Source organism: Halorubrum hochsteinianum (assembly GCF_023702125.1).
Taxonomy (GTDB): domain Archaea; phylum Halobacteriota; class Halobacteria; order Halobacteriales; family Haloferacaceae; genus Halorubrum; species Halorubrum hochsteinianum.
On sequence record NZ_CP098415.1, the window covers coordinates 163608 to 610715 of the forward strand.

General features: G+C 70.4%; 422 protein-coding genes, 6 tRNA genes, 1 other RNA gene and 1 pseudogene (2 of these 430 running past the window's edge). 213 read left to right on the plus strand and 217 right to left on the minus strand.

What is annotated here, in order from left to right; genetic code table 11:
- Positions 1–651, minus strand: partial view of an HpcH/HpaI aldolase/citrate lyase family protein gene (locus NAF06_RS00870; protein WP_049908843.1) — the 5' portion only. The gene continues 246 nt to the left of window position 1, outside the view; the window shows 651 of its 897 coding nt (coding positions 1–651); the start codon lies at positions 649–651; the stop codon falls past the left edge of the window.
- A gap of 156 nt (positions 652–807) precedes the next feature.
- On the opposite strand from NAF06_RS00870, the gene NAF06_RS00875 reads away from it, so the two are divergent.
- A complete protein-coding gene (locus tag NAF06_RS00875; protein ID WP_008585958.1) occupies positions 808–1299 on the plus strand; it encodes a MaoC family dehydratase in 492 nt (163 codons plus the stop codon).
- Positions 1300–1311: 12 nt separating this feature from the next.
- Here NAF06_RS00875 and cyaB read toward each other — a convergent pair whose 3' ends face one another.
- Positions 1312–1890 (minus strand): class IV adenylate cyclase, encoded by a 579-nt coding sequence (gene cyaB, locus NAF06_RS00880; RefSeq protein WP_008585955.1) that lies wholly within the window; start codon positions 1888–1890, stop codon positions 1312–1314.
- Positions 1891–2101: 211 nt separating this feature from the next.
- On the opposite strand from cyaB, the gene NAF06_RS00885 reads away from it, so the two are divergent.
- Together NAF06_RS00885 and NAF06_RS00890 are read left to right on the plus strand one after the other, a co-directional pair.
- Entirely contained in the window at positions 2102–3031 is a 930-nt protein-coding gene (locus tag NAF06_RS00885) for an FKBP-type peptidyl-prolyl cis-trans isomerase (protein WP_008585954.1), read from the plus strand.
- Positions 3032–3195: 164 nt separating this feature from the next.
- Positions 3196–3456 (plus strand): DUF8049 family protein, encoded by a 261-nt coding sequence (locus NAF06_RS00890; RefSeq protein ID WP_008585953.1) that lies wholly within the window; start codon positions 3196–3198, stop codon positions 3454–3456.
- Between the two features lie 62 nt (positions 3457–3518).
- Here the strand turns inward: NAF06_RS00890 and NAF06_RS00895 are convergent, their stop codons facing one another.
- The 4 genes from NAF06_RS00895 to NAF06_RS00910 all read right to left on the minus strand — a co-directional run bounded on the left by NAF06_RS00895 (position 3519) and on the right by NAF06_RS00910 (position 6148).
- Positions 3519–4139: an RAD55 family ATPase gene (locus tag NAF06_RS00895; RefSeq protein ID WP_008585952.1), complete on the minus strand. Its 621-nt coding sequence runs from the start codon at positions 4137–4139 to the stop codon at positions 3519–3521.
- 104 nt (positions 4140–4243) lie between these two features.
- Positions 4244–4942, minus strand: a complete 699-nt coding sequence (locus tag NAF06_RS00900) for a MinD/ParA family ATP-binding protein (RefSeq protein WP_008585951.1) — start codon at positions 4940–4942, stop codon at positions 4244–4246.
- A 105-nt stretch (positions 4943–5047) separates the two neighbouring features.
- Positions 5048–5422, minus strand: a complete 375-nt coding sequence (locus NAF06_RS00905; RefSeq protein WP_008585946.1) for a YlbF/YmcA family competence regulator — start codon at positions 5420–5422, stop codon at positions 5048–5050.
- A 69-nt stretch (positions 5423–5491) separates the two neighbouring features.
- Positions 5492–6148: an alpha/beta hydrolase gene (locus NAF06_RS00910; RefSeq protein WP_008585944.1), complete on the minus strand. Its 657-nt coding sequence runs from the start codon at positions 6146–6148 to the stop codon at positions 5492–5494.
- Positions 6149–6323: 175 nt separating this feature from the next.
- Between NAF06_RS00910 and dph2 the strand changes: the two genes are divergently transcribed.
- A complete protein-coding gene (dph2, locus tag NAF06_RS00915; protein ID WP_008585933.1) occupies positions 6324–7367 on the plus strand; it encodes a diphthamide biosynthesis enzyme Dph2 in 1044 nt (347 codons plus the stop codon).
- An 81-nt stretch (positions 7368–7448) separates the two neighbouring features.
- Positions 7449–8600 carry a cobalamin-independent methionine synthase II family protein gene (locus NAF06_RS00920; RefSeq protein ID WP_008585932.1) on the plus strand — a complete coding sequence of 384 codons (1152 nt, stop codon included), beginning with the start codon at positions 7449–7451 and terminating at the stop codon, positions 8598–8600.
- A gap of 17 nt (positions 8601–8617) precedes the next feature.
- Here NAF06_RS00920 and NAF06_RS00925 read toward each other — a convergent pair whose 3' ends face one another.
- Entirely contained in the window at positions 8618–9070 is a 453-nt protein-coding gene (locus NAF06_RS00925; RefSeq protein WP_008585927.1) for a TIGR00725 family protein, read from the minus strand.
- A 136-nt stretch (positions 9071–9206) separates the two neighbouring features.
- Between NAF06_RS00925 and NAF06_RS00930 the strand changes: the two genes are divergently transcribed.
- The 3 genes from NAF06_RS00930 to NAF06_RS00940 all read left to right on the plus strand — a co-directional run bounded on the left by NAF06_RS00930 (position 9207) and on the right by NAF06_RS00940 (position 12567).
- Positions 9207–9863: an HAD family hydrolase gene (locus NAF06_RS00930; protein WP_008585926.1), complete on the plus strand. Its 657-nt coding sequence runs from the start codon at positions 9207–9209 to the stop codon at positions 9861–9863.
- 109 nt (positions 9864–9972) lie between these two features.
- Entirely contained in the window at positions 9973–12330 is a 2358-nt protein-coding gene (locus tag NAF06_RS00935; protein ID WP_008585917.1) for an ATP-dependent DNA helicase, read from the plus strand.
- Between the two features lie 84 nt (positions 12331–12414).
- Positions 12415–12567: a hypothetical protein gene (locus NAF06_RS00940; protein ID WP_008585915.1), complete on the plus strand. Its 153-nt coding sequence runs from the start codon at positions 12415–12417 to the stop codon at positions 12565–12567.
- A 55-nt stretch (positions 12568–12622) separates the two neighbouring features.
- On the opposite strand, the gene NAF06_RS00945 is transcribed toward NAF06_RS00940, so the two are convergent.
- The 4 genes from NAF06_RS00945 to NAF06_RS00960 form a co-directional block, all read right to left on the minus strand.
- Positions 12623–13798 carry a M24 family metallopeptidase gene (locus NAF06_RS00945; RefSeq protein ID WP_008585914.1) on the minus strand — a complete coding sequence of 392 codons (1176 nt, stop codon included), beginning with the start codon at positions 13796–13798 and terminating at the stop codon, positions 12623–12625.
- Positions 13799–13939: 141 nt separating this feature from the next.
- On the minus strand, positions 13940–14551 hold the full coding sequence (locus NAF06_RS00950; RefSeq protein WP_006628684.1) for a translation initiation factor IF-2 subunit beta: 612 nt from the start codon (positions 14549–14551) through the stop codon (positions 13940–13942).
- A gap of 412 nt (positions 14552–14963) precedes the next feature.
- A tRNA-Met gene (locus NAF06_RS00955) sits at positions 14964–15038 on the minus strand.
- Positions 15039–15154: 116 nt separating this feature from the next.
- Positions 15155–15397 (minus strand): hypothetical protein, encoded by a 243-nt coding sequence (locus NAF06_RS00960; protein WP_008585913.1) that lies wholly within the window; start codon positions 15395–15397, stop codon positions 15155–15157.
- A 98-nt stretch (positions 15398–15495) separates the two neighbouring features.
- Between NAF06_RS00960 and NAF06_RS00965 the strand changes: the two genes are divergently transcribed.
- A complete protein-coding gene (locus NAF06_RS00965; RefSeq protein ID WP_008585911.1) occupies positions 15496–17112 on the plus strand; it encodes a long-chain-fatty-acid--CoA ligase in 1617 nt (538 codons plus the stop codon).
- A gap of 33 nt (positions 17113–17145) precedes the next feature.
- Here NAF06_RS00965 and NAF06_RS00970 read toward each other — a convergent pair whose 3' ends face one another.
- Positions 17146–17547 carry a DUF5779 family protein gene (locus NAF06_RS00970; protein WP_008585910.1) on the minus strand — a complete coding sequence of 134 codons (402 nt, stop codon included), beginning with the start codon at positions 17545–17547 and terminating at the stop codon, positions 17146–17148.
- 147 nt (positions 17548–17694) lie between these two features.
- Here NAF06_RS00970 and NAF06_RS00975 point away from each other — a divergent pair, with 147 nt between their 5' ends.
- The 6 genes from NAF06_RS00975 (at position 17695) to NAF06_RS01000 (ending at position 25858) form a co-directional block, all read left to right on the plus strand.
- Positions 17695–18357 (plus strand): DsbA family protein, encoded by a 663-nt coding sequence (locus tag NAF06_RS00975; RefSeq protein ID WP_008585909.1) that lies wholly within the window; start codon positions 17695–17697, stop codon positions 18355–18357.
- 79 nt (positions 18358–18436) lie between these two features.
- Positions 18437–19735 carry an MFS transporter gene (locus NAF06_RS00980; RefSeq protein WP_008585908.1) on the plus strand — a complete coding sequence of 433 codons (1299 nt, stop codon included), beginning with the start codon at positions 18437–18439 and terminating at the stop codon, positions 19733–19735.
- A gap of 75 nt (positions 19736–19810) precedes the next feature.
- A complete protein-coding gene (locus NAF06_RS00985) occupies positions 19811–22765 on the plus strand; it encodes a hypothetical protein (RefSeq protein ID WP_008585907.1) in 2955 nt (984 codons plus the stop codon).
- Between the two features lie 74 nt (positions 22766–22839).
- Positions 22840–23460 (plus strand): class I SAM-dependent methyltransferase, encoded by a 621-nt coding sequence (locus NAF06_RS00990; protein ID WP_008585903.1) that lies wholly within the window; start codon positions 22840–22842, stop codon positions 23458–23460.
- Between the two features lie 84 nt (positions 23461–23544).
- Entirely contained in the window at positions 23545–24318 is a 774-nt protein-coding gene (locus tag NAF06_RS00995; protein WP_008585898.1) for an NAD(P)-binding domain-containing protein, read from the plus strand.
- Between the two features lie 16 nt (positions 24319–24334).
- A complete protein-coding gene (locus tag NAF06_RS01000; RefSeq protein WP_008585886.1) occupies positions 24335–25858 on the plus strand; it encodes a small ribosomal subunit Rsm22 family protein in 1524 nt (507 codons plus the stop codon).
- 29 nt (positions 25859–25887) lie between these two features.
- Here NAF06_RS01000 and NAF06_RS01005 read toward each other — a convergent pair whose 3' ends face one another.
- Positions 25888–26640, minus strand: coding sequence for an SOS response-associated peptidase (locus NAF06_RS01005; protein WP_008585884.1), 753 nt, complete (start codon positions 26638–26640; stop codon positions 25888–25890).
- A gap of 160 nt (positions 26641–26800) precedes the next feature.
- Here NAF06_RS01005 and NAF06_RS01010 point away from each other — a divergent pair, with 160 nt between their 5' ends.
- On the plus strand, positions 26801–28552 hold the full coding sequence (locus tag NAF06_RS01010) for an alpha/beta hydrolase family protein (RefSeq protein WP_008585883.1): 1752 nt from the start codon (positions 26801–26803) through the stop codon (positions 28550–28552).
- 41 nt (positions 28553–28593) lie between these two features.
- On the opposite strand, the gene NAF06_RS01015 is transcribed toward NAF06_RS01010, so the two are convergent.
- On the minus strand, positions 28594–29256 hold the full coding sequence (locus NAF06_RS01015) for a glycerophosphodiester phosphodiesterase (RefSeq protein ID WP_204365288.1): 663 nt from the start codon (positions 29254–29256) through the stop codon (positions 28594–28596).
- A 189-nt stretch (positions 29257–29445) separates the two neighbouring features.
- Between NAF06_RS01015 and NAF06_RS01020 the strand changes: the two genes are divergently transcribed.
- Positions 29446–30216, plus strand: a complete 771-nt coding sequence (locus tag NAF06_RS01020; RefSeq protein WP_008585879.1) for a ribonuclease H-like domain-containing protein — start codon at positions 29446–29448, stop codon at positions 30214–30216.
- A 61-nt stretch (positions 30217–30277) separates the two neighbouring features.
- On the opposite strand, the gene NAF06_RS01025 is transcribed toward NAF06_RS01020, so the two are convergent.
- On the minus strand, positions 30278–31231 hold the full coding sequence (locus NAF06_RS01025) for a WD40/YVTN/BNR-like repeat-containing protein (RefSeq protein WP_008585870.1): 954 nt from the start codon (positions 31229–31231) through the stop codon (positions 30278–30280).
- Between the two features lie 212 nt (positions 31232–31443).
- Positions 31444–32577: a polymer-forming cytoskeletal protein gene (locus tag NAF06_RS01030; RefSeq protein WP_008585868.1), complete on the minus strand. Its 1134-nt coding sequence runs from the start codon at positions 32575–32577 to the stop codon at positions 31444–31446.
- A 126-nt stretch (positions 32578–32703) separates the two neighbouring features.
- Between NAF06_RS01030 and NAF06_RS01035 the strand changes: the two genes are divergently transcribed.
- Positions 32704–32883 (plus strand): DUF5786 family protein, encoded by a 180-nt coding sequence (locus NAF06_RS01035; protein ID WP_008585865.1) that lies wholly within the window; start codon positions 32704–32706, stop codon positions 32881–32883.
- 110 nt (positions 32884–32993) lie between these two features.
- On the plus strand, positions 32994–33191 hold the full coding sequence (locus NAF06_RS01040) for a DUF5800 family protein (RefSeq protein WP_008585862.1): 198 nt from the start codon (positions 32994–32996) through the stop codon (positions 33189–33191).
- 19 nt (positions 33192–33210) lie between these two features.
- On the opposite strand, the gene NAF06_RS01045 is transcribed toward NAF06_RS01040, so the two are convergent.
- Positions 33211–34500, minus strand: a complete 1290-nt coding sequence (locus tag NAF06_RS01045; RefSeq protein WP_008585860.1) for an outer membrane protein assembly factor BamB family protein — start codon at positions 34498–34500, stop codon at positions 33211–33213.
- Positions 34501–34603: 103 nt separating this feature from the next.
- Between NAF06_RS01045 and NAF06_RS01050 the strand changes: the two genes are divergently transcribed.
- Both NAF06_RS01050 and NAF06_RS01055 read left to right on the plus strand, forming a co-directional pair.
- Entirely contained in the window at positions 34604–34804 is a 201-nt protein-coding gene (locus tag NAF06_RS01050) for a hypothetical protein (RefSeq protein WP_008585858.1), read from the plus strand.
- Between the two features lie 68 nt (positions 34805–34872).
- Positions 34873–35031 (plus strand): hypothetical protein, encoded by a 159-nt coding sequence (locus tag NAF06_RS01055; protein ID WP_160162880.1) that lies wholly within the window; start codon positions 34873–34875, stop codon positions 35029–35031.
- 740 nt (positions 35032–35771) lie between these two features.
- Here the strand turns inward: NAF06_RS01055 and NAF06_RS01060 are convergent.
- From NAF06_RS01060 to NAF06_RS15590, 4 genes are all read right to left on the minus strand, one after another.
- Positions 35772–35946, minus strand: a tRNA-Trp gene (locus NAF06_RS01060).
- Between the two features lie 112 nt (positions 35947–36058).
- Positions 36059–36286, minus strand: coding sequence for a DUF5795 family protein (locus tag NAF06_RS01065; RefSeq protein ID WP_008585855.1), 228 nt, complete (start codon positions 36284–36286; stop codon positions 36059–36061).
- 115 nt (positions 36287–36401) lie between these two features.
- Positions 36402–37427: a DUF5794 domain-containing protein gene (locus NAF06_RS01070; RefSeq protein WP_008585852.1), complete on the minus strand. Its 1026-nt coding sequence runs from the start codon at positions 37425–37427 to the stop codon at positions 36402–36404.
- Positions 37428–37760 (minus strand): DUF8099 family protein, encoded by a 333-nt coding sequence (locus NAF06_RS15590; RefSeq protein WP_486612273.1) that lies wholly within the window; start codon positions 37758–37760, stop codon positions 37428–37430.
- 182 nt (positions 37761–37942) lie between these two features.
- Here NAF06_RS15590 and guaB point away from each other — a divergent pair, with 182 nt between their 5' ends.
- From guaB to NAF06_RS01085, 3 genes are all read left to right on the plus strand, one after another.
- Complete coding sequence (gene guaB, locus NAF06_RS01075) at positions 37943–39430, plus strand: IMP dehydrogenase (RefSeq protein WP_008585850.1); 1488 nt, start codon at positions 37943–37945, stop codon at positions 39428–39430.
- A 102-nt stretch (positions 39431–39532) separates the two neighbouring features.
- Positions 39533–40120 (plus strand): response regulator transcription factor, encoded by a 588-nt coding sequence (locus NAF06_RS01080; RefSeq protein ID WP_008585848.1) that lies wholly within the window; start codon positions 39533–39535, stop codon positions 40118–40120.
- A gap of 84 nt (positions 40121–40204) precedes the next feature.
- The gene (locus tag NAF06_RS01085; protein ID WP_008585846.1) at positions 40205–42196 is read left to right on the plus strand and encodes a DEAD/DEAH box helicase; all 1992 of its coding nucleotides are present in this window, start codon (positions 40205–40207) and stop codon (positions 42194–42196) included.
- Positions 42197–42234: 38 nt separating this feature from the next.
- On the opposite strand, the gene NAF06_RS01090 is transcribed toward NAF06_RS01085, so the two are convergent.
- Positions 42235–43296, minus strand: a complete 1062-nt coding sequence (locus NAF06_RS01090) for a phytoene/squalene synthase family protein (protein ID WP_006628646.1) — start codon at positions 43294–43296, stop codon at positions 42235–42237.
- Between the two features lie 177 nt (positions 43297–43473).
- Here NAF06_RS01090 and NAF06_RS01095 point away from each other — a divergent pair, with 177 nt between their 5' ends.
- Positions 43474–44619, plus strand: a complete 1146-nt coding sequence (locus NAF06_RS01095) for an acyl-CoA dehydrogenase family protein (RefSeq protein ID WP_008585844.1) — start codon at positions 43474–43476, stop codon at positions 44617–44619.
- A 15-nt stretch (positions 44620–44634) separates the two neighbouring features.
- Here the strand turns inward: NAF06_RS01095 and NAF06_RS01100 are convergent, their stop codons facing one another.
- Both NAF06_RS01100 and NAF06_RS01105 read right to left on the minus strand, forming a co-directional pair.
- Positions 44635–46647, minus strand: coding sequence for a PH domain-containing protein (locus NAF06_RS01100; RefSeq protein WP_008585843.1), 2013 nt, complete (start codon positions 46645–46647; stop codon positions 44635–44637).
- A complete protein-coding gene (locus tag NAF06_RS01105; RefSeq protein ID WP_008585842.1) occupies positions 46644–47108 on the minus strand; it encodes a PH domain-containing protein in 465 nt (154 codons plus the stop codon). Before NAF06_RS01105 ends, NAF06_RS01100 begins: the two co-directional genes overlap by 4 nt.
- 173 nt (positions 47109–47281) lie before the next feature.
- On the opposite strand from NAF06_RS01105, the gene NAF06_RS01110 reads away from it, so the two are divergent.
- A complete protein-coding gene (locus NAF06_RS01110; protein WP_008585841.1) occupies positions 47282–48571 on the plus strand; it encodes a Glu/Leu/Phe/Val family dehydrogenase in 1290 nt (429 codons plus the stop codon).
- Positions 48572–48634: 63 nt separating this feature from the next.
- Here NAF06_RS01110 and NAF06_RS01115 read toward each other — a convergent pair whose 3' ends face one another.
- Positions 48635–49387, minus strand: coding sequence for a YqjF family protein (locus NAF06_RS01115; protein ID WP_008585840.1), 753 nt, complete (start codon positions 49385–49387; stop codon positions 48635–48637).
- Positions 49388–49480: 93 nt separating this feature from the next.
- Positions 49481–50407: a cation diffusion facilitator family transporter gene (locus NAF06_RS01120; RefSeq protein ID WP_008585839.1), complete on the minus strand. Its 927-nt coding sequence runs from the start codon at positions 50405–50407 to the stop codon at positions 49481–49483.
- 207 nt (positions 50408–50614) lie between these two features.
- Here NAF06_RS01120 and NAF06_RS01125 point away from each other — a divergent pair, with 207 nt between their 5' ends.
- Positions 50615–51316, plus strand: a complete 702-nt coding sequence (locus tag NAF06_RS01125; protein ID WP_008585832.1) for an HD domain-containing protein — start codon at positions 50615–50617, stop codon at positions 51314–51316.
- A 37-nt stretch (positions 51317–51353) separates the two neighbouring features.
- Here NAF06_RS01125 and NAF06_RS01130 read toward each other — a convergent pair whose 3' ends face one another.
- Positions 51354–52139: a TetR/AcrR family transcriptional regulator gene (locus tag NAF06_RS01130; protein WP_008585830.1), complete on the minus strand. Its 786-nt coding sequence runs from the start codon at positions 52137–52139 to the stop codon at positions 51354–51356.
- Between the two features lie 167 nt (positions 52140–52306).
- On the opposite strand from NAF06_RS01130, the gene NAF06_RS01135 reads away from it, so the two are divergent.
- Together NAF06_RS01135 and NAF06_RS01140 are read left to right on the plus strand one after the other, a co-directional pair.
- On the plus strand, positions 52307–54004 hold the full coding sequence (locus NAF06_RS01135) for a COG1361 S-layer family protein (protein WP_008585828.1): 1698 nt from the start codon (positions 52307–52309) through the stop codon (positions 54002–54004).
- Between the two features lie 108 nt (positions 54005–54112).
- Complete coding sequence (locus NAF06_RS01140; RefSeq protein ID WP_008585826.1) at positions 54113–56611, plus strand: efflux RND transporter permease subunit; 2499 nt, start codon at positions 54113–54115, stop codon at positions 56609–56611.
- 55 nt (positions 56612–56666) lie between these two features.
- Here NAF06_RS01140 and NAF06_RS01145 read toward each other — a convergent pair whose 3' ends face one another.
- Positions 56667–57089: a hypothetical protein gene (locus NAF06_RS01145; RefSeq protein ID WP_008585824.1), complete on the minus strand. Its 423-nt coding sequence runs from the start codon at positions 57087–57089 to the stop codon at positions 56667–56669.
- 341 nt (positions 57090–57430) lie between these two features.
- Here NAF06_RS01145 and coxB point away from each other — a divergent pair, with 341 nt between their 5' ends.
- Positions 57431–58213: a cytochrome c oxidase subunit II gene (gene coxB / locus NAF06_RS01150; RefSeq protein WP_008585822.1), complete on the plus strand. Its 783-nt coding sequence runs from the start codon at positions 57431–57433 to the stop codon at positions 58211–58213.
- Positions 58210–60708, plus strand: coding sequence for a cbb3-type cytochrome c oxidase subunit I (locus tag NAF06_RS01155; RefSeq protein ID WP_008585821.1), 2499 nt, complete (start codon positions 58210–58212; stop codon positions 60706–60708). The genes coxB and NAF06_RS01155 overlap by 4 nt, the downstream gene beginning before the upstream one ends.
- 61 nt (positions 60709–60769) lie before the next feature.
- On the opposite strand, the gene NAF06_RS01160 is transcribed toward NAF06_RS01155, so the two are convergent.
- Entirely contained in the window at positions 60770–61255 is a 486-nt protein-coding gene (locus NAF06_RS01160) for a DUF7575 domain-containing protein (RefSeq protein ID WP_008585820.1), read from the minus strand.
- A 102-nt stretch (positions 61256–61357) separates the two neighbouring features.
- Here NAF06_RS01160 and NAF06_RS01165 point away from each other — a divergent pair, with 102 nt between their 5' ends.
- Both NAF06_RS01165 and NAF06_RS01170 read left to right on the plus strand, forming a co-directional pair.
- Positions 61358–61498, plus strand: coding sequence for a hypothetical protein (locus NAF06_RS01165; protein ID WP_192813815.1), 141 nt, complete (start codon positions 61358–61360; stop codon positions 61496–61498).
- Between the two features lie 69 nt (positions 61499–61567).
- On the plus strand, positions 61568–62560 hold the full coding sequence (locus NAF06_RS01170; RefSeq protein ID WP_008585819.1) for an NAD-dependent epimerase/dehydratase family protein: 993 nt from the start codon (positions 61568–61570) through the stop codon (positions 62558–62560).
- Positions 62561–62593: 33 nt separating this feature from the next.
- Here NAF06_RS01170 and NAF06_RS01175 read toward each other — a convergent pair whose 3' ends face one another.
- Positions 62594–63343 carry a GNAT family N-acetyltransferase gene (locus NAF06_RS01175; RefSeq protein WP_008585818.1) on the minus strand — a complete coding sequence of 250 codons (750 nt, stop codon included), beginning with the start codon at positions 63341–63343 and terminating at the stop codon, positions 62594–62596.
- 101 nt (positions 63344–63444) lie between these two features.
- Here NAF06_RS01175 and NAF06_RS01180 point away from each other — a divergent pair, with 101 nt between their 5' ends.
- Positions 63445–64080, plus strand: coding sequence for an IS6 family transposase (locus tag NAF06_RS01180; RefSeq protein WP_251106153.1), 636 nt, complete (start codon positions 63445–63447; stop codon positions 64078–64080).
- Positions 64081–64146: 66 nt separating this feature from the next.
- Here the strand turns inward: NAF06_RS01180 and NAF06_RS01185 are convergent, their stop codons facing one another.
- Positions 64147–64455 (minus strand): hypothetical protein, encoded by a 309-nt coding sequence (locus NAF06_RS01185; protein WP_006628763.1) that lies wholly within the window; start codon positions 64453–64455, stop codon positions 64147–64149.
- Between the two features lie 137 nt (positions 64456–64592).
- On the opposite strand from NAF06_RS01185, the gene NAF06_RS01190 reads away from it, so the two are divergent.
- Complete coding sequence (locus NAF06_RS01190) at positions 64593–65291, plus strand: endonuclease III domain-containing protein (protein WP_008581344.1); 699 nt, start codon at positions 64593–64595, stop codon at positions 65289–65291.
- 275 nt (positions 65292–65566) lie between these two features.
- Positions 65567–65651 (plus strand) — tRNA-Leu (locus tag NAF06_RS01195).
- Between the two features lie 371 nt (positions 65652–66022).
- Here the strand turns inward: NAF06_RS01195 and NAF06_RS01200 are convergent.
- A complete protein-coding gene (locus NAF06_RS01200) occupies positions 66023–67198 on the minus strand; it encodes a chemotaxis protein CheC (protein WP_008581346.1) in 1176 nt (391 codons plus the stop codon).
- A gap of 174 nt (positions 67199–67372) precedes the next feature.
- Complete coding sequence (locus tag NAF06_RS01205) at positions 67373–68317, minus strand: DMT family transporter (protein ID WP_008581349.1); 945 nt, start codon at positions 68315–68317, stop codon at positions 67373–67375.
- A gap of 210 nt (positions 68318–68527) precedes the next feature.
- Here NAF06_RS01205 and NAF06_RS01210 point away from each other — a divergent pair, with 210 nt between their 5' ends.
- Positions 68528–69322, plus strand: coding sequence for a helix-turn-helix transcriptional regulator (locus NAF06_RS01210; RefSeq protein WP_008581351.1), 795 nt, complete (start codon positions 68528–68530; stop codon positions 69320–69322).
- 114 nt (positions 69323–69436) lie between these two features.
- Complete coding sequence (locus tag NAF06_RS01215) at positions 69437–69787, plus strand: hypothetical protein (protein ID WP_008581354.1); 351 nt, start codon at positions 69437–69439, stop codon at positions 69785–69787.
- A gap of 56 nt (positions 69788–69843) precedes the next feature.
- On the opposite strand, the gene NAF06_RS01220 is transcribed toward NAF06_RS01215, so the two are convergent.
- The 3 genes from NAF06_RS01220 to NAF06_RS01230 form a co-directional block, all read right to left on the minus strand.
- On the minus strand, positions 69844–70866 hold the full coding sequence (locus NAF06_RS01220) for an NADP-dependent oxidoreductase (RefSeq protein ID WP_008581356.1): 1023 nt from the start codon (positions 70864–70866) through the stop codon (positions 69844–69846).
- A gap of 122 nt (positions 70867–70988) precedes the next feature.
- A complete protein-coding gene (locus NAF06_RS01225) occupies positions 70989–72134 on the minus strand; it encodes a CapA family protein (protein ID WP_008581358.1) in 1146 nt (381 codons plus the stop codon).
- A gap of 128 nt (positions 72135–72262) precedes the next feature.
- The gene (locus tag NAF06_RS01230) at positions 72263–72463 is read right to left on the minus strand and encodes a VNG_1110C family protein (protein WP_049908564.1); all 201 of its coding nucleotides are present in this window, start codon (positions 72461–72463) and stop codon (positions 72263–72265) included.
- Positions 72464–72642: 179 nt separating this feature from the next.
- Between NAF06_RS01230 and NAF06_RS01235 the strand changes: the two genes are divergently transcribed.
- The 5 genes from NAF06_RS01235 to NAF06_RS01255 all read left to right on the plus strand — a co-directional run bounded on the left by NAF06_RS01235 (position 72643) and on the right by NAF06_RS01255 (position 77475).
- On the plus strand, positions 72643–73752 hold the full coding sequence (locus NAF06_RS01235; protein WP_008581362.1) for an OBG GTPase family GTP-binding protein: 1110 nt from the start codon (positions 72643–72645) through the stop codon (positions 73750–73752).
- Positions 73753–74187: 435 nt separating this feature from the next.
- The gene (locus NAF06_RS01240; protein WP_008581364.1) at positions 74188–75375 is read left to right on the plus strand and encodes a redox-regulated ATPase YchF; all 1188 of its coding nucleotides are present in this window, start codon (positions 74188–74190) and stop codon (positions 75373–75375) included.
- Positions 75376–75470: 95 nt separating this feature from the next.
- Positions 75471–76301 (plus strand): amidohydrolase family protein, encoded by an 831-nt coding sequence (locus NAF06_RS01245; protein ID WP_008581366.1) that lies wholly within the window; start codon positions 75471–75473, stop codon positions 76299–76301.
- A gap of 75 nt (positions 76302–76376) precedes the next feature.
- Entirely contained in the window at positions 76377–76856 is a 480-nt protein-coding gene (locus NAF06_RS01250) for a DUF371 domain-containing protein (protein ID WP_008581368.1), read from the plus strand.
- A 412-nt stretch (positions 76857–77268) separates the two neighbouring features.
- The gene (locus tag NAF06_RS01255; protein ID WP_006628776.1) at positions 77269–77475 is read left to right on the plus strand and encodes a DUF6199 family natural product biosynthesis protein; all 207 of its coding nucleotides are present in this window, start codon (positions 77269–77271) and stop codon (positions 77473–77475) included.
- A 27-nt stretch (positions 77476–77502) separates the two neighbouring features.
- Here the strand turns inward: NAF06_RS01255 and NAF06_RS01260 are convergent, their stop codons facing one another.
- A complete protein-coding gene (locus NAF06_RS01260; RefSeq protein WP_008581370.1) occupies positions 77503–78102 on the minus strand; it encodes an NUDIX hydrolase in 600 nt (199 codons plus the stop codon).
- Between the two features lie 150 nt (positions 78103–78252).
- Between NAF06_RS01260 and proS the strand changes: the two genes are divergently transcribed.
- The 3 genes from proS (at position 78253) to NAF06_RS01275 (ending at position 82337) form a co-directional block, all read left to right on the plus strand.
- Entirely contained in the window at positions 78253–79728 is a 1476-nt protein-coding gene (proS, locus tag NAF06_RS01265; RefSeq protein WP_008581372.1) for a proline--tRNA ligase, read from the plus strand.
- 113 nt (positions 79729–79841) lie between these two features.
- Entirely contained in the window at positions 79842–80969 is a 1128-nt protein-coding gene (locus NAF06_RS01270; protein ID WP_008581374.1) for a hypothetical protein, read from the plus strand.
- Positions 80970–81077: 108 nt separating this feature from the next.
- The gene (locus NAF06_RS01275) at positions 81078–82337 is read left to right on the plus strand and encodes a helix-turn-helix transcriptional regulator (RefSeq protein ID WP_008581376.1); all 1260 of its coding nucleotides are present in this window, start codon (positions 81078–81080) and stop codon (positions 82335–82337) included.
- Positions 82338–82373: 36 nt separating this feature from the next.
- On the opposite strand, the gene NAF06_RS01280 is transcribed toward NAF06_RS01275, so the two are convergent.
- The 7 genes from NAF06_RS01280 to btuC all read right to left on the minus strand — a co-directional run bounded on the left by NAF06_RS01280 (position 82374) and on the right by btuC (position 87749).
- Entirely contained in the window at positions 82374–82505 is a 132-nt protein-coding gene (locus tag NAF06_RS01280; protein WP_152418724.1) for a rubrerythrin-like domain-containing protein, read from the minus strand.
- A gap of 298 nt (positions 82506–82803) precedes the next feature.
- Positions 82804–82876, minus strand: a tRNA-Thr gene (locus NAF06_RS01285).
- Between the two features lie 583 nt (positions 82877–83459).
- Positions 83460–83849, minus strand: coding sequence for a hypothetical protein (locus NAF06_RS01290; RefSeq protein WP_008581378.1), 390 nt, complete (start codon positions 83847–83849; stop codon positions 83460–83462).
- Positions 83836–84057, minus strand: coding sequence for a hypothetical protein (locus NAF06_RS01295; protein WP_008581380.1), 222 nt, complete (start codon positions 84055–84057; stop codon positions 83836–83838). The genes NAF06_RS01290 and NAF06_RS01295 overlap by 14 nt, the downstream gene beginning before the upstream one ends.
- Before the next feature lie 122 nt (positions 84058–84179).
- A complete protein-coding gene (locus tag NAF06_RS01300; protein ID WP_008581382.1) occupies positions 84180–85175 on the minus strand; it encodes a class I SAM-dependent methyltransferase in 996 nt (331 codons plus the stop codon).
- A 67-nt stretch (positions 85176–85242) separates the two neighbouring features.
- Entirely contained in the window at positions 85243–86589 is a 1347-nt protein-coding gene (locus tag NAF06_RS01305) for an ATP-binding cassette domain-containing protein (RefSeq protein WP_008581384.1), read from the minus strand.
- Entirely contained in the window at positions 86586–87749 is a 1164-nt protein-coding gene (gene btuC, locus NAF06_RS01310; protein ID WP_008581386.1) for a vitamin B12 ABC transporter permease BtuC, read from the minus strand. The genes NAF06_RS01305 and btuC overlap by 4 nt, the downstream gene beginning before the upstream one ends.
- Before the next feature lie 62 nt (positions 87750–87811).
- On the opposite strand from btuC, the gene NAF06_RS01315 reads away from it, so the two are divergent.
- Positions 87812–89026, plus strand: coding sequence for a PGF-CTERM-anchored ABC transporter substrate-binding protein (locus tag NAF06_RS01315; protein WP_008581388.1), 1215 nt, complete (start codon positions 87812–87814; stop codon positions 89024–89026).
- 27 nt (positions 89027–89053) lie between these two features.
- Here the strand turns inward: NAF06_RS01315 and NAF06_RS01320 are convergent, their stop codons facing one another.
- Positions 89054–90301 carry a threonine synthase gene (locus NAF06_RS01320; protein WP_008581389.1) on the minus strand — a complete coding sequence of 416 codons (1248 nt, stop codon included), beginning with the start codon at positions 90299–90301 and terminating at the stop codon, positions 89054–89056.
- Between the two features lie 507 nt (positions 90302–90808).
- Here NAF06_RS01320 and NAF06_RS01325 point away from each other — a divergent pair.
- Entirely contained in the window at positions 90809–92131 is a 1323-nt protein-coding gene (locus NAF06_RS01325; protein ID WP_008581391.1) for an NAD(P)/FAD-dependent oxidoreductase, read from the plus strand.
- 18 nt (positions 92132–92149) lie between these two features.
- On the opposite strand, the gene NAF06_RS01330 is transcribed toward NAF06_RS01325, so the two are convergent.
- The 6 genes from NAF06_RS01330 to NAF06_RS01355 form a co-directional block, all read right to left on the minus strand.
- Complete coding sequence (locus NAF06_RS01330; RefSeq protein ID WP_008581393.1) at positions 92150–93301, minus strand: thiamine pyrophosphate-dependent dehydrogenase E1 component subunit alpha; 1152 nt, start codon at positions 93299–93301, stop codon at positions 92150–92152.
- Between the two features lie 51 nt (positions 93302–93352).
- Positions 93353–93826, minus strand: a complete 474-nt coding sequence (locus tag NAF06_RS01335) for a hypothetical protein (protein WP_008581396.1) — start codon at positions 93824–93826, stop codon at positions 93353–93355.
- 64 nt (positions 93827–93890) lie between these two features.
- Complete coding sequence (locus NAF06_RS01340; RefSeq protein ID WP_008581399.1) at positions 93891–94931, minus strand: NAD(P)-dependent alcohol dehydrogenase; 1041 nt, start codon at positions 94929–94931, stop codon at positions 93891–93893.
- A gap of 45 nt (positions 94932–94976) precedes the next feature.
- On the minus strand, positions 94977–95804 hold the full coding sequence (locus NAF06_RS01345; protein WP_008581400.1) for a metallophosphoesterase: 828 nt from the start codon (positions 95802–95804) through the stop codon (positions 94977–94979).
- Positions 95801–96565, minus strand: coding sequence for a J domain-containing protein (locus NAF06_RS01350; protein WP_008581402.1), 765 nt, complete (start codon positions 96563–96565; stop codon positions 95801–95803). The genes NAF06_RS01345 and NAF06_RS01350 overlap by 4 nt, the downstream gene beginning before the upstream one ends.
- Before the next feature lie 107 nt (positions 96566–96672).
- Complete coding sequence (locus NAF06_RS01355) at positions 96673–96930, minus strand: MTH865 family protein (RefSeq protein WP_006628798.1); 258 nt, start codon at positions 96928–96930, stop codon at positions 96673–96675.
- Positions 96931–97066: 136 nt separating this feature from the next.
- On the opposite strand from NAF06_RS01355, the gene NAF06_RS01360 reads away from it, so the two are divergent.
- Positions 97067–98125, plus strand: a complete 1059-nt coding sequence (locus NAF06_RS01360) for a M42 family metallopeptidase (RefSeq protein ID WP_008581404.1) — start codon at positions 97067–97069, stop codon at positions 98123–98125.
- Positions 98126–98161: 36 nt separating this feature from the next.
- On the opposite strand, the gene NAF06_RS01365 is transcribed toward NAF06_RS01360, so the two are convergent.
- Both NAF06_RS01365 and purH read right to left on the minus strand, forming a co-directional pair.
- A complete protein-coding gene (locus NAF06_RS01365; protein WP_008581407.1) occupies positions 98162–99463 on the minus strand; it encodes an MFS transporter in 1302 nt (433 codons plus the stop codon).
- Positions 99464–100088: 625 nt separating this feature from the next.
- Positions 100089–101693 carry a bifunctional phosphoribosylaminoimidazolecarboxamide formyltransferase/IMP cyclohydrolase gene (gene purH / locus NAF06_RS01370; RefSeq protein ID WP_008581410.1) on the minus strand — a complete coding sequence of 535 codons (1605 nt, stop codon included), beginning with the start codon at positions 101691–101693 and terminating at the stop codon, positions 100089–100091.
- Positions 101694–101860: 167 nt separating this feature from the next.
- Between purH and purB the strand changes: the two genes are divergently transcribed.
- The 6 genes from purB to NAF06_RS01400 all read left to right on the plus strand — a co-directional run bounded on the left by purB (position 101861) and on the right by NAF06_RS01400 (position 107988).
- Positions 101861–103450 (plus strand): adenylosuccinate lyase, encoded by a 1590-nt coding sequence (purB, locus tag NAF06_RS01375; RefSeq protein ID WP_008581412.1) that lies wholly within the window; start codon positions 101861–101863, stop codon positions 103448–103450.
- A 66-nt stretch (positions 103451–103516) separates the two neighbouring features.
- Positions 103517–103870 carry a zinc ribbon domain-containing protein gene (locus NAF06_RS01380; RefSeq protein WP_008581415.1) on the plus strand — a complete coding sequence of 118 codons (354 nt, stop codon included), beginning with the start codon at positions 103517–103519 and terminating at the stop codon, positions 103868–103870.
- A 100-nt stretch (positions 103871–103970) separates the two neighbouring features.
- The gene (locus tag NAF06_RS01385) at positions 103971–104861 is read left to right on the plus strand and encodes a sensor domain-containing protein (protein WP_008581418.1); all 891 of its coding nucleotides are present in this window, start codon (positions 103971–103973) and stop codon (positions 104859–104861) included.
- Positions 104862–104903: 42 nt separating this feature from the next.
- Positions 104904–105566: a hypothetical protein gene (locus NAF06_RS01390; protein ID WP_008581419.1), complete on the plus strand. Its 663-nt coding sequence runs from the start codon at positions 104904–104906 to the stop codon at positions 105564–105566.
- Entirely contained in the window at positions 105567–106247 is a 681-nt protein-coding gene (locus NAF06_RS01395) for a metal-dependent hydrolase (protein WP_008581420.1), read from the plus strand.
- Between the two features lie 142 nt (positions 106248–106389).
- Positions 106390–107988 (plus strand): phytoene desaturase family protein, encoded by a 1599-nt coding sequence (locus NAF06_RS01400; protein WP_008581421.1) that lies wholly within the window; start codon positions 106390–106392, stop codon positions 107986–107988.
- Between the two features lie 69 nt (positions 107989–108057).
- On the opposite strand, the gene NAF06_RS01405 is transcribed toward NAF06_RS01400, so the two are convergent.
- Positions 108058–108612, minus strand: a complete 555-nt coding sequence (locus NAF06_RS01405; protein ID WP_008581422.1) for a PAS domain-containing protein — start codon at positions 108610–108612, stop codon at positions 108058–108060.
- A gap of 132 nt (positions 108613–108744) precedes the next feature.
- Here NAF06_RS01405 and NAF06_RS01410 point away from each other — a divergent pair, with 132 nt between their 5' ends.
- The 4 genes from NAF06_RS01410 (at position 108745) to NAF06_RS01425 (ending at position 112545) form a co-directional block, all read left to right on the plus strand.
- A complete protein-coding gene (locus tag NAF06_RS01410) occupies positions 108745–110274 on the plus strand; it encodes a matrixin family metalloprotease (RefSeq protein WP_008581423.1) in 1530 nt (509 codons plus the stop codon).
- A 913-nt stretch (positions 110275–111187) separates the two neighbouring features.
- Positions 111188–111613 carry a hypothetical protein gene (locus NAF06_RS01415; protein ID WP_152418726.1) on the plus strand — a complete coding sequence of 142 codons (426 nt, stop codon included), beginning with the start codon at positions 111188–111190 and terminating at the stop codon, positions 111611–111613.
- A gap of 378 nt (positions 111614–111991) precedes the next feature.
- Positions 111992–112144, plus strand: coding sequence for a hypothetical protein (locus NAF06_RS01420; protein WP_008581424.1), 153 nt, complete (start codon positions 111992–111994; stop codon positions 112142–112144).
- On the plus strand, positions 112141–112545 hold the full coding sequence (locus NAF06_RS01425; RefSeq protein WP_008581425.1) for a type II toxin-antitoxin system VapC family toxin: 405 nt from the start codon (positions 112141–112143) through the stop codon (positions 112543–112545). The genes NAF06_RS01420 and NAF06_RS01425 overlap by 4 nt, the downstream gene beginning before the upstream one ends.
- Positions 112546–112778: 233 nt before the next feature.
- Here the strand turns inward: NAF06_RS01425 and NAF06_RS01430 are convergent.
- Together NAF06_RS01430 and NAF06_RS01435 are read right to left on the minus strand one after the other, a co-directional pair.
- Positions 112779–112850: transfer RNA gene (locus NAF06_RS01430), tRNA-Ala, on the minus strand.
- An 80-nt stretch (positions 112851–112930) separates the two neighbouring features.
- Positions 112931–113503, minus strand: a complete 573-nt coding sequence (locus tag NAF06_RS01435) for an SRPBCC family protein (RefSeq protein ID WP_008581426.1) — start codon at positions 113501–113503, stop codon at positions 112931–112933.
- Between the two features lie 512 nt (positions 113504–114015).
- Here NAF06_RS01435 and NAF06_RS01440 point away from each other — a divergent pair.
- Positions 114016–116154 (plus strand): ABC transporter ATP-binding protein, encoded by a 2139-nt coding sequence (locus tag NAF06_RS01440; RefSeq protein ID WP_008581428.1) that lies wholly within the window; start codon positions 114016–114018, stop codon positions 116152–116154.
- Between the two features lie 29 nt (positions 116155–116183).
- Here NAF06_RS01440 and gltB read toward each other — a convergent pair whose 3' ends face one another.
- The 4 genes from gltB to NAF06_RS01460 form a co-directional block, all read right to left on the minus strand.
- A complete protein-coding gene (gene gltB / locus NAF06_RS01445) occupies positions 116184–120914 on the minus strand; it encodes a glutamate synthase large subunit (RefSeq protein WP_008581429.1) in 4731 nt (1576 codons plus the stop codon).
- 232 nt (positions 120915–121146) lie between these two features.
- Positions 121147–121314 (minus strand): HEWD family protein, encoded by a 168-nt coding sequence (locus NAF06_RS01450; protein ID WP_192813790.1) that lies wholly within the window; start codon positions 121312–121314, stop codon positions 121147–121149.
- A 119-nt stretch (positions 121315–121433) separates the two neighbouring features.
- Entirely contained in the window at positions 121434–124166 is a 2733-nt protein-coding gene (locus NAF06_RS15520) for a hypothetical protein (RefSeq protein WP_321163623.1), read from the minus strand.
- Between the two features lie 702 nt (positions 124167–124868).
- Positions 124869–125531 (minus strand): DUF6517 family protein, encoded by a 663-nt coding sequence (locus tag NAF06_RS01460; protein ID WP_008581438.1) that lies wholly within the window; start codon positions 125529–125531, stop codon positions 124869–124871.
- Between the two features lie 139 nt (positions 125532–125670).
- On the opposite strand from NAF06_RS01460, the gene NAF06_RS01465 reads away from it, so the two are divergent.
- Positions 125671–126411: a hypothetical protein gene (locus NAF06_RS01465; protein ID WP_008581440.1), complete on the plus strand. Its 741-nt coding sequence runs from the start codon at positions 125671–125673 to the stop codon at positions 126409–126411.
- A 27-nt stretch (positions 126412–126438) separates the two neighbouring features.
- Here NAF06_RS01465 and NAF06_RS01470 read toward each other — a convergent pair whose 3' ends face one another.
- Both NAF06_RS01470 and NAF06_RS01475 read right to left on the minus strand, forming a co-directional pair.
- Positions 126439–126948, minus strand: a complete 510-nt coding sequence (locus NAF06_RS01470; RefSeq protein ID WP_008581442.1) for a DUF7097 family protein — start codon at positions 126946–126948, stop codon at positions 126439–126441.
- 93 nt (positions 126949–127041) lie between these two features.
- On the minus strand, positions 127042–128388 hold the full coding sequence (locus tag NAF06_RS01475) for an alkaline phosphatase family protein (RefSeq protein WP_008581444.1): 1347 nt from the start codon (positions 128386–128388) through the stop codon (positions 127042–127044).
- Positions 128389–128537: 149 nt separating this feature from the next.
- Here NAF06_RS01475 and NAF06_RS01480 point away from each other — a divergent pair, with 149 nt between their 5' ends.
- The 10 genes from NAF06_RS01480 to NAF06_RS01525 all read left to right on the plus strand — a co-directional run bounded on the left by NAF06_RS01480 (position 128538) and on the right by NAF06_RS01525 (position 139079).
- Positions 128538–130628, plus strand: a complete 2091-nt coding sequence (locus NAF06_RS01480) for a hybrid sensor histidine kinase/response regulator (protein WP_239638693.1) — start codon at positions 128538–128540, stop codon at positions 130626–130628.
- Positions 130629–130704: 76 nt separating this feature from the next.
- A complete protein-coding gene (locus NAF06_RS01485; protein ID WP_008581447.1) occupies positions 130705–131649 on the plus strand; it encodes a PhzF family phenazine biosynthesis protein in 945 nt (314 codons plus the stop codon).
- 181 nt (positions 131650–131830) lie between these two features.
- On the plus strand, positions 131831–132025 hold the full coding sequence (locus NAF06_RS01490) for a DUF7333 family protein (RefSeq protein WP_008581449.1): 195 nt from the start codon (positions 131831–131833) through the stop codon (positions 132023–132025).
- A gap of 77 nt (positions 132026–132102) precedes the next feature.
- Positions 132103–133053 carry a calcium/sodium antiporter gene (locus tag NAF06_RS01495; protein ID WP_008581451.1) on the plus strand — a complete coding sequence of 317 codons (951 nt, stop codon included), beginning with the start codon at positions 132103–132105 and terminating at the stop codon, positions 133051–133053.
- A 79-nt stretch (positions 133054–133132) separates the two neighbouring features.
- Positions 133133–134539, plus strand: a complete 1407-nt coding sequence (locus tag NAF06_RS01500; RefSeq protein WP_008581453.1) for a D-aminoacyl-tRNA deacylase — start codon at positions 133133–133135, stop codon at positions 134537–134539.
- 146 nt (positions 134540–134685) lie between these two features.
- A complete protein-coding gene (ftsZ, locus tag NAF06_RS01505) occupies positions 134686–135843 on the plus strand; it encodes a cell division protein FtsZ (RefSeq protein ID WP_008581455.1) in 1158 nt (385 codons plus the stop codon).
- 76 nt (positions 135844–135919) lie between these two features.
- Positions 135920–136096, plus strand: coding sequence for a protein translocase SEC61 complex subunit gamma (locus tag NAF06_RS01510; protein ID WP_006628863.1), 177 nt, complete (start codon positions 135920–135922; stop codon positions 136094–136096).
- Entirely contained in the window at positions 136096–136548 is a 453-nt protein-coding gene (locus NAF06_RS01515; protein ID WP_006628864.1) for a transcription elongation factor Spt5, read from the plus strand. Before NAF06_RS01510 ends, NAF06_RS01515 begins: the two co-directional genes overlap by 1 nt.
- A 170-nt stretch (positions 136549–136718) precedes the next feature.
- Positions 136719–137681, plus strand: coding sequence for an archaeosortase A (artA, locus tag NAF06_RS01520; protein WP_008581456.1), 963 nt, complete (start codon positions 136719–136721; stop codon positions 137679–137681).
- Positions 137682–137834: 153 nt separating this feature from the next.
- A complete protein-coding gene (locus NAF06_RS01525) occupies positions 137835–139079 on the plus strand; it encodes an MgtC/SapB family protein (RefSeq protein WP_008581458.1) in 1245 nt (414 codons plus the stop codon).
- 41 nt (positions 139080–139120) lie between these two features.
- On the opposite strand, the gene NAF06_RS01530 is transcribed toward NAF06_RS01525, so the two are convergent.
- The 3 genes from NAF06_RS01530 to dph5 form a co-directional block, all read right to left on the minus strand.
- Entirely contained in the window at positions 139121–139495 is a 375-nt protein-coding gene (locus NAF06_RS01530) for a CBS domain-containing protein (protein WP_008581460.1), read from the minus strand.
- A 91-nt stretch (positions 139496–139586) separates the two neighbouring features.
- Entirely contained in the window at positions 139587–139973 is a 387-nt protein-coding gene (locus tag NAF06_RS01535; protein ID WP_008581463.1) for a CBS domain-containing protein, read from the minus strand.
- 86 nt (positions 139974–140059) lie between these two features.
- Positions 140060–140857 carry a diphthine synthase gene (gene dph5, locus NAF06_RS01540; RefSeq protein WP_008581466.1) on the minus strand — a complete coding sequence of 266 codons (798 nt, stop codon included), beginning with the start codon at positions 140855–140857 and terminating at the stop codon, positions 140060–140062.
- Positions 140858–141030: 173 nt separating this feature from the next.
- On the opposite strand from dph5, the gene NAF06_RS01545 reads away from it, so the two are divergent.
- The 3 genes from NAF06_RS01545 (at position 141031) to lrpA1 (ending at position 144380) form a co-directional block, all read left to right on the plus strand.
- Positions 141031–142926, plus strand: coding sequence for a 2-oxoacid:acceptor oxidoreductase subunit alpha (locus tag NAF06_RS01545; RefSeq protein WP_008581468.1), 1896 nt, complete (start codon positions 141031–141033; stop codon positions 142924–142926).
- A 3-nt stretch (positions 142927–142929) separates the two neighbouring features.
- Positions 142930–143868, plus strand: a complete 939-nt coding sequence (locus NAF06_RS01550; protein ID WP_008581470.1) for a thiamine pyrophosphate-dependent enzyme — start codon at positions 142930–142932, stop codon at positions 143866–143868.
- Positions 143869–143951: 83 nt separating this feature from the next.
- Complete coding sequence (gene lrpA1 / locus NAF06_RS01555) at positions 143952–144380, plus strand: HTH-type transcriptional regulator LrpA1 (protein ID WP_008581473.1); 429 nt, start codon at positions 143952–143954, stop codon at positions 144378–144380.
- 30 nt (positions 144381–144410) lie between these two features.
- On the opposite strand, the gene NAF06_RS01560 is transcribed toward lrpA1, so the two are convergent.
- Positions 144411–144884, minus strand: coding sequence for a GNAT family N-acetyltransferase (locus tag NAF06_RS01560; protein WP_008581476.1), 474 nt, complete (start codon positions 144882–144884; stop codon positions 144411–144413).
- 123 nt (positions 144885–145007) lie between these two features.
- Positions 145008–148160 carry an isoleucine--tRNA ligase gene (gene ileS / locus NAF06_RS01565; protein WP_008581478.1) on the minus strand — a complete coding sequence of 1051 codons (3153 nt, stop codon included), beginning with the start codon at positions 148158–148160 and terminating at the stop codon, positions 145008–145010.
- A gap of 172 nt (positions 148161–148332) precedes the next feature.
- Between ileS and NAF06_RS01570 the strand changes: the two genes are divergently transcribed.
- Entirely contained in the window at positions 148333–149544 is a 1212-nt protein-coding gene (locus tag NAF06_RS01570; protein ID WP_008581480.1) for a carboxypeptidase-like regulatory domain-containing protein, read from the plus strand.
- 56 nt (positions 149545–149600) lie between these two features.
- On the opposite strand, the gene NAF06_RS01575 is transcribed toward NAF06_RS01570, so the two are convergent.
- The gene (locus tag NAF06_RS01575) at positions 149601–150722 is read right to left on the minus strand and encodes a pyridoxal phosphate-dependent aminotransferase (protein ID WP_008581482.1); all 1122 of its coding nucleotides are present in this window, start codon (positions 150720–150722) and stop codon (positions 149601–149603) included.
- A gap of 132 nt (positions 150723–150854) precedes the next feature.
- On the opposite strand from NAF06_RS01575, the gene NAF06_RS01580 reads away from it, so the two are divergent.
- On the plus strand, positions 150855–151367 hold the full coding sequence (locus tag NAF06_RS01580) for a metal-dependent hydrolase (protein ID WP_251106173.1): 513 nt from the start codon (positions 150855–150857) through the stop codon (positions 151365–151367).
- 405 nt (positions 151368–151772) lie between these two features.
- On the opposite strand, the gene NAF06_RS01585 is transcribed toward NAF06_RS01580, so the two are convergent.
- Complete coding sequence (locus NAF06_RS01585; RefSeq protein WP_008581501.1) at positions 151773–152564, minus strand: PHP-associated domain-containing protein; 792 nt, start codon at positions 152562–152564, stop codon at positions 151773–151775.
- 142 nt (positions 152565–152706) lie between these two features.
- On the opposite strand from NAF06_RS01585, the gene NAF06_RS01590 reads away from it, so the two are divergent.
- Positions 152707–153006 (plus strand): DUF7565 family protein, encoded by a 300-nt coding sequence (locus NAF06_RS01590; RefSeq protein ID WP_006628879.1) that lies wholly within the window; start codon positions 152707–152709, stop codon positions 153004–153006.
- Between the two features lie 33 nt (positions 153007–153039).
- On the opposite strand, the gene rocF is transcribed toward NAF06_RS01590, so the two are convergent.
- Complete coding sequence (rocF, locus tag NAF06_RS01595) at positions 153040–153945, minus strand: arginase (RefSeq protein ID WP_006628880.1); 906 nt, start codon at positions 153943–153945, stop codon at positions 153040–153042.
- A gap of 140 nt (positions 153946–154085) precedes the next feature.
- On the opposite strand from rocF, the gene NAF06_RS01600 reads away from it, so the two are divergent.
- Both NAF06_RS01600 and NAF06_RS01605 read left to right on the plus strand, forming a co-directional pair.
- Complete coding sequence (locus tag NAF06_RS01600) at positions 154086–154304, plus strand: hypothetical protein (RefSeq protein WP_008581503.1); 219 nt, start codon at positions 154086–154088, stop codon at positions 154302–154304.
- Between the two features lie 107 nt (positions 154305–154411).
- The gene (locus tag NAF06_RS01605; protein ID WP_006628882.1) at positions 154412–154945 is read left to right on the plus strand and encodes an Rrf2 family transcriptional regulator; all 534 of its coding nucleotides are present in this window, start codon (positions 154412–154414) and stop codon (positions 154943–154945) included.
- Positions 154946–155059: 114 nt separating this feature from the next.
- Here the strand turns inward: NAF06_RS01605 and NAF06_RS01610 are convergent, their stop codons facing one another.
- Together NAF06_RS01610 and NAF06_RS01615 are read right to left on the minus strand one after the other, a co-directional pair.
- The gene (locus tag NAF06_RS01610) at positions 155060–156241 is read right to left on the minus strand and encodes an NAD(P)/FAD-dependent oxidoreductase (protein ID WP_008581505.1); all 1182 of its coding nucleotides are present in this window, start codon (positions 156239–156241) and stop codon (positions 155060–155062) included.
- Positions 156242–156336: 95 nt separating this feature from the next.
- Positions 156337–157203, minus strand: a complete 867-nt coding sequence (locus NAF06_RS01615) for a nucleoside phosphorylase (RefSeq protein WP_008581507.1) — start codon at positions 157201–157203, stop codon at positions 156337–156339.
- 151 nt (positions 157204–157354) lie between these two features.
- On the opposite strand from NAF06_RS01615, the gene NAF06_RS01620 reads away from it, so the two are divergent.
- From NAF06_RS01620 to NAF06_RS01645, 6 genes are all read left to right on the plus strand, one after another.
- Positions 157355–158116 carry a helix-turn-helix domain-containing protein gene (locus tag NAF06_RS01620; RefSeq protein WP_008581518.1) on the plus strand — a complete coding sequence of 254 codons (762 nt, stop codon included), beginning with the start codon at positions 157355–157357 and terminating at the stop codon, positions 158114–158116.
- Between the two features lie 160 nt (positions 158117–158276).
- Positions 158277–159767 (plus strand): amidohydrolase family protein, encoded by a 1491-nt coding sequence (locus NAF06_RS01625; protein ID WP_008581519.1) that lies wholly within the window; start codon positions 158277–158279, stop codon positions 159765–159767.
- Between the two features lie 283 nt (positions 159768–160050).
- Positions 160051–161319, plus strand: a complete 1269-nt coding sequence (locus NAF06_RS01630; protein WP_080507132.1) for a 4Fe-4S ferredoxin N-terminal domain-containing protein — start codon at positions 160051–160053, stop codon at positions 161317–161319.
- Entirely contained in the window at positions 161316–162638 is a 1323-nt protein-coding gene (gene nrfD / locus NAF06_RS01635) for an NrfD/PsrC family molybdoenzyme membrane anchor subunit (RefSeq protein WP_008581521.1), read from the plus strand. Before NAF06_RS01630 ends, nrfD begins: the two co-directional genes overlap by 4 nt.
- Entirely contained in the window at positions 162635–162928 is a 294-nt protein-coding gene (locus NAF06_RS01640; RefSeq protein WP_008581522.1) for a hypothetical protein, read from the plus strand. Before nrfD ends, NAF06_RS01640 begins: the two co-directional genes overlap by 4 nt.
- 181 nt (positions 162929–163109) lie before the next feature.
- Positions 163110–164240, plus strand: coding sequence for an Mrp/NBP35 family ATP-binding protein (locus tag NAF06_RS01645; RefSeq protein ID WP_008581523.1), 1131 nt, complete (start codon positions 163110–163112; stop codon positions 164238–164240).
- Between the two features lie 417 nt (positions 164241–164657).
- Here NAF06_RS01645 and cdd read toward each other — a convergent pair whose 3' ends face one another.
- From cdd to ligA, 5 genes are all read right to left on the minus strand, one after another.
- Positions 164658–165086, minus strand: a complete 429-nt coding sequence (gene cdd, locus NAF06_RS01650; protein WP_008581525.1) for a cytidine deaminase — start codon at positions 165084–165086, stop codon at positions 164658–164660.
- Positions 165087–165547: 461 nt separating this feature from the next.
- Positions 165548–167140 (minus strand): glutamate-cysteine ligase family protein, encoded by a 1593-nt coding sequence (locus tag NAF06_RS01655; RefSeq protein ID WP_008581526.1) that lies wholly within the window; start codon positions 167138–167140, stop codon positions 165548–165550.
- A gap of 90 nt (positions 167141–167230) precedes the next feature.
- Positions 167231–167965 (minus strand): MBL fold metallo-hydrolase, encoded by a 735-nt coding sequence (locus NAF06_RS01660; protein ID WP_008581527.1) that lies wholly within the window; start codon positions 167963–167965, stop codon positions 167231–167233.
- 35 nt (positions 167966–168000) lie between these two features.
- A complete protein-coding gene (locus NAF06_RS01665; RefSeq protein ID WP_008581531.1) occupies positions 168001–168816 on the minus strand; it encodes a hypothetical protein in 816 nt (271 codons plus the stop codon).
- Between the two features lie 91 nt (positions 168817–168907).
- Positions 168908–170827: an ATP-dependent DNA ligase LigA gene (ligA, locus tag NAF06_RS01670; RefSeq protein WP_008581533.1), complete on the minus strand. Its 1920-nt coding sequence runs from the start codon at positions 170825–170827 to the stop codon at positions 168908–168910.
- A gap of 122 nt (positions 170828–170949) precedes the next feature.
- Between ligA and NAF06_RS01675 the strand changes: the two genes are divergently transcribed.
- Entirely contained in the window at positions 170950–171534 is a 585-nt protein-coding gene (locus tag NAF06_RS01675) for a GNAT family N-acetyltransferase (RefSeq protein WP_008581535.1), read from the plus strand.
- 463 nt (positions 171535–171997) lie between these two features.
- Here NAF06_RS01675 and ffs read toward each other — a convergent pair.
- Together ffs and NAF06_RS01685 are read right to left on the minus strand one after the other, a co-directional pair.
- Positions 171998–172309: signal recognition particle sRNA (gene ffs / locus NAF06_RS01680), an RNA gene on the minus strand.
- Positions 172310–172358: 49 nt separating this feature from the next.
- Positions 172359–172772, minus strand: coding sequence for a DUF7548 family protein (locus tag NAF06_RS01685; RefSeq protein ID WP_008581550.1), 414 nt, complete (start codon positions 172770–172772; stop codon positions 172359–172361).
- A 114-nt stretch (positions 172773–172886) separates the two neighbouring features.
- Here NAF06_RS01685 and NAF06_RS01690 point away from each other — a divergent pair, with 114 nt between their 5' ends.
- A complete protein-coding gene (locus NAF06_RS01690; RefSeq protein ID WP_008581551.1) occupies positions 172887–173345 on the plus strand; it encodes a DUF7992 family protein in 459 nt (152 codons plus the stop codon).
- 39 nt (positions 173346–173384) lie between these two features.
- Here NAF06_RS01690 and NAF06_RS01695 read toward each other — a convergent pair whose 3' ends face one another.
- On the minus strand, positions 173385–174410 hold the full coding sequence (locus NAF06_RS01695; protein ID WP_008581554.1) for an aldo/keto reductase: 1026 nt from the start codon (positions 174408–174410) through the stop codon (positions 173385–173387).
- Positions 174411–174498: 88 nt separating this feature from the next.
- Positions 174499–175143, minus strand: coding sequence for an FAD-dependent oxidoreductase (locus tag NAF06_RS01700; protein ID WP_008581556.1), 645 nt, complete (start codon positions 175141–175143; stop codon positions 174499–174501).
- A 329-nt stretch (positions 175144–175472) separates the two neighbouring features.
- On the opposite strand from NAF06_RS01700, the gene NAF06_RS01705 reads away from it, so the two are divergent.
- From NAF06_RS01705 to NAF06_RS01715, 3 genes are all read left to right on the plus strand, one after another.
- Positions 175473–177230 carry a 2-oxoacid:acceptor oxidoreductase subunit alpha gene (locus NAF06_RS01705; protein WP_008581559.1) on the plus strand — a complete coding sequence of 586 codons (1758 nt, stop codon included), beginning with the start codon at positions 175473–175475 and terminating at the stop codon, positions 177228–177230.
- 3 nt (positions 177231–177233) lie between these two features.
- Positions 177234–178097 carry a 2-oxoacid:ferredoxin oxidoreductase subunit beta gene (locus NAF06_RS01710; RefSeq protein ID WP_008581562.1) on the plus strand — a complete coding sequence of 288 codons (864 nt, stop codon included), beginning with the start codon at positions 177234–177236 and terminating at the stop codon, positions 178095–178097.
- Positions 178098–178223: 126 nt separating this feature from the next.
- Positions 178224–179459, plus strand: a complete 1236-nt coding sequence (locus NAF06_RS01715; RefSeq protein ID WP_008581564.1) for a digeranylgeranylglycerophospholipid reductase — start codon at positions 178224–178226, stop codon at positions 179457–179459.
- 60 nt (positions 179460–179519) lie between these two features.
- Here the strand turns inward: NAF06_RS01715 and citZ are convergent, their stop codons facing one another.
- From citZ to alaS, 5 genes are all read right to left on the minus strand, one after another.
- On the minus strand, positions 179520–180668 hold the full coding sequence (gene citZ / locus NAF06_RS01720) for a citrate synthase (protein WP_008581566.1): 1149 nt from the start codon (positions 180666–180668) through the stop codon (positions 179520–179522).
- A gap of 146 nt (positions 180669–180814) precedes the next feature.
- Positions 180815–182704 carry a PINc/VapC family ATPase gene (locus tag NAF06_RS01725; protein ID WP_008581567.1) on the minus strand — a complete coding sequence of 630 codons (1890 nt, stop codon included), beginning with the start codon at positions 182702–182704 and terminating at the stop codon, positions 180815–180817.
- Positions 182705–182837: 133 nt separating this feature from the next.
- Positions 182838–183554 carry a type 1 glutamine amidotransferase gene (locus NAF06_RS01730; protein ID WP_008581569.1) on the minus strand — a complete coding sequence of 239 codons (717 nt, stop codon included), beginning with the start codon at positions 183552–183554 and terminating at the stop codon, positions 182838–182840.
- 104 nt (positions 183555–183658) lie between these two features.
- Positions 183659–184462: an alpha/beta fold hydrolase gene (locus NAF06_RS01735; RefSeq protein ID WP_008581571.1), complete on the minus strand. Its 804-nt coding sequence runs from the start codon at positions 184460–184462 to the stop codon at positions 183659–183661.
- Positions 184463–184483: 21 nt separating this feature from the next.
- Positions 184484–187264 carry an alanine--tRNA ligase gene (gene alaS, locus NAF06_RS01740; RefSeq protein ID WP_008581573.1) on the minus strand — a complete coding sequence of 927 codons (2781 nt, stop codon included), beginning with the start codon at positions 187262–187264 and terminating at the stop codon, positions 184484–184486.
- Between the two features lie 177 nt (positions 187265–187441).
- Between alaS and NAF06_RS01745 the strand changes: the two genes are divergently transcribed.
- The 3 genes from NAF06_RS01745 to NAF06_RS01755 are packed head-to-tail and all read left to right on the plus strand — an operon-like array spanning position 187442 to position 189886.
- On the plus strand, positions 187442–189316 hold the full coding sequence (locus NAF06_RS01745; RefSeq protein WP_008581575.1) for an ATP-binding protein: 1875 nt from the start codon (positions 187442–187444) through the stop codon (positions 189314–189316).
- Between the two features lie 58 nt (positions 189317–189374).
- The gene (srp19, locus tag NAF06_RS01750; RefSeq protein WP_008581577.1) at positions 189375–189653 is read left to right on the plus strand and encodes a signal recognition particle subunit SRP19; all 279 of its coding nucleotides are present in this window, start codon (positions 189375–189377) and stop codon (positions 189651–189653) included.
- Between the two features lie 2 nt (positions 189654–189655).
- A complete protein-coding gene (locus NAF06_RS01755; protein ID WP_006629666.1) occupies positions 189656–189886 on the plus strand; it encodes an H/ACA ribonucleoprotein complex subunit GAR1 in 231 nt (76 codons plus the stop codon).
- On the opposite strand, the gene NAF06_RS15545 is transcribed toward NAF06_RS01755, so the two are convergent.
- The 13 genes from NAF06_RS15545 to purE all read right to left on the minus strand — a co-directional run bounded on the left by NAF06_RS15545 (position 189887) and on the right by purE (position 201593).
- Entirely contained in the window at positions 189887–190312 is a 426-nt protein-coding gene (locus tag NAF06_RS15545; protein ID WP_008581580.1) for a hypothetical protein, read from the minus strand. It lies immediately after the preceding gene.
- Between the two features lie 146 nt (positions 190313–190458).
- Complete coding sequence (locus NAF06_RS01765; protein WP_008581582.1) at positions 190459–191964, minus strand: NADH-quinone oxidoreductase subunit N; 1506 nt, start codon at positions 191962–191964, stop codon at positions 190459–190461.
- Positions 191957–193489, minus strand: a complete 1533-nt coding sequence (locus tag NAF06_RS01770; protein WP_008581584.1) for a complex I subunit 4 family protein — start codon at positions 193487–193489, stop codon at positions 191957–191959. The genes NAF06_RS01765 and NAF06_RS01770 overlap by 8 nt, the downstream gene beginning before the upstream one ends.
- Complete coding sequence (nuoL, locus tag NAF06_RS01775; RefSeq protein ID WP_008581587.1) at positions 193489–195534, minus strand: NADH-quinone oxidoreductase subunit L; 2046 nt, start codon at positions 195532–195534, stop codon at positions 193489–193491. The genes NAF06_RS01770 and nuoL overlap by 1 nt, the downstream gene beginning before the upstream one ends.
- 1 nt (position 195535) lies before the next feature.
- Complete coding sequence (gene nuoK / locus NAF06_RS01780) at positions 195536–195856, minus strand: NADH-quinone oxidoreductase subunit NuoK (protein WP_006629671.1); 321 nt, start codon at positions 195854–195856, stop codon at positions 195536–195538.
- Positions 195853–196212, minus strand: a complete 360-nt coding sequence (locus tag NAF06_RS01785) for a hypothetical protein (protein ID WP_008581589.1) — start codon at positions 196210–196212, stop codon at positions 195853–195855. The genes nuoK and NAF06_RS01785 overlap by 4 nt, the downstream gene beginning before the upstream one ends.
- Complete coding sequence (locus NAF06_RS01790) at positions 196209–196475, minus strand: NADH-quinone oxidoreductase subunit J (protein WP_006629673.1); 267 nt, start codon at positions 196473–196475, stop codon at positions 196209–196211. Before NAF06_RS01790 ends, NAF06_RS01785 begins: the two co-directional genes overlap by 4 nt.
- Before the next feature lie 43 nt (positions 196476–196518).
- Complete coding sequence (locus NAF06_RS01795; protein WP_006629674.1) at positions 196519–196980, minus strand: NuoI/complex I 23 kDa subunit family protein; 462 nt, start codon at positions 196978–196980, stop codon at positions 196519–196521.
- Position 196981: 1 nt separating this feature from the next.
- On the minus strand, positions 196982–198055 hold the full coding sequence (locus NAF06_RS01800) for a complex I subunit 1/NuoH family protein (protein WP_008581594.1): 1074 nt from the start codon (positions 198053–198055) through the stop codon (positions 196982–196984).
- Positions 198055–199719, minus strand: a complete 1665-nt coding sequence (locus NAF06_RS01805; RefSeq protein ID WP_008581595.1) for an NADH-quinone oxidoreductase subunit D — start codon at positions 199717–199719, stop codon at positions 198055–198057. The genes NAF06_RS01800 and NAF06_RS01805 overlap by 1 nt, the downstream gene beginning before the upstream one ends.
- Positions 199716–200414, minus strand: a complete 699-nt coding sequence (locus NAF06_RS01810) for an NADH-quinone oxidoreductase subunit B (protein ID WP_049908570.1) — start codon at positions 200412–200414, stop codon at positions 199716–199718. The genes NAF06_RS01805 and NAF06_RS01810 overlap by 4 nt, the downstream gene beginning before the upstream one ends.
- A complete protein-coding gene (locus tag NAF06_RS01815; RefSeq protein WP_006629678.1) occupies positions 200414–200830 on the minus strand; it encodes an NADH-quinone oxidoreductase subunit A in 417 nt (138 codons plus the stop codon). The genes NAF06_RS01810 and NAF06_RS01815 overlap by 1 nt, the downstream gene beginning before the upstream one ends.
- 154 nt (positions 200831–200984) lie before the next feature.
- Positions 200985–201593 (minus strand): 5-(carboxyamino)imidazole ribonucleotide mutase, encoded by a 609-nt coding sequence (gene purE / locus NAF06_RS01820; RefSeq protein WP_008581597.1) that lies wholly within the window; start codon positions 201591–201593, stop codon positions 200985–200987.
- Between the two features lie 162 nt (positions 201594–201755).
- On the opposite strand from purE, the gene NAF06_RS01825 reads away from it, so the two are divergent.
- Together NAF06_RS01825 and NAF06_RS01830 are read left to right on the plus strand one after the other, a co-directional pair.
- Positions 201756–202025, plus strand: a complete 270-nt coding sequence (locus NAF06_RS01825; protein WP_008581598.1) for a type II toxin-antitoxin system HicB family antitoxin — start codon at positions 201756–201758, stop codon at positions 202023–202025.
- A 1-nt stretch (position 202026) separates the two neighbouring features.
- The gene (locus NAF06_RS01830) at positions 202027–202278 is read left to right on the plus strand and encodes a type II toxin-antitoxin system HicA family toxin (RefSeq protein WP_049908572.1); all 252 of its coding nucleotides are present in this window, start codon (positions 202027–202029) and stop codon (positions 202276–202278) included.
- Between the two features lie 15 nt (positions 202279–202293).
- On the opposite strand, the gene NAF06_RS01835 is transcribed toward NAF06_RS01830, so the two are convergent.
- Both NAF06_RS01835 and NAF06_RS01840 read right to left on the minus strand, forming a co-directional pair.
- Positions 202294–203472 (minus strand): 5-(carboxyamino)imidazole ribonucleotide synthase, encoded by a 1179-nt coding sequence (locus tag NAF06_RS01835; RefSeq protein WP_008581600.1) that lies wholly within the window; start codon positions 203470–203472, stop codon positions 202294–202296.
- Positions 203473–203595: 123 nt separating this feature from the next.
- A complete protein-coding gene (locus tag NAF06_RS01840; protein WP_008581601.1) occupies positions 203596–205143 on the minus strand; it encodes a PGF-pre-PGF domain-containing protein in 1548 nt (515 codons plus the stop codon).
- A gap of 333 nt (positions 205144–205476) precedes the next feature.
- Here NAF06_RS01840 and NAF06_RS01845 point away from each other — a divergent pair, with 333 nt between their 5' ends.
- A complete protein-coding gene (locus NAF06_RS01845) occupies positions 205477–206214 on the plus strand; it encodes a DUF7344 domain-containing protein (protein WP_008581602.1) in 738 nt (245 codons plus the stop codon).
- A 1-nt stretch (position 206215) separates the two neighbouring features.
- On the opposite strand, the gene NAF06_RS01850 is transcribed toward NAF06_RS01845, so the two are convergent.
- The 3 genes from NAF06_RS01850 to NAF06_RS01860 all read right to left on the minus strand — a co-directional run bounded on the left by NAF06_RS01850 (position 206216) and on the right by NAF06_RS01860 (position 209778).
- Positions 206216–206950, minus strand: a complete 735-nt coding sequence (locus NAF06_RS01850; RefSeq protein WP_008581603.1) for a profilin-fold protein — start codon at positions 206948–206950, stop codon at positions 206216–206218.
- An 80-nt stretch (positions 206951–207030) separates the two neighbouring features.
- Entirely contained in the window at positions 207031–208197 is a 1167-nt protein-coding gene (locus tag NAF06_RS01855; RefSeq protein WP_008581604.1) for an FtsZ/tubulin family protein, read from the minus strand.
- Positions 208198–208674: 477 nt separating this feature from the next.
- A complete protein-coding gene (locus tag NAF06_RS01860; protein WP_008581605.1) occupies positions 208675–209778 on the minus strand; it encodes an AI-2E family transporter in 1104 nt (367 codons plus the stop codon).
- A 117-nt stretch (positions 209779–209895) separates the two neighbouring features.
- Here NAF06_RS01860 and NAF06_RS01865 point away from each other — a divergent pair, with 117 nt between their 5' ends.
- The gene (locus tag NAF06_RS01865; RefSeq protein ID WP_008581606.1) at positions 209896–210393 is read left to right on the plus strand and encodes a LabA-like NYN domain-containing protein; all 498 of its coding nucleotides are present in this window, start codon (positions 209896–209898) and stop codon (positions 210391–210393) included.
- A gap of 72 nt (positions 210394–210465) precedes the next feature.
- Here NAF06_RS01865 and NAF06_RS01870 read toward each other — a convergent pair whose 3' ends face one another.
- The 7 genes from NAF06_RS01870 to NAF06_RS01900 all read right to left on the minus strand — a co-directional run bounded on the left by NAF06_RS01870 (position 210466) and on the right by NAF06_RS01900 (position 217732).
- Positions 210466–211734 carry a M20/M25/M40 family metallo-hydrolase gene (locus NAF06_RS01870; protein ID WP_008581607.1) on the minus strand — a complete coding sequence of 423 codons (1269 nt, stop codon included), beginning with the start codon at positions 211732–211734 and terminating at the stop codon, positions 210466–210468.
- A complete protein-coding gene (dapF, locus tag NAF06_RS01875) occupies positions 211731–212681 on the minus strand; it encodes a diaminopimelate epimerase (protein WP_008581608.1) in 951 nt (316 codons plus the stop codon). Before dapF ends, NAF06_RS01870 begins: the two co-directional genes overlap by 4 nt.
- A complete protein-coding gene (lysA, locus tag NAF06_RS01880; RefSeq protein ID WP_251106174.1) occupies positions 212678–214093 on the minus strand; it encodes a diaminopimelate decarboxylase in 1416 nt (471 codons plus the stop codon). Before lysA ends, dapF begins: the two co-directional genes overlap by 4 nt.
- The gene (locus tag NAF06_RS01885) at positions 214090–214929 is read right to left on the minus strand and encodes a 2,3,4,5-tetrahydropyridine-2,6-dicarboxylate N-succinyltransferase (RefSeq protein ID WP_008581610.1); all 840 of its coding nucleotides are present in this window, start codon (positions 214927–214929) and stop codon (positions 214090–214092) included. Before NAF06_RS01885 ends, lysA begins: the two co-directional genes overlap by 4 nt.
- Positions 214930–214982: 53 nt before the next feature.
- Positions 214983–215771 carry a 4-hydroxy-tetrahydrodipicolinate reductase gene (gene dapB / locus NAF06_RS01890; RefSeq protein ID WP_008581611.1) on the minus strand — a complete coding sequence of 263 codons (789 nt, stop codon included), beginning with the start codon at positions 215769–215771 and terminating at the stop codon, positions 214983–214985.
- Positions 215768–216766 (minus strand): 4-hydroxy-tetrahydrodipicolinate synthase, encoded by a 999-nt coding sequence (dapA, locus tag NAF06_RS01895; RefSeq protein ID WP_008581612.1) that lies wholly within the window; start codon positions 216764–216766, stop codon positions 215768–215770. Before dapA ends, dapB begins: the two co-directional genes overlap by 4 nt.
- A 282-nt stretch (positions 216767–217048) precedes the next feature.
- Positions 217049–217732 (minus strand): haloacid dehalogenase type II, encoded by a 684-nt coding sequence (locus NAF06_RS01900; protein ID WP_008581613.1) that lies wholly within the window; start codon positions 217730–217732, stop codon positions 217049–217051.
- 118 nt (positions 217733–217850) lie between these two features.
- Here NAF06_RS01900 and NAF06_RS01905 point away from each other — a divergent pair, with 118 nt between their 5' ends.
- Positions 217851–218762 (plus strand): HD domain-containing protein, encoded by a 912-nt coding sequence (locus NAF06_RS01905; RefSeq protein ID WP_008581614.1) that lies wholly within the window; start codon positions 217851–217853, stop codon positions 218760–218762.
- Between the two features lie 32 nt (positions 218763–218794).
- Here NAF06_RS01905 and NAF06_RS01910 read toward each other — a convergent pair whose 3' ends face one another.
- Entirely contained in the window at positions 218795–220366 is a 1572-nt protein-coding gene (locus NAF06_RS01910) for an aldehyde dehydrogenase family protein (RefSeq protein ID WP_008581615.1), read from the minus strand.
- A 117-nt stretch (positions 220367–220483) separates the two neighbouring features.
- Between NAF06_RS01910 and NAF06_RS01915 the strand changes: the two genes are divergently transcribed.
- Both NAF06_RS01915 and NAF06_RS01920 read left to right on the plus strand, forming a co-directional pair.
- Positions 220484–224257: a tetratricopeptide repeat protein gene (locus tag NAF06_RS01915; RefSeq protein ID WP_008581616.1), complete on the plus strand. Its 3774-nt coding sequence runs from the start codon at positions 220484–220486 to the stop codon at positions 224255–224257.
- Between the two features lie 69 nt (positions 224258–224326).
- A complete protein-coding gene (locus NAF06_RS01920) occupies positions 224327–224836 on the plus strand; it encodes a PUA domain-containing protein (RefSeq protein ID WP_008581617.1) in 510 nt (169 codons plus the stop codon).
- Between the two features lie 360 nt (positions 224837–225196).
- Here the strand turns inward: NAF06_RS01920 and NAF06_RS01925 are convergent, their stop codons facing one another.
- The 6 genes from NAF06_RS01925 to NAF06_RS01950 all read right to left on the minus strand — a co-directional run bounded on the left by NAF06_RS01925 (position 225197) and on the right by NAF06_RS01950 (position 229943).
- Positions 225197–226207: a presenilin family intramembrane aspartyl protease PSH gene (locus NAF06_RS01925; protein ID WP_008581618.1), complete on the minus strand. Its 1011-nt coding sequence runs from the start codon at positions 226205–226207 to the stop codon at positions 225197–225199.
- 743 nt (positions 226208–226950) lie between these two features.
- On the minus strand, positions 226951–227757 hold the full coding sequence (locus NAF06_RS01930; protein WP_008581619.1) for a nitrilase-related carbon-nitrogen hydrolase: 807 nt from the start codon (positions 227755–227757) through the stop codon (positions 226951–226953).
- Positions 227754–228185 carry an SRPBCC family protein gene (locus tag NAF06_RS01935; RefSeq protein ID WP_008581620.1) on the minus strand — a complete coding sequence of 144 codons (432 nt, stop codon included), beginning with the start codon at positions 228183–228185 and terminating at the stop codon, positions 227754–227756. Before NAF06_RS01935 ends, NAF06_RS01930 begins: the two co-directional genes overlap by 4 nt.
- A gap of 78 nt (positions 228186–228263) precedes the next feature.
- The gene (locus NAF06_RS01940; RefSeq protein ID WP_004598402.1) at positions 228264–228491 is read right to left on the minus strand and encodes a DUF7123 family protein; all 228 of its coding nucleotides are present in this window, start codon (positions 228489–228491) and stop codon (positions 228264–228266) included.
- A 115-nt stretch (positions 228492–228606) separates the two neighbouring features.
- Positions 228607–228789 (minus strand): DUF7525 family protein, encoded by a 183-nt coding sequence (locus tag NAF06_RS01945; RefSeq protein ID WP_008581621.1) that lies wholly within the window; start codon positions 228787–228789, stop codon positions 228607–228609.
- Between the two features lie 122 nt (positions 228790–228911).
- Positions 228912–229943 carry a phosphate signaling complex PhoU family protein gene (locus NAF06_RS01950; protein WP_008581622.1) on the minus strand — a complete coding sequence of 344 codons (1032 nt, stop codon included), beginning with the start codon at positions 229941–229943 and terminating at the stop codon, positions 228912–228914.
- Positions 229944–230205: 262 nt separating this feature from the next.
- Here NAF06_RS01950 and NAF06_RS01955 point away from each other — a divergent pair, with 262 nt between their 5' ends.
- Entirely contained in the window at positions 230206–230565 is a 360-nt protein-coding gene (locus tag NAF06_RS01955; RefSeq protein ID WP_006629705.1) for a response regulator, read from the plus strand.
- Positions 230566–230626: 61 nt separating this feature from the next.
- Here the strand turns inward: NAF06_RS01955 and NAF06_RS01960 are convergent, their stop codons facing one another.
- Positions 230627–231007: a DUF7522 family protein gene (locus NAF06_RS01960; RefSeq protein ID WP_006629706.1), complete on the minus strand. Its 381-nt coding sequence runs from the start codon at positions 231005–231007 to the stop codon at positions 230627–230629.
- Positions 231008–231137: 130 nt separating this feature from the next.
- On the opposite strand from NAF06_RS01960, the gene aglJ reads away from it, so the two are divergent.
- Together aglJ and NAF06_RS01970 are read left to right on the plus strand one after the other, a co-directional pair.
- A complete protein-coding gene (aglJ, locus tag NAF06_RS01965; protein ID WP_008581623.1) occupies positions 231138–232172 on the plus strand; it encodes an S-layer glycoprotein N-glycosyltransferase AglJ in 1035 nt (344 codons plus the stop codon).
- Positions 232173–232259: 87 nt separating this feature from the next.
- Positions 232260–233309, plus strand: a complete 1050-nt coding sequence (locus tag NAF06_RS01970) for a DUF8054 domain-containing protein (RefSeq protein WP_008581624.1) — start codon at positions 232260–232262, stop codon at positions 233307–233309.
- Positions 233310–233327: 18 nt separating this feature from the next.
- Here NAF06_RS01970 and NAF06_RS01975 read toward each other — a convergent pair whose 3' ends face one another.
- Entirely contained in the window at positions 233328–234269 is a 942-nt protein-coding gene (locus NAF06_RS01975) for an ABC transporter permease (RefSeq protein WP_008581625.1), read from the minus strand.
- 253 nt (positions 234270–234522) lie between these two features.
- Here NAF06_RS01975 and NAF06_RS01980 point away from each other — a divergent pair, with 253 nt between their 5' ends.
- From NAF06_RS01980 to NAF06_RS01990, 3 genes are read left to right on the plus strand one after another with little or no spacing between them, the layout of a single operon-like run.
- Positions 234523–235734 (plus strand): ABC transporter permease, encoded by a 1212-nt coding sequence (locus NAF06_RS01980; protein ID WP_008581626.1) that lies wholly within the window; start codon positions 234523–234525, stop codon positions 235732–235734.
- Positions 235731–236846, plus strand: a complete 1116-nt coding sequence (locus tag NAF06_RS01985; RefSeq protein ID WP_008581627.1) for an ABC transporter ATP-binding protein — start codon at positions 235731–235733, stop codon at positions 236844–236846. The genes NAF06_RS01980 and NAF06_RS01985 overlap by 4 nt, the downstream gene beginning before the upstream one ends.
- On the plus strand, positions 236843–238162 hold the full coding sequence (locus NAF06_RS01990) for an ABC transporter ATP-binding protein (protein WP_008581628.1): 1320 nt from the start codon (positions 236843–236845) through the stop codon (positions 238160–238162). Before NAF06_RS01985 ends, NAF06_RS01990 begins: the two co-directional genes overlap by 4 nt.
- Here NAF06_RS01990 and NAF06_RS01995 read toward each other — a convergent pair.
- The 6 genes from NAF06_RS01995 to NAF06_RS02020 all read right to left on the minus strand — a co-directional run bounded on the left by NAF06_RS01995 (position 238159) and on the right by NAF06_RS02020 (position 245026).
- Positions 238159–238698 carry a DUF7974 family protein gene (locus tag NAF06_RS01995; RefSeq protein ID WP_008581629.1) on the minus strand — a complete coding sequence of 180 codons (540 nt, stop codon included), beginning with the start codon at positions 238696–238698 and terminating at the stop codon, positions 238159–238161. The two genes, NAF06_RS01990 and NAF06_RS01995, sit on opposite strands and share 4 nt — an antisense overlap.
- A gap of 86 nt (positions 238699–238784) precedes the next feature.
- Complete coding sequence (locus NAF06_RS02000; RefSeq protein WP_049908577.1) at positions 238785–240113, minus strand: ABC transporter ATP-binding protein; 1329 nt, start codon at positions 240111–240113, stop codon at positions 238785–238787.
- Entirely contained in the window at positions 240106–241182 is a 1077-nt protein-coding gene (locus tag NAF06_RS02005; RefSeq protein WP_008581631.1) for an ABC transporter ATP-binding protein, read from the minus strand. Before NAF06_RS02005 ends, NAF06_RS02000 begins: the two co-directional genes overlap by 8 nt.
- On the minus strand, positions 241182–242234 hold the full coding sequence (locus NAF06_RS02010) for an ABC transporter permease (protein WP_008581632.1): 1053 nt from the start codon (positions 242232–242234) through the stop codon (positions 241182–241184). The genes NAF06_RS02005 and NAF06_RS02010 overlap by 1 nt, the downstream gene beginning before the upstream one ends.
- Complete coding sequence (locus NAF06_RS02015; protein WP_008581633.1) at positions 242227–243132, minus strand: ABC transporter permease; 906 nt, start codon at positions 243130–243132, stop codon at positions 242227–242229. The genes NAF06_RS02010 and NAF06_RS02015 overlap by 8 nt, the downstream gene beginning before the upstream one ends.
- 136 nt (positions 243133–243268) lie before the next feature.
- The gene (locus NAF06_RS02020; RefSeq protein ID WP_008581634.1) at positions 243269–245026 is read right to left on the minus strand and encodes an ABC transporter substrate-binding protein; all 1758 of its coding nucleotides are present in this window, start codon (positions 245024–245026) and stop codon (positions 243269–243271) included.
- Positions 245027–245709: 683 nt separating this feature from the next.
- Between NAF06_RS02020 and NAF06_RS02025 the strand changes: the two genes are divergently transcribed.
- From NAF06_RS02025 to NAF06_RS02050, 6 genes and pseudogenes are all read left to right on the plus strand, one after another.
- Positions 245710–246345, plus strand: coding sequence for an IS6 family transposase (locus tag NAF06_RS02025; RefSeq protein ID WP_251106145.1), 636 nt, complete (start codon positions 245710–245712; stop codon positions 246343–246345).
- Between the two features lie 70 nt (positions 246346–246415).
- Positions 246416–248246: pseudogene (locus NAF06_RS02030) on the plus strand (ABC transporter substrate-binding protein).
- A 99-nt stretch (positions 248247–248345) separates the two neighbouring features.
- Complete coding sequence (locus tag NAF06_RS02035) at positions 248346–249260, plus strand: ABC transporter permease (RefSeq protein WP_345780630.1); 915 nt, start codon at positions 248346–248348, stop codon at positions 249258–249260.
- Between the two features lie 14 nt (positions 249261–249274).
- A complete protein-coding gene (locus tag NAF06_RS02040) occupies positions 249275–250459 on the plus strand; it encodes an ABC transporter permease (protein ID WP_008581641.1) in 1185 nt (394 codons plus the stop codon).
- Positions 250459–251523 (plus strand): ABC transporter ATP-binding protein, encoded by a 1065-nt coding sequence (locus NAF06_RS02045; protein ID WP_008581642.1) that lies wholly within the window; start codon positions 250459–250461, stop codon positions 251521–251523. The genes NAF06_RS02040 and NAF06_RS02045 overlap by 1 nt, the downstream gene beginning before the upstream one ends.
- Positions 251516–252850, plus strand: coding sequence for an ABC transporter ATP-binding protein (locus tag NAF06_RS02050; RefSeq protein ID WP_008581643.1), 1335 nt, complete (start codon positions 251516–251518; stop codon positions 252848–252850). Before NAF06_RS02045 ends, NAF06_RS02050 begins: the two co-directional genes overlap by 8 nt.
- A gap of 24 nt (positions 252851–252874) precedes the next feature.
- Here the strand turns inward: NAF06_RS02050 and NAF06_RS02055 are convergent, their stop codons facing one another.
- The 5 genes from NAF06_RS02055 to tpiA all read right to left on the minus strand — a co-directional run bounded on the left by NAF06_RS02055 (position 252875) and on the right by tpiA (position 258172).
- Entirely contained in the window at positions 252875–253636 is a 762-nt protein-coding gene (locus NAF06_RS02055; RefSeq protein WP_008581644.1) for an AMP-binding protein, read from the minus strand.
- Positions 253637–253724: 88 nt separating this feature from the next.
- Complete coding sequence (locus tag NAF06_RS02060) at positions 253725–254045, minus strand: cupin domain-containing protein (protein WP_008581645.1); 321 nt, start codon at positions 254043–254045, stop codon at positions 253725–253727.
- 76 nt (positions 254046–254121) lie between these two features.
- The gene (gene dnaJ, locus NAF06_RS02065; RefSeq protein ID WP_008581647.1) at positions 254122–255291 is read right to left on the minus strand and encodes a molecular chaperone DnaJ; all 1170 of its coding nucleotides are present in this window, start codon (positions 255289–255291) and stop codon (positions 254122–254124) included.
- 82 nt (positions 255292–255373) lie between these two features.
- Complete coding sequence (dnaK, locus tag NAF06_RS02070) at positions 255374–257290, minus strand: molecular chaperone DnaK (protein ID WP_008581648.1); 1917 nt, start codon at positions 257288–257290, stop codon at positions 255374–255376.
- A 237-nt stretch (positions 257291–257527) separates the two neighbouring features.
- On the minus strand, positions 257528–258172 hold the full coding sequence (gene tpiA / locus NAF06_RS02075) for a triose-phosphate isomerase (RefSeq protein ID WP_008581649.1): 645 nt from the start codon (positions 258170–258172) through the stop codon (positions 257528–257530).
- Positions 258173–258352: 180 nt separating this feature from the next.
- Between tpiA and NAF06_RS02080 the strand changes: the two genes are divergently transcribed.
- Both NAF06_RS02080 and NAF06_RS02085 read left to right on the plus strand, forming a co-directional pair.
- Positions 258353–259126 carry a DICT sensory domain-containing protein gene (locus NAF06_RS02080; RefSeq protein WP_008581650.1) on the plus strand — a complete coding sequence of 258 codons (774 nt, stop codon included), beginning with the start codon at positions 258353–258355 and terminating at the stop codon, positions 259124–259126.
- The gene (locus NAF06_RS02085) at positions 259123–259533 is read left to right on the plus strand and encodes a disulfide bond formation protein B (RefSeq protein ID WP_008581651.1); all 411 of its coding nucleotides are present in this window, start codon (positions 259123–259125) and stop codon (positions 259531–259533) included. The genes NAF06_RS02080 and NAF06_RS02085 overlap by 4 nt, the downstream gene beginning before the upstream one ends.
- Positions 259534–259581: 48 nt before the next feature.
- Here the strand turns inward: NAF06_RS02085 and NAF06_RS02090 are convergent, their stop codons facing one another.
- Positions 259582–260115 carry a multiprotein bridging factor aMBF1 gene (locus tag NAF06_RS02090; RefSeq protein ID WP_049908581.1) on the minus strand — a complete coding sequence of 178 codons (534 nt, stop codon included), beginning with the start codon at positions 260113–260115 and terminating at the stop codon, positions 259582–259584.
- 202 nt (positions 260116–260317) lie between these two features.
- Here NAF06_RS02090 and aroA point away from each other — a divergent pair, with 202 nt between their 5' ends.
- Positions 260318–261694 (plus strand): 3-phosphoshikimate 1-carboxyvinyltransferase, encoded by a 1377-nt coding sequence (aroA, locus tag NAF06_RS02095; RefSeq protein WP_008581653.1) that lies wholly within the window; start codon positions 260318–260320, stop codon positions 261692–261694.
- 385 nt (positions 261695–262079) lie between these two features.
- Entirely contained in the window at positions 262080–263231 is a 1152-nt protein-coding gene (locus tag NAF06_RS02100; RefSeq protein ID WP_008581655.1) for an ArsA family ATPase, read from the plus strand.
- A 20-nt stretch (positions 263232–263251) separates the two neighbouring features.
- Here NAF06_RS02100 and NAF06_RS02105 read toward each other — a convergent pair whose 3' ends face one another.
- The gene (locus tag NAF06_RS02105; protein WP_049908582.1) at positions 263252–263914 is read right to left on the minus strand and encodes a DUF2238 domain-containing protein; all 663 of its coding nucleotides are present in this window, start codon (positions 263912–263914) and stop codon (positions 263252–263254) included.
- Entirely contained in the window at positions 263911–264546 is a 636-nt protein-coding gene (locus NAF06_RS02110; RefSeq protein ID WP_008581657.1) for a hypothetical protein, read from the minus strand. The genes NAF06_RS02105 and NAF06_RS02110 overlap by 4 nt, the downstream gene beginning before the upstream one ends.
- Before the next feature lie 111 nt (positions 264547–264657).
- Between NAF06_RS02110 and NAF06_RS02115 the strand changes: the two genes are divergently transcribed.
- The 5 genes from NAF06_RS02115 to NAF06_RS02135 all read left to right on the plus strand — a co-directional run bounded on the left by NAF06_RS02115 (position 264658) and on the right by NAF06_RS02135 (position 269613).
- Entirely contained in the window at positions 264658–265446 is a 789-nt protein-coding gene (locus NAF06_RS02115; RefSeq protein WP_008581658.1) for a DUF2103 domain-containing protein, read from the plus strand.
- A 147-nt stretch (positions 265447–265593) separates the two neighbouring features.
- Positions 265594–266292, plus strand: coding sequence for a LysE family translocator (locus tag NAF06_RS02120; protein WP_008581659.1), 699 nt, complete (start codon positions 265594–265596; stop codon positions 266290–266292).
- 86 nt (positions 266293–266378) lie between these two features.
- Complete coding sequence (locus NAF06_RS02125) at positions 266379–267431, plus strand: NAD(P)-dependent glycerol-1-phosphate dehydrogenase (protein ID WP_008581660.1); 1053 nt, start codon at positions 266379–266381, stop codon at positions 267429–267431.
- Between the two features lie 105 nt (positions 267432–267536).
- The gene (locus NAF06_RS02130) at positions 267537–268196 is read left to right on the plus strand and encodes a DUF420 domain-containing protein (protein ID WP_008581661.1); all 660 of its coding nucleotides are present in this window, start codon (positions 267537–267539) and stop codon (positions 268194–268196) included.
- A gap of 94 nt (positions 268197–268290) precedes the next feature.
- Positions 268291–269613, plus strand: a complete 1323-nt coding sequence (locus NAF06_RS02135) for a M28 family peptidase (protein WP_008581663.1) — start codon at positions 268291–268293, stop codon at positions 269611–269613.
- Positions 269614–269692: 79 nt separating this feature from the next.
- Here NAF06_RS02135 and NAF06_RS02140 read toward each other — a convergent pair whose 3' ends face one another.
- The 9 genes from NAF06_RS02140 to NAF06_RS02180 form a co-directional block, all read right to left on the minus strand.
- The gene (locus tag NAF06_RS02140) at positions 269693–270136 is read right to left on the minus strand and encodes a DUF7313 family protein (protein WP_008581665.1); all 444 of its coding nucleotides are present in this window, start codon (positions 270134–270136) and stop codon (positions 269693–269695) included.
- A gap of 99 nt (positions 270137–270235) precedes the next feature.
- On the minus strand, positions 270236–270988 hold the full coding sequence (locus NAF06_RS02145) for an NAD(+)/NADH kinase (RefSeq protein ID WP_008581666.1): 753 nt from the start codon (positions 270986–270988) through the stop codon (positions 270236–270238).
- Positions 270989–271096: 108 nt separating this feature from the next.
- On the minus strand, positions 271097–271375 hold the full coding sequence (locus tag NAF06_RS02150) for a DUF7314 family protein (protein ID WP_006629741.1): 279 nt from the start codon (positions 271373–271375) through the stop codon (positions 271097–271099).
- Between the two features lie 4 nt (positions 271376–271379).
- Entirely contained in the window at positions 271380–271811 is a 432-nt protein-coding gene (locus tag NAF06_RS02155; RefSeq protein WP_006629742.1) for a DUF7315 family membrane protein, read from the minus strand.
- An 81-nt stretch (positions 271812–271892) separates the two neighbouring features.
- Positions 271893–272711, minus strand: a complete 819-nt coding sequence (locus NAF06_RS02160; protein ID WP_008581667.1) for a cytochrome b family protein — start codon at positions 272709–272711, stop codon at positions 271893–271895.
- 4 nt (positions 272712–272715) lie between these two features.
- Positions 272716–273525, minus strand: a complete 810-nt coding sequence (locus NAF06_RS02165; protein WP_049908584.1) for a cytochrome b — start codon at positions 273523–273525, stop codon at positions 272716–272718.
- A 7-nt stretch (positions 273526–273532) separates the two neighbouring features.
- A complete protein-coding gene (locus NAF06_RS02170; RefSeq protein ID WP_006629745.1) occupies positions 273533–273922 on the minus strand; it encodes a DUF7318 family protein in 390 nt (129 codons plus the stop codon).
- Positions 273919–274566 carry a halocyanin domain-containing protein gene (locus NAF06_RS02175; RefSeq protein ID WP_049908586.1) on the minus strand — a complete coding sequence of 216 codons (648 nt, stop codon included), beginning with the start codon at positions 274564–274566 and terminating at the stop codon, positions 273919–273921. Before NAF06_RS02175 ends, NAF06_RS02170 begins: the two co-directional genes overlap by 4 nt.
- Before the next feature lie 95 nt (positions 274567–274661).
- Positions 274662–275546: a DUF7319 domain-containing protein gene (locus NAF06_RS02180; RefSeq protein WP_008581671.1), complete on the minus strand. Its 885-nt coding sequence runs from the start codon at positions 275544–275546 to the stop codon at positions 274662–274664.
- Positions 275547–275661: 115 nt separating this feature from the next.
- Between NAF06_RS02180 and NAF06_RS02185 the strand changes: the two genes are divergently transcribed.
- A complete protein-coding gene (locus NAF06_RS02185) occupies positions 275662–276144 on the plus strand; it encodes a DUF7321 family protein (protein WP_008581672.1) in 483 nt (160 codons plus the stop codon).
- An 81-nt stretch (positions 276145–276225) separates the two neighbouring features.
- Positions 276226–276846 carry an HAD family hydrolase gene (locus NAF06_RS02190; RefSeq protein WP_008581673.1) on the plus strand — a complete coding sequence of 207 codons (621 nt, stop codon included), beginning with the start codon at positions 276226–276228 and terminating at the stop codon, positions 276844–276846.
- 43 nt (positions 276847–276889) lie between these two features.
- Here the strand turns inward: NAF06_RS02190 and NAF06_RS02195 are convergent, their stop codons facing one another.
- Complete coding sequence (locus NAF06_RS02195; RefSeq protein WP_008581674.1) at positions 276890–277804, minus strand: MBL fold metallo-hydrolase; 915 nt, start codon at positions 277802–277804, stop codon at positions 276890–276892.
- 3 nt (positions 277805–277807) lie between these two features.
- Positions 277808–279670, minus strand: a complete 1863-nt coding sequence (locus NAF06_RS02200) for a radical SAM protein (protein ID WP_008581675.1) — start codon at positions 279668–279670, stop codon at positions 277808–277810.
- 127 nt (positions 279671–279797) lie between these two features.
- On the opposite strand from NAF06_RS02200, the gene NAF06_RS02205 reads away from it, so the two are divergent.
- From NAF06_RS02205 to NAF06_RS02215, 3 genes are all read left to right on the plus strand, one after another.
- Positions 279798–280208: a hypothetical protein gene (locus tag NAF06_RS02205; protein WP_008581676.1), complete on the plus strand. Its 411-nt coding sequence runs from the start codon at positions 279798–279800 to the stop codon at positions 280206–280208.
- A gap of 100 nt (positions 280209–280308) precedes the next feature.
- A complete protein-coding gene (locus NAF06_RS02210) occupies positions 280309–280464 on the plus strand; it encodes a DUF7559 family protein (RefSeq protein ID WP_008581677.1) in 156 nt (51 codons plus the stop codon).
- Positions 280465–280467: 3 nt separating this feature from the next.
- Positions 280468–280884, plus strand: a complete 417-nt coding sequence (locus NAF06_RS02215) for an Hsp20/alpha crystallin family protein (RefSeq protein ID WP_008581678.1) — start codon at positions 280468–280470, stop codon at positions 280882–280884.
- 21 nt (positions 280885–280905) lie between these two features.
- On the opposite strand, the gene NAF06_RS02220 is transcribed toward NAF06_RS02215, so the two are convergent.
- The gene (locus NAF06_RS02220) at positions 280906–282159 is read right to left on the minus strand and encodes an NAD(P)/FAD-dependent oxidoreductase (protein WP_008581679.1); all 1254 of its coding nucleotides are present in this window, start codon (positions 282157–282159) and stop codon (positions 280906–280908) included.
- Between the two features lie 499 nt (positions 282160–282658).
- Here NAF06_RS02220 and NAF06_RS02225 point away from each other — a divergent pair, with 499 nt between their 5' ends.
- Positions 282659–283690: a glutathione S-transferase family protein gene (locus NAF06_RS02225; RefSeq protein ID WP_008581684.1), complete on the plus strand. Its 1032-nt coding sequence runs from the start codon at positions 282659–282661 to the stop codon at positions 283688–283690.
- Between the two features lie 299 nt (positions 283691–283989).
- On the opposite strand, the gene NAF06_RS02230 is transcribed toward NAF06_RS02225, so the two are convergent.
- Genes NAF06_RS02230 through NAF06_RS02240 form a run of 3 tightly spaced genes read right to left on the minus strand, consistent with a single transcriptional unit; the run spans position 283990 to position 287327 of the window.
- Positions 283990–285051, minus strand: coding sequence for a sugar ABC transporter permease (locus NAF06_RS02230; protein WP_008581685.1), 1062 nt, complete (start codon positions 285049–285051; stop codon positions 283990–283992).
- Positions 285048–286043 carry a carbohydrate ABC transporter permease gene (locus NAF06_RS02235; RefSeq protein ID WP_008581686.1) on the minus strand — a complete coding sequence of 332 codons (996 nt, stop codon included), beginning with the start codon at positions 286041–286043 and terminating at the stop codon, positions 285048–285050. The genes NAF06_RS02230 and NAF06_RS02235 overlap by 4 nt, the downstream gene beginning before the upstream one ends.
- 15 nt (positions 286044–286058) lie before the next feature.
- Entirely contained in the window at positions 286059–287327 is a 1269-nt protein-coding gene (locus NAF06_RS02240) for an extracellular solute-binding protein (RefSeq protein ID WP_192813792.1), read from the minus strand.
- A gap of 241 nt (positions 287328–287568) precedes the next feature.
- Here NAF06_RS02240 and NAF06_RS02245 point away from each other — a divergent pair, with 241 nt between their 5' ends.
- The 6 genes from NAF06_RS02245 to NAF06_RS02270 all read left to right on the plus strand — a co-directional run bounded on the left by NAF06_RS02245 (position 287569) and on the right by NAF06_RS02270 (position 295987).
- A complete protein-coding gene (locus NAF06_RS02245; RefSeq protein ID WP_008581688.1) occupies positions 287569–288702 on the plus strand; it encodes an ABC transporter ATP-binding protein in 1134 nt (377 codons plus the stop codon).
- An 850-nt stretch (positions 288703–289552) separates the two neighbouring features.
- A complete protein-coding gene (gene mutL / locus NAF06_RS02250; RefSeq protein WP_049908593.1) occupies positions 289553–291895 on the plus strand; it encodes a DNA mismatch repair endonuclease MutL in 2343 nt (780 codons plus the stop codon).
- A gap of 115 nt (positions 291896–292010) precedes the next feature.
- Positions 292011–293561, plus strand: a complete 1551-nt coding sequence (locus tag NAF06_RS02255; protein ID WP_049908588.1) for a methyl-accepting chemotaxis protein — start codon at positions 292011–292013, stop codon at positions 293559–293561.
- Complete coding sequence (locus NAF06_RS02260) at positions 293558–294301, plus strand: bacteriorhodopsin (protein ID WP_008581695.1); 744 nt, start codon at positions 293558–293560, stop codon at positions 294299–294301. Before NAF06_RS02255 ends, NAF06_RS02260 begins: the two co-directional genes overlap by 4 nt.
- A 64-nt stretch (positions 294302–294365) precedes the next feature.
- Complete coding sequence (locus tag NAF06_RS02265; RefSeq protein WP_008581696.1) at positions 294366–295526, plus strand: thiolase family protein; 1161 nt, start codon at positions 294366–294368, stop codon at positions 295524–295526.
- Positions 295523–295987 (plus strand): PhlB family protein, encoded by a 465-nt coding sequence (locus NAF06_RS02270; RefSeq protein ID WP_008581697.1) that lies wholly within the window; start codon positions 295523–295525, stop codon positions 295985–295987. The genes NAF06_RS02265 and NAF06_RS02270 overlap by 4 nt, the downstream gene beginning before the upstream one ends.
- Positions 295988–296008: 21 nt before the next feature.
- Here NAF06_RS02270 and NAF06_RS02275 read toward each other — a convergent pair whose 3' ends face one another.
- From NAF06_RS02275 to NAF06_RS02290, 4 genes are all read right to left on the minus strand, one after another.
- Positions 296009–298063 (minus strand): histidine kinase N-terminal 7TM domain-containing protein, encoded by a 2055-nt coding sequence (locus tag NAF06_RS02275; RefSeq protein ID WP_049908589.1) that lies wholly within the window; start codon positions 298061–298063, stop codon positions 296009–296011.
- A gap of 327 nt (positions 298064–298390) precedes the next feature.
- The gene (locus NAF06_RS02280) at positions 298391–299194 is read right to left on the minus strand and encodes a metallophosphoesterase (protein ID WP_008581699.1); all 804 of its coding nucleotides are present in this window, start codon (positions 299192–299194) and stop codon (positions 298391–298393) included.
- Positions 299194–300864, minus strand: a complete 1671-nt coding sequence (locus NAF06_RS02285; protein ID WP_008581700.1) for a hypothetical protein — start codon at positions 300862–300864, stop codon at positions 299194–299196. Before NAF06_RS02285 ends, NAF06_RS02280 begins: the two co-directional genes overlap by 1 nt.
- Positions 300861–302135 carry a Single-stranded DNA binding protein gene (locus NAF06_RS02290; RefSeq protein ID WP_008581702.1) on the minus strand — a complete coding sequence of 425 codons (1275 nt, stop codon included), beginning with the start codon at positions 302133–302135 and terminating at the stop codon, positions 300861–300863. The genes NAF06_RS02285 and NAF06_RS02290 overlap by 4 nt, the downstream gene beginning before the upstream one ends.
- 117 nt (positions 302136–302252) lie before the next feature.
- Here NAF06_RS02290 and NAF06_RS02295 point away from each other — a divergent pair, with 117 nt between their 5' ends.
- Positions 302253–302576 carry a DUF7510 family protein gene (locus NAF06_RS02295; protein ID WP_008581703.1) on the plus strand — a complete coding sequence of 108 codons (324 nt, stop codon included), beginning with the start codon at positions 302253–302255 and terminating at the stop codon, positions 302574–302576.
- Positions 302577–302610: 34 nt separating this feature from the next.
- Here NAF06_RS02295 and NAF06_RS02300 read toward each other — a convergent pair whose 3' ends face one another.
- The 6 genes from NAF06_RS02300 to NAF06_RS02325 form a co-directional block, all read right to left on the minus strand.
- The gene (locus NAF06_RS02300) at positions 302611–303639 is read right to left on the minus strand and encodes a glycosyltransferase family 4 protein (RefSeq protein ID WP_008581704.1); all 1029 of its coding nucleotides are present in this window, start codon (positions 303637–303639) and stop codon (positions 302611–302613) included.
- A gap of 165 nt (positions 303640–303804) precedes the next feature.
- Positions 303805–304083 carry a DNA-directed RNA polymerase subunit L gene (locus NAF06_RS02305; protein WP_006629772.1) on the minus strand — a complete coding sequence of 93 codons (279 nt, stop codon included), beginning with the start codon at positions 304081–304083 and terminating at the stop codon, positions 303805–303807.
- Between the two features lie 162 nt (positions 304084–304245).
- Positions 304246–304893 (minus strand): 30S ribosomal protein S3ae, encoded by a 648-nt coding sequence (locus NAF06_RS02310; protein WP_008581705.1) that lies wholly within the window; start codon positions 304891–304893, stop codon positions 304246–304248.
- A complete protein-coding gene (locus tag NAF06_RS02315) occupies positions 304890–305288 on the minus strand; it encodes a KEOPS complex subunit Pcc1 (RefSeq protein ID WP_008581707.1) in 399 nt (132 codons plus the stop codon). Before NAF06_RS02315 ends, NAF06_RS02310 begins: the two co-directional genes overlap by 4 nt.
- Position 305289: 1 nt before the next feature.
- Positions 305290–306519, minus strand: a complete 1230-nt coding sequence (locus tag NAF06_RS02320; RefSeq protein ID WP_008581708.1) for a hypothetical protein — start codon at positions 306517–306519, stop codon at positions 305290–305292.
- 58 nt (positions 306520–306577) lie between these two features.
- A complete protein-coding gene (locus NAF06_RS02325; protein ID WP_008581710.1) occupies positions 306578–307045 on the minus strand; it encodes a 30S ribosomal protein S15 in 468 nt (155 codons plus the stop codon).
- Positions 307046–307425: 380 nt separating this feature from the next.
- Here NAF06_RS02325 and NAF06_RS02330 point away from each other — a divergent pair, with 380 nt between their 5' ends.
- Both NAF06_RS02330 and NAF06_RS02335 read left to right on the plus strand, forming a co-directional pair.
- The gene (locus NAF06_RS02330; RefSeq protein WP_008581711.1) at positions 307426–308994 is read left to right on the plus strand and encodes a Na+/H+ antiporter NhaC family protein; all 1569 of its coding nucleotides are present in this window, start codon (positions 307426–307428) and stop codon (positions 308992–308994) included.
- A complete protein-coding gene (locus NAF06_RS02335) occupies positions 308991–309275 on the plus strand; it encodes a DUF7513 family protein (RefSeq protein ID WP_008581712.1) in 285 nt (94 codons plus the stop codon). The genes NAF06_RS02330 and NAF06_RS02335 overlap by 4 nt, the downstream gene beginning before the upstream one ends.
- Positions 309276–309352: 77 nt before the next feature.
- On the opposite strand, the gene NAF06_RS02340 is transcribed toward NAF06_RS02335, so the two are convergent.
- Entirely contained in the window at positions 309353–309811 is a 459-nt protein-coding gene (locus tag NAF06_RS02340; protein ID WP_152418727.1) for a hypothetical protein, read from the minus strand.
- A gap of 80 nt (positions 309812–309891) precedes the next feature.
- On the opposite strand from NAF06_RS02340, the gene NAF06_RS02345 reads away from it, so the two are divergent.
- From NAF06_RS02345 to NAF06_RS02355, 3 genes are all read left to right on the plus strand, one after another.
- Positions 309892–310527, plus strand: coding sequence for an IS6 family transposase (locus tag NAF06_RS02345; RefSeq protein ID WP_251106145.1), 636 nt, complete (start codon positions 309892–309894; stop codon positions 310525–310527).
- Between the two features lie 590 nt (positions 310528–311117).
- Positions 311118–311801 (plus strand): PHP domain-containing protein, encoded by a 684-nt coding sequence (locus NAF06_RS02350; RefSeq protein ID WP_008581715.1) that lies wholly within the window; start codon positions 311118–311120, stop codon positions 311799–311801.
- A 5-nt stretch (positions 311802–311806) separates the two neighbouring features.
- Positions 311807–313054: an asparagine synthase C-terminal domain-containing protein gene (locus NAF06_RS02355; RefSeq protein ID WP_008581717.1), complete on the plus strand. Its 1248-nt coding sequence runs from the start codon at positions 311807–311809 to the stop codon at positions 313052–313054.
- Positions 313055–313312: 258 nt separating this feature from the next.
- Here the strand turns inward: NAF06_RS02355 and NAF06_RS02360 are convergent, their stop codons facing one another.
- Positions 313313–313993 carry a uracil-DNA glycosylase family protein gene (locus NAF06_RS02360; protein ID WP_251106175.1) on the minus strand — a complete coding sequence of 227 codons (681 nt, stop codon included), beginning with the start codon at positions 313991–313993 and terminating at the stop codon, positions 313313–313315.
- A gap of 337 nt (positions 313994–314330) precedes the next feature.
- Between NAF06_RS02360 and NAF06_RS02365 the strand changes: the two genes are divergently transcribed.
- On the plus strand, positions 314331–314507 hold the full coding sequence (locus NAF06_RS02365) for a hypothetical protein (RefSeq protein ID WP_006629784.1): 177 nt from the start codon (positions 314331–314333) through the stop codon (positions 314505–314507).
- 261 nt (positions 314508–314768) lie between these two features.
- Positions 314769–315500, plus strand: coding sequence for an archaeal proteasome endopeptidase complex subunit beta (gene psmB, locus NAF06_RS02370; RefSeq protein ID WP_008581725.1), 732 nt, complete (start codon positions 314769–314771; stop codon positions 315498–315500).
- 99 nt (positions 315501–315599) lie between these two features.
- Here psmB and NAF06_RS02375 read toward each other — a convergent pair whose 3' ends face one another.
- From NAF06_RS02375 to NAF06_RS02385, 3 genes are all read right to left on the minus strand, one after another.
- Positions 315600–316340 (minus strand): protein sorting system archaetidylserine synthase, encoded by a 741-nt coding sequence (locus tag NAF06_RS02375; protein ID WP_008581729.1) that lies wholly within the window; start codon positions 316338–316340, stop codon positions 315600–315602.
- A gap of 117 nt (positions 316341–316457) precedes the next feature.
- On the minus strand, positions 316458–317510 hold the full coding sequence (locus NAF06_RS02380) for a Brp/Blh family beta-carotene 15,15'-dioxygenase (protein WP_008581730.1): 1053 nt from the start codon (positions 317508–317510) through the stop codon (positions 316458–316460).
- Between the two features lie 120 nt (positions 317511–317630).
- Entirely contained in the window at positions 317631–318008 is a 378-nt protein-coding gene (locus NAF06_RS02385; RefSeq protein ID WP_008581731.1) for a SlyX family protein, read from the minus strand.
- 265 nt (positions 318009–318273) lie between these two features.
- On the opposite strand from NAF06_RS02385, the gene NAF06_RS02390 reads away from it, so the two are divergent.
- Positions 318274–318969: a bacteriorhodopsin gene (locus NAF06_RS02390; protein WP_008581732.1), complete on the plus strand. Its 696-nt coding sequence runs from the start codon at positions 318274–318276 to the stop codon at positions 318967–318969.
- Between the two features lie 71 nt (positions 318970–319040).
- Positions 319041–319256, plus strand: coding sequence for a hypothetical protein (locus tag NAF06_RS02395; RefSeq protein ID WP_192813793.1), 216 nt, complete (start codon positions 319041–319043; stop codon positions 319254–319256).
- Between the two features lie 25 nt (positions 319257–319281).
- On the opposite strand, the gene NAF06_RS02400 is transcribed toward NAF06_RS02395, so the two are convergent.
- Positions 319282–321363 (minus strand): AAA family ATPase, encoded by a 2082-nt coding sequence (locus tag NAF06_RS02400; protein ID WP_008581734.1) that lies wholly within the window; start codon positions 321361–321363, stop codon positions 319282–319284.
- A 216-nt stretch (positions 321364–321579) separates the two neighbouring features.
- Here NAF06_RS02400 and NAF06_RS02405 point away from each other — a divergent pair, with 216 nt between their 5' ends.
- The 4 genes from NAF06_RS02405 to NAF06_RS02420 all read left to right on the plus strand — a co-directional run bounded on the left by NAF06_RS02405 (position 321580) and on the right by NAF06_RS02420 (position 326035).
- Positions 321580–323583, plus strand: coding sequence for a bacterio-opsin activator domain-containing protein (locus NAF06_RS02405; protein ID WP_008581736.1), 2004 nt, complete (start codon positions 321580–321582; stop codon positions 323581–323583).
- A 31-nt stretch (positions 323584–323614) separates the two neighbouring features.
- Entirely contained in the window at positions 323615–324061 is a 447-nt protein-coding gene (locus NAF06_RS02410) for an SRPBCC family protein (RefSeq protein ID WP_008581737.1), read from the plus strand.
- A gap of 120 nt (positions 324062–324181) precedes the next feature.
- Positions 324182–325330: an SPFH domain-containing protein gene (locus tag NAF06_RS02415; protein WP_251106176.1), complete on the plus strand. Its 1149-nt coding sequence runs from the start codon at positions 324182–324184 to the stop codon at positions 325328–325330.
- A 90-nt stretch (positions 325331–325420) separates the two neighbouring features.
- Positions 325421–326035, plus strand: a complete 615-nt coding sequence (locus NAF06_RS02420; RefSeq protein ID WP_008581739.1) for a winged helix-turn-helix transcriptional regulator — start codon at positions 325421–325423, stop codon at positions 326033–326035.
- A gap of 49 nt (positions 326036–326084) precedes the next feature.
- Here the strand turns inward: NAF06_RS02420 and NAF06_RS02425 are convergent, their stop codons facing one another.
- The 3 genes from NAF06_RS02425 to NAF06_RS02435 all read right to left on the minus strand — a co-directional run bounded on the left by NAF06_RS02425 (position 326085) and on the right by NAF06_RS02435 (position 327879).
- Positions 326085–326339, minus strand: coding sequence for a DUF7123 family protein (locus NAF06_RS02425; RefSeq protein WP_008581740.1), 255 nt, complete (start codon positions 326337–326339; stop codon positions 326085–326087).
- A 152-nt stretch (positions 326340–326491) separates the two neighbouring features.
- On the minus strand, positions 326492–327085 hold the full coding sequence (locus tag NAF06_RS02430) for a DUF84 family protein (RefSeq protein ID WP_008581742.1): 594 nt from the start codon (positions 327083–327085) through the stop codon (positions 326492–326494).
- Positions 327082–327879, minus strand: a complete 798-nt coding sequence (locus tag NAF06_RS02435; protein ID WP_008581743.1) for a cobalamin-binding protein — start codon at positions 327877–327879, stop codon at positions 327082–327084. Before NAF06_RS02435 ends, NAF06_RS02430 begins: the two co-directional genes overlap by 4 nt.
- 205 nt (positions 327880–328084) lie before the next feature.
- On the opposite strand from NAF06_RS02435, the gene NAF06_RS02440 reads away from it, so the two are divergent.
- The 5 genes from NAF06_RS02440 (at position 328085) to NAF06_RS02460 (ending at position 332602) form a co-directional block, all read left to right on the plus strand.
- Entirely contained in the window at positions 328085–329059 is a 975-nt protein-coding gene (locus NAF06_RS02440) for a transcription initiation factor IIB (RefSeq protein WP_004596489.1), read from the plus strand.
- Positions 329060–329152: 93 nt separating this feature from the next.
- Positions 329153–329872 carry a type I 3-dehydroquinate dehydratase gene (locus NAF06_RS02445; protein WP_008581744.1) on the plus strand — a complete coding sequence of 240 codons (720 nt, stop codon included), beginning with the start codon at positions 329153–329155 and terminating at the stop codon, positions 329870–329872.
- 456 nt (positions 329873–330328) lie between these two features.
- Entirely contained in the window at positions 330329–331315 is a 987-nt protein-coding gene (locus NAF06_RS02450; protein WP_008581745.1) for a rhomboid family intramembrane serine protease, read from the plus strand.
- Complete coding sequence (locus tag NAF06_RS02455; protein ID WP_008581747.1) at positions 331315–332175, plus strand: endonuclease V; 861 nt, start codon at positions 331315–331317, stop codon at positions 332173–332175. The genes NAF06_RS02450 and NAF06_RS02455 overlap by 1 nt, the downstream gene beginning before the upstream one ends.
- A 154-nt stretch (positions 332176–332329) precedes the next feature.
- Positions 332330–332602, plus strand: coding sequence for a DUF7385 family protein (locus NAF06_RS02460; RefSeq protein WP_004596496.1), 273 nt, complete (start codon positions 332330–332332; stop codon positions 332600–332602).
- A 36-nt stretch (positions 332603–332638) separates the two neighbouring features.
- Here the strand turns inward: NAF06_RS02460 and NAF06_RS02465 are convergent, their stop codons facing one another.
- Positions 332639–333925 carry an MBL fold metallo-hydrolase gene (locus NAF06_RS02465; protein WP_008581749.1) on the minus strand — a complete coding sequence of 429 codons (1287 nt, stop codon included), beginning with the start codon at positions 333923–333925 and terminating at the stop codon, positions 332639–332641.
- A 398-nt stretch (positions 333926–334323) separates the two neighbouring features.
- Between NAF06_RS02465 and NAF06_RS02470 the strand changes: the two genes are divergently transcribed.
- The 4 genes from NAF06_RS02470 (at position 334324) to NAF06_RS02485 (ending at position 337451) form a co-directional block, all read left to right on the plus strand.
- Entirely contained in the window at positions 334324–335091 is a 768-nt protein-coding gene (locus tag NAF06_RS02470; RefSeq protein ID WP_008581750.1) for a nucleotide-binding protein, read from the plus strand.
- Positions 335088–335774 (plus strand): DUF8054 family protein, encoded by a 687-nt coding sequence (locus tag NAF06_RS02475; RefSeq protein WP_008581751.1) that lies wholly within the window; start codon positions 335088–335090, stop codon positions 335772–335774. Before NAF06_RS02470 ends, NAF06_RS02475 begins: the two co-directional genes overlap by 4 nt.
- Before the next feature lie 86 nt (positions 335775–335860).
- Positions 335861–336619, plus strand: coding sequence for a DUF7344 domain-containing protein (locus NAF06_RS02480; protein WP_192813794.1), 759 nt, complete (start codon positions 335861–335863; stop codon positions 336617–336619).
- Positions 336620–336725: 106 nt separating this feature from the next.
- Positions 336726–337451, plus strand: a complete 726-nt coding sequence (locus tag NAF06_RS02485) for a DUF8116 family protein (RefSeq protein WP_486612592.1) — start codon at positions 336726–336728, stop codon at positions 337449–337451.
- 289 nt (positions 337452–337740) lie between these two features.
- Here NAF06_RS02485 and NAF06_RS02490 read toward each other — a convergent pair whose 3' ends face one another.
- The gene (locus tag NAF06_RS02490; RefSeq protein ID WP_008581754.1) at positions 337741–343476 is read right to left on the minus strand and encodes a S8 family serine peptidase; all 5736 of its coding nucleotides are present in this window, start codon (positions 343474–343476) and stop codon (positions 337741–337743) included.
- A 447-nt stretch (positions 343477–343923) separates the two neighbouring features.
- Here NAF06_RS02490 and NAF06_RS02495 point away from each other — a divergent pair, with 447 nt between their 5' ends.
- Positions 343924–344673, plus strand: a complete 750-nt coding sequence (locus NAF06_RS02495; RefSeq protein ID WP_008581756.1) for a DUF7344 domain-containing protein — start codon at positions 343924–343926, stop codon at positions 344671–344673.
- 8 nt (positions 344674–344681) lie between these two features.
- Here NAF06_RS02495 and NAF06_RS02500 read toward each other — a convergent pair whose 3' ends face one another.
- From NAF06_RS02500 to NAF06_RS02510, 3 genes are all read right to left on the minus strand, one after another.
- The gene (locus NAF06_RS02500) at positions 344682–346079 is read right to left on the minus strand and encodes a PGF-CTERM sorting domain-containing protein (protein ID WP_008581757.1); all 1398 of its coding nucleotides are present in this window, start codon (positions 346077–346079) and stop codon (positions 344682–344684) included.
- 175 nt (positions 346080–346254) lie between these two features.
- Positions 346255–350565, minus strand: a complete 4311-nt coding sequence (locus NAF06_RS02505) for a S8 family serine peptidase (RefSeq protein WP_251106177.1) — start codon at positions 350563–350565, stop codon at positions 346255–346257.
- Positions 350566–350844: 279 nt separating this feature from the next.
- Positions 350845–351468, minus strand: coding sequence for a DUF7344 domain-containing protein (locus NAF06_RS02510; RefSeq protein ID WP_008581763.1), 624 nt, complete (start codon positions 351466–351468; stop codon positions 350845–350847).
- A 207-nt stretch (positions 351469–351675) separates the two neighbouring features.
- Between NAF06_RS02510 and ppsA the strand changes: the two genes are divergently transcribed.
- The 3 genes from ppsA (at position 351676) to NAF06_RS02525 (ending at position 355941) form a co-directional block, all read left to right on the plus strand.
- Positions 351676–354030: a phosphoenolpyruvate synthase gene (gene ppsA, locus NAF06_RS02515; RefSeq protein WP_008581764.1), complete on the plus strand. Its 2355-nt coding sequence runs from the start codon at positions 351676–351678 to the stop codon at positions 354028–354030.
- Positions 354031–354105: 75 nt separating this feature from the next.
- Positions 354106–355191 (plus strand): tyrosine decarboxylase MfnA, encoded by a 1086-nt coding sequence (gene mfnA, locus NAF06_RS02520; RefSeq protein ID WP_008581765.1) that lies wholly within the window; start codon positions 354106–354108, stop codon positions 355189–355191.
- A 114-nt stretch (positions 355192–355305) separates the two neighbouring features.
- Entirely contained in the window at positions 355306–355941 is a 636-nt protein-coding gene (locus NAF06_RS02525) for a halocyanin domain-containing protein (RefSeq protein WP_008581766.1), read from the plus strand.
- 52 nt (positions 355942–355993) lie between these two features.
- Here NAF06_RS02525 and NAF06_RS02530 read toward each other — a convergent pair whose 3' ends face one another.
- A complete protein-coding gene (locus NAF06_RS02530) occupies positions 355994–357043 on the minus strand; it encodes a glycosyltransferase family 4 protein (protein ID WP_008581767.1) in 1050 nt (349 codons plus the stop codon).
- Between the two features lie 151 nt (positions 357044–357194).
- Here NAF06_RS02530 and NAF06_RS02535 point away from each other — a divergent pair, with 151 nt between their 5' ends.
- The 4 genes from NAF06_RS02535 (at position 357195) to NAF06_RS02550 (ending at position 361321) form a co-directional block, all read left to right on the plus strand.
- Positions 357195–359000 (plus strand): S9 family peptidase, encoded by a 1806-nt coding sequence (locus NAF06_RS02535; protein ID WP_008581769.1) that lies wholly within the window; start codon positions 357195–357197, stop codon positions 358998–359000.
- Positions 359001–359336: 336 nt separating this feature from the next.
- Positions 359337–359498 carry a hypothetical protein gene (locus tag NAF06_RS02540; protein WP_160162864.1) on the plus strand — a complete coding sequence of 54 codons (162 nt, stop codon included), beginning with the start codon at positions 359337–359339 and terminating at the stop codon, positions 359496–359498.
- 39 nt (positions 359499–359537) lie between these two features.
- Complete coding sequence (locus NAF06_RS02545) at positions 359538–359777, plus strand: hypothetical protein (protein WP_008581771.1); 240 nt, start codon at positions 359538–359540, stop codon at positions 359775–359777.
- Between the two features lie 149 nt (positions 359778–359926).
- On the plus strand, positions 359927–361321 hold the full coding sequence (locus NAF06_RS02550; RefSeq protein ID WP_008581772.1) for a PAS domain-containing sensor histidine kinase: 1395 nt from the start codon (positions 359927–359929) through the stop codon (positions 361319–361321).
- A gap of 60 nt (positions 361322–361381) precedes the next feature.
- Here NAF06_RS02550 and NAF06_RS02555 read toward each other — a convergent pair whose 3' ends face one another.
- The 6 genes from NAF06_RS02555 to NAF06_RS02580 all read right to left on the minus strand — a co-directional run bounded on the left by NAF06_RS02555 (position 361382) and on the right by NAF06_RS02580 (position 367631).
- Positions 361382–362167 carry an aldo/keto reductase gene (locus NAF06_RS02555; RefSeq protein ID WP_008581773.1) on the minus strand — a complete coding sequence of 262 codons (786 nt, stop codon included), beginning with the start codon at positions 362165–362167 and terminating at the stop codon, positions 361382–361384.
- Positions 362168–362305: 138 nt separating this feature from the next.
- Positions 362306–362752 carry a hypothetical protein gene (locus tag NAF06_RS02560; RefSeq protein ID WP_008581774.1) on the minus strand — a complete coding sequence of 149 codons (447 nt, stop codon included), beginning with the start codon at positions 362750–362752 and terminating at the stop codon, positions 362306–362308.
- Between the two features lie 73 nt (positions 362753–362825).
- On the minus strand, positions 362826–365399 hold the full coding sequence (locus NAF06_RS02565) for a heavy metal translocating P-type ATPase (RefSeq protein ID WP_008581775.1): 2574 nt from the start codon (positions 365397–365399) through the stop codon (positions 362826–362828).
- A 1-nt stretch (position 365400) separates the two neighbouring features.
- Positions 365401–366237: a sulfite exporter TauE/SafE family protein gene (locus NAF06_RS02570; RefSeq protein WP_008581776.1), complete on the minus strand. Its 837-nt coding sequence runs from the start codon at positions 366235–366237 to the stop codon at positions 365401–365403.
- A 9-nt stretch (positions 366238–366246) separates the two neighbouring features.
- Positions 366247–366672 carry a plastocyanin/azurin family copper-binding protein gene (locus NAF06_RS02575; RefSeq protein WP_008581777.1) on the minus strand — a complete coding sequence of 142 codons (426 nt, stop codon included), beginning with the start codon at positions 366670–366672 and terminating at the stop codon, positions 366247–366249.
- 92 nt (positions 366673–366764) lie between these two features.
- Positions 366765–367631, minus strand: coding sequence for a helix-turn-helix domain-containing protein (locus NAF06_RS02580; protein ID WP_008581778.1), 867 nt, complete (start codon positions 367629–367631; stop codon positions 366765–366767).
- A 134-nt stretch (positions 367632–367765) separates the two neighbouring features.
- Here NAF06_RS02580 and NAF06_RS02585 point away from each other — a divergent pair, with 134 nt between their 5' ends.
- From NAF06_RS02585 to NAF06_RS02605, 5 genes are all read left to right on the plus strand, one after another.
- Entirely contained in the window at positions 367766–369298 is a 1533-nt protein-coding gene (locus tag NAF06_RS02585) for a phytoene desaturase family protein (protein WP_049908597.1), read from the plus strand.
- A gap of 195 nt (positions 369299–369493) precedes the next feature.
- Positions 369494–370312: a bacteriorhodopsin gene (locus NAF06_RS02590; RefSeq protein WP_008581782.1), complete on the plus strand. Its 819-nt coding sequence runs from the start codon at positions 369494–369496 to the stop codon at positions 370310–370312.
- 126 nt (positions 370313–370438) lie between these two features.
- Positions 370439–370777: a peptidyl-tRNA hydrolase Pth2 gene (gene pth2 / locus NAF06_RS02595; protein WP_008581783.1), complete on the plus strand. Its 339-nt coding sequence runs from the start codon at positions 370439–370441 to the stop codon at positions 370775–370777.
- Positions 370778–372241 (plus strand): tRNA pseudouridine(13) synthase TruD, encoded by a 1464-nt coding sequence (gene truD, locus NAF06_RS02600; protein WP_008581784.1) that lies wholly within the window; start codon positions 370778–370780, stop codon positions 372239–372241.
- Positions 372242–372345: 104 nt separating this feature from the next.
- Positions 372346–372900: a GMP synthase subunit A gene (locus NAF06_RS02605; protein WP_008581785.1), complete on the plus strand. Its 555-nt coding sequence runs from the start codon at positions 372346–372348 to the stop codon at positions 372898–372900.
- A 36-nt stretch (positions 372901–372936) separates the two neighbouring features.
- Here the strand turns inward: NAF06_RS02605 and NAF06_RS02610 are convergent, their stop codons facing one another.
- From NAF06_RS02610 to NAF06_RS02635, 6 genes are all read right to left on the minus strand, one after another.
- Entirely contained in the window at positions 372937–373134 is a 198-nt protein-coding gene (locus NAF06_RS02610) for an HVO_0649 family zinc finger protein (RefSeq protein WP_008581786.1), read from the minus strand.
- A gap of 119 nt (positions 373135–373253) precedes the next feature.
- A complete protein-coding gene (locus NAF06_RS02615) occupies positions 373254–373538 on the minus strand; it encodes a DUF3194 domain-containing protein (RefSeq protein ID WP_008581787.1) in 285 nt (94 codons plus the stop codon).
- 4 nt (positions 373539–373542) lie between these two features.
- Positions 373543–373929, minus strand: coding sequence for a prefoldin subunit beta (locus NAF06_RS02620; protein ID WP_008581788.1), 387 nt, complete (start codon positions 373927–373929; stop codon positions 373543–373545).
- Between the two features lie 114 nt (positions 373930–374043).
- Positions 374044–374307 carry a KEOPS complex subunit Pcc1 gene (locus tag NAF06_RS02625; protein ID WP_008581790.1) on the minus strand — a complete coding sequence of 88 codons (264 nt, stop codon included), beginning with the start codon at positions 374305–374307 and terminating at the stop codon, positions 374044–374046.
- A 20-nt stretch (positions 374308–374327) separates the two neighbouring features.
- Positions 374328–374462, minus strand: a complete 135-nt coding sequence (locus NAF06_RS02630; RefSeq protein WP_004049526.1) for a DNA-directed RNA polymerase subunit P — start codon at positions 374460–374462, stop codon at positions 374328–374330.
- Positions 374463–374466: 4 nt separating this feature from the next.
- Positions 374467–374733: an eL43 family ribosomal protein gene (locus NAF06_RS02635; RefSeq protein WP_008581793.1), complete on the minus strand. Its 267-nt coding sequence runs from the start codon at positions 374731–374733 to the stop codon at positions 374467–374469.
- A gap of 230 nt (positions 374734–374963) precedes the next feature.
- Here NAF06_RS02635 and NAF06_RS02640 point away from each other — a divergent pair, with 230 nt between their 5' ends.
- The 10 genes from NAF06_RS02640 (at position 374964) to NAF06_RS02685 (ending at position 386284) form a co-directional block, all read left to right on the plus strand.
- On the plus strand, positions 374964–376412 hold the full coding sequence (locus NAF06_RS02640; protein WP_008581797.1) for a sensor histidine kinase: 1449 nt from the start codon (positions 374964–374966) through the stop codon (positions 376410–376412).
- A gap of 234 nt (positions 376413–376646) precedes the next feature.
- Positions 376647–377582 (plus strand): thiazole biosynthesis protein, encoded by a 936-nt coding sequence (locus NAF06_RS02645; protein ID WP_008581800.1) that lies wholly within the window; start codon positions 376647–376649, stop codon positions 377580–377582.
- A 635-nt stretch (positions 377583–378217) separates the two neighbouring features.
- Complete coding sequence (gene pyk, locus NAF06_RS02650) at positions 378218–379975, plus strand: pyruvate kinase (RefSeq protein WP_008581801.1); 1758 nt, start codon at positions 378218–378220, stop codon at positions 379973–379975.
- A gap of 70 nt (positions 379976–380045) precedes the next feature.
- A complete protein-coding gene (locus NAF06_RS02655; protein WP_008581805.1) occupies positions 380046–380363 on the plus strand; it encodes a DUF7312 domain-containing protein in 318 nt (105 codons plus the stop codon).
- Between the two features lie 100 nt (positions 380364–380463).
- Complete coding sequence (locus NAF06_RS02660; RefSeq protein WP_008581808.1) at positions 380464–381087, plus strand: NfeD family protein; 624 nt, start codon at positions 380464–380466, stop codon at positions 381085–381087.
- A gap of 75 nt (positions 381088–381162) precedes the next feature.
- Positions 381163–381924 carry a YIP1 family protein gene (locus tag NAF06_RS02665; RefSeq protein WP_008581810.1) on the plus strand — a complete coding sequence of 254 codons (762 nt, stop codon included), beginning with the start codon at positions 381163–381165 and terminating at the stop codon, positions 381922–381924.
- Between the two features lie 24 nt (positions 381925–381948).
- Positions 381949–382581 carry a dCTP deaminase gene (gene dcd / locus NAF06_RS02670; RefSeq protein WP_006630799.1) on the plus strand — a complete coding sequence of 211 codons (633 nt, stop codon included), beginning with the start codon at positions 381949–381951 and terminating at the stop codon, positions 382579–382581.
- Entirely contained in the window at positions 382578–383486 is a 909-nt protein-coding gene (locus NAF06_RS02675) for a thiamine-phosphate synthase family protein (RefSeq protein WP_008581815.1), read from the plus strand. Before dcd ends, NAF06_RS02675 begins: the two co-directional genes overlap by 4 nt.
- Positions 383487–383859: 373 nt before the next feature.
- Complete coding sequence (metG, locus tag NAF06_RS02680) at positions 383860–385992, plus strand: methionine--tRNA ligase (RefSeq protein ID WP_008581817.1); 2133 nt, start codon at positions 383860–383862, stop codon at positions 385990–385992.
- Positions 385993–386074: 82 nt separating this feature from the next.
- Positions 386075–386284, plus strand: a complete 210-nt coding sequence (locus tag NAF06_RS02685) for a DUF8141 family membrane protein (protein ID WP_008581819.1) — start codon at positions 386075–386077, stop codon at positions 386282–386284.
- A 31-nt stretch (positions 386285–386315) separates the two neighbouring features.
- Here the strand turns inward: NAF06_RS02685 and NAF06_RS02690 are convergent, their stop codons facing one another.
- Together NAF06_RS02690 and NAF06_RS02695 are read right to left on the minus strand one after the other, a co-directional pair.
- Positions 386316–386735: a VOC family protein gene (locus tag NAF06_RS02690; RefSeq protein WP_008581820.1), complete on the minus strand. Its 420-nt coding sequence runs from the start codon at positions 386733–386735 to the stop codon at positions 386316–386318.
- Between the two features lie 70 nt (positions 386736–386805).
- The gene (locus NAF06_RS02695) at positions 386806–387009 is read right to left on the minus strand and encodes a hypothetical protein (RefSeq protein WP_049908598.1); all 204 of its coding nucleotides are present in this window, start codon (positions 387007–387009) and stop codon (positions 386806–386808) included.
- Between the two features lie 75 nt (positions 387010–387084).
- Here NAF06_RS02695 and NAF06_RS02700 point away from each other — a divergent pair, with 75 nt between their 5' ends.
- The 5 genes from NAF06_RS02700 (at position 387085) to NAF06_RS02720 (ending at position 392143) form a co-directional block, all read left to right on the plus strand.
- Entirely contained in the window at positions 387085–387762 is a 678-nt protein-coding gene (locus tag NAF06_RS02700; RefSeq protein ID WP_008581822.1) for a 2,5-diamino-6-(ribosylamino)-4(3H)-pyrimidinone 5'-phosphate reductase, read from the plus strand.
- A gap of 251 nt (positions 387763–388013) precedes the next feature.
- Positions 388014–388937, plus strand: coding sequence for a coiled-coil protein (locus NAF06_RS02705; protein WP_006630804.1), 924 nt, complete (start codon positions 388014–388016; stop codon positions 388935–388937).
- 147 nt (positions 388938–389084) lie between these two features.
- The gene (gene sppA, locus NAF06_RS02710; RefSeq protein ID WP_008581826.1) at positions 389085–390020 is read left to right on the plus strand and encodes a signal peptide peptidase SppA; all 936 of its coding nucleotides are present in this window, start codon (positions 389085–389087) and stop codon (positions 390018–390020) included.
- 85 nt (positions 390021–390105) lie between these two features.
- Complete coding sequence (locus tag NAF06_RS02715; RefSeq protein WP_008581828.1) at positions 390106–391242, plus strand: DUF373 family protein; 1137 nt, start codon at positions 390106–390108, stop codon at positions 391240–391242.
- Positions 391243–391318: 76 nt separating this feature from the next.
- Positions 391319–392143: a shikimate dehydrogenase gene (locus tag NAF06_RS02720; protein WP_008581830.1), complete on the plus strand. Its 825-nt coding sequence runs from the start codon at positions 391319–391321 to the stop codon at positions 392141–392143.
- Between the two features lie 425 nt (positions 392144–392568).
- On the opposite strand, the gene NAF06_RS02725 is transcribed toward NAF06_RS02720, so the two are convergent.
- Positions 392569–393027, minus strand: a complete 459-nt coding sequence (locus NAF06_RS02725) for a hypothetical protein (protein WP_008581832.1) — start codon at positions 393025–393027, stop codon at positions 392569–392571.
- 103 nt (positions 393028–393130) lie between these two features.
- Between NAF06_RS02725 and NAF06_RS02730 the strand changes: the two genes are divergently transcribed.
- Genes NAF06_RS02730 through NAF06_RS02745 form a run of 4 tightly spaced genes read left to right on the plus strand, consistent with a single transcriptional unit; the run spans position 393131 to position 397072 of the window.
- Positions 393131–393667 carry a helix-hairpin-helix domain-containing protein gene (locus NAF06_RS02730; protein ID WP_008581835.1) on the plus strand — a complete coding sequence of 179 codons (537 nt, stop codon included), beginning with the start codon at positions 393131–393133 and terminating at the stop codon, positions 393665–393667.
- 56 nt (positions 393668–393723) lie between these two features.
- Positions 393724–395505 (plus strand): anthranilate synthase component I family protein, encoded by a 1782-nt coding sequence (locus tag NAF06_RS02735; protein WP_008581837.1) that lies wholly within the window; start codon positions 393724–393726, stop codon positions 395503–395505.
- Positions 395502–396146 (plus strand): anthranilate synthase component II, encoded by a 645-nt coding sequence (locus tag NAF06_RS02740; protein WP_008581841.1) that lies wholly within the window; start codon positions 395502–395504, stop codon positions 396144–396146. Before NAF06_RS02735 ends, NAF06_RS02740 begins: the two co-directional genes overlap by 4 nt.
- Positions 396143–397072: an aminotransferase class IV gene (locus NAF06_RS02745; protein ID WP_008581843.1), complete on the plus strand. Its 930-nt coding sequence runs from the start codon at positions 396143–396145 to the stop codon at positions 397070–397072. The genes NAF06_RS02740 and NAF06_RS02745 overlap by 4 nt, the downstream gene beginning before the upstream one ends.
- Positions 397073–397125: 53 nt before the next feature.
- On the opposite strand, the gene NAF06_RS02750 is transcribed toward NAF06_RS02745, so the two are convergent.
- Positions 397126–397629, minus strand: coding sequence for a hypothetical protein (locus NAF06_RS02750; RefSeq protein ID WP_152418728.1), 504 nt, complete (start codon positions 397627–397629; stop codon positions 397126–397128).
- An 83-nt stretch (positions 397630–397712) separates the two neighbouring features.
- Here NAF06_RS02750 and NAF06_RS02755 point away from each other — a divergent pair, with 83 nt between their 5' ends.
- The gene (locus NAF06_RS02755) at positions 397713–398312 is read left to right on the plus strand and encodes a DUF5789 family protein (RefSeq protein ID WP_008581845.1); all 600 of its coding nucleotides are present in this window, start codon (positions 397713–397715) and stop codon (positions 398310–398312) included.
- 128 nt (positions 398313–398440) lie between these two features.
- Entirely contained in the window at positions 398441–398911 is a 471-nt protein-coding gene (locus NAF06_RS02760) for a Rieske (2Fe-2S) protein (RefSeq protein ID WP_008581847.1), read from the plus strand.
- A 29-nt stretch (positions 398912–398940) separates the two neighbouring features.
- Here NAF06_RS02760 and NAF06_RS02765 read toward each other — a convergent pair whose 3' ends face one another.
- The gene (locus tag NAF06_RS02765; protein WP_008581849.1) at positions 398941–399381 is read right to left on the minus strand and encodes a DUF5788 family protein; all 441 of its coding nucleotides are present in this window, start codon (positions 399379–399381) and stop codon (positions 398941–398943) included.
- Positions 399382–399464: 83 nt separating this feature from the next.
- Here NAF06_RS02765 and NAF06_RS02770 point away from each other — a divergent pair, with 83 nt between their 5' ends.
- A complete protein-coding gene (locus tag NAF06_RS02770) occupies positions 399465–400256 on the plus strand; it encodes a YkgJ family cysteine cluster protein (protein WP_008581852.1) in 792 nt (263 codons plus the stop codon).
- A 42-nt stretch (positions 400257–400298) separates the two neighbouring features.
- On the opposite strand, the gene NAF06_RS02775 is transcribed toward NAF06_RS02770, so the two are convergent.
- Positions 400299–401216 (minus strand): dihydrodipicolinate synthase family protein, encoded by a 918-nt coding sequence (locus NAF06_RS02775; protein ID WP_008581854.1) that lies wholly within the window; start codon positions 401214–401216, stop codon positions 400299–400301.
- 126 nt (positions 401217–401342) lie between these two features.
- Here NAF06_RS02775 and NAF06_RS02780 point away from each other — a divergent pair, with 126 nt between their 5' ends.
- The gene (locus NAF06_RS02780; RefSeq protein WP_008581856.1) at positions 401343–401756 is read left to right on the plus strand and encodes a TRAM domain-containing protein; all 414 of its coding nucleotides are present in this window, start codon (positions 401343–401345) and stop codon (positions 401754–401756) included.
- Positions 401757–401767: 11 nt separating this feature from the next.
- Here the strand turns inward: NAF06_RS02780 and NAF06_RS02785 are convergent, their stop codons facing one another.
- Together NAF06_RS02785 and NAF06_RS02790 are read right to left on the minus strand one after the other, a co-directional pair.
- Complete coding sequence (locus tag NAF06_RS02785) at positions 401768–402487, minus strand: class I SAM-dependent methyltransferase (RefSeq protein WP_008581857.1); 720 nt, start codon at positions 402485–402487, stop codon at positions 401768–401770.
- Between the two features lie 166 nt (positions 402488–402653).
- A complete protein-coding gene (locus tag NAF06_RS02790) occupies positions 402654–403085 on the minus strand; it encodes a PPOX class F420-dependent oxidoreductase (RefSeq protein WP_251106178.1) in 432 nt (143 codons plus the stop codon).
- Positions 403086–403236: 151 nt separating this feature from the next.
- On the opposite strand from NAF06_RS02790, the gene NAF06_RS02795 reads away from it, so the two are divergent.
- The 4 genes from NAF06_RS02795 to NAF06_RS02810 all read left to right on the plus strand — a co-directional run bounded on the left by NAF06_RS02795 (position 403237) and on the right by NAF06_RS02810 (position 405897).
- Positions 403237–403509, plus strand: a complete 273-nt coding sequence (locus NAF06_RS02795) for a MarR family transcriptional regulator (RefSeq protein ID WP_006630822.1) — start codon at positions 403237–403239, stop codon at positions 403507–403509.
- A 209-nt stretch (positions 403510–403718) separates the two neighbouring features.
- Positions 403719–404759: a glycosyltransferase family 2 protein gene (locus NAF06_RS02800; protein ID WP_008581862.1), complete on the plus strand. Its 1041-nt coding sequence runs from the start codon at positions 403719–403721 to the stop codon at positions 404757–404759.
- Positions 404760–404804: 45 nt separating this feature from the next.
- The gene (gene hisF, locus NAF06_RS02805; RefSeq protein ID WP_008581864.1) at positions 404805–405623 is read left to right on the plus strand and encodes an imidazole glycerol phosphate synthase subunit HisF; all 819 of its coding nucleotides are present in this window, start codon (positions 404805–404807) and stop codon (positions 405621–405623) included.
- An 85-nt stretch (positions 405624–405708) separates the two neighbouring features.
- Positions 405709–405897, plus strand: coding sequence for a DUF7511 domain-containing protein (locus tag NAF06_RS02810; protein WP_008581866.1), 189 nt, complete (start codon positions 405709–405711; stop codon positions 405895–405897).
- Between the two features lie 417 nt (positions 405898–406314).
- Here the strand turns inward: NAF06_RS02810 and NAF06_RS02815 are convergent, their stop codons facing one another.
- Positions 406315–408453: a DUF7997 domain-containing protein gene (locus NAF06_RS02815; protein ID WP_008581867.1), complete on the minus strand. Its 2139-nt coding sequence runs from the start codon at positions 408451–408453 to the stop codon at positions 406315–406317.
- Between the two features lie 103 nt (positions 408454–408556).
- On the opposite strand from NAF06_RS02815, the gene NAF06_RS02820 reads away from it, so the two are divergent.
- Both NAF06_RS02820 and NAF06_RS02825 read left to right on the plus strand, forming a co-directional pair.
- Complete coding sequence (locus tag NAF06_RS02820; protein WP_008581869.1) at positions 408557–410980, plus strand: alpha-amylase family glycosyl hydrolase; 2424 nt, start codon at positions 408557–408559, stop codon at positions 410978–410980.
- A gap of 86 nt (positions 410981–411066) precedes the next feature.
- On the plus strand, positions 411067–412128 hold the full coding sequence (locus NAF06_RS02825; RefSeq protein WP_008581871.1) for a TrmB family transcriptional regulator: 1062 nt from the start codon (positions 411067–411069) through the stop codon (positions 412126–412128).
- A gap of 60 nt (positions 412129–412188) precedes the next feature.
- Here NAF06_RS02825 and NAF06_RS02830 read toward each other — a convergent pair whose 3' ends face one another.
- From NAF06_RS02830 to NAF06_RS02880, 11 genes are all read right to left on the minus strand, one after another.
- Positions 412189–413301 (minus strand): DUF7551 domain-containing protein, encoded by a 1113-nt coding sequence (locus NAF06_RS02830; protein WP_008581873.1) that lies wholly within the window; start codon positions 413299–413301, stop codon positions 412189–412191.
- A gap of 31 nt (positions 413302–413332) precedes the next feature.
- A complete protein-coding gene (locus tag NAF06_RS02835; protein WP_008581875.1) occupies positions 413333–414106 on the minus strand; it encodes an FAD-dependent oxidoreductase in 774 nt (257 codons plus the stop codon).
- Positions 414107–414254: 148 nt separating this feature from the next.
- Positions 414255–414431 (minus strand): hypothetical protein, encoded by a 177-nt coding sequence (locus NAF06_RS02840; protein WP_008581877.1) that lies wholly within the window; start codon positions 414429–414431, stop codon positions 414255–414257.
- The gene (locus NAF06_RS02845) at positions 414432–415664 is read right to left on the minus strand and encodes an ABC transporter substrate-binding protein (RefSeq protein WP_008581880.1); all 1233 of its coding nucleotides are present in this window, start codon (positions 415662–415664) and stop codon (positions 414432–414434) included. It lies immediately after the preceding gene.
- A gap of 95 nt (positions 415665–415759) precedes the next feature.
- The gene (locus NAF06_RS02850) at positions 415760–416683 is read right to left on the minus strand and encodes an ABC transporter ATP-binding protein (RefSeq protein WP_008581883.1); all 924 of its coding nucleotides are present in this window, start codon (positions 416681–416683) and stop codon (positions 415760–415762) included.
- On the minus strand, positions 416684–417898 hold the full coding sequence (locus NAF06_RS02855) for a FecCD family ABC transporter permease (protein ID WP_008581885.1): 1215 nt from the start codon (positions 417896–417898) through the stop codon (positions 416684–416686).
- Entirely contained in the window at positions 417895–418911 is a 1017-nt protein-coding gene (locus NAF06_RS02860; protein WP_008581887.1) for an FAD-dependent oxidoreductase, read from the minus strand. The genes NAF06_RS02855 and NAF06_RS02860 overlap by 4 nt, the downstream gene beginning before the upstream one ends.
- On the minus strand, positions 418908–420161 hold the full coding sequence (locus NAF06_RS02865) for an ABC transporter substrate-binding protein (RefSeq protein ID WP_008581890.1): 1254 nt from the start codon (positions 420159–420161) through the stop codon (positions 418908–418910). The genes NAF06_RS02860 and NAF06_RS02865 overlap by 4 nt, the downstream gene beginning before the upstream one ends.
- Before the next feature lie 209 nt (positions 420162–420370).
- Positions 420371–421759, minus strand: coding sequence for a DUF6498-containing protein (locus tag NAF06_RS02870; RefSeq protein WP_008581891.1), 1389 nt, complete (start codon positions 421757–421759; stop codon positions 420371–420373).
- A gap of 102 nt (positions 421760–421861) precedes the next feature.
- Positions 421862–422776 carry a serine/threonine-protein kinase RIO2 gene (locus NAF06_RS02875; protein WP_008581893.1) on the minus strand — a complete coding sequence of 305 codons (915 nt, stop codon included), beginning with the start codon at positions 422774–422776 and terminating at the stop codon, positions 421862–421864.
- A 251-nt stretch (positions 422777–423027) separates the two neighbouring features.
- Entirely contained in the window at positions 423028–423666 is a 639-nt protein-coding gene (locus tag NAF06_RS02880; protein WP_008581894.1) for a bifunctional 4-hydroxy-2-oxoglutarate aldolase/2-dehydro-3-deoxy-phosphogluconate aldolase, read from the minus strand.
- Between the two features lie 215 nt (positions 423667–423881).
- Here NAF06_RS02880 and dgoD point away from each other — a divergent pair, with 215 nt between their 5' ends.
- The 8 genes from dgoD to NAF06_RS02920 all read left to right on the plus strand — a co-directional run bounded on the left by dgoD (position 423882) and on the right by NAF06_RS02920 (position 431515).
- Positions 423882–425033 (plus strand): galactonate dehydratase, encoded by a 1152-nt coding sequence (gene dgoD / locus NAF06_RS02885; protein WP_008581895.1) that lies wholly within the window; start codon positions 423882–423884, stop codon positions 425031–425033.
- A 70-nt stretch (positions 425034–425103) separates the two neighbouring features.
- Complete coding sequence (locus NAF06_RS02890; protein ID WP_008581896.1) at positions 425104–425955, plus strand: SDR family NAD(P)-dependent oxidoreductase; 852 nt, start codon at positions 425104–425106, stop codon at positions 425953–425955.
- Between the two features lie 170 nt (positions 425956–426125).
- Positions 426126–427082 carry a bifunctional 2-dehydro-3-deoxygluconokinase/2-dehydro-3-deoxygalactonokinase gene (gene kdgK1, locus NAF06_RS02895; RefSeq protein ID WP_008581897.1) on the plus strand — a complete coding sequence of 319 codons (957 nt, stop codon included), beginning with the start codon at positions 426126–426128 and terminating at the stop codon, positions 427080–427082.
- 71 nt (positions 427083–427153) lie between these two features.
- Positions 427154–428002: a lipoate--protein ligase family protein gene (locus NAF06_RS02900; RefSeq protein ID WP_008581898.1), complete on the plus strand. Its 849-nt coding sequence runs from the start codon at positions 427154–427156 to the stop codon at positions 428000–428002.
- 61 nt (positions 428003–428063) lie between these two features.
- Positions 428064–428900, plus strand: coding sequence for a deoxyribonuclease IV (locus tag NAF06_RS02905; RefSeq protein ID WP_008581899.1), 837 nt, complete (start codon positions 428064–428066; stop codon positions 428898–428900).
- 94 nt (positions 428901–428994) lie between these two features.
- Complete coding sequence (locus tag NAF06_RS02910; protein ID WP_008581900.1) at positions 428995–429456, plus strand: hypothetical protein; 462 nt, start codon at positions 428995–428997, stop codon at positions 429454–429456.
- Positions 429457–429505: 49 nt separating this feature from the next.
- Positions 429506–430357 carry a class I SAM-dependent methyltransferase gene (locus NAF06_RS02915; protein ID WP_008581901.1) on the plus strand — a complete coding sequence of 284 codons (852 nt, stop codon included), beginning with the start codon at positions 429506–429508 and terminating at the stop codon, positions 430355–430357.
- A gap of 78 nt (positions 430358–430435) precedes the next feature.
- Positions 430436–431515, plus strand: a complete 1080-nt coding sequence (locus tag NAF06_RS02920; protein ID WP_008581902.1) for an aminopeptidase — start codon at positions 430436–430438, stop codon at positions 431513–431515.
- Between the two features lie 61 nt (positions 431516–431576).
- Here the strand turns inward: NAF06_RS02920 and NAF06_RS02925 are convergent, their stop codons facing one another.
- From NAF06_RS02925 to NAF06_RS02935, 3 genes are read right to left on the minus strand one after another with little or no spacing between them, the layout of a single operon-like run.
- The gene (locus tag NAF06_RS02925; RefSeq protein WP_008581903.1) at positions 431577–432221 is read right to left on the minus strand and encodes a DUF7095 family protein; all 645 of its coding nucleotides are present in this window, start codon (positions 432219–432221) and stop codon (positions 431577–431579) included.
- A 49-nt stretch (positions 432222–432270) separates the two neighbouring features.
- Positions 432271–432840 carry a Mut7-C RNAse domain-containing protein gene (locus NAF06_RS02930; RefSeq protein WP_008581905.1) on the minus strand — a complete coding sequence of 190 codons (570 nt, stop codon included), beginning with the start codon at positions 432838–432840 and terminating at the stop codon, positions 432271–432273.
- Positions 432837–434642 carry a DNA polymerase/3'-5' exonuclease PolX gene (locus tag NAF06_RS02935; RefSeq protein ID WP_008581906.1) on the minus strand — a complete coding sequence of 602 codons (1806 nt, stop codon included), beginning with the start codon at positions 434640–434642 and terminating at the stop codon, positions 432837–432839. Before NAF06_RS02935 ends, NAF06_RS02930 begins: the two co-directional genes overlap by 4 nt.
- Before the next feature lie 145 nt (positions 434643–434787).
- On the opposite strand from NAF06_RS02935, the gene NAF06_RS02940 reads away from it, so the two are divergent.
- Together NAF06_RS02940 and NAF06_RS02945 are read left to right on the plus strand one after the other, a co-directional pair.
- Positions 434788–435216, plus strand: a complete 429-nt coding sequence (locus NAF06_RS02940; protein ID WP_008581909.1) for a DUF2237 family protein — start codon at positions 434788–434790, stop codon at positions 435214–435216.
- Positions 435217–435281: 65 nt separating this feature from the next.
- Positions 435282–436304 (plus strand): DUF7972 family membrane protein, encoded by a 1023-nt coding sequence (locus tag NAF06_RS02945; protein WP_008581911.1) that lies wholly within the window; start codon positions 435282–435284, stop codon positions 436302–436304.
- A gap of 27 nt (positions 436305–436331) precedes the next feature.
- Here the strand turns inward: NAF06_RS02945 and NAF06_RS02950 are convergent, their stop codons facing one another.
- The 4 genes from NAF06_RS02950 to NAF06_RS02965 form a co-directional block, all read right to left on the minus strand.
- Positions 436332–437561, minus strand: a complete 1230-nt coding sequence (locus NAF06_RS02950) for an MFS transporter (RefSeq protein WP_008581912.1) — start codon at positions 437559–437561, stop codon at positions 436332–436334.
- Positions 437562–437637: 76 nt separating this feature from the next.
- The gene (locus NAF06_RS02955) at positions 437638–439032 is read right to left on the minus strand and encodes a signal recognition particle protein Srp54 (RefSeq protein ID WP_008581915.1); all 1395 of its coding nucleotides are present in this window, start codon (positions 439030–439032) and stop codon (positions 437638–437640) included.
- A gap of 60 nt (positions 439033–439092) precedes the next feature.
- A complete protein-coding gene (locus tag NAF06_RS02960) occupies positions 439093–439857 on the minus strand; it encodes a DICT sensory domain-containing protein (RefSeq protein ID WP_008581917.1) in 765 nt (254 codons plus the stop codon).
- 32 nt (positions 439858–439889) lie between these two features.
- Positions 439890–440810 carry a pantoate kinase gene (locus NAF06_RS02965; protein WP_008581919.1) on the minus strand — a complete coding sequence of 307 codons (921 nt, stop codon included), beginning with the start codon at positions 440808–440810 and terminating at the stop codon, positions 439890–439892.
- Positions 440811–440950: 140 nt separating this feature from the next.
- Here NAF06_RS02965 and NAF06_RS02970 point away from each other — a divergent pair, with 140 nt between their 5' ends.
- From NAF06_RS02970 to NAF06_RS02980, 3 genes are all read left to right on the plus strand, one after another.
- On the plus strand, positions 440951–441469 hold the full coding sequence (locus NAF06_RS02970; RefSeq protein WP_008581922.1) for a DUF7575 domain-containing protein: 519 nt from the start codon (positions 440951–440953) through the stop codon (positions 441467–441469).
- Between the two features lie 170 nt (positions 441470–441639).
- Positions 441640–442125 (plus strand): FlaD/FlaE family flagellar protein, encoded by a 486-nt coding sequence (locus NAF06_RS02975; RefSeq protein WP_008581925.1) that lies wholly within the window; start codon positions 441640–441642, stop codon positions 442123–442125.
- Positions 442122–443174, plus strand: coding sequence for an actin-like salactin (locus NAF06_RS02980; RefSeq protein ID WP_008581927.1), 1053 nt, complete (start codon positions 442122–442124; stop codon positions 443172–443174). The genes NAF06_RS02975 and NAF06_RS02980 overlap by 4 nt, the downstream gene beginning before the upstream one ends.
- A 535-nt stretch (positions 443175–443709) precedes the next feature.
- On the opposite strand, the gene NAF06_RS02985 is transcribed toward NAF06_RS02980, so the two are convergent.
- Positions 443710–444198, minus strand: a complete 489-nt coding sequence (locus NAF06_RS02985) for a hypothetical protein (protein ID WP_008581929.1) — start codon at positions 444196–444198, stop codon at positions 443710–443712.
- 122 nt (positions 444199–444320) lie between these two features.
- Between NAF06_RS02985 and NAF06_RS02990 the strand changes: the two genes are divergently transcribed.
- Positions 444321–444968, plus strand: coding sequence for a hypothetical protein (locus tag NAF06_RS02990; protein WP_008581930.1), 648 nt, complete (start codon positions 444321–444323; stop codon positions 444966–444968).
- A gap of 268 nt (positions 444969–445236) precedes the next feature.
- On the opposite strand, the gene NAF06_RS02995 is transcribed toward NAF06_RS02990, so the two are convergent.
- Both NAF06_RS02995 and NAF06_RS03000 read right to left on the minus strand, forming a co-directional pair.
- Positions 445237–445349: transfer RNA gene (locus NAF06_RS02995), tRNA-Gln, on the minus strand.
- 78 nt (positions 445350–445427) lie between these two features.
- Positions 445428–446018 (minus strand): winged helix-turn-helix transcriptional regulator, encoded by a 591-nt coding sequence (locus NAF06_RS03000; protein ID WP_008581933.1) that lies wholly within the window; start codon positions 446016–446018, stop codon positions 445428–445430.
- A 125-nt stretch (positions 446019–446143) separates the two neighbouring features.
- Here NAF06_RS03000 and NAF06_RS03005 point away from each other — a divergent pair, with 125 nt between their 5' ends.
- Positions 446144–446338 (plus strand): heavy-metal-associated domain-containing protein, encoded by a 195-nt coding sequence (locus NAF06_RS03005; RefSeq protein WP_008581935.1) that lies wholly within the window; start codon positions 446144–446146, stop codon positions 446336–446338.
- A gap of 182 nt (positions 446339–446520) precedes the next feature.
- Here NAF06_RS03005 and NAF06_RS03010 read toward each other — a convergent pair whose 3' ends face one another.
- On the minus strand, positions 446521–447108 hold the final stretch of the coding sequence (locus NAF06_RS03010; protein WP_008581937.1) for a DUF5305 domain-containing protein. It continues 795 nt past the right edge of the window; the window shows 588 of its 1383 coding nt (coding positions 796–1383); the start codon falls outside the window, past its right edge — the gene reads right to left on this strand; its stop codon occupies positions 446521–446523.

The following is a 447108-nucleotide window of genomic DNA, read 5'->3' on the forward strand; positions in this document are numbered from 1 at the left end:
CAGCCGCCGCGCGAACGACGCGTCCTCGCGGAGCCCCCCGTCGTCCGAGAAGTCCGTGTACACCGTATCGAGGGCGTCGACGTCGGCCGCGCTCGCCGCGAGGACGACGTGTTCCCTCGCGTACAGCACCTCCGTCCCCTCGTCGGTCCGGGTCGCGCCCACGTCGGCCGCGAGGTCCTCGGCCCCGAACGCGAGCGCGTCGGTCGCGTCCGCGGCCGCGATCGACTGCGCCGAGAGGACCCCGGCCGCCGTCTCGACGAGCGCGAACACCGCGGGGTCGCGCCCCCGCTCGGCGCAGCGGTCCGCGACGGCCGCGACGCGGTCGGCGGACTCGACTTTCGGGAGCATCACCGCGTCGAGCCTGACCTCGGCCGTTTCGGCCGCAGCAGCTCTGTCTCCCGCGCAGCCCCCCAACACGCCGTCGAGGTCGGCCGCGGGCGACTCGGCGGTCAGCCGGACGCACACCTCCGCGTCCGGGTCGAACGAGGGGTCGGCGAGCACGTCGGCGACCGCCGCCCTCGCCTCGTCCTTCCGGGCGGGCGCGACGGCGTCTTCGAGGTCGAAACAGATCACGTCGGCCCCGGCCCCGGGGGCCTTCCGCATGAGGTCCGGGCTGTCGCCGGGGGAGAACAGGAGGCTTCGGCGTGGCATGTCCCGTGGTCCGCGGGCAGACGGCTAAAAACCGCCGGCCGGGTTCCAATCGGGGCGCGATTCGTTGCGCTCACCTCCGGCCACGTCGTCGCGCTCGCGTCACCCGCCTCGGAAGAGAGCGGTACCGATTTTACGCGGCCGGTCGACCGCGGGAGCATGACCGGACGCTACTACGAGGAGTTCGCGGTCGGCGAGACCATAGAACACGCGAAGCGACGGACGATAAGCGAGGCCGACAACCAGCGCTTCTGCGACATGACGATGAACCAGCAGCCGCTCCACCTCGACGCCGATTTCGCCGCGGAGACGCAGTTCGGCGAACGGCTCGTGAACGGGCTGTACACCATGTCGCTCGCGGTCGGGATCTCCATCCCGGAGACGACCGACGGGACCATCGTCGCGAATCTCTCGTACGACGGCGTCGAACACCCGAACCCGGTGTACCACGGCGACACGATCCGCGCGCGGTCGACCGTCGTCGACAAGCGGGAGACGAGCGACGGCGAGCGCGGCGTCGTCACCATGCGCGTCGAGGCGTTCAAGATCGTCGACGGCGACGACGACGTCCTCGTCTGCGAGTTCGAGCGGACGGTCCTCTCGGAGAAGCGACCGGAAGGAGACGACGAGGGAGACGAGTCGGCCGACTGACCGGCGCGCCGGTCAGTCCCCGTCCGCGGCCAGCAGCAGTCCGAGGTAGGAGGTGCGCACCTGTTCTTCCGCGTCGAGGCCCAGTCGGTCGAGCGCCTCGACCGCCGCCTCGCGCGCCGCGTCGACCTCGCGCTCCTCGTCGACGGCGCGCTCGATCTCGACGTACTCGTCGAGTCCGGTGACGGCGTCGAGCGTCACCGTGAACCCGTCGTGCGACCAGAACTCGCGGCGCTTCTCCACCGTCGCGGCCGGCTCGAATCCGAGGCCGGAGAGGACCGCGTCGAGCGCCTCGCTGTCGTCGACGCCGGTCTCGTGTTCGGCGCGCGTCTTCGAGGCGTCCTCGATGAGGGGTCCTTTATAAGTAACCGTCGCCGTCGCGTCGCGGTCCCGCGCCGCCAACGATACTCCGCCTTCCAGCGGCGTCTCGCGTCGGATGCGGAGCGCCTCGTCGGTCTCGGCGAACTCGCGGTGGGGCGCGTCGTAGTAGGTGTCGCGCTGGAACCGGGCGTCGACGCGCTCGGCACCGGCCGCGCGGAGCCGCTCCCGGGTCGCGTCGAGGTCGGCCGGGACTTTGATCTCGACTTCGTACACGGTAGTGCGTGCGGCCGGCGCGTTCAAAAGGGACCCGGGACTCTGCGGAGCCGCCCTCGGGTCGCGCAGAGCCGCCCTCGGGTCGCGCGGAGGACGACCGGCGGGTCCCGCGCGCCGGCGCGTGAGCGCCCGAACCGCCGCCGTTTCCCGGTCGTCGGCCGCCCTCGCGCCGAACCGTGCTTCTTAAGGGTGTAACAGGTGACCTTCAGGTATGAGCGATCAGGAGCAAGCGGACGCGGCCGACGAGGCCGAGGAGACCGAGACCGAGACCGACGCCGGACTCGAAGACGGCGACTTCGTCCGCGTCGCGTACACGATCCGAACGGCCGACGACGGTCGCGTCATCGACACGACCGACAAGGAGACGGCCGAGGACGCCGAAATCGACGTCGACGAGTACGAGTTCGAGCCGCGCATCATCGCGCTCGGTGCCGGCCACGTGTTCCCCTCCGTCGAGGAGGCGTTCGTCGGCGGCGCGGTCGGCGACGAGGGCACCGTCGACGTGCCCGCCGAGGACGCCTTCGGCGAGTACGACCCCGACGAGGTCGAGACGGTCAAGGCCGACAAGATCCCCGAGGACGACCGCTTCCCCGGGGCGCAGGTCCAGATCGACAACCGGCAGGGCCACCTCGAGACGATCATCGGCGGCCGCGCCCGCGTCGACTTCAACCACCCGCTGGCCGGCGAGGATCTCGAGTACGAGTACGAGATCCTCGAAGCCATCGACGACCGCGAGGAGCAGGCGTCGGGGATGCTCGGCATGTACCTCCAGGAGGCCCCCGAGGTCCGCATCGAGACGGTCACCGAGGAGGAGGAGACCGTCACCGAGGACGACGACGGCGAGGAGACCGTCGAGACCGAGGAGGTAGAGAAGGACGTCCTCTACGTCACCGCGACGCAGGCGATGCAGATGAACCAGCAGTGGATGTTCCAGAAACAGCAGATCGCGCAGGACCTGATGGACCGCCTCGGCCTCGACCGCGTCGTGATCGAGGAGGTCATCGAGGGCGGCGGCATGGGCGGTCTCGGCGGCATGATGGGCGGCATGGGCGGCGGTGCCGGTGACGTCGACATCGAGGAGGCGCTCGAGGACGTCGACGTCGACGCCGACGAGATCGTCGACGAGATCGACGAGGAGTAGTCGACCCCGACCCGCTCGGTCCGTCCGAGCCACTCGATTCTTTCGCGGCGTATCCCCTCCCGAGGAGCCGCCGCAGTCGTGCGGTTTCGCGTCCCCGACCGAGCCGCGGAGCGGCGCGACCGGCGAACAGATCCCTTTTGCCCGCCCGCCCGCCCACACCGCACATGGAGATCGAACGGGCGCGCGAGGACGCGCTGGTCGCCGCGAGCGCCGCGGCGGCGACGGTCGCGGTCGCGCTGCTGTCGAGTTTCACCGACCTCGTCGCGGTCGGGCGGCTCCCGACGCTGGCACCGATCGCCGTGTACGCGCTGTACCTCTTCTCGCGGAAGGGCGGCCCGTACGGCGCGCTCGACACCGCGCGGAACTGGGCGGTCGCCGCGGTTGCCACGGGCGTCGCCGTCCTCGCCGCTTCCGCGGTGATCTGAGTCGAAAACCGAACCGGACCGATCTGCGGCCGCGTCGCGCCCCCGCCCCGCTTCGCCCCGGCTCAGGCGATGTCGCGGCTCGTGTCGACGGCGACCTCGTCGGTGAGCTTCAGCTTCAGGGGCTCTTCGAGGGCCGCGCCGCCGCGGAACTTGGAGACGACGAGGCGGTTCGCGATCTCGGTCCCGGTGACCGTGGTGCGGAGGTCGAACACGACGTCGGCGATCTGCTCCGTGACCCGCCTCGTTCGAGGGTCCTCGCCGCCGCGGAGCGCGTGGAGCAGCGCCACGCCGTCGGCGTCGTCGACTCGGGACCGCACCCCGTCGAGGAACTCGGCGTACGCCGACGGGGCGGTCTCCGCCTCCAGCGGCTCCACGGAGTCGACGATCAGCGTCCCGTTCTCGGGGAGGTCCTCGGTCAGCGACGCCGCCTCGTCGAGGTCCCGGGCGTCGTTCGGGGCCTCGACGGTCGTCTCCTCGACCCCGTCGGGGCTGAGCGCCGCCTCCACCGCGCCGGCCGACCGGACGGTCGTCAGGTACCGACACCGTCGGATCCTCGCGAACCGGTTCAGGATGAGCTCCGACTGGCTGTCGGGGTTCGCCTTCAACACGACGACGCTACCGCTCGGGAGCCCCCCGCCGAACTGCCGGTCCAGCACCGAGATCCCGGTCGGTAGCGTCACCATACGATCGCTGCCGCCCGTGGACGTTTGGGTCTGTCGATGGCGGCTCTCTCGGCCGCCGACGGCCCCGTCGTCCCCCGTTCCGACGCCGCTCGTTCCCGCGACCCTCACGCGATCCGCCACCCCGTCCCCGCCGCGGTCCCGGCGAGCCGACGAGCGAGGTCGTCGTACGCGCTCCGGACGCTCGGGTCGGTGAGCGGGGCGGCCCCGCCGTCCGGTATCGCCCCAAGGACGGGACAGCCGAGCAGCGACGCCACCTCGTCCGGGACGTCCGTCTCGCCGATCACGACCGCGCCGAGCGGCGGGCAGTCGAGGCGCTCCGCTATCGCCGCCGTCTTCGCTGCGTCCCGGAGCGCGGCACGCCGGAGCGGCGTCGCGATCAGCGCGCGGTCCGCCGCCCGCAGCGGCGCGGCCACGTCGGGTGACGCCCCGGCCGGACAGTCGAGCAACACCGGCGCTGGATCCGGCGTCGCGCCGTCCAACGCGTCGAACGTCGCGTTCGCGTCGACCGACTGCGGGGCCTCCGGGGCCGCGAGGACCGTCGGCTCGGCGCGGTCGGGCCGCACCGGGTCGCCGCCGCGAGCCGCGTCGAGGACGGTCCGCGCGTCCCCCCCGACGGCTCCCGATCCCGGTCCGACGGTCGCCGAATCGGCCCCGGTCTCCGCGGCCAGTCGCGCGAGGTTCGGGAGGTCCCAGTCGGCGTCGGCCGCGACCACCGGAGCGCCGCGCCGCGAGAGCGCGCGGGCGAGCCCGAGGGTAGTCGTCGTCTTTCCGCTTCCGCCCTTGCCGCCGGCGACGGCTATCACGGGCGGTGTGCGTCGCTATCCGGGATAAATAGTCGGGAGAATCGCCCCGCGCGACGGCCGGTCGGTCACGAACGCGACCGCTCGTGACTTCCGCCCCGCCGCCGGTCAGTCCTGACAGCAGCCGCCGGCCTCGCCGCCGAAGTCGACTGCGAGCGGTTCCGAGATGGCCTCGTTGACGGCTTCGAGCGTGTCCTCCAGCTCGTCTTGCGCGTCGAGGTACTCGCTCATCACGGGCATCGCGTGGAGTTCGTCCTGCGCCTCTTGGACGCGCTGGAGCCCCTCGTTCGTCGCCTGTCCGGACTGCCGCGCCTGCATGAACTCCGCGCGAAGCTGCTCGAACTCGTCGATCCGGCTCTGGACTTCCTCGTCGCGCTGGACCGCCGCTCTCGCCTCTTCGAACCGCTCGTACTCCGGGGTTTCGGCGATCCGCTCGCCGAGCTCTCGGCCGAGGTCCTCGATTGAGACCTGTTCGACGCTCATACCCGAACGTCGTGACCGAGCGGTTTGAACCTGCCGGAGCCGGGGGTCGGGGTCCGATTTCGGCGTCTCTTACGCCCGCGACGCGACGAACTCGACGACCGCTTCCAGCTCTTGGAGACCGATCCCGTGTCCGCCCGGGAAGCTCCCGTGAGTGACGGCGGCGTCGACCTCCTCCAGCCGGTCGACGGCGGCGTTCGTCCGCTCGTCGGGGATCACGCGGTCGCCCGCGCCCGCCCCGACGAAGACGGGCTTGCCCTCGATCCCGTCCGGATCCAGGTCGCCGTGCGACTCCGGCAGGTAGCCGTGGAGCGCGACGACCCACGCGTAGCGGTCCGGGTCCTCCAAGAGGAGCGAGAGGCTCGTGATCGCGCCCTGGCTGAACCCGAGCAGGCCGATCCGGTCGGCGTCGAGCCCGTAGGCGTCGACCGCGGCCTCGACGCTCTCGACGATCCGGTCGAGGCTGCGCCGGAAGTCGGCGGCGTCGGGCTGGCTCGATTCCAGCCCGCCGGCCGAGAGGTCGAGTTCGTACCACGTGTACCCGCCCTGGAGCGGGTCGGGCGCGCGGAGGCTGATCACGTGGAGTTCGTCCGGGAGCTCGGCGGCGACCGGGAGCAGGTCCTCCTCGTCGGCACCGCGGCCGTGGAGGACGAACACGGCGGGTGCCGGCTCGCCGTCCGCGCCCTCGTCGGGCGCGAGGTGAACGTGTTCGAGCGGAACGTCTGTCATCGTCCGGGGGTTGACGGGGGCAGCCGTTAGGTCCGTCGGCCGCGGCAGGGACGGAAGCGGTGTCGCGAGTGGGATCGGGCGACGGCGCCCGACGCTTCCACCAGTAACCGGGACCGGTTACGCCACCCGTCCCCGAACGCGCCGTTTAACCGTCCTGCCGCACAATTCGCTCAGTATGAGCGGCTCCACGGAGGGCGACCTGACGAAGACGGGGATGGCCCTGAAACACGACCGCGAGTGGGACTACGAACTCGACCGGATCCTAGAGGCCATCGAGGAGCGGGACGCGACGAAGGTCGGCCTCCAGTTCCCCGAGGGACTCAAGCGGCGCGGCCCGAAGGTCGCCGACGACCTCCGCGAGGTCGCCCCCGACGACGTGACGTTCATGCTGTCGGGACAGCCGTGTTACGGTGCCTGCGACCTCGACACGTACCTGATGCGCCGGACGGACGTGTTCGTCCACTTCGGCCACACGCCGATGAAGGAGTCCGACAGCATCGTCTACGTCCCTCTGTTCTCGAACGTCGACCCCTTCCCGATCATGGAGGACGCGCTGGCGGAGGAGCTGTCCCCGCCGGAGGAGGACGCCGACGTGGGCCTCGTCACGACGGCCCAGCACATGAACCGGTTCGAGGAGATGACCGACTGGCTGGAGGAGCGCGGCTACGAGGTCCACACCCGCCGGGGCGACGACCGCCTCACCAAGGAGGGGCAGGTGCTCGGTTGTAACTACGCCTCCGCGGACATCGACGCCGACCAGGTGCTGTACGTCGGCGGCGGGAAGTTCCACCCGGTGGGCCTCGCGATGGAACACCCCGACAAGCGCGTCGTCATCGCCGACCCCGTCAACAACGCGGTGTCGGTCGCGGAGCACGACCAGTTCCTCAAGCAGCGCTACGCCGCGGTCCACAAGGCGATGGACGCCGAGAAGTGGGGCGTCATCTTCTGTACGAAGATCGGACAGGGCCGGTGGGAGACGGCCCAAGAGATCGTCGACAACAACGAGAACGCCTACCTGATCACGATGGACGAGGTGACGCCGGACCGCCTGCGGAACTTCGACATGGACGCGTTCGTCAACACGGGCTGTCCCCGGATCACGACCGACGACGGCCCGCGGTTCCACAAGCCCATGCTGACGCCGGGCGAGTACGAGGCCGCCATCGGCGAGAAGCCGCTCGACTCGATCGAGTTCGACACGTTCCACGACACCTGGTAACGGCTCCGGCGTACCCTTCGTCATCGGCCGCTTCTGCCAGATCCTCGGCGCTTTAGTTCCCCCGATGAGACGTGTGCCGTAATGGCGAACGACGGACACATCGGGACGACGCACATCGGAAGCCTGCCGCGACCGCCGGCGCTGCTCGACCTGCTCACGAGACGGCAGGACGGCGAGGACGTGGACGACGAGGAGTGGCAGGCGTCGGTCGAGGAGGCGACGCGCGACGTCGTCGACCGACAGGTCGAGACGGGGCTGGATTCGATCAACAACGGCGAGCAGTCGCGCGTCTCGTTCAACTGGTACGTCGCCGACCGCCTCAGCGGTATCGATGGGACGCAGGAGACGGAGCTGTGGGCCGACCTCCAGGAGTTCCCCTCCTACGCCGAGGAGACGTTCAAGACCGACGTGATCGACCTCTCCGAACACCCGGTCGTGGACGGGCCGATCGAGTACACGGGCCGCGAGGAGGCAGAGGCCGAGATCGACGGACTCACCGACGCGCTGGCGGCCGCCGACCGCGATGTCGACGACGCGTTCATGACCGCGGCGTCGCCGAGCGTCGTCACCGCGACGCACGTCGACGAGCACTACGGCGACTACGAGGAGTACCTCTTCGCGGTGGCGGAGGCGATGAAGACCGAGTACGAACTCGTCGCCGACGCCGGCGTCACCCTCCAGATCGACGCGCCCGAACTGCTGACGGTCGGCCACACCGCGGCGTACGCGGACGAGCCGCTGGAGGCGGCCAAGGACGCGACCCGGCTCCACGTTGAGGCGCTCAACGAGGCGCTCGCGAACGTGCCCGCCGAGCAGGTCCGGCTCCACACCTGTTGGGGGAGCTACGAGGGGCCCCACCACCTCGACACCGACCTCGCCGAGATGCTGCCGCTGATCTACGAGGCCGACATCACCGGACTCAGCGTCGAACAGGCGAACCCCCGCCACCAACACGAGTACCGCGCGTTCGCGGAACACCCGGTCCCCGACGGCTGGACGCTGATCCCGGGCGTCGTGGACGTGAAGACGAACATCATTGACCACCCGGAGACGATCGCCGACCGCCTGGAGCGCGTCGCCGACGCGGCCGCGGAGGGGACCCCGCTCGTCGCCGCGCCCGACTGCGGGTTCGGCACGCAGGCCGGGATCGGCATGGTCGACCCCGAGATCGCGTGGGCGAAGCTCGACGCGCTCGTCGAGGGCGCTGAGATCGCGAGCGAGCGGCTCGCTTGAGGGGACCGCGGCCGAAGTTACCGGTCAGACCCGACCGCATCCTCGACGTACGCGACCGCCGCCGCGGGCGAGTCGACGGCCGCGACGCCGTCGATGTCGTGGGTGTCGATCCCCGCCACCGGACGCCCCTGCGCGAGCGCGAGTCCGATCTCCGAGAGCGTCCCGCTCGCCCCGTCGACCGCGATCGCGGCGTCGCCGTTCATCACGACCAGGGCGTTGCGCGCGTGGCCGAGTCCCGTCGCGATCGGCGTCGTGACGTGCGGGTTCGCGTCCCCGCGGTCGTCCGTCGGAAGGATCCCGATCGTCTCGCCGCCCGCCTCGCGAGCGCCGCGACAGACCGCCTCCATGACACCGCCGAGGCCGCCGCAGACGACGGTGTGACCGCGCTCGCCAAGGCGCTCGCCGAGGGTCTCCGCGACCGCGGCCGTCCCCGGACCGATCGAACTGCCGCCGATGACGCTGACGCGCATGGGTCGACGAGCGTTCCGACGGGTGGTAAAACCGACTGCTGGCCGCTACTGTCGGTGCGAGCCGCGGGATCGCGGCGATTCTCGTCGCCGAGACGGGCACTGAAACCCTTATCCCTGCTCGCCGTGAACGGAGGCTATGACGTACGATACCGTCGTGTTCGACAACGACGGTGTCCTCGTGGGCCGCACGCGCTTCGACGTGCTCCGGGACGCGACCCGGAACGCGTTCGAAGAGTGCGGCGTCGAGGAGCCCGATCCGGACGACGTAGAGCAGATGACCATCGGTGCGACCCCCGGCAGCGTCGGTACCGTCTGTCAGACGTACGACCTCGATCCGGGGTCGTTCTGGCGGACGCGCGACGACGTGGTGTCGCGAGCGCAACAGCAGGAGGCCCGCGAGGGACGCAAGACCCCGTACGACGACCTCGACGAACTTCAGGACCTCGACGTCGAGATGGGGATCGTCTCCTCGAACCAGCAGGCCACCGTCGACTTCCTCGTCGACCACTTCGACGGGTTCGATCGCATGGGAGCCGCGTACGGCCGCGAGCCGACGATCCACTCGCTCCAGCTCCGCAAGCCGAACCCGCACTACATCGAGCAGGCGCTCGGCGACCTCGACGCGGGCAACGCGCTGTTCGTCGGCGACAACGAGTCCGACGTGCGCGCGGCCGAGAACGCAGGGATTGACTCCGCGTTCATCCGCCGCCCCCACCGCCGCGACTGGGAGCTGAACGTCTGGCCGACCTGGGAGATCGAGGACCTCTCCGACCTCCACGACATCGTGGAGTGAGCGGCGCGGTCCGCCCGTCAGCGCCGCGGTCGCACAGCCGCGCGGTTCCGCGGCGTTCGGCCGCCGCGCCGATGAAGCGTTTAAATTCGATGCCGCGTAACTCGCTCTCGTGACCGACTCGCCCCCGTGGGCCGACCTCTTCGGCCACCCCGAACCCTACCCCGAGCAGGCCGACGGCATCGACGCCGCCGTCGACGCGGCCGAGGACGGCGGCTTCCTCGCGCTGGAGGGTGCCTGCGGGACGGGCAAGACGATGCTCGCGCTCACCGCCGGGCTCGACCGCGTCCGGGACCCGGCGTCCGACTTCGAGCGCGTCTTCGTCCTCACCAGTGTCAAACAGCAGCTGCGCCAGTTCGAGACGGACCTGCGGGCGATAAACGACGACCTCCCGAGCGACTACGACCCCGTCTCCGGGCTCACGCTCGTCGGCAAGGCCGACGTCTGTCCGTACGCTCGGGAGAACCGCGGCGGGATCGACCGCGAGAACGTGTACGAGCGCTGCGAGGGGCTCCGCGAGCGCACCCGGAACCTCGTCGGCGACGGCGGCGCGACGACGACCTCGAACCTCGTGAGCGAGGCGCGGAGCCAGCAGGTCGGGCTGATGGACTCGGGCGCGTCGGACGAGGCGTCCGGCTCCGGCGAGTACCTCTCGGTCGACGGGGAGCCGACACCGTACCGGCCGGACACCGAGGAGTACGACGGGACCGAATTCTGCCCCTTCTACGCCGGCTTCCTCGACGACCTCCCGGAGGACGGCGACCCGGCCGAGGCGGTCCCGTTCGACGTGACCGAACTGGGCCACGTCGACGCCGACGAGCTCGTCCGGCTCGCGGCGGGGCACGGCTCCTGTCCCCACTCGATCATGGGCGCGCTCGTCCCCGAAGTGGAGGTCGTCATCGGCAACTACTACCACGCGTTCGACCCCGTGACGACCGGGACGTTCACCGGCGCGCTGCTCGACGACTCGACGTTCGTCGTCTGCGACGAGGCGCACATGCTCGAACCGCGCGTCCGCGACCTGGTGAGCGACGCAGTCGCGGACGCGAGCCTCCGCGACGCCGAGAACGAACTCACGCGCGTCGTCCAGCCGCTCTCGTTCGAGTCCGCGGGCGCGAAGTCGGACGACGCCGCCTTGGTCCGCGGCGAGTTAGAGGACGCCGACGTGACGGTCGAGGAGATCGAGGCGGTGCGCGAGTTCTACGCCGACCTCCGCGGCGAACTCGACCGCCGCGTGACCGCGCACCTCGACCGCGAACGCCCCGACTGGCGGGCGTCGATGCGCGACCTCGACGACGACGACATCCCGCTCCGCGACCCCGAGGAGCCGGCCGAAGACGAGATCACGGCGTGGGCGGACCGCGAGGGCCACGGCGAGCGCGTCTGGGCGCGCGCCGAACAGGTCGGCGCGGTCGTCAAGCGCGTCCTCGACTCGCTCGAAGACGAGGACAAGCAGCGCGCCGCGCCGGGCGTCGGTCGCACCCTCAACGCCTGGTACCGCGAGGGACACACCGACTTCTTCCGGGCGATCGAGCTCGAACGCACGTTCGACGAGACGGAGCCCCCGGACTCGTGGCGACGGGCGTACAACGCGCGCCTCGCGCTCCACAACTGCCTGCCGAGCGAACCGATCGGCGACCGGCTCGCCTCCTTCGGCGGCGGCGTCCTCATGAGCGCGACGCTGGAGCCGATGGACCTGTTCCGGGAGGTGACCGGACTCGATCATCTGGCGGAGCGCGGGCGACCGGTGGTCGAGCGGACGTACGGCCTCTCGTTCCCGGAGGAGAACCGCGCCAGCCTCGCGGTCGACGCGCCGAAGTTCACCCACCAGAACCGCGGCGCGCCCGGCGAGGAGAACCCGACGCGGCTCGCGCACGTCGACGCGACGGCCGCGGTCGCGCGCCGCGAGGGCAACGTGCTTGTCGGGACGCCGAACTACGCGGAGGCGACGTGGATGGCGGAGGCGCTCGCCGACCGGCTCGACAAGCCGGTCCTCTTAGACGAGTCCTCCGACGACCGCGAGACGGAGTCGCTGAAGGACGACTTCTTCGCCGGCGACGGGAAGGTGTTGGTGACGAGCCTCCGCGGGACGCTCACCGAGGGCGTCGACTACCGCGGCGACCGGCTCGCCGCGGCCGTGATCTGCGGCGTCCCGATAATCAACACGGCACAGCCGCGGACGCGGGCGGTGATCGCGGCCTACGACCGCCGGTTCGAGTCGGGTTTCGAGACGGCGCTCACCGTCCCCGCGGTGCGGAAGGCCCGGCAGGCGGTCGGTCGGGTCATCCGCGGCCCGGACGAGCGCGGGGTGCGCGTGCTGCTCGACGCCCGCTACGCCCGCGACTCGTGGAACGGCGTCCGGGAGTACCTGCCCGACCACGAGCGCGAGGAGTTCCAGCCGGTGAGCCCCGACATGGTCGACATCGCGCTCGACCGGTTCGAGTCGCGCCGCCCGGCGGCGAGCGAGTGAGTCGGTCGCGTCTCACCGGATAAACGGTCCCCTACCGTCGGTAGACGGGTCGTAACTATGCGGCTACGTGATCCTCCTACGGTCATGGACGCCGTCTCTCGGAACGAACGGTATCACCTCGTCTGTCGCGAGTGCCGGCTGGAACGCCTGTGTGACGCCGCGGTCGACGCGAACGGGCTCCGGCGCGAACACGTCGACGAAACCGGTCACCGCGTCGCCGTCGAGCGGGTGGAGTAACGGACCGAATCGGGCGGCCGGACGGACGCCGGCGGGGGACCCGGCGGCGACCCCCTCAGACGACGTTCGAGTCGATGTCCCGCGGGAAGGTGGTGAGCGTCTCGGTCCCCGACTCGGTGATCGCCACCGTGTCGGAGTGGCGGTAGCCGCACTCGTCCGTGTACAGGCCGGGCTCGATCGTGTAGACGTGGCCGGGCCGCATCACGGCGTCGTCGCCGTCGTAACGCTCGCCCCAGCCGCGGTCGATGTACGGCGGTTCGTGGCCGCCGAGACCGATGTTGTGACCGACGTGGTGTTGCGCCAGGTCGGTCACGCCCTGTTCCTCGAAGTAGTCCCAGACGACCTGATCGACCTCGGCGACCGGCACGCCCGGTCCCAAGGCGTCGATGGCGAGCGTCTGCGCCTCCAGCATGAGTTCGAAGTAGTGCTCCTGTTCGTCGGAGTAGTCGCCGACGAACATCGTCCGCTCCAGCTCCGAGCGGTAACCGTCGACGTTCGCGGTCGCGCCCGTGACAAGCACGTCGCCCTCGGAGAGCCGCTCGTTCGGCGTGTGACCGTGGGGGAGCGCGGTCTCCTCGCCGGAGATGTAGCCGGCGTGGACCGGGCCGTCGCCGCGGACGCGGACGCTGTAGTCGTCGCCGAGCGTGTCGAGCATGGCTCTGGACGCGTCGGTCGACGCGCGCTGCGAGACGGTCGCCGGGTGCGCGCCCGGCTCGGAGTAGTCGGCGAGGTAGCGGTGGCCGAGGTTCGCCCACTTCGCGGACTCGCGGATCAGGTCGACCTCGTCGTCGGACTTCGCCCAGCGCATCCGGTCGACCCACGACTGGGTCTCGACGTCGAGGAACTCGGAGAACGCGGGCCCCTCGTACCCCATCACGCCCGGCGGGCCGTCGGCGTCGGCGGCGACCGAGTCGACGCCGAGCCCGTTCAGCATCTCGACGGCGGCGGCGACCGGCTCGCCGCCGGGGTAGTCGAAGTAGTCGTGGACCGCGTCGATCCGCGGGTTCGGCGAGACGCGCTCGACCTCCAGCCGCGGGACGGTGATCTCGACGCGGTCGTCGGTGACCGCAAGGACGACCGGGCGCTCCGTCTGGATGTGGTGGAAGCCGGTGAGGTACTCGATGGACGTCGCGCCGACCCACGTCGCGGCGTCGGCGTCGGTCGCTGCGAGGCGGTCTCGGACGGCTGCGAGCCGGTCCGCGAAGGCCGACTCGGGAAGTCGCGTGGCCATACCTCACGATGAACGAACGGGCCGATAAACGGTCGGGTAGCGGAACGGTAGCGGCGTCGGCGTCGACGCCGGTGCCGGGGTCGAGGCCGCGCCGGTGCCGACGTCAGGAACGGAAGCGGTGCCGCGGTCGTTCCGGGCGGATCAGTTCTCGCGGCGGGCGAACGCGAGGTTGCCGGAGACGTTCTTGATGTAGGCGGTCACGGTCTCGCCCTCCTGTGCGCCGGGGACGAAGATCGTGTACTCGCCGCGCTCGGCGACGCCGTCGCCCTTGCGCCCGGTGCCGACGATCTCGAGTTCGTACGTGTTGCCCGACTCGACGGCGTCCTCCTGCCGCTGGGTGTTCTGCGTGTTCTGCTTCGCGACCGGACGGAACGCCCCGCAGGCCTCACAGCGGAGCATCGGCGTCCGGTTCTCCGTCTCCAGCCGGGTGTCCGGGAGGCCGCACTCCGAGCAGGTGACGAACGACTCGATGTACGAGTCGATCGCGGCCTGGAAGTCGCGCTCGCGGAAGTTCCCGCTGTAGCGGGCGCGGCCGTCCTCGTACTGCCCGGCCGTGCCGAGCTCCTGCTGGATCTTCGAGTGGACGTGTTCGGGGTCGCGGCTCAGCGCGTCTGCGATTCCGGAGAGGTTCGTCAGGCGGGTGAACGCCCCGTCCTTCTGGGCTTCGGGGTCCGGAACGGAGAGCCGCTCGTCGGAGCCGCCCAGGTCCGGGACCTCGTCCATCGCGCGGTCGAGGCTCGATTCGTAATCCATACGAGAGCGAACGACAGCGCGACGGAAATCGCTTCCGGGTTCGGGGTCGATCGATGACGACGATCGCTTATAAAGAACGACGCGGTCGACGCGTGCCTCCGAGGGCGACGACTCGGCGGCCCTCGCCGCCGTACCGCGGATCGGTCGTCGTTTCTCCTGTATCGACCGCAAGTTGGACAGGGCCAACCACTCTTTGAGGATTTCAACGGAGCCCAACGGAGCCGAACGAGAGGGAGAAACGGACGCCGGACTCGGCGTGTGGCGTCCGTCCAGAAGTAGCGGGAGGTAGATTTGAACCACGGTCACTCCGCTTCCTCCGTTCCCTGATTCAAATCTGCTCCGGGGCTATCTCGTCGACGACGCCGTTCACGCCTCGCTGCGCTCGCCGTTCACGGTTGTCGTCGACAGAAGATAGCGGGAGGTAGATTTGAACTACCGATCTCCGGGTTATGAGCCCGGCGGAATCTCCTGGCTATCCCATCCCGCTATCGTAGCAAAACCGCGTGCGAGTGTTAAGGGTTCTGATCCCGCCGCCCGTGTGCGATTCGTCCACGCGTCTGCCACGGGTTTCAGTCCCGTCACGCGGGCCGGCCGCCGGTCGGGTCACTCTCCGTTCGCGTCGTCGGCCACCTCTCCTCCCCTCGCCGCCACGGCCTTGATCCGGATCCGGAGCGCGAGCACGGCGACGGCGGCGAACCCCACCGTCACGGCGACGTCGGCCGGGTCGCCGGAGAGCGCGCGCTGCGCGGTGAGCCCCGCCATCAGCGCGAACATCAGCGCCAACAGCCCCGCGATCGGGACCACGTACCCCTCGGTGAACGCCGACCCGCCGGATTCGTCGCTCATTTCCTCTCCGTCCGCGGGCTACCCTGAAAAGCCTCCCGCGGCGACCGTTCGTTGCGCCGGCCGCAAACGATTTTACTCATCATCGATAGTGATAGACGATGCATAAGCCGCTGCTGACGACGGACTTCCTGGACCGGGCGCGTCGACACTACGCCGACGAGGAGGCGGTCCTCGCGGTCGACGGGACGCGATACACGTACGCGGAGCTAGGAGAGCGCGCCGACCGGTTCTCCGCCGCGTTACAGGACCGCGGGATCGAGAAGGGTGACCGCGTCGCGGTGTTGGACCCGAACACGCACTACCACCTGGAGGCCGCCTACGGCGCGATGCAGGTCGGCGCGGTCCACACGCCGCTGAACTACCGGCTCACGCCCGACGACTTCTCGTACATGCTCTCGGACGCCGGGGTCGACGCCATCTACGCCGACGCCGAGTACGCCGCGAACGTCGAGGCGGTCCGCGACGAGGTGCCGACCGAGACGTTCCTCACGAACGACGCCGACGCGGTCGAGGGCGACTGGGAGTCGTTCGACGCCGCGCTCGACGAGGCGGACCCCGACGCCTACGAGCGCCCGGAGATGGACGAGGACGAGGTGATCACGATCAACTACACCTCGGGGACGACCGGCGACCCGAAGGGCGTCTGCCGCACCCACCGCGCCGAGACGCTCCACGCGTACCTCATCTCGATCCACCAGGAGATCACCGACGACGACGTGTACCTCTGGACGCTGCCGATGTTCCACGTCAACGGGTGGGGCCACATCTACGCGATCACCGGCATGGGGGCGCGCCACGTCTGTACCCGCGGGGTCGACGTGGCGGAGACGTTCGACCGGATCCGCGGCGAGGACGTGTCGTACTTCTGTGCGGCACCGACCGTGCTCAACATGCTCGGCGACCACCACGCCGAACACGGCGGCGCGACGACCGGCGACGCCGACGTGCGGGTCGCGACCGCGGGCGCGGCCCCGCCGGAGGCGACGATCCGCACCGTCGAGGAGGAGTTCGGCTGGGACCTCAAACACGTGTACGGCGCGACCGAGACGGGACCGCTCGTGACGACCTCGGACGCGAAGCGCCACTTCGACGCCGACGCCGACGACCGCTTCGGGGTGAAGAAGACGCAGGGGATCGGCTACCTCGGCACCGACGTGCGCGTCGTCGACGAGGACGGCGAGGACGTGGCCGCCGACGGCGAGACGATCGGCGAGATCGTCGTCCGCGGCAACCAGGTGATGGACCGCTACTGGAACAAGCCCGAGGCCACCGAGGCGGCGTTCTCGGAGCGGCTGGAGGGGTACTACCACATGGGCGACCTCGCCGTCGTTGACGAGGACGGGTTCGTCTCGATCCAGGACCGCAAGAAGGACATCATCATCTCCGGCGGCGAGAACATCTCCTCGATCGAACTGGAGGACACCCTCTTCGAGCACGACGCCGTCTCCGACGTCGCCGTCATCCCCGCCCCCGACGAGCGCTGGGGCGAGACGCCGAAGGCGTTCGTCGTCCCCGAGAGCGGCGACTCCGACGACGCGGGCGCGACGACGGAGGAGCTCAAGGCGTTCGTCCGGGAGCGCGTCGCCGACTACAAGACGCCCGGCGAGGTGGAGTTCGTCGAGGCGCTCCCGACGACCGCCACCGGGAAGATCCAGAAGTACGAACTGCGCGAACGCGAGTGGGACGAGGAGGATCGGATGGTCGGGGAGGGGTAGTCGCTCGGCGGGATCGGGAGGCGGTCGGACCGATCAGGCCTCTCCGTCGTCGGTTTCGTCGCCGGCGTCGTCGACCGCCCCGGAGCCGCCGTTCTCGCCCGGGTCGCCCGACTCGATGCGTTCCTCGGCGTCGCCGCCGGAGTCGCTCAGTCGGTCGGTGTCGATGCTCACGCCGGGCGGCGTCACGACGAGGAACCCCCGGAAGTGTATCAGCTCGCCGTCCATGTCCTTCACGTCGCGCGCGAAGGGGGCGGCCAGCTCGTTGAGGTCGCCGTCTATCGACAGCACCAGCGTGTTCCCGTAGTCGACGCTGCGGACCCACTCCTCCGGGTCGGTCGTGCCGTCCAAGACGCCCAGGACGACGTCGCCGGCGGCCGCGAACGCCTCGTCCATCTTCGCCTCGGCGTCCCGCAGGTCGAGGTCCCAGTCGCTCATACGTGGGGGTCGACAGGCGGCGGCAAAAGCGTTCGGGAGCGCCGCCGTCGCGACGCGATCCGCCACCCCGGTCCGCGGCCGCGGTCCCCCGCAGTCCGCCGGGGACGGTCGCGGTGTGGTTAAGTGCGTTCCCGACCGATCGGCGGTATGAGACACACGCGGCGGTCCCTGCTCGCGGCGGGAGCGGCGGTCGGCGTCGCCGGCCTCGCCGGTTGTTCGGGCGGCGGCGGAAACGACGGACTCAGCTTCGACGCCGGGGCGTACGACTGCGACCTGTCGGAGCCGTCCGACCCCGACCTCGACTACCGACCGACGCTCGGCGACCCCGACGCCGACGTGACCGTTCAGGTCTTCGAGGACTTCACCTGCGGACACTGTGCGACGTATAACCTCGACCACTTCCCGACGATCCGCGAGGAGTACGTCGAACCCGGTGACATCCACTACCAGCACCGGGACTTCCCGCTCCCCGTCAACGAGCGGTGGGCGGTCCCGGTTGCGAGCGCGGCCCGGGGCGTCGGCGTTCGCCACGGCGACGAGGCGTTCTTCGAGTTCGCCTCGGCGGCCTACGAGTCGCAGGGGAGCTACGGACAGGGTAGCGCGACCGAGGAGATGCCGGGCGGCGCGGACCCCTGCGCGGTCCTCGCCGACATGGAATACACGCCGTACGCGGACGCCATCCAGAGCGACAAGTCGGAGGGTGAGTCGATGGGGGTCGGCGGAACGCCGGCGATCTTCGTGAACGGGAACCCGGTTCAGGAGGGGTACTCCGCGGAAGCGATCTCGTCGGCGATCGACGCCGAACTCTGAGGCCCGAGCGCCGTCCCCGATACCGAACGCGTTTCCCGGAGCGTCGATCTTTTGCCCGTTCGTTCCGTTTTATAAACGGATGAGCGACGCCGACCTCTCCCCCGAGGCCGACACCTCCCACGCCCCAGAGGCGGACGCCGCGGACCGCCGCCGCCGCCTCGGTGCGGTCGTCCTCGCGGTGCTGATCTCGCAGGTCCTCCTCTACCCCGGCGTGCCGAACCTGGTGGTCGCGCTCGGCGCGCCGGCCGGCATCGACGCCGGGATGTGGTTCCTCGTCGCAGAGTTCGGCGCGTTCGTGACGTTCGCGGTCGTCTGGGGCGCGCTCTCGGACGCGCTCGGCAGGCGGATCCCCCTGATCGCCGTCGGCGCGTTCGGCGGCGCGGCCTCGTACGTCGCGCTGGCGTCCCTGCCGGGTCTGGGCCTCGGATTCGGGGCCGCGCTCCTCGTCCGCGTCGTCGGGGGCGCGCTCACCATCGGCGCGTTCTCGCTGTCGATCACCCTGCTCATGGACCTCCGCGGCGGCAACGGCCGCAACATGGGGACCGCCGGACTCGCGATCGGTCTCGGCGCGGCGGTCGGCTCCGTCGTCGGGGGGTCGCTCGCCGACCTCGACGCGCTGTACCCCGTGTACGCCGGCGCGGTCGTGCTGGCCGGGGCGGGGGCGCTCGCGGCGACCGTCGACGACCGCGCGGCGACGGCTTCGAGCGGCGAGGTCGCCGATGGGGAAGCGGTCGAGGCGACGGAGTCGGTCGGCTTCCGCGACGTGCTCGCGCGGGCGCGGACGACGCCCGGCCTCCTCGTCCCGCTCGCGTTCGGCTTCGTCGACCGACTGACCGCGGGCTTCTTCGCCCTCGTCGGCGTGTACTACTTTCAGGACCCGGCAACGTTCGGCCTGTCGGCGGGCGCGGCGGGCGCGACGCTCGCGCTCTTCTTCGTCCCGTTCGCGCTGCTCCAGTCCCCGTTCGGCGCGCTCTCGGACCGGATCGGTCGCTTCCTGCCCGTGGTCGCCGGATCGGTCGCGTACGGCGTCGTCACGGTCGGCGTCGGTGTCGCACCGTCGTACCCGATCGCCGCGGCGCTGATGATGCTCGTCGGGGTCTGCGGCGCGCTGATGGCCCCGGCGACGATGGCGCTCGTCACCGACCTCGTGGAGCCGGAGGTGCGCGGCGCGGCGATGGGCCTGTTCAACGTGTTCGGCTCGCTCGGCTTTCTGACCGGATTCCTCATCGGCGGGGGCGCGACCGACGCGTTCGGCTACACGCCGGCGTTCCTCGCGGTCGGCGGGCTGGAACTGGCCATCGCGCTCGCGCTGCTGCCGGCGGTCCGCTCGCTGTCGCCCGGGGCGGGGCTGATCGGCCGACTCGGGGCCGAGGGCTGAGGGCCGCGTTCGGAGACTACTGCGGCCCTTTGTGTCACCGGTGTTAATTTAAATACGGCGGCGCAACGCCGAATCATGGCACGACCCTCCCGTCGGCGCTTCCTCGGTGGTAGCGCCCTGACGCTCGCCGCGCTGACAGGCGTTCTCGACCCCGCGACCGACGACAGTTCCCTCGACCGACCGGCCGGCGCGCCGGCCGACCTCGATGTCGACGTCCCCGCGCCGCTCGCCGACGCGTTCCTCCCGGTCCCCGCGGCCGACGCGCTCTCGGCCACGTACGCGACGGTCATCGCCGACGCCGTCGACGCCGACTCCGACGAGGATCTCAGCTATCGCGTCCGTCCCGCGACCGAACGGCTCGATGTCGACGCCGACGAGCTCTCGGCGACCGTCGGGATCCGAACGGCCGACCGCGGCATCAGGCTGACGACGGCCGTCGGCGAATTCGACCGGCCCGATGACGGCGAGACGGTCGCGGTCGGTCCGGAATCAGATGACCCGAGCGGTTCGGACGACGGCGGGCCGGACGACGACGCGTCCGCGGACGCCGAGACGACGGACGACCTCCCCGCGGGCTGGCGGCTGGCCGAGACGGACGAGACCGCCTTCGTCGCCGGCGACGGCGTCGCGGCGGTCGCGACCGGTGACGGAACCGTCCCCGGCCCGCGCGGTCGGTCGAGCGCGTCGCCGGACGACGCCGCCGAAGCGCGTGTCGAGACCGCCCGAACCGCCGGCCGGGCGGCAGCGGACGAGGCCGACCGCTTCGCGGAGGGGCCGCTCGGCGCGGCCGCGCTCCCGCGGCTCGGCGGGTTCGAGACGGTGCTGCTCGTCCCGGACGCCGCGGCCGGCCCGTTCCCGGCCGGGGTCCCGGGCGACGTCGACGCGTTCGCCGCGGGCTTCGAGGTCGCCCCCGGAGCGCTCCGCGACCTGACCGGGACGGCGGAGAACGCCTACGTGATCCGCCCGACCGACGACGCGGGCCGCCTCTCCGACGAGAGCGCCGAGCGGCTGGTGCGCGAGATCGACCCGGCGGTCCCGGTCGAAACCGAGATCACCCGGACCGACGGGGTCGTCTTGGTCGACGCCGTCGTCGAGGCACCGCCGGAGCGGGACCCCGAGGCGTCGCCCGACGCGGAGGTGCGGTCCCGGTTCGACCGCGACGCCGGAACGGTGACGTTCGAACACGTCGAGGGCGAGCCGGTCCCGGCCGCCGAGCTGGAGCTGTGGCACGACGGCGAGGAGGTGAGCGACGACCACCTCGACGGCGACGCCTTCGAGGCGGGCGACGAGCTGACCGTCGACACGGGGCTGATCGCGGCTGTCGCGCTGCGGTGGTTCGACCCGGACGCGAACGCCTACGACGTGTACGCCCGCGAGCGGGTCGACCGGGAGGCGTTCGCCTTCGACTACGACCTCTCGACCGAGGTGCTGACGCTTACCTACGAGGGCGACGGCGAGGCCGACGCGAGCAACCTCCGGCTGGTCCGCCGCGGCGACGACGGCGTACGGACGGTCGGTGGCGGGTTCACCGACGGGACGCTCTCCCCGGACGACGCGGTCACGGTCGAAGATGTGTCGATCGGCGACAGCGTGCGGCTGGAGTTCGACTTCGAGCGGCCGCCGGGCGTCGGCGGCGGGCCGCTCGTCCACTACCGCGCCCGGCCGCCCCGCGTCTGGATCCACTCGCGCGGAGAAGAGGGGACAGTCGTCAGGTACGACGACGAGGAGTCCCGCCCCGCCGACGCGTTCGTGACGCTGGTCGACGGGGAGCCGACCGACGCCCAGTTCGCCGACGAGTACGACACCCTCTCCGAGCGCGACGAGCTGGTGCTCGGCGAACTCCCGCTCGGGAGCACGGTCACGGTCGAGTGGCGGGGGCCGAACGAACCGGCCGTCGTCGCCGAGGAGGAGGTCGTGCCGAACACCCGCGCGTCGATCGAGTACGACCCGGACGCGGGCGAGGTCACGGTGCGACACCGGAGCGGCCGGGCGCTCCCGGCCTCGGACCTCGAACTACAGGCCGGCCGGACCCCGACCGACGTCCAGCCCGCCGACGAGCTCGACGAGTTCGGTCCCGACGACTCGTTCTCGGTCCCGGTCCCGCCGCTCTCGCGCGTGCGGCTCGTGTGGACCGGCGGCGAGCGCGAGCACCACATCGGCGGGACGACCACGGCCCGCGACGCGTTCGCCGCGGCGTACGACGCCGACGACGAGGCGATGACCGTCGAGTACATCGGCGAGCGGCCGGTCGACCCGGAGCGGCTCCGGGTGAGAGTGGGGGGCGGAACCGGGCCGCGGGGGCGCGAACGCGAGCGGCAGTCGGAGTTCGCGGCCGAGTACGACGAGCTGACGACCGGCGACGCGGTGACGGTCGCGGACGTCGGCCCCGACGACACCGTGGTCGTCAGCGTCCACACCGAGTTCGAGAACGGCTCCATGACCAGCTCCGTCGCCCACTTCTCGGCGGCACCGCGCCGCGGGTTCGTCGTCGACGATGGCGGGGAAGGCGAGGAGGGTGGAGGGGCGTCCGAGACGGTCCTCCGCTACGTCGGCGAGGTCCGCCGCGACGCCGACGCGTTCCGCGTCCTCGTCGACGGCGAGCCGGCGGACGCGCAGCCCGCCGACGAGGCCGACCGGTTGACCGGCGGCGAGACCCTGTCCCTCGGCGACCTGGCGGCCGGAACGAAGGTCGCCGTCGAGTGGACCGGCGGGGGCGAGACGCGGACGGTGACGGAGCACGTGCTCCCGCCGCAGGCGACGTTTGAGGTCACGTACGAGCCGTCCGACGGCGAGGAGTCGGGCGGCGTCGTGACGCTCGTACACGCCGGGGGTGACGCCGTCGACGCTGAACGCCTCGACGTGGTCGTGGAGCCGGCGACCGACGGACTGCGCCCGTGGGACCCCGACGCCGACACGGTGACGGCGGGCGACGAGACGACCGTCGCGGTCGACGGCGAGGCCCGGATGGCCGTCGTCGTCTTCCGCGAGCGCGAGGTGCTCCACCGCGAACCCCTCGGCGACGAGGAGTAGTCGGCCGGAATCCGGCGGAGCCGCAGTCGAACGCCGTTCGACGGGGTTTTATCCCTCTGTCTCGGCCGACACACGTGGATATCGACACCGTCCGAGAGTCGTGGACGAACCGGACGGGCGAGTACTCTCCGGCGTACTACGCGCACTACGGTCCGAACGAGACGAGTTCGGTGATCCGCGACGCCCTCGACCGGAACCTCCGCCGCGACGCGAGCGTCCTCGAACTCGGCTGCGGCTCGGGCCGCCACCTCGCGCACCTCGCGGACCACGGCTTCGAGGACCTCTCCGGCGTCGACATCGACCCCGAGGCGTTCGACACGATGCGGGAGGCGTATCCCGACCTCGCCGAGGACGGAACGTTCCGCTGCGGCCCCATCGAGGAGGTCGTCACGGAGTTCGACGACGGGCGGTTCGACGCGGTCTACTCCGTCGAAACGCTCCAGCACCTACACCCCGACGCCGATTGGGTCTTCGGAGAGATCGCCAGGATCACGGACGGGGTCCTCGTCACGGCGGAGATCGAGGCACCGACGCGCGACTCGGCCCCGTCCGACCCGGACGTGAACTACGTCGACGAGGAGACGCCGCTGTACTACCGGGACTGGAACCGAGTCTTCACCTCGCTGGGCCTCGTCGAGGTCGACGTCGTCCGCGGCGACAGAGACACCACGCGGACGTTCCGAGCGTCCGACTGACCGCCGGACCCGAGGGGCCCTCCGAACGCCGCCGCGCCGAGGCGAGTCCTTTTAACCGGCGCGTCGCCTCGTCTCTCCCAACCGATGGACGTACTCGTCGTCGGCGCGGGCGAGATCGGGCGCTGGGTCGCCGACACCGTGTCGGCCGACGACGCGCCGGTCGACGCGAGCGTCGCGTTCGCCGACCGCGACCCGGCGGTCGCCGAGGACGCCGCGGCCGAGCGCGACGCGCGGACGGTCGACGCCGACGGGGATACCGTCCACGACGTCGTCTGCCTCGCGGTCCCGATGTCGGCGGTCCCGGCGGCGGTCGGGGCGTACGCGCCGCGCGCGGAGCGGGCGATCGTCGACGTCTCCGGCGAGATGACCGACGCGGTCGCGGCGATGCGCGAACACGCCCCGGACCTCGAACGCGCGAGCTACCACCCGCTTTTCGCGCCGCCGCGGGTCCCGGGCAACGTCGCGGTCGTCGTCGACGAGCCCGGCCCGACGGTCGAGTCGCTCTCGGCCGCCGTCGAGGCCGGCGGCAACGACGTGTTCGAGACGACCGCCGCGGAACACGACGCCGCGATGGAGTCCGTTCAGGCGGGCGCGCACGCCGCGGTGCTCGCGTGGCGGCTCGCGGCGGACCCCGTCCGCGAGGAGTTCCACACCCCGGTGTCGGCCGCCCTCGACGAGATCGCCGACACCGTCACAGAGGGGTCGCCGGCGGTGTACGCCGAGATCCAGCGCGCGTTCGACGGGGCCGACGACGTGGCCGACGCCGCGGCCGAGATCGCGGCGGCGGACGACGAGGCGTTCGCCGCCCTCTACGAGCGCGCCCGCGGCGACCGCGAGGGGCGGGACCGGCTGGAGTGAGGAGAGACAGACACCCATGATCGACAGAACCGCGGTTCGGAACAACGCGAACTACCTGCGCAACGTCAGACCGATCGACCCCGAGGAGATCGCCGAGTACATCGAGGGGACGCCGCACCCGGCGGTCGTCCGCGAGACGCTCCGCGAGGAGGCCTTCGACCTCCGGCTCCGCGAGCGCGACGACGGGACGTTCGTCCCCGTCGAGGAGCGCCCGGTCGGACAGCCGGGGTGGTCGCCCGACGCGCTCCCGGAGCGGTACACGTTCGCCTTGGAGGACCTCCTCGTCGAGGAGTACGGCGCGAACTGGCACCGCGGGGAGTCCGGCGACGCGCTCCGCGAGCGGGTCCGGGACCTGAAGGCCGACTACCTCTACGAGAACGACGTCGAGTACGACCGCGTCGCGGCGCTCGGGTACGCGATCTACCACCTGCCCGCCTACTACGCGACGGTCGGGTACGTCCTCGACAACCTCGTCGAGAACGGACTTCTCGACCGCACGCTCCGCGTCCTCGACGTCGGGGCCGGCGTGGGCGGTCCCGCGCTCGGGCTCTGCGACTACCTCCCCGACGACGCGGTCGTCGAGTACCACGCGGTCGAGCCGAGCGCCGCGACGGACGTGCTCGACCGGATGCTCGACGAGACCGGGCGCAACTTCCGGACCACGGTCCACGAGACGACCGCCGAGGCGTTCCTCGGTCTGGAAGGCGGCGGGGGAGCCGCCCCCGCGGCCGCCGATGCCTCCGACGCCGCCGATCCCGACGCCGGCTACGCCTCCGACGCCGCCGACCCCGCGACCGACGACCCCTTCGACCTCGTGCTCTTCGGCAACGTCCTCTCGGAGTTCGCCGACCCGGTCGCGGTCGCCGACGCCGCGCTCGACGCGCTCGCGCCCGACGGCAGCCTCGTCGCGTTCGCGCCCGCCGACCGCAACACCGCGATCGGGCTGCGTCGGATCGAGCGTGAGGTCGTCGCCTCCGGCGGCGACCCGGAGCGCGACGCCGAGATCTACTCGCCGACGCTGCGGCTGTGGCCCGACGCGGTCCCGACCGACCCGGGCTGGTCGTTCGACGTCGCCGGCGACCTCGCGGTCCCGCCGTTCCAGCGTCGGCTCGACGAGGCGGCGGCCCGCGGGGAGACCGACGAGCCGGGCGAGTTCGTCAACGTCGACGTCCAGTTCGCCTACTCGATCCTCCGCCCGGACGGGCGGCGGCGCGTCGACGTCGAGGCGAGCGCGGAGCGGTGCGCGCGCATGGCCGAGTCGGAGCGCCACGTCACCGAGCGGGTGAACCACCTCGCCGTGAAGCTGAGCCACGACTTAAGTGAGGGCGACAACGCCCTCTACCGCGTCGGCGACGGCTCGCAGGCGACCGACCACTACCTCGTCTGTACCCGCGAGACCGCGCTGAACCGCGACCTCCGCGAGGCGGACTACGGGGCGGTCGTCTTCGTCGAGAACGGCTTGGTCCTCTGGAACGAGGACGAGGGCGCGTACAACGTCGTCGTCGACGACGAGACGGTCGTCGACCTCGTCGCGCCCTGAGCGGCCGGACACCCTCCGGCGGTCGCCGCTCAGTCGCCCGCGACGGGCTCGATCAGGTCGGGCGCGTCGACGCTCGGCGAGTTCACCCGGGTCGACACCGGGTGCGCGGTGAGGTCGTCGCTCGGGTGCGGGTCGAGCAGGGCGGCGGCCTCGTCGGGACTCCCGCGGAGCCACGCCCCCTCCTCGCTCGGGTCCAAGATCACCGCCATCCGGTGGTGGAGGTCGGCGACGAGGTCGTTCGGCTCGGTGGTCACGATCGAGAACGTCTCGATCGCATCCGACTCGTCGCCCTCGTCACCCTCCCCGTCGCTCCCGCCTCCGCCGCCGAACGCGTCCAGTCCGGTCTGCGTCGTCTCCGGCGTCGGCGGCTCCCACCGCTCGTAGATCCCCGCCATCGCGAACGGGCGGTCGTCCTCGAAGGCGACGCGGTACGGGGTCTTCCCGGGGCCGCCCCGCCCGCCGTCACCGGGCCGTCCGCCGTCGACCCACTCGTAGAAGCCGTCGGCGGGGACGAGACAGCGCCGGCGCTCGAAGGCGTCGGCGAAGCTCCGCTTCTCGCGGACCGTCTCCGCGCGGGCGTTGATGAGGTCGAACGACTCGTCGGCCCACGAGGGGGTGAGCCCCCACTCCATCCGCGTCGCCTCGCTCGGGTCGTCGTCGGTTATCACCGGCAGCGACTGCCCCGGCGCGCAGTTGTAGCTCGGTTCGTGGCCACCGAAGTCGGCGTCGAACCTGTCTTCGAGGTCGTCGGTCGGCGTGAAGAGGGTGTAGCGCCCGCACATACCCCTCCCTCGGCGCGGACAGGCATCAATTCGGCGCAGCCGGCCGTCCCCCGCGGTCGGCGCGTTCGCTGAAATGCGGCGTCGGCCTCAGTTTCGATTCCCGTTCAGATACCATTATGTACCTCTATTCTTTATGATCGACCCACGGTCGTTAGTAACTATGAACAGAAAGAGGCTCGTACTGTTTGGCGTCGCGCTCGGGTTGATCCTCGTCGGCGGCGTCGTCGGGTGGTGGGGCCACACCGACGGCGGCGACCTGACGATACGTGAGACGCAGATCGAGACGGATGGCGGGACGATAGACGCGTACCTCTACGTCCCGCCCGGGGTGACGCCCGACGACCCGGCACCAGGCGTGCTGGCGACGCACGGCTACATCAACAGCAAGGAGACGCAAGCGCCGTTCGCGATCGAGTTGGCTAGGCGCGGCCACGTGGTGTTGGCCATCGACCAGACCGGTCACGGCTACTCCGACCCGCCGGCGTTCTCGCAGGGGTGGGGCGGCCCGCCGGCGCTCGCGTACCTCGCCGACCACGAACTCGTCGACGAGGACCGGATCGCGCTCGAAGGCCACTCCATGGGCGGCTGGGCGTCGGTCGCGGCTGCCGCGACCTATCCGGACCGTTACGAGTCGATGGTCCTCGCCGGCTCGTCGACCGGGTCGTCCGGCGCGCCGCCGGGCAACGCCACCTTCCCGCGGAACCTCGGCGTCGTCTACGCCGAGTATGACGAGTTCCACTGGCTCATGTGGGAGACGGAGACCGCGCCGGCCGCGCCGGAGAGCGAGAAGCTCCAGTCGGTGTTCGGCACCGACGAGCGGATCGAGACCGGCAGGACGTACGGCGACATAGAGTCCGGGACCGCTCGGGCGCTATACCAGCCCGGCACGACCCATCCCGGAACGCACCACTCGCCGACGGCCGTCGGACAGGTCGTCGAGTGGATCGAGCGGACGACCGGGGGCGACACGTCGCTCGACCCGGACGACCAGATCTGGCACTGGAAGGAACTGGGGACCGCCGTCGCGCTGCTCGGCGGCTTCCTGTTCCTCTTCCCGACGATCGGGACCCTCTCTGAGGCCGGCGCGCTGTCGGCGGCGACGCGGTCAGTCCCGGAGCCGGTTGCCGAGCGCGACCGCGGCTGGCTCGTCTCGGTCGCGCTGACCGCACTGCTCCCGGTCGTGACGTACTATCCGCTGATGCTCCTCGCGGGACAGGTAATGCCGCTGACCCCGGTGACGCCGCAAAACGAGACGAACAGCATCGTGCTGTGGATCTTGGGGAACGCGGCGATCATCGCCGTCCTGTTCGGTGTCTGGCACGTCCGTAGCGACCGGACGTTCGCCGCGGCGCGCGACCGATACGGGCTGGACGCGGGGGACGGCGCTGGGACGCTCGGCCGGTCCGTCGCGATCGCGGGCGGGACGGCCCTCGCGCTGCTCGCGCTGCTGTTCGCGTTCGACGCCGTCTTCGGGCTCGACTTCCGCGTGTGGGTTCTCGGCCTGAAGCTCCCGAGCGCGCTCCACGTCCGCATCGCAGCGGGCTACTTCCCCGCGTTCCTCGCGTTCTTCTTCGCGCTCGAACTGCTGCTCCACGGGCGGCTTCGGACCCCGGCGGCGACCGACTCGCTCCCCCGAGCGATCGCGGGGAACGTCGGCCTGCTCGCCGGGCCGTTCGTCGGGTTCCTCGCCGTCCAGTACGGCTGGCTGTTCGCGACGGGTGCCCTGCCGGTGCCAATCACGGCGCTACAGGCGATCATCGCGTTCCAGTTCGTCGGCGTGCTGGTCGGCGTGGGCGCGGTCTCGACGTACAGCTTCCACCGGACCGGCCGCGTGTGGGTCGGGGCGGTCCTCAACGCCCTGTTCGTGACGTGGCTCGTCGTCGCCTCGCAGGCGACGCACGTCCCGCTCTGACCGAGAGCCGTCCGTCGGACTGCGGGGCGGCCCGTCCGGGTTCAAAACAGGTCCCACCGGTCGGCGATGACGCCGTCGACGCCAGCGTCAAGGAGCCGCTCGGCGTCGTCGCGGTCGGCCGCGGTCCACGCGTTCACCGCCAGCCCCGCCTCGTGCGCCGCCTCGACGAACCCCGGCTCGGTCACGAGGTCGGTCGGGGGATGGATCCCGACGCAGCCGAGGTCGGTCGCCGCCGCGACGAGCGCCTCCGGGTCCCCGTCGGCGACGAGGAGCGCGCGGTCGGCCGCCGGATCCCGGTCCCGCAGCGCCGCCAGCGCGTCCGGCAGGAACGACGAGAACAGCACCTCGGCGTCCGCCTCGTCGGCGGCGTCGAGCGCGTCACCGGCGAGGCCCCGCTCTTTGATCTCGACGTTGACGGCGGTTCCAGCCGGGACGGCCCGCAGCGCCTCGTCGAGCCGCGGGATCGCCTCCCCCGAATCGAGGACCGTCAGCTCCCGGAGTTCGTCCCACTCGGCGTCCGCGACGCGTCCGCCCCCCTCGGTCAACCGGTCGAGCTCCTCGTCGTGGAAGACGACGAGTTCGCCGCTCGCGCACCGGCGCACGTCGATCTCGACGGCGTCGACGTGCGGCACGGCGCGCTCGATCGCGGCGACGGTGTTCTCGGGGTACTGACCGGCGCAGGCGCGGTGCCCGATCAGCGTCACGTCGTCCGCGTCCGTCCGGGTCCGCTCGCCGTCTCCCCCCCCCCCCGCTCACGCTCCGTCCGGTTCATCGGTCGGTCACGGTTCCCTCTCGGGCGCGGAGCGTGTTAGCCGTTCCCCGTCTCCGGTCTCTCGGTCACGACTCGGCCGCCTCCCGCGGACTTTTTCACCGCGCGCCGCCCCGGGACGGACATGCGCATCGAGAACAGCTTCATCCCCGTCGACGGGGTGGGCGAGACGACCGAGCGACGCCTCTGGGAGCGGGGGGTCACGACGTGGGACGAGTTCGATCCCGGAGTCGACGTCGCGGGGGTCGGCGCGACGACCGCGGACCGGATCGAGTCGTTCATCGCGGAGGCGCTCGCCCGGCTCGACGACGGCGACGCCGCCTACTTCGACCGGGAGTTCCCCTCCGGCGAGCGATGGCGGCTCTACGAGAACTTCCGCGAGGAGACCTGCTTCTTCGACATCGAGACGACCGGGCTCGACGAGCGGCGCGACCGCGTGACGACGGTGAGCTTCCATCAGGGCGGCGAGACGACGACGCTCGTCGCGGGCGAGGACCTCACCGCGCGACGGCTCCGCGAGCAGTTCGCGGACGCGAGCCTGCTCGCGACGTTCAACGGCGCGCGCTTCGACGTCCCCTTCTTGGAGACCTCCTTCGATGTCGATATCGACACGCCGCACCTCGATCTGATGTACCCCGCCAAGCGCGTCGGGCTCTCGGGCGGGCTGAAACCGATCGAGAAGGAGCTCGGCATCGACCGCGACCGCCCGGACATCTCCGGCCGCGACGCGGTCCGGCTGTGGCGCGAGTACGAGCGCGGAAGCGACGAGGCCTTGGAGACGCTCGTCTCGTACAACCGCGAGGACGCGGTGAATCTCCGCGCGCTCGCGGACGCGGTCTGCGAGGCGCTCGACGAGGAAGTGTTCGCCGCCGTCCCGGACGGAGACGGCGACTGAGAGGGACCCGATAGCTCGCGGACGGCGGGTATGGACCGTCGCGACGAGTGCGTCGAGGTCGTTACCGGCGGAGGACGGTCCCGCTGGAGCCGACGACGACGGCGTCGCCACCGACGTCGACCGCGTTCAGGTTCTCGCCGGTCGGCGTGTCGAGCACGAACCGGTCGTCGGGCGTCAGTTCCTGAACGACGCCGCCGCTGCCGACGACGTAGCCGGACTGGCCGTCCGTCTCGACGTCGACGAGGTCGGCGTCGCCGAGGGCGTCCGGCGTCCAGTTCGCGCCGTCGTACGTGAGGACGGTCCCGTTGCCCCCGGAGACGGCGACGTCGTCTTCGGCGTCGCTGTCGAGCCCGTAGAACGTCGCGTTGGCGTCCTCGATCCCGATCGCGTTCCACGTGACGCCGTCGTCGGTCGCGAACACGCGTCCGTTCGTGTCGATCGCGTGGCCGCTGCGCGGGCCGTGGAAGTCGATCGCGGGCAGCCCGGAGCCGCTCCCCGGGGTGACGTAGTCCCACGTCGCCTCCTCGCCGTTCTCGAAGCTGTAGTATATCTTCCCGGAGTCGCCGGCGACGTAGACGTCGGCCTCGCCGGCCTCGCCGGTGACGGCGACGTCGTTGTAGTTGTTCGTGTTGTCGAGCGGCGCGGAGTGGTCGACGAGCGTGTCCGTCGCCGGAATGTACTCGCCGATCGCGCCGCTCGCACCCACGAACCAGACGCGCTCGCCGTCGTCGGTGACGGACGCGCCGTAGAGGTCGTTCCCGTTTCCGGTCGGCCCGCCGTCGCGGAGGGTCTTCCACCCGTGGGCTCCGGGCGTCGTGAGAACGCCACCGCCGCCGACGGCGAAGCGCCCGGCGGCCGCGGACACGACGTCGTGGAGCGTGCCGTCCGTCTCGACCGCCTCGACGGTCCACTCGCTTTCGGCGGCCGCGGCGGCCGTGGTTACGCTACCCGTTGCGACGATCGCGCCGAGGCCCGCCATCACCGCGCGGCGGGTCGAGGTCACGTGTCGGCTCATGACGCAGTCGGGCGTTCACCCGCCCTTTGTAAGTGCCTTGTGTCCGTTAAGGAAACCCCGAAATTAATCCGGGTAAAATCGCGTTAACCGTTCCTCGTCCGGACGTTTTATCGAGTGAAACGGGCGACTCGAACCCCGAGTAAACCTCGTGTCCGGCCCGCTACCTGCCAATACCCGATCGCGATAAAACCGTCCTCGAACGCCCGACCCGATCAGGGGTCGTCGGCGTCGGACCCGTCTCCGCCCGCTCCCGCGTTCGGCTTCACGGTCGCGGTCTCGCCGCTCGGTGCGTCGGCCGTCGCGTCCTCGTCGGCGTCGTCGCCCGGCTCCTCGTCCTCGTCGGCGTCGTCGCCCGGCTCCTCGTCCCCGTCGGCGTCGTCGGATTCAGTGTCCTCGGCCTCGTCTCGCCCGTCCTCGTCCGCGCCGCCCGCCTTTTGAGCCTCGTCTTCGTCGTCGTCGCTCTCGTCACCGTCGCTCTCGTCGTCGACGTTCCCGTCGTCGGTCTCGCCGGTCTCTTGGACCAGCCGCATCTCGCCGCGGGCCCGGAGGGTCCCCTGTATCTCCGCGCCGTCGTACACCACGAGGTCGCCGGCCGACACGTCGCCGAGGACGCGTGCGCCCGCCTCGACGGTCACCGTCCCGCCGCGGGTCGTCACGTCGCCGTGGATGACCGTGTCGGAGCCGACGGTGACGTCGTCGCGGGCGCGCAGCGAGCCGAACACCTCGTTGCGCTCGCCGACCCGGATCGACTCGGCCCGGAGGTTTCCGTGGAGGCGGCAGTCGTCGCCGACCGTCGCGGGCGTCGACACCCGCCACGCGTCGTCGGATATCTCCGCGCTCCGCGGCACGAGGAAGGGGTCGCGGACGTCGTCGCCGTCGGCGAGCGCCTCGGCCAGTTCGTCGGCCGCGTCGGTCTCGCCGACGCGGAGCAGCTGCGAGAGGACGATGAAGTAGAAGACGATGGTCGGCACGGGGTTGCGGATGACGATCCAGCCGTTCGCCTCGAACCCCTCCTCGATCGTCACGTCGTCGCCGATGTCGAGGTCGCCGGAGACCATCAGCCGGCCCGTGACGGTGACCCGCTCGCCGAGGTACGCGTCCTCGCCGACCAGCACGTTCCCGTCGACGGAACACCAGGTGTCGAGCCGGCAGTCCCCCTCGGCCTCGATGTCGTCGCCGACGCTCACGCGTTCGCCGATCGCGACGTTTCGGCCGCGAACGCCGAGCTCGACCGTCGACTGCCCGCCCACGAGCACGTCGCCGTCGACGACGACGTCGTGCTCCTCGACGGTCGTCCCCGAGGGGACAGCGAGCTCCTCGACCGGACCGTCTCCTCGCAGCGGCACACCGGGAGCAGTCGTCCCGCGGATATAAACGGTGCGGGGCGTCCGACGGGCGTCGGACGCGTGCGATTGCCTCCCGAACGCTCCGGATGCCGCCGTGCTTTTCAGTGCGCCGGCGGAAGCGGGTCCATGGGATTCGGATCGTACGACGAGAGCGAACAGAAGGATCAGGACGTCGACACCGACGAGGACGAGGCCGTGAACGTCCACGAGAACGACCACGACGGCGACGTCTCGATCGAGGGGGACGCCGACACGGACGACCTCGTCGGCCGCCTCTCGGAGATGCGCGACGACGACGACGAGTAACCGAGACGGACGGTAGCCGACGGGCAGCAGGCGACAGACAGCACTCGACGGATAGCTCCTGACCGGCCCGTGTCGCGCTCTTTTTACAGACTCGCCGACTACCCCGACGCATGAGTACGGACCTGACGTTCACCGACCGCGGCGTCGACGTCGTCTACGAGGGGACGGAGTTCGAACTGGAGAAGACGCTGATCGAGGAGGCGACCGGGAAGTCTTACCGCGACGTCACCGACCACGAGGTCCTGGCCATCGTCGCCGAGGACCCGGAACTGGACGGCGAGCCGGTCCGGATCGGCGACGTGCTGTGACAGCCGGCAGCGATCTCTTCTACTCCGCCGCGACGAGCTTGTAGCCGCCGCCGTCGGTCTCGCCGTCGTCCGGATCCGGGGCGCGCTCGGCGTAGTAGATGTCGCCATCGACGACGCGAGGCGTGCTCGTTATCCACCCCTCGTGTTCGACGCGCCACACCTCGTCGCCCGAGTCGGCGTCAAGCGCGTAGAGGGTCCCGTCCTTCGACCCCGTGAGTACGCGGTCGCCGGCGACGGTCGCACAGCCGGTCAGCGGCCGGCCGGTCCGGAAGCGCCACTCGGCGTCGCCGGTCGACGCGTCGAGGGCGTGCAGGTGGTCGTCGTGGCTCCCCATGTACACCACGTCGCGCTCGGGGTCGATTGCGGGCCCCGTCATCGACAGGTCGCCGGTCTCGAAGCGCCAGTCCGCCTCCCCGGTGGCCAGGTCGACTCGATAGACGGAGGAGTCCCACGACCCGAAGAACGCGGCCCCGTCGTACGTCGCGATCGGCCCCTTGATCTCGCCGTCGTTCGTGTCGGGCGGGTCCGTCCCGAACCGCCACCGGAACTCCAGATCCGGAAAGCTCCAGCAGTAGAGGTACCCGTCGTTCGACCCGCACACCATCCGCCCGGCGTCGAGCGACACGGCGGGCGAGGAGTGCGGGTGATCGGTGGGGCGGTGGTCCGGCTCCGCCCAGGTCACGTCGCCCGTCTCCGCGTCGACCGCGAACATCCGGCCCTCGGGCGTCGGGAACTCGACCGAGACGTACAGCTCGCCGTCGTAGTACAGCGGGCTGGACCCGATGGAGCCGCCGAGCTTCGTCGACCACTCGAGGTCCCCGGAATCGAGCGCGAACGCGTAGAGGACGCCGTCGTACGCGCCGACGTACGCGCGCCCGTCCGCGACCGCGGGCGTACCGTGGATTCCCCTGCCCGTCATGTCGGTCTCGCCGCGCCAGCGCACGTCGCCGTCGGCCGTGATCGCGAGGAGTTCGCCGGTGTCGCCCGGGAGGACGACGCCGCCGTCGGGCAGCGGGACCGCGCTGGCCTTCGCCGCGCTGTGTTCGCCGGTGTTGACCTCGGGGATCCGCCAGGCGGTCTCGACCGCGTCGGGGACCGTCTCGTCCGGGTAGTACCCCCACCGCTCCAGCGACCCGCGGAACTGCGCGACGCCCGCGGGGATCGTCTGCTCCGTGGCTCCGCCGAGGTCGGGGTTCCCGTCGGTGTCGTCGTCGGTCGGCGCGTCAAGCGAGGAACACCCGGCCGCGGTGGCCGTCGCGGCCGCACCGACCGCGGCGAGCCACTCGCGTCGGGAGGGGGCGTCGGTCATCGCGATATCGGTCGCGTCGGGTCCGCTTTAGTGTGGCGACCGTACCTCCGGACCCCCGGCACCCGACCGGATGACTTTTTCCGTCGGTGGCCGAATCGGAGGTATGGAGATCGGATTCGACCTCGGAGCGAACGTCCCGTCCGGCGTGTTCGCGCTCCACGCCGCCGTCGCCGTCGTGTTCCTGTACTTCGCGGCCGTGAACGGCTCGAACGGCGAGACGGTGGGGCTGGCGCTGTACCTCGCGATCGCCGGGATGGTCGCGCTCGTCGGCCTCCTCGCCGGTCGGATCGTGTCGCGCCGCTGATTCCGGGCCGCGTCTATCCTCTCACACGAAGGGCATTACCCGTCCTCCCGCAGCACTACAGACGGCTCATGGTCGAGTACACGGACGCCGCCGTGACTCCTAGGAACGGTGGCACATACAGGGCAGAACGCGTGGCGATACTGGATTCGGGATGGGTCGAGATAACCAGACACGGCAGTACGGAGGTGTATCCGCCGCACGAGATATCGGTGATCGACCCGGAATAACCCGCGCTGTCCCCGTCGGACCCCCACGGCATCTGACTCGAATGCGAACCGAGCGCCGAGAGACGCTTCGAGCCGCGGTCCCGCCGGGTTAACTTACAGTTCGGTCGACGCCGCCGGTCCCGAGCCAACCGGAAGCGGTACGCGTTCCGGAGTTCCGCGGCGTCGGTGACGGGGGCGAGAGCGCCGTCAGCGCCGCGACGGTTACAGCCGAGGTCACAGCCGATCTCCCGGAATATTTTTCCGGATCTGTCCCCTGATCCGATACGGTGTACACAGTACACCGTGTCAGAGGCGACTCCATGCCCTCCACCCCCTCATCGGCGTGACGAGCCCCCCGTTCTCACCTTCACCGGCACCGTCTCGATCAGCCCCGCCGTCGGTGACGAGTCCACGTTCGCCGACAGTCCGCGCGACCCTTCTCGACGGTGGGAGAGCCGGAGTAACCGAGGCTCACGCGCCGACACCTCCGGTTGCGGACCTGTTTCTCCTCGAATAGCTATTACTAAAAATTGATACGTTAGAGTGAAGACCGCTATGGGGCCGGAGGGATTATGAACCTCGGTCGCTGTCGCTCCCTGATTCAAATCCCTCCTCGGCACCTCACCGGCGCTCGCGAGTTGCTCGCGACGGTGGAAAATGGGGCCGGAGGGATTATGAACCTCGGTCGCTGTCGCTCCCTGATTCAAATCCTTCCTCGGCACCTCACCGTCGCTCGCGACGTTGCTCGCGACGGTGAAAAATGGGGCCGGAGGGATTTGAACCCCCGATCGACTGATATCTCCGGTGCGCCTCGGAACTCCAGAGGGTCGTCAACACGACCGATGATCAGTCGGCCGCTCGGTATATCAGTCTGGAGTGTCGTCCCGGGCGCGAGCCTCTGGAGTCAGTCGCCATGCCTGGCTTGGCCACAGCCCCGCGTGATCTCACATCGAATCGTTGCCGAAACACGGATAAAGGGGTTTCGATCGCGCTCGATCGGGAGACGGGACGGCGGAACGAGGCGGCGCGGAGGGAGACGCTACGCGGGTCAGTCCTCCCGATCGTCGTCGCTCCAGTCACAGTCCTGGCACTTGTAGCCGGTAACGAACTCGGTCACGCTCGGCATGTAGCCGACGGAGATGACGTCCCCGCCGCAGTCCGGGCAGTCGCGGTCGGCGTCGGCGATCGACTCCGCCTCCAGCACCGACTCGCCCTCGACTAACTCCGCGAGCTTTTCTGGCGTCACCATCCGCCCCTGAACGACGCGGTTCGACATACCCGTCGTTCGGCGTCGAGTACCTAAACCCCGGCGACACGCACGGCGCGCGGACGAGGGCGACGAGGCGGCCCGGCCGCGTGACGCGGCGACCTCGCGAGCGCCGACCTTCAGCTCACAGCCACGGGGCCCGAGAGTCGTCGTCGGTGAACGGGTCCGTCCCGTCGTCGTCGCTCTTGGGGTCCTCCCCGCCGTTCGCGAGGACGGCGACGTCGTCGTCGACGATCGGTGACGGCCCCTCCGGCGGGGCGTCGAGCGGGGGATCGGTCGGGATGTCCTCCGCGGGGTCGTCGGCCGCGTCCGTCGGCTCGCCGCCGTCGTCCGCGCCGTCGGCGTCGGGGCTATCGGCGTCGGAGGTGCCGTCGTCGTCCGGCGCGCCGTCGTCGCCGGCGTCTCCCAGTCCGTCCGCGTTCGGGTCGTACGCGAACAGCGTCGTCACGGCGAGGACGGCGAGCGCGATCGGGACCTCCGTCTGCATGAGGTCGAAGGGTTCGAGCAGGATCGGCAGCGCGAGCACGCCCAGCGCGACCGCCGACCCGAACCGGAACCGGTCGATGTCGACGCGGCCGCGGAGGTGCGGCGACAGCAGCGCGATCGCCAGGGCGAACGAAACGCCGACGGCGGCGGCCGCGGTCCCGTTGACCACGTACTCGGTCGAGGTCTCCAGCGCGAAGCCGGACGGGTCGAAGCTCCCGGCGAGCCCGAGCCCGATGATCACGCCGGGGCTCGGCAGGAACTCGCCGATCTCGGAGCTGGCGGTCTTGGCGGCGATGGTCAGGATGACGAGCCCGGCGAAGCGGCCGAACACGTCGAGGTCCAAGAGCCCGGCCAGCGCCGGCGCGAGGGCGGCCTCGACCGCGGCGAGCGGGATGATGACCGCCCCGATCAGCAGCACGGACCCGACCATCTCGCGCCGGGTGCCGTCCATCTCCGCGAGGATCACCGCGGCAGTCGCGGAGCCGCCGAAGATCAGGATGCCGGTCTCGACGACGCCCGCGGCCGACCCGAGGACCCCGGCGACGACGAGCGCGGGGAAGATGCCGTCGACGAGCGGCAGAACCATCACGGTCGCGAGCAGCTTCGTCGCGCTCCCGACCTGCTGTTCTAGTCGCAGGGCGACGGGGTGGCGTGAAGTGCTCATTCAGGGACGATAGCCCTGACCGACGGGGTGGCGGTGGGACGCGTGCGACTCGCGATGGTGTGGGGACCACCACGCGGAGTCCGCACCGCGAAGGGTCCGACGAGCCCATGTAAAGAGTTTGCGCGGATTGCCGGCTGTGAAGCGGACGCCGAGGTCGACGTTCGGCTTGCCGGCGATGCGCGCGTTCACGGGACTGTCGGAGTCCATACCAGATATACGTGTTTCGGTCGCGTTAAAGGTTGTGTGAGACGTGTCCGCACGACACGAAGGATCCACGGCGAAACCCGTTGGTCGGCGACGATACCTCGATTCGTCTCGGGGTTCCCCGAACATCCCACGCCGCCTCGGGGCCGTCCCGGACGGAACCCGACCGCGCCCGGATCCCGACGGTAGGCCGGGAGCGCGTCCGCCCCTCGAAGGGCACAATCGTGTATATCACGGAGATTCGATCGTGATCAAACTCCACGTCCGTGCCGTCTCGCAACGTTTTTCATCGGCCGTTCGTGACGGATTATATGGCGACAGATTCTGGCCGATTCTCGGCGAAGTTCGAGGTTCCGGAAGCGCTGACGTTCGACGACGTGCTCCTCCGTCCCAAGGAGAGCCGCGTCGAGCCCGACGACGCCGACCTGAGCACTCGGGTGTCGAAGAACGTCGAACTGACCGTCCCGGTGCTGTCGGCTGCGATGGACACCGTCACCGAGAGCGACCTCGCCATCGCGATGGCCCGCGAGGGCGGTCTCGGCGTCCTCCACCGCAACATGACCGTCGAGGAGACGGCCGCCGAGGTCGAGCGCGTGAAGCGCGCGCACGAACTCGTCATCCGACGCGAGAACGTCGTCACCGTCTCCCCCGAGGACACCGTCCGCGAGGCCGACGCGCTGATGGAACAGCAGGGCGTCTCCGGTGCCCCCGTCGTCGACGACGACGACACCGTCCTCGGGATCATCTCCGGGACGGACATCCGCCCGTACCTGGAGGTTGGCGAGGAGGACGCGGTCCGCGAGGCGATGACCGACGAGGTCATCACCGCGCCCGAGGACGTCGGCGCGCGGGCGGCGCTCGAACTGATGTACGACCACAAGATCGAGCGCGTCCCCATCGTCGACGAGGCCGAGCGGCTGGTCGGGCTGGTGACGATGCAGGGCATCCTCCAGCGCCGCGAGCACGAGGAGGCCGCCCGCGACGAGGACGGTCGCCTGCTGGCCGGCGTCGCCGTCGGCCCCTTCGAGGAGGAGCGCGCCGTGGCGGCCGACGAGGCCGGCGTCGACGTGATCTTCATCGACTGCGCGCACGCCCACAACCTCAACGTCCTCGACTCCGCGGAGGCGATCAAAGCGACCGTCGACGCGGACGTCGTCGTCGGCAACATCGGCACGCGGGAGGCGGCCGAGGCCGCCGTCGACTTCGCCGACGGCCTCAAGGTCGGCATCGGGCCGGGGTCGATCTGTACCACCCGCGTCGTCAGCGGCGCGGGGATGCCCCAGATGACCGCCGTCGCTGAGGTCGCCGACGTCGCCGTCGAGCACCGCGTCCCCGTGATCGCCGACGGCGGCATCCGGTACTCCGGCGACGCGATCAAGGCGCTCGCCGCGGGCGCGGACGCGGTGATGCTCGGCTCGTACTTCGCCGGCACCGACGAGGCCCCCGGCCGCGTCATCACGATGAACGGCAAGAAGTACAAGCAGTACCGCGGCATGGGCTCGGTCGGCGCGATGAAGTCCGGCGGCGGCGACCGCTACCTCAAGGAGGAGGACGAAGACGAGGAGTTCGTGCCCGAGGGCGTCGAGGCCGCGACCCCCTACAAGGGGAGCCTCGCGTCCGAGCTCCACCAGCTCACGGGCGGGATGCGCTCGGGGATGGGCTACGTCGGCGCTGAGACCGTCCCCGACCTCCACGAGCGCGCGGAGTTCGTCCGCGTCTCGTCCGCGGGACAGAGCGAGAGCCACCCGCACGACGTGATGATCACGGACGAGGCCCCCAACTACAGCCCGGGCGAATAGCGCCGGAGCGACCCGAGTCGGCCGGAGCGCCGAAGAGGTATTTTAATATAGCCAGCGGAGAGACGAAACGTGTGAGCGAACACCCCCTCGCTCCCGTCACCCATGAGTGAGCAACCGCCGCTGGTCCTCGTGGTCGAGGACGAACCCGATCTGGCCGACCTGTACGCCGCCTGGCTCGGCGACGAGTACCGCGTTCGAACCGCGTACGGCGGCCACGAGGCCCTCGATCAGCTCGACGAGGCCGAAGACGAGGTCGCCGCAATCCTCCTCGATCGACGGATGCCCGGGCTCTCCGGCGACGAGGTCCTCACGGCCGTCCGCGACCGCGGCATCAACTGCCGGGTCGCGATGGTCACCGCCGTCGAGCCGGACTTCGACATCCTGGAGATGGGCTTCGACGACTACCTCGTCAAGCCCGTCACCAGCGACACGCTCCGGGACACCGTCGAGGGGCTACTGCGGCGCGGCGAGTACGACACGGAGGTCCAGGAGCTGTTCTCGCTGACCTCGAAGAAGGCGATGCTCGAGTCCGAGAAGAGCGCGAGCGACCTGGCGGACAACGAGGAGTACCAGGAGCTCACCGATCGGATCGCCGAGCTCCGCGAGCGGGCCGACGAGTCGCGCGACGCGGTCGCGACCGGCGACGAGGACTACGAGAAGCTCTTTCAGGACTTCGACACCGACGCGTAAGCGGGGATCGACCCGAAGCACGCGACCGATCGAGGGGGTATTCCGCCGACTCTTTATCACCGATCCGACCGAACGCGTGATCGCATGCGCGTCCGGGATCTGCCGCTCTCGTCGTCCGTCGTCGACCACTTCGCCGAGCGGGGCGTCCGGGAGCTGTACCCGCCGCAGCGCGCGGCGGTCGAGGCGGGCGTCTGCGGCGGCGCGGACGTGGTCGCGGCGGTGCCGACCGCCTCGGGGAAGACGTTCGTCGCGCAGCTCGCGCTCCTGACCGCCGGCGGTCCCGGACTGTACGTCTGTCCGCTCCGCGCGCTCGCCCGTGAAAAGTACGAGACGTTCGCCGCGCTACCCGGCGTCGACGTTGGCATCTCGACGGGCGACTTCGACGCGACCGGCGAGGAGCTGGCGGGCAACGACGTCGTGGTCGCCACCAGCGAGAAGGTCGACTCCGCGATCCGCAACGGGGCCTCGTGGGTCGACGAGCTAGCCTGCGTCGTCGTCGACGAGGTCCACCTGCTGGGCGCGAAGCGGCGCGGACCGACCCTCGAAGTGACGCTGGCGACACTCCGGCGGCGGAACCCCGACCTCCAGACCGTGGCGCTGTCGGCGACCGTCGACAACCCGGACGCGATCGCGGACTGGCTCGACGCCGCCCTCGTCGAGTCCGACTGGCGGCCCGTCGAGCTGCGGACCGGCGTCGCCGTCGGCGGCGACGTCGCCTTCGACGACGGGACGAGCCTGTCGGTCGACGTCGCGTCCGCCGACGAGGCGGCCCGCGATGACGACGAAGAAGTCGGTGTCGAGAAAAATGAAGCCGACGGGCCGGACGCAACCGAGGTCACCGCCGCCCTGGTCGCCGACGCGGTCGCGGACGGCGGCCAGTGTCTCGCGTTCGTCCGATCGCGTCGCGAGGCGGTCGACCTCGCGGAGCGGCTCGCCGACGAGGGGCTCGCCGAGAAACTCGGAATCGAGGACGCTGCCGCGGCGGCGGCGGACGAGGCCACCGACGTGGACGGGACGCTCACCGGCCGGCAGCTCGCCGACTGCCTCCGCGCCGGCGTCGCGTTCCATCACGCCGGCCTCCGGTCGGGCCACCGGTCGGTCGTCGAGTCGGCGTTCCGCGACCGCGACGTCGCCTGTATCTGCGCGACGCCCACGCTGGCCGCCGGCGTCAACGTCCCCGCGCGCCGCGTCGTCGTCCGCGACCAGCGCCGGTACGGCGAGGCCGGCATGGAGTGGATCCCCACGCTCGAAGTCCACCAGATGTGCGGCCGGGCGGGGCGTCCGGGGCTCGACCCGCACGGGGAGGCCGTCCTCGTCGCCGACGCGGACACGCGCGCCGCGGTTCACGAGCGGTACGTCGAGGGCGAACCGGAGGCCGTCGAGTCGCAGCTGGCCGATCCCGGGGCGCTCCGGACCCACGTCCTCGCGGCGGTCGCGACGGGGTTCGCCGCGACCGAGACCGAGATCCTCGACGTGTTCGAGGGGACGTTCTACGCCCGGGAGACCGGGGCCGGCGGCCTCGCCGACGCGGTCGCGGTCGCGGTCGACGACCTCGTCGCGGCCGGCATGGTCGCCCGGGAGACCGGCGGCGTCGAGGACTACCGGCTCGTCGCGACGGCCGTCGGCGAGACTACCTCGAAGCAGTACGTCCGCCCCGAGACGGGCGAGCGGATCGTCGCCGGCCTCCGCGCGGCGGCCGGCCTCTCCGACGCGACGACGCTCACCGCGTTCGAGGTGATCTGCGACACGCCGGACATGCAAGACACCTACCTCGGGAACGCCGAGCGCGCGGACGTCTACCGGTTCGCTCGGACGAACTCCGCGCATCTCACCACGGACATGACCGAGCCGGACGACTTCGAGGGGTGGCTGGAGTCGGTGAAGACGGCCCGCATCTTAGACGAGTGGATCGGCGGCGCGACCGTCGAGGATCTGGTGGAGCGCTACCGGATCGGGCCGGGCGACCTCGACTCGCGGGTCGAGCGCGCGGAGTGGCTGCTGAGCGCGGCGGAGGCGCTCGGGGAGACGATCGGCGTTCGGGTCCCGGCGGTGTCGCGGGCGCGGTCGCGGCTGTGAGAGAGGAGGAAGAAGCGATCGGCGCGTCCGATCCGGGCTCAGTCGGCCGACCCGACCGCCCGGTGGAAGGGGGTCCGGGCGATCGTCTGCCGCAGCTCCGCCAGCGAGTCGCGGCCGACGTCGCTCGCGGCCGACATCACCGCGAACACCTCCTGTCTGGACACCTTCACGCCGGTCTCGGTGAGCGCGTCCTCCGGGCGGCTCCCGAGTTCGCGGAGGGTGCCGACCGCGAGCAGGTACGGGACGGTCCACGCCTCCATCGTGTTGCCGTTCGAGAGCGGCATCGTCTCCAGGTACGCCTGCGCGTCGTCCAGGAACGAGCGGGCGTAGTCCGCGGTCCGGTCGACGACGCGGGCCGACGACTCCCGGTTCTCCGGGTGGACGACCCGCTCCTGTTCGACGCCCTCCGCTTCGAGCCACTCGGCGGGGAGGTAGACGTTGTTCTCCTCGGTGTAGTCGTCGTACACGTCCTTCGAGACGTTCACCAGCTGTAAGAGGAGGCCGAACTCCTCGGCGGTCTCGCGCAGCCGGTCGGCGCGCTCCTCGGCGACATCGCCGCGGGTGAGCAGGTTCGTGATGAGGTTGCCGACGGTGCCGGCCGCGTAGTAGCAGTACTGCTCCAGCTCGTCGCGGTCGTCGATGCGGAGGCCGCCCTCGGTTGCGTGGCGGTCGACGAACATCGCCATCCCGTCGACCATTTCGAGCACCGGCGGCACGATGGCCTCCTGCGCCTCCGGGTCCAGCTCCTCGAACGTAGCGGCGATCGTCGGTGCCTCCGCGACGACGGTCCAGTCGTCGTCGCGCTCGGCGGGCAGCCACTCGTCGACCGCCTCGCGGAACGCGCCGATCTCGGTCTCGTCGTCCGGGTCGATCGCTCGTCGGTACGTCCGCAGCACGTCGCTCTGGGCTTCCGGGGGGATGTGGCCGGCGTCCTCGACGGTGTCGGCGACCCGGCAGAGGAGGTAGCCGACGCAGATCTGCGAAGCCATCGGCTCCTCTAACACGTCGACGGTCAGCGCGAAGGTCCGCGAGACCCCTTGGACCGCCTCGTGACACCACGCGAGGTCGGCCTCGCCGGGGCCGTGTTCTCGTCCGCTCATTCAGTTGCCGGTCCTTACGGCACAACGCATAAAAAGCCTCGTGGAACGCCGGCCGGTCGCCGCTCGTCGCACGGAACCGCGAAATCGGAGGACTCCGCCGTCGTTCGCGCCGACGAACCGCCGCCCCGTGTACAATCGTGTGGAAACGGCTAAGTCGGCCCGGCCGAACGTCCCGACATGGAGTTCACGCTCACCGAAGAGCAGCGTCAGATCCGCGACACCGTCGCGGAGTTCGTCGACGAGGAGGTCGTGCCGCGGGCGGCCGAGATCGACGAGACGGACGAGTTCCCGGCCGACCTGATCGACGAGATGGCCGACCTCGGTCTCATGGGGATGCCGTTCCCGGTCGAGTACGAGGGCGCGGGCCTCGACTACCACAGCTACGCGATCGGTCTCGAAGAGATCTCCCGGGGCTCCGGGGGGCTCGGGACGGTCGTCGCGGCCCACACCTCGCTGGCCGGCAACATGCTCTACGAGTTCGGCGACGAGGAACAGAAGCAGGAGTACCTCACGGCCCTGAACACCGCCGAGGACATCGGCGCGTTCGCGCTCTCGGAGGCCGAGGCCGGCTCGGACGTGCCCGCCATGTCGACCACCGCGGAGCGCGACGGCGACGGCTACCTCGTCAACGGCGGCAAGCTCTGGATCTCCAACGGCTCCGTCGCGGACACGGTCACGCTGTTCGCCAAGACCGACCCCGACGCGGGCCGGAAGGGCATCTCGTCGTTCGTCGTGCGTCCCGAGGAGGACGACGGGTTCGTCGTCGAGGGGACGGAGGACAAGATCGGCGACAAGGGGTGTCCGACCGCCGAGCTGCGGTTCGACGACATGTGGATCCCCGAAGACCGGCTGCTCGGCGAGGAGGGCGAGGGGTTCGTCCACGCCCTGAAGACGCTCAACGGCGGCCGGATCACGATCGCGGCCCGGTCGGTCGGGATCGCGCGCGCCGCGCTCGACGAGGCGAAGTCCTACGCCCAACAGCGCGAGCAGTTCGACCGGCCGATCTCCGACTTCCAGGCGATCCAGCACAAGCTCGCGGACATGGACACGAAGGCGCGCGCCGCGGAGCTGTTGATGCACGAGGCGGCCGACCTGAAGATGCGCGACGACGACTACATCAAGGAGGCCGCGCAGGCGAAGCTGTACGCCTCCGAGATCGCCCGTGAGGTCGCCAACGAGGGGATCCAGATCCACGGCGGCTACGGCTACACCAAGGACTTCCCCGCCGAGCGCTTCTACCGCGACGCGAAGCTCTCGGAGATCTACGAGGGGACCAGCGAAGTCCTGCGGAACACGATCGCCCAACAGCTCCTCGACGAGTAGCGCCGCCGACGGTCGTCACTCCCTCGAACCGGGGGCGTCGCCGTCTCCGCCGTCGTCCGTAGTTCCGGCACTCTCCGCCCCCTCGCCCCTCGTCCCGCTGTTCTCTGTCCCCCCGCTCTCCGCGTTCTCACTCTCGTCGTCGTCGCTCCCGGAGCCGGGGCCGTGAGCCACGTCGGCGTCCGACGGGTTCTGGTCGACCGCGTACTCGCCCGTGTCGATCCGCTCCGCCGGCTGCGAGTAGTCGCGGTCGCTCGGCGAGAAGTCCGGCCGGACGACGCCGTCGTCCGGGATCTCGACCCCGTCGTCGGGCGCGTCGTCGCCCGTCGCCTCCCGATGGGTCGACGCGTCGTTGCGATCGGTCTCGCCGGCCGCCGACGCCGGCCTCGATTCCTCGGCGGATCCCGATTCCCCCGTCGTCGCGTCCGATTCCGCGGCCGACCCGGTACTGGTCGCATCCGGTTCCGCGGTCGGCCCGGTACCCGCCGCCTCCGGTTCCCCGTCCACGCCGTCGCCCTCGTCGACCCACTCGAAGCGGTCGGTCCCGGTCGACCGCCGCTCCGCGACGGCGGTCGCGAGCCGTTCGGTGAGCGTCTCCTTCAGCGCCTCGGCCTCGTCGATCTCGAAGTCGACCGCGGCGGCGTCGCTCCCGGTCAGCGACCCGGTCCCCGCGGTGTCGGCGACGATCGTCGCCACGCTCCACCGGCGCTGGAACACGGTTCGGCTGTCGATCACGTTCTGGACCCGGTAGTACGGGACGACCGCGACGGTCCGGCTCCAGAACCCGTTGCGGGTGAGCAGGTGGTCCTCCCCGAGCCAGTAGCCGCGGTGTTTCCACTTCAGGTGGGCCGCGGGCGGCACGGCGAGGAGTAGCGCGGCGATCCCGTACCACGGGAGCGACGCCGCGAAGTACCAGTTCGCGGCGTACGCGATCCCCGTGAGGACCCCGACGATCACCGCGTACCGGACGACGTACCGCCAGCGGATCCGCTTCGGCGGCCGGTTGAACTCGGGCGTGCCGAACGACTCGATCTCGTGTGCGAGCCGGTAGACGCGGTCGGTCGTCGCGATCGGCACGGCGGACTGGTTACCCGACTCGGACCCCTGTCCGGGCGCGTACCCCGCGGTCTCGATCGAGAGGCTCGCGTAGCCCAGCGCCCGCTTCGCGGGGTTGTCCGTTATCCGCAGCGTCTGGACCTTCTCGGTCGGGATCGACCCGCTGTACCGCCGGAACAGGCCGCGCTCGTAGCGCAGTTCGTCGCCGGCGCGCGAGAGCCGGAACCCGTAGTAGTTCGAGAAGGCGACGCCCGCGCCGATGAGCCACGAGGCGATGAACAGCGCCGCCACGCCGACGAACGCCGTCGCGGTGAGCGCGGCGGCCGAGGTCTCCGGGAGGAAACCCGACAGCACCGGGAAGGACCCGGAGCTGAGGAACGCCAACAGCCCGATCAGGCGTCCGTCGAACGACAGCGCCCCGACGAGGGCGAGTTCGCCGGGCGAGATGGCGAACAGCTCCTCCTCGTCCGGCGCGAACGCGTCGTCGCGCCCGCCCTCGACCGCGTCGTCGACGGCGTCGGTCCCGTCGCCGGCCCCGCCCGCCCGGCCCGCGTCGGACTTCCGGCGCTGGACCTCGCGCTGGAGGCGGGTCGCCTCCTCGGGCGTGACGAACCGGATCGACCCCTCGGTGCTGGAGCCGCCGGCGGTCTCCAGATCGACCGCGGCGACGCCGATCGCGCGCTGGATAACCGACCGACTCACGTCGACGTTCTGGATCCGGCGGTACGGGATCTCGCGCTCGCGCCGAGAGATGACGCCGGAGGAGATGTCGAGCGTGTCCTCGGTGAGGACGTACTCGAACCGGCGGTAGTACGCGACCTCGTAGGCGAGCATCGCGAGGAGGATCGCCGCGCCGCCGGCGACCGCCAGCGGGACTCCGAACCCGCCGCTGTTGACGATCACGAACAGGGCGACGGCGGTCCCGGCCGCCTTCTGGAGCGCGCGGTACGGGACCGACTGCGGCGCTAACTTCACACCGCGTCCTCCCCGTCGGCGCGGATGGCCAGCCGCTTCAGTTCCTCGCGGAGGTCGCTCGCCCCCTCCGGCGTGAGTCCGGGGATCCGCACGTCAGCCCCTCGGGAACCGGCGGTGTACACCACGCAGGAGGCGAGCCCGGCGGTCCGCTCGATCGGCCCGCGCCGGGAGTCGACGTGCTGGATCCGCACCAGCGGCACCGTGGTCCGCACCTGCGTGATCACGCCGCGGTCGAGGTAGATCGCGTCCTCGCGGATCTCGTAGCTCCAGCGGCGGTACCGGAGCAGCGCGTGCGCGACGGTGAGCGTCAGCATCGCGGCTCCGACCGCCACCGGTGCCCACTCCGGCAGGTACTCGAGGTACGCGCCGCCGGCGAACGGGGCGGTGACGAGCGCCGACAGGAGCACCGCACGGAGGACCCACACGATCTGGACTCGGGGGTGGAGCGTCTGTGCCGTCATCGACGGTCCCCCGTCGCGTGTCCGCGTGTCATGACCGGCGGTTGACGCGCCCGACGTATAAGTCCGGCCGGAAGCGGCTGACGGGGACCCACCGAAAAGATCGTGAGAGACACTCTCTTCCGAAGACGATACTTGCCGAAACCGATATGACCCGGGGTCGAGTCGTGCCGGCCATGACCGACGACCCGTTCGAGAACATGCTCGCGCAGATGGACCGCGCCGAGGAGTACGCGGACGTTGACCACGGTATCTTCGAGCGGCTCAAACACCCGGAGCGGACGCTCAAGGTCACGCTCCCCGTCGAACTGGACTCGGGCGAGGTCGAGGTGTTCGAGGGGTACCGCTGTCAGTTCGACAGCGCTCGCGGGCCGTTCAAGGGCGGCGTGCGATTCCACCCGTCGGTGACCCAGCGCGAGGTCGAGGCGCTCGCCGGGTGGATGACGTGGAAGACCGCGCTGGTCGATCTCCCGTACGGCGGCGCGAAGGGCGGCGTGATCTGCGAGCCGAAGGAGCTGACGCAGAACGACTTGGAGAGCCTGACCCGGCGGTACACCGAGGGGATCCGCCGGATGATCGGCCCCGAGGTCGACGTCCCCGCTCCGGACATGAACACGAACCCGCAGACGATGGCGTGGATGATGGACACCTACTCGATGTACGAGGGGCACTCCGTCCCGCAGGCCGTCACCGGGAAGCCGCTGGAGATCGGCGGGACGCCCGGCCGCGTGGAGGCGACCGGCCGCGGCGTCTCGCTCGTGACCGAGCGGCTCTTCGAGTACCTCGACCGCGACCTCTCGGACGCGACGATCGCGATCCAGGGCTTCGGCAACGTCGGGTCGAACGCGGCCCGGCTCCTCGACGAGGCGGGTGCCAACGTGGTCGCGACCTCGGACGTGTCGGGGGCCGCCTACGACCCCGACGGGCTCGACGTGGCGGCGCTCGGCGCGCACGTCGACGCCGGCGGTCTGATATCCGAATACGTCGCGGGCGAGTACCGCGGGAACGCGGACGGCTCCAGTTGGGACGACCCGGACGAGATCACCAACGCGGAGCTCCTCACCCTCGACGTCGACGTGCTCATCCCGGCCGCCGTCGAGGGCGTGATCACCGCCGACAACGTCGACGACCTGCGGGCGTCTGCGATCGTCGAGGCCGCCAACGGCCCGACGACCGTCGCCGCCGACGAGGCGCTCACCGAGCGCGACATCCAGGTCGTGCCCGACATCCTCGCCAACGCCGGCGGCGTCATCGTCTCGTACCTGGAGTGGGTCCAGAACGCGCAGGAGTTCTCGTGGCCGCTGGAGACGGTCAACGCCGAACTGGAGCGCCGCATCGGCGACGCGTTCGACCAGACCATCGAGCAGTACGACGCCAAGGAACTCCCCGACCTCCGGACCGCCGCGTACACGCTCGCCTTAGAGCGCACGGCGAAGGCCCACGAGTACCGCGGGCTGTTCCCGTAACCCGGCAGTTCACGGCCAATCTCCGTACCCCGGCCGTTCGCCGCCGCGTCCGGTCTCCCGGCGTCAGACTCGCCGGATCCGGTCGGCCGTGACCGCGATCGGCTCCGAGTAGTGGAGTATCGGGTCGCCGTCGGGGCGGTCGAACCCGTTCGCGGCGAACAGCGTGTTCGACCGTATCTCCGCCTCCGCCGGCCGCAGCGTCCACGGTTCGTGCTCTATCTCGCCGACGTACAGCCGCCCGCCAGACCCCGCCGTGTAGAACCGGTAGTTCTCCAGCAGGAACGCGGGCAGCGACCCCGCCTCCGGCGTGAACGCCTCGCCGACCGGCGCGTAGGTCGCGTCGAACCGGGCGTGCGGGACGCCTCGGTGGACGCGACGGCTCGCGAACCGGACGGTACGGTCGGGGTCGACAGCGTCCCCGTCGCCGGCGTCGTCCGGGGCCCAACCGCCAGGGTCACCGGCGTCGCCGCGTCGAACGTCGGTCTCGGCCCGGTAGTACGGCAGCCGGAACAGCCCTCGGGCGACCGCCACGCCGAGCCGGTCGTCGGCGTCGAGGCTGTGGAAGTAGACGCCGGGGCCGTTCGGTCCCTCGACGTACGTCCGGAGGTTGAGTTCGGGGAACGACAGCCCCATCGGCACGCCCCGGGGCCGGATGTCGTCCATCACGAACGGGACGACCCCGAGGTACGCGTCGCCGCCGTGGGTCGCGACCGAGAGCCCGTCGGGGAGCGCCGCGGCGACGACCTCCGGGTCGACGGGCCAGTGCGCGAACAGTCCGTCCCGCCACGTCATCTCCAACCAGCGGCGGCCGAGCATGTCCGATCGTAGGGGTTCCGTCGACATAACCCGCACGCCGCCGGCGGGCGGTTCCGGGCCGCCCCGCGCGGCCGCTCGACCGAGTGACCCCGCCTACTCCGGCGGCGCGTCGACCGCCTCCGGAGCGTCCTTCCACTCCCCGAGCCCGGAGGGGTCGAGGTGGACGTGGACGTCGCCGACGTCCTCCAACGCGCGGAGGCTCGTGACGAGTTCCGTCTCCACGTCGTGGGCCTCCCGGAGGGTCATCGTCCCGTCGACCTCGACGTGGACCTCGACCTCCAGGTCGGTCCCGTCGTAGTACACGGTGAGGTCGTGGACCCCCTCGACGGCGGCGTGGTCGCGGAGGGCGGCGACGATCCGGTCGCGGTCGCCCGGCGGGGGCGCTTCCCCGACGAGGTACCTGACGTTCTCGCGGCCGATCTCGATCCCCTGGTACACGACGAGGGCGCTGACCAGCGCCCCCGCGATCGGGTCGAGGACCGGGACGTTCAGCAGCACGCCGAACACGCCGACCAGGGCGGCGATCGTGGTGTAGATGTCGTTGAGACAGTCCACCGCGAGGGCGTCGAGCGCGGTCGACCCGAGGTCGGCGTTCACCAGCTCCGTGTACCGGTACAGCAGGTACATGTCGGCCATCGCGAACAGCAGCGCCCCGACCAGGAGGGGGCTCGGCCGCACCTCGACGGGGCCGAGGAACCCGAGCACCGACTCGCGCAACAGGAGCAGCCCGAGAACCGCGATCGTCGCGCCGACGAACAGCGCCGTCAGCGGTTCGATCCGCTGGTGGCCGTGCGGGTGCGTCTCGTCCGCGCTCTCGTACCGCGAGCCGCCCCAGACGAACACCACCGCGCTGGCGACGAGGTCCGCGACCGAGTGGGCGGCGTCGGCCAGGAGCGCGACGCTGCCGAACGCGAGCCCCGTCGCCCCGACGACCGCGATCTTCACCGCGTTGCCGACGACGTTGACCGCCGCCGCCCGCTGGAACCGAGCGCGGTCGCCGCTCCCGAAGGGGCTCGACATACCCGATGATGCGGCCGCGGCCCTGTTAAGCGTCTCGCGTCGCCCCGGCTCCTCCGGTCCCGCGTCGCGGCACAGTCGAGAGCCCGTCCCCGCAGGCCGTCCGCGCGGCTCGCCGTCGAGGCCGTCTCCGGCCGAAGGCTCCGTCGTAACGCCTAAGACCGAAACGCTCCTCGGGGACGGTAATGAATCACGATCTTTTCGCCCGAGGTGGTCCCGGTGGGCGTCGAAATTAAGGAGACGGAGGTGAGCGACGAGGATTTCGAGGAGATGAAGGGGTTCGTCCGCGACTACCTCGCGGCCAGCGTCGAGAGCGAGGACGACGGCGGCCGCATGCGCTGGTACCCGTGGCACTCGTCGTCGTACCGGTTCAACCACATCCTCAACGTCGTCGACCTCGCGACCGAGATCGCCGAGGCCGAGGGCGCGGACGTCGACGTGGTCCGGGTCGCCGCCGTCTTCCACGACGTCGCCAAGCTGGAGGCCGAACAGGACGTTCACGCGGAGGCCGGCGCGCGTGTCACCCGCGAGTACCTCCAGAGCCGCGGCAACTACCCCGAGTCGTTCATCGAGGAGGTGTGCGGGGCGGTCGTCGACCACTCGTACACCGGCGACCTGTCGGCCGTGCCCCTGGAGAGCCGATGCCTGATCGAGGCCGACGTGCTCGACAAGGTCGGCGCGAACGGCGCGGTCCTCATGCTGTTGCGGATGGGCTACGAGTCGCGGACCCACATGGACTCGGCGAAGATGGTCGACCGCGTGCTCCAGCGCGCGTACGACCACACCGAGCGCGTCGTCTCCGACACCGCCGAGAGCATCGCGCACCAGCGCATCAAGCGCGTGAAGTGGCTCCGCGAGTGGCTCGAAGAGGAGGTCTCGCGGATGGACGCCGACGGCGTCACCGACCGCTAACGGCGCGCGTCACGCAGCGCGCGCGGCGGCCCCCGTTTCAGGACCGTTCGTCAGTCTCCACGAGCGGCAGCACCGCCTCTAGGTACCGATCGATCCCGGTCCGCGACTCCGGGACCCACGCCCGGTCGTTCGTCGTCGACCACCGGAACATCCCGCCGGTGGCGAACGTCTGGAGCGTCGACGCGACCTCCGACGCGGCGACGGACCGGTCGGCGTCCGCCGCCTCGGGGCCTCCCGGAGACGGTGCGGTGTCCTCGCGAGACGCCTCGGCCGCCGCCTCGCGGACGATCCGTTCGAGGTACTCGCCGAAGACGCGGTCGCTGCGGTCGAAGTGTTCGCGGTACGCCTCGTCGTTGGCGGCCTGCGACCGGAGCTCCGTCATCACCGTGACGAACCGCGCGTCCGGCGCGTACGCCTCGTCGAGCGAGTCCGGATCGACCGCGGCCGCGAGGTACCCGTCGAGCTGTTCGCGCGCCGAGCGGTCGAAGGCCGCCTCTGGGGGCATCTCGGTCGGCCCGCCTGCGGTCGCCTCCGTCGATTCCGGGGGTTCGTCCCCCTCGGACGCCTCCTCCCCCTCCGGCGGGTCCGTGGCGCTCCCGTCCGCGATGGACGCCTCGAACTGGTCGAGCAGGTACTCCAGCAGGTCGAGCAGCAGGTCGTCTTTCCCGTCGTAGTGGTGATACACGAGCGACTGGCTCTTGTCGAACTCGTCGCCGATCCGCTTGATCGTGACGTTCGCGTACCCGTGCTCGCAGAGCGCGCGGAACGCCGCGCCGAGGATCGCCTGCCGAGTGTCCGACGGCTCCGCGAACGGGTCGTCCATACGGGCCCGTAGGCGGGTGCGGCATATACCACTCCTGATTGAACGTTCATTCAACAGGCTTATTCCGCGGGCCTCCGAGCGGACCGTATGACTCGATCCGACGCGTCACGGCACGCCCGGTCGCCGCGCGCGACCAGACCCTCCCGGAAGGACGGCGGAGGCGATCGATGAGCCGATCGACGCGGCTCGCGACGGTCGCGCTCGGCGTCGCCGCCGCGGCCGCGCTCCTCGTCGGCGTCTCGCTCGCCGGCGCGGCGGCGGCGAACGCGGACGCCTCCCCCGACGGCGGTCAGCCCGCGCTCTCGGGCGTCGGCGCGGCCGCGGACGGTGCGGTCGCGCAGACCGAACCGACGGACAGGCAGATCCGCGGCTCCCCCGTTCTGGACCTCTTCGTCTCGCAGCGGTCGGTGCCGAGCGGCGCGGAGTCGACGGTCACGGTCGACATCGTCAACACCGGCGAGATGACCATCGGCAACCAGCTCGACTCCCGGGTGACGACGGCCCGCGGACTCACCCTCGAAGTCGACGACGGCGACGTGCCGATCGACGTCGAGGACGGGAAGATCCCGGTCGGCGACGTGCCGACCAGCGCCAGCCCGGTCTCCGTCCCGCTCGACGTGACCGTGCCCGACGACGTGCCGGACGGAACGTACGAGGTGGAGGCGACGGCCCGCTACCGGTACACCTTCGAGGTCATCCCCGAGTTCAACGACCACAAGGACCGGCGCGGGATCGACGACTTCGACCTGACGATCGTCGTCGACGACGGCGCTCGGTTCGCGGTCTTGGAGACCGACACCGACGCGCAGGTCGGCGGCAGCGGCGACGTGAGGGTCACGATGGCGAACGTGGGCGACGAGACCGCCCGCGACGCCGTCGTCTCCGGGTCCACGACCGCGCCCGGCGTCCGCCTCGGCGAGGGCGGCGGCCAGTCGTTCGTCGGCGACTGGGCCCCCGGCGAGAACCGGACGGTGACGTTCGACTCGACCGTCGGGGAGGCGTTCGGCGACGGGGCGTACGCGCTCTCCTCGACGGTCGAGTACCGCGACCCGAACGGGGTCGACGCGACCGCGGCCGCCGCGCGCGCCGGCGTCGTCCCGATCCCGGAGCAGTCTTTCTCGCTGCGCAACGTCTCCGGGACGCTCGAAGTCGGGTACTCCGGGACGGTCTCCGGCACGCTGACGAACGAGGGGCCGGTCGACGTCGAGGACGCGGTCCTCGTCGCCGACTCCGGGAGTAGCCGAGTGAGCCTCGGCGAGAGCCGGTACGCGCTCCCGACCATTCCGGCGGGCGAGTCCGCGGAGTTCTCCTTCGACGCGGACGTGAGCGGGAGCGCCGACCCCGGCCCGCGGCAGTTCCGGTTCACCACCGAGTACGACAGCGGCGACGCCACGGTCGCGGTCGAGGAGACCCGCCGCGTCGAGGTCGCGCCGCGGCAGCCGGAGTTCGAACTCGATGTCCAGAACGCCACGGTCCCGGCGGGCGGGACCCAGCGGATCGACGTGGAGATCACGAACCGGCGACCGGAGACGCTGTCGTCGATCAACGCCGGCCTCTACGCCGACAGCCCGCTGTCGACGGTCAACGACGAGGCGTTCGTCGACGAGCTGGAGCCCGGCGAGTCCGAGGAGATCTGGTTTGAGGTGTCCGCCGCCCAGGGCGCGAGCGTGGAGGACCACCCGATCGAACTCGACTTCCGGTACGACGACGCGCGGGGCAACGACCGCATCTCGGACGTGACGCAGGTCCCGGTGTCGGTGACCGAACCCGTCGACGACGGCGGGACCCCGGCCGGACTGATCGCCGTCGTCGTCCTGGTCGTCGTCGCCGCGGCCGGCGGCGCTGTCTGGTACCGACGGCGGTGATCGGATGACGGAACGCACTACCTGCCGCGCGGCGGACGCGGTCCGGCCGCGACGGCCGGCGACCGCCGCCGGACGGCGACCGGCCACCTGCCGGACAGCGGGGCGTCGGTGACCGCGGTCGACCGCCTCATCGAGCGGGTCGACCGCCTCGTCACGGAGCGACCGCTGGCGGTCATCGCGGCCTTCCTCCTCGTCACCGTCGTCTTCGCCGGCGGTCTGACCGGCATCCAGACCAGCGCGGGCGCGGACCAGTTCACGCAGGACATCCCCGCCCAACGGGCGCTCGACGAGATCGACGAGGAGTTCGAGACCTCGATCGGGGGGTCGGCGACCTCCGCGCAGGTGATCGTCTCCGACGACAACGTCCTCTCCCGCGACGCGCTCGTCCGGACGCTGGAGACGCAGTCGCGGCTCGAATCGCGCTCGACGCTCCGGGTCGCGTCGACGTCGAGCCACGCGGACGCGATCGCGCGACAGTTGGACCCGGCCGCGGAGAGCGCTGCGGAGCGACGCGACGCCGTGGCGGAGGCGACGCCGGCCGAACTCCGGACCGCCGTCGCCGACGCGGACGCGGCCGGCGCGGTCGCGCCGCAGGTGTCCGTCGACTACAACCCCACCGCGCAGCGGGCCGGGACCGCCATCGTGGGGATCACCTACGACCTGCCGGACGCGGCGACGACGGCGCGGGTGACGGAGCTTCAGACCCGCAGCGTCGACGTCGTCGACTCGGTCCCGGGCAACGAGGCCGGCGAGAACGCGATCCTCTTCGGCGACGGCGTCCTCCAGTCCGAGATCACCGCGCTGTTGACCGACACCGCGATCATCGTCTTCCCGGCGGCGCTAATCTTGATCGTCGGGTTCCTGATCTTCGCGTACCGCGACCCGATCGACATGGCGATCGGTATCTCCGCGCTCCTGCTGTCGCTCCTCTGGACGTTCGGGTTCATGGGCTACGCAGGGATCCCCTTCTCGGACTCGCTCGTGACAGTCTTCCCGCTGTTGCTCGCGGTCGGGATCGACTTCGGGATCCACATCGTCAACCGCTACCGCGAGGAGCGGGAGACCGGAACCGGGATCGGCGCGTCGATGCGGACCACGACCGACCAGCTGCTCGTCGCCTTCCTGCTCGTGACGATCACCACGGTGTTCGGGCTCGTCTCCAACGTGGTGAGCCCCTTCGACCCCAACCGCGACTTCGGGATCGTCGCGGCCGCCGGGATCGTCTTCACGCTCCTGATATTCAGCGTCTACCTCCCGGCGGCGAAGGTGCTCGCCGACCGCTGGCGCGAGCGGCTGCCGATCCCTGAGTTCGGGACGACCGCGCTCGGGTCGGGCGGCTCGCGGCTCGCACGCGTCCTCCGCGTCGGCGTCGACCTCTCGCGTATCGCTCCGGTCGCGGTCGTCGTCCTGCTCCTCGTCGGCGGCGCGGCCGGCGGCGCGTACGGCACCGGGGTGAACACGGAGTTCTCGGAGGAGGCGTTCTTCCCCGACCAGGACCGGCTGGAGACGTACGCCGACCTGCCGGAGCCGTTCGCGCCGACCGAGTACACCTTCCTCGACGTGTTGGACCTGTTCGAGGAGGAGTTCGAACAGAACTTCGGGGGGTCCGTGACGCTGTACGTCGACCAGTCGGTCAGAGACGACGACGCCCTGGAACTGATCGACCGGACCACGCGGAACCCGCCGGACACCTTCGAGACCACCGACGAGCGCCGCGCGGCAGCGACGAGCGTCGTCACCGTGATCGACGACCGGGCGGCACAGGACCCCGAGTTCGCGTCGCTCGTCGAGCGAAACGACCGCCTCGGGAACGGCGTCCCCGACCGGAACGTCGACGAGGTGTACGACGCGCTCCTCGACTCCCCCGCCGAGACGCAGGCGCGGGGCTACCTGGCCGCCGACCGCGGCAGCGCGCGGATCGACTACACGATCCGACCCGGCGTCGACAACTCCGAGGCGGTCGCGGACGTGCGCGAACTCGCCGAGCGCACCCCCCTCGAAGCCGTCCCGACGGGCTCCCTCGTCGTCAACGAGGCGGTGATAGACCTGTTGACGGAGTCGGCTATCCGGAGCCTGTTCGCGGCCTTCGGCCTCACGGCGCTGTTCCTGGCGCTGTCGTACGCGTACCTCGAAGGGAAGGCGGTGTACGGCCTGTTGAACCTCGTCCCCGTCCTCGTGACGGTCGGACTGCTCATCGGGTCGATGCGACTGCTCGACATCCCGCTGACGCCGATCAACGCGCCGATCCTCTCCGTCTCCATCGGACTCGGCGTCGACTACACCGTCCACTTCGTCCACCGGTTCGTCGACGAGTACAAGTCGGGGCTCCCGGTCGACGAGGCGCTCGACGTCACCATCGCCGGGACCGGCGGGGCGCTCACCGGCAGCATGCTCACCACCGTCTCCGGGCTGGGCGTCCTGTGGCTCGCGGTGATTCCCCTGCTGCGCGACTTCGGGATCCTGCTCGCGCTGGGCGTGTTCTACGCGTACCTCTGTTCGATCCTGCTCGTTCCGTCGCTCGTCGTCGTGTGGGGCCGGTACGGCGGTGTCGTCGGACTCGGTCTCGACGGTGGACTTCGGGATTCAGGCGTCGAGACTGGGCGCTGACGGGGCGTTCGTTCCGGAATTCGATCGCTGTCGAGCAAAAGGTCCGACGGACCGGTCAGCCGACGACGCCGACGACCAGCTGGACGGTGACGAGAACGAGGAAGGCCGCACCGGTGGCGAGGGTCCCGGCGGCGACGCCGTGCGCGTTTCCGAGCCCGCGGCTCCGGGTCGCGAAGTAGGCACCGAGGAAGACGAAGCCGACGAGAAGCAGGGCGACGAGCAGGTACGCGACGGTCACCAGCGTGCCGGCGAGCCCCTCGGGGATGCCGAAGCTCCCGACGCCGAGGAGGATGCTCCCGCCGATGAGGACGGTGACGCCGACGAACGAGACCGCCCACACGACCGGCGTCCGGACGAACTCGGCGAGCGCCGCGACGACGGCCTCGTAGCGTCCGCCGCTCTCGTCGCGGCCGGGTGCGGACCGCTTCCCTCCGATCTCGGCGACTGCGACGAACGTGGCGACGACGAGTAGGCCCATCAGACCCGTACTCAAGAGGGTGAGTGATGTCATGGATATCCGTTATTGGGACCTCCGTTCGCGCGTACAAATACCCTTCGACGCGTCCTCCTCTCCCCCGTCATCCCGGCGTCTCCGTCCCACTCGACCCCCGGCTTCCACCCCGTCGGCCCGCCGTCTTCGTCGTCGCCGACCGGCGCGCGTTCCCCCTCTCCACGACGGCCCGCGCCGGGGTTCCAGCGGACCGGTTCGAGGGGGAGATCCGCGCGCGAAACCGGCACCTTCGCCGCCGACCCTCCGGTCTGCTACACAAGAGATAAGTGTACCATCGCTAAGGGAGATACAAGAGCAGACAGACGAACATGATAGATCCAGTTATCCTACAACAGGGGAGCGACTGGCGCGCACAGGCGGAGGTCTTCGACGAGATCTTCTTCGTCTTCCTCGCGCTCGGCACTCTCGTCGGCACCATCGTCGTGGCGTACACGCTGTGGAACGTGTACAAGTACCGCGACGACGGCGACCGGTCGGACGAGAAGTTCGACGCGCCGACTGTCGGCGAGCTCCCGACGGGACAGGGCGGTCCGAAAGCGAAGAAGCTCTTCCTCTCGTTCGGGTTGAGCGCCATCGTCGTCATCAGCCTCGTCGTGTACGCGTACGGGCTCCTCCTCTACGTCGAGGACGGACCGAGCGTCCAGGACGACGGCGACATCGAGATCCTCGTCGAGGGACAGCAGTACGGCTGGGTGTACGAGTACCCGAACGGCCACACCGAACGGGGTGAACTGATCGTCCCGGCCGATCAGCGGATCGACATCAACGTGACATCACAAGACGTCTGGCACAACTTCGGTTCGTCTGAGTTGCGGATAAAGTCGGACGCGATCCCCGGAGAGTACAACGAGAACTGGTTCTCGGTGAGCTCCGAGGAAGTCGAGGCGCAGGGCGGCGAGGCGACGTACACCGTCGAGTGCTTCGAGCTGTGCGGTCCGGGCCACTCCGCGATGAAGGGTCAGATCACGGTCATCCCGGAAGACGAGTGGGAGGAGTGGTACGCGGACACCGGTGAGGACTCCGAGAGCGAGAGCATCGAGAGCGCCGGCGTGACGTTCGACGCGTCCGCCGCCAGCGGGGTGAGCGCATGAGCGAGCTCCCGCCGACGACCTCCGTCAAGCGGTGGCTCGTCACGACCAACCACAAGGACATCGGTATCCTGTATACGATCACCGCGCTGTTCTTCCTGCTGTTCGGCGGCGTGATGGCGCTGCTCATCCGCCTCCAGCTGTGGGACCCGACGAGCCAGATCCTCTCCGGGCTGGCGTACAACGAGGCCGTCACCGCCCACGGGCTGATCATGGTGTTCTGGTTCCTCTCGCCGTTCGCGTTCGGGTTCGCGAACTACTTCGTGCCGCTCCAGATCGGCGCGGACGACCTCGCGTTCCCGCGGCTCAACGCGGTGTCCTACTGGCTGTACCTGTTCTCGGGCGTCCTGCTCGCGATCAGCTTCTTCCAGGGCGGCACGCTCTCCGCGGGGTGGACGATATACGCCCCACTTAACGTGCCCATGTACACGCCGAGCATCGGGTCGACCGGCGCGGTGCTCGCGCTCGCGATGTTCGTCACCGGCACGACAGCGTCGACGGTGAACTTCCTCACGTCCATCCACCACTCCCGCGCCGAGGGGATGGGGATCATGGACATGCCGATGTTCACCTGGTCGATGCTCACCACCGTGTGGATGATGCTGTTCGCGTTCGCCGCGCTGCTCGCGGTCGGGCTCATCCTCTCGGCCGACCGCGTCCTCGGCAGCGTCTACTTCTCGGCGACCGAGGGGGGATCCCTGCTGTGGGGCCACCTGTTCTGGTTCTTCGGTCACCCCGAGGTGTACATCGTGTTCTTCCCGGCGCTCGGCGTCATGTTGGAGCTGTTCCAGACGTTCTCCGGGCGGCGGCTGGTCGGGCGGAAGTGGGTCATCATCGCCATCTGCCTGATCGCCGTTCAGTCGTTCCTCGTGTGGATGCACCACATGTTCCTGACGACGATCAACCTGGAGATCAAGACGCTGATGATGGCGACGACCATCGGGATCTCGCTCCCCTTCGACCTGGTCGTCTTCGCGCTGATCTACACGCTGATCAAGGGGCGGATCCAGTTCACGACGCCGTTCCTCTTCGCGTTCGGCGCGCTGCTGCTGTTCATCCTCGGCGGCATTACGGGCGTCTTCCTCGGTGCCATCGTGCTCGACTACGAGTTCCGCGGCACCTACTGGGTGGTCGCGCACTTCCACTACGTGATGTTCGGCGGGGCCACGGCGCTGTTCGGCGGGGCCTACTACTGGTTCCCGAAGATAACGGGGAAGATGTACGACGAGTTCCTCGGGAAGCTCCACTTCGTGGTGTTCTTCCTCGGGTTCAACGCCGTCTACTTCTCCATGTTCCTCGGCTGGGAGACTCCCCGCCGAGTGTTCGAGTACAACCCCGAGTTCCAGATCTACCACCAGTTCGGGACGATCGGGGCGTTCGTGCTCGGACTGTCCTTCTTTATCATGTTCTACAACTTCGCGAAGTCCTACGTCTCCGGCGGGCCGGCCGGAGACAACCCGTGGGACTACTCGCGGACGGCGGAGTGGGCGGTCTCGTCGCCCCCGCCGCTCGAGAACTGGCCGAACCGGCCGTCGTACGCCTCCGGGAAACTGGAGTTCGTGAAAGACTACGTGCCGGACGGCGGTCCCGCGATGAAGACCGACGACAACGGCGACGTCGCCACCGACGGCGGCGACAGCCACTCCGCGCACATCTCCGAGTACCCCTACTGGGACAAGCACCCGAGCCACGCGAGCATCTGGCCGTTCGCGCTCTCGCTGGCGCTCCTGGTCACGCTGTTCGGCTTCTCCGGCTTCGCCGACGCGGTCACCGTCGTGCTGGGCGAAAGCGCCATGCAAAGCGAGGTCAACATCTCGAACCCGATCTACCCGACTGCGATCGTGGTCGGGCTCGTCGGACTCCTCTACACCGGCGTCAAGTGGGGCCTAGAAGACTTCTACGCCCCGCCGACCGAGTTCGCCGAGCGCTGGCCGTTCAACGGCGTCGAGAAGGTGAAGCTGGGGATGTGGTTCTTCCTGGCGTCCGACGTGATCGTCTTCGGCGCGTTCATCTCCGCGGCCGTCTTCGTCCGCTACAACGCGGGCTGGATGACGTGGGAGCCGCTGACCGAGTCGCTGCCGGGGCTGATCAACACGTTCGTCCTGATCACGTCCTCGTTCACCGTCATCCTCGCGCTGGTCGCGGCGCGCCGGAAGAGCAGGCAGGGAGTCCTCGCGACGCTCGGCACGACCATCCTGCTCGGGTTCACCTTCATGGCGATCAAGCTGTGGGAGTGGAACCACGAGATATTCGACCGCGGCGTCACCATCGGCGCGAACGCCCACGGTGACCCGATCCAGGCGTCGATCTACTACGTCACGACCGGGCTCCACGGGATCCACGTCCTGCTCGGCTTAGTGATCGCCATCTTCCTGTTCGTCAGGGTGTACCAAGGTCACTACCTCGACGACGAGCGGCCGATCGAGTACTTCGGCCTCTACTGGCACTTCGTCGACATCGTCTGGGTGTTCATCTTCCCGCTGTTCTACCTCTTCTGAGGGGATCAGCGGTCCCGTTTTCCCGTCGCCGTTTCCGTTTCGTACTTTCTCGTCTTCCGCGTCACGACCCGCCTTCTCCGCCCAGCGGCTCCGCGCACCACTGACAGAAGTCGACCGTCGGGTCCGTCTCCTTCCCGCACTCCGGACAGCGCACGGTTCCATCGGCCTCGGCGTCCGCGGTTGCGTCCGCCGACGCCTCGTCGGGGTCGCCGTCGACGCCGACCGACGCCCCCGGAGCGCCGGCCGCGCGGGCCGCGTCGCGCTCCCGCTCGTACTCGCGGTTGTTCCTGTGAGCCGCGACGTACGCGTCGATCACGCTGGCTCCGACGACCGCCGCGGCGGGCGCGACGTCGCGGACCGGCGGCGGGTTCCCGGAGAACGCCGCGGTGACCGTGCCGTCGGGGACGAACAGGAAGACGGCCGCGGCCACCGCCAGATACCAGCCGAGCGCGCGGGCCCACCGGCGGAGGTACGCGTGGCCGAGTCCGGTGACGAGGAGCGCGAGCAGGGCGGCGAGCCACGGTCGCCGCAGCGAGCGGTCGGACATGTGCCGCCCTACACGCTCCCGCCCCGAGAAGCTATCTCTCTCTCGGCGCGTCGTCGCCGCTCCTCTCGGAGCGTTTATGTGGCGGACGCGCCGAACTCGGGTATGTTCGGCGTTCCGCTCGGCGAGTTCCTCTCCGGGGTCGCGGTCGCGGTGTTCGGCGTCGGGACCTGGGGTATCGGCCTCGGCGTCGCGTACCTCCTGTACCGCCGATGGCGCGGCGGCGGCCCCCGAGGCGACGAGTAGGCCCCGGCCTCCGGCCGACTCGCCTTCCGATTCGGCCACGCTTTTCACCTCGCTCGTCCGATGTCGGGTATGACCGATACCGCGCTCGTTATCGGCGGGACCCGATTCATCGGCCGCCACACGGTCGACGAACTGCTGGCACACGACTACGAGGTCGCGATATTCAACCGGGGCAACCACGAGGACCCCTTCGCGGAGGACGACCGCGTGACCCACGTCGAGGGCGACCGGAAAGACGAGACCGCGCTGCGCGCCGCGAAGCTGTCGGTCGAGCCGGATGTCGTGATCGACTGCGTCGCGTATCAGCCGGCCGACGTGGAGGCCGCCACGGAGATCTTCGCCGACGTCGACGGCTACGTGTACATCTCGTCGGGCTCCAGCTACGCCGCCGAGGAGATCCCCAAGCGGGAGGGCGAGACGCCGCTGGAGCCCTGTACCGACGAGCAGGCGACCGACGACTCTCACGAGACGTACGGTAACCGGAAGGCCGAGGGCGACCGCGCGGTGTTCGCGGCCGCCGAGGAGGGCGTGGCGGCGATGGCCGTCCGCCCGTGTATCGTCTACGGGCCGCACGACTACACGGAGCGGCTCGACTACTGGATCGACCGCGTGCTCACGCACGACCGCCTCGTGATCCCCGGCGACGGACAGAACCTCTGGCACCGGGCGTACGTCGAGGACGTCGCGAGCGCGCTCCGGATCGTCGCCGAGCGCGGAGAGCCGGGCGCGGCGTACAACGTCGGCGACAGGCGCGCGCTCACCCTGCGCGAGACGGTGGAGACCATCGCCGACGCGGCGGGCGTCGAGGCCGAGGTCGTGGCGGCGAGCGACGACGCGCTCGCGGCCGGCGGTCTCGAACCCGACGACTTCACGCTCTACCGCGAGTACCCGCACCTGCTCGACACCTGTGCGCTCGCGGACCTCGGCTGGGAGTCGACGCCGATCGACGAGTCGATGGCGCGGACCGTCGAGGAACACCGCGAGTCCGACCGCGACGGGAGCGAGTGGGATCCCGGCCGCGAGGCCGAGGAGCGGGTCCTCGGCGTCATGGACACGCTCTGAGGCGACCGGATCGTCCCGGGGAACGCGCCGGAGTCAGTACGCCGCGTCCCAGCGCGTCGGCTTCCGGCGGTTCCCGCAGTCGCGGCACTCCATCCGGTCCATCGTGTCGATCGCGACGTCGGTCCCCTCGCAGTTGCCACAGAGGTAGCCGTACCGCTGCCCGTGGTCGGGGTCGGCGTACGCGACGTAGAAGGGCGCTCGCGACCCGCGGTCGCTCTCGTCGAACGCGACGTGGACCGTGTCCCCCGCCTCGGTCTCGTAGACGGCCTCGGAGATGCCGGTGAGGCGGCCGACCTGCTTGCGGTACTCCCGTTCCGCGAACGTTTCCCCGCCGATGTCGACGTCGCGTTCGCCCGTGAGTTCGTACCCCTCTCGCTCGTAGAACTCCGTGCCCGCCTCGTTGTCGACGAGGACGCGGGCCTCGATCCGGTCGACCTCCGCCGAGCGGAGGCCGGACTCGACGTGTTCGAGCAGCGCGGAGCCGATCCCGGATTCCCGGTGGTCGGGGTGGACGTGGAGCCAGTCGATCTCGCCGACGCGTTCCCGGCGACCGACGACGTAGCTCTCCGCGAAGCCGACGACGACCCCGTCCACGAGGGCGACGGGGAACACCGCGTCGTCGTCGGTGACGTCGTCCCCGAGGTCGCCGGCGTCGTACCACTCCTCGACGGCCTCGTCCAGCAGTTCCTCGTCGACGGCGTGTCCGTAGGACGCCACGAGCGATTCGCGGGCGACCGACCGGACCGCGTCGATGTCGGCGGCGGTTGCGGCGCGTAGGTCCATGCGGGTAGGTCTCACTCCGACTACAAAAAACTCGGTCGCCGTTCTCAGGCGGTGTTCAGATAAGGTTTGAAAGGTGAGGCGGTGCGTTTTCAAAGTGATCTATGCCCGAAAACGACCGCCTCAGCGGCTGTTTAGACGAGATCAACTTAGAGTTTGTGGAGCGAGAGGCAACACCGAAACTGTTGATGAAGCTCAGTATTCAGCTCCATTTGTCTGGACTGTCGCTTTCGAATACTGTTTCATTTCTTGAAGTATTCGGTGTTGATCGAGTTCGATCCACCGTTCATAACTGGGTACACAAAGCCGATCTACAGCCGGAAGCTGGTCGGAGCCCGAATCACGTTGCGGTTGACGAGACTGTGATTCAGCTCGATGATGAACAATACTGGCTGTACGCTGCTGTCGATCCTCAGTCAAACGATTTGCTACATACAAAGCTTGAGCCAACAAGAACGAACGTGATCGCAGATCAGTTCTTCACGGAACTCCGCGACAAACACGACGTAGATGACGCGATCTTTCTCGTTGATGGTGCGGTTCCACTCCACCGAGCTTGTGACAAACACGGCCTCGATTTCAGATACGAACGACATGGAAATCGAAACAGCGTCGAACGTGTTTTTCGTGAGATAAAACGCAGAACTACCAGTTTCTCAAACTGTTTTAGCAACGCCAAAGCAGAAACAGCAAACGAGTGGCTCAGATCGTTCGCCTTCGCATGGAATCAGCTTATCTGAACACTGCCGTGGCGTTCAGAGACGGAATCAGATCAAAATCGGATGACGCGTCGGATTTTCCGCATCTCACCACGAGGGAGGCGAGAAGCCGGCGTCTTCGAGGATGGGTTTCCACCGCTTCTGGACCGACAGTCGGGAGACGTCCATCGCGTCGGCGACGGCGGACTGCGAGCGCTCCTCGCCGCGGATCAGCCCGGCGGCGTAGAGGCTGGCGGCGGCGGCGACGCGCTTGCCGCGGTCGTCGTCGGGCGCGCGAGAGAGGAACAGGTCGACCGCGGTCGAGCGCGTCTCCTCGTCGAGATCGAGCGCGGCGCACGCCTCGTCGAGGAGTTCGATCCACGCCTCGTTGTCCACCCGGTCGCTCGCTCGGTACACGGGCACCGGTAGTCGAGGGAGGCATATAACGGCCGCGTCCGTCGGGTCGCGTGCGCCGGCGTCGGCCGCGCGGTCCGCCACTTTGGAGTCGCCCCCGCGTCCGCCGCCCTGAAGTCGCCCGCGCACGTAGCGCGCGTATGTCGACGCAGACGTGGGACGAGACGCGGGTCCGGGCGCTTCACGACGACCTCGTGTCGCTGTACGAGCCGGTCGACCGGGTGGCCGAGCACGGCGCGGACCCGACCGCCGAGCCGGGGGAGGGCGTCCGCCAGCTGGTGACGACGATCCTCTCGCAGAACGTCGCCGACGAGAACACGGCCCGTGCGTCCGAGGCGCTGTTCGAGCGGTACGACGACTTCGCGGCGATCGAGGCCGCCGACCACGAGGAGCTTCGCGAGACGATCCGCGTGGCGGGGCTCCCCGACCAGAAGGCCGCCCGGATCCAGCGCGCGCTGACCGCGATCCGGGAGGAGACGGGCGGCGCGTACTCGCTGGCGTTCCTCGACGCCATGGCGACCGACGACGCGAAGGCGTGGCTCACGGAGATCAAAGGCGTCGGCCCGAAGACCGCCAGCGTCGTCTTGAACTTCCACTTCGGCAAGCCGACGATGGCGGTCGACACCCACGTCGAGCGCGTCTCGAAGCGGTTCGGGCTGGTCCCCGAGTCGGCGTCGAACGGGCGGGCCCACGAGGTGTTAGACGAGCAGGTTCCCGACGAACTGATCTACCCGCTCCACGTCCTCCTGATCCGCCACGGTCGCGAGCACTGTTCGGCCCGGAACCCCGACTGCGACAACCCGGTCTGCGAAGCGTACTGCGACTGCGAGGGCTGTTGATACAGAGTACCAGAATCGATTGATGGAGATTTAGGAGTGAATTCTGATGCTAGCTTGGTGGCGACCACCTCCAAAGCCCCACCCCACACCACCGCAGCCGCACCTCACGCCTCCCCAGCCTCGTCGACCGGTCTCCGCTTCGCTCCGACCGGTCGACTCCCTCGCGCGTGCTCCTCACGCCCTTCGGGCGTTCGGAGGCACGCGCCACCGCAGGACTCGCGTCGACGCTGACGGTCCGTCAGGTTCTTGACTCGGTTTCGCCTACGCTGGTCTGCGCGCGGGTTGCCGAGCCAGGCCAAAGGCGTAGCGCTTAGGACGCTATCCCGTAGGGGTCCGCCGGTTCGAATCCGGTCCCGCGCATGCTTCTCCGAGCACTACGCGAGGAGAAGCATCTCCGCAGGGATTCGAACCCTGTCAGTCGCAGCCCGGGAAGCGAGCGGAGCGAGCGACCCGGAACGTCTGACTCCGGTTCAAATCCGGTCCCGCGCACTAAGCGAAGGGGCGTAGCGACTGAGCGAGGGAGCAGGAGCGGATTTGTAGCCCAGAGGACGAGCGGAGCGAGTCCTCGCGGTTCGAATCCCGCCCCGCGCATTCTGCGGCGAGCGATCCGTGAGCCGCAGAAACGCGCTACGGACTCGAAGCAGGGAACGGAGCGAAGCGGAGTGACTGAGGGTCGAATCCGGCCCGACGCGCACTGTCTCGAACGGACGTGAAGGGTCCTGAGGGGGCGGTCAGTTGTTGCGGGGGCCGGGGAGTTCCTCGAGCGCCTGAGCGAGTTCCGCGCGGTCGGGAACGACGTAGATGTGACACTGGGTCTCCTCGCTCCCGATCTCGATCGCCGAGTCGATGGCGAACGCGTAGTCCTGGTCGTCGGCGAGCCGGGCGATCACCGACCGCATGATCGCTTCGCCGCTGTCGCGGACGTACTCGGGCGGCGAGTGTTCGATGGTCGATTCGAGCATGTTCGCCCATCCGTCGATGAACCCGCTGGTGAGGATGTTGCCGAGCTCCTCTATCGCGGCCTTCACGGTCGCGTCGTCGAGGTCCGCGGCGTCGCCGGGCGTCATCGCCTCGGCGACCGACTGACCGGACCGAACGTCGAAAAGCAGGAGGAAGTACCCGCCGGGGAGCCCGTTCATCTCGAACAGCGACCCGATGTGGGTCCGCTGCCCGAGGTCCGCGGCGATCTCCGACAGAGAGAGGAACCGGAGCTGACTCACGTCGACGTCGGTGGGGAGACCGGTCAGCATGCCGAGCTGGTCCGACGCTCGCTCGGCGCTCTCCTTCGCGAAGTCGTTGAACAGGGTGAGCTTCTCCACCGGGACCGTCTGGCTGTTGGACTGCCCCGCGAGGAGGGTGACGAACTCCTCGTATTCGGGGATCAGGTACATCGGGACCGACAGGTCGACGTCCGTCGCAGTGAGCCGGCTCTCGAAGAGGAAGACGCCGTCCTCGCTCGCCTCGCGGCGCGTCAGCCGCGGGAGGATCCGCATGCCCGCCGCCTCGAGGTACGTCGGTGGCGTCATGTTGACCTCGACGCCGAGGTGGTCGGCCCACCCGTCGACGAAGCCGCCGACCATGATGTTGCCCAGTTCGGCGAACGCGCTCCCCGCCATCGACGCGTTGCCGGTCGCACCGGGGATCTGTTGCCGGAGCTGGTTCGCCGAACTCGGCTCGAAGATCAACACCGTCTCGCCGGAGAGTCCCCCTTCGAGTCCGACCTGAACGCCGATGTACTGCTGGCCGGCGAAGATCGCTTCGAGGTCGTCCTCGGTCACGAGTCCGGCCCCGGTGCGCTCGTCGCGGAAGCGAAGCCCGGTGAGCTGTGACAGCGACCGCGCGGCCTGACGAGCGCCCTGAGACGCGAGGTGGTTGAACTGTTCGAGCTGATTGATGTCGATCCTCATTGGTGGTCCGCGCGGTGTCGGGAAGGGCGGTGAGTGACGCCGGAGCTTCGATCGGGCGGCCGAGGGCGAGACGAGCGCATGCGTGGTTTCAGAGCCGAGATCCTATTAACGGACTGGATTCGGCGGTCGCGGTCCGCGGTCTGCGGTCCGCGGTACGGCGGGGCGACGAGGCGCTCACGCCGGGCCGTCGTCGACGAACCGCTCCGGAACCAGCCGCCGGAGGAGCCGCGACCGAGTCACGGGGAGGCCGCTGACGAGGAGGAAGCCGGCGAAGATGACGCCGAACCCGGCCAGCGACTGTGCCGAGAGCGTCTCTTCGAGCAGCGCCCAGCCCCCGACCGCGGAGACGACGGGAACGAAGTAGAACAGCAGGTTCGCGCGCGTCGCGTCGGTCTCGTCTATGAGCGCGAAGTACGCGATGTACGCGAGCGCACCGGAGAAGACGCCGACGTACAGCAGCGCCGCGAGCGCGACGGGCGGCACCGACAGCCCGGGGACCGGCTCCCCGACGCCGAGGCTCAGCGCGTGCGAGAGGACGGCCGCCAGCGGGACGCCCCAGACGGTCCGGGCCGTGCTCGACAGCGTCGCGTCCGCGCGCCGTATCAGCACCGCCCCGAGCGCGCTCGCCACGGCGGCCGCGGCCAGGAGCGGAACGCCGGGCCCGCCACCCAACAGCGCGGCGGGATCGGGGTCGGCGACGAGCGCGACGCCGAACAGGCCGAGGGCCATGCCGGCGTATCCGCGGGCCGAAAGGCCGTCCTCGCTGAGGAGGAGCGCCGCGAAGACCGGCGTCAGGATCGGGTTCAGGCTGAAGACGACGGCGGCCACGCCGCTCGTCACGTACTGCTGCCCGACGAACAGCAGCGCGTTCGTCAGCCCGATGACGACCACCCCGGTCGCGACGATGCCGACGACGTCCCCGCGGGTGCGGGGACGCAGCTCCGCTCGCGAGAGCCGCGTCGCCGCGAACGCCGCCAAGACGACTGCCCCGATGTCGAATCGGACGGCGACGAAGAACAGCGGCGGAAGGTGGGCCAGCCCCGCCTTCGCAGCGACGAAGGTACCGCCGAAGAGCAGGGCCGAGACGAGGAACAACAGGCCCGTGCGTCGGGAGAACACGTTACCGCAACACCTCGGCCACAGCGCCGTACGAACGATCAGGTTGGGTAGTCGTTCTCGCCACGAACGGGCCTACGAGTCGGACACGGATAACGGAATCCGGAAAACATTCCGCGCCGATAAACCGTCGACGCGTCGTGATGATCGTTCACGGCGTGAAACGCGGGCCACGAGCGAAGCCGGTTTATCTCGGTGGCCGCTGGATCGCGTATGGAGGCCCCGCTCGAGGAGATCGAGTTTCTCGCCCGCTCGACGAACCGTGTCGAGGTGCTACAGTTGCTGGCGTCGGGGGCGCAGACGCGGCGCGACCTCGCGGCGGCGACCGGCGCGTCGCAGGCGACGCTGGGGCGAATCCTCGAAGACTTCACGGAGCGATCGTGGGTCAGCCGCGACGGGGGTGCGTACGTCGCGACCGCGACCGGAGAGCTCGTGGCCGACGGCATCGAGGAACTGGTCTCCGTCCTCGAAACGGAGGCCAAACTGCGGGACGTCGTGGCGTACCTACCGGCGGCGGAACTCGGGTTCGACCTCCGGCGTCTCGCCGACGCGACCGTCACGATGCCGAGTCGAACGCGCCCCAGCGCGCCGCTCCAGCGCGTCCTCGACGCGATGGCCGACGCGCGAACGCTGCGCGCGTTCTCGCACACGCTCAACGAGCAGAGCCTCGCGACGGCCCGCGAAACGGTGGCCGCGGGCGACCAGACGTTCGAGGCGGTACTCTCGACCGACGCGATCGAGGCGCTCGCCGACGACGACGGCCTCTGGGCGGACCTCCGAGCGCTCGCCGCGAGCGACGACGCGGAGATACGCGTCCGCCGAGAGGAGGTCCCGGTGGCGGTCACCGTCGCGGACGGGACCGTCTACCTCCTCGTCCGCGACGACGCCGGCATCCTCCGAGCGTCGCTCCACACCGACGACCCGGCGGTCCGCGAGTGGGCGGAAGGGGCCTTCTCCGGCTACTGGGACTCGGCGATCCCGTTCGATCCGACGGCCTTCAGGGAGTGAGTCGGCGGGCCGACGGGCCGCCTCGCCGGCCGACCGCGTGCCGTCCGGGGCGGGGAGAACACCGCTGTGATCCCGGGCAAAACGCACTTAGCCGCGGTCCGCGTATCGGTAGTGATGCCCCTTCGTGACGCGGAGTTAGAGGTAGAAACGTGGCGATTTCGGGAGCGCGAGCTGCCGCGCGTCCCGCCGGCGGGCTGGGCGACGACCGACCGGCTTCGCGAAGCGGTGTGCCTGGCGGTAGCGTGCTCTGTCGACGGCGTCGAGCGCGTCGACCCGTTCGCGGGACCGGCGACCGAACGCGAGCGGTTCGACGCTACCGTGACCGCGGAGTCGGTCGATCACGACCTCGTCCGGCTGGTGACCCCGGCGTCGGACCGCCCGGAGGGGGAAGCGGACGCCAAGCGGGAGTCGTTCGGCGAGTCGACGGAGCAGTTCGACCTGGACGAGGCGCTCGACCGGCTCTGACGACCCGTGAACGGCGGCACGGCGTCGCCGGACGGACGGCCGTTCGGTCTCGGTCGCTACTCGTCGTCCGGACTCGACACCCGCACCACCTGCTTGCCGATGTTGTCGCCGGAGAAGAGACCGAGGAAGGCGTCGGGCGCGTTCTCCAGCCCCTCCACGACCGTCTCGCAGTGTTCGAGCTCACCGGTCGCGACCCACCGGCCGAGCTGTTCGCTCGCCTCGCCGAAGCGCGTCGCGAAGTCGCCGACGAGCAGCCCCTCGATTCTGGCCCGCACGGGGATGATCTGCGGGAGCTTCCGCGGCCCGGTCGGGACGCCCTCTTCGTTGTAGTGGGCGATCTGGCCGCAGACCGCGACCCGCGCGTCGAGGTTCAGCTGCGTGAACACGGCGTCGGTGATCGGGCCGCCGACGTTGTCGAAGTACACGTCGACGCCGTCGGGCGCGGCCTCGGCGAGCGCGGCGCGGTAGTCGTCGGTCGCCTTGTAGTTGATCGCGGCGTCGAAGCCGAGGTCGTCGGTGAGCCAGTCGGTCTTCTCGTCGCTGCCGGCGAAGCCGACGACGCGACAGCCGTTGCGCTTGGCGATCTGTCCGACGACCGAGCCGACCGCACCCGCCGCGCCGGAGACGACGACCGTGTCGCCGGGCTTGGGTTGCCCGACCTCCAGCAGCCCGAAGTAGGCGGTTCGACCGGGCATGCCGAGCACGCCGAGGTACGCCTCCGGGTCGGCAATCGTCGGGTCGACGGGCGCGACGTCGTCGGCGTCGAGAGTCGCGTAGTCGGCCCACTTCCCCTCGCCGGTCACGAGGTCGCCCGCGTCGTACGCGTCGCTCTCGCTCTCGACCACTTCGCCGACGACGCCGCCCTTGAGCGCGTCGCCCACGTCCCACGGCTCCGCGTAGGACTCGACGTCGCGCATCCGGCCGCGCATGTACGGGTCGACCGAGAGGTATCGGATCCGGACGAGGAGTTCGCCGGGGTCGGGCGTCGGCACGTCCGTCTCGCGCAGTTCGAAGCTGTCCGTGTCCGGTTCGCCGTCGGGCCGTTCGGCGAGAAGCCACTCGCGGTTGGTGTTCGTCACGGTCCCCCTTGCGCCATCGAACCCAATAGGGTTTGGACCCCAGCAGCCGCAGTGGGGATCCAAAAGTCGGGGGCGTCGCCACTGTGGGGCCGTCACCGCCGTAGGGCCGTCACCGCAGCGGACTACTCGCCAGCGAGCGGGATCCGCAGTCGACCGTCGGTCAGTTCCCCGTCGGTCCCTCGGACCTCGGTGTCGTACGGGGCGGAGCGCTCGGCGACGGCGTCGCGGACCCACGCCGCGACCTCGCCGTCCGCCAGCGCCGCGGTCTCGTCGTCGATCGCGGTCGGGACCACGTCGAGGGCCGCGAGGCCGCCGTCGCGGACGACGAGTTCGAAGAGCGCGCTCCGCTTGTTGCGGACGCCCTCGCGGTCGACGTAGTCGAGGTAGTCGTCGACGAAGTCGCCCGCGTCGTAGAGGATCGGCCGGCCCTCGTACACCTCGACGCCCTGAACGACGTGCGCGCTGTGGCCGTGGACCACGTCGACGCCCTGATCGACGAGCCACCGACCGAACCGCTCGTGGACCGCGCGGGGTTCGGTCTCCCAGTTTGCGCCCCAGTGAAGCGAGGCGACGACCAGGTCCGGGTCCCGGTCCGCGACGCGGTCGAGCACCTCGCCGACGAGGGCGCGGGTCTCGCGCACGGCGGGGTCGAGCCGGGCGAACGCGGTGCCGGGGTCCGCGTCCGTCGCCGCGAACGCCGTCGACCGGTCGGTGAGTCCGAACGCGGCGACGGTGAGGTCGCCGGCCTCGAACGTCGCGGGTTCGAGCGCCTCGTCGCGGGTCGCGCCCGCACCGGCGCGGGCGATGCCGGCGTCGGCGAGGTGCGTTCGCGTGTCACGGAGCGCGGGTTCCCGGTAGTCGAGGACGTGGTTGTTTGCGAGCGAGACGAACGACGCGCCCGCCGCCTCCAGCGCGGGCATCGCGAACGACGGGGGCGACCGGAAGTAGTAGGTCTTGTCGGGCCAGCGCTCGCCGCGGTCGGAGACGCAGCACTCAAGATTGCCGACGAGGGCGTCGAGGTCGCGGAGCCGCGGGAGCGTCGTGCCCCAGACGCCCGCGGGGTCGTCCGCGTCGGCCCAGCGGTCGGCGACGCTCCGACCGAGCATCAGGTCCCCGACGAGGCCGATCCGCGTCGCTTCGCCGTCGGCGACATCGGCGACATCCGCGTTCCTCTCGCCATCGTCGGAATCCGTCGGAGACGCCGCGCAGCCGGCGGTTCCGGCGACGCCAGCGACGCCCGAGGCGAGCAGCGCGCGGCGGGAGAGCATCGTCACGTGGTCTCGCCGAGCGCGACTTCAACGCTGCGAACGGGGAGACGGAACGAGACGTGACCGGCAGAACGACGGGGTCAGAGTGACGGAACCGCCGTGAGGAGAGGGCGCGCCCGACGCCGCGGTCACGCGACCGCGACGCCGTTGCGCGTGAGGTAGTCGCTCGCGGCCTTGATCTCCACCGGGCTGCCGATGATCCGGTACCGCTCCGGCAGTTCGACGACGGTGACGGTGAACCGGTCCTCGAGACACTCCCGGTGGCCCTCGAGCGCCGCGCGCGGGAGGACGATCTGCGTGCTGTCTCGAAGGCTCGACGGGTCTGGCATTCGGCGTGTCTGAGAGTTGCTCGTCGGCGATATAACCGTGTCGAAGTATCGGTGCGCCGACCACTCTCGCGGCGGGGATCCGCCGGTTCGCGGCCGGCCGCGGTCGACCGCGAACGCCGGGACCGCCGCGGCGAGCCGAAGGAACACCTTTAACGAGCCGACCGGCCGAGGAACGTGTAATGGGACTGGAGGAGGAGATCGAAGCCCTCCGCGAGGAGATCGCCGAGACGCCCTACAACAAGTCCACCGAGGCGCACATCGGGCGGCTGAAGGCGAAGCTCGCGGAGAAGAAAGAGAAGCTGGAGAACCAGTCCTCCGCCGGCGGCGGTCACGGCTACGCGGTCGAGAAGCACGGCGACGCCACGGTCGCGCTGGTCGGGTTCCCGAGCGTCGGCAAGTCCACCCTCATCAACGCCCTCACCAACGCCGACAGCGAGGTCGGCTCCTACGAGTTCACCACCCTCGACGTGAACCCGGGGATGCTGAAGTACCGCGGCGCGAACATCCAGATCCTCGACGTTCCGGGCCTGATCGAGGGTGCCGCGGGGGGCCGCGGGGGCGGCAAGGAGGTGCTCTCCGTCGTCCGGACGGCGGATCTGGTCGTGTTCATGCTCTCGGTGTTCGAGATCGAGCAGTACGACCGGCTCCGCGAGGAGCTGTACGCGACGAACATCCGCCTCGACAGCGAGCCGCCGAACATCAACATCCGCAAGACGCACAAGGACGGGCTGGGCGTGACGATGAGCGACGACGTGAGCTTAGACGAGGAGACCGTCAAGCAGGTGCTCCGCGAGTACGGCTACGTCAACGCGAAGGTCACCATCCCCCACGACCTCACCATCGACGAGCTCGTCGACGCCGTGATGGACAACCGGGTGTACCTCCCGTCGATGGTCTCGGTGAACAAGGCCGACCTCATCGACAAGAGCTACCTCCCGACCGTCAAAGAGGAGCTCCGCGACCGCGACCTCGACCCCGACGACGTGCTGTTCATCTCCGCCGAGAAGGGCCTCGGCCTCGACGGCCTCAAGGAGCGGCTCTGGGAGGAGCTGGGCGTCATCCGCATCTACATGGACAAGCCCGGACGGGGCGTCGACTACGAGGAGCCGCTCATCCTCTTCGAGGGCGACACCGTCGGCGACGCCTGCGAGAAGATCGGCGGCGAGTTCGACGAGCGGTTCAAGTTCGCGCGGGTGTCGGGCGAGAGCGCCAAACACGACGACCAGCAGGTCGGGAAGAGCCACGAACTCGCCGACGAGGACGTGTTGCGGATCGTCGCGAGAAAGTGACGTTCGTGTTTCTGTCGGCGGGCGATCGGTCGCGACTACTTCTGACGCCGTCACCGTTCAGCCATAAATTGTCGATAGCGGGTCGACGCCGAACACCGCCGAAGCCCCAGCCGCGACGGCTCGCGCGCCTTGCTGTGCGCCTCGCTCGTTCGCTTCGCTCACTCGCTGCGGTGCTTGCTGCGGCGGGCTTCGCCCTCGCGGCTGCCCCTTCGAGCCCCGCCCCGCACAGCGACCGCACCTCACGCCTCCCCAACCTCGTCAGTCGCCTCCGCTTCGCTCCGGCGACTGACTCCCTCGCGCGTGCTGACTCGCGGCCTGTCGGCCGCTCGCGGACACGCGCCACCACAACTGATTGATGGATCCGCAGTAGCCGTTGCCGGTCGCTTCGGCGAGTCCGACCGAAAGGCGCTTTTCGCGTCGCCGCGAGGCTCCGGCATGATCACGGTCGCGCTCGCGGGCAAGCCGAACGCCGGCAAGTCCACCTTCTACACCGCCGCCACGATGGCCGATGTCGACGTCGCGAACTACCCGTTCACGACCATCGACGCCAACCGCGGGGTGACCCACGTCCGGACGCGCTGCCCCTGCCTCGACCGCGAGGAGCGGTGCGGCAACGAGAACTGTCGCGACGGGAAACGCTACGTTCCGATCGAACTGCTCGACGTGGCCGGACTCGTCCCGGGCGCGCACGAGGGCAAGGGGCTCGGCAACCAGTTCCTCGACGAACTGACGAACGCGGACGTGGTGGTGAACGTCGTCGACGCCTCCGGCGCGACGAACGCCGAGGGGGAGCCGGTCGAGGTCGGGAGCCACGACCCGCTCAACGACGTAGACTTCATCGAGGAGGAGATGGACCTGTGGCTCGCGGGCATCGTCGACCGCAACTGGGAGAGCGTCGAGCGGAAGTCCCGCTCGCCGGACTTCGACCTCGAAGCCGCGCTGTCGGAGATGCTCACCGGCTTCGGCGCGACCGAGGCCGACGTGGCGAGGGTCCTCCGCGGGTTGGAGTACCCCGACGACCCGAAGGCGTGGACCGACGGCGACCGCGAGGCGCTCGCGCGGGCGGTCCGCCGCCGCACCAAGCCCATCGTCGTCGTCGCGAACAAGGTCGACGCGGCCCCCGACGGCGCGGTCGGCCGCATTCGCGAGGGGACCGACAAACCCGTGATCCCCGCGACCGCCGACGGCGAACTCGCCCTGCGCCGCGCCGCGGAGGCCGGCGTCGTCGACTACGACCCGGGCGACGAGCCCTTCGAGATCGTCGGCGACGTGTCCGACGAGCAGCGCGCCGGCCTCGACGCGCTCCGCGAGTCGATGGCCGACCACGAGGGGACCGGCGTTCAGACGGCGCTGAACGCGGCCGTCTACGACCTGCTCGACCGCATCACGGCCTATCCCGTTCAGGACGCCGGCAAGTGGACGGACGGGACGGGGAACGTCCTCCCGGACGCGTTCCTGCTGCCCGCGGGATCGACCCCGCCCGACCTCGCGTACGCGGTCCACTCGGACATCGGCGAGGGGTACCTCCACGCGGTCGACGCGCGCGCCTCGCGCCGGATCGGCGAGGACCACGAACTGACGGAGGGCGACGTGATCAAGATCGTCTCGACGGCGGGCCCGTGACCGGGTCGGGATCTATGGCGGAGTACGGCCTCCCCGCCGCCGTGCGACCGACAGGCACATCCGGGTCGCCCGAGACGGGCCGGTAGAGAGCGGCAATGCTCGGGCTCGAACACGACTTCCGGATCGTCGACACCCGCGCGACCCTCGACCCCGACGAGTCGTCGGTCGTCACCCACGGGCGGGACATCTCCCCGGAGCGGCTGGAACGCGAGATGCTCCAAGCGGGGATCGTCCGCGCCGTCGCGAGCCCCGGCCAGCGACCCCCCGGACGGAGCTACCTCCGCGCGAACAACGCCGTCGCGCGCCTCTCCATCGACCGCCCGTTCGTCGCGTTCGCCCGCCTCAACGGGCCCCGCGACCCCGGGACGGGCCCCGCGTCGGTCGTCCGGAACCTCCGCGCCGAGCGCGACGACCACCACACCCGCCCGGACGACGTCGAGCAGTACTCCTACGACGACCGGTTCCACGGCTTCACGCTCGCGCCCCACGTCGACGGCCTGCCGAACGAGGACGTGCTGTCGCGGCTGGAGGACGCCGACCTCCCCCTCTTCGTCCACGCGGGCCGCGAGTTCCCGCCCGAGGCGGTCGAGACGGAGCTGCTCGGCTACGACCTCCCGCTCGTCCTCGGGAGCTTCGGCGGGTACCCGCTGGACGCCGAGCTGATGAATCGGACGCTCGACCTCCTCGACGAGCACGACCGCGTGTACGTCGACACGAGCGCGGTGCGGTACCGCGAGGTGCTCGAACGCGGCGTGTTGGAACACCCCGACCGCGTCCTCTTCGGCTCCGGCGCGCCCGACGTCCACCCGAACGTCGGCGTGATGGAGGTGCTCACCCTCGACGTCTCCGAGGACCTGATGGCCCGCGTGCTGGCGAAGAACCCCGCCCGCCTCGTCCCCGCCCTCGCCGAGGGGGCCGACGCCTGAGGCGGCGGTCCGGGTCGAGGCGCGGTCCGGTCGGAAGCGACGCGCACTTGTTCCGTCACGGCCGACTCGACGCGTATGAGCGACGCAGACGCCGAGACCGGCGACGCGGACTCCGCCCTCGTCGAGGTCGTCCGCGCGGTCGGCCACGAGAACGTCACCGCCGAGCACGCGAGCACCGTCGAACTCACGACCGACGACTGGCTCACGCCCGCCGGCGACTGTATCGTCGGCGTCGAGGCGGACCGAACCCCCAGAGATTTCGCCCCCGAGTTCCGCGAGGCGTGTCGGGACGCGGCCGCGACGATAGAGGCGACGTTCGTCGTCGACGACGGCGACGAGACCCACCGCGAGACCATCGTCGGCCGCGGCGACCCCGGCCTCGCGCTCGTCGACGACCGCTCGATGGTCGGGCGCACGAGCGACTACACCGACGACGAGCGCACCATTTTCGTCGACGGAGACGGGGCCGCGGCCGACCTCGACCGCGACCTCGTGGCGGCGCTGGCCGACGGTGCGAACCTGACGCTCCGGCTCGAAGTGATCCCCGCAGAGTGACGCCATGCGCGACGACCGACGATCTGCGGTGCGGTGGCGCGTGCCTGCGAGCGTGCCGCCGAAGGCGGCCGCGAGGCAGCACGCGCGAGGGAGTCAGTCGCCGAGCGAAGCGACGGCGACTGACGAGGCTGGGGAGGCGTGAGGTGCTGTGCGGTCGCGGGTGGGACTCGAAGGGGCAGCCGTGAGGCGGACAGAGGCGACGTAAGCACTGGAAGGAGCGAACGAAGTGAGCGACTGAGGCGCGCAACGAGCGTCCGTCCGCCTCACGGCTGGGGCTTCGGCAGTCTCGGTCACGGAGCTACTCTCGGCGAAACCGATCACGCACGGCCGAGCGACGTTACCGAAAACTCCCACCCAATCAGAGCCACAGATTATCCACCAGACATATGTGTTCACTCGGTGAAAAAAGCGTATGAATACGCTGTGGTGGGCCGGATCCGTCATAGCCGTGGTCCTCGGCCTCGCCTACGTCGTCCTTCCGAAGAGAATCCACGCGTTCGGATTCGAGTTCCTCCGGCGGTCGTCTTCCGACCGATCCGAGGAGTCCGACACTCCCGTCTGGCTGTATCGCGGGTTGGGTGTGCTGTTCTTGTGTATTGGTGTAACGGGACTCGTCTGAACGGTGGTTCAACAGAACGTATAACCCCTATATCGGCAGTTCCGCGTCCGCGCCGACGACGCGGTCGGGTTCCGCGGGGGCGCGCCAGTCGGTCGTGCGCTCCAACAGCTGGACGACCATCTGGCCCGTCACGCCCCAGACCGTGTAGCCGTCGACGTGGAAGTAGTGGACGCGGTGGTCGCCGTACTCCGGGTGGCCGACCCGGCGCTCCGACTCGTAGTTCGCGGGGTCGGTGAGCGCGTCGACGGACAGGACCGCCACCTCCGCGACCTCCGACTCGTCGGGGATGTACTCGCGGTCGGGCGCGACGCCCACGAACGGGCGGACCGCGTACTTGCTCGACGTGCGCGTGTCGTCGATCCGGCCGACGACGTCGACCTCGTCCGGTCGCATCCCGACCTCCTCGTCGGCCTCGCGTAACGCGGTGTCCGTCAGCGTCCGGTCGATCGGTTCGCGGCCGCCGCCGGGGAAACTCATCTGGCCCGGGTGTTCGCCGAGGTGCGCGGCGCGCTTGGTGAAGAGGAGGTGGGCCTCGCCGCCGCGAGCGATCACCGGTGCCAACACCGCCGCCTCCCGCCGCCCGGCGAGCGACCGCGGGTTGTGCCGGCGCAGCCCCGACAGGTCCATGGGCGAGGTAGGCGACGCGAGGGGGTTAACGTTTCCGCGGATTCCGCCCGCGCGGGACGTGAACATTTAACGGGGCGGCGGAAGCCCCGAACGGCGACGCGGCGGTCGGGTTCGGACCTTTTAAGCCCGCGACACCCGCTTTCGGGAGTAATGAGCGACGACGACCAGGAGCTCGGGATCACCGAGTCCAAGACGCACAACACCGGCGAGTGGTACGCCGAGGTCGTACAGAAGGCGGGGTTAGCCGACTACGGGCCCGAGGGAATGAGCGGCTTCATCGTCACCCGACCGCGGGCGTACGCGGTCTGGGAGCGGCTTCAGGGCTTCCTCGACGCGAAGTTCAAGGAGACCGGCGTCCAGAACGCCTACTTCCCCCTCTTCATCCCCGAGTCGTACCTCGAACGGGAGAAGGACATCGTCGAGGGGTTCGACCCCGAGGTGGCGTGGGTCGACGAGGCCGGCAACAAGGAGCTCGAAGAGCGGCTCGCGGTCCGGCCCACCTCCGAGTCGATCATCACGCCGTACATCTCGCAGTGGGTGCGGAGCCACCGCGACCTCCCGCTGCGCGTGAACCAGTGGTGTTCCGTCGTCCGGTGGGAGGCGACCGAGACGAAGCCGTTCTTCCGCACGAAGGAGTTCCTCTGGCAGGAGGGCCACACCGCGCACGCGACCCGCGAGGACGCGTGGGAGGAGACGATGACGCGGCTCGACCAGTACGAGTCCGTCTACGAGGACCTGCTCGCGCTGCCCGTCCTGAAGGGGCAAAAGCCCGATCACGACAAGTTCCCGGGCGCGGACACGACGACGACCGTCGAGGCGCTGATGCCCGACGGGAAGTCGGTCCAGGCGGGCACGTCGCACCACCTCGGCCAGTCGTTCGCGGAGGCGTTCGACATCACCTACTCCGACGAGGACGAGGAGGAGCGGACCGCCCACACCACCTCGTGGGGGCTCTCGTGGCGCGCGCTGGGCGCGCTGATCATGACTCACTCCGACGAGCAGGGGCTCGTCCTCCCGCACACGGTCGCGCCGACGCAGGTCGTCGTCGTCCCCATCTGGCAGGAGGACACGAAAGACGACGTGCTGGAGTACGCCGAGGGCGTGGCCGACGACCTCGACGACGCCGGGATCCGCGTCGAGCTCGACGACCGCGACGAGCGCAACCCCGGGTTCAAGTTCAACGAACACGAGCTGAACGGGATCCCGCTGCGGATCGAGATCGGCCCGCACGAGGTCGACGACGAGGAGCTCACCCTCGTCCACCGCCCGGACGGCGAGAGCGTCGAGGTCGACCGCGACGGCGTCGCCGACACCGTCCGAGACCAGTTCGACGAGGTGTACGCCAAGCTGTACGCGGCCGCTGAGGAGACCCTCGACGAGGGCGTGCGCGAGGCCGACGACCGCGCCGACATCCTCGGGACGCTCGGCCAGCACGGCGGCTACGTGAAGGCCCCGTGGTGCGGCGACGAGGCCTGCGAGGAGCCGATCAAGGAGCCACTGGCCGCCGAGATCGTGATGGTCCCCTTCGAGGACGACGACCCCATCGCGAACGGCGACGGCGACGAGACGTGCGCGATGTGCGACGACGACGCCGAGCGTACGGCCTACTTCGCGAAGACGTACTGACGGCTCGACATCTGGGAATCGACCCTACCCCCGTCGCGTCCGGCGATTAATCCGCGTTGATCCGAGTTAACGGAGTTCCGGGTATATAGGGACGGAGCGCGTACGGGCTGGTAATGAACCGATGGATCGCGAGTCTCCTCGTCGCTCTCGTCGCCGCGGCGGTGGTCGCCGGGGCCGCCGCCGCCGCGCCGGGGGGCGTGGCGACCGCACAGACCGATCCGGGGGCGAACGGGACCGGGAACGAGAGCGGCGCGAACGCGACGGTCGACCTCAGCCCCGGCGAACGGCTCGCCGGCGTGGTCGGCGTTCAGGGTGCCGAGATCGACGGCGAGGTCGAGTCGCGCGCCTTCGAGGTCGCGCTCCGGGAGTCGGAGAGCAACGAGAGCCGCGCCGACGTCGTCGCGGACCGACTGAACCGAACCGAGGAGCGGCTCGCGGAGCTGGAGGAACGGCAGCGGGAGCTCAAGGAGCGGCGCGACGCGGGCGAACTCAGTCAGGGCGCGTACGCCGCGCGGATGGCGTCGACGACCGCCCGGATCGAGTCGCTCTCCCGCGGGCTGAACCGGACCGCGAACGCGTCCGCGTCCCTCCCGGCCGAGGTCCGCGAGGAGCGCGGCGTCGACGACGAGCGACTAGCGACCCTTCGGGAGCGCGCGGACGAACTCCGCGGTCCCGAGGTCGCCGCCATCGCCCGCGGCGTGGCCGGGCCGGGCGTCGGGGGGCCGGTGGGACCGGTCCGCCGCGGGCCGCCGGGCAACGGGGCCGAGCGGGGACCGCCGGGAAACGCCGGCTCCCCGGGGAACGGTCCGTCGGGTGACGGTCCCGGAAACGGATCCGCCGGACCGCCGGGGAACGGGTCGGTCGGAGCGCCCGGAGCGGGATCAGGTAACGGGTCCGTCGGCGCGCCCGGAGGAAGCGGTCCGCCGGGAGCGACGGGCGGAAACGGCTCTGCCGCCGGGAACGGCTCCGCCGCCGGGAGCGATTCGGACACCGCGAACGGTTCCGACGCCGCGAACGGATCGGGTCCGCCGGACCGGCCGGGAGACGGCGACGCGCCCGACGGCGACTCCGGCAACGGAACGGGCGGTGCCGGCACCGGCGACGGAGCGGACGGGACGGGCCCCGGCGGTTCGAACGGTTCCGGCTCCGACGGAAGGGACGGCGACGACACCCGCGCGTCGGTCGAGCGCGTGACGGTCGTCTCGACGCCGCCCCTCGGCGGGCCGAGCCCCAGCGCGTGAGCGACGCCGAGCGGTGACCTCGGACGGAGGTCGGGCCCGGAGTTCGGCGTGGTGTCGGGTCGGTAACGGATGGGAAGGAATTTCACGACGGCTCTTGTGAGTCCGCCTGTGCAGCGAGCGTCGGTCGTTCTCGTCGTCGTCGCCCTGATCGGAGCCGCCGGGCTGGCGGTCGGAGCCGGCGGCGCGGGCGCGGTCCCGTTCGAGGGCGGCTTCGCGCAGATGGACGTCGAGCCGGACGACGTGTCGATGGAGGTCGCCGTCGAACCGGACGGCGACGCGCGGTGGACCGTCGAGTACCGGATCCGGCTCGGCACCGACGAGGAGGAGCAGGCGTTCGAGGAACTCCGCGCGGACGTCGAGAACGACACCGAGGCGTACACGAGCCGCTTCCGCGACCGGATGGCCTCGACCGCGGCGACCGCCGAGGAGGCGACCGGCCGCAACATGACCGTCTCGAACGCGACCGTGACGGCCGAGCGCCGCGAGTTACCGCAGTCGTACGGCGTGTTGACCTACCGGTTCGAGTGGACCAACTTCGCCGCGGTCGACGGGGACCGCCTGCGCGTCGGCGACGCCGTCGACGGGCTGTTCCTCGACGACTCCTCGTCGCTCATCCTCTCGTGGCCGGAGGGGTACCGCCTCGCGGAGACGACCCCCGAGCCGAGCGAGGTCCGCGACCGGTCCGTCGTCTGGAACGGCCCGGTCGACTTCTCGGCCGGCCAGCCGCGGATCACGGCCGCCCCCGCGGGGCCGCTCGCGGGGATTCCGACCGCCGGACTGCTCGCGGTCGTCGGGATCCTCGTCGTCGCCGGCGGAGTCGTCGCCTACCGCCGCCGGATCGGCGACGGCGGCGAGGGCGGGGGAGTCCCGGCGGCCGGCGCGAGCGGCGCGGCAGCGAGCGACGCCGCAGCGGACGGCGCGGCGGCGAGCGGCGCGGATCCGGGCGGGGACGAGACGGCGGGCGCGGGAGCGGCCGCGGCGGACGACGACTCAGCCTCTGACGAGGAGGAGGACCCGACCGAGTCGGAGGACGCGCCCCCGGTCGACAGCGACCTGCTGAGCAACGAGGAGCAGGTGCTTCGGCTCGTCGAGTCGGAGGGCGGCCGGATGAAACAGAAGCGCGTGGCGGAGGAGTTGGACTGGACCGCCGCGAAGACGAGTCAGGTGGTGACGGGGTTGCGCGACGAGGGCGACCTCGACGGGTTCCGGCTCGGCCGCGAGAACGTCCTCTCGCTGCCGGACTACGATCCGGAGGGAGATCCGAGCGCGAACGGGGGCGAGAGCGACGGGGGAGGAGGCGGAGACGACGGCGAAGCCGAGAGCGGCGGCGACGAACCGGACGGAGCCGGCGCTACCGGGACCGACTGAGCGGCACGGTCGCGGCTCGGGGCCGACCGACGCCGGTCACAGGTCCCGAGAGCGGCCGAGGTGTCGCAGTTCGCCCCCGCACTCGCACTGGCCGGGCGAGTCCGTCCGCCGCCCGCATTCGAAACACTCGTACACTTCTTCTTCGACGTGGTCGGTCTCTGGTCGCATATCTGTCGCTACGCGTCCGTGATACATAGCCACACACCTAATATTCCTATGAGTGTATGATCATGTCCGGCCCGAACGGTGGACGAGTGATCGGATTCATCGACGATAGGTACTATCCGGGCGGGTCGCTGCGGACGAAACGCCGGTGTGCCCACGTGGACCCCGTCCAAGTGGTACGTGTCAGCGGCGAGCGTTTGAAGAGGTGGACCGGAGACGGAGACCGAGAACCGCGGCCGTGCCGCTTTCCGGACGCAGATCCCTCTCAGAGCTCTTCGACTCGACGCCGTTCCGTCAGAAGAGCCGGAGGAGGGATTTGAACCCTCGACCTATTCCTTACGAAGGAATCGCTCTGCCAGCTGAGCTACCCCGGCGCGTATCGAACAATTCCCGGACGGAAAAATAAGGGTTCCGAAACGGGGACGGGACGGGGATCGGTCCCACCGTCCGCGGGATGAGGGGCCGGCGGCTCGGCGGAGAACCACAAACACGTTCGTCACGGCTGCGGCGGTATTCTACGAGAACACGACAAAGAAGTGCGAACGAGATATGAGAATATAAGGAAAAAGACTAAATACGTGTTCGGTCCTCAATTCGAGTGTGATGACACCGCCCGCGTGCCGAGACGGCGGGGATCGACTCCCCCGGCGGTGCGTGCCCGGTCGAAGCCCGTACCGGGCGACGAGGGTCCGGCCGGTCGTCACCCCCACGGCGACTCGGCGCGGCCGTCATCCCCATCAGCGTTCCGTCGCGGCGACCGCGAATCGCGTCTCCGACGCGCCAAGCGCAGAATCGCCTCTGGCCCGACGACTTCCGCCGCGACCGCTTGTCATGTGACGGGCCCCCAGCCGCTCCGCCCCGACCCCCCTCGGGGCGGCGCGGCGTTTTCGCTGTCTCGATGTCCTCGCGAGCGGCGACGCCGACCGGCGACCGACTCCGGTCAGCGCCCGGACCCGGTCAGCCGAACAGCCGCTGCGCTCGGCGCACCGACGCCGAGAGGCCGCCGTAGCCCGCGCCGACCGCCCCCGCGAGCCGCAGCTCCGCCGGGGCGACGCCGAGGCGGTGCGAGAGCGGCCCGGGACGCGCGTCCGCCCCCGCGACGGCGACCGTGCGGCCGCGGACTCTGACCTCCGCGGTGAGGCCGCCGCGCGCCAGTTCGGCGACCGCGCGGTCCGAGACGGAGTCGTCCGGGAGCCGGCGCGCGACTCGGAGGGCGTCGCGGACGCCGTCGACCTCGACGAAGATCCGCCGGTCCGTCGCGTGGACCGCCGCCTCGACGCCGTCGACCGACAGCGTCAGGTCCTCGGTCTCGACCGAGAGCCGGCGTCCCGCGTCACTCGCGTTCACTCGTCGTGACCCGGACACCGCCGTCGACGCGCCACTCGGCGTGCTCGGCGTCCTCGCCGGTGCCGCTCGGCACCTCGACTGTCATGTCCTCGAACTGGTAGTGTATCTCCGCGTTCCGGCCGGTCAGCCGGTCGTACAGGCCTATCGCCAGCTCCGGCCAGGTGGTCGTCTCGTCGATCCGCTTCTCGGGGTCTTCGGCGTCGCTCATACGACAGTATGACAGATAGTGACACTCATAAGTGAACGCCCTGACGTGTCTGTGCCGCCGTCGCTGGCCGAGCGAGGAGAGAGCGGGAGATGTGAGTGGGGATGTGCGAGGGGGAGAGCGCGTCAGTCGTCGGTCCGCGTCAGTCGGACGTCGAGACAGACGTTGTGCTCGTGGGGGGCGTACGACCGGACGACGCGTTCGGTCTCGACGGCAACCGCGTACTCGTCGCCCGCGGCGGCCTCGATCGCGCGGCGACCCGGGCCGAACGGGTCGTCCTCGTGCTGGATGTCGTAGTAGTGGACCACGCAGTCGTCGCCGGCGAGCGCGACCGCGGTGTCGACGAACTCGTCCGCGGAGTGCGGGAGGTTCATCACCAGCCGGTCGGCGGTGTCGGCGTACTCGTCCGCGATCTCGCGCACGTCGCCCGCCGTCGCGGTGATGCGGTCGGCAACCCCGTTCCGCGCTGCGTTCTCGCGGAGGTACTCGACCGCGCGCTCGTTGAGGTCGCGGGCGACCACGTCCGCGCCGCGGGCCGCCATCGGGACCGCGTACGGCCCCACGCCGGCGAACATGTCGATCGCGGACTCGCCCTCGTCGACCTGTTCGACCACGCGGTGTCGCTCGGTCGCGAGCCGCGGCGAGAAGTACACCGCGGCGACGTCCAGCAGGAACTCGTGGCCGTACTCGCGGTGGACCGTCTCGGTGCCATTGCCGGCCAGCACGTCCCACTGACGGACGCGCAGTTCGCCCTCGATCGGCGAGGCGCGGTTGAGGACGGTGTCGCAGGGGAGGTCGGCCGCCATCACGGCGTCGGCGATCTCGCGGGCCCGCTCGTCGTCGTCCTCGTCGATTATGACGATGTCGCCGAGGCGCTCCAGCGAGGGCTCGTAGCCGAGGATCTCTGCCGGCGACGTCGGCCGGTTCCGCGCCGCCGCGTCGCGCTCGACGACCCGGTCCGCGAGGTCGGCGGGCACCCGCTCGCGGCCCGCGACGGGGATGTAGATCGTGTCGCCGTCGACGGCGATCTGGTGGTCGCCGTCGAGGGCGTCGGCGTCGGCGAGGCGGCTCCGGACGGTCTCGCCGCGCTCGCGGGCGACGGCGACGCAGGGGACGCTCATCGTCGGAGGGACGCGGGCGAGCGAATAAACGGTGACGCTTCGCGGGTCGCCGGTGGCGGTCCCGCGGTCACTCCTCGAACGCGGCCGCGACCGCGTCGAGCAGGGCCGCGTCGTCGACGTCGGCGGGAACGCGGACGAGTCGGTTCGCGGCCGCGGCCACCTCCGCGTTCGGGCCGACCGCGAGCGTCGCCTCCGCGTCGCCGTTCGGGCCGGGGCCGTCGGCGGCTCCCTCGGAGCCGACCGCGAGCGTCGCCTCCGCGTCGGCGGCGAGGTCGCGCGCGGTCGCGACCGCCTCTTCGGTCGGTCCCTCGAAGGGCGGTGCCGTCACCGCAGTCGCGCCGGCGTCCGCGGCGGCTCCGGCGGCCGCGTCGCCCTCGGGGACCACGCCGACGGACGGCTCGTGGCCCGCGGCGGCCAGCCGGGCGACGACGCGGGCCGCCGGCCGGCCCGTGCCGACCACGTGGACCCGCCGCGGTTCGACCTCGCTCCGGGGAAACGCCGTGACCGCGGGCGTTCCCGTCGCGGGGTTGCGCCCGACAAACGCCTCCGCGTCGAAGGCGGAGCCGACCGTCGAGGCGGACAGCACGGACTCGGGCGGCCCGGCGGCCTGAACGCCCCCGTTCGCGAGGACGACGACCTCGTCGCAGTAGCGCGCGGCGGCGTCGAGGTCGTGGATCGCGGCGATCGCCCCGCGCGCGCCCTCGTCGACGAACGAGCGCACCAGCTCCAGGGTCTCGACCGCGTGGTTCACGTCGAGGCTGGCGGTCGGCTCGTCCAAGAGGAGGAGCGGGGCCGCCTGCGCCAGCGCCCGCGCGAGCAGCACGCGCTGGCGCTCGCCGCCGGAGACCGCCGTGATCGACCGGTCGGCGAAGCGCTCGACGTCCGCGGCCGCCATCGCGGCGTTCACCGCGGCGTCGTCCTCGACGCCGTGGGCGTCGAACCGGCCGAGATGGGGCGTCCGACCCATCTCGACGACGTGGCGCACGCGGAGGTCGAACGCGAGGTTCGTCGCCTGCGGGACGCTCGCGACCCGGCGGCCGACCTCGCGGGCCGACAGCGACGCGGCCGGGTCGCCGCCGACTCGGACCGTCCCCGCGTCCGGCTCGACCGCGCCGGTCGCCGCGCGCAACACCGTGGTCTTGCCGGCACCGTTCGGACCGACGAGGCCGACGAGCGAGCCGGCCTCGACCCGGAGGTCGACGCCCGAGACCACGTCGACGTCGCCGAAGGAGACGGCCACGTCCGAGAGCGACAGGAGGGGATCGTCGCCGAACGAGAGCGACGTGTCGGGGACAGACTCGGGGTCGACGGCGGGTCCCTCCGCGGGCGGAGATGTGGGATCGTCTGCGGACGGCGATCCGGGATCGTCTGTGGGCCGCGAACCCTCGCCGTCCTCGGGGCGGTCGGCGCTCACAGCTCCGACACCTCCCGGGTCACGAGCAGGTAGACGAAGAAGGGCGCGCCGACCGCGGCGGTGATGATGCCGACCGGGTACTCCGCGGCCGCCGAGCGCGCGACCGTGTCGGCGGCGACGAGGAAGGTGCCGCCGAAGAGCGCCGCGGTCGGGAGCAGTACCCGGTGGTCCGGACCGACGACGAGCCGGAGCATGTGCGGGACGATGAGGCCGACGAACCCGATCACGCCGGCGAACGCGACCCCGGCGGCCGTGACGAGCGCCGAGGCCGCGAGCAGCACCCGCTTGGTTCGCTCGACCGCGATCCCCAGCCCGCGGGCCTCCTCCTCCCCGAGCAGGAGGACGTTGAGGTCGCGGGCGTACGCGAGCAGTACGGCGAAAAGCGGCGGCACGACGACGGCGGTGATCGCGACCTCGCTCCACGCCGCCCCCGAGAGGTGGCCCATCAGCCACGCGACGATCTGCCGGAGCGACTCGCCCGCCTGTAGCTGGAGGTACGAGACGACCGCGCCGAGGAACGTCTGGACCGCGACGCCGGCCAAGAGGAGGGTGGCGACGGGCGTGCGGCCGCCGCGGGTCGCGATGGCGTACACGCCGAAGGCGGCGGCGAGCGCGCCGACGAACGCGAAGAGGCTCGTCCCCGCGCCGCGTGAGAGCGCCACCTCGACGGGGCCGACGACCGGGAGCGCGACCGTCGTCGAGAGCGCGACGGGGAAGACGATGAACGCCACCGCGCCGACCGCCGCACCCGAGGAGACGCCGATGATCGAGGGGTCGGCCATCGGGTTGCGGAAGAAGCCTTGCATCACGGTGCCGGCGGCCGCGAGCGCGAACCCGACGAGCGCCGCCAGCAGGATCCGCGGGAGCCGCACCCCGACGACGATCTGCTGGTGGACGGCGTCGACCGGGAACGCGAACGGCGACGCGAACGCGAGGTCGAGACCGGGGAGCGTGAGGGGACCGACCCCGGGCACCGACAGCGGGCCGACGCCCCCGGTCGTCTCGATCCCCGCCGGCACCGCGAGGGCGTTCAGCACCGACTTCACGACGGTCTCCGGCGGGATCCTGACGGGGCCGATCGCGGCGCTGACGACGACGACGACCGCCAGAAGCGCCGCTATGGCAGCGGACCACGCCGCCGACCGGACCCACGGTCGCATACGTTCTCCAACACAACTTGTAGTAGGTAAGTACTTATTGGACGAGGCCGGTCGTCGATCCGATGCGAAACAGCTTCGCGATAGCGATGGCCGTGCTGGTGACGACCGCCCTGCTCGGCGGCGTCGCCGGGACGGCCGCGGGCGCACAGCCGACGATATCGACCGACGGACCGGCCGCGGGGCCGGCCGTCGGCGCGGTCGGGACGGCGGGCGCGCCGGCGCAGACCGACGACGCCTGCGGGTTCCCGGTCGAGATGACCGACGCGACCGGGACCACGATCACGCTCGACGAGGCCCCCGACCGGATCACGACGCTCAACCCGTCGGCGGCGCAGACGCTGTGGGAGCTCGGCGAGCGGGACCGCGTCGTCGGCGTGAGCCAGTTCGCGCTCTACCTCGACGGCGCGGAGGAGCGCGCGAACGTCTCCGCCGAGTTCGGCGCGAGCGTCGAGCGCGTCGTCGACACCGAGCCCGACCTCGTGTTAGCGCCGAACTCCTCGGCGGCCGACGTGGAGCCGCTCCGCGAGCAGGGGCTGACCGTCTACCACTTCCCGGCGGCGACCTCCATCGACGACATCGCGGAGAAGACGGAGACGATCGGTCGGCTCGTCGGCGCGTGCGACGCCGCGAGCGAGACCAACGCGGAGATGTACGACGCCGTCGACGCCGCGGAGAACCGGACCGCCGACGTCGACCGTCCCGCGGCGCTGTACCCGCTCGGCGGCGGGTACGTCGCGGCGAACAACACCTTCATCGACTCGATCATGACCGTCGGCGGGACCGACAACGTCGCCGCCGGGATCGGGTCGGGCTATCCGCAGGTCAACGACGAGGTGATTCTCGAATCGAACCCCGAGCTGATCTTAGTCACCGACTCCGAGGCATCCATTCTCGATCAGGAGCCGTACGCCAGCACGACCGCGGGGGCCGAGGGCAACTACGTCGTGATGAACCGGAACTACCTCAACCAGCCGGCACCGCGCAGCGTGATCGAGTCGACGACGACGCTCTCCGAGGCGGTCGTGGAGCTTCAGGCCGACGGCGAGGGGTCGACCGACGGTTCGACCGGCGACACGGACGACGGCTCGTCGAGCGACGGCGAGGACTCGTCGAGTGATGGGGAGGACTCGTCGAACGACGGCGAGGACGGGTCGACCGGCGACGACGGCGGGGACAACGAGACCGACGGGAACACCGGGGCTGAGTCGCCCGGGTTCGGCGTCGTCGCGGCCGCCCTCGCCCTGCTCGCGACCGGCCTGCTCGCGCGGCGCGAGTGAACTGACTCCCTTTCGGCGGATCCCGTTTCAGATCCCCTGTCCCATCAGGTGGCTGCGGAGGACGTCGGGCGTCTTCAGCCCGGCGTCGCTGTTGAGCAGGACGACGGTCTCGTCGCCGTCGAAGAAGCCGTCCTCCGCGAGCGCCCACGCGCCGGCGGGGGCCGCCCCGCCCGTCGCGCCCATCTCGACGACCTCGTTCTGCGCCACGGCGACCGCGCTCGCGAGGATGTCGTCGTCGTCGACGCCGACCGCGGTCCCGCCGCTCTCCTCGACCGCCTCGACCGCCGCGCCGCCGCCGGCGGGGTCCGGGATCTCCAGTTCGCCGCAGATCGTGTCCGGCGTCTCCCACGGCTCCGGCTCCGCGAGGCCGCGCTCCACGGCGGCCGCGATCGGCGCGCAGCCGGACGCCTGCGCCGCGACGACGCGCGGGGTCCCGTCGATCGCGCCGATCCGGTCGAGCTCGACGAACCCCTTGTGGACCCCGGCGACGACTTCGCCCGAGCCGGTCGGGACGACGACGACGTCGGGGGCGTCGCCGAGGTCGGCGACGAGTTCGAACGCGACCGTCTTCGCGCCCTCGTGGCGGTACGGCGTGACGAACTCGCCGAGGTCGGTGTACTCCGTCTCGAGCTGCTCGTCGACCGCGGCGGCCGCGTCCGGGAAGCGCCCGCCGACCACGCGCATCTCGCCGCCGTGGACGTTCGTCATCGACTTGTTCGAGAACGCACAGCGCGAGGGGACGAACGCGTACGAGCGCAGGTCCGCCCGGCCCGCGTACGCCGCCATCGACTGCCCGGCGTTGCCGGGGCTGGCGCAGACGAGCGGCTCCACGTCGGCCCCGTCGGCGACCCGCTTCGCTACCGCCGTCATCGCGAGCGAGAGGCCGCGGTCGAGGACGGTTCCGGTGGGGTTCCGGCCCTCGTCTTTGACGTACACCGCCTCGACGTCGAGTTCGTCCGCGAGCCGGTCGGTTGCGACGAGCGGCGTGCCGCCCTCGCCCGCGGTCAGCGCGTCCTCGGCCGAGAAGGGAAGCAGCGCGTCGAAGCGCCAGTGGCCGCGGGCGGTCGCGGGCGCGGTCCGGGCGTCGCCGCTCCCCCCGCGGGCCGCGGGGTCGAACAGCGCGTCCGGGTCGACCGCGTCGTAGTCGTACACGGGGTCGAGTCCGCGCGCCCGCTCGTCGGCGTCGACCGCCGCCGCGTCGGCGGTCTCGTGAACGCGTCCCGACGCCCGACTCTCCAGCCCGCGAAACGCCGGCGTGGTCTCGAAGTCAGCCATACCGAACCTTGCGGCGGCGGCGACTAATCGCTTCGCACTCGGCGGCGGACCGCCGTCGGACTGACTCGGCGAAATGCGGTGGCGCGCGCCTGCGAGCGGCCGCCCTCGGCGGCCGCGAGACAGCGCGTGCGAGGGAGTCGCGAGCGATCGGGCGACCGCAGGGAGCCCAAAGCGAGCGACGAGGCTGGGGAGGCGTGAGGCGCGGTTGCGGTGCTGGGCGGGACTCGAAGGGGCAGCCGGGAGGCGAGCGCAGGCGACGCAAGCACCGCAACGAGGGAGCGAACGGAGTGAGCGACCGAGTGAGGCGCACAGCGAGCGTGCGCCCGCCTCCAGGCTGGGGCTTCGGTGGTGTCCGTGTCGATCGGCGGCTTATAAACAAAAACGCGGTCGCACGGCCGAGCGGCTGGGACTTCGGAAACGGACCCCTCGATCTGCGATATATATACGGCGGCGGTCGCGACCGGTCAATCATCCACCGCTTATAAGCGAGCCGACCGAAGATCGCGCATGAACGGAGACGCCACCGTCGTCGGCGGCGGCCTCGCGGGACTGGTCGCGGCGCGGCGGCTCGCCGAGGCGGGCGCGGACGTGACGCTGTACGAGCGACGGCCCGAGGTCGGCGGGCGCGTGCGGACGGAGACGGTCGACGGCTTCACGCTCGACCGCGGCTTCCAGGTCCTCTTCACCAGCTACCCCGCCGTCGAGCGCGAACTCGGCGCGGACCGCCTCGACGACCTCGACATGCGGACGTTCGCGCCCGGCGCGACGATCTGCCGCCCGGGGTCGCGTTCGGTGCTCGGAGATCCCCTCCGCGACCCGCTGTCGGCGATTCCCTCGCTCCTGAACGACGAGGTCTCCTTCTCCGACAAGCTCCGCACCCTCGCGCTCCGGTACGACCTCTCGCAACGCGATGAGGGCGAGTTCTTCGCGGGCCCCGACGCGCCGATCCGCGAGTACCTCCGCGAGTGGGGGTTCGCCGGCGACCACGTGACGAACTTCGTGGAGCCGTTCTACGGCGGGATCACCTTGGACCGGACCCTCTCGACCTCGAAGCACGTCTTCGAGTACACGTTCCGCGCCATGGGCCGGGGGTCGATCGGCGTGCCGGCCGACGGGATGGCGGCCCTCCCCGCCGCGCTCGCCGACCGCGCCCGCGAGGCCGGCGTCGAGATCCGGACCGGCGAGGACGTGGAGTCGGTCCGGGTCGCGGGCGGGGGGCGGATCCCGTTCCGGACCGGCCGCGGCGAGGCCGAGGGCGCGACCGTCGAGCTGGCGGACGGCTCGACGCGCGAGACGGACGCGGTCGTCGTCGCCGCCTCGCCGCCGGAGGCCCGCCGGCTCACGGGCGTCGAGTCGGTCCCGACGGAGGGAGTCCCGAACGTCACCGGGTGGTACGCGCTCCCCGCGGGCGAGTCGTTCGAGACGGGCGAGCGGATCCTGCTCAACGCGGCCGGGGAGTCGCCGAACGCCGTGGTCCCGATGTCGGAGGTCGCGCCCGAGTACGCGCCCGACGACCGGGCGCTGCTCGCCGCGACGTTCCTCGGCGAGGGGTCGCTGGAGCGCGACGACGCCGACCTCCGCGACGACGTGCGCGACGCGCTGGCGGCGTGGTACCCCGACCGCGACTTCGCCGGGCTGGAGACCGTCGACGTCCACCGGATCCGGTTCGCGCAGTTCGCGCAGCCGCCCGGCCTCCACGCCGGCCTCCCGGACCCGGACGACCCCGAGGGGCCTGTGGTCCTCGCCGGCGATTACACCGAGTGGTCGTCGATACAGGGCGCGTTGGAGAGCGGTCGGACGGCGGCCGCCGTCGCGGGCGACTACGTATAAGCGGACGGCTCGGTCCCCTCACTCCTCGCGCAGGAACGCTTCTTCCCCGTGTTCCTCGACCGCCGCGAGGTGTTCGTCGCGCTGGCGGCGGACCTCGGGCGGGAGGTCGGCGTAGGCGTGGTCGAACATGTCGCTCGGACCGGCGTCGACGGACTCGGCGAAGTCGATGGCATCGGCGACGACCTCGTCGGCCTCTTCGCGGGCCGCGGCGACGCCCGCGTCGTCGATCCGACCGGTCTCGCGGAGGAACGTCTCCATGCGGTCGACCGGGTCGAGCGCGCGCCACGGGTCCACGTCGCCAGGGTCGCGGTAGGCGCTCGGGTCGTCGGCCGTGGTGTGCGCGCCGAACCGGTACTCGACGAACTCGATCAGCGTCGGCCGCGGCGCGTCTTCAGCGGCTCCGTCGCCGTCACCTTCGCCGCCCGTCGATCTCGCCCGCTCGGCGGCCTCCCGCGTGACGGCGTAGCTCGCGAGCGGGTCCATCCCGTCGGCGCGGACGCCGTCGAAGCCGTAGGCGGTCGCCTTCTGCGCGAAGGTGTCGCTCGCGGTCTGCCGCGTTTCGGGGATCGAGATCGCCCAGCCGTTGTTGTGACAGCAGAACACGGTCGGCGTGTCGAACACGCCCGCGAAGTTCATCGCCTCGTGGAAGTCACCCTCGCTGGTCGCGCCGTCGCCGAAGTGGCAGGCGACGACCCGGTCCTCGTCCCGGTGGTCGAACGCCCATCCGGCTCCGACCGCGTGCGGGAGGTGCGCCGCGATGCCGATATTCAGCGGAAAGACGTTCCCGTCGGCGATCGCCTCCGTCCCGGACTCGTGACCCATCCAGTAGGGGAGGTACTCGGCGAGCAGGTCGCGGACGACGACCGCGCCGTGCTCGCGGTACTGGTAGGAGATCAGGTCGTCGGCCGCGAGCGCGTGGGTCGACCCGACCGCCGACCCCTCCTGTCCCGCGCAGGGCGCGTACGTCCCGATCCGCCCCTGTCGCTGGAGGCTGACGGCGCGCTCATCGAACCGGCGCGTGGTGACCAGATCGCGGTAGATCGCCCGGAACTCCTCGTCCGAGAGGTCCGGCACCGTCGCGTCCGGCAGGGGCCGCCCGTCCGCGTCGAGGACGCGACGGAGGTCCTCGTCCGCGAGGGGGTCGGCGTCGTCGGGACTGGGCTCGCTCATACGCGTTCGGTGTGTCCCGAACTCACAAGGAGGTAGCGGTCGCGACCGCGCTCACGGCGCAACGCTGGCGGGGACCCCGCCGCCGACCCGTCGCCGGACGTACGCGAGCGGGACGCCGACGAGGAGCCCGGCGACGGCGGCGAACCCGAGGGTCAGGCTCACGATCGACAGCACGGGCCCGGCCGCGAGCAGTTCCACGCCCCAGACCGCCACGAACCAGCCGGTCCAGAGCGTCCCGGTACCCAGCGCCGTGAGCAGGCCGAAGGCCGCGCCGGCCCGGTAGGAGAACGCCTCCCGGCGCTCGACCAGCCGCCACCAGCACGGGGGGCCGACGACGAGCGCGGGGGCCGCGAGCAGCGGGACCGGGAATACAGACGGGAGGCCGGCCACGTCGACGAAGAGGCGGAGCACGTCCGACAGGAAAACGGCGACGAGCGCGCCGCAGGCGAAGGCGTAGCCGCCCGCGAGCAGCGCCCACCCCCGCGGCGACCGGAACCCGGAGTCGGACCGGTGGGAGTCGTCCATGTCGGACGGTCGCGCCCCCGGGACAAAGCCGTTGGCGTGGGTGAAGCGCCGACTTGCGCCTTCCCTACGGCGTGATGACGGCCCGGCCGTCGATCTCCCGGTGTTCGAGCTTCTCGGCGACCGCGTTGATCTCGCCGAGGTCGTACCGGCTCGTGTGGAGGTCGACGTCGCCCTGCTCGACGAGCGCGACGAGCTCCTGAAGCTCAGCGTACCGGCCGACGATGTTGCCGACGAAGGAGAACTCGCCGTTCACCAGCGCCTGCGCCGGCTCGTGGACGTGGCCGCCGTAGCCGATGATGTGGTGGTCGCCGCCGGCGGCGGTGATATCGGGCGCGTAGGCGGTCGTCACGTCCTCGCCGACGAAGTCGAGTACCTGCGCCGCCCCCGTGCCGTCCGTGATCGCCTCGATCTCGGCGGGCACGTCGTCGTCGGACGGGTTGACGAGGTGGTCCGCGCCGTACCCCTCGGCCAGATCGAGCGCCGAGTCCTTCAGGTCGACCGCCGTGATCTTCGCCGCGCTCATCGCGTCGAGACACTGGAGGCCGATGTGGCCGAGCCCGCCGACGCCGACGACGACCGCGTGGTCTCCGGGGTTCAGCTCCGCTGCGGCTTTCTTGACCGCGTGGTACGCGGTGATGCCGGCGTCGGCGTGGGGCGCGATGTCGACCGGATCGACGCCGGACGGCAGCGGGATCACCGAGCGCTCGCTCGTGTGGAGGTACTCGGCGAAGCCGCCGTCCGTCGTGAGACCGTTGAACGCGTCGTTCTCGCAGTACATCGTCTCGCCGAGCCGGCAGGGGCGACACGTGCCGCAGGTCTGGACCGGGTGACAGATCACCGGATCGCCGGGGTCGACCAGATCGACGTCGTCGCCGACCTCGACGACGGTGCCGGCGTTCTCGTGGCCGAGCGTCATCGGAAGTTCCTGCGGGACGTACTCCGCCCACATCCCCTCGATGATGTGGTTGTCCGTCTGGCACCACCCCGCCCCCTCGACCTCGACGATCACGTCGTCCGGCCCGGTGGCTGCCGGCCGGTCGACCTCGTCGATAGTTAGCCCCTCGCTCATGTCGTCCGTGTACTCGTGGAGTCTGGCTGCTTGCATGCGAACAGGGCTCACGCGGGAGTCACATAAACGTTCGTCGCCGGCTCACAGCAGTCGGTCGAACGCCCCGAGCGGCGGAAACCGGAGCGGCTCCCCACCGTCGGCGTCGTCGGGGGCCGGGTCGATCACCACCGGCGCGAGGGGGGCCGCGTCGTCGACCAGCGGGGAGTCGAGCCCGGCGGCCCCCGCGTCGTTGACCGGGACGCCGGCGGCGAGACGGGTGAACGCGGGTAACAGCAGCACGTCGGCCCCGCGGTAGGTCCCGGCACCGCGGAGGAAGCAGGGCCGCCGGTCGCCCTCGATCTCGATCGTCGGGTGGACGTGCCCGATCACGTACCGGTCGGCCGCGACCGACGGCGGTTCGTGGCCGTGACAGATCGCGGTGGTGCGCGTCTCTCGGCCGTCCGCGTCGGTGCCCACTTCCGGACCGCCCGCGTCGGAGCGCGTCCCCGATCCTCCCGCGACCGCCTCCTCAACGACGTACGCCTCCCGGACGGTCCCCGGCCACGCGTCCGCGAGCGCGGTGTCGTGGTTTCCGCCGACGAGTTCGAGGGTCGTTCCCCGGTCCGAACACGCCTCCCGGAGGGCGTTCAGGGTCTCGACGGCGCGGTCCGTGACCCGGTCGAACGCGTGGACGACGTCGCCGGCGACGACCGCGGTCGCGGGGTCGAACCGATCCAGGAGCGCACCGAACCGGTCGCAGAGGTCGTCGCGCTCGCCGAGCGGGAACGAGACGGCGGACGCCTCGGCGCGGCCGACGTGGAGGTCGGCGACGACGAGCGCGTCGGCCGCGGGGAGGTAGACGCCCCGCTCCGCGAACGCGACGTCCGGGAACGCGGTTCCGGCCGCGGCGTCGGCGTCCGACCCCGTCACCGGCCGTACCCGGTCGACCGCTCGCGGCGGCGGTCGGCCTCGCGGTCCGCCGGACCGCCGTCGGCGTGGTTGCGGGCGGTCGCGTACGCCTCGCGGACGCGCCGGAACGACTCCTCGTCGCCGCCCTGGTCCGGGTGCGTCTCCTTGACGCGCTCGCGGTAGGCACCCTTCACCGCGTCGACGTCGGCGTCGCGGTCGAGCCCGAGTTCGTCGAAGGCGTCGCCGACGGGGTCGGCCCGGCCGGCAGAGTCGGCCCGCCCGCCGGAACCGCGGGCGGTCGACCGTCCGGCCCCGAACCGGTCGCCGCCGAAGCGCCCGGACGGACCGCGGCCCGCGTCGCTCGACTCGTCGGTCGCCCAGTCGGGCTCGTCGACGTCGAACGGGAGCCGGCGGCCGAGCCCGCGGCCCGGCATCTCGTGTTCGCAGAGGACCGTGTAGACGCCCTCGCCCTCCAGCCGGAAGTAGTCGTGCGCGTCGAAGGTGATGGCGACGCCGCGCTCGGGCAGGTAGAAGGGGACGGAGACGCCGTCGAACGCGTGGTCCTCGCGGAACCGTTCGCCGGCCGCGTTCAGGTACGTCCGGATCTCGCGGCGGCGGCGCTCGTCGCCGGCGGCACCGCGGCCGCCGGTCGCCGCGGCGCGGGGCGGGGCGAACCGGTCGCCGAGGTAGAACGCGAGCGCGACGACCGCGGTGGCGACGACTCCGAGACCGATCCCCCAGAGCACCCACCGCGGCAGCAGTCCGGTGAGGTCGGCGATCACACCCGCCGTAGCGGCTCCGCGGTAATCAAGCTCCCGACGGCCTCTCGGTTACGAGGCGTCGAGTACTGCGTGTGACAGGTGAGAAGAGTGGCTCCGGACCGACCGACTCAGATCATCCCCTTCGCTTCCAGCCCGTCGAGGATGTCGTCGACCAGCTCCTCGGCGGTGTCGTAGGGGAACTCCTGTTCGCTGCCGAGCTTCGCCGCCATCTCCATGGCGGTGAAGCTCACGTCGCCGGCCTCGAACTTCGTCCCCGGGCCGTCCGGCAGCGCCGGGACGAGGTCCATCTGGTTCTCGACGGGGAAGTCTGCGCCGCCGAACGCGTCCATGAACTGTTCGCGGAGTTCCGCTCTCACGTCGCTCATACACACGACTTCCCGCGAGCGACCGCAAAAGGGTTGCGGAACAACGATAAACTAATTGAGCGTTTCAGCACGCGCGAAGCCCGACGGCCGTGCCGGATCCTGCGAACCTTTGTCGCTGGCGCGGACAGTAACGGACATGGCACGCGAGTTCGACTTCGAGTTCGACCTGCTCCGAGAGCTGACCGAGGCCCGCGGCGTCCCGGGCTACGAGGACGACGTCCGCGAGGTCGTCCGGCGCGAGTTCGCCGACAGCGTCGACCGCGTCCGGACCGACGCGATGGGCAACGTCGTCGGCACCATCGAGGGCGAGTCGGACTACTCGGTGGCCGTCGCGGCCCACATGGACGAAATCGGGTTCATGGTCCGTCACGTCACCGACGACGGGTTCGTTCAGGTGGACCCCCTCGGCGGCTTCGACGCCCGGGTGCTGCGCGCGCAGCGCGTCACCGTCCACGGCGACGAGGACCTGACGGGCGTCATCGGCTCGGTCCCGCCGCACACGCTCACGGACGAACAGAAGGAGAAGGACGACGAGGTCAAAGACGTGTTCATCGACCTCGGGCGCGACGCCGAGGCGGTCGACGACCTCGTGAGCGTCGGCGATCTGGTCACCCTCGACCAGACCACGACCCGGATGGGCGACCGGGTCACGGGCAAGGCGCTCGACGACCGGATCTGCCTGTTCGCGATCTTAGAGGCCGCCCGCCGGATCGACGAGCCCGACGTGACGATCCACTTCGCGGCGACGGTCCAGGAGGAGGTCGGCCTCCGGGGCGCGAAGGCGCTCGGCGTCGACATCGACCCCGACCTCGCGGTCGCGCTGGACGTCACCGTCGCCAACGACGTGCCGCAGGTCGGCGACGCGGCCGACGCCGTCACCGAACTCGGCGAGGGGACGGCCGTCAAGCTGAAGGACTCCTCGGTGATCACCAGCCCGAAGGTCCACCGCCGACTCACCGACGTGGCCGAGGCCGAGGGGATCGACCACCAGCACGAGGTGCTGCCCGCGGGCGGCACCGACACCGCGGGATTCCAGAACACGGCGGGCGCGAAGCCGGTCGGCGCGATATCGATCCCGACGCGGTACCTCCACACCGTCACCGAGACCGCCGACGGCGGCGACGTGGAGGCGACGATCGACCTGCTGACGGCGTTCTTGGAGTCCGAGACGGGCGAGCACGACTACACGCTCTGATCGGGTTCCGGCGTCGTCGCCCCGCGGCAGTCGAGGTTAGTCGTCGCCGGGGGCCACCGGTCCCGGATCGCGGGCGGCGCGGTGTGCGGCCCGCGCCTGCCACGCGAAGCCGGTCGTCGCGAACGCGATGAACCCGGCCGCGAGCAGGAACCCCGTCTCGGTCGTCGTGAAGTCCATCGTGCTGCCGACCAGCACCGGACCGACCACCTGTCCGACCTTCCACGACACCGAGCGCAGGCTCATCGCGCTGGCGACGGAGTCGTACGCCTCCCCCTCGCTGACGAACAGCGACATGCTCGCCGGCAGCCGGATCGAGTCGGCGATTCCCAGAAGCGAGTAGGCGGCGAACAGCGCGAAGAAGGCCCCGCCGAGCGTCTGTGAGTCGCCGAGGTACGAGACGGTGACCGGCGAGACGGTCCCCTCGAAGTAGGCCGCGAGGGGAATGGTCGCCGTGCCGACGCCGTACAGGAGCGCGCCCACCGCGACGAACAGGTAGGTGCGCTCGTAGCGGTCGGTGAGGTCGCCGACGAACCCCTGCGTGAGCGCCTTCGTCAGCTTCCCGCCGGCCATGATCCAGCCGATGGCGAACGCGGAGATGCCGAACGAGGTCCGCGCGTAGATGGGGAGGAAGATGATCACCGCCATCTTGCCGACGCTGAACGTGAACCGGAAGAAGACAAGCGCGCGCAGCATCGGCAGGCCCAGCAGCGACCGGAACGTCTCGATCCCGCCGGCGTCCTCGGGGTCCTTCCGGCCGCCGGGGTTGTCGCGGAGGAAGGCGTACACCAGCGCGAACGCGGCGAGCGTGACGAGCGTCAAGACGAGGTACGTCTCCGAGAAGCCGTAGGCGTACAGTAGGTAGCCGCCGACCAGGTCGCCGGCGAGCGACGAGAAGGAGGCGAACTGGTTGTACGAGCCGAGCCAGCGGCCCCGCTCGTCGTCCGGGCTGATCTCGCCGATCACCGTCGCGCCCGTGATCCAGAGGACGCTCGCGCCGAGCCCCTGGACCATCCGCACGAGGATGATGTGGACCGAGCTGTCGACTAAGGCGAACCCGGCGAAGACGGCGACGTTGACGAGGAAGCCGCCGAGCAGCCACCGCTTCGCGTTCCCGGTGTCGACCCACCGGCCCAGCGGGAGGACGATGACGAGCTGGACGACGGCGAAGGCGGTCCCGAAGAGCCCCTCGACGAACCCGGTGGTGCCGAACAGGTCCGCGTACAGCGCGAGGGCGATGAGGATCGTCGAGTACGCCTGACTGCGCGCGAACGCGGTCCCGGCGAGCGCCGCGAACTCGCGGTCCCCGAGCAGCCGTACCGAGTTGCCGAACTTCGCCACGGTCCTCTCGACTCGGCGCTAAGAGCGTCCCGGGAGAAAAGCCCCGTAGATCCGGCGGTCCGCGTGGGGTTATCGTTTCAGTCCGGCGAGCAGATCGGTGAGGCCGACCGTGGATAGTATTTAAAACCGCAGGAGGGAGTGACGACGACAATTTATAAAACGACGCTGTGGCGCGCGCCTCCGAGCGGCCGCCCCCGGCGGCCGCGAGGAGCGCGTGCGAGGGAGTCGGGCGCGCCGAGGACGACCGAAGGGAGTCCGACGGACGCGCCCGACGAGGCTGGGGAGGCGTGAGGTGCGGTCGGGGCGGGAATCGAAGCGGCAGCCGTGAGGCGGGCAGAGGCGAAGTAAGCACCGCAGCGAGGGAGCGGCAGCGACTGAGCGAGGAGCGCAACGAGCGTCTGCCCGCCTCACGGCTGGGGCTTCGGAGGTGTCCGTGTCGGTTAAGCCGTTATAAATAAGACAAACGGCGTACAGCCGAGCGGCTGGGGCTTCGGCCGTGTTCGTGTCGATCGTTTTCGTATAAACAGCAGCGTAGTATCGAGCGACTGGGGGTTCGGTAGTGCTCGTGTCGATTAGCGATTTATCAGACCGACACGCGCACTCCCGACTCCGCAGCCGAACGAAGCTAGTCGTGTCGGAAGCAGCGCGAGCCGGTGAACGCCATCGCCATGTCGTGTTCGTCGGCGGCGGCGATCACGTCCTCGTCGTTGACCGAGCCGCCGGGCTGGATCACGGCCTCGATCCCCGCGTCGGCCGCCTCCTCGATCGCGTCCGGGAACGGGAAGAAGGCGTCCGAAGCCATCACCGCGCCCTCGGCGGACTTCCCCTCCGCGTCCTTCTCGGCCTTCATCGCCGCGAGCGTGACCGCGTCGACCCGCGAGACCTGTCCCATGCCGACGCCGACCGTCTCCGTGCCGGTCGCGAACAGGATGCCGTTCGACTTGACGTGTTTCAGCGTCCGCCACGCGAACAGCATCGTCTCGACCTGCTCGTCGGTCGGTTCGCGCTCGGTGACGAACTCCAGGTCCTCCGCGGTCGGCGACTGCCGGTCGCGCTCCTGAACGAGGCGGCCGCCGACGACCGGCTTCTCCGTGAACCGCTCCGAGAAGCGGTCGTCGCCCTCGCCGAGCGGCCCCACGTCGAGCACGCGGAGGTTCTTCTTCTCGCGGAGCACGTCGAGCGCGCTGTCGGTGTAGCCCGGCGCGACGACGACCTCCTTGAACGAGTCGGCGACCGCGGTGGCGGTGTCGGCGTCGCACTCGCGGTTGAGGGCGACGATGCCGCCGAACGCCGACTTCGCGTCGGTGCGCAGCGCGCGGTCGTACGCGTCCGCGAGGTCGGACCCGACCGCGCAGCCCGCGGGGTTGGTGTGTTTGATCACCGCGGCCGCGGGGTCGTCGAACTCCTTCACGAGGTTCAGCGCGGCGTCCGCGTCGTTGTAGTTGTTGTAGCCCATGCCCTTCGCGCCGGGGTTCAGCTGGTCGGCGTCGACGACGCTCGCCTCCTCGCAGCCGTCGTCGACGTACAGGGCGGCGTCCTGATGCGGGTTCTCGCCGTACCGGAGCGTGGCGGTCCGCTCCTCGGAGACGAACCGCCGCTCCGGGAAGTCGCCGCCCACGTCGCCCTCGACCGCGACGTCGACGGGGTTCCCGTCGGCGTCCCGCTCGACGGTCACCCGGTCCTCGGCGAACCAGCGGACCGCCCGCGGGTAGGCGGTGAACTCGGCCTCGCGGAGGACGCGCGCCTTCAGCGAGTCGGCGTCGTCGTCCTCGTACACCGGGATCGGCTCCTGCGTGACGACCGGGCCGGCGTCGACCGCCTCGGTGACGACGTGGACCGTACAGCCGGTCGTCCGGACGCCGGCCTCCAAGACCTGTTCGTGGGCGTCCGTGCCGGGGAACGACGGGAGCAGCGAGGGGTGGACGTTCAGCGTCGTCGGGACGGCGTCGAGGAACTCGTCCGTCAGCACGCGCATGTAGCCGTCCAGACAGACCAGGTCGACGTCGTAGTCGGAGAGCCGCTCGACGACCCGGCGCTCGTGCGCCTCCCGCGACTCGCCCTCCTCGCGCTCGACGACCTCGGTCGGGACGCGGCGCTCCGTGGCGGCCTCCAGGACGGGTGCCTGCTCGCGGTTCGTCAGGACGACCGACAGCTCAGCGCCGCCCGGCGCGGCGTCGGCGATGTGTCTGAGGTTCCGTCCCCGGTTGCTCGCGAGTCCGGCGATCTTCATACCTGTGGGTCCGACCGATCGGGTATATCGATTGCGGTCCGCGCCGGTGTAATACGCACGTTTGCGGATCGAGACGGGGGTTCGACGGGACGAGAGCGCGAGACGGATCCACGTCCGTGCGTCGCCCCATCGACACGCTTTTGCTGGCTCCGCGGGCAGTCGCGGACATGAGAGACGACGGACGGACGGACGGCGGCGCGGCCGACGGGGCCGACTCGATCCCCGGGCTGTCCCGGTCGGACCCGCTCGCGGCCGTCTCGCCGCTCGACGGACGATACGCCGGCCGGACAGCGCCGCTGTCGCCGTACGCGAGCGAGGCGGGGCTGATGCGCGCCCGGACCCGCGTCGAGGTCGAGTACCTGATCGCGCTCGCGGACCTGGACGCGACGCCGATCGGTCTCGACGAGGCGAGCGAGACGGTGCTGCGCGCGGTCTACGAGGGGTTCTCGGCCGAGGACGCGCGCCTGATAAAGCGGCTGGAGACCGAGGGGGCCGCGGGGTACGACGCGACCAACCACGATGTGAAGGCGGTCGAGTACTTTCTCCGCGTCCGGCTCGCGGAACTCGCCGAGGGCGAGGCCGACGGGGACCCCGACGCCGACGGCTCCCCGCTCGACGCCGACGGCTCCCCGCTCGACGACGAGGAGTCCCCGCTCGACGCCGACGGCTCCCCGCTCGACGACGAGGAGTCCCCGCTCAACGACGCGGAGTCGCTGTACCCGTGGATCCACTTCGGGCTGACGAGCGAGGACGTGAACAACCTCGCGCAGCGGCTCCTCCTCAAGCCCGCGGTAAGCGACGTGATCGTTCCCGCGGTCCGCGAGGTGCGCGACGCGCTGGTCGAGTTGGCACAAGAGCATCGCGACGCGCCGATGCTGGCGCGCACCCACGGCCAGCCCGCGACGCCGACCACCTTCGGCAAGGAGATGGCGGTGTACGCCGCGCGGCTCGGCCGCGCGCTGGGCCGGGTCGTCGTCGCGAACGAGGACCTCTCCGGGAAGCTCGCGGGCGCGTCCGGCACCTACGCGGCGCACCGCGCCGCCTACCCCGACGTCGACTGGCGGGGGTTCTCGGAGTCGTTCGTGCGCGGGCTCGATCTGGAACACACCGCGCTCGCGACGCAGGTGAACCCCTGCGACGACCTCGCGGCGCTGTTCGACGCGCTGCGCGGCGTCAACAACGTCCTCCTCGATCTGGACCTGGACGCGTGGCTGTACGTCTCCGACCGCTACCTCGGCCAGGAGGCCGTCGAGGGCGAGACGGGGTCGTCGACGATGCCCCACAAGGTGAACCCGATCGACTTCGAGAACAGCGAGGGGAACCTCTCGGTGGCGAACAGCGACCTCACGTTCCTCGCCGACTACGTGACGAACTCGCGGCTCCAGCGCGACCTCTCGGACTCCACCGTCAAGCGCAACGTCGGCGCGGCGCTCGCGCACTGCCTGATCGGCTACTCGAAGGCCGCCGACGGGCTGGGGAAGGTCGTCCCGAACGAGGCCGTCATGCGCGAGGAGCTTGAGGCGACGCCCGAGGTGATCGGCGAGGCGGTCCAGACGATCCTCCGCCGCGAGGGCGACACCGAGGCGTACGAGCGCGTGAAGGCGCTCTCCCGCGGCCGGTCGGTGACGCTCGACGACTTCCGCGAGCTGTTCGACGACCTCGACATCGACGACGAGGTCCGCGCGGAGCTGAAGGCGCTCACGCCCGCCGGCTACACCGGGGTTGCCGACGACCTCGTCGACGAGCTCGACGAGTAGCGCGAACCCGGGGAGGCAAGCGGAGCGCCACAAGAGGTTTGCCGCTCGGCGCGAGAGACGCGATCGATGCCCTCCGAGAACGACGAGACGGAGTACTCCGTCTTCGACGACGACGAACTGAGCGAGAACGACAGCGGCCGCGACGCCGCCCCCGACGGCGACGCCGCGGGCTCCGCCGCCGGCCGCGGTGCCCGGACCGACGACCGCCCCGCCTCGCTCGGCGGCGACGGGACCGGCTGTCCGAAGTGCGGCGGCACGGCGACCGAGACCGACGAGATCGCCACCAGCGGGACGGGTCTCACCAAGATGTTCGACGTCCAGAACCGCAAGTTCCTCGTGGTCTCCTGCGCCGAGTGCGGCTACTCGGAGCTGTACAAGGGACAGTCGTCCGGGAACGCGATCGACTTCTTCCTCGGCTGATCCGGGAGGATCGGTCGTCCGGACCTGCCGGCCGACGTGATCGGCCGAAAGGGTCAGCGCGGAGCGATCGGTTTTTGTCGGAGAACGAACCATTACCGGTATGGTCTCCCTCCGACCGCTCGCGTCCCTCCCAGTCGTCGGCGTCCTCGCCGACGGCCGCACGTATCGCCACCTGCTGTACCTGCTGATCGCGATGCCGATCGCCTTCGTCCACTCGGGCGTGTTCTCGTTCGGCGTCGTCTTCGGGCTCGTCTTCGCCCCGGTGCTCGTCGGCCTCGCGGCCCTGTTCGCGACGCTCGTCGCCGCTCGGCTGTTCGCGGGGGTCGAGCGCTGGCTCGCCGACGCGCTGCTCGGGACCGACCTCGCGAAGCCGGACGACCTCGCCGACGCCGACGGCGCGCTCGGCGGCGCGAGGAAGTACGTGGACGCCGCCTCGACGTGGCGCGGACTCGGGTTCCTCATGGCGAAGTTTTGGGTCTCCCTGTTCGGGATCGTCCCGCTGCTGCTGCTCTCGCGGGGAATCCCGCTCGTCACCGCGCCGCTCCGGTATCCGCTCGTCGTCCAGTTCGGCGAGGTCGACGGCGAGCCGGCGACGTGGGCCATCGACGCGCTGCCGGAGGCGCTCGCGGCGGTCCCGCTGGGCGTCGCCGCCGTCCTCGTGGCCTGCCACCTCGCCAACGTCGCGGGGTACGCCGCCCGCCGGATGGCGGTCGCCCTGCTCGGCGGCTCGACCGGCGTCGAAGTCGACCGCGACGACGAGGACGAGCGCGTGACGGTCGACCGCGAGCGTGACGTCGCCTCCGGTGAGGACGGCGACCGCGCGATCGAGAGCGACCGCGCGGACGGCGACGCCGAAAGCGACCGCGAGACCGGCGACGACGACCGTGAGACTGACGCCGATCGGGCCGAACGCCCCGACTCCGGGGCGTTCGAGTTCGACGCCGACCGCCGCGATCCGGACGACGCGGACGACTCGACCGATCGGAACTGATCCGCCCGGAGCGCTTATTCGCCTCCAAGCGTCAGGACCGGCATGGCACCGACGCTCGTGACCGCGGCCGTGGGTGCGCTCCTCGCGGCCGCGCTGCTGGGGGACGCGTTCGACCGGCGATCGGTCGCGGTCGTCGTCGCGGCCGCGCTCGTCCCCTCGCTCGACGCGGTCGCGAGCCTCGCCGTCCCGGGCGCGACGAACGCCCTCCTCCACGCCGTCTGGCTCCTTTCCCTCGCGACCGCGCTGCTCTACTGGGACACGACGCTGCGCGGGGCGTCCGCGCTCCGCGAGCGCGGCGGGTGGCGCGCGGCGCGGACCGCGTGGGTCGCGCTCGCCGCGTTCGCCGTCGCCGGGATCGGTTCCGCGCTGTTCGCCGGCGAGGGCGCGGCCCTCCTCTACCCGCTGGAGGACGCCCGCTACGCCCTCCGAGGCCGGCTCGTGTTCTCGACGCAGGAGGGGCTCGTCCAGACGTTCCTGACGCTCGGCGCGGAGGGACCGGGGGTCCTCCCGATCGAGAGCGTCGGCGGGGCGGTCGCGGACCCGGTCGGCTCGTGGGTCAACCCAGACGGTCGGCCCGGCCTCGACCCGGGAGCCGACCGCGAGTTCCGGGTCGTCGAGAGCGGGTGGCAGCTGGTCGTCGTCGCCGCAGCGGCCGCGACGCTCGCGGTCCGGGGCTACGCGGGGCGGTCGGGGGTGCGTCGCTGAATGCCCTCGACGGTCGTCCACGCCGGGTTCGCGCTGCTGCTCGCCGCCGCGCTGCTCGACGACCGGCTCCTCGACCGCCGGGCGCTGGCGGTCCTGCTCGTCGTCGTCGTGCTCCCCGAGGCGGACAGCTTCCTCGGGTTCGTCATGGACGGCGCACATCGCACGGTCGGGCACACCTTCGTGATCCCCGCGGTCGCCGCGCTGGCGCTGTACTACGACACCCGCGTCCGGGAGTCGTCCGCGCTCCGCGAGCGGCTCTCGGACCGTTGGATCGCGGTCGCGTGGGTCGCGCTCTTCGTCCACGTCTTCGCGCACGTCTCGCTCGACTGGACGCACCTCGACGGCGTGAACGCGTTCTGGCCGCTCCGCGACCGGTTCTTCCACCTCGACGGGGAGATCCTCTACTCGACGGCGGACGGGTTCGTCCAGACGTTCGTCGACGTCCGGATCGACCCCGAGACGGGATCGCGGACCGTCGACGCGGGCGGCGGTGGCACCAGCGAGTCCGTCCACGTCAGCAACCCCGTCGAGCCGCGCGACCCCGACCTCGACGTTGAGGAGCCGGTCGACCGGCGGTTCCCGGTCGCGAACGCGGGCTGGCGGCTCTACCTGATCGGGCTGGGGCTGTTCGCGCTCGGCGCGCGGCGGCTTCAGGGGGACGGCGCACCAGCCGAGGAGTGACGGGCCCGAGTGCGAGTGCCTGACGGCGGGGGGACGAGAGGGGGCCGCGACCGCCGGATACGGGACGCGAGAGGCGTCGGCGGTGCGGGCCCAACATGGTATGACCGCAGGGTAAACCCCCCCGAGGGCGTAGGATCGGGTGATGTCCACCCAACCGGACCCGGACCTGTCGGACGCGGACGAGCCGCTCGCCGGGGAGTCGATCGCGGTCGTCGGTGCCGGCTTCGGCGGGCTCTCGGCGGCCGCCTACCTCGCCGACGCGGGGGCGGACGTGACGATCTTCGAGCGGAACGAACACCCCGGCGGGTACGCCGGGCGGATCGAGCGCGACGGGTTTCGGATCGACACCGGGCCGTCGTGGTACCTCATGCCGGAGGTGTTCGACCGGTTCTTCGAGTCGTTCGGACGGTCGACCGACGAGTACTACGACCTGATCGAGCTCGATCCCCTCTACGACGTGGTCTGGAAGGACGGCGACCGCGCGTCGATGCCCGCCGACCGCGCGGGACAGAAGGCGCTGTTCGAGTCGTACGAGCCGGGCGCGGGGGAGGTGTTGGACGACTACCTCGCGGACGCGGCGGAGGCGTACGAGCTGGGCATGGACCGGTTCGTCTACCCGAGCCGGTCGCGGCTGCGGGACATGGTCGACGCCGACGTGTTCCGGTCCGGGCGCGCGCTCCCGAAGCTCCGCGAGATGGACGAGTACGTCGGCGGCTACTTCGACAGCGAGAAGCTCCGCCAGATCGCGGAGTACAAGCTGGTGTTCCTCGGCGGCTCGCCGTACAACACGCCCGCGATCTACACGCTGATGAGCCACGTCGACATGAACCTCGGCGTCTACCACCCGACCGGCGGGATCGCGAGCGTCGTCGACGCGATGGCGGACCTCGCGCGCGAACTCGGCGTCGAGATCCGGACGAGCGAGCCGGTGACCGCGATCGAGCCGTCGGTCCCGGCGTCGGTCCCGAAGTTCGCCGTAGAGACGGAGCGCACCGGCGACGGGAACGGCTCCGGGGGGTCGGGCGGCGGCCGGTTCGACCGCGTCGTGGCGAACGCGCCGCCGCCGCACGTCGAGCGCGACCTCCTCCCGGCCGGGACCGTCGACCGCGAGTCGTACTGGGAGTCGCGGACGTACGCGCCCTCGGCGTACCTCTCGTACATCGGGGTCGAGGGCGACGTGGATCTGGAACACCACACGCTGGTGTTCCCGACCGACTGGCGGCCCCACTTCGACGACATCTTCGACGAGCCGGGGTGGCCCGACGACCCCGCGTACTACGTCCACGTCCCGTCGAAGACGGACTCGGAGGCGGCCCCGGAGGGCCACGAGGCCGTCTTCCTGCTCGTCCCGCTCGCGGCCGGACTGGAGGACGACCCGGAGACCCGCGAGCGGTTCCGGGAACTCGTGTTCGACGACCTCGCCGAGCACGCTGGCGTCGACTTCCGCGACCGGATCGTCTTCGAGGAGACCGCGTGCGTCTCCGACTTCCGGCAGCGGTTCAACGCCCCGCGCGGCACCGCGCTGGCGCTGTCGCACACGCTCGAACAGACCGGACCGCTCCGCCCCGCGCACCGCGCGCCCGGCGTGGACGGGCTCTACTACGTCGGGGCGTACACCAACCCCGGCATCGGGATGCCGATGTGCCTGCTCAGCGGCGAGCACGTCGCCGAGGCGGTCGTCGAGGACGCGACCGGGAGTGGCGTGCTGCCGTCGGTCGTGCCCACGTCGACGCTGCGGTGACCGGTCTCGGGGAGACCCGTCCCGGGGAGACCGGTCTCGAAGCGATCGGGTCCCGGACCGCCCGCCGCGTCACCCGGAGTCTTCTCCCGACTCGTCGATCGGCTCCGGTTCCTGCGCGGCGACCCAGTGCGTGACCGTGCCCGCGTCGCCGGACAGCGGCCGCAACGAGACGCGGTTCACGAACGGGGTGCCGTCCCGGCGTCGATTCTCGAGTTCGACGGTGACCGTCGACCACGTCGACAGCGCCTCGCGGAAGTCCGAGCGGGCGTCGGGGTCGGGGTCCGGCCCCTGAAACAGCCGCGGGTTCCGCCCCCGGAGTTCGTCGAGGGGGTAGCCGGTCCGCTCGCGGAACCAGCGGTTGACGTAGACGATGGGGGTGTCGCGGTACGCCGGCCCGGTGAGCGTGAGCCCGAGCGGGAGGTCGTCGAACGCCCGGACGCGGTCGACGAGGAGCGCCTCGCGCTCCGACCGGTCGTCGGGGTGGTCCCGGTCGTCGGGGGAGTCGGAGCGCGGCGCGGGCGACGCGAGGTCGAGTCCGTGGTCGTCGACCAGCGTCGAGAACCGGGACCGAAAGGCCCCGCGGTCGGCGTCGATCGCCGCGAGGACGTCGCGTCGAAGCGTCACGTGCGGACTCGGGAACGGAGCGGCAAACCGGTGTCGCTCCCGAACCGCGTCGGGCGTCCGCGTTCGGTCGACGACGTGACCGACGGCTGAAACGAATGTTATCCGTGTCCGTCACCGAGAGGCGGACGACAGATGCGCCGCACCACCGCCGTCCTCGCGCTCGTCGTGCTCGTCGCACTCGCCGGCTGCGGCGGGTTGGGAAGCGACGCCGTCGGAGAGGGACCGACCGGAGCGCCGTCGCCGTCGATCGAGTCCGTCTCCGCGCCGGAGTCGCTCGGCCACGACGGGCGGGGAGTCGTGGAGGCCACGGTGCGGTGGGAGGGACTCGCGGCCGACGGCGGCGAGTCTGCGGGTGAGGAGAGTTCGAACGCGACGCTCGACCCGGTCCGGGTCACGGTCCGGGTGGGCGACCGGACGCTGCGCGACGAGAACCGATCCGTTCCGGCGAACGGGTCGATGACGGTGACGGCCGGGATCGACGCCGCGACGCTCGACCCGGGCGACCACGAGATCGCGGTGACGGTCGGCGAGGCGAGCGCGACGCGGACGGTCACCGTCGAGGAGGCCCGGGCGGCGACGTTCACCGTCTCCGAGATCGAGGCTCCGGAGGAGGTGGCGTACGGCGAGGACCTGACGGTCGCCGCGACCGTGACCAATGTCGGCGACATCGCGGGCAACCAGACCGTCAGCGTCCGGTACGGGAGCGGGGCGAGCGCGAACCGGACGGTCGCGCTCGACGGCGGCACGGAGACGCGGCTGTCGGTCACGTTCGCGGACGTGCGGCTGGACGGGGGGTCGCACCCGGTGGTCGTCGCGACCGCGAACCGGACGCGGGAGCGGAGCTTGACGCTGACGCACCCGAGTCCGTACGGCAAGACGACCCTCCGGCTCCACGTCGACGACGACGCGGTCGACCGGGACGTCTCCGGGGTCGTCGCGGCCGCGACGGGCTACTGGGAGCGCACCGACGAGCGCTACCTCGGCTACCCGGTCGAGTACGAGCGCGTGAGCGACGAGGACCGGGCGGATATCGTCCTGCGGTTCGACCGCGTGGACCGGTGTGGCGTGGAGGACGGCGACGCGCGGTACTTCGGCTGCGCGGACCTCCTCGAAGACGAGCCGCGGACGCCGATGACCGCAACCGTCGAGCCGAACATCTCGGACGCGGAGATGAACGCGACGATCATCCACGAACTCGGCCACGTTCAGGGGCTCGAACACGGCGAGGAGCCGACCGCCCTGATGGCCCCGACCAGCAACCTCACGACCCACCGGCCGGTGACGGTCCACCTCCGCGCCGAGAGCGGCGACGTCCCGCGACGCGTCGAAGACGAGGTGGCGGAAGCGCTCGACTACTTCGCGTCGCGCGACATCGTCGGCGACGACGACTTCAGGTGGGAGTTCGTCGACAGCGCGCGCGAGGCGCACGTCCAGATCACCTACGACGACCAGGGGGGCGTCTGCTTCGACGACGGCGGCGGGTCGTGTACGGTCGACGGCGAGTACTACGGGCAGCAGGACGTGCGGTTGGAGGAGATAGACGACGAGGTCGTCGCGTGGCACGTCGGCGCGTCGTTCGCGCCGGTGCTGTTAGAAGAGGTCCCGCCGGAGCTGACGGGCGAGGCGGACCGGCGGGAGCGGGAGGAGTGGCCGGAGGGGTAGGGTCGGTTCGTCTCTCTTGATGCGCGTGTATTCCCGGAATACACGTATCGCTCAGGCTGCTAATGGGTCTGAAGTAATTTGGGTTACAGTCGACGATCGATTCGAAATTGTGCGTCAAGTCGGGTCACCAGTCGGGCGAGAAGGGCCTGTATCTCGCCCACCGTCCAGTCTAAAGATGTCTAGCCAAACACTAACACCAGATCGACTCATTTTGCCGATATGACGGCCCAGTACGGATATTCGTACCACGGATTTGAGATCTCAATTGAAACAGAGCCAGAGCCTTCTCCAGTTCTTTGGACGCATCAAACACCTACTCTGAAGATCACGTTTGAGAACACTCAAGAGTCCACTACAGAGTGGTCTGAGGACAACTCAATTAGAGTGGCAATTGAGGTAGACGGTGATCAAGTCTGGACAGATATCGTAGGGTTCGGACCACTCGATCACGGTAAATCAAAGACCATTCGGATAGAAGGTGCGCCATTAACCTTTGAGGGACATGCGGTTGTCGGTGTAATCAGCGGTGGCGTGTCGAATCCTAATTCAGATGACCGCCGAGCAGGGATGAATCCAGGGAGTGCGTCTCAAACAATTTCTCCTTGTTACGCATTTAGCGTCTGGGACGAGAGTCATTATGATGCCACTGTACGTACGCCTAAGCGACTCCAATGGGCCAGCGTCGTAACCTCTGCGGCACTAATATTCTTTGCTCTGGTCCAGATCTGGATAACATTATAGCCGATATGCTAGTGTCTATGTCCGGTTTTCCTCCAGTTGTCGGAAAGTCCCAGTTTGCCAGACAAGTATGCCAATTCACTAATCCAGCCAAACACAGGTGATTCTCTTCATGATTTGGTTGATACTGTAAGTCCACACTAATGTATTTACCATCAAATATTCATCTGACTGTATGGCGATTGACACTGTAGTCAGGACATTCGAAGGTGAAAACAAACGCATCCTGTGGCTACCTTCAATTACACTCGCATACCTTTTTACACTCTCTGGGGATAAATTTCAATTTGTGGCTGCCGTCATTGCCACCGGTGGTGCCCAGTGGTTCAGAATCTTGATTAATCCTGAGTTTACTTCTAGAGGAAGTTTACCGTCAGCCGTGGGTTGGCTCAACAAAAATTATTCATTTGGGGAAATGTCAATACTGTCCGTCCTCTCTGTTATTTACGCTGGCATCGCGGGATATGCTATATGGAAACTGTACCGATATTTCACACACCAAGATCTCGTACTTGTTGGATTAGGGGTAATTTGGTGTGGTATCGGTATCGTTGTTCTTGTGAACCTAGTAGGTGCTGTGAACATTGATAGCGGTAACTGAGAAAATAACAGCCAGTTCCGCTAGATTAGCACAGACGGTAGCTCATGGCACTCACATTCAGAGTTGCCAGACCATAGCAAGAAGCATTCTCTAACCCGGTGGCCATCATCCGGAACCATCTGGAACACCCACGGTTCACTTTGTTTCCCCTTCCGAGAACGTCGGTGGCATGACGGCCCTGTCTTCGAAGACAACCACCTCCCCGCAACGATCGTCGGTCGAAACCGCTACATGAACGACTTGACGGACGAGGAGGACGCGATCGTTGAGGACGCGGTCAACGACGAGTAAGACGGGAAGCGATCTGGAAACGTGTCGTGAACGCGTTTTGACCCGACCACCAGCAGGCTTTTGCGACCGGCACCGGTAGAGGAGAGTATGAGTCTCACCACCGACGACTTCACGGCGTTCACCGGCGACGATCCCGAGGACGACGAGGAGGTCCCCCTCGGTGACGCGCTCAGGGAACTCGCCGTCGACGTTGACGTCGACTCGGTCGAGGCGGTTCGCGACGTCCGCGAACGGATATGAGGCTGTTTTTCGACACGAACGTCATCGTTGCGGCAGTCACCCGAGACACGGACCGATCGGAGGCGGCCGTGACCGTACTCAACGAATGCGAGGAGGGCTACGCCTCACTGCTCAACCTCATGGAGCTTCGGACCGTCCTCGCGAAGAAAAAGCAAATCGAGCGCGATCGGGTCCGACAGATCGAGCAGCGAGTTGCGTCTCGGGTCACGGTCACGTTTCCGGACGCTTCCGACTTCCTCGACGCGAATCGCGTACAAGAGGAGAAGCTGTTGTATCCGATGGACGCGATCGTGCTATCGGCAGCGGACGCGGTCGACGCGGAACTCGTCACGTTCGACAGCGAGCTCCAGGAACACGGAGCGATAAGTCCGAGCGAAGCGATCGCAGTAGATATCGATTGATTCCGTATCAATCGAGAGTCCCCGCTCTGCGATGACCGGCGGCGCTACGTCGAGGCGAAGGAGCGCGCAGACGAACTCGATACGTAGATCGCGATCGCTGAGGAAGCGTTCGATGACAAGTAGGTACGACTGAAGGATGAGCTAAATTGACTCGCGGGGGTCCCGCGAGCGAACACAGTGAGCGAGTGGGACCACGCGAGGAAATGACTGAGCGAACGAAGTGAGCGAAGGAATGGACTCGCGGGGATTTGAACCCCGGGCCTTCCCCGTGCCAGGGGGATGATCTACCACTGATCTACGAGCCCTCGACGCACTCGTTCGTTGCCCGCTGGATATATTAAGGCCTTCGACTCGGCGACGCCATCGGCGTCGCGTTCGCGCCGTCTCAGATCCGGTCCGAGTCCACGTACACGTCGAGGTCGACGTCGCGGCTCGACCCCTCGAGGTCGCGCACGGCGCGCTCGACCACGCGCTCCGCCTCGCTCCGGATCAGCGGGATCGCCTTCTTCAGCACCCAGTCGAACGAGACCAGCCGCGGGAGGTCGAGCGCGTCGGAACTGGCCGAGCCGGGGTCGAACTCGACCTCCAGCGCGACCTCGCAGGGCGCGTCCGTGTTCGGACCGTCGTCGGTCGCGTCGCCGTCGCTCGCGCGCTCGTCACCGGCTCCGGTCTCGGGGGGCGTCACCCGCCAGCAGCCACCGGCGTCGATGTCCTTCGTGATCTCCCAGTCGATCCGCCTCGGGGGCTCGACGCCGGTCACCTCCGAACGCGCGGTGTAGGATATCTTCCACCACGCGAAGGTGAGCGCGTACCGGGTGCCGGGGCCGCCGTCGCCCGTCACCGTCCGGACCTCGCTGAGGTACTCGGAGTAGTTCGCGTACCGCGGGAAATCGAGCAGGAAGTCGTACACCTCCTCGGGGTCGGCGTACACCTCCGTACTCACGACGAGTTCGTCCACGTACGAGGGTTCGAGCCGCGCTTATTAAACCGTCCGGCGAGACGCGGTCGAGGCCGGCGACCGAGTCGCTTCCGACACGTCGGCCGAGACCGCCGAAGTCCCAGCCGTACATGGCCAAACCCAGCGCGAACGACTTCGTGACCGAGGCCTCCGAAGCCCCAGTCGCGAGGACTCGGTGCGCTCGCTGCGCTCCTCAGTCGCTCGTTTCACTCGCTCCTTTCGGTGCTTACGTCGCGCGCCTTCGCCCTCGCGACTGCCCCTTCGAGTCCCGCCCCACACCGCTCCGCACAGCACCTCACGCCTCCCCAGCCTCGTCAGTCGCCGTCGCTCCGCTCCGGCGACTGACTCCCTCGCGCGTGCTGTTCGGCCGCGGGGCGGCCTCACGGGCACGCGCCACCGCTTCCGGTTCGCTCGTTCGGTGGCGATAGACGGGCGGGAAATTCCCTCGCCTGAGACCCGGAACGGGCCGCCGAAGGCGTCGGATACATGGGAGTCCCGCCGCTCGTACACCCATGGCCGCAGACGACCGCAACGCCTTCGAAGTGTATCGCGACCGGGTCGACCGGCCGCTCGGGCGGCTGTTCCGCGAGTACGGCGCGCCCCAGGCGCACTGGCTCGTGACCGGGATGGTCGCCAACGTCGTCGCCCGCGTCGCGGGACTGATCCCGCCCGTCGTCCTCGGCGTCGCCATCGACGCCATCTTCACCGGCACGGGGCCCTACACGCTCCCCGTCGTCCCGGACGCGTGGCTGCCGACCGAGGACGGCGCGCAGTTCCGGCTCTCGATGCTCCTCATCTTCGGGTCGTTCGTCGTGACGGGCGTGTTCACGTACATCTACGGCATCGCCGCGAACAACTTCGCCCACCGCGTGATGCACGAGGTCCGGACCGACTCGTTCGACCAGATGCAGCGGCTCGACATGACGTTCTTCGACGAGAAACAGACGGGAGAGGTCATGTCCGTCCTCAACAACGACGCGTCGAACCTTGAGGTCTTCTTGGACAACGCCTTGCAGAACTCCGCTCGGCTCGGCGTGATGGTGGTCGGCATCGCGGGCGTGTTGGTGTACTACAACTACGAACTCGCGGTCGTCACCCTCGCCGCCATCCCCCTGATGATCCTCCTCACGCTCTGGTTCATGCGCGCGGTGGAGCCGCGGTACGTCGCCCAGCGCTCGGTCGTCGGCGACCTCAACACCGCCCTCGAAAACGCGCTCTCGGGCGTCGAGCTGGTGAAGACCTCCAACACGGAGGCGTACGAGAGCGAGCGCGTCGAGGACGCCTCCCACTCGTACTTTCAGCGGACGATGTCGATCCTCCGGCTCAACTTCGTCTACCGGCCCGGAATGGAGCTACTCGCCGGGCTGGCGTTCGCGACCACGTTCGCAGTCGGCGGGTACTGGCTGGAGAACGGCGCTCCCGGACCGTTCACGACGGAGCTGACCGTCGGGACGTTCGTCACGTTCATCCTCCTCACCCAGCAGTTCGTCGCCCCGCTCGCCGAGGTGTCGAACATCATCGACCAGTACGAGAACGCGAAGGCCTCCTGCGAGCGCGTGTTCGGACTTCGCGACATCCCGGTCCGCATCGAGGACGCGGACGACGCGGTCGAACTCGGCGGCGCACAGAGCGACGGCGGGACCCGCGACGGCGGCATCCGGAACGACGGCGGGACCCGCGACGGCGACCGGACGCCCGCCCAGGGAGGCGATCACGGCGGCGTCGCCGGGGCGGTCGAGTACGACGACGTCTCGTTCGCCTACCCCGAGAACGCCCTGATGGACCCCGCCGAGGCCGACGAGCGGGTCCTCCGCGGCGTCTCCTTCTCGGCCGATCCGGGCGACACCGTCGCGCTGGTCGGACCGACGGGGGCGGGGAAGTCGACGCTGCTCAAGCTCCTCCTCCGACTGTACGACGTCACCGACGGCGCGATCTACGTCGACGGCCACGACGTCCGCGACGTGACCGTCGAGAGCCTCCGCTCGTCGGTCGGCTACGTCGCGCAGGACACCACGCTGTTCGACGGGACCATCGCCGAGAACATCCGCTACGGGCGGTTCACGCGGATCGACGAGGACGGGAGTGAGGACGACGGCGGAGACGGAGGCGGTGGCGGCGGCGACGAGGAAGCGATCCGCGAGCGCGTGATCGAGGCCGCGAAGGCCGCCGAGGCCCACGAGTTCATCTCCTCGCTGCCGAACGGCTACGAGACGCGGATCGGCGAGCGGGGCGTGAAGCTCTCCGGCGGCCAGCGCCAGCGGCTCGCCATCGCCCGGGTGGTGCTTCAGGACCCCGCAATCTTGATCTTAGACGAGGCGACCTCGGCGGTCGACACGGAGACGGAGATGCTGATCCAGCGCTCGCTCGATCGGCTCGCGGCCGACCGCACCACCTTCGTCATCGCGCACCGGCTCTCGACGGTGACCGACGCCGACACCGCGCTCGTGCTGGAGGACGGCGCGGTCGTCGAGCGGGGGAGCCACGAGGAGCTGCTAGCCGAGGACGGACTGTACGCGAAGCTCTGGGGCGTCCAGGCCGGCGAGATAGACGAGCTACCGGAGGAGTTCGTTGAGCGCGCCCGCGAGCGTCACGTCGAACGCGCGGTCGAGCGAGCGACGGAGAGCGAGGTCGACTCCGAGACGCTGGAGTGACCGCTCGGCCCGCCTGAGTTCTTTCCGCGTCAGTCGTCGCCCGACGCCTGTCCGGTCGCGTCCGCGTCGCCGCCGGGGACCGCCGCGGCCGGGGCGGGCGGCTCGTCGCGCACGTCGTCGCCGATCCCCTCGGCGATGACGTCGGCGTAGGCGTCGGGGAAGACGCGGACGAAGTCGTCGAGCGCGGCCTCCCAGTCGTCGAGCAGGTCGGCCGCGCGCTCGCTGTCGGTGTACGCGCGGTGGTTCTCGACGAGCCGGCGGAGCATCCGCTCGTCGGACTCGTCGAGCGTCTCGGAGACGGAGACCATGCCGCGGTTCACGCGGTCGTCGAACCGGTCGTCCGGGTCGTACACGTAGGCGATGCCGCCCGACATCCCGGCCGCGAAGTTCCGGCCCGTGTCGCCGAGGACGGCGACGACGCCGCCGGTCATGTACTCGCAGCCGTGGTCGCCGACGCCCTCGACGACCGCCCGGACGCCGGAGTTGCGGACGCCGAACCGCTCGCCGGCGACGCCGTTGACGTACAGCTCGCCCGACGTGGCACCGTACAGCGCCACGTTCCCGACGACGACGTTCTCGGTCGGGTCGTACCCCGCCTCAGCCGGGGTCTCGACCACGAGGCGACCCCCGGAGAGCCCCTTGCCGACGTAGTCGTTGGCGGCACCCGCGAGCTCCATCGTGACGCCGGACGCGAGGAACGCGCCGAAGCTCTGGCCCGCCTCGCCGTCGAACCGGCAGGAGATCGTGTCGTCGGGGAGCCCCTCGCCGCCGTGTTCGGAGACGACGCGGTTCGACAGCGTCGCGCCGACCGCGCGGTCGACGTTGCGGATGTCGCGGGTGAGCGCGACCGGCGCGCCGTCCTCGATGGCGGGGGCGGCCTCGTCGATGAGGTCCCAGTCCAGCAGGTCGTCGATGCCGGCGTGGGCCTGCTCGCGGACCTTCGTGCGGGACTCGCCCGCGGGTTCGGCGATCACCGCCGAGAGGTCAAGGTGCTTCGCCTTCTCGTGGTCCGTCTCGCGCTGGGCGAGCAGCCCGGGGCGACCGATGAACTCCTCCAGTTCGGTGTACCCCTGCTCGGCCATGATCTCCCGGAGCTCCTGCGCGATGAACGTCATGTAGTTGATCACGTGGTCCGGCTGGCCGGGGAACCGCTGCCGGAGGTCCTCGCGCTGGGTGGCGACGCCGACCGGACAGGTGTTCTCGTGGCACTGCCGGGCCATCACGCAGCCGGAGGTGACGAGCGACGCGGTGCCGAAGATGTACTCCTCGGCCCCGAGCGCGGCCGCGACCGCGACATCTCGCCCGGTCCGCAGGCCGCCGTCGGCCGACACCCGGATGCGGTCGCGCAGGCCGGTCGCGCGGAGCATCTGGTTCGCCTCGGCGAGGCCGAGCTCCCACGGCAGGCCGGCGTTCTTGATCGAGGTCTTCGGCGACGCGCCGGTCCCGCCGTCGTGGCCCGAGACGTGGACCACGTCGGCGTTCGCCTTCGCGACGCCGGCCGCGATGGTGCCGATGCCGGCCTCCGAGACCAGCTTCACGTTGACGTCGGCGTCAGGGCTCGCGGCCTTCAGATCGAAGATGAGCTGTTTGAGGTCCTCGATCGAGTAGATATCGTGTTGGGGCGGCGGCGAGATGAGGCCGACGCCGGGGGTGGAACACCGGACGTGCGCGATCATCTCGTTGACCTTCTCGCCGGGGAGGTGGCCGCCCTCGCCGGGCTTCGACCCCTGCGCCATCTTGATCTGGAGCTCCTCGGCGTTCGCGAGGTAGTCCGCGGTGACGCCGAAGCGGCCGGAGGCGACCTGCTTGACGGTACACTCCTTCTCGGTGTCGAACCGCTCCGGAGGCTCGCCGCCCTCGCCGGTGTTCGACTTCCCGCCGATCCGGTTCATCGCGATGGCGTTGTTCTCGTGGGCCTCCGGCGAGATGCTCCCGAGGCTCATCGCGGCCGTCGAGAAGCGCTCGACGATCGACTCGACCGGCTCGACCGCCTCGACCGGGACCGGGTCGCGGTCGGAGTCGAACTCTAGCAGGCCGCGCAGCGACTGTAGCTCCTCGGTCTGGTCGTTGACCAGTTCGGCGAACTCGCGGTACTGCTCGTAGTCGCCGCCGCGGACCGCCTGCTGGAGCGTGCCGACGGTCTGGGGGTTCCAGCCGTGTTTCACGCCCGACGAGCGGTGTTCGTACTCGCCGGTCGTCTCCAGTTCTGGGTCGGCTCCGAACGCCATCGCGTGCCGGGTGCGGAGGTCGTCCTCGATCTGCTCGATCCCGATCCCCTCGGTCCGGATCTCCGTCCCCTCGAAGTACTCGGCGACGAACGCGGAGTCGAGCCCGACCGCCTCGAAGATCTGGGCACCCTGATAGGATTCCATCGTCGAGATGCCCATCTTCGCCATCGTCTTCAGGAGGCCGTCCTCCAGCGCGTGCTGGTACGCCGCGAGCGCCTCCTTCTCGTCCGCGCCGTCCGGGCCGGCGACGACGTCGGCGATGGAGGCGTACGCGAGGTACGGGTCGACGGCGTCGGCCCCGTAGCCGACGAGCGTCGCGAGGTGGTGGACCTCGTGCGGCTCGCCGGACTCGACGACGACCCCCGCGCGGTTGCGGAGCCCCTTGCGGACGAGGTGGTGGTGGACCGCGCCGGTCGCGAGCAGGCTCGGCACCGCGAGCCGGTCCGGGCCGACGGCGCGGTCCGAGAGCACGACGACGTCCGCGCCGTCCTCGATGGCGGCCGCCGCGTCCCCGCGGATCCGGCTCACGGCGTCGACGAGCGACCCGTCGCGGTCGTACGTCACGTCGACCGTGACGGAGGAGAACGCGGGGCCGTCGGCCGCGCCGTCGCGGTCGCCCGGAGTCCGCTCGCCCGGGCCGGGGAGGTCCCGGAGGGCGGCCGTCTCGGCGTCCGTCAGGACGGGCGAGTCGGCGACGATCTGCTCGGCGTGTTCCGGCGTCTCCGAGAGGGGGTTGCGCTGGTTCCCGATGCGGGTCTCCAGCGAGGTGACCAGCTCCTCGCGGATGTAGTCGATCGGCGGGTTCGACACCTGCGCGAACAGCTGTTTGAAGTAGGTGAAGAGCGGGCGGTCGATGTCGGCGAGGACCGACAGCGGGGTGTCGTCGCCCATCGAGCCGACCGGGTCCTTCCCCTCCTCCGCCATCGGCTCGACGAGGTGGTTCAGCGAGTCGGTCGTGTAGCCGAACGCGGCCTGATGCGCGCGGACGGTCGGTTCGGTCTCGTCCGGGTCGGTCGCGTCACCGCCGTCCGAATCGCCCCCGTCGGCGTCGCTCGCGTCGGGACCGTCCGTGTCGATGCCGGCCGCACCCTCGCTCTCGTCCGCGAGCGCATCCAGATCGAGCTGCCCGCGGTCGACCCACTCGCCGTACCGGTCGTCGGTGAGGTTCTCGAACACCTCGTCGTCCGGGACGATGCGGCCCGTCTCCGGGTCCGCGACGAAGATCTCGCCGGGGTGGAGGCGTCCGCGACGGCGCACGTCGGCGGGGTCGGTCGGGAGCGCGCCGACCTCGCTGCCGACGACGAGGCGGTCGTCGGTCGTCACCTCGTAGCGGCACGGGCGAAGTCCGTTGCGGTCCAGGACGCCCGCGACGCGCTCGCCGTCGAAGCCGATGACGAGGGCGGGGCCGTCCCACGGCTCGACGAGCGAGGCGTGGTAGTCGTAGAAGTCGGCGCGGTCGTCGTCCATCAGGTCGTCGCCCCGGAACGCCTCCGGGATCAGCATCCGGAGGGCGTGCGGGAGGTCGCGGTCGGTCTGTAAGAGGAGTTCCAAAGCGTTGTCGACACTGGCGGTGTCGGACTGGTTCGGGTCGTCGATCACCGGCTTGATCGTGTCGAGTTCGGCCCCGAACGCCGGGTGTTCGAGGTCGTTCTCGCGGGCCCGCATCCAGTTGACGTTGCCGCGGATCGTGTTGAACTCGCCGTTGTGGACGATGTTCCGGTACGGGTGCGCGAGGTGCCACGCGCCGAGCGTGTTCGTCGAGAAGCGCGCGTGGACCAAGGCGACGTGGCTCGCGAACCGCTCGTCGGTCAGGTCCGGGTAGTAGTCCGCCAGCTGCGACCCCTTCAGCAGGCCCTTGTAGACGACCCGCTGGCGGTCGAGCGAGCAGACGTAGAAGCGGCCGGCACCGTCGACGTCGGCCACCTCGTTCTCGATCTCGCGGCGCGCGGCGTACAGCGCGCGGTCGAAGCCGAGCAGGTCCGGGTCGGCGTCGTCCGGGCGCGTCTCCTCGGTCGTGAACCGCTGGGCCAGCCCCGCGCCCTCGACGGGGGCGACGAACACCTGCGACACCTCCGGCTCCGACTCGAGGGCCGTCGCGCCGAGGTCCGCGTTGTCGGTCGGGACCGAGCGCCACGCGAGCACCTCCAGCCCGTAGACGGCGCACACCTCGGCGATGACGTCGTGGATCTCCGCCCGAACGCCCGGCTCCGGCGGCATGAACACGGAGCCGACGGCGTACTCCTCCGGGAGGTCGGCGTCGACGACCTCTCGGAAGAACTCGTCGGGTCGGGCGACCATGATTCCCGCGCCGTCGCCGGTGTTCTCCTCAGCGCCCGTCGTCCCGCGGTGTTCGAGGTTTTCGAGAAGCGTGATCGCGTCCGAGACGGCCTCGTGGGTCGGGTCGGCGTCGAGGTCGACGACGCCGCCGATTCCGCAGTTCGACCGGTCGTCCGTCGGCGCAGCGAGCCCCCCCTCCTGACCCGAGGACTCCGAGTCGCGTACGCCCCGGGTGGTACTACGTGACTTGGTCATACACTCGCATACGAGTGAACAGTTAAAGGTATGACCCTGATAGGGGTAGGATCCATCGTACACACATTAGGGAATATAAGGTAATTATCCATCACGGGTGGTGAACAAATCACACACCTTTGAGTTGATCAGCTGGTCCCGCTATCAGAGCTTACTGCCGATAGATATTCCACGGAGACGGCTCGAACGTTTCACGTATTCGGAAATGACTGGCGAAACGTCCAGTCGTATTTTACTCCTCAAGCGGGACGAACGTGCCATTGATGTCCCACTCGTGGATACAGTAGACGCTGCCGGCGTCGTCGTCGATCCGCCACCCGTCGGCCGCGTCGTCCCAGCGCTCCTCGCGCCCGCACAGCTCGCACGTGCGCTCCTTCGGCGGCGTGATAGTCGCGCTCATACCCGAGCGAACGAGGCGGCCGAGCAAAAGGATACCGCCGGTCGGCGAGGCCGACGGCGGCGGAACGATCGCCCGACCCCGCCGTTCCGACGCGTCGGCGGTCCGACCGCCGTCGCGGCTCACAGCCGACGGCGAGCGAGCAGCGCCGCGGACGCCACCGCCGCGAGCGAACCCACCGGCCCGAACCCAGGGAGATCGTACATGGTCGACCGGATCGGTGCCTCGTCGTACCCGAGGTCGCTCGCGGGGTTGTCGTCGGCATCGCCCCGTTCGCCGGTGTCTACCGACTCGGCCTCTCCGGTCGCGGCCTCGGAGCCGCCGTCGGACCCGCCTCCGTCACTCGCTCGACCGGTCTCCGAACCCGGTTCTCGCGCCGCGGGACGCTCGCCGTCGGTCGTCCCGTCGCCTCCGAAGAGCGCCGGCGGTCCCGCGGACGGCGGGATCTCCGACGTGCCGGGCGCGACCGTGATCCCGGTCCCGGGAGGGGCCGTCTCCCGGTCGCCGCCGGACCCGCGCGATCCGGTGGCTCCCCCCTGACCGCTCCCGTTCGAAACGCTAGCCCCCGCGTCCGAACCGGACCCACCGCCGGCCGGGGCACTCGCGCCCCCGGAAGCGCCGGAAGCACCAGGGCCGCCAGAAGCGACAGAGCCGCCAGAAGCGCCCGAAGCGCCCGAAACGCCGGACCCGTCAGCGGAACCGGTACCGCCGGAGTCGTCCGTCGTCCCCGATCCGGCGGCCGTCCCGGTTCCGGCTGAACCGCCCGAGTCGGTCGGAGGGGATTCGGTCGATCGCGCCGTGTCGGAACCGTTCGCGCTCCCGTTCGTCGCGGGTTCGTCGGGCGCGTCGGCGACGTACGTCAGCCGCGTCGTCGCCGGGTCGTCGGTGCGATTCAGTCGCTCGTCGTCGACGCTGAACCCCGCTTCGAACGTCTCGCCGTCGGCCGGCGGCGTCTCGGTGCCGAACGCGGTCTCACCGTCGGTGACGAGGAAGAGCCCCTCCCGGTCGAGGTGGACCGTCGAGTCGCTCGGGACCGGCCCGAGCGCGTCCTCCTCGGTGGCGGTAGTGGCCTCGCTCGCGTTCGTCCGCCTCACTCCGAACGAGAGCCCGTCGAGCCGGGCGAGGTCCGCGCCGCGGTCCAGCGACGCGTTCGCGGCGACCGGGAGACCGGTCAGTCCGGTCGCGTTCACCCCGTAGACCATCGTGTCGTTCGGGCCTGCGGTCGTCGCCTCCGAGAGCGTGCCGTTCTCAACGGCGTCCCGGATCGCGGTCGCGTTCTCGAACTCCCCCGGAACGGCTTCGCGCGTGGTGTACGCGCTGAGATCGCCCGTCGACCGCGGAGTCACCCTAACCGTGGCTGTGTCGTTCGCGACGGCGGTACCGTGCTTCGACCGCAGCGTGACGTCGTACGTTCCGGGAGAGACCGAATCGAGGTCCCCGGTAATCGACTCGACGCTGATGTCGGGCCCGGTCGAGACGAACTCCGACGGCGACTCCGGCGACGCGTACGTGTTGATCGTGATCGGCGTTGGACCCGTATCGGTCGTCGTGAGGTTGAGTGTTATAGTAGCGTTACTGGCTGTATTGTTTAGATTCAGACTTAGTGACGATACACTATGATAGACTAAAGAGCGGATATGATCGCCATTAGCAACTCTGTTTGGAATGTTTCTCAGCGACATATGTTTCGCACCGCTCCCAATTATTTCGAACGTTTTTGAACTTCCTTTGTCTGATTTTATCCGGTATTCACCAGATGCTATATTTGAGGTGTTGAATCCTATTTTTGATGAATTACTTAATCTGGTCCCTACGGAGACAACACGTGATTGGTTACCACTAATTCTGTGTAGCTCAACTTCACTCCCATCTGTGCTGGAATTATAATTGATTAGCTGTCCAGAATATACAACTCTGTCTAGCGACTTGTTGTGATAGATCCGAATACCAGTATCAGAGACCGACAGGTTTGTACGGAGAGACTCATTTATACGTATTACCCCGTACTTTGCGACACCATCTGTAACAAACTGGTCATTTAGGTCTGAGTTTCGTAGCAATTCCGCTTTTTCAGGAGATATCAGTTCACCTGAACTGTATCCGTGCGCTAGTTGAATAGCCGCAGCATAACGGTTACTGCGGGATATACTAGATTTATGAGAGGTAGTGTTAAAGTATAGATTTAAACAATTGCTCCTACCTGTTCGTACTCTTGAACTGGCTATTGGTTTGTTCTGTAACATGTAGCCGGTAGAGTTTATTGGGTATAAAGTGACGACGTATGGCGTTCCCTCGTTAATTGCGTCAGATACTTTAACATCAGAAATCTCAATCTTGTTCACTCCTGACGAATTATAGGACATACTACTTGCGTTAAGATCAGCCATTACCATCCTGCCCTTATCTGTTGATAGTGCTAAATCGGTCATATTGGAAGATAAGCCGTTTTTGAACGGATCATCTGTAGATTTGATCGTAGAATTGGCGAAGAGGTAACCTATGAAGTCACCACCAAGCAGGGAAGTATCAATAGAAATTGCTTCATTTGTTCTGAGCGTATCCTTTGAAATATTTCGAGTAGTAATTATTTCATCGCTGTTGTTTTTAGTAACAACCAGGGTCGAATTGATATTGCCTTCTAAACGGTCGATTGTTATTCCCGGAGTAGTATATCTATCTCCATGTAACTGTGGTGAAACCGTAGCTTGGTCGTGTATTCGGATGTTTCCGTCGACTATTTTGAAAGATTCTGTGTTTCTGTGGACTTCGTTTCTCGTAGTGATTGACCTAGAGCCATTCACAACACCAATCTGGTATTTAATTTGGGTTGACTTTTCGGCGTTATTTGTGTTCATCTGAGATATCTGAATAGAACCAATTTGTACTGAATCCGTTGAGTTATCAGGACGAATTTTGGCCATCAGTAGTGTGGAATTTTGTGACTCTAGCTGTTGGGTGTCAGCTATAGTGCCATTTTGGATGTTGCTGATCGACATTGAAGCAGATGACACGTTGACACCTCTTGATTCAATACTACGCAGATTCAGGTACAATTTGAGGTGTCTGCGCTGTTCTATCCGGTCAGAACGTAATATTTCGATGTCCGTTATATTTTGATTCGATTGACCAATACGGATGATGCCGGGTTCGCCTGTTTTGTTCAGGTAAGGCGTGTCGTCTTGATTTTCTGCCACAACTACGTTTGCTCCCGGTAGTAACACGGGGGAGCCAATCACAAAGCAGATCATAATACCGACCGACACCCACCGAAGCGATCGCGTCCGGATCATAGCGAACGGACCACGAATGCCAGAGCGGTCGCTGTCAGGGCGATGCGGGGTCGAGACCCGACCCGCTGCTCGCGAAGCGCCGCTCGTCACACCGCGGGATTTCTCACTCGGTTCGATCGCTTATAAGTGGCTTACGGAGCCGAAAGCTTCCGATCGGGGAAATAACCGTACGACGGCGGGAAGGAACACGAGCGCTGTTGAGGGTGTTCGACCGCGGAGTAACACGGAACGACGAGAAAGGGCCGCCGGGACAGTCGCCGAGCCCGGTCAGTGCTCGACCGCTCCCATCATCGAGAGCAGCTGTTCGGACTGGTCGATCTCCTGCGGGTGGACGCCGATCATCGCGATGACGTCGTCGTCGTGCTGAACGGTGCCGATGTAGACGAGGACGGGGATGTCGTCCACGGAACCGCTCTGGCCGTTGGCGTCGCTGACGTCCGCGCTGACGGTCGTTTCGAGGACCGAGACGGTGACATCCTCGCCGAGAACTGTCCGCGTCTCCTCGCCGACCTCCTCGATGTCGTCGGTCTGAATTTCCGTTCCGTTGCCGCCGATCCCCTGCTGGTCGACCTGGTTGAGGAGCCGTCGGATGAGGTCCGCGCCCTCGGCCCTGACGAGCGGGTTGACCGACTGTCCGGCGACGGACTCGTTCGGAGTGCTCGCCACGAACAGCGCCGACCCGACCTCCTCGTTCGTGTACTGGGCGACCCACGTCGTCGCCGACACCTCGACGTTCACGCCGCTGGCGTTGAACTTCCGGTCGATGGAGAACGATTTCGGGTCCTGTCCGGAGAACCCGTCCGCGTACGCGCTCTTCGGGATCCGTGCCGGGTCCGCGCTGAGGTCGAGACTCTGGTCCTGACCGGCACACCCGGCGACGGCGACCGTGGTCGAGGCGGCGAGTGCCGCGAGCAGCCCACGTCGTTTCATGGGCACAGGTAGGTCGAGACGCTTCTTTAACACTATCGGCGCGGATATCGGTCCCGAGAACGCGCGGCGGAAGGCACAAAGTTCACGTCGTGGGGCACGCGACGTGAGGCAAATGGAACGTCGAGGACAAACAGGACTGGTGGAAGCCCTCTTCTTGGACGTCGTTCGCCTCCACGAGACGTGGATGGAGATCGTCTTCCCGCGACAGCTCGACCCGAGCGCGGTCCTGGGGAAGTGGAAGCCCGAGAACACCCTCCAGTCGGTCGGCTACTACCTCTGGGCGGTGCTCGGCGCGCCGCTCGTGGCGGTCGCGTACCCCCTGCTGCTCGTCGGCTTCGCCACGCGCTACTACGCGGCGAAGCTCGACTCGGCGGTCACCCGCATCGGGGTCGCCGGTGCCGTGCTCGTCTCCGCGGTCGTCTGGGGGGCGCTGACGGTGATCACGCACCTCCAACTCCCCTTCGACGCCGTGATCGCCGTCGGCGCGGCGAGCGGGGTAGCGGTCGTCTCGGCCGCGCTCGCCGCCGGCTTCTCGAAGCTCGGCGGACGGTTCGTCAGCGTCCTCCTCGCGTACCCGTTCGCGATGTCGGCGCTGTTCTTACCGCCCGTCGTGGCCGCGCTCGTCACGCCGACGTTGGAGGAGCTCATCCTCCCGCCGAGCTACGAACTCGCGCGGTGGATCCTCGACACGTTCCTCTCGGTCGGCGGGATCAACGAGACGCTCCGCGGCGCGTTCGACCTGGAGACGTTCGGCGAGCAGTGGGGGCTGCCGGGGCTCGGATACGTCCTGATGTGGATCGGCATCTCGGTGCCGCTCGGGTGGTTCCTCGGGCTGCTCGTCGCGCTGGCGAACCTGATCCGTCCGACTTCGGACGCCTGAATCGGCCCCACTCGTCGGGACCGTCGCTCACCCCTCCGGGTCGTACTCCTCGCTCGCCGCTTCGAACGCCGACGCCGAGCGCTCCGTCTCGCGCCGTCGCTCCCGCTCCGCGATCGCTTCGGGGTCCGGGCTCGCGTCGTCGTCGATCCGCGCGATGGAGCCGTGGACCTTCGCGTGACACCAGCGGCACAGGCCGACCGTGATCTCGTGCGCGTCGTCGCCGTCGTACGAGAGGTGATGTTCCTCAACGAGCGGCCGGGCGTCCTCGTGGGCCAGTCGGACCTCCGCCAGTCCGCACCGGACGCACTCCTTCGCGTCGGTCGTCGACCGGTAGTAGGGACACGCGCGCCACTCGCCGTCGGCACCGACGTGACAGTCGTAGCCCTCGGCGCGCCGCTCGGCCGCGAACTCGGGGTCGTCGCCGGCCCGGGTCAGCGCGAACCGGCACCGGCCGTCGTCGGTGAGGTGGTCGCAGACGCCGGCGACCGCGTACGGGTCGTCGACGCCGACGGGGGTTCCGTCGGGGGTGCGCTCCATGGGGACGGGTCGCGGCGGACGCACTTCAATTCGGTCCGCCGGGTCGTCACGGGGGCGCGGCTCGGGCGAGACCGCTCCCGTCGCGAGCGCGACTCAGACGAGGCTGGCCCCGTCGAAGTCCGTGCGCCCGTAGTCGATATCGAGCAGTTTGAGCAGGGTGGGCGCGACGTCGAGGAGGTCCGCGTCCGCGACGCTCGCGTCGGGGTGGTCGACGAACAACGCGGCGTCGCCGAAGGCGTGCATCCCGGTCCGCGGCCCGTCGGCGTCGAACACGCCGTCGTGCGAACGGAAGCCGGACTTGAGGTCGAAGCCGTCGTTCGGCACGACGACGAGGTCGGGCGCGATGGCGGCGTGATCGCCGCGGAACACGGTCTCGCGCTCGACGACGCGGTCCGCGACCGGGTTCCCGTCGGGACCGGTCCACGACTCCAGCGCCGCGCGCAGTTCGGCGCGCGTCTCCTCGTACTCGTCTTCGGGGACGACGCCGTTCGGCTCGCGGCCCTCCACGTTGAGGTAGAAGCGGCCGGGGACGAGCGAGTACGCGCGCGTCTCGTCGTCGACGTCGGCGAGCGCGTCGTGGTCGTCGTCCTCGTAGGAGAGCCACCCCTCGCGTTCGAGCCACTCGTTACAGTAGACGTCGTACTCGAGTCGGGTGAACCCGTGCGTGGAGCCGACGACGAGCGTCACGTCGTTCGGGAGCGTCTCGCGGATCGAGCCGATGTGCTCGTCGAGCGCGGCGTGGAAGGCGAGGAGTTCCTCGCGGTAGGTCCCCCTGTCCTCGTAGTCACCCCACAGGAAGTGGTTGACGCGGTCGGGGGCGGTGAAGACGCCGGCGAAGAGGTCCCAGTCGTCGCGCTCGACGTACCGCTCGAAGGCCGCGGCCCGGGCGTCGAGGGTCTCGCGAGCGTGTTCCAAGAACGCCGACTTGTCCGCCTTGTGGCCGAGTTTCGCGTTGACCGACAGGCGATAGTCGCTGCCGGTGAGGTACTCGCGGAGCTCCTCGGGGTGAGCGGCCGCGTCGAGGTCGGGCGAGAGGTAGCCCGAGACCATCCGCTGGACGGTGCGCTGCGGGGGGAACGTGACGGGGACGTTCAGCACGGTCGCGTCGAGTCCCGCGTCGGTCGCGCGGTCCCACACCCGCGGGGACTGGACGTCGCGCCCCATCGGGACGTACGTGTCGTAGGAGCCGACCTCGCGGTCTTGGAACCCGTACACGCCCGTCTCGCCCGGGTTCTTCCCGGTCGTGAGGCTCGGCCAGCACGCGCTCGACTCCGCCGGGAGGATGCTGTCGATCCCGCCGCCCCCGCCGGCGTCCGCGATCGCCGACAGCGTCGGAAACGTCTCCGGGTTGTCGGCGACCAGCCGGTACGAGAGGCCGTCGATCCCGATGAACGCCACGCGCGGGGTGTCACTCCCTCGCAGCCGGTCGAAGAGGCCCATACCCACCTATCCGCGGTCGGAGGCAAAAGGATTGACATCGGCTGGCGGCCCGAGGGGCGGGCGGCGTCGGTCCGGTCGCGCCCGACCGAGCGTTCGGCCACCGCCCGGAGACCCACATACACAAGTGGGTCCGGCGGGAGGTTCAGACGATGACTCCGGGGCCCGTACGGGTGCTGCTCGCGGACGGCGACGACGCGTTCGCCGACGCGCTGAGCGACGCGCTCGATCGGGCCCCGGCGGCCGCGGCGGTGTCCCGCGTCCGCGACCACGCCGCCGCCGTGGCCGCCGTGGAGGCCGAGCCGTACGACTGCGTCGTCACCGAGTACGACATCGACGGACCGGGGGGCGAAAGCGGGGGGGACGACCGGGACGAGTCCGCGGTCGACGACGCCGCGAGCGGACTCGACGTCCTCCGTCGCGTCCGCGAGCGCGACCCGGCGCTTCCCGTGTTCCTCGTCACCGGAGCGGGAAGCGAGCGGGTCGCGGCCGCCGCCGTCGACGCCGACGCGACCGGGTACCTCCGGAAGGGGAGATCGGCCGGGGACGAGGGGAGCGTCGCCGAGGCGCTGGCGGAGCGGATCGGCGGCGCGGTGGCGGCCTACCGGTCGGAGTCGCGGCCGCGCGCCATCGGCGAGGACCGCGCCGAGATCCTCGACCGGATGGCCGACGGCTTCGTCGCCGTCGACGCGGACGACGCGATCACGTACCTCAACGCGCAGGCGGCCGCGCTCGCCGGCACGGTGGACGGCTCCGAGAGCGGGGCAGAGGGTGCGGAGGGTGCGGAGGGTGCGGAGGGTGCGGAGGGTGCGGAGGGTGCGGAGGGTGCGGGGAGGCGGGGCGACGCCGCGTCGGACAGCGAGGCGGGCGAGAGCGAGCCGGCCGACGCGGACGCGCTCGTCGGGACGAGCCTCTGGGACGCGTTCCCGGACGCCGCCGGGACGGCGTTCGAGACCGCCTTCGAGCGCGCCCGGGAGACCGGCGAGCCGACCGAGGCGCGGACGTACTACGAACCGGCCGCCAGCTGGTTCGAGGCGCGGATCTACCCGTCCGCGAGCGGCGTCTCGGTGTACTTCCGCGACGTCACCGAGGCGGTCGAAGAGCGGGAGGAGATACAGCGCCGGGAGCGGGTGATGCGCCGGCTCTACGAGATCATCTCGGCGAAGGACGACCCGTTCGAGGGGAAAGTCGAGAAGCTGCTCGCGCTCGGACGCGACGTCCTCGGCGCGGAGTCGGGGCTGCTCTCGCACGTCCAGGGAGACCGGTACGTCGTCGAGGTCGCCGACGACGCGACCGGGTCGTTCGGGGAGGGAGCGGTGGTCGACCTGTCGGAGACCAACTGCGAGCGCGTGGTGTCGACGGCGGCCTCGGTTCAGGTTCGCGACGTCGCGTCCGACCCGGAGCTGTCAGCGCGCGCCGGGTTCGTCCGGCAGGGTATCTCTTGTTACGTCGGCGCGCCCGTTGTCGTCGACGGGGAGGTGTACGGGACGTTCTGTTTCTACGACGGCGAGGACAGGCCGGAGCCGTTCTCCGAGTGGGAGGCGACGCTGGTCGACCTGATGGCCCGCTGGGTCGGGTACGAACTGGAGCGCCGGGAGACCCAAGCCGAGATGCGCCGCGAACGCGACCGCCTCGAACAGTTCGCGAGTGTCGTGAGCCACGACCTCCGTAGCCCGCTCAACGTCGCCGCGGGCAACGTCGACCTCGTTCGGGAGTCGGTCGACGACGAACGGCTGGCGCGGACGTCGAAGGCGCTCGACCGCATGGGGGAGCTGATCGCGGACGCGCTCTCGTTCGCCCGCCTCGGCGAGCGCGTCGTCGACGCGGAGGCCGTCGACCTCGACCGCGTGGTCGAGGAGGCGTGGGGGACGACCGCGACGGGCGACGCGACGCTGGCGGCGGCGGCGCTCGGCACCGTCGTCGGCGACGCCTCGCGGATCCGGACGCTGTTCGAGAACCTGTTCCGAAACGCGGTGGAACACGCGGGCGACGCCCCGACCGTGAGGGTCGGCTGGGACGACGACCTCCTCTACGTCGCCGACGACGGATCGGGAATCCCGGAGGAAAAGCGCGAACGGGTCTTCGAGACCGGGTACACGACGAGCAGCGAGGGGACGGGGTTCGGGCTCGGCATCGTCAAGGCGGTGGCCGAGGCCCACGGGTGGACCGTGCGGGCCGCCGCCGCGGACGGCGGCGGCGCGCGGTTCGAGTTCGGCGACGTGGTCCGCCGCCGGGGCGACTGACGCGGAGCCGTCTCTGTCCCCCTCGTCGCCGGCTCGCTCGGGAGCCTTTTTGTCCGTGACCCGCGGAGGGGTCGGCATGGAGACCCGACGCGCGCTGCTCGTCGACGCGTTCGCCGCGGAGCCGCTGGCCGGGAACGCCGCCGGCATCCTCCTCGACGCCGAGGGACTGAGCGACGACCAGATGGCCGCCGTCGCCGCCGAACTCGGTGCCTCGGAAACGGCGTTCCGCACGGACGGCGACGGGGCGACCGACGCGGGGGAGGAGAGCGATGACGGGGAGGCCGTCGACGACCGGCTCCGGTACTTCTCGCCGAGCACGGAGGTCGACCTCTGCGGCCACGCCACGGTCGCGACGTACGGCGCGCTGTTCGCCGAGGGGGCGATCGACGGGGGCGAGCGCACGCTCCGCACGAACGTCGGCGAGCTCACGGTCTCGGTCGACGACGACGGGACCGTCTGGATGCGACAGCAAGCACCGAGCGTGGAGGTCGTCGAGGTCGACGCCGGTCGACTCGGGGCGGCGCTCGGGATCGACCCCGCCGCGCTGCGCGACGTGGGCGCTGACCTCCCCGTCGCGGTCGCGTCGACCGGCCTGCCGTTCCTCGTCGTCCCCGTGAACTTCCTCGAACGCCTCGGCGAGGCCGACCCGGACGACGAGGCGATCGAACGCCTCTCCGAGGAGTTCGACGCGGCGGGCGTGTACGCGTTCACCTTCGACACGCTCGAAGGCGACTCGACGCTCCACGGCCGGGCGTTCGTCCCGTCGCTCGGTATCTCGGAGGACCCGGTCACGGGGACCGCGAGCGGCGCTGTCGGCGGATACCTCCGGCACGTCGACGCGTTCGACGGGGACGAACCGGACGGGCTCCGCTTCGAGCAGGGCCACTTCCTCGACCGGCCGGGGCACGTCCGGGTCCGCGTGGAGGCGGACGGGGTCCGCGTCGGCGGCCGAACGTCGGTCGCGCTCGACGGCGAGATCCGGATCCCCGACGACGACGAGGACGAGATCATCGAGGCGTGAGCCGCCGCGTCGGTCACGTCTCGTCGGTCACGTCCCGTCTGTCACGTCTCGTCGGTCACGTCCCGTCTGTCACGTCTCGTCGATCACGTCCCGTCTGTCACTCTCGTGGGTCGACGGGACGGGGCCGAAGTCGGATCCGGCGGACCGAACGTTTAGGATCGCTCGCGGCGTACGGACCCCCATGGAATTCGACCTTCCGCGCGCGGCAGCGATCCTCGTACTGATCGTCGCAATCGGCGCTGGCGGCCTCATCGGTGCCGGCATGATGCCCCTCCAGACGACGCTGATGATGGTCGTGCCGTCGATGCTCGTCTTCGGGGCGGTCGCGTTCGCGATCGGCGTGAAACACGGCGAGTTCCGGTCGACGCACGCCTGACGCCGGGCCTCGAAGCCGCTACCGTCCCGTCTCGCGGAACCACGGCCCTTTTGAAACGGCGACGCGAACCCGGAGCCGTGCTGCCCGGGTCGCCACTCGTCGAACTGCTGCTGATCGCCGGCGGCGTCGCCCTCCTGTACGCCGGGGCGGAACTGCTCGTGTCCGGCGCGAGCGACCTCGCGCTCGCCGTCGGGCTGAAGGCGTCGACGGTCGGCGTCACCGTCGTGGCGTTCGCGACGACGGCCCCGGAGCTCTTCGTCTCCCTGCTCGGCGCGGTCACGGTGTCGACCGACATCGGGCTCGGCGCGGTCGTCGGCTCGAACGTCGCGAACATCGGACTGGTGTTGGGGGTCTCCGCGCTCATCCGCCCGCTCGACGTCTCCGACACCGTGTTCCGCCGCCACGTCCCGTTCATGGTGCTCGCCGCGCTGCTGCTCGTCGGCCTCGGCTGGGACGGCCGGATCGGGCTCGTCGACGGCGTCGTGCTGCTGGGAGCGCTCGTCGCGTTCACCGCCGCGGTCCTCCGGAACGTCCAGCAGAACCAGTCTGCCATCTCCGAGGCGGAGCGCGACGAGATGCCCGACCCGAAGGCGCGCGACGCCGCGGCCGTCGTCGGCGGCATCGTCGCGCTCGTGCTCGGCTCGCGGTGGCTGATCGACGGGGGCGAGTCGCTGCTGTCGGCCGCGGGCTTCTCCGACATCTTCATCGGGCTCACGGTGCTGGCGCTCGGGACCTCGCTGCCGGAGCTGGCGGCGAGCGTCGTCGCCGCGGTCCGCGACGAGGCGGAGTTCAGCGTCGGCAACGTGGTCGGCTCGAACATCTACAACGTTCTCGCGGTCATCGGGATCGTCGCCGTGGTGACGCCCATCGGCGTCTCCCCCGCCGTCCGCGGGTTCGAGTTCCCCGCGCTCCTCGCGTTCACTGCGGTCGCCGTCGCGATGATGGCGTACGGAGAGCGGATCACCCGCGTCGACGGCGCGGTCCTCGTCGTCGGCTACGGCGTCTTCGTGTACCTGCTGTTGCCGTAGCCGGGATCGCTCCGATGGACCGAGGCGGGATGAAGCGCGAACCGACGGGTATTCGGTCGCGGACGGCCGAGCCGGGGGCGTGATAGCGATCGTCGTCAGCCGTGCCGACAGCGCCTCGGCGCACATCGGCGAGCGGCTCTTGGAGGTCGGCGACTGGGAGGCCCGCGAGGACGGCTCGCTGCCCGACGCCGAGGGGGGCGGGACCTACTACCGGACGGAGGGGTTCGAGCTCCGCGAGTTCGACGACCTCCACATCCGGCTGTCGGACCCGGCCGCCGCGTTCGACCGCGACCCCGAGTTCCTCGCGTTCGTCTCCAGACACTCGGGCGAGACCGGGGAGCTCCTGACCGCGCACGTGACCGGGAACTTCGGCGGTGCCGAGTACGGCGGCGAGCCGGAGTCGCTGGCGCGGGCCGCACCCGGCGCGGAGAAGCGCGTCGTCGAGGCGCTCGCCGAGCGCGCGCCCGAGGGGTACGGGGTCGGCATCGAGTGCACGCACCACGGGCCGACCGACGTCTCCGTCCCCTCGCTGTTCGTCGAACTCGGCTCCGACGAGCCGCAGTGGGAGGACCCCGAGGCGGCCCGAGCGGTCGCGCGGGCGGTCCTCGACCTGCGCGGGACGGGCGCGGATCTGGTCGACGCCGAGACCGGGACCGCCGACGGCGACGCCGCGGCCCGCCCCCGTCACGTCGTCGGCTTCGGCGGCGGCCACTACGCGCCCCGGTTCACCCGGATCGTCCGCGAGACCGAGTGGGCGGTGGGCCACGTCGGGGCCGACTGGGCGCTCGGGGACCTCGGCGCGCCCGAGGCGAACCGCGACGTGATCGACGCCGCCTTCGCGCGGAGCCGGGCCGACCGCGCCGTGATCGACGGCGACCGCCCCGACCTCGCCGCGGTCGTCGAGGACCTCGGCCACCGCGTCGTGAGCGAGACGTGGGTCCGGGAGGTCGGCGACGCGCCGCTTCCGCTCGTCGAGCGATTGGAGGAGGCCGTCGGGACCGTCGACGACGGGCTGCGGCTCGGCGCGGTCGAGCCGGCCGACCCGACCGGGTTCTCGGTCCGCGACCTCCCGGCCGACCTGCTCGCGCGGGCGCAGGGACTCGACGCCGACGCGGCGCGGGAGGCGGTCGAGTCGGTCGCCGTCGCGTTCGACACGGAGCAGGGCGGGACCCGCGCGGCCGGGCAGGTCGCGTTCGCGTCGGCCCCGGACGCGCCGGGGTACGCCGACCTCGTCGCGGCGCTCGCGGGGGTGCTGGAGAGGGGCTACGACGCGGTCGAGGTGCTGTCGGAGCGGAGCGCGGTCGTCGCCCGTGAGACCGCGTTCGACCCGGGGCTGGCGGCCGAGCGAGGCGTTCCCGAGGGACCGGCGTTCGGACGGCTCGCCGACGGCGAGGCGGTCGAGGTCGACGGCGAGACGATCGAGCCGGGCGACGTGTCGCGGACCCGGAGCGACCGGTTCCCGATCGACGCGGCCGCGCTCGACTGATTTTTAAGCGACCCCGACGCCGCGGGTATCGGGTGTGACATCCGTACTCTCGGGGGTGGGCGGCGAACGCCGTCGATTTCGGCGTCCGACCCGCGTCAGACGATCGGGCAAAAATAAATACGTCCGGGTCGCAACGACACCACATAATGGACTCCATCGTAGAGGACGCCATCGACGAAGCCGAAGAGGCCCCCGCAGACGACGCCGGGGGAGCCGGCGAGAGCGCCGCCGGAGGGAGCGCCGGCGCGCCGCCGCAGACCGGGACGATGACCGACGACGAGCTACAGGACGTCCTCCAGGACCTCCAGACGAACATCACGGTCGTCGGCTGCGGGGGTGCCGGCGGCAACACGGTCAACCGAATGCGCGAGGAGGGGATCCACGGCGCGAAGCTGGTCGCCGCGAACACCGACGTCCAGCACCTCGTCAACATCGAGGCCGACACGAAGATCCTCATGGGCCAGCAGAAGACGCAGGGCCGCGGGGCCGGCTCGCTGCCGCAGGTCGGCGAGGAGGCCGCCATCGAGTCCCAAGAGGAGATCCAAGACGCCATCGACGGCTCCGACATGGTGTTCGTCACCGCGGGACTCGGCGGCGGGACGGGGACCGGCTCCGCGCCGGTCGTCGCGAAGGCCGCCCGGGAGTCCGGCGCGCTCACTATCGCCATCGTCACGACCCCCTTCACCGCCGAGGGCGAGGTCCGCCGCACGAACGCCGAGGCCGGCCTCGAACGGCTCCGGGACGTGAGCGACACGGTCATCGTCGTCCCCAACGACCGCCTGCTCGACGCGGTCGGGAAGCTCCCGGTCCGGCAGGCGTTCAAGGTGTCCGACGAGGTGCTGATGCGCTCGGTGAAGGGGATCACGGAGCTCATCACGATGCCCGGGCTGGTCAACCTCGACTTCGCCGACGTCCGCACCGTGATGGAGAAGGGCGGCGTCGCGATGATCGGACTCGGCGAGTCCGACTCCGACTCGAAGGCGCAGGACTCGGTGAAGTCGGCGCTGCGCTCGCCGCTCTTGGACGTCGACATCTCCGGCGCGAACTCCGCGCTGGTGAACGTCACCGGCGGCACCGACATGTCCATCGAGGAGGCGGAGGGGGTGGTCGAGGAGATCTACGACCGGATCGACCCCGACGCGCGGATCATCTGGGGGACCTCCGTCGACGACGAACTGGAAGGCGAGATGCGGACGATGATCGTCGTGACGGGCGTCGAGTCGCCGCAGATCTACGGGAACAACGGCGAGCCGCCGGAGGGCGACGCGCCGAGCGACGTCGAGGACATCGACTACGTCGAGTAGGTCCGCCGTCGGGGGTTCGACGGCTCAGCGGCGCATCAAAAGGTAAAAACCGTCTCGTCTCGAATCCGCTGGTAACATGGACGTTCCGTACGATCTCAACAGTTACATTCGGGTGCTGAAGCTGGCGAGCACGCCGAGCACCGACGAGTTCCTCCAGGTGTCGAAGATCGCCGGTGCCGGAATCCTGCTCATCGGGTTCATCGGCTTCCTCATGTTCGCGATCATGAGCCTCCTCCCGGGGGTCGGCGCGTAATGCCGATCTACTCGGTCAAGACGACGGCGAGCCAGGAGCGCACCGTCGCCGACATGCTCGCCGAGAAGGAGATGCCCGAGATCCAGGCCGTCATCGCCCCCGACCAGCTCACGAGCTACGTGATGGTCGAGGCCACCGACGGCACGGTGTTCGAGCGGATCCTCGACGAGATCCCGCACGCGAACGGGGTCATTCAGGGCGGGGACGGGCCGGCCGAGAGCCCCTTCTCCGAGGTCGAGCACTTCCTCTCGCCGACCCCGGACGTGGAGGGGATCGCCGAGGGCGACATCGTCGAGCTGATCGCCGGGCCGTTCAAGGGCGAGAAGGCGCGCGTCCAGCGGATCGACGAGGGGAAAGACCAGGTGACCGTCGAGCTGTACGAGGCGACCGTCCCGATCCCGGTGACGGTCCGCGGCGACCAGATCCGCGTCCTCGACAGCGAGGAGCGGTAGTCCCTCGTACTGAGCGAGCGGCGTGACCGCCGCGAGCCGACGGGGGGAGCGGTGGTCCCTCGCAGCGAGCGACCGGAGTCCCCTCGCCTTGGGGGCACGCGGCCCCGCTCTCCCGTTCGGCTCGCACGTAACGACAAGGGCTTTATTCGACGACGACGGACCGGATAGACATGTTCGGCCACGGCGTGCCGGCGGTGTTGAGCGTGATCCCCGACACGTTCACGTTCGCGTGGATCGTCGCGGTCCTCTTCGCGGCGTCGTGGGTTCTAGACAGCCGCGGGCTGGACGCGGGCCGCACGCTCGCGGCCGCGACGTGGGCGCTGTTCGGGCTGTTCTGGCTGTCGACGGTGCCGTACTTCGCGCTCGAACACCAGAGCTACGTCGAGTCGATCCTCGCGCTCGTCGGCTTCCCCGCCAGCGTGTACGCGGGGTACCTCCTGTACGACGGGCGGGCCTCGCTTTTCACCCTCACGCGGGCCATCGCGTTCATGTTATTCATCTACCTCCCGTTCGAGACGATTCCGGCCTTCACCGTCGCCGGGTTCGCGGTGCCGGAGCCCCGGAAGGTCCTCATCGAGGTCGTCGCGACGCAGACGGGGATGCTCATCGACCTCCTCGGCTACGCGCCGGAAGCGGTGACGAGCAGCGAGGGGTACGACGCGGCGTACTCGTGGACGCTCGACGACGGCCACACCGTCGTCATCCACATCGTGCTGGCGTGTACCGGGCTCGGGAGCATGGCCATCTTCGGCGGCCTCGTCGCCGCCGTGAAAGCGCCGCTCTCGCGGAAGCTGCGCGCGCTCGCCGTGTCGCTCCCGCTCATCTACGTGTTGAACATCCTCCGGACGACGTTCATCTCGGTCGTGGCGGGCAACCAGTACATGCACTGGTACCCCGACCTCGTGTTGACGATGTTCGGCGCGAGCGACCCCTATCGCGTCTCCTTCCTCATCTCCGACCGGATCATGAGCCAGCTGCTGGCGGTCGTGGCGCTCATCGCGATCACGTTCCTCGCGGTGCGCGAACTCCCCGAACTCGCGGTCATCTTGGAGGACGTGCTGTACCTCATCACCGGCGAGGAACACGACCTGACCGAGGCGCTCGACCTCCCGCGCGAGCCGACGAACCGGTAGGCGACCGCCCCGTCCCGGCCGCGCCGAGAGTACATAGCACTATATAGCAAGCTATAGACGTGACCGGCGGGAACGGGCGGCCATGATCGCAAGAGGGCGGGTCGGAGCGGCGCGGTTCGGTCCGGGGACGCGGCGGCGGGGTGGTCGGGGGTGATGGAGGGGGTCGACCCGTTCGTCTACCTGGAGACGAACGTCGCCAAACTCGTGTTGGCGACCGCGCTCGGGATGTTCCTCGGGCTGGAGCGCGAGTGGTCGCAGAAGTCGGCTGGGATCCGGACGTTCGCGCTCATCAGCCTCGCGGCGGCGGTGTTCTCGGTGCTCGACGAGCCGGGACTGCTCGTCGTCGGCGGCGTGTCGGTCGTCGCCAGCGCGGTGCTGTTGGCGGTCCGGAGCTTCGTCGAGGAGACGGTCGACGGGCTCTCGCTGACGACCTCGGCGTCGATGCTCGTCGCCTACGGGGTCGGCGTCCTCGTCGCGCAGGGGCTGTTCATCGAGTCGGTGACGGTGGCGGTGCTGTCGTCGCTACTGTTAGTGTTGAAGCGGGAGCTCCACGAGTTCGCGTGGGGGCTCTCCCGCGAGGAGGTGCGCAGCGCCGTGGAGTTCACCATCCTCGCGTTCGTCGTCTTCCCGCTGTTGCCGGCCGAGACGATCGACCCGTGGAACGCGGTCCAGCCGCGGCTGGTCTGGTCGCTCGTCGTCGCGGTCAGCGCCATCGGGTTCGTCAACTACGTGCTGGTGAAGCGGTATCAGGGGCGCGGCTACGCGGTCACCGGCTTCTTCGGCGGGCTCGTGAACTCGACGGCCGTCGTCGCCGAGATGGCGAAGCGCGCGAAGGGACGGGCCGACCTCGGCGAGATCGCGGTCGGGTCGATCCTCCTCGCGAACGCGGCCATGGCGTTCCGAAACGCCGCGGTGGTGGCCGCCTTCGTCCCGGAGGCGGCGCTCGTGGTCGGGGCCCCGCTGGGCGCGATCACCGTCGCGGGAATCGGGGTCGCGGTGTGGCGCAGCGACTGGCAGACGACGATGGAGGCGGAGCTGACCTCCCCGTTCAGCCTGCGCAACGCCCTGACGTTCGGCGGCCTCTTCCTCGCCGTGCTGCTCGTCTCCGCGGTCGCCGAGGAGACGTTCGGGGCGGGCGGGTTCGTCGCCACCTCTTTCCTCGCCGGGCTGGTCTCCTCGGGAACCTCGACGACGACGGCTGTCTCGCTGCTCGGGACCGGACAGATCGGCGTCGACACCGCGGTCGCGGGCGTGGTCGCCGGCACCGCGGCCAGCATCCTGATCAAGACCGCGTTCGCGGCGAGCATCGCGCGGGAGCTGGTCCGCCCAGTGTTCCTCTGGAACCTCCTGTTGATCGCCGTGGGCGTGGTCGCCGGGGTGCCGCTGCTGCTGTTCTGAGTGGTCGCCGAAGCGGGGCGGAGTCGGCAGTGAAACCCGCCTCAGGAGAGGTGTTCGGCGATGTCCGTCGAGGAGACCATCCCGACGTAGTCGTCGTCGACGACCGGGAGGTGTTTGACGCCGTACATCGTCATCATCGCGGCGACCTCCTGCATCATGAGGTCCGGCGTCACCGTCTCCACGTCCTCGGTCATCACGTCGCGGACCGTCGTCGCCGCGAGGTCGCGCTCGTCGGCCACCGCCGCGACGACGTCGCTCTGCGTGACGATACAGCCGCCGCCGGTCGTGACGACGAGCGCGCTGATCTCCTGGTCGCGCATGCGTCGGGCGGCCTCCCGAAGGGGCGCGTCCGCTCCGATCGTCTCCAGCGGCGCGGACATGACGTCCGCGACGCGCGTTCTGTCGTCGAGATCCATGGCGGGCTATGCGTTACCGTGTCGCATTACTCTTCCGGAACGCACAACTCGGACGACGCGTCCGAATCTCGTCCGAAGCGCGCCCGGACCGTCACCCGGCCCGCGAGAGGTACGCCGTGAGGTCCGTCGTCGACACCATTCCGACCGGCCTCCCGTCGTCGTCGGTCACCGGGAGGTGCGTGTAGCCGTGGGCGGTCGGCTCCGCCAGCTCCGCGACGGTGTCCCCGCGGCCCACGGTGACGACGTCGGTCGTCATGAACGCCTCGACCGGCGTCCGGTCCTTCGGGTCGTTGTCGCGGACGAGCGCGACGAAGTCCGTCGCGGTGATCAGCCCCGCCAGCGCGCCGTCCGGCTCGACGACGAGGATCGAACTCACGCCGGTCTCGCGCATCCGATTCGCCGCCTCGGCCGCGGCCGCCCCGCATTCGATGGTCGTGAGGTCGGTCGACATAAGCCGCTCGACGGGAACGTCGTTCATGACTCGTGGTAACGCTGCCCACAGTATTCAAGCGTCCGGTCGGACCGGAGCCCGCTCGGAAGCGGCGATGAGGGCCGAAAGGGAACCTATTCCTCGACGAGCGACTCCGGCGCGCCGGCGAGGCCGACGAGGGCGTCCGCCTCGACGTGGTGGAGGTCGCCGGGGATCACGAGCAGGTGGAGCGGGTCGCCGAACTCGCGGTCGGCGAGCGCGCTCAGCCGGTCGGCCGCGACGACCGCGTCGGGCGACCCGGCGCGGGCGACGACGACCCCCGGCGCGTCCTCCCACGCCTCGGCGAGCATGCCGGCGGCGACGTCCGCGGTCATGTACTCCTCGTGGTCGGGGTCCGCTCCGGTCGGGCCCGTCCCGACCTTGATGTCGAGGTAGACGACGGTGTGGAGCCCGCGCTCGCGGTTCGCCTCGATCGTCTCGATCACGCTCGCGGGCACGTCGTCGCCGCCGTGGGCGTACGGGAACGGGAGCGTCGTCGCCTTGCCGAACCGGTAGTTCTGGAGCCCCGTCAGGCTCGACGCCGCCGACTGCGCGGTCACGCCGTGGACCACCCGCGTGTCGATCCCGCGCTCCTCGGCGCGGAGCCGGAGGTCGGTGTGGGTGGTCGAGATCATCGTGTCGCCCGCGGTGAGGAACGCGACGTCCTCGGACTCGGCCGCGTCGAGGATCGGTTCCGGGTCCCGTTCGACGCCCGCCCGGTCGCGGACCTCGATGTCGACGCCGTGGTGCGCCTCCAGGTCGGCGACGTCGGCACCGACCAGTCGGCTAGTGTAAAACTCCGCGAAGGCCCGGTCGCTCTCCCGGAGCGCCTCCCGGCCCCCGACGGTGATCGACCGCTCGTCGTAGAGGCCGAGTCCGATGAACGTGAGCATGCCCGCGCTCGGCGTGCGTCGAAGTAAAAGGGCGCGGAAGCCCGGCCGATTCCGTGGGGATGAGTGTCATCCTAATAGACCTTCATCATTGTTCCTTGTGATTCCATAGCAAGCCCTAAGAGGGAACCAACGTAACGTCACCTCACGAGGCCCGTACGGGCTCACACACCACTATGACTGACGACGAACTCATCTGGCGGATATCGGGGGGATCCGGTGACGGGATCGCTTCGACCAGCCAGAACTTCGCGAAGGCCTTGATGCGATCGGGGCTCAACGTCTTCACGCATCGGCACTACCCGTCGCGGATCCGCGGCGGTCACACGTACACCGAGGTCCGCGCGTCGGAGGACCCGGTCAACTCCCGCGGCGACGGCTATAATTTCCTGCTCGCGCTGGGCGACTCGTTCGCCCGCAACCCGCAGGAGGAGGCCGTCTACGGGAACGAGGAGATCAAACCGCTCTCGGAGAACTTAGACGAGCTCCGCGAGGGCGGCGTCATCGTGTACGACGAGGGGCTGCTGGACGCCTCCGAGATTCCGAACTTCGAGGAGCGCGCCGAGGAGAACGACTGGCACGTCTATCCCCTCGACCTCCGCGGGCTCGCCCGCGACCAGGGCCGCGAGGTCATGCGCAACACCGCCGGCGTCGGCGCGACCTGCGCGATCACGGGGATGGAACTCGATCACGTCCAGGACCTCATGCGCGACGCGATGCCGGAGAAGATCCTCGAACCGAACCTCGAGATCCTCCAGATCGCGTACGACCAGGTCCGCGAGGAGTACGACGTGGACGCGCCGGACGTGTCCGTCCCGACCGGCGAACACGACGAGGAACAGCTGCTCATGTCCGGGTCGGACGCCATCTCCTACGGTGCCATCGACGAGGGCTGCCGGTTCATCTCCGGCTACCCGATGACGCCGTGGACCGAGGTGTTCACCATCATGACGAAGAACCTGCCGAAGCTCGGCGGAATCTCCGAGCAGGTGGAAGACGAGATCGCCGCGGCCGCGCTCGCGGTCGGGGCCTCTCACGCCGGGGTGAAGGCCATGTCCGGCTCCTCCGGCGGCGGGTTCGCGCTGATGTCCGAGCCGCTCGGGCTCGCGGAGATGACGGAGACGCCCGTCGTCTTAGTCGAGGCCATGCGCGCCGGCCCGTCGACCGGGATGCCGACGAAGCCGGAGCAGTCCGACCTCGAACACGTCCTCTACACCTCGCAGGGCGACTCCCAGCGCGTCGTCTTAGCCCCGGGGACCGTCGAGGAGGCGTACGAGCAGTCGCGGCTCGCCTTCCGGCTCGCCTACGAGTACCAGATCCCGTCGATCCTCCTGTACGACCAGAAGCTCGGCGGGGAGCTGACGAACGTCCCGAAGAGCCACTTCGACCGCGAGCCGAACCCGACGCTCGGGAAGACGCTCTCGGAGGACGCGCTCGCCGACGAGCCGCACTCGGCCGACGGGAAGTTCCACCGCTTCCAGCACGACGTCGACGACGGCGTCTCGCCGCGCTCGATCCCCGGACAGAAGGGCGGTCGCTTCCTCGCGACCGGCAACGAGCACGACCCGACCGGGCACATCAGCGAGTCCCCGGACAACCGGGTCGCGCAGATCGACCGGCGGACCGAGAAGCTGGCGGCGATCCGCGACGACCTCGATCAGGTCGACACCGGCTCGTACGCCGGCCCCGAGGAGGCCGAGTACGGCATCCTCACGTTCGGCAGCCAGCAGGGGACAGTCGAGGAGGCGGTCGGCCGCCTCAACGACGCCGGCCACTCGGTGAAGTCGTACGGCGTCTCCGACATGCTCCCGTTCCCGACCGAGCAGGTCGCCGAGTTCATCGAGAGCGTCGACGAGGTGCTGGTCGTCGAGATGACCGCCTCGGGACAGTTCCGCGGGCTCGTCCAGAAGAACCTCGGCCGCTACGGCGAGAAGCTGTCGAGCCTGCTGAAGTACAACGGGAACCCGTTCGAGCCGGCGGAGATCGTCGACGGGTTCGAGGCCGCGCTCGTCGAGGACGACGGCGACGCGTCCGGCCATCAGACCACGTTCGTCCCAGCCGCAGGTGACTAACCAATGAGCACGTTTTCAGCGATCGGAGAGGAGCGAGAGATCGACCGCGACGAGTACACCCCCGGCGTGGAGCCGCAGCCGACGTGGTGTCCGGGCTGCGGTGACTTCAGCGTCCTGAAGGCGCTCAAGCAGGCGCTCCCCGAGGTCGGGCGCACGCCCGAGGAGACCCTGCTTTGCACCGGAATCGGCTGTTCGGGCAAGCTGAACAGCTACCTCGACACGTACGGCTTCCACACCATCCACGGGCGCTCGCTGCCCGTGGCCCGCGCCGCGAAGCTCGCGAACCCCGACCTCGAAGTGATCGCCGCCGGCGGCGACGGCGACGGCTACGGGATCGGTGGGAACCACTTCATCCACACGGCCCGGGAGAACCACGACATGGCGTACATCGTCTTCAACAACGAGATCTTCGGGCTCACGAAGGGCCAGACCTCCCCGACCAGCCCGAAGGGCCACAAGTCGAAGACGCAGCCGTCGGGCAGCGCCAAGGAGCCGATCAAGCCGCTCTCGATGTCGTTGAACGCCGGTGCCTCGTACGTCGCCCGCACGGCCGCTGTCAACCCGAACCAGGCCAAGGAGATCATCACCGAGGCGATCGAACACGACGGGTTCGCGCACGTCGACTTCCTCACCCAGTGCCCGACCTGGAACAAGGACGCGCGCCAGTACGTCCCGTACATCGACGTCAACGAGTCCGACGACTACAACTTCGACAAGACGGACCGCGTCGAGGCCGCGGAGATGATGCGCGAGACCGAGGAGTCGCTCTACGAGGGCGAGGTCCTCACCGGCCGCTTCTACGTCGACGAGGACCGCCCCTCCTACGGCGAGGAGAAGCGCGCGATCGGCGAGATGCCCGAGGAGCCGCTCGCCGAGCGCTACTGGGACGACGACTACGAGTGGGAGCGCTCCCACGACATGTTCCTCGACAAACACGCCTGACCGGCCGCCGCGGCCGTTCACGGCGCGGTGCGTTCGTTTTCTGATTCGGAAGGTATTTTTTCATTGGTGACAAACGGAGTAGTATGAGTACGGTATCGACGGAGGAACGGATCCTCTCCGTGTTAGAAGAGGACGCGCAGGCGTCCTGCGGGGAGATCGCCGAGCGAGCGGACGTCTCGAAGCCGACGGTGCGGAAGTACATCGACCGCCTCGAAGAGCGAGGCGTGATCGTCGGCTACTCGGCGGAGGTGGACCCGAAGAAGCTCTCTTCGCAGTCGATCGCCATGGTGGGGATGGACGTGGACTCGGGCCAGTACGTCGAGGCGACCCGAGAACTGAAGTCGCTCGACGAGGTTCAGGCGCTGTACACCTCCTCCGGGGACCACATGCTGATGGCCGAGGTGCGCGCCGGCGACGGCGACGAGCTCGGTGACGTCATCTCCGAGAAGCTGCTCGGCGTCGAGGGCGTGACCGCGGCGCACCCGTCGTTCCTTCAGGAGCGACTGAAGTAACTCGATTTTCCCGTCGCCGCTCTCCGCTCGCTACGCGAGCGTCTGCGGGTCGGTGACGACGACCGACTCGTCGCCCGCCGGACTCCGACGCGTCCCGCGGTACGTGAACCCGTGCGCGCTGAAGAACTCCTCGGCGCTGGGCCGATCCGAGGGGACCGTCGCGCGGAGCGTGTCGACCCCGTGGCTGGCGAGCGCGTCGCCGACGCGGGCGAGCAGTTCGTCGGCGACCCCCTCGCCGGCGCGGTTCGGGTGGACCCACAGCGCCAGCAGCTCCGCCTCGACCCCGTCCGGGTCCGGATGCGCGATCGCCAGTCCGACCGGTCCCTCCTCGTCGTGTTCCATCAGGAACGACCACTCGGCCTCGGCAGCGGCCTCGCGGACGCCGGCGGCGGACACGTCGAGCAGGGGAGCGCCGATGTCGTCGAACACCGTCTCCTCGCGCGCTCGCGAGACCGCGGTCCGCAGCGCTTCCGCGTCGTCGGGCCGGGCCGCCCGGACATACATGTTCAACCGTGAGTAAAGAACGCACCTATAGGTTTCGGGGTGCGAATAGTTGGCACAGTAACGGTCGGGAGGAAGGGCGCGAACCGACCGTTCGAAGCGGCCCGCCGACCGTCGACGGCCGGCCTACGCGACCGGCTCGACGCCGATGGTGACCGCGATGCCCTCGACCTCCCACTCCTCGACGAGGCCGCCCTCGGCGGCCGCGGCGTCGGTCGGGTCGTCGAGCCACGCGTCGGCCCGCACCTCCCCGGCGATCAGGTCGGCGTGGTCGTCGACGAACCCGGCGACTCGGTCGTCGTCGACCGCGACGCCGACGCGGATCCGCGCCTCCACGTTCAGGTCGAGCTCCTTGCGCATCTCCTGAATCCGGCGGATCACGTCGCGGGCGTACCCCTCGGACTCGATGTCGTCGGTGAGCGAGGTGTCGACGTAGACGGTGCCGCCCTCGAAGTCGGCACCGGAGACGTTCTCCGGCGGCTCGGCGACGTACTCGACCATCTCGTCGTCGAGGTCGACCGGCTCGCCGTCGACCGCGACCTCGCCGCCCTCGACGGCGGCGCGGGTCGCGCCCCGAACCGCCTCCATCACCTTCTGCGCGTCGCCGCCGAACGCCGGCCCGATGGCGGCCATCTGCGGCTCTGCGGTCTCGACCAGTTCGTCGAAGGCGTCGGTGACGACCACCTCGCGCGCGTTGACGCGGTCGGCGATCAGGTCGGAGAGGCGGTCGACGGCGGCCGCGATCGCCTCGTCGCCGGTCTCGACGACGACGCGCGGCACGGGCCACCGGAGCTTGCGGCCGGCCTGCTGGCGCGCGTTCGCGGCGGCCTCCTCGACGTCGCGGAACACCGCCACGTCGCGTTCGAGGTCGGGGTCGCGCAGGGCGGCGTCCGGCTCGGGGTACGACAGCGCGTGGACCGTCGTCGCCTCGCCGTCGAGCCGCTGGTACATCCGCTCGGAGAGGTACGGCGCGATCGGCGCGAGCATGCGGATCACCTCGTCGAGGACGGTCGCGAGCGTCGCGTACGCGCCGCGCTTCGAGGCGGAGTCCGCCTCCTCCCACATGCGGTCGCGGACCGCCTTCACGTAGAACCGCGAGACGTCCTGCGTGACGAACTCGATGACGGCGTTGACCGCGTCGCTGACCTGATAGTCGTCCCAGGCCTCGGCGACCTCGGCCTCGACCGACTGGAGCCGCGAGAGCACCCACTCGTCGACGAGTTCGAGCTCGCCGTCCGCCAGGTCCGCGTCCGCCGGGTCGTAGCCGTCGAGCTCCATGTACTCCAGCGGGAACCGGAACACGTTCCAGAGGATGTTGAGCTTGCCCTGGATCTCGCCGAGCCCGTCCCACTCGAACGCGAGGTCGACGCCCTGCTGGTCGTGGCTGAGCAGGTACGTCCGGAGGGGGTCGCGCCCGGCGCGGTCGATCGCCTCCTCGGGCGTGACGATGTTGCCGACCGACTTCGACATCTTCCGCCCGTCCTCGTCGTTGGCGAAGCCGTGCATCAGCACCTCCTCGTAGGGGATCTCGCCGACTGCGGCGGTCCCCATCCCGAGCTGCGACCAGAACCAGCCGCGCGTCTGGTCGTGCGCCTCGATTATGAGGTCGGCGGGCCACAGCTCGTCGTGGGCCGCCTCGTCGCTCGGGTAGCCGAGCGTCGCCCACGACGCCACCGAGGAGTCGATCCACACGTCGAACACGTCGTCGATCCGCCGGTAGGTGGTGCCGTCCTCGACGATCGTGAGGTCGTCGACCGAGGGCCGGTGGAGGTCGATCGACGCGGGGTCGACGTCCTCCTCGACGCGGTCGGCGAGCTCCTCGCGGGTGCCGATCACGATCATGTCCTCGTCGAGCTGCCCGGACGCCGCGTCCTCGGGCACCCAGATCGGGATCGGGATCCCCCAGTAGCGCTGGCGGGAGACGTTCCAGTCCGGGGCGTCCTCGATGAAGTCGCGGAACCGGTTGTCCCGCGCCCAGTCCGGGTGCCACTCCGAGTCCTCCATGTTGTCGAGGAGGTCGTCTTTCACGTCCGTGATCGAGATGAACCACTGGTCGGTGACCAGCTGGATGATCCCGGTGTCACAGCGCCAGCAGTGGCCGTAGCTGTGGTCGACGGTGCCGTGCGCGAGCATGTGGCCGTCGGCGACGAGGTCCGCGATGATGTCGTCGTTGGCGTCGCGGACGAACTGGCCGGCGTACTCGCCGGCGGCCTCGGTGAACTCGCCGTTCGGCCCGACGGGGCAGTGGATGTCTAAGCCGAGCTCGGTGCCGCGGTGGAAGTCCTCCTCCCCGTGGCCCGGCGCGGAGTGGACCAGCCCGGTGCGGTCGGCCTCCACGTAGTCGGCGGCGTACACCTGCCCAGCGCCCTCGAAGTCCGGGTACTCGGCGACGCGGTCGGCGAGCGGGTGGTCGTACGCCCAGCCGACGAGGTCGCCGCCGGTCAGCTCCGCCTCGACCTCGTAGCTCTCGTAGCGGCCCTCCTGTAGCACGTCCTCGACGCACTCGGCGGCGACGTACAGCAGCTCCGCCTCCCCGTCCCGCTCGGCGCGGACCGCGTTGTAGGTCAGCTCCTCGTCGACGGCGACGAAGGTGTTCGCGGGGATCGTCCACGGGGTCGTCGTCCAGATGACGAGGCTCCCCTCGCGGTCGGCGAGCGGGAACTTCACGTAGATGGAGGGGTCCTCGACGTCCTCGTACTCGACCTCGTTGTTGGCGAGGCCGGTCTCGCAGCGCGGGCACTGCGAGATTGACCGCTTCCCCTGCTCGACGAGTCCGTTGTCGGCGACCTCGGAGAACGCCCACCAGGCGGCCTCCATGTACTCGGGATCGATCGTCTCGTAGGGATCGTCCCAGTCCATCCACGCGCCGATGGACTTGAAGTCCTCGTCCATCGCCGCCCGGTTCTTGACGGCGAACTCCTTACACTTCTCGATGAACGCCTCCATCCCGTACTCCTCGATGTCCCGCTTGTTCTCGAAGCCGAGCTCCTCCTCGACTTTCACCTCGATGGGGAGCCCGTGCATGTCGTAGCCGGGGCGGTCGGTGACGCGGTGACCGGTCATCCGCTTGTACCGGATGACGGCGTCTTTCAGCGTCTTGTTCCAGGCGGTTCCGAGGTGCATCTGCCCGGAGGTGTACGGCGGGCCGTCCACGAAGAAGAACGGCGGGTCGTCGGCGTGCGCCTCCTTCGCCGCCTCGTAGGCGTCGTGGTCGTCCCAGTACTCGTCGACCGCGGACTCGACGTCCGCGGGCGCGTACTGGTCGTCGATCTGCTCCATACGCGTTGGTCTGCGCGCGCGTATTTGAATACGGCGGAGTCGTGGGAACGGTTCTGCCGCGGGGACGAGAGGGGTCCCGACGGAGCCGCACGCCCCGAAGCGGGCCGGGATCGACGCCGGGAGGCCGGGTAATCGGCCCATACCAATACCGACGCCGGTCGTGGGGCCTCGCATGAACGCCCCACGTGCGGTCCTCGTCGGCGCGACAGTGCTGTGTATCGCGGTCGCCGCGACCGGCGGCGCGGTCGGCCAAGAGCAGGTGACGCTCACCGTCTCGGTGACCGATCAGGACGGCGACACGGTCGGCGGGGTGACCGTCGAGGCGGCGTGGGAGACCGAGTCGGGCGAGACGGGGACCGCGTCGGGCACGACGGCGAGCAACGGGAACGTGCTGCTCGACGTCCCCGAGGGGGCGAACGTCGAGCTGGACGTCGACGACGACGCGTACGTCCGGAACCGGCCGCTCCGGGTCGCCGACGCGAGCGAGACGGCCGTGGCGCTCGGCGTCACCCGGAGCGGGACCGCCACGGTGACCGTCGTCGACGACCGGAACCGGTCGCAGGGCGACGCGACGGTGACCGTCCGCGAGGACGGGCGGACGGTCGACCGCGGCGAGACGGGAGACGACGGCACCTACGAGACGGCTCGCGTCGAGCGGGGGGCGTACGAGGTCCGCGTCGTGAAGCCGGGGTACTTCGCGGCGGAGCGGGAGGTGACGGTCGAACGGAACACCGAGGCGACGGTGGCGATCGAACGGGGGACCGCGACGCTCGACGTGCGCGCCCTCGACGACCACTTCGACCCGCCCGCGCCGATCGAGACGGGGGCGGTCCGCGTGTCCTCGTCCGTGTACGACGGCGAGGTGAGCGTGAGCGAGGGGACGGCGACGCTCAACGTCCCGGTGAACGCCGTGTACGCGGTCGAGGTGGTCAAGGACGGGTACGACGCCTCGACCGAGCGCGTCAGGGTGCGGGAGTCGTCGGCGAGCGTGAACGCCACGGCCCAGCGCACCCCAACCCTCTCCGTCACGCCGGCGAACGAGCGGGTCCTCGTGGGCGAGACGACCCGCGTGACGGTTCGGAACGCCTACGACGAGCGGGTCGCCGGCGCGACCGTCGAGGTCGACGGCGAGGCGGTCGGCGAGACCGACGACCGCGGCGAGGTCGACGTGACGATACCGTCGACCGGGAACCGGACGATCGTCGCCCGCGACGGGTCCGTCGCGTCCGACCCGGTGACGGTCGAGGGGGTCGACACCGCGGCCGACGCGGACGGGGGCGACGCCCCGGGAACCACCGACGGGAGCAGTCCCGGGTTCGGCTCCGTCAGCGCGGTCCTCGCCCTCCTCGCGGTCGGCGCGGCAAGTCGGATTCGCGGGCGCTGAGCGGTCTGGAGCGCGTCGCGAGAGCCTGTCGCGGATCTGGGGCGGGTCGCGGGACCTTACCGCTGGTCCGGAGCGCCGCCGGCGAAGTAGTCGGCGAGCCGCTCGGCGGCCTCGGTCGCGCGCGGCGTCACCAGCGCGAACCGGATCCACTCGTCGCGGGCGGTGCCGAACGCCTCGCCCGGCATCCCGGCGACGCCCGCCTCGTCGACGAGCCGCTTGACGTTCGCCATCGTGCCAGGGAAGCCGTCGAAGCGCGCGAGCACGTAGAACGCCCCCTCCGGCCGGCTGTACTCCGCGCCCGCCGCGTCGAGCGCGCTCGTGAACGCGTCGACGCGGTCCGCGAGCAGGTCGCGGGACTTCGCGTAGTACTCCGGGGGCGTCTCGACGAGCGCGTTGTGGACCGCGTACTGCGAGGGGCGCGCCCCGGCGACGTTCACGAGCATGTGGCGGGTCTTCGCGTCGTCGACGTGCGCCTCCGGGAAGATCCCGTAGCCGACGCGGAAGCCCGTGATCGCCATCGACTTCGAGAAGCCGCTCGTGACGATCACGCGGTCGGAGTCGATGGCCAGCGCCGACTCGAACGAGCCGGACAGGTCGAACCGGTCGTACACCTCGTCGACGACCACGAGGGCGTCGACCGCCTCCGCGATCGAGACGACCTCGCGAATTGCGTCGAGGTCGTACACCGCGCCGGTCGGGTTGTTCGGGGTGTTGAGGACGATCAGCGCGGTGTCCTCGCTCGCGGCGGCGCGCATCGCGTCGACGTCGAGGCCCCCGTCGCGGGCGGTCGGGACCAGCGTCGGCTCGCCGCCGAGCAGGTGCGTCTTCCCCGGGTAGTAGGGGTAGACGGGGTCGGTGAGCAGCGCCTCGTCGCCGGCGTTGCGGTCGAGCGCGCGCGCCATCGCGAGGTAGTTCGCCTCGCCGGTGCCGTTCGTGACGACCACGCGGTCGGAGTCGACGCCGTTGCGCTCGGCGATCACTTCCCGCAGTTCGCGGAGCCCCTCGCTCGGGGGGTACTGGAAGTCGGCGGGCGGCAGGTCCGCGTACTCGCGGAGCGCCTCGCGGAGCGCGGCGGGCGGCTCCCAGTCCGGGTTGCCGCTCACCATGTCGATGACGTCCCCGTCGGCGGCCGCGGCGTACTGCATCACGTGGAAGAACTTCGGCTCCTCGTACTCCATACGGGCGGGTCGGACGCGGTCGCCGTGGCTCTTTCGACCGGGAGAGGGGCGGGCTCTCGGGACGGTAGGCCCGGCCTACGAACGCCGCCGCGATCCGGTGGATTGACCTACCGACGGCCGAACCGACGGGGCATGAACAAACGCGGCCACGTCCTCAACGGCCTGCTGCTCGCCTTGGGGCTCGGGTTCGTCCTCGAACCGGGGGTCGACGCGGCGACCGCCCGGGCGATCGCGGAGATAACCGTCCCCGTCGTGTTGGGGGCGCTGTTCCCCGACGTCGACACCGCCTTCGGTCGCCACCGGAAGACGCTCCACAGCCTCCCCGTGCTGGCCGTGTTCTTGGCGTACCCGATCGTCTTCGGCAACCTCCAGTACGTGTGGATCGGCGTGTTGACGCATTACATCCTCGACGTGGTCGGGAGCCGGCGGGGGATCGCGCTGTTCCACCCGCTCTCCGACAAGGAGTACTCGCTGCCGACCGGCGTGACGACGAGCAGCAAGTACGCGGACCTCGTCACCGTGATCATCACCGCCGTCGAGATCGCCGCGCTCTGGGCGATCAACGAGTTCGTCATCAACCTCGAACTCGACCTCTCCGCGGCCGCACAGACCGCCTCGCAGGCCGCGGCCGGGTTCGGCCTATAAGTCGATGTCGGTGGAAGGGGTCGACGATACGGCGGCGTAGTTAGTTATGAATCAGTGAGCGGTACGAGTCACTTCGAAGTCCCAGTCACTCGGCGACACGCGCCCGTTTTCGCCGCGAGTAACACTACGACCGAGACCGCCGAAGCCCCAGCCGGGAGGGCGGCGCACGCTCGGGGGGGTCCTCAGTCACTCGCTCCGCTCGTTCCTTGCGGTCCTACCGTCGCCTGCGCCGCCCTCCCGGCTGCCCCTTCGAGTCCCGCCCGGCACAGCACCGCACCTCACACCTCCCCAGCCTCGTCGCTGGCCCCTCCGCTTCGCTCCGGGACCAGCGACTCCCTCGCGCGTGCGATTCGCGCCGCTCCGCGGCGCTCACCGGCACGCGCCACCGCTATACCCTTTCTTCGTCTACTCGTAGACGCTCACGTCGTCGAACCGGCCCTCGTAGGCGACGTTCGAGGGGAGAGTCGGCTCGTTGCCGGAGAGGAACATCCGGTCGAGCTTCGCCCACGTGTTCTCGTAGCCGAGATGCGCGAACTCGACGAGCCCGCGGAGCTGGTGGCCGGCTCCGCCGCGGTGGATGACCGTCCTCGGTCGGCGCTCGCGGAACGCGTCGACGACCGCCTCGGCGTCGTCGAGGTCGCCCTCGAACGTCGTCCACGCCTCGCCGACCGTGCCGGGGAGGTGCGCGTACGACGAGCCGAACCCGGCGCAGTCGGTCGCCTCGGCGGTCCGCTGGGCGCGGGCGTTCTGGTGGGGCAACAGCTTCGTGTTGTACGTCTCTATCGCGTCGATGCGGTCGGCGTGGGCGTCGACCTCGGGACGCGTGAGCGAGATGGTGGCGAACCCGGGGTGCGGGACGAGGACCGCGGCGTCCTGCCGCTCGAACTCCGCCATCGCGCCCTCGAAGGTGATGTAGTCGGGGACCGGGTCGGAGAGGCCGATGACGAGGAGGTGCCGGCGGTTCCCCCAGTCGCCGGTGAACACCTCGCGGGCGGGGACGACGGTCAGTTCGTCGTCGGAGTACCGCGCCGCGCGCTCGCGGACCGTGGGGAGGCGCGTGAAGTGCGGCGCGTACACGAGCGCGTCGATCCCGCGGGCCTTCGCGCGGGCGACGACCTCGTCGTCGAGCACCTTGACGTGGGCGTCGACGCGCGTTTGCGATCGGGTCACGGTCGGACGGTCGTCGCGGTCGCGCAAAGGCGTATCGTTCGACGACGACGGTGCCGCGACCGCAGGCCGCGCGGCCCGTTTGTGGGCCCGTTCGCGGAGGCGGTCGACGCCGAGCGGAGCGCCGGCGGACTTGGGAAAGCGTTAATCTCCCGGGGGCGAGAGTCGGGGTATGGCCCCTCGCTGGACGTGCGGGATCGGCGACTGCGACGCCGCCTTCGACGACGTGGAGGCGGCGATCGTCCACCAGACCAACGACCACCAGCGCCACGAGTGCAAGGTGTGCGGCACCATCGTCCCGGACGGCTACTTCGCGATCCGCCACGCGTTCGACGAGCACACCCGCGCCGAGTTCGTCCGCGCGTACGACGCCGACTCCGCGGCGGTGCGCCGCCGCGAGGAGATCAAAGGCGAGATCGAGTCCGCGGCCGACCTCCAGCGGGTCGTCGAACAGCTCGACCGCGGCGTCTGACGCGGCCGCGTTCGACGGGCTCCGACCTGCGACTTACAACACCCGCTTTCCGAGCGCGCTCGCCGCGAGCTCTGTCGCCAGCTCCGCCGTCTCGTTGTGCTGGTCGAGCGTCGGGTTCACCTCCACCAGCTCCATCGACCGGAGCGCGTCCGTCTCGTCGACGATCTCCATCGCGCTGTGCGCCTCCCGGTAAGTGACGCCGCCGCGGACGGGCGTCCCGACGCCGGGGGCGGCGTTCGGATCGAGCCAGTCCAGATCGAGGCTGACGTGGATCCCGTCGACGCCGGCCGAGGCGACCGACAGCGCCTCCTCCGTGACCGCCGTGATCCCCCGCTCGTCGATGTCGGACATCGTGTACGCCGCGAAGCCGCGGTCGCGGATTAGCTCCGCCTCCGGCTCGTCGACCGACCGGAGGCCGACCAGCGCGACGTTCTCCGGGGAGAGCCCGGGCGCGTTCGCCCACTCGGTGTCCGCGAACTCGCCGATCCCGAGCGCGGCCGCCAGCGGCATCCCGTGGACGTTGCCCGAGGGCGTCGTCGCGGGGGTGTTGAGGTCGGCGTGCGCGTCGAACCAGACCGCGCCGATGTCCGCGTCCCGGGCGGACCCGGCGAGGCTCCCGATGGCGATGGAGTGGTCGCCGCCGAGCGCGAGCGGCACCTCGCCGTCGGCGAGCGTCGCCGCGACCTCGTCGCCGAGCCGCCGGCAGACGTCGGCCGTCTCGCGGAGGAACTTCGCCTTCCCCTCGCTGGGCGCGTCCGCGTCCGGATCGCGCTCCTCTGCCCGCGGGACGTGGAGGTCGCCGGCGTCGGCCGTCTCGACGCCCGCCCCGGCGAGCTGGTCGGCGAGCCCGCCGTACCGGATCGCCGACGGTCCCATGTCGACCCCGCGTCGGTTCGCCCCGTAGTCTGTCGGCGCGCCGATGATCCTGACCGTGGTCATACCGGCTACGCGGCGCGCCGGCGCTTGAAAGGCGGGGATCCCCATTCCGGTGTGGCGGGCCGTCCGCCGTGCCCGCCCTGCCGCGCGCTCCGCCGTGCCGGATCGGACACCGTTTTGCGCCCGGCCCGCCACGGGGCGACATGGACAGTCCGGATTCCTACTCCGTCGACCCCGGCGACATCGAGCCGATCGGCGCGATGATAGCGGTCGCGTTCACCGGTGCGGCGGTCGGGCTCGTCGGCGGCGCGCTGTCGTTCGTCTCCGCCGACCTCGGGCTCGCGCTGGTCGGGGTCGGCGTCGTCGTCGCGCTCTCCAGTCCGATCGCGTACGTTCGGATGAAGCGGCTGCGCGGCGAGTGACCCGAACGGACCGGAGCCGGCCGTAGCCCGCCGCCGAGCGGATCCCACACGATCGTTTATAAGTGAGTTCCATCGCATTTAAGCGGGGGCGCTATCTATCTGTTCGCATGTCATCGATCGAGCTCACATCGAGCCAGAAAAGCATCCTCACGGCCCTGATCAACCTGTACGGGGAACAGGAGGACGCCGTGAAAGGCGAGGCGATCGCCGAGGAGGTCGACCGCAACCCGGGGACGATCCGCAACCAGATGCAGAGCCTCAAGGCCCTCCAGCTGGTCGAGGGCGTCCCGGGGCCGAAGGGCGGCTACAAGCCCACCTCGAACGCCTACGAGGCGCTGGACATCCAGCGCATGGACGAGCCGGCCGACGTCCCGATCTACCACGAGGGCGAGCAGATCGAGGGAGTCAACGTCGACGGGATCGACCTCTCCAGCGTCCACCACCCCGAGCTGTGCCGCGCCGAGATCCACGTCCAGGGCTCTGTCCGCGACTTCCACGAGGGCGACTCCGTCACCGTCGGCCCGACGCCGCTCTCGAAGCTCGTCATCGATGGGACCGTCGACGGCAAAGACGACACCGCGAACGTCCTCATCCTGCGGATCGACGATATGCGCGCGCCCGACGAGCCGGCCGAGCACTGACGCCGGAGACCGCGTTCGCGTCGAGTTGTTCGCCGATTTCTCTCTCCCGAAAGAGCGGTCTGCGGAGAAACGGACCGAACGCGTAGCCGAGTCGCTACCGCGAGTTACCCCTACTCACATGTCGCCGAACGCGCTGACGCCGCGGCTCGCGGAGGAGACCTTGGCGATCCAGCGCGTGGCGATGGCCTTCTTCAGCAGCTTCGCGGGCTTGCCGCCGAACGTCCTGATCGGCATCCCCATCACGTCGTGAGCGACCGCGTCCTCACCGACGGAGATGACCGTCCCCTTGTCCTCGTGGGTCCACGAGCGGAGCGGCGCGCCGCGGGCGGCGCGCGCGAGGTTCGCCCCGGCGACCTCGGCGGCCTGCCAGGCGGCCTGCGCCGTCGGCGGCGCGACATCGTCGTCGCCCTGCTCGACGAGGGCGGTGTCGCCGATGGCGAACACGCGGTCGTCGCTGGTGGCGAAGTCGGAGCCGGCGTGGACGCGGTTCGAGCGCTCGTCCTTCTCGACCTCGACGTTCTCTAACTCCGGCTGGCCCGTGATACCGCCGGTCCAGATCAGCACGTCGTACGGGAGTTCCTCCGGCTCCTCGTCCTCGCCGCCGCCGAGGTAGACGGCCTCCTCGTCGGCCTCCGAGATGAAGTCGCCGGTGAGGATCTCCACGTCGGCGTCCTCCAGCCGCTGGCGCAGCGCGCCCTGGATCTGGGGGTCGTTGCCGGGGAAGACCTCGTCGAGGCCCTCGACCAGCTTGATCTCGATGGGCGCGCGGTGCTTGTCGCGGTACTCGGCGATCTCGCCGGCCGTCTGGATGCCCGAGAGGCCGGCACCGCCGACGATGACCTCGACGGGGTCGGAGCGGGTCGCCTCGGCGGCCGCCTCGCGGACGTCCTCGTGGATCGCCTTCGCGTCCTCGAGCCCCTTCAGCTGGTGGGCGTTCTCCTTCAGCCCCTCGATGCCGAAGAACGCCGTCGTGGAGCCGACGCCGAGGAGGAGGTAGTCGTAGTCGACGGTCGTCCCGTCGTCCGTCTCGACGACCCGCTCCGCGGTGTCGACGTCGACGACCCGGCCCTGAACGAAGTCGGACTGCGGCGACTTGATCTCGTCGACGGGGATCGTGATCTTGCCTTCGACCGCGGGGTTGCGGATCGCGCGGTGGACCTCGTGTAAGACGAGGTGGTAGTCGTGTTCGGAGATCCACGTGAGCTCCGCCTCGCCCTCGCCGACCTCGTCTTCGAACGCCTTCACCGCCCCTGCGCCGGCGTACCCGGAGCCGACGACCACGACCTGTGTACTCATGCGTGTCGCTCCGCGGCGCGCGGGTAAAGTCGCTTTGGAACGTCGTTGACGCCGCGGGGAGTGGATTCGAGGCCGCCGGACTGCGGGGGCGTCGGCTACAGCGAGAGCCCGGCGTGCCAGCGGTCGGCCCCCGCCTCGCGTTTCGCCTCGTCCATGCGCGCGAGCAGCTTCACCGCGAGGCTCGCGGTCTCCGCGGCGCGCGACTCGCCCTCCGTCCGGAACTCGCCGGTCACGCGGTTCGCGTACACCGAGCAGACCGCTCCCGCCCGGAGCCCGTACACGTTCGCGATGGTGAGGATCGCGGACGCCTCCATCTCGATGTTCTTCACGTTCGCGTCCCGCAGCTCCGCGACCAGTTCGTCGGACCCGGCGGCCTCGAACCCCTCGAAGCCGGGGCGGCCCTGCCCCGCGTAGAAGGAGTCGGCGCTCATCGTGACGCCGGTGTGGTAGTCGTGGCCCAGCCGCTCCGCGGCGGCGACCAGCGCGGAGACGACCTCGCCGTCGGCGCTCGCCGGGTAGTCCTCGCGGACGTACTCGTCGCTCGTCCCCTCCTGCCGGACCGCGCCGGTCGTGATCACCAGGTCGCCGACCGCCATCTCCGGCTGGATCGCGCCGCAGGACCCGACCCGGATGAACGTGTCGACGCCGACGCGCGCGAGTTCCTCGACGGCGATGGCCGCCGAGGGCGACCCGATCCCGGTGGAGGTGACGGAGATCGGGGCCCCGTCGTAGCTGCCGGTCGCGGTGCGGTACTCGCGGTGGCGCGCGACCTCCTCGTGGCCGTCCCACAGCGCCGTGATCTTGTCGACGCGCTCGGGGTTGCCGGGCAGGAGGACCGCGTCCGCGACGTCCTCGGGCGCGGCCTCGACGTGATAACCGGCCTCGTCGTTGGGGTCCTCGCTCTCGGCGTCGGACGCCGGGGAGTCGGCGGCGTGAGCGTCCGCGTCGGTCTCGTCTGTCATGTCCTCGCGGTTCGGGGAGGTATTTAAAAGTAGTTCCGGCTCGGGGCCGCCGCCGCCGCGGCTCGGGGGTCGGACCGACGCTTCGGTTCGCGGGGCCGAGTCGGCATATGCCAACCGTGCGTTCTTGTACGGATCCGTCCTACCGGCGGACATGCAGGCGTTCGATTTCACGGTCACCTACGAGGAGGGTGCCGACGACCTGATGGACGTGTTCATCGAGAACCCGGGGCTGTACTCCCGGACGGTCTCCTGTCACGCGACCGCCGAGACGATGTGGCGCGTCGACGAGGTGACGGGGCCGCCGGAGGCGCTCGCGGCGTACGACCGCCGGCTGGAACAGCTTCCCCGCTGTTCGAACCTCCGGGGGATGGGCGGGTGCGAACTCGACTGGGAGCACGAGGTGCTCGCCGAGCGGCGGACGAGCCGGCTCATCTACTCGAAGCAGTCGGAGGGGAAGGGGTGTCGGTCGATCCCGTACCTCGTGACGCGGCGGCTCGGCGACGGGGCGCTCTGTCGGGCGCAGCAGTACGGGAACGCCTACGAGTGGAGCGTGCTCGTCGACGACGACAGCGCCCTCAGCCCCGTCTACGAGGAGCTCGAAGCGAACCTCCGACCCGGCCTCGAACTGACGTTCGAGCGGGTCGACGGCTCCCCCGACTGGACGGCCGACCGGCCGGACGCCGACGACCTCCCCCCGGAGCAGCGCGACGCGCTCCGGGCCGCGATCGAACGCGGCTACTACGACACCCCGCGCCGGATGTCCCTTCAGGAGGTCGCGGAGGCGGAGGGGATTCCCGTCTCGACGCTCCAGTACCGCGTCTCGCGCGCCGAGGCGTGGCTCGCGAAGAACTACCTCGGCGGCCGCACCGACATCGCGACGGACCCCGCCGAGGTCGAGGAGAGCGCCACGTAGCCGGTCGGTTTCTCGTCTCGGCGTCTGTCGGTCTCTCGTCGCGGAATCCGCCGGTCTCTCGTCCCGGCGTCGGGTCGGTTGGAACGCGGCGAATCGGGTCGGTTGGAACATACCGAACGAACTCCCACGCTTCCGCGGCCCCGAGGAACGGGCGTCGACAATGCGACGAGGAACGAACGACGACGGCGGCGTGTCGCGACGGAACTACCTGACCGGCGGAGCGGCGGCGCTCTCGCTCTCGATGGCGGGCTGTATGGGGTCGATCGGCGGCGACGGCGGCGAGTCCGGCGGAAGCGACTCGGACGGGGGAAGCGGCTCGGGCGGACTCCTCCTTCGGGACGGGAGCGTCGTCTCCGTCGACCCCGACATCGGCGTGCTGGAGCGCGCGGACGTCTACGTCGAGGACGGCGAGATAGTCGAGGTCGCCGAGGGGATCGACGCCGACGGCGCGACGGTCGTCGACGCCTCGGAGTCGGTCGTCGCGCCCGGGTTCGTCAACACGCACCTCCACACGTGGCAGGCTGGCGTGCGCGGGATCGCGGGCGACTGGACGTTCACGGACTACCTCGAGATCATGCTCGGCGAGGTGAGCAGCCACTACGAGCCGGACGACGCCTACCTCGGGAACCTGTTCGGTGCCGCCGAACAGCTCAACGCCGGGACGACGACGATCCTCGACTGGTTCCACATCGCCAACTCCCCGGACCACTCCGACCGCGCGATCGACGGCTTAGAGGACGCGGGCATCCGCGCGGTGTTCACCCACGGCCCGCCGGGCGACGACGGCGCGAAGTGGTGGGAGGCGAGCACGGAACCGCACCCGGACGACATCGAGCGGCTCCACGACGAGCGGTTCCCCGTCGCCGACGACCGGATCACGCTCGCGATGGGGATCCGCGGCCCCGACTACGCCACCGAGGAGGTGGTCGAGGAGGACATCACCCGCGCCCGCGAGATGGGCATCCCCGCGTCGATGCACATCGGGTCGCTCGGCGGGGGCGGCGTCTACACCTTGGAGGAGCTGGGGCTGCTCGGCGACGACCTCAACTACGTCCACGCCAACCGGCTGGCCGACGAGGAGTTCGCGCTCATCGGCGACTCCGGCGGGTCGGTGTCGACCACGCCGGAGGTCGAACTCCAGATGGGGATGGGGACGCCGGTCCTCGGGAAGGCGGCGGACGCGGGCGCGGTCCCGTCGGTCGGCGTCGACATCGTCTCGAACGTCAGCGGCGACATGTTCACCCAGACCCGCATGGCGGTCGGCGTCCAGCGCGGGATCGACAATCGGCCGGTCGTCGAGCGCGGCGAGCAGACGACCGAGGTCTCCATCGACCCGCACCGGGCGCTGGAGATCGCGACGATCGAGGGGGCCCGGGCGCTCGGGCTGGAGGACCGCGTCGGCTCGATCACGCCGGGGAAGCGCGCCGACCTCGTCGTGATCGACGGCGGCGACGTCAACACGCTGCCGGTCAACAACCCGGTCGAGACGGTGGCGTTCCAGGCGGGCGTCGGGAACGTCGACACCGTGGTCGTCGACGGCGAGGTCGTGAAACGCGACGGGTCGCTCACGAACGACATCCTCGCCGAGGAGCGAGACGCCTTCGAGGCGTCCGCCGAGCGGGTCCTCTCGGAGAGCGGTCTCGCCGAGTGAGCCCGGAGTCCCTCGGGCGGGCCGGTCGGTAGTTCGCCGCAGGGCAGTCACCCCTCGTCGTCGCGAGGCGTCGGCTCGGGGTAATCCGACCCGGGTCGAACATATTCGGCGGCGTTGCCACGGCGTTGGAATCTGAGTCACGGTTGACCCTCCGAACCCCCTACCGTCGGCGGGAATGTCGAACCCGATCCCGCGGCGTCGGCCGCGCGCCGCCGTCCGCGGCGGGTCCGACGGCGGTCCCGTGACCCCGCCCACGGTGGCGGGTGACGACTCAGCTTCCACCATGAGCACCGACGACGAATCGATGTACACGACCGTAGACGAGGAGGACAGGCGGCTCCTGGAGGAGACCGAGTTCGACGCCGACCTCGGCGCGGAGATGGCCCGCGACGCCCAGCGGGTGGCCGCGGACGAGCTCTCCGAGGTCGAGTTCTACCGCCGGTACCACGACCGGATCCTCGAGGAGTTCGACGTCGACGACCGCGAGATCGAGATCCCCGACCCCGACGAGGTCGACGCCGAGGACGTGAACGCCGTCGACCGCGTCGAGGAGGCGTTCGGCGGGATCGGCGAGGCCCTGCGGAACGTCGGCGGCGACGGCGCGGAGTCGCGTCGCTCGGTGATGAAGAAGGGAGCCGCCGCGGCCGCGCTCGGGCTCAGCGGCCTCGGAACCGCGGGGGCGAGTTCGGGCGGCGACGGCGGTGCCGCCGGCGCTGCCGGCGACGAGGGCGAGGGCACCCGCTGGGGGATGACGATCAACCTCAACAACTGCGACGGGTGTCTCGCCTGTACGGTCGCGTGTAACGAGGAGCACAACCTCTCGCGCGGCGCGAACTGGATGTACGTCTTCTCGTTCGAGGACGAGGGACAGGGCGACGAGACGAACTTCCTGCCGCGCACCTGCCAGCACTGCACCGACTCGCCGTGTACGAAGGTGTGCCCGGTCGGTGCCCGACACACCCGCGAGGAGGACGGGCTCGTTCTCACCGACTACGACATCTGTATCGGCTGCCGGTACTGCGAGGTGTCGTGCCCGTACGGCGTCAACTACTTCCAGTGGGGCGAGCCGGACGTGCCCGAGTCGGAGGTCGACGACGACCACCAGATCGACGACCGCGGGCGGTGGGTCGGCTCCCGGCCGCCCGAGGGCGTGATGGGGAAGTGTACCTTCTGCGTCGACCGGCAGGACGGCCAGATGGGCGAGGAGAAGGTCGGAACCACCGCCTGCTCGGAGGCGTGCGCGATGGACGCGATCCACTTCGGCGACCTGAACGACCCGGAGAGCGACCCGAACCGACACCTCCGCGAGTACCGCGACGGACAGGAGAACGACACCTCCACCTACCAGAACCGCAAGGAGCACACGGTCTCGACCTTCAAGCTGATGGAGGAGCGAGGGACCGAGCCGAACGTCCGGTTCGTCGGCAACGAGCCGTCGCCCCACGCTGAACAGGTCGAGGGGCCGGTCGCCTACGAGGACGTCGGCCTCGTCGACGACCGCAAGGAGGTCCTCGATCAGGGCGCGGCCGCCAACGGAGGTGAAGAGGCGTGAGCGTCGACGTGACGGGCGTCGACCGCGACACGCTCGTCCGCCCGATCAAGACGTTCTCGAACCGCTACGTCGCGGCGCTGGCGCTGGCGCTCGGCCTGATCGGCGTCTGGCTGTTCTTCTACAGCCAGCAGCTCCGCAACGGCCTGATCGTCACCAACCTCGCCGACTGGGGCTCCGGCGGCGGCGTGCCGTGGGGGCTGTACATCGGCGCGTTCATCTGGTGGGTCGGGATCGCTCACGGGGGTATCATCCTGTCTGCCGCGGTGCGCTTACTGGGGATGGACACCTACCAGCCCGTCGCGCGGCTTGCGGAGCTTCTGACCATCGCCGCGCTGACCTGCGCGGGCATCTTCATCCTCATCCACGTCGGCCGACCGGACCGGCTGGTGACGAGCGTCCTGCCGGCGTGGCCGACCCGCGTCCAGTGGTCGCCGCTGATGTGGGACGTGACCGTCATCACGGCCTACTTCGTGTTGACGGCGACGTACCTCGCCCTGACGATGCGCTACGACGTCAACCGGCTCCGCGACCGGCTGCCGGACCGGCTCGAACCCCTGTACGCGGCGCTGACCGTGGGGTACACCCAGAAGGAGGACGAGGTCGTCGAGCGGATGGTCTGGTGGATCGCGTTCGCGATCATCATCATGGCACCGCTGTTACTCCACGGGGGCGTCATCCCGTGGCTGTTCTCGCTGCTGCCGTCGATGGCGGGCTGGGCCGGCGGCGTTCAGGGGCCGTCGTTCCTCTCCATCGCGCTGACCTCCGCGGTCGCGGGGATCATCATCATCGCGGCCGCGTTCCGGTACGCGTACGGCTGGGAGGAACTCATTCCCCGCGCCGTCTTCCAGGGGCTCGCCAAGTGGCTCGGGTTCTTCAGCCTGATCTTCCTGTGGCTCCAGCTTCAGCAGGTTATCACGGGGATCTTCGCGGCCCCGACCACGCTCCAGCACGCGACCGAGGTGAAGATCTCGACCCCGCTGTACTGGGTCGCGATCGGCCTCGTCGTCCTCGCGATGCTGTACGCGTTCGCGACGGCGCTGCGGCCCGACCTGTTCGACATTCGCGCGCTCGTCGGGATCTCCGTCGGCGTGCTCTTCGGGACGCTCACCGAGAAGGTGCTGTTCGTCGTGGAGGGGCTCCAGCACGCGCACTTCGCCCTGTACGAAGGGGTTCCCGGCCAGTACGTCCCCTCGCCGGTCGAGATCTCCGCCGTCCTCGGGACGATCGGCGTCGTCGTGCTGTTCTTCCTCGTCGTCTCGAAGGTGATCCCGGTCGTCGAACTCCACGCGATCGAGGACCACGAGGAGGTGGACGTATGACCGCGCTCGCCCCCCTCGCTGGGCTCCTCGCCGCGGTCGCCGCGTCGCCCGCGACGGTGCCGCTCGCCTCGTCGCCGGAGTACACGCTCCCGTTCGTGGGCCCGGGGACGTACCTGATCTTCGGGATCGTCCTCGCGCCGGTGTACGCGATGGTCGCGGCGTGGTTCGTCGGCGACCCGAGCGACCGGTTCGCGGGCCTGCTCGGCGTCGGCTACCTCGCCGGACTCACCACCGTGCTGTGGGGGAGCCTGTTCGTGGCGACGCTGATCATCGGGGCCGTGTTCTTCTGACGCGGCCCCTCGCGGTGGCAGGGTCTGAGAATCCGCGTTCCAACTAACTCTCGCTCGGCCGAACCTGACGCCGACGACCGGGATCGACATCGACAGCCGAGGTCGACGCCGCCGACCGAAACCGACGCCGCCGACCGAAACCGACCGCCGGACACCACGACGTCACACGCACGCATCCGCCATGACACTCACCGAACCCGAGCTGACCGACCGACTCGCCGCCGTCGAGGACCCGCTCAACGACGACGACATCGTCTCGATGGGGCTCGTCGACGACGTAACGATCAGCGACGGCACCGCTGAGGTGTCGCTCGCGTTCAACGCCCCGCACGCGCCGGCCGAGATGGAGATCGGCGACGCGGTCCGCGAGGCGGTCGAGGACGCCGGGCTCGATCCGGAGCTCCGCGCCGAGTTCCGCGAGGAGCACGGCCACGAGACCGACGCGCTCCCCGGCGTCCGCAACGTGATCGCGGTCGCCTCCGGGAAGGGCGGCGTCGGCAAGACGACGGTGGCCGCGAACCTCGCCGCCGGGCTCCGCGAGCGGGGCGCTCGCGTCGGCATCCTCGACGCCGACGTTCACGGCCCGAACGTCCCCCGGCTGCTGCCGACCGAGAACGAGCCCGGGGTCACGCCGAACGAGGAGATCGTACCGCCGGCCTCCGACGGCGTCCGCGTGATGAGCACCGACCACCTGATGCCCGACGGCGACCAGCCGGCGGTGCTGCGCGGGCCGATGGTGAACAACGTGATGATGAAGTTCGTCAACGAGGTGGAGTGGGGGCGGCTCGACTACCTCGTCGTCGACCTCCCGCCGGGGACCGGCGACGCGTCGCTGAACCTGCTCCAGTCGCTGCCCGTCGCGGGCGTCGTCATCGTCACGACGCCGCAGGAGATGGCGGTCGCCGACGCCCGCAAGGGGCTCCGCCTGTTCGACGAGCACGACGCGCCGGTCCTCGGCGTCGTCGAGAACATGAGCGCGTTCCGCTGTCCCGAGTGCGGCGACACCCACGCCGTCTTCGGCGAGGGCGGCGGCGACGAGATCCGCGACGACTACGGGGTGCCCGTCCTCTCGCGGCTCCCCGTCCACCCCGACTTCGACTCGGCGGGCTCGGACGGCCCGTCGGTGCGCGACGCGGACAGCCCCGTCCGGGAGGATCTCTTCGAGATGGTCGACTCCGTGGCGGACCGCGTCGGCGAGGTGAACCGCGAGCGGGTGGCGAGACGCGTCGGCGAGTGGGACGCGGAGAGCGGCGGAGAAAGCGAGGGTGGCGACGGACCGGCAGACGGCGAGGCGGTGTCCGCCGCAGAGTAGCGGGTGCGTCGTCGTCGGTTCGAGGTCGTCGGTTCGTCCCGATCTGCTCGATCCGGTTCGCTCGACCCGGTCGGTCGGCTCTCTTGAAATCCTCGGCAGATGGTAGGTTCTGCCCCGGTCGTGGTCGATACAGGTTTTCCTCAAGTATCATCGTGTTCGATAGCGGCGGCCATGACGACGTAAAATGGGAGTAAGACGAGAATCAGAAGAACGGGAACCATAATGAAACCAGCCGTCTGTCCCTCCGACTGGAATATCTGCGCGGCTAACAGGAACACGATTAGAGCGAGGAAAAATTCTGTTCGGTCCATAGCTTCACTAAAGAAGCGGGGAATATGACAATTATGTAGTTTCCATCGACCGACTGTTTCAGTTGAGAACGTCTGAATGGGAGGGTTCTAATAGACCCGTTCGGTTCTATCGGTCCGAGTCGGCGTCGCTCGCGCTCGCTTCCGCGTCGTCGAGCGTCCCCTCGGAGATGGTGTTCGGGAGCAGTTCGCCGAGCGTGTACTCCGTGACCGCGTCGCCGCCCTCGTCGCAGGCGACGACGAGGTCGTCGGCCGCGAACTCCGCGAGCGTCTGCCGGCACATCCCGCAGGGGGTGACGCCGTCGCGGACGCCCGAGGAGACCGCGATCCGCTCGAACTCGCGGTGGCCCTCTTTGACGGCCTCCGCGAGCGCGACCTCCTCGGCGTGGAGGCTGTTGGAGTAGTTCGCGTTCTCGATGTTACAGCCGGTGTAGACGGTGCCGTCGGCGGTGCGGAGGGCAGCGCCGACGCGGTACTCGGAGTACGGGACGTGGGCGGCGTCGAGGGCGTCGCGCGCCGCGGCGATCAGCTCGTCCATACCCGCAGGTGGCGCGGCGGGCCGTTAACTGTACTGTGTCGTTGATCGGTGAGTCGGCGGTGGACGGATCGGCGGAAATACGTCCACGCAGCCGGCTCGGAACGGTGACAGGGAGGCAGCTGAAACCGTGTCTCTCATCGGCACACCGTCACGACGGACACCTCCGAAGCCCCAGCCGGGAGGACTCGATGCGCTCGCTGTGGTCCTCACTCGGTCGCTGTCGCTCCCTCGTTGCGGTCCTTGCGTCGCGCGTCTTCGCCCTCCCGGCTGCCCCTTCGAGTCCCGCCCCGCACCGCGCAGCACCGCACCTCACGCCTCCCCAGCCTCGTCGCTGGCGGTCCTCGCTTCGCTCGACCGCCAGCGACTCCCTCGCACGTGCTGTCTCGCGGCCGCCGGTGGCGGCCGCTCGCAGGCGCGCGCCACGGCGTCTGGGGTTGGGAAAATCGTCGCGGGAGATCGGGTCAGCGGTCTCCGGTCCACGCCGAGAATCCGCCGTCGATGAGCGTCTCGGACTGCCGCGCGATGTACTCTCGTTGGGTGTCCTCGACCGCGGTCGCGAAGTCGTCGCCGTCGTCGAGGCGCTCGCGGACGCGGTCGCGCTTCCAGCTCGCCGGCGTCGTGCGGTTCGCGACGCGCCAGCGGAGCGGCGCGACCCACTCGGCCGCCTCGTCGGCGGCGCAACCGGCGGTCCGGAGCCCGGCCTCCGCGTGGTCGAGGAGGTCGTCGTACAGGGCGTCGATATCGGTCGTGCGCTCGCCGTCGTTGCCGATCCACTCCATGTCGGCGTCAAGCCCGTCCACGACCGCGGCGTAGAAGTTGTCGCGGGCGGTCTCCCAGTCGAGTCCGATGACGGGGTGTTCGTGCTGCGGGAGCGCCTGCATCAGCCCCGCGAACGCCCCCTGAAACGCGATGGAGTCGCGGACCGTGGGCTGGCCGGGAATCGGGCGGAACTCGATCCGCGCGTTCGCGGCGGAGCGGCTGGACCCCTCGAAGACGGGGCGGACCCACCGCCAGTAGCTGCCGTGTTTCGTCCGGAACGTCGCGAACGCGTCGTCGAAGCGGTCGCTGCCGCCGGGGTCGGGCATCGGGATCAGCGTCTCGTCGGCCGCGATGCGGTCGACCGCGGTCTCGACGTCGCGGAAGTCGCGCGGGAACCGGACCTTGTCGGCGTCGGTCCGGGCGTTGAGGACGGACTCGAACACGTGGATCCGGTTCGCGGTCGCGCCCTCGGCGAGGACGCGCTCGCCGTCCCAGTCGTCGTCGTACAGCTCCGGCGGGAAGAAGGGGGAGTTCGCGCCGAGCGCCAGCAGCGGGCCGGCGATCCGCAGCGCGTACCGGAAGTGCCGGGGCAGCGTCTCGGCGTGTGCCACCTGGTAGTGGGGCTGGATCGACGTGATGAGGCTCTCGGGCATCACCGTCTCGGCCGCCAGCGACACCCCCGGCGCGTCGAGGCGAACGGCCGGGTCTCCGTCCCCGGTGTTCGGGTCGGCGTCCGCCGAGTTCTCCGGACGGTCGTTGGCCATCGCGTGGTACCGCACCGCGTCGCTCATGTTGACCGCGACGACCACGCCGTCGACCTCGACGCTGTCCGTGAGGTACCCCTCGGCGGTCTCGCCCGCGGGCGGGACGGTCCAGAGCCCGTCGGAGACGAGCCGCATCCCCTCGACGCCCGCGGTGTTCTCCGCGGCCTCCAGCCGCGCCCGGACCTCGGCGAGCTGGGCGCGCAGGCCGTGGTCGGAGAGCGGCTGCGGGCTCGTCGACATCTCGGCGTTGTGGAGCCCCAGCTCCTTCTCGAAGCCCATCAGCTCCAGCAGGCGGCGCGGGACGCGCATGAGCGCGTACTCGCCCGCGCGCGACTCTTCGCTCCACCGCCCGTCGCCGACCGCGTAGAACTCGTACTCGAAGCCGACGATCGACTGGTGGTTGTCGAAGGAGCCGTCGCGGAGCTCCTGTTTGACGATCTCGGCCTCCTCGGCCGCGCGCTCGGCGAACGCCTCGGCGTCGACCGAAAGCGCCTCCCGGACCCCGTCGGCCAGCGCGGACTCGGTGGTCATGCGACCGGGGAAGGACCCGGCGAGGTAAAAAGGCCTCCGGCCGGAAGGCGGCCCGACCGCGGGACCAGGCCCGCGGCAGACCCGGTCCGACTACTGGTTCGCCGAGCGAGCGTCGAGCGCGACCGGGATCGACCGGCTCGCGACGTCGCCGGCGAACGCCTCGCCGTCGGCTTCCAGCAGGTCGAAGGTGTCGTAGTGGATCGGGACGACGAGGTCGGGACCCATCGCCTCGGCGAGGTCGGCCGACTCGCGCCGGTCCGCGACGATGCCGCCCCCGCCGATGTTCGCGAGGAAGACGGAGACGTCGAGCTCGGCGAACCCGTCGAGCGCGTCCGAGTCGCCGGGCCAGAAGACGGTACGGCCGCCGAGCGACAGCAGGAAGCCGCAGCCGAAGCCGGGCGGGTGCGCGACGGAGCCGTCGGCGTCGGCGTTCGGCCCTTCCGGGTCGTTGTGGGCGGGAACTGACCACACTCGCACCTCGCCGGCGGGCGTGTCGACGTCGACGCGGTCCTCCTCGCCGACGCGGACGATCTCGTAGTCGTCGGCGAGCGCGTCGATCGGCTCCACGTCGCGGTCGATGCCGGCGGGGTCGACCGCCTCGTAGATCACGAGCGTCGCGTCCTCGCTCGCGACCGACCGGATCCCGTCGCTGTCGTAGTGGTGGTCGTGGGTGACGACGACGAGGTCGCCGTCGCGCGCCCAGTAGTCGTCGAGGACGCCGTACCGGCCGGGGTCGGTGTAGGCGACCGGCCCGTCGTCGGTCGCTAACCGCGCCGTCGCGTAGCCGAGCCACTCCACCGCGAGTTCCTCGTAGCGGACCGTCATGTCACCGTCTGCGGCCGCGGACGCCTTGAGGGTGGCTATCGGTCCCCCTCGCCGATCACGACGAGGTCCCACGCGGCGGCGAGCGCGTCGTCGTCAAGCGAGCGCCCGAGCGCGTGTTCGGGCACCAGCGGCATCGGGACCGGAACGTACCCGGCGTCGCGCATCGCACCGAACCCGCCGACGGTCTCGACGACGGTCCCGTCGTCGCCCCGCCGGACGCGGAACCGCTTGTCGGCCGGGTCGCGGCGGTACGCGAACGGGAACACCTCGTCGGCCGGCGTCCGGAGGCTCTCGACGCCCGCGAGGACCGCGATGGGCGCGCCGTCGACCTCACAGACGAGCCGGGGGACCGCCGGCCGGCCGTCGTCGTCGACCGCGGCGGCGTCGACATCTGCGCCGGCCGCGACCGGCCCGGCGGGGGTGTCCGTCTCGCGCCACGCGAACGTCGGCTCGCCGAGGCCGTCGGCGCGGACGCAGGCGTAGCCGCCGCCGGAGACCGGGATCCGGTCCGGCCCGAGGTGGAACGTCCGGCGGCCGTCGCGTCTGGCGGCGAGCAGCGGCGGGTCGGCGAGGAGGTCGCGCACGGCGGCCGCGGTGTCGGCGTCGCGGACGGCGAACAGGACGCGGCGGTCGCGGTCGAGCGCGTGGCCCAGCCGCGAGGTGATAACGACGGGCGTCGCGTCGTCCGCGGCGAGCGGCTCCACCGCGACCCGGTCGTCGCCGCGGGTCGCGACCGCGGGCGGTTCCGCGCCCGACTCCGGACGGGACACGTCGAACCCCTCCGCGGCGAGCCGAGCGGCGGCCGCGTCTGCGAGGTCGCGCCGCGTCGCGTCGCCGAGGGGGCCTACCATGTCCGACCGTAGGGCCCGGAGCGTGAAGGGGTTTCGCGTGGCGGAACGCCGGCCGTCGGCCTCCGTCCGGGACCCCGTCCACTCGGCCGGATCAGTCGTCGCCGGCGAGTCGGCGGACGCGGGCGAGGGAGTCGGCGTCGTCGACGGACTTGTCCTCGCGGACGCCGACGAACCGGGGGAACCGGAGGGCGTAGCCGGCCGAGTAGGTCGGCGAGGTCTGGATCTCCTCGTAGCCGACCTCGACCACGAGTTCCGGGTCGAACGCGACAGTCGTCCCCGACTCGCCGACGACGTGGGGTTCCAGCCGCTCCGTGAGGTCCGCGAGCGCCTCGTCCGTGATCCCCGTCGCCACCTTCCCGACCGTGGCGTACCCCGGGGGGACGAGGTCCGCCGCGTCGTCGGGGTCGTCGCGGTCCGGGGCGTCGCCCGCCCCGCCCTCGTCGCGGACGGCGAGCAGGAACGTGCCGAACAGCTCCGCGCGGCGTCCCTCGCCCCACTCCGCGCCGACGACGACCGCGTCGAGCGTCTCCACGTCCGGCTTGCGTTTCAGCCAGTCGCGCCCGCGGTCGCCCGGGGTGTACGCCGCCTCGGGGTTCTTCAGCATGACGCCCTCGTGGCCCGCGTCGAGGGCGTCGCGCTCCGCGGCCGCGATCGCGTCCGGGTCGTCCGCGAGCGCGAGGTCCGCAGCCGCGTCGCCGAGGACTGCCCGGAGCCGGTCGTGGCGGACGCGGAGGGACTCGTCCAGCAGGTCGTCGCCGTCGGCGTGGAGGCAGTCGAAGGCGTGGAGCCGCAGCGAGACGGTCTCGCGCATCCGGTCGACGTCGTGTTTCCGGCGGAAGCGCCGGAGCACTTCTTGGAACGGGAGCGGGTCGCCCGCGTCGTCGACCGCGACGACCTCGCCGTCCAAGATGACCGGGACGTCGACGCGGTCGGCGACGTACTCGACGATCTCCGGGAGCGCCTCGGTCACGTCGTCCATGTTCCGCGAGTAGAGCCGCGGGCCGAGGCCCTCCCCGTCCCCCGAGTTCCCGCCGTCGGGCGCGTAGTGGACCTGAACGCGCGCGCCGTCGAACTTCGTCTCGACGGCGACCTCGCCGAACGAGTCGACCGCGTCGGTCGCGGTGCCCGCCTGCGCGAGCATCGCCTGAACGGGCCGGCCGACGCGGAGCGACTCCGCGCGCAGCCCCTCGGTCCCCTCGTCGCGGGCGCGGACCGCGACCCGGCCGTAGTCGTTGGTCACCTGAAGCGCGCGTTCGACGGCGGCGATCGCCTCGTCGCTCGCGCGGAGCGCGAGGTCATTGCTCTCCGAGTCGGCGGCCTCGAAGGCGTCCTCGCCGTCGGCGTCGGGGGCGTCGTCTCCCTCGCCGTCCCGTTCCGGGTCGGGCGCGAGGAACGCCTCCGCGACCGCGTCCCGGATCGTCCCCTCGCCGACGCCGAGTCGCATCTCGCCGAGGACGAGTCGGGCGAGGAACGCCGCCTCGCTCGGCGAACACCGGGTGAACAGTCCGAACAGCGCGTCCCGCTTCCGCGACTCGCTGCCGTCGCCGCTCTCGGCCGCGAGGTCGCGGAGCGCCTCGTCGACCGCCGCGACGGTGAGCGCGTCGCGGCCGCCGCCGAACGCGGCGAGGCCCCGCTGGCCGCCGAGGTCGTACGCGGCCGCGACGGAACCGATCTCGCCGCGCTCCGCGAGGCGGTCCTCGACGTCGCTCGCCGAGACGTTCGGGCCGGCGGCGCGGGCGATCGCCTCCCGGCAGAGCGCGGGCCCGATGTCGAGGGTGCGCGTGTCGTGTGCGGGGAAGACGCGGCCGAGCAGGAAGCGGGTGACGACCGGGAGGTCGTCGCCCGATCCGTCGGTGTCGGTGTCAGCCGCGGCGTCGGCGTCTCCTGCGACGTCGGCGTCTCCCGCGGAGCCGGCGTCGACGAGCAGGTCGGCCGCCGCGAGCGTCGTCTCGATGTCGCCGTCGATCGCGGCCAGCCGGTCCGCCCGTTCCGCCAGCGCGGCGAATTCCATACGCGTCGGGTCGGCGGCCGGCGGGCAAAAGCGACCCGATGCGCGCGCCGGTCGGGGCCGGCGGCGGGGTTCGGATCCGCGGCGGGGAACCGCTTTTCACCTCCGCCGCCGTATGCCCGGACATGTACGTCCGCGACGCCAAAAACCGTGACGAGGCGTGGTTGTTGGACGCGATCGAGCAGTTGGGGCTCGACGACGTCGCCTTCCGGTCGCGGGACTACGTGATCGCGGTCGACGAGGAGTCGAACGACCGGGCCGGCTTCGGGCGGCTCCGGCTTCACCGCGGCGACGACGGCGAGGAGAACCGGATCGAGCTGACGGGCATCGGCGTCCTGCCGGAGTGGCGCGACCGCGGGGTCGGGGCGCACGTCGTCGAGCGCCTCGTCGACACCGCGGCCGCGGACGGCTTCGAGACGGTGTACGTGCTCACCGACCAGCCGGAGTACCTGACGCAGTTCGGCTTCGAGCGCGTCGACACGGACGACCTCCCGCCCGCGCTCTCCGACCGCCTCACCGAGAAGCGGGAGTTCCTCGGCGGCGGGGTCGTCGGACTCCGACTCGCGGTCGACGACTTCGAGATGCCGTCCCGGTTCCGCCGGGCGTTCAAAGAGGCCGAGCCCACCGGCGGCGACGAGCCGGAGGAGTCCGCCGAGGACTTCGGGATCGACCCCGACTCGGCGACCTACAAGTACGACACCGGGCGCTGACAGACCCGGCTCGTTCTCTGTTCTGAGGCTTTCCATCCATCCGCGGTGGCGCGTGCCTGCGAGGCCGCCTTGCGGCCGAGCAGCACGCGCGAGGGAGTCGGTCGCCGAGCGAAGCGACGGCGACCGACGAGGCTGGGGAGGCGTGAGGCCGCGGTGCTGTACAGGGCGGGACTCGAAGGGGCAGTCGCGAGGGGGGCGCAGGCGAAGTAAGCACCGCAGGAGCGAGTGAAACGAGCGACGAGGAGCGCAGCGAGCGTGCGCCTCCCCCCCCTCCCCCCCCCCGACTGGGGCTTCAGTGGTGTGCGCGTCGACCGAAGCACCATCAATAAAATCAACTCCGTACAGTCGAGCGTCCGGGGCTCCGGGGGCCTCGGTCGATGTGTCGGTCACAACGGCGCACAGTCCAGCGTTTCGAACGTCTCAGAACACTCCACTCACTAATCGGTCGAAGAACGCGTATGAATGGTGGACAGGCGGGGGAGCCCGGCGTTCCGTCACGGGGTATCCCGATTGCCTCCTCCACCCCGCGACCCGACGAGCGACGGGCGTCCGGCGGTGGGCTGCTCGCTTCCGCGCCTGACCCGGTGTCGCCGACGAACCGCGACGGACCGCTCCTGCGAGCGGGCGTCGCGGACCGCTGTCCCCGGCGGACGAGGCTTCCACGTTGGCTCTCGGGGCCCGTGCCGGTCTGACCGGACGTGCCCGCTGTTCGGTCCCCGCTAAAGACTGCCTCACGGGTTACGAGCGGGGCCTAACCGCCCGACCTAGTCCGTTCGACGATATTCGGGTCCGGCATAAGGGCCTTTCGTTCGGCGGCCGCGAGGTTACGACAACACGACCCGGGCGTACGCCGCCGCGGAGAGCGGCAGGGGGATCGACAGCGCGACGACGGCGGGCGCGTGCCACACCAGCCAGAGGTTGTCGCGGAACACCGGGCTCGGCTCGACCGCCGCCGCCCAGCTCGCCGCGCTCAGGGTGGTCGCGAACGCGAGGACGACCGCCACGCCGGCGAGCGTTCCGGGGTCGACGTTCCCCTGCTCGACGGAGGCGATGACGACCGCGCTCAACAGCGCGAACAGCGTGATTCCGCCCCAGCCGACGACGCCGGACGCGTAGTACGTCGCCAGCTGCGAGGCGTACTCCGGTCCCGAGATGACCGCGTACGGCGCGACGAGCGCGACGACGGTGACGACGGCGGCGGCGATTCCGACCCGGCGCGAGACGGCGCGGAGGTCCATACTCGCACTCGGAGTCGAGCCGCGGTAAAAGGACCGGATCGGACGCACCGACAGCGCCGCGACGACCCGGACCGTTCCCGTAGCGTTTTGCCCCGGCGGCCCCCACACCGGAACATGTCACTCGACGTCGACCCGCCGGACCCCCCCGAACTCGCCGCCGTCGACCCGAACGAGTACGAGGACGCCGAGGTCTCGGGCGGCGAGTACCGCCGCGACGAGCTGGAGGCGTTCCTCCGCGAGGGCGCGTGGGAGGAGGCGTTCGACGAGTGGGCCGCCGGCAGCGACGTGGACGAGGCGGACTGGCGGATCGCCGTCGACCTCGGGTTAGTCTCCCGGTTCGACTTCTTCTGGGACGACTTCGCCGACCGCGTCGGCTACCACGCGCCCGGACTGCCGGAGGACTGGAAGGAGCGCGACCTCCACCCCGAGCTGGACTCGTGGGGGACCGTCTCCGCCATCAACGCCGGGCTCACGGAGCTCGGTCAGATCGTCTGCGAGACGCTCAAAACGGAGTACATCGACTGGGAGGCCGACTTCGACGCGCCGGACGACCTCCCGGACTTCGAGGCGTAGCGGGCGGCGAGGACGCCCCCGCTCGCACTCGCAGTCCCCTCAGTGCCCCCAGAGGTTCCCGTCCGGGTCGTAGCGCGCGTCCATGATCCGGTCCCACTGCTCGCCGGAGAGGTCGAGGTCGACCGCGGCGACGTTCTCGTCGAGCTGGTCAACCGTCCGCGCGCCGACGATCGGGACGCAGGTGAACTCGTCCCACTCGGTGAGCCACGCGAGCGCGACCTGCGCGGGCGTGGCGTCGAGCTCGTCGGCGACCTCGCGGACCGCGTCGAGCACCTTCCAGCCGCGCTCCGAGAGGTAGAAGCGCTCGAACCGGTCGTCGAAGCTCGCGCGGGACCCGTCGGGCGCGATCACCTGCTCGGGGTCGTCCGGGTCGGCGCGCTCGTACTTCCCGGTGAGGAACCCGCCGGCGAGCGGGGAGTACGGGCAGACGGCCAGGTCCTGGTCGATACAGACGTCGAGGTACTCGCGCACGTCCTCGTAGTAGCCCGCGTGGTGGAGCGGCTGGACCACGTCGAAGGCGGCGTAGTCGTTGACGTCGGCGGTCCACTGCGCCTTCGTCAGCCGCCAGGCCGCCATCGTCGACGCGCCGAGGTGGTGGACCTTCCCCTCAGAGACGAGCTCGTCGAGGACGCGCATCGTCTCCTCGATCGGGGTCTCGTCGTCCCAGCGGTGGATGTAGTAGACGTCGAGGTAGTCCGTGTCGAGGCGATCGAGCGTCCCCTCGACCTGCGCGCGGATGTGCTTCCGCCCCAGCCCGGAGTCGTTCGGGCCGGGTTCGCCGCGGCCGTCGAACGGGAAGTACACCTTCGAGGCGATCACGTAGTCCTCGCGGTCGCGCTCGGCGAGCCACTCGCCGATGTACTCCTCGCTCGTCCCGTGGGGCGTCCCGTAGACGTTGGCCGTGTCGATGAAGTTGATCCCGCGCTCCGCGGCCGCGTCGAGCAGTTCGTGGGCCTCCTCGCGGCCCGTCTCGACGACGCCGTTCGTCTCGCGTCCGAACCGCCACGTCCCCAGACACAGCTCCGAGACGCTGAGCCCGGTGTTCCCGAGTCGCCGGTAGTCCATGCCGGCACGTCTCTGGGCGGGCAGGTAAAGCGTGACGGCACCGGCGGGCGGCGCGGCGGGGATCGGAGGGCCCAGCCGGGTCCGGCGGCTACCCGAAGTTCTCGACCTTCGCGGCGTCCGCGTCGCCGCCGGCGGCGTCGATGGCGGCCTCCGCGTCCGCGACGAGGTCGGCGAACCCGTAGACGAACGCCGTCTCGCCGTCCACGCCCGTGAGCACGTCGGCGACGGCGTCGGTGAGCGCCTCGTCCGCGCCGAGGAGGTGGACCGCGGCACCCCGCTCGCGGAGGGCCTCTACCCGGTCGGCGTGGGCGACGTCGTTGTCGCGGTAGACGACCGCGGCCTCGGCCCCCTCGTCGAGCGCGCGCTCGGCGATGGCGACCGCGGGACCGATCCCGGGACCGCCGGCGATCACGACCGCGCGCGCCTCGCCGTCGTAGTGCTGGTCGCCGTAGGGGCCGGAGAGGGTCATCTCGGTGCCGGCCTCGGCGTTCGCGAGGAACGCCGAGAAGTCGCCGCCCTCGTCGGGGTCGATCCCGACCGTGACCTCGAACGCGTCGTCCACGTGGGGCGACGAGAGGGTGTAGAAGCGGGCCACCGACTCGCCGTCTATCTCGGTGCCGAGCTTCACGAACTGTCCGGGCTCGGCCGCGACCCCGTCTGGCGCGCGGAACCGGAGGGCGTACGTGTCGGGGCCGACCGACTCGACCGACTCGACCGTCGCTGTCGTGTCCATACACTGGATCGGCGGGCGAGACACAAACCCCTTCCCGTCGGCGTCGGTCCTGCCCGTGCCGAAACCGATCCGACCCACCGACCCCCGACCCACCCACCCGCGGCCGATCACCGGGGTGATGTGTTCGACGTTCGTCGAAAACCGGTCCGACGCGAAGGGACGATCGTGAGGAAAGTGGTGAATACACGTCCAATTATCTCTGAACTCGAACGGATGACAGGGGCTAAAGACGACAATATTCGCGAACCGGAAAACGTTCGTTCAGAAATACGTCGGTGTCTCCTTCCAGAAGCCTTTTGATGAGTCCGCCGGAATCTTGCCCATAGTACATGGCCGCGGATTTCAACTGGGCTGTCGGCGGAGAGGCCGGCGACGGCATCGACTCGACGGGGAAGATCTTCGCGCAGGCGCTTTCCCGCGCGGGTCGGCACGTGTTCACGTCGAAGGACTTCGCATCGCGGATCCGAGGCGGCTACACCGCCTACAAGGTGCGGACGTCCGTCGACAAGGTACAGAGCGTCGTTGACCGGCTCGACGTGCTCATCGCCCTGACCCCCCGGACGATCGAGGAGAATCTCGACGAGCTCCACGAGGGGTCGGTGATCATCTACGACGGCGAGCGGACGACGATGCAAGACGTCGAGATCCCAGAGGAGATGATCGGGCTGGACGTGCCGCTCAAGAGCCTCGCCGAGGAGGCGGGCGGGGCGATCATGCGGAACGTCGTCGCGCTCGGGGCCGCCTGCGAGGTGGCCGAGTTCCCCATCGAGAACCTCGACTCGGCGCTCGAAAAGCGGTTCAAGGACAAAGGTCAGAAGCTGGTCGACAACAACAAGGAGGCCGCGCGCGCCGGCCAGTCGTACGTCGCCGAGGAGTACGACCACGAGTTCGACTACGATCTGGAGACCACCGACGAGGACTACGTCCTCCTCAACGGCGACGAGGCGATCGGGATGGGCGCTATCGCGGCCGGCTGCCGCTTCTACGCCGGCTACCCGATCACGCCCGCGACGGACGTGATGACGTACCTCACGGGCCGCATCGAGCGGTACGGCGGCCACGTCGTCCAGGCGGAAGACGAGCTGTCGGCGATCAACATGGCGCTGGGCGCGGCCCGCGGCGGCGCTCGCGCGATGACCGCCACCTCCGGGCCGGGGATCGACCTGATGACCGAGACGTTCGGGCTCATCGCCACCTCGGAGACGCCGCTCGTCATCTGTAACGTGATGCGCTCGGGCCCCTCGACGGGGATGCCGACGAAACAGGAGCAGGGCGACCTCAACGGGATGTTGTACGGCGGCCACGGCGAGGTCCCCCGGTTCGTGCTCGCGCCGACGACCATCGACGAGTGCTTCTGGAAGACGGTCGAGGCGTTCAACCTCGCCGAGAAGTACCAGCTCCCGGTCTACCTCACCGCCGACCTCTCGATGGCGGTCACCGAGCAGACGTTCTCGCCGGAGACCTTCGACATGGACGAGGTGGAGATCGAGCGCGGCAAGGTCGTCGACGAGACGACCATCGACGACCACATGAGCGACTCCGGCGGCTTCCAGCCCCACGAGATCACCGACGACGGGATCTCGCCGCGGGCGTTCCCCGGCACGGCCGACGGCGCGCACATGTCCACCGGCCTCGAACACGACGAGCAGGGCCGCCGGACCGAGGACACCGAGATGCGCGTCGAGCAGGTCGACAAGCGCAACCGCAAGGTGGAGACGGCCCGCGAGCGCGAGGACTGGAGCCCGCGCGAGTTCGGCGACGCGGACGCGGACACCCTCGTGATCACCTGGGGGTCGAACGAGGGCGCGCTCGCGGAGGCGGTGGAGTTCCTCGACGAGGAGGGCATCGACGTGCGGGTCCTCTCGGTCCCGTACGTGTTCCCGCGGCCGGACCTCTCGGATGACGTCGCGGCGGCCGAGACGACGGTCGTCGTCGAGTGTAACGAGCGGGGGCAGTTCGCCGACCTCGTCGAGCACGACGTGCTCGAACGGGTCGACCGGATAAACAAGTACAACGGCGTGCGGTTCAAGGCCGACGAACTCGCAGACGACATCAAAGCGACCCTCGCGGAGGGGGTGGAGGCGTAACCAATGAGCTCAGACATTCGATTCACCGACTTCAAGTCCGACAAGCAGCCGACGTGGTGTCCGGGGTGCGGCGACTTCGGCACGATGAACGGGATGATGAAGGGCCTCGCGGAGACGGGGAACGACCCCGACAACACCTTCGTCGTCGCCGGCATCGGCTGCTCCGGGAAAATCGGCACGTACATGCACAGCTACGCGCTCCACGGCGTTCACGGGCGCGCCCTTCCCGTCGGAACCGGCGTCAAGATGGCCCGGCCCGACATCGAAGTGATGGTCGCCGGCGGCGACGGCGACGGCTACTCCATCGGCGCGGGCCACTTCGTCCACGCCGTCCGGCGGAACGTCGACATGACGTACGTCGTGATGGACAACCGCATCTACGGGCTGACGAAGGGGCAGGCCTCCCCCACCTCGCGCGAGGACTTCGAGACGTCGACGAGCCCCGACGGTCCGAAACAGCCCCCGGTCAACCCCCACGCGCTGGCGCTCGCCTCGGGCGCGACGTTCATCGCGCAGTCGTTCTCCTCGGACGCGCTCCGCCATCAGGAGATCATTCAGGAGGCCATCGAGCACGACGGGTTCGGCTTCGTGAACGTCTACTCGCCGTGCGTCACCTTCAACGACGTCGACACCTACGACTACTTCCGCGACTCGCTGGTCGACCTGAAGGAGGAGGACCACGACCCGACCGACCGAGAGGACGCGAAAGACGTCATCCTCGACAACGAGAAGGAGCACCAGGGCGTCATCTACCGAGACGAGTCGTCGGTGCCGTACCACGAGCAGCACGGCGTCGACGAGGACATGTCCGTCCTCCCGGACGGCGCGCCCGAGAGCGCGACCGACCTCGTCCGCGAGTTCTACTGAACCGGTCGTCCGGGGCGGGTAATTCCGTCCTCTCGTGACGGCCAAAACCGGCCGAACGCCGGTGTCCGAACGGATTTTTCGCCGGGTTTCAGCAAGCCTAATTAGGTGGGTCCGCATCGTTCGTATATGGTTGACCGCTACGACGTCGCGATCGCCGGCGCGGGCCCGGCGGGGGCGCAGTGCGCCCGCGATCTGGCGACGCGCGGCTACGACGTCGTCGTCTTAGAGACGGAGTCGGAAGACGAGTTCCCGCGACAGAGCAACAAGTCGACCGCCGGCACGTTCCCGTCGATGATGTCCTCGTTCGGGATCCCGGACGACGTCGTGATGTCGTACACCGACGACGTCGTGTTGGAGTCGCCCAACGAGTACTACGCGAGCTACCAGCCGGGGGCGGTGCTGGAGTTCGCGGATTTCAAGCGGTTCCTCGTCGAGGACGGCCGCGAGAACGGCGCGGAGTACCGCTTCGACGCGCGCGTCTCGCGCCCGATCCTCGACGACGACGGCGTCATCGAGGGGATCCGCTACAACGGCGACGAGGAGCTGTACGCCGACGTCGTGATCGACGCCACCGGCCCGGCCGCGCCGATCGCGAGCGCGCTCGACGTCGTCGACCTCGAACGGGAGAACCAGGCGATCGGCATCGAGTACGAGATGGAGGGCGTCGAGATGAACCACCCCGAGTACGCTGACCTCCGGCGCGCGATGATGCTCCGGCTGGACCACGACATCGCGCCCGGCGGCTACTCGTGGATCTTCGCGACCGGCGAGGACACCGCGAAGGTCGGCCTGTGTTACATCCAGAACGACCGCCACCGCGAGTTCGCCGAGGCGGGCAAGACGGTCGACGGCTACCTCGACGACTGGGTGAGCCGCGACCCCCGCTTCGCCGACGCCGAACAGATCGGCGAGAAGGTCCACCGCGGCTCCGCGCACATCCAGATGCCGGACCAGATGCACACGGATCGCTTCCTCGCGATCGGCGACACGGTCCCCACCATCGACCCGCTGTGGGGCGAGGGGATCCACAAGGGGATGAAGTCGGCCCGCGCCGCGGCCGCGACCGTCGACCGGTGTCTCACCGACTCGGAGCGCCGCCTCGACGCCGATAGCCTCGCGGTCTACGAGCGGCTCTGGCACCGCGACGTGGCCCCGCGGATGAAGGCGCGGCTGATGCTCACGCGCCTGCTGTACCTCGCGCCCAACGAGCGGTACGACCGGTTCATGCGCGACCTCCGGCGGACCGACGAGAACACGCTGGAGAAGGCGAATCAGGGAGACAAGGCGGCGATGGCGAAGCTGCTCCACCTCTCCGACGTCCCGCTGTTGACGAAGTTCGCGCGCGAGCGACTCGACGTCTGAGACCGCGGAAACGCCGCGGCGAAGGTAGAACGGAAGTGCGAACGCGAGCGTCCGTCGCGTCTATCGCTCGTCGATCGGGACGAACTCGGCGTCCTCGGGGCCGGTGTACCGGGCGCGGGGGCGGATGAGGCGATTGTCCTCCTGGTACTCGGCGACGTGGGCGATCCAGCCGCCGACGCGGCTCATCGCGAAGATGGGCGTGTACATGTCGACGGGGATCCCGAGGGTGTCGTAGACGGAGCCGGAGTAGAAGTCGACGTTCGGGGCGATTCCCTTCTCGACGAGGCCCTGATCGGTGAGGTACTCCTCGATCGCGGTGGTGTAATCGAGCCACTTGGTGTCACCCGACGACTCGGCGAGGTCGCGGAGCTTCTCTTCGAGGATCACCGCGCGGGGGTCTTTCACCTTGTAGACGCGGTGGCCGAAGCCGGGAATGCGTCCGCCGCCGTCGCGGGTGTCTTTCACCCACTGGACGGGGTCCTTCGAGGAGGCGTCGATCTCGTGGAGCACCTCCATCACGTCCTGGTTGGCCCCGCCGTGGAGGGGGCCGGAGAGCGCGCCGATGCCGCCGGTGACGCCGGAGTAGACGTCCGCCATCGTCGAGCCGATCACCATCGCGGTGAACGTGGAGGCGTTGAGCCCGTGGTCGGCGTGGAGGGTGAGCGCCATGTCGAACGTCTCCTCGCTCACGGCGTCCGGCTCGGTCCCGGTGAGCATGTAGAGGAAGTTCCCGGCGTGCGAGAGCTCCGGGTCGGGCGCGACCGGCTCCTCACCCTGACGGACGCGCTCGAACGCGGCGAGGACCGTCGGGATCTTCGCCGTGATCCGCCGGCCCTGCCGGAGGGTGGCCTCGCCGTCGTCGGCGCTCTCGTCGCCCTCAGGGTCGTAGGCTGACAGCATCGACGTCGCGGTCCGGAGCGCGGCCATCGGACGCTCCCCGGCGTCGGCGAGGGCCCGGACCGTCTCGATGACGTCGTCGTCCACGTCGCGCTCCGCCGCCAGATCGGCGGCGAACGCGTCGAGTTCCGCGGCGGTAGGGAGAGAACCGTGCCACAGCAGATACAGCACCTCCTCGTAGCTCGCGCCGCGAGCGAGGTCCTCGATGTCATATCCGCGGTACACGAGCTTCCCGACCTCGCCGTCGACGTAGCTCAGATCCGACTCCGCGACGAGGACGCCCTCGAGCCCGCGTTTTAACTCATCGGCCATACCACGTCGTTCCGACCACCGGCAAAAAAGCGTTATCTTTCAGGAGGGATACGTTTCGTCGATCGTGGTACGTCGCAGCGTCGAACGACGACGTGACAGGCTTCGGAAACGTCCGAGGCGGACTGCGGTCCCTCGGTTCCGCCCGCTCAGCGCGCCGGAACGACCGTCACCGTTCGGTTCCGGTCGATCGCGTCCTCCAGCTCCTCGGCGATGGCGGAACCGCGGGAGACCTGGACCTCGCCGCCGCGGCCGACGGTGGCGGTGAAGAGGTACTCCCCGTCGGCGCGCACCTCGACCGTCTCGCCGACGCCGTCGTCGACGTCGATGACGACGTGCCGCGAGGTGATCTCCGGGGCGACCACCGTTCCGCGCTCGGCCCCGACCTGTCCCCCGCCGCTGCCGTTATCAGCGGCACCGCCCGCCGGGCCCTGCCCCGACCCGCCGGGCTTCTCGTCGTGTGTGCGGACGTCGATGTCGATCCCGAGGCGGTTCTCGATGTCGGCGATGCGGCCGCCGCCCTTCCCGATCACCGTGCCGATGTCGCCCTCGGTGACGTAGACGACCGCCTCGTCGTCGCCGTTCAGCTCCACGTCGACGTGGCCGTGCGCGACCGATCGGATCTCCCGTTCGATCTCCTTTTTCGCGATGCGGCCGACGCCGGAGTCACCCCCCGCCTCGCCGCCGTCCTCGTCGAGCGGGACGGTGACGACCTGCCGGTTGAACGTGTAGATCTCGTACTCCGGCCGGCCCGTCTCGAAGTTCGACACCTGAATGACCGGGCGCGCGAGGTCTTCGGCGGTGAGGCCCGCCGGGACCTTCACCTCGGTCGTCACGTCGTACACGGTGTGGACCTCGCCGGCCTCGATGTAGACGACGGTGTCGACGATCTGCGGGATCATCCCGAGCTCGACGCGGCCGACGAGGCGCTGGAGCGCGTCGATGGCGCGCGAGGCGTGGACGACGCCGACCATCCCGACGCCGGCCATCCGCATGTCCGAGAACACCTCGAAGTCGTTCGTCTTCCGCACCTCGTCGTAGATGGTGTAGTCCGGCCGGACCAGGAGGAGCGAGTCGGCGGTGTTCTCCATCTCGCCGCCGAGCGCGCCGTACTGGGTGATCTCCGGGCCGACCTGGAGGTCCCGCGGCTTCTCCATCGTCTTCACCGCGTAGTCGCTGTCGTTCAGGAACTCCGCGACCGCCTGCGCGAACGTCGACTTCCCGGCACCGGGCGACCCGGAGATGAGCACGCCGCGCTTCCGCTCCGTGAACCGGTCGCGCAGTTCGTCCGCGAACTCGTAGTCGTCGAGCGTCGTCTTCGCGATCGGTCTGACGGCCGTGATCTCGATGCCGTCGGCGAACGGCGGCCGCGCGACCGCGATCCGGTAGTCCCGGAACTGGACGATGTCCATCCCGTCGTCGGAGAGCTCGATGAAGCCCTCGTTGGACTGCCGGGCGAGGTCGACGATCGAGTTGGCCCACTCGCGCATCTGCGCCTCCTCGGTCGGCTCGTCGTCGATCTCGACGTAGCGCATCTCGCCGAGGCTCCCGCGTTTCGCCTTCGGAACGGTGCCCGTCTTGAGGTGGACGGACATCGTCTCGTCGGTGAAGAAGTCCCGAATCGGCAGGTCGTCGACGACGCCGCGGGCGACGGGTTCGACGTACTCCACGTCGAGCCCCTTCGCGCGGGCGACCTCGGCCTGGACCACGTCGCTGGACAAAAGCGTCGCGTCGTGGTCGGCGGCCAGGTCGCGGATCAGCGCGTCCACGTCGCCCTCGTGGGCGTTCGAGCGGGCGTCGCCGCTGGCGCGCTCGCCGACGTACCGCAGTTCGATGGTCCCGTCGTCGGCGTGGTCGGCGAGGCGCTTGAGTTCGCTCAACCCGTCCCAGCCGGATTCGAGCCCGTCGTTCGCCTGCGACTCGAGTTCGCCGACGACCGCCTCCGGGACGAACACGGTGACCGACTCGTAGGTCCCGTCCGCGACGCGTTCGGACACGCGGCCGTCGACGACCGCGCTCGTGTCCGGTACTACGTTCATACCGAGGATCGGTCCGGGAGGCGTATAAGGGTGTTCGACCGGGGGCCGCGGCGACCGGCCCGCGACCGCCCCCGCCTCGCCGACGGCGACCGAGTCCGCGGCGGCCGGTTCGACCTCGCCGCTCGCAGCCCGATCAGTCGTCCGCGGCGGCCGGCTCGGCCTCGTCGCTCGCGAGGCGCTCGGCGTAGGCGGTGAAGTTGTCGAACAGCGCCTTCGCCTCGCAGGCGGCGTCGTACGCCGCCGGCGTGATCGACTCCAAGACGGCGTCGACGCGGGCGTCGCCGATCTGGTCGCGCTTCCCGTCGGTCACGTCGCGGGCGGTCTCGGCGTCGTACTCGGGGTGGAACTGGACGCCCCAGCAGTGGCCGTCGCGGAACGCGTGGACGCCGCGGTCGTTCTCGGCGAGCAGCGTCGCGGACGGCGGGAGTTCGACCACCGCGTCGCCGTGGGTGGTGAACGCGGTGAACGACTCGTCTATCCCCTCGAACAGCGGGTCCTCGCGGGTCTGACGGATCTCGTTGTAGCCGATCTCGAATCCGTCCATCCCGGCGACGCGGCCGCCGAGCGCCTCCGCGAGCACCTGGTGGCCGTAACAGACGCCCAGCACCGGGCAGCCGGCGTCGGCGGCCTCGGCGACGTAGTCGACCAGCGGCGGGATCCACGCCTCGTCCCAGTAGACCGACGAGCGCGACCCGGTCACGACGACGCCGTCGAACTCGGTGTGGTCGGGGAGGTCCCCGGAAACGGCGTCGAACTCGACGAGGTCGGCGTCGATCTCTCTGCGGAAGTTCCGACGCGTGTTCGCGCCGTCGTGAGCGGCGTTCAACAGGGCGAACCGGAGGCGAGTCATTGCCGGAACGGAGAGCCGAGAGCGACAAAACGGTTACGACGCCGGACGCGCCGGCCGACGACGCGGACACGCGGAACGACGGCGGTCGGCGGCGTCCGCCGACCTCACTCGAACGTCGCGCTCGCGTGCTCCGCCAGCCACCCGGCGAGCATGTCGTTCACCGCGGCGGACGCCTCGACGCCGACGAGGTGTCGAGCGCCCTCGATCGGATGGAACTCGCCGCGGGGGAGTCCCTCCGCGAGCGTCTCGCCGGCGGTGACGGGACAGACCGTGTCGTCGGTCCCGTGGACGACCAAGGCCGGCGTCGCGACCTCGAAGAGTTCGTCGGCCAGATCGAACTCGTCGAGCGCGGCGCGGTGCGCCTCGTACGCCTCGCGGTCGGCGTCCTCGGCGAGCCGCCACTCCGCGATCCGCGAGAGCGCGTCCGGGTGCGCCTCGCGGAAGTCGACGGAGAGGAGCCCGTTCAGCGACCCCTCGACCGCGGCGGGGTCGGCCGGGTCGGCCCAGACGCCGTCGGCGTTGTACGCGTCGCCCGCCGGCGGCGTCCCGAGGAGCGCGAGGCTCGCCGGTCGCGAGGAGGTCAGTGCGGCCGTCAGTGCGACGGTGCCGCCGAGCCCGTAGCCGACGAGGTGGGCGTTCCGGACCCCCTCGGCCGCGCACACCGCCTCGACGTCGGCCGCGAGCGTCTCGATCGAGTAGGGGCCGGGCGGCGCGTCCGACCGTCCGACGCCGCGCGTCTCCGGCGTGATCACCGTGTGGGGGCCAGCGAGGGCGGCGTGTTGCCAGCCGAACTGCCACGCGCCGAGCCCCGCGTCGCCGCAGAAGACGACCGCCTCGTCGGGGTCGCCGGCGTCGGGGGCGTCCACCTCGTACCGGATCTCCGCGCCGGCGTTTGTCGCGTAGGGCATAGTGAACTCGCGGAGAGTCCGTCAGGCCTCCTGGAGGCTGCGGAGGACGTCCGGTGCCGCCTCCAAGGCGTCGTCGAGCGCGTCGGCGTCCGGGCCGCCGCCCTGCGCGAAGTCCGGCGGCCCGCCGCCGCCGCCGCCGACGCGGCCGGCGAGCTCCGAGACCACCTGCCCGGCGTTCACGTCGACTCCGTCCGGGACGCCGACGACGAAGCTCGCGGAGCCGCCGGCACCGCTGCCGATCACCGCGACCTTCCCGTCGTCGACGTGGGCGTTCGCGGTGGCGCGGAGCTCGTCGGCGTCGCCGTCGAGCCGCTGGATGACCGCGGTCGCCCCGCCGACCTCGACCTCCTCGGCGTCGGCACCGCCGGAGGCGCGCGCGGTCGCGAGCTCCTCTTTGAGCGACTCGATCTCCTTGCCCCGGGCCTTCCACTCCTCGAAGAAGCGCTCGGCGGTGTCCGGCACGTCGAGCGGGTCGACGTCCAACACGTCGGCCGCGTCGTACAGCGCGTCCTCGGTGCGCTGGGTCGCCTCAACCGCGGCGGCACCCGCCGCGAACACGATGCGCTCGACGCCGTCCTGAACCGGCTCGGTCTTCAACACCTTCACCGCGCCGATCTCGCCGGTGCGGTCGACGTGGGTGCCCGCGCAGGCCTGAACGTCGGCGTCGCCGACGTGGATCAGGCGGACGTTCGTTCCCGGCGGGACGCCGCCCTGATACAGGTCGAAGCCGTGTTCGGCCTCCGCCTCGTTCCGGTCGGGCCACTCCTGCCGGACGGGCACGTCGTCGCGGACCAGCTCGTTGGCGACGCGCTCGATCGCCTTCACGTCCTCGCGGGTGATGCGCTCGAAGTGGCGCACGTCGAGGCGCGCGGAGTCGGTCCCCTTCTGGGCACCGGCCTGCCGGACGTGGCCGCCGAGCACCTCGCGGGCGGCGTGGCCGATGAGGTGCGTCGCGGTGTGGTGCGCCCGGAGGCGGTCGCGGCGGTCGCCGTCGACCTGCCCGCGGACGAACTCCCCCTTCCCAGGGTCGGCGTCCGTGCGGTGGAGGACGATCCCGTCGGTCTCCTGTACGTCGGTGACGTCGACGGTCGTCTCGCCGACCGTGAGCTGTCCCCGGTCGGTGGGCTGTCCGCCGCCCTCGGGGTAGAACATCGTCTGGTCTAAGACGACGTCGTACCCCTCCTCGGCCTCCAACACGTCGAGGACGACCGCCTCGAACTCGGTGCGCCCCTGGTCGTCGTAGAACAGCTTCTCGGTCTCGGGGAGGTCGGCGAGCCGCTCGTCGCGCTCGTCGGCGGCCTCGGCGGCGTCGGCCTCCTCGTGTCTGTCGGCGACGAGCGCGTAGAAGTCGTCGGGCACGTCGACGGTCGCGCCCCGCTCGTCGGCGATGTCGGCGACCATGTCGGGCTGGATCCCGTGGGAGTCGTACAGCTCCAACAGCTCCTCGGTCGGGATCGGCTCGCCGGTGCCGGCGTACTCGTCGGCGAGCTGTTCGACCTTCCGGGCACCGCGCTCCAGCGTCTCCTCGTACTTCCGCTCCTCGCTGCGCACGATCTCGCGGACCGTGTCGCGGTTCTCGTAGCCGAGCCGATCGGCCTGCATGTCGACCAGCTCGTCGAGCGGGGCGTCGACGCCGACCTCGTCGACGAGCCGCTTCATCCGGCGCAACACCATCCGCGCGAGGTAACCCGTCCCGACGTTGGAGGGGACGATCTCGTCGCCGAACATGTACGCGAGCGTCCGCGAGTGGTCCGCGATCGCGTAGATCGATTCGAGCGGCTCGACCAGTTCGCGCAGCCGCTCGACGTCGACATCGAGCCGGTCTGCGATCTCGCCGCGCGCGGCCTCAACGTCGTCGACGTCGTCGATGTCGAGCCGTCCGGAGAGCTTCGCGGCGCGGTGGATCAGCTCCCGCTCCGCCTCCGTGTGCTCGATCCCCGCGTTGTCCTTCAGGAATTCGATGGCGTCGGGGTAGATCGCCTCGTACACCGTCGCGGTCCCCTGGCTCATCCACGTCCACCGCTCTAACCCGTAGCCGGTGTCGACGATGTACGTGTCCATGAACGAGTACGTGTGCCCGTCCTTCATCTCGTAGTCGCCGTCGGGGTCCCGCTCCATACACATGAAGACGAGCGTCGCCAGCTCGGCCCCCTTGTAGATGACCTCGATTGCGGGCCCGGCGTTGCCGCCGCCGACCCACGGGTCCTCGATGTAGGTGATCTCTTCGAGGTCCGCCCCGAGGCTCTCGAACAGTTCGTCGCAGTACCGGACCGTCTCGTCTTTCCAGTACACCTCGCCGTGGTAGGCGTACTCGCCCTCCTCGACCTCCTCGCGCGTGTTGAACGCGTGGTGGGCCATCATTTCGAACGCCATCGTGTGCCGGCCCGTCTTCCCGACGTTGTCGATGTCCTGCATCCGGATACAGGGCTGGGAGACGGTCAGCGGGTTCGCCGGCGGCGGCGTCTGCCCGGAGGTGACCAGCGGCTGGAAGTCGTAGATGGACGCCTGCGTCAGGAGGACGTCGTCGCGCCAGCGGTTCGCGGCGACCGGGTACGGGTCGATCCGCTCGTGACCGTGCTCCTCGAAGAAAGAGAGGAACGCCTCGCGCATCTCCGACAGCGAGTGGGCCTCGGGGAAGCCCGGGTCGTCGATGAAGCTGTAGTCCGCACATGGCGGCTCGCCGCACAGTTCGCGGTCGGCGTCGCGGGTCCAGAAGTGCGCGCCACAGGAGGAACACTCCTTGCGCTCGAACCCCTCCTCCTCGAAGTAGTCGAGACGGTACTCCGCTTCGAGATCGCTCATTACACGAACGTGGCCCGTGTTGCTCCAAAAGGGTTCCGGGGTCGCTCGTCGGCGGTCGTGCGGGGAAACTCGACGCCGGTCCCGACGAGAAACCGACGGCGGGATCCGGACGCAACGTGTGGCCTCGACGACCGGTAAGAAGACTTATAATCTCGTGGAAGGCTATCATACACCATCGTGACTTCCGCGGTTGGCGAGCACGCGCTGGTCCTCGTGCTCGGCGACGACCCAGAACGCACCGGCGACGTGGGGAATCGGTTCGGCGCAGCGTGGAGCGCCTCCGACGGCGACCGGGAGGTGGCCGTCGAGACGCGCGCGGCGACCTCCGGCGACTTCGACGCGGAGCGGACCGACGACGCCGACGTGATCGTCGTCGTCGACGAGGCGGCGCTGGACCGCGTCCGGTCGGCCGACCGCGACGGGTTCGTGGTGGCGTACGTCGACGACCCGGCCGGCGAGACCGCCACCGATCCGGTCGTGGACGCGGTCGCCGGGACGCCCGAGGCGCTCGCGGAGACCGTGTCGTGGCTGCTCGCGCGCGACCGCCGGACGGTCACTCGGTCGGAGCCGACGCGGACGCCGTCGCGGGTCGAACGCCTCAACGCCGGCATGGCGGAACTCGCCGCCGTCAGGTCCGTCGACGAGGCGTATCGAGCCGCCATCGCGGTCGCCGAACGGGTGTTCCCCGAGTACCAGAGCGTGGTCGCCGTCCGCGACGGCGAGTGGGTCGAACCGATGGTCGCGTCCAGCGGGACGCCGGTCGAGGACTGTAACCGGGTCCGCGTCGGAACCGAGGTGGCCGGACGGGCCGTTCGGACCGGGGACACGTCGGTCGCGCCGAACCCGAACCCGGACAGCCAGTTCGACGCGCTGCTCACCGTCCCGGTCGGCGACGACGCGGTATTCCAGCTCGCGGCCGACGGGGCGAGCGGGACCGACGAGTTCGACGACGCGGACCGCAGGCTGGCCGAGCTGCTCGGCTCGCACCTCGAGGAGACGCTCGATCGGATCGCCGTCACCGAAACGCTCCGCGCCGAGCGCGACAGGCTCCTCGCGCTGTTCACGAACGTCCCGGACCCCGCGGTCGCCTACGACTACGTCGACGGCGAGCCGGTCGTTCGGCAGGTCAACGACGCGTTCGAGTCGACGTTCGGCTACGACGCCGAGGCGGTGACCGGAGAGTCCATCGACGAGTACATCGTTCCGGCTGATGCCGGGGGTGAGGCCGACGACCTCAACGACCGCCTCCGGCGCGGCGAGAACGTCCGCCGCGAGGTGACGCGGATGACCGCGGACGGGCCGCGCCACTTCATCCTCCATGTCATCCCGATCTACCTCAACGCGGCGAACGCGGCGGGCTTCGCCATCTACACCGACGTCACCGAGCGGCGGGAACGCGAGGAGACGCTCAGACGGCAGAACGAGCGGCTCGACGAGTTCGCCTCGATCGTCTCGCACGACCTCCGGAACCCGCTGTCGGTCGCCGAGGGGTACGTCGACCTCGCGCGGGAGACCGGCGATCTGGACCACCTCGACAGGGCCGCCGACGCCGTCTCGCGGATGGACGAACTCGTCGCCGATCTCCTGTCGCTGGCCAGACAGGGCCGAGCGGTGGGCAAGACGGAGTCGGTCTCGCTGTCCGACGTCGCGCGCGAGGCGTGGGAGAGCGTCGACACCGGCGGCGCGACCCTGACCGTCGAGTCGGACGCGACCCTGGAGGCGAGTCGGACGCGCCTGTGTGAACTGTTCGAGAACGTCTTCCGAAACAGCGTGGAACACGGCCGGGACTCCGCGGACGATCCGCTCTCCGTCCGAGTGGGGGCGACGCTCCGCGACGACGACGCAGTCGACGGGTTCCACGTCGAGGACGACGGGACCGGCCTCCCGGAGGAGGACATCGACCGGGTGTTCGAGAGCGGGTTCACGACCGAGGAGTCCGGCACCGGGCTCGGGCTCGCAATCAGCAAGCAGGTCGCCGAGGCGCACGGCTGGACGGTCGAGGCCCGCGCCGCCGAGGGCGGCGGGGCCCGGTTCGAGTTCCGCGCGTCCTGACCGGTCCCGGTCCGCGTCGGTCCGAAACGACCTTACGCCGCGCGTGAGGCTATCCGATATGGTCGAGAACGTCGTCTACCCCGCCTACTTCGACGCCGAGCTGTCGCGCTCGGAGGGACGTCGCGTCCCGACGGATCTGGCGGTCGAAGCGCCGACCGTCGACGAAATCGCGAAGGCCGTCCAGCAGGTCGGCTACGACGCCGCCGTCGAGCGCGACGCCACCTACCCGCGCGAGTTCGAGCCCCGCGGGTCCGTGGCGGTGAAGGGGACCGAGGACACCGCGAAAAACGACCTCGTTCAGGCGATCGCCGCGTACCTCGGCGTCCTGCGGGAGTAATCGTGCGGCGCGTCGGCACCGTCGTCCGCACCGCCGGGGGGTTGGCGATCGCCCGCGGCGACCCGGGGACCGAGCCGCCGCGGATCGGCGCGAGCGTCGTCGACGAGTCGCTGTCGACGGTCGGGCGCGTCGTCGACGTGTTCGGACCGGTCGGTCACCCCTACGTGGCCGTCACGCCCGGCGACGGCGTCGGGCTCCCGGACCTCGTCGGCGGGAAGCTGTACGCGCGGTAGCTACGAGGCCGGCGAGTCGCCCTCCCCGCCCTTCGCCGAGTCGCCCCCCTCCGCCTCCGTCGCGTCGCCTCTCCCCGCCTCCGTCGACCCGTCCGGTCCGGACTCCGCGGACGCCTCGTCGTCCGTCCCGCCATCCGATTCGGCCGCCGCGTCGCGTTCCGTCACGCTCACGTCCGCGAGCGTCGCGTCCGTCCGCGCGAGCCGCTCCGCCACGAGCAGTTTCTCCCGCCGCTCCAGCCGCTCCCAGTCGAACTCGGCCGGCGGGGACGCCTCCAGCGCCTCGAACCGGTCGATCACGCCCTGATTGACGAACCGCTCGAACGAGTCGCAGTTCGGGCAGGTGCGCGACAGGTGCGACGTGTCGAACGACCGCGTGACGGCGTGATCGAGACAGTTCAGACACCGGTAGGTCGTGCTCCGAGACACGGGAAGAACTCGGTGCCGAACGGGGGAATATCTGTGGTCACCGGCGCGAACCTCGCCGGTCCGAACCGGCGGACGCGCCGCTGGCACGGCGAGTACTGAACGAGCGGAAACCGAAAACCGAAGCGAGTGTCGCCCGGAAGGGGCGCTCAGAACAGCGCGGACGCCGCCGCCTCGGCCGTCTCGATGACGGGGCCGAAGCCGGGGAGGAGCAGCATCGTCGCGACCGCCGCGAAGACGACCGCGGCGTACAGCGCCGTCGGCCGCACGTCGACCGCGTCGAGGGCGCTCGGCGTCTCGGGGTCGTCCAAGAACAGCGCCTTCACGACCCGGCTGTAGTAGTACAGCGACACGACGCTGTTTACCGCGCCGAGCGCGGCCAGCCACAGGAAGCCGTTGTCGATGGCCGCCTGGAACAGGAAGTACTTCGAGAAGAAGCCGGCGAACGGCGGCAGGCCGGCCAGCGAGAACATGAACACGGCCATCGCGACGGAGGCGACCGGCGCGCGCCGCCACAGGCCCGCGTAGTCCGCGAACGTGCGGCCGACGCCCCACCGCTCCGCCATCGCGACGAAGAGGAACGCGCCGGTGTTCATGAACCCGTAGACGAGCAGGTGGGCCATCGCCGCGCCCATGACGGTGCCGTTGGCCGGCCCGTCGAGGGTGAGCGCGGCGACGCCGATGAGCGCGTAGCCGGCGTGACCGATCGAGGAGTACGCCAGCATCCGCTTGACCTCCTCTTGGACCGCGGCCGCGAAGTTCCCGAGCGTCATCGTGACGGCCGCGAGGATCGCGAACGCGAGCATCCAGTTGACGTTCGCCGAGACCGCCATCCCCAGCGGGAACGCCTCGGTGAACACGCGGAACGCGACCACGAACCCGGCGGCCTTCGACGCCGACGAGAGGAACGCGCTGACGGGCGCGGGCGCGCCCTCGTACGCCTCCGGAGCCCAGAAGTGGAACGGGACGGAGGCGGTCTTGAACGCGACGCCGCCGATCATCATCACGACGCCGACGCCGAGGACGCCGGCCAGCCCCTCTATCGAGGCCGACGCGATGTCGGCGAGGATGAGCGACCCGGTCGCGGCGTACACGAGCGAGATGCCGAACAGGAAGATCGCCGACGAGAGCGCACCGACGAGGAAGTACTTCAGCCCCGCCTCGACGCTCCCGCGGTTCTGCTTGAGGTACGCGACGAGCACGTACGACGGCAGCGACACCATCTCTAAGGCGACGAACACGACCGCGAGCGAGTTCGCGACCGCGAGCAGCGCCATCCCCGTCGCCGCGAACAGCGTCAGGGAGTAGAACGCCGCCGGGTTGTCGTGGTCGTGGAAGTAGTCGTGCGCCGCGACGACCACCAACGCCGTCACCGACGCGAAGATGGCGGTGAAGAACAGCCCCATCGTGTCGACCTTGATCGCGTCGGCGAACAGCGTGATAGCACCGCCGGTGTCGACGCTCCCGGTGCCGGACGCGACGAACCAGACGGTCACGGACAGCGAGGCGAGCGCGCCGACCGCGCTCACGACCGCCATCGAGGTGTTCGACCGCGCGTCGGGACTGATCGTGTCGACTAACAGCAGCGCGAGACCGGTTGCCGCAAGCACCAGCGCCGGCAGCAGCGCCGTCACCTGCGGAAGCGTCTCAACCATTGATCGTCACCCCCTCGACCACGGGAACGGCAGCGTCACGGATCATCTCGAAGAAGATGTCGGGCGCGACGCCGAGCACGATGATCGCCACCAGAAGCACCGCGAGCGGGGCGACGTCGTGGAACGCCGCGGGCCCGACCTCGTAGTCGGTTTCGAGCTCGAATGGCCCGAACAGCGTGCTCTGCATCGCCGACAGCAGGTAGCCGGCGACGATGACGATACCGAACATCGCGAGCGCCGTGAACACCGGCGCGTACGGGAGCGCCGGTGCGGACAGCGAGCCGACGAAGATGAAGAACTCGCCCGCGAAGCCGGCCATCAGCGGCAGCCCCATGTAGCCGAACGCCCCGGCGACGAGGATGCCGACGGTGACCGGCATCCGGTCGGCCATGCCGGCCATGTCGCCGACCATCCGGGTGTGCGTCGTGTTGTAGATGACGCCGACAGCCATGAACATCAGCCCCGAGATGAGTCCGTGCGCGACCATCTGGAAGGTCGCGCCGCCGACGCCGTACTCGGTGAACGCGATGAGTCCGAGGATGACGTACCCCATCGACGAGACCGACGAGTACGCGACGATCCGCTTGAGGTCCTTCTGGGCCAGCGCCAGCATCGCGCCGTAGATGACGCTGACGACCGCGATCGCCGCGATGGGCACCGCGAGCATCGACGCCTGCTCAGGCAGCATCGTGAAGTTGAACCGGAGCAGCGCGTACGTCCCCATCTTCAGGAGGACGCCTGCCAGAAGCACCGACGCCGGGGTCGGTGCTTGAACGTGGGCGTCCGGGAGCCACGTGTGGAACGGCACGATCGGGACCTTCACCGCGAACCCGAGGAACATCGCGACGAACGCGAACATCGCGACCGTGTCCGGCGCGACGCCGAACCACGACCCTAGGTCGCCCGCGGCGACCGCCTGCGCGATCTCGGGCAGGGCGAACGACGACACCGAGTCGCCGAGCGCGAACACGAGGCTCATGAACCCGATGAACATCAAAAGCGACGCCGCGTTCGTGTACACGAAGAACTTGATCGCCGCGTACTTGCGGCGCGGGCCGCCCCAGATGCCGATGAGGAAGTACATCGGGACCAGCACCGCCTCCCAGAAGACGAACCACAGGAAGAAGTCGAGCGCGGCGAACACGCCGAGCAGGTTCGCTTCCATGAACAGCATGAGGCCGTAGAACTGGCTCTGGCGGGTGTCGACGGGCGTCCACGCGCTGAGGATCGCGAGCGGCACGAGGAACGTGGTGAGGACGAAAAGCGGGAGGCTGATCCCGTCGAGTCCGACGAACCACGAGACGCTCCGACCGCCGACTTCGAGCCACTCGATCTGGGTGGCGTACGCGACCTCGCCGCCGAGCAGCGCGTTGCCGCCGGCCTCGAAGCCAGACCAGAGGAAGAGGCTCCCGACGAACGGGATCAGACTGATCGCGAACGCCAGCCGGCCGGCCCACTCGTTCGGCGCGAGGAACACGGTCAGCGCGCCGACGAAGGCGACCGCCATGAGCGCTTCGAGCAGCATCAGAACCACCCCCCCGTCGCGCCGAGCACGACGAGCAGCGCGACGAGCCCGAAGGTGAGCAGCGCGGCGTACTGCGAGACGACGCCGGACTGTAGCTTTCGGATCCGACCGCCGCCGGTCAGGCTCACCGAGGAGACGCCGTTGACGACGCCGTCGATGATTCCCTGATCGAAGACGTTCGCGCCGCCCGCGACGTCTTCCGTTCGATACGCGAGCCAGACCTGTAGTTCGTCGAGGTAGTAGTTGTTGTACAGCACGTCTTTGACCCCGCCGAGTTTGGCGGTGTGTTCCGTCGGCGACGCCACGTTGTAGAGCCGCCAGGCGAGTCCGAGTCCGAGCAGCGCGAGTCCGAGGGAGACGGCCGCGCCGGCGAGGACGGTACCGACCTCACCGCCGACGAGATACTGGCTGCTGTAGGGACCGAGGTCGCCGTAGTGGTGCGAGGAGAGCCCCTCGATGCCGCCCCAGTGGTTGTCGAGCCACAGGTGGAGCAGGTCGATCCCCTCGATTCCGAGCACCTTCTGGACCGGAACCATGTTGATGAAGCCGGTGACGACCGCGAGCGACCCGAGGACCGTCAGCGGCCCCTTCACGTTCCAGCGAACGGGCTCGGGGTCGCGGGCGGTGTCGCTCCGCGGCTCGCCGTGGAACGTCAGGAACACCATCCGGAAGGTGTAGAAGGCGGTCACGGGCACCGCGAGCAGCCCCATCAGGTACGCGCCGAACAGCAGGGGCTCGCCGGGCGCGTGGACGAGCGACTCGAAGAGGATCTCGTCTTTCGACCAGAAGCCGGCGAACGGGAAGATTCCCGCGAGCGCCAGCGACCCGGCGAGGAAGGTGTAGTAGGTGACGGGCATCTTCGATTTCAGCCCGCCCATGTCCCACATGTCCTCGTTGTGGTGCATCGCGATGATGACCGAACCGGCACCGAGGAACAGCAGGGCCTTGAAGAAGGCGTGGGTCGTCAGGTGGAAGACCGCGGCCACGTACCCGCCAGAGCCGAGCGCGAGCATCATGTACCCGTACTGCGAGATGGTGGAGTACGCGAGCACCTGCTTCAGCTCGTCTTTCACCAGCCCCATCGTCGCCGCGAACAGCGCGGTGAAGCCGCCGATGAACGCGATGACCGCGAGCGTCGTCGGCGTGAGCGCGTAGAAGCCGTACATGCGCGCGACGAGGTAGACGCCGGCCGCGACCATCGTCGCGGCGTGGATCAGCGCGGAGACGGGCGTCGGACCCTCCATCGCGTCGGGGAGCCACGTGTGGAGCGGGAACTGCGCCGACTTGCCGACCACGCCGCCCAGAACGAGCAGCCCGACGACCGTCAGCCACGTCTGGAGTTCGAGGCCGCCGGGCGTCCACGCGACGGAGCCGGAGCCGTTGAGCGCCGCGTCGGCGAGCGCCGGGAACGACCCCTCGCCCGCGAACGAGGCGGTGCCGAACGTCGCGAAGACGGCGACGACGCCGACGAGGAAGAAGTAGTCACCGAAGCGGGTGACGAGGAACGCCTTCTTCGCGGCCGACGGCGGACCGGGCTCCCGGAAGTGGAAGCCGATGAGCAGGTACGAGCAGAGCCCGACCAGCTCGAAGAACATGAACGCCATCAGCAGGTTGTCGGCGACGACGAAGCCGAGCATCGACGCCGTGAAGAGCCCGAGTCCGGCGTAGTACCGCGGCAGCCCCGTCTCGCCCTCGTCGTTCATGTAGCCGAGCGAGAACACGTGGACCAAGAGCGCGACGAGCGTCACGATGACGAGCATCAGCGCCGACAGCGGGTCGATCAGGACGCCGAACGTGAGTTCGACGTTCGCGGGACCGATCCCCGCGCCGCCCTCGCCGGCCCAGTGGTACAGCGTCTCGTTGTAGGCGCGGCCGCCGGCGACGGTCGCCGCGACCCAGATCGAAAGCAGGAACGAGCCCGCGGTCGCCGCGATGCCGCCGAAGGCTCCACCCTTCGGGAGATACCTGCCCGCGCCGAGCGCGATCAGGAACGAGAAGAACGGGAGGAGCACGATCGCCGGAACGTATGCGAATGCGTCCACCATCTTACCACCTCATCTCCGCGGGAACAGTCACGTCTGTCGTGCCGAAGTTGCGGTATAACACGAGTATGATGCCGATACCGATGGCGACCTCGGCGGCGGCGAGCGCGATGACGAACAGCGCGAACACCTGCCCCGTGAGGTCGCCGTAGTACAGCGCGAACGCGACGAAGTTGATGTTGGCCGCGTTCATCATGAGCTCGACGCTCATGAGGAAGTACAGGGCGCTCCGTCGCGTCAGCACGCCGAACAGTCCGATACAGAATATGGCCGACGCCAACAGCAGGTACCACGACGGCGGAATCGACGCGGCGATGGCGGTCACCGCCGCTCACCTCCGTCGCGCCCGCCGTCGGTAAGCACCTGCCCGACCGCGGAGACGATAGAACCGTCCTCCTCGCGCTTCGCGAGGTAGACGGCCCCGTCGACCGCGACGTCGAGCGCGACGGCGGCGATCAGGAAGGCAGCGAGGAACCCCTCGGCTCCGATCGTCGCGACGTCGTACGTCCCGAGATTGAACAGGGAGTAGCCGATGTTGTGGACGACCGAGGCGTCGGCCGGGAAGCCGGCGGCCTCGGCGTCGAACGCCGCCGCGTTGACCGTCGCGGCCAGCACGGCGAACAGCGCGCCGACAGCGATTGCGGGCGCAATCTTCGACCCGCGGCTCTCGTCGTTGCTCACGCGCGACTCACCTCCGTTTCAGAATCCGATCGCGTGAGCATCACGGCGAACGTGACCAAGATGAGGACCCCGCCCACGTAGACGAGGATCTGCATGGCGGCGATAAACTCCGCCCGCAGCATCACGTAATGCACCGCGACGCTCGTGAGGGCTCCGCCCAGAAGCAGCGCGGCGTGGAACACGTCGCGCGCCAGGACGACCCCGAGGGCGAACGCCAGCGTGACCGCGGCGAACAGCCCGAACGCGATGGTGACTTCAACCATTGTGTGTGTCTCCTATGAGAACCCCTTTGAAGATTTCGAGACGCTACTGGTAGTCGACCTCGCCGTCGCCCTCCCCGATCCACGCGCCGCGGTCGGGATTGCGGGACTCCAGCGGGTCGATCCCCTTGTACCAGGGGACGTTCTTGAGCTGTTCTTTGTTGAAGACGAAGTCGTCTTTCGTGTCCGCGGTGAACTCGAAGTTCTGCGTCAGGAGGATGGCGTCGACGGGGCAGACCTCCTCGCAGAGCCGGCAGTAAATACACTGGCCGATGTGGAGGTTGTACTGCTCGCCGTTGCGCTGGTCGTCCTGAACGATCTGAATGGTGTCGTTCGGGCAGACGTTCTCGCACTGCCGACACCAGATACACCGCTCTTGGCTGAACTTGTGGACCCCGCGGAACCGCGGGCTCACTTCGGGCGCGTCCTCCGGGTATTCCACCGTGAACGTCTTCCCGTCCAGCGCGTGCTTCATCGTCGTCGCCATGGATTTCATGAGTCCAATCATGTTACGCGATCACCCCCACGATTACGGCCGTGAGCACCAGGTTCGCGAACGACAGCACCAGCATACCTTTCCAGCCGATCTCGATCAGCTGGTCGATCCGGACGCGGGGTATCGCCGCGCGGGCCCACTGCGTGAACAGGAAGAAGCCCCAGATCTTCACCACGAACCAAATGAAGCCGATGCTCTCCGGGCCCGGTCCGGAAGCGCCGCCGAGGAACGTCACGGCGAGGATCGCACCGCCGAGGAAGATGTGGACGAACTCCCCGAGGTAGAACAGGACGAAGTACGCCGAGGAGTACTCCGTCTGGTACCCGCCGACGATCTCCGTCGGCGCTTCGGGGATGTCGAACGGGTTCCGTCCGATCTCGGCCATGTTCGCCGTGAGGAACAGCACGAACGCGAACGGGTTGACGAACGCGTACCACGACGGGATGGCGACGCCGCCGATCGTCGCCAGCGTCTCCGTCTGTGCGCCGACGATGCCGCTCATCTGGAGCGTGCCGGCGAAGATCACCGCCGACATCGCCGTGACGATGAGCGGGATCTCGTACGCGAGGTTCTGCGCGACGGCGCGGAGGCCGCCGAGGAGCGAGTACTTGTTGTTCGACGCGTAGCCGGCCATCACCAGCGAGACGGACGCGATCGACGCGAACGCGAACACCAGCGCGAACCCGACCTCCGGGTCCGCGAGGTGGAGGTTGATCGGGCCGATCTGCCCCATCGGGATGACGGAGAAGCCGAGCAGCGCGGACGCCGGCAGGAGGATCGGCGCGATGTCCCACGAGGGACGGTCGACGCCCTCGGGGATGATGAGCTCCTTCGCGAGCAGCTGGACCGCGGCGGCCGGGATGATGAGCAGGCCGTAGGGACCGATCCGGTCGACCGCGATGCGGTCGGTGAACGCGGCCGTGATCTTCCGTTTCGCCCACGGGCCCGCGACGCCGGTGAACGCGAGGATGATGTTACCGACGACGAACGCGGCGACGAGCGACGCCGCGACCTCGCCGATCACGCTGTCGAGCCCGAGCGTGTCGACGATGAACTCGGGGAACAGCTGTGCCGGTGCCGTACCCATCAGCGGTCCACCTCCCCGAGAACGACGTCGAGGCTACCGAGCGCGGCGATCACGTCGGGGATGTACTCCCCGTTCGCCATCTCCGGCAGCGTCTGGAGGTTCGAGAAGCACGGCGACCGGATCTTGAACCGAGCCGGCTTGTCGGTCCCGTCCGAGCGGATGTAGATGCCGAGTTCGCCCTTCGCGCCCTCGACGGCGCGGTAGATCTCGGCGTCATCGTCCGGGCGCAGCGTGCGCGGCACGTTCGCCTGGATGTTCCGCTCGTCCTCGGGCCAGTCCTCGAGCAGGTCGACGCACTGTTCGATGATCTTCGCGGACTCCTCGACCTCGCGCATCCGGACGAGCAGGCGGCTGAAGTTGTCGCAGCCGTCCTCGGTGACGACGTCCCAGTCGAGCTCGTCGTAGTACCCGTACGGGTCGTCGCGGCGCAGGTCGTAGTCGACGCCCGATCCGCGGGCGACCGGCCCGGTCGCGCCGTAGTTCTTCGCGACCTCCGGCGGCAGGATCCCGGTGTCGATCGTCCGCATCTGGAAGATCTCGTTGGAGGTGATGAGGTTGTGGTACTCCTCGACGGACTCCGGCAGCTGATCGAGGAAGTCCCGGGTGTCGGAGAAGAACGCCTCGCGGTCCTCCGGCAGGTCCCAGACGACGCCGCCGAGCCGGAAGTAGTTGAACATCAGCCGCTGGCCCGTCAGATCCTCTAGGAGGTTCTGGACGCGCTCGCGGTCGTTGATGGCGTACATGAACGTCGCCGTGAAGTCGCCGTTGATGTCGAGCGCGAACGTCGCCAGCGCGAGCATGTGCGCCGCGATCCGGCACATCTCCGCGCCCATCGTGCGGATGACCTGCGCGTACTCCGGGACCTCGATGTCCGCGAGGTCCTCGGCCGCGCGGGCGTACGCCCACTCGTTGAGCAGCCCCGCTGAGATGTAGTCCCAGCGGTCCGGGTACGGCATGATCTGGTGGCGGTAGGTGCCCGACTGCGCCATCTGCTCCTCGCTGCGGTGGAGGTAGCCGATGTCCGGCTCGACGTCGACGACCTGCTCGCCGTCGAGGACTGTCTTCAGGTGTAAGACGCCGTGGGTCGCCGGGTGGTGCGGCCCGATGTTGAGGAACATCGTGTCGGACTCCTCGTCTCTGTGATGGTCCTCAAGCGGGTTCGCGTGCTCCGGCAGCGTGGCGATCTGGGGCCGGTCCTTGTCGTAGTCCATCGACAGGGGGTGGCCCTGCCACGTCTCGGGGAGCAGGATCCGACGGAGGTCGGGGTGGCCCTCGTACTCGACGCCGATCAGGTCGTACGCCTCCCGCTCGTGCCAGTCGGCGGTGCGGAAGACGGGTTCCGCGGATTCCGAGACGGGGTCGTCCTTGTCGGCGGGGACGACGACGCTGACCTCCTGCGTCGGGTCGTCGTACTTCTTCAGGTGGTAGATCGACTCGTAGCGGTTCTCGTACTCCTGCGCGGAGACGACCGAGAGGTGGTCGTACCCCGCCTGCTGTTTCAGGGTTCGGAGCGTCTCCTGAACGGTGTCCGGCCGGATGACGAAGCCGGGGGCGTTCAGGTGGTCGTCGCGGGCGACGACGAGGTCGCCGAGCAGCGCCTCAAGTTCGTCGGGCGTGCGCTCGATCGCCGCGTCGTCGGTGGTGTCCGGTCGTTCGAGGCTCATGGCGAATCAGCGAAGTTGTACCGCATGACGAGCTCGTCGTCGTCGATCTGGTCGGTGAGCTTGTCGACGAGTTCGTCGCGTTCGAGGTCCGAGAACTCCTCTAGCTCGTACGGCTTGACGGTGACTGGCGCGGCCTCGCCGTTGGCGACGCGCTCCTGTAGCTTCACGACGCCGTAGACGAGCGCCTCGGGACGGGGCGGGCAGCCGGGGACGTGGATGTCGATCGGGATGACCTCCTCGGCCCCCTTGATCACGTTGTACCCCTCCTGGAACGGGCCGCCGGAGATGGTACACGAGCCCATGCCGACGACGAACTTCGGCTCCGGCATCTGGTCGTAGACGCGCTTCATCCGCGGGGCGAACTTGGAGACGATCGTCCCGGGGACGATCATCACGTCGGCCTGCCGCGGCGAGGCGCGCGGGACGCCCGACCCGAAGCGGTCGAGGTCGTGTTTCACCGCGTAGGTGTGCATCATCTCGATGCTACAGCAGGCGATCCCGAACTGCAGCATGAACATCGAGGAGCCCCGACACCAGTTCAGGAACTTGTCGAACTTGGTGAGGATGAACGGCGAGGAGCCGAACGCCTCCCGGAGCCGGGAGTTGAACCGGTCTCCCTGCCCGCTCATCCGGGCATCTCGGGTTTCGGTTACGACCTGCGATTCGTCGGTGATAAACGGTTGATCGCTGCTCATTAGTTGAGTTCCTCCGTCGTCTTTCTGCTGGTCGCGCGGGGGCTGCGGGCCCAGCTGATTGCCCCCGACCGCCACGCCCAGACGAGTCCGACTGCGAGAACGCCGACGAACGCCAACATCGGCCACAGCAGGTCGGCCATCGGAACGCCGGCCTGGACGGCCGGGCGGTAGATGACCGCCCACGGGAACAGCAACACGGTCTCGATGTCGAACACGACGAACAACAGCGCGACCATGTAGTACTGGATGTTGAACCGGATCCGCGTCCCGCCCGTCGGGGTCTCGCCGGACTCGTAGGTGGTACTTTTGCCGGTCTCAGGCACGCTCGGACGGAGCAGCGCCGACACTGTCATCATCGCTATCGGGATGAGCAGGCCGACGACCGCCAAGGCGCCAATCGCTATCCAATCGCTCATATAGGTCTCCGTAACGTGCTGGGGTTTGGACCGCCCCCTCATAAGCGTTGAGTCTTGTGCGTCCGGGGGCGTTCGGGCCGATGTCGGCAGTTCGCGGGAGATACGGGAACTACGGCGGCGGCCGCGGACGGACCCCGGAGCCGAACACGTTCCGTTACCGCTCGCGGAACCCGTCGACGCCGAGGTCGTGGAGATCGGCCGAGACGTCCGCGACGCCCGCCTTCTGCTCGTCGTGGAGGTCGACCAGTCGCTCGGCGACGGCGTCGTGCTCGCGCGCGAGCACCTGCGCGGCCGAGAGCGCGGCGTTGTACGACTTGCCGGCGTCGACCGCGACGATCGGCGCGCCAGTCGGCATGCCGATGACGGAGTCCACCGACTTCTCCTGAACGGGCACCCCGATCACGGGGACGGGGTACGCGATCGACGCGGTCATGTTCGGCAGGTCGGCCGACTTCCCGCCCGCGCCGGCGAGTATCACGTCGAGGCCCCGCTCCGTCGCCGTCTCCCCGTACGCGTACATGAGTTCGGGGGTGCGGTGCGCCGAGACGACGTAGCTCTCGTAGGTGAACCGCGCGTCCGGCGGGTCGCCGAAGTCCGTCTGCTCCGCGAAGCCGAGGTCGTCGAGGGCGTCGTAGGCGTCTTCCATGACGGGGAGGTCGGAGTCCGACCCCATGATGATCCCCACGTCGGGGGTCGTGGTGCGGTCGGCGTCGGCCGCCGCTTCCGCTTCGAGCCGATCGATCAGGTCTTGTACCGTGGTCACGGTCGAGCGTTCGGCGGAGAGCCATATGGAACTCCCGGATGCGGCGAGCGTGGACCACCGTTACCCGGTATCGAGAGGTCGGTTCGAGGACGGCCGAAGCTGTCGAAGTCGTTACACCGGTTTCGCCGAAACCTTATCAACGGAATCGCCCAACTAGATATCATGGCAAGTTCCGCTCGCGAGGGCGACCCACGCGAAGACGAGATCCGTCTCTGGCGCGAGGGGGACGGGTGGGTCGCGACCGACGTCGAGACCGGCGTCACGACGCAGGGGTCCACTCGCGACGAGGCGCTGACGAACCTCGACGACGCGGTGGCGCTCCGTCGCGACGAGGCCGGGCAGGGGCCAACCGACGAGGAACTCCGGGAGTTCGGGATCGATCCCGACGCGAACGAGACGGGCGACGACGCGCCGCCGGACGTTCTCGAATAGCGTGGCTCGGCGACAGTTCTCGGGACGAGAAGTCGTTAGAGTTCTCGTCAACGAAGGGGGATTCGAGTGGCGTCGCACCACCGGGGACCACGCGCAGTTGTACTACGAACACCCGACGAACGAGTCCGATCGTCGACGGGTGACGGTCCCGCTACACGACGAACTTCGCATCGGGACCCTCAGGAGCGTCGCAGACGACGCGGGCGCAAAGGACTTCGAAGCGTTCTGCGACTGGATCGACCGTCACGCGTGACCGGGGCGTCCGCGGCTACGCTTCGAACGTCAGCCCGTCCCGCAGCTCCCGCGCCCGGTCGAGCAGCGCGTCGCGTTCGTCGACCGAGACCGCGCCCGGGTCCGACTGGGCGTCCGTCACCGTGAGGTGGCCCATCTTCCGGAGCGGGTACACGTCCGCTTTCCCGTACCAGTGGAGGTCGGCGTCGGGCGCACCGAGGACGGTCTCGACGTTCCGGAGCGTCGCGGGTTCGGTTTCGTCGACATCTCCGAGCACGTTCGCGGTGACCGCGGGCGCGACGAGGTCGGTCGGGCCGAGCGGCCAGCCGAGGACCGCGCGGACGTGGTTCTCGAACTGCGAGGTGCGCGCGCCCTCGATCGTCCAGTGGCCGGAGTTGTGCGGGCGCGGCGCGATCTCGTTGACCAGCACGTCGCCGTCGCGCGTCTCGAACAGCTCGATCCCGAAGACGCCGCGGCCGTCGAGCACGTCCAGCACGTCGCGGGCGACCGACTCGGCCTCGGCGACGACCGCGTCGTCGGCGCGGGCGGGGGCGACGCTCTCGCGGAGGATCTCCTCGCGGTGGACCGTCTCCGTGACGGGGTACGTCCGGGTCTCGCCGTCGGCCCCCTTCAGCCCCATCACCGCGATCTCGCGCTCGAAGTCGAGGAACTCCTCGGCCATCGCGGCCCCGCCGACCTCGTCGAGCGCGGCCGCGGCCGCGTCCGGCGTCTCCACGGGGACGTTTCCGCGGCCGTCGTAGCCGCCCTCGCGGGCCTTCAGCATGACGCCGCCGAACTCCTCGACGACGCGTTCGAGCCCCTCGGGGGTCGCGACCGCGACGAACTCGGGAACGGGGATCCCCGCGTCCGCGAGCGCCTCCTTCTGGACCAGCTTGTCCTGAATGGTCTCCAGCGTTTCGGGGTCGGGATGGACCGGCACGCCGTGCGCCTCGCTCGCGGCCGCGAGGACGTCCGGGTCGGCGAGTTCGATCTCGAACGTCAGGGCGTCGACGCGACTCGCGAGGTCGCCGATCGCGTCCGCGTCGTCGAAGTCGGCGACGATCTGGTCGGCCGCGACGGTCGCCGCCGGACAGTCGGGCGTCGGGTCCAACACGACGAGGTCGACGCCGAGCGGCGAGGCGGCCTCGGCCAGCATCCGGCCGAGCTGTCCGCCCCCGACGACCCCGAGCGTCGGTCCCGGCAGAGTGATCGACATGTGGGAGCCAGTACTGGACACCGGTGAATAAGTATTACCAAAACCAGCAGCGAATACGCACAAACGCGGATCGATCTCCCTGAACAAGGCGAGAAAGCCGTCGTCGGGATTCCCGTTGCCGGACTACTCCCGACGCAACAGCAGGGACCCGCCGACCACGACGAGGAGTAGGCTCACGAGGCCGACCACCTGCGTGAGGCCGATTCCGAACCCCTCCAGCGGCGAGCCGCCGTCGCCGGGGCCGTCGGCGTCGCCCGCGCCGCCGCCCGACGGGTCGGCACCCTCGGTCGACTCCCCGTCGGAAGCCGTCTGTTCGACGACGGAGACGGTCCCGACCTCGGTCGGGCCGACGGCGACCTCGTACTCGCCGGGCTCGGGGAACTGCGGCGTGAACGTGACGCGTCGGGTCGCGTCAGCGGGGACGGTTATCGTCCGGTCGTCCACGAGTTCGTCGTTTATCCGGAGGTCGACGTTCGTCGTCCCCTCGGCGTCGCCGGCGTTCCGCAGTTCGACGGCCACCTCCGTCGCGCGCTCCGGTGCCACCTCCTCGGCCCCGAGCGAGGCGTCCGCGACCGTCACGTCGGACTGCGGGCCGCCGACGGCGAAGTACGAGAACCCGGGCGTCTCGGCGACGTAGCTCCCGTCGCCCTCGTAGGTCGTCGGCAGCTCGCGCCACTGGTCGTTGGCGTAGCGGTACAGCGCGACCTCCTCGGGCGATTCGGCGTCGGAGAACGCCGACATGTCCGCCTCGAAGCGGATCTCCGCGCTCTCGACCGCGTCGGACTCGAACGTGTCCGAGGAGATCTCGAACGCCGACACGGTCTCCGCGTTCCCGTGACCGCGCACGTCGTCCGGGATCTCGGAGGGCTCCATCGGCGTCACGTCGAGATCGAACGAGAGAATGTCGGACGACGCGGCGACCGACAGGGCCGAGAGCGTCGCGTTCGACGACGCCACCGCCCCGCTCGGGAGGTCCGCCTCGACGACCTCGCCGGCGTCGACGCTCGCCGCGCTGAGCGTCGCGGTGTCGTTCGCCATCTCGACCGACGCGGCCGTCGTCTCGACGGTGTCGCCGCTCGGCGGCGGCGCGACGGCACCGCCGCCGCCGGTGTCGGCGGTGTCGCCGCCGTCGCTTCCGTCGCCGCCGTCCGAACCGCCGCCGCTTCCGTCGCCGCCGTCCGAACCGCTGTCGCTTCCGTCGCCGCCGTCCGAACCGCCGTCGCTTCCGTCTCCGCCGTCGGAGCCGCCGCCGCTTCCGTCTCCGCCGTCGCTTCCCTCGCCGACCGTGAGGTCGACGCGCCGGACCTCGCCCGGTTCCCACTCGACCGGCTCGTCCGTCTCGGCCACCTCGCCGTTGACGCGGAACTCGACGGTCGCACCGACGTCGTCGCTCGTCCCTTCGACGACGAGTTTCTGGTCGAACGCGGACGATCCGCCGTACGCGCCGGACTGCGTCGTGGTGAGGCTCCCGCGCCGCTCGCCGCCCACGTGCGCGGTGATCTCGACGCCCTCGGGGGCCGGCTCCCCGTCGACGGTCACGTCGCCGAAGTAGGCCGCGGGCGTCGGCGGCGGTCCGTCCTGCGCGACGGCCGCGGGCGCGACGGCGACCGCGGAGACGACCAGTAGCGATGCGACGAGGACCGCGATCGGTGTCGAGCGTGTTCGTGTCATGAGGGAACGTCCCACACCGGTTCGAACGGGGCGACCCGAGCGGGGACGCCCGGACGTTGCGGGGGAGGGACGCCCGACAGCAGGGTTCCGGTGTAAGTAGTTATTAACCGATTGCTACGACGGATTACCGGACCGGGACGCGGGGTAACGGGTCGTTTCGGCGGGCGGCGACGCCGCGGCGTCTGCGGGATCCGCGACGCTTGCGACGCGAAGCGAGAGCGGCGGACGGTCGCGAGGGGAGGTCGACCGAGACCGAACGAGGGCGCGAACAATCCCTCATGTTCGCAAGCATATCGGCTAATACATTAGACCGGGGTGGCCGTACGGGATGTCATGTTACCAATAGGCACGGATGGGGCGGGCGGCCGGAACCCCCGCTGTCGCCCCGACGGCGGCGACGGTGACGCCGGTGGCGGCGGCGGTAGTGCCGGCGGCGAAGGCGACGTCGGCGGGATCGGTGGTGGCGACGCGGACGAACCGGGGCCGCGTGCGCGGAACGGAACGCTCGGTCCGGGCGGGTCGGATCGGGTCGTCGAGCGCGGCGACCTCCTCGAAATCCTCGGGAACCGGCGACGGCGGCTGCTGTGGGCGCTGCTCCACCGCCGCGACGGCCCCGTCGACCTCGCCGACGCGTCCCGGGAGGTCGCGGCCCGGGAACGCGGGGTCGACCCGGCCGCCGTCACGAGCGAGGAGCGCAAGAGCGTGTACGCGTCGCTGTACCAGCACCACTGCCCGGTGATGAGCGAGGCGGGCGCGGTCGCGTTCGATCGCGAGGAGTCGACCGTCGAGGCGGTCCCCGCCGCCGAGCGACAGCGGTTCCTCGATCTGGCGATCGACTCGAGGGCGGTCGCGCGGGCGGTCGCCGGCGCGCTCGCGGCCGTCACGGGCGTCGTCGGCGTCGGGTGGGCGCTCGGCGCGCCGGTGCTCGGTTCGCTCACCCCGACCGAGTTCGGAGCCGTCGTCGGGGTGAGCGTCGCGGTCTCCGTTACCGCCTACGCGGCGGTCGTCTCCCGCAGATACCCGGTCCGCCTCGGCGACCTCCTGAGCGCCGCGGACGGGACGGACCGGTGACTCAGACGGATATCCTCCGGAGGTCGGCTTCGAGGCCGTCGACGAACTCGTTGTACGCCTCGACGAACCCGCGGAACCGGTCCGCGTACTCCCGCACGTCGGCCGCTGAGGGGGACTCGTACTGCGACAGGAGGTACAGTCCGCCCGAGCCGCCGATCCGGAGGTACGAGACCGCCCCCTCGTCGTACTTCAACTCCCAGCGGTCGCCCGCGACGCGGGCCGTGAACGTCCCGTAGTCGTCGCTCTCGTACCGGTACACCTCCCCGGCGATGACCGCGCAGGTGTCGCGGATCTCGTCGAGGACGCGGTCGCGCTCGGCCACCACGCCGTCGGTGGTCGCCGGCTCGGGGAAGTCGGCGCTCACGCCGTCGAGGACGCCGGACAGCGACGCGACGTAGTCGTTCCACGCCGCCACGAACGCGGCGTAGTCGTCGAGGGCGTCGGCCAGGTCGTCCGGCTCGGGCGGCTGCTTCGTCGATATCACGTACGTGTCCGAACCGGAGTTCGGCGAGAACAGGAGGAACTCCAGTTCGCCGGCCTCGTGTTTCACCGTCCACTCGCCGCCGGGCGTCGAGAGGGTCTCGCGGCCGTAGTCGCCCCCCTGAAGCGTCGCGAGCTGGTAGGCGATCCGACCGGCGTGGTCGCGGACGGCCGCGAGGAGGTCGTCGCGGCGCTCCGCCACCGCCGCGGCGTCGCGGACGTCGACGTCGATCCCGAGGTCTGCCTGCGTCGTCACGGTCTTACTGGGCGCGCCACGGGGTTAATCGGTTCGGGTAGACGAGGCCGCGCCCCTCCCGGCGTTCGCGTGAGGGGCCGTCACCGGATCGTCTCGCGGATCTCGCGGAGTCGCTCCGGCTCGTCGACGCCCGACCGGACGACGACCGCGGAGACCGCGTCGCCGCCGGGGACCGGCGCGTCGCCGCTCAGTATCGCGTCCGAACCAGCTTCCCCGGCGAGCCAGCGCCGCCCGTCGGCGATCGCCTCCCGGTTGAGCCACGGGGGCGGGCCGCCGACCACGAGCAGCGTCCGGTCGGCCCGCCCGTCGGGGACCTCGACCGTGTTCTTCCCGCGGGCCGCCTTCCGGATGACCGTCTCGATGGCCGACACCGCCGCGCTCGTGTCCACCTCCGCCGGCTCCGAGGAGCCGAACAGCCCGAGACCGAAGCGGGACCCGCCCTCGGGGGACTCCACCGCCTGCGTCGCGTGGCCGATCGCCGCGATCTCGCCGTCGCTGCCCACCGCCCGGGCGACGTCGCTCGCGTCGAGCACCTGCTGCGGGGTCTCCGTCCCCTCCGGCGTCTCGCCGGCTCCGAACAGCGCCGCGATCCGCTCGGCGGCGACCCCGTTGAGCCGGTCGCGGGCCCCGCCGAGCGTCTCGCCGGGGCGGAGCCACGCCGCGTTGTCGAACGGGAACACCGCCGCGCAGCGGTCCGACAGCGCGTCGAGGGTCCGCGCCGCGTTGCGCTCGGCCAGCGGGCGGTGCGGCGTCGCCGGCTCAGCCTCGGTCCCCGGCGCGGCGCTCCCGGCCGCCGCGCTCGTCGCCCCCTCGCCGTCCGGTTCCTCGGTCTCGCTCGGGGTCGGGAGGAACCCGAACGCGTAGACTGGGGCGTCGTAGAGCCGCGAGAGCTCCTCGGCGAGCGCGGGCGCAGCGCCCGCGCCGGCCGCGCCGCCGAGCCCGACGACGATCAGGAACGCCTCCGCGAGCGACGGCCGCTGATCGTCCATCTCCCTGCCGAGTTCGCTCGCGTGCGCGTCGCCGAGGCGGCGTCCCGCGTGGAGGTCGCCGCCGAGTCCATCCCCGCCCGCCGCGTCGCCGAAGCGGTACCGGCGCTCCTCGCCGAGCGCGTTGAGCGCCCCCAGCGCGTCCATGTCGGAGTCGAACGCCTTGACGCCCGCGAGGAACGGGTCGTCGTCGTGGTCGGCGGCGAGCCGGTCGGCGATCCGCACCCCGGCCCCGCCGAGGCCGATGACGTGTAGTCGCATACGTCGCCGGTCGGCGAGCGGGGATATATGACTTCGGCTCGCCGCGAGCGAGGGTCGAGAGCGACGAGGATCACTCGCCACGGACCGCGGTGGCGCGCGCCTGCGATCGGTCGCCACCGGCGACCGCGAAGCAGCGCCGCGCGAGGGACGCGGCGACCGAAGGGAGCCGCGAGGCTGGGGAGGCGTGAGGTGCGGGGCGGTCGCGGGGCGGGACTCGAAGGGGCAGCCGCGAGGCGGTCGTAGGCGATGTAAGCACCGCAGGAGCGAACGGAGTGAGCGACGAGGAGCGCAACGAGCGTACGCCCGCCTCGCGGCTGGGGCTTCGGCCGTCTCTGTCACAAAGTTGCTCCCGACAAAAACAGGCACGTACAGCCGAGCGGCTAGGGCTTCGGTCGTCTCAGTCACACCGTCAGTTTCGTCGTAGCAAGCGGCTGGGGCTTCGACCGAGTGTAGCGCCGCGTCTCGAAACCGATCCGGTCAGAACTCGTCGAGCCGTCGCTGCCCGTCCGGGATCTCGGGGCCGGGGTCCGGCTCCACGCCGAGCAGGCGCAACAGCGCGGTGTCCGCGAACGTCAGCGCCAACACGAGGATGATCGGCGCGAGGAACAGGCCGTGGAAGCCGAACACGACCGGCCCGAAGATGTACGCGAGCATGAGCAGGCCGACGTGGGTCGTCTCGCCGCTGAAGTACGGCCGGAGGACGATGTCGGGGATGGTGTCGACGACGACGATCGCGACCGCGAGGAACCCGGCGACGTACGCGAGCAGCGCGACCTCGCCGTCGAGCGCGACCGGGATCGACATCGCCGCCGCGATCGGGACGTAGACGATCTTCATCCCGATCACGGGGATGAGGCTTGCGACCCCCGTGAGCGCGCCGGCCAGCGTCGGGTACGGGATCTCGACCGCCGCCGGCGCGGCCGCGTTGTACCCGAGGTAGGTGACGACCGCGATGATCGAGATGGCGATGACGTTGAGGAGGTTCCCGTACAGCACCGCCTCCAGCTCGTCGTCCGCCGTTTCGAGGTACTCGCGGACGATCGCGTCGTCGTCGAAGGTGAGCAGCCAGTCGTGGAACTTCGAGCCGTCGATGAGCAGGTAGTACGTGACGACGACGGTGATGAGCAGGTTCAGAGCGAGCCCGGAGGCCGTGCTCGCCAACAGCGACGCCTGTTCGGAGACGAGGTCGATGAGGGGGTCGAACTGCCCCGACCGGTACGCTGAGATTAGCTCGTCCATCGTCGGGTTCGACAGCTCCGCGAGGTCACCGATCACCGAGTCCTCCGCGCCGATGGTATCGGCCACCGGGTACTCGTCGATGAACTGCCGCGCTTCGAGAATGAGCAACACCAGCGTGTAGCTCACCAGCCCGATGAGCGGCACGCCGATGACCGACAGCGACACCACCGCGCGGACCCGGGGCGGCAGCCGGAAGCGTTCGATCCGGTGGTAGAAGCGCCGCGTCGAGTAGTAGAGGAAGACGGCGACGGTGAGCGGGGCGACGAACCGGTAGGCCACGAAGCCGGCGACGAGCGCGACCGCGAGGCCGAAGAGGGCGACGACGAACCGCTTTTCCTCCATGGGCCACGGTCGCCAGCGCCCGACATAAACCATGGTGGTCGGTTCGGGGACCGCGGGACCGAGCGCGCCGTCGCGGCGATCCCAAAGCCCCTAACGGCGGGGAGTGAAGGGGGACGCATGAGCGACATTCACCCGGACCAGCGCGTCGCGGTGCTGGCGGACTCGCAGAACCTGTACCACTCGGCACAGAGCGTTTACTCCCGTAAAATCGACTACTCCGGCCTGCTCGAAGGGGCCGTCGCCGACCGGTCGCTCGTCCGCGCCATCGCGTACGTGATCCGCGCCGACTCCCCGGAGGAGGAGAGCTTCTTCGAGGCGCTCCGCGACATCGGCTTCGAGACGAAGATCAAGGAGATCAAGACGTTCGCCGACGGCTCGAAGAAGGCCGACTGGGACCTCGGGATGAGCCTCGACGCCGTCTCCTTGGCGAGCCACGTCGACACCGTCGTCCTCTGTACCGGCGACGGGGACTTCGCGCGGCTCTGCTCGCACCTCCGCCACGAGGGCGTCCGCGTCGAGGCGATGGGGTTCGGCAACTCCGCCGCCGACGAGCTGATCGAGGCTGCCGACGACTTCGTCGACCTCACCGAGGACGAGGAGACGTTCCTGCTGTAACGGAGACGTTCCCGCTGTAGTCGGTCGCGCGCTCGGGGGATTTCGCCCCCCATCGACGCTACCTCCCGTCGACTACTCGTCGCCGAGCAGCGCCGCAACCGCGTCCGCGACCGTCGCCGCGGCCGCCTCCACCTCTCGCACCCGGACGTACTCCCGCTCCGCGTGCGCGACCGCCCCGGAATCGTCCGCGAGGTCGCCGGGACCGAACACGACCGTCGGGGCGGGCGCGAAGTACGACGCCTCAGTGGCCGCGCCGAACGGGCGAGCGTCGCCGCCGCGGTCGGCGGGAAGGCCGACCGCGTCGACCGCGTTCCGCGCCCCGGCGGCGACCGCCTCGACGAGTTCGTGGTCCGGGTCCGTCGCGAACGCCGCCAGGAACGGCGACTCGCGGTCGGTGAGCGCGACGGCGGCGTCGACGCCGTCGCGGTCGCCGGCGGCGTCGGCGAGCGACTCCCGGACCGCCTCCGCGAGCGACGACCGGAACCCCTCGGCGCTCTCCGGTGGGACGCTCCGCCGGTCGACCGTGATCGCACAGTCCGCCGGGACCTGATTCGTCGCCGTTCCCCCCTCGACGACCGTGGGCGTGAGCTTCGGCGGGCCGAGCTGCGGGTGTGCGTCGGCCCCGTCGTCGAACGTCCGGACCGCGGCGAGCGCGTCCTCCGCGGCCGCGACCGCGTTCGCGCCGGCGAACTCCGCGGCGTGCGCGGCGGTCCCCGACAGCTCGACTGTCGCCTGAAACCGCCCCTTCGCGGCGGTACACGCGTCGAGTCCGGTCGGCTCTCCGACTAAGAACAGGTCGCCGTCGAGCCGGTCGTCGGTCCCCGGGAGCCGCCCGGTCAGCGCCGCCGCGCCGAGCGACAGCGCCTCCTCGTCGGGCGTGAGCGCGAGCGTGAGGCGGCCGCGTTCGGGCTCGGCGGCAAGGAATCCGGACAGGAGCGCCGCGAGGGGCCCCTTCGCGTCGCAGGCCCCGCGTCCGCGGATCACGTCCGCCGCGCCCGGTTCGTCCGACGCGTCCGACTCGCTCGGCGCGGCCCCACCGCGCTCGTCGGCGCGCGCCTCTCCCCGCTCGAACGGGACGTGCGGGGCCACCGTGTCGAGGTGCGTGTTCAACACGAGATGCGGACCGGCCTCGGGGGCCGGCGACCGCTTCTCCGCGAGGACGCAGCCGTCCGCGACGACCTCGGGGTCGGCGTCGCGGCGGTCGAGCGTCTCGACGACGAAATCGCGCATCTCCTCGACCGACTCGTGGGAGGGGATCCGAACCGCGTCTTCGAGGAACGAGACCGGGTCAAATTCGGGCCCGATGTCCGAGTCGAAGTCGGAACCGCTCTCCCCGCTCATCGCGGATCGGCCGGGAGCGTCCCCGAGAACTCGTGGGCGACCGGCCCGGTGAGGGTCGCGTGGCCCGCGTCGGGGACGGTGATCTCCAGTTCCCCGCCCGGCGGGCGGCTCACCGCGGCGTCGCCGTCGATCAGCCCGAGCCGGCGGGCGGCCGCGACGACCGCGACCGCGCCGGTGCCACAGGAGCGCGTCTCGCCCTCGACGCCGCGCTCGAAGGTGCGCTGGTCGAGGACCGCGGCCCCGTCGCCGCTCCCGTCGTCGACGACGGCGGCGAGGTTCACGTTCGCGCCCTCCGGGAAGACGTCGGCGCGCCGGACCGGCGGCGCGACCGCGTCGAGGTCGACCGCGCCGATCCCCTCGGGGTCGTCGCGGCCGCCGTCGACGAACGCGACCGCGTGCGGGACGCCGGTGTTGACGGCGGTGACGGTCAGTCCCGCGACCGGTTCGTCGACCAGCGGCTCGTCCGCGAGCGCGCCCTCGCGAGCGACCGGGACGCGGCGCGGGTCGAACGTCGGTTCGCCCATCTCGATGGTGGCCGCGGTTCCGTCGGCGGTCACCGTCGCGCGCCGGGTGCCGGCCTGCGTGTCGATCATGAACTCGCGGTCGCCCGTCCGGTCGTGGGCCCACCGCGCGACGACGCGGGCCCCGTTGCCGCACATCGTCGCGGTCGAGCCGTCCGGCTGGACCAGCGTCATCACGACGCGCGTCGGGTCGAACCGCTCCTCGATGCTGAGGAAGAGGACGCCGTCGGCACCGCGCCGCCCGGCGTCGTCCTCGTCGCCCTCGCTCCCGGTCTCGAAGTCCGCACCGTCGACGCCCGTCTCGCGGTCGCAGTGCGCGCGAGCGAACGCCGCGCGGTCGCCGACGTCCTCGGCGGCCGCGTCGACCACGAGGAAGTCGTTGCCCGTGCCGTGGTACTTCTCGAACGGGACGGCGTGGACGCTCATCGCTCCGCCCCCGGTCCGTCGCGGTCGGTGGTCGCCGGTCCGTCGCGGTCGGTGGTCGCCGGTCCGTCGCGGTCGGTGGCCGCCTCCCGCTCGACGACCGTCAGGTCGCCGAGCGTCTCCCGGCGGCGGGCGGTCGTCGCGGTACCGTCGTCGAGCGCGACCTCCGCCGGCCGCGGTCGTGAGTTGTATTGGCTCGCCATCTCGTATCCGTACGCGCCCGCGACCCCGACCGCGAGGAGGTCCCCCCGGACCGGGTCGGCGAGCGCTCGGTTCCTACAGAGCGCATCGCCGGTCTCACAGATAGGTCCGGCGACCGTGACAGGGGTTGCCTCCCGCTCGGCGGGGGCGGGCGCGGCGGTCCCGTCTCCGCCCTCGCCCCCGTCGCGGTCTCGCCCGCCGCCGAGGTTGCGGATCGGGTGGTACGCGTCGTACATCGCCGGCCGAAGGAGGTCCGTCATCCCGGCGTCGACGCCGACGACCGTCTCGTCGGGGGTCGGCTTCACGGTGTTCACCCGCGTCAGCAGCACGCCGGCGTCGGCGACGACGTAGCGACCCGGCTCGACCGCGAGGTCGACGCCCGCGGGCAGCGGGGCGACCGCCTCGCGCGTCGCCTCGGCGACCGCCGACAGGTCGAGCGGCGGGGCGGCCTCCTCGTAGGGGACCCCGAAGCCGCCGCCGACGTCGACGTACTCCAGATCGATGGGGTCGGCGTCGCGGTCGCTGGGGTCGATCAGGTCCCGCGCCAGCTCGCCCATCCGCGCGACCAGTTCGCGGTGGCTGTCCAGCTGGTCGGGATCGATGCCGGAGCCGGCGTGCGCGTGGATCCCGACCACGTCGAACCGCTCGGCCGCCTCCCGGGCGACCGCCGCGGCGCGGTCGTGCGGGACCCCGAACTTCGCGGCCCCGCCGGTGGTGACCTTCTCGTGGTGGCCCGCGCCGACGCCGGGGTTCACCCGGACGCAGACCCGGCCGTCGTACCCGCGCTCGGCGAGGCGGTCGAGGGTGTCGACCGCGCCGGCGGTGACCGTCAGGTCGGGGTTCGCCTCGGCGACCTCGGCGACGTAGTCGAGGTCGCGGGCGGGCGGGTTGACCGCGGTGTAGTGGAGCCGAGAGCCGTCGAAGCCGGCCGCGAGCGCGCGGTCGACCTCGCCCGCCGAGGCGCACTCCGCGTCGAGTCCGGCGTCGCGGACCGCTTCGAGCACGGCCCGGCCGGTGTGGGCCTTGACCGCGTACCGCACGTCGGCGTCCGGGAACGCCGCGAGCAGGCGCTCGCAGTTCTCGCGGACCCGGTCGAGGTCCTGTACGTAGAGGGGAGTTCCGTGTTCGGTCGCGAGGTCGCGCAGGCGGGCGGCGTCCCAGTCGCTCACGCGCCGGACCGGGGGGTTCTCTCCGACCGGTTCGGTCCCGCTCATTCGCGGAGCGCGTCCTCCCGTCGCGTCGCCTCCAGCGTCTCCTCCTCGACGTGGGTCGCGACGACCGCGGGCTTGTACGCGCCGCCCTCGAAGAGGTCGTGGTCGCCGACGGACGACTCCACCATCCGCGTGAACGCCCGGCGGTCGGCCGGGAGGTGACCGTAGATCACTTCCTCTTCGACGAGGTCGTAGACGGGGATCCGGGGAGTCAGCAGGGTGTTCTCTCCCACGATCGAATTCTCGCCGACGCGGAACCCCGAGGTGACCCGACAGCCCGCGCCCAGCGAGACGCCGTCCTCGATCACGACCGGCGCGTCCTCGACCGGTTCGAGGACCCCGCCGATCAGCGTGTTCGCGCCGAGCTTCACGCTCTCGCCGAGCTGCGCGCAGGAGCCGACCGTGTCACAGGAGTCGACAAGGGTGCCGTCGCCGACGTACGCGCCCATGTTGACGAACGAGGGGCTCATCATGATACAGTCGCTCCCGAGGTACGCGCCGCGCCGGATCGTCGTGCCGTCGGGCGTGTTCCGCGTGCCGCGCTCGCCGAGGTCCGCGGTGTCGCGCAGCGGGAGCACGTCGTGGTAGGTGACGCCGCCGTACTCGCGCGCCTCCGTCTCGCGCAGACCGAAGTTGAGCAGGATGCCCCGCTTGACCCACTCGTTGGCCTCCCACGAGGTCACGTCGTCGCCGGTCTTCTCGGCGGCGCGGACCTCGCCGGCCTCCAGGGCGGCGAGGAACTCGTCGATCACGGCCGCGTCCGCGTCGGTGGCGTCGGCGGCGGTCAGCCCGTCCTGATAGCGGTTCCAGAGGTCGGATACGTCGGCTTCGAGGCTCATTGGATGACGTTTAGATGAGTGATGGTATTTATTCGTCGATGTCCGTATGCGTGTCAGGCATCTCCGTCCGCGTCCAGCACCTCGCCGAACCCGTACCAGCCCGGGTCGCGGCCGGCGAGCCACGCGGCGGCGTCGAGCGCGCCCTCGGCGAACACGCCGCGGTCGCCGGCGCGGTGGGTCAGTTCGAGCGTCTCGCGGTTCCCGGCCAGCAGGACCTCGTGTTCGCCGGTCACGTCGCCCGCGCGCCGGGCGTGGACGCCGACCTCGCCCGGACTCCGGGGGGCGTCGCCCTCGCGGCCGTGGACGCGCTCGTCGAGGTCCCCGCGCACGTCCTCCACGTCGCCGAGGATCGATTTCGCGGTGCCGGAGGGGGCGTCCCGCTTCCCGTTGTGGTGGGTCTCCGTCAGCTCCACGTCGTAGCCGGGCAGCGCCGCGGCCGCCTCCCGGACCGCCCGGCGGAGCGCGGCCACGCCGCGGGCGAAGTTCGACGCCTTGAGCACCGGGACCGCGTCGCTCGCGGCCCGCAGCGAGTCGAGCTGCGCGTCGGCGAAGCCGGTCGTCCCCGTCACGAGCGGGACGCCCGCGTCGGCGCAGGCCTCGGCGTACGCGACCGCCGAGGCCGGGCCGGTGAAGTCGACGAGGACATCCGGCTCCTCGCTGGCGAGCAGGTCGTCGAGGTCGTCGGCGGGCTCGACCGCGACCCCCGCGACCGGGTCGACCGGGCTGCGGTTGACCGCGAACGCGACCGCGACGCCCTCGCGGTCGGCGGCGGCGGAGAGCACCTCGCGGCCCATGCGGCCGCCCGCGCCGGTGACGGCGACGGAGAGGGGGTCGGCGCTCATTCGGCACCCCGCGTCGCGGCCGTCAGGCGCTCCCGGTCGACGGACCCGGGCGCGCTCGCGTCGTACGCGGCCAGCAGTTCGCGGAGCGACTCGCGTCGGCCCTCGGAGAGCCGAGAGAGCGGCGGGCGGACGTGCGGACCGCCGCGCCCGCGGAGGTACATCGCCTCCTTCACCGGGATCGGGTTCGTCTCGGCGAACAGCTCGCGGACGAGCGGCGACAGCTCGTGGTGGAGCGCCCGCGCGCGGTCGTAGTCGCCCGAGAGCGCCGCCCCGACCATCGCGCAGGTGCGCTCCGGCTCGACGTTGGCGACGACGCTTATCGTGCCCGCACCGCCGACGGAGAGGACCGGCAGCGTGAGCCCGTCGTCGCCCGACAGCACCGCGAACGCCTCGTCGCGGGTGCGCTCGATCACCTCGCTGATGAGGTTCAGGTCGCCGGAAGCCGCCTTGTACCCCCGGATATTCGGATGTCCGGCCAGCTCGACGGTGACGTCGACCGGGATCGACTGGCCCGTGCGGCTCGGGACGTTGTACACGATCTGCGGGAGGTCGACCGCGTCGGCGATCGTCCGGTAGTGTTCGAGGAAGCCGGCCGGCTCGGGCTTGTTGTAGTACGGCGAGATGAGGAGGAGCCCGTCAGCGCCCGCGTCGGCCGCGCGCTCGGACAGCGAGAGCGCCTCGGCGGTGTTGTTCGAGCCGGTCCCGGCGATCACGGGGATGTCGTCGACGGCGTCGCGGACCGTCTCGATCACCGCGACGTGTTCGTCGTGGGTCATCGTCGCCGACTCGCCGGTCGAGCCGACGGGGACGACCCCGTCGACGCCGGCGCGTTCGAGGTAGCGGGCGTTCTCCGCGAGCTGTTCGTGGTCGACCGCGTTCCCGTCGGTGAACGGGGTCGTCATCGCCGGGTAGACGCCCTCGAAGGGCGGGTCCGTCGGGTCGCTGTTCGTCTCGTCCTGCGTCGCGTAGGGTGTCGTGGTGGTCGTGTCTGTCATGGGTGCTGCCGCGAGTCCGGGTCGGTGAGCGGACCTGTGCGCGCGCCGAGGGTCGTCCGGGACGGGGTCGCCACTCCCGCCGGCGGACGGCTCACGCGCGTTTTTTCGAGAAGAGCCGCGTCGCTGGTGGCGTCGGCGAGCCGGGCGCGAACGCGGGTCGAGACACACCGACCTATCGAACGGTCTCGCGCTTATAGGTTGTGTCTCGGGTCGAAACTGCCGCGGCGGTCGCGGAGTCGCATCGCCGGACCCACCCGTTCAGGCACCGAGCAAGTCTCCGGTTCAGGCCCCGAGTAGGTCCGCCAGCTCGTGGAGCGTCTCCACGGTCGCGTCCGGGTCGCCGGCGAACGGCTCCCACGGCGTCGACTTCCGGTCGACCCACGCGGCCTGCATCCCGGCGTGGCGCGCGCCCAGCACGTCGAACCAGCCGGCGGTGGCGTGGACTACCTCGTCGATGGGGGTGCCAGTTCGGGCCGCGCCGTGGCGGTACAGCCCGGCGGCGGGCTTGAACGTCTCCACCTCGTCGGCGCTGATCGCGTCTTCGATCAGGTCGCCGATGTCGGCGTGCTCGACCATCGACGCCAGCATCTCCGGGTCGCCGTTCGAGAGGACGTAGCAGTCGTAGCCGGCGTCGCGCAGCCGACCGATGGCGTCGCGCACGTCGTCGAACACCTCCAGCTCGTGGTACACCGCGAGGATCTCGTCGCGCTCCGCGTCGGGGAGGTCGACGCCGTGCGCCGCCAGCGCGTACGTCAGCGCGTCCCGGTTCATCTCGTAGAACGGCTGGTAGGCGTCGACCGCGTTCGCGACGAACGTGTACGCCAGCGACCGCGACCGCCACAGCCGCGACACCGGTTCGGGGTCGGCGACGCGGTCCGCGAGCGCCGCCTCGGCGGCGTCCACGTCCACGAGCGTGCTGTACGAGTCGAACGTCACCGTCGAGACCCGGTCGGCGTCGAGCGCCATGCGCGGACCCACAGTCGGCGGCGGGATAAGCGGCCGGGGCACCGGCGACGCCTCGGACCCCCGCGTCGCCGGCCCGCGGCTCGCACATTTATCCCCGCCGGGCAACTCTGGGGGACGCATGAGCGACCCTGCCGACGACGTCCCCGATCCGACCGCGGACGACGCCCCCGATCCGACCGACGACGACGCGTCGGCCGCCCGCGAGGACATCGACGCGGACGCCGACGCCGACCGCCACGAGTACGACCCGGACGCCGACCACGCGTTCCCGGACGACCGGCTCAACGAGGTCCTCGCCCGGATCGAGACCGACGAGGAGATCGTCGCCTACCTGGAGGCGCAGAACGTCAACCCGGTCGCCCGGAAGGGGTACAACGACCACGGCGCGAAACACGTCGAGATCGTCCGCGACCGCGCGCTCCGCCTCTACGACCTGCTCAAGTCCGGCGGCGTCGAGTTCAACGGCGCGCGCCAGCAGGGGTTGGCCGAGGCGGACGAGCCGGTGATCGTCGCGCTGGCGGCGACGCTCCACGACATCGGCCACGTCGTCCACCGCCACGACCACCCGTACTACTCGATCCCGCTGGCGGCGGACCTGCTCGACGATCTGCTCCCCTCGTTCTACGACGTGCCCGATCGAGTGCGCGTGAAGGCCGAGGTGCTCCACGCGATCTTGTGCCACCACACCGAGGAGAAGCCGCTCACGCTGGAGGCCGGCGTCGTGCGGATCGCGGACGGGCTGGACATGGAGCGCGGCCGCTCGCGGGTCCCCTACGAGGAGGGGGGCCGCGGGATCAACACGGTCTCCTCGCAGGCGATCGAGCGCGTCTCGCTCCGCGAGGGGGACGAGACGCCGGTTCAGGTCGTGATACGCATGAACAACGCGGCCGGCGTCTATCAGGTCGACTCGCTGTTGAAGGCGAAGATCGAGGGGTCGCTGCTCGAAGACCGGATCCGGACCGTCGCGATCAACACGCACAGCGACGGGGTCGACGGTAACGGGACCATCGTCGACCGGATCGAGCTCTGAGCACTCGCCCGCCGAGAGGGTCGGGGGGCGACTCAGGGGCCGCGGAGCGTCTCGCCCGCGCCGTTCCGATGATCGGCCTCGTCGGCGACGGCCGTCGCGGCGACCGTCGTCGTCCGCGCGAGGCGGTCGGGAGTGAGGCCGCCGCACAGCTGGCTCCCCTCCGCGGTGCCGCCCCCGAGCAGGGGCGCGGCGTCGAACCCGTTCGACCGCGCGCCCGACGCCGCGATCCCGGGCTGGTTGACCACGAGACGGCCGGGGGCGAGCCGCTCCGCGACGCGGCGGGCGCGGCGCTGTTGGGTGGTGTGGACCGCCGCCGCGTGGGGCTCGCCGATCTCGGCCGCGAGCGCGGTCGCGGCGTCGAACCCGTCGCGACCGTGGAGGGCGACCGCCGGGATCCCGGGCAGCGTCGCGAGCGGGTCGTCGGCACCCTCCGGCTCGACGACGAGGAACGCCGCCCGCCGGGCCGCGCTCGGGAGGTCGAGCGCGGCCGCCAGCCAGCGCGGCGAGTTCCCGCGCGGGTCCGACTCGGCGTCGACGCCGGTGGCGTCGTCCCCGCCTTCGCTCGGCCCGTCGAGCAGCGCCCGGAGGCGGTCGCGGTCGGCGGCGTCGAGGACGTACCCGCCCTCGTCTTCGAGCGCGGAACGGAGCGGGCCCACCGCCGGAGACACCGTGACGACCGCGGCGTCGCCCGCGGGGTGCGCGCCGAAGTCGTACGTCGCCCCGACTGCCACCCGCGTCGCCACGGCCTCGGCCGGGACCGACCCGTCGGCGACGGCGACGACCCCGTCCGCGCCGGCCGCGACGTTCGGCGTCCCGCAGCGCTGTCCCGCGGCGATCGTCGCCTCGGAGCCGGCGGCGACCGCGAAGTCCGCGCGCTCGAACAGCGCGTCCGTCGCCGGCTTCGAGGCCGGCGCGGGCAGCATCGACACCGCGCCGGTCGGCGCGCCGGCCTCGGCGAGCGCTCGGCGGACAGTCTCGACGACGACGTCGCAGGTCTCCACGGTCGACGGCGAGGGCGCGAAGACGACCGCGTTCCGCGCCGCTAGCCCGTACAGGGAGAGGACGGCGGGCACCACGACCGGGTGCGTCGCCGGGACCGACGCGCCGACGACGCCGAGCGGCCCGGCGACGGTCACCGTGCCCGCCGCGCCGTCGCGGTCGACCACCCCCGCGGTCGGCGCGCCCCTGAGCGACCGGCGCGCGGCGTCGAGCGCGCTCGCGATCTTCTCGGCCTTCGTCCCCGGATGCCCTCGCCCCGTCTCGTTGGCCGCCGACCGCGCGAGCCGACTGACCGTCTCCCCGTCCGCCAGCCGCTCGCCGACCGCCCGGACGAGTCCGTCGACGTCGTCGGGGTCCCACGCGGCCAGGTCGTCCGCCGCCGCCCGCGCCGCCGCGACGGCCCGCTCCGTGCGAGCCGTCGGGTTCTGGGCAGGCGCTGCGGATCGCTCGGCGGCGGCGGACGCCGAGGCGTCGCCGTCCCCCCCGGAGCGCTCGCCGTTCGAGCCGACGCCGTCGGCGGGTCCCGGGCGATCGGGGGCGTCCGTCCCGTCGCGCTCGTTCGTCGCTCCCGTCGCGTCGCCGTCCTCCGTGCGGTTCCCGGTCATGCCTCCGACTGCGACGCGATCCGCCTTATTCTCACCCCGTGAAACAGTGGGTCACCCCGTGCGAGGAGCCGTCAACGAGGAAACAGTTATATCGGTGGATGCGGTGCGAGCGGACGTATGACAGAGCCGTCGGAACTCGTGGGCGTCGTGGAGCGCCGCCTCGACTTCCTCGAACGGCTCGCGGCGGAGCCGCTGCGGAAACACGAACTCGTCGACGCGCTGGGCCACTCCCGGTCGACGGTGAACCGCGCGGTGGACGAACTGGAGGCGGCGGGGCTCGTCGCCGGCGAGACGGACGGCTACCGGACGACGCTGCCCGGCCGACTGCTGGCGGACGAGTATCGGGGGTTCCTCACGGTCGCCGACGACCTCGCGGCCGCGGGCGACGTGCTCGACCCGCTCGGCGCGGACGCGGGCGTCTCCCCCGCGATCCTCCGGGACGCGGAGACGTACCGGGCCGCGGCCCCGGACCCGTACCGACCGCTGGAGGTCCTCGACGACGCCCTCGCCGACGCCGACGCGGTCGCCGCCGCCCTCCCGGCGTTCCCCTACCCCCGGATCGCGGAGCGGCTCCGTCGGACCGCGGTCGGCGGCGGGACCGTCGACCTCGCGCTGGCGGAGCGGGCGTACCGGCACGCGGCCGACCGGTTCCCGGACGACCTCGGCGCGGTCGCGCGCCGCGGGGGGTGTCGGATCGCGTCGGTCGACGCCTTCGACGTCGGGCTGGTCGCGGCCGACGGCGTCGCGCTCCTCCTCGTCTTCGACGGCGACGGCACGCTTCACGGCGCGGCGTCGTCGACGGACCCGGAGGCGCTCGCGTGGGCGGAGACGAGGGTGCGCGACCTGATCGGCCGGGGGCGGGACGGCGGCGAGGCGCTCGTGGCGATGGACCGCGGCGCAGCGCCCGCGACCGACGACAGGTCGGCGGCGGGTGACCCCGCCGAGTCCGACGCCCCGGGAGGCGACGCCCCAGAGGCCTCGACGGGCGGAAACGGCGACGGCGGCGCGCTCTTCGGTCCGGCGGACCCGGGCGAGCGGGGGCGGGACGCGCTCTCGGCGCAGGGGTTCCACGCGGTCGACGAGGATCGCCTCGCCGGGGACCCGGACCCGCGCGGGCCGCTCCGCGCGACGGCGTCGTTCCCGGAGGTCGACGCGGGGCACGTCCTCAACAGGACCGCGGCCCGCGACGGCGGGCGGCGCTCGATCGCCGGACTGCTCGTCGACGGCCTCGCCGAGGGGACCGACCACGCGCTCGTCGGGCCGCCGGGGAGCGGGAAGAGCACCGTCTGCCGGAGCGTCGCGGTCGAGTGGTACCGGTCGGGCCGCGGCCCGGTGACGTACCGCGCGAGCGGCGGCGGCGAGGCGTTCACCGCGACGGAGCGACTGCGGGAGCGCGTCGCCGGCGGCGACGGCCACCACCTGGTCGTCGTCGAGGACGCCGTGGATCCGGGGGCCGCGGAGGCGGTCGGGGTCGCTCGCGAACTGGCCGACCGCGACGACGTCTCCTTCCTGTTCGACGCCCGCGAGGAGCCGTACGACGACCCCGACGGCCTCCCGCTCTCGCCCGCGGACCTCCGCTACCGGCGGCGGATCGAGACCGTTCGGGTCCCGCGGCTCGACGAGCGCGAGGTCGAGCGGTTCGTCCGCCACGTCGCCGAGCGCACCGGGTCCGCCCCGGCGGCCGACCCGGGATCGCTGCTCGCCGACGTGCGCCGCGCCGACGACGAGCGCGTCGGCGAACTGCTGTGTCTCGTCCACCGCCTCGTCCGCGCGGCCGACGGCGAGACGGGGACCGGCGTCGAGGGAGGTGTGCGGGACGCCGCCGACGGCGCGACGCGCGACGGCGCGGACGGACCGGCGCAGAACTCCCCCGACGAGGACGACGCGGGACCGACCTCCGGGCTGGAGACCGCGGTCGCGGAGGCGGTCCGCGAGGTCGAGAGCCGCCCCCCGCCGACCGCGGACGTGGCGGTGCTGGTGAACCTCCTCAACGTCGCCGGCGTGAGCGACGTTCGGACGCTGGCGTACGCGCTCGTCGACTGCCCGGAGCGAGGCGTCTCGCGCGAGGACGGCGGCGGTCCGTCGCCGACGGTCGAGGGGGTCCGCCGGGCGCTCGACAGGCTCACCGGAACGGCCCTCGTGGGGTCCGGCGACGGGGGGTACCGCACCGTCCACGACGAGTGGTCGGTGCTGTTCTTAGAGCGGCTGGTGGAGCGGGAGCCGGAGCCGGTCGCCGCGCGGCGGGTCGGACGGACCGTCTCGCGGGTCCTCGCGCTCGCCGACGACCCGGCGCGTCGCGCCCGGGTCCGGCGGGCGGTCGGAGGCGACGCGCCGACGGTGGATCGGATCGGACGCGACCCGGGCGCGTGGGCGGCGGAGACGGTCCGAGCGGTGTACGGCGTCGGCCGGCGCTACCCGCGGCTCGCGGCGCTGTACGGCCGCGTCCGCTACGCGTGGATCGACCTGCCGGACGCGTGCCCGGACGACCTGCGCGACCGCCCGCCGGAGTGGGTGTCGCGGATGTACGTCGACGCCGGCGACCTCGACGGCGCGACCGAGGCGCTCGACGCGTGGCGACCGGTCGACGACGCGGGGGAGGCGGAGCGCCAGCGCGAGTACGGCAACGTGGCGCGCCGCCGCGGCGAGTACGACGCGGCGCGGGAGCGGTTCGAACGGGCAGAGGAGCTGTTCGCGGCCGCCGGCGACCGAGAGGGACTCGCGGCGGCCGTCAGGGGACGGGCGCAGGCGGCGCACTTCGACGGCGACTACGAGACCGCCTACGAGGCGGCGTCGCGGGCGTACGCCATCGCCGCCGAGGCGGAAGACCCTATCGGGATGGCGAAGGCGCTGATGGACGCCGGCAACGCGCTCGACGCGCTCGACGGGACGGACGCGGTCCTCGACCACTACCGCGTCGCCGGCGACCTGTTCCGGGCGCACGACGCCACCCACGGCGAGGCGAACGTCCGGACGAACCTCGCGGTCGCGCTGCGGCGGCGCGGCGACCTCGACGCCGCGAAGCGAACGGCGAGCCGCGCGCTCGACGGCTACCGGACGGTCGGCGACAGACACCGCGAGGCCATCTGCCTTTTGAACCTCGCGGCGGTCGCCGAGCAGCGCGGCGCGGTCGGCGAGGCGGTCGCCCACGCGTCGGAGGCCCGCGCGGTCGCCGAGGAAGTCGGGTCGGAGATGTACGAGGCGTTCGCGCTGAGCCACCTCGGCAGCGCGGCGTACGTCGGCGGCGACCTCGACCGGGCGGAGCGGTTCCTGACGGACGCGCTCGACCGCCTCGACGCGCTCGACGCCGACGCGCGGTGCGCGATGGTGACCGCGATGCTCGTGGAGGTCGCGGTCGACCGCGGCGACCTCTCGGCGGCCGAGCGCCGGCTGGAACGGACCGCGTCGCTGCTCGACGACCACGCCGGCCACAAGCGACTCGCCGAGACGGACCGGGTCCGCGGACGGCTGGCGCTCGCCCGCGGCGACCCCGACGCCGCGACGGCGGCGCTGCGGTCCGCGGTCGACGCCGCGAGGGAGGGGGGGTTCACGCAGGTCGAGGCCGAGGCGCTCGCGTCGCTCGGAGCAGCGGCCGCCGCGCGCGGCGACGCCGACGCGGCCGCCGACCGGCTGACCGCGGCCCTCGACCTCGGTCGGCGGGTCGAGGGCGCGGTCGCCGTCGTTACCGCGGCCGACCGGCTCGCGGAGTTGCTGACCGGTGAGTCCGACGAATCGGCCGGAGTCGACCCCGAGGCGCTGGGCGAGGCGCTCCGAGCGTCGCCGCCCAACGCGGTTTCCGCGGAATCAGCCGCTGATCCGGCCGCGTACCAGGAGATCGCCGACCGCTGGCGCGTCGACGGCGGGGTCGAGGCGAGGTATCCCGCGCTCGGCTGACGCGCCGGCGCAGCCCCCGCCGCCGGGCGGTGTCGCAACCGCTTTGGGCGCGCGGTCGGTATCGCGGGCATGACCGACGCCGAGACGATCGCGGACCTGCGGACCGCCGCCGACTACCAGTTCGGGGCCGGCGCGGGCGAGGCCCTGTTCCCGCCGGACGACCTACTCACCGTGCGCCGGTCGAGCGGCGGTCGCCCCCGACAGGTGATCGACGGCGACGTCGACGACACGCCCGGCAGCAGCGAGGGCGACCGCCTCGTCTCGTACGGCACCGACGGGCGGTTCACCCTCGGGCTCGCGGGCGGGCAACGCCTCCACGCCGCGTTCGCCGCCCCGCGACACCGGATGGTCGTCGGCGAGGAGAGCGAGCCGTTCGTGCGCGAGGGGCGAAACACGTTCGCGAAGTTCGTGACCGCGGCCGACGACGGGATCCGCCCCGGCGACGAGGTGCTCGTCGTCGACGAGACGGACGCGATATTCGGTGTCGGCCGCGCCGAACTCTCGGGCAGAGAGGCCGAACAGCTCGGCTCCGGCGTCGCCGTGAAGACGCGCGACGGGAACCCCGCGGACGACGACTGACACTGTTATTCCGCGGTGGCGCGCGCCTCCGAGCGGTCGCCCCCGGCGGCCGCGAGGAGCGCGTGCGAGGGAGTCGCTGGCCCCGGAGCGAAGCGGAGGGTGCCAGCGACGAGGCTGGGGAGGCGTGAGGTGCGGGGCTGTTGCTGGGCGGGACTCGAAGGGGCAGCCGCGAGGCGGGCAGAGGCGACGTAAGGACCGCAACGAGGGAGCGACAGCGACTGAGTGAGGACCGCAGCGAGCGTCTGTCCGCCTCGCGGCTGGGGCTTCGGCGGTCGTGTTCTCGGCAGCAACTGCGTGTAGCCGGGTGGCCGAGATGCCGGTCCACCCTGTCACCGACCACGACGATACGCTCGAACCCGCTTATAAGAACGCCGCCACGCCGAGCGCCTCGATCAGCGGCACGCCCGCGACGACCGACCCGATCAGGTAACCGCCGATCGCGCCGCCATTTAAGAGGGGGAGCCCCGCGTGCGGGCGTCCCTTTATCACCCACCGCATGAGGACGAGCAGGCCCGCGAGGGTGCCGACCATCGCGAGCAGCGCGGGGAGGTTCACCCCGAGGAGCGGGACCGCGAGGTCCGGGGCCGACGAGAACGTCGCCGCGCTCGCGATCAGCACGGTCGGGATGACGGCGTCGCCGAGCCCGATGAAGAAGGCGTCGCGGTCGCCGGGTTCGGCCGGCTCCGCGGGGTCTCCCCCCTCGTTTACATCGCCCTCGGCGTCCGAAGCGCCCTCAACGTCCCCGTCCGATCCCCCGTCGTCGCCGACTCCGGCGGCCTCGTCGCTCGCGGTCTCGCCGTCGAGCAGCGAGTACGACAGCGACAGCGGGATCACCAGCACGACGGGGATGTTGAGGTCCATGATCCCCTCGGCGAGCGACAGCATGTGCTCGGTGCCGTACACCGAGATGGCGTCGTAGACGGCGAGCACGGCGAGCAGCAGCAGCGCGGGCAGCAGCCCGAAGGAGATACCGAACAGCCCGGCCGCGCCCGCCCCCATCAGCACGCCCGCGGTGTCTATCACGTACCACTCCGGGTGAACGAGCAGGCCGGCCCCGACCGCGAGCGCCGGCACCGCGGCCGCGAGCGGCGGGACGAGCGCCGAGAAGACGTACCACGAGAGGTACGCGGAGACGCCGACGATCAGCAGGCGGATCGCCCCGTCGAGGTCGTAGCGGAACGCCGCGAGCATCAGCCCGGTCATCGCGACGATGGCGGCGACGTACACGAGACTGTTCGCGGGGTTGTCGGGGTTCTCGACCGCCTGGTAGCCGCTCTCGGCGAACTCCGGGACCAGCGCCAGCGCGCCCAGTTGGACGGCGAGGAACAGCCCGACCACGAAGGCGACGCCGCGGTACTCGCGGGGGAACATTCGACCGCCGGTTCGGCGGCCGGGGGCTTCGTCCTTGCGCTTCCGGGCCGCGAACGGCGAGACCGTCGGCTCCCGGTCGGAGGCACGGCGCGACAGAAACGGGTCCGGGCTCGGTGTGGGAGCGGGTGGGCCCGAACCCAAGCCGGCGGACGACGGACGGTGGAAGCGAGTGGCCGACCGGCCCGCCCCGGAGGGGATGGGGCCGGTCGGATTCGTCCGCGGCGTTTACTCTCTCCGGCGACTGACGTAAGAACGTACCGCTCAAATTATCGATTCGGATACTCGCGTCGCGGCGGCGGGATCCCGGCCGCGCCGTCCCCGAACGAACTCGCACAGTCGCGAGGGAACGAGCGATAGCGGTGGCGACCGCCGGCGGACGGACCCGGCGAAGCGCGGACGGATACGAGGTGCGGAGAGGCGCGGGACGCGGAACGAGCCGAAGCGGGGAACGAGCCGAAGCGGGGAACGCGACCGGAGACGGAACTGAACGGGAAGTGGCAGAACTGAACGGGAGGCGGCGGAAAGGGGTGGACGAAAGGCGAACGGAGAGGTGGTGGGAGGCGGGCGGACGGGCGGCGGCCGGACAGCGGACCCCCAGGCTGTCGTCGGCGACGCCGCCCGGGTGGTCGGGACGGGCGCGCGGATTGTCAGCGCCGAACTCCAACGAGAAAAGCGTCGGACTTCGGCATCCGATCGTACGTGCCTCAGGGGTATAAATATGTGAGATCCGGTCGCGGACCGATTCACCGACGGTCCCGGAGCGCCGGGAACTCCTCGCGGACCGCGGCGACCCGCTCGGGGTCCACCGTCGCGGCGACGACCCCGGGGTCGTCGCCGACCGACGCGAGCGCGGTCCCCCACGGGTCGTACACCGCGCTCCGGCCGCAGAGGGCGTCGTCGCCGAACTCGCCGCTCCCGTTGACGGCGGCGACGTACGCGAGGTTCTCGATGGCCCGCGCGCGGCCGAGCGTCCGCCAGTGTTCGATCCGCGGGTAGGGCCACGCGCTCGGCACCAGCACGCACTCGACGCCCGCGTCGACCATCGCGCGGAACTGCTCCGGGAACCGGAGGTCGTAGCAGGTCGTCACGCCGACCGTGACGCCCGCGACCTCCGTCACCGGCGTCCGCTCGCCGGGGACCATCCGGTCAGTCTCCTCGGAGCCGTACCCGAACAGGTGCCGCTTCCGGTAGACGAGGCGACGCTCGCCGTCGGCGTCGAACAGCACCGCGGCGTTCGCGAGGCCGGACTCCGCCGGCACGTCGATCCCGTCCGCCGCCGACGCCGACAGGTCCTCGACGACCGTCCCCGCGAGCACCGCCACGTCGTGGTCGTCGGCCGCGGCGGCGAACCGGGCGAGGCGGTCGCCCGCGAGGCTCTCGGCGGCCCGGCCGTACGAGTCGAACGCGAAGTAGCCCACGTCGAACAGTTCGGGGAGGACGACGAGGTCGGCTCCCTCGTCGGCGGCCGCCGCGACCCGGTCGAGCGCGCGGTCGACGTTCTCCGCGACCGCGCCCCCCTCGACTTCCAACTGGACGCCGGCGAGCCTCATGCCGGCGAGGCCAGCGAGGCCCGGAGCGCGTCTTCGAGGTTGTCCAGTTCGGCGTCGAAGTTCCGCTTGAAGAACGACTCGACGCCCGGGAGCCGCCCGTCGACCACGAACTCGTTGGCGAGGCGACAGCCGCCGTCGTCGGTCTCGGTGATCTCGTGTTCGCCGGTGACTCGGAACGCGCGGGACTTCCCGACGAACTTCACCCGGTTGGGGGCGTCGCGCTCGACCTCCTCCGTCTCCACGTCGATGGTCGAGCGGATCATCGGTATCGGCAGCGCGACGTGCCAGGTCGCGCTCCCGTCGTCGTGGACCTCGAAGGAGTCGACCACGCTGATCGCGCCCGCGCGCTGCTCCGCGTCCGAGATGAACGCCCACACGTCGGCCGGCGGCGCGTCGAACTCGAACGTCCGCGAGACTCGAACGGTCATACGATCCCGTTTGGGGCTACGGGGGTTAAAAATGCGCGTCGGCGGAGTCGGGGGCGGAGAACGCGGCGGGGCGGGCTCTCACCCGTCCGGCGTCACGCGCCAGGTCGTCGACTTGGCGCGGCCCCACTTCTCGATGTCGACATCGTCCGACTTCTCGGCGAGACGGGGGAGCCGCGATCCCACCTGCTTGGCGGTGAGACCGATCGCGTCGGCGATCGTCTTCGAGCGAACGTACCGCTCGCCACGGGTGACGCTGTCCGTGAGGTACGCGAGGATCCGCTGTTCCTCCTCGGTGTACTCGCTCATTGACGGATATACGGGTCTGACGCTCTTAACGGTTTCTCGTTTTCCGGAGCGGACGCCGACGACGCCGCGGAGAGAGACCGATCCGGCGGCCGGCGGAGACGGCGCGGAGAGCCGGTCAGTCGAACAGTTGAACCGCGCCGACGGCGAGCGTCGCGAAGACGAACGCGCCCGCGAATCCCCACGCCTTTCCGAGCTGTCCCGGGTACGCCAGCATCACCGCGGCACCGACGACCGCGATGGCACCGAGCGCCAGCGCGACGCCGACCTCCTTGTCCGATTCGATGGAACCCTCGCTCATACGAACCGCTTCGCGGGGGACCACTTAGTTCATGCGAACCGAGCGGCGCGGCCGGCGGCAGAGGCTCGGCGGCGGACGGTCGTCGAGAAGAAGTCGCCCTCGGGGGCGACGGCCCGCGCGCCTCAGATGATCTCGACGTGTTCGGACGCCTCGTTGAGCGCGAGGTTCGCCGCGATCTCGGCGTTCCGCATGGCGTACTCCGCGGTGTGCTGGAGGCTGACCAGCACCTCGCGGGTCATCAGCAGCGTCTCGTTGTCCAGGTCGTTCGGGAGCTCGTCGAGGATCTCCTGTTCGCGGTCTTCGAGCCGCGAGAACAGGTCGCGGCATTCGACGGTGAGGTCGTAGTCGCGCTCGACGACGGCCCGGACCGCGAGCGCGGTCAGGTCGTCGACCTGATCGGTGAACTCGCGGATCTGGCGCATCGTCGCGCTGTCGACGTCGAGCGTGTGCCCGTCGGCCTCCATCACGATCTCGGCGATGTCCTCCGCGTTGTCGGCGGTGAGTTCGAGGTTCTTCGCGACGGAGCGGTACCCGATCAGCGGGAAGCCCTCCTCCAGACCAACCGCGCGGGCGAGGTTCGGGTTCTGGTAGGCGGTGAAGATGAGCCGGAGCAGGAGGACGAATATCTTGTTCGCCTGCCGCTCGCGGTTGAGCGCGCGCTGCGCGAGGTCGGGGTTGCCGTGCGCGAGCGCCTTCACGGCCTCGCCGCGCATCGTCGAGCCGGTGTTCTCTAACCGTTCGAGCAGGTTGTCGAGGGTGAAGTCTTCGGGGTCGACCGAACAGCGGATCGAGATGTCCTCCGGCGTCTCCTCGATGACGCCGAGGCCCATCAGTTGCGTCTCGGCTTTGTACACCGCGTTGATGTGCTCGCTGTCGAGGGTCCCCTCGCTGCGGACGTGGATCACGCGCCGGCCGAGCACGTACTGCGCGACGATGGCGCGTTCGAGCGAGCGCGCGTCGAGGCCGTCGGCGTTGATCACCGCCTCCGACTCCTCGCTGCTCACCGACTCGGGTAACACCGTGAGCGTCCCTTTGCCTCCCATCCGCAGCGACACCTCGTCGCCTTTGTTCACGCCGTGTTCCTGCGCCCACTCGGCCGGGAGCGTCATCGCCAGCGTCGACGGCCCCAACCGTTGGACCTTCCGCGTTTCCATGCGCGACCGTATCGCGGGATAGACCTTAACGTTGTTCCCATGTTCATTATACGCTTCCCCGGATATACAAGGAAAATTCCCGATCGGCGTTCCTCGCGTGGCCGCGCGACCGACCGCGGCGGCGAGCGATACGTCTCGGCGACGGACGGCTCGCGGAGGGACGGACGACTCGCAGGGGGACGGACGGCTCGCGGGGGGACGGACGGCTCGCGTGGCGGCGAACGATCCGCGCGCTTATGTCGGTCAGGCGGGGATAACAGGTATGACCGAGCGGGTACTCGTCGTCGACGACTCCTCCTTCCAGCGAACCGTCGTCCGGGATGCGCTGGCGGACCGGTTCGAGGTCGTCGGCGAGGCGGAAAACGGGGCAGAGGCGGTCGAACTCTTCGAGGCGTACGAGCCAGACGCGGTGTCGATGGACGTCGTGATGCCGGAGATGACCGGTATCGAGGCCACGGCCGCGATCAAGGACCGCTGGCCGGACGCGGTGATCGTGATGTGCACGAGCGTCGACCAGCAGGAGAAGATGATGGAGGCGGTGAAGGCGGGTGCCGACGGCTACGTGACGAAGCCCGTCGACGCGGAGGAGTTGGTCGGCGAGTTCGAGAGCCACCTCGGATAGCTCTGTAGTCGCACCGCGTCGCGGGGTTCCGACGGGACCGAACGACCGGTGAATCGTCGAGTCAGGCCGGATCGAACGACCGGAGAATCGTCGCGAGCGCGCTCGCCAACTCCTCGAACCGGTCGATCTCCATCGAGTCGGTCGTCAGCCACACGCCGTGGCCGCCGGCGATCACCCGCGTGAGGTAGCCGTTCTCGAACACGCGCACGGTGAACCGGTAGTCGCCCAGCTGCGTGTCCGCGTACAGCGACTGCGCGCGGAACCCCTGTCGCTCGTTCTCCGCGAAGCCGACCAGGTCCGCGGTCCGGCTCAGGTCGCTGCGGAGGTACAGCTGTTCGACGTCGTCTTCGGTGAAGTACGTGAGGCTCCGGAGCTCGTCGCCCGTCGCGGTGCGGGCCGCGCTGAGGAGCTCGTCGGTCCGTTCGGTCGGTGGATGTGACATACGACCACGATCAATGCTCACACACATGAGCGTGTGGGTGGCCGGGCCGGAGCCGATGGCGGTGGTCGGGCGGGGTCCGCGACGGCCGAGAGGGACAGAGTTTAGCGACTGCCGGGTGATCGCTCGTCTGATGAGCGAGTACGACGACGTCTGCGTCCTGTTGCCGACGATGAACGAGGCCGAGACGGTCGCACGCGTCGTCACGGACTTCCGCGACGCCGGCTTCGATCGGCTCCTCGTGATCGACGGCGGCTCGGCGGACGAGACCCGGTCGATCGCCCGGGAGGCCGGCGCGCGCGTCGTCGAGCAGTCGGGGCGCGGGAAGGGGCAGGCCGTCAGGGAGGCGGTCCGGGACCACGTGGACGCGTCGTACGTGCTGATGGCCGACGCCGACGCCACCTACGACGCCGGGGACGCGGCGGCGATGCTCGACCCCCTCCTCGACGGCGACGCCGACCACGTCATCGGGAACCGGTTCGCCGACATGCGGCCGGGGGCGATGACGCGGCTGAACCGGATCGGGAACCGCCTGATCAACCTCGCGTTTCGGGCGATCCACCGCGAGAACTACCGCGACATCCTCTCGGGATACCGCGCGTTCACCCGCGAGTCGTTCGAGCGACTCCACCTCACCGCGGACGGGTTCGGCATCGAGACCGAGATGGCCGTCGAGTGCGTGAAGAACCGCCTCTCGGTGTCGGTGGTGCCGGTCACGTACCGGGAGCGTCCCGGCGGCTCGGCGACGAACCTCCACCCGATTCGGGACGGCGGCGTGATCTTCCTGGAGCTGTACCGCAAGGCGAAGACGAACAACCCCCTGTTCTACTTCGGGAGCGCCGGGGTGGCGTCGACCGCGGCGGGGATCCTGTTGGCGGCGTTCGTGCTGTACCGGTACCTCGCGTTCGGGATCAGCCACGAGGTGATCGCCGTCGGCGCGGTCGGGGCGACGATCCTCGGGATCCAGCTGCTCGTCTTCGGCGTCCTCGCCGATATGATCCACTCGCTCCACGTGGAGCAGATCGAGCGGTACGAACGGGCGGTCGACGACCGGGCGGCCCGGCGTCCGTCGGAGGTCGAGGAACGCGACGCCGCCGAGGGCCGCGGCCCCGATGCCCGCGGCGGGGAGTCCGCGCGCCGCGAGGGGCCGGGCGACGCACGCGACTGACCGACGGTAGGGTCCCGGCGGCCGACGGTCTGCGGGCGGTGCGTCCGGGATACCATCGCTTTTGTCGCTCCGGGGACTTCCTCGGGTATGAGCTCCCGTGGCACGTCGTTTCGAGACAGGATCCGCGAACCGGAGTACACCGGGGAGAACCGCTGCGTTCCGTGTACCGTGCTGAACGTGGCGCTCGCCGCGGCGCTGACCGTGGCGTCAGCGGCCTTCGGCCCGGTGGCCGCGGCGGCCGTGCTGGTCGCGTCGCTGGGGAGCATCTACTACCGAGGCTACCTGGTCCCCGGCACGCCGGAACTCACGAAGCGGTACCTCCCCGACCGCGTGCTCCGCCTGTTCGGGAAGGCCCCCGAGGGCCCCCGAGACGGGTGGGAGGAGGCCGGGCGGTCCGGCGAGGTGACGGTGACCACGTTCGAGGCGGACCAGAGCGCCGACGGCGTGACCGAGGTCGACGCCGGGTCCGCCGCCGAAGTTTCCGACGGGTCCGCGGACGAGGCCGAGGACCGATCCGCGGAACAGACCGAGGAGTCGCCCGCGGACGACGAACCGGAGTTCGAGACGGTGGAACGGATCCGCGACCAGCGCGAGAACGCCGTGGATCCGACCGAGCTCCTGCTCGACATCGGCGTCGTCGAACCGACGGAGGACGGCGCGGACCTCGTCTTCGAGGAGGAGTTCGCCGATGCGGTCGAGTCGCGCGTCTCGTCGCTCGAACGGGCGGACGTGCGGGCGGAGACGCTCGCCGAAATGTTCGGCGTGAGCCCGGACGACGTCGCCTTCGAGGACCGGGAGTACCCCGCGGTGACGGTCTTACGGCGCGTTCGGAAGTGGCCCGGCGACGGCGCGTACCTCGCGGACGTGGCGGCGCACCTCGCGCTCGTCGAGCGCACCGACCGGTGGCTCGACGTGCCGGCCGAACAGCGGCTCTCCATCCTCCAGTCGCTCCGGTCGTTCCTCTCCTCGTGTCCGGTCTGCGGCGGCGAGGTCGCCGCGACCGCGGACACCGTCGAGTCCTGCTGTATGGCCCACGAGGTGATCGCGATCCGGTGTGAGGGCTGCGGCGAACACGTCCTCGAACTCGAACCGGAGAAGATCGCGACGCCGGGCGAGGACACCGGGATCACGCCGTAGGCCGTCCCGAGCGACCCATTATCCCATCTCGACCCGCGGGTCGAGGTACCCGTACGCCATGTCCTGAACGACGTTCCCGACCACGCCGACGCCGATGACGACGACGGTCCCGCCGAGCAACACCGGGAGGTCTCGGGCGGCGACCGCCCGCAGGAGCAGGAGTCCGAACCCCTCGATGCCGAACAGGGCCTCGATCACGAACGTCGAGAGCACGAGCAGCCCCAGCGCCTCGGTGAACAGCATCGAGAAGAACGGGATCGCGGCGTTCCGCAGGACGTGGGCGGCGACGCGGTACCCGGACGCGCCCTTGGCCCTGACGAGCGAGACGAACTCCGCCGCGGCGTACTCCCGCGAGTGGGCGCGGGAGTAGCTGACGTAGCCGCCGAGCAGCGCGGCGAACGCCAGTCCGATCGGGAGCAGGTGGTCGAAGACGAACGGCGGCGGGTCCAGCCGGCCGTCGACGGTGAACGAGAAGGCCATTCCGCCGAGCCAGAAGCCCGGGAGCGCGAAGAGGAGGTACGCCGCCGCGACGCCGGCGGACCCGACGCGGCGCTCCGGGTACAGCGCGGCGACCGTCCCTATCGAGACCCCGCAGACGACGGCCAGAGCGAGGGCCGGAACGACGTACGCGGCCGTCCGGGCCGCCGCGTCCATCACGAGCGGGAACACCGGTTCGCCGGAGGCGAGGGAACTCCCCCAGTCGAGCGTGACCATGTTCCCGAGCCAGTCGGCGTACACCTCTATCAGCGGCCTGTCGAGTCCGCGCGCGGCGAAGTACTCCGCTCTGATCGCCGCGAGCGCCTCGGGGTCGCTCTCGCCGCCGTACCTAGCGAGCCCGATCTGACCGGACAACACCCAGTCCTCGGTGAGCGTGAACAGCGCGAATATCGTCGTGAGGACGACCCACGAGGTCGCGAGCCCCATCGCCGCCCGCTTCGCGAGGATCCGGAGGGGGTTCACGAGATCCCACCCCCGTTCGACGCTCGCGTCGTCGGACGAGGGGTCCGTGGGAGACCGGAGGGCGACGAGGGCTTTGGGAACGGTTCGGAGGGCACGTTTGCGGACACCACGACCGGGAGGACATTAAATCACGTGCGTACCCGCCGCGCCCGTCGTCGGTCCGCCGCGGCCGACGGACGAGGCGCGGGGCGGGACCGCGGATCGGTGAGGTGGTTTTAACCGCCGTCCGTCGATACTACGGGCAACCCTCCACATGCCGCCGACAGAAGACGAGCCGCGGTTCGAAGGCCTCGATTGGGACGAGATTCAGCGCTCGAAGCGGACCGTCACCGCCGAGCGAGCCGTGCTGGCGACCGGCGCGACCCTCCTCGCGCTCGGCGTCGCGTATCAGGCGTCGTCGCCGGGGCTGTACCTCGTCGGGGACTGGCGGCCGGTCGCGCTCGACTGGGTGTTCCTCCTCGCCGCGACGGTGCTCGCGGCGTACGGCGTCGTCCCGCTGGCGAAGCGGCTCCGACGGCGACCCGTCTCGCTCCGCGACCTCGTTCGGCGGCGGCCCGGTGTGGCCCTCTCGGGCGCGTTCGTCGCCGGCCTCCTCGCCGTCGGTCTCGTCGGCCCGGCTCTGGGCGGGTCGCCCCCGCTCCGGTTCCAACACGCGTTCCACCCGCCCGTCGGGTTCGCCAGCACCGTTCCGCCGCAGGAGTGTCTCGGCGTCGAGACGGGCGGCGCGTTCGATCGGGTGTGTCACGGGTCGTGGGCGTACCCGCTCGGCACGAACAAGCGCGGCCACCCGCTCGGGTTCCTGCTCGTCGAGGGCGCTCGGACCGCGGCGTACGTGACCGTCATCTCGGCCGCGTTCATCGTCCCGCTCGCCGCGGCGGTCGGCGTCGTCGCCGGGGTCCGCGGCGGCGTCGTCGACGACCTGCTGTCGTCGTACGTCGACGTTCAGCTGTGCATTCCCGCGCTGCTCCTGTACTTCGTCGGCTACGCCTACTACGGTCCCTCGCTGCTCCTGCTGCTCGCGACGTTCGGACTGCTGAGCTGGGGCGGGATCGCCCGACTGGTCCGCAGCGAAGTGATCCAGCGCCGCGAGGAGGGGTACGTGCTGGTCGCGCGGAGCCTCGGGGCGTCGGGCGCGTACGTCGCCCGACGGCACATCCTCCCGAACAGCACGAACACGCTCGTCCCGGCGACGTTTCAGCTGCTCGCGCTGTTCGTCCTCGTCGAGGCGGGCGTCGCCTTCCTCGGGTTCCACGAGATCGGCACCTACTCGTGGGGGTCGACGATCAGCGAGTCGATCAACGCCGCGGTCGCCGGACAGCTACAGGAGCACGCCGACCAGCCGGCGTACAAGATCTGGTGGGTGTCGTCGCTTCCGGCCGCCGCGCTGACGGCGACGCTCGTCGCGTTCAAGACGCTGGGAGACGGCGTCCGGGACGCCCTTGACCCCCGAGGTGACCGCTCGTGACGCCGCGCCGCGACGGGAGCAACGGGAGCCCGCTCCTCTCCGTGCGCGACCTTCGGACCCGGATCCGGACCGACGACGGGTGGCACCACGCGGTCGACGGGGTGAGCTTCGACGTCGAGCGCGGCGAGACGGTGTGTCTGGTCGGCGAGTCCGGCAGCGGCAAGAGCGTCACGTGCGAGTCGCTCACCGGTCTCGTCCCGCAGCCGCCGGCCGAGGTGTCGTCCGACGGGGTCGCGTTCGACGGGGAGTCGGTCGCCGACCGGTCGGAGGCGGAGTTGCGGTCGATCCGCGGGCGGCGGATCGCGCACGTGTTCCAGAACCCGCAGAGCGCGCTCGACCCGGTGTACACCGTCGGGAAGCAGGTGACGGAGCCGATACGGATCCACGAGGACGTGAGCCGGTCGGGCGCGCGGGACCGCGCCGTCGACCTGCTGCGGCGGGTCGGCATCCCGCGGGCGGCCGAGCGGCTCGACAGCTACCCGCACGAGTTCTCCGGCGGGATGCGACAGCGGATCGCCATCGCGGTCGCGCTGTCGGGGGACCCGGACCTGCTGATCGCCGACGAGCCGACGACCGCGGTCGACGTCACGGTCCAGGCGCGGCTGCTCGACCTGTTCCGGTCGATCGTCGGCGACGGGACGAGCGTGCTGCTCGTGACCCACGACCTGCGGGTCGTCGCCGCCGTCGCCGACCGCGTGCTGGTGATGTACGGCGGCACGATAGTCGAGCGCGGCCCGGTCGGGGCGGTGTTCGACGCTCCCTCGCACCCGTACACGCAGGCGCTGTTCGACAGCTACGGGACGGGCGACCGGGCCGCCGTCGCGGAGCGGACCGCCCGCGGCGGGATCCCGACCGACGGCTGCCGGTTCCGCGCGGAGTGCCCGCACGCGGTCGAGGAGTGCGCCGGCGGCGCGCAGCCGGCGTTCCACGCGGTCGGCGACTCGCCCGACCACGCGGCGTCGTGCGTTCACTACGGCCCGGAGGGAGACCCGTCGGCGATCCGCGAGAACGCGACCTCGCCGGTCGAGAGCCGAGCGGAGCGGGAGTCGCGGCGGTCGGCCGTCGACCGGTCGGCGACCTCGGCCCCGGAGACGGAGGGCGAGCGGCGATGAGCGGCGAGCCGATCTGCTCGGTCCGGGGGGTAGAGAAGCACTACCCGATCACCCGCGGGCTGCTCCGGCGCGAGGTCGGCCGGGTCCGCGCCGTCGACGGAGTGAGCTTCGACGTCGAGCGCGGCGAGGCCCTCGGGATCGTCGGGGAGTCGGGGAGCGGCAAGACGACGACGGCCCACGCGCTCTTGGGACTGGAGGAGCCGACGGCCGGCGAGGTCCGCTTCGAGGGCGACCCGGTCTCGGAGCTGACCGGGGCGGACCGACAGGATTTCCGCCGGCGCACGCAGCTTATCGTTCAGGACCCGAACGACGCGCTCGACCCGCGGATGACGGTCGGCGAGGCGGTGGCGGAACCCCTCAAGATCCACGGGCTCGACGACGCCGAGCGGCGGCGCGCGGTCGTCGCCGACATCCTCGAACGCGTCGGGCTGTCCGCGGACGACCTGAACCGATACCCGCACGAGTTCTCCGGCGGCGAGAAACAGCGGATCTCGATCGCGCGGGCGCTCGTCGTCAGCCCCGACCTCATCGTCGCAGACGAGCCGACGAGCGCGCTCGACGCCCGAGTGCGGTCCGAGATACTCGACCTCTTGGACCGGGTCCGGCGCGAGTTCGACATCGCCCTCCTCTTTATCAGCCACGACCTCGACGTCGTCCGTCGGAACTGTGACCGGGTGGCGGTGATGTACCTCGGCGAGATCGTCGAGCGCGGCGCGACCGAGAGCGTGCTGGCGGACCCGGCCCACCCCTACACGCGGGTGTTGCTCTCCTCCGTCCCCTCCCTCGACCCGACAGACCGAGCGCTCGATCGGCCGCTGACCGACACCGTCCCGGACCCGAGCGACCCGCCGTCGGGGTGCCGGTTCCACCCCCGGTGTCCGGACGTGATCCCCCCGGCGGACCTCTCGGTGCCCGCGGAGACGTGGCGAGCGATCGCCGAGTTCAGGTTCTCCGTTCAGGCGGGAGAGCTCCCGGAGGACGCGGTGGGAGACCCCGGAACGGACGATCCCGGGGGCGACGCCGAGGACCCCGCGGCGGCGGTCCGGGAGGCCGTCGGTCTCGGGGCCGAGCTCCCCGACCCCGACGCGGAGGCCGCGGTCGACGACGCGGCCCGGAGGCTCGCGGACGGCGACGTCGACGCCGCCGACGAAGCGCTGGCGGCGGCCTTCCCGAGCGTCTGCGAGCGCGAGACGCCGGCAGCCGTCGAGCGGCCGACCGTGGACGAAGGAGAACGGCGGAAATCCGGAAGCGTCAGCTGTCTCCGGCACGGCCGAGAGAGCGCAGGAGCGGTCCGGTCGGACGGAAACGGCGATTAGCGGACGATCCGCACCGTCGTCTCGTCCGTCAGACCGCGCTCCTCGGCGTCCGTCGCGTTGATCGCGGCACCGATGGTGTAGCTTCCGACGCCCGCCGGCTCCCACTCGCTGTCGGAGACCCTGAACAGCTGGTCCCACCGCTTCCGGAACTCCTTGCGTTCGCCGCGGTCGAACGAGAGCGTCCCCTCCTCGTCCGGCGGGTCTCGGATCGGGACCTCGGCGGCCTCGACGTTGCCGTCGACGGTCCACTCCCAGAGGAGCGGGGAGACGGTCGGGACCGATATCGGCACCGGCAGGCGGTTGCGGAGGGTCACGCGGAACGGGACCGGTTCGCCGACCTCGTACTCGTCGTCGTCCGTCTCCACGGACACCGAGATCGGGAGGTGCCGGAAGCGCCGGGGGATCAGGAGGTCGCTCAGCGTCGACGACGGGACCGACCGGAGCGCCTGAAGCTTGGTCTGTCGCTCCTTCTCCGACGGCGCGTGAGCCTCCTCGTCGTCGCGGTGGAGGGCGTTCGACTCGTAGATCCGACGCATTGGCAGCGTTACGGGGAGCGATGGATAAAGAGTTACGCAGGAGGGCGCTCGGCGCGGCCGAGTCCGAGCGGGGGTCGCGGTCTCGGCTACGCCGCGTTACCGAAGGTCTCCCGCTCGGAGTCGAACCGGTCGTCGAACCGGAGACACGAGATGTGGTGGTCGTCGCTCACCGCGTACGCGCCCGGCTCGTGCGTCGAGCAGGGCGTGGTGAACGCGTCTTCCAGGGTCGTCGCCGCCGCCGACAGCTCCTCGTCGGCGAGCAGGTCGATCGCCTCCGAGACCGCGGCCTCCGCGTCGTCGTCGGAGAGCCGATCCGGGAGGTCGAACTCGGTGCGGACCATCCGGCCGAACTCCTCGCGCGACGCGTCCGTCGGGTCGAGCCGCGACCCCTCGGTGTCGCTCTCGAGCTCCGCCGTCACCGACCCGACCGAGTCCGCCTCCCGCGTCCGGAGCTTCAGGTCCATGACCGACCGCCACGCCTCCTGCGGGAGGTCGTAGTCGGCGTCGCGGATCACCTTCGGACACCGGGTGTGGAACCGGCAGCCCGACGGCGGGTCGAGCGGGGACGGAACGGTCCCCGACAGGAAGATCTGCTCGCCCTCCCACAGCGGGTCCGGTTCGGGGATCGCCGAGAGGAGCGCCTCCGAGTAGGGGTGGTAAGGTGGCTCGAACACCTCTTCCGTCGGCGCGATCTCCGCGATCTCGCCGAGGTACATCACCGCGATCCGGTCGGAGATGTGTTCGACGACGCTGAGGTCGTGCGCGATGAACACGTACGAGAGGCCGAACTCCTCCTGTAGGTTCTCCATGAGGTTGAGGATCTGCGCCTGAACGCTCACGTCGAGCGCGGACACCGGCTCGTCGCAGACGATCACCTCCGGGTCGACGGCGAGCGCGCGGGCGATCCCGATCCGCTGGCGCTGGCCCCCGGAGAACTCGTGCGGGTAGCGGTTCGCGTGGCTCGGGTTCAGGCCGACCGTTTCGAGCAGTTCGTAGATCCGCTCTTTCCGCTCCTCGCCGCTCGCGATGTCGTGGATGTCGAGCGGCTCGCCGATGATGTCGCCCACAGTCATCCGCGGGTTCAGGCTGGAGAACGGGTCCTGGAAGATGTACTGGACGTCCTTCCGGAGGTTGCGGAGGTCGGAGCTGGACAGCTCCGTGATGTCCTCGCCCTTGTAGTAGACGGAGCCGCCCGTCGGTTCGACCAGCCGGAGCATGCTCCGGCCGAGCGTCGTCTTCCCGCACCCGGACTCGCCGACGACGCCGAGCGTCTCGCCCTCGTGGAGTTCGAGGTCGACGCCGTCGACCGCCTTCACCCACTGCGACCGGCCGAGGAGCTTGTCGACGAACCCGCCGGTCGAGTCGTAGTACTTCTCTAGCCCCTCGACGCGGAGGATCGGCTCGGCGCTACTCATCGCGATCACCCTCTACGTACCCCGCGGCCGCGCCGTCCGCCGGCCCGGTCGTCTCGACGGAGTACGTGAGCCCCTGCGAGAGCCCCTCCGTGTACTCGAGACAAGCTGCGGCGTGTTCCGTGTCGAGCGTCGCCTCCGCCCCCGACTCCACGTCGGTGAGCGGCGGCTCCTTGCGCGTGCACTTCTCCTCGGCGAACGGACAGCGCGGGTGGAAGCTACACCCGGAGGGGAGCTCGACGAGGTCGGGCATCACGCCCGGGATCGTCTGGAGCCGCTCCCGCTTGTCGTTGACGCGGGGGATCGAGCTCATGAGCCCGACCGTGTACGGGTGTTTCGGGTCGTAGTACAGCTCCTCGACGGGAGCCTTCTCGACGGGTTTCCCGGCGTACATCACCATGACGCGGTCGCACACCTCGGCGATGACGCCGAGGTCGTGGGTGATGAGCTGGATCGCCGTGTCGAACTCGTCGGCCAGCTCCCTGAGCTCGTCTAAGATCTGCGCCTCGATGGTCACGTCGAGCGCGGTCGTCGGCTCGTCCGCGACGATCAGGTCGGGGTCACACGAGAGGGCCATCGCGATGATCGCCCGCTGTTGCATCCCGCCGGAGAACTCGTGCGGGTAGTCGGAGAACCGCTCTTCGGCCTCCGGGATGCCGACGCGGTCGAGCAGCTGGATCGTTCGCGCCTTCGCCTCCTCGGACGAGTAGTCGAGGTGGTGTTCGATCGCCTCCGCGATCTGGCCGCCCACCGTGTACACCGGATTGAGCGCCGTCTGCGCGTCCTGGAAGATCATCGAGATCTCGTCGCCGCGGATCGAGCGGATCTCCGACTCGGACATCTCCAGCAAGTTCTCGCCTTTGAACAGGATCTCGCCGCTCTCGATCTGGCCCGGACTGTCGATCAGCCGCAGCACGGAGAGCGCCGTGACGCTTTTGCCCGCGCCGCTCTCGCCGACCACGCCGAACTTCTCGCCGCGCTCGATGCGGTACGAGAGGTCGTCGACGGCGGTCACCACGCCCTCTTGGGTGTAGAAGCGGACGGTGAGGTCCTTCACTTCCAGCAGCGCCATCAGTCCTCACCCCCGCGGCCGACACCGGTCTGCTGTGCGTCCAGTGCGTCGTTGATACCGTCGCCGATCATGTTCATTGACATCACGAAGATGAAGATCGCCCCACCGGGGTACACGGTCGCCCACCAGGGGATCTGACCGCCGGGCCCCTGAATGAGCGTCGACCGCGTGGCGTTCAGCATGGTGCCCCACTCGGCCGAACTGGGGTCTAACCCGAGTCCGAGGAAGCCGAGCGCGGCGACGCCGATGACGACGCTCCCGATGTTGAGCGACGCCAGCACGATGAGCGGCGGCATCGCGTTGGGAGCGATGTGTCTGAAGACGACCGAGCGGTCGCGCGCGCCGAGCGCCTTCGCCGCCATCACGTACTCGTTCTCCTTGATCTTCAGCACTTCCCCTCTCACCAGACGGCCGTACCCGGCCCAGCCGAAGAGGCTGAACGCTAAGACGAGCTGCCAGTAGCCGCCGCCGAGGATGGCGACGATGATGAGCGCCAGGATGAGCCCGGGGAACGCGAAGATGGTGTCGACGATCCGCATCATCAGCTCGTCGACGTTGCCGCCGTAGTAGCCGGAGATGGAGCCGTAGATCAGCCCGAACGACGCCGTGAGTCCGACGACGATGAACCCGATCGAGAGGCTGTACCGGCCGCCGACGAGGAGCCGCGAGAACAGGTCGCGGCCGGAGCCGTCGACGCCCATCGGGTACTGCCACGACGGCGGGTCGTACACCTCGACGCTCGGGTCGACGCCCAGATACAGGATCGTCGTCGGGTCGTACGGAGCCAGCGAGAACGGCTGGACGACGACGCCGAACATCTCGATGGGACGCGCGAAGAACGCGGCCAGCGCCATCAGGACGACGATGACGAGCGCGCCCATCGCGGAGCGGTTCCGCTTGAACTTCCGGAAGCCGCGCCGCCAGCGGCCGACGGTTTCGCCGCTCGATTCGTCGGTCCAGTCGGACATCGGCTCTCGGTCTCTGACGCGGTCCGAATCGAATCCCGAGATGCGGATCCGGCCGCGTTCGTCGTGAGTTTGTCGGTCAGTCATATCGGATCCTCGGGTCAAGCGCCGCGTACACGATGTCGGCGACGAGGTTCGCGAGAATGACGAAGAACCCGGTAAAGAGGGTGATCGCCATGACGACGTTGATCTCTCGCTGGTTGATGGCGTCGATGAACTCCCGTCCGAGCCCCGGCCAGTTGAACACGACCTCCACGACGACCGAGCCGGCCACGATAGAGGCCGTGAGCGTCGCCGCGAGCGTGACGACCGAGATCAGGGAGTTCCGCAGCACGTGTTTGAGAATCACCGTGCGCTCGGGGAGCCCCTTCGCGCGGGCGGCGGTGACGTACTCCTTGTTCAGTTCCTCCGTCATCGACGTCCGCATCACGCGCATGATGCTCGCCGCCGAGGCGGTCCCGATGGTGATCCCCGGGAGGATGAGATACCGCAGCATCTCCGGGGAGATGAGCGACGATCTCGACGGCGCTAACACCGGGAAGAGACCCAGATACAGCGAGAATATCAGGATCAACATCAGGCCGAGCCAGAAGTTCGGGATCGAGATCCCGGACAGCGCGAGGAAGCGGCTGACGGTGTCGCCGAGCTGGTCTTTGTTGACCGCCGCGTAGACTCCCGCCGGGATGGCGATGATGAGCGCGAACGCCCAGCCGAAGAGACCGAGCGCGATGGTCTCGGGGAGCCGCCGCCACACGATGTCGGAGACCTCGCGCCCCGTCTGGAGCTCCTGTCCGAAGTCGCCGACGAGCACGTTCGAGATCCAGTCCAGGTACTGCTCCCAGACGGGGCCCGAGAGCCCCCAGCGTTCGCGGAGCGCGGCCTCTTCGGCCGCCGTCACGTCCGGGTTCAACGCGACGAGTTGGGTGACCGGGTCGCCGGGAGTCAGGTGGAACATCCCGAAGGTGATCACCGACACCCCGAACATGATCGGGATTATTGATAGCGTTCGCTTCAGTATGAAACGTTGGAGACTCATCGTTGCGTGGTTACCGTGGTGGGTTCAGCTGTCAGTAGATGTAATGCGGTCATTCGTGTGGTCGAAACGGGGTGTTCGCGGAGCGTCAGTTGTCCGCGGCGACCTGTTCAAGCAGCTCTTCGGCGCGCTCAACGTTGTACTCGTTCATCGGTCGGAGCTCCTCCTCCAGAGCCTCGGCGTCGGCGGTCCCGCTCCCCTGCGCCAACTGCGGGATCGGAGTCCAAGCCGGTCGACCGTAGCCGCTGAACACGTTCTCGACGATCCGCTCGCGGGGGATCAGGTGATTGATCGCCTGCCGGAGGCGGGCGTCGTCGAACGGCGCGACGTTGACCGGGTACTGGATATACTCGTAGCCGCCCGTCTCGACGCTGTAGACGAGGAACTCCTCCGAGGAGTCGAAGTCGTCGAGCGTCGACGTGTTGATTCCGTACGTGGAGTCGATCTCGCCGTTCTGAAGCGCTCCGGACCGGGTGGAGTCGTCGGGGACGATCTCGACCTCGAACCCGTCGATGACCGGTCCGTCGGGGAAGTCGCTGGAGCCGTCGAACCAGCTGAACGCCTCGCTGACGCCCTTCTGTTCGGTCCAGTAGTTGTCGAACTTCGTGACCTCGTAGTACTGGGCGTCCTCGAACTCGGAGAACTCGTAGGGGCCCGTCCCGATCGGGGTGTTACCCTCGCGCGGGTCGATGTTGCCCTTCTCGACCTCCTCGATCTGCGTGGCGTTGAGGATGAGCGGCGAGGGGAGCTCGCGCTCGGCCTCGGCGTCGGCGACCTGCGCGTACAGGTCGACCGTGTACTCGTCGACCTGGACCGCGGTCAAAAGCGAGTCGAACGTCTGTGCGGAGATGTCCGAGTTCTCGACGTACTCGAAGGTCGCGACCACGTCCTCCGCGGTGAGTTCGTCGCCGTTGTGGAACTCGACCCCCTCCTGGAGGTTGTACCGGTACTGCATCCCGTAGGTGCCGTCCTCGACCGCCTCGGCGGCGTCGTCGGGGAGCAGGACACGGACCTCGTCGTCTTCGGCGGGGTTGTCTTCCGGGTGCGGGACGACGACCTGCTCGTCCGTGTCGATCGCGCCCTCCTCGGTGGTGCCGACCGTCGACATGTAGTCCGCGTACGCGGTCCGGTCGATGTCCTGCGTGTCGCGGAGTTCGTAGCTCTCGGCGAGCCACGGGTAGACGTTACCCTGCGCGTCGTTTGCGGTCAGCCCCTCGTAGATGAACCCCTGCGCCAGCGTCGAGGTCGTGTCGGTGCTGTGCGGGGGGTCGAAGGACTCGATGTTCGCGCCCACCGCGAGCGACAGCGTGCCGCCCTCGGAGAGGTCCGAGAGGTCGGAGTCGCCCGCGGCGTTCTCGCGGTCGACCCACATGATCTGCTCGTCCTGCGGCGCGAACATGTTGTAGCTGTACATCCCCTCCTGGAAGGGCCACATCTCGAATCCGTGGAGGTCCGTGTTCGAGACGGAGGTGGCGAGGTTGAAGTGGGTGATCGAGCTGTACCGCTCGTCCGCGAGGTAGTTCCAGACCTCGTCGTACCGCTCCGCGCGGAGTTCGGCGTCTTCGGCGACCTCGACGCCGTACCGAGCGGAGTCCATCAGGTCGTCCAGTTCGGAGTCGTTGATCCCGTTGAGGTTACAACACTGACCGACGTTGTCGGAGTGGTGGAGGGCGTTACAGAAGCTACCGGGGTTGAACGTTCCGGAGAGGCCGATACACGGAACGTACCCGTTGTTCTGGTATTCGGGGTCGAGGACGCGACCGACGTACGTGTTCCACTCGTACGTCTCGACGGTCGTGTTGAAGTAGCCGGTCTGCTCCATCGACTCGGCGATGAGCTCGACCATCTGAAGCCGGTCGCTGTTGTCGGCGTTGACTTCGAGCTGAACGTCGAGGGGGAAAAGCTCTCCATCGCCGCCGTCGCCGCCGTCACCGCCGTCGCCGCCGTCGCCGCCGTCGGATTGGCCGCCACACCCGGCCAGGCTGGCTGCGCCAGCCGCCCCGATGGTGGCGATAACGTTACGTCGATTGATGTTTTGGTTGGAATCGGATGCGTTGTGCCGACTTGGCATACCACATCGTACAACCGATTACTATAATATGTTACGATACGCCGAGAGAGTACGTTTAGAACGCATTATTGGCTGATTTTTGATTTATTCGAGCTTTTTAAGTACAAAATACAAATATTTGTGACTACAGAGCAACAATAAAGTATGAATAATCATTATAAAACACGGGTTCGTCCGGTCTCGGAGAGCGTGACCCCCGGAATTGATCGCTACCGATCCGCGGATATGACAGTTCTCCGAGCAGATCCAGAAATCGTGTCAAATACAGATTATACGTGTCCGGAGCCGTAGGCGACCCCTGTCGGTCCCGAGTCAGCGCTCGAGACGGTGTTCGGCCGGACTCAAAAAGGGGCAAAAGATTCCGCATGACGGCGGAACCCCACGTCCGGTCACGACATGTGAGCCGACGGTGTTCAGATAAGGTTTGAAAGTGAGGCGGTGCGTTTTCAAAGTGTTCTATGCCAGAAAACGACCGCCTCAGCGGCTGTTTAGACGAGATCAACTTAGAGTTTGTGGAGCGAGAAGCAACACCGAAGCTGTTGATGAAGCTCAGTATTCAGCTCCATTTGTCTGGACTATCGCTTTCGAATACTGTTTCGTTTCTTGAGGTATTCGGTGTTGATCGAGTTCGATCGACCGTTCATAACTGGGTTCACAAAGCCGACCTACAGCCGGAATCGGATCGGAACCCGAATCACGTCGCGGTTGATGAGACCGTGATTCAACTCGATACTGAGCAATATTGGCTGTACGCTGCTGTCGATCCCGAATCAAATGATCTGCTACACACACGGCTTGAACCGACGAGAAATAACGCGATCGCAGATCGGTTTTTCGCGGAACTCCGCGAAAAACACGACGTAGATGACGCGATCTTTCTCGTTGATGGTGCGGCTCCACTTCAGCGAGCCTGTCGTAAACACGGCCTCGATTTCAGATACGAACGACATGGAAATCGGAACAGCGTCGAACGTGTCTTTCGTGAGGTAAAACGCAGAACTACCAGTTTCTCAAACTGTTTCAGCAACGCCGAAGCAGAAACAGCAAACGAGTGGCTCAGATCCTTTGCCTTCGCATGGAATCAGCTTATCTGAACACTACCTGTGAGCCGGGCTGAGCTTTTTTGTATGCTCATTCATACCATCTGGTATGTCACGTCGAGACATGAATGGTAGTGACGATTCCCCACACGTCGGTCGGCGGCAATGGCTCTCCGCGCTCGGTCTCGCCGGGGCGGTAACGCTCGCGGGCTGTTCCGGCGACGGCGGCGGCGGCCTCTTTCTCGACGCTCAATCCGATATATAACAGCGAGGATGGAGCTGGGGACGCGATCGCTCGCGCCCTCGATCTGGGCTACGTGTTCGACGAGAACAACGAGTACGTCCCGCTCCTCTACGACATGTCCACCGAGGACGGCGAGGTGTGGACCTTCGACGTCCGCGAGGGACTCGAGTTCAGCGACCCGTACGGCGAGGTGACCGCGAGCGACTTCGTCTATCTCATTCAGGAGATACACCAGAGCAGTTGGGCGAGTTCGGTGAATTCGACGAACTGGACCGGCGTCGAGGTCGAAGAGACGGGCGAGTACGAGTTCCAGGCCACGCTTGAGACGCCGCAGCTCCTCTGGCCCGAGAGCTTCGATCCGCTGCTGTACCCGATCCCGCAGGAGCTGCTCGAACCGTACGTCGAGGAGGAAGACACCGAGGGGCTCCGGCAGGACGAGGAGCTGCTCGAACTCCAGTTCTCGGGGAATCTCGGCCCGTACGTCCTCGACGAGTGGCAGCGGGACGGCGGGACCCGGTACAGCCGCAACGACGACTACTACCTCCAGGACGCGGACGACCTCCCGGATGTCTTCAACGAGGCCCCGTACTTCGAGGCCGCGGAGATCCGGGTGATCGGCGAGCAGGCCTCTCGGCTCGGTGCGCTGGAGACCGGCGAGGTCGACTCGGCCGCAATCCCGCCCAACCAGGTCGAGTCGTACCGGAACAACGACGAGATCTACGTCAACCGGATCCCGCAGCCGTACAACGAGAAGATCTCGGTCAACATGCGGGACAACGGGTGGACGACCGGCCCGGGCAACATGTTCCGACACGTCCCGTTCCGGCAGGCGATGGCCGCCGCCATTGACAAGGAGGGACTGATCGAGGGCGTGTTCCGCGACTTCGCCCAGACGCACTTCACCTGGCAGCCGCGGTTCAGTAACTTCTACCCGCCGGAGGAGGACATCCCGCAGTTCGGCGTCGGCGACAGCTACGGGAGCGAGGTGGCCCGCGGGCTGGCCGAGGACGCGTTCGCGGAGTCCGAGTACGACTACCGGTTCGACGGCGAGACGATGGTCGACCCCGACGGGAATCAGGTCCAACTCAGCCTCTACCACAGCGCCGGGCAGAACACCGAGCAGCTGATGGCTGACTTCATCGCCTAGGAGCTCGGCGACAACCTCGGCATGGACGTGACCGTCGAGGCCATCGACGGGACCCGGTTCAACAACGAGTACTGGCAGCAGACCGACTATCCAACCCCCGAGACGAACGAGGAGGGCGAGGTCACCAACGTGCCGGACGAACTCGTCGACACGGTGAACGGCGAGGAGGTTGAGTGGACCCAGCCCACCGCGACCAACCCCGGTCCGCGAAACATTACGTCCAATCAGGAGTGGGACATGGAGGTCGTGTTCGGGCTGAACACGTACCCGCGGAACCCGCTCACCAACAGCGTCTTCTTCGAGGGCGCGAATCCGCTGTACAACCCGGTCGGCTACTACCCCGGGTTCGACGCCGAGCAGCTGTTCCAGAACGCGCGAGAGGCGACCACTCAGGAGGAGCTGGCCGACGCGCTCATCGAGCTGTTCGCCAACCTCGCCGAGGAGCAGCCGTACATCATGCTCGCGTTCCCCGACGACACCGTCGGCTACCGCGAGGGGCTCGAAGGGCCCATCGAGAACTTCTCCAACGGCTGGAACCTCCCGGCCTGGAGATACGGGGAGTAGGTTCCTTCCTCGCCACCACACGTTCTTCACGATATCAACATGGGATTTGGAAGGTACGTAACCGCTCGCGTTCTCTGAGCAGGAGTCGTATCGCTCGTCATCACGACGATCACGTTTCTGCTGCTGTCGGCCGCGCCGAACCCGGACGTACAGCAGGCCACCACGCAGGCCGCGCTCCAAGGCGGCGACCCGGCGGCGGCCGCGGAGCGGGCGAGGGAGCTCCGGGGGCTCGACGAACCGCTCTACGTCAGGTACTTCGATTTCATCCAAGGCGTGTACACCCTCGACTGGGGCTGGTCGAGCAGTCGGAGCCAGCCGGTCCTGGAGGCCGTCGTCGGCGCGCTGTACTACACCGCGCAGTACTCGATCCCGTGGACGGTCCTCACGGTGATCCTCGGGCCGCTCGTCGGCGTGTACTCCGCGGCGAACATGTACAGTTGGCGGGACCACGCGGCGACCGGATTCGCCTTCTTCGGCTACGCCATCCCGAACTTCTTCTTCGGGATCATCCTGCTGTTGGTCTTCGGGGTGTGGCTGGAGGTGATTCCGGTCGTCTACAACACGGACGTCGCGGTGTTCAGCGTCGAGAACGCGGTCCAGCTGACGATACCGGTGTTCGTGTTGGTCACCGGCTCGATCGGCGCGCTCATGCGCGTCTCCCGGAACGAGTCCGCGGAGTTCCAGAACTCCGACTTCATGAAGACCGCGAAGGCGAAGGGAGTCTCGCCGCTCCGGGCGTACGCGTACCACGTCATGCGCCCGACGCTCGTCCCGGTCTCGACGACGCTCGTCGGACAGCTCCTCGCGCTGTTCTTGGGCTCGTCGCTGCTCGTCGAGGTCGTCTTCGGCATCCCGGGGCTCGGCCGGCTGACCTTCGAGGCACTGCTCTCACAGGACACCAACCTCGTGTTGGGGACGACCCTGTTCTTCACGTTCGTCGCGGTTGTGGGGAACCTCATCGAGGACCTCGTGTTCACCGTACTCGACCCGCGTATCAGCTATGATGACAGGTAACTCAACGGAGAACGATGGCGACTGAAAGCCCGGAACAGTTCGACCAAGTCGACTGGAACGACCTCTCGCGGTCGGGACGCTTCGATCTGTCGATCAACTCGATCGGGATGCTGGTGACGGCGCTCCCGCTCGCCCTGCTCGGCGTGTACGACTGGCGCTTCGTCGGCGACCGGACGGCGACCTTCGAGTTCGTCGGTCTCGATCGGACGCTGGAGACGGTCGACTTCTTGTTCATCTTCACGCTGCTCTTGGCGTTCTGGTACCTCGTCTTGCCGCTGTACCAGAACCCGCGGCGGACGCGGTACTACTGGAAGGAGTTCAAGCGCAACCGCCCGGCGGTCGTGAGCCTTGGGTGGCTCGGAATCGTGTTCGTCGGCGGAATCGTCGGGCCGCTCGTGATGAGCGCGCCGCAACAGGAACTGCTCATCGCCTACCAGCCGCCCGTGTTCACGTCCGTCGTCGACACGACGCCGGCGACCTGCGTCGGCGAGGTGATAAACGGGCGCTGTCACGGGACTTGGCAGCACCCGCTCGGCACGACGAACGCCGGCCGAGACGTGTTCACGATGATCGTCTACGGGATGACGATCAGCATGCAGATCGCCTTCATCACGACGACCATCGTCTCGACGATCGGCATCGCGTTCGGCACGCTGAGCGCGTACGCCGGCGGCTGGGTGGACGAGATGATGATGCGGTTCACCGACATCATCCTCTCGTTCCCGACGTTCCTGATGTTTCTACTCATCCTGTACGTCTACGGCGCGGGGCTCGGCATGTTCATCGTGGTCTTCTCCCTGTTCGGGTGGGGCGGGACCGCCCGGTACGTGCGGAGCAAGTCGCTGTCGATCTCGGAGGAGGAGTTCATCAAGTCCAGCCGCATCAGCGGCGCGAGCACGTATCAGGTCATCCGCGGCCACGTGGTCCCGAACGTCGCGAGCAGCATCATCACGCAGCTCACACTGCTCATTCCCGGATTCCTGCTGTTCGAAGCGCAACTCGCGTTCCTCGGCATCGGCGACTCGACGATCCCGTCGTGGGGACAGCTCATCTCGGCCGGTCGGAGCGACCTCTCCTTTGCCCCGTGGATCGTGTTAGCGCCCGGTATCGTGCTGTTCCTGACCATCCTCGCGTTCAACTTCCTCGGCGACGCACTCCTGGACGCGTTGAACCCCGAAGCCGAGGCGGAGAACGCATAATGCCAAGCGATCACCTACTCGAGGTCGAAGACCTCACGACGACGTTCGGCACCGACGAGGGAACGCTCACCGCGGTCGACGGGGTCGACTTCGACGTCGACACCGGCGAGACCGTCTGTATCGTCGGCGAATCGGGGTCCGGCAAGACGGTCGCGACCGAGTCGATAACGCGGCTCATCAAGACCCCACCGGGACAGATCGAGGGAACCGTCCGGTACAAGGGCCGGGACCTGCTGACGATGCCCGAGCCGGAGCTCCGAAACGTCCGCGGGAACGAGATCGCACACATCTTCCAGAACCCGCAGGAGGCGATGAACCACTGCTACTCCGTCGGGTGGCAGATCACCGAGGCGCTCCAGATCCACCAGGACGTCTCGGACGAGGAGGCCCGGGCGAAGGCGGTCGATCTCATGGACCGGGTCGGCATCGCGAACGCGAGCGCGCGCTTCGACGACTACCCGCACGAGTTCTCCGGCGGCCAGAAACAGCGCGTGATGATCGCGATGGCGCTCGTCGGCGACCCCGACCTGCTCATCGCCGACGAGCCGACGACCGCGCTCGACGTGACGGTCCAGGCGCAGATCCTGCGACTCCTCGACGACCTCCAAGAGGAGTTCGACATGGGCGTGCTGTTCGTGACCCACGACCTCGGCGTCGTCGCGGAGATCGCCGACCGGATCGTCGTGATGTACGCCGGGAAGGTGATGGAGCGGGGCGGCGTCCTCGACATCTTCGATCACCCCGCGCACCCGTACACCCAACAGCTGTTGGAGTGTCTCCCGGAGTTCGGCGGGACGACGGCGGGCGGGATCCCCGGAACGCTTCCCGACCCGCACGACTCACCGGACGGGTGCCGCTTCGCGCCGCGCTGCGGATACGCCGAGGAGGCGTGTCGCACCGGCGAACAGCCGGATGAGATCGAGGTCAGTCCGGGCCAGCGGGTCTCCTGCGTCCACTACGGGCCGGGGATGGACCCCTCCGTCGTGCGGAACGACAACTTCGAGCCCGTCGGGGGCGACGGGGCGGCCGACGGCGAGAGCGGGGTGAGTCGCGCCGATGACTGAGCCGCTGCTCTCGGTCCGAGACCTGAAGAAGCACTACCCGATCCGGAAGGGGATATTCAATCGCCAGGTCGGCGCTGCCCGCGCCGTCGACGGGATCAGCTTCGACATCGAGCGCGGCGAGACGCTGGGGCTCGTCGGCGAGTCCGGCTGCGGGAAGTCGACCGCGGCGAGTTCGGTGATCCGGCTGGAGGAGCCGACCGCGGGAGAGGTCGTGTTCAACGGGAACGGCCGGGAGAACGCGACCCGCGACCCCGACGGGACGCACCCCAACGACGTGACGCAGTTCGACGACGAGGAGCTGAAGGCGTTCCGCCGCGGCGCGCAGATGGTCTTTCAGGACCCGTCGTCGAGCTTCGACCCGCGGATGTCGGTCGGGAACGCGGTCGGCGAACTGCTCAAGATCCACGGGATGAGCGACCGCCACCGACGCCGGGCGATCGTCGAGGACCTACTCGAACGCGTCGGCCTCTCCGCGGACGACTTCGACCGGTACCCGCACGAGTTCTCCGGCGGCCAGAAACAGCGGATCGCGCTCGCCCGGGCGCTCGTGTTGAACCCGGACCTCATCATCGCCGACGAGCCGGTGAGCGCCCTCGACGTCTCCATTCAGGCGGAGATCCTCTCGCTGATCGACGACCTCCAAGACGAGTTCGGACTCTCGCTGCTTTTCATCAGCCACGACATGTCCGTCATCCGCCAGATCTGCGACCGCGTGGCGGTGATGTACCTCGGCGAGATCGTCGAGATCGGGCCGGTGGAAGAGATCTTCACCGACCCGCAACACCCCTACACGGAGGCGTTGCTGTCGTCGATCCCGACGCCGGATCCGCGCGCGAGCGTCGGCGGCATCGAACTGAAGGGGACCGTTCCCAGTCCGACGAACCCGCCGAGCGGCTGCCGGTTCCACACGCGGTGTCACAGGGTGATACAGCCGGACGGCGTCGACGTCGATCAGGACGACTGGCGGGGGCTGTTGAACTTCCGAGAGAGCGTCGCGACAGGCCGGGTCGACATCGAGCAGGTCCGAGAGAGCCTGACAGCCGGCGGCGAGGAGCCCACGGACCGTGCGATTCAGGCCGAGATCCGAGAGGAGTTCGACGTCGGCGACCCGATCGGTGACGAGGACCTCGAAGAGGCGTTCGAGGAGTCGGTCCGGCTCCTCTTGGACGGGAACGCCGAACGCGCCGGAGAGTTCCTCGAAGAGCGGGTCACGACGCCGTGCGCCCAGACCGTCCCCGAGCGAACGGTCCACTCTCCCGACCACGAGTCCGCGTGCCTCCGGCACGAGGGCAGGGCGTCCGCGGAGCCGAACCCCGCGGACGACTGACCCGCGTCCGGGGCGAATTCCCCGCTACTCCGTCGTCGACGCGAACGCCGCCGGGTCGATTCGCCGCGGCTCCGGCACGTCCGCGTCGCTCGGAGCCACCGCCACGTCGCCCCGGGAGTCGCCGGTCCCGTCGCCCGCCTCCTCTCCCGGTTCGGGCGGGGCGAGGACCGCGGTCCCGCCGACGGAGAGCGGGGCGAGGAGGCCGGCCGCGAGGGCCGGCGGGTCGGAGAACGGGCGGCGGAGGACGACCCGCGTCCCCGCGTCCATCTCCCCCCTCTCGACGGCGGTCTCCGCGATCGAACACAGGTCGCCGTGCGTGAACTCTCGGGGCGGTCCGACGACGGCGACGTCGGCGGGGGCGACGTCGCTCGGCGGCATCCCCGGGTTCTCGCTCCACAGCTCCTGCTCCCAGTGGGTGGTGTCGGGAAGGTCCGGCGGCCCCCCGAACGCGGCGAGGTTCGTCCCGGGTTCGGGGTCGAGACCGGCCGCGGTCGCGACCGGCGCGAGGACGACGCGGTCGCCGGCCTCGACCCCGGCGGCCGGGTCGAACCGCACCGGCGCGCCGACGGCCGCGGCACCGAGGAACGCGAGCGTGGTGTGAAACCCCGGCGTCGGGTCGACGGCGACGGTCGCGCCCGCGCGGACTCCGAGGTATCGGAGCACGTTCGCCGCCTTGTACCCGTTCGTGATCAGGTCGTGGTGGGTCCGCTCCCGCCCGTCCGGCGTGACGAGCGCCGCGTCGCCGGTGCGGCGGTCGCGCGCGAGTAGGTCGCCGACGAGTTCCATGCGCGAACCTCGGAGCGCGCGGCCCTTAACGCTGCGGCGTCGCCCGATGACGTTCGGGGGCGGCCCCGCGGAACGCCGTCGCCGCGGGTCAGGGAGCGCCGGCGACGACCATCTTCGAGCCGTCCGCGGAGAAGGCCAGGTCGCGGGTGGATCCCGGGTCGACGCGCACCGCGTCACCGGGGCCGAGGTCGACGGGGTCGCCGTCGACGGTGAGCGTCGCCTCGCCGTGGAGCAGCAGGTACACCTCCTCGTGGTCGATGTCCCCGTGGTCGTGTTCCATTCCCTCCCACCCGTCGTCGCCCTCGACGACGGTCACGCCGAGGTTCTCGCAGTCGAGCGCCTCGCGGAGGAAGTACATCCCGGGAGCGCGCGGTTCGACGTCGTCGTAGGCCGTCGTGTCGTAGCCCATGGTCGTGCGAAGCGCGCGCACCGACGAAAAGCTACGGGCCGGCGAAGGTTCCCGAACCGGTACGGCGGCGGGACCGTCAGAAGGAGCTCTTCAGCTTCTCGAAGAAGCCGCCGCCGACGTCGATGTCCTCGCCGCCGGCCTCGGCGAACGCCTCCAGCGCCTCGCGCTGTTCGTCGTTGAGCGACTCGGGGACGACGACCGCGACCTGAACGTAGAGGTCGCCACGCCCGCGGCGGCGGAGCCGGGGCATCCCCTTCCCCTGGAGCCGGAACGTCTCGCCGCTCTGCGTGCCGGCCGGAACGTCCATCTCGACGGTGCCGTCGACCGTCTCCACCTCGACGGTGTCGCCGAAGACGGCCTGCGGGAACGAGACCGCCTCGTTGACGCGGAGGTCGTCGCCGTCGCGCTCGAACCGCTCGCCGACGTCGACGTCGACCTCGATCAGCAGGTCGCCCTTCGGCCCGCCGTTCTCGCCGGGTGCGCCCTCGCGCTCCATCCGGAGGCTCTGCCCCGAGCGGATTCCCGCCGGGATCTCGACCGAGAGCGTGGCCTCCTCGCGGACGACGCCGTCGCCGCCGCAGTCGGCGCAGTCCTCGCTGTACAGTTCGCCCTCGCCCTCGCAGCGGGGACACGTCGAGGTCTGCTGGACGCGCCCGAGCGGCGTCTGCTGGACCTGTTGGACCTGACCGCGCCCGTTACACTGCGGGCAGGTCTCCACGTCGGCGTCGGGCGGGTGGCCCGCGCCGTCGCAGATGGCGCACTCGGTCGGCCGGGTGAGCGTGACCTCCTTGGTCGCGCCCTCGAACGCCTCCTCCAGGTCAATCGTCAGGCCAGTCTTGAGGTCGCGGCCCTGCCGCGGCCGATTCCCGCCGCCTCCGCCGCCGCGGCCGCGACCACCACCGCCGCCGAAGAACTGGTTGAAGATGTCCTCGAACCCGCCAGCGCCGCCGGCACCGCCGGCACCCCCGAAGGGACCGCCGGCGCCGCCCGGGCCGCCGCCCCCGGTCGCGCCGCGCTTGTCGGCCTCGGTGAAGCGGTCGTGACCCATCTGGTCGTACTGCTTCCGCTTCTGTTCGTCGGTGAGCACCTCCTTGGCCTTCTGGATCTTCTTGAACCGCTCCTCGGCGTTCTCGTCGTCGCTGACGTCGGGGTGGTGTTCGGCGGCCTGCTTGCGGTACGCCTTCTTTATCTCCTCCTCGCTGGCGTCCCGCGACACGCCGAGGACGTCGTAGAAATCTTCGCTCATGCGTTGCGTTGGTTGAGTGATGTTGATCGCCCGGTCGGTTTAAGCGACGGGGTCGAAGCGTCGAAAATCGGGTCGCGAGGGGTTACTCCTCGTCGTCGTCCACGTCTTCGAAGTCGGCGTCGACGTACTCCTCGTCGTCGGCGTCGGCACCGCCGGGGCCCGCCGCGCCGCCCGGGCCGCCGGCACCGCCCATGCCGCCCATGCCGCCGGGGCCGGCCCCGCCAGCGCCGCCGGGACCGGCCTGCGCGGCCTGTCCCTCGTACATCTGCTTGCCGATCTCCTGGAGCTCCTCGGTGAGCGCCTCGGTGGCGGACTCGATCTCGTCGGTGTCGGCGTCCTCGTCTTCGAGGACCGCCTCGACGTCCTCGATGGCCGCCTCGATGTCCGCGACGAGCTCGTCGTCGTCGAGCTCCTCCTCGTTCTCTTCGAGTAGAGTCTCGGCGCGCTGGATCGTCGTCTCGGCCTCGTTGCGGGCCTCGATCCGCTCGCGGCGGGCCTCGTCCTCCTCGGCGTGCTTCTCCGCCTCCTCCTGCATCTCCTCGATCTCCTCGTCGGAGAGGCCGACGCCGCCCTCGATGGTGATCGACTCGGCGTTACCCGAGCCCTGATCCTCGGCCTCGACGTTGACGATGCCGTTCTCGTCGATGTTGAACGAGACCTCGATCTGCGGGGTTCCGGCGGGGGCCGGCGGGATGCCGGAGAGCTGGAACGCGCCGAGCAGCTCGTTCTCCTCGGCGATCTCGCGTTCGCCCTGGAAGACGCGGACGTTGACGGAGGTCTGGTTGTCCGCGGCCGTGGTGAACACCTTCGACTCCTCGGTCGGGATGGTGGTGTTCTTCTCGATGAGCCGCTCGAAGAGCCCGCCCTTCACCTCGATGCCGAGCGAGAGCGGCGTCACGTCCAGCAGGACGATGTCGTCGACGTCGCCGGAGAGCACGCCGCCCTGGACCGCTGCGCCGAGCGCGACCGCCTCGTCGGGGTTGACGTTCTTCTTCGGCTCCTGCCCGACGAGCTCCTCGACCTTCTCCTGGACTTGCGGCATCCGGGTGGAGCCGCCGACGAGGATGACCTCGTCGATATCCGACTTCGAGTAGCCGGCGTCAGAGAGCGCCTGCTCCGTCGGCTCGACGGTGCGGTCGATGAGGTCCGAGGTGAGGTTCTCGAACGTCGCGCGGGTGACGGACTGTTCGAGGTGGACCGGCCCGCTGTCGGTCGCGGTGATGAAGGGGAGGTTGACCGTGGTCTCCTTCTTGTTCGACAGCTCGATCTTCGCCTCCTCGGCGGCGTCCTTCAGGCGCTGGAGCGCCTGCCGGTCGTCGCGGAGGTCGATCCCGTGGTCGTTCTGGAACTCGTCGGCGAGGTGGTCGATGAGCGCCTCGTCCCAGTCGTCGCCGCCGAGGTCGTTGTCCCCGTTCGTGGCGACGACCTCGTAGACGCCGCCGCCGAGATCGAGGACCGACACGTCGAACGTGCCGCCCCCGAGGTCGTACACGAGGACCGTCTGGTCGGACTCGTCGTCGAGGCCGTACGCCATGGAGGCGGCGGTCGGCTCGTTGACGATGCGCTCGACCTCGAAGCCGGCGATCTCGCCGGCGTCCTTGGTCGCCTGCCGCTGCTTGTCGTTGAAGTAGGCGGGAACCGTGATGACCGCCTTCTCGACATCGTCGCCGAGGTACTCCTCGGCGTCGCGTTTGATCTTCTGGAGGATCATCGCCGAGACCTGCTCCGGCGTGTACTCGTCGTCGCCGATCTCGACGGTGTAGCCGTCCTCGCCCATGTGCCGCTTGATCGACTGGATCGTGCGGTCGGGGTTCTGGACGGCCTGGTTCTTCGCGGGCTTGCCGACGAGGCGCTCGTCGTCGTCGGCGAACGCGACGACCGAGGGCGTCGTCCGGTCGCCCTCGGCGTTCGCGATGATCTCCGGCTCGTCGCCTTCCATCACCGCGAACGCGGAGTTGGTGGTACCGAGGTCGATACCGAGAATTTTGTTGCTCGCCATCTTGGTCACAGATAGCGGCTTGTTTCGGTTAAAGGTTACTAGACGCCGCCATTTCGGCGGAAGAAAGAAACCGCTGCCGTCGTGCGGTTTCTCGATCGTGTGAGTCGCTCACATCGATGTATTTATACAGATCCGCAAACGCAGCGGCGTCCCGGCTCCGCTCGTGACCGCGGACCGGCCGGGGTTCGGGCTCCGGTCCGCGCCGGACTCGCGTCGGCCTCGCGCCGGGTCCGCGCCTCAGATCCCGCTGACGAGGTCTTCGAGGACGGACTCGGGGTCGTCGGCCTTCGCGACGCCGGAGGCGAGCAGGACGCCCGCGGCCCCGAGGTCGCCGGCGGTCGAGACGTCCTCGCCCGTCGAGACGCCGGCCCCGCAGAACACGTCGACCGCGGGGTCGACGGCCTCGGCGGCCGCGACCGCGTCCTCGACGATCCCGGGGTCGGCGGTGGCGACGGAGACGTCGCCGCCGATGAGTTCCGGCGGCTCGACGGCGACCGCGTCGGGACCGAGCGCGGCGGCGGCACCGACCTGCGCCGGGTTGTTCGCGCAGACGATCGTCTCGAGGTCGGCGCGCTCGGCCGCGCGGACCGAGCCGTCCACGTCCGCGAGCTTCAGGCGGTTCTCGGAGTGGTTGATCAGCGTCCCCGCCGCGCCGTTGTCGGCGACGGCCTCCGCGAGCGTCGACCCGGTGTGGGAGCCGTGCGCGTTCGGCGAGACGTGCTGCGCCCACGTCTCGACGCCGGTCTCCGCGACGCGCGCGACGTCCGCCGCCTGCGGCGAGACGGCGATCCGCGCGCCGGACGCCTCGGCCACGTCGCGGGCCGCGGTCGCCACTTCGATCGGATCGCACGGGTACGCCTTGAGGTTCACCAGAATGAACATGCGCTCACTCGGTGGGCGCGGCGCAAATAGCTTCATGCTTCGCGGCGCTCCCCTGATGACCCGCCGAGCGCTTCGGTCCCCGTCGAGCAGTTCGACGAACCGTCGGGGTCAGGAGGCCGGGGCGCACGGGGCCGAGTGCAGAAACGACCTTATACCCCGCTGTTGTGGGTCCGACAAGAGATGTCCCTCATCGAGCTCATCGCGGGCGTGGAGGCTCACGAGGCCACGCTGACCGTGTTCAACGCCGATCCGGCCGTTACGGACGAGCTTCGGGAGTACTTCGCCGACCGCAACGTCCGGATCGTCGACGACCAGACGGCCTCCGGCCCGGAGGAGTTCGCCGTGCTGGCGCGGGACGGCGAGTTCGTCACGGCGGTGACCGTCGACGACCTGCTGCCGCGCCCGGACGGGGACGGCAAATCGGGTGACGATGCCGTCGGTCAGGAGGCCGACACAGGGACGACCGGACGCGTCGGAAAGCCGGTGTTGGACCACCTCGACGAGACGATGTTCACCTCCTACACCCGCGAGGACATGGTCGCCGCGTCCCGCGAGATCGAGGACCGCGCCTGGCGGGTCGGAGACGGGGAGCTTCACGCCGGGTTCCAGACGCTCGACGTCCTCACCGGCGAGGCCGACACTTACGCCCTGCTCGGCGAGAAGGAGCGGCTCGACGTCCACGCCTACGCCGCGGACGAGGGGGACGCGCCGGACGTGGACCACTACACCGTCCACGTCGGCGAGACCGCCGAGATCCGGGAGACGTGGTTCGTCGCGTACGACGGCGGCGGCTACGACGAGGCGAAGTGCGCGCTGCTGGCCGAGGAGCGCGCCCCCGGCGAGTTCTACGGGTTCTGGAGCTACGACCCCGAGACGGTCGACTACATCATCGACTACCTGACCGAGCGCTACGGCGGGTCCGAGCGGACCGACGACGGCGGAGCGACCGCGTGACCGGCGGGCGCTCGGCGGCGACCGCGTGGCTGTCGGCCGCGACGGCCGTCGCGACGCTCGCGACCGCTGGGAGCCTCTGGTTCAGCCTCGGACTCGGGCTCACCCCCTGCGACCTCTGCTGGTACCAGCGGATCGCCATGTACCCGCTCGTCGTCGTCCTCGGCGTCGCGGCCGTCGAGGAGCGGCCGGCGGTCGCGCGGACCGCGCTGCCGCTCGTCGCGGTCGGGCTGGGCCTCGCCGTGTACCACTCGTACCTCCAGGCGACGCTGGCGGAGTGCACGGTCGGCGGCCCCTGCGCGACCGTGCTGTGGCGGAGTCCGCTGGTCGGACTCTCGATCCCGAACCTCTCGCTCGTCGCGTTCGGGGTGCTCGCGGTCCTGCTCGTCGGGATGCGTCGACGCGTCTGACGGGCGGAACGGGCGAGAAAAGCGGGGAAGATTCGGGGCGCGGTCCGGTCAGTCCTTCCGCTTGACGACGTCGCCGAGGGTCATCGTCCCCGGGTCGTCGGTCTCCCAGTCGGCGTCGTCGGCGGACTGGCCCTCGACGAGCGAGACGTCGAGCGCGCGTTCGAGCTTCCGCTGGACCTCGTCGGTCGGGAGCGTGTCGCCGCGTTCGAGCTTGCGGATGAGGCTCGCCTTCTCGTTGAGCTGGTCGGCCAGCTCCTCCTGACTCAGTCCGCGCGACTCGCGCGCCTCGCGGATCACCTCGTCGTAGTCGGTGGCGATCTCGTCCATGTCGTCGAACATGTCGCGGGGGCGCGTCGAGCCGCCCGAGGAGCCGGAGCCGGAGGAGCCGGACGACCCGGACGACGAGGACGACTTCCCGGTGCTGGAGCTGGTGGAGTACTTGCCGCCGCCGGAGCTCGTCGACTCGTCGCGGACCTCGGTCCCGAAGTCCGTACACGAGCTACAAAGCTCCAGTTCGGCACCTTCGACCTTCGTCGTCGTCAGCGAGGCCTCCTCGGTGCCGCACATCTCACACTGGGGCATACGCGACGCTAACGCTCCCGGTGGTATAAAGGGTGTGCCGCGACCTCGCGACGAGCCCCGGCCCCCGACGCCGCGTCGGCCACCGCCCCGACGCCGCGTCGGCCACCACCCCGACGTCGCGTCGGCCCCCTCCCCTGACGCCCGGGGTCGCAATCGTGCCGCGGTCGGTACCGACTTGTCGCCGCGGGCGGCAGGGGGACGTATGGACGTACACGTCACGCGCTCGGAGCTCCGAGGGACCGCCCGCGCGCCGCCGTCGAAGAGCTACACCCACCGCGCGCTGCTCGCGGCCGGCTACAGCGAGGGCGCGACCGTCGAGTCGCCGCTGATCTCCGCCGACACGCGGGCCACGGCACGCGCCGTGACCGGGTTCGGCGGCGCGGTCGGTGGGATCGGCGAGGACGACGACGGGAGTGACCCCGACGGCGACCTCGGCGACGCCGACGCGCTCGCGGTCGAGGGGTTCGGCGGCCGACCGGGGGTCCCGGAGGACGTGATCGACTGCGCGAACTCGGGGACGACGATGCGGCTCGTCACCGCCGCGGCCGCGCTCGCGGACGGCACCACCGTCCTCACCGGCGACGGGTCGCTCCGGTCCCGGCCGCAGGGCCCCCTCCTCGACGCGCTCGGGGACCTCGGCGTGCGCGCGGAGTCGACGCGGGCGAACGGGCGGGCCCCGCTGGTAGTCTCCGGGCCGCTCGCGGGGGGCGAGGTGGCGATCCCGGGCGACGTCTCCTCGCAGTACGTCACGGCGCTGCTGATGGCCGGGGCCGTCACCGACGAGGGGACCGAGGTCGACCTCACGACGGCGCTGAAGTCCGCCCCGTACGTCGACATCACGCTGGAACTGCTCGCGGACTTCGGCGTCGAGGCGACCCCCGTCGACGAGGCCGGCGACCCCCTCGACGGGGCGGCGGGAGCCGCCGGCTTCTCGGTCCCGGGCGGGCAGACCTACGAGCCGGCGGGCGGCAGCTACGCGGTCCCCGGCGACTTCTCGTCCATCTCGTACCTCCTCGGGGCGGGGGCCGTGGCGACCGCGGAGGGCGAGACGGTCCGGATCGAGGGCGCGCGACCGAGCGCGCAGGGCGACGCGGCGATCGTCGACATCGTCGAGGAGATGGGCGCGGCGGTCGACTGGGACCGCGAGGCGGGCGAGATCGCGGTCGAGCGCGCCGCCCTCTCCGGCGTCACCGTCGACGTGGGCGACACGCCGGACCTCCTCCCGACGATCGCCGCGCTCGGCGCGGTCGCCGACGGCGACACCCGGATCGAGAACTGCGAGCACGTCCGCTACAAGGAGACCGACCGCGTGTCCGCGATGGCCGAGGAACTAGAGAAACTCGGCGCGGAGACGACCGAGGAGGAGGACGTGCTCACGGTCCACGGCTCCGAGAGCGACCTCCGCGGGGCGACCGTCGACGGGCGGGCCGACCACCGGATCGTGATGGCGCTCGCGCTCGCGGCGCTCGCCGCCGAGGGGACGACGACGATCCGCGGTGCCGAACACGTCGACGTCTCGTTCCCCGGCTTCTTCGAGACGATGGGCGACCTCGGGATGGACGTGGAGCAAGCGGACTGAGGACGTGGAGCAGGTGGACTGAGACGGGCACCAGCGGTGGCGCGTGCCTGCGAGGCCGCACTGCGGCCGAGCAGCACGCGCGAGGGAGTCGCGAGCGAAGCGAGCGACGAGGCTGGGGAGGCGTGAGGCTGCGGTGCCGTGCGGGGCGGGACTCGAAGGGGCAGCCGGGAGGCGGGCGCAGGCGACGTAAGCACCGCAGGAGCGAACGGAGTGAGCGACGAGGAGCGCACCGAGCGTGCGCCCGCCTCCCGGCTGGGGCTTCGGCGGTCTCGACCGCGGTGTTGCTCGCGGATCCCTCGAAGTCATTTGCCGAAATACAGTTTCGGCTCGACATCGATTCGTACAGACCGACGGGTACAGGTGGCCCGCGCGACGACACGGGAACATGGACAACATCGACGTCGAGCCGGTCGACCGCGTCGACGAGGGCGGCGAGGAGAGCGTCGACGCGACCGGAGACGACGAAGCGCTCACCGTGGACGAGGGGGTCGCCGACCTCCCCGCGGGCGTCGACGCGCCAGACTACGTGCTGTACGGCGGGAAGGGCGGCGTCGGCAAGACGACGATGGCGGCCGCGACGGGGCTGGCCTCGGCCGCCGGCGGCGTCCGCACGCTCGTCGTCTCCACCGACCCCGCGCACTCGCTGTCCGACACCTACGAGACCGAGATTCCCGCCGAACCGGCGCAGATCCGCGAGGACGTGCCGCTGTACGCGGCCGAGATCGACCCCGACGCGGCGATGGAGGAGGGGATGTTCGGGGCCGACGCGGACCCTCTCGGCGGGCTGGGCGAGATGGGCGACGCGATGGGCGGCATGGGCGGCGAGGGGGCCGCGGACGAGCCCGGCGAGGGGCTCGGCGGCCTCCTCGGCGGGACGATGCCCGGCGCGGACGAGGCCGCGGCGATGCGACAGCTGCTGGAGTACCTCGACGACCCGCGGTTCGACCGCGTCGTCGTCGACACCGCACCGACCGGCCACACCCTCCGGCTGCTCCAGCTACCGGAGATCATGGACTCGATGCTCGGCCGCGTGATGAAGCTCCGCCAGCGCTTCTCCGGCATGATGGACGGGATCAAGGGGATGTTCGGCGGGGGCGACGACGAGCCGGACCCCTCGGCGGACCTCGAAGCGCTCCGCGAGCGCATCGAGCGCCTGCGGGCCGTTCTCCGCGACCCGACGAAGACCGACTTCCGCGTCGTGATGATCCCCGAGGAGATGAGCGTCGTCGAGTCCGAGCGGCTCGTCGCCCGCCTCGACGAGTTCGAGATTCCGGTGAACACGCTGGTCGTCAACCGCGTGATGGAGGGCGTCGGCGACGTGACCGGCGGGATCGGGACCGCGATCGACCCCGACTGGGTGGTCGAGCCGAACCCCGACAGCTGCGAGTTCTGCGCGCGGCGGTGGGAGGTCCAACAGAACGCGCTCCGCGAGGCGACAGACCTGTTCCGCGGCCGCGAAGTGAAGCGGGTCCCCCTGCTCGCGAACGAGGTGCGCGGGGAGGCCGCGCTGCGGGTGGTCGCCGCCTGCCTGAACTGAGCGGCGTCAGACGACCCGGGCTACTCCCCCGAGTTGGCGTCGGAGAACAGCCCCTCCCTGACGTCGTCCGCGACGCCGGCGAGGTGCGCCTGTCCGAACACCGCGACGAGCAACGCGCCCACCGAGTTGTACGTGAGGTCGGCCACGGTGTCGTCGAGCCCGTGTTGCGCGAGCGGCATGTCGATCCCGGTCTCGTCGGCGACGATGTCGAGTCCGAACTCGAACAGCTCCCAGAAGACGCCGAACCCGAGCACCACCACGAAGATGAAGGCGAACGCGAATCGGGCGGGGATCCGGATCTCGTCGCTGTGGAGGTCGACGGCGCGGATCGCGGTGTAGCCCGCGCCGGCGACGAGCGACGCCGACAGCGCGTGCGTGAGGTGGTCCCACCAGCCGATCTGCGCGTAGAACCCCGCCGACCCGAGGGTGTGGAGGAACACCGCTGCCGTGATCCACACGCCGAGCCACGGGTCCAGCGGGATGTCGTAGTTCCGTTCGAGGATCGCCGGGATGAGCGTGACGAGGAGTCCGATCGTCCCGTTCGTTACCGCCTTCGTCCCGCCGCCCGGCAACCCCAGGCTCCCGCCGACGAGCCCGTAGACGACGATCCCGACGAGGAGCACCTGCATCGCCCGCGTGAGCCGTCGCTGCGTCCGCATCGAGGGGCGGGGGAGGATCCTCATCGGCGCACCACCCGCCGGATGGCGCGTCCCAGACGCCGCCCCCGGCGTCTGAAGTACGCGTCGAAGAGGATCCCGGCGGCGAGTCCGGCCAGCGTCACGTAGATCCACTCCATCATCAGCGCGTCGTTCGTCGTCAGGTAGTTCGTTCCGAGCAGCCGATCGGCGTTCCATCGCAGGATCGTCCACGCGCCCGCCGTCGCCAGCGTCGTTAGCGTGACGAGCGCGACGGCGAACCAGTGGGTCACTTGGAGCGACGTGAACATGTGGAACTCGACGATGAGGACGAGCGCCAGGGCGGCGAGCGCGAGGTACGTCGCGAAGACGCCGAGCTCGCCGCCGAACAGCGCTCGCACGAGCGCCGGCAGCAGCGCGAGCCCGAGCAGTTCGGCCGGGAGCAACACCTTCCAGTCCCGCGCCGAGACGGCGGGGGCCGCGACGACCGCGACGAGGCCGACGACGAACACGAGCGACAGCAGGTCGGCGTCGAGGAGGCTCTCGACGAACACCCCGGCGAGCACCGCGACCATCGCCCACACGACGACCGCGTTGGTGCGGCCGTTTCGGAGGAGCCGAACTAACCGGTCCTCGACGGTCTCGTCGCCCGCCCCTCCGTCGCGTTGCGTTCCGTCCATACGGGGCCTCAACGCCGAGGGCACTAATAGGGGTTGCTCCGTCCGACGGACGGCCCGAGACCGGACGGGCCGAACGGACGCCCTTTTACCCGCTACGCCCGTCCGATCGGTATGAACTGCCGGCGGTGTGGCACCCCGATCGAGAAGCCGGGGGACTACTGTCTCACCTGTAACACCGCCAACGCCGACGCCGTCGTCGCCGAGTTCGAGAGCGACCGCGCGCACCTGACGATACTCGACGAGGACGCGGTCGTCGGCCAGACGACGGTCACCACGCGCCCGGAGGCGGGCGAGCGGCTGAGCGAGGTCCAACTCCGGAACTTCGCCGGCCGCGTCGCGGACGAAATCCGCCGGAAGCGCCCCGAGACCGTCTACGCCGCCGGCGAGCGTGAACCCCTCCGCGAGACGCGCGCGCAGCTCCACCACGAGTTCTACCGCGTCCCGGACGGCGGCGCGGGGGGTCGCCGAGAGGGCGCTGACGACGACAGCGACGACGACCGCGAGGACGTGAGCCCGGTCGTCGCGTGGGTCCTCGACCGGCGGGGCGACCGCTCGCTGGCGGTGGTCGAGACGCCGCCGAGGGAGAAGATCGGGGGGTCCCACTCGACGCTGATCGGCGACCGCAAGGGCCGGAAGGCCGTCCAGACCGTCGCGGAACACCCGCACGTCAAGAAGATCGTGCCGGGTCCCATCGACGCCGGCGGAACCGGGTCGCGGACGGGCCTCCGCGCGAAGGCGACGCGCGCCGGGACCAACGGGAACGTCCGACTCCTCCTGCGGGACGGCTCCAGCGTTCAGGAGAACCGGATCGTCACCACGGCGATGGACCGCGAGACCGGCGAGCGCGTCCGAGAAGACCTCAACGAGGCGCTCCGCGACGCGGAGCTTCAGGACCCGTAGCCGGGGTCGCCGCGGCGACCGAGTCCCGACCGGCGTGTCCACATCCGTCCGTCGATGTCCCGATCTCCGGCGTACGGGCCGGAACCGACCGCTACCGACCGCCTCTCTGTCGCGAGGTTTTTCACGAAACCGGGCGTTGCGAGCGACGTGAGTACCCTCGTCACGCTCGGCGCGGGCGTCGTCTTCGGACTGGCGCTCGCGGCCCCGCCCGGCCCGATGAACGCGGTGATCGCCGAGGAGTCGGTCCTCCGCGGCCGCGTCGCCGGGGTCAGGGCCGGACTCGGGGCCGCCACCGCCGACGCGATCTTCTTCGTCCTCGCGTACGTCGGCGTCGTCGCGGTCGTGGAGTCGTTCCCGCTGGTACAGGGCCTCATGGTCGCGGTCGGCGGCGTCCTGATGCTGTACTTCGCCGTCGGCGCGGCGCAGGGGGCCCGGGAGTCCTTCCGCCCGACGGAGGGCGAGGAACCGATCGTCGCGGAGGGAAAGGGGTTCCGCAAGGCGCTGGTGCTCGCCCTGACGAACCCGTATCAGGTGCTGTTCTGGCTGACCATCGGCGTCGGCCTCCTCCGGCCCGGCGAACTCGACGTCCTCTCGCGGCTGCCGGTCGTCGGCGCGGACCTCGCCGGGACGCTCGTCGTCGCCACCGGGTCGCCCGCGCTCATCGTCGGCTTCTTCCTCGGCGTGTTGCTCTGGGTCACCGGGTTCCCGACCGGACTCGTCGCCGCTGAGCGCCGGATCGAGGCGTTCGCGCCGGTCGTCGCGGTCGGCTCGGCCGTCGTGCTCGCCGGGTTCGGCGTCTACTTCCTCTACGACGCGGCGACGACGCTCTCGGCGCTGGCCGTCTGAGCGGAGGGTGGGCGGGAGGGGACCGACGCCCGCGTCCGGCGACCGACATGGACAACGGCTTTGCCCCGTCGGCGCGACCGTCCCGTATGTTCGAGAAGACGACGTGGATCAAGCTCCCGCGGAACGTCCTCGTGGGACACGACGTCCTCAACGACCTCGGAGAGGCGGTCGGCGACCTCTATCTCACGGGTCGACCGCTGATCGTGACCAGTCCGACGCCGAACGAAATCGCCGGCGACCGGGTGCGCGCGCAGTTCGACGACCCCGCGACCGCCGTCGTCGAGGAGGCCTCCTTCGCCGCCGTCGAGGAGCTGAAAGAGACCGCGGAGGCGGTCGACCCCGGCTACCTGATCGCCTTGGGCGGCGGGAAGCCGATCGACATCGCGAAGATGGCCGCCGACCACCTCGACGTCGGCTTCGTCTCCGTCCCGACGGTCGCCTCCCACGACGGCATCGTCTCCGGGCGCTCGTCGATCCCCGAGGGCGACACGCGCCACTCGGTCGCCGCCGACCCGCCGCTCGCGGTCGTCGCGGACACGACGCTGATCGCGGACGCGCCGTGGCGGCTCACCACCGCGGGCTGTGCGGACATCATCTCCAACTACACCGCCGTGAAGGACTGGCGGCTCGCCCGCCGGCTCCGGAACGTCGAGTACAGCGAGTACGCGGGCGCGCTCTCGGAGATGACCGCGGAGCTGCTCGTCGAGAACGCCGACATGATCCGGCCGGGGTTAGAGGAGTCGGCGTGGGTGGTAGTGAAGGCGCTCGTCTCCTCGGGCGTCGCGATGTCCATCGCCGGCTCCTCGCGGCCCGCCTCCGGCGCGGAACACCTCATATCCCACCAGCTCGACCGGATCGCGCCCGGAAAGGCGCTCCACGGCCACCAGGTCGGCGTCGCGTCGATCATGACCGAGTACCTCCACAGCGGCGAGAACGGCCGGTGGAACGCCATCCGCGACGCGCTCGCCGAGCTCGACGCGCCGACGACCGCGGCCGGACTCGGGATCGACGACGCGGAGCTGATCGCCGCCCTGACGAGCGCCCACGAGATCCGCGACCGGTACACCATCCTCCAGGGCGGGATCAACGAGGAGGCGGCGATCGAGGTCGCGACCGCGACGGGCGTCATCGACGGCTGAATCGCCTCCCGGTCGCCGCGGGCGAGACGGTCCCGGCGGACGCCGGATTCCGGCGACGGGGACCGACCTCGAAAGGCCAATAACGCTGCCGAGAGTACGTCCGATATGTCCACCGTCAGCGTCCGCGACAGGGCCGCAGAACACCCCACCGCGATAACCGTCCTCCTCACCGTCGTCGGCTACGGGGCCGTCGGCGGCGTGTTCCTCGTCCCCGAGTTCCAAGCGCTGTTCCCGACGCTCACGCGGGGGACCGTCGACCTCCTCGCGCACGCCATCGCCGCCGTCAACACCGTCACCGTGATCTCCCTCTCGCTCGGCTGGTACTGGATCCGCAACGACGAGGTGAAGAAACACGCCGCGGCGATGACGACGTCGTTCGTCCTCATCCTCGTGTTCCTCGGCATGTACCTCCCGAAGGTCGCGGGCGGCGGCACCAAGGAGTTCGTGCTGGACTCGTCGTACGCGTGGGTCCCGCTGTGGGACTGGGTGTACCCGGCGTACCTGGTCATGCTCGCGATCCACATCGTCCTCTCCGTGGTGTCGGTGCCGGTCGTCCTCTACGCCATCGTCCTCGGGCTCACCCACTCGGAGCGGGAACTGCGGAACGAGACACCCCACCGCCGCGTCGGCCGGATCGCCGCGAGCGCGTGGATCCTCTCGCTCGCGCTCGGGGTCGTCACGTACCTCCTGTTGAACCACCTGTACGACTCGACGTTCGCCGCCGCCGAGGCCGCGACGGTCCTCCTGCCCGCCGTTCCGGTCTGACGGCCGAGGGAGTTCTTCTCGCGTGCCGCGGGGCGGTCCCGGCCGCCCCCGCCGACACCGCAACGCTTGACCCGCGGGCGAGACACTCGTACCCATGACCGACTGGATCGGCGAGACGTTCACGAGCGACGCGGGTTGGAACCACCTCCTCGACTTGGTCGACCTCGACGACCGAATGGCCGGCTCGGCGGGCGAGCGCGAGGCGCTGGAGCTGACGCGGGACGCGTTCGCCGCCGCCGGGGCGCGGAACGCCGAGATCGAGGAGTTCGAGATCCAGGGCTGGGAGCGCGGCGACAGCGCGGTCCGGGACGCGGCGACCGGCGACCCGGTCGCGGTCGGCCCGAACGCCTGTATCGCGCTGCCGCGGAGCCCGAGCGCCGAGGCGACGGGGGAGTTCGTCGACCTCGCGCACGGCGTCCCAGAGGACTTCGAGGCCGACCTGACGGGGAAGGTCGTGATGGTCTCGTCGGACACCCCCGACTCCGTCGACCGGTTCATCCACCGCCGCGAGAAGTACTACCGCGCCGTCGACGCGGGCGCGGCCGCCTTCGTCTTCGCCAACCACGTCGAGGGGACGCTCCCGCCGACCGGAAGCGTCGGGACCGCGGACGACCCCGTCGGCGACATCCCCGCCGTCGGCGTCTCGAAGGAGACGGGCGCGCGGCTCGCACGCCGGAACGAGGGCGACGAGCTGACCGTCGCGGTCGACTGCGAGACCCCCGCGGCGACGAGCGGGAATGCCGTCGCCGAACTCGGGCCCGACACCGACGAGCACCTGATCGTCTCCTCGCACGTCGACGCCCACGACCTCGCGGAGGGCGCGATGGACAACGGCGCGGGCACGGCGACGATAGTCGAGGTCGCGCGGGCGCTCGCGGCCCGGGAAGACGAGCTCGACCTGAAGGTCCGGTTCGCCGCGTTCGGGGCCGAGGAGGTCGGCCTCGTCGGCTCGTCGGCGGCCGCCGAGGCGGCCGACCGGGAGGCGGTCCGCGCCGTCGTCAACGTCGACAGCAACGTGTTCGGCCGGACGCTGCGGGTCGACCACCACGACTTCGACGCGCTCGCGGACGCCGCGGAGCGGGTGAGCGACCGCTTCGATCACGCGATTTCGACCGGCGGAGAGCTGGTCCCCCACAGCGACCACTGGCCGTTCGTGAAGCGGGGGATCCCGGGGTACATGATCTCGGGCGAGACCGAGGGCCGCGGCCGCGGCTGGGGACACACCCACGCCGACACGCTCGACAAGCTGGAGTCGCGGAACCTCAGGGAGCAGGCGATCCTCCTGACGGAACTCGTCGTCGACCTCGCCGACGCCGACGCGTCGATCCCGCGCCGCGACACGGGCGAGATCGCCGCGGCGCTCGAAGACGAGGGGAAGGCGACCGGGATGAAGCTCACCGGCGACTGGACGTTTTAGCGACCGAAGCGCGGAGGGCGGCGATCCGAGGGGGCGGGTCGAGAGGGCGGGCAGCCGACGGGGTCGAACGCCGACCTCGTCAGGCGACGACGAACTGGTTCCAGATCCCTTCGATGACGAAGAACAGCGCGTAGTACGACGACCACACCAGCACGACGAGCGAGGCGGCGATAGAGCTTTTCGGAGCCTCAATATCCATGTCGTTGCGCGCCTCGACGTTCCGGGCCTCGAGCTCGAAGAGGTCCGCGATGAACATCGCGAGCACGAGCACCGAGAGGATCGTCCCGCTGACGGGCGAATCGAGGATGAACAGGAAACACAGGAGAACGAGTCCGACGTTGGTGAACACGTGGGGGTCGTACGCCTCCACGCTGTCGGCGTCCTGTCCCTGTTCGACGTGCCGCCTGTGTGCGAGGTGCCGCGTCGCGAGGTTCGCGACGGTCATCACGAAGATCGCGTACGGCAGCACCGGCCCGACGGCCGACAGCCAGCCGAGGGGAACGAGGAACTGCAGTGGGTCCATATCCACCACTTCCGTTCACGACGTATTAGAGTGTTTCCGATCGCCGCGCCCGCGGGACGGGAACGGTCGCCGCAAGGCCGGACCGGACCGCGTCGGCGCTCACCCGGTCTCAGCGGTCGGCGAGAGGAGATCGACGGTCGCCGCGGTCTCGACGCGGACCGGTCGGTGCGGCTCGACGGTCCCGCGACGCGTCCCGTCGACGACCAGCGCGACCGGCTCTTCGCCGCGCTCGACGGTGACGCGGACGCCGTCCGTCACGACCCACGTGTCGGGGCGGGTGGTGAACGGCGAGACGGGGACGACGGAGAGACCGCTCCCCGGCGACACCACCGGCCCGCCGGCCGCGGCCGCGTACCCGTCGCTGCCGAGCGGCGTGGCGACCGCGGCCCCGTCCGCGCGCACCGAGACCGACTCGCCGTCGGGGAACGCGAGCCCGTACTCCGAGATCCGCGCGGGCGTCGCCGTCACGAACGCGACGTCCGCCGCCGCGAGGCGACGCCGACCGTCCCCCGCGCCCTCGACCGCGAGAACCGGGTGGCCGACGCGCTCGAATCCCCCGATTGCGCCCTCGGATCCCTCAAGACCGTCGACGACGGCGTCGAGTCGGTCGGCCGCGAGGGCCGCGTCGACGGCGTGACGGCCGTCACCGACCGGGAGGATCGGGACCGGAGGCGCGTCCCCGCTCGCGACCGCTCGCGCCGCGTCCCGCAGCGCGGTCGCTCCGACGGCGACGATCGCGTCGCTCTCGGGGAGGTCGACGAGGCGTGCGTCGGCGGCGGTCGCCGCCGTTCGCATCGCCGCCGCCGGCTCGCCGTCGCCGAGAACCGCGAGGCGGCGCGTCGGCTCACTCATGCGCGGTGGTGGGGCGAGCGGAGGTGAAAAGCTCCCGGTTCGTCGGCGGTCGCCGAGTCCGGGACGGACCCTCCGGAGGAACGGGAAGGAAGACGAGCGGTCGTGTGTTCAGTTCGCGGCCGCGTCGTCGTCGTTGAGGGAGGCGCGGAGCTGCCGGCTGACCGGGATCAGCACCCAGAACGTCAGCATACCGAGGATCATCAGCCAGAAGAACATGTCGCCCGCGAGCAGTCCGATCTCACCGTACGCCGTGTTCACGCCTTCCGCCGGGTTCACGAGCTGAACCACCTCGTAGTACGACGGCGTCCGGTACCAGCCGCCGAAGGTGATCCACCCGAGACCGCCGATCGCGAACAGGGCGAAGCCCTTCATGAACTCGTCTGCCATTATCTCACGTTTCGTTGGCGTCGTCTTGAGACTTTCCCATCCCTTGTCCGCGGAACCGGGTTCCGAGGACGTACACGGCGGTTCCGAGGACGATGAACCCCACGCCGGTGATCGCCAGAATCGCCACGAGCACGTCCTCCGGCGGCAGGATCCCGGCGCTGTCGAGCAGGTAGACGATGGTCGTTCGGATGAAGCTGATCTGGAGCGTCGCGGCGTCGATGAGCGTGAACCCGACGAAGTAGGTCACCACCGCGGCGAGCGTCGAGAAGACGGTCACCGCCTTGTACAGCCTGAACGGGACGACGATCTCGCGGCCGCTCGGTCCCTGCCGCGGACCGGTCGGCTCGTTGCGCGGGTCGGCGTCGTCGTCGCCGGCGATCGGATCGCCGGTCTCGTCGAACGCCTGCGTGGAGTCGCCGTCTGTTGAGGATGACATTGGTGACGCGGAGCGGCGGAAAGCGGGTGGGTGGCGGTCGGAACTGCGGTGCGAGCGGGAGTGGTGTGCGGTTCTCGGCCGTTACTTCGGCGGCCGGAGCATGTAGTACCGGCGGTTGAGGTCGTACATGTACCCCTCGCGCATCGTCTTCAGCACGGCGTAGGTAACGACGCCGCCGGCCACCGGGAGCATGAACACGAGCGAGAACAGCAGCTCGAGCTGGACCGGGAAGAAGTTCTGGATGGCGAGCACGGCCAGCGTGATCGCCAGGATGACGCCGGCGACGCCGAGCGCGGCCCAGCCCGGCTCCTCGACGGGCCGCCGGGCGTTCCCCTTGTTGAGGAAGGGAACGAGCGTGATGACGCCGAAGATGGCCCCGTGGGCGATGAGCCCGAGCAGCTCGTTGGACATGACGATGTTCCCGCCGAGCACCGCGAGGTCGGGGTTGATCGGGTCGAGCTTCAGCAGGCCGAACGACCAGTAGAGGTACCAGTCGGGCAGGATGATCGCCGGCGTCGAGCCGGGGTTGGCCGGATCCCCGAAGTGCGACGGGAGGATCGAGGCCACGAGCAGGATGATCCCGAGGAAGAACGACGTGATCGCGAGGTTCCGGATCGTCTCGTGGGGCCACGTCGGGAAGCCGAGCACGTCGCGCTCGACGTACGTCGACTCCGTGCGCAGGTCCTCGTCCTCGCGCCGGGAGCGCTCGAAGTACTGGTAGGTGAGCTGTGCGAGCCCCTGGCTGCGTTCCTTGCGCTCGGACCAGGTCGGTGTCTCGTCGTCCGGCGGGACCGTCGCCGGCGGCCCGCCGTCGGTGCGCGCCGCCTCGTCGGTGCCGCCGTCCGTGCGCACTTGCTCGTCGGTGCGGTCGTCGGCCGTTGGGGTGGTGTCGTCGGTCATTGGATTAGTGCGGTTCCGCGATGCCCTGCACCCAGACGATGCCGACGTGGATCGCGATGAGCGCGGTGACCACGAACGGCAGCACGAACACGTGCAGGATGTACATTCTCACGAGCGTCGCCTGTCCGAGGGTGAACCCGCCGAACAGCAGCTGAGCCGCCCACTCGCCGACGAGCGGGGTCGCGAGCGCCAGTTCGACGCCGATCTGCGCCGCCCAGAAGGACAGCTGCTTCCACGGCAGGACGTACCCGGAGAACCCGAACAGCAGCGTCAGGGCGATGAGCACGACGCCGAGGATCCAGTTGACCTCGCGCGGCTCCTTGTACGCGCCGGTGAAGTAGACGCGCAGCATGTGGAGGAACACCGCCGCCACCATGAACTGCGCCGCCCAGCGGTGGATCGACCGGAGCATGAAGCCGAACTGGACGTCTTTCATGATCATCACCATCGAGTCGTACGCGGCGGTGGGGTCGCCCTGCGCGACCGCCCCCGCGGTCGACGGCGCGTAGTAGAACCCGAGCATCGCGCCCGACACCGCCGCGAGCAGGTACGCGATAATCGAAAGGGACCCGAGCGAGTACAGCGGGTACCAGTACCAGAACTTGTTGTCAAGGTCGTACTGCTCGGTGTGGCTCTTGGGCATCTGGAGGTTCGCGCGGTAGTACATCGTCTCCAACAGTTCGAGGTAGTCGACGATGCGGAGCCGCTTGTCCAGCCAGATGAGCGTGGTCAGGAACACCGTCTCGATGGCGGTGAGGTCCTGGCCCTTGAGCCACGCGTTGTGGTCCATGTCGTCTTGTTTTTTCAGACTCATTGTCGAATCACTTCTTGTAGTACGGGTACACAGCCCGTTTCAGCGTGTCCGCGAGGTTTCCGGTGTCGATGCCGTTGCCCTCCTTGTCCTCTTCCCGGACGTACAGGTCCTCCCACTTGCGCCGGCGCTTCTTCACGATCATCACGTCCGGGAGGAACTCCTTCCGGTAGAGCAGGAGGATGAACGCGAGGTCAATGAAGATGAGCGCCAGCAGCGCGCCGACGTACATGTTCCCGGCCTCCGTCGACGCCCACGCGGACATCAGCCCGTAGGTGAAAAGCGCCACGAAGACGACCTCCACGACCGTCAGGAGGACGATCGCGATCGCGGCCGCGGTGCTCTCGCGGGCCGGCTCGTAGCGGTGGATGTCACCGTACGAGGAGCCGCCGGAGCTCATCTCGCACCCCCGTGGCCCGTGTGGGCCGACTCGCCGTACTTGAGCATGTAGAACGTGAACACGAAGGTCAAACCGATACCGAGGATGGCAGAGATGCCGACCCAGTGGGCGTGGAGCGGGACGCCGACGTGGGCGATGTCCTCCGGCCACCCGGTGTTCGCGCCGCCGACCTCGACGGTCGCGATGTCCTCGCCGACGGCGATGCCGCCGTGCATGCCGGTAGCGGTGTGAGGCACGCAGTGGTAGTGGGTGATGCCGGCGTCTTCGCTCGACGTCTCATACTCGTAGGTGGTCCCCTCCTCGCCGACGGGGTCGCCGCTATCGAGGGCGGCCGGGCCGCCGTCATCGACCGTCTGGACGTTGTGTGCGCCGCCGTTGCCCGTCCACTCCCAGACGATCGTCGTCCCCTCGTCGACCCACACCAGCGTCGGGTCGAACGCGAGGCCGCTGCTGCCGGCCCCGACCGAGATGGTCACTTCGTCCTGGCCGCGGGCGTCGGTGTAGGACCCGACGTTCCCGCCCGAAGCACCGCTCGGCCAGTCGGGTTCCACTTCCTGTGCAGCCGCCGTTCCGGTCGCCCCGGCGGAGGCCGCGACGGCGGCGGTCGCGCCGCCGGCCGTCCGCACGAAGTCCCGCCTTTTCATACAGTTTCCCTCAGGACGGGGTCCGCTTAAACCCACCGACTGAAACCGCCGACGTGGAGGAGGCTTCGGGGGCTGAGACCGCCGAAATCGGCGGATTACTCGTCGCGGTCGCGGTCGCTCTTAGTGGGGGCCTCGTCGGTCACGACGCCGTCCTCGACGGGGACGAACTCGGGCCGCTCTTTGGCCTCGCGGAGCGCCCGCAGTCGGTCCCGGTACTCCTCGGAACGGAACCGGTCCGAGAGCCGCGCGTTCGCCACCATCGCGAACAGGAACCCGCCCACGAGCAGGAAGACGATGCCCATGGCCGGCGCGACGATAGTCCCGAGGTCGGCCACGGCGCTCGCGACGAGGAGGGCGACGCCGGCCAGCACCTGGATCGCGGCGACGACCTGTATCACGAGGTTGCCGAACTCGCCGGACCCCTCCGGGACGCTGTCCGGATGCGGGAGCGACCAGTCCTCGGGCGGTTCGGGCACCTCGTAGGAGTCCATCGCCGCGAGCGCGACGACGGGCTCGATGTCGCGGAGGACCGTCCCCTCGCCGCGCACCTCGCCGGTGGGGCGGATGATCGCGTACCCCTCGTCGGAGTAGACGAGGATGCGCTCCTCGCCGTCCTCGCGGACGCGCTCTAAGACCCCGAACACGTCTCGGGTCGCGATCCGGGACTTCAGCTCGGCGTCGACGCGGTCGAGGAGTCGCTCGCCCGTGATCCACGTGTCGGGGTCGAAGGCGGCGTCCCACTCCTCCGCGCTCATCTTCGCCATGTCCGACGGACCGAAGTCGTCGAAGTCGTACTCCGACTCGACGCGCTCGCGGAGCGCCTCGATGTCGGTCTCGTCCTCGGAAGCGCCGCCGGAGCCGGCCGGGCGGGACCCGTCGGTCTCGGCCTCCGCGTCCGGGCCTCCCGAACCGTCGGACGCCGAGTCTGCCGGCTCCTCCGGCGGCGACTCCGACTCCGACCGCGTCGAGGTGTCCTCCATCGTATCGCGGTACGTGCTCCTGACGCTAACTGTTTTCGTCCGCGCCCGGGCGACGGGACCGACCCGCCGGCCGCGGATCGCGGGGCTTTACGCGCCGGAGCGCATAGCCGCTCGCATGGTCGAAGAGTCGGTCATCGCGGCGCTGGCCGGGGCCTCCGTGACGTCGAGTCTCCCCTTCCTCCTGTACGGCGCTTGGATCATGATCGACGCCGAGACGGTGTCGTGGAACGTGCTGATGCGGCACCTGCGGTACATCGTCGCCGGGCTCCTGCTCACGACCGTCCCCCTGGTCGGGTGGATGCTCCCGCGCATCCTCGACCAGCTGACGGGGATGGCGATCCTCCACGCCTTCTTCGGCGTTCAGGCGTACGCCCTGCTTGCGTTCGCGCTGACCGGTATCGTCCGGATCTTCCAGGCCAAGCGGAACGCCGACGCGTACGAGGACCCCGACGTCGACATCGGCGAGATCCACGAGGACATGGGTCACTGGCGGAAGCGGCTCCGGGCCGGCGTCGCGGGCTTCATGCTGCTGTGGCTGTGCGCGTGGGTGACCGGGATCTACCGGCTTCTCACGCTCCACTTCGGCTCGCTGTTCTGACCGCTCGGCGGCCGGCCGGCGTCGCGAGGCGTTCCGGGGACCGACAGCTTCAATCCGGGTTTGCTCTTAACAGGGGGTATCGTGGCAGTCACCTTCGATCTGTTCGGGACCCTCGTCGACGTCGAGTACCCGTCGGACCCGGCGGAAGCGGTCGCGCGCGAACTGGAGTCACGCGACGTGGCGGTCCCCGACGACTGGCACGTCGCGTACGGCGAGCGACACGTCGAGGCACCGGCCGGCGCGGAGGTCCCCCTCCCCGCGCACGTCGCCCGCGCGCTCGACTCCCGCGGCGTCGACGTGACGGAGAACGCCGCCAGACACGCCGTGATCGCGGCGTTCGACCCCGACGTGACCCGGCGCGACGGCGCGCTGGAGGCGGTCCGCGGCGCGGCCGAGCGCGGTCCGGTGGGGCTGCTCTCGAACTGCGCCGTGCCCGAACTCGTCCCGCGGACGCTGATCCGCGCGAGGCTCCGCGGCGAGTTCGACGCGGTCACGACGAGCGTCGGCTGCGGCTGGCGCAAGCCCCACCCCTCCGCGTTCGAGGCCGCGGCCGAGGCGCTCGGAACCTCGACGACCGGGCTCGTCCACGTCGGCGACGACGCCGAGACCGACGGCGGGATCGTCGCCGCCGGCGGGCGCTTCGTCGACGTGACGGAGACGCCGCTGTCGGCGGTCGTCGCGGAGTTGGAAGCGGAGCAGTAGATGGTATCGAAGCGGTAGGATCGATCGTCCGGGCCGGCCGGACTCAGTCGAACCCGGCGTCCGCGAGCCGTGCGCGCCACGCCTCGTCGACCCGGCCCTCGCCGACGAGCTTCTCGACGTGCGCGGCGACCGTCGCCAGCGCGAGGTCGCGCACGCCGGAGAGGTCCTTCTCGTACGCGCCGTCGACGACCGCGTCGAGGTCGGCCGCGCCGGCGTCGATCGCGGCGACCACGTCGCGCTCGCGGGCGCGACGGTGTTCGATCAGGCGGTCGCACGTCGCCGCCGGATCGTCTATCGCCGGACCGTGTCCCGGGAGGAGGCGGTCGTAGCCGGCGTCGCGCACGCGTTCGAGGCTCGCGAGGTACGCGGCCAGGTCCCCCTCGGGCGCGGCGACCGCGACGCTCCCCTCGGCGACCGCGAGGTCGCCGCAGCACAGCGCGGAGCGTCCCGATCCGCCCGCCGGAGGTTCGGATCCCGCCCCCGGCTCGCCGGCCGCGAACGCGACGTGATCGGGCGCGTGCCCCGGGGTGTCGACGACGCGGACGCCGGTGTCGGCGACCGTCTCGCCGGGCGCAACCGTCTCGTCGGGGTCGACCCCGGTCGCCGCGGCGAACCGGTCGACGCGGCCCTCGCGGGCGACGACGGTCGCCCCCGTCGCCGCGGCGTACTCGGCGACCGCGCCGACGTGGTCCGGGTGCGTGTGAGTGACCGCGATCGCCTCGACGGCGGGGGCGACCGCGTCGGCCGCCCCGCGCTCCGCGACCGCCTCGTCGAGGGCGTCGGTCCGGGCCGCCGGGTCGACGAGCAGGCCGTCGAGGAGGTAGGCGTTCGTGGTCCCCCCCGACGCGCGCGTGTCGACCGGGACCTCGACGCGGGTGACCGCGGGGGAGCCGCCGGCCGTGTCGGATCCCGGTTCGTCGTCGCCCGCGTCCGACCCGCGTCCGTCGTCGCCCGCCATCGGTCAGTCCCCGCGGCCGAGCGACGACCGGACGGCCGGTCCCGGCCCGGAGCCGGGGCGGTCGCGGCCGGGGATCGGCACGTCGGTGTCGCCGGCGACCGCGTACGCCGCGAGGTCGACGATCCCGGGGTCGACCGCGCCGACGTCGGCGACCGAGTCGTACGGGCGACCGACGACGACGTCGCCGGCCGTGCTCCGGTTGATCCCGGGGATGGCCGTCAGTTCGTCCATCGAGGCCGCGTTGACGTCGAGCGGGTACGGGACGCCCGTCACGGAGCGGTAGCCGTGGTCGGTGATCGCCACGTCGACGGTGGTCCCCAGTTCGCGCTCGCCCGGGACCGCGACGAGGAGCGCGTAGGTCCCGAGCTGTCGCCCGAACGTCTTGCCGTCCTGATGGTACTCGAGGTGGAGGTCCGGCAGGACCGTCCCCGGCGGGACGACGCGGTCGAGCATCGGGTTGTCGATGGTCTCGCGCACCTCGCGTTTGTACGCCTGGAACTGGTCTTTGTGCTCCTGAGCGATCTCCGCGCCCGTCTCGGCCATCTCGGTCCCGGCGAACGCCATCACCTGTCGGATGTTGATCCGCCGGAGCATCAGACCCTCGTCGTACACCGTCTGGAGGAAGCGCTTGTTGTGCTCGTACGTCTCCGGGCGCTCGCCCGTCAGGCCGTGGACGAGGTTGATCCCGGGGAGCAGCTTCGGCAGCCGCGGCGAGGCGTCGGGACCGGTCGAGGGGCCCGTCACGCGGTCGGGGTCGCCGGGGGTCGTCTCCGGGGCGTCGCCCGGCCGCCAGCCACCCTCCTCGTTGACGACGCGGACGGCCTCTAGACACTCCTCGGCGGTGACGAGCAGGTTGTTCTCCTCTTGGACGACCGGGTCGGCCGACTCCAGCCCGAACGCCGCCGTGTCGCCGGGCGTGTTGTGCTCGGCGATGACCCGGATCGCCTCCCGGGACGCCTCCGGGTAGTCCGTGATCGTCACAGGGTTCATGTTGTCGAGGTGGAGGGTTCGGAGGTCCGGCGCGACCTCGCGGATCCCCCCGTACAGCTCCCGTAAGGCGTCGGGGTTCGGAGCCTCGCCGTCGCCGCCGTACGCGAGGATGTCGGCCTGCCGGCCGAGCCGGAAGTGCGCGACCCCGCGGTCCGAGAGCGCGTCGACCTCGCCGACGACGGAGCCGGGCGCGCGGAACGCCGGGTCGCCGTACAGCGGCTCCGTACAGAACGAACACCGATACGCGCACCCGCGGGAGGTCTCCAGCTCGCAGATGAGGTAGTCCGGGTGGTTCGGGTGCTGCTCGACGACGAACGCCCCCTTCCGGGCCCACCGGTCGACCTCCTCGTTGGTCCGCATCCGGTTGCCGTACCCCTCTAACCCCTCGCGGACGAGGTCGTGGGCCGCGGCCTCGACGTCGCCCATCGCGACGAAGTCGTAATCGAGGTCGTCCCGTTGCGTCTCCTGTGCGCCCGCGTTCTCCTCGCCGACGCCGAACCGCACCGGCCCGCCGAGCAGCGTCACGCCGTCGGCGGTCCAGCCGAGTTCGCGCACCTCGTCCGGCTCCGCGGGGGTGCCGCCGACGTACTTCCCGGGCACCGTCATCCCGCCGACGTACACCATGAGGTCGGCGTCCGCCACGTCGGCGTGTTTCGAGCGGTCGTCGCGCAGTTCGTCGATGGTGTGGTAGGTGATCCGCGACTCGGGGACGCCGGCGTCGACGAGCGCGCCCGCCGTGTACCGGGGGTACGTCGAGAGGTACGGCGGGACGCCGAAGTGGGCCGGCTCGTCGACGTAGCCGTCGACGATGGTGACGGAGAGGTCGGCCGGGTCGGGCGGGAGGGAGCCGCGGCCGGCCGCCGAGGAATCGGTCATGTTACCCGGAGTAGGCGGCCGAGACGGGAAAAGCGTGCGGAAGGTCCGTCGTGGCCAGGACGTGACCACCGGGAAACGACCGGCGACCGCCGACCGATTTATTAGCGTCATCCGCGTGTGAGGAAATATGTCCCTCCACGACGAGCCCCTCCTCACGCCCCGCCGCGCGACGCTTCTCACGTACGCCTTCCTCGGCCTGTTCGCCCTGCTGAGCGCCGGCAGCCTCGTCGGTTCCGGGACTCCCCCGTGGGGGGTGGTCGCCGGGTCGGCGGTCCTCGCCGCCCTCGCTGCGGGACCGATCGCGTGGCTCGCTCGCGACCGGATCCCGGCACCTCGGCGCGAGACGCTCGGACGGATCCTCCTCATCGTCAGTCTCCCCGCGTTCGCGCTGGTCGTCGGCGTCTTCGCCGTCGCGGGCGGCGGGTCGCTCCTGTCGGTGACTGACGCGGTCGTCGTGGGCGTCGTCTGCGGCGGCGCGGTCGCCCTGTTGGCCGAACGGACCCTCGTCCCGGAGCGGTACCGGGCCGAGCGAGCGTAACTCGTGGGCACCGGACGGGAGACGACCGAGGAGAGGGGGGGCCGGCACTCGCGTCGCCGCCGCCACGCCGTTTAAGCCCTCGCCGACACTACGGCTCGACATGCCATCGACGATGGAGGTCAAGTGCGAGAGCGACGACTGCGAACTCGACATGTTCGAGAACCACTACACGTACGACGTGCCCGACGACCACGCCGTCGAGGACCTCTCGTGCCCGTACTGCGGCGGGAGCGACCTCGTCGAAATCGAGGTGTGAGCCGTGGGCGGACTCGTCGAGACGGGTCGGTCCGCGCTCCGTAGCGCCCTCGAACGCGTCGGCCGCGGGTGGGGGAAGGTACAGGAGCGCCGCCCCCTCTCGTACGACCTCCTCGAGAGCGACGACGCGTACCTCGTGGTCTTCGACGCCCCCGGCGTCCGCGGCGAGGACGTCGACGTCACCTTCCTCGATCACACCGTCGAGGTGAGCCTCGAACGCTTCCGGGACTTCTACGACGGCTACGACCTCGTGTTCCCCGGCCGCGGCGTCTCGCTGTCGAGCAGCGTCGACCTCCCCCGCGACGCCGACGTGACCCCCGAGGGCGCGAACGCGACGCTCACGCGCAACGGCACGCTTCACGTCGAGATCCCCAAGCGAGAGGGGTCGGGCGACGTCGACGTCGTCGAAGAGGACGACTGACGCCGCCCGTTTTCGGGCGATCTATCCGTTCTCCGTCCGCTCTGACAGCGACATCCCCTCCGCGATCTCGAACTCCTCGTCGCCGTCGAACCGCGCCGGGTCGAACGCGCCGATCCACGGCGAGTCCGGCGCGTCGAACGCGGTCCCGTCGAGCGACGCCGACACCCCCTCGGCGACGATCTCGCCGACCGCGGGCGCTCGCATGAACCCGTGTCCCTGCCAGCCGGCGGCGACGAACAGCGCGGGGTCGGTTTTCCCGGTCGCGCCGACCGGACCGAGAAGGGGGTCGCCGTCGGGCGTCGCGGTACAGAGCCCGGCCCACGCCCGGGAGGCGTCCGGGTCGAAGTCCCCGCCGGCCGCCGCGCCGTCGAGGCGCTCGCGGAGGACGGTCGCGACGTCCGCGCGGAACCAGTCGTCGGCCTCGCGCCGGTAGTCGTCGGGGTCGGCCGGAACCGGCTCCGTGCCGTCGCCGGCGAGCAGGCCGTCCGGGTGCGGGCGGAGGTACGCGTCCGCGGTGGCGTCGTAGACCATGGGCCCGTCGTAAGCGTCGGCGGCGACGAGCGCCTGAACGCGGTACGGGACGACCGGGACCGAGACGCCGGCGTCCGCGAGCAGCGACCGGGTGTGCGCCCCGGCGGCGACGACGACCGCGTCGAACGCGCGCGTCTCGGCCCCGGAACCGCCGTCCTCCTCCCCCTCGCCGATCGATAGCTCCCGGCCCGACTCGGTCCGCGGGCCGAGCGCGACCGGAGTCTCCGTCTCGATCGCGACCCCCTCGCGGGCGGCCCGGTCGGCGAGCGCGCGGACGTAGCTCGGCGGGTCCGTCCAGCCGGCCCCCTCGGCGACCGCCGCGACCGCGAGGTCGTCGGTGCGCAGGGAAGGGAAGCGCTCGCCGAGCGCGTCGGGGTCGACGACGGAGACCTCGCGGCCGTGGCCGCGCATGCGCTCGACCATCGCCGGGACCGCGTCGGCGTCGGCGTCGCCCTCGCGCACGGCGATCACGTACGGGCAGGGGGTAAACGAGAACCCGGGGAGCGTTCGGTCGAACGCGCGGAACCGTTCCAGCGCGCGAGCGCCGACCGCGGCCTCGACGTCCTCGGCGTAGGCGTCGTAGAGGAGGCCCGCCGCGCGCCCCGAACTGCCGCCCGCCAACTCTCCGCGCTCGTAGAGCGTCACGTCTGCGCCGCGCGCCGCGAGGTCGTGGGCCGCGGTGACGCCGACCGCGCCGCCGCCGACGACCGCGACCGTCGGCGCGGGTTCGGCTCGCTCGTTCATGACTCGGCCGACGACGCGGCCGACCGAAAAGACACCGGGACGACGCGGCCGACCGAAAAGACACCGGGACGACGCGGCCGGCGAATCGAATCGTTGCGGGGGCGCGTGCCTACGAGGTCGCCCCGCGACCGAGTAGCACGCGCGAGGGAGTCGGTGGTCCGGAGCGAAGCGGAGGACCACCGACGAGGCTGGGGAGGCGTGAGGTTGCGGTTGCGGTGTTGCGGGGTGGGACTCGAAGGGGCAGTCGCGAGGCGGACGCAGGCGACGGCAGGACCGCAGCGAGTGAGCGAAGCGAACGAGCGAGGACCGCCCCGAGCGTGCGTCCGCCTCGCGACTGGGGCTTCGGCGGTCGTGTCCACGGAAGTAACTGCCTCGTATCGAGCGGCTGGATTTTCGGCGGTCACCACGTAGACGACAAAAATCCGGACAGCAACCGAGTACGGCCGGTGACATGTATGTCCCCGCCCACGTTATACGGGAGGAACCCCACGTAACGGACATGAACCAACTCGTGAACGGCGAGTGGCGGACGGACACCTACGAGACGACGAACGAGGAGGGGGCGTTCGAGCGCGGCGAGACGACCTTCCGGAACTGGATCGCCGGCAGCGACGTGCCCGACCACGTCGACGCCGAGCCGGACGAGCGCTTCCAGCCGGAGGCCGGCCGGTATCACCTGTACGTCTCGTACGCCTGCCCGTGGGCGCACCGCACGCTGCTCGCGCGGTCCCTCCTGGGCCTCGAAGACGCCATCAGCGTCTCGGTCGTCGACCCGTGGCGCGGCGAGGACGGCTGGCAGTTCAGCCCCGAGAAGGACGGCTGTACCCCCGACCACCTCCACGACAGCGACTACCTCCGCGAACTGTACGTCGAAGCGGATCCGGACGCCACCTGCCGGGTGACCGTCCCCGTGCTGTGGGACAAAGAGGAGGACACCGTCGTCAACAACGAGTCCCGCGAGATCCTGCGGATGCTGTCGACCGCGTTCGCGGATCTGGGCAACGGCGCGTCGCTCCTGCCGGACGAGGACGACGACGCGACCGTCGCGGACGTCGACGAGGTCATCACTGACATCTACGAGCCGATCAACAACGGCGTCTACCGCGCCGGCTTCGCCACCTCGCAGTCGGCCTACGACGAGGCGATCGACGACCTCTTCGACGCGCTCGACCGCTACGACGACCGGCTCGCGGACCAGCGGTACCTCGTCGGCGACTCGCTGACCGAGGCGGACATCTGTATGTTCACCACGCTGATCCGCTTCGATCAGGTGTACCACACGCACTTCATGTGCAACCGGCAGTTCATCCACCAGTACGAGGACCTCTGGCCGTACCTCCGCGACCTCTACCAGACGGAGGGCGTGGCGGAGACGGTGAACATGGACCACATCAAAGAGCACTACTACACCACGCATCCGGACGTGACGCCGACCGGGATCATCGCGCGCGGTCCCGACCTCGACTTCGAGGCAGAGCACGACCGCGACCGGCTCGGCGGCGAGGCCCCGACGCCGGACGCCGCGGACTGAGGGAACGCGAGCCGGCCGCGTCGAGAGTTCATCTTTCGGGAGACGCTTGGGCCGGAACGGCCGGCCGATCGACCGCACGCATTGACCGACGAAAGCGGTTTATTACGTGGCGTTCAGTTCGATTTATGAACATCACCAAACAGGAGATCGGCTACGGTTTGATGATCGCTTCGCTCGTCGTCTCGCTCCTGCTTATTTTTGAAGGAGTTGGAATCGTCTGAAACGGGGCGGAATCGCTCAGTATGCGCGTGTGTTGAGCGGTCGATGAATCGGAGTAGGAAGGGTCAGGACCGCCGCGGCTACCCTTCCATCCCGCCGAACGAGAGCCCGTCCTCGACGGAGCGCTGCGCTGCGAGGTAGACGATCGCGACCGGCAGCGCGAACAGGTTCGCGAACGCCGCGAACCGCGTCCACGGCGTCGAGAACCGGCCCTCGGTCGCGATGTTGTACAGCTCCACCGAGAGCGGGTAGTTCTCCGGACGGAGCAGCGTCTGCGCGATGATGAACTCGTTCCAGCCGGCGAGCCAGACGAAGATGAGGACGACCGCGAGCCCCGGCTTCGTCAGGGGAATGATCACCTCCCGGATCGTCTCTAAGAAGCTCGCGCCGTCGACCATCGCCGCCTCCTCGTAGGAGACGGGGATGTTGTCCATGTACGTCTTCAGCAGCCACGTGTTGAACGGGATCGCCGACGCGGCGTAGAACAGCCCCAAGATGAAGAGGTTGTTCGTGAGTCCGTAGGTGCTGAACAGCGAGTACAGCGCCACGAGCGTCGCGATCGACAGCCCGGCACCGATCTGCGTGAAGAGGACGTAGCCGTAGAGGATGCGCTTGCGGCCCACGAACCGCCGGCGCGAGAACGCGTACGCCGCCGGGACGATCATCCCGAACCCGGCGGCGAGCGTCACGCTGACGATGTAGAGGCTGTTGAACACCGCGCCCGGACCGGTCTCCGTGCCGGCCCACCGGAAGCTCACCAGTCCGCCGCCCCCGCCGACGACGAGCTGGGGGTAGCCCCAGTCGCCGTCGACGAAGAAGAAGTCGGACTCGAAGATCACCCACCGGTAGGCGTCGAGGTTGTACGTCGTCGGGTCCGGGAAGATGCCGCTCGTGTTGAACAGCCGCGTCCCCTCCGCGAGCGACGCGGTCGTGATCCAGAACAGCGGGAACAGCAGCACGAGCACCATCGCGAGGCCGAACAGCGTCATCAGCACGCTCTTGGCGACGTCCCACGGGGTGCGCTTGCCCGTCCGGACGTCGTAGACCGCGCGCTGGACCGTGACGACGAACCGCTTCGGCGCGGTCGCGAGCGCGACCAGCTTCGCGGCGACGAGCGACGCGAACGAGCGGATCGCGCTCATTCGTCACCCACCCCCTCGGCGAGGCCGCCGAAGCGCACGGCGACGTACATGAACAGCCCGACGAAGGCGATACCGACGATCAAGATCGCCGCCGATAAGCCGAACTGGTTGAACGTGATCGCCTCGCGGTAGCCGTACACGATTATCAACTCGTTCTGTCGGTCCGGACCGCCCTGATTGAACACCCACGGGATCAGGAACTGCTGGAACGAGGTCGCGGCCGTGAGGATGGACGCGAACAGCACCGGCCCCTTGATCGCGGGCAGCGTGACGGTGCGGAACCGCTGGAGCGCGCCCGCGCCGTCGACCATCGCGGCCTCGTGGAGCGACCGCGGCACGTCCTGCAGCGCGCTCACGATGATGATCACCATGAACGGGTACGCCAGCCACACCTCCGTGGTGACGTACGCGAAGAAGGCCTCCCAGCGACCGCTCAGGAATCCGATCGGCACGTCGAAGAGGAGCGCCTGCGGGGCCGACAGCGACGCCATGACGTCGTTGTACCGGCCCAAGATGGTGTTGAACACGCCGTAGCGCGCGTCGCTGAACATCCCGCGCCAGACGGTGATCGTGAAGATGCCGGGGAACCCCAGCGGGACGATCACCGCCGCGCGCATGTACCGCTTCCCGGCGACCCGGACGTGGTTCAACAGGAGGGCGATCCCCACCGCGAGGAACACCTTGACCACGAGCGAGACGGCGACGAACAGCCACGTCGTCGTCATCGAGGTCCAGAACTGCGAGTCGGAGATCAGCTGAACGTAGTTCGCCAGCCCGATCAGCTCGGCCTCGCCCCCGATGACCGACCCGGCGAACGTCGCGTCGGTGAGCGAGATGTAGAAGAGATAGAAGATCGGGTACAGCATGAAGCTCGAAAAGAGGAGCACGCCGGGCGCGACGAGCAGCAGCCCCCAGTCGCGACTGGTAAAGGGCAGCGCCGACCGGAGGCGCGACAGTCCGCTCGCGGCGGTTCCGGGTTGCGAAGAGGCCATGGCTCCCGGCGGGGCTTACAGCGCCTCCCGGATCTCGGAGGCGGCCTGATCGAGCGCGGCGTCGCTGTCCTGCTCGCCGTTGAAGACGCGTTCGAGCGCCTCCGTCACCGGGGTCCAGACGCTGTCCATGTCGGGGTGCGTCGGGATCGGGACGCCGTAGTCGACCTGCTCGGCGAACGCCTGAACCTCGCTGGAGAGGTCGTCGTTGCCCACGACGCTCGACAGCACGGGGATGTACCCCTGCTCTTCGGCGTTGGTCTGGATGATGTCCTCGTTGGTGGTGTACCATTCGGCGAGTCCGGTCGCGGCGTCGACCGTCGAGGAGTCGGCGTCCGCGAGCATCGAACTGAAGTAGAACAGCTGGATGCCGGAGTACGTGCGCGGGTTGTTCCCGTCGACGGTGGGCAGCGTCGTGACGCCGAGATTCTCGATCTCGCCGCTGAGGTTGCCGAGCTCCCACGGACCGTTGATCGCGAACGGCGCGAGGCCGTCGGCGAACGCGACGATCTGCGACTCGTAGCCGGGGTCGGCCGGGACGTACTGCGACAGGGTTTCGAGGGCGTCCATCCCGCGCTTACACGCGTCGCTGTCGACGCCGACTTCGAGATTCTCCTCGTCGAAGATGTTGCCGCCGTACGCCTGGATGAACCCGCTGACGAAGTACGGGTCCGTGACGGGGTACGAGAGGCCGTACTGCCCGTTTTCCGGGTCGTGGTGCTCGTCCATGATCGAGACCATCTCCTCTACGGTCTCCGGCGGCTCGTCGACCATGTCCTCGTTGTAGAACAGCGCGACCGTCTCGGACGCGAACGGGAGCCCGTAGAGGCCGCCGTCGAACTGGGCGGCCTGCCGCGCGGTCTCGGTGTAGCTGTCGAGCGAGGCGTCGACGTCGTCGCTCGCGTCGTAGAGGAACGGCGGGTCCTCGCGCACCGCGAACCGGCCGACCCAGTCGTGCGCCCAGATCCACGAGTCCGGTCCGTCACCGGCCGGGATCGCCGTTTCGAGCTGCTGGTCGAGTTCGCCGCCGGGCGCTTCCTTGTTGATCGTGTCGCCCGTCTCCGACTCGTACTCGTCGACGTACCCGGAGAGGGCCTCGTCCTCGGCGTCGGAGAGGTCGACCCACAGCCGCGCGGAGCCTCCGCTCTCACCGTCCCCGCCGTCGGAGCCGTCGCCTCCGTCGCTGCCGTCGCCGCCGTCGCCGCCGGTGCTGATACAGCCCGCGAGCCCCGCGAGCGCAGTCGATCCCCCCATCGCCTTGAGCAGCGTTCTACGTTTCTCGTTCATGTGTCCAGAACAAATGAGGAATTATATTTTCATACATTTAGTGTTTGGGATCGTTCCGGATCGATCCGGATCGTTCCTGAACGATCCGAGTCGGCGCGTCCCCGATCGACGACGGACGGCCCGGCGCTACGCATTTCTTCCTCGGCCGCGCGCGAGACCGTGATATTTGAGAAGAGATTGTTCACCACATATCAGAAAAACAGCGAAGAACTCATATGCCGTCGGACCAGTTTTCAGGGAAATGGCACGCGTCACGCTCGATACGCTCCGGAAGGAGTTCGACCGAGGGACCATCGTCGCCGTCGACGACCTCGACCTAGAGATCGAGGACGGCGAGTTCGTGACCGTGGTCGGCCCGTCCGGGTGCGGCAAGACGACCACCCTCCGGATGGTCGCCGGCCTAGAGGAGCCGACCTCGGGGACGGTCAGCTTCGACGACGAGGACGTCACCGAGGTCCACGCGAAGGAGCGCCCGGTCGCGATGGTGTTCCAGAACTACGCGCTGTACCCGCACAAGACGGTCCGGCAGAACATGGCGTTCGGGCTCAAGATGAGCACCGACATGGCGAAGGAGGAACGCCACGAGCGGGTCCGCGAGATGGCCGAAATGATGGGCATCGAGGACCTCCTCGACGACAAACCGGACGAGCTCTCCGGCGGGCAGAAACAGCGCGTCGCCCTCGGCCGGGCGATCGCCCGCGAGCCGGAGGTGTTCCTCTTCGACGAGCCGCTCAGCAACCTCGACGCGAAGCTCCGCACGGAGATGCGCGCGGAGATCCAGAAGCTCCAGAAGGAGTTCGGCGTCACCGCGATGTACGTCACCCACGACCAAGAGGAGGCGATGACGATGGGCGACCGCCTCGCCATCCTCAACGACGGGAAGCTCCAGCAGGTCGGCGCGCCGACCGAGGTGTACCAGAACCCGGTGAACGAGTTCGTCGCCGGCTTCATCGGCTCCCCGTCGATGAACTTCCTCGACGTCGACGTGGAGACGGACGGGACGAGCGCGACGATCCGCGACGAGTCCTCGGGACTGACGATCACGCTCAGCCGCGAGTACGTCGCGGGCCACGACCTCGAGAGCGGCCCGTACACGCTCGGCATCCGCCCCGAGAACATCGACGTCGTCGAGGAGCCGACCGGGGAGGAGACGCTCGCCGCGACCGTCGAGGTCGTCGAGCCGATCGGCTCCGACAACTACGTCCACCTCGACGTGAACGAGGACTTCCTCGCGCGCTCGCCCCCGGACGTCCAGCCGGAGGCCGGCGACGAGGTCGGCGTCGTCTTCGACGAGTCGGACCTCCACCTGTTCGACGCCGAGACCGGCGAGGACGTGTTCCTCACCGACGAGGAAATCGCCGCCGCGGTCGCTTAAGACGGGTCGATCTTCGCGGACGGGGTTGCGGTGTGAACCGATCGTTCACAGTTTCTCTCCGCTCGAAGATCGAACGTCGGTGAGAGCGTCAATCGATCCGTAGCTGCTGCCATCGCGGCGACCACCGAAGCCCCAGCCGCTCGGCTGTACGTCGGTGTTTATGAACTGTCGAACGACACGAACACCTCCGAAGCCCCAGCCGCTCGGCTGTACGTCGGTGTTTATGAACTGTCGAACGACACGAACACCTCCGAAGCCCCAGCCGCTCGGCTGTACGTCGGTGTTTATGAACTGTCGAACGACACGAACACCTCCGAAGCCCCAGCCGCTCGGCTGTACGTCGGTGTTTATGAACTGTCGAACGACACGAACACCTCCGAAGCCCCAGCCGCTCGGCTGTACGTCGGTGTTTATGAACTGTCGAACGACACGAACACCTCCGAAGCCCCAGCCGCTCGGCTGTACGTCGGTGTTTATGAACTGTCGAACGACACGAACACCTCCGAAGCCCCAGCCGCGAGGCGGACAGACGCTCGCTGCGCTCCTCGTCGCTCACTCCGTTCGCTTCTGCGGTGCTTACGTCGCCTCTGTCCGCCTCGCGGCTGCCCCTTCGAGTCCCGCCCCGCACCGCGCAGCACCGCACCTCACGCCTCCCCAGCCTCGTCAGTCGCCTCCGCTTCGCTCCGGCGACTGACTCCCTCGCGCGTGCTGCTCGGCCGCTTCGCGGCCTCGCAGGCACGCGCCACCGCAGACTCATTTATAAATGGTGTCGCTCTCGGTGCGACCCACCTCTCGCGTCGCCGTCAGCGACAACGGCTTGAAGTGCGCGCTCGTCGGACTGACGGTAAGCATGGAGCCGCCAGACATCGAGCGGTTGGACGAGCGGACCGTCCAGCGGATCGCGGCCGGCGAGGTAGTCGAGCGCCCCGCGAGCGTCGTGAAGGAGTTAGTCGAGAACAGCCTCGACGCGGGCGCGAGCCGCGTGGCGGTGTCGGTAAATTCGGGCGGCACCGAGGGGATTCGCGTCCGCGACGACGGCGTGGGCATCCCGTCGGACCAACTGGAGGCGGCCGTCGCCGAACACGCCACCTCGAAGATCGGCGACATCGAGGACCTCAACCGCGGCGTCGGCACGCTCGGCTTCCGCGGCGAGGCGCTGTACACCGTCGGCGCGGTCTCCCGGCTCACCGTCCGCTCGCGGCCCCCGGACGCGGAGGCGGGCGCTGAGATCACCGTCGAGGGCGGCGACGTGGGCGAGGTCCGCCCGGCGGGCTGTCCCGCGGGCACGACCGTCGAGGTCGACGACCTCTTCTATAACACTCCCGCCCGCGAGAAGTTCCTCAAGCGGACCGCCACGGAGTTCGACCACGTCAACACGGTCGTCACCGGCTACGCGCTGGCGAACCCCGACGTCGCGGTGTCGCTGGAACACGACGGCCGCGAGACGTTCGCCACCGAGGGGAACGGCGACCTCCGCTCGGCCGTCCTCGCCGTCTACGGCCGCGAGGTCGCCGAGTCGATGATCGACGTCGACTGGACGCCCGAGGACGGGGGGGTCGACCGAGACGGTTCGACGGGCGCTCCGGCGGGCGATCCGGCGGTCGAGCGCGTGACCGGACTGGTCTCGCACCCGGAGACGGCCCGCTCGACCCGCGATTACCTCGCCACGTACGTCAACGGGCGGTACGTCACCGCGAGCGCGCTCCGCGAGGCGACCCTCGACGCGTACGGCGGCCAGCTGGCCCCCGACCGCTACCCGTTCGCCGTCCTCTTCGTCGAGGTCCCGGCCGGCGACGTCGACGTGAACGTCCACCCCCGAAAGCTGGAGGTGCGCTTCGACGAGGAGCCCGCGGTCCGCTCGGCGGTCGAGGCGGCCGTCGAGGACGCGCTGCTCGACCACGGGCTGATCCGGTCGACGGCACCCCGCGGGCAGTCGGCCCCCGACGAGACCGCCGTCAGCCCGGAGGCTCCGACCGACGAGGCCGTGGGCGGCGCGGACACGGATCACGAACGCGCCGCGCGCGACTGGCGCGACCCGCCGAGCGCGTCCGGGTCGGCGACGACGCCCGAGCAGTCAGCGGCGGCGGAGTCGACGGAGGACCCCGCGAGCCCGACGGAACTCGCCCCCGACGACGAGGCGGCGTGGGCGGTCGACGACCTCGGCGGCGGCGCGGACGAGGACGCCGACGTGGCGGGCGAGGGCGCGAGCGCCGGATCGAACGGCGGACTGGCCCCCGGAGCGAGCGACGACACTCGACCGTCGCCCCGGAGCTGGCAGGACGACTCGGCAGGGACCGGCGCGGAATCGGCGACGGAGAGCGACTCGCGCGGCGGCGAAACCGGCGGCGTCACCGAGGGCGCGACCGGCTCCGTCGACCGCGACGCCGGCGGATCGGACCCGGACACGCCGGTCGGAAGCTCTCCGACCGCCGGGGACGCGGAAGCCGACGACGCGTCGTCGGAAAAATCGAAGGAGGAAGCCCCCTCGGACGCGACGCGTTCGGCTCCCCGAGTGCGATCCGCGACCCGACAGCGGACGCTCGACGGCGAGGCGACCGGGAGCGAGCGCGAGTTCGACTCGCTGCCCCGGCTGCGGATACTCGGTCAGCTCCACGAGACGTACGTCGTCGCCGAAGCGCCGGACGGCCTCGTGCTGATCGACCAGCACGCCGCCGACGAGCGGGTGAACTACGAGCGGCTCAAGGCCGTCTTCGCGGACGGCGCGGACGCGCAGGCGCTCGCCGAGCCGGTCCGCATCGAACTTACCGCCCGCGAGGCGGCGCTGTTCGAGGAGTTCGTCGACGACCTGACCGGGATCGGCTTCCGCGCCGAGCGGGCGGGCGACCGCGAGGTCGCGGTGACGGCCGTCCCGGCCGTCTTCGACGCCGCGCTCGACCCGGACCTCCTGCGGGACGCCCTGTCGGCGCTGGTCGACGACGCCGCCGCGGGCGACGAGCCGGTCACGGACGCCGTCGACGAACTGCTCGCCGACCTCGCGTGTTACCCCTCGGTGACGGGCAACACCTCGCTGACCGAGGGGCGGGTCGTCGACCTCCTCGACCGGCTCGACGGCTGCGAGAACCCGTACGCCTGCCCGCACGGCCGGCCGGTCGTCATCCGACTGGACCGCGAGGAGATCGGGTCCCGCTTCGAGCGCGATTACCCGGGTCACGGCGGTCGACGCGCCGAGTGATCCCCGGGCGTAGCCCGCTCGTACGTGGCCGCGGAGCGAGGCGGAAGAGCAGCTCGATATCAGTACTGATACTCTCGGGAGGCCGTTTAACACGTTGGTTCCCCTGATAGATCGTATGCCGATCGCAGCGGTGAAAGACAGCTATGGAGCAAAATTGGGCGTCGGATACGTCGCGACGGGGGCGTTTATCGTCGCCGTCGGCGTGGTCACCGACGACGCGAACGCGACGGTCGTCGCGGCCGTCGCCGGACTACTGACGTTGGGGTCGATCAACGCGGCCGAGACGATCGCCAGCGTCACCGAAATCGGGGAGCAGACGCGGCGCGTCGCCAACGGCGACATCGACCGAGAGGTCCGATCGACGAGGACAGACGAGTTCGGACAGCTCGCGGGGTCGATCGAGGACATGCGACTCTCGCTGAAGGACCGACTGGCCGAGATGGAACGGACGCAGGAGGAGCTGGAGGACGCCCGGACGGAGGCGACGGAGATGGCCGACCGGTACCGCCGGACCGCCGACCGGTACGCCGACGTGATGGAGCAGGCGGCGACCGGCGACCTCACGCGGCGCGTCGACGTCGACGAGAGCGACGAGAGCCTCGCGACCGTCGGGAAGTCGTTCAACCGGATGATGGACGACCTCCAGGCGACCGTTGAGACGGTCCGCGAGATGGCCGACCGGATCGAGGCCGACGCCGGCGAGATGGCGGAGATGAGCAACGAGGTCGAACAGCGCGTCGCCAGCGCGACCGGGAGCGCGACGACGATCCGCGGGCAGGCGAGCGACCAGCGCGCGGAACTGGAGTCCATCGCGGCCGACATCGAGACCGTCAGCGCGTCCGCCGAGGAGATCGCGGCGACCGTCGACGACCTCTCCGACCGGAGCGAGACGGTCGCGGCGACGAGCGACGACGCCCGGAGCTCCTCCGAGAGCGCGCTGAACGAGATGGCGGAGGTCGAGGCCGAGGCGGAGCAGGCCGTCGACCGGGTCGAGCAGCTTCAGGAGGGGATGGACGAGATCACCGAGATCGTCGACATCATCGGCGAGATCGCGGAACAGACCAACATGCTCGCGCTGAACGCCTCCATCGAGGCGGCGCGGGCCGACGGCTCCGGCGACGGGTTCAGCGTGGTCGCCGAGGAAGTGAAGGGGCTCGCCGAGGAGACGCAGTCGCGCGCGAACGAGATCGACACGATGATAGACGACATCGCCGACCAGACCGAGGAGGTGACGGTGTCGATCCGCTCGACGCAGGAGCGCGTCCAGACCGGGACCGATACCGTCGAATCGACGCTGTCCGACATCGAGACCATCGCCGACTCCGTCGACGAGATCAGCCGCTCGCTCGGTGAGATCCGCCGGACGACGGCCGATCAGGCCGACACGGTACAGGACACTGCCGGCTCGGTCGACGAGATCACGGAACTCAGCACGGAGACCGCGGAGGCGGCGGAGGAGACCGCGGCGGAGATCCAGGAGGGGCAGTCCGTCGTCGAGGACGTGTCCGACTCGCTGCGCGAGTTCCAGACCGACGCCGTGACGACGCTTCAGGACCGCGTGTCCGCATTCACCATCGAAACGGACGAGTCCGCCGCCGCCGGCGGGCCGGCCGCGGAGGCCGGGACCGCGCGTCCGCAGGCGACGACCGACGGGGGTGCGCGATGACGGACCCGGTCAGCGCCGCCTACTGGGTGGCCGCGTTCGGCTTCCTCGTCGGAGTCGGGATCACCGCCGTGCTGTACCGGAAGCTGAACGGGTCGGCCCACCGCGGTCGGCTGGCGGCGCTGGCGATCATCCCCGGTTTCGCCGGGATCTGTTACGTCGGGATGGCGCTGGGGATCGGGACGTTCACCGTCGACGGCGTCGAGTTCGTCGGGCTCCGCTACGCGGACTGGATCATCACCACGCCGCTTCTGGTCGGGTTCATCGGCTACGTCGCGGGCGCGTCGCGTCGCGCCATCGCGGGCGTGATGCTCGCCGACGCGCTGATGATCGCGTTCGGTGCCGGTGCGGTCCTCACGGGCGGGACGCTCAAGTGGGCGCTGTTCGGCGTCTCCGCGGTGTTCCACGTCTCGCTCTTCGCGTACCTGTACGTGATCTTCCCGCGGTCGGTCCCGGACGATCCGATGCAGAAGGGGCTGTTCAGCCTGCTCAAGAACCACGTCGGGCTGCTGTGGCTGGCGTACCCGTTCGTCTGGCTGATGGGGCCGGCGGGGATCGGCTTCACCGGCGGGGTGGCCGCCGCGCTGACGTACGCCTTCCTCGACGTGCTGGCGAAGGTGCCGTACGTCTACTTCTTCTACGCCCGGCGGCGGGCGTTCCTCGACATCGAGAGGACGGACGTCGCGACCGGGAGCGACGCGCCCGGCGCGCTCGGCGACGACGCGCCCGCCGCGGCGGACTGAACGGCGGTCTGTCGCCGCGGCCGCAGAGAGGTACGTTTTAGGCGACCGCGGTGGACCCACGCGTATGGAACGCGTAGCGATCGTCGGCGCGTCGATGACCCCGTTCGGGCAGCGCGACGCCTGGGTGCGGGAGCTGCTGGCGGAGGCGGGCGCGGCCGCGCTCGACGACGCCGGCGTCGACGGCGACGACCTCGATCACCTGTACGTCTCGAACATGGCCAGCGGCGAGTTCGAGGGCCAGACCGGCGTCCCGAACGCGCTCGCCCACGATCTGGCGGCCCAGCCGGCCTACACCGCCCGGATCGACCAGACCTCGTCGTCGGGCGGCGCGGGCGTGTACGCCGCGTGGCAGTCCGTCGCCTCGGGCGCGAGCGACCTCACCATGCTCGTCGGCGGCGAGAAGATGACCCACCGGACGACCGCGGAGGCGACCGACGTGATCGCGTCGCTCACGCACCCCGTCGAGTACAAACACGGCGTGACGCTCCCCTCGTTCGCGGGCCTCACCGCCCGCCTGTACCTCGACGAGTACGACGCGCCCCGCGAGAGCCTCGGGAAGGTCGCGGTGAAGAATCACAGGAACGGCGTGGACAACCCCCACGCGCAGTTCCGGAAGGAGGTCGACCTCGACACGGTGCTGGACTCGCCGATCGTCGCCGACCCGCTCCGGCTGTACGACTTCTGTCCGATCACGGACGGCTCCGCGGCGCTCGTGTTCTGTCCGGAGTCGGTCGCCGAAGAGTACGCGCCGGACGGGAACTACGCCGTCATCAGCGGCATCGGCGGCGCGACCGACACCCACGTCGTCCACGAGCGCGCCGACCCGACGACGATGGGCGGCGTCGTCGACTCCTCCGAGGTCGCCTACGAGATGGCCGGAATCGGGCCGGACGACGTCGACGTGGCGGAGCTCCACGACATGTTCACCATCCTCGAGTTCCTTCAGAGCGAGGACCTCGGCTTCTTCGAGAAGGGCGAGGGGTGGAAGGCCGTCGAGGAGGGCGTCACCGACCGCGACGGCGACCTCCCGATCAACACCTCGGGCGGGCTCAAATCGAAGGGCCACCCGCTCGGGGCCAGCGGCGTCGCACAGGTGTACGAGATATTCCAGCAGGTAACCGGGAACGCCGGCCCGCGGCAGGTCGAGGCCGACACCGGCCTCGCCTGTAACGTCGGCGGGTTCGGGAACTGCGTGACCACGACGGTTCTGGAGGGAAGCCAATGAGCGACACCGAGAGCGGCGAGACGGGAGCGGGCGACGAACCGACCTTCGAGGCGGCGGAGTACGCGGACGGGACAGTCACGTACCCGCCCCACACCGTGGGACCGAACGGAGCCGAGCGCGTCGGGACGATCGACCTCCGCGAGCGCGAGGCGCGCGTCGTCACGTGGACGACCTCGACGGCGACGCCCCCGGGCGTCCGCGAGCCGAACACCCTCGCGATCGTCGAGTTCGAGATGGGCGACGGCTACGACGGCCCGCCGGTCCGCGCGCTCGGGCAGATCGCGCCGCGCGACGGCGCGGACGGCAGCGGTGAGGGCGGCGGCGAGGACGCCGAGCAGTTCGACGTGGAGATCGGCGACCGCGTCGAGCCCGTCTGCGCCGACGAACTGCGCGAGCCGGGCGCGGGGATCCGGGAGCCGGAGAGCCAGGACTGGGACGGGTTCCGGTTTCGCCCGATCTGAGGGGCCGGTGTGACCGGGGGCTCAGGCCGTCTGCGGCCGCTCTTCCAAGGGTACCTCGGAGCACTCGACCTCGAACCTCGCGCCGTCCTCGTCGCTCTCCGAGACCGCGATCCGCCACCCGTGCGCCCTGACGATGTCCCTGACGATCGCGAGCCCGAACCCGGTCCCCTCCCGGTTGGTCGTGTACCCCTGTTCGAGCACCCGATCGCGTTTGTCCTCGGGGATCCCCTCGCCGGTGTCTTCGACGTAGAAACCGAACGTCTCGGACAGCGATCCGACCCGAACGGTCAGACCCGTCGTCTCGTTGTGTTCGGCGCTGTTCCGGTACAGGTTCTCGAAGACGTTGAGCAGTCGGTCCCTGTCAGCGTCGAGGGCGAGCGACGTGTCGACGACGAGGTCGGCCTCGGCGGTGTCGACGTTCTGCCACGCGGTGTGGGCGATGTCCTCGAGCCGGACTTCCGTGGCTTCGGAGATTACCTCGCCCGACCGAGCGAGCGTGAGGGCGTCGCTGATGATCGCCTCCATCCGTTCGAGCTGACGCTGGACCGTCTCGATCGAGTCGCCCTGTTCGCTTTGGGCGTCCGTTTCGAGCATGTCTACGTGACCTGTCGCGACGTTCAGCGGGTTTCGGAGGTCGTGCGAGACGATGCTGGCGAACTGGTCGAGCCGCTCGTTCTGCCGTTCGAGCTTCCGCTTCTGCCGCTCCTTTTCGGTGACGTCGCGAGAGTTCAGCACGATGCCCTCCACGAACTGGTCATCCAGGAGGTTCCGCGCCCGCACTTCGAGGACCCGCCATTCCCCGTCGGCGTGGCGGAACCTGACCCTGTAGGAGCTTGTGTATCCGTATTCGGTGCCGTGGGCGGAGAGTTCGGCGCTGAGTTCGTCTCGGTCGTTGGGATGAACGTTCTCGATGACGTTCGCACCGATCAACGCCGTCGGCACGTAGCCGAGAATCTCTTCCACCGACTGGCTGACGTGCGTGATGTCCCCGTCCTCGTCGATCACCGCGATGACGTCCGAAGACCGTTCGATGAGTCGTTCGAACCGCTTTTCGGTGATGTGTCGCTCCGTGACGTCGCGGTAGATCAACAACGACCCGATCGCCGTTCCGGTCCGGTCGGTCAACGGCGTTCGGTTGATATCGAAGAACCGCAGCGACCCGTCGCGCTCGACGGTCACGTCCGAGTCGCCGGTGCGCTCGTCGAACGAGTCATACAGCGGTACGACCTCGGCCGCCGGTCGCCCGACTGGTTCACCGGCCCCCTCCTCGAGCAGCTCCACACCGGCCACGTTCACGTCGACGACGCGGTCGTCGGTGTCGACGACGTACACCGGGTCGACCATCTCGTCGACGAGAGTATGCCTCGCGACGGGGGCCAGATCGAGGAAGCCGAACCTGAAGAGCGCGACGGCGAACACGACGCCGGTGGCCGTGTTGGCGAACGCGGTCGGGTCGAAGGCCGCCGACAGGTCACCGCTGTACAGGAGGAGGAAACTACCGATGACCGGGATGATTCCGCCCGAGAGCATCAACAGAACCTGAGTACGGTATCGGCCGCCGCGCCTGACCCCGAAGACGAGCAGCAACGAGTACGTGGTGAGTATCAGGGCGTAGATGTACGCCAGCGTCAGCCAAAACAGCGGCCCGTTCGCCCGGTCGACCGCGGCCAGCGGGGCACTGCTGCTAAACCCTTGGACGGTCCACAGAAGGTCGTGTACCGGTGCGGTCACGATGAGCGCGAAGGTGGCGACCGGCAACGCGAGCAGGAGTGCCCAGTAGCGGCGAGTGAGAACTGACTCCCGACCGGTGTATATCAGTCCGAAGCGGAGTTGGGTCGGCCCGAGTCCGAGGATCCCGGCGAATTTGACGACTGTCCCGACCTGATACAGCGAGAGCGTGGTGCTCCCGGCGCGGATTCCGGTGCCCAGCGAGTAGAGAGACACGCAGATCATCACCAGCGAGAACGCGACTGCGCCGCGCACCTCCCTCCGTCGAACCGCGACAGCGGCAATCCCGAGGTTCAACCCGGAGATCCCGAACAGCGCCCAGGTGATCATACCGGGTGAAAATCCCATACGACGACAGATTCGCACGCGACAGATAAACCCACGGACATTTTCTCAGGTGTGGTAATAAGACTCGATCTGATTCGCCATTGGTGGTCCGACGAGTCAGAGGAAATCGAATCCAGGCGCTTTGTAGATGATTTAGAGTATTTAGACAGACAACAATTCCTAAAATTCGATTCTTGTGGCGCGAGAACCGGCGAGAAATTTCGAGTCAGTTTGACTGAGCGGCTGTCGAGAGCGGGTGTAGAGCGGGCCGGGACAGTGCGTGGGGTGGCGAACGAGCGCGTCATCGATCCGAGGCGGGCGGGGCAGGCCGCAACCAACGGCGACGACTCACACCCGCCGGTAGTCACCGAGTCGCGTCCCGTCCAGCAGGTACGCGTCGCCGGCGGGCAGCGTGTCGGGGAGGAACGGCGCGAGGAACGACTGCCCCTCGACGTTGACCCACGTACCGCCGGATCGCTCGTTGAACGCGGGGAAGATGACGAGTTCCGGCGGATCCTCGACGGCCGCCGCGTCCGGACCGGGGTCGCCGACGAACGCCGTCGGATCGACCGGACCCCGGAGCCACGCGCGCTCGACGCGGGAGCCGCCGACCGCGTCCTCCAGCCGGACCTGCGGGTGCTCGTGGCCCATACAGACCACGTCCGCGTCGAGGAGGGCGGGGTCGGGCCACGTGTGGCCGTGGACGACGCCGACGGTCCCCCCGCGCCCGTCGGCCGACTCCGCTCCGAGCAGTCCGCCGGCGGGGTCGATCACGTCGAGGTCGTCCGCGAACGCCTCCGCGACCCCCGCGTCGTGGTTCCCCTCGACGAGCGTCATCGGCACGCGGTCGGTGACGGCGCGGACCAGCGTCTCCAGCTCCTCCCGCTCGTCGCCGTCGGGCGCGCCGATCCGGTGCGCGAGGTCGCCGAGGACGACGAGCCGGTCGGCGTCGGTCTCTGCGAGCAAGCCGACGAGCCGCTCGCGGCGCGCGTCGGCCCGGGAGTCCAGTTCGACGCCGCGCTCGTAGCGCAGGCCGACCTCGACGCCGGCGTGGACGTCGGCGACGAGCAGCGCGCGCTCGGTCTCGAGGTCGGCCACGGCCGCCGGCTCGCCGACGACCGGCTCGACGGCGGGCGACGCGGCGGTGCCCATCAGATCGGTTTCAGCAGGCCGTCGCCCGGCTCGTAACACTGCCCGCTCATCAGCGCGTCCTGGATGGCGTCCTCGACCGCGCCGGGGTCGACGCCGTGGTCGTCGGCGACGCGCTCGACGACCGCCTCGCGGGGCGCGCCGTCGCCGTCGTCGAGGTCGTCCATCGCCGCGACCGCCGCGGCTTCGAGGTCGACCTCGGCGTCCTCGTCGTCGGTGTCGGCTTCCCCGCCGGCGTCGGTCGCCGTGTCGCCGTCAGTCGGCGGTTCGGCGGCGTCGCTCCCGTCATCCTCGGTGACGGCCGCGTCGTCCGCGGTCGCTCCGCCCCCGTCGACCGGCTCCTCGGTGAGATCCTCCGGATCGGGCACGTCGATGTCGGCCTCGCCCGGCTCGCCGACCTCGGTCCCGGTCGAGAAGTCCGTGCCGAACTCGGACTCGATCTCCTCGCGCTCCTCCTCGTCGAGCTGGTACATGTCGTCGGCGTCCGCGTCCGGATCGAGGTCCGGGGTCGCGTCCGTACCGTCGTCCGCGGCCGCGTCCGTGTCGGTCTCAGCGGTCGTCCCGTCGTCGCCGCCGACGTCGAAGTCGCCGAGTCCCCCGTCGTCGGTCGCGGTGTCCGCGGCGTCGGTCGTATCGGCTGCGCCGGGCGTCGGGTCCGCCTCCGCGGCCGAGTCCGGCTCTGTTTCCGCGGTCGAGTCCGGCTCCGCCGATTCCGACTCCGCAGTTGAGTCCGGCTCCGCCGATTCCGACTCCGCGGTCGACCCAATCTCGGACGACTCCGACGCGTCGGCGGTCGGTTCGGTGCTGCTCTCGTCGGAATCGAGTTCCGAGTCGGCCGCGACGGAGGCGGGCTCCGAGTCGTCCGCGCCGACGGCCGGCTCCGCCCCGGCGGTGGATCCCTCGTCGGCGAGTTCCCCGCCGGTCGCCGTCGCCGACGTCTCGACCGTCACGTCCGTCTCGGGGAGGGGGCCGATGGCCGCGTCGCCGCCCTCCTCGGGGAGCAGTTCGAGGGCGCGGACCTCCTCGCGGTCGCCCGCGATCAGTTCGAGGGCGTCGACCGCGAGCCGTCGGACCGCCTCGGCGTAGGCCGGGGTCGTCCCGTAGTGGTCGAGCGCCTTCGGGATCCCGGCCGCCAGCGGGGCGGGCGCGCCGCCCGCCTCCAGCGCCGCGCGGAGGTCGTCGCCGCGAAGGTCGGATTCGAGCGCCTCCGCGAACACCGCGAGGCGGTCGAGCGTCGCCTCCGCCGCGGAGACGACCCACCGGTCTCGCGTGTCGGCGTCGACCTCGTTGAGGCTCTCCGGGCGGACGGAGGTGAACACGCGGTCCGAGTCCTCCGGCTCGAAGGTGCGCGCCTTGCCCGTGAGCGCGACGAACGCCGGCGGCTCGGCGCGTTCGAGGAAGGTCTGCGCCTCCGGCTGGTACTGGCCGGCGTAGGTGACGAACGCGCCGGAGGGGTCGATGACGCGTCCGCGCCGCGTCTCGTCGTTGACGCGCTCGACCTCGGTGAGCACGCCCGCGGTGAACAGGCGGTTCACGCGGGCCCCCGTGGGGGTCACCACGTAGTTCGGGGCGCGCTCCTCGTCGCTCTCCGAGTACGACAGCGAGGCGTCGTCGAACTCGGCCGCGAACACCCGGTAGGCGACCTCCCGCGCGCCCGGCCCGTCGTCGCTCATTCGCCCACCTCCGCGAGCGCGGCGCGGGCGGCGTCCGCCGGGTCGTCGTCGGCGAGCGCGAACTCGTCCGCGTCGAGGTTCGCGCCGTAGTCGTCGACCGAGAGGTTGCCGCGGACGCGGTAGGCGCGCCCGACGAGGGCGTCCGCGATGTCGTCGGCGACCACCTCCTTGTCCATCGCGTCCTTCGCGGCGGCGAGGGCGTCGTCGAGGCCGCCGCCGTACACCTCGGCGGTGAGTTCGTCGTCCAAGACGACGGTGACGGTGTCGGTGCTGTCGTCGAGGATCGCCTTCACGCGCAGGTCGTCCTCGCCGTCCACGTCGCCGTGGCTCCGGCACTGCCCGTTCTGGACGACCCGGCCGCACTCCGGACAGCGCTCGATGAGCCCGGAGCCGTCCCGGATCTCCAAGACGTTCCCGACGACCTCGACGTCGAACATCCCGCCGGAGGCGACCGCGTCGGCGACCGAGAGCCGCGGGGCGTCCTCGGCGACCTCCACCGGGTCGGGGAGCGGCGTCACCGTCGAGAACTCGGTGAGGTTGAGCGAGGGGACGCCGCGGAACTCGCGGACGTACACGTCCTCGATCCGGAGGTCCGCGCCCGCCTCCAGCTCCGAGCGCGGCTGCCAGTCGGTGAAGGGGAGCTTCGCGGTCTCGTCGCCGACGACGCCCTCTAAGATCTCCGTCTCGCCGTCGCGCCCGGAGATGGTCTTCTCGTCGACCTCCAGCACGCGGACCTCCACGTTGCGCCCGCGGTCGCCCGCGGCGATGTCGACGAGGCTGCGGTCGCCGCCCACCTCGCGGTCGACCTCGACCGCCTCGTCGGCGATGGCGACCGTGGTCGAGTCGTTGAGGTTGAGCTCCGGCTTCCCCTCCCACTCGCGGACGCCGGCGTTGCCGATCGTCAGGGAGTCGCCCGGCTCGAACCCGAAGTCCTGCCACGCGGTGTAGGAGATGACGCCCGTCCCGTCGGCGATCTCCCCCTCGCGGATCGTGAGGTCGTCGCCCTGATATCGGATCGTCCGCGTCCCCTGCGTGAGCACGCGGACGGTGACCGTCACGCCGTCGTGGTCCGTCGTGATCTCGCCCACGTCGACGGAGTCGGGCGTGGGGGTCGACCCGCCCCCGCCGCCGCCGTGTTTCCGGCGGACGCTCTGTTTCGCCTCGTCGATCGGGACGCTGTACTCCAGTAAGTTCTCCAGGTCGGCTTTGACCTCCTCTTTGTCGACGCCGAGGTCGGAGGCGAGCTCCTCGGCATGGCTGTTGACGTCCATCGGAGCGAGGTTCGGCGCGGCCGCACAAAAGGATTCACCACCCGCGGGCCCCCGGCGCGCGTGTTCGGTCGCGGGGGCGTCGGCACAGCTAAATCCCTCCCGTCCGCACGGGGTCATATGGACGACACCGACATCGAGGTCGACGCGCGTCTCACGGGGGACCGCACCGTCATCGACGTGACGGGGACGCGGGACGTCGCCGTGGTCGTGCGCTCCGCCGGCGGCGAGCGGATCTACCTCCCGCCGGAGGGGTTCGACGACCCGGTCTCCGGGTCGCCGTACACCTCGCCGTACCAGGGACACGGGGCGGGCGGCGAGGAGAGCCCCTACGGCGGCGGGAGCGGGAGCACGCGGGGGGTGATCGAGACCGCCGACGGCTTCCGGGTCACCCACCCGGAGCCGGTGACCGAGTTCGACGTGTACCGGGGCGCGGAGAACTGAGCGACGACCGCGGACAAACGGATAACAGAGCGGATCAGGCGACGTCTTCGTACACGGCGAGCGTGTCCTCCGCGACCGCCGACCACTCGCGGCGCTCGTAGGCGGGCGGCTCCTCGCGGTCGAGCGCCTCGATCATCCCGTCGACGATCGACTCGGAGTCCGTCTCGACCTCGACGAGGCAGTCGTCTGGCAGCACCTCGGCGACGCCCGAGCGGGTCGCGACGACCTGCGTCCCGGCCTCCAGCGCCTCGGTGATGGTGATGCCGAACGGCTCCGCGTACGACGGCGAGACGAACGCGTCCGAGGCGGCGTAGTAGTCCCCCAGTTCGGCCTCGGGGACGTAGCCGACGAACTCGACGCGGTCCTCGATGCCGAGCAGCTCGACGAACCGCTTCAGCTGTTCGGTCTGGTGCCCCGACCCGCCGACGACGAGCGTCGCGTCGCGGCCGCGGAGCTTCTTCATCGCGTACAGCAGGTGGGAGATCCCCTTCTGGTCGGTGTGGCGGCCGACGAAGAACAGCATCTCGCCGTCGATCCCGAGGTCCGAGCGGACGTCCTTCCCGGAGAACTGCGGCGTCGAGAAGCCGTTGTACACGACCCGCGAGTCCGCGTCGTACAGCTCCTTGATGTCCTTGCGGACGATCTCGCTGACCGCGACGTTCGTGTCGGCGGCGTTCGCGAGCCGGCGCTCGGTCTCGACCTCGCGGCTCGGCGGGTCGATGTTGCGGTCGCTCGCCAGCGAGTGGAACGACGAGACCCACGTGGCGTCCGACTCGCGGGCGGCGGCGCGGCCGGGCCCGTAGCCGAACCAGTCGTGCGTGTGGATCACGTCGCGGTCGGGCGCGAGTTCGGCGAACCGGTCGGAGAGCTGCCCCACGCGCGCGGCCACGTCGCCCTCGCCGGTCTCGACCGGTTCGAGCCCCGGCTCGTCGTCGGGCGCGAACTCCGCGGGCAACACCAGCGTGACGTCGACGCCGAGGTCGTCGCGCAGCCCGGTGAACAGTTCTCCGACGTGGACGTCGAGTCCACCGGTGATGTTCGGCGGGAACCCCCATCCCAGCATGAGTACGCTCGGCGGCATGTCCCCCCGTTTCGGGAGTCGGCACTTAGGTATGCCCCTCACGGGAGCGGCCGCGCGGCGTGGGGAGCCGCCGCTCGGAGCGCGAGGGCCGCCGCTCTCCGGATCGAGAAAACGATGCCGGGCGTTCGCGTGAGAGAACGGAGAGAGTCAGGCCGCGCGGACCGCGTCGCGGAGCGCGTCGGTGCGTTCGGTGATCGACTCGGCGGCGTCCGCGAGCACGTCGAGCGGGTCGCCCTCCTCGGCCTTGACGGTGAGGACCGGCTCGGTCTGGCCGCCGGACTGCTCGGGGTTCACGTCGTAGGTCGCGGCCGCGACGTCCTCCGACTCCAGCAGCGCGCCCTTCAGCACATTCATGAACGTGTGGTCCTCGCCCGCGATCTCGATGTCGAGCTCCGTGTCGGTCTTCTCGATGACCCGCAGTTCCATAGTCGTGAGGTCGGGCGAGCGGCGTTTCAAGCTTTCGTCTCCCGGAGTATCGGCGGATGCGGACGGGTCGCACGCCGCCCTGCCGATCGCTCGGAGCCGCGATCGGCGGCACCGCTCTCGGGTCGATAAACGGAGAACGGCTGCCGGCGGTCGGCGACGGCGTTACTCGTCGGCGTCGACGGCCACTTCGTCGGCGTCGACGTCGACCGAGGCCTCCTCTTCGGCGGCGACCTCGCGCGGGCGCGCTTCGAGGGTCAGCTTCTGGACCTCGACGCGGCGCAGCGGGTAGATCTCCTTGGCGTCGCCGTAGATGGCCGACGAGAGGTTCCCGTCGACGATCGCGTCGAGGAACGCCTCGAAGGTGCGCTCCTCGGCGGCGGCGTGGACCTTGTCGATCATCACGCGGCGGATCGCCTTCTCCTGCGAGCGGTCCGCCTTCTTCGTCGTCAGGGCGACGGGCTGGACGCGGATGCGGTAGTCGTCGGTCGTCAGCACCGTGATCGACGCCTCGACCTTCGAGGCACCGCGGCGGACGAGCGAGCGCAGGTAGTCGCGCGTCAGCTCGTACTTGATGAACTCGGTGTACGCCGAGTCGCTGCCGACGTCGGTGATCTTGAACGTCAGCTTCGTGTTGTTCGCGTTGGAGTCGCCCGTCAGCTGATCGAGCGTCGTCGTGATCGTGCGCCCGACGACCTGCTGGGGCTCCTCGGCGAGGGTCTCGCCGAGCTCCTGCCGGTCGAACTGTTCGGGCGCTAGCACGGTGTACCAGCGCTTCTGTTCTCTGCTCTTGGATACGGATCGTTCGCTCATGTGTCGGTTTGTGTGTCGGTGTCGGTCGTCTGCGGTTCGTCTGCGGAGTCGGAGTGCGGTTCCGTTGCGGCGTCGGCGTGTGGTCCGTCGGCGGCGTCGCTCCGAGACGCGTCCGTCCCGGCGTGCGCTCGACCGCGTTCGACGACGCGGTCGGCGACGCGCAGGTTCACGAGGTGGTCGTCCAGCGTCGACTGGAGTCCGCCCGCCGTCGGTCGCGCGACGGTACAGGCGACGACGTCGCCGTCGACGCGCGTGCGCATCGAGTCGGTCTCGTCCGGCCCGAGCGCGGCCGCGACCGTCGCGGCGTCCGCGTGCGTCGTCCGGACCGTCGCGGTCCGGTCGGCGTCGCCGCCGGTCGGTCCGGCGTCGTCCGACGGGGAGGCGTCCTCGACCATCTCAGATCGCCTCCCGGAGCGCGGCCAGCGCCGCGGTGAGTTCGTCCCCGTTCGAGTTGTCGACGGCGATCCCGCCGCGCGCGGCGGTCCCCCAGCCGTCGCCGCCGACCTCGGCGGCGGCGGTCCGGCAGGCGTCGCCGAGCCCGGCCGGGTCGGCGGCCGCGTCGCCCGCTGTGCGACGCCCGCCGGTCCCGGCGACCGCGAGCCGCCCCGCGGTCTCGTCGACCGCGACCGCGACCGGCTCCGGCGACCGGAAGTCCCGGACGAGCCGGGCGACAGTCGGCAGGATCGAGGGTCCGGCGTCGACCGCGGCGGCGTCGACGCGGGCGACGACGCAGCCGTCGTACCGGCCGACCGTCGCCGCGTCGAGCGCGCGGTGGGCCGCCAGTCCGTGGCGGGACCACGCGTCAAGCGCGGCCGCCCGGAGCGACTCGTCCGGGTCGCTCGCGAGCGCGAGCGCGATCCCGGTCCCGGGTGCTTCCCGGGCGAGCGCGTCGAGTACGTCGGCGTAGCCGCCGACCGTCTCGAACGGACCGTCGGTCGCGTACGGGCGGAGCGCGCGCTCGACCGCCGAGGCCGCGCGCTCGCTCGCCGCGTCGCCGTCGACCGCGTCGACCGCGACCAGCGACGCGAAGCGCCGGCGGTCGTCGGCGTCGGGGTCGGCCGGCAGCCCGATGGGAGCGAGCGCGTCGCGCGCCGCCTCCGGGTCGCCGGAGTACCGGGTCACGGCGAGCATCGAGGCCGCGAGGGCCTCGGCCCGCGAGGGCGCGTCCGCGTTCCCGCCTGAGACCGGGAGTGCGACGCCGGGCCGTCGCTCGACGCGGCCGGCCCGTTCCGCGGCGTCGAGCGCGTCGCCGGAGCCGTCGGCACCGGGGATCGACCCCGCCGCGACGACCCCGGCCAGCGCGACCACGGGGTCGGGTTCGACGCCGAGCGCGCGGGCGACCGCGAAGGCCGCCGTGCTCGCCGGTCGCCCGGCCCCGGGGACGGCGTGCGGTCCGCGGTCGACGCCGACGGTCACCGCGACGCCGTCGTCGACGTCGGCGGGGACGGGGTCGCGGTCGACCCGCGCCTGGAACGGCGTGCCGGCCGCTCTGAGCGCTCGCGCGAGCAGCCCCGCGGCTGCCAGCGCGTCGCCGTCGTCGGTCGCGACGAGCCGGACGAACGGCGCGTCTGCGAGGACGCCGGCGAGCGCGTCGGGGGCGGGCGTGGCGGAGGTCGCTTCGGTCATGTGGTGTGCGTCGTCGTCTGCCGCGTCGGTCGTGGGTGCCGCTGCCGCTACGGACGCGTTACTCCTCGAGGTACTCGACCGCGTTCTCGTAGGTGTACGTGAACTCCTCGTCGATCTCGTCGCCGCGGTAGTAGTCCGCGAGGCGGCGGATCTTCGACTCCGTGTTCTGGAGCGCGCGCTTGTTCTGGTGGTCCTGCCCGTTCTCCTCCATGTGTTCGCGCAGGCGGATCGCCTGCGACATGAGGTTGCGGAGGTCCTCGGGGAGGTCGGCGTCGGCGTCGTGCTCTTCTAAGATCTCGGTGACCTTCTTGCCGGTCGCCAGCTTCACGTCGGGGACCGGGACGCCCTTGACGCCCTCGTCGCGCAGCTTGAGGCCGATGACGCTGGGGTCGTGGCCCTGCTCCGCCAGTTCGACGACGCGGGACTCGATGTCCTCGGCGTCGACGTCGCTCCACTCCGGGGTCTCGTCCGTCGCCGGTTTGTCCGAACCGGACGAACCGCGACGGCGCGTGTGCATTCGTGCCATTGGCTGTGAGTTGGAACGGCACAACCGCAACGTGACCGCGACTCCGCGCGGCGCGGCTACGGACCGCTCGGCGGACCGAGCGGTCCGATCGGACGGCCCGCGCGAGCGGACCGCCCGACCGCGACGCCGGAGGCGTCGGCGCACTGCTACATTCCCAAGCCGCGGGCGAACAGGCCCCCGGCACGTCGGATCTGCAGCTGTGCTGTTCCCGTTCGAGACCTCGCCGTCGGGGTTCTTAAGCGTGTTCTTGTGGGGACGAGCGCCGTGCGTCCGCCCCTCGGTCCGTCCCGACGCCCGTCGCCGGTTTTGTTCCGCGCGAATGCTCCGCGGAGGGGAGGATTTAGGTGGGTGGTCGGTTTTCGCAGGGGTGTGACCCACGAATGACCGACACGAGAGAGGCGGCCCGGCCCGCGGCGGACGGCGGGGAGCCGCCGAACGGCAGCGAGTTCGGCGTCGGCGACGAGAGCGGCGACGGCCCGCGGATCGAGTTCCGCGGGGGGAAGTGGGCGAGCACGGTCCCGCTCGTCTTCTTCATCGTCTGGGCGATCTTCCAGAGCGGCGTCCTCGGGATCGGCGACACGAACGGGCTGGTCGTCGGCGCGCTGATCGGGACGACGCTCGGGATGTTCCTCGTCCGCGGCGACTGGAAGGCGTACGCGGACACGATCTTCGAGGGGATGACCCAGCGCGTGGCCGCGACCGCGATCGTCGCGTGGCTGTGGGCCGGGATGTTCGCCGAGACGCTCCAAGTCGGGGGCTTCGTCGAGGGGCTCATCTTCGCGGCCGACGCCCTGAACGTCGGCGCGGCGACGTTCCCGGCGGCCGCGCTCGTCCTCTGCGGCCTGCTCGCGACCGGGATCGGCACGGGCTACGGCGCGACCGTCGCGTTCGTGACGCTGTTCTTCCCGGCCGGCGTCCTCGTCGGCGCGAATCCCGTGCTGCTTTTCGCCGCGATCCTCTCCGGGGCCGTCTTCGGCGACAACCTCGCGCCCGTCAGCGACACGACGATCGTGAGCGCGGTGACCCAGGACGCCGACATCGGCGGCGTCGTCGCCTCGCGGTTCAAGTACGCGATCGCGGCCGCGATCCCGGCGTTCGCCGCGTACCTGATCGCGGGGTCGGTCATGTCCGGCGTGAGCCTGGAGGGCTCGGCCGCGCTCCGCGAGTCCGCGAACGCCCTCGGACTCGTCCACCTGCTCTCGATGGGCGTCGTCATCGCGACCGCGGTCGCCGGCCGCCACATCGTCGAGGCGATCTCGTGGGGGCTGATCGTCGCCGTCGTTTTCAACCTCCTCTTCGGCCTGTCGAGCGCGAGCGACATCGTCGCCTTCACGGTCACGGAGGCCGGGTCGCTCTCCGGCCTCCCGGTCGTCACGGTCGGCGAGGCCGCCGGCGTCGGCGGGAGCCTCTACTCGGGCGCGGTCGGGTTCTTCCCGCTGATCGTCCTCACCCTGCTCATCGTCGCGATGGCGCAGGTCATGATCCGCGGCGGCGGCTTCGAGGCGATCCAGGAGTTCCTGTTGAACCGCGTCGCCACGACGGTCCGGCGGGCGGAGTTGACCATGGTCCTCGGCACCGCGACGATCAACGGGATGATCACGATAAACACCGCGGCCGAGATCGCGATCGCCCCGTACATCGCCCGCATCGGCGAGAAGTTCAACATCAACGGCTACCGGCGCGCGAACATCTTGGACGCGAACACCTCCGCGCTCGGCTACATCTTCCCGTGGGCGGGCGGCGTCCTCGTCGGGTATCAGGTGATGGTCGGCCCGGACGGCCTCGGCGCGGAGTACGGCACCGACGCGATGGTCGTCAACCCCATCGACGTCGTCCCCTACGTGTTCCACGGCTGGTTCCTCGTGGCCATCTTCGTCCTCGCCGCGATCACCGGCTTCGGGCGGGAGTACATTCCCGACCGCGCCTCCGAGGAGGTGTCGCGCGCATGAGCGTCTTCGACAAGTTCCTCGCCGGCTTCTCGTTCCGCGGGTCGACGCCGGACTACGCGGCCGGCGACGTCCTCGAAGTGATGGTGACCGGCGTGGAGGACGACGGCGGCGTGGGCGGTGGGACGGCGATCGCTCGCATCGGCGACTCGACGCTCCGTATCGAGGGCGCGCCCGCGGACGCGGTGAACACGCGGGTCATCGTCGACGTGGAGTCGTGGAACGAGACGGAACACCGCGGGATCGGGACGTACCGGGAGACGGTGGGCGAGAGCGCGTTCTAGATCGGTTCTCGCCGAGGCGTTCGTTTTTCGAGTTCGTCGACTCTACCGTTCGCTCGGAGTTCCGGTTACGGCGGGCGTCAGGAACATCGGTTCTGGCCGAACTGAATGAAGGGCTCGTCGTCTCCCTCCTCCCGATGGATCTCGATGTATAACTCCTCGATCGGCTCTTCGTCGTCGGTACACCGGGCGTAGTAGCGGAACCGGTCGCTCACGGACGAGTTATCGATCAGGCTCGCGCGGACGATGTAATCCCGCGCGTCGATAACGTCCGACTCCTGTAGTTCGTACGCAGCGGCCCCGTCGTCCGTGGACGACAGTTCGAACGTCCTCTGTAAAACGATCTCGCCGCCCTCCGGGCGAAGCATTTCGACGTCGAGGACGTGGCTGTCCGAATCGAAGTTCAGAAGCGTTATCGTGAGCTTCGGGTCGGAGAAGGGCGAACTCGCACATCCGGAGAGCGCCGCCAGACCGACCCCGCCACCGAGTGACACGGCTTGACGGCGGCTGAGTTTCATATTTGCGTGGACAAACACCACTCACAAATGTTTTTTCCCGGCCGGTGAGACGGTGTTCAGATAAGGTTTGAAAGTGAGGCGGTGCGTTTTCAAAGTGTTCTATGCCAGAAAACGACCGCCTCAGCGGCTGTTTAGACGAGATCAACTTAGAGTTTGTGGAGCGAGAAGCAACACCGAAGCTGTTGATGAAGCTCAGTATTCAGCTCCATTTGTCTGGACTATCGCTTTCGAATACTGTTTCGTTTCTTGAGGTATTCGGTGTTGATCGAGTTCGATCGACCGTTCATAACTGGGTTCACAAAGCCGACCTACAGCCGGAATCGGATCGGAACCCGAATCACGTCGCGGTTGATGAGACCGTGATTCAACTCGATACTGAGCAATATTGGCTGTACGCTGCTGTCGATCCCGAATCAAATGATCTGCTACACACACGGCTTGAACCGACGAGAAATAACGCGATCGCAGATCGGTTTTTCGCGGAACTCCGCGAAAAACACGACGTAGATGACGCGATCTTTCTCGTTGATGGTGCGGCTCCACTTCAGCGAGCCTGTCGTAAACACGGCCTCGATTTCAGATACGAACGACATGGAAATCGGAACAGCGTCGAACGTGTCTTTCGTGAGGTAAAACGCAGAACTACCAGTTTCTCAAACTGTTTCAGCAACGCCGAAGCAGAAACAGCAAACGAGTGGCTCAGATCCTTTGCCTTCGCATGGAATCAGCTTATCTGAACACTACCGCCGGTGATGCTTCGTTCACTACGTCTGTCGTTCTCGCTGGACACCGTCTGAGACGTTGTTTCAGCGACGATCGTGTCACTCGATACCGTCCCTTGAGAACCGGATCTCGGCGTATCTGACGTCCGTTGTATTCCGGGATCGACTGGACACGACTTCCGAAGCCCCAGCCGCTCGGCTGTACGCTACTGATCCTGTCACGACTGTGACCGCCGAAGCCCCAGCCGTGAGGACTCGCGCGGCTCGTTGCGCGCTTCGGTCGCTCACTCCGTTCGCTCCCTCCAGTGCTTACTTCGCCGTGCTTCGTCCTCACGGCTGCCCCTTCGAGTCCCACCCCACACCGCACAGCAACCGCACCTCACGCCTCCCCAGCCTCGTCGCTGGCCCCTCCGCTTCGCTCCGGGGCCAGCGACTCCCTCGCGCGTGCGACTCGCGCCCTCCGGGCGCTCGCCGGCACGCGCCACCGGAGTCCGGATCGATCACGTCGCGTTCGGGCTCGCGTTGAATCGGACCAGTTCGGCCGGTATCGGCGCGAACCGGCGCGGACCGGGGCGTTTTTGAGGACCACGCGCGAAGCGGAGAGCGTGCTATCGGTCGAGCTACACGCGCACTCCGCGCTGTCGTACGACGGGCGCGACCCGGTCGACCTCCTCTTGGAGCAGGCGGCCGGGGTCGGGCTCGACGCGCTCGCCGTCACCGACCACGACGAGATCGACGCCAGCATCGAGGCGGCCGAGAAGGCCCCCGACTACGGGCTGGTCGGCATCGTCGGCATGGAGGTGACCTCGGCGGTCGGTCACGTCCTCGCGTTCGGCATCGAGGAGGGGATCGAGAGCGGGCTCCCCTTCGACGAGACGCTCGATCGGATCCGCGACCAGGGCGGGATCGCGGTCGTTCCCCACCCGTTCCAGAAGTCCCGCCACGGCGTCGCCGCGCACGTCAGCGAGGATCAACTCGCCAGCGCCGACGCCATCGAGGTGTACAACTCCCGGCTGTTCACCGGGCGCTCGAACCGGCAGGCCGAGAAGTTCGCCGTCCGCCACGGGCTCCCGATGACCGCCGGCAGCGACGCGCACATCTCCGAGATGGTCGGGCAGGCGGTGACCGAGGTGGGTGCCGACGAGCGCTCCGCGGCCGCGATCCTCGACGGCATCGCGACGGGCCGGACCAGCGTCGTCGGCAAGCGCACCCCGTGGCGGGTGTCGCTCAAGCAGTTCGGCGGGGGCGCGAAGCGCCGCGCGCTCCGCGCGCTCGACTCCTTACGGTGACCCCGATGCCGTCCACCACGCCGCCCGACGACGGCTCGGATCTTCGAGGAGCCCCCGCCGACCGCGTCCGCGCCGCGCTCCGCGACGGCGACCCCCTCCCCGGGGGGCGCGGCTTCGCTGGACTCCTGACCGATCCTCCGGAGCGATCGGGGCCGGTCCTCGTCCGAGACGTCCTCGGCCGCCAACCGGTGTTCGTCGAGGGCGACGCGCTCGACCCGAAACGCGACCGCGACCCGACCGCACCGGGCGCGTGGGCGTTCGACCGCGGCGCGCTCGACGACCCGGAGCCGGTCCCGGCCGGAGGCGTCCTCTCGGCGGACGGGACCGAGCGCGTCTGGCGGCTTCCCGACCTCGGTCCAACCGCGGACCGGGACGCCGCGCTGTCGGCGGTCGGCGACGCGGTGAGCGCCGCGCTCGACGACCTCGCGTCCTCGGGTCGATCCGCGAGCGCGGCCGAGAAAAATCGGGGCAACAGCGACCCCGGCGACCTCGCTGTCGCCTTCTCCGGCGGCGTCGACTCCGGGGTCGTCGCGGCCGCCGTCCCCGACGCTCCCTGCTACGTCGCCGGCTTCGAGGGCTGTCACGACGTCGCGGCGGCGCGCGAGGCGGCGAGCGCGATGGAGCGCGACCTGCGCGTCGTCGAGGTGACCCACGACGACCTGAAGCGCGCCGTCCGCGCGGTCGCGGCCGCGACCGGTCGCCGGAACCCGATGGACGTCGCCATCGCGGTGCCGCTGTACCTGACCGCCGAGGCGGCCGCCGCGGACGGATTCGACCGGCTCGCGGTCGGGCAGGGGGCCGACGAGCTGTTCGGCGGCTACAGCAAGGTGGTCGACCCCGCCGAGGACCCCCGGGTCGACGCCGACACCGTCCGCGGGGCGCGGACCGAGACCGTCCGCACCCTGCCCGGTCAGCTGGAGCGAGACGTACTCTCGCTGCGGGCCGCCGGGGTCGAGCCGGCGACGCCGCTGCTCGACGACCGCGTCGTCGCGGCCGCGCTGGCGCTCCCCGACGACCTGCTCGTCGACGGCGAGGAGCGGAAGGTCGCGCTCCGCCGCGTCGCGACCGGGCGGGTCCCGGCGTCGGTCGCCGCCGCGGACAAGAAGGCGGTCCAGTACGGCACGTACGTCTCCCGCGAACTCGACCGGCTCGCGCGGCGGGCGGGCTACAAGCGGCGGATGGACGACCACGTCGGGAAGTACGTCGAGGCGCTGTGTAGCGAGGAAAAACCGGCCCGCGAGGGCCGGAACTGACCAAGTCGCCGCGCGGAGTACCAGTCCTGCGGCCGACGCCCGATCGTCCGGGCGTCTACGTAAAGATCGACAGGACGGATATAAAATCCGAGCAGTAGCGACAAATATGACACTCTTCCGTCCGAGATAGAAACGATCGTCCGCCGACAAGAGGTATTACTGCCGGATCTCCGCATCGAGCGCGCGCTTTGCCGAGGAAACTCCACGCCCATCCGGGCGAAACCGGTCGATCGCGGCGTTCGAGACGGGACGACAGCCTTAGCGGACCAGATACGGCTCGTCGCCGGCGATGAAGCGACCGAGGTCGCTCTCGCGGCGGAAGTCGGTCGACCGGAGCTCCCCCAGCGCGGCGACGAGCCGGTCGGCGTCGCCGTCGGTCCAGTCGGCGGGGTCTTTGACCGGCACGACGAGCCAGCCCGCGCCGAGCAGCTCCTCGCCGTGGAGCGCGTCCATGTCGATCTCGGTCTTCCAGGCCCGCGCGGTGTAGGTCTCCAAGACGTGTTCGGTCGCCCGCGCGCCCACCGGGAGCAGCACGTGCGCCGCGATGGCGCGGAGTTCGGCGTCGAAGAACCGCTCCATGTCGGCGTACGCGTCGTCGTCCGGCGGCTCCTCGCTCGCGCACATGTGGAGGTACGAGAGGAACGTTCGGTCGGTTCGGATCGGGTCGGTCGCGGTCGGATCGCCCTCGCGCGCGACGCCGTCGGGGTCGACCCCGTCCGCGATCCCCGCGATCAGTCCCGCGGCCGACAGCACCGACAGGAACGCGGGCGACCACGGCTCGCCGGTGAAGGGGACGCCGGCCGCGGTCCCGCCGTGGACGCCCGGGCGGTCGCCGACGACGTGGAAGTCGGCGTTGGCGTCGCCGTAGCCCGGGACGAACGACGGACAGTCGGGACGCATCCCGAACGGGTTCCGGATCTGGTCCGTGACGTTCTGCACGCGACGTGATAGGCGGGCACCCGGTTATATCGAGTTCGGTCCGACGCGGGAAGCGCCCCCGCGGCCGGCGACCCGGGCCTCGGCTCCGCAGCCGGGGGGCGGGACGAACCGTCGGATCCGGCCCGATGCGAGGCGCACGAACCCTCGTGGATACGCATAAGTTACGCAGATACCGTGGGTCCGACCGACGTTGGATACGCGTCGATCGCCGCGCCGGGATCGAAGTTTCAGGATCGTTAATCTACGACCGAGAATCGCACGACTGCGTCGGGGTCAGTCCGGTCGCGGCCACGGAAGATATTTATACGTCCCCGCGCTCGGGTCGGGCAGAAGTTCAATGTTCGACCGCATCCGCAGGGCGGCCCTGTTCGGGCTCCACCAAGCGACCGTCGCCGCCGGTATCTCGCTGTTCCCGGTGGCGGTCTTCGCGCGCCGGCGTCTCGGCATCAACATCCCCGTCGGCCGACTCGTCGAGACCACCACCGAGGCGTTCGAGACCGCGGACGAGGAGTGATCGACCGACCGTAGCGGCCCGTTTTGGCGTCGCGGACCGAACGCAACCCGCCGAGCGACCGCGCCGGCGGCTTTTCTCGACGTTCCGGTCGGTGACAGCTCCCACCCGCGGGACCGACGTTCCGCGGTCGTCCGGCGGTCCCGACCCGTTGCAGTCGGGCGGTGGGGCGGTGGCTCCCCCGGCGACGGATAGGTTCGTCGGAACCGGTCGGCGGCCCCCGAAGGGTTGCCTTTATCAGCGCGCCGAGCGAATGGAGGTGTAATGCGAACACCGACTGGCGACCTCTCAGACGGCCCGGCGGCGGGCCTCGGCCGCGACCAGCCCGTCTTCGGACCGGAGCTCGGCGAGTTCGAACACAGCGAGCGCCGCGCCGCGAAGGCGGAAGGCGACGGCGAGATGAAGACCGGGACGACGACCGTCGGCATCAAGGCCGAGGACGGCGTCGTGATGGCGACCGACATGCGCGCCTCCCTCGGCGGCATGGTCTCCTCGAAGGACGTCCAGAAGGTCGAGGAGATCCACCCGCGCGGCGCGCTCACCATCGCCGGCTCCGTCTCGGCGGCACAGAACCTCATCTCGACGCTCCGCGCCGAGACGAGCCTCTACGAGGCCCGACGCGGCAAGGACATGTCCATGGAGGCGCTGTCGACGCTGACGGGGAACCTCCTCCGCTCGGGCGCGTTCTACATCGTCCAGCCGATCCTGGGCGGCGTCGACGACGAGGGCGCGCACATCTACTCCATCGACGCCCTCGGCGGCACGACCGAGGAGGAGTACACCGTCACCGGCTCCGGGTCGCAGTACGCGCTCGGTGTCTTAGAACAGGAGTACGACGACGGCGTCACCATCGACGAGGCGAAGACCATCGCCGCGAAGGCGATCCAGTCCGCCGTCGAGCGCGACCTCGCGTCCGGCAACGGGATCAACGTCGCCGTCGTCACCGATGACGGCGTCGACATCACCCGGTACAAGGAGTTCGACGACCTGCTGTAAGGCCGCTCGGGCCGCCGGCGGGACGCCGCCGATCGATTCTCACGCGGTTTCTTTCGACGATCCACCACCCGCGGGTCCGTTCTCCGCGCCGGCCCGGGCTTACCGCCGCAGTCCCGGCGGCGCGCGGATCCCGTCGCCCCAGTAGAACCGGGGGCCGAGGAGGAGGTAGCCACAGGAGAGGAACAGCAGCGCGAACGCGAACCCCTCGCCGATCCACGCGGGGAGCGCGTCCGTCGCCATGTGGCCTGCCGGGGTGAGGATCACGGCGGCCTGGACGACGCCCATCACGAGCGCGTCCTGCGCGTGGAGGTCCGGGTACGTGACCGTCGACCCCATCAGCAGCGCGAACGTCGCCGTGGCCGCGACGAGGAGGATCGGGGCGGTGTAGCCGGCGATGACGGCGGCCGCGAGCACCGTCGCCGCCAGCGTCGTCGGGACGCCGACCGTCTCGCGGGAGCCGTCCTCGTCGGCGGTGTAGAGGCCGAGGCGGGCGACCGCGGCGGCGACGAACAGCGCGCCCGCGCCGACGCCGGCGGCGACGAGGACGGGGTCGGCCGCGAACGAGCGGCCGTCGCCGACGACGGCGGCGACCAGCGCGGCGGGCGCGACGCCGAAGGAGGCGACGTCCGCCAGCGAGTCGAGGTACGGGCCGGCCGGCGTCGACCCGCGGTGGCGGGCGACGACGCCGTCGAGGCCGTCCGCGACCGCGGCGAGGAGGACGAGTCGGGCCGCGAGCGCGGCGTCGACCGTCGCGGCGACGACGGCGAGGAAGCCGACGGCGGCGTTGGCCACGGTCACCGCGTCCGCGAGCCCGAGCCGCCGAGCGAACCGCAGAGGCATACCGTACCGGTCGACGAGACGGGTTTTAGGGCTTGTTATCTCGTCGACCGCCCGCACGCGACACCGTCGAGGGAGCATCGGGGTGCGAACCCGAGTCGGGGCGCGATCCGACCGCCGTCAGGGCACGTGCCAGATGCCGCGCCCGAAGTCGAGCCACTCCCCGACGACGACGTGCGGGAGGGCGATGACGCAGACGAAGATGGTGTAGAAGGCGACCGCGCCCGACAGCAGCGAGCCGCCGGCCAGCGGGTTCGGCGCGACGGTCCACAGGGTGACGGCGACGGTCGCCGTGGCCAGCGCGCCGACGACGAGGACGCCCCACGCCACGACGAGCGAGACGCCCTCGGTCCGGCTCGGGCGCTCGCGCTCGACGACCATGCTCCGGGCCGACTGGCGCATCGAGTACCACAGCGGGAAGTAGAGCCCGATGGCGACGACCACGGGCACGAGCGCGAAGTACGCGACGAGCAGCAGCGTCTCGGCGGCGTCGAGGAGCCACGACCGGCTCACGCCGCCGGTCGAGCGCCAGCTGGTCGCGAGCCCGCCGCCGAGGTGCGCGAGCACCCCGACGCCGTACGCCGCGCCGAGCGCCGTGGTGACCGCCTCGGGCGAGGAGGCGGCGGGGCCCGCTAACTGCCCGTCGAAGACGCCGAGCATGATGCCGGTGAAGCCGTAGAAGGTGTCGGTCCAGAAGACGGCGGGGACGACCATCACGGCCCCGCCGCGGACGAGGGCGGCGAGCGCGCGCTGCGGCCGCGTGGGGAGGTGGTCGGTGCCGACCAGCGCGTCCATCACGCGCAGGTCGCCGTGTCCCCCCTTCGCGACGGCGGTCCCGAACGCGAGCGCGAGCGCCGGCAGCGGCGCGACGACGAACAGCGTCACGAACGCCGCGACGAAGCCGACGTACAGCCCCACGTACCGCGCGCCGAACGGGAGCCCCCGCCGGCGGAGGTTCGAGAAGTGTTCGTACCCCCCGTGCGGGAGGTTCAGCGCGACCATCCCGACGAGGTACGCGATCATCTGGGTCCGGAGCGACACGTCGGTGCCGGCCGCGGAGAGCGCGCCGAACCCCACCGCGAGCAGGAGCAACGCGGCGCGCGACGCACCGATGGCCGTCCGCTCCGGTTCACCGAGGAGCCGCCGTACCGGACTCGCCGTCGACGTCGACATATCAGCACGTACGGCTCTTACGGGGTTAGGGCCTCGTCGTCATTATTGGGTGTTTTATAGGCCGTGCGCGCGCTCGCCGCAACCGCCGGCCGGCCGCCCCGCGGAGGGAGTGAGACGCGCTCAGTACGTGTGGATCACTTCGCCGCAGCGCGTGCACTCGATCGTGTCCGACCTGAACAGGCGGTCCTTCTTCTCCGTCGGCCCGTTACACTCGGGACAGACGCCGAGGTTCCGCCCGTCCGCGACGCGTGCGGAAAGGTCTAGGAACTGGTTTTCGAGCGTCTCGATCTGTTCGGACTGCTCTTCGACGACCGACTGGAGCTCCTCGATGGTGTCCTCGCGCTCCTCGACCGCGGTGGACAGCTCCTCGATCCGCTGTTCGTAGGCGTCGATCGCCTCAACGTCGATGGTGACGTCGTCGGTCGTCTCCTCCGCCTCTCGTTCCGCGGTTGTTTCGACGGTCGATTCGGCTTCGGCCTCGGTTTCTTCGTCTGCCATGTGCCACTAGTGGAGCCCCAGGGTCATTACTTTCGGGTCGACAAGGTTCCCCTCGAAGCGGGATTCGGCGACGACGACGGCGGCCCGGACGCTGCCGCGACCAAGCGGCCGACGGCGCGGATACCTAACTGGGATGGCATCGATCTCAATAGAGTATATGCTGTATGAAGATGTGGGTATGGACCCGATAGCGCTACAGGCGGGATACGACCTCCTCGGGGACGGCCGCCCCGAGACGCTTTGGTTGGGTATCGGCACACTACTAATGCTCATCGGGACCTTCTACTTCATCGCCCGCGGTTGGGGCGTGACGGACAAGAAGGCCCGTGAGTACTACGCGATCACGATCCTCGTGCCGGGAATCGCGTCGGCAGCGTATCTGTCGATGTTCTTCGGCATCGGGCTGACGACGGTCGAGGTGGCTGGGATGGCCGAGCCGCTCGAAATCTACTACGCCCGGTACGCGGACTGGCTGTTCACGACGCCGCTGCTGCTGCTTGACCTCGCGCTGCTCGCGAACGCGGACCGCACCACCATCGGGACGCTCATCGGCGTCGACGCGCTGATGATCGTCACCGGTCTCATCGGTGCGCTCTCGCACACGCCGCTCGCGCGGTACACCTGGTGGCTGTTCAGCACGATCGCGTTCCTGTTCGTGCTGTACTACCTCCTGACGGTGCTCCGCAGCGCGGCCGCGGAGCTCTCGGAGGACGTACAGACCACCTTCAACACGCTAACGGCGCTCGTCGCCGTCCTCTGGACGGCGTACCCGATCCTGTGGATCATCGGGACCGAAGGCGCCGGCGTCGTCGGTCTGGGCGTCGAGACGCTCGCGTTCATGGTGCTCGACGTGACGGCGAAGGTCGGATTCGGCTTCGTCCTGCTCCGCAGCCGCGCCATCCTCGGCGACACCGAGGCTCCGGAGCCCTCGGCGGGTGCCGAGGCGCAGGCCGCGGACTGACGGGACGACCGTCGACCGTTCAGTAATCGAATCGCATCGCACCGACCGACTTTCCACCATTCATTTTTGACATGACTGACACAACCACCGAACAGCCGCCAGTGCTGCGTACGCGGTCCGTGATCGGACTCGCCGTCTGCCTCGCGATCGCCCTCGGCGGGATCTTCGTGATCCCCGGTTTCGAGTCGCGAGCGGGGTTCGGCGTCACGTTCTGGACGATGGCGGCGCTGGAGCTGCTCGCCATGGTCGGGGTCGCCTACTTCGTCCTCAACCTCCACGAGGAGTAGACCCGACCTCCGAGTTTCGCCGGTTTCACTCGGCCGATCGGTCGGGACCCGACCGGCCGAGGTCGGCTCGCCCGTCGCCGGTCGACGGCGACGTCTCGGCGAGGGCGCGCTCGAAGTGGTCGCGACCGACGGTCGAATCGGTCGCCGGGCCGTCGCCGACGATGGCGTCCTCGATGGCGAGCAGCCCGGCCTCCCGGACCAGCGCCGCGAGGTCGCCGCCGCTGTACCCGGCGGTTCGGTCGGCGACGGCGTCGAGGTCGACGTCGGCCCCGACGGGCATCTCCCGCGCGTGGATCCCGAGGATCTCGCGGCGGGCGTCCCGGTCGGGGAGCGGCGTCTCGACCGCCTTCTCGATCCGTCCCGGACGAAGCAGCGCCTCGTCGATGTTGTCGGGGCGGTTGGTCGCCGCGATCACCACGACGTCGGTGAGCGGCTCCAGCCCGTCCAGCTCCGTCAGCAGCTGCGACACGACGCGCTCGCCGGCCCCCGTGTCGTCGCCGCGGCGCTTCGGCGAGATGGCGTCGACCTCGTCGAAGAAGACCACCGCCGGCGCGTTCTCGCGCGCGGTGGCGAACAGGTCGCGGACCGCCTGCTCGCTGGCCCCGACGTACTTGTCGAGCAGCTCCGGACCGTTCACCGGGATGAAGTTCGCGTCGCTGAGGCTCGCCGCGGCCCGCGCGAGCAGCGTCTTCCCGGTCCCCGGCGGCCCGTGTAACAGGACGCCGGACGGCGGGTCGATCCCCATCTCGGCGAAGCGGTCGGCGTACTCCAGCGGCCAGTACACCGCGCGCACGAGCTCGCGTTTGGCCGGCTCCAGCCCGCCGACGTCGTCCCAGCCGACCGCGGGGAACTCCACCGTGACCTCCCGGAGGCCGGTCGGCTCGGCCTCGTCGATCGCGGCGTCGAAGTCGGTCATCCGGATCGCGGACCGGCCGTCGCGCCGGACCGCGCGCTCCAGCGCCGCGTCCACGAGGACGGCCAGGTCGGCGAACACGTACCCGTTGAGCCGCGCGGCGATCGACTCGAAGTCGACGTCCATCGCGAGCGACGCGCCCTCGCAGAACGCTTCGAGCGCGGCCGCGCGCTCGGCGGTCGTCAGCGGCTCGACCGCCACCTCCCGGTCGAACCGCCCGCCGCGGCGCAGCGCCGACGGCACGGCGCTCGGGTCGGCCGTCGCGCCGATCACGACCGTCCGGTCGCCGGCGCGGAGCTCGTCGACGGTCGAGCGGAACCGGTCGGCCAGCGCGGAGCCGCCGTCGTCGGCACCCAGCGCCTCGAGGTCGTCGAGGAGGACCACGGTCGGCTCCCCCGCCGCGACGCTCTCGACGACGCGGTCGAGGCGGTCCGTCCGGTCGCCGGCCCGCTCGCCGCGGAGCCTGGCCGCCGAGACGCGTACGAGCGTCGCGCCGGTCGCGGCCGCGACGCCCTCGACGAGCGTCGTCTTCCCCGAGCCGCGCGGCCCGTGGAGGAGCAGGCCCAGCGTCGGGTAGCCCGCCGACTCGAAGGTGTCCGCGGCGTCGAACCGCGCCGCGACCGCCTCGCGGAGGCGCTCGAACGTCGCCGTCGAGACGAAGTCGTCCCCGACGCCGACGCCGTCCGGCCGCTCGGCGACGACGGCCGGCGTTCCGTCGTCCGCCGCGACGGTGATATCGGTCTCGTCCGTGACGACGGCCGGCGACGACGGGGCCACGTCGCGCACGTCGAACCGGAGCGTGAGGGCACCGCCGAGGCGGGTGACCTCGAACTCGTCGCCGACGGCGACCGCCCGGCGGTCGAGCCGCCGGCGGATCGCGTCCTCGCTCCGCTCCAAGTCGACCGACTGGCGGAGCCGGAGGGTGACGGCCGACGCGACGGGGAGGTCCGACGCCGACACGACCGCGGTCTCGCCGGGTTCGACCCCCGCGGTCCGACGGAGCCGTTCGGGGAGGAAGACGGCCCGCGCTCCGTCGTCGACCGCGACCGCGGGGCCGACGATCCGGTGCGCGCCCTCGACGGCGACGGAGTCGCCGAGTCCGATCCCGAGCTCGGCGAGGACGGACTCCGGGAGTCCGATGCGGTCCCCGGGGACCGACGTGGGCGGCTCTCGGACCGGGATGCGCGCCGTCATCGGTCGTCGATGCGTACCGTCATCGTTCGTCGGTCGGATCGCGGGACGTCCCGCCGGCGACGGTCGTCGACAACATACACGGATCGTACGCGCATCGAGCACAAAGTACCCACGGCCTGACTGGACACCGTCGCGCCCGCCGACGCGATCGGGAACCCGATCTGATACGTCGGAAGACTGGCAACCATTAACCCGTGTGACTACAAACAGCCACACATGGCGAACGCTCGGGCTCTGCTCGTCCACCCGGACGAGGGGAGCGATCGGATTGAGACGGCGCTCGACACCGCGGGGTTCGACGTGACGCGCACGGAGACCGCGGCGTCCGCCGTCGCGAAGGCGACGACGGGCGAGTACGACTGCGTCGTCAGCGAGTATGCGCTGGATGGCGACGACGGCGTCGCGCTGGCGACCGCGATCGAGGAGTCCGACGCCGGCGTCCCGGTCGTGATGTTCACCGAGACGGACGAGGACGGTGTCCCGGAGGCCGCCTACGAGAACGGCGTCGACCGGTTCCTCAAGAAGAACGGCGCGGCGTCGATCGACCGACTCGTGTCCGACGTGTCGGCCGTCTCCTCCGGCGTGCCGGCCTCGGAGCCGCGACAGGACGTGTCCGATCACGAGCCGACCGCGGCGGAGGTGACGCGGGCCGTCGAGGACGCGCCGATCGGGATCAGCATCAGCGACCCGGACCTCCCCGACTACCCGCTCGTGTACGTCAACGACGCGTGGCGCGAACACACCGGCTACTCCGTCGAGGAGGTACTCGGCCGGAACCCGCGGTTCCTCCAGGGCCCGGGGACGGACCCGGAGACCGTCGAGGAGATCGCGGAGGCGATCGGCAACGAGGAGGAGGTGACCGTCGAAATACGGAACTACCGGCGGGACGGAACCCCGTTCTGGAACGAACTGACGGTGGCCCCCGTCTACGACGAGGAGGGGGATCTCGCCCACTACGTCGGGTTCCAGAACGACGTGAGCGAGCGGAAGGCGGCCGAGCGGCTCGCGGAGGAGCGCGCCGAGAAGCTCGCGACGGAGCGCCGGGCGCTCGACAGGCTCCTCGGGCGAGTGAACGGGCTTCTCAGCGACATCAGCCGGATCCTCGTCGAGAACTGGGACCCGGACGTGATCCCGGAGCGGGTCTGCGAGGTCGTCGCCGACGAACCGGGGTACGCCGGCGCGTGGATCGGCGAACTCTCCTCGGCGACCGGGCGGTTCGAGGTGAGCGCCGCGAGCGGCGTGGCGGTCGAGCCGGGAGCGACGTTCGACGTCGCCGAGACACCGGCCGAGGTCCGGGAGGCCATCGAGACGGAGGAGCTCCGGGGCGGCTCGATAGAGGGTGACGACGGCGGACCGCTCTCGCCGGCGTCCGCCGGCGGGACGCAGCTGCTCGTCGTTCCGCTCACCTACGGGAAGCGCCGGTACGGCGTGTTGGGTATCTACGGGAACGGCGCGAACGTCCTCGACCGGCGGGAGCGGAAGGTGTGCGAGTCAGTCGGAAAGATGATCGCCAACGGCCTCCACTCCGTCGAGACGACGCGGATCCTCACCACCGACCGGGTCTGCGAGATCGTCGTGGAGATCCGCGACCCCTCGTCGACGCTCTCGCAGATAGCCGACGCGGTCGGCGAGGAGGTCGAACACCTCGGAACGACGCGGCTCGATGACGACGCGGGGGAGCTGTACTTCCGCGTCGGCGGCAGCGACGTGGACCTCGACGAGGTCGCGGCGCTACCGGTGGTCGAGTCGATGCGGCCGGTCTCGGAGACGGCCGACGCCGTCAGCTTCGCCGTCACCGTCACCGAGTCGCCGCCGCTCGCGCGGCTGGCCGACCACGGCGGGATCGTCTCAGAGGCGACCGCGACCGCGGACGCGACGACGCTGACGGTCGAGGCACCGCCCGAGCGCGACGTGCGCTCGATCCTCGACGTGTTCCGCGACGAGTACGAGGGGGTCGAACTCCGGTCGCGCGTCGAGCGCGAGAGCCGCGACCGCACCGTCGCGGAGTTCGCGGCGGCGGTCGACGAACAGCTCACCGAGCGGCAGCGCGCGGCGCTGAAGACCGCAGAGCTGAACGGCTACTTCGAGTGGCCGCGACCGGTCGACGGCTCGGAGATCGCGGAGCGGATGGGGATCACCCGGCAGACGTTCCACCAGCACCTCCGCGCGGCCGAGCGGAAGCTGGTCGAGGCGTACGTCGACCCGCGCTCGGACGAATGACCCGGCGACCGACGGGGGGAGCCGAGGAGCGATGAGCGACGACCCGTTCGCCGCGAGCGACTCGATACTCGTCGCGGCCGACCCCGAGACCGTGTTCGCGTTCCTCGACGACCCCGCGAACCACGCGGCGATCACGCCCGGACTCACCGACGTGCGAAACGTCGAGCCGCTGGAGAACGGCGGGAAGCGGCTCTCGTACACCTACCGAATGGCGGGGATGGGGATCGACGGCGAGATCGTTCAGACCGTCCACGACCCCCCCGAGCGCCACGTCTTCGACCTTCGGGGACGGCTCACCGGGACCATCGACCTGCGGCTTGCGCCCGCCGAGGGCGGGACGGAACTGACGTACGGCGCGACGTACGGCCTGCCGGAGAACACGCTGACGAGGCTCGGCGCGCCCGTGATCCGCCGGTTCAACGAGCGGCAACTCCGGGCGGCGCTGGAGAACGTCGCGGCGCGGTTCGACGAGGGATAGGCGGGTCGGAGGGCGCAACACCGGAGGGAGTCGGCCGCCGACGCGCGTCGACCGAGAGACGGCGGGGCGACGACCCCCGGCGTGCGAACTATTAAGCGTGCGATAGCCTAAACCAGAGGCATGGATCCGACACCCCTCCAATTCGGCTTCGGACTCGTGAGCGTCGGCCTGCTCGCGCTGCTTCTCGTGGTCGTCACGCTCTGGCAGTCGTTCGAGATCGTCGACGCCTACGAGAAGAAGACGCTCACCGTCTTCGGCGAGTACCGGAAGCTGCTCGAACCGGGCATCAACCTCATCCCGCCGTTCGTCTCCCGCACGTACCCGTTCGACATGCGGACGCAGACGCTGGACGTGCCCCGTCAGGAGGCGATCACCCGGGACAACTCTCCCGTGACCGCCGACGCGGTCGTCTACATCAAGGTGATGGACGCCAAGAAGGCGTTCCTCGAAGTGGACGACTACAAGAAGGCCGTCTCGAACCTCGCGCAGACCACGCTCCGCGCGGTGTTGGGCGACATGGAACTCGACGACACGCTGAACAAGCGGCAGGAGATCAACGCGAAGATCCGGAAGGAACTCGACGAACCCACCGACGAGTGGGGGATCCGCGTCGAGAGCGTGGAGGTCCGGGAGGTCAACCCCTCGAAGGACGTCCAGCAGGCGATGGAGCAGCAGACCTCCGCCGAGCGCCGCCGCCGCGCGATGATCCTCGAAGCGCAGGGGGAACGCCGCTCCGCGGTCGAGCAGGCGGAGGGTGACAAGCAGTCCAACATCATCCGCGCGCAGGGCGAGAAGCAGTCCCAGATCCTCGAAGCGCAGGGGGACGCCATCTCGACGGTCCTCCGCGCGCGCTCCGCGGAATCGATGGGCGAGCGCGCCATCATCGAGCGCGGCATGGAGACCCTCGAAGAGATCGGCAAGGGCGAGTCGACGACGTTCGTCCTCCCGCAGGAGCTGACCAGCCTCGTCGGGCGCTACGGCAAGGCGCTCTCCGGCTCCGACGTTCAGGAGATGGAGGGGCTCGACGGGAAGGAGTTCGACGCGGACACGCGGAAGATGCTCGGCCTCGACGACATCGACGAGATCCTCGGCCAGATCGAGGAGTCCGCCGAGATGAACGTCGAGGAGCTAGAGAAGGAGGCAGAGGCCGTGAAGGCCGGCGACGCCGGCGCGAGCATCAGGTCCGCCGACGAGGTCATTCAGGAGATGGACGACGAGGAGGTGGACGCCGACGTGGAGACGGACGGCGAAGTGGAGACGGAGAACTGACGCGGCGCGAGACGCCGCGAGCGCCGGCTTTTCGCGCCGGAACGGTCCCCGAACGAAGTGCTTTTGTCGAGGCGTGGTCTAACGTGTAGCGTGACAGAGGGGTTCGACGGCCGGAAGCGCGAGACGCTCCGGCGGTTCGCGGCGGTCGGGGCCGCCGCGCCGTTCGTCGGGACGGCGAGCGCGAGCGACGCCGACGGCGACGACGCCAACGAGACGCGAGAGGCGATCCGCGGCTACGTGCCGACGACCCCCGGCGCGCACTTCTCGAAGCTCCGCGACGACCTCCGGCTTGGCACCGGTGAGGCACAGTACCACCTCCGGAAGCTGGAAGAGGCCGGCGCGATCGAGTCGGAGAGGGACGCCGACTACCGGCGCTTCTTCCCGGCGGACCGGTTCGACGAGACGGACAAGCGCGCGCTCGGCTACCTCCGCCGGGAGACGCCGCGCGGGATGATCCTCGCGCTGTTGCGCGACCCGGAGGCGACCGGAGCCGACCTCGCGAACGCGCTCGACGTCTCCCGACCGACCATCAGCGCCGCGGCCGCCGACCTCGAGGCCGCGGGACTGTTGGACCGGAGCGACGGCTACGCGCTGACGGAGCCGGAGCGGCTGCTCACCCTCGTCGTCCGGTACGCGGACTCCTTCGACGCCGAGACGGTCGCGTTCGCCGACGACGCCGCGTCGCTGGTCGCGTACGACCCGTGACGCGCGCCGCGGGTGAAAGGGTCGACCGAACGGCGAGGTCGACCGCCGGTCAGGCGGTGACCATCCACGTCGTGCCAGACGAGTAGCCCCACTTCTCGACGTCGACCTCGGTGGCCGCGTCGGCGACGGCCCCCATGTTCGCGCCGACCTCCTTCGCCGAGAGGTCGAGGTCGTCGGCGATCAGCCGCGACTTGAAGTACGTGCGGTCGGCCGCGTTCTCGCGGAGGTACCGCAGGATGCGGGCCTGCTTCGCGGAGAGGCCGGCCGATTCGGCTGCGACCGCGTCCGGGTGGGCAGTGCTCATACGCGGATCAGGTCCGCGTCCAGCATAAGGCGGTTGGTAGGTCGGGTTAACACGACGCTGTCGGGCGGTTTTGCCGAGATTCAAGGCGGGGAGCGAAGGCCCGACCCCCGCGTTTAGGTACGTTCTTCGAACCCGTTCGGACGGGGGTCGGATCAGTACAGCTCCGAGACGAACGGGCCGAGCGCGCCGCTCACCGCGGCCGCGAGCGCCTCGGCGCGGTCGACGCGGCCGGCGGTGAGCGCGCCCGCCGCCCCGCCGCGCGTCGCGACGCCGTCGGTGCCGAGGCGGTCGTCCATCACGGGGCCGAGCTCCTCGCCGTCACCGATCCGGGCGGCGACGTCCGCCGGGAGCGCGAGGCTCGGCCCGGCGGCGCGGCCGACACGGTCGCCGTCCGTCACCGCCGCCCACATTATCAGGTAGCGGTCGTCGGCCCCGTCGAAGCCGGCGACGCCGCCCTCGATCCCGACGCCGAGGTCGAACGCCGCGGCGTCGTCGCCTCGCGGTCCCGCCCTTTCTCTCTCCGGTTCCGCTTCGAGGACCGCCGCGGCCCGGTTCTCCGCGCCGGCGACGGTCTCCGCGTGGCCGGTCGGCTGTTCGCTCACGCCGGAGTCGACGGGTACCGACTCGACCGCGACGCCGGTCGGGTCGCCGGGATGGTCCGCGTCCGCCGCCGATCCGAGCGCCAGTTCGACCGCGCGCCGCTTCACCGGGTTCCCGCTGCCGACGCCGACTCGCAGGGTCGTCATGTGCGGTCGTCGTCGCCGGGGGCCGAAAACGCCTCGGGATGGAGCAGCCGCGCGAGTCGCTCGACCCCGTCGAGGAGGGCGGGGCTCGGCTGGTTGAGGAGGGAGTCGTCGACCACGCTGACGGGGGCGTCGACCCAGTCGCGCGACGCCACCGTCTCGGGGTCGACGCGGTCGCCGTGCCCGCAGACGTGGACGACGACTCGTTCGGGATCGGCCCGCTCGACCGCGGCGGGGTCGACCTCGCGGGAGCGCTCGCCCGAGTCGACGAACGGGTAGCGCCCGCCCGCGGCGCGGACCGCGTCGGGGACCCAGTTGCCGGCGGCCATCGGCGGGTCGGACCACTCCTCGCAGTAGACGGTCGGGCGGGGGCGGTCGGCGACGGCCTCGGCGATCCGGCCGAGCCGGTCGCGGGCGTCGGCCGCGAGCCGCTCGCCCGCCTCGGGGCGGCCCACGTCGCTCCCGCGGGCGGCGAAGCCGCCGACGGCGTCGTCGAGGGTGGCCGGCTCGCGGTGCGCGACGTCGAACCCGCGGTCGCGGCAGTCGGCGGCGAGGTCGGCCTGAAGCGCGTCGCTCGTGAGGACGACGTCGGGGTCGAGCGCGGCGACGCGGTCGAGGTCGGGGTTGAGCCACCCGCCGACGACGGTCGGGGGATCGTCGCCGTGCGCGGACCCGCCCGGCGCGTCGTCCGGGAGGTCGCAGTGGGCGGTGACGCCGACGAGCCGGTCGGCCGCGCCGAGCGCGGCGACCGTCGCGGTCGCGCTCGGGGCGAGCGAGACGACGCGGGGCGTAGACATGCCGTTCGCTCCGGCCGCGACCGTCTCAACGGTTTCGGTCCGGACGGGGGCGGGCGGCTCCGAGCGCGGACGCCGAAAACACGTGATAGATCGTGTCCTTTCGTCGGGTTTCGAGCGACACGTTCCGGTCGTTTTAAGTTGTGTTCCGTCGACGGTAAACTAAGATCGCTCTCGGGCAGTTTCAGTTTCCGGGGGCAACCGAGCTATGAGTGAACGACTACACACACGGGGGAGTCGCTCCCGAACGGAGACGAACGAGGAGGAATCAGAGAGTACCGACGAGACGCTGAGCTGTCCGGAGTGCGGCGGTCACGTCATCAACGACGAGGAACACGGCGAGACGGTCTGCAGCGACTGCGGGCTCGTCGTCGAGGCGGACTCGGTCGACCGCGGCCCGGAGTGGCGCGCGTTCGACTCCCGCGAGAAGGACGAGAAGAGCCGCGTCGGGGCCCCGACCACCAACACGATGCACGACAAGGGGCTCTCGACGAACATCGACTGGCGCGACAAGGACGCGTACGGCCGGTCGCTCGGCGCGCGCCAGCGCCAGAAGATGCAGCGGCTCCGCAAGTGGAACGAGCGGTTCCGCACCCGCGACTCGAAGGAGCGCAACCTCAAGCAGGCGCTCGGCGAGATCGACCGCATGGCCTCCGCGCAGGGGCTCCCGGACAACGTCCGCGAGACGGCCTCGGTCATCTACCGCCGCGCGCTCGACGAGGACCTGCTCCCCGGCCGCTCCATCGAGGGCGTCTCCACCTCCTGCGTGTACGCCGCCGCCCGGATGGCCGGCGTCCCGCGCAGCCTCGACGAGATCGCGGACGTCTCCCGGGTCGAGAAGGCCGAGATCGCCCGGACGTACCGCTACGTCGTCCGCGAGCTGAAGCTCGAAGTGAAGCCGGCCGACCCCGAGCAGTACGTCCCCCGGTTCGCCTCCGACCTCGAACTGTCCGAGGAGTCGGAGATGCGCGCGAAGAGCCTGCTCCGCAACGCGAAGGAGAAGGGCGTCCACTCGGGCAAGTCGCCCGTCGGACTCGCCGCGGCCGCCGTCTACGCCGCCGCGCTGCTGACGAACGAGAAGACGACCCAGGCAGCGGTCTCGGAGGTCGCGGACATCTCCGAGGTCACGATCCGGAACCGGTACCACGAGCTCCTCGAAGCCGAGGACGGGCTCGTCGCGTAAGCGGGCGCTCTTTTCCCGTCTCGATCGGTCGTTTCGACGCGGCCGGCCGTTTCGACCCGACCAGCTAAGTCGCCGGCTGCGGTACGCCCGCGTATGTTCGAGGAGTTCGTTCTCGCCGCCAGCACGGCCGACCTGAGCGAGGAGCCGGCGGCCCGCGAGCACGCCGACGCGGTGGAGTTCCGGATGGATCTGGCGGACGCCCCGCTCGACCAGCTGGCGGCCTACGACGGCGACCTGCCGCTGCTCGTCACGAACCGCGCGTCGTGGGAGGGCGGCGAGGCCGACGAGCTCGGGCGGTACGACGCGCTCTCGGACGCGATCGGGCACGAGGCGGTGGCCGCGGTCGACGTCGAGCTCGCGGCGCTGCGCGGGACGCACCCGGACGCCGCCGAGGCGTCGCACGCGACCGCGCTGCGCGAGGCGGCCCGCGAGCAAGGCGTCGAGGTGGTCGCGTCCGTCCACGACTTCGAGTCGACCCCCGAGCCGGCCGCGCTCGTCGACCTGCTCGCGGACGCCGCGAGCGAGGGCGACGTGGGGAAGCTGGCGACGACCGCGACCGCCCCGCGAGATGCGCTCGCGATGCTGGAGGCCACCCACGAGGCGACCGCCGCGGGCCACCGCGTCGCGACGATGTGCATGGGCGAGGCGGGGCGTCACACCCGCGCCGTCGCGCCCGTCTACGGCTCGAAGATCGGGTACGCGCCCGTCGACGCCGCGGACGCGACCGCGCCCGGCCAGTACCCGCTCGCGACGCTCCGACGGCTCGTGGACGACCTGAGAGGTGGCGACGCGGAGATACCCGACGGCGACTGAACCGACTTCTGCGGTGGCGCGTGCCTGCGAGCGCCCGAAGGGCGCGAGGAGCACGCGCGAGGGAGTCGCGAGCGCGTGGGCGACCGAAGGGAGCCCCGAGCGAGCGACGAGGCTGGGGAGGCGTGAGGTGCGGGGCTGTGCCGGGTGGGACTCGAAGGGGCAGCCGCGAGGCGGGCGTAGACGACGCAAGGACCGCAACGAGGGAGCGACAGCGACCGAGTGAGGACCACAGCGAGTGTACGTCCGCCTCGCGGCTGGGGCTTCGGCGGTGTTCGCGCCGATCGGAGGTTCACAACCGGTTACACTCTCTTACAGCTGATCGACTGGAGCTTCGGAGGCGTTCACGGGTGTGTTACCGGGGTTTTCTTTTCAGCCACCACGACGGCCGCTAACTGTCGCTCAGAAGACCGAGTAAAGAGCCAAACCGCTTTACGACCGCCCCCGTAAGTGCCGTCAATGGCGACGTGCGACGTGTGCGGGGAGTACGAGAACCTCCCGTACCAGTGTAAACGGTGCGGCCAGACGTTCTGCGCCGAACACCGACTGCCCGAGAACCACGACTGCCCGGGCCTCGCCGAGTGGGACGACCCCGGCGGCGTCTTCGACAGCGGCTTCGACGAGAGCGTCGAAGGCGACGACGGCGGCACGGTGGGGGGCGGCGGCCGCGCCGGCGGCGTCGGCGGCGCGATCGACCGCGTCAAGCGCCGGGTCGACCGGGCGACCGGGACGGGCGGACTGGTGAGCTACTTCCGCAACAACGCGACGTACGCGGTCCTGCTGGCGATGTGGGTCACCTTCGTCGCCCAGTTGGTCACGCTGTTCTTCGGCGGCCCCGCGCTCCATCAGACCCTGTTCGTCCTCCACACGGACGCGCTCGGCAACGTCTGGACGTGGGTCACGTCGGTGCTGTCGCACTCTCCGGTGAATCTGTTCCACATCATCGGCAACAGCATCGTAATCTTGTTCTTCGGTCCCCTCGTCGAGCGCGCGGTCGGGTCGAAGAAGTTCGTCGCGTTCTTCTTCGCGTCGGGGATCGTCGCCGGCCTCGGCCACATCCTGTTCGCGATCGGGATGGGCGCGTCCGCCGGCGTCCTCGGGGCCAGCGGTGCCGGATTCGCGATCCTCGGCGTCCTCACCGTCTGGCGGCCGAACATGCAGGTGCTCCTCTTCTTCGTCATTCCGATGAAGATCAAGTACCTCACGTGGGGGATCGCCGTCGTCTCGGCGGTGCTGGTGATCCAGAGCGTCCTGAGCGGCGGAGCCGGAAGCGCCGGCGGTATCGCGCACTTCGCGCACCTGATCGGCTTCGCGATCGGACTCGCGTTCGGCAAGCGGAACGAGGGGCTGGCGCGCTCCGCGGGCGGCATGGGCGGCGTCTCGATGGGCGGCGCGAGCGGCCCGCGCGGTCCGGGCGGCCCCGGCGGCCCCGGCGGGCGGTTCTGATGGACCTCGCGCGGCCCGACCTCCGGCCGGACCCGTCGCTTTCCCGAGCGGAGATGGAGGATCTCCAGCGCGACATCGCGGCGGCCGCGACGTTCGACGACGACCACGCGCTCGACCCGGCCACCGTCGCGATCGACGGGGCCCCCCCGCTCGCGGACGGACTGCCGCCGGCGCGCGACGGGGCACAGGAACGACTCGGAACGGAGTCCGGCGCGGGGGACGACCACGACCCGGACGCGCCCGTCGTGGCCGGGATCGATCAGGCGTTCCTCACCGACCGCGACGACGCCCCCGACGCCGCCGTCTCCGCCGCGGTCGCGTTCCGCGACGGCGACGTGATCGAGTACGCGAGCGCGACGACGCCGCTGTCGATCCCGTACGTTCCCGGCCTGCTCGCGTTCCGGGAGGGCGACTCGATACTGGCCGCGCTCGATCGGCTCGACGCCGACCCGGATCTCCTGATCTGCGACGGTTCCGGCCGGATCCACTTCCGCGAGGCGGGGCTCGCGACCCACGTCGGCGTCCTCCGCGACGCGCCGAGCGTCGGCGTCGCGAAGAACCTCCTCTGTGGCGAGCCGGACGAGCCGACCGACGAGCGCCCCGAGGGCTGGCAGACGCCGGTCCGCGCCGACGGCGCGGTGACGACCGCGGAGCCGGGGACCGCGATCGGCCACGCGTTCCAGTCGCGCCAGTACCCGACGAGCCGGCGGGTGAACCCGCTGTACGTGAGTCCGGGCCACCGCGTGTCGGCGGAGACCGCGGTCGACCTCGTCGCGGCGCTTTGCGCGGGGTACAAGCTCCCCGAGCCGACGCGGTTCGCGGACGGGTACGCCGATACGGCGAAGCGGAACGCGGACTGAGAACACGGCGGGACGCCGACTGAGCGGAGAGCTAGACGCCGACTGAGCGGAGAGCTAGACGCCGACTGAGCTCGGACGAACCGCGGCGACGGATCCGTGTCAGGAGTTGCCACGGGCAGGCGGTTTTTAGACGGTCGGCGGCGAACGCGATCGCATGGGAGACGACGACGCGGAGAGTCCGATGTCCGCCGAGGAGTTCCGGTCGCTGACGGACGGGTTGGTGCGCCAGAGTTCCGGCGGCGGGACCACCGTCTACAAGAACGCGGCGGGGGTCGGCTGTCCGAACCCCGACTGCGACCGCGGCGTGTTCCAGACGCTGTTCGTCAGCGACCACGGCTGGCAGCAGATCGGCGCGACCCGCGACGGGATCGACCTCTGTCTGGTCAACACGGAGTCGAAGCGGCTCGTCTTCATCCACGACGAGTAGGGCGGAGGGCGGGGACGGCGGCGGAAGCGATCTCGATCAGTCGCCCGCGCTCGACGACGCGTCCGGCTCGGCCGCGCAGCGGTTCGGCCCCAGCTCCAGTTCGATCGCCGCGGTCTCGTCCGGCGGCGACTCGATCCCGCGGTTGGCCGCGATCACCGACTCGTAGTTCGGCGGCTTCTCCGGCAGGGTCCGCGTGATCTTCTCGACGAACGCCTCGCGGTCGAGCCCGAGGACGCCGATCTCGCGGCGCGCGGCCCCGACCGTCGTGACGACCGGTTCGCCGGGGACGGCGTCGCCGGTGGTCCCGTCGTTCGCGACCGCGAAGTGCCCCGGGCAGACGACGACGCCGTCCGGTTCGGCGAGCAGCGTCCCGTGGAGCGAGTCGTAGAGCCGGTGCGCCGCGCTCGCTGCGCCCGCCCCCGAGTCGGCCTCCCCGGCGTCGCCAGCCGAGAACTGGAGCTCCGTCCGGCCGACGCCCTCTGTGAACAACGTGTCGCCCGTGAGGACCGCCGCGCCGCCGACGAGGTAGCTCGCGCCGTCGTCGGTGTGGCCGGGCGTCGCGAGCGCCTTCAGGCCGACGCCGCCGACGTCGAGGGTCTCGTTGCGCCCGATCGGCTCGAACTCGTGATCCACGTCGCGGTCGGCGGCCGCGGCGGGCAGGTAGTACGGGACCCCGAGGTCGTCCGCGAGCGCCCGACCGCCCGAGAGGTGGTCTGCGTGGACGTGCGTGTCGAGGACGGCGGCGATCGACGCGTCGTGTTCGGCGGCCGCTTCGACCCACTCGTCGCCGTGTCGGGAAACGTCGACAGCGACGGCGACGCGGTCGGGGCCGTCGGATTCCCTTGAGTCGGCGGGCGTGTGGTCCGCCTCTCCCGGCTCGCGTCCGCCGACCGCGAGGTAGCCGAGACACCCCTTCGCGCGGCGCTGGACCTGAACCACGTCGAGCGGCGGGGCGGAGGCGGCGCGGTCGGGCAGCGGCACGGCGGTCCGGTCGTACACCGCGGACCAGCCGCGCATGCCGTCGTCGACGACGGTCACGTCGTCGTAGCCGGCGGCGTCGAGCTCTGCGGCGAAGTCCTGCGAGGCCTTCCCCTTCGCGCACAGCGTGATCACGCTGTCGTCCGGCGAGATCCCCGTTTCGCGCTCGAAGTCGTCGACGTCGAACTCGTGGAACGGCTTGTGGAAGTAGTGGACCGCGTCCGCCACGCGCCACCCCTCGAAGCTCTCCTCGGGCCGCGTGTCGACGACGACGAACGAGCGGTCGCCCCGCCTGCGCGCGTCGATCAGGTCGCGGAACTCGTCGGCGGAGATTGTCTCGACCATGATCGCGATTCGGCCCGCTGGATCAAAAGCGCTCGGTGGACGGGGGATGGGGACGATCGACGACGACGAACGCCTCCAAAGCCCCAGCCGCGAGGACTCGATGGGCTCGCTGTGGTCCTCGTCGCTCACTCCGTTCGCTCCTGCGGTCCTTGCGTCGCCCGTCTTCGTCCTCGCGACTGCCCCTTTAAGTCCCGCCCGACCGCACAGCGACCGCACCTCACACCTCCCCAACCTCGCCGGCCGGCCTCCGCTTCGCTCCGGCCGACCGACTCCCTCGCGCGTGCGGTTCGCGCCGCGGTACGGCGATCACCGGCACGCGCCACCGCGATCGGCAGCAGGTAAGCGTCACCGCGACCGCGATGAATAGCTTTTATTCGGACCGCCGGGTGAGCGGGCGTATGGTCGAGGCGTTCGCGGTCGCCAGCGGGAAGGGCGGCACGGGGAAGACGACGAGCACGCTCGCGCTCGGGATGGCGCTCGCCGAGGACCACGACGTGACGGTCGTGGACGCCGACACCGGGATGGCGAACCTCCTCTTTCACGCCGGGCTCGACGACGCCGCGATCACCCTCCACGACCTGCTCGTCGCGGGGACCGCGACGGACGTGAGCGAGGCGGTCTACGAGCGGTTCGGGCTCTCGGTCGTCCCCTGCGGCACCTCGCTCGCGGGCTTCGAGGCCGCGGAACCGGAGCGGCTCCGCGACGTGGTGGCGGAGCTGGCGCGCGACACCGACGTGCTCCTGCTCGACTCGCCGGCCGCGCTCGGCTCGAAGTCGGCCGTGCTGCCGGTCGTGCTCGCGGACCGCGTCGTCGTCGTCGTCGAGCCGACGATCCCCGCGCTCTCGGACGGGCTGAAGGTTCAGGAGTACGCCCGCTCGTACGGGACCGAGACCGCCGGCGTCCTGTTCAACAAGGTCCGGGGCGAGGCCGACGACGTGGCGGCGCAGGCGGAGCGCCACTTCGGCGGCCCCGTCCTCGCGAACGTCCCCGAGAGCGACGCGGTCCGGGCGGCGCGCCGGGCCGGGAAGCCCCTGCTCGCGCACGCGCCGGAGAGCGAGGCCGCGGCGCGCTACCGACGGGCCGCCGACCGACTCGACGTGCGCCACGGCGACGGCGGCGCGGTGGCGGACCGGTTCCGTAGCGCGGTCGTCCCCGACACGCCATGAGCGGAGAGTCGGCGGAGTCGTCCGCGGAGCCGGGCACGCTCACCATCCCCCGGGGGACGCTCCTGCGCTCGCGCGTGGTCTCCGACGTGGGGACGACGCTGTCGCGCGCGCTCGACCGCGAACTCACCGGCTACGCGACGCTCGTCCCCCAGGAGACGCTGCTGCTGTCCGGCGAGGCCCGCGGCGTGATCACCTTCGAGGACGGCGTCCCCGTGCTGGCGTACAACACCGTGACGGACAGCGGCGGCCCGGACGCGCTCGCGGAACTGGCGGTCCCGGGCCCGTACCGCGTCGAACTGTACGCCGTCGACGCGGACGATTTGGCCGCGGCCCACGAGGAGGACGCGCTGCGCGTCGCGCCCGACGCGGCCGCGACCGAGGTGGCCGACGACGCCGACCTCGCCGAGCGGACCCGCGAGGCGGCCCCCGACGACCGCCTCCGGGACGGCGCGGACGACGACGACGCGGTCGCCGCCTTCCTCAACGACGACGACCGGATCGAGGCGATCCGCGAGCAGGCGCGGTCGGAGGCCCGCGACCGCGCCGCGGAGTGGGGCCTCGACGACGCGCTCGACGAGCCGGGGGTGGCGGAGGGATCCGAGGGCGCAGACCCCGGAGAGACCGGCGGTGACGACCCGTTCGACTCGATCGGCGCGGGCGACGGCGGCGGCGCGAACGGGTAGCGCGGGACCGCGGCGGAATTCGACGCGCGTTTGGAACGCTCGATTCACCGGTAATTTTTTCCCCGGCGGTCGTGTGAAGATATAACATGTCATTTGGAGGGAAAGTGGAGCCGGAGAACCGAGCGTCCGGGGGCGGGCCGGAGGCGACCGACTCCGGGCGCGAGCCGGAGGCCGAGGGGCCGGCGAGCGGGGAGGGACGGAGCGTCGACGCGGACGCGGCCGAACCGAGCGCGGAGGACGGACCCGCGACGGGAGGCGGCGGTAGCGCGACGGGAGACGGCGACGCGAGAGCGGTCGACGGCGACGGCAGGAGCGTCCGTGCGAACGAGCTCCTGGAGCTGCTCGGGAACCGCCGTCGCCGGCTCCTGTGGCGACACCTCCGCGCGGAGGAGGCGGAGACGGCGCTGTCGGACGCGTCGCGCCGGATCGCGGCGTGGGAGAACGACGTCGACCCCGCCGATGTCGAGTACGACCAGCGAAAGAGCGTGTACACCTCGCTGCGGCAGTTCCACTGCCCGAAGATGGCCGACGCGGGACTCGTGGAGTTCGACGAGCGCGACGGGACGGTGCGCCTGACCTCGGACCTCCCCGACGAGCTGGTGATCGAGATCGAACCGGACACCGAGAACGTCAGGCGGACCGCGCTCGGTGCCCTCGCGCTCTCGACCGGGGTCATCCTCGGCTCGTGGGCCGCCGGACTTCCGGTGTTCGGCCCGCTCTCGTTCGGCGGCGTCGCGTTCGCCGTCGCGGCCGCGGTCGCCGCCGCCGGGCTCGTGTACGCCGTCGCGGTCCGCTCCGACCACGGCGTGTCGCTCGGCGACGCGCTGGCCCGCGTCGACGGCTGATCGGGCGGCGCTGACCGGGCGATTCCGGCCGGCGCGCCGGGGGGCGGTTCGCCGGCCCGCCGGACGCGGCCCGAACGGTTATTTCGCCTCGGCCCCTCCGATCCGTATCACGGTCCTCCGACTCCTGCGGCTGACGACGCCCGCCGACTTCGTGGAGTGGTACGCGGCCGGCCGCGCGTACACCGCCGGGGTCGCCGAGGGAATGGGATTCTCGGGCGTCGACGCCGTCGACGCCGACCGGATCGCCCGTCGGCTCCGAACCGCGCCCGGGGACCTGACGCCGGACGAGGCCCGCTCGGTCGCGGCGACGCTGCTCGCGGACGGCGCGTTCTCGGAGCCGTACTGCGAGTGGCTGCCGACGTGGTACGAACTCGCGCTGATCGCGCCGGTCCGGTACGGCGACTGGCGGCTGCGGCGGGTCGCCGGTGCGATCGCGGAGGGGGCGGGAGTGACCGCGACCGCGCCCCGATTCTCGCGGCCGACGGACGTCCGCATCGACGGCGCGCCGGCGCTGTCGCGGGTCGCCGGCTTCCGCGAGCGGTTCCTCCTCGCCGACTCGCTGCTCCACCTGGAGTGGTTCGACCACGTCGCGGCCGCCGACGGGATCGACATCCCCGCCGACCTCGTCGCCCGGACCCGCGAGGAGTCGCTCTCCTACTACGGCGGCGAGCGCGACCGCCTCTCCCCCGACGTGCGGCGGTTCCAGCGTCACCTGTTCGCCGACGACCGGTGGGTCCGACGCGTCGACGAGGCGTACGGTCTCGACAGCCGGCTGTTCGGACTCTGGGAGCGGCTGCTGCGCGACGAGCGGCGACGGCTCGAAGCCGACTGAGGGCGACGGCCGGTGCGTCTGACGCTTCTTCGGCCGGGGTGATGTTACAGGTCCTGTAACGAGTTACAGCGCCCGACCGCGAAACGGGAGATAAGTATAGACGGAAACGACCCCTCCGAAAGGACACGAACCGCAGGTCGGTTCGCTGTCCCCGACGCTTCGGCCCCCATCTCGTTCGCGACCGCGAGGGTTCGTCACGGCTCTCTCTTCCGTTCTCGTTCGCCCCATAGCCGGCGCTCGGCGAGCGCGCGTCGGTGAAAAAATCCGCGTCGGAGCGGGCGAGCGCCCGTCAGGCCGCGGGGGCCGCGACCGGCGCGAGGTCGGGCTGAGTGCCCGCCTCCTCGTCTTCCTCCGCGGCGGCGGTACCGTCGGACGACGCGGCCATGCTCGCGGCCTCCTCGACGGAGTTCGCGAACAGCGTGAGGCCCGCGTCGGTGAAGTCGTCCGGATCGTCGTGGAAGAAGTCCATCGCGATCGCCGTGTTCAGGACCTCGTTACGGTCCTCGTCGATCGCGACGCCGGGGCCCTCGAACTCGCCCTCGTCGCTCGGGCTGAAGTCCGAGTGGCCGAGCACCTGTCCGTCGTAGTCGTTGAACCACGAGCCCCAGGTGATGTCCGATTCGACGACCGTGACCGACTCGCCCTCGCTGCCGACGCCGTCGAAGATCGGGTGGTCGGACTGGACGTCGACCTCGACGGGCTGGTCGTCGGCGTCGAGCGAGACGGACTCGCGCTCGGCCGGGTCGTCGCGGACGTTGTTCAGTCGGTAGATCCCGTCCGCGTACGCCTCGGCGGTCCCGCCCTGGTCGGAGTCCAGGTAGACGACCGCCTGGTCGTCGGCGAGCGCGTCCGCGAAGTCGGACGCCAGCGAGTCGCTGCCGAATCGCTGGACGACGAACACGTCGTAGCCGTCCATCTCGTCGAGCAGCTCGTCCGCGGTGAGCGTGTCGACGCTGGTGTAGACGTCGTCGTCGAGCTCCTCGGAGAGCGCGCTCGCGATGGCACCCTCGTGGTAGTCGTTCTCGTCGACGACCGCGACCGAGACGTCCTCGGGCTCGCTCGGTCCCTCGCCCGGACTCTCGCCCGGCGGTTGCGGGGCGGTCGGGGTCTCCGGGTCGAGCAGCGCGCGGTAGTCGTCGACGGTCGGATCCTGTTCCAGTTCGGAGAAGAGGGTGTAGCCGTCGCCCTCGGCTCCGATGCCGACCCAGTAGCCGCCGAACGGGTTGACCGTCGAGTCGGCGACGGTCCCCTCGCCGACGTGGCCGTCGGCGTGGGACTCGGCGACCATCCACGTGCTCGGCGTGTAGTAGTCGCCGTCGCCCTTGTTCGTGCCGTCGGTCCAGAAGGCGTACTCCTCGTCGTGGTACGCCGACGGGCTCACCAGGTTCCACCCGTTGTGGAGGTCGACCTGGCCCGGGCTGGCGGGCTCGTCGCCGGACTGGAAGTCGAAGGTGGCGTAGGTGTCCTCCTCCGCGACGACGAGGACGGCCGAGAGCGCGCTGAGGCTGTCGTTCGCCGTCAGCATCTGCCAGTCGCCGATCTCGGCGTCGTAGCCGTAGATGGCACCCTCGAACTCGTCGTCGAACGCGTCGCCGACCGTCTGGTCGGTGGCCGCCGGGACGCCGACGGTGTAGGTCTCGTTGGCCTCCATCGTCAGGTCCACGGCGATCTGCGTCGTGTTCGTGTCGACCTCGCCGAGGTTGGCGGTGAGGAACGGCGAGTACCGCACGTCGCCCTCGACGCCGTTGTTGGCCTGCGGGCCGTCCGTACCGAACCAGTTGAGCGGGGCCTCGAAGGTCCCGCTCTCGGCGGCCATCGCGGTCTCGGTCTCGGCCAGGTCGTTGAAGTGGAAGGTGAGGTCGCCGCCCGCGTCGGACGCGAGCACGCCAGTCGTGGCGTTGACGTCGTTGTTCGCGAACTCGCCGCTGGTCGCGCTGCCGGAGAACGCGAAGCCGGTGGTGGCGTTCGCGATCTCGTTGTGCGCGGCGTCGGCGACCGCGGCACCGCCCTCCGCGGCGATGCCGTACTCGCTGTCGACGACGGACGCGTCGGTCAGGTTCGCGACCGAGCCGCCGTCGACGTGGACGCCGTAGCCGGCGTCGGTCACCGTCGCGTCGGTGATCTCGACGCCGTTCGAACCCATCGACGCGATCCCCGCCTCGCCGGCGTCCTCGACGGACGCCCCGGTGACCGCGGTGTCGGTCGCGCCGTCGAGCATCACGCCGTACGAGACGTTCGTCGCGGCGGGCGCGTCGACGGCGACGTCCGCGCTGTCGGCGATCCGGACGCCGGTGCCGGCGTCGGTCGCCTCGGCGTCGGTGACGTCGACCGCCTCGCTGTCGGCGACGTGGACGCCGTTGTCGGCCGAGCCGGCCGCGCTGGCGTCGGTCACGTTCACGTCGCTGCTCTCGACGACCTGCACCGCGTCCGACGCGCCGGTCACCGACACGTCGGTGACGTCGACGTCGCTCGCGCCGGAGACGCCGACGCCCGCGAGGGCCGCGGGCGTTTCGAGGTCGAAGCCCTCGAAGTGGGTCCCGGCGGCCTGGATGTCGACGTGCGCGTGGCCGTCGTCGCCGCCGGAGTCGGGCGCGACGATCGTGGCGTTCTCGCCGGAGATCGTGAGGTTCTGCGTCTCCTCGACCGAGACCGTCTCGGCGTAGGTGCCTTCGGTGACCCCGATCTCGACCCCCGCGGGCGCGAGGTCGACGGCCTCCTGAATGGTCTCGACGTCCCCGCCGTCGCCGACCGTCAGCGGCGGGTCGTAGACGGCGGTCGGGCCGGTGGTGATCGTCACTTCGTGGGAGTCCTCGGGAGCGATGTCCCCGCCGTCACCCACCGCGTCCGGGTTGTTGGCGAAGGTGAACGTCGTCTCGAGGATCACCGATCCCACAGTGTCGTCCTCAGACTCGACCTCGACCGTGTAGTCGTCGTCGGTCCGCGGCGGCGAGTAGGCGCGCCACTCGTCCCACGCGTTGACCGTCCCGCCGACGTACAGGTCGAGTTCGGACTGGTTGGCGGTGCTGTCCTCGTGGAGCGACACCTTCACTTTCTCCAGCTGCTGGACGCTGTACTCGGAGCCGAACCTCTCACCGGGGGTGTTCTGCGCGGGCTGCCCCTCGTTGAGGACGACCGGCGGCGTGGTCGCGGCCCACGAGGCCGCGTTCGCCAGCACGGCGTCGGCGTCGTCGCTGTAGTCGCCGGACTCGACGAAGGCGGTCGAGCCGAACGTCGACAGGAGCACCTCGCGCTCCTGTCCGTTCGTCGCGGCGGCGGGACCGTCCGTCACGCCGCCGGCCTGGACGTAGCCGACCGTCTGGAAGTCGGTGCCCTCGAACCAGGCGTGGTCGGCGAAGTTCGCGGAGTGGATGCCGAAGGTGTCACCGGCCTCGCCGACGCCCTCGAAGAGGGGGCTGTCCGAGACGATCTCCATCTCGGGGTTCGGCGAGGCGAAGCTGTCGGACGTGCTCGTCGGGTCGCCGAGCGCGCTCGACCGGGCGGGGACGCCGGTGCTCCCGCTGCCCCACTGGTCGAGCCACACGACGCCCGTCGAAGCGCCCGCGGTGTTCGACTTCAGGTCCTCGACGTGCGTCTCGTCGATGTCCTGCACGACGTACGCCTCGTGTTCGTCGTTCGCCGCGGCGTCGACGGCCTCGCTGCCGGTGAGAAGCGATATCTCGTACGACGCCGGCAGCTGGTCCGTCAGCCGGTCGACGACGTCGTCGCCGTAGGAGCCGTCGTCGACGACGGCGATCGGCGTGAACTCGGAGAACACCGTCGTCGGCCCGGTCGTCACGGAGACCGTGTCGCCCGCGCCGGAGAACGTGTGATCGAGGGAGAGCTCGCCCTCGGTGTTCTGCTTGGTGGTGACGGTGAGGGTGGCGGTCCCGGAGATGCCGCCGAGCGAGACCTCCTCGCCCTCCTCGATCTCGTCGCCGTTGAGCTCGAAGGTCAGGCTGCCGTTGTAGCCGCCCGTTCGCTCGACCGAGTAGGTGTCGAGGTTGGCGACGTTCACCTGGATCTCGAACTGCTGGCCGCCCTCGATCGCGTCGGGCTGGCCCGCGACGGGCTCGACGCCGAGCGCGTCGGCCAGCGTGATGTTCTGCTCGACGAACGTCTCGTTGTCCGGGATCGAGACGCTCTCGCTCGTCTCCTCGTAGCCGAAGCCGCTGGCGGTCACGGTGTAGTTGCCGGGCGGCGAGAGCACCGTGTACTCGCCGTCGGGCCCGGTCTCGGCACCGAAGCCGCTCTCCTCGACCTCGATGGTCGCGCCCTCGACGGGCTCGCCGTCGCCGTCGGTGACGGTGCCGGTGACGCCGCTGTCGAGCGCGACCTGGTCGGCCGCCGCCTTGGCGTCGATGATGCCGACGCCGTAGCGGGTGTCCGGCGTGCCCGGGGGCTCGGGCGCGTCGTCCGGCTTCCAGGCGGTGTCCTCGATCGCTTCGATCGCCGTCTGGCGGTCGAGGTCGCCGCCGGCCGCCGAGAGGACGAGCGCGAACGCCCCCGTCTTGTGCGGTGCCGACATCGACGTGCCGGAGTAGGTCCCGTCGTAGCCGCCGCCGGGGACGGAGCTCAGCACGTCCACGCCGGGCGCGGCCGCGTTCGGCACGACGTACTCGTCGGGCCAGTCGTCGGGGGCGTCGCTGCCCCACGCGGAGGAGGTGTCTATCGTCTCGCCGCCGGAGAAGGACGCCACCTCGGCGTCCTCGTTGACGGCACCGCTCGCGAAGTTCGGGTAGACGTTACCGGGCGATCCGGTGTTGCCGTCGCCGTCGTTGCCGGCGGACGCGACGAGGATGACGCCCGCGTCGCGCGCGTTCTCGGACGGTTCGATCAGGTCCGCGGCGTAGCCGGGCGCACCGAGGCTCATCGAGACGATGTCGACCTCGGCGGTGTCGACCGCCCACTCCATGCCGGCCGCGACCTGCGCGAACGAGCCGCCGCCGGCCGGGATCACCTGCCCGTGGTACAGCTCGACGTCGGGCGCGACGCCGAACGTCGACACGTCGCCCGCCGGGTCCTCGGCCCCGGCGACCGTCCCGGAGACGTGGGTCCCGTGGCCGCTGGAGTCGGACGGCTCGGAGTCGATCGGGTTGCCGTCGGAGTCCCACGACTGCCAGTGCTCGTCGTCGAGCTCCGGCAGGTCCGGGTGGGAGTCGTCCATCCCGGAGTCGAGGACGGCGACCTCGACGCCGTCGCCCTGGGTGTTGTACGCGTCCCAGACCTCGGTCGCGTTGATCATGTCGAGGCCGTACGTCGTCGAGTAGTTCTCGGTCTGCATCGACGACGGAGCGATCGGCTCGGCGTCGGCCGTCGCGTCCTCGGACGACGCCTCGGTCGCGGGCGCGTCACTCGACGTCTCGTTCGTCGACGTGTCTTCCGACGTCTCGTTCGTCGGCGTGTCTTCCGACATCTCGTTCGTCGGCGCGTCGCCCGACGTGCCGTTCGTCGAGTTGTTGCCGCCGCTCGCCTGCGCCGTCGTGACCTCGAAGTTCACGTGCAGGCGCTCGACGCCCTCCGCGGACGCGATCTCCTCCAAGGAGACCCGGTCGGGGTTCACCTCGAGGAGCACCGCGTTCGTGATCCAGAACTGCCGTTCGAGCTCGACGTGCTCGGACATCTGCGCGAAGCGAACGACGTTCTGCTGGGTCTCGGCGGCGTGGCCCTTCAGCGCGTCGACCGTCGCCGCCTGTCCCTGAACCCCGCTCGTGTCGGCCGGCGAGAGCCTGACGACGACATCGACGGTGCCCCCGGTGGACTCCGCGTCCCCCTCGAACTTGCGTTCGAGCGCGGGGTCGATGTCGACGTCGCTCGCGTCCTGCTGTTCGAACTCGCCGTCGCTCGTCTGTTCGTACGATACCTCGTCGGAGAACGCCGGCGACGCGCCGGCACCCTCCGTCGTTGGCGTGGCGTCGCCCGCGTCCGCGGCCACGGCGGCCCCGGCGGCCGGAGCCATCATGGAGACGACCATGAGAACCGCGAACAGCGCGGCGAGCGCCTTCGAGTAGTCGATGGTGCGTATCATGTCTTCTCGCTTCGGAGCACCTCCCCCTACGGGAGGATGTCGAGGCAACGGCGCGGTTCGCCCGTAGTTATTAGCGCAATGTGCGAACGCAACGCGCGGTTGCGTCGCCGCAATCGCCGGTGTCGACGCCGCGAACTCCGCCGATCAGCGCCGTAATGACTCGTGGCGGCGCGACGTATCACGTATCGAACGCGACGAGGGGCGGGAGCTTTCCGGCGTAACCGCTCGTTACGGCGCGGGCACTCGGCCGATCGCCGAGGCCGGAACGGACAGATATATACATCAGCCACCGGAGTCGATCATTCGCCGACGGCCCCGGTGTCGGGTGGTCGGTAACGCGATCTTACCGCCAGACCCCGATGCGCCCGGAAACGATTGCGACGGGGCGAGAGAGACATAGCAGCGTGGCAAGAAGTTATATACATTGAAGATAATTGAAACGTAGTCATGCGCCTCCGGGATCTGGATCCGAGAGACTCGACCGGTGACGATCGGAACGGGACGGGCGCAGGCGGCCGCGACGGGAGGAGCGAACGGGAGGAGAACGCGCCTACGGTCGACGGTTCGGAGGATGGGACGGTCGCCCGGCCGGCGAGCGCGACCGGCCGGCTCGCGGCGGACGAGGGCGATTCCACGGCCGACGACGGGTCCCACTCGGCCGCGGGCGTGGCGGCCGACGACCTCCTCGAACTACTGAGCAACCGGCGACGGCGGTACCTCTGGCGCGCGCTGCGTCGCGAGGGGGTGGAGCTGGAGCTGTCCGACGCGTCGCGCCGGATCGCGGCGTGGGAGAACGGCGTCGACGTCGAGGACGTCGAATACGACCAGCGCAAGAGCGTGTACAACTCGCTCCACCAGTTCCACTGCCCGAAGATGGCCGACGCGGGGCTGATCGAGTTCGACAAGCGGAGTTCGACGGTCCGGCTCGCGACGGAGCTCCCGCCGCAGCTGACCGTGACCGTGGAGCCGGACACGGAGGACGTCCGCAACACGGCCTGCGGGGCGCTCGCGGTCGCTGGCGGCGTCGTCCTCGGCGCGTGGGCCCTCCGACTGCCCGTCTTCGGGACCCTGTCGCTGGCCGCGGTCGGCCTCTCGCTGGGCATCGGCGCGACCGCGGCCCTCCTCGTCTACTCGCTTTTCGTTCGAACCGAGTACGGGCTGTCGCTCGCCGACGCGCTCAGCCGCGTCGACGGCTGACGGACCGCTCAGCGTCGACGGGCGAGCAGCGCGGCACCGAGCGCCGCGAGCAGCGTCGTGAGGACGCCGAACCCGGGCGTCTGTTCTTCGAGGATCGGCTCGTCGCCGTCGCCCCCGCTCCCGCCGTCGCTCCCGGACGACGAGTCGTCGCCGGCGTCATCGCCGGCGTCGCCGCCCGCCGCCGAGTCGTCACCGGAGTCGGACGATCCGCCGGAACCGTCGCCGCCCGTCGAGTCCGAGTCGTCGGCGTCGGCGTCGTCGGCAGCTCCCGAGACGGCGAAGTACGAGAACCCGGGCGTCTCGGCCGTGTAGACGCCGTCGGCCTCGTGGGTCGTCTCCAGCGCGTTCCACTCGCCGTCGACCAGCCGGAACAGCCGCACGTCCTCCGGCTCCGCGCCGAGCGCGTCGGCGTCGGCGGTGAACGAGACCGTGGCGTTCGCGACGGCGTCCGACGAGGCGTTCGTCTCGAACTCGAGGTACGAGGGGTCGTCGCCGGACGCGGGCGGCTCCGCCGGAACCGTCTCGGCGTCGACCGACCGCGCCTCGACGGTGAGCGAGTCGACCGCCGCCGCGGTCTCGACCGTTAGCCCGTCGACCGCGACGGTCCCGTCGCCGACCGCGTCGCCGAGGTCGGCCTCGACGGTCGACCCGGCCTCGACGTCGGTCGCCGAGAGGGTCGCGCCGCCGTCGACCGGCGTCACGTCCGCCTCGACCGTCGCCGCCTCGTCGCCGCTCGGCGGGGCGGTGCCGCCGGTTCCGCCGTCGCTACCGCCGCTTCCGTCGCCGCCGTCTCCGCCGCCTGCCGGCGGGGAACCGGTTCCGCCGTCGCCGCCATCGCTACCGTCACCACCGTCACCGCCATCGCTACCGTCTCCACCGTCGCTCCCGTCACCGGCGAGGGTGACGCCGTCGCGCACGAGGTTCGTGACGTCTTCGGGTTCGCTCGTCGTCACGAGAGAGTCTTCGGGGACGAACGTCACGTCGGTCGGTTCCTCCGGCACCGCGAAGACGAGCGTCGCCATCGTCGGCGCGTCGCTTCCCGACGAGATGTTCGCGGCGACCTGATTGAAGTTCACTGAGCCGTTCTCGTTGTCGACGTTCGTCACGGGATCGGCCGAGAACTGCCCCTCGCCCCCGGAGACGCTCTGGACCGCGGTCGAATCCGGGTCGAACGTCAGGTTCGCCTGATAGCCCGCGACGTCGTCGACCGTCGTCGAGAGCGTCACGGTCACCGTCTCGTCGGTCTGGTTCGTTGTGGTCAGCGTCAGTTCGCCCGTCGGCTCCGTCTGGTCGACGGGAGCGGTCCCTACCGCAGCAGCGGCGGTGCCGGCCGAGAGCGGTGTGATCGCGACGAGCGCGACGAGGAGGCAAACGAGCAGTCGTCCGCGTGTGGTGTGAGTCGTCATGTGGAGTGGTGTGTTCGCCGTGGCGTGTCTGTGAACGCGTCAGCGCGTCCGCGGGCGCGAGCCCATGCCGCCGTGGTCCGGGCACGGACCCGGACCGAGTTGCGTGTTCGAAAGCCGATTCGGCCACCGATAGTATAAAAATCGCCGCCGTGGCGGCGATGGGTCGGTGGCGTGCCTATGCGAGCGCGGTCGCCGCGCCGAGCGAGGCGGGACCGTCCGCGACCGCCTGAGCCACCTCGGGCTCCGCGGGGTCACCGCTCGCGTCGGCCGATTCGCCGCCGTCGTCCTCGACGACGGTCACGGTCGTCGACGCCGTGTCGTCGATCGCGGGGTCGGGCGGGTAGAGCGGGTTCACGTCCTGACCGGCGACGTGCGTGAACGCGACCTCGTCGCCGGGCTGGATCGAGACGCCGTCGATGTCGTCGATCGATTGGAGCGTCCCGAGGTTCACCTGAAGCGTCGCCGACTCGTTCGGCGCGAGCGGCCCCGCGGTGAACTCGTCGCTCTCCGGCGGACTGAACACGATCGATCCCTGGAATCCGGGACCGGTCACCTCGACGACGTTGTCGACGGTGCCGTTGGCGTCCCCGACGTTGGTGACCTCGGCGTCGACCGTGAGCGAATCGTTGAGCGTCGCGTTCGACGGGCTCACGTCGAATCCGGTCACCTCGAACTCGGCTTCCGCCGGATCGCCGACGACGATGGTCGCCGTTTGGTTGTCGTCCTCGGTGAAGATCCCGTGTTCGTACTCGCCCGGTTCGCTCGGCAGCGTCACGTTCTCGAAGCCGACGCTCTCGCTCGCGCCGGCCCCCAGCGTCACGTTCTGCGACGCGACGACACTATCGTTGAACACGAACTCGACGACCTGCGTCCCGTTTGCGTCGCCGTCGTTAGTGACCGTCGCGTTCACGTCGATCGCAGCGCCCGGCTCCGCCTCGGCCGGAGCGCTGAGGTCGCTTACGGTGAACGTCGGACCGTCAGCGGGGTCACCGACGACGATTGTTGCCGTCTGCCCGTCGTCCTCGGTGAAGATCCCGTGTTCGTACTCGCCCGGTTCGCTCGGCAGCGTCACGTTCTCGAAGCCGACGCTCTCGCTCGCGCCGGCCCCCAGCGTCACGTTCTGTGACGCGACGGTCTCGCCGGCGAACGCGAACTCGACGGCCTGCGTGCCGTTCGCGTTACCGTCGTTGGTGATCGTCGCGTTCACGTCGATCGCAGCGCCCGGCTCCGCCTCGGCCGGTGCGGCGAGATCGCTCACCGTGAACTCCTCACCGGTGACCGTGAACGCCGAAGTGCCCTCGTCGTCGATCACCGGATCGGGGCCCTCGTCGGGGTTGAGGTTCTCACCGACCTGCTGGACCCCCTCCAGTTCGTCGCCCGGACCCAAGTCGACGTCACCCAGCGCGGCGTTGAGTCCCTCTATCGAGGGGAACTCCGTCTGTAGCGTCGTCGACTCGCCCGGATCGAGCGTCACGGTGCTCGGCGGGAAGTAGACGAACGTGTCGTTCCCGCCGGTCGCCGCGTCCTGGATCGCGGTGATCGTCTGCGTCTGGCCGGACTGCTGGCCGACGTTCGTCACCGTGGCCTCGACCAGGATCGGTTCGTCGGTCGTAACCGACTCCGGCGTCTCGACGTTCTCGACCTCGAACTCGGCGGGACCGAGCTCGTCAACGACTTCGGTCGGACCCGTCTCGACGACGATCTGCTCGCCGTCGTCGTGACCGTCCGCCGGAGCGACATCCCCGTCGGCGGTCGTTTCGGCGACCGCGTCGACACCCTGCGCGTTCGAGAGCACCGTCGCGGCGCTCTCGTCGACGCCGACAAGCTGTTCGAGGATCAGGACAACGTCGGTCGTCGTGACGGTGCCGCTGTCGTCAACGTCGGCGAGCGACTCGTAGAACTCGCCGTTCGGCTCCTGATCGGCGATGAACTGCTGGGTCAACACCGCGTCGAACGGCGTGACCGCTCCGTCGTCGTTGACGTCGCCGGGGATTCCGGCGGACCAGGTGACCGTCTCGCCGACGGTCTGGAGGTCGCCGTCCGCGGCCGAGACGGTTGTTCCGTTGTCGGCGACTTCGAGGTCGGTCTCGTCGCCCTCGTCGCCGACGAACGTGAACTCAACGTTCGCGAGCGTCGGCTGGTCGACGCCCTCGCTCTGCGCGTCCGCGAGCGAGATCGTGCCGTTCTCGTTGTCGTAGCTGGAGATCAGTGAATTTCCGACTTCGCCGCCCGAGACGCTCACGACCTGTAGCGCGTCGGGGTCGAAGTCGACCGTGGCTTGGTATCCGGCGACGTCGGCGGCGTCGGTGGAGAGCGCCACCGACCTCGTCTCGCCGACGTCGAAGACGAGCCCGTCCTCAAAGGAGACGGTCGCCTCGGCGTCCGGATCGTCCGGATCGTCCGGGTCCTCGGGCAGTCGCTCGAAGGTGTGTTCGAGCGCGACCGTGGATTCGAGGTCGGCGTCGTCAGCCACCGAAACGTTGAGCGTCACGGTGCCGGTGAGTCCGTCCGTCTCGATCGGCTCGCCGATCGGCACCTCGTCCCCGCCGACGGACAGCGTCAGATCGTCGGGGTCGACGGTGGCGTCGTCGGCGGGAGCGACCGTTAACCGGTCGAGATTTGCGACCTCAACGACGACATCGAAGGAGCCGCCCTGCTCGACGGCCGGCGGCTGTCCTTCGACGAGGTCGACGACCAGCTCGTCGTCAAGCTGGACATCGGTCGTCTCGCCGCCGGAGACGTTCAGCGTCTCGCTCTCGTACCCGAAGGCGTCGACGGTGAGCTGTGCCGGCTCCGTCGTGGTCGGGAGCGAGTACGTGCCGTTCTCGTCGGTCGCGGTGAGCGCGCCCGCGGCGGTTTCGACGGTGGCTCCGACGACGGGGTCGCCGTCGGCGTCGGTCACCGTTCCCTCGATCGTCTGCCGCTCGTCGAGGGCTTGGGCGGCCGCGTAGACGTCGATGATCCCCGTGCCGTAGCGGATGTCTCGGCCGTTCAGTTCCGTGAAGTCGTTTTCCGGCTTCTCCGCCGTCTCCGCCAGCGCGGATTCGAGGACCGCTGCGTCAAGATCCTCGTCGGTGTACGACTGAAGGAGCGCGATAGCTCCTGTGTAGTGCGGCGCGGCCATCGACGTGCCGCTGGCGTACGAGTACGTGGCGTTGGCGTCGCCGATGTCGCCGCCGAGCGGGCCGGAGCTCAAGACCTCGTTTCCGGGAGCCGCGACGTCGGGTTGGACGTACTGACGCGGGAACCAGTCAGGAAGCGTCTCGTCGCCCTCGATGCTGTTCTCGTCGATCACCGCCCCGCTGGAGAACGTCGCGATGTCCCCGGCCTCGGTCGAGGCGGCGACGGCGACGGAACTGAAGCTCGTCGCCGGCGCGGAGACCGGCCCGCCCGAGTCGCCGCTACCGGAGTTTCCGGCGGACACGACCGCGGCGGTCCCCGCGGCGTTGACGTCCTCGATCGCGTCGGCGTACTGGAGACTGAAGGTCGATCGCCCGGTTTCCGACGGAAGTCCGAGGCTGAAACTCGCCGCGTCCGCGTCGTTCTCGGCGGCCCACTGCATCGAGGCGATGATGTCCTCGGTGTACGCGCCGCCCGCGAACACGTCGGCCATCAGCAGGTCGGCCTCGGGCGCGACGCCGTACCGCGGCACGTCGCCGGCCGGGTGGGCCGCGCCGGTCGCGGTGCCGGCGGTGTGCTCGCCGTGCGCGCCCGCGTTACCGCCGACGAGGGTCCCCTCCTCGACGGTGCCGTTCTCCGCGATCGCCTCCTTCGCGAACTCGAGGTCGGGGTGTCCCTCCTCGGGGTTCGAGATTCCGTCGTCGCCGATCATGACGGTGGCACCCTCGCCGCGGACGCCGAACTCGTCCTCGAACTCGGGGACGTTGATCTGTTCGAGCCCGTACGTGTACTCGCCGTCGTGGTCCGCGGGGGTCGCGTCCGCGTCACTACCGGTCGCCGGCGGCTCGGGCCGCTCGTACTGGACGTTCGGCGACACGGAGCTCACGCCGTCGATCGACGCGATCTCCTCGATGTCGTTCTCGTCGAGGTCGACGTCGACTGAGACGACGTTACCGGCCCAGAACGAGTTGCGGACCTCGGCGTCGAACCCCGTTTCGAGCGCGTCGATGACGGGGGCCTGTGTCGCCCTCGCGTCGGCCTTGAGTTCGTCCAACGCCGACGCGTCGTCCATCGCCGCGAGCCGCGGGACGTCGACCGTCCGCTCGACGGACACGATCAGCGTGGTCTCGCCGCTAGCGTCGCGGAGCGACCCCGAGACCTCGCCGGTCGCCTCGGAGGCCGGTACCTCCTCGACGACGCGCGTTTCGTCGCCCGTCGAGGCGGACTGGGTTTCGTTCGTTTCGGTTGTCGTCTGTGGCTGTACGTCTGCGTCGACGTCGGCGATGCCGGCGTCGACCGCGTCGCCGCCGGTCGCGTCCATGGCCGCCGCCGCACCCGCGGTCGGCGCGAACATGGACACGACCATGACGGCCGCGAACAACGTCGCAAAGAGTGTCTTCCGGTGTACCATCGATAGTTCGCCTCCACCGTGCGGAGGTGTCACGTCACAACGGCCGGTCGGACGTGGTTATTCAGAATATAAGCCGTTCCCGCGGCGTGAAAATCCCACAAAGAGTCGTGTCTTCCGGTGATTTTCGTCGGTGTTTCCCGGCGGAACCGGTCGTCGGATGGGATCGGAGGGTAGCGCCTGCTGGCGAGCGGAGCCGACGTGAGGCGGTGTCGTCGGAGCCGACGTGAGGCGGTGCTACCGGAGCCGACGGAGGACCTCGTCGAACTCGACCGCGGGGGTCGACCTGAGGACGCTGTAGTAGAGGGAACACGCGACCGCGACGGCGATACCGAGAGCGATCGCGAGCGCTTCGAGGGTGAGCGCGCCGAACACCGGGAGACCGAGTCGCCACGCGCCGACCGTGACGAACGTCGACAGGCCGACCGCGCCGAGGACGGTGGCCCCCACCCGTCGTCGGTCGGGTTCGAGTTCCACGACGGGGTTCGACCCCTCGCAGGGGGAGACCCGGGCGGCGCGGCGGTCGAACTCGATCAGCCCCGCGTCGGCCATCTTCGGACAGTGGAACTGGAGCAGCGAGGTGTACACGCTCTTGCGTTCGTCGTAAGTCACGGCCGACGGGGGTTTGTCCAGTTCGCGGGCCGCGACCGCTTTCGACGCCTCCTGAAGGGGTATTTCGCGGTCTTCGCGCCGGATGTACTGCCAGAGGTACCGCCGGCGCGCGTTGGCGAGCAGTTCGATGAGCGCCTCTGACCGGTCGGGAGCGGGATCGTCGGCGTCCGGAGACGCCGCTACCCGTTCGTCGTCGAACGCCGTCCGTTCGGCGTCGGAAGTGTGGGTAGATGCGGGCTGATGAGCCACTGTGAACAACAGGTAGGAGTTTTTATTTAAGAAAATTGTGTATATGATGCTGTTCTCGCCACAGCACCTGTAACATCTCGGCGTGCTCGACGGAGCGAGAGAATCCGAACAGCGCACGGTCACAACTCGGACGCGAGTTGTGTTTTATTCATTGTTACGTCCGCCGGAACCTTCATACGTCGCCTCGCGGATCCTCCGAGTACACGAATGGCAGTACTCTTGCTGGAGGACGTCAATGCCGACGACGTCGGGACCGTCGGCGGGAAGGCCGCGTCGCTCGGCGAACTCATCGGTGCGGGGCTCCCGGTGCCGCCGGGGTTCGCCGTCACCGCGGGCACGTACCGAACGTTCATCGAGGAGGCCGGGATCGACGAGGAGCTGTTCGACGCGGTCGACGTCGACCCCGAGGACTCCGCGGCGCTCCGCGAGGCCGAGGCGACCGCGGAGCGCCTGATCCTCGACACCCCGTTCCCGGAGTCGGTGCGCGAGGAGATCCTCGAACGGTACCGAGCGATGGGAGAGGACGGCGAGGAGGCGTTCGTCGCCGTCCGCTCGTCCGCCACGGCCGAGGACCTCCCCGACTCCTCGTTCGCCGGCCAACAGGAGACGTTCCTCAACGTCCGCGAGGAGGACCTGCTCCGCCGCGTCAAGGAGTGCTGGGCCTCGCTTTTCACCCAGCGCGCGATCTACTACCGCCAGCAGCGGGGGTTCCCGCACGCCGACGTCGACATCGCGGTCGTCGTCCAGCGCATGGTCGACGCCGAGAAGTCCGGCGTGATGTTCACCAGCCACCCGTCGACGGGCGAGCCGCAGGTCACCATCGAGGCGGCGTGGGGGCTCGGCGAGGCCGTCGTCTCCGGCACCGTCTCGCCGGACAACTACGTGTACGACCGCGAGCGCGGCGCGGTCGACGAGGTCACCGTCGCGGACAAGAAGGTTGAGATGGTGAAAGACGCCGAGACCGGCGAGACGGTCGAACTCGACGTCGACGAGGAGCGGCGGACGGCGCGGGTGCTCTCCGACGCGGAGATCGGCGACCTCGTCGCGCTCGGCGAGCGCGTGGAGGACCACTACGGCTCGCCGCAAGACGTCGAGTGGGCGATCTACGACGGCGAGATATACATGCTCCAGTCGCGCCCGATCACGACGATCCGCGAGGACGCGGACGGCTCGGAGGACGCCGGGGGCGCGGTGGCGACCGCCGACGGCGACGGCAGCGGCGCGGAACTGGAAGCGACCGACGGGCGATCTGACGGGGCCGACGGCGGCGGCGCGGACGACGCCGACCTCCTCGTCGAGGGGCTCGGGGCCAGCCCCGGGGCCGTCTCCGGAACCGTTCGGATCGTCCACAAGCTCGACCAGCTCGATCAGGTACAGGAGGGCGACGTGATGGTGACGGAGATGACGATGCCGGACATGGTGCCGGCGATGAAACGCGCCGCGGGCATCGTCACCGACGAGGGCGGGATGACGAGCCACGCGGCGATCATCTCGCGGGAGCTCGGCGTCCCCGCGGTCGTCGGGACCGGGAACGGGACCCGCGTCCTCGAAGACGGCCGGCACGTCACCCTCGACGGCGACAAGGGGACGGTCCGGGCGGGCGAGGACGAGTCGGCCGAGCCCGGCGAGGAGTTCGAGCCGGTGGAGGCCGCGCGCCCGGAGACGCCCGTCAAGCCGATGACGGCGACGGAGGTGAAGGTGAACGTCTCGATTCCGGAGGCGGCCGAGCGCGCCGCGGCGACCGGCGCGGACGGCGTCGGGCTGCTCCGGATCGAACACATGGTGCTGTCGCTCGGGAAGACCCCGGAGAAGTACATCGCCGACCACGGCGCGCAGGCGTATCAGGACGAGCTCATCGAGGGCGTCCGGCGCGTCGCCGACGAGTTCTACCCCCGGCCGGTCCGCGTGCGGACCATCGACGCGCCGACCGACGAGTTCCGCGAGCTGGAGGGCGGCGACGGCGAGCCGGCCGAGCCGAACCCGATGCTCGGCTGGCGCGGGATCCGCCGGAGCCTCGACAAGCCGGAGCCGTTCCGGCAGGAGCTCGCCGCGTTCGCGCAGCTCCACGACATGGGGTACGACAACCTCGAAGTGATGTTCCCGCTCGTCAACGACGCGGCGGACGTCGAGGGGATCAAGGCCCATATGCGCGAGGCCGGGATCGACCCCGAGACGCACCGCTGGGGCGTGATGGTGGAGACGCCCGCGAGCGCGCTCCAGATCGAGGAGCTCGCCGAGGCGGGGATCGACTTCGCCTCCTTCGGCACCAACGACCTCACGCAGTACACGCTCGCGGTCGACCGCAACAACGGCCACGTCGCCGACCGGTTCGACGAGCTTCACCCGGCCGTGTTGCGCCTGATCGGCGACACGATAGAGACGTGCCGGGAGCTGGGCGTCGACACCAGCATCTGCGGGCAGGCCGGCTCGAAGCCCGAGATGGTCGAGTTCCTCGTCGAGAAGGGCGTCTCCTCCATCTCCGCGAACATCGACGCGGTCCGCGACGTCCAACACGAAGTGAAGCGGACCGAACAGCGGCTGCTGCTCGATTCGGTCCGCTGAGACTGTCGGAGCCGGTTCCCTCCGCCGCGGCCGGGAGCGGAACGGGTAAGAGCCGCCCCCGGCAATAGGAGGCGAATGCAACGGCCAGAACCGGAGCCGCAGTCGTTCGACCGGGTGCTCTCCTCGATGTGCACCGAGCCGCACCCCGACGCGCGGGCGGCCGCCGAGCGCTTCCTCGCCGCGAACCCCGGCGACCCCGCCACCTACGAGACCGTGGCCGCGCTCGAAGAGCGGGCGGTCGAGCGGCTCGCGACGCTCGCCGACCACCCGACCCCGAGCGACGCGGCGGGGTACGTCACCTCGGGCGGCACCGAGGCGAACGTCCAGGCGGTGCGGTCGGCGCGGAACCGACACGACGGCGGGCGCGACGACCGCGGCGTCAACGTCGTCGCCCCGGAGAGCGCGCACTTCTCGTTCACCAAGGCGGCGGAGCTGCTCGACGTGGAGCTGCGGACCGTCCCCGTCGACGACGACTACCGGGCCGACACCGACGCGGTCGCGGCCGCGGTCGACGACGTCACCGCGCTCGTCGTCGGCGTCGCCGGCACCACGGAGTACGGCCGGGTCGACCCGATCCCGGAGCTCGCAGCGATCGCCGCGGAGGCGGGGGCGCGGCTCCACGTCGACGCGGCGTGGGGCGGGTTCGTCCTCCCGTTCACCGACCACGACTGGTCGTTCGCCGACGCGGCGGTCGACACGCTGACGATCGACCCCCACAAGTTCGGGCAGGCACCGGTGCCGGCGGGCGGGCTGTTGGCCCGGGAGGACGCCGCGCTCGACGCGCTCGCGGTCGACACGCCGTATCTGGAGTCGCGGTCGCAGGCGACGCTGACCGGGACCCGGAGCGGCGCTGGCGTCGCCGGCGCGGTCGCGGCGATGGACGCGTTGTGGCCCGACGGCTACCGCGAGGCCGCGGAGCGGGCGGCCGACCACGCCGACTGGCTCGCCGCGGAGCTCGCGGACCGCGGGTACGACGTGGTCGAGCCCGAGCTCCCGCTCGTCGCCGCCGCGGTCCCGGAGTCGGAGTTCGCAGCGCTCCGCGACGCCGGGTGGAAGGTGTCGCGGACCGGGGCGGGGGAGCTCCGCGTCGTCTGTATGCCGCACGTGACGCGGTCGACGCTGCGGGCGTTCCTCGACGATCTGGACCGGATCCGCGGGTGAGCGGTCGGGGCGGCGGAGCCCGGGGGAGGCGGAGCAGCCGCGGGCGGACGGCGACCGCCGCCGCACCGCGTTCGGATCAACATATTCACTACGGGTCATCACGAACCGGGCAGTATGAGTTCGGACGACGTCTCTCGGCGCGCGTTCATGCGGACGGCCGGCGGTGCGGCGGCCGCCGCCGGCGCGGCGACGGCGACGGCGGGGACGGCGGCTGCACAGGAAGTGGAACCCGACTGGCCGAGCGGGGCCGAAGGCAACGTCGGGTCGTACACGGACGCCCGCGGGCAGGACTCGGTGACCATCTCGGTCGGCGCGGGCGACCAGGGCCTCGCGTTCGACCCGACGTTAGTGTGGGTCGACGAGGGGACGACGATCACCTGGGAGTGGACGGGCGCGGGCGGCGCACACAACGTTCAGACGGTCGAGGACGGCGGCCCGGCCACCCTCGACAGCGGCGACCCGGTCGGCGAGGAGGGAGCCACCTACGAGTACGAGACGTCGAGCGAAGACGCCGGCATCACCCACTACCACTGCGTCCCGCACACCGCGGTCGGCATGCACGCCGGCCTCGCCGTCGGCGAGGACGTCGCCACGGTCGACGTCGGCGGCGGGAGTTCGGACGCGGTGTTCGTCCCGGACGCCGCCCGGGCGCTGGGCGTCGCGACGTTCATCGCGATGGTGAGCACGCTGGGACTGGCGTTCGTCTTCATGAAGTACGGCGGGTCGATCACCCGGCAGGAACAGGCGTAACGCACGACGCCGTCACTCGTTTTTCCCGTCGACCGCGGCGAGCGGTCGCGGCCTACCCGTCGTCGATCTGGTCCTCGTACAGCGCGACGTAGCGGTCGATCACCGCGTCGTGGTCGTAGGCGGCGAACTCGCGGTCGACCGCCCGGCGTTCGAGGTCGCCGACCGCGACGAACTCGTCGGCCAGCTCCGCCGGACTCGTCACGAGCCGCCCGCGCTCCCGGCCCTCGACGAGTTCGTGCGCGCTCGAATCGGCCTGATACTCGACGAGGGCGACGCAGCCGCACGCGACCGCCCACAGCAGGTCTGTGGCGAACGTCTCCCACGTCGCGGTCGCGACCGCCACGTGGGTTCCCTTGAGTACCGGGAGCCGCTCCTCGGCGGGGAGGTCGCCGAGGAACTCGACGCGGTCGTCGATCCGGAGGTCGCGGGCGGCGGCCTCGACGCGCCCGCGCTCGGGGCCGTCGCCGATCACCGCCGCGGTCCAGTCGCGGCCGCGCAGCTCGGCGAGCCCGAGGAGGAACGTCTCGACGTTGGCGTGGCGGTCGAGCCGCCGCGCGTACACCGCGTCGAAGCGGTCGTCGACGCCCGCCGACTCGACCGCATCGAAGTCGATGCTCTCGGGGAGGACGCGCACGTCGCCGCCGTCCGCGCCGTGTTCGCGGACGCGGGTCTTGGTGGTCCGCGAGGGCGTGGTCACGGCGTCCGCGCAGCGCGCGAGCGGCCGGTACCAGCGGCGGGCGTCGGCCGGGTGGTCGCGCCACCAGTCGACGACGACCGGAACCCGCGAGAGCGACCCCGCGACCGTGGCCGCGAGCGCCGGCGTCGGCGGGCTGTTGACGGCGTGGACCACGTCGGGGGCGACGCGCCGGAGCGCGGCCGGGAGCTTCGCGGCGAACACGGTCGGTGCCGGCTCGGCGGTGACCGAGCGGTACTCGATCCCGTCGTCGTCGAAGGCGTCGTGGTCGCCGCCCCACCAGCGGGCGCAGAGCCAGACCACGTCGTGGCCGCGGTCGGCGAGCCCGCGGGCGGTTCGGAGCGTTCGCGTCCGCGCCGGGGTCTCCCCGTGACCGGGGGCGAAGAGCGAGACGAACGCGACGCGCATACGCCGACCGCACGGGGGCGGTCGGTAAAAAGACACGGCATCCGGGCGGGCGATCGCGTCGGTGGTACGTCGGCGGCGGAATCGGAGCCGAGGCCGCGACCGGGGTTCCGTCACCCGAAACGGTTTCCGGTCACGCGCGGAACCGGGTGGCATGCGACAGTACGACATCGAGCGCTACCTCAACGTGCGGAACGCGGGCGGTGCCGACCTCGGCCCCGACGGGCGACTGTCCTTCCTCCTCGACACGACCGGGACGGGACAGGTGTGGTCGGTCCGCGAGGCGGAGTCGTGGCCGGAACAGCACACCTTCTTCGAGGAGTCCGTCTCCTTCGTCGACTCCTCGCCGGAGCGGTCGGAGGCCGTCTTCGGCATGGACGAGGGCGGCAACGAGCGCGCGCAGCTGTACCGGCTCGACTACGAGTCGGGCGCGATCACGGAGCTGACGGCGATGCCCGAGGCGAAACACCGGTGGGGCGGGTGGGACTCGACCGGCGACCGGTTCGCGTTCGCGTCGAACCGCCGCGACGAGGCGGTCTTCGACGTGTACGTTCAGGGTCGCGACGAGACCGGCGACGACGCCGAGTTGGTCCACGAGGGCGACGGCTGGCTCTCGGTCGCCGGCTGGTCGCCGAGCGACGACCGCCTGATCGTCCACGAGGCGCACTCCTCGTTCGACCACGACCTCTACACGCTCGATCTGGCGAGCGGCGACCTGACCCACCACACGCCCCACGATGGCGACGTGCGGTACTCCGGCCCCGAGTGGGGACCGGACGGCGACGGCGTCTACCTCGTCACCGACCGCGAGAGCGACACGCTCCGCTTGGAGCGGCTCGACCTGGAGACCGGCGAGTTCGCCGTCGTCGCCGACGGCGGCGAGTGGAACGTCGACGGCGTCGCGATAGACGAGGACTCGCGCCGGGTGGTCTACTCCCGGAACGTCGACGGCTACACCGAACTCACGGTCGGCGAGCTGACGGGTCCCGACCGGGTCGACGAGCTCCCCGAGCCGGACCTCCCGGACGGCGTCGCCGGCGGCGTGAGCTTCGGTCCCGGGGGGGAGCGGTTCGCGGTGACCGCGACGGGCAGCACGCACAACGCGAACGTCTACGTCGTCGACGCGGCCACCGGCGAGACCGAGCGGTGGACGCGCGCCTCGACCGCGGGGATTCCGCGCGACTCGTTCGTCGAGCGCGAACTCGTCCACTACCCCACCTTCGACGGGCGGGACATCCCGGCGTTCTTCTCCGTGCCGGAGACGGAGCCGCCCGAGTCGGGATACCCGGTCGTCGTCGACATCCACGGCGGGCCGGAGTCCCAGCGGCGACCCTCGTTCGCCTCGGTCACGCAGTTCCTGCTGAACAACGGGTACGCCGTCTTCGAGCCGAACGTCCGCGGCTCCTCCGGATATGGGAAGGCGTACTCGGGGCTCGACGACGTGGAGAACCGGATGGACTCGGTGAAGGACGTCCGGGAGGGGGTCGGCTGGCTCCACGACCACCCGGAGGTCGACCCGGACCGCGTCGTCGCGATGGGCGGCTCCTACGGCGGCTTCATGGTGCTCGCGTCGGTGACCGAGTACCCCGACCTGTGGGCCGCGGGCGTCGACATCGTCGGCATCGCGAACTTCGTCACCTTCCTGGAGAACACCGGCGACTGGCGGCGCTCGCTGCGCGAGGCGGAGTACGGCTCGCTCGCCGAGGACCGCGAGTTCCTCGAATCCGTCTCGCCGATCAACAACATCGACCGGATCGAGGCACCCCTCTTCGTCCTCCACGGCGAGAACGACCCGCGGGTGCCCGTTAGCGAGGCCGAACAGATCGTCGAGAAGGCCCGCGAGCAGGGCGTCCCCGTCCGGAAGCTGATCTTCGACGACGAGGGACACGGCTTCTCGAAGCTGGAGAACCGGATCGAGGCGTACCGGGGGATCGTCGACTTCCTCGCCGAACACGTCTGAGTGGAGCGTCGCGGGCGACGTGCGCCCGGTCGATACCGCGGAGCGGTCGGAACTCAGCGTCGGCCGGACCGTCGCCCCTTCCAGAGGGGGTACAGTTCCGCCAGCGCTATCAGCGATATCACCACGCCCGCGATCAACATCAGCGTGTCCGGATCAATGTCACGCATACCCGTGGTACGGTCCTCTGCCTCAAATGGCTTCGTGCGGTTCGCGGGAGATGGACGGCGCGTCGGCGTTTGGGGCGCTCGCGGAGCCCGGAGGATACCGTTCGTAACGGACCCGCCGGGACCCGCCGCCGACACCGGGGTATATGAGACCGGACGCCGTACGCGTGCCATGACCGTGAGATCGGCCCCCACGATGATCGATGACGAGCGCGCGTTCGCGGCGGTCATGATCGCGCTGTCGGTCCTGATATTTCTGCTCGTGTTCCGGAGCGAGCGGTCCGAGTCGGCGTTATCCCGACTGCGCGGTCCGAGTCTCCGCCGTAGGTCTTAGCGGGGAAACACATTTTATCGTCTGGGTCGTTAGGTGAATGTGAGCGATACAACAGAAGAGACGGCGGTCGATGCGGTCGAGGAGGTCAGCAGCGACGGACTCGGCCCCGCGGTGTTCGCATCGGTGGGGTCCGTGGCGCTCGCGCTGTACTTCTACTACGTTCGCGGCGACAAACAGCGCGGGCAGTTCGTCGGCCTGTGGCCGGTCACGATACTCGGCCTCGCCTCGTACTTCAAACTGGAGGAGATCCGGGAGGCGCTCTCCGAGGGCGACGACTGAGAGAGGCCGTCCGCCTCGGGGAACGGTTCGCCGGCGACTACGGTCGGTTCCGTCTCGTCGCGGCCGTTCCGATTCCACGGCCGTCGGGGGCGTCGACCGGGTCCGAACGGTCGCCGAGGTTATACGCGTAGCCGAGAGACACTCTGAAGATGGACGGGTCCGATCCACACAGGCTGTTGCTCGATCAGGCCCAAGACAAGGTTGCCCTCCTCGACGATGACGGGACGTTCACGTACGTGAACGAGGCGTCCGAGCGGATCCTCGGTTTCTCCCCCGAGGAACTCGTCGGCGAGAACGCGTTCGAGTACATTCATCAGGACGACCGGGAGGCGGTCAGCAGCGCGTTCCGCGAGGCGCTCTCCGCCGAGGAGTTCTCCGAGATAACCGTCGAGTACCGCCACCGGGCCGCCGACGGCTCGTGGGTGTGGCTGGAGAGCCGCATGTCGAACCTCACCGACGACGCGCTCGACGGGTACGTCGTCAGCTCGCGGGACATCAGCGACCGCGTCCGGGCCGAGCGCGAGCGCGAGGAGACGGCGGCGCACCTCGGCGAGATCTCGTCGGTCTCCAGCGACGTGCTCTGGATGTTCAACGCCGACTGGTCGGAGCTCCTCTTCGTGAACCCCTCGTACGAGGAGATCTACGGAACGTCGGTCGCCGAGCTGCGGGGCGACCCGAGCGCGTTCCTCGACGCGATCCACCCCGACGACGTCCCCGCAGTGAGGGAGGCGATGGAACGGCTCTCCGAGGGGACCCCGGTCGACGTCGAGCACCGGGTGAACCCCGACGAGGATTACAACCGCTGGGTGTGGGTCCAGGGCGAGCCGATCACCGTCGACGGCGAGGTCGCCCGCATCACTGGGTTCACCAGGGACGTCACGGACCGGCGGCGGCGCGAGCGACAGCTGGTCGTGATGGACAACCTGCTCCGGCACAACCTGCGGAACGACCTCAACCTCATCCTCGGCACGGTGGAGACGATGGAGTCGGCGGTCCCGGAGTCGACCGAGCACACGGCGGTGATCCGCCGCGTCGGCGAACAGCTGCTCGCCACCGCCGAGAAGGAGCGCGAGATAATCGAGCTCATCACCGACCACCGGAACGGCGAGCCGATCGCGGTCCACGAGGCGGTAGAGGAGTGCGTCGAGCGCGTCCGCGAGCGGTTCCCGGCGGCGTCGGTCGAGGTCGCGTCGCTCGATCGGGTCGTGGTCGACGGGCGCGCCGAACTGCGGTCGGCGGTGACCGAACTCCTCGAGAACGCGGTCCGACACGCCGACGACGACGCGCCGACCGTGACCGTCGGCCTCCGACGCACCGCAGACGGGGCCGAGATCGTCGTCCGGGACGACCACGCGCCGATCCCGGCCGTCGAGGCGAACGTCCTCACCGGCGACCACGACATGACCGACGTCTACCACAGCAGCGGGCTGGGGTTCTGGCTCGTCTACTGGAGCGTGGAGCTGTCGGGCGGCTCCGTCGCGGTCGAGTCCGGCGACGAGCGGGGCAACGAGATCACGATCCGGCTGCCCGCGAGCGGGGAGTGAGTCGGGCCGCCCCGTCGGAGGCCGCTCGGAGCGACCCGGGGAAATCGCGGACGAGAGCGCTTACCAGTCCGGGCCGAAGTCGGGGTTCAGCTGCCGGTCGGTGCGGCCCAGTTCGTCGATCGCCGCGACGTCCTCGTCGTCGAGTTCGAGGTCGAGGCTCGCGAGGTTGTCGCGGATGTGGTCGATCCCGGTCGCCTTCGGGATGGCGGTGACGCCCTTCGCGCGGAGCCACGCGAGGCTCACCTGCGCCGCGCTGACGCCGTGCTTCTCGGCGATGTCGACGACCTCGGGGTCGTCGAGGATCTCGCCGCGGGCCAGCGGCGAGTAGGCGACGAGTTCGACGCCGTTGTCGTCGGCGTACTCGCGGAGCTCCTCCTGCCGGAGCAGCGGGTGCATCTCCACCTGGTTCGCGAACGGCGTCTCGCCGAGCGCGTCCGTCGCCGCGTCGAGGTGGTGCGGCTCGAAGTTGGAGACTCCGATCCGGTCGATCAGGCCGTCGTCGCGCAGTTCGGCGAACGCCGGCAGCGTCTCCGCCGGCTCGTACTCCCCGGCCGGCCAGTGGACGTAGAGGAGATCGACCGCGTCGACGCCGAGCTTCTCCAGGCTCTCGCGGGTGGAGGAGGCGACGTCTTCGGGCGACAGCTGGTCGATCCACACCTTCGTCGCGAGGAAGATGTCCTCGCGGTCGACGTCGCTCTGCGCGATACCCTTCCCGACGGCCGCCTCGTTGCCGTAGATCTGGGCGGTGTCGACGTGGCGGTAGCCGGCGTCGAGCGCGTTCGCCACCGATTCGGTACACTGCGCCGGGTCGTCGTTCTCCCACGTGCCGAGGCCGAAGACGGGCATCCCGTTGCGGGTCGGCGTCGCGGGCTGCTGCTGTTGGTCTGTCATCGGCCCCGTCTACTCGGGTGAGCCGAAAACAGTTTGCGGTAGGGGCGGACGCGACCGCGTCGCGGGCGGCGGCCGCGGGACGCGCCGCCGGAGTCAGTCGAAGGCGTCGGCGACCGCGAACAGGTACCCGACGACCGCGACGTCGAGCGCGAGCCCGCCGATCGGTGCCCGGAGGCCGCCGCCGGTGCCGACCGCGAACAGCAGTTCGGCCGCCGACACCGCAGCGCCGAACCCGAAGAACAGCACCGAAAGTCCCAGCCCGTGCGCTCGGAACAGGACGAGTTCGACGGCGGCCCACCACTTCGCGGCCCCGATCGCGCCGATCGGAACCGCGAGGAGGAGCAGCGCGTCGAGCGTGAACGCCACCGCGGTCAGCAGGTCCGTCAGCCCGCTGAGGAACCCCAGCGCCGCGACGAGCGGCACGCCGGTCGGACGGGCGGGGCCGTCGTCCGCGGCGTCGTCGGGACCGGAACGGTCCGGGTCTCGGTTCGTCGCGTCGTCCTGACCGGACCGGCGCTTCTCGGCCTCGTGGAGGGACATGCGCGGCAGATCGGCCGCCGACGAGAAGTGCCTTCGGGTGGGCGGCCGGGCGCGACCGCGACGAGCGCCGCCCTCAGTCCGACAGCAGCGCCCGCGAGGAGTTCGTCACCACGAGCAGGCTGGACGCGCCCATCGCGACCGCGGCGAAGAGGGGGTTGAGCAGGCCGGTCGCCGCGAGCGGGATGGCGACCGCGTTGTAACAGAACGCCCAGCCGATGTTCCCCTTCACGCGCCGGCCGGCCGCGCGCGCGAGTTCGAAGACGGTCGCCACGGAGCCGAGGTCGTCGTCGACGATGGCCACGTCGGCGGCGTCGGCCGCCATCGCGGTGCCGCCGCCGAGCGCGACGCCGAGGTCGGCCGCGGCCAGCGCCGGCGCGTCGTTGGTCCCGTCGCCGACCATCACCGTGACGCCGCGCGCCTTCAGCCGCTCGACCGTCTCGGCTTTCCCCTCCGGGGGCACGCCGGCGAACACCGACGAGACGGCGTCGTGGTCGGCGAAGACCGTCGCGGCGCGCTCGTCGTCGCCGGTGAGGACGATCACCTCGACGCCCGACTCGTCGAGCGCCGTCACCGTCTCCTCCCACCCCTCGCGCAGTTTGTCACCGACGACGACGAACCCCTCGGCCGCGCCGTCGCGGCCGACCGCGACCGGGACGCGCCCCACGTCGCGCGCGCCGTCGACGGCCTCGCGGACCGCGTCGGGGACGGTCCACCCGCGCTCGTCGAAGAGGTCCGGGTGGCCGACGACCACCTCGACCCCGTCGACGACGCCGGAGACGCCGCGGGCGTGGCTCTCGAAGGACTCGACGGTCGGGCCGGGGGCGGACCCCTCGCCCGGCGCGTCCGTGGCCGCCGCGCCGCCGTCCGCGACCGCCGGGGTCGCGCCGTCGCTCGGCGTCTCGCCCGGACCGCCGTCGACCGCGTCGGCCGCGTCCCGCGCCGCGGCGATGGCCTGTCCGACCGGGTGCGCGGACCGCGATTCGAGCGCGGCCGCGAGCCGGAGGAGGTCGTCGTCCACCTCGCGGGCGGTCAGGCGCATCTCGCCGGTCGTCAGCGTCCCCGTCTTGTCGAAGACGACGGTGTCGGCCTCGCGGATCCGCTCGAAGACGGTGTCGTCGAAGACGACGATGTTGCGTTCGAGGGCGTCGCGGATCCCGGCGGCGACCGCGAGCGGCGTCGCAAGTCCGAGCGCGCACGGACACGAGACGATGAGCACCGTGAGCCCGACGAGCATCGCGTCGGTCCCGCTCCCGCCGAGCGCGAGCGACGCGGCGGCGGCGACGGCCGCGATGACGAGGACGGCGGGGACGAACACCGTCGCGAGCCGGTCCGCGAGCTTCTGGACGCCGTGGTTCCCGCTCTGGAGGTCGTAGACGAGCTCCGCGACGCGGTCGAGGCTGGAGGTCGCGTCCGGGCCGACCGCGACCGTGAGCGACCCGTCGGTCACGACGGAGCCGCCGACGACCGCGTCGCCGTCGACCTTCCGGACCGGGAGCGACTCGCCGGTGACGACCGACTCGTCGACCGCGGCGTCGCCGTCCACCGCCTCGCCGTCGACCGGGATCCGCTCGCCGGCGCGCACGAGGAGGCGGTCGCCCGGTTCGAGCGCGTCGACGGCGACCGATTCCGTCTCCCCGTTCCCGGTCATCCGGCGGGCGTCGTCGACCTGGACCGCGGTGACCTCGGAGAGCAGCGCCGTCGCGCGGTCCTTCACCGAGTCCTCGTAGTGGTTGCCGACCGTGACGATCACGACGATCGCGACGGTCACGTCGTAGTAGATCGAGGGCGACTCGACGAAGATCACCGCGAGCGTGCTGTAGAGGTACGCGCTCACCGCCGCGATGGCGACGAGGAGGTCCATGTTCGGCGAGCGCGTCTTGGCGCTGACGTACGCGCCGCGCAGGATCGGCTTCCCGGTGAAAAACAGGACGATGGTCGTCAGCACGGCGATGACGATGAAGAAGTACGTGCCCGAGGTCGACGCCAACGCCTCGTCGAGGTACGAGAGGGTCCGCTCGTTGTAGAAGGGGAACGCGAAGTACGTCGGGTAGATGAGGACGATGTACTGCAGCATGACCGCCATCCCGACGATGACGCCCGCCGCGAGCCGCGCGGTCGCCATGTTGCTCGCCTGCCGGCGCGAGAAGGCGTCGTCGCGGGCGTACGCGCTGTACCCCAGCCCGCTCACCGTCTCCGAGAGGTCGTCGACGGAGACCGCGTCCGGGTCGTGGTCGACGCGCACCGTGTCGGTGACGTAGCTCGCGCTCGCGGCGCTGACGCCGTCGGCGTCGGTCGCCACCGTCTCGATGAACGCCTCGCAGGTGGCGCAGTGCATTCCGTCCACTTCGAGGAACGTCGCCTCGTGGCCGTCCGGCACGTCGCGGTCGCCGTCGCCCGCGTCGTTCGGGCCGGCGACGTCTCCCCCGTCCGCGTCGCCCGCGGCGTCCCCTCGCTCCCGTCGGCGCTCGCGGACCGCGTCGGCGTCCACGTCGACGTCGCCGAGGGCGGCGTACACGTCGCGGCAGCCGGCACAGCAGAACTCGTTGCCGTCCTCGTCCGTCACGTCGGCCCCCTCGGTCGGCAGTTCACAGAGGGTACAGGCACCGGAGTCGTCGGCCGGTCCCGCGGCGGGGGCGCTCCCACTCATCTCACATCCCCCCCGCGCCGGCCACGTCGAGCGGGTTCCAGAACGGGAGCCGCGGGTGTGGCACGTGAACGCCGACAGCCATCAGCCCGTGCGCGAACAGGACGTAGCCGAGCGCGACGAACGCGGCCCCGAGCAGCCGGTGGATCCGACGGCGGGAGGCGGGGTCGACGCTCTCGATCAGCGTGCCGTACGCGAAGACGGCGGGGATCGTCCCCAGCCCGAGCGCGCCGAGCGCGACGCCGCCCGCGACCGCGGAGCCGCTCGCGAACGCGTACAGGTACGCCGGGTAGAGGATCGGGCAGGGGAGGAGTCCGTGGACCGCGCCGAGCGCGACGATCCCCGGTCCGTTCGCGAGTCGGTCGACGCGGCCCGCGAGCCAGCCGGTGACGCGTTCGAGCCCGGGGAGGTGGACCCCGCCGGTCGCGCCCCCGAGGAGGTAGCGAACGCCGACGAGGATCACGGCCGCGCCGACGAGGAGGCCGACCCCGCCGCGGACGGCCTCGGCAGCGCCCGTCAGGGTCGCGGTGGTGACGAGGACCGCGCCGCCGAGCGCGCCGAGGAGGGTCCCGATCGTCGCGTAGCTCGCGGCGCGCCCGAGGTTGAACAAGGCGTGCTGGCGGACCTCGTAGGTGGTCAGGTGTCCCTCGCGACCGGTCGCCGCGCCCGTACCGCGGGCGGCGTCCGCCTCGCCGCCGTCGGTCCGACCGGCGTCGGCGTCCATCCGGCTCGCGTAGACGGTAACGAGCGGCCCGCACATCCCGATACAGTGCGCGCCGCCGAGCAGCCCGATCGCGGCGAACAGCAGCACGTCGGTTCCGAGGAGCGGCGAGAGGGACATCGAGGCGGCTCACTCCTCCACGATCACGGTCCCGTACATGCCGCCCTCGCGGTGGGGGATACAGACGTACTCGTACGTGCCGGGGACGGTGAAGGTGTGCTCGAAGCGGTCGCCGCTCTCCAGGATGCCGCCGAAGTCGGACTGCCACCCCGACAGCGCGGACTCGTAGTCGTCGAACCCGCCCGAGGCGAAGAACTCGGCGGCGTCCGGGATCCCGCCCGGAGTCGCGGTGACGGTGTGGGCCCGGGCGCTCGTGTTCTCCCAGACGACGGTCTCGCCGACGGAGACCGTTATCTCCCGCGGCTCGTACGCGCTGGCGAGCATGCCGACGTCGTGGTCGGGCTCGCCGCCGACGCCCGCGCAGCCGGCGAGCCCAACGGTCGTCGCCGCGCTCCCGACGGCACCGGCCCGCCGAAGGAACCGTCTGCGGTACATACCCCACCTCGGGGCTTGGACGGTTTCAATATCGCGGTCGGCCCCGTCGCGTGAGAAGGGGATGTGCCGTCGCCGGCCGACCGCGCCCGACCTCACCCGCCGACGAGGTCCTCGAAGACGCGCCGCTGCGCCGCCGCGAGGTGCTCCGAGAAGGTGGCGCGGGCGATGCCGATGGCGTCCGCGACCTCCGTCGCGCTCGCCCCGCGGGGGTGTTCGAAGTAGCCGAGCCGCTGGGCGGTCCGGATCACCTCGCGCTGTCGCTCCGTGAGCCGTCCGCGGTCGACGACGACCGGATCCGACCGGGTGTCGGCCCCGCCGGAGCTGGTGAGCCGTTCGAGCCGCACCGACCCGCCGGTCGCCTCCAGCGCGTCGATCACCTCGCCGAGCGGGTCGGCCGCCGGCAGCGACAGCCCCAGTCTGACGCGGTCGGGTGCCGTCCGGACCGTGACCGACGAGACCGGGTAGCCGAGCGCCTCGACGGCGTCGGCGGGGAACGGACCCGCCGCGCCGCTCCGACAGCGGTACACGAGTTCGTCGCCCCCGTCGAAGACGAGCTCCGCGTCGACCCGGCGGTCGGCGCGGAACTGCGAGACGACCCCGCCGTCGACGCGGACGCGGGCGACGTCCTCGGCGACTGCCCCCGGCGGCAGCGCCTCCGCGACCGGGGCCGGCGTCGGGTCCCGGACCACGACCTCGACGCGCACCCCGGCGTCGCCGCACGCCGCCGCGGTCGACGACGCGTCCGAAGCGCTTCGGCTCGAATCCGCCTCCGGGCGGCCGTCACCGGCGGCGTCGACCGGTCCGGCGTCTCCGGACTCCGGGTTCGTCGATCCGGCGTCCGGGGACCCGGCGTCGGGCGCGCTCGAACCGGCGACGCCGTCGGAGCCCGCAGAGCCGGTCGAGCCGGAGCCGACGGCGCTGGCGGGCGTGGAGTCAGACGACTGCGACCGCCGTCCCATACCTCGATCGTGCGGTCCAACAGGGAAAAAAAGCGAGCCGAACGAGTACGTCTCGGGGGCGGTCGGCGATCGGTCTCATAAAATCCCGACGAGAGTTGGCAACGACTCACACGGGACGAGCCCGTAACGCACACATGAGCGACGATACACTTCGTGGGCAGTCGGTGGGGGTCGTCGGCGGCGGCATCGGGGGGCTCTCGGCGGCCGCGTACCTCGCGGCCGCCGGCGCGGAGGTGACGGTGTACGAGCGCGCCGAGCGCGTCGGCGGGGTGGCCGGGCGGCTCGAAGTCGACGGGTTCCGGTTCGACACCGGACCGTCGTGGTACCTGCTGCCGGAGCTGTTCGAGCGGTTCTTCGATGACTTCGGCCGGTCGCCGGCGGAGTTCTACGAGTTAGAGCGACTCGACCCGCACTACCGCGTGTTCTGGGACGACGGCGACCGCGCCGACGTGCCCGCCGACCCGGCGGCGGCGGCCGACCTGTTCGAGTCGTACGAGGCGGGGGCGGGCGACGCCTTCCAGGAGTACCTCGACGACGCGGAGCGGGCGTACGACGCCGGGATGAAGCGGTTCGTACTCCCCGGCCGGTCGCGGTTCCGCGACTACCTCTCGCTCGATGTCGTCGCCGGCGGGCGGGAGCTGGACCTGCTCTCCAGCCTCGACGAGCGGGTGCGCTCGTACGTCGACCACCCGAAGCTGCGACAGCTGCTGGAGTACACGCTCGTGTTCCTCGGGGGGTCGCCGCACAACACGCCGGCGCTGTACCAGCTGATGAGCCACGTCGACTACGGCCTGGGCGTCTACTACCCGCAGGGCGGGATGTACGAGGTCGTCGAGGCGGTCGAAACGGTCGCGCACGACGCCGGGGCGGACGTTCACACGGGGGTCTCGGTGACGGGACTGGAGCCGCTCGACGACGGCGTCGGCGTCGAACTCGGCGGGGACCGATACGTCCACGACCGGGTGGTCTGTAACGCGCCGCCGGCGCACGTCGAGCGCGAACTGCTCCCAGAGGGGACGGTGCCGCGGCTCGGCGACTACTGGGAGCGGCGGACCTACGGCCCCGCGGCGCACCTGCTGTACCTCGGCGTCGAGGGGGAGCTACCGGAACTGGAACACCATACCCTCGCGCTCCCGACGGACTGGGACCCGCACTTCGAGGCGATATTCGACGACCCCGCGTGGCCGACCGATGACACCGAGCCGGTGGTGTACGTGAACGTGCCGTCGCGGACGGACCCGTCGGTCGCGCCCGACGGCCACGAGGCGGTCGTGACGCTCGTCCCGCTCGCGCCGGGGCTCGACGACACGCCCGAGCGGCGGCGGGCGCTCCGGGACCGCGTCTTGGAGGCGGTGGCGTCGCGGACCGGCGTCGACCTCCGCGACCGGATCGTCGTCGAGGAGTCGGCGTGCGTCTCCGAGTTCGCGGACCGGTTCGACCAGCCCGGCGGGAGCGCGCTCGGCCTCGCGCACACCATGCGACAGACCGGACCGCTCCGACCGGGACCGCGCGTCCGGGGGACGGACCGGCTCTACTACGTCGGCGGGAGCGCCAATCCGGGGATCGGCGTGCCCATGTGTCTGCTCGGCGGCGAACACTGCGCGGACGCGGTCGCGGCCGACGTCGCCGGCGGGCCGCTCGACCGCCTCCCGCTGGTCGGGCGGTGAGAAGGGAAACGATCGTCCACTCTTTCTCCGAGAAAACGGATTATTTCGAATAAGCACCGCAGAGATCGGAATCAGTCAAGAAACCCTTACCAGTCAGGTTAGTACATTTAATAAATTCGCCACGTTGTTTTCGAACGACGCATGATCGAAACAGCAGCGGCTGACTTACTCGCAAGCGGAACAGTCCCGCTCGAAATGACGCAGACCGAGATATTCCAGTTCATTCAGGACAACACCCTCCTGAGCGCGTCGCTGTGGGTGAACATCGCGCTCGCGGGCCTCTCCATCCTCCTGTTCGTCTACATGGGGCGAAACGTCGAGGACCCGCGCGCGCAGCTGATCTTCGTGGCGACGCTGATGGTACCGCTGGTGTCGATATCCAGCTACACGGGCCTCGTCTCCGGACTCACAGTTGGATTCCTCGAAATGCCGGCGGGTCACGCGCTCGCCGGGGCCGGGGCCGGCCCGGAGGGCGGCGTGTTCACCCCGTGGGGGCGCTACCTCACGTGGGCGTTCTCGACGCCGATGATCCTGATCGCGCTCGGCCTCCTCGCCGGGTCGAACCTGAGCAAGCTGTTCACCGCCGTGGTGGCCGACGTCGGGATGTGTATCACCGGGCTGGCGGCCGCGCTGACCACCTCCTCGTACCTCCTGCGGTGGGTCTGGTACGGGATCAGCTGCGCGTTCTTCGTCGTCGTCCTGTACATCCTGCTCGCGGAGTGGGCGAAGGACGCCGAGGTCGCCGGCACCGCGGACATCTTCAACACGCTGAAGGTGCTCACCGTCGTCCTCTGGCTCGGCTACCCGATCTTCTGGGCACTCGGTGCCGAGGGGATCGCGGTGCTCGACATCGCGATCACCTCGTGGGCCTACAGCGGGATGGACATCATCGCGAAGTACCTCTTCGCGTTCCTCCTGCTGCGGTGGGTCGTCGACAACGAGCGGACGGTCGCCGACATGGCCACGGGACTCGGTGCGGCCTCCCGCGGCGGCGCGGCACCGGCCGACGACTGACGGCGCGGTCGCTCCCGTCGTCGCGGTCGATCTCGCGGATCTCCTTTTTGTTGTACCACGTCCACAGGCCCCAGCCACGGCCGCCGAGAGGGAAGCGCTAAACCCGCGGCGGCGGTGGGGGGAGACATGAAACAGGCCATCGTCGCCCGGACGGACATCGGCATGGGCGAGGGGAAACTCGCCGCGCAGGTCGCGCACGCGTCGCTGTCGGCGTACCAGGACGCGGGCCGACGCGCCCGCAAGAAGTGGCAGGGGGAGGGACAGAAGAAGGTCGTGCTCAAGGGCGACTCCGAGAGCCAGCTGTTCGAGCTGGCCGACAAGGCGGACAAGGAGGGACTGCCGTACGCGATCGTTCGCGACGCCGGTCACACTCAGCTCGATCCGGGGACCGTCACCGCGCTCGCGGTCGGTCCGGCCCGCGACGACAGCGTCGACCGCGTGACCGGCGACCTCTCGCTGTACTGAATGGCCTCCGAACACGCGCTCCGCGAGGCACACGCGACGGAGCGGGCGGTCGGGATCGAACACTACGTCAGCGGCGCGGACGGGATCGGCGGTCGCCTGCGGGAGTCGCCGGACGACTTCCGGGTCCGAGAGCTGGAGGCGTTCGACGCGGAGCCGCTCGACGCCGACACCGGGAGCTACCCGGAGCTGGTGGTCCGGGCGACGCTCCGCGACTGGGACACGAACGACTTCGCGCGGCGGCTCTCCGACGCGCTCGGCGTCAGCCGCGAGCGCGTCTCGTGGGCCGGGACGAAGGACAAGCGGGCGGTGACCACGCAGCTGTTCACGGTCCGCGGGGTCGACGCCGACGACCTCCCCGAGGTCCGCGGGGCCGAGATCGAGGCGCTCGGCCGCGCGGGCCGCAGCCTCTCGTTCGGCGACCTCGCCGGCAACGCCTTCGAGATCCGGGTCGCGGACGCGGTCGAGGACGCCCCCGAGCGCGTCGCCGCCGCGGTGCGCGACCTCCGGGCGTTCGCGGGCGAGACAGAAGGGAGCGACGCGGCGGAGACCCCCGCCGACTCGGCGTTCCCGGTCCGCGCGACCGTCGGCGTCCCGAACTACTTCGGCCAGCAGCGCTTCGGCAGCCGGCGGCCGGTCACCCACGTCGTCGGGCTGGCGATCGCCCGGAACGACCCCCGCGAGGCGGTCCGGCTGTACGCGGGCAACCCGGCGGCGACGGAGCCGGACGACACGCGGGCCGCGCGCGACCGCGTCGACGCGGCGTTCGGCGTGGGCGGTGAGGTGGAGTCCGACGGCACGGGCGACGGCGACTGGGCGGCCTGTCTCGACGAGATCCCCGGAAAGCTCCGGTTCGAGCGTTCGATGGTCCACCGGCTCGCCGACCGCGGGGTCGACCCCGACGCGCCGGCCGACAACGAGGACTGGTGGCACGCGCTGGAGGCCGTCCCCTCGAACCTCCAGCGGCTGTTCGTCAACGCGGCCCAGTCGTACCTGTTCAATCGGATCGTGAGCGAGCGCCTGCGGCGGGGGCTGCCGTTCGGTCGCCCCGTCGCCGGCGACGTGGTCTGTTTCGCCGACAGCGGCGCGCCGGAGGAGCTGTACGCGCCGGACGCGGACCGGCTCCAGCGGGTCGACGCCGACCGGGTCGAGGTCGTCGCCCGGCACTGCGAGCGCGGGCGGGCGTTCGTCACCGCGCCGCTCGTCGGCACCGAGACGGAGCTCGGCGACGGCGAACCCGGCGAGATCGAGCGGGAAGTCCTCACAGACGTCGGGATCGAGCCGGGCGACTTCGCGCTTCCCGGCGAGTTCGACTCGAAGGGGACCCGGCGGGCGATACTCCTCCGGACCGACCTCGACGTGTCGATCGAGGGCGGCGACCCGCGGTTCGGCTTCGCGCTGCCGAGCGGCTCGTACGCGACCGTGCTGCTCCGGGAGTTCACGAAGTCGGGGCCGCTCGACCTCTGACCGATCCGCGTTCGTGTATTATCGTTCGGCTCAGTCGGACGAGATAACCACGATACTGCGCTTCGTTCCGAGCCGTTTTTGTGCGACAGCCGTCAATCGACTCCATGACCCGGATCGTCGTCATCGACCTCCACGGCCAGTTCACGCACCTCGAACGGCGGGCGCTCCGCGACATCGGCGTCGACACCGAGATCGTGTCGGCGGAGACGCCGGCCGACGAGGTCGACGCCGACGGGATCGTCCTCTCGGGCGGGCCGGACATGGACCGCGTCGGCAACGCCCCGGACTACCTCGACGGCGACGCGCCCGTCCTCGGGATCTGCCTCGGCATGCAGCTGATCGCCAGCGAGCTCGACGGCGCGGTGGGGTCGGGCAACTACGGCGGCTACGCCGACGTCGACGTGGAGATCGTCGACGACGAGGATCCGCTCGTCGGCTCGCTCGCGCCGGAGACCCGCGTCTGGGCCTCCCACGCCGACGAGGTGACCGAACTCCCCGAGGGGTTCGACCGCACCGCCACCTCCGACGTCTGCGGCATCGAGGCGATGGCCGACCCGGACGCGGGGCTGTACGGCGTCCAGTGGCACCCGGAGGTCGCCCACACCGAGCGCGGCGAGGAGGTCTTCGAGAACTTCGTCGCGATCTGCGAGTCGGCCTGAACGCGACCCCGCGGCTGCGATCCCGCGGCCGCGACCTCAGAGCCGGTGGCGACGGACCGTCTCCGTGCCGCAGCTCGGGCACTCGCGCCGGTACTCGACGGTCCCGCCGGTCGTCGCCGCCTCCCACTCGCCGGCCTCGTCGACGAAGCCGCACGCCTCGCAGACGTGGGGCTGCCCGTCGAGTCGAGCGCGGAGCCGGTCGAACGCCGTCGTTCCGCCGTGGCTGGATGACATGTGTTGCCGACACACAATGTAATTATTAATAGTTTACTACGGGGATCGGGAGCGTGCGGGAGCCGAGGCTCCGCGGAGTCGGGTCGTCGTCGCTCGAAAAGGGGCGGGACGCCGCCCGGCTACGCCGCGAACAGCTCGTCGACCGCCTCGCCGGCGGTCTCGACCGCCTCCTGCGCGACCGCCTCCCGGTCCGGATCCGCGTCCTCGGGGGCGTTGAGGTAGACGTCGACGTCGAGGACGCCGTCCTCGAACGTGACGGTGATGTCGAGGTCCTTCACGGTCGACTGGTCGTAGTGTTTGAACACGATCCCCTCGGCCGCCTCCGCGGCGGTGCGGACGACGTCGTCGTCGTCCGGCCCGTCCGCGTCGACCGGCTCCGAGGCGTCGCTCGCGTCGTCGGTCACGGCCTTACGCGCCGCCAGCGCCCGGACCGCCCGGTCCCATCGGGCCGCCGCCGCCAGCGCCGCCCTGGAGCATCTGCTGGAGCTCGCTCTGGAGCTCGTCGAACTGCTCCTCGACGCGCTCCTCCTGCTTCTCGAGCTGCTCGACGCGGACCTCGAGCGAGTCGACCTTGTTCTCGAGGTCGTCGTAGGCGGACTCGTAGTCCGTCTCGACGAGGACCTCGCCGATCTCTCGGTACATCCCCGCGTCCTCGTCGACGTCTTCGAGGGCGTCGAGGGCGGTCTTGGACTCGTTGAGCGCGGACTGGGCCTGCTCTTTCTGCTCGGAGACCTGCTGTGCGGTCTCCTGAAGCTCCTGCAGCTCCTCTATCTTCTCCTGTGCCTCGGGCGGCATATTCCCTTGCATAGACGGACGGACGCGGCCCGGACGGAAAAACCCCCGACTTCTCCGACGACGGCCCATGCGGACGCGACAGCCCCGAAAGAGGCCGTTATCGGTGTCTGCGCGCTACGTCCGATCGGCGCTCGTCCCGACGCGTTCGGCGACCGCAACGAGGCGCGACCAGCTGTTGACGCCGGCGCGGAGGGCGACGAGGTCGTCGGCGCGGACGCGGACGCGGACCGCGCTCCCGTCGCGGTCGACGGTCGCGGTCGAGCGGGCGTCGTCGATCTCGCCCACCTCGGGACCGAGCGCGTCGGCCACGACGCGGGCGCGTCGCTCTGAGGGGTAGGTAACGGAGAGGACCGTCTCGTGTGGTCGCGTCGCCGTCACGGTCCGAAGAGAAGACGGCGTTACTCGACGTTGACTTCCTTCACGTCGCCGCCGCGCTCCTTCAGGAGGACGCGGTGGCCGCAGTACGGGCAGCGCACGCCGCCGTACTCGTCGAGGGTGACGTCGCGCTTACAGCGGGAGCACTTGTAGCTCATCGTCCTATTCCTCGTCGGCGAGCGCGGCGCGGATGGAGCGGCGGACGGTGCGACCGCCGGGCGTCTCGGGGCGGTACGCGCCGCCCGTGAACGTCTCGCCGGTCTCCTCGTTGACCCAGATGCCGGTGCCCTTGCGCGTGACGTCGTCGCCGTCGACGGTGGCGTTGCGCATCTCCTCTTCGATGTCCTGGACCCGCTTGCGCGCGACCCGGCCGTAGCGGGCACCGAATCGGCCCGCACTCCCGGTGCTTCGTGCCTTGTCCTCAGCCATAGTGAGTCCGTCTACCGCCAGCGCGGGTAAAAAGGCTACGAGTCGCGGCGGTCGGTCGGCACCCCGGGGAGCGGCTCGACGTGCCGCCTCACTGCGACTGCGACCCGCCCTCGATCTTTTTATCACCGTTCGGATCGGAGAAACGCCGACTGAGGCTGTTGTGAGCCCGTTTTGACGGGTTTCCTCGTCGCAGGTTTTTAAGCCGTAGAGCCCTTTATTACTGTAGATTCATGTCCATCGAGGACCCCAACGAGGCGGCGACCGCGCCGGTCGAGATCCTCCACGTCGACGACGACCCTTCGGTGCTCGATCTGACCGAGTCCTTCCTCGACGCGGAGTTGGACGGGGTCGACGTCACCACGACGACCGATCCGGGCGAGGTGATCGGCCACCTCGAGTCCGGGACGTTCCACTGCGTGATCAGCGACTACGATATGCCGGGACGGGACGGACTGGAGGTGCTCTGCGACGTGCGCGACGAGTACCCGGACCTCCCGTTCATCCTGTACACCGGGAAGGGGAGCGAGGAGATCGCCGCGGAGGCGATCAACGCCGGAGTCACGGGCTACCTTCAGAAGGGCGGTCCGGACCAGATCCGACGGCTGGCCAACCGCGTCGAACACGCGGCGGTGGAGTTCCGGAGCCAGATCGAGTCGGAGCGGTACTCGACGGTTCTGAAGGCGCTCGACTACCCGATATACGTCGTCAACGAGGACGCCGAGTTCGAGTACGTCAACGAGGCGTTCGTCGAGCTCACCGGTTACAGTCGGGACGAGATCCTCGGGAGTCCCCCCGGGCTCATCAAGACCGAACCGGACGTGGAGAAGGCCAACGAGAAGCTCGCGGGCATCGTGTCTTCGACCGGACCGGAGCGGGAGAAGTTCGGGGTCGACATCCGGACGAAAGACGGGGAGACGGTCCCGTGTTACGACCACATGGCCGCCCTCCCGTTCGACGACGACTTCAGGGGCTCGGTCGGCATCCTCCGGGACGCCTCCGAGGAGCAGCGGCGGCGCGAGGAGCTGCTCCGACAGAACGAGCGGCTGGACGAGTTCACCTCCGTCGTGTCGCACGACCTCCGCACGCCGCTGAACAACGCGAAGGCGGCGGCGGAGCTGGCCCGAGCGGACGGGGACGAGGACCACTTCGATCGGCTCGAATCGGAACACGAGCGCATGGACCGGATGATCCGGGACCTGCTGCGGCTCGCCCGCGACGGGCGGACGGTGTCGGACACCGAGCCGGTCGACGTGGGAGCGGTCGCGTCGGAGGCGTGGGAGTCGTTCGGCTGCCCGGCCGACGGGCTCCGACTGCCCGACGGGGAACTGGTCGTCGACGGCGACCCGCCTCGGGTCCGGCGGCTGGTCGAGAACCTCCTGCGCAACGCCGTCGATCACGGACGGTCGCCGGTGACGGTGACCGTCGGGAAGCACGCCGGCGGATTCTACGTCGCCGACGACGGTCCGGGAGTCGACGAGGAACGGGTCGATGCGGTCTTCGAGCCGGGGTTCACGACCGCGTCCGACGGCACCGGATTCGGACTGACGATCGTGAAGCGGATCGCCGACGCGCACGGGTGGAAGGTTGACGTGGCGGAGAGCGACGCGGGCGGCGCTCGGTTCGAGTTCGCGCTCGACACGGAGCCGAACACGCAGATCGAAGAGCCGCGCGTCGTCTGAGCCGAGTCCGACTCTTCTCGCATCCGCCGCGGTCCGACCGTCGGTTTTGTGCTCCGAGCGCGATCGAGGCGGCCGCTCGCCGGCCGGTCGCGTCCCGGCCAGCGCGAGCCGAGGCGCGCGATCGGCGGGTCCGGACCCGTCGATCGGAGGGCCGACCGCGTCGGCCACTCGGAGATTGACGACCCGTCGCCGGACCGCAACGCCTTTCACAACCAAGTAATACTACTAAGTTGTATGGACGGATTCAACGGCTTCGCGGACGTGAGCGAGACGGACGTAACGAGGGCCATCGGCACCGAGTGGACCGACGGCTTCCTGGACTTCACCGACTCCGAGGTGATCATTCTCGGCGGCGGTCCCTCGGGGCTGATGGCCGCGAAGGAACTGGCCGAGCGCGGCGTGAAGGTGATGATCGTCGAGAAGAACAACTACCTCGGCGGCGGGTTCTGGCTCGGCGGGTTCCTGATGAACACGGTGACGGTCCGCGATCCGGCACAGGAGATCCTCGACGACCTCGACGTGGACTACGACCCGGTCGAGGACGTCGACGGCCTCTACACCGCGCCGGGGCCGGAGGCCTGTTCGGGACTGATCAAGGCGGCCTGCGACGCCGGCGCGCGCGTCCAGAACATGACGGAGTTCACCGACCTCGTCGTCCGCGAGGACCACGAGGTCGGCGGGATCGTGATGAACTGGACGCCGGTCCACGCGCTGCCCCGAGAGATCACCTGCGTCGACCCCATCGCGGTGGAGTCCGACCTCGTCATCGACGCGACCGGCCACGACGCGGTCGCGATCAGCAAGCTCGACGAGCGCGGCGTCCTCTCCGCGCCCGGCATCGAGCACGCGAAGGAGCACAACACCGGGATGGACCAGACCGAGGACGGCGAGTACGGCGCGCCCGGCCACGACTCGCCCGGCCACGACTCGATGTGGGTGGGAGAGAGCGAGGACGCCGTGGTCGAGCACACCGGCGTCGTCCACGACGGCCTGATCGCGTCCGGCATGGCGGTCGCGACCGCCCACGGCCTCCCGCGGATGGGCCCGACGTTCGGCGCGATGCTGGTCTCCGGCAAGAAGGCGGCCCAGAGCGCCCTCGACGAGCTTGGCACCGACGCGCCCGAGGTGTCGCTGTCGACCGGCGGCGCGCCCGCTCCCGCTGACGACTGAGACTCGGATCGCGGTTCCGGGGTCGACCCGAAACGAGCCGCGGTATTGACCGCGCCCCTCGGCCCTCCAGACGGTCGGTACTGCGAGATCGGTTTCGACGCGATCACGTTTCCGACCGAGACCACCGAACCCCGGTCGCTCGGCTGTACGACGGAGGAACCGCTTATAAACAGCCGGTCGACACGAACACCACCGAAGCCCCGGCCGCGAGAATCTCCGAAAGACTGTCGCCCCGCTTCGCTCGGCGCTGCGTCTTTCGTGGTCCCGCTCGCGTTCCGGGACTCGCGCGGCTCGCTGTGCGCTCAGTCGCTCACTCCGTTCGCTCTTTGCGGTGCTTGCGTCGTCGTGCTTCGGCCTCGCGGCTGCTCCTTCGAGTCCCGCCCCCGCACCGCACCTCACACCTCCCCAGCCTCGCGGCTCACGCTTCGCGGCTGCGCCGCTCGCGTTCGCCGCGTCCCTCGCGCGTGCTGTCTCGCGCCCTTCGGGCGCTCGCCGGCACGCGCCACCGCGTGTTGAAAGATAACCCGTCGCGACACCCGAACCCGGAATCCGCGGCGTGACCGTTTTTCACGAACGTTCCTGCGAGAGGGACGCAACCGGATGCCTTTTTCCGACCATACCGCGAACCCGGCGACATGCGCAACGCCAAGATCGTCTGTACGATCGGTCCCGCCTCGGACGACCGGGACACGATCCGCGGCCTCGCGGAGGCGGGGATGTCCGTCGTCCGACTCAACGCCAGCCACGGAACGACCGACCACCGGGAGACGGTGATCGAGCGCGCCCGAGCGGTCGACGACGAGATCGACGACCCCCTCGCGGTGATGGTCGACCTGAAGGGCCCGGAGGTCCGGACCGCCGAGATCGACGAGCCGATCCACCTCGCGGAGGGCTCGGAAGTGGCCTTCGAGGAAGGCGACGACGCCACCCCCGAGCGCGTCGGCCTCACGCACTCCATCGCCGCGGCCGGCCCGGGCGACACGATCCTCTTAGACGACGGCCGGATCGAGTGCCGCGTCGAGCGCGTCGACGGCGAGTCCGTGGTCGCGACCGTCCGCTCCGGCGGGAAGCTGGGGTCGCGGAAGGGCGTGAACCTCCCGGGCGTCGCCATCGACGTCGACCTGATCACCCCCGAAGACGAGGCCGAACTCGACCTCGCGGCGCGGACCGACGCGGACTTCGTCGCCGCCTCCTTCGTCCGCGACGCCGACGACGTGTACCAGATCGCCGACGAACTGGAGGCTCGCGGCGGCGACGACATCCCGATCGTCGCCAAGATCGAGCGCGCCGGCGCGGTCGAGAACTTGGAGGGAATCGTCGACGCCGCAGACGGCGTGATGGTCGCCCGCGGCGACCTCGGCGTCGAGTGCCCGCTGGAGGACGTGCCGGTGATCCAGAAGCGGATCATCCGCACCTGCGTCAACGAGGGCGTGCCCGTCATCACCGCGACGGAGATGCTCGACTCGATGGTCTCCTCGCGTCGGCCGACCCGCGCCGAGGCCTCCGACGTGGCGAACGCCGTCCTCGACGGGACGGACGCCGTAATGTTATCCGGCGAGACCGCGGTCGGCGAGGACCCCGTGAACGTCGTCGAGACGATGGACCGGATCGTCCGGCAGGTCGAGTCCAGCGACGAGTACGCCGAGACGCGCGAGCAGCGCGTCCCGACCGCGGACGAGGGGTCGCGCACGGAGGCGCTGGCCCGCTCGGCGCGCTACCTCGCGCGCGACATCGGCGCGTCGACGGTGGTCGCCGTCTCCGAGTCGGGCTTCACCGCGCGCAAGACCGCCATGTTCCGGCCGGGCGTCCCGGTCGTCGCGACGACGCCGAGCGACCGCGTCCGTCGCCAGCTCGCGCTCTCGTGGGGGGTCCGCCCCGTCTTGACCGAGTACGCGGACGACATGGAGGGGATCCTCGACAACGCGGTCGACGCCGCGCTCGACCGCGGCGGGGCCGCGTCCGGCGACACGCTCGTCGTCCTCTCCGGCATGCTCACCGAGTTCGAGGGGACGAACACGACGAACACCCTGAAGGTCCACGTCGCCGCCGAGACGCTCGTGACCGGCAAGGCGGTCGTCGCCGGCCGCGTCGCCGCGCCGGTCCACCGGACCGAGGACGGCGACATCGACGCGCTGCCGGACGGGTCCGTGGTCGCGATCGGCTCCGACTTCGACGGGGAGTTCTCCGGGGACCTCGACCGGATCGCCAGCATCGTCGACGCCCGCGAGGGGATGACCGGCTACCCGGCCGTCGTCGCCCGGGAGCTCGGCGTCCCGATGGTCTCCGGCGCTCGCCTGCCCGAGTCGGTCGTCGACGGGACCACGGTGACCGTCGACGGGGAGCGCGGCGTCGTGTACGACGGCGACGTGATCGCCGCCGCCCGGGAGCGGTAACCACCGGCCCCGCGCCGGCGCGCGTCGACCGCCCGCCAGCCATTTATTACGGAACCGCCTACGTGCGTCCATGAGCGACGAATCCGGCGACCGCGCCCGCGACGAGGGACCGGCCGCCGACGCCGGCGACGGTGCCCGCGACGACGCCCCGGTCTCCGGCGACAGGAGTCGGGCCAACGACGCCGGCGACGAGACTCCCGGCGACGCCGAGGGCGACGGGGGAGAGTGGCGCTTCTCGATCGACGAGGTCGGGCCGGACGGCGTCACCGAGGACACCGCCACGCCGGAGAGCGAGCCGATAGAGCCGGGAGACGTCACCCTCGAACACGCGGTCTTCGTCGTCCTCGGCGTGGCGCTCACGGTCGGCGTCCTCGTCGTCGGGTTCTGAGCGCGACCGGCGCGGTCGCGCGCACCGCGCCGCCGCACCACCGCTTCGGGCCGCGACGGCGCGCACCACCACTTATCAGGCCGCGGCCGTAGGGGCGAACATGGACGCGCTCGCACAGGCCGGCCTCCTCTCGCCGGACACCCTCCCGCTGCTGCTTTTGACCGCGGGACTGCTGCTCTCGATGGCGGAGGCGCTGGCACCCGGAGCGAACTTCATCGTCGTCGGCATCGCGCTCATCGGGGCCGGGCTCGGGGGGCTGCTCCTGGCCTCGCTCGCCGTCCCCGGCGCGCTCCTCACGCTCTTCATGGCGGTCCTCACGCTCGTCTTCGGCGCTGCCGCCTTCTACGGCTACCACGAGTTCGACCTCTACGGGGGCAAGGGACAACAGCAGACGAGCGACAGCGACTCGCTGAAGGGGAAGACGGGGACCGTCACGGAGCGCGTGACCCCCACGGGCGGCGAGGTGAAACTCGCCGGCGGCGGCTTCAACCCCCATTACTCCGCCCGGTCGATGGACGGCGAGATCGCGGAGGGCGAGGAGGTGATGGTCGTCGACCCCGGCGGGGGCAACGTCGTCACCGTGGAGTCGATAGGGTACGTCGAGGACGACATCGACCGCGAGCTCGCGGCCGACCGCGCCCGGAAGGCCGCGGCGACCGAGGTCGAGGCGGAAGAGTCTGAGGAAGGCGACGCGGACCCGGAGACCGAACTGGAGCGGGAGTGACGCCGGCGGACGACTGCGCCGCGGCGCGCACCGCCGAGAAAAAAGCACTTGCCGCTCGCGGCGGATCGCCCGACCATGCCCTCCCCGTTCGCCCTCCTCCCGCGGCCGGTCGGTGGCCTGCTCGACCGCGTCCGCGACGGCTTCGAATCGCCCCGGGCCACGTCGGTCGCCGTCGCGATGCTCGTGATCGTCACGATCGGCACCGCGCTCGGGGTCGTCGCGCTTGGCGGGATCTTCGACGCGACCATCGACCAGCAGGTCACCGTCGACAACCCGGATCGCCCGCCCGAGTCGACCTGCGAGACGTTCGGGGACGACCCCGACTCCGTGTTCGGCGAGCGGTGCGACGAGCCGGCGCGGATCGAGGTCGACGCCGGGGCGGAACTCCGGGAGGCCGCGGACGGCTACATCCACTACGGCCTGATCGGCGTGCCGATCTGGTGGGGGATCTTCGCGCTCGCCCTCCACGTCGGCGCGCGCGTCGCCGGCGGGGAGGGGTCCGTCGGCGACTCGTTCCTGATCGCCGGCTGGGCGCTCGTCGGCGAACTGCTCCGGGTGATCGCCGGCCTCGCGGCGATCTGGTTCGCCCTCTCGAACGCGGCGATAACGGGGTCGACCGGCGAGGCGATCGCGAGGGACGCGGTCGCCGCGATCACGGGCACGACCGGCCCCCTGCTCGTCGCGTCCGCGGTCGCGATAGCGGTCCAGTGGGCGATCGTCGTCGGCGGGCTGGAGGCCCGACACGACCTCGGCCGCGGGACGGCGGCGGGCGTGGCGACGGTCTTCGCCGCGGTCGCCCTCCTGCTCGCCGTGCCCGCGAACTTCGGGAGTTTTTAAGCCGACGGCGCTCCCCGATCCGACATGATCCTGTCGGACGCCGACATCCTCGACCGGCTCGCGGAGGGCGACCTCGCGATCGAGCCGCTCGACGACGTCGATCAGCAGGTCCAGCCGGCGAGCGTCGACCTGCGGCTCGGCGAGCGGTTCCTGGAGTTCCAGCGCACCAACATCCCCTGTATCCACCCGACGGACGCGGGCGAGGTGAGCGAGTACGTGACGGAGACGACGGTCCCCGAGGGCGACGAGTTCATCCTCCACCCCGGCGACTTCGTCCTCGGGACGACCGCCGAGCGCGTCGCGATCCCGGACGACCTCGTCGCCCACGTCGAGGGGCGGTCGTCGCTCGGCCGCCTCGCGATCGTCGTCCACGCGACCGCGGGGCTGTGCGACCCGGGCTACGAGGGCCAGATCACGCTCGAACTGTCGAACCTCGGGACCGCTCCCGTGGCGCTCTCGCCGGGCATGCGCGTGTCGCAGCTCACCTTCACGGAGCTGAAGCGACCGGCCGAGCGCCCGTACGGTGCCGAGCGCGGCTCCAAGTACCAGGGACAGGACGGCCCGCAGGCGTCGCGGATCGGCGACGATCCGGAGTTCGCGGCGGAGGGAGACGAGTCCGGCGGCGGGGAGGAGACCGCCGCGGGGGAAGAGCCATGAGGTTCATCGAGGAGGTCGTCGTCGACGAGTTCCTCCCGACCGTCCGCTCGATGCTCGCGGAGGACCTCCGGGAGCGCGGGTTCACCCAGCTGGAGGTCGCCGACGCGCTCGGCATCTCGCAGTCGGCGGTCTCGAAGTACGCCGCGGGCGACGTGGCGAGGCACGACCGGATCGTCGCCGACGAGCGCGTTCTCGACCTCGTCGAGCGCGTGGGCGAGGGGCTCGCGAGCGGCGACCTCACGCCGGTCGGCGCGCTCGTCGAGATCGAGGTGCTGATCCGGCAGTTGGAGGAGGGCGACCTGCTGGCCGACCTCCACGAGGAGGCGATGCCCGCGCTCGCCGACGCCGACGTGGAGTTCTCCGTCCACGACCCCGACAGCGGCCTCCGCGAGCGCGAGCGCGTCCTCACGTCGGTCCGTCGAGGGCTCCGGACCCTGACGAACGCCTCCGGGTTCGCCGGGCTGATCCCGAACGTCGGCGCGAACGTCGCGGAGTGCCTCGCCGACGCCGCCACGGTGGACGACGTGGCCGCGGTCCCCGGCCGGCTCGTCGACGTGAAGGGGCGGGCGATGGTCCCCGGCGAGCCGGAGTTCGGCGTGAGCGAACACGTCGCGACGGTGCTGCTCGCGGCGCGCGAGGGCGGCGCTGCCGTCCGCGGCGCGGTCAACCTCCGGTACGACCCCGAGACCGTCGCGGCGCTCGGCGAGTCGCACCCGACCGTCGAGTTCGACGCGGAGCGGCCGACCCGCGAGGCGGTCGCGGACGCGGTCTCGGCGGCCGATCTCCCGGCGGACGCGGACGGGGTCGTGGTGTACCAGACCGGGGCGGTCGGCGTCGAGCCGATCGTCTACGTCCTCGCGCCCACCGCGGCCGGGGCGGCGCGGATCGTCCGCGGCCTGCTGTGAGCCGCCGACACGGGTGCTTTTATTTTCCGCGACGACGAACGACCGGGCGTGATCCGACACCGGCGGCCCGGGATGCGGATGCGTTCCTTCTAGCGGCGGGTGGACCCGTCGCGTCGGCGACGACCGGTAACGCGGTCGGCGGCGGCGCGGCGACGAAGCCCGTCGCCTCCCCGTAGCGCCCGGGCCGCCGGCGAGCCGCGAGCGGGACCGCCCGCCACACGCGACCGAGAAGCGTCGACGCGCACGGAACCGCCGACGCGCACAGATCCGCCGACGCGATCGGTGTCGCACCGACGCGGGCGGGACGCTCCGCGGACGGCCCCGAACCAGCGGGCTTTAGACCCGATCGACCGACACACGACACACGCACCACATGAGCCACGACGATTTCCCCACCGACCGCCCGGCGGTGGTGACCTGTGGACTGCCGTACGCCAACGGCGACCTCCACATCGGTCACCTCCGCACCTACGTGGGCGGCGACGTGTACAGCCGCGCGCTCGACCGACTCGGTCAGGAGGCCGCGTTCGTCTCCGGCTCCGACATGCACGGCACGCCCGTCGCGGTCAACGCCGAACAGGAGGGCGTCTCGCCCGAGGACTTCGCGCTCGACTGGCACGAGCGCTACGCCGAGACGTTCCCGAAGTTCAACGTCGAGTTCGGCAACTACGGCCACACCCACGACGAGACGAACACGGAACTGACACAGGAGCTGGTCCGCGACCTCGACGAGGCGGGCCACCTCTACGAGAAGGAGATCATGGTCGCGTACGACCCCGTCGACGACCAGTACCTCCCCGACCGCTACGTCGAGGGGACCTGTCCGTACTGCGGCGCGCACGCCCGCGGCGACGAGTGCGACGAGGGGTGTCAGCGCCACCTCGAACCCGGCGAGATCGAGGACCCCGAGTCGACGATCACCGGCAACCCCGCGGAGTACCGCGAGCGCACCCACGAGTTCTTCGCGGTCTCCGAGTTCGCTGACTACCTCTCGGAGTTCCTCGACCGGCTCGAAGGGACCCCGAACGCCCGGAACCAGCCCCGCGAGTGGATCGAGCAGGGGCTTCAGGACTGGTGTATCACCCGCGACATGGACTGGGGGATCGACTACCCCGGCGACGACGGGGAGCAGGACCTCGTCTTATACGTCTGGGTCGACGCGCCGATCGAGTACATCGCCTCGACGAAGCAGTATTCCGAGCGCGTCGGGTCCGACGCGTTCGACTGGGAGACCGCCTGGAAGGAGGGCGCGAGCGACGAGTTCCCCGAGGGCGGGGAGATCGTCCACGTGATCGGCCGCGACATCATCCAGCACCACACGATCTTCTGGCCCGCGATGCTGGAGGCGACCGACCACGCGGAGCCGCGCGCGGTGATGGCCAGCGGCTTCGTCACGCTCGACGGGAAGGGGTTCTCGACGAGCCGGGACCGCGCGGTCTGGGCGGACGAGTACCTCGACGAGGGGTTCCACCCCGACCCGCTGCGCTACTACCTCGCGACCAACGGCGGGTTCCAGCAGGACGTGGACTTCTCGTGGGAGAAGTTCGCCGAGCGCGTCAACACCGAACTGGTGGGGACCGTCGGCAACTTCCTCTACCGCTCCCTGCTGTTCGCCCACCGGAACTACGAGGACGGGCCCGACGCCGACGCCCTCAGCGAAGACGTGGCGGCGCGGATCGACGAGGCGGTCGAGGACGTGACCGCCGCGGTCAACGACTACTCCGTCCGCGCGCTCGGCGACGCCGTCACCGACCTCGCCCGCTTCGGCAACGAGTACATCCAGCGCAACGAGCCGTGGAAGCTCGTCGACGAGGAGCCCGACGAGGCCGAGCGGGTCATCTACGACTGCGTCGCGCTCGCGAAGGCCATCGCGGTCCTCTTCGAGCCGCTGGCCCCCGAGAAGAGCGAGCGGCTCTGGGATCAGCTCGGCGAGCCCGGATCCGTCCACGACGCGACGGTCGAGGCGGCCGGCGAGGCCCCCGCGGGGGACCTGAGCGAGCCGACCGAGCTGTTCGAACAGATCGAAGACGAGCGCGTCGAGGCGCTCAACGAGAAGCTCGACGCCCGCGTCGCCGAGTCGGAGAGCGACGACGGCGGCGACGCCGGGAATGACGACGACGGCGGCGACGACGGCAGCGACGCGAACACCGAAGACACCGACATGAGCGACATCGAACCCCTCAGCGACGACCGCATCAGCTTCGACGAGTTCCAGGAACTGGACATCCGGGTCGGCCGGATCGAGGAGGCGGACGGGATCGACGGGGCCGACGACCTCGTGAAGCTCACCGTCGACCTCGGCGCGGAGACCCGGACGATCGTCGCGGGGCTCAAGCAGCTCCACGACGTCGACGACCTGCCTGACACGAAGGTGATCGTCCTCGCGAACATGGAGAAGGCGGAGCTGTTCGGCGTCGAGTCGAACGGGATGGTGCTGGCCGCCGGCGAGGGGGCCGACCTCCTCACCACCTACGAGGACGCCGGGCCGGGGACGAAGGTGAAGTGAGGCCGCGGTCCGTCGCGGCGCGGTCGGTCGTGGCGCGGTTTCTCGAAGTTTTATCCGACTGACGTTTGAAGCGGAGACTGGCATGTCCCTCCTTCCCCGCTGGTTCGAGACGCTGTCGTTTCAGGCGCAGGTGATCCTCCTCGCGGTCGTGTTCGACCCGATCGGGTTCGGCGCGGGCTACCTGCTCGCGCCCGAGTTCGGCCTCGAACCGATCGTGGGCGGCGCGTACGGACTGGTCGCCGCGAACCTCCCGCTGTCGATGCTGGTGATGCGCGAGGCGGGCGGCCGGTAGCCGCCGCGGAGTCCCGGAGCGGTCGGCCGTCTCAGGCGTCCAGCACTTCGATCAGGTTCCCCTCCGGGTCCCTGACGAACAGGACCGTCGTCCCGCTCGACGTGGTGCGGGGCGGCGAGAGCGTCTCCACGTCGTCGGAGAGTCCCTCGTAGAACGCCTCGACGTCGTCGACGGAGAGTCCGAGGTGGGTCGCGCTCGGGCGATTCAGTTCGGGGTCCGCGCCTGCCTCGCCCGCCGGCTCGTAGGCGACGAGTTCGACGATCGCGTCGTCGGCGTCGAGGTGGGCGAACTCGGCGGACGCGCCCTCGACGGCGACCGCCTCGGCGAAGGCGTCGCCGCCGACGGAGAACTCGGCGACGACGTCGAGGTCGAACGTTTCGGCGTAGAAGTCGACGGCACGGTCGAGGTCGGCGACGGTGACCCCGACGTGGTGCGCGGTTGGGTCTGACACGTCGGATCGGTCGCGGACCGAAGGAAAAACCGTGTCGACGAGCGTCGGGTGTGGTGGGGAACGGCGCAGTCTAAACCAGCCGGGTGCGGTGGCGCGTGCCGGCGAGCGCCCGAAGGGCGCGAGTCGCACGCGCGAGGGAGTCGGCGGCGACCATCGGGAGCCGCCGACGAGGCTGGGGAGGCGTGAGGCTGCGGTTGTGGGGCGGGGCTTCGGAGGTGTCGGTCACGACGCCAGTTTCGTAGTAGTTGATGGCGAGGGATCCGACACCTTCCATGTCGGGTACGCCTGAATCAAATTCGAAAACGTATCGGACCGAAACGACCATTCCGCGCCCGCACTACCTTCGCGTATGCACGTGGTCGTCAACGCGGCCCAGAGCGTCGACGGGAAGCTCGCCACCCGCCGCCGGGAACAGCTCCGGATCTCGGGGTCGGAGGACTTCGACCGGGTCGACCGGGTCAGGGCGGCCGCGGACGCGGTCCTCGTCGGGGTCGGGACCGTCCTCGCGGACGACCCGCACCTCACGCTCGACGAGGAGGACCGCCGCGTCGAACGCCTGCGGGCCGGGCGGTCCGGGGACCCCGCCCGCGTCGTGGTCGACTCGACCGGCCGGACGCCGACCGACGCCCGGATCTTGGACGACGCGGCGACGACGTACCTGCTCGTCTCGGAGGCGACCGACCGGGAGCGACGGGAGGCGCTCGCCGACGCGGGCGCGGAGGTGATCATCGCCGGGGAGGAGCGCGTCGACGTCGCGGTCGGGGTCGAGCGGCTCGCGGACCGCGGCGTCGACCGGCTGATGGTCGAGGGGGGCGGCGAGGTGATCTTCTCGTGTTTCGAGGCCGGGGTGGTCGACGAGCTCCACGTCTACGTCGGCTCGCTCGTGATCGGCGGCCGCGACGCGCCCACGCTGGCGGACGGGACGGGGTTCACCGAGGCGTTCCCCGACCTGACGCTCGCGGACGTGGAGCGGCTCGACGACGGGGTCGTCCTCTCGTACGACGTCGTGGACGGCGACGGCTCGTAGCGGGATCTCCCGCCCTCCGTTTGCGGATCGTGTGAACCGTGCCCACGAAATCCGACGGTACACGGTCCGTGACAGCGATGTACACGAAAATCACCGAAGTATTTATGTATCGCCCGGGGGTAGTTGCGGGTACCAGAACGCCTCTGGCGCTGGTGGAATCGCACACTGAAATGAACGGGAGTTCTTGCAGACGGCCCGACGCACCACAGCGAGCGGTCGCTATCGCCGGAGCGGTGATGGAGAGATAACAAATGGTAACGAAAGAAGAAGTCATCGAGCAGTACGACGTGGAACCGATGGACGAGGCGGACAACGTGGACCTTTCTGAGGACGACTTGGACAACGGCTCCAAGGGGCAGCTCATCAAGCGCGCCGGTCAGCTGCGAGACCGACGCAACGAGCTGAACCAGATGGCCTCCGAGCGCGCCTCCAAGCGCGACGACCTCAACGCGAAGACGCGCGAGAAGGTCGACGAGGCCCAGGAGCACCGCGAGAGCCGCGACGAGCTCAACGAGCAGGTCCAGGAGCACAAGGACAAGCGCAACGAGCTCAACGCCGAGGCCAACGAGCTGTTCGACGAGGTCGAGGAGCTCAAACAGGACCTCGAACTCGGCTCCGGCAAGTCCATCGAGGAGCTCGAAGAGGAGATCGAGGACTTAGAGTTCCGTCAGCAGACGGAGGTCCTCGACGCGGAGGACGAGCGCGAGCTGATCGAGAAGATCGACGACAAACGCGAGAAGCTCGCCGAGAAGAAGGAGAAGGTCGACGACACGAGCGAGCTCGACGAGCTCGTCGAGGAGGCCGAGGAGGTCCGCTCCGAGGCGTCCCAGCACCACCAGAAGGTGACGGAGCTCGCCGACAAGGCCCAGGAGCACCACAACCAGATGATCGAGGCCTACCGCGAGGCCGACGACATCCGCGACGAGGCCGACGAGATGCACGAGCTCTTCGTCGAGGCCCAGGAGGCGGCCGACCGCCACCACGAGGACTTCGTCCGCGTCCAGAAGCGCCTGCGCGAGCTCGACAAGAAGGAGGAGGAGGAGCGCCAGGACGAGCGCGCCGAGAAGCGCGAGGAAGAGAAGGAGGAGGCCGAGGAGATCTATCAGAAGTTCAAGGAGGGCGAGACGCTCGACACCGAGGACCTGATGAAGCTCCAGAAGACCGGCCTCCTGTAAGCCGGCGACTCCAGCGGTTCCGACGCGGTTTTCTGCGGTTTTCTTCCAACGACCAGCGCCGCGGCCGGCGGCTCCTCGGCCTCGACCGCAGCGGCCGGGCGGCGCACCGGCCACGGCTTATAAGCGCGTGCGACGCCAACCGCCGGTATGGACGACGCGCCGACGAACGGACGGAAGGGGTTGCTCGCGGCCGCCGCGGTGGGCGCGGCGACGACGATCGCGGGCCGCGCGGCCCTCGCGCGGCTCACCGGCGGGCGGTTCGGTGACGCCGAGACGTACAACACCGCAAAGGTGACCGTGTCGGGCCCGATCCGGCGGAATCAGGGCCGTCCCTCGCCGCTTTCGGGACCGGGCGGCGCGACCGCGGACGACGTGGTCGAACAGATCGAGGCGGCCGACGAGGACGACGACGTCGAGGCGCTACTCTTAGAACTCAACACGCCGGGCGGCGAGGTCGTCCCGAGCGACGACATCCGGCGGGCCGCCGCCGGCTTCGACGGGCCGACGGTCGCGTACGCGACCGACACCTGCGCCTCCGGCGGCTACTGGATCGCGAGCGGCTGCGACGAGCTGTGGGCGCGCGAGGCGAGCCTCGTCGGCTCCATCGGCGTCGTCGGCTCGCGCCCGAACGCGAAGGGGCTGGCGGACAAGCTCGGAATCAGCTACGAGCAGTTCACGGCCGGCGAGTACAAGGACGCCGGCGTCCCGCTGAAGCAGATCGAGGAGGACGAGCGGGAGTACCTCCAGGGGATCATCGACGGCTACTACGAGCAGTTCGTCGAGACCGTCAGCGAGGGCCGCGACATGGACCCCGACGAGATCCGAGACACCGAGGCCCGCGTGTACCTCGGCGAGGACGCCGCCGAGATGGGGCTCGTCGACGAGCTCGGCACCGAGGACGACGTCGAGGGGCGGCTCGCCGAGCTGATCGGCGCGAAGCCGGAGGTGCGCGAGTTCACCCCGGAGCGGGGGCTGGCCGAGCGGCTCGGCATCGGCGCGGAGCGCGTCGCGTTCGCGGCCGGGAGCGGCGTCGCGAGCGTGTTCGGCGGCGACGGCGGCGACATCGACGTGGAGTTGCGATAGCGGCCGCGAGAGCGTCCGCGGGGACCGAAGCGCGCGCGGCGGCCGACGGGGAGGATTTTTGTCCGGCCGCGGTGTGAGACGACACGTGACGACGCTGGTCATCTGCGTCGACCGCTCGGGGGCGATCGGTCGCGCCACCAACGTCCCGATGCCGGTCGCGGGCTGGGAGGCCGTCCGCTCGCTGGTGACGGACGCCGGGCTGGACGACCCCGAGGACGCCAGCGTGAACTGCCTGCTGGAGTCGCTGCGGGTCGCGCGCGACCTCCGGGACGAGCGCGAGGAGTCGGTCGTCGCGGTCGTCTCCGCCGAGAGCGACACCCCGGTCGGGGCCGACCGGTCGATCGCGGCCCAGCTCGACGACCTCGTGGAGCGGTACGACCCCCGGGCCGCGATCGTCGTGGTCGACTCCGCGGAGGACGAGCGCGTCCTCCCGGTCGTGGAGTCGCGGGTCCCGGTCGACTCGGTCGACCGCGTCGTCGTCCGGCAGGCCCGCGACATCGAGTCCACCTACTACCTGCTCAAGCAGTTCCTCGCCGACGAGCAGCTCCGGTCGACGGTGTTGGTCCCGATCGGCGTCGCGCTACTCCTGCTGCCGGTGCTGTTCGCCCGGTTCTCCGCCGGGGAGGCGGTCGCGGGCGTCGCCGGCCTGCTCGGCGCGGCGCTGCTCTACAAGGGGCTGGCGATCGACCGGCGCGTGGCGGGGATGCCCGAACGCGTGCGCGAGGCGCTGTACGCCGGGCAGGTGTCGGTCGTGACGTACGTGGTCGCCGGCGGGCTGGCGCTGGTCGGCGGCTTCTTCGGCGTCCTCGCCGCGTCGGAGCTGGACGCCGGGTCGCCCCGGCTCGTCGAGGCCGTAGAGTTCGCCTTCGCGGCGGTGCCGTGGTTCGCGGTCGCCGGCGTGACCGCGGCCGTGGGGCGACTGCTCGACGAGCTGATCCGCGACGAGGGGATCCGGACGCCGTATCTCAACCTCCCGTTCGTCATCGCGGCGGTCGCCTTAGTCGTCCGCGGCTTCGCCGGCTACTTCCTCGCGCAGGAGGCGGTCCGGGACCCCCTGTCCGTCTACGGGATGGCGATGACCCCGGTCCAACAGCTCGCGGCGTTCATCGTGAGCGGCATCGTCGTGTCGCTCGTCGGCGTCAAGGTCGCCAGCGATGTCGGCACGGAGACCCTCGAAGACGTCATCGACGCGGAGCGGGAGGCGGACGGCCGACGGGAGTGAGGAGCCGACGAGACCGGAGCGGCAGATCCCGCGGCCGACCGACCCCCTTTTGTCGGTCGCGCCCGCGTCGGCGGGCATGGACGTGTACGGACTGATCGGAAACCCGGTCGGCCACTCGCTGTCGCCGCCGATGCACGAGGCGGGCTACGAGGCGCTCGGACTCGACGCGCGGTACGTGACCTTCGAACCCGACGCCGACGCCGCGGCCGGAGCCATCGCGGGCGCGGCCGACCTCGGCGTCGCCGGCCTCAACGTCACGGTGCCGTTCAAGCGCGACGCGCTCGACGCGGTCGACCCCGCCCCGCTCGCCGAGCGCATCGGCGCGGTCAACACGGTCGACTACGGCCCGGTCCGCAAGGGCGACGCCGACCGCCCGCGCGGCCACAACACCGACGCGGCCGGGGTGACCCGGGCGCTCGAACACCACGACGTGACGATCGACGGTCGCGACGCGCTCGTGGTGGGCGCGGGCGGGGCGGGGCGGGCGGCCGCGTTCGCGCTGGCGGACGCGGGCGCGGCGGTCCACGTCGCGAACCGCACCGCCGGACGGGCGGTCGAACTCGCGGAGGCGGTCCCGGGCGCGACCGGCGGCGGGCTCGACGACCTCGCCGACCGCGTCGCGGCCGCCGACCTGCTCGTCAACGCGACGAGCGTGGGGATGGAGTCGCCCGAGGAGACGCCGGTCCCCGCGGAGCACCTCCACGGCGACCTCGCGGTGCTAGACGCGGTGTACGCCCCGATCGAGACGCGCCTGCTCCGGGAGGCGGCCGACGCGGGCGCGACGACGGTCGACGGCGCATGGATGCTACTGTTCCAGGGGGTCGAGGCGTTCGAGATCTGGACCGACGAGGACGCACCGGTCGAGGCGATGAACGCGGCGCTGCGAGCGGAACTGGAGTGATCGGCGGGGCTTTATTTATAAACAGACGACGCGGTGGCGCGTGCCGACGAGCGCCGCACCGCGGCGCGAGTCGCACGCGCGAGGTCGTCGGGCTTCGCCCGACTGCCCGTGGCGCGTCGCGCCACGCTGTCGCCGGCGCGTAGCGCCGGCTGTCACCGGGCTAAGCCCGGTTGCCCGAGGGACCGTGTCCCTCGCTGCCAGAGAATCTTCGATTCTCGCTGGAGTCGGCCGGCCGGAGCGACGCGGAGGCCGGCCGACGAGGCTGGGGAGGCGTGAGGATGGTTGCGGTGCGGGGCGGGACTCGAAGCCGCAGTCGTAGCAGAGTCAGTCACGTACAGCCAAGCGACCGGGGCTTCGGAGATGCCCGCCGCCTCCCTCCTGTCAGCTATTTATAATTGATAAGCGACGATCCGAGCCGAGATTTATTAGATCATCGTCGGGCTGGCGAGCAGCCCGGCGGTGACGATCAGCCCGACCGAGACCGCCGACGCGCCGTAGAGGAAGGGCTTGGCGTCGCGGGCCGGCTCGCGGAGCTTCCCCGCGTCGAGTCCGTCCGCCAGCTTCGAGCCGGCGACCTCGACGAGGCCGGTGCCGACGAACCACAGCCCCAGCATCGTCAACACGAGGTGGCCCCGGGGCGTGCCGGTCAGCGCCTCGAACGTGTACAGGGTGCCGGCCATGTGGCCGCCGGAGAGGACGAACGCGACCGCGGCGATCCGGGTGATCCACCGCAGGCGACCGACGACCGAGCCGAGCGCGTCGCTACCGACGTCGCCGCGGAGCGCGGGCGGGAGTACCGCGAGGGTGACGAACAACACGCTGCCGACCCAGAGGATCGCGAAGCCGACGTGGACCGACCACATGACGGGGTTGATGACGTCCATACCACCGGGACGACGCGACCGTACTTATAAACCGGCGAGACGGGACGACGGGCGCTTGCGTCGGAGACGGTTTTTAAATATCTCGCACGTGTAGCCGTCGGCAATGGCCCTACTTCAGAAGCTCAAAGAGAAGCTCGGATTCGGGAGCGGCTCCGCCGACCGGGAGTCGGCCGAGACCGAAGTGACCGTCGAGCGCGAGTCGGAACCGGCCGCCGACGCGGCCGCCTCCGAGAGCGACGACGGCGCGGACGACGCCGAGACCGGCGACGCCGGGACCGACGAAGCGGAGCCGGTCGCCGCGGGGACGGAGGCCGCCGCCTCGACCGAGTCGCTCGTCGACGATGAGGCCGCGGCCGACGACGCGGCCGACGACGCCGAGAGCGCGACCGGCGACGGGGTGGCCGAGCCGGCGGAGGCCGCGGGCGACGAGGGCGACGACGTCGCGGTCGACGGCGACGACCGCGGGCCGAGCGTCGAGGAGATCAAGGGCATCGGGCCGGCGTACGCGGAGCGGCTCGCGTCCATCGGGATCGAGACGGTCGACGAGCTCGCGGGCGCGGACGCCGCGGACGTGGCCGAGGGGGCGAGCGTCGGCGAGAAGCGCGCCGCGACGTGGATCGACCGCGCGAGCGAGTTCTGAGGCCGGGCGGTTTCGACGACCGCAACTGTTTCACCGCCCCCGCCGAAGGGGGGCACATGAGGCGAACGGCACACACCGACCGGGACCGATTCCACGCGGTCGCCGCCGCGGCTCCGGCCGGCGCGCGGGTCCCGGTCGAGCTCCGGGTCGCCGTCGACGACCCCTTCTCGGCGTACCGGCGGGCGCGGGACGGTCCCGGCGGCGTGTTCTACGAGACGACCGGCGGCCAGTCCGGCTGGGGGTACTTCGGCGTCGACCCGGTCGAGCGGCTGACCGTCTCCGGCGACGCGGTCGCGCTCGGCGGCGGGGCCGAGAGATCGGGGCCGGACGAGCGCGACGACGCGGATTCCACGGGCGACTACCGCCGTCCGTCACCGTCGCTCGCCGCGCTGGAGGGCGTCCTCGACGGCGAGACGCTGGCGCGCGGCGACTGCGAGGTCCCGTATCCCTGCGGCGCGTTCGGCTGGCTCTCCTACGACGCCGCCCGCGAGTTGGAGGACTTCCCGGCCGCCGCGTCGGAGGGGCCGGGCGCGGTCGACGACCGGGGCCTCCCGCGGCTTCGGGCGGCGCTCTTCGACCGGATCGCTGCGTGGGAGTGTCCGACGGAGAGCGGCGGCGACGGACGGCGCGACGCGGGCGCGAACGCCGAGGGCGCGACCGTCACGCTCCGCGTGACCGCCTGTCCCCGCGTTCCGGAGGGGCTCGACGACCCGGACGCCGACCGCGACGCGCTCGACGCGCTGTTCGACGAGGGGGCCGAGCGGGCGGCGGACCTGATACGCCGGATCGAGACGGGCGACCCCGAGGCGGAGCGGCCGCCCGACCCGACCGCGGAGCGCGCGACCTTCGAGAGCGACGTGGGTCGGGAGGGGTACGCCGACGCGGTGCGGCGCGTCAAGGAGTACGTCCGCGAGGGCGACACGTTTCAGGCGAACGTCTCCCAGCGCCTGACCGCGCCGGCCGCGGTCCATCCGGTCGACGCCTACGACGCGCTCCGGGAAGTGAACCCCGCGCCGTACTCCGGGCTGATCGAGTTCGGCGGGAGCGGTGACGGTGAGACCGGGGCCGACGGAGCCGCGGCCGACGGGACGAACCGCCCGAGCGGCACCGACCTCGTGAGCGCGAGCCCGGAACTGCTCTTACACCGGGAGCCGACCGACGACCCCGAGCGCGGCGCGCGCCTCGTCACGGAGCCCATCGCCGGGACGCGCCCGCGGGGGGACAGCGACGAGGCCGACGCCGCGCTCGAAGGGGAGCTGACAGGCGACGCGAAGGAGCGCGCCGAGCACGCGATGCTGGTCGACTTAGAGCGCAACGACCTCGGCAAGGTGTCGCGGTTCGGCACGGTCGACGTGAGCGAGTACCGCCGCGTCGACCGCTACAGCGAGGTGATGCACCTCGTGAGCCTGATCGAGGGGGAGGCGCGGAGCGACGTGGGGCTCGCGGACGCCGTCGCCGCCTGCTTCCCCGGCGGGACGATCACCGGCGCGCCCAAGCCGCGGACGATGGAGATAATCGACGAACTGGAGCCGACGCGCCGGGGGCCGTACACCGGGTCGATGTTCGCGGCCGGGTTCGACGGGCGCGCGACGCTCAACATCGTCATCCGCACGCTCGTCCGCCACGCGACCGAGTACCACCTCCGAGTCGGGGCGGGGATCGTCCACGACTCCGACCCCGACGCCGAGTACGAGGAGACGCTCGCGAAGGCGCGCGCGCTGGTGAGCGCCGTCGACGAGGCGCTCGCGACCGGCGGGATGGCGGTCGACGAGACGAGGGGCGATGCGGCCGCCGAAGAGGCACCCGACGGGACGACCGAGGGGGCGGTCGAGCGATGACGGACAGGGACGCGGCGGCGACCGTCGGATCGGACGACGGCTGGCGACCGGGCGCGGGCGAGACCGACGCGCGGGTCCTCGTCGTCGACAACTACGACTCGTTCGCGTACAACCTCGTCCAGTACGTCGGGGAGGTCGCGGGCGCGGTGACGGTCCGGCGCAACGACGCGGTCGACCTCGACGGGATCCGCGCGCTCGACCCGGACGGCGTCGTCGTCTCCCCGGGCCCCGGCACCCCGGCCGAGGCCGGCGTCTCGACCGGGGTCTTCGAACTCGATCGCCCCGTGTTCGGCGTCTGTCTCGGCCATCAGGCGCTGTGCGCGAGCGGCGGGAGCCGCGTCGGCCACGCGCCCGAGGTCGTCCACGGGAAGCCGTCGACGATCACCCACGACGGCGAGGGCGTCTTCGCCGGCCTCCCCGACCGGCTCCGCGTCGGGCGGTACCACTCGCTGTGCGTCGAGCGCGAGGACCTGCCCGACGAACTGGTCGAGACCGCCCGCACCGAGGACGAGCGCGAAGTGGTGATGGGCGTGCGCCACCGCGAGAAGCCGCACGTCGGCGTCCAGTTCCACCCGGAGAGCATCCTCACCCCGCGCGGGAAGCGGCTGGTGCGGAACTTCGTGGCGGGGTGCGAGCAATGAGCGACCGATCCGCGCCGACCGGGGGCGACGACCTGCGCTATCACGTCGACGGCGACCTCGTCCCCGCCGAGGAGGCGACCGTCTCGGTCGAGGACCGCGGGTTCGCCTACGGCGACGCCGCCTTCGAGACGATGCGCGCGTACGGCGGCGACCCCTTCCGCTGGGAGGCGCACGCCGACCGGCTCCGCGACACCTGCGAGACACTCGGGCTGGATCACGGCATCGCCGACGCGGAGTTGCGACGGCGGGTCGACGAGACGCTGGCCGCGAACGACCTCGCGGACGCGTACCTGAAACTCTCGGTCACGCGGGGGGTCCAGCCCGGGACGCTCGACCCGAAACCGGAGGTCGACCCGACCGTCGTCGTGATCGCGAAGCCGCTCCCGCGCGGCGGGGTCGGGAGCGAGCCGGTCCACGACGGGCCGGCCGCGGTCCAGACGACGAAGACCCGCAAGGCCGACGACCGCGCGATCCCGGCCGCCGCCAAGACGCACAACTACCTCAACGGAATCCTAGCCCGGCTGGAGCTCCGCGTGACCGGCGCGGACGAGGCCCTGATGCTCGACCCGGACGGCCGCGTCGCCGAGGGGGCGACCTCGAACCTCTTCTTCGCCGACGGCGCGGCGCTCCGGACCCCGTCGCTCGACGGGCCGGTCCTCCCCGGCGTCACCAGAGCGACCGTGATCGAGGTCGCGGAAGACGAGGGGATCCCCGTCGAGGAGGGGACGTACACGCCGGACGCGGTCCGTTCGGCCGACGAGGTCTTCCTCACGAACTCGACGTGGGAGGTCCGCCCCGTGGCGACCGTCGACGGCATCGCGGTCGACGGCGACGGCGAGGGGGTCGCCGGCCCGCTCACGACCCTGATCTCCCGGCTGTTCGACCGGCGGATCGAGGAGGCTCACTACGACGGCGAGCGGCTGTAAGGTGGAATTCATCGAATCTACACGGCCACCTGAAACAAGAGGACGGTACGGTCCTAAATGAGCAGTATCGAATATATCGCCCAAACGACGAGTAAAACGAGTTGTATGCCAACCCAACCGGTTGGAACGATCCGGTTTGGCAGTGAATCTTGTGGAAGGGTACGGAACCACCCAAGGGAATCGCCGCTTTCAGCGGTATGCGTTATTTTCTCATCCATTTCTGTTTGCCAGTTCGGAGTGTCCGAAGCGAAGTGATCCCGTTCTATCTCTTTCATTTTCTTGGAGGAAACATGTTTCACGGTTTCGAGCGTCCAAGAACTGTAGTACAGTATCGACAGCGTAAAGAATCCGAGCAAGACGGTTAGCCAGTAGACGCCGAGGGAGAATTCTGCTCGGGTTATCACCGTTGTGAGGACAGATATTACAAATATGCCCAGATACATCTCACGCACGACCATGCGGTCCGCAGAACGGTAGCTGTCGAACGCGGCCTCATAAACAGCAACGGTCGCCGGAGACGCCCTCGTATCGTCCCCGGATTGAGAACCATCGGCCATACTGGCCCTATCTTGGCCGTGTCTTGTATTTTTATTGGCAGGTCCGCCCACAGCGTTATCCCGTCAGAGATTCTAAATGACGGATGGCAGACGACAAAGACGGACGTGAGAAACAGGCGGCCGACGAGGATCGACGACAGCGCGAGCGCGACATGGAGGCGGAAGTGACCCGTGGCGACGAGGCGGAACCGCCGTTCGACGACGAGGCGACCGAGGCCCTCGAAGCGGCGCTCGAACCGCTGACGTTCCCCGCGACGGGCCGCGAGGTCGTCGCCGCGGTCGGCGACCGCGAGCTGGAGTCGGAGGCCCGCGTGTACACCGTCGCCGACCTGATCCCGGACGCGGACCTGGAGGCGTTCGACGCCCCGACGACGGTCCGCGAGCGCGTGCGTCGCCTCGCGGTCGCGGCCGCGATGAAGCGGGTCGTCGAGGCGGCCGCCGAACTGGAGAACGTCGATTTCGGCCGGTCGCAACACGAGGCGTTCGAGCGCACGTTCCGCGCGCTGAGCGATATCAACGAACTCGACGACGAGGAGGGGGTCCGCGCGATCGCCGACTGGGTCGTCGACCGGATCGGCGAGAAGCAGACGGTCCCCGGGTCGCGCGACCTCCGCCGACAGGGAGCGAAGTACTGCCGGGCGCACGGCTACGAAGTCCGCGACGACGAGTGGCTCGGAATCTGAGCCGGGACGAGGTTCCGAGAGCGAACGGAGTCGGGACGAGGTTCCGGGACCGGGCGCGTCGGAGCGGGCGGGAAGTCCCGAACGCCGGGACGCACAACGTTGAAGCCGGCCGCCGGCCTCGCATCCGTATGGACGAGAGCCGCCGGATCGCCGGCGTCGAGGAGGTTCCGGAGGAGAGCACGCTGCTCGCGACGCTGCGACCGGTCGACTCCGCGGCGGTCGACGAGGGCGAGGGCGACGTCGGGGAGAGCGAGGACGGGACGCCCGAGGTCGAGGCGCTCCTCACGCGCGCGGCCGGCGAGGTGCGCGCGTTCCGCAACTACTGCCAACACTGGACCGACGTGCGCCTCGACAAGGACGACGGCGCGTTCGTCCGCAACGGGGAGGTGTTCTGCCAGAAGCACGGCGCGACGTTCGAGGCCGACGGCGGCTACTGTAACTTCGGTCCCTGCGAGGGGGCCGTCCTCGAATCGGTCGACGTGACCGTCGAGGGCGACGGCGTGTTCCTCGCCGACGACGCCTACGAGTTCGTCCGGCTCGGCCCCTCCGCGAAGCAGGGCGACGACGGCGGCTCGCGGATCGACTTCACCGGGAACTGAGCCGCCCGCACGGCCGCGGGAGCGACCGGTCAGAACTTCGTGCGCCCGCCGCCGGCGTCCTCGCGCCCGAGCGCCTTCTTCAGGAAGTTCATCCAGCGCTTCTGGTCGGCCGCCTCCTGCCGCTTCGCCTCGGTCTCCGGGTCGGGGGCGTCCAACCCCTCCAGCGCCTCCAGCGCGCGGTCGATGCCGATGATCGCCGACGCCAACTCCTCGCCCTCCTCGCGGCTCACCTCGTTCTCCTCGATCGGTTCGAGCCGGTCGAGGCGCTCGCGCCGGAGGTTCCGCTTGGCGCGGTCAACGCGGTCGCGCTCGCCCGGCGGGACCGAGTCGCGGCGCTTGATCTCGAAGACGAACGAGCGGAGGTCGATCTCCTCGCCCTGGATCTCGATCGACTCCGGGATCTCGACGCCCACCGTCGAGGACTCGCGGTTGACCCGCTCCAAGAGCTGTTTTCGCTCGTACTCCTTCACGCTCGCTCGGTAGGGGGCGGTCGCACTTCGCTCCTTCGCCCGGAAGGGACGACGTTAACTCCGGCGCGCCGGTACGGACGCGCATGGAGACGCTCGAATCCGAACTCGCCGCGGCCCGCGACCTCGACATCGCGGAGCTGGCGGACGCCATCGAGTCGATCGGATTCGAGTGCACGCGCTGCGGCGGCTGCTGTACGGGCTACGCCCCGGACGAACCCGGCGGCGCGCCGGCCGGAGCGGGAGTCGACGAGACGGGCGGGGACGTGAAATCTGAAGAGGACGACGATACCGCGGAGTGCCACGACGACGACCGCGAGCCGCACACCGCGACCGTCTTCCCGGACGAGGTCCGCCGCGTCGCCGACGCCGCCGCGGACGCGACCGGCGAGGCGTACGACTGGCGCGACGTGGCCCGCCCGATGCCGTTCGGTCTCGACGCGGGCGAGGAGGGCGAGCCGGAGGGGGAGACGTTCGAGTGGGCGCTCGCGACCGACGACTGCGGCGACTGCACCTTCTACGAGGAGTCCGACGGCCGGGGGGCGTGTACCGTCCACGACGCGCGCCCGCTCATCTGTCGGACCTACCCGTTCAGCGTCGCCTTGGAGGGGACGAGCCAGCCGATGGGCGAGGCGGTCGACGAGGCGGGCGTCGTCCGCGCCCACGAGTGCGAGGGCCTCGGGCGCGACATCACCCGGCAGGACGCCGAGGAGCTGGCCGCCGCGCTGAAGGAGCGCGCGGTCCGCGAACTGGAGGAGGCGATCGGCGTCCGCGACGGCTACGACCCGACGGCGTCCGACCGCGCCGACGGCGACGTCGTCGTCTTCGACTCCGAGGGCCCGAAGGAGGCCGACGGGCGTCCCGTCGGAGGCGAGTAGCGGGGGACGCCGACGCACCCCGCTCCGTCTCCGTCGCCGCTCTCAGACGGCGTCCAGCGCCGCGTCCACGTCGGCGCGGATCGCCTCGCGGGCGTCCGCGTCCGGGAGCGTGAGCGGCGGGCGCACGGCCGGGTCGGGGATGAACCCGCGGTGGGCTGCCCCGACCTTCGCGGCGGGCGCGAAGCCGTGGTCGGCGCAGCGCTCGAAGAGGGGCGCGACCGCGCGGCGGTGGAGCGCCAGCGCCCGGTCGTCGTCGCCGGCGCGGATCGCCTCCCCGAGCGCGACGAACGCCTCCGGGATCACCTGCGAGAGGGCGTGGATCCCCCCGTCCACGCCGAGGCTCGCGCTCGGGTACAGCTGGGCGTCGACCCCCTGAAAGACGGCGAAGGAGTCGGGCGTCTCGCGGAGCTTCGCTTCGAGCCCGGTGAGATCGCCCGTCGTGTCCTTCATCCCGACGACGGACTCGCGGGCCGCCGCGTCGGCGAGGACCTCGACGTCGAGGGACTCGCCGACCGTCGCCGGGATGTCGTACAGGAGGACCGGGAGCGGCGCGTCCTCGGTGACGGCCTCGACGAACGCCCGCTGGCCGTCGGGGCTCGTCGACCCGTGGTAGTACGGGAGTGTGACCAGCCCGGCGTCGGCCCCGGCCGCCGCGGCGGCCGACAGGTGATCTCGCACCCGCGAGACCGAGGTGTCGGCCGTGCCGGCGATCACGGGCACCCGACCGTCGGCCGCGTCGACGACCGTCTCGACGACGGTCCGGCGCTCGGCGTCGTCGAGGCTAGCGAACTCGCCGGTCGTGCCGCAGGGGACCATCCCGTCGATGCCGGCCTCGACGAGCGCGTCGACGTGGTTCGCGAGCGCGTCGGCGTCGACGTCGCTCTCGGCGGCGTCGGCGGCGGTGAACGGCGTCACGATCGGCGGCGAGACGGCGGCGTGCGGGAGATCGAGTATCGTCACGCGCGGCGGTTCGGCGGGCGACGACAAATGCGTTGTCCAGCGGCGATCGCCCGGTGACCGGCGGGTCCTGACTGTGTCGGCGGTACAACTATACTACCTCGCACCTTGCTCCCGATGGAGTCTACTATGGAAATCTCCGAGAAGCTCCTCTGTCTGTTCAGCGCGGACGTTCGCGAGACCGACGACGGCGAGTTCGTCGTCGACGTGCCGAAACGAGAGGTCGAGACCGGGGCGCTGGAGCCGGGCGAGACGTACCGCGTCGCGCTCGTCGCGCGCGACGGGTCCGCCGACGCGGCGGCCGACGGGGCCGACGACTCCGCGTCGCACGGCGGCGACGGCCCGCAGCCGCCGGTCGAGCCCGGCGAGATGCGGTACGTCGAGATCGAGGACCTCGGCAAGCAGGGCGACGGGATCGCCCGCGTCGAGCGCGGCTACGTGATTATCGTCCCCGACACCGAGGTCGGCGAGCGCGTGAAGATCGAAGTGACGGAAGTGAAGTCCAACTTCGCCGTCGGCGAGGTCGTCGAAGAGGCGGTCTAAAGCGGGACCCGCTACTTCTCGTCCGCCACTCTGGCGTCCCAGTACGACACCGAGGCGACGTAGTCGCCGGGGATCGTGTTCCCGGCGAGCTCGTCGAGCGCCCGGAACGGCTTCGCGACCGCGCCCGGAAGCTCGCGGTAGAACCCGTACGGCAGCACGAAGTCGTGTTCCTCGTTCGCGAGCGTGAGCCCCGCCTCGCCGAGCATGGCGGCCACCTGCCGCTCGGAGTAGAGCCGCGAGCCCATGGGGAGCAGCCAAGTGTACAGCGTCCGCAGGCTGCGGCTGTTGAACGTGTCGAAGAACACCTGATCGCGGCTGACCCGGCAGAGCTCCCGCGCGAACGGGACCGGGTCGTCCATGAGGTGGAAAAAGCGCATCGCCACGACCGTGTCGAAGTGGTCGTCCGGGAACGGGAGCCGCGAGGCGTCGCCGCGGAGGAACTCGACCGCGTCGGCGTGGCCGGCGGCCGCGACCTTCTCGCGGGCCTGTTCGAGCATCTCGCGGGAGACGTCGAGTCCGACGACGTCCGCGCCCTGATCGGCGAGCATCGTCGTGAACCGCCCGGTGCCGCAGGCGACCTCCAGCACGCGGTGGCCCGGATCGACGGGACCCAGCGCGGAGAGGACGGCCTCTTTCTCTCGCCGGTCGATGAGCTGTCCCCCGCCGGAGAACCGGACGTCGTCGTACTCCTCGGCGACCTCGTCGGCCTGGTACCAGTCCTGTCCCTTCACGTTGTCCGTGATGGAGGCCGGACCGACAAAACCGTACTGGATGCGGTCCGGCGACGGCCCGCGTGCGGCGGGGTGCCGTCTCCGGCGTCGACCCGCGTGCGGCGGCTCGCTGTCCGCCGTCAGCGGTCCGCGTGCGACGGGGACGGGTCCGCCGCGGTCGCCTCGCTCACCCGCTCGTGGCGACGTTCTCGGCGGGTATCTTGACGATCACCCGCGCGCCCTCCTCCTCGTCGTGGTGCGGGTACTCGTCGACGCCGAAGTAGCGGCGGGCGAGTTCGTCGATGTGTTCGCGCGCGAAGTAGCGGCGGGCGAGTTCGTCGATGTGTTCGCGCGCGCCCTCCTCGGTCAGTTCGGCCTCGCCGCGGACGGAGACGTAGCGGTACGGGTCGTCGGGGTCGAGCACGCTGACGCCGACTTTCGGATTGTTCCGGACGTTCCGCTCCTTGCGTCGCCCGCGGGCGGTGTTCACGAGGACGTGCTCCCGGTCCTCGTGGTCGACCCACACCGGGGTGACGTGGGGGAGCCCGTCCGGCCCGACGGTGGCGAAGTGCGCGTACGACTCGGCTTCGAGGATGTCGACGTGGGACTCGGGTATCACGCGGCCGGATACGAGCGCTCGCCGGAAAAGTGTCGGGCGGACCGGCGGGGACAGCCCCCGCCGGGAGTGATATTAACACATTATATTATCAGAGGCAGATTCCCCTATATGTAGCCAACCTTTACCACTACCCGCGGAATTCGTGTGAGACATGAGTACCAGTCCCGCGGAGACCGCTGACCAAGAGCGTCTGTCGGAGACCGAGTACCGCGACCGCCTGCGCGAGCTGCCTCCGAGCGCCAAGCTCGTCGCCAAAGTGCTGGAGGGCGACGCGCCCCTCTCACAGGGCGGCCTCGCCGAGGAGTCGCTGCTGCCGGACCGCACGGTCCGCTACGCGCTCAACCGCCTCGAAGAGGAGGGGCTCGTGGACTCGCGGTACAGCTTCAAGGACGCGCGCAAGCAGGTGTACTACCTCACCGTCTGAACACGAGGAGTACGACCGCGCCGTCTGAAGTCGAAGAGCAGGACCGCGCCGTCCGAACCGTCCGTTTTCGCCGTTCGAATTCGGCTGGATCCGACCGAACCGTCCGTTTTCGCCGTTCGAATTCGGCCGGGTCCGACCGAACCGTCCGGGTCGTCTCGGCCGGCCACACACGCAGTCCTTTTTACCCTCTCACTCCCTTATCAGCGTGTATGGACCTTTCGGTCGTCGTCCCGACGCTCAACGGTCGGGACCGGTTGGCCGCCTGCCTCGACGCGCTGGCGGCCGACGCCCCCGACGCCGAGGTGATCGTCGTCAACGGTCCCTCGGCCGACGGCACGACCGGCATGGTTCGCGACCGCGACGACGTGGACGTGTTGGTCGAGATCTCCGACCGCACGGTGAACGTCGCCCGCAACGCCGGCATCGAGGCCGCGACGGGCGACGCGGTTGCGCTGGTCGACTACGACAACCGGATCGAGGCCGGCTGGCGGGACGCGGTCGCGGCCGGGCTGGACGCGGCCCCCGTGGTCTCGGGACCGGTGACGCCGATCCCGCCGGGCGAGACGACCCCCGCCGACGCCGACTTCGACGAGGGGGGCGGGCCGGATCTCCCGGGCGACGCGGACGCCGACGACCCCGACGAGCCGGAGCGCAGCCGGATCGCCGGTCGAGACGTCACCTACTTCGAGGGCGGCAACGTCGCCTTCCGGCGGGACGCCCTGCGCGACCTCGACGGCTTCGACGAGTACCTCCGGGTCGGCGGCGCGCGCGACGCCGCCCACCGGCTCGCGCGCATGGACCGCGAGGTGGCGTGGCGGCCGGGCCTGTCCGCGCGCAAGGAGCTTCGGAACCCGACCGCGGCCGACGGCGGGCGGAGCGCCCGCGAGTGGGGCTGGAAGTACCGGGCGCTCGCCTACCGGCTGTTGAAGAACTACGGGGTGCGCCCGTCCGTCCTCTTCCGCACCGGGTCGCACGCCCTGAGCGACGCGATCGGCGCGGCGAAGGACGTGGCCCGCGGCGAGTCGACCCCCTCGCGGTGGGCCGCGACGGGCCGCGACGTGCTGTTGGGCCTCACCGGCGGGAGCTCCGACGGACTGGTCGCGCGGCGGCGGGACCGGAGCCCGGCGCGGAACCCGAACGGCGTCTCGACGCGCGCGGACCGCGCCGTCGCGAAGTACGACAGGCGATCGGGGTCGGACCGCGGGCCGGCGGTCGAGGCGGACGGCGACGAACGGTCCGGGACCGAGTAGGCCCGCGCCTTTTAACCCGGCCGACGGACAACGCTTCGGCAACGAATGGGACTCACGAAGCGTATCATCCCCTGTATCGACGTCGACCTCGACGACGAGGGCGACGCCGCCGTGTACACCGGCGTCAACTTCGAGAACCTGGAGTACACCGGCGACCCCGTCGAACTGGCGAAGAAGTACAACGAGGCGGGGGCCGACGAGTTCGTCTTCCTCGACATCACCGCCAGCGCCGACGGTCGGGAGACGATGCTCGACGTGGTCAACGCGGTCGCCGACGAGTGTTTCATCCCGCTCACGGTCGGCGGCGGGATCCGCACCAAGGCGGACATCAAGGAGACGCTCCGGGCGGGCGCGGACAAGGTGTCTATCACGACCGGGGCCTTGGAGCGACCGGAGCTCATCGAGGAGGGCGCGGCCGCGTTCGGCAGCCAGTGCATCGTCATCTCGGTCGACGCCCGCCGGCGGTACGACGACGCGGGCGACCACTTCTACGAGGACGAGGACGGCGAGCGGGTGTGGTTCGAGTGCACGAAGAAGGGCGGCCGCGAGGGGACCGGGATCGACGCCGTCTCGTGGGCGAAGGAGGCCGAGGAGCGCGGCGCGGGCGAGCTGTTCGTCAACTCCATCGACAAGGACGGGACGAAGGACGGCTACGACGTGCCCCTGATGAAGGCGGTCGGCGAGGCGGTGTCGACCCCCCTCATCGCCTCCTCGGGCTGCGGGAGCCCGGAAGACATGTATGAGGTGTTCACCGAGGCGAACGCGGACGCCGGACTGGCGGCCTCCATCTTCCACTTCGGCGACTACTCCATCGAGAAGACGAAGGCGTACCTCGACGAGCGCGACGTGCCGGTCAGACGCTGACGCGGCATTCACTACTTCCGTAGTTTTTTCTTTTTCCGCGCACGAAACCAACAGTTATTATCAGACGGAGCGCGAATCGTGACGTATGTCCACGTCCACGTCATCCGCACGTGTTCGCGACGGGTCGCCGGAGCTCGTCTGTAAACGGACCGACGGCGACGACGGCGGCGGCGAGGTGACGTTCTTCGAGCGGGACGTCGACCCGGACGAGCGGACGACCCGCTGGGTCACGGTCCGGGAGGCGGACTGTATCCCGCGAGAGGAGTGGCGATAGGGACGATACCGTTTCGGATTCCGTGTTTATTCGCGTGTGGTCGGTCGTGAGCGAATAGCGACTGCTTTCGAGGCCCCGACCACTCGGCTGTACGTGGCTGCTTATAAATCGCTGATCGACACGAACACTACCGAAGCCCCGGCCGCGAGGCGGACAGACGCTCGCTGCGCGCTTCAGTCGCTCACGCTGCTCGCTCCTTCCAGTGCTTGCGTCGCCTCTGTCCGCCTCGCGGCTGCCCCTTCGATTCCCGCCCCGCACAGCACCGCAACCGCGCCTCACACCTCCCCAGCCTCGCGGTTCGCGCTCTCCGAGCGCTCACCGCGTCCCTCGCGCGTGCTGACTCGCGGTCGCCGATGGCGACCGCTCGCAGGCACGCGCCGACCGCACGGTGGAGTATAGAATAGCCGTCGTAGTCCGTCAGTCGTCCGCGGCGGCGCGGTCCGCGAACTGCGGGAGTTCGTCGTCGAGCAGCGCGACGGTCGCCAGCCGGATGGCGTGGGGCCAGCCGAGCGGCGTCGCGCTGTCCGGGGTCCCGTCGTCGAAGAACTGCTCGGGGAGGTACGTCGTCGGCTCGCAGAGGCTGCCGCCGGGCAAGACGTGCGCGAGCAGGTCGCGGGCGCGCTCAACCATCTCGGCGGCGCGCGGGTCGTCGCGGGCGGCGAGCAGCGCCGCGAGCTCCGCACAGGCGTTCGCGCCCCACGCGGTCGAGACGGTCCACACCTTCTCGGACGCCTGGTCCGCGCGCCGCCAGCCGTCGCCCTCGTAGCGGGTCAGGCCGGCGATGGCGTCGGTCTCGTGGGAGAGCCCGTCGACGACCGTCTCGACGTGCGAGACGAGGCGGTCGAGGCGCTCGTCGTCGACTCCAAGGTCCCCGCCGGAGTCGGTCGCGTCACCCTCGTCGCCGAGCGCGTCGAACGAGCGGTGCGCGGCCGCGAGCCCCAGCGTCGCGGAGTCGAGGCGGTCGTCGATGCCGCCGTCGACCGTCTCGCGGAGCGCGTAGCAGCCGCGGTCGGGCACCCACAGGTCGTCGATGGCGTCGTACACCTCGCGGGCCCGGTCGCGGGCGTGCGCGGCGAGGTCGTCCGGCAGCGACGCGGCAGCGGGCACGGCCTCGGGGTCGTCGAGCGCGTCGACGGTCAGCCCCTCGCCGTGACGGCCGAGTTCGCTGTACGCCTCCAGGAACGTCGCGGCCGTGTGCGTGAACCGGCCGGCGGAGTCCTCCCACGCGTTCTGACAGACCACCGGCCGGCCGTCGGGTTCGAGCGTTCGGTCGAGCCCCGCGAGCGCGGCGACCAGCGTCCGGTCGAGGCCCTCCACCTCGACGCCGGCGTCGCGGGCCCGCGCGAGGTACGCGACGACGCTGCCGGTCTGGTCGGCCTGGTAGTCGACATCCGGCCCGTCCTCGATGCGGGCGTTCGCCCACCCGGGCGCGAGCGCGCCGTCGCGGGGCCACACCCGGTGGGGCCACGAGCCGTCGGGCCGCTGGGTGGCGACGTACATCCGCGCGGATCGCGCGTGCCGGTCGTCGAGGTCGACGCCGACCGCGTCGGCCGCGCCGAGCAGGAAGCCGGATATTTCGGCGTCGTCGCGGAACCACGTGTAGCCGTAGCCGCCGGAGTGCTCGTAGTACGGGTCGAAGTCGGGGCCGGCGATCCGGAGCCCGGACGGCGCGGACAGCAGCGCGAGGACGCGCAGGTCGGCGACGACGGACTCGCGGGCGGGAGCCGACTCGGGGACGGTCGGGAGTTCGTCGGCGGCCGCGTCGGCGAGGGCGTCGACGCTGTCGAGGTCGGAGAAGAGCGCGTCGAGGCGATCGCGGGCCGCCTCGCGGTCGGTCTCTGTCCGGTCGGTCAACAGCGTGGCGACCGTGGCGACGCCCTCGGAGAAGGGGACGTCGGCGATCACCTCGCCGGAGAGCCGCTCCTCCTCGTAGCGGTCGCCGTCGCAGGCGCGCGGGAGGTCGGTCGGGTCCTCGTCGAGGAGTTCCGGGAAGGTGGTCGGGAGCTGGCCGCGGAGGTCGGCGAGGCCGGTCGCGCTCGCGAGGAAGTCGTACTCGTCGGCGTGGTACACCTCGACGGCGTCGTCGTACCGGAGCTGTCCCACCCGGTCGTCGCGGCCGTCGGGGGCGAACCGGGCGTAGACGACGAGCGAGAGGGCTTCGGGGTCGACGTTCGCGTGGCCGTCCTCGCCGGCGTCGACCGCCGCGCGCGTGAGGTGCGCGTCGCCGAGCGTGAGGTCGTGGCGCGTCACCGTCGCGTGCGGCGTCTCGTGGACCGTCTCGACCAACGCGGTGTCGCCGACGTACCGCTGGGTCGTGTGGGTCTCGTCGAGCCACGTCACCTCGCCGTCGACGGCGAGGCCGATCCGCGAGCGGACGAGCCCGGTCTGCCCCGTGAGCGGGTAGCCGAAGTCGCGGAGTTCGCCGTCGCCGCCGACGTGGACGAGCCGCCCGTCGCCGCCCGAGAACCGGCCGGAGACGGTGCGCCGCTCGCCGGGGAAGCGCGTCCCGTCGCCGGCGTGGCGCTTGTAGTCGTCGAGCGCGTCGCGAAGCTGCATTACGCGAACACACGCGGTCGTCCTGTATGAAGCTTTGGTGTAATTATTGTTCACGTGTTTCGGGAACGGAACGCTCAAGCCCCGGCGAGACGAGGGGCCGGGCGTGTACGAACCCGGCCCCCCGCGGACGACGAGCGTCGGCGAGTCGGTCGAGCTCGCGCCGCGGTCCCCGGACCCCGACGGGACGTACCGGTGGACCGTCCGCGACGCCCCCGCCGACAGCACGCTGTCGGCCGGCGACGGCCCGGACCCGGACGCGACCGGCCCGCCGAGTTCGGCGACGACGGTCGGGCCGGACGGCGCGGCCCCGGAAACCGGCTCGGCCGCGACGACCGGTTCGGACGACTCGACGGCGGCGGTGTTGCGCGCGGGCGAGACGGGGCGCGACGACGACCCGGTCGTTCACCTCGCGCCCGACGCCCCCGGGACCTACGTCCTCGCGCTCGACGCGCCCGACGGCGTCCATCGCCAGCGCGTGCGCGTCTTCCCCGACGAGCGGCGCGAGGCGGATATCCGGGTCCCGGCGTCCGATCTCGACGGGAGCAGCGGCGGCGAGAGCGACGACAGCGAGAGCGACGACAGCGAGACCGGTGACGACGAACCGGGCGACGAGGTCGACCGCGTCTCGCTGTTGTGGCCGCTCAACGAGAACCGGCTCGCGTGCGATCGGGCCGAGCGCGAGGGCGACGACTGGGTCGCGCGAGTGCGCGTCCCGCCGGGGAGCCACGGTTTCGCCCTCGTCCCCGACGGCGACCGGGGGGCGGCCCACCACGGCGTCTGCGAGGTGCCCGGTCCCGGCCGGCCGCGAGTCTCGCTCGACGCCGCCGTGGTCGGGACCGACGACGCCGACGAGACCGCCCGGCTCCGCCTGACCGCGGCGGTCGAGCCGGCTCCGGCGGTCGACGGCGTGGCACGCGGCGGCGACCCGGAGGCGCTCGGCGCGACGTTCCTCGTCGACGACCGCGACGCCGATCCGGACGCGGTCGCGGGGATCGAGTCGCGGGCGGACGGCCGGACGCTCTCGGTCCCGCTCGACGCGCTCCGGGGCGACGGCGTCGACGACGCCGTCCGGATCCACGCGGTCCCGCACGGCGAGCGATACGGGGCGGCGGAGACGGTGCGGGCCGAGACCGGCGGAGACGGCGACGGGGCGACCGACGCGGACGACATCGCGGTCACCGATCCGCACCCGACGCCCCCGTGGGCCGAGTCGCCGACGATCTACGAGGTCTTCGTCCGGTCGTTCGCGGGCGACACGCTCCCGACGACGTTCCGGGAGATCGAGCGGCGGGTCGAGTACCTCGATCACCTCGGGGTCGACGCGCTCTGGCTCACCCCCGTCCTCGCCTCGCCGACGGACCACGGCTACCACGTCACCGACTACTACGACACCGCCGCCGACCTCGGCTCGCGCGAGGCGTTCGAGTCGCTCGTCGACGCGTGCCACGACGCCGGCATCCGCGTGATCTTCGACCTCGTGATCAACCACACTTCCCGCGATCACCCGGCGTTTCAGCTCCACTCCGCCGGCGTCGACGCGTACGCCGACCACTACCGGCGGACCGACGCCGCCCGCGACGTGACCGGGATCGACTGGGCGGAACTCGGCGACGGCGACGTGCCCGACTACTACTTCGAGTGGGGCCGCATTCCGAACCTGAACTACGACAGCCCGACGGTCCGCGAGTGGCTGCTCGACGTGGTCGACGAGTGGGCCGGCGTCGTCGACGGGTTCCGCGCCGACGTGGCGTGGGGCGTCCCGCACGGCTTCTGGAAGGAGGTCGCCGACCGCGTCCCCGACGACGTGTTGCTCCTCGACGAGACCCTGCCGCACGACCCGTTCTACGGCGAGGGCGAGTTCCACCGCCACTACGACACCTCGCTGTACGACACGCTCCGCGCGGTCGGCGCGGGCGAGGAGCCGGCGGACGCGGTCGAGACCGCGCTCGCCCGCGGCGAGTGGCTCGGGTTCGGCGAGGGTGGACACGAGCAGATGCGGTACGTCGAGAACCACGACGAGGACCGGTACCTCGCGGCGTACGGCCGCGACGCCCTCCGCGCGGCCGCGGCGGTGACGTTCACGCTGCCGGGCGCGCCGATGATCTACGCCGGACAGGAGCGCGGCAACGAGACGTATCGGGGTCCGATCCGGTGGCACGACGGCGACAACGCCCTCACCGAGTTCCACCGCGAACTGGCCGCGCTGCGGGCGTCCGAACCGCTGCTCCGCGAGGGAGGCGTGACGTTCGGCGGTCGCGCGGCCGGCGTGCGCGTGGTCGGGGGCGACGCCGACCGCGTCACCGCCTACGAGCGGACGCCGCCCGAGGGAACCGAAACTCGCGGTGACGACCCGGACGACCGCGACGCGCTCCTCGTCGTCGTCAACTTCGGCGCGGAGCCGGCGACCGTCGCCGTCCCCGACTCGGTCGACGCGGACCTGTTCGGGGACGGTTCGGTCCGCGGCGGGGACGAGGGCGACGACGGCGAGGCCGTGGTCGCCGTCGACTCCGTGACCGTCCTCCGGTAGTCGCCGCCGACTGGCGGGTCCTCGAACGGCGGGCGCGGACGGTCCCGGACCGACCCTTATAAGTGCCGCTCGGACCGGGAACGCGTATGGACGACCGGACGCTGACGGACCTCCTCCGACGCTTCGGACTCTCCGACAAGGAGGTCGACACCTATCTCAGTCTGCTCGAACACGGCGAGGCGAAGGCCAGCACCGTCGCCGACGCGGCGGGCGTCTCGAAGCGGTACGTCTACAGCGTGAGCGAGTCGCTGGCGGAGCGCGGCTTCGTCGAGGTGAACGACCACGTCGTGCCGACCACCATCCGGGCGAACCCGCCCGAGGAGGTGATAGAACGGCTCCGCGCCGACGTCGACGCGATGCGGCCCGGGCTGGCGGAGCGGTACTCCCGCGTGGAGCGGCAGGCGGAACAGTTCGAGGTTATCAAATCGCGGGTCACGGTCCTCAAGCGGGTCCGGTCGCTGCTCGAAGACGCCGAGGCCGAGGTGACGCTGTCGCTCACCGCCGGACAGGTCCCGGAGGTCAGCGAGGAACTCGCGGACGCGGTCGACCGCGGCGTCCTCGTCCTCCTCGTCGTCTCCGACGCGGATGGGGACCTCGACGCGGACGACCCCGCGCTGTCGGGGGTCGCGAACGTCGTGCGGACGTGGGGCGAGGCGATGCCGACGCTGCTCACCGTCGACTCCGCGGCCGGCGTCGTCGCCCCGCCGGAGCTCCTCCGCCGGTCGACGACCGACCGGCAGGCCATCGCCTTCGCGCAGGAGCAGCTCGCGCCGGTGATCGTCGGCTCCTTCCTCGGGAACTACTGGCCCGCGGCGACCGAACTGGCGGTCGCCGAGCCCGCGGCGCTCCCGGCCGAGTACACGAACTTCAGACACACGGTCCTCCAGGCGACGCTGCGGCTCCGCGCCGGGGACCCGCCGCGCGTGACCGTCGCCGGCCGGCGGACCGACGACGACGAGTCGGTCGACCTCGTCGGGCGCGTCGTCGAGACGAGACAGGGGATGGTGGAGCCGACGAACAACGAGTTCCCGGTCGAGCACTCGCTCGTCGTCGAGACCGACGGCGGCGAGATCACCGTGGGCGGACAGGGCGCGTTCGTCGAGGACGTCGAGGCCGACCTCGTCCGGATCGAACCGGACGACGAGTGAGGACCGCGGGCCGCTCGGGACGCGCGTCGACGCCGCCCACCGCCACCGCGCTCACGGACGCTATTCTTCCGAGGGGATCGGCGCGGTCACCGGACCGCCGTCGCGGACGGGGTCGTCGTGAGCGACCCGGAACCGCCAGTCCGGGCCGGTCTCCTCGCTCCCGGCCGCGAGGAGCGCGACCCCCGCGGGCCGTCCCCGCGGGTCCCGTCGCGTCACCGCCAGCGCCACCGGGAGCGTCGGGAGACGCCCGTCGGTCGGCGACAGCGCGTACCCCGAGACGCGGACCGTCCCGCCGTCCGAGGCCGAAGACCGGAGCTCTGGAGACCGTTCTTCGGGGACGACGCGCTCGTACCCGTCGACGAGCCCGACCGCCGCGAGTCGGTCGAACGCCGCGGTCACCGGGTCCGACGGCTCCGACGGATCGGCGGCCGACGACGCCGACAGATCGGGATCCGACGACGGCCGATCGGCGGCGGGCGACTGTTCAGGGTCGGAGAGCCGGTCGGCGGCCGCGGACAGCACCGCCGCCTGCGTCTCGGGATCGAGGTGGCGTTCGAGCGCCGTCGCCATCGCTTCGAGGAGGCAGAGACAGAGGTCGTCCGGGTCGGAGCGCCGCTCCGCGAGCGCGAAGTACGCGTCCATCACCGCCGACTCGGCGCGGTCGTGGCCGCCGGCAGAGAGCGCCTCGAACGTCGCCGCCGCCGCGGCGTGACAGAACTCGACGCGGTCGCGGTGCCGACCGCGTTCCGGGGAGTCGCCGGCGGACCGGGGGAGCGGCGACCCTCGACCGTCGCGGTCACCGCGGCGCGATCCCCCGGCCGCGCCGTCCACGACGCGATCGGAGAGTTCGTCGGTCGCTCGGTCGCCGAGGGGCGGGGCGAAACGGCGCGCGTCGTCGGCCCGCTCGTCCGTCGACGGCGGCTCCGGGCCGGCGAACTCCTGTCTGACGACGACGTCGTAGAAGGGCAGCCGCGGGTCGTACCGTCGGAGAGCGTCGCGGTACTGCTCCGTCGCTCGGGCGGCCGCGCGGGCGGTCTCCCGGCTGTCGAACCGCAGTCCGGCGGCGGGGACCGGCCGGTCGCCGTACCGCGCGCAGACGAGCGAGAACTCGCCGTCCGCGGCCGCGAGCGACTCGATGTGGTCCGCGATGTCCAGTAGCGTGGTTCCGATCACGTCGGTCTCCTCCGAGGGTCGTCCGTCGGGGTCACTCCTCTAGGCTCGGGTGGGTCTCCTGCGGGTCCGGGTGCGGCTCCGCGAACCGCTCGGGGATCGCGTCGAGCGCGGCCGCCTCGCGTTCCCGGCGCTCGTCGGCGTTGACCTCCTCGCAGCCCGGCGGCACGTCGCGGCCGCGGTCGGTGAAGTAGCCCTCGGGCGCGACCCAGTCGTGGTAGAAGAGCGCGTCGTCGTCCTCCAGAATCGTCACCCCGACCTCCGCGCCGTGGCCGGCGCAGACCGCGGCCTGGTGCGGCTTCTCCGCGAGTCGGCCGGCCGCGTACAGTCCGTCGACGCCGGTCCGACCGCGCTCGTCCGCGTCGACGTACGACTTCCCGCGGTCGAGGATTCCGACCCCGTCGAGGGTCTCGAGGTAGCCTACCTCGTTCTTCGTCGCCGCGACGACGTACCGGGCCCGGACCGCGCCGTCACGCTCGTCAGCGTCGGTCTCGACGACGAACCGAGCGCCGTCCGCGGCGTCGTCGCCCGGATCGATCGTCTCGATCCGGGTGACCCGGGCGTCGAGTCGGTCCGCGCCCGCCTCCGCCGCCTGCTCGCCGAGCAGGTCGAGGAGCCGGCGGGGGTCGACGCCGAGCGGGAAACCGGGGAAGTTCTCCAGCCGCGCGTTCCGGCGGAGGATCGACTCCCCGGGGTCGACGACGAGCGTGTCGAGCCCGTTCCGGGCCGTGAAGACGGCCGCGGAGAGGCCGGCGACGCCGCCCCCGACGACGACAACGTCGCGCGCGCCGGTCGGCCCATTGGTCATCGGTCGAACACCCGTCGGCTCCGTCGGCGGCGGTCGCCCGCGCGCGTCTCGGTCGATTCCATACCCCTCGACGGGGACGCGCCGAGGTAGGGGCTTCGGTCGCGCGTCGCGCCCGCTCCCGGGAGCCGGACGGTCGACGGCCCCCCGGTCATCGGCGCACGCGGACCGGGCGCTCGGCGGCGATGAACGGCTCGTCGCGGTCGGTCGCCGCGAACGCGAGGTCGCCGTCCGCGCCGCGTTCGACCCGCCACGTCGGCAGCGCGGGCACGTCGTAGTCGGTCGGGTCGCCGTACGTCGCCGCGACGACCCACTCGCGGGCGCGCATCTACAGGTCCCCGTTGATGGCGTCCGCGACGCGCTCCCGGTCGAACAGCCGTTCCTCCTCCGGGATCTCCGGGTACGGGCCCTCCTCGTAGCGCGGCCACTCGCCGAAGGCGTCGGGGTACAGCTGCTTCGCGGTCATCTCGATCTGGAAGAGGTTGAGGATCGGCCCCTGGTACCGAGCGCCCTGCGGGTGGATGCGGTCGTTCCTGACCGCAGCGACCTCCGAGCCGACGGGGTCCTCCTCGAAGGCGGTCCGCCGCCCGGCCATGTCCGTCCCCGGCTCCATGCCGCCGAGATAGAGGATTACGTCGGGGTCGGCGTCGAGTATCGTCTCGAAGTCGACGACGGTCCCGGAGTCGATGCTCCCCTCGAAGGCGTCGCGCGGCCCGAGCGGACGGGTGTGCGCCGTGAGGAAGCCGGGGTTGCTCAGCGTGTACGCGTAGATCTCCTCGATGTCCGCGGCGGCGATCATGACCGCGCTCGGGCGCTCCTCCTCCGCGGGGATGTTCTCGTCGATCGTCGCGAGCAGTTCCTCGCGGACGCTCGCGAGCGCCTCGTAGCGCTCTCGCTCCTGAAAGGCCTCGGCGACGATCTCGAACTGCTCCCACAGGCCGTAGTACTGGTAGCCGTCGGCCCAGTCCTCGGGAGGGTCCTGGTGGCGGTCGGAGAGGGAGTTGCCGAACCACGGCGAGACGCGCTCGCCGATCTCGTCGATGTCCTCGCGGCTCCACGCGTCCTGTCGGGTGATCCACGCCGGGTCCGCGAGGTGGACGTCGCTGTCGAGTTCGTACAGCTTCTCCTTGCTCGGCTGCCACGAGGAGTACAGTCCCGTCCAGTCGAGCGAGACGCCCGGCAGGCGCTCGACGTACTGGTTCCACAGGCCGTCGTAGTAGTCGGGCGCGTGCAGCGCGGTGATCCCGTCGCCCCGGCCGAGCGCGAACGCCATGTCCGCGTGGTGGGTGAGCCGCGTGAACACCGTCTCCGGCGGCGACTCGAACGTCGCCTCCCCCGTCGGCGAGATGGACACGGAGTAGCTCCCGTCGCTCTCGGTGTCCGCGTCAGACCCCCCAGAGTCGCCGCCGTCGGAGCCGGTCTCGTTGCCGCCGTCGCCCGCGGAGTCGCCGTCGCCGCCGCCGGTACAGCCGGCGAGCAGGCCGCCGAGAGCGACCGTTCCGCCGTACTTCGCGAACGCTCTGCGGGTCAGGTCTCCGCGTGCCGCGTCGTCCCTGGACATACTTTTAGGCTAGCCTAAAACAATTTAACCGTTCCGATTCTTAGGACGGCCTAAAAATGTCGCGGCCGATCGGGGTTCGGGCGCTTCGGGACGCGCTACCCCTCGTGCCGCGCCCGGATCGGCGTCACGCGCGGGCCGCGGTCGGTGTCGACGACCTCAGCGTCGACCCGGAACACGTCGGTGAGCAGTTCCTCGGTGACGACCTCCTCGGGCGGGCCGCGCGCCCGGACCTCGCCGTCTTTGAGCGCGACCACGCGGTCGGCGAGCCGCGCGGCCTGCTCGATGTCGTGGAGGACGACGACGACGGTGACCTCGCTCTCCGAGCGGAGCGTCTCGATGATCTCCATCACCTCCATCTGGTGGTGGAGATCGAGGAACGTCGTCGGCTCGTCCAACAGGAGCACGTCGGTGTCCTGCGCGAGGATCATCGCGATCCACGCCAACTGCTTCTGTCCGCCGCTGAGGCTCCCGACCTCGCGGTCGCGCAGGTGACCGCAGCCGGCCAGATCGATGGCGCGCTCGACCGCGCGGGCGTCCTCGTCGGTCGTCCGCTCGAAGAAGCCGCGGTGCGGGTAGCGGCCGTGGTACACCAGGTCCTCGACGGTGATGCTGTCCGGCGACGTGCTCTCCTGCGAGAGCAGTCCGAGCTGCTTCGCGAGCGCCTTCGTGTCCATCGAGTGGACGTCGCGCCCGTCCAAGAGCACCGAGCCGTCCTCGGGCGCGATCTGGTTCGCCAACCCCTTCAGCAGGGTGCTCTTCCCGGAGCCGTTCGGCCCGACGAGGGCGGTGACCGCGCCCGGCTCGGCCGCGATCGACTCGCCGTCGATCACCGGTTCCGGGGCGGTCGGGTAGCCCAACACGAGGTCCTCGGCGTCGAGGTCGCTCGGGTCGCTGCCGTCGGTTCCGAGTCCATCCGGATCGTCCGGCTCGTTCGCGGAGCGCGGTTCGTTCGCGCCGTCGAGTTCGTTCCCGCCGCTCGATTCCTCCGGTTCGGTCGCGTTCGCGCTGAAGATGGACATTCAGAGGTCACCCATGTTCTGCTGTCGCCGCATCAGGTACAGGAAGTACGGTCCGCCGACCAGCCCGGTAACGATCCCGACCGGGACTTGCGCGTCCGCGCCGGTCAGCACGCCCATCCCGAGGCGCGCTCCCACGTCGGCCCCGACCATCAGCGCCGGACCGACGAAGAGGCAGCCGACGATCACCCGCTTGTAGTCGCTGCCGACGAGGTTCCGGACCACGTGGGGGACGATGAGGCCCACAAAGCTCACGATGCCCGCCACCGCGATGCTGGCGGCCGCCGCCAGCACCGCGACCCCGGAGAGCGCGAACCGCACCCGCTCTATCGACATCCCCAGCGACTTCGCCGTCTGCTCGCCGAGGAGGAGGAGGTTCAGCTGGCGCGATCCCGCGAGCGACAGGGTCACCGCCACGAGCGTCCACGGGAGCGCCATCCGGACCTGCTCCCAGTCGGTCCCGGTCAGCGACCCGGTGGTCCACTGGATCGCCGACTGGACGACGCCGATGTCGTCGGCGAAGAAGAAGAGCCCGGTCTGGAGGCTGTTGAAGACGGTCCCGACGATGACGCCCGCGAGCACGAGCCGCACGGGACTGGTCCCGTTCTTCCACGCGATGGCGTAGACGACGAGGAACGCCACCGAGCCCCCGAGCGCCGCGATGATCGGGAGGAACGCGGAGAGTCCGCCGAACACGACGAGCGTGAGCAGGATCATCAGCCCCGCGCCCGAGGAGACGCCGAGGATGAACGGGCTGGCGAGCTCGTTCCGCGTCACCGCCTGGAAGATCGCGCCCGAGACCGCGAGGTTCATCCCGACGACGACGCCGACGAGCACCCGCGGGAGCCGGATGTTCCAGACGACGAGCGTCTCGCGCGCGAGCCGCGGCAGTTCGCCCCGAAAGCCCGTGACCGCCCGCATCAGCTCCTCGCCGAGGAGGAAGTTGAGGAACCACCGCGGGTCGAGCAGGACGGCGGGGTCGAAGACGGCCCGCCACGCCTGCCCGACCGTCATCGAGTACGTCCCGAAGCTCACCTGAACGAGCCCCGCGGCGGCGACGAGCGCGAGGCTCCCCGCGATCACCGTGGCGAGGCGCGGCTCGAACAGCCACCCGAGCCGGCTCCCCTCGACCGGTCGTCGAGAGGGGCCGCCGCCGACCGCCCGCCCCTCGCCGTCGGCGACGGAGCCGCCGTCGGTCCGCGTCTCCCGGCCGGTCATGGCGACGCCTCGTCGGGCCGCTCGGCGTCCGATTCGTCCCCCGCGAGGTGCGCCGCGACCGCCTCGTCGTCCATCGCGTCGAGCAGCGCGTCGGCCCCGTGGGCGTCGACGACCGCCTCCGGGTCGAGTCGCCCCGCGAGCGCGCGGCGGCCGGCCGCGGCGCGGGCCGCCTCCTCGTCGGCGTCGACGTACGACGACAGCGCGTCGTCGACCGCGGCCTCCCGGACGCGCGCGAACCGCTCCGAGTCGGGGTCGACCGGGCCGTCGGCGTGCTCCTCGTCGAACCACTCGACCCACCGGTCGCGGTCGGCCCACTCGTCGTCGAGTTCGGCCTCTCGGCGGACCCAGTCGACGCCCTCGGCCGCGTCGGGCCACCAGCCGGCGTCGATCCGGGCGTCGGCGACGACCCGCTTGCCGACCCGCGCGCCGCGGCCCGCGGCCGTGATCGCCTGCCGAGACGCCTCGGAGGGCGAGGCCACGTACAGCCCGTCGACGGGGGTCGTCCCGTCGCGGTCCGCGTACTCACGGTCGAAGTGCTCGTGGGTCTCGCCGCCGTGGTCGTGGACCTCGAACATCGCGTCGTCGTCGCCGAGGCCGCGGAGGTACTCCCCGTCGTAGCGCGTCGCCGCGATCACCCGGCGGGCCGCGACGGGGTCGCCCTCCTGCGGGCGGACGACGAGCCGCGGGCCGTCGGGGTCGGCGGATTCGGCGGAACCGTCGGATTCGGCGGAGTCGTCGGAGTCGTCGCCCGACCGTTCGACGGACTCGACGAGGTCGTCGACGAGCGCACAGCCCGCCCGCTCGACCTGCGCGCGCATGAGGTCCGAGAGCGTCCCGACGTCGATGCCGGCCGGGAACCCGGGGTAGTTCTCCAGGTGCGCGCAGCGCGCGAGCGACGACCGGCCGCGGTCGAAGACGGCGACGTCGAGCCCCTCGCGCGCCGCGAACACCGCGGCGGCGCAGCCCGCGGGACCGGCCCCGACCACGACGACGTCGCGGTCGGGAGCGCTCATTCCGTCCCCCCGGTGACGATCGAGGCGACCTCGTCGCGGTCGAACAGCCGCTCGTCGGCCGGGATCTCCGGGTACGGCTGGCCGTCCTCGTAGCCGGGCCACTCGCCGAAGACCTCCGGGTAGAGCTGTTTCGCCGTCATCTCGATCTGGAACAGGTTCATGATCGGCCCCTGGTAGCGCATCCCCTGCGCGTACACGCGGTCGTCCTGTACCGCGGTGAGTTCGCTCCCGACGGAGTGCGACCTGAGCCGCTCGCGGACGCTCGCCATCTCGTACCGGGGGGTGGCCCCCCACAGGTGGAGGATCACGTCCGGGTCGGCCTCCAGCATCCGCTCGTAGCCGACGCCGCCCCAGAGCCCGTCCCACACGTCGTCCTCGAAGGGATCGTCGGCGGCGAGCGGGCGGGTGTCGGCCAGCCAGAACCCCGGCCGGTTCAGGTGGTACGCCCAGAACTGCCCGTCGCCGAGGGTGACGCGGACGGCGGTCGGGCGCTCGTCCTCGGGCGGGAGGTCGGCCCGAATCGACGCGACGAGGTCCTCGTGAACCGAGCGCAGTCGCTCGTAGCGCTCGCGCTCCCGGAACACGTCGGCGACGCGGCCGAACAGCTCCCACAGCGTGTAGTACTCGTATGCGTCGGCGTATGCCTCGGTCGGGGAGGCGTGGGTCCCGCTGTAGAAGTTCCCGAAGAACGGGCCGACGGACTCGCTGACGTCGGCCACGTCGTCGACGCCCCAGTTGTCCTGCGTGACCGCCCACGCGGGGTCGAGGAGGTGGACGTCGCTGTCGAGGTCGTAGAAGAACTCCTTCGTGAAGTTCTCGTACGGGTTCGGAAGCCCCTCCCAGTCGAAGGAGACGCCGTCCAGCCGCTCGTAGTAGTTGTTCATCGTCGGGCCGCCCATCTCCGGGACGAACATGGAGTTGACGGCGTCGCCGTGTCCGAGCGCGACCAGCATGTCCGCGTACTGGTTGTACATCGTGAACACGTTCTCCGGCACGGAGTCGAACTCGACCTCGCCGACGGGCGCGATCGATGCGGTGTACGACCCCGCGTCGTCGTCCTCGCCCGACGAGTCGCCCTCGCCCGACGAGTCGTCTCCGTCCGCCAAGCCGTTTCCACCGCCGGATCCGGACCCGCTCGGCGTCGACTCGGTGCCGCTACACCCGGCGAGTAACCCCGCGCCGGCGACGGCTCCGCAGTACCTGATCGCGTCGCGCCGCGTGCCGGCGAGTCGGTCCGCGTCTCGTTCCATATGGTTTAGGCCACCCTAAAGCATTAAAGCGGTTTCGAATGTTAGGCGAGCCTAAACGTTCGTCGCGTTCGGCGGCCTCACGCGAACTCCGGGACGAAGGCGACTCGCGCGGTCGCGGGAGGACGGATCTGATGCGTGCGTTCCGTCGGTGACCGGCCGCGACGCGCCCCTATCGCGCCCGTGGTCCGCGGCCCGCCCTCGGCGTCGGATCAGGCGGCCGGGAGCGCCCACCGCCACGCCCTTCTGAGGCCGACGACGCCGAACGGGCCGCCGAACCCGGCGGCGACCGCCCCGACGGAGGGGGCGGAGGCGGCGAGACCGGCCACGGCGGCGACGCCGCAGGCCCCGACCGCGACCGCCGCCCCGACGACGCGCCGGTCGAGCGGGCCGAACGCCGTCGTCTCGACGGGGAGGTCGAACGCCTCGACGGCCCGGCCGTACTCCCGGAGATGCGCGACATTGAGGTCGTACTCGTCCGCGAACGCGGTGAGCGAGAACGTCCGGGTGTCGCGGGCGCGGTCGACGAGCTCCCCCTCGCACAGTTCGGCGTCGCGGACGTCGTCGGCGGGGGTCGTCCACTGGACCGTCTCGGTGAGGCCGTCGTAGGCCACCACCGCGTCGGCGCGGCGCTGATACCTCAGCGTGCCGTGGGTGAGGGCGTACTCGACGGCCTTCAGCCCGCCGACGCCGGCCGGCAGGAGGCCGAAACAGACCACCGCGGCGGCGACCGCCCTCGCCGACCCGGCGGTGAGCCCGACCCACGCGAAGAGGTACGCCGGGCCGGCGGTGACCGCGGATATCGCGCCCCGCCAGAGCGCGGTGAGCCGGACCGCACGTCGGTCCGGACGGACCTCCGCCGTCGGCGACGCGTCCGGGGCCGCGACGGCCGGGAGCGTTCCTTCCCCCTCTTCGGGGTCGAACGCCACCTCGCCGCGGTAGCCGCGCCACTCCGCGAACAGCTTCACCGCGACGAACGCAACCAGCGCGCCGGCCGGGCCGCCGACGACCGCGAGCATGAGTGCCGCCGCGGCCAGCGTGCCCTCGGTCGTCGCGCTGGCGACGACGTCTCGGGGCGTGGTCGTTTCGTAGCGTCGCGTCCGGAAGTACTCCCGCTCGACGACGCCGACGTGGGAGACGACCAGGAAGACGACGCTCGCCGCCACGCTCGGGTCGGCGAGCGTCGCCGGCACGTCGACGAACCGGCCCAACACGAAGAGAAACGCCCCGGCGAGCGACGCGGCCCCGAACGCCCGCGAGGCGAACGGGACGTTCCGGAGGTAGATCGGCGGGAGCGCGTCGGCGATGGGGACGCTCCCGCGCCGACGACTGAGGTCGCTCGGGCCGACGGAGTCCCCGGCAGAGCCGTCGGACTCGTCCGGGTCCCCGTCGGGGCGCTCTAGCTCGTCGTAGTTCGGCGGGCGGCGCGCGAACAGCGCCTTCACCCCGGCGAACGGGAGGGCGACGACCAGTTCGATCGCGTAGACGACCGCGAACGTCCGCGCGCTCCACCCGAGGCCGAACACCCCGATCAGCGGAGCGACGTTCGCCGCGACCGTCACCAGGAACGCGACCGGCGAATCGTTCGACGGCGACGCCATCAATTCATCGTTCGACGGCAGCGAGGAAAAGCTGTCGGCGCGGGGTCGGCCGTCCGCCGAGACCGAACGACTGAGAGCAGATTTCGTATATCGGTATTCGGTTTATCCGCCGCCGAACGCCCGAACCGTCTCGAACGAGCCGTCGGCGATGGCGGCGGCGATACCGTCGGTGTCGGCGTCTCTGGGCACCTCGTGGGGGTATTTCCGGGCGAAGTACCGGACGAGGTTCTCGACGTCGCGTTCGAGGAACTCCCGAGCGTTCTCGTGGTCGACCGACACCGCCTGCGGCCAGTCGAAGATCGTGACGCCGCTCTCCGCGACCGCGACGTTGTGTTCGGAGGCGTCGGCGTGGACCCATCCCAACTCGTAGGCGGTCGCGAGTTCGCGGCAGATCAGATCGAGGACGCCGACCGCCTGCTCGGGGTCGAGCGACGCGCGCGACAGCTCGACGCCCGCGAACTTCTCCATCACGATGGCGTGGCGGTTGTGGTCAACCGGTCGCGGCACGCTCACGTCGGGGTACAGCTCTTCCATCGCCTCGTACTCGCGTTCGGCGGCCTTGCGCGCGGTGTAGAGCCACGAGACGTGGTCGCGGTCGGCGGTGTACTCGCGGTCGCGCTTCACCTCGCGGAAGTTGGTGTACCCCTCGCGGTGGTACTTCAGGGCGAGCGGGCGGAACGACTGCGCCTCGTACACGTCGCCCTCCTTGCCGAGTCCGAGGGGGGACCCCACGCCGTCGATCGTCTTGCGCTCGGCGAACGTCCGGAGCGCCAAGGCGTCGTATCCCTCGAAGGTGAGCTGGTACCCCTCGTACTGGATCGTCTTCCGCTCGATCAGCTCCCGGTCGAGACACCGGTCGATGCGGTAGTCGACCTCCTCGCGGGTCAGGTCCGCGTAGTCCGGGAGCTTGTCGCGGCGGACCCACTCCGAGAAGCGCATCCCCTGCTCGACGCCCGAGAGGAGGTAGAAGTCCTCGGGGTCCAGCTCCGCCATGTCGCCGGCGACGTTTCGCACCATACGCGCCCCTACTCCGGCGATTCGTAAAAGGGGCGTGCGTTCGGCGAGCCCGCCGATATATCACATAGCGCGATATCAAATTGCCCTCGGGGCGCTGAACCCGGGCCGAGGGGAGCGGTTTCAGAACGACGGGACGCTGAGGAGGAGAAAATCGAGAGCGGAGCGGTCGACGCCGGTCGAGGCGGTCGTTACCGGACCGTTCGGCGACGACCGGACGTCGTCGCGACTTGCGGGAACACGGCCGACGAGGGTCAGTCGCGGGCCGTCGACACGGCCTCGACGACCGCCCGCGCGTTCGACCGGATCTCGTCGAACGCGCCGTCGGCGATCGCCTCGCCGTCGACGATCGAACTCCCGACGCCGACCGCGACCGCGCCCGCCCGGACGTACTCGCCGGCGTTCTCCGGGCCGACGCCGCCGGTCGGGACGAGCGGGATCTGCGGGAGCGGGCCGCCGATCGCCGCGACGTGCTCGGGCCCGCCGGTCTTCGCGGGGAACACCTTCACCGCGTCGGCACCGGCCTGATACGCTTCGAGCGCCTCGGTCGGCGTGTACGCGCCGGCCGCGATCGGCGTGCCGTAGCGGTTCGCCGTCTCGATGACGTCGGCGTTCACCGTCGGCGTCACGAGAAACTCCGCGCCCGCGAGCTGCGCCGCCCGCGCCGTCTCGGGGTCGAGCACCGTTCCAGCGCCGACAAGCGCGTCGTCGACGCGCTCCGATATCGCCTCGATCGACGACATCGCGTTCGGCGTGTCCGCGGTCACTTCGAGCGCCGTCACGCCGGCGTCGACGACGGCGTCCGCGACCGCCACGGCGTCGTCGCGCGCCACGCCGCGGAGGATGGCGACCACGCCGCCCTCGGTGATCCTGTCGAGTCGGTCAGTTCGCATGGGGGTCCCTCACTCCGGAGGGGACTTAAATCGAGCCGGGTCGGGGGCGGCGCGTCACAGACACGCTATTTAACCGACGGTGGGGTAAGTACGACCGTGGCGACCGGACCGATCCGCGCCGGAGACCGGCGGCGACCGAGGACGGGCGAACGGCCCGCACGGCGGCGGCCGTCTCGGGCGGATCGGTCCCGATCGTCGGGGGAAGCCAACTCACAATGCGCATCACTGACTACGAACTGTTCGAGGTACCGCCCCGCTGGCTGTTCCTGAAGCTGACGACGAGCGACGGCACCGTCGGCTGGGGGGAGCCGATCGTCGAGGGGCGGTCGCACACGGTCCGCGCGGCCGTCGAGGAACTGCTCGACAGCTACCTGCTCGGCGAGGACCCGACGCGGATCGAGGACCACTGGCAGACGATGTACCGCGGCGGGTTCTACCGCGGCGGGCCGGTGCTGATGAGCGCGATCGCGGGCATCGACCAGGCGCTGTGGGACATCAAGGGCAAGGGGCTCGGCGCGCCCGTCCACGAACTGCTCGGCGGCCGCGCGCGCGACCGGATCCGCGTCTACCAGTGGATCGGCGGCGACCGACCGGCGGACGTGGGCGAGGCCGCCCGCGAGAAGGTCGACGCCGGGTTCTCGGCGCTGAAGATGAACGCGACCCCGGAGCTGCGCCCGGTCGACAACCCGGCGGCCGTGTCCGACGCGGCCGACCGGATCGCCGCGGTCCGGGAGGCGGTCGGCGACGAGGTCGACGTCGGGGTCGACTTCCACGGGCGGGTGGCCAAGCCGATGGTCCGCCGGCTGGCGGCGGCGCTGGAGCCGTACGACCCGATGTTCATCGAGGAGCCGGTGCTGCCGGAGAACAACGACGCGCTGCCGGCGATCCGGGGGTCGACGACGATCCCGATCGCGACCGGCGAGCGGATGTACTCGCGGTGGGACTTCAAGGAGGTGCTGGAGGCGGACGCGGTCGACGTGATCCAGCCGGACGTGTCGCACGCGGGCGGGATCACGGAGCTGAAGAAGATCGCGTCGATGGCCGAGGCGTACGACGTGTCGGTCGCGCCCCACTGCCCGCTCGGCCCGATCGCGCTCGCGTCCTGCGTTCAGGTCGACGCCTGCACGCCGAACGCGCTCATCCAAGAGCAGTCGCTCGACATCCACTACAACGAGACGAGCGACGTGCTGGACTACCTCGCCGACCCGTCGGTGTTCGAGTACCGCGACGGCTTCGTCGAAGTCCCCGACGGCGACGGACTCGGAATCGAGATCGACGAGGCCCACGTCCGCGAGCAGGCGGAGAAGGACGTCGACTGGCACAACCCCGTCTGGCGGCACGACGACGGCTCCGTCGCGGAGTGGTGATCCCGATGCTGACCGAGTCGACGCGACGGAGGGGACGCGAGTCGACGGCCCGCCGGCGCGAGGTGGCCCGATGACCCGCCGACACGAGTCGCCGACGGAACACGCGGTCCCCGGACGGTTCGCCGGGCGGACCGCGATCGTCACGGGGTCGACCCGGGGGATCGGTGCCGGCGTCGCGGAGCGGCTGGCCGCCGAGGGGGCGAACGTCGTCGTCAGCGGCCGGTCGGAGGCGGCCGGCGAGGCCGTCGCCGAGCGGATCGCGACGCGGCACGAGGGGGAGTCGGGCGACGACCGGACCGGCGACGCGACGTTCGTCCGCGCCGACATGCGCGACCCGGACGACGTGGCCGCGCTGGCGGAGGCGGCCGCGGAGCGCTACGGGTCGGTCGACGTGCTCGTGAACAACGCCGGCGTCCAGACGGAGACGGCCGCGGACGAGGCGACGCTCGACGACTGGGAGTTCGTCGTCGAGACGGACTTCCGGGCGTACTGGCTCGCGGCGCGGGCCGCCCTCGAACACATGGACCGCGGGGCGATCGTGAACGTCTCGTCGAACCACGCGTACGCGACGATGCCCGCGCACTTCCCGTACAACGCGGTGAAGGCCGGGATCAACGGCATGACGCGGTCGCTCGCGGTGGACTTCGGTCCCCGGGTCCGCGTGAACACGGTCGTCCCGGGCTGGGTCGAGATCGAGCGGACCCGCGACGAACTGCCCGAGGGGCGGTTCGAGGAGGTCGAGTCGATCCACCCGGCCGGTCGGATCGGCACGCCGGCCGACGTCGCCGGTGCGGTCTCCTTCCTCGCGAGCGAGGACGCGAGTTTCGTCACCGGGGCCGCGCTGCTCGTCGACGGCGGCCGCGGCGCGGTGATGCAAGACGACGTGCTGCCGGATTACCGCGCGCGAGAGGGCTCGGAGTAGCCGGCGGACGCGGTCGCTAGCCGCCGTTGGCGGTCGCCGTCGGCGGCGGCGAGGCGGGAGGCGTCGTCTGCGGGACGCCGGCGGCCGACGCCGATCACCCCCTCTTATAATCGGGCGAGCGTACGACGAGGTATGAATCCGTTCGCGGCGCGCGCCGTGGGGTGGCTCCGATGACCGACCTCGTGACGTTCGGCGAGACGATGCTCCGGCTGTCGCCGCCGCGCGGCGAGCGGCTGGAGACGACCCGCGACCTGACGGTTCAGGCCGGGGGCGCGGAGAGCAACGTCGCCGTCGGGGCCTCGCGGCTCGGGGCCGACGCGCGCTGGCTCTCGAAGCTCCCCGACTCGCCGCTCGGGCGGCGGATCGTGACAGAACTGCGGAGCCACGGCGTCCGGCCGGGCGTCGCGTGGGCCGACCCGGACGCGAGCCGCGTGGGGACCTACTACCTCGAACACGGCGGGTCGCCTCGGGGGACGAACGTGATCTACGACCGCGCGGACGCCGCGATCACGACCGTCGAGCCGGACGAGCTCCCGACGGACGCCGTGAGGGAGGCCGAGTGGTTCCACACGACGGGGATCACGCCCGCCCTCTCGGAGACGACCGCGCGGACGACGACCGCGCTGTTGCGGGCCGCGGGCGACGCGGGGACCACGCGCTCGTTCGACCTGAACTACCGGTCGAAGCTCTGGGACCCGGAGACTGCGCGGGCGGCGTACGAGGACCTGTTCGAGCACGTCGACACCCTGTTCGTCCCCCGGCGCGACGCGCGCGAGGTGCTCGACCGCGAGGGCGACGCCGTCGAGATCGCGCACGGCCTCGCCACGGAGTTCGGGTTCGGCACGGTGGTCGTCACCCGCGGACTCGACGGGTCGGTCGCGCTCCACGACGGGTCGGTGTACGAGCAGCCGGTGTTCGAGGCGGAGACGTTCGACGCGATCGGGACGGGCGACGCGTTCGTCGCCGGGTACGTCGCGGAGCGACTCCGCGGCGGGGACCTCCCCGCGGCCCTCCGGTGGGGGTCGGCGACGGCGGCGCTGAAACGCACCACCGACGGCGACCTCGCCGTGACGACCCGCGCGGAGGTCAGAGGCGTCATCGAGGGCGAGGACGGGATCGACCGCTGAACGTCGAGGACTGGATCGGCCGCCGAGCCGCGAGCGCAACCGCTTTCGGAGCGGCGACCGAGGGTGGCGGTATGACCGCGCCCGCCGTCGACTGGCGGCTGATACGCGAGGAGTCCCGCCCCGGCCCGCTCCAGATGGCGCTCGACGAGGTCGCCGCCGAGACCGCCGCGGCCGGCGGCCCCGCCACGCTCCGGACGTACCGCTGGGAGCCGAGCTGTCTCACCCTCGGTCGCCACCAGAACCCGGAGACGGTCGACTGGGACTTCTGCGACCGCGAGGGGATCGACGTGACGCGCAGACAGACCGGGGGCGGCGGGATCTACCACGACGGGCGTGGCGATATCGCGTACTCGATCGCGGTGCCCGCGGAGACGGTCCCGGGCGAACTGCTGGACTGTTACCACCTGCTGTGTGAGCCGGTCCTCGACGCGTTCGACCGACTCGGGATCGACGCCGACTACGTCGACGAGGCGGTGCCGGAGCTGTACCACCCCGCCTGCTACCTCCGTGAGCTTCACCCGGCACACGACGTGGTGGCCGCCGGTCCCGATCGGGATCGGAGCCGGAAGATCGCCGGCAACGCCCAGTACCGCAAGCGGGAGGCGGTGATCCAGCACGGGTCGCTGTCGTTCTCGGTCGACGCCGAGCGCCACCTCGGCGTCTTCGCCGACCCGCCGGTGACGTCCGCGGCGTTCAGCGACCGCGTCGCCGGGATGGACGAACTGGTCGACGTCGAGCGCGCCGAGGCCGTCGCGACGGTCGAGGCGGCGCTGGCGGAGTGGGCGGCCGCGACGCCGGAAGCGACCGTCGAGCCGGACGGCTCGTGGACCGACGCGGAGCTGGAGCGGGCGGCGGAGCTGGTCGACGAGAAGTACCGCGACGAGGAGTGGATCCGGACGCGGCCGGGGGACCGCTCGTAGGGCCGCGCACCCCGGGGCGGCGTTCCGAAGGGGCTTTTTCGACCGGTCCCGTGGAGTCGGTATGAGTCTCAAGGTCGGCGCGCACGTCTCCATCGCGGGCGGCGTGGACAACGCCGTGGCGAACCAGGTGGAGGTCGGCGGCAACTGCGGACAGATATTCACCCACTCCCCGCAGGTGTGGCAGGACCCGGGCATCGGCGACGAGGAGGCCGAGCGGTTCCGCGAGGGGACCGAACGCGACCTGGAGGGCCCGTGGGTGATCCACACCTCCTACCTCGTGAACCTCTGTACCCCGAAGGAGGGGCTCCGCGAGAAGTCGCTCGACTCGATGCAAAAGGAGGTCGACGCGGCCGACAAGCTGGGAATCCCGTACGTGAACGTCCACCTCGGGGCGCACACCGGCGCGGGCGTCGAGGGCGGGCTGGGCAACGCCGCCTCGGTGATCGACGACCTCGACGTGCCCGACGGCGTCACGATCCTGATCGAGAGCGACGCGGGCGCGGGGACGAAGCTCGGCGGGGAGTTCGAGCACCTCGCGGGGGTCATCGACCGCACGGATACCGACATCGACGTCTGCGTCGACACCGCCCACGCGTTCGCGGCCGGCTACGACCTCTCGACGCCGGAGGCGGTCGACGAGACGATCGCGGAGTTCGACGACGTGGTCGGGCTTGAGCACCTGAAGTACGTCCACCTCAACGACTCGAAACACGCGTGCGGCACCAACAAGGACGAGCACGCCCACATCGGCGAGGGCCACATCGGCGAGGCGGGGATGGAGCGGTTCCTCAACCACCCCGACCTGACGGACGTGCCGCTCGCTCTGGAGACGCCGACAGAGGACGGCAGGAGCTTCGCGTGGAACATCGACCGAGTGCGCGAACTCCGTCACGACTGAGCCGGTCCGTGGCGGCGACGGACGCCGTCCGTCCCCGCGACCGACGCCGTCCGTCCGACGCGGATTTAAGTTCCCCCGAGAGCGATCCACGGACATGCCCACCACGAAGGCGCTGCTCTTCGGACGCCGCCGCGGCCGCGCGGTCGGGCTGGTGGTCGGGTTCGCGGCCGTCGTGACGCTGGCGCTCGTCGCCGAGTCGACGGACCTGCCGGCGGCGAGCGCGCTCACGGACAGGCTCCTGCCGCTACTGGTGTTCTACGCGCCCGGGCCGCTGGCGGCCGCCGGGGCGTACGCGCGCTGCGGTGGGCCGGCCTGTCTGGCCGTCGGCGTCGTGCCGGCGGCCGTCCTCGGCGGGTTCGTCCTGCTCGGGACGGTCGTCGGCGTCCCCGGCGTCGACGGGGGAAGTCCGGCGATCGGCGACGTGACGGTGAGCTTCGCCGCGGTCGGGGTGACGAGCGCGTTCGTCGGCTACTGCGCCGGCGTCACCGCCGTCCTCGCCGCCGACCTCCTCGGACTCGGGACCGGCGACGGGGACGACGGGGCCGGCGGGGACTGACCCGCGACCGACTCCTGACGTTTATTTTCGCCCGCCGCGAAGCGGGGCCGTGCGACGCTTCTCCGCCGAGTACCTCGAACACACCCGCCGCGGGATGTGGGAGGACGGTCGCGACGCGCTGACCGACCTCGAACTGTCGAGCCGCGAGCGCGTCCTCGACGTCGGCTGCGGCACGGGCGAGCTGACCCGCGTGCTGGCCGCGGAGGCGACCGGTGACGGGGGCGGAGCGACCGAGGCCGGGAGCGGCGCGACCGTGATCGGCGTCGACGCGGACCGCGACCTCCTGTCGGTCGCCCGCGAGGAGAGCGGCGGGCGGATCGAGTACGCGGCGGGGGACGCGACGCGGCTTCCGGTCGGCGACGGCGCGGTCGATCTGGCCGTCTGTCAGGCCCTCCTGATCAACCTCCCGGACCCGACCGCGGGGGTCCGGGAGCTCGCCCGCGCCTCGTCGGACCTCGTCGCCGCGGTGGAGCCGGACAACGCGGACGTCCGGGTGGCCTCGACGGTCGACGCGGAGGAGCGCTTGGAGCGCGAGGCCCGGGAAGCGTACGTCGCGGGCGTCGACACCGACGTGGCGCTCGGCGACCGCGTGCGCGAGGCGTTCGACGAGGTCGGGCTGACAGACGTGCGGACCCGACGGTACGTCCACGAGAAGCGGACGGAGCCGCCGTACGCCGAGGCCGCGCTGCGGTCGGCCGCGCGGAAGGCCTCGGGCGCGGGGCTGGCGGACCACCGCGACGAACTCGTGAGCGCGACCTCCGAGGCGGCCTACGACGATCTCCGCGGGCGTTGGCGCGAGATGGGCCGCGAGGTCGTCGCGGCGATCGGCTCCGGCGAGTACGAGCGCGTCGAGTACGTGCCGTTCGACGTGACCGTGGGCCGGGTCCCGGACGGGGACTGACGGCCGGGTTCGCTCCACGTTCACTTCCGCTCCGGGTCCGTGGCTCACGGCTTTTTCCCCGGCGGCCCTCCCGATCGCATGGACGAACGCATCCGACGCCACGCCGAGGTGCTGGTCGACCACTGTATCGACGCCGGGGCCGACGACGGCGTGGAGGTCCGCGCGCCGACCGCCGCCGAGGACCTCGTCGTCGCGCTGTACGAGGCGCTCGGCCGCCGCGGCGCGCGCCCGACGACCGTGTGGCGGAACCCCCGCGCGACCCGGGCGTACGCCCGGGAGATGGACCCGGACGACTTCCGCCCGAAGGGCCACCGCGTCGCCGCGCTCGCGGAGACCGACGCGGTGATACTGATAAAGGGCGCGCGCAACGCCGCCGCGACGAGCGACGTGGGCGGCGACACCGGCGCGGCCGCCAGCCGGGCGAAGGAGCCGCTGCTCCGCGAGCGACTGGAGACGCGCTGGGTGATCACCCAGCACCCGACGCCGGCCGACGCGCAGCGCGCCGACCTGTCCACCCCGGCGTGGCGCTCGCTCGTGTACGACGCCGTGGACCGCGACTGGGCCGCGGTCCGGGAGCGGCAGGCGAAGATTGCGGACCGGCTGGCGGCGGCCGACGAGCTGCGGCTGGTCGTCGGCGACGAGACCGACCTCCGGCTCGACGTCGCGGGGATGGGGGCGTACAACGACGCCGGCCGGGAGAACATGCCGGGCGGCGAGGTCGCCACCGTCCCGGCGGTCGACGGCGTCGAGGGGACGATTCGGTTCGATCACCCGCTCCGGCGCGGCGGTCGGGAGGTGGACGGAATCCGGCTCGACTTCGCGGACGGGCGGGTGGTCGACCACGCGGCCGAGCGGGGCGAGGCCGTCCTCACAGACCTGCTCGACACCGACGCGGGCGCGCGCCGCGTCGGCGAACTCGGCATCGGCACCAACCGGGAGATCGGCGAGGTCACCGGGAACGTCCTGTTCGACGAGAAGGCGGCGGGCACCGTCCACCTCGCGCTCGGCGACGCCGTCGGGGAGTGCGTGCCGGACGACAGGACGGCGAACGAGAGCGCGGTCCACGCGGACCTCGTCTGCGACGCGAGCGAGGACGCGCGGATCGACCTCGACGGCGAGACCGTCTACCGAGACGGGTCGTTCCTCATCGATGTGTGAGCGACGAGAGAACAGCAAGTGAACGGCGAGTGAGCGACAGTCGAACGGTCGAGCGCCGCGGTCACACCATGTCGCCGCGGACGGACGCCCCCTCCTGTTCGGCCCGTCGCCGCTTCAGCACGTCGGCGGCCTCGCTCGCGGCGGCCTCGTCGGCACCGAGCATTCCCAGCGCGGCGGGCAGCGTCGGCATCGCGAGGGAGGCCTCGCGGAGGCGGTCGAACGCCTCGTCGTCGCGCTCGCCGTCGACCCAGAGGCAGACCCCGCGGGGGTCGAGCACCTCCTCGTAGGCGTCGCGGGCGAGCGCGCCCTTCAGCCGCTGGCGGACGTTGTCCTCGAAGCCCGCGTTACACACTTCGAGGTGGATCGGTTCGTCGTCTTCGACGAGCTCCGCGGCGAGACACTTCTCGGGCGCGGCGTACCCGTTGTCGCTCGTCCGCACGCGGTCCGGGTTCGCCTCGGCCCACGCGGCGTCGACCGTGGTTCCGACGCCCTTCACGCCGTACTCGGCCTCGAACGCCGCGGCCGCGTCGGCGTCGCCGCCCATGATCACGTCCTTCGTGAGGTAGACGTCGAGCCGGTCGACCGGGTCGAGCCCGAGCGCGACGTCGCCGAACGCCCACACCTCGCGGACGGGCACCGGCATCGGCTCGCTCGCGACCCGGTCGACGAGCGCCTCCAGTCGGTCGACCGCCCGTTCGCGTTCCATTGACCGCGGCTACGCGGCGGGCGGGCAAACAGGTTACGCTCGGCCGGGGTCACACCCGGTCGATCCGGGCCGCCACGTCGTCCCAGTGGCCGCCCTTCCAGAACCACTGCCCGCAGTCGACACAGCGCCAGCCCGGGCGGTCCATGCCCACGTCGTCCGGGACGTAGTCGGGCCGGTCGGCGTCGGCGGCGGCGTCGACGGTGTCGTCGACATCGGCCCCCGCCTCGGTCGACGCGACGCGCTCGACCGGACCGTTACACGACCCGCACCGGCTCGGCTCCGCGGCGAGTTCGATCCGGAAGCCGGCCGCGTCGAGCTCCCGGAGCTGGTCGAGCACGTCGCGCTCGGTGAGGAGGGCGGCGTCGACCGCGGGGTCGGCGTCGGGGGCCCGGTCGGCGAGGTCGCGGTCGCGGGTGATCAGGACCCGGTCCTCGGCGGCGGCGAGCGCGAGGAGCCGGTCGTCGGCCTCGGTCCCGCGGTCGAGCGCGTAGGCGGCGTCGTACCCGCAGAGCCGCAGGTAGGTGGCGAGTTTGCCGCACATGACGTCGAGGAGGACGGGCGGCAGCTCCGCCGCGGAGGGGTCCGAGCCGTCCGACGGGTCCTCACCCCCGGCGGTCATTCGAGCAGGAACGACCGAAGCCCGTTGAGCGACCGGGCGTTGAGCACCTGTGACGCCTCCGCCCACCCGCGCCGCGCGGTGTGGACCCCGTACCGCGCGTTGTCGAGTTCGCGGGGGGCGTGCGCGTCGGTATTGACGGCGATCGTCGCGCCCGCCTCGATCGCGGCCCGGACGAACTCGCCGTCGGCGTCGAGCCGGGCGGGGTTCGCGTTCACCTCGATCGCGGTCCCGTTCGCCGCGGCCGCCTGCGCGACCGCCTCGATATCCGGGTCGAGTCCGGGCCGCTCGTTGATGAGGCGACCGGTCGGGTGGCCGAGCACGTCGACGTGCGGGTGTGCGACCGCCCGGACCAGCCGCTCGGTGGCCGCGTCCGCGTCCTGTCCGAGCGCGGCGTGGGGCGAGGCGACGACGATATCGAGGGCGGCGAGCGTCTCGTCGTCGGTGGAGAGGCCCCCGTCGGCGTCGATGTTCGCCTCGATCCCGTGGAGGATCGGGATGTCGACCGCGTCGCGGGCCTCCTCGATCGCCGCGGCCTGCTCCTCGATGTCGTCCTCGTCGAGGCCGACCCCGCCGACCATCCCCGGCCCGGTCGCGTGGTCGGTGACGACGTGGTAGTCGTGGCCGCGCTCTTCGGCCGCCGCGGCCATCTCGACGACCGAGAAGCCGCCGTCGGACCAGTCGGTGTGGGTGTGGAGGTCGCCCCGGAGGTCGTCCGGTTCGACGAGGAAGGGGAGCCGTCCCTCGGCGGCCGCCGCGACCTCGCCGCGGTCCTCGCGCAGTTCCGGCGGGACCGGGTCCATGTCGAGCGCGCGGTACACCTCGTCCTCGCTTTCGCCCGCGACGCGGTCGCCGGCCCGGGTCGCGTCCGCCTCCTCGGCGGCTCCGCCGTCCTCGTCGCCGTCGGCGTCCGCGACCTCGCTCCCCTCGCCGTCGACGTCGCTCACGTCGAACAGGCCGTACTCGTTCAGCTTGAGGTCGCGGTCGATGGCGCGGTTGCGGACGGCGACGTTGTGCGCCCGCGATCCGGTGAAGTACTGGAGCGCCGCGCCGAACTCGTCGGGGTCGACGATCCGGAGGTCGACGCGGGTGCCGTCCGCGCGCACGCTCGCCTTCCCGGTGCCCGCCTCGATCGTCGCGTCGGCGGCCGGCCAGTCGGTGAACGCGTCGACGATCGGGTCGCGCTCCTCGCTGGCGACGAGCAGGTCGATGTCACCGATGGTCGGCTTCCAGCGGCGGATCGAGCCGCACACCTCGGCGGCGGCGACGTCGTCGCGGTCGGCGAAGTAGGCGAGCGCGTCGTCCGCGACGGGGCGCGCGTCCCCGAGGCGGGTGCGCTCGCGGGACTCCCGGGCGAACGGGACGTTGTCGAGGATGTTCTGCTCCGTCTTCGCGCCGAACCCGGAGACCTCCCGAATCTCGCCCGCCTCCGCGGCGGCCTCAAGCTCGTCGAGGTCGGTGATTCCGAGCGCGTCGTACAGCGTGCCGACCGTCTTCGGCCCGACGCCCTCGACCGCGGTCAGCCCCGCCATGTCGACGGGGAGCTCCTCGCGGAGGTCGGTCAGCTCCTCGATCGCGCCGGTCTCGACGTACTCGACGATCTTCGCGGCGATGGCGTCGCCGACGCGGTCGATCTCGGCGACCGCGTCCTCGCCCTCGGCCGCGAGCCCCTCGATCGGCGCGGGGTGGTCGCGGACGTTCTCGGCCGCCCGTCGGTAGGCGGTCGGCTTGTACTCGACGCCCGTCGCTTCGAGGAGGTCGGCGAACTCCTCCAACCGGGTCGCGACCTCGTCGTTCCGGCTCATTTGTCCGGAGTTCGGCCGCCCGCCGCTTATATGGTCCGGCGGCTTCCCGACGGGCGACTCCCCGTCCGGCGGCCCGGGCGCGACGGCCCCTCTGCGCGCTCGGATCGCCGCCACCCACAAGTCGCGCGCGGCCCGAGAGATCGACGTGTCCACCGACGACCCGAACCCCGGCCCCGACGACCGCTCCGACCGCAACGTCCTCGGCGGCGACCTCGAACCGTGCGGCCGCGACCCGACCACCGGCTACCTCCGGGACGGGTACTGCCGCGACGTCGAGGGCGACGTCGGCGAACACACGCTCTGTGCGGTCGTCACGGCCGAGTTCCTGCGGTACAGCCGCGACCGGGGCAACGACCTGATCACGCCGCGTCCCGAGTTCGACTTCCCCGGTCTCGAACCGGGCGACCGCTGGTGCCTCTGCGTCGGCCGGTGGGTCGAGGCCGCCGACGCGGGCGTCGCCCCGCCGGTCGTGCTGGAGGCGACGGACGAGTCCGTGCTACGCGCGGTCGACGCCGACAGACTCCGAGAGCACGAGTTCGACCCGGAGGCGTTCGACCCCGGAACGCTCGACTGACGGCTCGGCGACGGGACGGTCCGCCGCCCCGGTGGCTTTTTCGCCCCGGGACGGGAGGTCCGGACATGACGGACGGATCGACCGAGACGCCGGACGACACCGTCGGCGGGCGCGCCGAGCGCAGCCGGGCGACGCTGTGGCTCCTGCTCGACGCCGACCGGCGGGTCGTCGCGGGCGTCGTCCTGTCGCTCGTGTTCCTCGGGCTGGTCGCGGCCGGGACGCTCCTCCCCGGCGCGGCCGGGGCCCTCCGCGGCGGCGACTCGGTCGACGCCCTGTTTCAGGCGCTGCTCACGGCCACGATCACCGGCGTCACGCTCGTCCTCACGCTGAACCAGCTCGTGTTGTCACAGGAGCTCGGCGCGGTCGGCGACCAGCGCGACCGGATGGACGGGGCGATGGAGTTCCGGGAGGACGCGGCCGCGGTCGTCGGCGAGCCGGTCGCCCCCGCCGAGCCGGCGGCGTTTCTCAGCGCGCTCGTCGAGGCGGCGAGCGAGCGCGCGACCGCCCTCGGCGAGGCGGTCGACGGCGCGGTCGACGAGGAGGTGGTGCGCGCGACCGACGAGCTGACCGAGGCCGTCGTCGGAAACGCGGCGCGGACGACAGCGGAACTCGACGGGGCTCGGTTCGGCGCGTTCGAGGTGATCGGGGCCGTCCTCGATTTCAACTACTCGTGGAAGCTGTTCGCCGCCCGGCGGCTCCGCGAGCGGCACGGTGAGGCCCTCAACGAGACCGCGACGGCGGCGCTCGACGAGCTGATCGGGGCGCTGCGGCTGTTCGGCCCCGCCCGTGAACACTTCAAGACGCTGTACTTCCAGTGGGAGCTGATCGACCTGTCGCGGCGGATGCTCGCGTCGGCCGTGCCGGCGCTTCTGGTGGCAGTGGGGATGGTCGCCTTCTTCGACGCGGAGCGGTACGCGGGGTCGGTTCTCGGCGTCGAGGCCGCCGTCGTCTGGGTCGCGGCAGCGGTCGCCGCCTCGCTCGTCCCGTTCGCGCTACTTTTGGCCTACATCCTGCGGATCGCGACGGTGACGGGACGGACGCTCTCCATCGGCCCCTTCATCCTGCGGGAGACGGACGGGGAGACCTGACCGAGGGCCGCGGCGGCGCGGTCCGAGTCACTCGGTCAGCCAGAGCCCGGCGGCGACGACCGCCGCGAGCGCCATCGAGCCGGCGAGCAGCGCGAACGCGGGCCGGAACCCGACCGCGTCGGCGACGACCCCGGCCGCGCCGGGCGCGAGCGCGCCGGCCCCCATGAGCAGGGTCCGAACGACGCCCAGCCCGCCGCCGGCGAGCCGCTCCGGGAGCAGTTCCATCAGGTAGGCGCTGCGGACGGGCTGGAACCCGTGCGAGCCGAGTCCGAACGCGGCGACGACGACCGCGGCCGCGACCGCGCCACCGCCGAGTCCGGGCAGCGCGACGAGCGCGACGAGCGCCGTCGCGGCCAGCCCGAGCGTGGCGACCATCACCGGGAAGCGGCCGACGCGGTCGGAGAGGTCGCCGGTGGCGAGCTGGACGAAGGTCACCGCGAACACCAGCGAGTAGAGGAGGTTCGCGGTCGAGGTCGGGAGCCCGGCGGCCCGCGAGAGGTACAGCGGGAGGAACGCGACCAGCCCGTTGTGCGCGAACGAGAACCCGACGGTCACCAGCACGAACGCCGAGAACCGCGGATTCCGGAACAGTCGGAAGTACTCCGCCGCGCCGGGGGAGTCGTCGGCGTCGGCGTCGGTCTCGGCCCCGAGGCGTTCGTCGCTACGGAGCCGGAGCCCCGTGGCGACCGCGAGCGAGACGGCGAGGACGCCGGTGAGGAGGAAGGGGGCGCGCCAGTCGGCCCCGGGGAGCCGCGCGAGGACGGCCGCAACCGCGGGCGGCGCGGAGAGGGCGGCCACGACGACCGCGGGCGCGGCGACGCCGCCCATCGCGCCGAGCGTGTCGTGGACGCCGAGCATCCGTCCTGTGCGGGCGGGGTAGACGCGGGCGATCAGCCGCACCGAGACGGTCTTGTGGACGCCGGTCCCCGCGCCGACGACGAGCATCGCGGCGACGAGGACGGCGAAGGGGGCGTCGACGACGACCGCGAGCGACCCCGCGCCGGCGACGACCGCGCCCGCGACGATCACCCGCACCGGGCCGAGCCGGTCCGCGACCGCGCCGCTCGGGAACTGGAGCAGCGCGTACACGACCATGAAGCCGGTGAACGCGGTCCCGACGGTGGCGTTGCTCACGCCGTACGCGCCCTGAATCGACTCGAACAGCGGCGGGAAGAGGTAGCGGACGAACTTCCCGAGGAACCAGACGAGCGAGACGAGGACTAAGACGTCGTACTCGCCGATCCGGTCGCGGTTCATCGAATCGTCGTTGACCGGTCACCGAATTAAAAGGGCGGAAGTCGGCAGCGTCCGAGGCGATCCGTCGTCGATCCGGTCAGAACGGGCCTTTGCCGCCGCCCATCATGTCGCCGAGGCCGCCGCCCTCGCCGCCGCCCATCTTCTTCATCATGCGCTGCATGTCGCCCTCGCCCATCCCCTGGAACTGGCCGATCGTCTCCTCCATCATCGAGTGCTGCTCTAAGAGCTGCTGGACCGTCTCCTCGTCGGTGCCGGAGCCGCGGGCGATACGCTCGACGCGGGACTGCCCGACGACGCGGGGGTTCTCCAGCTCCTCCTCCGTCATCGAGTCCATGATGCGCTCGAAGCGGCGCATCCGGTCTTGGGTGACGTCCATCGCGTCGTCCGGCAGCTCGTCCATCATCCCGCCGCCCAGCCCGGGGATCATGTCCATCACCTGATCGAGGGGCCCCATCTTGTTCATCGCGTCCATCTGTCGTTTCATGTCCTTCAGGGTGAACTCCCCCTTCAGCATGTCCTCGGGGTCCCAGTCGTCGTCCTCCTCCTGGGTCTCCTGCATCGCGCGCTCGACGCGCTCGGAGAGCTGCTTGAGGTCGCCCATCCCGAGCAGCCGGGAGATGAACCCGGACGGCTCGAAGCGCTCGATGTCCTGGACCGTCTCGCCGGTCCCGAGGAAGGCGATGGAGGAGTCGGTCTCGTTGACCGCCGTCAGCGCGCCGCCACCCTTCGCGGTCCCGTCGAGCTTGGTGATCATCACGCCCTCGATGCCGATCGACGCCTCGAACTGCCGGGCCTGCTCCTTCGCGCCCTGCCCGATCGCGGCGTCCAAGACGAGCAGCGACCGGTCGGGGTCGACGACGCCCTCGATCTCTTCGATCTCCGCGATGAGGTCGTCTTCGAGCGCGTGGCGACCGGCCGTGTCGACGATGTGGACGTCGGCGTCCTCGGTCTCTTCGAGTCCGGTCCGCGCGATGTCGACCGGGTCGTCGTTGTCGGGGTTCCCGTAGAACTCGACCTCGGCGCGCTCGCACATCTGCTTCGCCTGATCGTACGCCCCCGGCCGGAACGTGTCGGTCTGGATCACCGCGGGTCGGAGCCCCTTCTTCGAGAACCACCACGCCATCTTCGCGGCGGAGGTGGTCTTCCCCGACCCCTGAAGCCCGGCGAGGAGGATCGTCTGGTTCTCCAAGGGGAGTTCGGTGGAGTCGCCGACCAGATCGACCATCTCCTCGTAGACGATCCGGAGGACGTGGTCCCTCGCGGTGGTGCCGCCCGGCGGCTCCTCTTCGAGCGCGCGGGACTTGATCGAGTCGGACAGCTCCATCACGAGGGAGACGTCGACGTCGGCGGAGAGGAGCGACCGCTGGATCTCCTTGACCATCTCCTCGACGTCGCTCTCGGAGAGTCTGGTCTTCCCCTGGAGCTTGTCGAGGCTGCTCCGCAGGGACGTACCGAGGTCGTCGAGTACCATTTGCCGGAGCTAGGCGGGCGACGCGGTAAAGCTTTGTTCGTCGCCGGTCGGGAGGCGGCGTCAGACCTCCTCGGCGATGTACCGTTCGATGCGGGTCACGAGCTCCGGCCGGAACGTCCAGAAGGCGTCCCAGACGTTCGGCTCGTCTTCGAGCGCGAGCAGCGCGACGTGGTCCCCGTCGCCGCCGTCGGGGGGCGTGAACACGACGAACCACGACCGTCGGTAGGGGTAGGAGGTCCCGGCGTGGACCGTCACCGGAAGCGTCGACAGCGACTCCACGTCGCCGACGCCGTACACGTGGACGTCGACGCCGCTCCGGGCGACCCGCTCGTACACCGACCGAGTGCCGCGCTCGTCGTCGATCCGCGAGAGCCGCTGGAACGAGGCGCGCAGCGTGCCGTCACCGTGTTGGGCCGCGATGCGCTCTATCACCCGGGAGACGATGATCAACAAGAGCTTCTCCTTGTTCGACGCGGGGTAGCCGCGGACCCGGAACGCGACCTCGTCTAACCCTTCGAACACGGCCGGAAGCGAGACCTCGTCGAGCTCGATAGCGCCCGTCTTGTACAGGTCGGAGTTGATCAGCAACACCGATTCGAGCAGTTCGTCGAGCGTCGACCGCGCAACGACGGACCCGTTCTCGACGAGGGCGACCACGTCGTCGCCCGACTCGGGGTCGACGGTCTCGCTGATCGAGACCGACTGCCCGTCGAACACCGAGTCCAGCAGCTTCCGGACCGGGTCCGGCGACGACCGGTTCAGGAGGACGAGGTGGCGCTCGGGGGACTCGAGTTCGTCGAAGAACGAGCGGAGCGATTCGACCATACCGGTAGTTCCGGCCGAACGCGGCAAAGAGCTTACCCACGGTCGCGGTCGTCGACGAGCCGCGCGCCGGCCGCATCGACCCGGCACGCCCGCGGCTCGTACCCCGCGTCGGAGAGGCCGGTCCCGAGCGCGAAGACGGTGCGCCCGAGCATCGCCATCGCCGCCTCGCCGCCGGCCGCGTCCACCGCGTCCACCGCCTCGGCCACCTCGGGCACGAGGAGGTCCGCATCGCGGGCGAACCCGCGGGCGGCGTCCATCAGCGTCGGGAGTCGGGGGTCCGCCCGGAGCCGGTCGAGCGCCGCCTCGCCGGCCGCGGAGAGCGCGGTCGTGTCGCCCCCCAACACCTCCTCCGTCGACAGCTCGTCGAAGGTGACGTACTCGACCCGCGCGCTCGCCGGGACGCCGTCGAGTTCGCCGACGCCCGGCGCGCCCGGCTCCAGCCGGACCGGGACCCCGCCGCGCGCCTGCGCGACGACGTCGCCGAGGCCGGTCCCCCGCCCGACCTCCGCGGCGTGTGCGGTCCGCACGAGGTCGTTCTCGGAGCGGCCGCGGTCGAACGCGGCGTTCGCCGCGAGCGCGGCCCCGAGCGCGGCCGCACCGGAGACCCCGAACCCGGCACCGATCGGGAGGTCGGTCTCCACCGCCACGTCGGCTCCTGTAGCGTTCAGGTCGGCGAGGACGTCCTCGACCGCGCCGATCGATCCGCGGTCGCCGTCGATGGTGCGGGAGCCGGAATCAGCGGTGGCGGCCGCGGCGGCGGCGTCGGCCGCGGCGGCGTCGCCAGTCGCCCCGTCGGCCGCGACGTCCGCCGCCGAGACCCGAACCGTCACGCCGTCGGCGAGCGTCACTCCCGCGCCGCGCGACCCGGCGACCGCGGGGTCGTCGGCGGGGTGCGCGCTGAAGAAGGCGGTGACGTGACCCGGGACGAACGCGGTCGCCCGCTGGCTGCTCATATGGCGGCGGACGAACGGGCCGCGATTAACGGTTGTTATCCGAGGCGGCGCGGGCGGAGGACCGGCGCGTGCGCGGCGAGGCGATCCCCCCTCGGCGCGACACCGCAGGCCTAAGTAGCGTCCCGGCGAAACCGGACCGTATGCGAAACCAGTTGCGTCCCGTCCTCGCCGCCGTGCTCGCGCTGGTCCTCCCGGGACTCGGCCATCTCTCCCTGCGCCGATGGGGGCGGGCGCTGCTGTGGCTCCTGACCATCGTCGGCGGCGGAGTGGCGCTGTTCGCGCTGTACGGCGTCGAGCCGGTCGACCCGCTCGCCGACCCGGCGGCGGTGTCGGCGGCGATTCCGACCGACGTGGCGCTGCCTATCGCGCTCCTGTTCACGCTGTCTTCGATCGACGCGTACCTCGTCGGGCGGGCCGACGTGGCGGAGCGCGAGCGGGCCGACGCGGCCGCCGAGGCGATGCGCCGCCGCACCGCGGGCGCGGACGGCGACGACGCCCCCGGCAGCGGGCGGGTGCCGCCGAGCGGGGCCGTCTCCGGCGAGGACGGCGAGACGCTCGAAGTGACGTGTCCCAACTGCGGCAAGGAGACCGACGGTGACATCGACTTCTGTCACTGGTGTACCGAGCCGCTCCCGTGGGCCGAGTCGGAGAGCCGCTGAGCCGTCGGGCCGGACGGGTCGTAGAGTCGCTGAGCCGTCGGGCCGGACGGGTCGGCCGCCGGGCGTCGACGCGAGCGTCGCGGTGGTTTCTCACCGGTGATAACTGAGGGCCAACTATGATATGATCCCGCCGTGAGGATGCGAGTACGGACGCGAACGACGGACGGAACATGAGTCTGAATCCACGACGATACGACGTACGAGAACTGCGCCGGATCGCGGACGCGCCGCGAACCGACGGAGCGGGAGCGCCTCGGGAGCGGGCGCTCCGGCAGCCGAACCGGAACCGGGCCGAGCAGGCGGCGCGCTCGGCCGCGTTCACGGAGCTGCTCCAGCGTCAGCGTGGGAAGCGGCTGAACGGCGGCGGGACCGCGGATCGACCGTATCTGACGGCGATCCCGGCGTCGCCCGCGGCGGAACGCGAGATCGGCGAGTGGCTCGGCTACCTCGTCGACGTCGGCGGCCACGTGCGGGCCCGGGACGCGCTCGCCTACTACGGCGAACTCGACTGGGTCGGCGATGACGCGGTCGCGGCGCTGCGGCGGCGTCTGGAGGGGTTCGACGCCCCCCGACGGGACCGGCCGTTCAGCCCCGCGGACCACCGGATCAGTCTCGTCTCCATCGTCCGGATCGCTTCGTGTGCGAGTGACCAATGAGCGACGACGAATCCACGGACATCAACGACACGGACGAATCGGCAGCGGTCGGCGTGAAACTGGGCAGCACCCGAACGGTACTCGACGTCCCCGACGGACGGGGCGGCCGCGAGCGCCACTCGGTGCTGACCTGCCTGGCGACCTACGAGGACGCCATCACCGGCGAGGAGAAGGTGCTGTTCGGCGAGGAGGCCGCGGTCGAGTACCCGGACCGCGTGCGCTTCATGCTCCGGTCGGGACTCCCCGAGGACGACGACAGCGTGGCGGACGCCGAGCGCTTCTTCGAGGCGGTCGTCGACGCCCACGACGTGCCCGAGGACAGCGCGGTCGTCTACGCGGTCCCCACCATCGACAACGAGGCGGGCGTCGAGAACCTCAAGTCGGTGATCGAGGGCTCCTCGATCGGCCAGATCGAGACGCGTAGCTACCCCGAGTCGCTGTGCGGGGCGATCCCCGCGTACGGCGACGAACTCGACGCGATAGACGAGGTGTTCGTCTCGATCAACCTCGGCTCGACGACGATGGAGGCGTGCGCCTACCGGCGCGGCGAGCAGCTCTCGCCGTTCTCGACCGGCTCGGTGACGGGCAACGAGGTCGACCGCCGCATCGTCGCCGCCGTCGAGGAGGAGAGTCAGGGCCGCGTTCACATCGACCGGACGACCGCCCGGGAGTACAAGGAGCAGCACGCCGACGTGTACGACTTCGAGCCGTTCACGGACGTGATCCAACAGCCCGGCGGCGGGAGCCACGAGTTCACCGTCGACCGCGGCGTGCGCGAGCCGGTCGACCGCTACATCGACGAGGCGGTCGACGTCGTCGCCAACGAGTTCCTCCCCGAACTCGCGAACGACCACCTGAAGCCCTACCAGCTGGCGCTGGGCCGCCCCATCGCCGCCACCGGCGGCATGGCGTGTATCCCCGGACTGACCGAGGAGTTCGAAGAGCGGCTCAGCGACGAACTCGACCGCGACGTCGAGGTCGTCTCGCCCGACGACCCCGCGACCGCGGCCGCGGAGGGCGCGGCGCGCATCGCGGAGCGACTGGTCTGAGCGGCGAGCGAACGCTTCGACTTTTTTCGATCGGTAGACATCCGTGAGCGGCCGCGACGTTCGGTTATAAACAGCGGTGCGGTCGGCGCGTGCCTGCGAGCGCCCACCGGGCGCGAGCAGCACGCGCGAGGGAGTCGGTGGTCCGGAGCGAAGCGGAGGACCACCGACGAGGCTGGGGAGGTGTGAGGTGCTGTGGCGGGCGGGACTCGAAGGGGCAGTCGCGAGGGCGAAGCACGGCGAAGTAAGCACTGGAGGGAGCGAACGAAGTGAGCGACCGAAGCGCGCAGCGAGCCGCGCGAGTCCTCGCGACTGGGGCTTCGGTGGTGTTCGTGTCGATTCCCTGTTTATAAACAGTAGTCACGTACGGCCGAGCGACTGGGGCTTCGGTGGTGTTCGTATCGATCGGCGATTTATCAGAGGCAACCGCGTACGGCCGAGCGCCTTGGGCTTCGACGGTCGTGGTCGTAGCGGTCGTCGTTTCGACCCACCTGGATTCCGCCGACGGCGTCCTCGGTGACGGCTACAGCGTATGAGCCTACACCGCGAACAGCCGCTCGGCGTCCTCCGCCTGCCGACGGTAGATCCCCCTGCCTTTCAGCCGCGGGACCTCGTGGCGGTGGAGCCGCTCCGCCTCGACGTCGTACACGAGGGGGAACACGTTCGTCCGCCGCTTCGCGACCGTGAACCCGGTCATCGCGTCGAGCAGCGACGCGTCCGGGTCCGGGACCGCGAACGTCACGTAGCCGATCGGCGTCGGCGACTCGCCGCCGTCCGTCCGTTCCGGACGGGGATCGACCCGGTCGGCGAGCGCATCGCGGAGCGACGCGGCCGTCTCGGCGAGCGTCTCCGCGTCCGCGTCCGGGGCCGCGACGACGGCGGCCAGCACCGCGACCGCGCCGAGCGAGTCGTCCGTCTCGCGGGTCGCCCACAGGCGGTCGAACTCTCCGGTCCGCTCGTCGACCGCCTCGAAGCCGTGTGTACGCCGGTTCGCGGCGACCGCGTCCCGGTACTGGGGTAGCTCCATACAGGCCGTACGACGTACATGGTAAAAAATGACACACATGGGAGGCCGCGGGCCGCGGGCTGCGGGCCACAGATCGTGTCACTACCCAACAGGAATATCACTCGCCGAGTCCTGTACGACCCATGAATCCGACGCGACGGCGCTACCTCCGCGGCGTGGGCGGGATCGGCGGAGCCGCCGGTCTCGCCGGTTGCGTCTCCGACCCGCCCGGAGACGACGGCGGCCCCGGTGACGACGAGGACGGGGACAACAGTTCCGGGGGCGATACCGGCGGCACCCGTCCCGGCGGCACCGGCGGTCCGGGCGTCGGTATCGTCTCGACCGACGGCGACGTCGATCTGCCGGTCGACTTCGGCGTCGAGGTCGTCAGGGAGGCGGCGACGACCGAGTACCCGCCTCGGCTCCGAACGACGCTCGCGAACGCGAGCGACCGGCGGGTCCGGGTCGGCGAGGGGCGGGGCGTCCACTTCGAGTACGTCGGCGACGACTCCGGGGCGCTCACGTTCCTGCCCGGCGACGTGGAGGCGCGGACCGAGCCGGACTGCTGGCGGCTCACCGACAGCATCGCCGTGACCGAGGAGTACCGGACGTTCGAACTCGGGGCGGGCGAGTCGCGGAGTCGGGAGATCGACCTGTACGCGACCCCCGCGGACACCGACGCCTGCCTCCCGGTCGGCGAGTACCGGTTCGAGACGACCGTTTCGATCGTCTCCGACGACGGCGAACCGCAGGCGTCGGCCGAGTGGGGGTTCTCCGTCGCGCTGGAGTGAGAAGGGGGCCGCTCGTCGCCGCGTTCGGCGACCGAGACGCGCGGCTCGAAGGGTCGGGGTCGCGGGATAGTCCCGGGCGGATTCGAACCGCGAAGACTCGAATCCTCTCGTCTTCTGGGTTCGAATCCGCTGGGCGTACGCGTCGCTCGCGGCGTTGCTCGCGACAGAAGTAGTCCCGGGCGGATTCGAACCGCGGTCACTCCGCTTCGCTCCGTTCCCTGCTTCGAATCCGTGGTCGGGACTATTCGTCCTCACTCCGTTCGGAGAATAGTCCCGGGCGGATTCGAACCGCCGTCAATGGCTGACTTCGGGCATCCGACCGTACGACGCGGTCGAACTCCCTCCAAAGGCCATTATGATTGGCCACTACACCACGGGACTACGATGCCGGCTAACCGGCGGGCACTCAAGTAGGTTACTCTCTCCGGGCGCTGAGCGGGATCGCCCGCCGCTCGCCGACTACGCCCCCTCCTCGATCCGGTCGAACCGCTGCTCGAAGTTCTCCCGGCAGGAGCCGCAACAGAAGTGGTACAGCGTCCCGTCGATCCGGGCCGACTCCCCCTCGGCGGTGACGGTGTTGCCGCACTCGACGCACTCGACCGCGAGGTCCGCGTCGCCGACGGCCGGCGACCACTCGTGGGCGTCGATCGGTCGCACCGACAACTCGCGGACGGCGTCTAACCCGACCGCGTCGTCGACGAGGTCGCGGGCGGTCCCCTCCTCGACCCGCGCCGCGACCGTCACCTCGCCGTCGGCCGTGAGGAACGCGTGCTCGACGCGCTCGTGGGCCGCGACCGCCTCGTGGACCCGGTCGGCGTCGGCGGGCGCGACGGACAGCGTCGCGAGGACGGAGAGCCCGTCCGAGAGCGCGTCGCCGTCGATCCGGAGCGTGAACCCCTCTATCACGCCCACCTCGCGGAGGCGGTCGACCCGGTCCGACACCGCGGGCGCTGAGAGGTCCACGCGCTCGGCGATGTCGCTGTACGGACGCCTCGCGTCGGCCAACAGCAGCCGGAGTATCTCTCGGTCCGTCTCGTCGAGGGTGCGCATGACCGGCCGTTCGGCCGGCGCGGCAAAAAGGCGTCCGGGCGAGGCGAGTCGGGACGGGTCCGGGAAAGCGGTCGGCCGCGGGGGCGACGAAAAGGCAGTTGTGTCCGCGGTGCCAACGTCGGAGCATGACGACGATAGGCGTCGACGGCATGTCGTGTACGGGCTGTGAGGACAACGTGACCGACGCGCTCGGCGAACTGCCGGGCGTCGAGTCGGCGAGCGCCGACCACGAGGCCGGCACCGCGACCGTCGAGGGCGACGTGGATATCGACGCCGTCGTGGCCGCCATCGAGGAGGCGGGCTACGAGGCGACGGCGTAGGGGACGCAGCGTCGGCGACCGCGGCGGCGACACGCGTTCACGGACGCACTCCTTTTCACTTCGGTTGCGGTCGCGGAGACGCGGACGCCGTACCGGAGCCCGAAGACAGCGGCGGGGACGAGGACCGGAAGGGGAGCGGCCGCGACCGCGCGGCCGGCCGACCGGACGCCGTCGCGGTCGCTTCAGCGGGTGTCGTCGGCCGCGTTCTCGTCACCGGGCCCGGGACCGTCGTCGCGGTCCGGCTCGGAGGCCGCGTCCGCGTCTGGCGACTCGGACCCGATCGCGTCGCGGACCCAGTTCATCACCGAGCCGTCGTCCTCGGCGGTGTCGGGGGTATCGCTGGGTGCGGAGTCGCCGGCGGAGCCGGAGGTATCGGCCGAGGGGGAATCGCCGGCGGAGCCGACGTCTCCGGCGGAACTCGGACCGTCGTCGGCGTGGTTGTCGTCTCGCCCGATCGCAGCGCCGTCCGGTTCGCCCCCGGCGTCGCCGCCCGATCCGGTCGGGGCCGGCGGGCGATAGGTGTAGACGAACTCGCCGGAGACGGCGTGAAACGCGCCGGTCCGCGGATCCTCCACGACGCCGGTGTCGTTGTCGATCGCGAAGTCGACGAGGTCCCGGAGCGACCCCGCCTCGGCGGTCGGCCGGTCGTGGACCGACTCGGGCAGTCGGAACGTCGTGATCCACTCGTCGAACTCCGAGCGGTCGTCGCGGTACGAGAGGTACTCGCGCTCGGCCGGCGCGAGCGCGAGGTCGAACTCCCGGGTCGCGTA

What these genes read in the sequence shown, in the direction of transcription:
- cdd (WP_008581525.1), bottom strand. Translation starts at nt 165,086, where the DNA reads ATGGACGAGCTGATCGCCGCGGCGCGCGACGCCCTCGACGCCGCCCAC.
- NAF06_RS01175 (WP_008585818.1), bottom strand. Translation starts at nt 63,343, where the DNA reads ATGGACCTACGCGCCGCAACCGCCGCCGACATCGACGCGGTCCGGTCG.
- NAF06_RS01215 (WP_008581354.1), top strand. Translation starts at nt 69,437, where the DNA reads ATGCCCCTTCGTGACGCGGAGTTAGAGGTAGAAACGTGGCGATTTCGG.
- NAF06_RS01325 (WP_008581391.1), top strand. Translation starts at nt 90,809, where the DNA reads ATGAACGGAGACGCCACCGTCGTCGGCGGCGGCCTCGCGGGACTGGTC.
- NAF06_RS01110 (WP_008585841.1), top strand. Translation starts at nt 47,282, where the DNA reads ATGACCGACGACCCGTTCGAGAACATGCTCGCGCAGATGGACCGCGCC.
- NAF06_RS02610 (WP_008581786.1), bottom strand. Translation starts at nt 373,134, where the DNA reads ATGTCATCCAGCCACGGCGGAACGACGGCGTTCGACCGGCTCCGCGCT.
- kdgK1 (WP_008581897.1), top strand. Translation starts at nt 426,126, where the DNA reads ATGACCGACCTCGTGACGTTCGGCGAGACGATGCTCCGGCTGTCGCCG.
- NAF06_RS01815 (WP_006629678.1), bottom strand. Translation starts at nt 200,830, where the DNA reads ATGAGCGATTGGATAGCGATTGGCGCCTTGGCGGTCGTCGGCCTGCTC.
- NAF06_RS02460 (WP_004596496.1), top strand. Translation starts at nt 332,330, where the DNA reads ATGGGAGACGACGACGCGGAGAGTCCGATGTCCGCCGAGGAGTTCCGG.
- NAF06_RS02295 (WP_008581703.1), top strand. Translation starts at nt 302,253, where the DNA reads ATGGACGACACCGACATCGAGGTCGACGCGCGTCTCACGGGGGACCGC.
- NAF06_RS02735 (WP_008581837.1), top strand. Translation starts at nt 393,724, where the DNA reads ATGAGGCGAACGGCACACACCGACCGGGACCGATTCCACGCGGTCGCC.
- NAF06_RS01235 (WP_008581362.1), top strand. Translation starts at nt 72,643, where the DNA reads ATGGGACTGGAGGAGGAGATCGAAGCCCTCCGCGAGGAGATCGCCGAG.
- NAF06_RS02500 (WP_008581757.1), bottom strand. Translation starts at nt 346,079, where the DNA reads ATGACGACTCACACCACACGCGGACGACTGCTCGTTTGCCTCCTCGTC.
- proS (WP_008581372.1), top strand. Translation starts at nt 78,253, where the DNA reads ATGAGCGACGACGACCAGGAGCTCGGGATCACCGAGTCCAAGACGCAC.
- NAF06_RS01130 (WP_008585830.1), bottom strand. Translation starts at nt 52,139, where the DNA reads ATGGACGACCCGTTCGCGGAGCCGTCGGACACTCGGCAGGCGATCCTC.
- NAF06_RS02770 (WP_008581852.1), top strand. Translation starts at nt 399,465, where the DNA reads ATGGAGACGCTCGAATCCGAACTCGCCGCGGCCCGCGACCTCGACATC.
- NAF06_RS02530 (WP_008581767.1), bottom strand. Translation starts at nt 357,043, where the DNA reads ATGCGCGTCGCGTTCGTCTCGCTCTTCGCCCCCGGTCACGGGGAGACC.
- NAF06_RS01525 (WP_008581458.1), top strand. Translation starts at nt 137,835, where the DNA reads ATGGAGGGGGTCGACCCGTTCGTCTACCTGGAGACGAACGTCGCCAAA.
- NAF06_RS00940 (WP_008585915.1), top strand. Translation starts at nt 12,415, where the DNA reads ATGGACGCCGTCTCTCGGAACGAACGGTATCACCTCGTCTGTCGCGAG.
- NAF06_RS02240 (WP_192813792.1), bottom strand. Translation starts at nt 287,327, where the DNA reads ATGAACGAGAAACGTAGAACGCTGCTCAAGGCGATGGGGGGATCGACT.
- pth2 (WP_008581783.1), top strand. Translation starts at nt 370,439, where the DNA reads ATGAAACAGGCCATCGTCGCCCGGACGGACATCGGCATGGGCGAGGGG.
- NAF06_RS00965 (WP_008585911.1), top strand. Translation starts at nt 15,496, where the DNA reads ATGCATAAGCCGCTGCTGACGACGGACTTCCTGGACCGGGCGCGTCGA.
- NAF06_RS01840 (WP_008581601.1), bottom strand. Translation starts at nt 205,143, where the DNA reads ATGACACGAACACGCTCGACACCGATCGCGGTCCTCGTCGCATCGCTA.
- NAF06_RS01960 (WP_006629706.1), bottom strand. Translation starts at nt 231,007, where the DNA reads ATGTCACATCCACCGACCGAACGGACCGACGAGCTCCTCAGCGCGGCC.
- NAF06_RS02590 (WP_008581782.1), top strand. Translation starts at nt 369,494, where the DNA reads ATGACGCAGACCGAGATATTCCAGTTCATTCAGGACAACACCCTCCTG.
- NAF06_RS02090 (WP_049908581.1), bottom strand. Translation starts at nt 260,115, where the DNA reads ATGCCCCAGTGTGAGATGTGCGGCACCGAGGAGGCCTCGCTGACGACG.
- NAF06_RS02965 (WP_008581919.1), bottom strand. Translation starts at nt 440,810, where the DNA reads ATGAGCAGCCAGCGGGCGACCGCGTTCGTCCCGGGTCACGTCACCGCC.
- dapA (WP_008581612.1), bottom strand. Translation starts at nt 216,766, where the DNA reads ATGACAGACACGACCACCACGACACCCTACGCGACGCAGGACGAGACG.
- NAF06_RS02930 (WP_008581905.1), bottom strand. Translation starts at nt 432,840, where the DNA reads ATGACCGCCGGGGGTGAGGACCCGTCGGACGGCTCGGACCCCTCCGCG.
- NAF06_RS02140 (WP_008581665.1), bottom strand. Translation starts at nt 270,136, where the DNA reads ATGGACCCACTGCAGTTCCTCGTTCCCCTCGGCTGGCTGTCGGCCGTC.
- NAF06_RS01710 (WP_008581562.1), top strand. Translation starts at nt 177,234, where the DNA reads ATGAGCTCAGACATTCGATTCACCGACTTCAAGTCCGACAAGCAGCCG.
- NAF06_RS01705 (WP_008581559.1), top strand. Translation starts at nt 175,473, where the DNA reads ATGGCCGCGGATTTCAACTGGGCTGTCGGCGGAGAGGCCGGCGACGGC.
- NAF06_RS02535 (WP_008581769.1), top strand. Translation starts at nt 357,195, where the DNA reads ATGCGACAGTACGACATCGAGCGCTACCTCAACGTGCGGAACGCGGGC.
- NAF06_RS01955 (WP_006629705.1), top strand. Translation starts at nt 230,206, where the DNA reads ATGACCGAGCGGGTACTCGTCGTCGACGACTCCTCCTTCCAGCGAACC.
- pyk (WP_008581801.1), top strand. Translation starts at nt 378,218, where the DNA reads ATGCGCAACGCCAAGATCGTCTGTACGATCGGTCCCGCCTCGGACGAC.
- NAF06_RS02170 (WP_006629745.1), bottom strand. Translation starts at nt 273,922, where the DNA reads ATGAGCTCCGGCGGCTCCTCGTACGGTGACATCCACCGCTACGAGCCG.
- dph5 (WP_008581466.1), bottom strand. Translation starts at nt 140,857, where the DNA reads ATGCTCACGTTCATCGGACTCGGCCTCTACGACGAGCGGTCGATCACC.
- rocF (WP_006628880.1), bottom strand. Translation starts at nt 153,945, where the DNA reads ATGACCACGGTCAGGATCATCGGCGCGCCGACAGACTACGGGGCGAAC.
- NAF06_RS01000 (WP_008585886.1), top strand. Translation starts at nt 24,335, where the DNA reads ATGATCGACAGAACCGCGGTTCGGAACAACGCGAACTACCTGCGCAAC.
- NAF06_RS01900 (WP_008581613.1), bottom strand. Translation starts at nt 217,732, where the DNA reads ATGGCGCTCGACGCCGACCGGGTCTCGACGGTGACGTTCGACTCGTAC.
- NAF06_RS02455 (WP_008581747.1), top strand. Translation starts at nt 331,315, where the DNA reads ATGGACCTCGCGCGGCCCGACCTCCGGCCGGACCCGTCGCTTTCCCGA.
- NAF06_RS01450 (WP_192813790.1), bottom strand. Translation starts at nt 121,314, where the DNA reads ATGAGCGCGACTATCACGCCGCCGAAGGAGCGCACGTGCGAGCTGTGC.
- NAF06_RS01600 (WP_008581503.1), top strand. Translation starts at nt 154,086, where the DNA reads ATGGACAGTCCGGATTCCTACTCCGTCGACCCCGGCGACATCGAGCCG.
- NAF06_RS02445 (WP_008581744.1), top strand. Translation starts at nt 329,153, where the DNA reads ATGTTCGAGGAGTTCGTTCTCGCCGCCAGCACGGCCGACCTGAGCGAG.
- NAF06_RS01575 (WP_008581482.1), bottom strand. Translation starts at nt 150,722, where the DNA reads ATGGAGTACGAGGAGCCGAAGTTCTTCCACGTGATGCAGTACGCCGCG.
- NAF06_RS02180 (WP_008581671.1), bottom strand. Translation starts at nt 275,546, where the DNA reads ATGGAGGACACCTCGACGCGGTCGGAGTCGGAGTCGCCGCCGGAGGAG.
- NAF06_RS15590 (WP_486612273.1), bottom strand. Translation starts at nt 37,760, where the DNA reads ATGTTCGGGGAACCCCGAGACGAATCGAGGTATCGTCGCCGACCAACG.
- NAF06_RS02450 (WP_008581745.1), top strand. Translation starts at nt 330,329, where the DNA reads ATGGCGACGTGCGACGTGTGCGGGGAGTACGAGAACCTCCCGTACCAG.
- NAF06_RS01295 (WP_008581380.1), bottom strand. Translation starts at nt 84,057, where the DNA reads ATGAGCGACGCCGAAGACCCCGAGAAGCGGATCGACGAGACGACCACC.
- NAF06_RS02900 (WP_008581898.1), top strand. Translation starts at nt 427,154, where the DNA reads ATGACCGCGCCCGCCGTCGACTGGCGGCTGATACGCGAGGAGTCCCGC.
- NAF06_RS02060 (WP_008581645.1), bottom strand. Translation starts at nt 254,045, where the DNA reads ATGGGCTACGACACGACGGCCTACGACGACGTCGAACCGCGCGCTCCC.
- NAF06_RS01690 (WP_008581551.1), top strand. Translation starts at nt 172,887, where the DNA reads ATGTCACTCGACGTCGACCCGCCGGACCCCCCCGAACTCGCCGCCGTC.
- gltB (WP_008581429.1), bottom strand. Translation starts at nt 120,914, where the DNA reads ATGACCAAGTCACGTAGTACCACCCGGGGCGTACGCGACTCGGAGTCC.
- NAF06_RS02975 (WP_008581925.1), top strand. Translation starts at nt 441,640, where the DNA reads ATGAGTCTGAATCCACGACGATACGACGTACGAGAACTGCGCCGGATC.
- NAF06_RS01070 (WP_008585852.1), bottom strand. Translation starts at nt 37,427, where the DNA reads ATGAGCACTTCACGCCACCCCGTCGCCCTGCGACTAGAACAGCAGGTC.
- NAF06_RS02235 (WP_008581686.1), bottom strand. Translation starts at nt 286,043, where the DNA reads ATGGCCTCTTCGCAACCCGGAACCGCCGCGAGCGGACTGTCGCGCCTC.
- NAF06_RS02955 (WP_008581915.1), bottom strand. Translation starts at nt 439,032, where the DNA reads ATGGTACTCGACGACCTCGGTACGTCCCTGCGGAGCAGCCTCGACAAG.
- NAF06_RS01420 (WP_008581424.1), top strand. Translation starts at nt 111,992, where the DNA reads ATGAGTCTCACCACCGACGACTTCACGGCGTTCACCGGCGACGATCCC.
- NAF06_RS02665 (WP_008581810.1), top strand. Translation starts at nt 381,163, where the DNA reads ATGCCCTCCCCGTTCGCCCTCCTCCCGCGGCCGGTCGGTGGCCTGCTC.
- NAF06_RS01980 (WP_008581626.1), top strand. Translation starts at nt 234,523, where the DNA reads ATGCCGCCGACAGAAGACGAGCCGCGGTTCGAAGGCCTCGATTGGGAC.
- NAF06_RS01160 (WP_008585820.1), bottom strand. Translation starts at nt 61,255, where the DNA reads ATGTCCGACCGCTCGCTGCGGCGACCGTGGCTCGCCGCCCTGCTCGCG.
- truD (WP_008581784.1), top strand. Translation starts at nt 370,778, where the DNA reads ATGGCCTCCGAACACGCGCTCCGCGAGGCACACGCGACGGAGCGGGCG.
- NAF06_RS01135 (WP_008585828.1), top strand. Translation starts at nt 52,307, where the DNA reads ATGAGCCGATCGACGCGGCTCGCGACGGTCGCGCTCGGCGTCGCCGCC.
- NAF06_RS02620 (WP_008581788.1), bottom strand. Translation starts at nt 373,929, where the DNA reads ATGCCGCCCGAGGCACAGGAGAAGATAGAGGAGCTGCAGGAGCTTCAG.
- NAF06_RS02020 (WP_008581634.1), bottom strand. Translation starts at nt 245,026, where the DNA reads ATGGTCGAGCTCATCGCCGAGTCGATGGAGCAGACCGGCTACTTCAAC.
- NAF06_RS02365 (WP_006629784.1), top strand. Translation starts at nt 314,331, where the DNA reads ATGTTCGACCGCATCCGCAGGGCGGCCCTGTTCGGGCTCCACCAAGCG.
- NAF06_RS02825 (WP_008581871.1), top strand. Translation starts at nt 411,067, where the DNA reads ATGGACGACCGGACGCTGACGGACCTCCTCCGACGCTTCGGACTCTCC.
- NAF06_RS01055 (WP_160162880.1), top strand. Translation starts at nt 34,873, where the DNA reads ATGGTCGAGTACACGGACGCCGCCGTGACTCCTAGGAACGGTGGCACA.
- NAF06_RS02055 (WP_008581644.1), bottom strand. Translation starts at nt 253,636, where the DNA reads ATGGAACTCGTCGGCGACCTACTCGCGCGCGACCGCCGCACCGGCGAC.
- NAF06_RS01660 (WP_008581527.1), bottom strand. Translation starts at nt 167,965, where the DNA reads ATGACGGTCCGCTACGAGGAACTCGCGGTGGAGTGGCTCGGCTACGCG.
- NAF06_RS02435 (WP_008581743.1), bottom strand. Translation starts at nt 327,879, where the DNA reads ATGTCTACGCCCCGCGTCGTCTCGCTCGCCCCGAGCGCGACCGCGACG.
- NAF06_RS02890 (WP_008581896.1), top strand. Translation starts at nt 425,104, where the DNA reads ATGACCCGCCGACACGAGTCGCCGACGGAACACGCGGTCCCCGGACGG.
- NAF06_RS01460 (WP_008581438.1), bottom strand. Translation starts at nt 125,531, where the DNA reads ATGAAACGACGTGGGCTGCTCGCGGCACTCGCCGCCTCGACCACGGTC.
- NAF06_RS01545 (WP_008581468.1), top strand. Translation starts at nt 141,031, where the DNA reads ATGACTGACGACGAACTCATCTGGCGGATATCGGGGGGATCCGGTGAC.
- NAF06_RS01535 (WP_008581463.1), bottom strand. Translation starts at nt 139,973, where the DNA reads ATGAACGACGTTCCCGTCGAGCGGCTTATGTCGACCGACCTCACGACC.
- NAF06_RS00885 (WP_008585954.1), top strand. Translation starts at nt 2,102, where the DNA reads ATGAGCGATCAGGAGCAAGCGGACGCGGCCGACGAGGCCGAGGAGACC.
- NAF06_RS00920 (WP_008585932.1), top strand. Translation starts at nt 7,449, where the DNA reads ATGGCGAACGACGGACACATCGGGACGACGCACATCGGAAGCCTGCCG.
- NAF06_RS01620 (WP_008581518.1), top strand. Translation starts at nt 157,355, where the DNA reads ATGCAGGCGTTCGATTTCACGGTCACCTACGAGGAGGGTGCCGACGAC.
- NAF06_RS01935 (WP_008581620.1), bottom strand. Translation starts at nt 228,185, where the DNA reads ATGACCGTTCGAGTCTCGCGGACGTTCGAGTTCGACGCGCCGCCGGCC.
- NAF06_RS02815 (WP_008581867.1), bottom strand. Translation starts at nt 408,453, where the DNA reads ATGCAGCTTCGCGACGCGCTCGACGACTACAAGCGCCACGCCGGCGAC.
- NAF06_RS02300 (WP_008581704.1), bottom strand. Translation starts at nt 303,639, where the DNA reads ATGCTGGGATGGGGGTTCCCGCCGAACATCACCGGTGGACTCGACGTC.
- NAF06_RS02720 (WP_008581830.1), top strand. Translation starts at nt 391,319, where the DNA reads ATGGACGTGTACGGACTGATCGGAAACCCGGTCGGCCACTCGCTGTCG.
- NAF06_RS02845 (WP_008581880.1), bottom strand. Translation starts at nt 415,664, where the DNA reads ATGTCCAGGGACGACGCGGCACGCGGAGACCTGACCCGCAGAGCGTTC.
- coxB (WP_008585822.1), top strand. Translation starts at nt 57,431, where the DNA reads ATGATAGATCCAGTTATCCTACAACAGGGGAGCGACTGGCGCGCACAG.
- NAF06_RS02125 (WP_008581660.1), top strand. Translation starts at nt 266,379, where the DNA reads ATGTTCGAGAAGACGACGTGGATCAAGCTCCCGCGGAACGTCCTCGTG.
- NAF06_RS02935 (WP_008581906.1), bottom strand. Translation starts at nt 434,642, where the DNA reads ATGAGCCGGAACGACGAGGTCGCGACCCGGTTGGAGGAGTTCGCCGAC.
- NAF06_RS02380 (WP_008581730.1), bottom strand. Translation starts at nt 317,510, where the DNA reads ATGTCGACGTCGACGGCGAGTCCGGTACGGCGGCTCCTCGGTGAACCG.
- btuC (WP_008581386.1), bottom strand. Translation starts at nt 87,749, where the DNA reads ATGCGACCGTGGGTCCGGTCGGCGGCGTGGTCCGCTGCCATAGCGGCG.
- NAF06_RS02270 (WP_008581697.1), top strand. Translation starts at nt 295,523, where the DNA reads ATGAGCGACACCGAGAGCGGCGAGACGGGAGCGGGCGACGAACCGACC.
- NAF06_RS01210 (WP_008581351.1), top strand. Translation starts at nt 68,528, where the DNA reads ATGGAGGCCCCGCTCGAGGAGATCGAGTTTCTCGCCCGCTCGACGAAC.
- NAF06_RS01270 (WP_008581374.1), top strand. Translation starts at nt 79,842, where the DNA reads ATGAACCGATGGATCGCGAGTCTCCTCGTCGCTCTCGTCGCCGCGGCG.
- NAF06_RS02655 (WP_008581805.1), top strand. Translation starts at nt 380,046, where the DNA reads ATGAGCGACGAATCCGGCGACCGCGCCCGCGACGAGGGACCGGCCGCC.
- NAF06_RS02800 (WP_008581862.1), top strand. Translation starts at nt 403,719, where the DNA reads ATGGACCTTTCGGTCGTCGTCCCGACGCTCAACGGTCGGGACCGGTTG.
- NAF06_RS02210 (WP_008581677.1), top strand. Translation starts at nt 280,309, where the DNA reads ATGCCATCGACGATGGAGGTCAAGTGCGAGAGCGACGACTGCGAACTC.
- NAF06_RS02150 (WP_006629741.1), bottom strand. Translation starts at nt 271,375, where the DNA reads ATGGCAGACGAGTTCATGAAGGGCTTCGCCCTGTTCGCGATCGGCGGT.
- NAF06_RS00970 (WP_008585910.1), bottom strand. Translation starts at nt 17,547, where the DNA reads ATGAGCGACTGGGACCTCGACCTGCGGGACGCCGAGGCGAAGATGGAC.
- aglJ (WP_008581623.1), top strand. Translation starts at nt 231,138, where the DNA reads ATGAGCGAGTACGACGACGTCTGCGTCCTGTTGCCGACGATGAACGAG.
- NAF06_RS02275 (WP_049908589.1), bottom strand. Translation starts at nt 298,063, where the DNA reads ATGGGATTTTCACCCGGTATGATCACCTGGGCGCTGTTCGGGATCTCC.
- NAF06_RS02005 (WP_008581631.1), bottom strand. Translation starts at nt 241,182, where the DNA reads ATGGCGCTGCTGGAAGTGAAGGACCTCACCGTCCGCTTCTACACCCAA.
- NAF06_RS02985 (WP_008581929.1), bottom strand. Translation starts at nt 444,198, where the DNA reads ATGGAGCTACCCCAGTACCGGGACGCGGTCGCCGCGAACCGGCGTACA.
- NAF06_RS01025 (WP_008585870.1), bottom strand. Translation starts at nt 31,231, where the DNA reads ATGAGCCGACACGTGACCTCGACCCGCCGCGCGGTGATGGCGGGCCTC.
- NAF06_RS02225 (WP_008581684.1), top strand. Translation starts at nt 282,659, where the DNA reads ATGAACCAACTCGTGAACGGCGAGTGGCGGACGGACACCTACGAGACG.
- NAF06_RS01255 (WP_006628776.1), top strand. Translation starts at nt 77,269, where the DNA reads ATGAATACGCTGTGGTGGGCCGGATCCGTCATAGCCGTGGTCCTCGGC.
- NAF06_RS02575 (WP_008581777.1), bottom strand. Translation starts at nt 366,672, where the DNA reads ATGTACCGCAGACGGTTCCTTCGGCGGGCCGGTGCCGTCGGGAGCGCG.
- NAF06_RS01260 (WP_008581370.1), bottom strand. Translation starts at nt 78,102, where the DNA reads ATGGACCTGTCGGGGCTGCGCCGGCACAACCCGCGGTCGCTCGCCGGG.
- NAF06_RS01625 (WP_008581519.1), top strand. Translation starts at nt 158,277, where the DNA reads ATGCGACGAGGAACGAACGACGACGGCGGCGTGTCGCGACGGAACTAC.
- NAF06_RS02145 (WP_008581666.1), bottom strand. Translation starts at nt 270,988, where the DNA reads ATGAGTGAGCCGACGCGCCGCCTCGCGGTTCTCGGCGACGGCGAGCCG.
- NAF06_RS02135 (WP_008581663.1), top strand. Translation starts at nt 268,291, where the DNA reads ATGACCGACTGGATCGGCGAGACGTTCACGAGCGACGCGGGTTGGAAC.
- NAF06_RS01665 (WP_008581531.1), bottom strand. Translation starts at nt 168,816, where the DNA reads ATGGTAGGCCCCCTCGGCGACGCGACGCGGCGCGACCTCGCAGACGCG.
- aroA (WP_008581653.1), top strand. Translation starts at nt 260,318, where the DNA reads ATGGACGTACACGTCACGCGCTCGGAGCTCCGAGGGACCGCCCGCGCG.
- NAF06_RS01920 (WP_008581617.1), top strand. Translation starts at nt 224,327, where the DNA reads ATGACCGACGCCGAGACGATCGCGGACCTGCGGACCGCCGCCGACTAC.
- NAF06_RS02285 (WP_008581700.1), bottom strand. Translation starts at nt 300,864, where the DNA reads ATGAGCGACGACGGGCCGGGCGCGCGGGAGGTCGCCTACCGGGTGTTC.
- NAF06_RS01470 (WP_008581442.1), bottom strand. Translation starts at nt 126,948, where the DNA reads ATGGAGCGCACCCCCGACGGAACCCCCGTCGGCGTCGACGACCCGTAC.
- NAF06_RS02755 (WP_008581845.1), top strand. Translation starts at nt 397,713, where the DNA reads ATGGCAGACGACAAAGACGGACGTGAGAAACAGGCGGCCGACGAGGAT.
- NAF06_RS02525 (WP_008581766.1), top strand. Translation starts at nt 355,306, where the DNA reads ATGAGTTCGGACGACGTCTCTCGGCGCGCGTTCATGCGGACGGCCGGC.
- NAF06_RS02255 (WP_049908588.1), top strand. Translation starts at nt 292,011, where the DNA reads ATGCCGATCGCAGCGGTGAAAGACAGCTATGGAGCAAAATTGGGCGTC.
- NAF06_RS01730 (WP_008581569.1), bottom strand. Translation starts at nt 183,554, where the DNA reads ATGACTCGCCTCCGGTTCGCCCTGTTGAACGCCGCTCACGACGGCGCG.
- NAF06_RS01715 (WP_008581564.1), top strand. Translation starts at nt 178,224, where the DNA reads ATGGTTGACCGCTACGACGTCGCGATCGCCGGCGCGGGCCCGGCGGGG.
- purH (WP_008581410.1), bottom strand. Translation starts at nt 101,693, where the DNA reads ATGAAGATCGCCGGACTCGCGAGCAACCGGGGACGGAACCTCAGACAC.
- NAF06_RS01050 (WP_008585858.1), top strand. Translation starts at nt 34,604, where the DNA reads ATGGAGATCGGATTCGACCTCGGAGCGAACGTCCCGTCCGGCGTGTTC.
- NAF06_RS01360 (WP_008581404.1), top strand. Translation starts at nt 97,067, where the DNA reads ATGGCACGCGAGTTCGACTTCGAGTTCGACCTGCTCCGAGAGCTGACC.
- NAF06_RS01590 (WP_006628879.1), top strand. Translation starts at nt 152,707, where the DNA reads ATGGCCCCTCGCTGGACGTGCGGGATCGGCGACTGCGACGCCGCCTTC.
- NAF06_RS01330 (WP_008581393.1), bottom strand. Translation starts at nt 93,301, where the DNA reads ATGAGCGAGCCCAGTCCCGACGACGCCGACCCCCTCGCGGACGAGGAC.
- NAF06_RS00945 (WP_008585914.1), bottom strand. Translation starts at nt 13,798, where the DNA reads ATGGCCACGCGACTTCCCGAGTCGGCCTTCGCGGACCGGCTCGCAGCC.
- NAF06_RS02205 (WP_008581676.1), top strand. Translation starts at nt 279,798, where the DNA reads ATGTCCCTCCACGACGAGCCCCTCCTCACGCCCCGCCGCGCGACGCTT.
- NAF06_RS01940 (WP_004598402.1), bottom strand. Translation starts at nt 228,491, where the DNA reads ATGAGCGAGTACACCGAGGAGGAACAGCGGATCCTCGCGTACCTCACG.
- tpiA (WP_008581649.1), bottom strand. Translation starts at nt 258,172, where the DNA reads ATGTTCATTCTGGTGAACCTCAAGGCGTACCCGTGCGATCCGATCGAA.
- NAF06_RS01885 (WP_008581610.1), bottom strand. Translation starts at nt 214,929, where the DNA reads ATGAGCCTCGAAGCCGACGTATCCGACCTCTGGAACCGCTATCAGGAC.
- NAF06_RS01950 (WP_008581622.1), bottom strand. Translation starts at nt 229,943, where the DNA reads ATGGAAACGCGGAAGGTCCAACGGTTGGGGCCGTCGACGCTGGCGATG.
- NAF06_RS01560 (WP_008581476.1), bottom strand. Translation starts at nt 144,884, where the DNA reads ATGTATGTCCGGGCGGCCCGGCCCGACGACGCGGAAGCGCTGCGGACC.
- ftsZ (WP_008581455.1), top strand. Translation starts at nt 134,686, where the DNA reads ATGGACTCCATCGTAGAGGACGCCATCGACGAAGCCGAAGAGGCCCCC.
- NAF06_RS02390 (WP_008581732.1), top strand. Translation starts at nt 318,274, where the DNA reads ATGCTCATCGGGACCTTCTACTTCATCGCCCGCGGTTGGGGCGTGACG.
- NAF06_RS01915 (WP_008581616.1), top strand. Translation starts at nt 220,484, where the DNA reads ATGACAGAGCCGTCGGAACTCGTGGGCGTCGTGGAGCGCCGCCTCGAC.
- NAF06_RS02835 (WP_008581875.1), bottom strand. Translation starts at nt 414,106, where the DNA reads ATGACCAATGGGCCGACCGGCGCGCGCGACGTTGTCGTCGTCGGGGGC.
- NAF06_RS01685 (WP_008581550.1), bottom strand. Translation starts at nt 172,772, where the DNA reads ATGGACCTCCGCGCCGTCTCGCGCCGGGTCGGAATCGCCGCCGCCGTC.
- NAF06_RS02115 (WP_008581658.1), top strand. Translation starts at nt 264,658, where the DNA reads ATGAACTGCCGGCGGTGTGGCACCCCGATCGAGAAGCCGGGGGACTAC.
- NAF06_RS01155 (WP_008585821.1), top strand. Translation starts at nt 58,210, where the DNA reads ATGAGCGAGCTCCCGCCGACGACCTCCGTCAAGCGGTGGCTCGTCACG.
- NAF06_RS02050 (WP_008581643.1), top strand. Translation starts at nt 251,516, where the DNA reads ATGACTGAGCCGCTGCTCTCGGTCCGAGACCTGAAGAAGCACTACCCG.
- NAF06_RS02440 (WP_004596489.1), top strand. Translation starts at nt 328,085, where the DNA reads ATGAGTGAACGACTACACACACGGGGGAGTCGCTCCCGAACGGAGACG.
- NAF06_RS01825 (WP_008581598.1), top strand. Translation starts at nt 201,756, where the DNA reads ATGGCAAGTTCCGCTCGCGAGGGCGACCCACGCGAAGACGAGATCCGT.
- NAF06_RS01615 (WP_008581507.1), bottom strand. Translation starts at nt 157,203, where the DNA reads ATGACAGACGAGACCGACGCGGACGCTCACGCCGCCGACTCCCCGGCG.
- srp19 (WP_008581577.1), top strand. Translation starts at nt 189,375, where the DNA reads ATGGTCGAGAACGTCGTCTACCCCGCCTACTTCGACGCCGAGCTGTCG.
- NAF06_RS01400 (WP_008581421.1), top strand. Translation starts at nt 106,390, where the DNA reads ATGTCCACCCAACCGGACCCGGACCTGTCGGACGCGGACGAGCCGCTC.
- mfnA (WP_008581765.1), top strand. Translation starts at nt 354,106, where the DNA reads ATGCAACGGCCAGAACCGGAGCCGCAGTCGTTCGACCGGGTGCTCTCC.
- NAF06_RS02870 (WP_008581891.1), bottom strand. Translation starts at nt 421,759, where the DNA reads ATGGCGTCGCCGTCGAACGATTCGCCGGTCGCGTTCCTGGTGACGGTC.
- NAF06_RS01490 (WP_008581449.1), top strand. Translation starts at nt 131,831, where the DNA reads ATGGAATTCGACCTTCCGCGCGCGGCAGCGATCCTCGTACTGATCGTC.
- NAF06_RS03000 (WP_008581933.1), bottom strand. Translation starts at nt 446,018, where the DNA reads ATGCGCACCCTCGACGAGACGGACCGAGAGATACTCCGGCTGCTGTTG.
- NAF06_RS02480 (WP_192813794.1), top strand. Translation starts at nt 335,861, where the DNA reads ATGTCATTTGGAGGGAAAGTGGAGCCGGAGAACCGAGCGTCCGGGGGC.
- NAF06_RS02550 (WP_008581772.1), top strand. Translation starts at nt 359,927, where the DNA reads ATGGACGGGTCCGATCCACACAGGCTGTTGCTCGATCAGGCCCAAGAC.
- NAF06_RS15520 (WP_321163623.1), bottom strand. Translation starts at nt 124,166, where the DNA reads ATGAACACAAATAACGCCGAAAAGTCAACCCAAATTAAATACCAGATT.
- NAF06_RS01165 (WP_192813815.1), top strand. Translation starts at nt 61,358, where the DNA reads ATGTTCGGCGTTCCGCTCGGCGAGTTCCTCTCCGGGGTCGCGGTCGCG.
- NAF06_RS01440 (WP_008581428.1), top strand. Translation starts at nt 114,016, where the DNA reads ATGGCCGCAGACGACCGCAACGCCTTCGAAGTGTATCGCGACCGGGTC.
- mutL (WP_049908593.1), top strand. Translation starts at nt 289,553, where the DNA reads ATGGAGCCGCCAGACATCGAGCGGTTGGACGAGCGGACCGTCCAGCGG.
- NAF06_RS02750 (WP_152418728.1), bottom strand. Translation starts at nt 397,629, where the DNA reads ATGGCCGATGGTTCTCAATCCGGGGACGATACGAGGGCGTCTCCGGCG.
- NAF06_RS01990 (WP_008581628.1), top strand. Translation starts at nt 236,843, where the DNA reads ATGAGCGGCGAGCCGATCTGCTCGGTCCGGGGGGTAGAGAAGCACTAC.
- NAF06_RS01640 (WP_008581522.1), top strand. Translation starts at nt 162,635, where the DNA reads ATGACCGCGCTCGCCCCCCTCGCTGGGCTCCTCGCCGCGGTCGCCGCG.
- NAF06_RS02860 (WP_008581887.1), bottom strand. Translation starts at nt 418,911, where the DNA reads ATGAGCGCTCCCGACCGCGACGTCGTCGTGGTCGGGGCCGGTCCCGCG.
- NAF06_RS02470 (WP_008581750.1), top strand. Translation starts at nt 334,324, where the DNA reads ATGGTCGAGGCGTTCGCGGTCGCCAGCGGGAAGGGCGGCACGGGGAAG.
- NAF06_RS01810 (WP_049908570.1), bottom strand. Translation starts at nt 200,414, where the DNA reads ATGAGCAGCGATCAACCGTTTATCACCGACGAATCGCAGGTCGTAACC.
- NAF06_RS01925 (WP_008581618.1), bottom strand. Translation starts at nt 226,207, where the DNA reads ATGTTCCCCCGCGAGTACCGCGGCGTCGCCTTCGTGGTCGGGCTGTTC.
- NAF06_RS02675 (WP_008581815.1), top strand. Translation starts at nt 382,578, where the DNA reads ATGAGGTTCATCGAGGAGGTCGTCGTCGACGAGTTCCTCCCGACCGTC.
- NAF06_RS01930 (WP_008581619.1), bottom strand. Translation starts at nt 227,757, where the DNA reads ATGAGGCTCGCCGGCGTCCAGTTGGAAGTCGAGGGGGGCGCGGTCGCG.
- NAF06_RS01835 (WP_008581600.1), bottom strand. Translation starts at nt 203,472, where the DNA reads ATGTCGATCACTCTGCCGGGACCGACGCTCGGGGTCGTCGGGGGCGGA.
- NAF06_RS02810 (WP_008581866.1), top strand. Translation starts at nt 405,709, where the DNA reads ATGTCCACGTCCACGTCATCCGCACGTGTTCGCGACGGGTCGCCGGAG.
- NAF06_RS02310 (WP_008581705.1), bottom strand. Translation starts at nt 304,893, where the DNA reads ATGAGCGAACGATCCGTATCCAAGAGCAGAGAACAGAAGCGCTGGTAC.
- NAF06_RS01480 (WP_239638693.1), top strand. Translation starts at nt 128,538, where the DNA reads ATGACTCCGGGGCCCGTACGGGTGCTGCTCGCGGACGGCGACGACGCG.
- NAF06_RS02375 (WP_008581729.1), bottom strand. Translation starts at nt 316,340, where the DNA reads ATGCCTCTGCGGTTCGCTCGGCGGCTCGGGCTCGCGGACGCGGTGACC.
- NAF06_RS01250 (WP_008581368.1), top strand. Translation starts at nt 76,377, where the DNA reads ATGAGCGACGCAGACGCCGAGACCGGCGACGCGGACTCCGCCCTCGTC.
- NAF06_RS03005 (WP_008581935.1), top strand. Translation starts at nt 446,144, where the DNA reads ATGACGACGATAGGCGTCGACGGCATGTCGTGTACGGGCTGTGAGGAC.
- alaS (WP_008581573.1), bottom strand. Translation starts at nt 187,264, where the DNA reads ATGAGCGATCTCGAAGCGGAGTACCGTCTCGACTACTTCGAGGAGGAG.
- NAF06_RS01735 (WP_008581571.1), bottom strand. Translation starts at nt 184,462, where the DNA reads ATGCCCTACGCGACAAACGCCGGCGCGGAGATCCGGTACGAGGTGGAC.
- NAF06_RS01905 (WP_008581614.1), top strand. Translation starts at nt 217,851, where the DNA reads ATGAGCGACCCTGCCGACGACGTCCCCGATCCGACCGCGGACGACGCC.
- NAF06_RS02580 (WP_008581778.1), bottom strand. Translation starts at nt 367,631, where the DNA reads ATGGGACGGCGGTCGCAGTCGTCTGACTCCACGCCCGCCAGCGCCGTC.
- NAF06_RS02330 (WP_008581711.1), top strand. Translation starts at nt 307,426, where the DNA reads ATGACCGACACGAGAGAGGCGGCCCGGCCCGCGGCGGACGGCGGGGAG.
- NAF06_RS01315 (WP_008581388.1), top strand. Translation starts at nt 87,812, where the DNA reads ATGCGAAACAGCTTCGCGATAGCGATGGCCGTGCTGGTGACGACCGCC.
- NAF06_RS01550 (WP_008581470.1), top strand. Translation starts at nt 142,930, where the DNA reads ATGAGCACGTTTTCAGCGATCGGAGAGGAGCGAGAGATCGACCGCGAC.
- NAF06_RS01655 (WP_008581526.1), bottom strand. Translation starts at nt 167,140, where the DNA reads ATGACCACCGAGTCCGCGCTGGCCGACGGGGTCCGGGAGGCGCTTTCG.
- NAF06_RS01645 (WP_008581523.1), top strand. Translation starts at nt 163,110, where the DNA reads ATGACACTCACCGAACCCGAGCTGACCGACCGACTCGCCGCCGTCGAG.
- NAF06_RS02880 (WP_008581894.1), bottom strand. Translation starts at nt 423,666, where the DNA reads ATGCGAACTGACCGACTCGACAGGATCACCGAGGGCGGCGTGGTCGCC.
- NAF06_RS01225 (WP_008581358.1), bottom strand. Translation starts at nt 72,134, where the DNA reads ATGCTCTCCCGCCGCGCGCTGCTCGCCTCGGGCGTCGCTGGCGTCGCC.
- NAF06_RS02105 (WP_049908582.1), bottom strand. Translation starts at nt 263,914, where the DNA reads ATGAGGATCCTCCCCCGCCCCTCGATGCGGACGCAGCGACGGCTCACG.
- NAF06_RS02700 (WP_008581822.1), top strand. Translation starts at nt 387,085, where the DNA reads ATGCACGTGGTCGTCAACGCGGCCCAGAGCGTCGACGGGAAGCTCGCC.
- NAF06_RS01580 (WP_251106173.1), top strand. Translation starts at nt 150,855, where the DNA reads ATGAACAAACGCGGCCACGTCCTCAACGGCCTGCTGCTCGCCTTGGGG.
- NAF06_RS02780 (WP_008581856.1), top strand. Translation starts at nt 401,343, where the DNA reads ATGGAAATCTCCGAGAAGCTCCTCTGTCTGTTCAGCGCGGACGTTCGC.
- NAF06_RS00910 (WP_008585944.1), bottom strand. Translation starts at nt 6,148, where the DNA reads ATGACAGACGTTCCGCTCGAACACGTTCACCTCGCGCCCGACGAGGGC.
- NAF06_RS02185 (WP_008581672.1), top strand. Translation starts at nt 275,662, where the DNA reads ATGGTCGAAGAGTCGGTCATCGCGGCGCTGGCCGGGGCCTCCGTGACG.
- NAF06_RS02555 (WP_008581773.1), bottom strand. Translation starts at nt 362,167, where the DNA reads ATGCCCGTCTTCGGCCTCGGCACGTGGGAGAACGACGACCCGGCGCAG.
- NAF06_RS01065 (WP_008585855.1), bottom strand. Translation starts at nt 36,286, where the DNA reads ATGTCGAACCGCGTCGTTCAGGGGCGGATGGTGACGCCAGAAAAGCTC.
- dapF (WP_008581608.1), bottom strand. Translation starts at nt 212,681, where the DNA reads ATGAGCGTCCACGCCGTCCCGTTCGAGAAGTACCACGGCACGGGCAAC.
- NAF06_RS02865 (WP_008581890.1), bottom strand. Translation starts at nt 420,161, where the DNA reads ATGGAACGAGACGCGGACCGACTCGCCGGCACGCGGCGCGACGCGATC.
- NAF06_RS02410 (WP_008581737.1), top strand. Translation starts at nt 323,615, where the DNA reads ATGAGCGACGACCCGTTCGCCGCGAGCGACTCGATACTCGTCGCGGCC.
- NAF06_RS01605 (WP_006628882.1), top strand. Translation starts at nt 154,412, where the DNA reads ATGTCATCGATCGAGCTCACATCGAGCCAGAAAAGCATCCTCACGGCC.
- NAF06_RS01630 (WP_080507132.1), top strand. Translation starts at nt 160,051, where the DNA reads ATGAGCACCGACGACGAATCGATGTACACGACCGTAGACGAGGAGGAC.
- NAF06_RS02345 (WP_251106145.1), top strand. Translation starts at nt 309,892, where the DNA reads ATGCCAGAAAACGACCGCCTCAGCGGCTGTTTAGACGAGATCAACTTA.
- NAF06_RS02110 (WP_008581657.1), bottom strand. Translation starts at nt 264,546, where the DNA reads ATGGACGGAACGCAACGCGACGGAGGGGCGGGCGACGAGACCGTCGAG.
- NAF06_RS02505 (WP_251106177.1), bottom strand. Translation starts at nt 350,565, where the DNA reads ATGGTCGTGTCCATGTTCGCGCCGACCGCGGGTGCGGCGGCGGCCATG.
- NAF06_RS02000 (WP_049908577.1), bottom strand. Translation starts at nt 240,113, where the DNA reads ATGAGTAGCGCCGAGCCGATCCTCCGCGTCGAGGGGCTAGAGAAGTAC.
- NAF06_RS01805 (WP_008581595.1), bottom strand. Translation starts at nt 199,719, where the DNA reads ATGAGCCTCGAACGACCGGACACCACCGACGACGCGGCGATCGAGCGC.
- NAF06_RS01120 (WP_008585839.1), bottom strand. Translation starts at nt 50,407, where the DNA reads ATGTCGAGCCCCTTCGGGAGCGGCGACCGCGCTCGGTTCCAGCGGGCG.
- NAF06_RS01475 (WP_008581444.1), bottom strand. Translation starts at nt 128,388, where the DNA reads ATGGGCCTCTTCGACCGGCTGCGAGGGAGTGACACCCCGCGCGTGGCG.
- NAF06_RS02875 (WP_008581893.1), bottom strand. Translation starts at nt 422,776, where the DNA reads ATGGTGCGAAACGTCGCCGGCGACATGGCGGAGCTGGACCCCGAGGAC.
- NAF06_RS01380 (WP_008581415.1), top strand. Translation starts at nt 103,517, where the DNA reads ATGCCCTCCGAGAACGACGAGACGGAGTACTCCGTCTTCGACGACGAC.
- dph2 (WP_008585933.1), top strand. Translation starts at nt 6,324, where the DNA reads ATGAGCGGCTCCACGGAGGGCGACCTGACGAAGACGGGGATGGCCCTG.
- NAF06_RS00980 (WP_008585908.1), top strand. Translation starts at nt 18,437, where the DNA reads ATGAGCGACGCCGACCTCTCCCCCGAGGCCGACACCTCCCACGCCCCA.
- NAF06_RS02560 (WP_008581774.1), bottom strand. Translation starts at nt 362,752, where the DNA reads ATGTCCCTCCACGAGGCCGAGAAGCGCCGGTCCGGTCAGGACGACGCG.
- lysA (WP_251106174.1), bottom strand. Translation starts at nt 214,093, where the DNA reads ATGAGCGGGACCGAACCGGTCGGAGAGAACCCCCCGGTCCGGCGCGTG.
- NAF06_RS02465 (WP_008581749.1), bottom strand. Translation starts at nt 333,925, where the DNA reads ATGGTCGAGACAATCTCCGCCGACGAGTTCCGCGACCTGATCGACGCG.
- NAF06_RS01395 (WP_008581420.1), top strand. Translation starts at nt 105,567, where the DNA reads ATGCCCTCGACGGTCGTCCACGCCGGGTTCGCGCTGCTGCTCGCCGCC.
- NAF06_RS02745 (WP_008581843.1), top strand. Translation starts at nt 396,143, where the DNA reads ATGAGCGACCGATCCGCGCCGACCGGGGGCGACGACCTGCGCTATCAC.
- NAF06_RS02585 (WP_049908597.1), top strand. Translation starts at nt 367,766, where the DNA reads ATGAGCGACGATACACTTCGTGGGCAGTCGGTGGGGGTCGTCGGCGGC.
- NAF06_RS02645 (WP_008581800.1), top strand. Translation starts at nt 376,647, where the DNA reads ATGGACGGATTCAACGGCTTCGCGGACGTGAGCGAGACGGACGTAACG.
- metG (WP_008581817.1), top strand. Translation starts at nt 383,860, where the DNA reads ATGAGCCACGACGATTTCCCCACCGACCGCCCGGCGGTGGTGACCTGT.
- NAF06_RS02015 (WP_008581633.1), bottom strand. Translation starts at nt 243,132, where the DNA reads ATGTTCGGGGTGTCGGTGATCACCTTCGGGATGTTCCACCTGACTCCC.
- NAF06_RS01515 (WP_006628864.1), top strand. Translation starts at nt 136,096, where the DNA reads ATGCCGATCTACTCGGTCAAGACGACGGCGAGCCAGGAGCGCACCGTC.
- NAF06_RS02565 (WP_008581775.1), bottom strand. Translation starts at nt 365,399, where the DNA reads ATGAGTGGGAGCGCCCCCGCCGCGGGACCGGCCGACGACTCCGGTGCC.
- guaB (WP_008585850.1), top strand. Translation starts at nt 37,943, where the DNA reads ATGGCGACAGATTCTGGCCGATTCTCGGCGAAGTTCGAGGTTCCGGAA.
- NAF06_RS02280 (WP_008581699.1), bottom strand. Translation starts at nt 299,194, where the DNA reads ATGGGCACCGCCGCGTCGCCCGCCGTCGAGCCGGTCGTCGGCGAGCCG.
- NAF06_RS01045 (WP_008585860.1), bottom strand. Translation starts at nt 34,500, where the DNA reads ATGACCGACGCCCCCTCCCGACGCGAGTGGCTCGCCGCGGTCGGTGCG.
- nuoL (WP_008581587.1), bottom strand. Translation starts at nt 195,534, where the DNA reads ATGGTGGACGCATTCGCATACGTTCCGGCGATCGTGCTCCTCCCGTTC.
- NAF06_RS02230 (WP_008581685.1), bottom strand. Translation starts at nt 285,051, where the DNA reads ATGAGCGCGATCCGCTCGTTCGCGTCGCTCGTCGCCGCGAAGCTGGTC.
- NAF06_RS02730 (WP_008581835.1), top strand. Translation starts at nt 393,131, where the DNA reads ATGGCCCTACTTCAGAAGCTCAAAGAGAAGCTCGGATTCGGGAGCGGC.
- NAF06_RS00995 (WP_008585898.1), top strand. Translation starts at nt 23,545, where the DNA reads ATGGACGTACTCGTCGTCGGCGCGGGCGAGATCGGGCGCTGGGTCGCC.
- NAF06_RS02685 (WP_008581819.1), top strand. Translation starts at nt 386,075, where the DNA reads ATGTCCCTCCTTCCCCGCTGGTTCGAGACGCTGTCGTTTCAGGCGCAG.
- NAF06_RS01230 (WP_049908564.1), bottom strand. Translation starts at nt 72,463, where the DNA reads ATGCCAGACCCGTCGAGCCTTCGAGACAGCACGCAGATCGTCCTCCCG.
- NAF06_RS02970 (WP_008581922.1), top strand. Translation starts at nt 440,951, where the DNA reads ATGCGAAACCAGTTGCGTCCCGTCCTCGCCGCCGTGCTCGCGCTGGTC.
- NAF06_RS02290 (WP_008581702.1), bottom strand. Translation starts at nt 302,135, where the DNA reads ATGGACGTCAACAGCCATGCCGAGGAGCTCGCCTCCGACCTCGGCGTC.
- NAF06_RS01340 (WP_008581399.1), bottom strand. Translation starts at nt 94,931, where the DNA reads ATGCAAGCAGCCAGACTCCACGAGTACACGGACGACATGAGCGAGGGG.
- NAF06_RS01700 (WP_008581556.1), bottom strand. Translation starts at nt 175,143, where the DNA reads ATGGACACGACAGCGACGGTCGAGTCGGTCGAGTCGGTCGGCCCCGAC.
- NAF06_RS02795 (WP_006630822.1), top strand. Translation starts at nt 403,237, where the DNA reads ATGAGTACCAGTCCCGCGGAGACCGCTGACCAAGAGCGTCTGTCGGAG.
- NAF06_RS01080 (WP_008585848.1), top strand. Translation starts at nt 39,533, where the DNA reads ATGAGTGAGCAACCGCCGCTGGTCCTCGTGGTCGAGGACGAACCCGAT.
- NAF06_RS02540 (WP_160162864.1), top strand. Translation starts at nt 359,337, where the DNA reads ATGACCGTGAGATCGGCCCCCACGATGATCGATGACGAGCGCGCGTTC.
- NAF06_RS02315 (WP_008581707.1), bottom strand. Translation starts at nt 305,288, where the DNA reads ATGGTCGAGGACGCCTCCCCGTCGGACGACGCCGGACCGACCGGCGGC.
- NAF06_RS01170 (WP_008585819.1), top strand. Translation starts at nt 61,568, where the DNA reads ATGACCGATACCGCGCTCGTTATCGGCGGGACCCGATTCATCGGCCGC.
- NAF06_RS01040 (WP_008585862.1), top strand. Translation starts at nt 32,994, where the DNA reads ATGAGTACGGACCTGACGTTCACCGACCGCGGCGTCGACGTCGTCTAC.
- psmB (WP_008581725.1), top strand. Translation starts at nt 314,769, where the DNA reads ATGCGAACACCGACTGGCGACCTCTCAGACGGCCCGGCGGCGGGCCTC.
- NAF06_RS01105 (WP_008585842.1), bottom strand. Translation starts at nt 47,108, where the DNA reads ATGACGGCACAGACGCTCCACCCCCGAGTCCAGATCGTGTGGGTCCTC.
- NAF06_RS01085 (WP_008585846.1), top strand. Translation starts at nt 40,205, where the DNA reads ATGCGCGTCCGGGATCTGCCGCTCTCGTCGTCCGTCGTCGACCACTTC.
- NAF06_RS02660 (WP_008581808.1), top strand. Translation starts at nt 380,464, where the DNA reads ATGGACGCGCTCGCACAGGCCGGCCTCCTCTCGCCGGACACCCTCCCG.
- NAF06_RS01845 (WP_008581602.1), top strand. Translation starts at nt 205,477, where the DNA reads ATGTTACCAATAGGCACGGATGGGGCGGGCGGCCGGAACCCCCGCTGT.
- NAF06_RS01425 (WP_008581425.1), top strand. Translation starts at nt 112,141, where the DNA reads ATGAGGCTGTTTTTCGACACGAACGTCATCGTTGCGGCAGTCACCCGA.
- NAF06_RS02950 (WP_008581912.1), bottom strand. Translation starts at nt 437,561, where the DNA reads ATGAACCGCGACCGGATCGGCGAGTACGACGTCTTAGTCCTCGTCTCG.
- NAF06_RS01790 (WP_006629673.1), bottom strand. Translation starts at nt 196,475, where the DNA reads ATGGTTGAAGTCACCATCGCGTTCGGGCTGTTCGCCGCGGTCACGCTG.
- NAF06_RS02490 (WP_008581754.1), bottom strand. Translation starts at nt 343,476, where the DNA reads ATGATACGCACCATCGACTACTCGAAGGCGCTCGCCGCGCTGTTCGCG.
- NAF06_RS01245 (WP_008581366.1), top strand. Translation starts at nt 75,471, where the DNA reads ATGCTCGGGCTCGAACACGACTTCCGGATCGTCGACACCCGCGCGACC.
- artA (WP_008581456.1), top strand. Translation starts at nt 136,719, where the DNA reads ATGTTCGGCCACGGCGTGCCGGCGGTGTTGAGCGTGATCCCCGACACG.
- NAF06_RS02155 (WP_006629742.1), bottom strand. Translation starts at nt 271,811, where the DNA reads ATGTCATCCTCAACAGACGGCGACTCCACGCAGGCGTTCGACGAGACC.
- NAF06_RS02740 (WP_008581841.1), top strand. Translation starts at nt 395,502, where the DNA reads ATGACGGACAGGGACGCGGCGGCGACCGTCGGATCGGACGACGGCTGG.
- NAF06_RS02100 (WP_008581655.1), top strand. Translation starts at nt 262,080, where the DNA reads ATGGACAACATCGACGTCGAGCCGGTCGACCGCGTCGACGAGGGCGGC.
- NAF06_RS00985 (WP_008585907.1), top strand. Translation starts at nt 19,811, where the DNA reads ATGGCACGACCCTCCCGTCGGCGCTTCCTCGGTGGTAGCGCCCTGACG.
- NAF06_RS01090 (WP_006628646.1), bottom strand. Translation starts at nt 43,296, where the DNA reads ATGAGCGGACGAGAACACGGCCCCGGCGAGGCCGACCTCGCGTGGTGT.
- NAF06_RS00895 (WP_008585952.1), bottom strand. Translation starts at nt 4,139, where the DNA reads ATGGTGACGCTACCGACCGGGATCTCGGTGCTGGACCGGCAGTTCGGC.
- NAF06_RS02840 (WP_008581877.1), bottom strand. Translation starts at nt 414,431, where the DNA reads ATGCGCGCCCGCGAGTGGGTCGTCGCGGCGACGTACGGCGACCCGACC.
- NAF06_RS01095 (WP_008585844.1), top strand. Translation starts at nt 43,474, where the DNA reads ATGGAGTTCACGCTCACCGAAGAGCAGCGTCAGATCCGCGACACCGTC.
- dcd (WP_006630799.1), top strand. Translation starts at nt 381,949, where the DNA reads ATGATCCTGTCGGACGCCGACATCCTCGACCGGCTCGCGGAGGGCGAC.
- NAF06_RS01335 (WP_008581396.1), bottom strand. Translation starts at nt 93,826, where the DNA reads ATGGACGACTCCCACCGGTCCGACTCCGGGTTCCGGTCGCCGCGGGGG.
- NAF06_RS02925 (WP_008581903.1), bottom strand. Translation starts at nt 432,221, where the DNA reads ATGGAACGCGAACGGGCGGTCGACCGACTGGAGGCGCTCGTCGACCGG.
- NAF06_RS02160 (WP_008581667.1), bottom strand. Translation starts at nt 272,711, where the DNA reads ATGACCGACGACACCACCCCAACGGCCGACGACCGCACCGACGAGCAA.
- NAF06_RS01415 (WP_152418726.1), top strand. Translation starts at nt 111,188, where the DNA reads ATGGCGATTGACACTGTAGTCAGGACATTCGAAGGTGAAAACAAACGC.
- NAF06_RS01855 (WP_008581604.1), bottom strand. Translation starts at nt 208,197, where the DNA reads ATGCGACTACACGTCATCGGCCTCGGCGGGGCCGGGGTGCGGATCGCC.
- NAF06_RS02960 (WP_008581917.1), bottom strand. Translation starts at nt 439,857, where the DNA reads ATGGTCGAATCGCTCCGCTCGTTCTTCGACGAACTCGAGTCCCCCGAG.
- NAF06_RS02080 (WP_008581650.1), top strand. Translation starts at nt 258,353, where the DNA reads ATGTCCCTCATCGAGCTCATCGCGGGCGTGGAGGCTCACGAGGCCACG.
- ligA (WP_008581533.1), bottom strand. Translation starts at nt 170,827, where the DNA reads ATGGAATTCGCCGCGCTGGCGGAACGGGCGGACCGGCTGGCCGCGATC.
- NAF06_RS01320 (WP_008581389.1), bottom strand. Translation starts at nt 90,301, where the DNA reads ATGGCTGACTTCGAGACCACGCCGGCGTTTCGCGGGCTGGAGAGTCGG.
- NAF06_RS02385 (WP_008581731.1), bottom strand. Translation starts at nt 318,008, where the DNA reads ATGGCAGACGAAGAAACCGAGGCCGAAGCCGAATCGACCGTCGAAACA.
- NAF06_RS02430 (WP_008581742.1), bottom strand. Translation starts at nt 327,085, where the DNA reads ATGACGACCCTGCGAGTCGGCGTCGGCAGCGGGAACCCGGTGAAGCGG.
- NAF06_RS01180 (WP_251106153.1), top strand. Translation starts at nt 63,445, where the DNA reads ATGCCCGAAAACGACCGCCTCAGCGGCTGTTTAGACGAGATCAACTTA.
- hisF (WP_008581864.1), top strand. Translation starts at nt 404,805, where the DNA reads ATGGGACTCACGAAGCGTATCATCCCCTGTATCGACGTCGACCTCGAC.
- NAF06_RS01510 (WP_006628863.1), top strand. Translation starts at nt 135,920, where the DNA reads ATGGACGTTCCGTACGATCTCAACAGTTACATTCGGGTGCTGAAGCTG.
- NAF06_RS02405 (WP_008581736.1), top strand. Translation starts at nt 321,580, where the DNA reads ATGGCGAACGCTCGGGCTCTGCTCGTCCACCCGGACGAGGGGAGCGAT.
- NAF06_RS01800 (WP_008581594.1), bottom strand. Translation starts at nt 198,055, where the DNA reads ATGGGTACGGCACCGGCACAGCTGTTCCCCGAGTTCATCGTCGACACG.
- NAF06_RS02010 (WP_008581632.1), bottom strand. Translation starts at nt 242,234, where the DNA reads ATGACTGACCGACAAACTCACGACGAACGCGGCCGGATCCGCATCTCG.
- NAF06_RS02570 (WP_008581776.1), bottom strand. Translation starts at nt 366,237, where the DNA reads ATGTCCCTCTCGCCGCTCCTCGGAACCGACGTGCTGCTGTTCGCCGCG.
- ileS (WP_008581478.1), bottom strand. Translation starts at nt 148,160, where the DNA reads ATGGAGCAGATCGACGACCAGTACGCGCCCGCGGACGTCGAGTCCGCG.
- NAF06_RS01970 (WP_008581624.1), top strand. Translation starts at nt 232,260, where the DNA reads ATGAGCTCCCGTGGCACGTCGTTTCGAGACAGGATCCGCGAACCGGAG.
- ppsA (WP_008581764.1), top strand. Translation starts at nt 351,676, where the DNA reads ATGGCAGTACTCTTGCTGGAGGACGTCAATGCCGACGACGTCGGGACC.
- NAF06_RS01010 (WP_008585883.1), top strand. Translation starts at nt 26,801, where the DNA reads ATGAACAGAAAGAGGCTCGTACTGTTTGGCGTCGCGCTCGGGTTGATC.
- NAF06_RS00905 (WP_008585946.1), bottom strand. Translation starts at nt 5,422, where the DNA reads ATGAGCGTCGAACAGGTCTCAATCGAGGACCTCGGCCGAGAGCTCGGC.
- NAF06_RS02400 (WP_008581734.1), bottom strand. Translation starts at nt 321,363, where the DNA reads ATGACGGCGCGCATCCCGGTCCGAGAGCCGCCCACGTCGGTCCCCGGG.
- NAF06_RS02630 (WP_004049526.1), bottom strand. Translation starts at nt 374,462, where the DNA reads ATGAGCTACAAGTGCTCCCGCTGTAAGCGCGACGTCACCCTCGACGAG.
- NAF06_RS00950 (WP_006628684.1), bottom strand. Translation starts at nt 14,551, where the DNA reads ATGGATTACGAATCGAGCCTCGACCGCGCGATGGACGAGGTCCCGGAC.
- NAF06_RS02855 (WP_008581885.1), bottom strand. Translation starts at nt 417,898, where the DNA reads ATGACCGGCCGGGAGACGCGGACCGACGGCGGCTCCGTCGCCGACGGC.
- lrpA1 (WP_008581473.1), top strand. Translation starts at nt 143,952, where the DNA reads ATGAGTACGGTATCGACGGAGGAACGGATCCTCTCCGTGTTAGAAGAG.
- NAF06_RS01390 (WP_008581419.1), top strand. Translation starts at nt 104,904, where the DNA reads ATGGCACCGACGCTCGTGACCGCGGCCGTGGGTGCGCTCCTCGCGGCC.
- NAF06_RS02305 (WP_006629772.1), bottom strand. Translation starts at nt 304,083, where the DNA reads ATGGAACTGCGGGTCATCGAGAAGACCGACACGGAGCTCGACATCGAG.
- dapB (WP_008581611.1), bottom strand. Translation starts at nt 215,771, where the DNA reads ATGAGCGCCGACCCCCTCTCCGTCGCCGTCACCGGCGCGGGCGGCCGC.
- NAF06_RS02425 (WP_008581740.1), bottom strand. Translation starts at nt 326,339, where the DNA reads ATGAGCACTGCCCACCCGGACGCGGTCGCAGCCGAATCGGCCGGCCTC.
- NAF06_RS02905 (WP_008581899.1), top strand. Translation starts at nt 428,064, where the DNA reads ATGAGTCTCAAGGTCGGCGCGCACGTCTCCATCGCGGGCGGCGTGGAC.
- NAF06_RS02635 (WP_008581793.1), bottom strand. Translation starts at nt 374,733, where the DNA reads ATGGCTGAGGACAAGGCACGAAGCACCGGGAGTGCGGGCCGATTCGGT.
- NAF06_RS02395 (WP_192813793.1), top strand. Translation starts at nt 319,041, where the DNA reads ATGACTGACACAACCACCGAACAGCCGCCAGTGCTGCGTACGCGGTCC.
- NAF06_RS01770 (WP_008581584.1), bottom strand. Translation starts at nt 193,489, where the DNA reads ATGCTGCTCGAAGCGCTCATGGCGGTCGCCTTCGTCGGCGCGCTGACC.
- NAF06_RS00925 (WP_008585927.1), bottom strand. Translation starts at nt 9,070, where the DNA reads ATGCGCGTCAGCGTCATCGGCGGCAGTTCGATCGGTCCGGGGACGGCC.
- NAF06_RS01765 (WP_008581582.1), bottom strand. Translation starts at nt 191,964, where the DNA reads ATGGTTGAGACGCTTCCGCAGGTGACGGCGCTGCTGCCGGCGCTGGTG.
- NAF06_RS01280 (WP_152418724.1), bottom strand. Translation starts at nt 82,505, where the DNA reads ATGCGACCAGAGACCGACCACGTCGAAGAAGAAGTGTACGAGTGTTTC.
- NAF06_RS01860 (WP_008581605.1), bottom strand. Translation starts at nt 209,778, where the DNA reads ATGGAGGAAAAGCGGTTCGTCGTCGCCCTCTTCGGCCTCGCGGTCGCG.
- NAF06_RS01695 (WP_008581554.1), bottom strand. Translation starts at nt 174,410, where the DNA reads ATGGACTACCGGCGACTCGGGAACACCGGGCTCAGCGTCTCGGAGCTG.
- NAF06_RS01610 (WP_008581505.1), bottom strand. Translation starts at nt 156,241, where the DNA reads ATGAGTACACAGGTCGTGGTCGTCGGCTCCGGGTACGCCGGCGCAGGG.
- NAF06_RS01200 (WP_008581346.1), bottom strand. Translation starts at nt 67,198, where the DNA reads ATGAGGATCGACATCAATCAGCTCGAACAGTTCAACCACCTCGCGTCT.
- NAF06_RS02850 (WP_008581883.1), bottom strand. Translation starts at nt 416,683, where the DNA reads ATGTCCATCTTCAGCGCGAACGCGACCGAACCGGAGGAATCGAGCGGC.
- NAF06_RS02705 (WP_006630804.1), top strand. Translation starts at nt 388,014, where the DNA reads ATGGTAACGAAAGAAGAAGTCATCGAGCAGTACGACGTGGAACCGATG.
- purB (WP_008581412.1), top strand. Translation starts at nt 101,861, where the DNA reads ATGAGAGACGACGGACGGACGGACGGCGGCGCGGCCGACGGGGCCGAC.
- NAF06_RS02640 (WP_008581797.1), top strand. Translation starts at nt 374,964, where the DNA reads ATGTCCATCGAGGACCCCAACGAGGCGGCGACCGCGCCGGTCGAGATC.
- NAF06_RS02760 (WP_008581847.1), top strand. Translation starts at nt 398,441, where the DNA reads ATGGACGAGAGCCGCCGGATCGCCGGCGTCGAGGAGGTTCCGGAGGAG.
- NAF06_RS01945 (WP_008581621.1), bottom strand. Translation starts at nt 228,789, where the DNA reads ATGAGCGAGGGTTCCATCGAATCGGACAAGGAGGTCGGCGTCGCGCTG.
- NAF06_RS00960 (WP_008585913.1), bottom strand. Translation starts at nt 15,397, where the DNA reads ATGAGCGACGAATCCGGCGGGTCGGCGTTCACCGAGGGGTACGTGGTC.
- NAF06_RS02165 (WP_049908584.1), bottom strand. Translation starts at nt 273,525, where the DNA reads ATGAGTCTGAAAAAACAAGACGACATGGACCACAACGCGTGGCTCAAG.
- NAF06_RS01410 (WP_008581423.1), top strand. Translation starts at nt 108,745, where the DNA reads ATGCGCCGCACCACCGCCGTCCTCGCGCTCGTCGTGCTCGTCGCACTC.
- NAF06_RS01570 (WP_008581480.1), top strand. Translation starts at nt 148,333, where the DNA reads ATGAACGCCCCACGTGCGGTCCTCGTCGGCGCGACAGTGCTGTGTATC.
- NAF06_RS01355 (WP_006628798.1), bottom strand. Translation starts at nt 96,930, where the DNA reads ATGAGCGACGTGAGAGCGGAACTCCGCGAACAGTTCATGGACGCGTTC.
- NAF06_RS02495 (WP_008581756.1), top strand. Translation starts at nt 343,924, where the DNA reads ATGCGCCTCCGGGATCTGGATCCGAGAGACTCGACCGGTGACGATCGG.
- NAF06_RS02355 (WP_008581717.1), top strand. Translation starts at nt 311,807, where the DNA reads ATGCCGTCCACCACGCCGCCCGACGACGGCTCGGATCTTCGAGGAGCC.
- NAF06_RS02265 (WP_008581696.1), top strand. Translation starts at nt 294,366, where the DNA reads ATGGAACGCGTAGCGATCGTCGGCGCGTCGATGACCCCGTTCGGGCAG.
- NAF06_RS02695 (WP_049908598.1), bottom strand. Translation starts at nt 387,009, where the DNA reads ATGGAAGGTGTCGGATCCCTCGCCATCAACTACTACGAAACTGGCGTC.
- NAF06_RS01145 (WP_008585824.1), bottom strand. Translation starts at nt 57,089, where the DNA reads ATGGGCCTACTCGTCGTCGCCACGTTCGTCGCAGTCGCCGAGATCGGA.
- NAF06_RS01485 (WP_008581447.1), top strand. Translation starts at nt 130,705, where the DNA reads ATGGAGACCCGACGCGCGCTGCTCGTCGACGCGTTCGCCGCGGAGCCG.
- NAF06_RS01530 (WP_008581460.1), bottom strand. Translation starts at nt 139,495, where the DNA reads ATGGATCTCGACGACAGAACGCGCGTCGCGGACGTCATGTCCGCGCCG.
- NAF06_RS01795 (WP_006629674.1), bottom strand. Translation starts at nt 196,980, where the DNA reads ATGATTGGACTCATGAAATCCATGGCGACGACGATGAAGCACGCGCTG.
- NAF06_RS01300 (WP_008581382.1), bottom strand. Translation starts at nt 85,175, where the DNA reads ATGAGCGTCCCCTGCGTCGCCGTCGCCCGCGAGCGCGGCGAGACCGTC.
- NAF06_RS02260 (WP_008581695.1), top strand. Translation starts at nt 293,558, where the DNA reads ATGACGGACCCGGTCAGCGCCGCCTACTGGGTGGCCGCGTTCGGCTTC.
- sppA (WP_008581826.1), top strand. Translation starts at nt 389,085, where the DNA reads ATGGACGACGCGCCGACGAACGGACGGAAGGGGTTGCTCGCGGCCGCC.
- NAF06_RS01190 (WP_008581344.1), top strand. Translation starts at nt 64,593, where the DNA reads ATGTCGACGCAGACGTGGGACGAGACGCGGGTCCGGGCGCTTCACGAC.
- NAF06_RS02945 (WP_008581911.1), top strand. Translation starts at nt 435,282, where the DNA reads ATGACGGACGGATCGACCGAGACGCCGGACGACACCGTCGGCGGGCGC.
- NAF06_RS02025 (WP_251106145.1), top strand. Translation starts at nt 245,710, where the DNA reads ATGCCAGAAAACGACCGCCTCAGCGGCTGTTTAGACGAGATCAACTTA.
- NAF06_RS00930 (WP_008585926.1), top strand. Translation starts at nt 9,207, where the DNA reads ATGACGTACGATACCGTCGTGTTCGACAACGACGGTGTCCTCGTGGGC.
- NAF06_RS02325 (WP_008581710.1), bottom strand. Translation starts at nt 307,045, where the DNA reads ATGGCACGAATGCACACGCGCCGTCGCGGTTCGTCCGGTTCGGACAAA.
- NAF06_RS01725 (WP_008581567.1), bottom strand. Translation starts at nt 182,704, where the DNA reads ATGAACGTAGTACCGGACACGAGCGCGGTCGTCGACGGCCGCGTGTCC.
- NAF06_RS01035 (WP_008585865.1), top strand. Translation starts at nt 32,704, where the DNA reads ATGGGATTCGGATCGTACGACGAGAGCGAACAGAAGGATCAGGACGTC.
- NAF06_RS01995 (WP_008581629.1), bottom strand. Translation starts at nt 238,698, where the DNA reads ATGCGTCGGATCTACGAGTCGAACGCCCTCCACCGCGACGACGAGGAG.
- NAF06_RS01115 (WP_008585840.1), bottom strand. Translation starts at nt 49,387, where the DNA reads ATGCTCGGCCGCCGCTGGTTGGAGATGACGTGGCGGGACGGACTGTTC.
- NAF06_RS02175 (WP_049908586.1), bottom strand. Translation starts at nt 274,566, where the DNA reads ATGAAAAGGCGGGACTTCGTGCGGACGGCCGGCGGCGCGACCGCCGCC.
- NAF06_RS02245 (WP_008581688.1), top strand. Translation starts at nt 287,569, where the DNA reads ATGGCACGCGTCACGCTCGATACGCTCCGGAAGGAGTTCGACCGAGGG.
- NAF06_RS01675 (WP_008581535.1), top strand. Translation starts at nt 170,950, where the DNA reads ATGTACGTCCGCGACGCCAAAAACCGTGACGAGGCGTGGTTGTTGGAC.
- NAF06_RS02195 (WP_008581674.1), bottom strand. Translation starts at nt 277,804, where the DNA reads ATGGCGGGCGACGACGGACGCGGGTCGGACGCGGGCGACGACGAACCG.
- citZ (WP_008581566.1), bottom strand. Translation starts at nt 180,668, where the DNA reads ATGGCCGATGAGTTAAAACGCGGGCTCGAGGGCGTCCTCGTCGCGGAG.
- NAF06_RS01870 (WP_008581607.1), bottom strand. Translation starts at nt 211,734, where the DNA reads ATGAGCGGGGAGAGCGGTTCCGACTTCGACTCGGACATCGGGCCCGAA.
- NAF06_RS02200 (WP_008581675.1), bottom strand. Translation starts at nt 279,670, where the DNA reads ATGACCGATTCCTCGGCGGCCGGCCGCGGCTCCCTCCCGCCCGACCCG.
- NAF06_RS02990 (WP_008581930.1), top strand. Translation starts at nt 444,321, where the DNA reads ATGAATCCGACGCGACGGCGCTACCTCCGCGGCGTGGGCGGGATCGGC.
- NAF06_RS02910 (WP_008581900.1), top strand. Translation starts at nt 428,995, where the DNA reads ATGCCCACCACGAAGGCGCTGCTCTTCGGACGCCGCCGCGGCCGCGCG.
- NAF06_RS02980 (WP_008581927.1), top strand. Translation starts at nt 442,122, where the DNA reads ATGAGCGACGACGAATCCACGGACATCAACGACACGGACGAATCGGCA.
- NAF06_RS01385 (WP_008581418.1), top strand. Translation starts at nt 103,971, where the DNA reads ATGGTCTCCCTCCGACCGCTCGCGTCCCTCCCAGTCGTCGGCGTCCTC.
- NAF06_RS02475 (WP_008581751.1), top strand. Translation starts at nt 335,088, where the DNA reads ATGAGCGGAGAGTCGGCGGAGTCGTCCGCGGAGCCGGGCACGCTCACC.
- NAF06_RS02045 (WP_008581642.1), top strand. Translation starts at nt 250,459, where the DNA reads ATGCCAAGCGATCACCTACTCGAGGTCGAAGACCTCACGACGACGTTC.
- NAF06_RS02130 (WP_008581661.1), top strand. Translation starts at nt 267,537, where the DNA reads ATGTCCACCGTCAGCGTCCGCGACAGGGCCGCAGAACACCCCACCGCG.
- NAF06_RS02920 (WP_008581902.1), top strand. Translation starts at nt 430,436, where the DNA reads ATGGACGAACGCATCCGACGCCACGCCGAGGTGCTGGTCGACCACTGT.
- dnaJ (WP_008581647.1), bottom strand. Translation starts at nt 255,291, where the DNA reads ATGAGCGAAGATTTCTACGACGTCCTCGGCGTGTCGCGGGACGCCAGC.
- NAF06_RS02040 (WP_008581641.1), top strand. Translation starts at nt 249,275, where the DNA reads ATGGCGACTGAAAGCCCGGAACAGTTCGACCAAGTCGACTGGAACGAC.
- NAF06_RS01910 (WP_008581615.1), bottom strand. Translation starts at nt 220,366, where the DNA reads ATGACCGGGAACCGCACGGAGGACGGCGACGCGACGGGAGCGACGAAC.
- dgoD (WP_008581895.1), top strand. Translation starts at nt 423,882, where the DNA reads ATGCGCATCACTGACTACGAACTGTTCGAGGTACCGCCCCGCTGGCTG.
- NAF06_RS02320 (WP_008581708.1), bottom strand. Translation starts at nt 306,519, where the DNA reads ATGACCGAAGCGACCTCCGCCACGCCCGCCCCCGACGCGCTCGCCGGC.
- NAF06_RS01865 (WP_008581606.1), top strand. Translation starts at nt 209,896, where the DNA reads ATGAGCGACATTCACCCGGACCAGCGCGTCGCGGTGCTGGCGGACTCG.
- NAF06_RS02335 (WP_008581712.1), top strand. Translation starts at nt 308,991, where the DNA reads ATGAGCGTCTTCGACAAGTTCCTCGCCGGCTTCTCGTTCCGCGGGTCG.
- dnaK (WP_008581648.1), bottom strand. Translation starts at nt 257,290, where the DNA reads ATGGCGAGCAACAAAATTCTCGGTATCGACCTCGGTACCACCAACTCC.
- NAF06_RS00975 (WP_008585909.1), top strand. Translation starts at nt 17,695, where the DNA reads ATGAGACACACGCGGCGGTCCCTGCTCGCGGCGGGAGCGGCGGTCGGC.
- NAF06_RS00890 (WP_008585953.1), top strand. Translation starts at nt 3,196, where the DNA reads ATGGAGATCGAACGGGCGCGCGAGGACGCGCTGGTCGCCGCGAGCGCC.
- NAF06_RS01005 (WP_008585884.1), bottom strand. Translation starts at nt 26,640, where the DNA reads ATGTGCGGGCGCTACACCCTCTTCACGCCGACCGACGACCTCGAAGAC.
- NAF06_RS02605 (WP_008581785.1), top strand. Translation starts at nt 372,346, where the DNA reads ATGACCCGGATCGTCGTCATCGACCTCCACGGCCAGTTCACGCACCTC.
- NAF06_RS02220 (WP_008581679.1), bottom strand. Translation starts at nt 282,159, where the DNA reads ATGAACGAGCGAGCCGAACCCGCGCCGACGGTCGCGGTCGTCGGCGGC.
- NAF06_RS00875 (WP_008585958.1), top strand. Translation starts at nt 808, where the DNA reads ATGACCGGACGCTACTACGAGGAGTTCGCGGTCGGCGAGACCATAGAA.
- NAF06_RS02415 (WP_251106176.1), top strand. Translation starts at nt 324,182, where the DNA reads ATGGATCCGACACCCCTCCAATTCGGCTTCGGACTCGTGAGCGTCGGC.
- NAF06_RS01240 (WP_008581364.1), top strand. Translation starts at nt 74,188, where the DNA reads ATGATCACGGTCGCGCTCGCGGGCAAGCCGAACGCCGGCAAGTCCACC.
- NAF06_RS01020 (WP_008585879.1), top strand. Translation starts at nt 29,446, where the DNA reads ATGCGCATCGAGAACAGCTTCATCCCCGTCGACGGGGTGGGCGAGACG.
- NAF06_RS02725 (WP_008581832.1), bottom strand. Translation starts at nt 393,027, where the DNA reads ATGGACGTCATCAACCCCGTCATGTGGTCGGTCCACGTCGGCTTCGCG.